Genomic DNA, 461373 nt, shown 5'->3' on the forward strand with positions numbered 1-461373 from the left:
GGTGCCCTACCTCTCGGCGCAAGCCGCGCTCACCGTCGCCACGGCGCGCCCACTGATGAGGCCGCTCTACTTCGACCACCCGGACGACCCGGCCGTATGGTCGACGCAGCCGCAGTGGATGCTCGGCGACGACATCCTGGTCGCCCCCGTGCTCGAGCCAGGCGCCGCCACCTGGCCGGTGTACCTCCCCGCCGGCGAGTGGGTCGACGCCTGGACGGGAGGGCGTCACGAGGGCGGCGCGACGCTCACGGTCGAGACCCCGCTCGACCGCATACCGGTGTTCCTGCGGCCGGCCGCCGCGGAGTCTCTTCTCGGCCTCTTCCGAGACTGAGGGTGCGGAGAGCGGGAAGGGTTATGGTGTGCGCATGACTGAGGAGACTCCGATCGCGTACACGGCCCTCCAGAAGGGTGTCCCCGTCGTCACGGCGGACGGCACCGAGATCGGCCGGGTCGAACATGTACTGCACGATCCGTCGCTCGACCTGTTCGACGGGATCGCCGTGTCGACCGCCGCCGGGTTGCGATTCGTGGACGCCGACCTGGTGCAGCGGATCACGACCGGTGCCGTGCAGACGACGCTCACCGACGACACCGCGGCCGACCTGCCGAGACCGCAGGGCGAGGAGGTGCTGTCGGCCGACCCGGAGCAGCTCACCGGGACGGAGCTCTCGGCGCGCCTCGGCCGTCTCTTCCTGCGCGAGCACTGGACGCATCCCAAGCGCTGAAGCCTTCGACGCTGACACCATTGAGGGGCGGCAGAAGCTCCCGAAACCGTCGGTTCTCGGTGCTTCTGCCGCCCCTCAGTCGGTTAGAGGGCGGCGCGGAGGGCGGCGCCGAGGTCGGGGTCGACGTTGGTCCAGTACTGGATGGCGCGCTCGCGGATCTCGGGTGTCTGCACCCGGCCGACGGCGCCGGTGATCGTGGCGAGGAAGCGGTCCTTCGCTGCGTCGTCGTAGACGTCGCGGTAAAGGGTTCCGGCCTGCCCGAAGTCGTCGTCGTCCGTGCGGAGGGTGGCGGCCGCACGCTGCAGCGACCCATCTGACTCCCAGCCCCCGACACCGGCGCGCGTCTCGTCGGCCACAGGGCCGCCGGTCGAGTTGGGGGCGTAGACCGGCGCATCCGCTGGGGTGAAGCCGTGACGGCCGGCGCCATCCTGCGAATAGTTGTGCACGGGGACGACCGGGGCGTTCACCGGGATCTCGGCGTAGTTCGCGCCGATGCGGTACCGCTGGGCGTCGGGGTAGGAGAACACGCGGGCCATCAGCATCTTGTCGGGACTGATGTCGATGCCGGGCACAGTGTTGGCCGGCGAGAATGCAGCCTGCTCGATCTGGGCGAAGAAGTTCTCCGGGTTGCGGTTGAGCGTGTGGCGTCCGAGCTCGATGAGTGGATAGTCGGCGTGCGGCCAGACCTTCGTCAGGTCGAACGGGTTGAACCGGTAGGTCTTGGCGTCGTCGTAGGGCATGATCTGCACGGAGACCTTCCACGACGGGTGGTCCCCTCGGGCGATGGCCTCATAGAGGTCGCGTCGGTAGTAGTCGGCGTCGGCGCCGGCGATGGCTTCGGCCTCGGCACCCTCCAGCTCGGCATTGCCCTGCAGGGCGTGGAAGTGGTACTTGACCCAGAACCGTTCGCCGGCCTCGTTGATCCACTGGTAGGTGTGCGAGCCGTAGCCCGGCATGTGTCGCCAGGAGCGGGGGATGCCGCGGTCGCCCATCAGGTAGGTGACCTGGTGGGCCGATTCGGGGGAGAGGGTCCAGAAGTCCCACTGCATGTCGGCGTCGCGCAGGCCGGAGCCGGGCAGGCGCTTCTGTGAGTGGATGAAGTCGGGGAACTTGATGCCGTCTCGGATGAAGAACACCGGGGTGTTGTTGCCGACGATGTCGTAGTTGCCTTCGGTGGTGTAGAACTTCACCGAGAATCCGCGCACGTCGCGCCAAGTGTCGGGGGAGCCCTGCTCCCCGGCGACCGAGGAGAACCGCTGCACGGTCTCGGTGGTCGTGCCGGGCTGGAACACGGCCGCCTTCGTGTAGGCGCTCACATCGCCGGTGACGACGAACTCGCCGAACGCCCCACCGCCCTTCGCGTGCACGATCCGCTCCGGGATGCGCTCGCGGTTGAACTGCGCGAGCTTCTCCACCAGGTAGCGGTCGTGCAGGGCGACGGCCCCGTCCGGTCCGGCGGTCAGCGAGTGCGCGTCGCTGGCGACCGGTGTTCCGGTCTGGGTGGTCGTGTAGTTCTCCGACATGGTTCTCCTTCGTGTTACTCGGCGTGCGGCGAAACCTCCGCCGCACGCTGTTGGCAGGACGGGCACAGCCCCCAGAACGTCACCTCGGCGGTCGACACCGCGAACCCGGAGGCGTCGGACGGTGTGAGGCACGGTGTGTGCCCCACGACGCAGTCGACGTCGGCGACGGCCCCGCACGACGTGCAGACCACGTGATGGTGGTTGTCGCCGATGCGCCGTTCGTAGAGCGCGGGCGAGCCGGCCGGCTCGATGCGTCGCACGAGTCCTGCGGTCGCCAGATCGCCCAGCACGTTGTGCACGCTCTGGATCGAGGTGCCCGGCAGCTCAGCGAGCACCGCACGGAACACCGTCTCGGCATCCGTGTGCGGGCGTTCGGCGAGGGCGCCGAGCACGGCGAGGCGACCGGAGGTGACGCGCAGCCCCGCGGCGCGGAGACCGTTCTCGAGGTGTGCCGTGTCCATCCCCCGAGCCTAGTCGCTGTTTTGAATCATTCAAAAAAAGGGGGTCGGTGTCGGAGGGGTGACCTAGCGTCTTCCGCATGGACATCATCCTGGTTCCCGGTTTCTGGTTGGACGGTTCGTCGTGGTCGGGAGTGATCCCGCGGCTCGTGGCCGACGGCCACCGTGTGCGCGCGATGACTCTTCCCGGTATGCAGTCGCTCGCCGCCGAACGCGGTCACATCACCCTGCAGGATCACGTCGATGCCGTCGTCGCCGCGATCGACGAGGCCGGGGGAGACGTCGTGCTCGTCGGCCACTCGGGTGGTGCCGGCCCGGTTCATGCGGCGGTCGATGCGCGGCCCGACCGGGTGGCGCGCGCGATCTACGTGGATGCGGTGCCGCTCGGCGACGGCGCCGCCGTTCTCGGCGAGCTCGACCCCGAGGGCGGCGATGTCGACCTGTTCGACTGGGACGACTTCGACGACGCCGACCTCACCGACCTCGACGAAGAGCTGCGCGAGCGATTCCGCGCCCGGGCCATCCCCACGCCGCGAGGCGTCGCGACGGGCCGGCAACGGCTCAGCGACCCCCGCCGGTATGAGGTTCCGGTGACGATCGTGAGCTGCGAGTTCCCGGCCGCGCAGCTCCGGGAGCTGGGCCGCGACGGGCATCCCTACGTCGCCGAGCTCACGAAGATCCGATCGGTCGACTACATCGACCTGCCGACAGGGCACTGGCCGCAGTTCACTCGGCCGGACGAACTCGCCGACGCGCTCGCCGGGGCGGTGTCCGCGCGGCAATAGCGCCGGGCCACCTGCGCTGGGTCACCCGCGCCGGCGGGCGATCAGGGCGTCGATGGCCGCGGCCGCGAGCAGTGCCAGGGACGTTCCGGCGAGGATCCAGCCGGCCGCCCCGGTGCTGAGTGCGGCGCCGGTGACCGGCGCCGCGGCCAGGTATACGAGCGCCATGACGCCGGCGGCCACGCCGACGACCGCGAGTAGCACCTGGCGCACCACTCCGAGAAGCAGCCGCCGGTCGCGCCGGTCGGCGAGCAGGCGCACATTGACGTTGAGCGTGCCCGACTCGAGGGCGTGCGCGATCCGGTCGACTCGTCGCGGTAGCCTGCGCAGTCCGGGGAGCACCGAGAGCACCTCGCGCGTGGCCAGGCTTCTGATGTTCGCCGGCGTCAACTGGTCGCCGAGCTGCTGGGTGGCGAGCGAGCGCGCCTCCTCCAGCAGGTCGAAGTCGGGGAGCACGGTGCGCACCGTGCCCTCGAGGATCGCGAACGCCCGACCGGCCGCGATGAACTCCGGCGGCACGGCCATGCCGTGGCGCGCGAAGACGTCGACCGCCGCATCCACGGTGCCGATGCCGATACGCGCCCCGGGGCCGAGCTCGTAGGTCACGAAGGCGGTGAGGTCGCGACGGAAGGCCTCCTCGTCGGCTCCGTCGGGCAGCGGGGTCATGGTCAGCACGCCGTCGGCCACCCGTCGGGTGTCCGATTGCAGGTAGGCGATGAGGAGGTCCTGCACGGTCTCGCGCAGGCCCCGGTCGAGACGCCCGACGGAACCGAAGTCGACGAGGGCGGGCCGGCCGTCGGTCGACAGCATGATGTTGCCGGGGTGCAGATCAGCGTGGTAGACCCCGTCGAAGACGACCTGGCGGAGGAAGGCGCGCAGTACCGCCCGCATCGTGTCGGCGAGGTCGATCGGCTGGGCCGCGCTGAGTTTGACCGCGCTGAGGGTCTCGCCCTCGAGGAATTCCATGACGATCACGCGACGCGTCGAGAGCTCGTCGAACAGGTTCGGCAGTCGCACTTCGGATGCCCGTCGGCTCTCAGCCTGTCTCGCGCGCAGGGCGGCGAGGTTCGTCGCCTCCAACCGGAAGTCGACCTGCCGGACGAGGTCGGCCGCATACTGTTCGGCGACGTTCTCGATGCCGAGGCGGCGGGCCTGCGCCGACACCCGCGCCATCGTCTTCGTCGCCCGCAATGCGATGTCGACATCGCGGCGCACCTCGGGTTCGATCCCGGGGCGCTGCACCTTGACGGCGACGATGGTGCCGTCGAGGAGGCGCGCGCGGTGCACCTGGGCGATGGAGGCGGCCGCAACCGGGACGGGGTCGAACTCGGTGAAGATATCGGTGAGCGGTGCACCGAGTTCGCTCTCCACGAGGGCCTCGACCGCGTTCCACTCCGCGGGGGCGACGTTCTTCTGCAGATGCGAGAGGGCGGTCGCCCACTCGGCGGGGAGCAGGTCGTCTCGGGTGGACAGCAGCTGGCCCATCTTCACGAACGCTCCGCCGGCCTCCTCAAGGGCCAGACGCATTCCTTCGGCCTGCGTTGAACGCAGCCGGGAGGTCTCGGGGTCGGTCGAGAAGTCGAGGCGACGAAGGGGCAGCAGGCCGTGTCGGCGCGCGATGCGCACCAGGTCGGCGAAGCGTCGGCCTCGGGAGCGCAGTGTTCCCGCATCGGCGTGCTCCCGCGTGGCGTCGTCGAGCTTCGGACGGGAGACACCTCGAACGCCGGTCATGCCTCCACGTTACGGGGAGCGGCTGGGACCGACTAGAAAGGAGTCGATGAGCATTCAGGCGGTGGAGACGATCGTGCCGGTCTCCGGCATCCGGATCGAGATCGTGGCCGAGATCCCGTTCGCCCGGCTCCGGCAGGCGTTCGAAGCGGAGGTGCCGCCGATCGACGAGGAGCTCTTCCGTCGTCTGGTGGCCGAAGGCGCGCCCTGGCAGCGGTTCGCGCGGGCCTCGGGTGGCGCGGGCGTGCACAGCTTCGGCTCGTTCTGGCGGCATGACCCGAGCGCGGTCATGCGTGCCGGGGGCGCCGACCGGATGAGCGTGAGCTATCTGATCGGCGACTACGCGACAACCGCGCGGATGTTCCGTCACGACCCGGGGACCATGCTCTACTCACCGCTGCGGATCGAATTGCATGCCGATCGGGACGGGAAGAGCGTGCTCGCCGTCGATCAGCCCAGTTCGCTCCTCAGCAGCTTCGGGAACAACAAGATCCTGCAGACCGGCCGAGAGCTCGACCGAATGCTGGGCGACCTCATCGAGGAGCTGGGGCTTCCGCGCCCCTCCGTTCTGCGGCGCTAGCGTTCCCGCCGCGACCGCTCAGGGGGAGGGACGCTACGAGCGCTGCCATTCCGGTTTGTTCGCGTAGGCGTAGCGGTAGTAGTCGGCGAGAGCGAGCCCGGCCGCGGCCTCCTCATCGACGAGCACGATCGCCCGCCGGTGGTGCTGCAGGATCGAGGCGGGGCACAGGGCCGCGACCGGGCCCTCGACGGCCTTGGCCAGAGCATCGGCTTTGGCCGGGCCGGCGGCGAGGAGAAGCACCGTCGTGGCATCCATGATGGTGCCGAGGCCCTGGGTGACGCAGTGGGTGGGCACGTCGTCCGGAGCGGGGAAGAAGCGCGCATTGTCGCGGCGCGTGGCCGGGGCGAGCGTCTTGATGCGTGTGCGGGAGGAGAACGACGAGGTCGGTTCGTTGAAGCCGATGTGACCGTTGCCGCCGAGGCCGAGGATCTGCAGGTCGACCCCGCCCGCCTCGCGGATGGCCTGCTCGAACTCCGCGCAGGAGCGTTCGAGGTCGGTGGCGTCGCCCGGCGGAACCTGCACCCTGGCGGGGTCGAGTCCGAGCGGTTCGGTGACCTGGGTGCGGATCACGCTGGCGTAGCTCTGCGGATGCGCGGGGTCGAGTCCCACATATTCGTCGAGCGCGAAGCCGCTCACGCGTGTCGTGTCGAGGGTCGTCGCGGCGCGACGGGCGAGCTCGGCGTAGAGGCCGAGGGGGCTGGAGCCGGTGGCCAGGCCGAGCACCGCATCCGGGCGCTGCTGAATGAGCCGCGCGACGATGTCGGCGGCGAGCACCGCCACGTCGTTCGGACCGGGTACGATGATGACTTCCATTGCTTCTCATTCCTTGTATGACGATGTATGACAGGCTGGAACGGGCGGCGCTGCTGTGCGGCAGGAGTGCTGTTCGCTACCCTGAAGAGGTCTCGCACACCGGTCGGTGTGAGAGACGAGATAAGCCGATCGGCCGGGGGCCGACAGCGGAGACCGGAGGACTCGTGGCCGCACCCGCACACTCGAGGAGTGCCGCGCGAAAAGGCGGCCCCCAGCGGGTGCTCCGCTATCAGTACGTCTACGATCTCGTGGTCAGCCTCATCGAAGAGCAGGGGCTGAGCGAGGGCGATCAGCTGCCGAGCACCGCCGAACTCGCCGAACTCGCCGGCGTGAGCGTGATCTCGGTGCGCCGGGCGCTCGACGAGCTCGCACACAGCGGCAAGATCGTGCGCCACCAAGGTGTCGGAACCTTCGTGGCGCCGCAGCGGCTCGTCAGCGAGCCGTCGCGCCCCGGTGCCCTGCTGGAGACGCTCAAAGGACAGGCGGGCGAGGTTGCGCTCGACACCGAGCTGATGAGCATGCTCGTCGGCATCCCGAGCGCCAAGCATGCCGCGGCGCTCGGCATCGACGCCGGCCAGCCTGTGTGGGAGATCTGCCGGCTGCGCCGACTCGGGAGCACGCCCAAAGTGCTGGAGAAGGCGGTGCTGCCGCTCAGCCTGGTGCCTTCGCTCGACGAGAGCCGGCTCGCCGACGGCGACTCGCTCTACGGCTTCCTTGCCGAACGCTACGGTTTCACCGACGACTTCGTGGAGCAGGCGTTCGAGGTGGACCAGCCCAACTCCTGGGAGCGGGAGCACCTGCGGCTCACGGCGAAGGAGAACGTGGTGCGCATCCGCGGCGTGAGCGTGGATGCCGGCGGTGTGGCCTTCGACAGCTTCCAGCAGACGTATCCGGCACACGACTTCGTGTTCTATGTGTCGGGAACCTCGCGGCAGCGGCTGGTGGAGCCGAACCACAGCGGGCCGTGGTCTGTGCGCCCGCTCGGCGCGCCCCAGCCCGTCCGCTCGGAGCAGACGGCCCCGTCGTCGGACTGACCGCCGGCCCTCCCCCTCAGGAGGCCTGACGCTGCAACGGGTCGGGACTCGGCACACTGGCGAGCAGCTTTCTCGTGTAGGCCTCGGTCGGTTCGTGCACGATCTGCCACGGGTCCCCCTGCTCCACGATGCGGCCGGCGCGCATCACGATGATGCGGTCGGCGTAGGCGGCCGCGGTCGACAGGTCGTGCGTGATCATGAGGATGCCCATCCGGTGCTCGCGGCGCAGCCGGTCCAGGAGTTCCAGCACCCCGGTGCGCACGGAGACGTCGAGCATCGAGACGGGTTCGTCGGCCAGGAGCAGCCGGGGGCGCAGCACGAGGCTGGCCGCGATTGCCACACGCTGCCGCTGCCCGCCGGAGAGTTCATGGGGGAATCGGCCCGAGTACACCTCCGGGTCGAGGCCGACATCGCGGAGGGCGTCCGCCACGCGGGTGCGGCGGTCGGCCGCGCTGTCGCCGATGCCGTGCACGAGCAGCGGCTCCAGCACGGTGTCTTCGACGCGCAGCCGTCCGTCGAGCGCCTCGTACGGGTCTTGGTAGATCATCTGGATGTCGCGGCGTAGGGGCCGCCAGGCCCGGGAGCTGAGTCCGGTGACCTCGGTGCCGTCGATGCGGATGGATCCCGAGCTCGCCGGCTGCATGCCGAGGATCGTCTGCAGGGTCGTCGTCTTGCCGCATCCGGATTGCCCGACCAGCGCGACGAGTTCGCCTTCGTCGACGTGCAGGCTCACCCCATCGACCGCGGCGCCGTCGCCTTGGGCGCTCTCGACCACGTCGGAGGCGACGATCGCGTTCTCCCGCACATCGTCGGCGAGCACGCGGCCGGTGGCGATGCCTTCGGTCGGCGTCATCGTCGTCGACGGCTCGGGCGCCGCCAGGTCGATCGCGCCGGGTGCGACGTGCCGCCGGTTGCGTCGCGGCTTGTCGCCGTACACGACGCGCAGGTCGCGTACATCGAGCAGGCTCGCCCCGGCCGGCTCCTCGTCGTCCGGTCGGGTGACGTCGTAGAGGTTCGGCGTCGATTCGAAGAGCTGTCGGGTGTATGGATGCGCAGGTCGGCGGTACAAATCGTCCACCGTCCCCTCCTCCACGATCTCCCCCGAGCGCATCACGGCGGCGCGCGTGCAGGCCTGGGCGACGACGCCGAGGTCGTGCGTCACGAGCACCAGAGCCAGGTTGAGTTCGCCGGAGAGGCGGACGAGCAGCCGTAGGATCTGGTCTTGTACGACGACGTCGAGCGCGGTCGTCGGCTCGTCGGCGAGCAGAACCTTCGGCTCGCAGGAGAGTGCCATCGCGATGACCGCGCGCTGTTTCATGCCGCCGGAGAGTTGGTGCGGGTAGCGGGCGTCGCTGCCGTCGGGCAGCCCGACGAGCGAGAGCAGTTCGCGGGTGCGAGCCACCGCGGCCTTGCCGTGGGCGATCCCGTGCACCTCCAGCGCCTCGCGGATCTGCCACCCGATCGTCTTCACCGGGTTGAACGCGCTCATCGCCCCCTGGAACACCATGGCGATGTCGGTCCAGCGGTGCCGGCGGATGCTCGCCTCGCCGCGCTCGATCACGTTCTGGCCATCGACCCACACCTCGCCGGACACCGTGGCCGAGGCGGGCAGCAGGCCCATCGCGGCGAGGATCGTCGTCGTCTTTCCGCAACCGGACTCGCCGACGAGGCCGACGCGTTCCCCGGGCGCCACGCGCAGTGTCAGGTTCTTGACGGTGTGGGCGGGGTCACCGTCCCGACCGTCTCGCGGGTCGAACCACACGTTGAGGTCGATCAATTCGAGGGCGTTCGAGGCGTTCACAGCGCGTCCTTTCCGCGGCCGACGAGCGGTCGCATCCGCCAGGTCTTGACCGAGAGGTACGAGGAGCGCAACCGCGGGTTCAGCCCGTCCTCGATGGAGTTCCCCACCAGGTAGCAGCCCATGATCAGAATGGCGACGCAGACGCCGGCGGGAACGATCGCCCACCAGGCGCCGGTGCTGATCGCATCCCGTTCGAAGGCGTGTTCCATGATCGTCCCCCAGGTGACGGCGGTGGGGTCGGAGAGCCCCAGGAAAGCGAGGGCGGTCTCGTTGAAGATGGCCAGCGTGATCGCCAGCACCGCGTTCGCGATGAGCAGCGGCCCGAGCTGGGGCAGGATGTGGCGCACGATGATGCGAGTGTGTCCGGCTCCGATCGACTCGGCCCGTCGCACGTAGACGCGCTCGCGCAGCGTCTTCACCTGTGCCCGGATGACGCGGGCGGTGCTCGTCCACATCAGGAAGCCGATCACGAGGATGACGTGGCTGAGGCTCGGCCCCCACACCGCGGCGACGACGATCATGAGCACGATCTGCGGGATGACGATGAAGTAGTCGGTGATCCGCATCAGCACGGTGTCGACCCAGCCGCCGAAGTAGCCGGAGAGCACCCCGAAGATCGTGCCGATCACGATGGAGATGATCGCCGCCGTGAAGCCGACGAACATCGACACCTGACCGCCCTGCAGTACGAGGCTGAGAACATCGATGCCGCCGTCGTCGCAGCCGAGCCAGTGAGCAGCCGACGGAGGGTCGAACACCCCGCAACTGGGCTGCGAGGTGCTGTACGGCATGATCAGCTCGGAGAAGATCGACAGGAGCAGGAAGATCGCGATGATGGTGAGCCCGATGATCGCGGGGGTGTGCGGAACGCCGTGAGCATCGCACCCCAGACTCCGCGGCGTTCCGGGTGGGTGCGACGTTTCGCCGGTTTGGCCGGTGTCGTCATGGTCGGCTCCTCGCTCATCGGGAGACCCTCGGGTCGAGTCGGAAGTAGAGAAGGTCGGCGAGGTAGTTGAGGAGCACCACGACGATGGTGATCACCAGGAACCCGCCCTGCAGCATCGGGTAGTCGCGCTGCAGCACGGCGTTGTAGAGCGCGCGCCCGATGCCCGGCCACGAGAAGATCACTTCCACGAGGATGGATCCACTGACGATCGCCCCGAGGGAGAGCGCCACTTGGGTGATCGTGGGGAGCGCGGCGTTGCGCAGCGCGTAGGAGCTGATGATCTTGCGGCGCGGCAGGCCTTTGGCGCGCGCAGTGAGGATGTAGTCCTCGCCCAGGGTCTCCAGCATCGCCGAGCGCACGATGAGCGCGTCTTCGGCGTAGAGGGTGAGCACCAGGGTGAGCACCGGCAGGATCATGTGCCGCAGCACATCAACGAACTGCTCCCACGGGGTGTACGAGACGGCGAACGGGTCGTTCATGCCCACCGACGGCAGCACACCCGCGAACAGGATGAGGAGCATCATGCCGAGGAACTGGGTGGGGAAGGCGTAGAACACGACCGCCAGGTTCGTGGAGATGTGGTCGCCGACGGTGCCGCGTCGCACCGCCGAGTAGACGCCGACGGCGATGCCGAGCAGGATGGCGATCACCGTGCCGGCGGTGACCATCGGCAGCGTGTTGGCGAAGGCCTGCAACAGGTTTTCCAGCACCGGCTGCCGGTTGGCGAACGAGACGCCCATATTGCCGTGGAACAGTTGTTGGAGGTACAGCAGATACTGCTGCCACACCGGTTTGTCGAGTCCGAATTCCACCTCGAGTGCGTGCTTGAGGGCCGGGGATGCATTGGGCACCCTGGAGATCCTCGTCACGGCGTCTCCCGGCAGAATCCGGAACAGCACGAAGTTGACCGTGAGTGCGACAAAGATCGTCGCCACGGCAAAGAGCGAGCGTTTCCAGAGGTAACCGCGCATCCCATCTCCCTTCCCACGCTTGACCTCTCGCGTGGTGGTCATCATACTAAGCGCACCAAGGGTGTCGTCCGGAAGGGTTTCTCCAGAGATTTTCGCGGGGAAGCAGTTTCGCGCAGACGGACCGCCACGAAGACGAGGGAAGGTTTACATGAAGTTAACAAGAGCCCTGGCCGTGGTGGCCGGCGGTGCACTCACCGTCGGACTGCTGGCCGCCTGCGCCCCGAGCGGGTCGAATAGCGACACCGTGCTGCGCATCGGCGCGAGCGCGACGATCGACTCCCTGAATCCATTCGTCTCGAGCTCCGACTACAGCAGCGTCGTCTACGAGTACTCCTATCCGCACCTCTCGCAGTACGACACGACCGATATGTCGTTGCAGCCGTCGTTCGCGACGAAATGGCAGACCTCCGCCGACGGCCTGACCTGGACGTTCGACACGGTGAAGAACGCCAAATGGTCCGACGGCAAGCCGCTCACGGCGCAGGACGCCGCCTTCACCATGTCGATGATCCTGAAGTACCAGAAAGGGCCGACCGGCCAGCTCGCCGGTTTCGTGAACAACATGACCTCGGCCGTGGCCGTCGACGACAGCACCCTCAAGGTGACGTACTCCAAGCCGGTCTCCAATGTTCTCGCGCAGATGACCCAGCTGCCGATCCTGCCGGAGCACATCTGGTCGAAACTGGCGACCGGCGACGGCAAGCAGATCAGCTCGTTCCAGAACGGCGCGCCGATGGTCTCCGGCGGACCGTTCGAGATGACCCAGTACAAGAAAGACCAGCTCGCCCTGTTCGATCGCAACCCGAATTGGTGGGGGTCGACCAAGCCCAAGATCACCGGGTTCGGCCTGCAGTTCTTCGCGAACGACGACGCGATGGTCACCGCGCTGAAGACAGGTCAGGTCGACATGATCGGCGAGTCGACGCCGGCGACGGCGGTCTCCGCGCTCAAGAAGGCGGGGATGGAGGTCGGCACGACTCCCAGCGTCGGCTTCTACGACTTCATCATCAACACCAACCCGAAGAAGAAGAGCCATCACGAGCTGCTGAACCCGAAGGTGCGGGAGGCGTTCGAATACGCGATGGACCGCTCCGAGATCGTCAAGACCGCCTGGCTCGGCATGGCGACACCGGGTTCCACGATCGTCGCCCCGGCCACCGGCTGGCACGACGACTCGATCCGGGGCCTGCCGTTCGACCTGTCGAAGGCCAACGCCATCCTCGACGGCCTCGGCTACGCCAAAGGCTCCGACGGCATCCGGGTCGCCGACGGGCAGCCGATGAGCTACCAGGTCATCTTCCCGACCGAGATCAACGGTGCGGGCGACCGCATGTTCCAGATCATCCAGAACGGGCTGAAGCAGGTGGGGGTCAAGCTCACGATGCGCAAGATGGACACGGATGCGGCCACGACGGCGATCAACGGCGCCAACAACACCTACCAGGACTTCGATCTCGCCATGTGGGACTGGATCCCGCCGGTGGACCCCGACTTCCAACTGAGTGTGCTCACCTGCGCGCAGTGGGGCAACAACAACGACAGCGGGTACTGCAACCCCGCCTACGACAAGCTCTACGACGCCCAGGGTGTGGCACCGACCAAAGAGGATCGCCAGAAGATCATCGACCAGATGCAGCAGATCGCGTTCGACGATCGCCCGTACATCGTGCTGGCCTACCAGGACGTGATCGAGGCGCACTCGCCCAAGTGGACCGGGTTCCTCATCTCGCCGCTCGTCGGCTCGGTGAACAACCTCTCCACCCAGACGCTGCTCCAAGTGCACAGGACGAAGTGATGACGACACTGACCACCATCCTCCCGGCCGAGCTGGCCGCCACGCTCGCACGGAGCCCGGGCCCGACCTTCGTCGCCGGGCTGTTCCAGGGCGTGGACGGTCTGCGGGGCGGGCGGGGGAGCGAGCTCCTCGGCGAGCTCCTCGGCGTCGACCCGGTGGCGCTTGCCGCCTCCGACCCGCAGTTCGAGGCGGCGCCGGGTGAGAGGGCCGTGGTGGTCGTGCCGGTCGCGACCGGGGCGGTGAGGGTCGTTCTGGTCGGGCTCGGCCGGGGCGTGCCGACGGTGAACGGGCTGTTCGACGCGGCGCTCGCGGCGGCGGCCGGTGCGGATGCGGTCTCGACTCTGGCGCTCGAAGCCGACCCGGCGGCCCCGGCCGATGTCGTGCTCGGCGCCGTGGCGCAGGGGCATGCCGTCGGTCTCTGGCGGTATCGCCGGGAGGCGGAGGGTGTGGATGCGGTCGCCGACGCGGCCCCGGGTTCCGTCGTGCTCGTCGACCGCGGTTCCGGTGACCGCAGCACCGTGCTCGATCGCGCGGCGACGGTCGCGGTGGCGACCTCGTGGGTGCGACAGCTCGTCGAGACACCCCCCAACCGCCTGGGACCTCGCGCGTTCGCGGACGCGATCGGCGCGTTCGCGGCGCGGGTGGCCGGCGATCGGGTGGCCGTCTCGATCTGGGACGAGGCCACCCTCATCGAACGCGGTTTCGGGGCGACTCTCGGTGTCGGCGCCGGCAGCGTGGACAGCCCGCTGGTTGTCGAGTTGACGGTCGCGGGGGATGGGCCGTCGACCGCGCTCGCCGGCAAGGGCATCACCTTCGACTCGGGCGGCACGAACCTCAAACGCGATATGGGCGAGCTGAGCTGGATGAAATCCGATATGGCCGCTGCCGCTGCGGTGGCCGCTGCCGTGATCTCCGCAGCGGCGCTCGGCGCACCCGGTCCGCTGCACGCGCTGTTGCCGGTGGCGGAGAACATGCCGGGCGGCGGGGCGCAGCGTCCGGGGGATGTGGTGCGGCATCCCGGAGGCCGCACCACCGAGATCGTCGACACTGACTGCGAGGGGCGTCTCGTGCTCGCGGACGCCCTGTCGTATCTCGCCCGCGAGAACCCGGCCCGCCTGATCGACGTGGGAACCCTGACCGATTCCGGCGGGGTCGGCCACGCGTTCTGGGGATGCTGGGGTACCTCCGACGCGCTGGCCGCCGAGCTCGTCGCCGCCGGTCTGGCGGCGGGCGATCCTGGCTGGGCTCTTCCGCTGCACGACTCCTATCGGGATCTGTTGTCGTCGCGGGTCGCAGACATCGCCAACTCGCCGATCGACGTGCCCGATTCGGGCCAGCTCGCGGCGACGTATCTGCGCAGTTTCGTCGGGGAGACCGCCTGGGTGCACATCGACAACGGGTCGTCGGCGTGGCTCGAGCGCGACGCTTCCCCTTGGCCGGCCGGTGCCACGGGAACCCCGGTGCGTGCCCTGATCGAGTTTCTCGCCCCCGTGCGTCCGTGACAGCGGGCCTGCTTGTCTATATGCTTAGTATAAGAAGTAACCACACCGGGACAGGAAGAGCACGACATGACGTTTGACACCGCATACGCCGAGCGCACCGTGGCGACCAAGGCGCTCTACGAACGAGCGAAGCTCACGATCCCCGGCGGCGCCGGCAGCACGGCCCGGCTTCCGCGCAACGGGTGGAAGCCCTACCCGATCTTCATGGCCGAAGGTCAGGGCTCACGCATCCGCGACGTGGACGGCAATGAGTACATCGACTACCTGCTGGGGCTCGGCCCGATGATCCTCGGCCACCGCCACCCGGGCGTCACCAAGGCGGTCACCGACGCCGTCAGCGAGTACGGCACCTGCTTCGGCCTGCCGTACGAGCTGGAGATCGAGGCGGCCGAGAAGGTCGTCGCGGCCGTGCCCAGCCTCGAACAGGTGCGCTTCACCAACTCCGGCTCCGAAGCCGTCGGCACCGCAGTGCGCCTGGCGCGTGCGACCACCGGCCGTCGCCTCATCGTGCGGTTCGAAGGCCACTACCACGGCTGGCAGGACACGGTCTATTGGTCCAACCACGTCGACCCGAAACTCGCCGGGCCCTCGAACCGTCCGCGCCCCGTCGCGATGGGTGGCGGTGTCCCGGCCGAGCTGGAGAGCACCCTCGTCGTGCTCACCTGGAACGACCCCGAGAGCTTCGTCGCCCTGATGGAGGAACGTGGCCACGAGATCGCCGCCGTCCTGACCGAGCCCGCCGTCTTCAACACCGGCTGCATCCTCCCGGAGCCCGGATACCTGGAGCTCCTGCGCGAGCAGACGACGAAATACGGCGCGATGCTGATCTTCGACGAGGTGATCACCGGCTTCAGATTCGCCCGGGGCGGCGCACAGGAATGGTTCGGCGTGAACCCCGACCTCACCACCTTCGCCAAAGGCATCGGCGGCGGCTTCCCGGTCGCGGCCGTCGGTGGCACGACCGAGGCGATGCGGTTGATCGCCGACGGCACGTACTCGCACTCCGGCACCTACAACGCGAACGTCATCCAATGCGCCGCCGTGTCGGCGACGATGGATGTGCTCGCCGAGCCGGGGCTCTACGAGCGGCAGCGCGCCCTCGGCGACCGGCTCGCCAGAGGACTCAAGTCGATCGCCGACGACAAGGGCATCGACGCCTACGTCGAGGGGCTCGGAACCGTGTTCCAGCTCTGGTTCACCGACCGGCCCATCCGCAACTGGAGGGATGCCGCGGCCTACGCGCACGAGGAGGTGTTCACGCGCTGGTACGAAGAGATGGTCGTGCGCGGCGTGCTGTTCCACCCGCTGCAGTTCGAGAACCTGTTCGTCTCGCTCGTGCACACCGACGCCGACATCGACCAGACGCTCAACGCGGCCGAGGACGCCCTCAGCGTCGTCGCCCGAGAGCTCTAGAGTTGCTCGCGACGGGATCACGGTCGATCGGGAGGACCAATCAGTGACGCAGCAGCGCGGCCTCGCCCTCGGAATCGACCTCGGCACGAGCGGCGTGAAGGTCGTGGCGGTCGACGACAGGGGTGAGGTCGTCGCGCGCGCACGCCGCCCCTCCCGCACCGAGCGCCCCGAGCGCGACGCCGCCGAACAGGATCCGGCCGCCTGGCTCGCCTCCTGCGACGAGGCCCTCGCCGAGCTGGCCCGCCAGGCGCCGCCGGATTCCTGGGCGACCATCGGGCTCTCGGCCATGCTGCCCACCCTGGTCGGCCTGCGCGACGATCTGACGGTCGACGGGCCCGCCCTCACCTGGGAGGACGGCCGGGCCGAGCCAGACGGCCGCCGCATCGCCGCCTCGATCGGGCCGGCCGCACTTTACCGTCGAACCGGCCAGCGCTTCGACGGCCGGTACCTGCTGGCGATGCACGCGCGGCGGGTGCGCCTCGGCGCTGCCGCCGACTCCTGGGTGGTCGGCGCGAAAGACTACCTCTTCCATGCGCTCACCGGCGAATTGCTCACCGACCCGAGCACGGCTGCGGGCTACGGCGCATACGACCTGCACGGCGGCCGCTGGGACAGGAACATCCTCGACGCTGCGGGTGTCGCCCGCGTCCCGTCGATCGCGACCTCGACCGCGCAGCTGCCGCTGCTGGCCGAGGTGGCGAACCGGTGGGGATGCGCGCCCGGCCTCCCCGTGCTGCTGGGCGCCGCCGATTCCGTGCTCGGCGCCTACGGGCTGGGCGTGCGCGCCCCGGGAAGCGTCGCCTACATCGCCGGCACGAGCAATGTCGTGCTCGGCTGGTCGTCCACCCCGCAGGTGGACCCGGACGGCCGCTACCTCGTGACACCGATGGCCGACGGCGGCTTCGGCTTCGAGATGGACCTGATGGCCACGGGTTCGGCACTGGCCTGGCTCGCCGAGCTGCTCGGCATCGCCGGCGGCGCGGCGGAGCTCGCCGATCTGGCGGGGGAGAGCCCGCTCGACGACGCACCCCTCGTTCTGCCGTACCTGTCGTCGGGGGAGCAGGGTGCGCTCTGGGATCCGCGCCTCGTCGGCGCTGTCGAAGGACTCACGCTGCGCACCTCCCGTTCCGACCTGGCTCGCGGTCTGCTGGCGGGGATCGTGCTCGAGTCGCGGCGCTGCGTCGACGCCCTGGCCGAGGCGGCGGGCAGCGCAGGCGGCGCGATCTCCGTCAGCGGTTCCGGTGCAGCCTCCGCCACTTTCCGCCGCGACCTCGCCGACGCCACGGGCCGCGCGGTGCGATATGACACCGCCGAACACGACCACTCCGCGCTCGGCGCGGCCCTGCTCGCCGGCCGAAGCGCGCTGGGCTGGGCCGACCCGGCGGCGCAGGAGCGACCCTCCGCCCGGGTCGAGACGGTCGAACCGGATGCGCTGCGTGCCGGAACCTGGGCCGACCGGTTCGCCCGACACGAGAGCGCGCGTGTCGCCCAGCGCGCGCGACTCGGCTGACCGTGCGCGACAGAGCCCATCCAATCCGTCCGACGCATCCGACCCGTCTGACGCATCCGACCCGTCTGACGCATCCGACCCGTCTGACGCATCCGACCCGTCAGGCGCATCCGACCCGTCAGGCGCTCCGTTGACCGGATCGCTTCCCGGACCACACGACAATGAGGTGACCATGACCGAGACGAGAACCCCCGCCGATATCGATCTGAGCCTGTACCCGGAGGGCACGGCGCTCGACGCGGACGGACGGCTGCTGATCGGCGGCTGCCCGGTCGCCGACCTGGCGGCCGAGCACGGCACCCCCGCCTATCTGATCGACGAGGGGGCGCTGCGTCGCCGGGCACGGGCCTACGTCGAGGCGTTCCGCAGCAGGCACCCGAACTCGCTCGTCCTGTTCGCCTCGAAGAGCTTCCCGTCGGCGTCCGTCATCGGTGTCACCGCCGAGGAGGGGTGCGGCACGGATGCGGCCGCCGCCGGCGAGCTGCGCCTCGCGATCGCGGGCGGGGCCGACCCTGGCCGGGCGGTGCTTCACGGCAACGCCAAGACCGACGACGACATCCGCACCGCCATTCAGGCGCGTGTGCGCTACATCGTGATCGACAACCTCGACGATGTGGAGCGCATCGCCCGCCTCGCGACCGAGCCGGTGCCGGTGCTGCTGCGGGTGAGCCCCTCTCTCGACGCCCAGACGCACGCCGCGATGATGACCGGGCACGACGCCTCGAAGTTCGGCATCCCGTCGGCGCAGGTGCCCGAGGTGATCGCGCGCATCCGCCAGGAGCCGTTGCTCGACCTGCGCGGGCTGCACGCGCACGTCGGCTCGCAACTGCTCGACCTGGAGCAGTTCGAGGCCGAGGTGGCGGCCCTCGCCGCCTTCGAGCGCTTCCCGGTCTACGACCTGGGCGGGGGTCTCGGCGTGCGGTACGTGCACGACGACGTCGCGCCGAGCGTCGACGAGTACGCCGAGCGCGTCGTGTCGGCGGTGCACCGGCATCTCGGCGAGGATGTCGAGCTACTGGTGGAGCCCGGCCGGTCGATGGTCGCGCGCAACGGCGTGACGGTCTACCGCGTCGTGACGGTCAAACGCGGCGTCGTCACCCATGCCGCCGTCGACGGCGGCATGGGTGACAACCTGGAGGTCTCGCTCTACGGGCAGCCGTTCGAGCCGGCCGTCATCGACCGCAGCGGGGAGACCGAACTCGTCGACGTGGTCGGCCGGCACTGCGAGTCGGGGGACTACCTGGCGAACCGCGTTCCGGTGGTGAGCCCGCGGGTCGGCGATCTGATCACCGTGCCGGTCACCGGCGCGTACTGTTACACGATGTCGAACAACTACAACACGGCCCTGCGGCCGCCCGTCGTGTTCTGCGACGCCGGCCGCTCCCGGGTGGCGGTGCGCCGCGAGACCTTCGACGATCTGCTGCGCCGCGAACAGCTGCTGGGTCGCCCGGAGTGACGGACATCGCTCGCGACACCGTCGAGGCGATCGCCCGGTCGTGGGCTGTTCCAGGCGGATCGGTGGTGGCGGCCGACCGCACCGGCGTCGTCTTCGAGCACCACTTCGGTTTCGCGGATCTCGGTGCCGGGATCCCGGTGCGCCCGCACCACCGGTTCGAGATCGGCTCGATCAGCAAGATCTTCACCTCCACCGTGATCCTGCGCCTGGTGCGGGAGGGGAGGCTGCGCTTCGACCAGCCGATCGGCGAGGTGCTTCCGTGGGCGCCGGCCGCCCTGCACGGCCGGGCGATCACGATCGAACGGCTGCTCACGCACACGGCCGGCCTGCTGCAGAGTGTGGATGCGCTGCCCGACGAGGTCGGACAGGTCGCGTCGTTCGCCGGCACCGTCTCCGACGCGTCACCCGGCACCTTCTTCCACTACTCCAACCTCGGCTTCATCCTGCTCGGCCTCGCCGCCGCGCGGGTGACCGACCGCACGATGCCCGATCTGGTGCGCGAACGCATCCTCGAACCGCTCGGGATGCGCGACACCGTCTCCGCGGTCACCCACGACCATCACGCCCGTCTCGCCCGCGGGTATCAGCCGCTGCGCGACGACCGGCCGTGGATTCCGGGCGACCCGCTCATCCCCGCCCCCTGGCTGGAGGTCGCCGGCTCCGACGGCAGCGTCGCCGGCACCTCCCGCGATCTGGCCCGGTTCGGCCGCATGCTGCTCAGCCGCGGGGCGGCCGGGTCGGGCACGCCGGTGATCGACCCCGAGTCGTTCGAGGCGATGATCTCCCGTGTCGCCCCCGAGGGGGAGGAGACGCTCGTGCTCCCGGGTGTCGAGCCCAGCGAGTCGAGCGCATACGGGTTCGGCGTCAACGTGGAGCGCACCGCCGGCCGTTCCGTGCTCACGCACGGCGGCGGCATGGTCGGCTACGCCTCGTTCCTGCTGGCCGACCTCACCGCCGGCGTCACGGTCGCCGTCGTCACCAACGCGAACGGCGACGGGCCGGTCGCCGAGGCGATCGCCCGCAGCGTCGCCGCCCAGCTGATCGCGCCGGTCGCCGGGGCGGCCGGCGGAACCCCCGACCCGCAGCGGTGGATCGTCGCCGCCGGAGCGGGCTCCCTCGACCCCGACGCCCGCCTCGGCGTGTTCGAGGCGGCCGGGCCGACCGGGGTTCCGCTGCGCATCGAGGTCGCCGTCGCCGAACAGCGGGCGGAGACGGCGACGCTGAAGATCATCTCGGGGTCGGAGACCTCCCCGTTGCTGTGGAACTGGAACGGCCGGGCGCTCACCCGCCTGTCGTCGCTGCGCCGGTTCCCGCTGACGTTCGACGGCTCCCAGTGGCTGTGGGGGCCGCGGGTGTATCGGCGTGTTGATGAGTCGTCTGCGCATCCCGCGCCGTCGGGCGACGCGTCGGATTCGCCGACCGGCGACGCCGAGCGGGAGCGCCTCCGCACGTTCTGCGGACACTACCGCACGTACTCTCCGTGGTTCACGAACTTCCGGATCGTGCTGCGGGGAGGGGCCCTCGTGCTCATCGCTTCGGGCGGTGTCGAGGCGCCGGGCGACGACGTGGAGCTGGTCGAGCTCGCGTCGGGAACGTTCCGCCTCGGGGCCGACCCGCGACTTCCCGAGCGGATCACGTTCGCGCCCCCGGTCGACGGGCTGTCGCCGTGGGCCGACCGGGACGGCTGCCGCTACTCCCGCTCCTTCACCGGCTGAGGTCGCCTCCCCCTAGTGCGCGACGACCGGTTCGGGGGAGTCGGCGGGTTGGGGCGACGGAGCGTTCCCGCCCGGGTTGCCGAGCGAGGCGCCTTGACCGCGACGGCGGTAGAGGAGCGCTGAGAGCACGGCGCCGAAGGCGAAGAACGCGGCCCCCCATCCGTATGCGGTCGCGTAGCTGTGCACAGCTGCTTCGGCCGCGACCGCCGCCGTCGGCGGCAGATGCGAGGCGATGTAGTCGGTGGCGGCTGTGGCGGCGAGCGTGTTGAGCAACGCCGTGCCGATCGACCCTCCGACCTGCTGGCTGGTGTTGACCATGGCCGACGCCACTCCGGCGAACTGCCGGTCGACGCCGAGCGTCGCAGTCTGGATCGCCGCCGGCATGATCGAGCCCATGCCGACACCCAGGATCATCAGCGGAGGCAGGATGTCGACCGCGTAGTCGGCGGAGACGCCGAGATGCGTCAGGATGAGCATCCCGATGCCGGCGATGCTCATGCCGATCGGAACCATGACCTTGGGGCCGAACCGGGGGACGAAGATGTTCGTCGACAGCTGCGCCGCCGTGATCAGCATGATGATCATCGGCAGGAAGGCCAGGCCGGTCTGGATCGGCGTGAACTTCAGCGTCGTCTGCAGGTAGTAGGTGACGAAGAGGAAGATGCCGAACATCCCGGCGCCGGCGATCAGGATCGAGCTGTACGAGGCGGCGCGGTTGCGGTCGAGCACGATGCGCAGCGGCAGAAGTGGATGCGCCGCCCGGCGCTGCCACAACACGAACGCCACGAGCAGCACGGCCGAGGCGACGAGCATTCCCCAGGTGAGTGGCGAGTCCCAGCCGTCGGTCTCAGCGTTCGAGAAGCCGTAGACCAGGCTGAACAGGGCGCCGGAGACGAGCACTGTGCCCGGGATGTCCAGCTTCGGCCGCGGTCCGGAGCGGGCGACGGACTGCACGAAGAACGAGGCTCCGACGACGGCCACGATCGCGATGATCACGTTGATGTAGAGGTTCCAGCGCCAGTTGAACTGTTCGGTGAGCACGCCGCCGAGCAGCAGGCCGACGGCGCCGCCGGCCCGGCGATCGCACCGAAGATGCCGAAGGCGCGGGCGCGCTCCTTCGGAACGGTGAACGTCGTGGTGAGCACGGCGAGGGCGGTGGGGGCGAGGAGTGCGCCGAACGCGCCTTGCAGCGCCCGGGCGCCCACGAGCATCCCGAATGTGCCGGCCGCGCCGCCGAGGGCCGATGCTCCGGCGAAGCCGATGAGGCCGATGATGAAGGCGCGTTTGCGTCCGATCAGGTCGGAGATGCGGCCGCCGAGAAGCAACAGGCTGCCGAAGGCGAGCGAGTATGCGGTGACGATCCATTGGCGGTCGCCGTTGGAGAATCCGAGGTCGGCCTGGGCCGAGGGGAGGGCGATGTTGACCACGGTGGAGTCGAGCACAACCATGAGCTGGGCGAGGGCGACGGTGACGAGCGTCCACCAGCGGCGGGAGCTCGCTGCGGGGGTGCCAGGGATGCCGGCTGCACCCGAAACGGTCGAGGAGATCTGTGACATGGAGGTCAGCATATACGAAACTAACCAGTTTCGGATCTCTTCAGTTCCAGAATTAACAATACAATAACCTTGATGACATCGAAATGGAACGGAGATCGCCGCAATGACGCTGCCTGACACCGCCGACCCCGCCGTCGTGACGGGCCCGAAGCTCGGCCGCAAACGCGACCACACCCGTGACGCCGACATCCTCGAGGCGGCCGTCGAGGTGCTCGCCGAGACCGGCTACGACGGGATGACCGTCGACATGGTCGTCGCGCGCGCGAAAGCCGGCAAAGCGACGGTCTACCGGCGATGGGCGTCCAAGGCCGAACTCGTCATCGACGCTGTGGCCTGCATGAAGCAGACCGACATCGATGAAGCGCACCTGCCCGACACCGGGACCCTGCGCGGCGACCTCATCGCGATGATCAAGCCGCACAGCATCGAAGACGGCGAGAAGAAGCTCAAGATCATGGCCGGCCTGATGTCGCTCCTCGCCCGCGACCCCGAGCTGGCCGGAGCCGTCAACTCGGCGATCGTCGACCCCCGCGCCGCCGTCAACCGCCTGTTCATGCGGCGCGCGATCGAACGCGGCGAGATCTCCCCTGATGCGGACATCGAGACTCTCGCCCTCATCTCCCCGTCGATGGCGGCCTACCGCGTGCTGATCCTGCGTAAACCCGTCGACCGGGCCTTCCTCATCTCCCTCATCGACGGCGTCCTCCTCCCCGCCGTCGGCCTCAGCCCACATCCCGAGCCCCTCCCCACACCGGCCTCCTGACCCCCACCCGCCGCCCCTCGGAGGAGGGGCGGCGGATGGGAGGCGGAGGTGCGTCAGAGCTTTTGCACGGCAACGTCGTCGATCTGCTCCCAGGCGGTCGAACCGGGACCCCAGAACCCGATGTGCAGGAGCACGGTCGTGTTGCTCCCGGTCTGGAACGTGACGACGTATCACGTGTAGACGCCGCCGCTGGTGCCGTGATGCACCTCGTTGAGGACCGTATTGCTTGTCGTCTTGGCACCCAGCCAGGCATTGTCGACGTTCGACGAGTTCCGCACCCAGACGGTCATCCGATAGGTCGAGTTCGCCGAGACGGCCACGGACTGTCGCAGCGCACCCCACGCCGTACTGGTGGTGCTCGACACCCAACCGTCGTCGGCGCCGCTGTGGGATTTGCCGGCGGCGACATCCACGCCGGTGCTGAGCGAGCCGTCGGAGTACCAGGGGGTCGAACTCGTGGTGATCGCGGTCTGGGTCTCGAAGCCGCCGTCGGAGACGACCGTCGTGCCCGGTGTTGTCGGCTGCTGCCACTCCATCGCACCCATATCGGTGGCGAGCCCGACCAGCACCGGGTTGCCCAGCAGATCCGTCGATGAGGCGGAGGCGGCCCCGTTGTCGATCGCCGCACTGGTGGCGGTGAGGCTGAGATCGTGGTTCGCAAGGTCCGTGAACGCGGGCGAGCCGACCAGGTCGCCGACGCCGAGTGCGTAGCGGTGCGCGGAGTCGGCGCCGATGCCCACGGTGCTGGTGTAGAGGTTGTGGTCGCGCGGGAAGTCGAAGAACGACAGCCAGGCGCCCGTCACCGAGAAGATGTTGTTGCGGAGCGTGAGCCAGCTCGCGCTGGGCGCGGGCCCGGCCTGACGGTAGTAGTACTGGTCGATCAGGCGAGAGCTGTCATGGGTGCGCACGACCGTGTTGTTCAGGGCGAGGTACCCGCTGGGGGTCGTCGTCGTGTCCCACGCGATGAACTGCTGGTAGTCGTCACTGACGTTGTAGCTCAGGGTGACGTTCGAGGAGTGCGTCTCCGTGACCTCGAGAAACCCCTGCGAGCCGCGCGAGTAATTGTGGCTGATGGTGATGTCGTTCTTGTCGAAGAGGAACCCCTCGATCTCGACCGCTCCGCCGTCGGCGCCGTAGGGGCTGTCGGTACTGCGGCAGTTGATGAAGTCGTTCGAGGTCACCTGCACACCGCTGTTGTCGACGCTCACCCCCAACGCCCCGTACGACGTCTGCGAGCCGCTGTCGAGGCCCCGGTAGGCGATGCGGAGGTTCTGGAAGGTGTTGTGGTCGACCCGGCTGTTCGCGCCGTAGGTTTTGACGCCGACCCCCACATCCGAGAACGTGCTGTCCTGCACGAGGGAGTTCGAGCCGTTCGCGGTGATCGCGACGGCGCCGCTGAGCTCGTACTTCGGCCCGCTGATTCCCTTGCCGTCCGCGTTGTCGAAGACGGCCCCGTTCGTGAAGGCGAGATTCGACACTTGGAGGTACGGGGCGTCGAGCACCAGCATGTTCCACTGCCCGGGATTCGTCAGGATCGGCTGGGCCCCATCGCCGTAAGCGGTGAACGCGATCGGTGCCGCGGCGGTTCCGGCACTGCTGATCGTGGCTGATCCCGTGAACGTCTCTCCCCGTTCGAAGGCGACGACATCGCCGGGGACGAACGTACCGGACCCGACGCGGGCGAGCGATTTCCAGGCGAGGGCCGGGCTCGTGCCGCTGTTGATGTCGCTCCCGGACGTGGAGTCGACATAGTAGATGTGACCGCCCGGGCCGGCGGCAGGGGTGCCCGTCGTGGTGATGCGTGCCCCGGTTTGCGGCGAGAGGGGGTCGGCGTGAGCCGGCGACGGCGCACTGACGGCCACGGCGGCGAGTGCAGTGACGGCCAGGGCGACGAGGAGTGTCCGCGTTCGCAGAGCACTCCGTTCGAGTGTGAGGATCATTGCTTCTCCTTCGTCTTCAGCGATCGGCACCGTCGTCGGAGCCGAAACCTGCGGGGCGCCGATAGCGGCGCATCCTCTCTCAGCGTTCGGACCGCGCCCGTTGCACGGTCTGTGCGGCCGTCGCATTGGCAGCCCGTGCCGCGTCGGCGAGTGAGGCTCCGGCCGCGAGGTGGGCGGCCAGCGTGCCGGCGAATGCGTCGCCGGCGCCAGTGGTGTCGACGACCTCGACAGCGTGACCAGGCACGGTCGCCTCCCCGTCGGCCTCCGCGACGACGGCGCCCTGGCTGCCCGCGGTGACCACCGCCGATCGTGCCAGCCCGCCAAGACGGCGGGCGAGGTCGTGCCAATCGGTCGAGTCTGTTCCCAGGAGCGCTTGCGCCTCCCCCTGATTCACGATGACCGGGTCGGCGGCGCGCAGCACCGCATCGGGCAGAGGGCCGATCGGACTCGGATTGAGCACGAACCGGGCGCCGACGGTCGCGCACCAGGCGGCGACCGCTTCGACCACCTCCATCGGCACCTCGAGCTGGGTGAGGACCACGGCGGGGTTCAGCGCGCCGAGAGCGCTCGACACGTGCTCCGAGTCGAGGGCGCCGTTCGCGAGAGGGAGCACGACGATGCTGTTCTCGCCATCGGGGGTGAGGGTGATGTACGCGCGGCCGGTCGGTAGCGGCCCCATCCGCATGCGGGAGATATCGACGTCGGCGGCCGTGAGGGCCTCGCGGATGCGCCGCCCCGCCGAGTCGGCCCCGACCTCGCCGATCAGGGCGGTGGCGCCGACCGCGGCCGAGGCGATCGCCTGGTTTGCGCCCTTTCCGCCCGGGGTCTCCAGCAGTGCCGTTCCGGTCAGGGTCTCGCCACCGGCCGGTCGGCGCGGGGTGCTCACCACGACGTCAAGGTTCGCCGAGCCGACGACGGCCACGACTGCGGTCACTCTTTGCTCCCCGTGCTCGCGACCGATGTGACGAAGAACCGCTGCAGGCCGAGCAGCACGATCGCCGGGATCACCGCGAGGATAGCTGTCTCGGCGAACACGCGACCGTAGTCGGTCGAGAACGCTCCGAAGGCTTTCGCGATCGCCACGGGTGCGAGATCGAGCGAATCCGTCGAGGTGACCAGGATCGGCCAGAGGTAGGCCTGCCACTGGAACAGGAACAGGATGAGGCCGGCGCCGATCAGGGCCGGGCGGGTCAACGGCAGGTACACCGCCCAGAAGATGCGGAACCAGTTCGCGCCGTCGAGGTGCGCCGCCTCTGAGAGCGAGGGCGGAATGCCGAGGAAGAACTGGCGCAGCGTGAAGACGGCCAGGCCGTTCCCCAGCCCGGGCAGGATCAGCGCGAACAGGGTGTTCGTGAGCCCCCAGTCGCTGAAGCTCCGCGAGAGCGGGATGGCGATCGCCTCGAACGGCACCAGGAAGCTCAGCACGACGATCGTGAACACGCCGGAGCGGCCCCGGAACGGGATGACGGCCAGAGCGAACGCCGCCGCCGCGCTGACGGCGAGCCCGACGACGACCGTGATGGCCGCCACGAGCAGGCTGTTGCCGAGCGAGGTGAGGAAGCCGCTGTCGACGGCCGACTGCAGGTTGACGAGGGTGAAATCCTTCGGCCAGAGCGCGCTCCAGCTGAGGGGCGAGCTGCTGGCGAACGTCTCGGTGGCGGTACGGAAGGTGCTGGCGATCAGCCAGAGCACCGGCGCGAGGAACGCCAGCGACACGACGACGGCGACGACGGTGAGCAGGATACGGCCTGCGCGGGAGCGGCGCATCCTCACTCCTCCCCGTCATCGGTGCGGAGGAGCCGGAACTGCACCGCCACGATCGCGATCATGATGATGAGCAGCACCACCAGTTCTGCGGAGGCCTGGTAGGGGTCGCTGAGCTCGTAACTGCGGTGGAAGATGTCGTACATCAGAAAGTTGGAGCGTCCTTCCGGTCCGCCACCGGTGAGGATCTGCACGGGGGCGAAGAGAACGAAGTTGGCGACGGTGTCGGCGACGAGAACGAACAGCAGCGGCCGTCGCAGCATGGGAAGTGTCACCGAGAAGAAGGTGCGCAGGGCGCCGGCGCCGTCGATGCGCGCGGCTTCGTAGTACACGGGCGGGATGTCGTTGAGCCCGGCGATCAGGAACATCATCCAGTAGCCGATGCCGATCCAGCTGGCCAGCACGATGAGCGACAGGATGACCTGGTCGGGGCTCGTGAACCACGGCTGTCCCGGGATTCCGAACAATTCCAGCAGGCCGTTGACCGGCCCGTCGGGGCGCAGGGCGATGCCCCAGATGATCGTCGACCCTGCGAGGGGAACGGCGGCGGGCAGGAAGATGATGGTGCGCCACAGCCCGCTGGCGGGCAGGTTGCGAGTCAGGAGCACCGCCAGGAGCAGAGCCAGGAAGATCTGCAGCGGGTTGACGATCACGTTGAAGATCAGGGTCTGGGTCACGCTGTTCCAGAACGAGGCGCTCGAGAACATCGTGGCGAAGACGTCGAAGCCGACGAACTCCGGCGCGGCCAGGCTGCCCGGGAGGCCGGACCGGGTCGAGTCGGCGATGGCGGAGACGGTCGGCACGATGCGGAGCACGACGATGAGCACGACGGTCGGCGCCAGGAAGGCGACCGCGGCGATCAGGTTGCGGCGCGTCGTCCGGGAACGCTTCCGGCGGCCCGCGCGCGGGGGCGGGGGTGGCGCGTCGGTCGGCTTCGAGCCGACGGCGGGGGCGATGGTCATGGGGGCGTCTTTCGTCGTGCGGGGGATGGTGCGGGGCGGCCGCGTCACGGCCGCCCCGCCGGTGCTACTTCTTGTACTTGGCCCAGGCGTCGGTCAGCTGACTGGTGGCCGTCGTGAGAGCGGTCGACGCATCCGCGCCGTTGATGATGTCGTCGAACGTCTTGGTCATGATGTCCTCGAACTCGACGTAGCCGACCGTCTGCAGACGCAGGGTCGCCGTGTGCGCGAGCTCGGACTTCATCAGGTCGACCACACCCGCGAACCGCGGATCCTTGAACGTGTCCGACTCGTAGAACTTCGCACTGCCGACGAGGTTCGACGGGGGAACGGCGAGAGCGGACAGGTATTGCGCGTATCCGCCGTTGTCGATGCCCATGAACTTCATGAAGATCGCGGCCGCGTCGGCGCGGTCGGAGCTCGACTTGGGGTTGAGCCCGAGCGACCATCCGCCGGTGGGGGTCGAGGCGGTGCCGCCCGCGAACTCCGGGAAGGCGGTCACGCCGAAGTCGAGACCCTTCTCGGCGACGAACTGGGTTCCCCACCAGGGCCCGCCCACGTAGAACGCGGTCTTGCCCGCGGCGAACATGGTCGGGGTGTCGGCCACGGCCACTCCTCGCGGCGACAGACCGTCGGCGAAGAGCTTGCCGTACCAGGAGAACGCCTTCACCCAGCCGGCGTTCGTCACGTCGGGGGTCAGGTTGCCGGCGCCTTTGCCGCCGGGGCCACCGCCGGCGCTCTCGGCGAGCGGCTGCAGCTGGTAGTAGCGGTCGAGCTGGTCGAAGAGCAGGCCGTATTGGGCGCCCGCCGCTTTTGCCTTCGTGGCGTCGGCGGTCACGGTCTCCCAGGTGAGCCGGTCGGCGGGGTCGGCCGAGGGGGCCGCGATGCCGGCGGCACTGAGCAGCTTCTTGTTGTAGTACATGATGTTGGTCGACGTCTGGTACGGCATCGTCACGAGTTTGCCGTCCACCGTCGCCGCTTTGAGGCTGCCCGGGTCGACCTCGGTCGTGAGGCCGGGGAAGGTCTTGGTGAGGTCGGCCAGCCAGCCGCGGGCCTGGTAGGCGGCGGTGCGCGGCATGTCGACGTCGAACACGTCGATCGCATTGCTCGAGTTGGTGAGCCGGGCCGCGAGCACGCTGTTGTAGTCGTCGAACGGCACCGCCTCGTATTTCACCGTGATCTTCGGGTGCGCCTTCTCGAAGGCGTCGATCACGGGCTTGATCTGCGTGGCGTCGTACGCGGCGCCGGCATAGGTGATGGTGATGGGTTTCGTCGGCTCGGTCAGCGTCGACGGCCCGACTCCGTTGATGGAGCCGCTGCCGCCGCCGCTTCCGCTGCAGGCGGTGAGCACGAGGCCCGAGATCGTGAGGAGCGCTCCGGCGGTCAGCCAGCGCGTCACTCCTTTGTGAACAGCCATGTTGGGGGATTCCTACTCTGTCGTTGTGCTGCTGTGTTGGTCGGGTTCGACCGGGGATTCGGCGCTGATGCGCTCGAGGAAGAGGCGGCGGAAACCGTCGACACCGGTATCGACGGCGACTGTCGCGTTCGGGTTCCGTGCGGGTTCGAGGGCGAGCCCCCGGTTGGCGACAACGAGCCCACGCGCGAGCTCGCTGACGGTTTCGACCTGGACGTCGGCGCTCTGCCATTCCAGGAGGTCGGGATGCGTGACCGCGGCGATTACGAGCGGATCGTGCAGGAAGCACGCGGTGCGGTGTTCCGGGCGGTTCGGGAAGGCCCGGCCGAGGAAGTCGATCCAGGCGTCGGCGCAGTCGGCCGCCCACCGGCTGAACGGGTCGGACGTCTCCCGGAGGGTCGTCGCGTCGTCCCGGGTGAGCATCACCTTCGAGGTCTGGTCGAGCCCGACCATGCGGATGGCGGCGCCACTGCGCATCACGATGTCGAGGGCCTCCGGGTCGACGTAGGCGTTGAAGTCTCCGACAACGGTGATGTTCTGCGCGTAGGTCGTCGCGCTGCCGGCCATGAGGACGAGTTCGCGCACATTGGCGGCGAAGGCCGGGTCGCGTTGAATCGCCAGGGCCAGATTGGTCATGGGCCCGATCGCGATCACCACCAATTCGCCGGGCCGGTCGGCGGCGGCGCGGACCAGGTAGTCGGCCGCATGCTCGGTGTCTGACGGTCCGAGCAGCTCGGGCGCACTCGCAGCGGTGCCGGACGCGGTCTCGGGGGATCCGAGCACCGCGTCGAACAGGGCGCGCACCGGCGCCATGTCGCGCACGAGCGGCTCGGTCGCGCCGAGCAGCACAGGAAGGTTCGGCCGGCCGAGCCGTGTGACGAGGCGCCGGGCGACATCGGTGCCGGTGATCGCATCCACGTTGCCGTTGACGACCGTGAGTGCGAGCACGTCGAGCTCGGGGGAGCGCAGGGCCAGCGCGATGGCCAGGCCGTCGTCGATGTCGCTTCCCGGTTCGCCGAGGCCCGGGTCGGTGTCGATGATCACCGGAATGCCGCTCATCGGAGCACCTCCGCCAGGGCGCTCGTGCGGCGGGCCAATTCGGCGATCCCGATGCGGTCGAAGTCGCGCACGGCGCTGCGCACATGGACGTGCGTGGAGCCGACCAGTTCGCCGGGGATGGCGTCGACGCCGTGCAGGGCGCCGAAGACGCTCCCGACCGTGGCCGCCGAGGAATCGGTGTCGCGTCCGCCGGAGATGGTGAGCGCCACAGCGTCGGTGAAATCGGTTCCCCAGAGCAGTCCGATCGAGATCAGGGCGGCGTTGTTCACCGTGTGCACCCAGTTGTAGTGGCCGAGCTCCGCATCCACCCAGTCGAGCGCCTGCGTCGACGTCGCCCCGGTGCGGTGAAGCCCCAGCACGCCGTGGAGGGCGCCGGCGAGCCGCGAGCCTTCGGGAACGACCGCGGCCGCGGCCCGGAGGGCATCGGAGGGGGTCGGAACCGCCAGTGCGGCCGAGACCAGCGCAGCCGCCCACAGTTCACCGAACACGCCGTTGGCTGTGTGGCTCAGCCGAGCGTCGGTCAACGCGCGCCGCGCCGCCAGCCCGGGGCGACCGGGGTACACGTAGCCGAAGATGTCCGCGCGGATCAGGGCGCCGATCCACTCACGGTAGGGGTTGCCGACCAGCGCGGTGCGGTCGACGGGTACGCCGCGGATCAGGTTGCGGTATGCGGCGCGCTCGGCGGTGAACGTCTGCGTGAACGGCAGCCGGTCGAGCCAGCTGCGCGCGATGTCGGCCGTGGTGAGGGTGTCGCCGTACTCTTCGAGCATCCACAGCCCCAGGATGGTCCAGTCGAGGTCGTCGTCGCGGGGCACATCGGCGAACAGGCCGGCCGACGCGAACGGCGCCGATTCGTGCAGGTGGCTCACGCCTTCCGGAAGCTCGGGGAGCAGGGGGAGGTAGCCGGTCTGCGGCGACTGTCCGACGGCTTCGAGGTACCGGCGCACCTCGTCGCGGGTCAGCCCCTCGACCGGCTTGCCCATCGTGTTGGCGACGCACCGGCCGAGCCAGGCGCCATGGATGCGTGCGGCGAGCCCCGACGCTTCCACCGGGAGTTCGGGAAGCGCATCGGCGAGGGCGTGCAGGGTCGCGTCGTCGTCCTGCTCGCGGTAGGGCCAGTCGGCGGCGACGGGTACCCTGCCGAGTTCGCCGGTGATCGCGGCCAGCCCGGGGTAGTCGGCGGCAGCGGCGGCATCGCGCGCCGCAGCGAGGAGGGCGCCGACCGGGTAGCCGCTGTGCAGCAGCTGTTCGGCCTCGTCGGGAACGAGGTCGCGGTCGTCGAGAACGTCATGCATGGGTCGGATCCTTCTTCAGGCCGTCTGTCGCTCGATGAGCGCGTGGTGGACGAGAACGTGTCGGTATGAGCTGGTGCGCTGTTCGGCGATGCGGTGCAGGAGGAGGTCGCCGGCGGCGCGCCCGATCTCTTCGGCGGGAACGCGCACGGTGCTGAGGCCGGGGCGCACGAGGCTCGCTGCGTCGATGTCGTCGACGCCGATGATCGCCAGGTCACCGGGAACGTCGAGGTGGGACTCCAGGGCGGCGTCGAGGGCGCCGATCGCCATCAGGTCGTTCGCGCAGAACACGGCGGTCGGCGGTTCCGGCTGGTCGAGCAGTCGGTAGAGGGCACCGGCGCCGCCTTCCCGTGTCCAGTCGCCGACCGCGCAGAGCAGGGGGTCGACCCCGGCGCCGAGTTCGTTCATCGCCTTCACGTAACCGGCGAGACGGCCGCCGCCCGGCTCGGCGGAGGGAGGACCGCTGATGGTGGCGATGCGCTGGTGCCCTTTGCCGCTGAGGTGCATGGTGGCGTCGTAGCCGATGCGCTCGTCGTCCGCCGACACCCAGTCGATCGGCAGGCCGCTCAGCCCTGAGCCGACCGCGACGATGGCGATGCCGGCGCGCTGCAGCTCGAGGAGTTCGTCTTCGACATTGCTGACGGCGACGACGACGCCGTCGACCCGACGCTGGATGATCTCTTCGACGAAGACGCGGGTCAGTCCCGCCCCGGCCCCGGCGTCGAACAGCATGACGGCCTGATCGGAGTCGGCCACCGATCCCTGCAGGCCCCGGGCGAGGGCCGGGTAGAACGGGTTCGTGATGTCTTGGACGATCAGGGCGACGGTGTGACTCTTCTTCGAGTTGAGGGCCTGGGCGAAGAAGTTCGGGCGAAAGCCGAGCTCGTCCATCACCTGCTCGACCTTGCGGCGCGTCTGCGCTGAGACGGGGCGGTTGCCGCTGAGCACATGGGACACCGTCGTCTTGCTGACACCGGCGGCGTCGGCGACGGACTGGATGTTCAGCGGCGCGCCCGAGGCCGTGTTGTCGGCGTCGGAGCCCAAACTAGTTTGTTTCACAAGAGTCCTTGATTTCCATGGAGGCGGTCAGGCCGTTGCTTCCGTTCACGCAAACTAGTTTGCGTGCTCCGACAGTAACCGTCCTCGTCGCTCCCGTCAACCGTCACCTCCGTTGAGGGGGCGGGGAGTCGGGGTCAGTGGTCGCCGCGGGGCGGGCGCAGGCGGGTCTCTTCGGCGTCGAGCATGGCCTGGGCCTGGGAGAGGATGCGCGAGGGGTATGCGCCGCGGCGGCGCGCGTCGAGGAGCTTCTCGCGTTCGGCATCGACGACCGCCAGCCGCAATTGGCGGTACACCCGGTGCGGCGTCTCCGCGGCGGAGTCGGCCTCGCGCGAGCGCTCCCAGGCCGACTCGGCGCGCAGGAACGACGATTGCCGCACCCGTTCGATCACGTCGGGGTCGACCCTTTCGGTCGCGCCGATCACCTCTTCAGGGTCTTCGAGCACGGTCAGGCCCGCGAAGCTGATCTCGTCCAGCAGGGTGGCGAGCTCGCGGCGGTCCTCCGAGGTGTCGATGCCCTGGATGCCGAGCAGGCGGATGAGGGCGGGCAGCGTGCCACCCTGCACCACGAGGGTGACCACCGCCACGATGAAGGCGATGAGGATGAGCTGCGAACGGTACGGTGTGCTGCTCTCGGGCAGGGATTGGGCCGCGGCGAGAGTGACGACGCCGCGCATACCCGACCAGCTGAGCACGACGCCGCCGCGCCAATCGATCTCCTCCCGGCGCATCTGCTCCAGGTCGAACCGCCGCCGATCGTACGCGCGTTCCGCGCGTTGCCAGCGTTTCGCCTGCCAGCGCCAGCGTTTGGGGGTCTGCGAGAAGTACTGCAGGGCCAGCCATTGTCGCAGGGTGGTCTTCTCCGCGTGCTGCGCTCGCAGCCTGAGCCCGAGCACGAGCGGGCCCATCCAGAGGAACCGCAGCACGACGAGGGCGAGTGTTGCGAGCAGTCCGAGCGCGACGGTCGTTCCGAGGTCGAGGATTCCCGAGTCTTCGTTCACATGCTCGATCAGCGTGCGGATCTCCAGCCCGATCAGCAGGAAGACGCTGTTCTCGAGCAAGAACTGGATGGTGCGCCAATTGATGCGGTCGCTGATCCGGGCCTGCGCCGAGAACGCCGTCGAACTGGCGTGCCCGGTGTAGAGGCCGGCCACCACGACGGCCAGAACACCGGATGCGCCGAGCGCCTCGGTCGGCATGAAGGCGATGAATGGCACGGCGATCGAAATCGCGGTGTCGAGCACCGGATCGTTGAGTTTGGAGCGCACGAACACGGTGACGAACCCGGCCACGAGTCCGACCGCGACGGCGACGATGACGGCGAAGAAGAAGTCCCAGACCGTCTCCCACGGGCTCAGCAGCCCGCTGGCCGCCGCTGCTGTGGCGGAACGCAGCAGCACCAGGGCGGTGGCGTCGTTCACCAGACCTTCGCCCTCGAGCACGGTGAGCAGCCGCGGGGGCAAGCCGAGGCGACGGCCCACCGAGGTGGCGGCGACCGCATCCGGAGGGCTGATGATGGCGCCGAGCGCGATGGCGGCGGCGAGGTTGAGGTCGGGCAGCAAGGTGAAGAGCAGGAAGCCGGTTCCGAAGGCGGTGACGATGACGAGCACGACGGAGAGGCTCGTGATGGTGCGGAAGTTGCGGCGGAAGTCGCCGACGGGAACGCTGATCGCCGCCGCGTAGAGGATCGGCGGCAGGAGCCCGTCGAGAATCCATTCGTGCGGCACCTCGACCTCGGGGACGCCGGGGAGGTAGGAGATTCCGACGCCGACGATCACGAGGATGATCGGGGCTGCGACCCCCAAGCGCTTGGAGAAGTAGGCGACCGCGACGATCACGGCTATGCCGAGAACCGCATATACACCGAGCTCCATCTCTCCAGGTTATCGAGAATATCGGCCCGGAATTGCCGCGATGTCGGCTTGTTTCCGGGCTTTCGGCATCGAATCCTGCAAGGTCTTGCGTGATTACGCAAGAAGTTGCGCGGCCGGGTGAGTGTTCCGATGCCGGTCGTGTCACCCGCGCCCGCCGGGCAGTGACCGGCCAGGCGTCCGGATGCGGCTCGGCCGCGAGCTCCGGGCTGCCCCCGCGCTCGGCGCCTCACTGCTCTCTGAGAGGGTTCACAGGGCCCTGTCCGCGCAAGCGCACGCAAGCGTGAGCAAATCGCTTGCGTATTATTTAGTTCTTGCGTCATTCTGTCGAAAACCGTACATTTGCCTCCAACAAGCACTCTGATCCGAAAGACACCCGGCATCGTCGCCGCCCGCGGCGCGATTCTGCAAGAAAGGCTCCGCGTGGACCAGCCCATCGTGGCCGACCGGCTCGCAGCGACGACCGATCGCCCCTCCCACACCCCTCCGACCCCGGCGGCCGGCGACCCGTTGTGGTGGCGGAGCGCAGTGATCTACCAGATCTACCCGCGCAGCTTCGCGGATGCGAACGGCGACGGCATCGGCGACCTCGCCGGCGTGCGGGCGCACCTCGGCTACCTCAAAGATCTCGGCGTCGACGCGATCTGGTTCACGCCGTGGTACCTGTCCCCGCTGGCCGACGGCGGTTACGACGTGGCCGACTACCGAACGATCGACCCCGCCTTCGGCACCCTCGCGGAGGCAGAAGCACTGATCGCGGAGGCGCTGGCGCTCGGCATCCGCACCATCGTCGATGTGGTGCCCAACCACGTCTCCGACCAGCACGAATGGTTCCAGGCGGCCCTGCGGGCGGGGCCCGGCTCCCCGGAACGCGAACGATTCTGGTTCCGGCCGGGCGGTGGACCGAACGGCGACGAGATGCCGAACAATTGGGTGTCCAACTTCTCCGGAGACACCTGGACGCGCACGACCAACCCCGACGGAACACCGGGGGAGTGGTACCTGCACCTGTTCACGCCCGAACAGCCCGACCTGAACTGGAACCACCCGGATGTGCGTCGCGAGCACGAAGACATCCTGCGGTTCTGGTTCGACCGCGGCGTCGCCGGAGTGCGCATCGACTCGGCCGCGCTGCTCGTGAAGGATTCGGACCTGCCCGAGGTCCCCGAGCATCCCGCCGCGGGCGAGCACCCCAACACCGACCGGGACGAGCTCCACGACATCTACCGCGGCTGGCGCGCCATCGCCGACTCGTATGAGGGCACGCGGGTGCTCGTCGGCGAGATCTGGCTGCCCGACATCGAGCGTTTCGCCAAGTATCTGCGGCCCGACGAGCTGCACACCGCGTTCAACTTCGACTTCCTCGCCCGCCCGTGGGATGCGGCCGAACTGCGCGACTCGATCGATTCGACGCTCGCCGCGCACGCCCCGGTGCACGCCCCCTCGACCTGGCTGCTCTCCAACCACGATGTCACCCGGCCGGTCACCCGGTTCGGCCGCTCGGATTCGTCCTTCGCCTTCGTGAAGAAGCGGGTCGGCACTCCCACCGATCTGGCGCTCGGCACCCGCCGGGCTCGGGCGGCCGCGCTGCTCACCGCCGCGCTCCCCGGTTCGCTCTACCTCTACCAGGGCGACGAGCTCGGACTGCAGGAGGTGGAGGATCTCCCCGCCGACCGGTTGGAAGACCCGATGCACTTCCGGTCGGGCGGCGTGGACCCCGGCCGCGACGGCTGCCGGGTGCCGCTGCCCTGGAACGGAATCCGGCCGCCGTTCGGCTTCAGCCCCGCGACAGCGCAGCAGCAGCCGTGGCTGCCGCAGCCTGCCTCCTGGGCATCGCTCACGGTGGAGGCGCAGCGCAGCGACCCGAGCTCGATGCTGTGGCTCTACACCCAGGCGCTGCGTCTGCGTCGCGAGGAGGCCGCGCTCGGCGACGGGCCGTTCGCCTGGCTTCCCAGCCACCCTGGCGTCCTCGTCTTCGCCCGCGGCGAGCGGTTCACGAGCGTGACGAACCTCTCCGCCGCCGCCATCGCGCTGCCCGCCCACGACGGCGTGCTCCTGAGCAGTTCGCCGTTGCGCGACGGCCTGCTTCCCCCCGACTCCACGGCGTGGCTCCGCACACAGCGCGAGTCGCCGGAGAACCGCGTCTGAGGTATCGCAAGACGCACCACTGCACCATCACAAACCGAAAGGAACCGACAATGAAGTCCTTCAAACCCCGAGGGGTACGCAGCAAAGCCCTCGCGATCGGGCTGGTGACCGCAGCCGGCGTCGCGATGCTGAGCGGCTGCTCCGACAGCGGCTCCAGCACCGACAACGGGAAGGTCAACCTCGTCGTCGCCCCGGTGCTGCCCGGCGCGACCGCCGATGCGCTCAAGACCCTCGCGTCGCGCGTCAAGCAGTTCGAGAAGAAGTACCCCGACATCAACGTGAAGGCCATCGAGTACCAGTGGACGGGAACGACCTTCGCGGCCGAACTCGCCGGCGGCACTCTCCCCGATGTCTTCAACGTGCCGTTCACCGACTCGAAGACGCTCGCCAACAACGGTCAGCTCGCCGACATCACGAAACCGTTCAACGAGACGTCGACCGCCAAGAAGTGGAACAAGAACGTCCTCGATGTGGCGACCGGGAACGACGGCAAGGTCTACGGCATCCCGTGGGGTCCGTATGCCATGTCGCTGTCGTACAACCGCGACATCTTCAAGCAGGCCGGCCTCGACCCCGACAAGCCGCCGACGACCCTCGACGAGATCGAGCAGGACGCCAAGACGATCTCTGAGAAGGTGCCCGGCGTCGCCGGCTACATGCAGATGACGAAGGGCAACAACGGCGGCTGGGAGCTCGCGACCAACACGTACTCCCTCGGCGGCCGGCTCGAGTCGGTCGGATCGGACGGCAAGGTCACCGTGAACACCGACAACGACCAGACGAAGCAGGCGCTGGCCTGGCTGAAGAAGCTGCGGTGGGACGACAACTCCATGGGCAGCAACTTCCTCTGGGACTGGAGCGGCATCAACCAGGGCTTCGCCTCCGGCAAGATCGGCATGTACATGAGCGGCTCCGACGTGATCGGCTCGCTCATGCAGGCCAACGGCTTCGACCCGTCGAAGTACGGCGTGACGACCTTCCCGGTCGACAGCTCGAACGACAAGGCCGGGATCCTCTCCGGCGGCAACGTCGACGTGGTGAACGTGAAGGACACTCCGGCCCAGGTGGATGCGGCCGTCAAGTGGATCGACTTCTACCGCACGCAGCCGCAGATCAACCAGAGCGACGCCGTCACCCTGGCCAAGGCGAACAAGGCAGGCAACCAGGCGGTCAACGCCCCGACCCTTCCGCTGTTCGACAAGGAGACCTGGCAGAACTACCAGAACTGGATCAAGCCGTACGCGAACATCCCGGCCGCGAACATCAAGCCGTTCACCGATGGGATCTTCGACCAGAAGATCGTTCCTGAGCCTTCGGCCCACACGCAGGATCTGTACGGAGCGCTCGACGCCGTCGTGCAGGCTGTCCTGACCGACAAGAACGCAAACGTCGACACCCTGCTGAAGGGCGTCGACACGAAGATCCAGGCGCTCATCGACGCCGACAGCAAGTAAGTCACTCCCGGCTCCGGGCCGACGGCGAACAGCCGCCGTCGGCCCGGAGCCGCCCCACCGAAAGTCGACACACCCATGACGACCTCACCCGAACTCGCGGCCCCGCCCCGGCCCCGTCAGAAGCGTCGCCGCACACCCGTCACCTGGGTGCAGCGCGGCGGGTTGACGACCCTGCTCTTCCTGCTGCCCCTTCTCGTCATCTTCGGAGTCTTCTCCTGGTCGCCGATCGTGCAGTCGGTCGTCATGAGCTTCCAGAAGACGAACCTCGTCACCCCGGCGGTCTTCGTCGGCTGGGACAATTTCGTCGCGGTCTTCAACGACCCCGTGTTCTGGATCGCCGTCAGGAACACCGGCTACTTCGCTCTGCTCGCCCTCATCATCGGCTACCCCATCCCCCTGATCGCCGCCGTCGCCATGAGCGAGGTGCGACGGATGCGGGGGCTGTTCAGCGTTCTCGCGTACCTTCCCGTCGTCATCCCGCCGGTCGTGTCCGTGCTGCTCTGGAAGATCTTCTACGACGCGAGCCCGACCGGGGTCTTCAACACCATCCTCAGCTGGTTCGGCATCCCGCCGCAGCCGTGGATCCAGGACTCGCTGACGGCGATGCCCTCGCTCGTGCTGCAGGCGACCTGGGCCGGCGCCGGGAGCACCGTCATCATCTACCTGGCGGCGATCACCAGCGTCTCACCGGAACTGTACGACGCCGCGGAGGTCGACGGCGCCTCGATCTGGGGAAGATCTGGCACGTGACCATGCCGCAGCTGCGCGGCATCCTCTTCATCACGTTCATCCTGCAGATCATCGCGACCGCGCAAGTGTTCCTGCAGCCCTACCTCTTCACGGGCGGCGGTCCGGCCAACTCGACGACGACGATCCTGCTGCTCATCTACCAATACGCGTTCACGAACAGCCTCGGCGGCGCGTACGGGCAGGCCACAGCGCTGAGCCTGATGCTCGCCGTGTTCCTCGCCGTGCTCTCGATCGTCTACTTCCGACTCACCGCCCGATGGAGCGACAATTGACCACCACTGCCCCCGCCCAAGAACTCCCCGTGGTCGAACCCGCCTCAGCCGTGACGACACCCCGGCGCCGCCGCGACCGCAAAGTCGACCCGGATGCCGACCGCCGCATCCTGTCGGCCACCGACTGGCGTCGCCCCCGCATCCGCATCACCACCAGCGCGATCCACACCCTGCTGCTCGTGTTGCTGGTGCTGGTCGGCCTCTTCCCCCTGCTCTGGCTGCTGAAGGCAGGGGTCACGCCCACGCAGGACACGCTGATGACCCCGATGGCGCTCTTCCCGCACGGGTTCGCGTGGGACAACGTGGCCAAGGCGTGGAACGACGTGCACATCGGCGACTTCTTCTTCAACACCATCGCGCTCGCCGCCGGCGAGTGGGCGGTGCAACTCCTCGTCGCCACCACCGGCGGGTTCGCGCTGTCGATCCTGCGCCCGAAGTACGGGAAATTCCTGGCCGGGCTCGTGCTCGCCACCCTGTTCGTGCCCGCCGTCGTGCTGCTCGTCCCGCTGTACCTGACCATCCTGCATCCGCCGCTCATCGGGCACTCTCTCATCAACACGTTTTGGGCGGTCTGGCTGCCGGCGGGGGCGAGCGCGTTCAATGTGGTGCTCGTGATGCGCTTCTTCGACAACCTCCCGCGCGAAGTGTTCGAAGCGGCGCGCACCGACGGGGCCGGCACCTTCCGCCTGTTCTGGTCGATCGTGTTGCCGATGTCGAAGCCCATCATCGGCGTCGTCTCGGTGTTCGCCATCAATGCCGCGTGGGCCGACTTCCTCTGGCCCAACCTGGTGCTGACCGACATCGGCATCCAGCCGCTTTCGGTGCGTCTGCCCCAGATCCAGTCGAGCACCGACCTCGGCGTCTATCTCGCAGCCCTCGGCATCGCCACGCTGATCCCCGTCGTCATCTTCCTCATCTTCCAGCGCACCTTCCTGCGCGGGGGCGGGCTCGGCGGCGCAGTCAAAGGCTGAGGTCGCGCCCGGATGCCGTGAGCGGTGGAGGCTCACAGCCCCCGGGCGACCCGTTCGTCTCCGCATAGCCCCAACCGGCCCGCCGAATCAACCCGCGCTCGCTCCTTTGCGTCAGATGACGCTCGGAGACCCTTCGTGACACACCTCTGTCGACGCGCCGAGACCCTCATCGGCATGCTCGTGGAACGCTCCTGCACCCGTCGGGGCGTCACACAGCATCGGCTGTCCGCCCTCCGGCGCAGCCGCACGAAAGGTCAGCAGAGTGTCACGAATCACACGAACGAGATGGGTCATCGGCACCGCGACGGCTCTCGCCGCAACGGCGCTCCTCGCCGGATGCGCCACCGGTGCAACCGGCACGTCCGCCTCCTCAGGCGATGGCACCCCGGTCACGGGCGGCACGCTCGTCTACCTGGAGCAGCAGGCGCACACGAACCTGTATCCGCCGTCGGGAGGGTTCTACCCCAACGGTGGCATCCTCAACCAGATCACCGACAAGCTGACCTGGCAGGACCCGCAGACCCTCAAGGTCGAGCCGTGGATCGCCACCAAATGGACGGTCAACGCCGACAACACGAAGTACACGTTCACGATCCGCGATGGAGTCACGTTCTCCGACGGCACCCCGCTCGACGCCAACGCGGTCGCGAAGAACTACGACACCTACGGACTCGGCAATCCGGCGCTCAAGCAGCCGGTCTCCGAGGTGTTCAACAACTACGACCACAGTGAGGTCGTCGACCCGCACACCGTCAGCTTCTTCTTCAAGAAGCCCAGCCCGGGCTTCCTGCAGGGCACCTCGGTGATCGGAGCCGGCCTGGTCTCGCTGAGCACGCTCGCCAAACCGTTCGACGCGCTCGGCTCCGCGACGAACATCGTCGGCTCCGGGCCGTTCGTGGTCGCGAAGGAAGACCTCGGCAAAGAGGTCGACCTGAAGGCCCGCACCGACTACCGGTGGGGTCCCGAGGCGTCGAAGAACCAGGGCCGCGCCTACCTCGACGGCATCAAGTTCATCGTGACCGGGGAGGACAGCGTGCGGATCGGTTCGCTGCTCTCGGGGCAGGCGGATCTCATCCGCCAGGTGCAGGCCTACGACGAGAAGCAGGTGGAGGCACAGAACTTCACCGTATATGCTGCCCCCACCCGCGGTGTCAACGACAGCATCGCCTTCCGTCCCGACAACCCTCTGGTGTCGGATGTACGCGTTCGCAGGGCGCTGCTGAAAGCGACCGACTCGAAAGAGATCGTGGACACGCTCTTCTCGAATAACTACCCGCAGGCCAAGTCGGTGCTCGCCGCCAGCGCCGCCGGCTTCATCGACCTCTCCGCCGAGCTCAAGCCCGATGTGAAACAGGCCAAGCAACTGCTCGACGAGGCGGGTTGGAAGGTCGGAAGCGACGGCATCCGGCAGAAGGACGGAAAGAACCTCGAGCTCACGGTCTACGAATCGCTGCCCCAGCCGCAGAACAAGCAGGTTCTCCAGCTTGTCGCCCAGCAGTGGGAGAAGGTGGGAGTGAAACTCGACGTGCTCGCCGGTGACGCCGGAAGCGCGACCGCCGACAATGCGGACGCCCAGAAGACCCCGCTCGTGGTGGCCGAAGTGGGTCGGGCCGACCCGGACGTGATCAAGAGCCAGTTCTACCCGAAGAACCGTGATGCTCTGCTGCAGAAGGGCGGGCTCAGCCCCACCGCGACGTTCGAAGACACCACGCTCAACAGCCTCCTCGAGGCGGAGACGACACAGGTGAATCGCGACCAGCGACTGAAGGACACCCAGGAGGTGCAGAAGCACCTGATCGATCAGGCGCTCACCATTCCGTTCTTCGAGGAGCCGCAGGTCTTCGCCGGTGCGCCGTACGTCAAGGGTCTGGGCTTCGAGGCCGTCGGCCGCCCCAGCTTCTACAACACCTGGCTGGCCAAGCACTAGCCGACCGAGGATGCGCGGGGCACGGCCGTCGGGCCGGGCCCCGCACATCCGCACCCCACGAAAGGACGAACCACGATGCTCCGCTACATCGCCGGCCGGGTCGGTCAGGCGGTCCTCGTGCTCTGGGCTGCGTTCACAGTGGCCTTCGTGCTGCTGCAGGCGCTGCCCGGTGACGCCGTGCTCATCAAGTTCCAGGGCGGCGACCTCGGTCTGAGCCCCGAGCAGCTCGCCCAGATCCGCGCCTCGTACGGGGCGGACGAGCCCGTCGTCGTGCAGTACCTGCACGCCCTCGGCAACGCCGTCACCGGCAACTTCGGCTACTCGATCCAGCAGGGCGTGCCGGTCGCCGACCTGCTGCGGGCGAACCTCCCGTCGACGGCCGCGCTCGCGGGCCTCGGTTTCCTGCTCGCCGCGGTGATCGCGGTGGCGGTCGCGTTCCTGTCGACGCTCTCGCGGTTCGGCTGGCTGCGATCGGCGCTGCAGTCGTTGCCGTCGCTGTTCATCTCGGTGCCGACCTTCTGGCTCGGCATCACGCTGATCCAGGTCTTCTCGTTCCGGCTGCACCTCGTGCCCGTCATCGGCGGCAGCGCCGTGCAACAGCTCATCCTGCCTGTGATCACTCTGGCCGTGCCGATCTCGGCGCCGCTGGCGCAGGTGCTGGTGCGCAGCATCGACCAGGTGAACACGCAGCCTTTCGTGGCGGTCGTGCGGGCCAAGGGCGCCTCGGCCTCCTGGGTGCTCTGGCGGCACGTCGCCAAGAACGCGGTGCTGCCGACGCTCACCATCGCCGGTGTGCTCTTCGGCGAGCTCATCGCCGGCGCGGTCGTGACCGAGACGGTGTTCGGCCGCAACGGGATCGGGCGGCTCACGCAGGCCGCCGTCGGTGGGCAGGACACGCCGGTGCTGCAGGCGGTCGTGTTGCTGGCGGCCCTCGTCTACGTGGTCGTGAACCTGATCGTCGACCTGCTCTACCCCGTTCTCGATCCCCGCCTGGCACCGCACTCCGGTCGGGTGCGAGCGGTCGCGGCGGCGCCGCGCATCACCGAAGGAGCCGCCGCATGACCGCCGCCGACACCGCTCTGATCGCCGGAACGACCGCGCGCCGCGCTCTCTCGTTGCGGGTGCAGCCCGGGCTCCTCATCGCGTGGCTGCTGGTGGCTGTGGTGATCGCCTGGGCGATCGTGCCGTGGCTGTTCACCGGATACAGCGGCACTGTCGGCGTTCCCCGCGACAAACTGCTGCCCCGGGCGCGGAGCACTGGCTCGGCACGGATGAGCTCGGCCGCGACCTCTACGCGCGCATCGTCTACGGCGCGGTCAACTCGCTCGCCGGCGCGTTCGTCGCCGTGACGGTGGGACTCGTCCTCGGAACGGCCCTCGGCCTCGTGGCCGGCTCGGTCGGCGGCGCCGTGGATGCGATCATCGGCCGAGTCGTGGACGTTCTGCTCTCCATCCCCGGCCTGCTGCTCTCGCTGTCGATCATCATCCTGCTCGGCTTCGGGACGATCAACGCGGCGATCGCCGTCGGAATCACCTCGGTCGCCTCGTTCGCCCGCCTGTCGCGGGCCGAAGTGGTTCGCGTGCGGGGCAGCGACTATGTCGAGGCCGCGTTCGGGTCGGGCGGACGTTTCGGCGGTGTGCTGCTGCGGCACGTGCTGCCGAACTCGGTGGGGCCGGTGCTCGCCCTGACCGCGCTGCAGTTCGGCACCGCGATCATCGCGATCTCGACGCTCGGATTCCTCGGGTACGGCGCCCCACCGCCGACGCCGGAGTGGGGTCTGCTCATCGCCGAAGGGCGCAACTACATCGCGACGGCCTGGTGGATCACGACGTTCCCCGGCATCGTGGTCGTGCTCATCGTGTTGTCCGCCAACCGCATCAGCCGCTCGCTCAGCGGCGCAACCCGCAGGAGGACCCGATGACGCTGCTCGAAATCCAGGACCTGTCCGTCTCCTACGCCACCCGCGCGGGAACTCAGCGTGTCGTCGAGAACGTCTCGCTGGCCGTGGAGGCAGGCGAGGTCGTCGCCCTCGTCGGCGAGTCCGGTTCCGGCAAGAGCACGACTGCACACGCCGTTCTCGGCCTCCTCGCCGACAACGGGCGCATCGACGGCGGGCGGATCCTGCTGAACGGCACGGACATCGCCGGCTGGTCGGACCGCCGGCTGCGCGGCATCCGCGGCACGCGCATCGGGCTGGTGCCGCAGGATCCGGGCAGCTCACTCGACCCGGTGAAGACCATCGGCTCGCAGGTGGGGGAGGCGTTGCGCATCCACCGCCGGGGCGGCGACCGTGCCGGGGTGCGGGACCGCGTTCTCTCGCTACTGACGCGCGTGGGGCTGGACGATCCGGCCCGGCGCGCGAAACAGTATCCGCACGAGCTCTCGGGCGGCATGCGGCAGCGCGTGCTCATCGCGATCGCCATCGCGCTCGAGCCGGACCTGATCATCGCCGACGAGCCGACCAGCGCGCTCGACGCCACCGTGCAGCGGCGCATCCTCGATCTGCTCGACGATCTGCGGGAGGAGTTCGGCACGGCCGTGCTGTTCGTCACGCATGATCTGGGTGTGGCCGCCGACCGATCCCAGCGCATCGTGGTGCTGAAGGGCGGGGAAGTGCAGGAGCAGGGCGGGACCGCCGACGTTCTCGCCTCGCCCAAAAGCGCGTACACGCGCACCCTTCTCGCCAACGCACCCGCCCTCGCGCAGCCGGGTTTCCGCACTCCGCACGCCCCCCTCTATCTGCGGGATGCGGGGGGCGTCGCCTCCGAAGATCCGTACGCCATCCGGGTCTCGAACCTCGTCAAAGAGTTCGGTTCTTCCGGCCACGGCCGTTCAGCGTTCCGCGCGGTCGACGATGTGAGCTTCGACGTGCGCCGAGGGTCGACGCACGCCCTGGTGGGGGAGTCCGGGTCGGGCAAGACAACGACGGCGCGGCTCGTCGTGCGACTGGCAGAAGCCACCGCGGGCACCGTGCTGGTCGACGGTGAGGACGTCGGGGCGCTGCGCGCGCGGCAGGTGCGGGAGCTCAGGCGCCGCATCCAGCTCGTCTACCAGAACCCATTCGCCTCGCTCGACCCCCGGCAGAGCGTGCGCGACATCGTCGCCGAGCCTCTGCGGAACTTCGGCATCCTCGACGACCGGGACGCGCGCCGCCGGCGTGCTGCCGAACTCGTCGACCGCGTCGCGCTGCCGGCGGAGATCCTCGGCCGGCGACCGCGAGAGCTCTCCGGCGGGCAGCGACAGCGGGTCGCGATCGCCCGGGCACTCGCCGTCGAACCCGAGGTGCTCGTGCTCGACGAGGCCGTCTCAGCGCTCGACGTGACGGTGCAGGCGCAGATCCTCGCGCTGCTCGACGGCTTGCAGCGCGACCTGGGGCTGACCTACCTCTTCATCTCGCATGACCTGGCCGTGGTGCGCGCCATCTCCGACACCGTCTCGGTGATGCGCACCGGGCGGGTCGTCGAGAGTGGCACGACCGAACAGATCTTCACCGCTCCCGGGCACGAGTACACACGGGAGCTGCTCGCCTCCGTGCCGCGGGGGAGAGCAGCGCGGGTGTCGAGCGATCCGGCGGATGCCGACCGCTCGCTGACCGCCGCCGCATCAGACACGCCCGAACTCGACACCGCCGATTCCGTATCCGCTCTGACAGGAGTCACCGCATGACCGCCCGCCGACTCGGCTTCTTCTCCCGCCTTCTCGACGACGCCGGCCCGGGGGAGCGGTACCGGCTGGCGACGGAGCAGATCGTGCACGCGGAGCGCCACGGCTTCGAATCGGCGTGGGTTGCGCAGCACCACTTCCACGAGAGCGAGGGTGGCCTGCCTTCGCCGCTGGTGTTCCTCGCCCACGTCGCGGCGCGCACCTCGCGCATACGACTCGGCACCGGCATCATCACGCTTCCGCTCGAGAATCCGGTGCGGGTCGCCGAGGACGCCTCGGTGCTCGACCTGCTTTCGGGCGGTCGGCTGGAGGTCGGGCTCGGGTCAGGGGGCACCCCTTCCTCGTTCTCCGCCTTCGGGCAGCAGAGCAGCGCCCGGTCGGCCGTGTTCGCCGACCATCTTGCGACGCTGCGCTCCGCCTGGGCGGGCCGCCCGCTCGGCGACGACGACAACACGCTCTACCCCGCCGCGCCACAGCTGGGCGAACGCATCTGGCAGGCGACCTTCTCCGCCTCGGGTGGCACTCGGGCCGGAGCGGCCGGCGACGGCCTGATGCTGTCGCGAACCCAGCCGCGCACCGAGGATGCGCCGAACGCACGGCTCGACGCACTGCAGAACCCGATCATCGACGCCTACCTCGACGCCCTGCCGCCCGGCGCCGCACCGCGGATCGTCGGATCGCGCACGGTGTTCGTCGGCGACGACCGGGCCGAGGCGCGGCGGCTCGCCGAGCGCGGTCTGCGCCGGGTCGTCGATCACTTCCGGCAGGTCGGGCAACCCGTCGCCGATGGGACGCTCGACGACCTCATCGCCGGCTTCGATGTGCACGTCGGGACGGCCGATGAGGTCGCGGCCTCACTGGCGGCCGACACCGCGCTCGACCGGGCGACCGACATCGTCTGCCAGGTGCACTCGATCGATCCGCCGCATCCGTTCGTCCTGCGCTCGATCGAACTGCTCGCCGCCGAGGTCGCCCCGGCGCTCGGGCTGACGCTCGCGACCGCACGGGCCTGAACATCATCCCTCTTCTCACGCTTCGTCCGACACCGACCTTGGAGACCCATGACCGCCACACCGCCCGACATCATCGACCAGCTGACCGGCACGACCCCGGATTCCGCGGTCGCCGCCCTGCGCGAACAGCGCCCGGAGACCAGGCGTAACGCCCAGTCGAGCTATGACGCGCTGTTCGAGCCCGCCTTCCCCGGCGAGGTGACCGCAGTCGAACGCTTCGCGATCGCCGCCTTCGTCGCCGCTCTGCACCGGGATGCGGTGCTGGTCGCCCACTACGATGGCGGGCTGCGGCGGTCGCTCGCCGAGGTGGGGGAGTCCGCTGCCCTCGCCGAGACCGTGGCGGCCGAGGCACAGCGCACAGCGGCGACCGGTCCGTTCGGGCGCTACGCGCCGGCAGCTCTCGCCGGCGAGAGCACCGACGGACTTCGTGCCACCGTCGCGCCCGAGGTGCGCGTGGTGGTCGGTGATCGTCTTGCCGCTGCCCTCGACCACACCCACCTGCTCGTGTTCCGGCCCCGCGAGGCGGATTCGCGGGCGCTGGAGACGCTGCTCGCGGCTGGCTGGTCGGCAACCGACATCGTCACCCTGTCGCAGCTGGTGTCGTTCCTCGCCTTCCAGACGCGCGTGGTCGCCGGCCTGCGGGTGCTCTCGACCAGCGCAATCGCCCCGACCGCAATCGCCCCGGCCGCTGCCACCCCGACCGCCGCCACCCCGGCCGCTGCCACCCCGACCGCCGCCACCCCGACCACCGAGAACGGACGCTGACATGACCGAACAGACGACACTGCCCGAGATCATCGCCTACCCGGAGCTCGACCGTCCGGAACGGTTCACGCAGGAAGCGCTCGGCTGGGTCCCCTGGCTGCCTCCGTTCCCGGCCGACGAGCTGACCGAGCGCCACTTCGAGGGGTTGGTGGACGCCTCCCGCGCCGCATCGCCGTACTTCCTCCTGCTCGCCCGCGACCCCGACATCCTGGGCGCGCGCACGCGCACCGACAAAGACATCTTCTACAACACCAAGTCCGGGCTGCTGCGGGGCGACCGCGAGCTGTCGGCCGCAGCCACGAGCCGGTACAACGGATGCGTGTTCTGCGCATCCGTGCACTCGCGGTTCGCATCGCACCACTCGAAGCGCACCGACGATGTCCAGCGTCTGCTCGACGAGGGCGTCGGCGCCGATCTCGGTGAGCGCTGGAATGCGATCGTCGCGGCCTCCGTCGCGCTCGCCTCCACCCCCATCGCGTTCGCGTCCGAGCACGTCGACCGTCTGCGCGCGGCCGGCCTCGGCGACCTGGAGATCGCCGACGTCATCCACGGCGCGGCCTTCTTCAACTGGGCGAACCGCCTCATGCTCTCCCTCGGCGAGCCTGAGGCGCCTGCCGCCCCCGCCGGCGCGGTCGAGTAGGCGCGGCGCCGTGAGCACCGCATCGCCGCTCGTCAGCACCGGGTGGCTGGCTGACCATCGGGACGGCGTCGTCGTGCTGGACGCGACCGTGCTGCCCGTCGTCGCCGACGGTCGCCTCACCTGGGAGAGCGGGCGCGCCCGTTTCGAGGAGGGGCACATCCCCGGCGCGCGCTTCGCGGACGTCCTCGAGACGTTCAGCGACCCCACCGGCCGATACGCCTTCACCCGGCCGACCGCGGGCCGGTTCTCGGCCGCGGCCGAGTCGGTCGGTGTCGGCGACGGCACGACGGTCGTGGTCTCCGACGGGGCCGCCGGCAATTGGGCCGCCCGCCTCTGGTGGCTGTTCCGCTCGTTCGGGCACGACCGGGTATTCGTGCTCGACGGCGGCTCGCAGAAGTGGCGCGCCGAACAGCGGCCCGTCGAAGCGGGCGCGGGCGGTCCTGTCCCACCGGTGACGTTCACCGCCGAGGAACGCCCGGGCTTCTGGGCAGACAAGACGACGGTGGCGGACGTGGTGGAGGGGCGCGAGAACGCCACCCTGATCTGCGCCCTATCGCCGGCCGAGTTCAGCGGCGAGACCGGTTTCCGGCCCCGCCGGGGGCACATCCCGGGCAGCCTGAATGTGCCGGCAGGCCGGCTCGTCTCCCGGGAGACCAACGCGTTCCTCCCGGCGGCCGAGCTGCGTGAACTCTTCGCGGACGCCCTCGCGGCACCCGACCCGATCGTCACCTACTGCGGCGGAGGCATCGCGGCGGCCTCGGATGCGCTCGCGCTCGCCATCGTCGGCCGCAACGACACCCGTGTCTACGACGGCTCCCTCAACGAGTGGGCCGCCGACGACCGCCTCCCCCTCGCCTGAGCCGGGAACCACCCGACGGAAATCGGGTGGTTCCCGGCTGGGAGGAATGAGCGGTCAGGGAACGGTTTCGAGGGCCAGGTGCGTGTTCTCGGGGAGGGGGAGTCCGAGGTGTTCGCGAAGGGTGCCTCCCTCGTACTCGGTGCGGAACAGGCCGCGGCGCTGCAGCTCGGGCACGACCCCCCGGGTGAACGCATCGAACTGTTCGTGGAGGAACGGGGTGAGCACATTGAAACCGTCGACAGCCCCCGCCGTGAACCACGACTCGAGATGGTCGGCCACCTCTCGCGGGCTACCGACGACGGCGGCCGCCGGGATCGCGTGGGTCGCGATGAGGTGGCGGAACGTGACCGGCCGTTCCCCATCGATGCGCCGTCCCGCCCGCGACTCGACGAGCTCGACCAGACGCTGCCCGGCCTCGGTGAAGCGCCCCGCCACCGCGGCGGGAACAGTATCGTCGACGGCGTAGCCGTCGAGCGGGAGGCCGACCGCCTCGCCCAGAGCGCCGAGCGACCGATTCGGCGGGAAGGATTCGCTCTGGGCCAGCAGGGAGCCGTCAGCCACCGGGACGAGCCGGAGCAGCTCGTCGAAGATCGCCTGCGCCTCGGCCCGGGTCGGGGCGACGACCGGGAGCACCGGTGTGACCACCTTCAGGTCATCGGCCGACCGTCCGGCGGTGACCGCCGCATCCCGGAGTCCGCTTCGCACCTGCACGGCCGCCTCCAAACCGGGTGCCGCGACCAGGGCGAGATCGGCGGCCTCGGCGGCCAGCCGGCGCGAGCGAGGCGAAGTGCCGGCGTGCACGATCGGAAGATGCCCCTGGATGGGTCGAGCCACGTTGAGCGGACCGGTGACGTGCACATGAGGGCCCACAGCATCCGTGCGGTGCAGCCGCTCCGGGTCTATGAACTGCCCGGCGGCTTGGTCGAGCACGAACGCCTCGTCCTCCCAGCTGTCCCAGAGCCCTGTGAGCGCTGTGATGAACTCGGTGGCCTGGTCATAGCGCTGGTCGTTCGGGGCATGCGCATCCCGACCGTGGTTGCCCGCCGCCCGAGGCTCGGCGCCGGTCACCAGGTTCAGCCCGGCGCGGCCGCCGCTGAGCCGGTCGACGGAGGCGGTCAGCCGCGCGAGCGTGTACAGGTCGAAGTAGGTGGTGTTCGCCGTCGCGATGAGGCCGATGCGCTCGGTCACTCCGCTGAGGTGCGTGATAGCGCTGATCGGGTCGATGCGGGCGAGCAGGTAGGGGTCGCGGAACTCGAGGTCGTGCCCGGTGGCCAGCCAATCGCCGAAGAAGATGTAGTCCAGTTTTGCGGCCTCCGCCGCTCGTGCGGTCCGGCGCAGAACAGCCGCGTCGTCGAGAGGGTTGCGGTGGGCGCCCGGGTACCGCCAACCGGACGGGTACGCGCCCACGGCGCGGAACATCGCGCCCAGGATCAGGTGTGTGGTCATGCTGGTGACCGTACTGAGCCCGCGCGTCGGTGCGTCGGACCGTCGACATGCGGCGCAACCTGCCGTCATCGATGACGGCTGTGCTTGACTTCGGAGGGTTCTCCCCGGTCGGACCGATACTGTCGAGGGTCTGCCGGCCGGGGTCGCCTCATCGATCCCGCCGTGCCCTGCGAAAGCCGCACGCCCGCGTTAGGAGCATCGATGTCCCTGCCAGAAGACCGTCCTGTCTCGCACCGCTCGAAACCACGACGACGACTGCGACGCCGGATCATCCTCGGTGTTTCGAGCGGTCTCGCCGTGCTCCTCATCGTGACAGCCGGGTTCGCGATCGCCACCTATCAGGAGGTGTCCTCCGGCATCCACCGGTCCACGTTCAGCCTGCCGAGCGCCTCCGCGAAGCCTGGGGTGGCGCAGAACACCGGGGAGACGAACATCCTGGTGATGGGTCTGGACAGCCGCGTCGATCAGAACGGCAAAGCGCTGCCCGAAGTGCTCTACAACGCTCTACGGGCCGGGGACCAATCCGACGGCGGTTACAACGCGAACGTGCTGATGCTCATCCACATCCCGGCGAACGGCGGCAAAGCGGTCGGCATCTCCATCCCCCGCGATGACTACGCGGAACTCGCCGGCACCCCGGACGGCGTCAGTAAATCGAAGATCAAGGAGGCGTATGGTCTCGCGCTCGACGAGAAGCTGCGCGAACTGAAGAACGCCGGCGGGATGAGCGACGAAGACGCCTACCAGGCCGCCCGCGCCGCCGGCCGACAGACGCAGATCGCGACCGTCTCCCAGTTTCTCGGCGGTGTGCCGATCAACCACTTCATCGAGATCACGATGGCCGCCTTCTACACGGTCGCGCAGGCGGTGCAGCCGGTCACCGTGTGCCTCAACCATCCCACCCAGGACAGGTACTCGGGGGCTGACTTCGCTGCCGGGCGCCACGAGCTGACCGCCGAGCAGGCGATGAGCTTCGTCCGGCAGCGGCGGGACACCGGGCCCACCGACCTCGAACTCACGGACTTCGACCGCACCCGGCGGCAGCAGGCGTTCATGGTGTCGCTTGCATACAAATTGAAGCAGGCGGACACGTTCACGAACTTCGGAACGATGCGCTCCCTGATCGACACAGCGAAGCAGTACATCGCGCTCGACCAAGACTTCGAACTGCTCAGCTTCGCGCAGCAGGCGGCCAGGCTCGCCGGGGGCAACATCAGCTTCACGACGCTGCCGATCGACCGGTTCGAGCGCATCGACGGCAAAGACGTCAACGTCGTCGACCTCGATGCGGTGCGGGCCACGGTCAAGCGGCTGCTGGAGCCGCCGGCCCCGACCACCGATCCGCCGAGCGCGCCGGCCTCGCCCGCGCCGCCGGGCACTCCGGCGTCACCCGCGACCCCACCGGCCACGGGAGCGCCCAATGTGTACCACGATTGGAAGACCCCGCTCGAATCCGGTGCCATCCCGTGCGTGAACTGAGCATGCGCTCGACACGGCTCTCTCTCGGCCGCGTGCTGCGCGCGGAGACGCGGGACTTCTATGTGCTCCTCGGTTTGACGCTCTTTCTGGTGATCTTCGGGCTCGTGATGGTGTTGTCGTCGTCGTCGGTCGAGTCGCACCACGACTTCGGCGACTTCTACGCCCGGTTCGCCTCGCAGGGCGGTTTCGCCGTGATCGGCGTGGTGCTGATGCTGATCGCTTCGCGGCTTCCCGCGCGATTCTGGGAGCGCACCATCTGGGTCTTCCTCGGTGTCGCCTGCCTCTTGCAGATCATCGCGCTGACGACGCCGCTCGGCGTGAAGATCGGCGACAATACGAACTGGCTGCGCATCGGTCCGATCGCCGGCCAGCCCTCGGAGGCCATCAAACTCTGCCTCGTCGTCTGGCTCGGAATCGTGCTCGCACGCAAGCGGCACGTGCTGCACGAGTGGCGGCAGCTGGCCGTTCCGATCCTCCCGGTTGCGGGCGGGTCGATTCTCCTGGTCGTTCTCGGCGGCGATCTCGGCACGACGGTGATCATGGCGGCGTTCGTGCTCGGGGCCCTCTTCTTCGCCGGGGCGAGGCTCAAACATCTCGGTGTCGCGGTGGCGACGGTCTCGGTCGCGGCCGTGCTCATCGCCGTTTCGAGCGAGACCCGCCGTGGTCGTATCGCCGCCTTCTTCGGGGGCACCAGCGCGGTGAACCCCGATGTCGATTGGCAGCTGAACAACGGACACTACGCGCTGGCCTCCGGTGGGGTCTTCGGCGTCGGCCTCGGCAACTCCCACTCCAAGTGGTCGTGGCTGCCGTCGGCAGACACCGACTTCATCTTCGCCATCATCGGTGAAGAGCTCGGTCTCATCGGTGCTCTTCTGGTGGTCTTGCTGTTCGGGATGCTCGCCACGGTGCTCGTGCGGATGACGATGCGCACTGGAGACCCGGCGGCGCGGGTGACCACCGCGGCGATCATGGTCTGGCTGATCGGTCAGGCATTCGTGAACATCGGGGTGGTGCTCGGGCTGATCCCGGTGCTCGGCGTGCCCCTCCCACTCGTGTCGGCGGGTGGAACGGCGCTGGTCAGCTCCCTGATCGCGGTCGGGATCGTCCTCTCGTTCACCCGCCGGTCGGGCGACGGGCGAACGCCGATGGCCGCGGGAGGGCCGCCCACATTCAGCGGCGGAAGTGCATAATCCAAGAAGCAATCACTGTTGGCGCAAATGAATCCGAGTGCCTACGATCGACGGTGACGTCTTCGATCGAAAGGCATGACATTGCAGTTCAGGTATTTGGGCAACTCCGGTTTCAAGATCTCCGAGATCACCTATGGCAACTGGCTCACGCACGGCTCGCAGATCGAGAATGACATCGCCTCCTCCTGTGTTCGAGCGGCCCTGGATGCGGGGATCACGACGTTCGACACCGCCGACGTCTACGCGAACACCGCGGCCGAGACGGTGCTCGGGGCCGCGCTGAAGGGGGAGCGTCGTCAGTCGCTCGAGATTCTCACCAAGGTCTTCGGACCGACCGGGCCGAAGGGCCACAATGACGTCGGCCTCTCCCGCAAGCACATCATGGAGTCGATCGACGGTTCGCTCTCCCGACTGCAGACGGACTACGTCGATCTGTACCAGGCGCACCGTTTCGATGTCGAGACCCCGCTCGAAGAGACCATGCAGGCTTTCGCCGACATCGTGCGACAGGGAAAGGCGCTGTACATCGGCGTCAGCGAATGGACGTCCGACCAGCTTCGTGCCGGCGCGGCCCTCGCCAAAGAACTGAACGTCCAGCTGATCTCGAACCAGCCGGAGTACTCGGCACTGTGGCGCGTCATCGAGGCGGAGGTCGTGCCGACCTCGGTCGAGCTCGGCATCTCCCAGATCGTCTGGTCGCCGGTGGCGCAGGGCGTGCTGAGTGGCAAATACCTTCCCGGCGCCGCCCTTCCCGAGGGGAGCCGGGCGACCGACCGACGAGGTGGAGCCGACGCCGTCTCGCGCTGGCTCACCGAAGACGTCCTCACCCGGGTGCAGGAGCTGCGGCCGATCGCCGCCGAGCTCGACCTCACGCCGGCCCAGCTCGCCGTCGCCTGGGTGCTGCAGAACGACAACGTCGCGACCGCGATCATCGGTGCATCCCGCCCCGAGCAGGTGACCGAGAACGTGAAAGCGTCTGGCGTCGTCATCCCGGCCGAGCTGCTCGCCCGCATCGACGGGATCCTCGGCGACGTCATCGAACGCGACCCCGCGCACACCGCAGAGCGCTCACCGAAGACGCGCGAGGCCTGAGCCGAAGCGTTCCCGCAGCACCGTGAGAGCCATCTGGCGGTCGGCGGTGGCACCGGCCTCGTGCCCGGCGCCCGGCCACTCGCGGAGGGTCACCGGCGCGGCGTAGGCCGAGGCGGCCGTGCGGGCGGTCTGCGGTGGGCAGATCTGGTCGTCCAGTCCCGCCGAGATCCATCCCGGCGCCGTCGCATGCCGGGCGGAGGTGACTCCGTCGACATAGGAGAGGGTGCGGGCGACCGTGTCGGCCCGATCGGGATGCTCGGCCAGGTAGTCGCGCAGGTCGGTCCAGGGCCCGCTCGTGGCGAGTCGGAGTGCCTGGGGAGCATCGGTCAGGAATGGCGCCTGCGCGAGAACAGCTATGAGGTCGGGCACGATTGCGCCGATGCCGAGCGCGATCCCCCCTCCCTGGCTGTTGCCGATCATGGCCACCCGGGTCGGGTCGACTCCGTCGAGGCTCCGGAGTACGTCGACGGCCCGTGCGGCATCGACGAAGACGCCCCGATAGTACGAACGTTCGGCGTCTGTGATCCCGTCGAGGAGGTGCCCGCTGCTGCCGCCGCCCTGGCCGTGCGTGTTCACGATGAGGTGGGCGTAGCCCGCGGCCGACCAGGTCAGGTCGTCGATCGGGCTGAGCCTGCCCGCGCCGTAGCCGTTGGCGTGGAGTACCGCGGGGAGGGGGCCGGCGCGGTGTAACGGCAGCCTCAGCCAGCCGCGCACGGGCCGTCCCCCCGAACCGCGGAAGGTGACGTCGAACACCTCGATCGCGGTCAGCCCGGTGTCGACCCTAGTGAGGTCTGTCGCCAGGGGGAAGCGTCGTGCCTCATCCATCGCCGTCGCCCAGAATGCGCGGTAGTCGGCCGGGGTCGGCAGAGGCTCGCGTCCCAGCGGGGCGACGGCAGGAGGGGACGTCATCGAGATTCTGACTTCCTGCTACTTCTTCACGGTGTACTGGAACACGTCGTGGCCGCGCGGTTGCGTCAGGGCAGACGGACGAGGTCGAACAGCATCGCTTGCTGGGGGTTGAGAGTGGGCATCGGAACTCCGGCGACCGCGAGGACCGATCCGGGGATGGTCACGCCATCCGGGTGCAGCGCCTCCGCGATCCACGACGGATCGGCGCTCTGGTGGCGGCTGGCCGGGCCGAACTCGTTCCGGATGCGCACGGAATAGCGGGCATCGGCGGCGAGACCGGGGAACCGCACCCGGCCGGTCTGGCCGGGCGCCGAGGTGGTGAGGCGGGCCCAGGTGTAGAGCGCGCGGGCATCGTCGTCGGCGATGATCCCGGAGAGCACGGTGGCGTCGTCGGCGAGGTCGGCGTTGACGACCCGGCCGGTGTGGATGAGGCTGCGCAGCTCGCGATAGACCGCCCCCCACCCGGCGATGCGTTCGAGCTCGTCGTCGTCGGCCTCCTGCAGATCCCACTCGATCCCCGCGTGGGAGGTCAAGGCCACGATCAGCCGGAAGGAGAGATCTGTGCGCCGCGAGGTCGTGTGCGATCGTGCGGCGCCGAGGTGCGAGCCGATGAGTTCCGGTGGAACGAGCATCCGGGTCCAGCGTTCGATCTGGAGACGTTCCACCGGATCGTTGCAATCCGAGGCCCACACGCGATCGGTGCGGTCCAGGATGCCCAGATCGACCCGGCCGCCGCCGCCGGAGCAGGTCTCGATCTCCAGCCGGGGGTGCCGCGCCCGAAGCGTGTCGAGCATCCGGTAGAGGGCGACCGTCTGCTCGTGCACCACGGGGTGGTCGATCCCGGCGGAACCGCTCACCGGCTCCGACAGATCGCGGTTGTGGTCCCATTTGATGTAGTCGATGCGGTACTCCTCGACGATCGTGCTGATCTGCGCGAGGACGTGCTCGTACACCTCGACCCGGCTCAGGTCGAGGACGTACTGGTCTCGCGCGGTCGCGCCGAGCGCTTGACGCGGCCCGAGCACCCACTCCGGATGCGCGCGCGCGAGGTCGGAGTCGAGGTTGATCATCTCCGGCTCGAACCAGATGCCGAACTGCATCCCGTGGGAGCGGACGAGCTCCACCAGCGGGGAGAGCCCATCGGGCCAGACCGATCGGTCGACGAACCAGTCGCCGAGGCCTGCGTTCGCGTCGCGGCGCCCGTGGAACCACCCGTCGTCGAGCACGATGCGTTCGACTCCGACGCGGGCGGCGCGCTCGACAAGGGCGGTCAGCCGGTCGAGGTCGTGGTCGAAGTAGACCGCCTCCCACGAGTTCAGCGTCAGGAGGCGTGGGGTGGCGGGGTGGCCCGGACGCGCGCGCAGCCGACGATGCAGACGACTCGCGATCCCGTCGAGTCCGTTCGCCGACCAGATGAAAAGCGCTGTGGGTGCGGTGTAACTGTCGCCGTCGCCGAGGGTGATCTCTCCAGGGCGCAGCCCCTCTCCGACTCCGATGGTCGCTGAGAAGGGGCCCGCCCCTTCGGTGAGCCTCTCGACGAGGTACTCCGCGTCCCCGCTCCAGGCGAGGTGGGTCGCCCACGCCTCCCCCCGACCGAAAGACAGGTCTTCCGTGCCGGCGACGACGAGGAACGGGGCATCGTGGCCGGGCTTCCCGCGCCGGGCCCGGCGGACATGGCTGCCGAAGAAGATCGGCCCGCGCTGCGGGGCGCGCTCGCGGCACCACTTGCCGGTGAAGTCGAGGATCTCGACGGCACGGTCGGGCACGGGGAGGAGCACTCGCAGGGCGTCGAGTGTGTAGGGCGTGGCGGCCGTCTCGGGGGCGAGTGAGGCATCCCGGGTGACGGTGATGCCGACGGCGAGCACGCCGAACGGGTCGAGGTCGAGCGTCATCGTGGAGCGCAGGGCGGTGATCTCGTCGACCAGGTCGATCTCGATGACTCCGCCGTTCTCACCGTCTGGTCGGTGGCGGACGGCAACGGTCTCCGGTCGCGGGGTCGTCGCGGAGCCGGCGGCGTGTCCTTCTTGGGCCGGGGTGCCCGCCCATCCCTCGAACTCGGTCGGCCACAGGCTGAAGGCGCGGGGGAGATCCGGTGAGTTGTTGAGGACGGCTGGTCCGGCGGTCTCGCTCAACGCCTGCGCTGTCTCGCCGTCGAGGGGTCCGAGATCCGCTCCCCAGTGCAGCACACGCGGCACTCGCCTCGCCGTGTCGATGACGAGAGACGTCCCTGAAGCGCGCAGGGAAACGACGCCGCCGTAGTCGTCAGGCATTGAAGAGCTCCTCGTGGGTCAGTTACTTGACAGTGACAATTAACCATGTCTACTGTGTGTTCTGCAACCCCCGGTCGACGGAGACACGATCCGTCGGCGGCCGAGAAGGAAGACCAATGACGATCTCCAACGTTCCTCCTGCTGTCCACCCGACTGAGACCGCAGGCTCGTCACGACGGCGCACCCGTCGGCCGGCGAACACGTTCGCGCCGTCCCATCGGGGCGACGGCCGGCTCGCCTGGATCCTCATCGCGCCGGCGATGATCGGATTCCTCGTCTTCGCCCTCTACCCGACCCTGCGCGGCATCTACCTGAGCTTCACCGACTTCCGACTGTTGAGCGCACCGAACTGGATCGGCTTCCAGAACTTCGTCGAACTCGCCCAGGACGGCACATTCTGGCAGTCGCTCGGAATCACCGTCTACTTCGTGCTGATCGCCGTCGTCCTCACCCTGGCGGTCTCCCTCCTCACGGCCGCCGTGCTGCACCGCGTGACGAACTCCACGGTTCTGCGCGGCCTGATCATCCTGCCGTTCCTCATCTCGGGTGTGGTCGCCGCCACCGTCTGGTCGTGGATGCTCGACGCTCAGCTCGGCATCGTGAACCAGCTCGTCCACGCTCTCGGAGGCGACGGCATCCGCTTCCTCACCTCGCGGGAGTGGGCGATCCCGTCGCTGGCCTTCATCCAGGTGTGGAAGAACATGGGGTACACCTCGATCATCATCTTCGCCGGAATGCAGACGATCCCGCCCTCGATCTACGAGGCGGGCCGGATCGACGGGGCCAGCGAGCCGAAGATGTTCTTCCGTCTCACGCTTCCGCTGCTCCGGCCCATTCTCGCCCTGGTCGTCGTGCTCAACGTGATCGGCGCGTTCCAGGTCTTCGACATCGTCTCGGTCGCCACGAAGGGCGGGCCGGCCAACGCCTCCAACGTGCTGCAGATGTACATCTACCAGAAGGCGTTCGGACAATTCGACTTCGGATACGCCTCTGCCATGTCGCTGGCGCTGTTCGCCATCCTCATCGTGATCACCTTCGTGCAGATGCGACTGCTGCGCGCGAGCGAATCGGACAACGCATGACGACCGCACCGACCACCGACGCCACGACCGCCACCATGGCCGCGGCGCCCTCCGCCTTCTCCACCAGAACGCCGAGGAAGCGCTCGCGACGACGGCTCACCGCGGGCCGCACGATCGCCTGGGTCTACCTTGCGATCATCGTCGTGGTCACGATCTTCCCGTTCTACTGGATGCTGAGATCCTCCCTCTCGAACAATTTCGCGATGATCGCCAACCCGTCGTCGCCGTTCCCCGTCGGCTTCACCTTCGGGCCGTTCCTCCGTGTGCTCGGTCTGGAAGACTCCCACGAGGCGATCGCCCAGGGCGGTTCAGGCGCGACGGTGCAGATTCTGCACTATCTGGTCAACTCGGTCATCTATGCGACGGTCTCCACCGTGCTGATCGTGTTCTTCTCCCTCATCGCCGCCTATGCGTTCGCGCGGCTCCAGTGGCGCGGTCGGGAACTCGTGTTCTCGCTCTTCCTCGCCGCCCTGATGGTTCCAGGCATCCTCACCCTGCTGCCGAACTTCGTGCTCATCAAAGAGCTCGGACTTCTCAACACCTTCGCCGGGATGATCCTGCCCGGCGCCCTCTTCTCCGCCTTCAACATCTTCTTCCTCCGGCAGTTCATGCTGGGCCTCTCAACCGAGATCGAAGAGGCGGCGCTCATCGACGGTGCGGGGAAGCTCCGCATCCTGTTCCGGTTGACGATCCCGATGACCAGCGGGCCGATCATCACTCTTTCGATCCTCGGCTTCATCGGGGTGTGGAACGACTACTTCTGGCCGTTGCTCGTCACCTCCGACGCCAGTGTGCAGCCGTTGACACTCGGCCTCGCCGTCTTCAAGCAGTCGTCGCCGCAGACGCAGCCGGACTGGGCCGGGCTGATGGCGGCGACCCTCGTGGCGGCGCTGCCCATGCTCATCCTGTTCATGGCCTTCGGAAAGCGGATCGTGAATTCGATCGGATTCTCGGGGCTCAAATGACCGACGACACCCTTCGGCTCGCGTGGCGGAGACCCGCCGACAGCTGGGAGCAGGCCATCCCCCTCGGCGACGGCCTGCTCGGCGCCATGGTCTTCGGCGGCTCCGACGGCCGCTATCAGGTGAACGATTCGACGGTGTGGTCGGGAACCCCGCAGACACCGGCAGACGCGCTCCGGCGGGTGGTCGGGGGCGGTGCCGGCCCGGACCGCCTTCTCGCGGTGCGGGAGGCGCTCACGGCAGGCGACCTCGACGAAGCCGAGCGACTGCTGCTGAGCTTCGAGGGCGACTACAGCCAGGAGTTCCTGCCGTTCGTCGATCTCTTCGTCGGGATCCCCGGAGCGACACCGACAGTGGGAGTGCCGGCCCGGGTGCTCGACCTCGACCGGGCGATCGTCCAAGAACGGTTGACGGTCGGCACCGCGCAGGTTCGACGGGTCTCTCGTATCGACGCGAAGACGCTCGTCATCACCATCGACTCTGACGAGCCGCTCCCGGATGTGCGCATCCGCCTGGCGACCCCGCTCCGCGAGCTCGGCCGCCGAGCTGCGGAGGGGATCCTGGGGCTCGATATCGCCATCCCCATCGATGGCGCACCCCTGCACGAACAATCCGTCGTCCCCCCGCGCCGTTACGCGGACGCGGACGACGGCGGCTATGACGGCTTCGCTTCCGCGGTTCTCGCGGTGCGGAGTGACGGCATGACGGAGTCGGACGAATCCGGTCTGACGATCCGTCACGCCGGCCGGCTGCTGATCGCCCTCTCGTCGTCGACCCGCGCTGAGTCGTGGTGGGCCGGCGCGGACGACGAGTGGCGGAGCGTCTCGCGTGAGACGATCCGGAACCGGGCTCGGGAGCGCGCGCTCGGCGCGTTCGCCGAGAACGCCTCCCCGGCCGCGAGCGACACTTCAGCGTGTCGTCCGGCGGCGGCACGGTTCGCGATCGGCGGCAGGCGCGGGGGCTGTTGGGACGTGGAGGGGGACGTCCTCCGCGGTGCCGACGACTCGCTCCGGGCGACGGTTGCGGCCGAGTACGGCCGCTATCTGCTCGAGTCGTCGTCGCGGCCAGGCGGACCGGCCGCGAACCTCCAGGGCATCTGGAACGGCGAACTCCGACCGGCCTGGTCTTCGAACTACACGATCAACATCAACACACAGATGAACTATTGGGCGGCCGGACCCCTCGGGCTCACCGAAGCCGCGGAACCGCAGATCGCCCTCGTCGAGCGCATCGCGCGCACCGGGGGTGACGTTGCTCGCGAGCTCTACGGCGCCCGTGGCTGGGTCGCGCACCACAACAGCGACTTCTGGGGGTGGAGCCTTCCGGTCGGCATGGGGCACGGCGCCCCGAGCTGGGCGATCTGGATGATGGGCGGGGTCTGGCTCTGCCATTCACTGTGGGATCAGTACGAGTTCACCGGCGACACGGCACTGCTGCGCGACCGGATCTGGCCGCTGCTGCGGGGCGCCACCGCGTTCTGCCTCGACTGGCTCCAGGTCGGAGCGGACGGCACCGCCTTCCTCGCCCCGTCCACCTCGCCGGAGAACATGTACCGGGATGGAGACGGGCGCGCCAGGGCCCTCGGGCTGACGGCGACGATGGACCTCGAGCTCATCGCTGCGCTCTTCCAGCGTGCGCTTCGTGCGATCGACACGGTCGACGCCGGCGATCCGCTGCGCGGCGAGATCGAGGCAGCCCTCGCAACCATCCCCTTGCCCCCCGTCGGCAGCGACGGGCGGTTGCGCGAATGGTCGGCCGACGTCGAGGATGCCGAGCCGGGGCATCGCCACCTCTCGCCCCTCGTGGGCCTGCATCCGCTCGATCTCATCACACCGCGCGCCACTCCGGAGCTCGCCGAGGCGGCACGGCGATTCCTCGACGCGCGCGGCCCGGGGGCGATGGGCTGGTCCTGGGCGTGGAAGATCGCCCTGCGCGCCAGGCTCGGCGACGGAGACATCGCCGCCGACCTGCTGATGCAGGCCCTCACCCCCTTCGACGGCGACTCGCTTCGGCACGGACCGGTCGACGGATCGGAGTGGGGAGGACTCCTCCCCAATCTGTTCAGTACCCACCCGCCGTTCCAGATCGACGGCAACCTCGGCTTCCCCGCGGCTATCGCCGAACTCCTGCTGCAGAGTCACGACGGTGGCATAGACCTCCTCCCCGCACTGCCGTCGGCGTGGCCCCTCGGCCACGTCGACGGTCTCCGCGCGCGCGGAGGGCTCGCCGTCGACCTGACCTGGTCCGACGGTCGGCTCGACGAAGCCGTGCTTCACAATCTGCGTCCGGAGCCGTGCCAGGTGCTTGTGAGGTACGGCGCCACGGACATCGACGTTCAGATCCCCGGAACGGGGACCTACGTCGTCACGAACCCACCACACCACCCCCATCCCGACACCGACGAAGGTGTCCGGGCAATCACAGTGAGGAACTCATGAAAAAGCTCCGCATCATCGCCGGCATCGCCGCCGCCGCGCTTGCGACCGTCGGGTTGGCGGCCTGCTCGTCCGACAACGCCTCCGGTGGAAAAGTGACCGTCAACTGGTGGACCTGGGACGATCACCAGGCGGCCAACTACGCGCTGTGCATCCCGGGATTCGAAAAGGCGAACCCCGACATCACGGTCAAGATCTCGCAGTACAACGTGAACGACTACTTCACGAAGCTGACCGCCGGTTTCGTCTCCGGCACCGCACCGGACGCGTTCCAGAACAGCGTCCCGCTGCTCGGTCAGTACGCCGGGCAGAAGCAGATCATGCCCCTCGATGATCTGATCAAGAAGTCGAACTTCGACATGAGCACGTTCAACATCGGCGTCGACTCCTGGAAGTACACCGACGGCAAGCAGTACGGCATCCCGCTGGACTGGGCCGGCGCGGCGATCTACTTCAATGAAGACATGGTCAAGGCGGCCGGCCTCACCGACGACCAGATCAAGAACATGACCTGGAACCCTGACGACGGTGGGACCTTCGACAAAATCGTCGCCCATCTGACCGTCGACAAGAACGGCAAGCGCGGCGATGAGCCCGGTTTCGACAAGAACAACGTGAAGACTTACGGCATCGGCACCCTCGCCGCGGGCGACTTCAACGGTCAGACCTCCTGGAACCCGTTCGTCACCACGCTCGGTTGGAAGCTCGGGGGTGACGTGAAGGCGTGGCCGAAGCAGCTCCCGTTCGACGACCCCCGCCTGGCGAAGACGCTCGACTACATCCGCACCCTCGGCGACCGCGGCCTGATGCCGAAGTTCGGTCAGTTCACCGTCTCCTCGGCCGAACAGATGGGCGCAGGGCAAGTGGCGATGGCCCAGGACGGAACCTGGAACGCCACGACGCTGACGAAGGTCCCCGGCCTCAAGGTCGGCATCGCGCCGACCGTGGAGGGCCCGGACGGGCGTGGGATGATCAGCAACTCGAACGCGAACAACATCTACGTCGGAACCAAGCACGTCGACCAGACCTGGAAGTGGGTCTCCTACATGGGCACCGTCGGCTGCCAGACCATCGCCGGAAAGACGGCGACCTTCCTGCCTTCGATCGCGCAGGCGCTGCAGGCGACCGTCGATGCTCAGAAGGCCGAGGGTGTCGACATCTCCAGCTTCGTCGAGGCGCTGAAGGGCGGCGAGCTCTACCCGGCGCCCCCGACCGCCAACGGACAGGAGCTCGTGGACACACTGCAGCCGATGTTTGAGGCATTCTTCAATGGGGAGGGCGACACCTCCTTCCTGAAGTCGGCGCAGGAGAAGTCGAAAGAGATCCTGTCCAAGAAGTAGGCAGCACTCCGAGGTCGGCGGGCGAGGGCGCATCCCTCGCCCGCCGACCCGATGAAAGGCGCACGATGAACGATGAGATGAAGACGCGCACAGTGCTGCTCGATTCGTTGTCCGACGCGGCGACACGCGTGTTCACGACCATCCTGACGCGCAGCCCCATCAGCAGAATCGACGTCGCCCGGCTCACCGGGCTCTCTCAGGGCGCAGTGACGAGAGCGGTGGCCCCTCTCGCAGCCGCCGGACTGGTCAACGACTCGCTCGACCCGACGCTCACCGGGCTGCCGGGGCGGCCGGTCAGCCCGGTCGCGGTCGTCGCCGAGGCCGTCGTGGCTTTGGGGGTCAAGGTGAACGCCGACGAGCTCATCGGGGTCGCCACCGACGTCACCACTCGCACCATCCTCTCCGACCGGCTGCCGCTGACCTCCCATGACCCCGCGGCCGTCATCGACGCCATCGTGACGATCTGCTCACGGCTGCAGGGGAGGCTCGGTGCCCTCGGATCGCGCCTGGCGTGCATCGGGGTCGCCGTCTCCGGCGACGTCGACATGACCTCGGGGGTCGTCCGCGACTCGGCTCTGATGAACTGGCGCAGCGTCGACCTCGGCGCCGCCCTGGCGGAACGCCTGGACCAGCGCATCGTCGTCGAGAACGACGTGCGCGCGCTCACGATCGGTGAGCACTGGTTCGGTGTCGGCCTGGGCACCAGCTCGTTCGCCATCGTCACCATCGGCCGGGGGATCGGAAGCGGCCTCCACCTCAACGGCGAGGTCGTCGAAGGTGCATACGGGGTGGCCGGTGAGATCGGACATCTGCCGCTCACCTCGCCCGACAGGATCTGCGCTTGCGGTCGTCGCGGCTGCGTCGAGGCGGTCGCCGCGACGAGCGCCATCGTGGCCGTCGTCTCCGAAGCCCACGGCCGGAGCGTCTCCATCGACGAGGCAGTCGAGCTCGGCCGCCGGGGCGACCCCGCCGCCGTCGCCGCCTTCGCCGAAGCGGGTCAGGTCATCGGCGCAGCCATCGCCAGCCTCGTCAACCTGGTGGGACCGGAACTGGTCATCATCGGCGGCGAGGGCGTGGCGAACTTCGACCTCCTCGAGACCTCGCTCCGTCGGTCATACGCGGAGCACGTCTTCGCCTCGGCCGACCGGTGTCGCATCGTCGTGCGGCCGCACACCTTCGAAGACTGGGCGCGCGGCGCGGCCGCCACCGCGATCCGCTCGTTGGTCGTCTAGACGCGTTCGGGGCGAGGGGCGACCCACGAGCCGTCGAGCACCGACGGATGCGGGCGGTAGAGCCGGAGCGTGTAGTTCCACCCCGGCATGATGGGCAAGGCGTTCGGTGTCCCCTCCGGATGCTCGCCGAAGTGCACGGTGACACTTCCGTCGGCATCGGGCACCGCGGTGAGGCTGTTGATGCTGTTCACGCCGAGCGCATTGGGTTCGAAGTAGCCGGCCGCGTTGTACAGCGACACCGACCAGAATGCGTCGACCGGCACGTCGGCGAGGCGCAGCCGATAGTCGGCGACGGGCAGGCCTTCGTCGACACTGATATAGGTGGCCTCGTACTCGGGCAGGCCGCCCCACCCGCCGGCGGCACCGAGCAGGTGCCTGACGGGGTCGACCTCGGCGCTCGTGCCGAAGGCGTGGTCGTAGGTCGAGACGCCGCGCCCGAGCGCGAGGAGCGCGTCGCGGGTCTCCGTCTGCGAAGACTCGTCGTAGTCGGGCAGCGGAAAGGCTCCCGTGCCGCCGCCGGTGAGAAGCAGGCCGTCTTGCAGGCGGTTGACCTCGGCGACGTCAGCGGCGTCGTTCGGGTCGACGAGGATGCGCGCGAGGAGCGCTGCGAAGTCGGTGCCGACCAGCTCGGGGGTGAGCCGGTGCTCTCCCGGTTCGCGCAGGATGAGCGGGATGAAGTGATCCTGGCTGACGACAGCGACGGAGATGTACCGCCCGCCGGTGTCTGGCAGGGTGACCGTGACGCCGTCGCGCACATCGACGATCACGCTGCTGTAGAGGGTGTCGCGGTTCTGCCGGATGATGGGCTGATCGTCGAGACCCTTCAACCCGCGGGTGTGGTTCCACCGGCCGAGGCCGGCGCCGGCGGCGAGCCGGGAGAACATGAGGTCGGATTCAGCGCGAACGAAGTTGAGAACGGTGACCTTCATGACAGTGCCTTCGCTTTCAGTTGCTCGAACTCTTCGGTGCTGATCGTACCGGCCTCGCGGAGCGCGGCGGCGGCGGCGATCTCTTCGGCCGGGGTCTTCCCCGCCACGTCTCGGATGTACGACTGCGCGGCATCCTCAGCCTCGCGCGCCGCCGTGCTGCTGCGCGCGGCCATCCCCTGCCCGCGGGCGACCAGGTAGACGAGCGCGGTGAGGAAGGGCAGGAAGACCAGGAAGATCACCCAGAGGGCCTTCCACCAGCCGCTCAGCCCACGGTCGCGGAACAGGTCGCCGATGATCGCGAACAGCGCGAACAGGTAGCCGATGAAGACGGTCGCCCAGAGCATCCAGCCGAGGATCTCCCAGAAGTACATATCCGTTGATGTCCATTTCTGTCGGTGCGGGCGCGGGCGCACGCATTCGGTTCGTCGCTGCAAGTCTTGTCAGATTCGGCGGGCCGGAATCCCGGTCTCATCCTCGGCGGATGAGATCGGCGGTCATACTTGCTCCCCGCCGGGGATGTGCGCCGATATCGTGGGGGCATGATCGGAGCTGTGCGTCAGGAGATCGCTTCCAGCGAACCCGACCAGGTGGTCGCCGTCCTCCGGAGGAACTGGCTCCGCCTCCTTCTGGAATCCCACACCGGCGAGCTCGAGCAGCTCTGCCTCGACGCTCCCGACCCGCGCGACCCGCACATCCTGCTCATCCGGGCGTGCTGCCGTGACCTCCTCGGCGACTCCTACGGGGCGACCTTCCTCCGTGGCCAAGGGATGCGTGTCGCCCCCGACGACTTCGTCGCCTGCTTCACTGATCTCCTGCTCGCTGCGGACGGTCCCGCCAAGGCCGCGCTCGCCGACCGCGCACGGCGCGCGCTCACGCAGTGCGGGCCCGACGATGACTACCCTTCCGCGCTGTTCCTGCTCGGTTGGACGGAGGTCCGGCTCCGCCGTGATTTCGCCGGCGCGATCGGCCTGCTCCGCTCGGCTGCGGAGGAGGCCCGCCTCCACGGTCATGCGGAGACGTTCCGCCTCGCTCAATCCAATCTGGCGTTCGCGCTCACCCACGCCGGCCTGTTCACCGAGGCTGAGAAGGTTCTGGATGCGCTCCCGACCGCTCCGGCCACCTCCGATTGGGATCGTTTCGAGGGCGGCCTCCGGGAGGCGAATCGGGGGAGCATCGCCTACTGGCGCGGCGACTTCGATGAGGCCGTCGCCCAGCTCGACTCGATCATCGTCGAGGGGAGCCCCGGCTCCAACTTCGAAGCTCTCGCCCGCCTGTACCTCGTGATGAGTCTCGTCGCTGTGGGGAGGACGGAGCGCTACTACGCCGCGGCCGAGCTGCTCCAGGGCGTGAGCAAGAGCGACAAGCACGGCATTCCGTGGGACACCCTGCGGCGCGTCGCATCGGCCTGGCTCGCCTACGCCGAAGGGCAGGCCGAGCGTGCGCTGAGCATCGCCGCGCCCGCGCTCACCCACACGGGTGCCGCGGTCGCGCATGCTCTCCTCGCCGAGCTCTACCGGAGAATGGGCGAGACCACTCTCGCGGCCCAAGCCCTCCGGCTCGCCTCGTCGACCGCACTGCCGCGCTACGCCCTGGTGAGCACGCTCGTCACCTCGGCCGCGCTCCGCGCCACCGCCGGCCACGGGCCGCACGCACACGAACAACTCGACCGGGCACTCGAGGCCGCGACCCCCGAGCGGCTCATCGCCCCCTTCCTCGCCGCCGACAGCGTCATCGGCGATCTGCTCGGTGCGCACGTCCACCGCGGCTCACGGCATCAGGAACTCCTGCACACCATCCTCGAACGGCGTGGCCGGCTCTCTCAGCTGCACACCGGGATCCTGACCCGGCGAGAAAAGGATGTCCTCGCGTGCTTGCGCACGACGATGACCGCCGACGAGATCGCCACCCACCTCGGCATGGCCTACCCCACCGTGAAGACGCACATCCGCTCCATCTACCGGAAGCTCGGCGTCACCACGAGACGAGCGGCCGTCCACGCCGCCGGCGCGCGAGATGCAGGTTAGAGACCAGCCGGGATGCGCCCCCGCGCCGCGAGACGGACGACGCTCTAGCCGTTGAATGCCCGGTCGAAGCTGTCTGCACCGAGGGCTTTGAGCACGCTGGTGCGGACCTCGGGGCAGCTCGTTCGTGAGGCGTCATCCAGGTCGGCCGCGGTTCGGGGCTTCTGCTCGGCGTGGGTGTCGAGCCAGCTTGCGAACTCGATGGACAGGTCTGCGAGGGCCCCGGCGGTCGAGCCGTCCGTCGACAGCCGAGGTTCGAGTCCGGTCAGGAGCGCGCAGAAGTCTGCACCGTTCACCGGATTGCCGCCCGCCGCCGGGGCCGACGAGGCGGTGGTGGCCGCATCCGCCGCCGCCCGGGATGCGGGGGCGGAACCGGCGGGAGGGGACGAGGCCGCGCATCCGGAGAGGAGCAGTGCGGCGACGGCCAGAACGGCCAGAACGGCCAGGCGTGGGTTCAGGGATCTCCTGCGGCGGCTCATCGCGGCACTCTCTGTTCACGAGTGGATCTGCGCGCCAGTCCGGTCAGAATCAGACCTCCGACGAAGGCGAACAGACCGGCCCCGGCGGCGGGCAAGGTCAGCTCGAGGCCCGTGTTCGCCAGCTCCGTCGCGGCGACGGCGGAGGGGTCCGCGGGCGAGGGCTGCGGGTCTGCTGGAGCACTGCCGGGCGGAGTGGTGCCGGGCGGGGCGGTGCCGGGCGGGTGGGGTGGATCGGCCGGCACCGTCGCGGTGACGGTTGTGCGAGCGGCGACCGTGTTGTTCGCCGAGTTCGGGTCGGGAGGGTTCGCACTCGAGACGAACGCGTTGTTCGTCAATGTTCCAGCGGCAGTGCCCTCGACCTTGGCGACGATCGTGAAGGTCGATGACGCACCCGCAGCGAAGCCGCCCGGATACGAACAGGTCGCCCCACCGTGACCGCCCACGGCGGGTACCGTCGGGCAGGTCCACCCTGGCGCGACCGTCAGCGAGACGAACGTCGTCTGCGCGTCGAGATTGTCGGTGAAGCTCGTTCCGGTCGCGGCGTCGGGGCCGTTGTTGACGACCAGCGCCGTGTAGGTGATCGTGCCGTTCGCTGCGACGGTGCCGGGGGCGGTCAGCGTCACGGCGAGGTCGGCGGAGGAGGGCTCGATGCTCGTGGAGATCTGTGTGAAGTCGTTGGACGAGACCGGATCGGTCGGAGTGTGGGTCTGCGCTGCCTGATTGGTGATGCCCACCGAGTTGGCTGCGACATGGACGGTGAGGGTGAACGACACGCTCTGCCCGACGGGCAGGGTCGTGGCGGGATCGCTCTGACAGGTGAAGGCACCCACGATGTCGCCGACGGCCCGAGGCTCGCAGCTCCAGCCGGGCGGGATGGTCAGCGACCGGAACGTCGACAGTCCCGTCAGCGAGTCCGTCATGATCAGGTTCGTCGCATCGAGTGGTCCCGCGTTGTGGAGGGTCATCGTATAGGCGATGTCGACGTTCGCCGGGGTCGACGCCGGACCGGACATGGCGATCCCGACGTCGCTGAACGGCACGGCGACCGTGACGGTGATGAAGCCGTTGGGGGAGAGGCACGTTCCGCCCGCATCCGCGACACAATAGGCGATCACGTCGGTGCCGGGAACGTTCGTGCTCGGAGCGTAGGTCAGCGCGCCGTTGGGGGAGAGCGTGCCGACTCCCCGGCTGAACGTTCCGCCCACCAGTTTCGCGATCGCGCCGGGCGGCACATCGGTGTCGTTGGCGAGCACACCGGGTGCGCCGACGGAGAGCGTCTGACCGACCTGGATGGTGTACGCATCACTGACGGCGACGGGAGCCGAAGCGGCGGCGGCCTGCGGGATGCGAGCGAGGCCGAGTCCGGCCGCTGCGGCCGGGGCCGAAGCGCAAGCGAAGCCGACGGCCATCAGGACGGCGAGGCGGCGGAGCCGTCTTTTTCGCCGAAGCAGGGTGTCTGGCTCGCATCCTGGGCCTCATCTCACACGCGATCGCGGGCATTCGGGTGGGCGCGGATCCGGTCGAACCCTTCCGAAGAGTAGGAGCATCCGGACCATGCCGCAATCTTTCATGCATATAATGCAACCCATGACGTCAGCCGGGGGAGCGTACTCGTCGCTGGCCAGAGGGCTGGAAGTCCTCGAAGCGATCGGCTCGGGCGAGCGGAGCGTCGCCTCGCTGAGCAGGAGGTTCGAACTCGATCAATCGGCCATGTCGAGACTCGTCGCCTCCCTGGAGGCGGGTGGCTGGGTCACCCGTGCCGAGAACGGACCCGTTCTGGGGCCTCGCGCCGCCGTGCTCGGCGCGGGGAGTGCGCAGCGCAGCCTCTCTCGCCGGGCAGAACGCCTGACGCACGTCATCTCCGGGCTCACCGGCTGCGACGCGGTCGCGAGTGTCCTCAGCGGAAGCCGAGGCTACTACCTCGCCGTCTCGAAGGGGCCGGAAGACCTCTACGACTACGTGCCGGTTTTCGACCCGGCCCCGGTCTGGGCGAGTGCGGTGGGTCAGGTCATGGCCTCCCAGCTCGAGGACGAGGCGGCGCTGGCCCTCCTCCCGCCCGATCCGCTGCCGGCGACGGGCCCGAACACCATCACCACCGCGAGTCGTTTCCGCGACAGGCTGCAGCGGATCAGAGAACAGGGGAGCCTCATCGAGGTCGAGGAGTACCTTCCCGGGTTCGCCTGCCTGGCGGTGCCGTGGCCGGGCGCTCTCCCGCTCCAGGGGGCACTCGCCTGCGTCTCCGTCGTGGAACGGATCACGGCCTCGACGGCTCTGATCGAGCGGGTGCTCCGCGCCGCCGCGAAACCGGGCAGTTCGGAACGGACGATCATCGCCGCCGCGGCGGCGCACTAGCCCTCGCGCACCCCGGCGTCGGGTCGGAGCAGACGCGCGAGGTGATCGGCGGCGGTGCGGGAGCCGTCGGCGGCGCGTTCGCGACGGGCGACGTCGTGTGCCGCCGCCCGGAACCGTGGATCGGCGATGATCGATCGGATCGCTTCGGCGATGACCGCGGATTTCGCGCTCTTCTTCAGGGTGAGGCCGAGTCCTGCATCCTGGATCGCGGAGCCGACCAACGGCTGATCCATCAGCGGGTGCATCGGGATCACCAGACAGGGCACCCCGTTGATCAGCGCCTTCATCGTCGTGGAATGTCCGCCGTGCGACACGACCAGATCGACGGTGGGCATGATCGCGGTGTGATCGGCGAACTCGACCACACTCACGTTCGCCGGCGGCGAGAGCTGCTGCGCCGTCGCCATACCGCCGGTCGTGACGATGGCGTCGACCGGAAGGAGCGAGAGGGCGGAGACGATCCGGCGGTAGACCTCGACCTGTCCCGGAAACCAGGTCGTGCTCAGACTCACCAGCACTCTCGGCCGTTCGGGGTGCTCCGATTCGCCGACCGCATTCGCGTTCGGTTCGGTCGGGCATACCCGTCCGGCGGCAGGTCCTCGGAGAGCGCCTGAATGTCGTATTCACAGGAGTATCGGTGGCCGTCCTGGGCGGTGTAGCTCATCGGGATGGAGGCGAGAGTCACCGGGTCCCCGGCGTGCGTGATTCCCTTGCTGTTGATGTAGATTCCGCCCAACGCGGTGGCAGCGGTGAGCGCGAGCGCGCCCGGTCCCACCACGGGGACCCAGAGCAGGCGCCGCTTCGTACGTGGACGTGGAGCAGTGCCGGCGGCGACAGCGGCTTCCGTCTCCCCACCAGGGCGATGGCTTCCGCACGCACGGCCTCGTGGGCCGCTAGGGAATGCGGGGCCGCGTCCCGTAAGAGGTCGTCTAGTGTCGATGTCGTTGCTTCTCAATCCTTCCTCAGTCCGCAGAAGCGGACACCGTCACTAACGGCATGGCCGGAACCGGCGGAAGTGTCGCAGTCGATCAAGAACTCAATCGAAAATGAGCATCGGCCGTCCCCGAAAGACGTGCCATAGGTTGCTGCAAGCAACAGCCACCTTCCGGCGGTCTTTGCACGCTCGGCTCCCACGCCAAGTGGAGGCCTGTTGATAAGTGGACACGCGCAACGCCGGTGCATTGTGCGCTCAGGATTGGGAATTCGGGCGCGAAGTCCCGGTACGGCCAGCATGCTGATGCGTACGGGAAAATGCCTAGTGTCACTTACCCAATTCACGTGAATACGTACTGGTCGGGCGCGTGAAAAGTCATCAATGGTGATTGGAATGTCGGCGCCGACGCGAGCTGTCAATGTCTGTGGCCCCCGGTAAAATTCTGGTGTGGGCAAAAAAGTTTGAAAACACTACATGTAGTGGAATGACAAGAGTGTCATTAGGGTTATATAGTGGGTGAACACCGCGCAAAGCGGTGGCAACGAGACTTCTAGGGGAGGCCATCATGGACTACGAAAACAGCGACAGCGTTGGCGGCTACTCGGTTCCCGTCGACCCCATGGACCTGCTGCAGTGCGACAGCTGCCAGTAAGGCGCTAGCACCGAGCACGAGAACCCCGGCGGCCCTTCGGCCGTCGGGGTTCTCCCGTTTCCAGGGCCGGCCTTCCCCAGCGGCCGTCCGTAGAATGGGTCGGGTGCCAGTGAACCCAGAACTTGTGGGGCGGGAGTTCCCGCCCACTGCGCCCTACCTTGTGGGGCGCGAGAAGGTGCGCGAGTTCGCGCGTGCCGTCTACGCCACCGACCCGATCAGCTTCGAGGTGGCGGCCGCGCAGGCCGCCGGCCACGCCGACCTCGTTGCCCCGCCGACATTCGCCGTGGTGGTGCAGGAGCAGACGCTCGCCCAGCTGCTGGCTGAACCCGATGCGGGAATCGACTTCAGCCGGGTGGTGCACGGCGACCAGCGGTTCACCTTCACCCGACCGATCGTCGCCGGCGACGAACTCACCGCCACCCTCCGTGTGGCGAGCGTCAAGACGCTCGGAGCGCACGCGATGGTGACCGCCGAATCCGTGATCGTCGACGCCGCTGGTGCGCACGTCGTCACCGCGATCTCCACCCTTGTCGTTCGAGGAGACGAGTGATGCCCGACTTCGACACCCTCACCGTCGGCGACGTGATCGCCGAACGAAGCTACGAGCTCCGCCGCGACTCCCTCGTGCGCTACGCGGGCGCATCCGGGGACTTCAACCCCATCCACTACCGCGACGACGTCGCCACCTCGGTGGGGCTACCCGGCGTGATCGCACACGGGATGCTCACGATGGGTCTCGCCGTGCAGCCGGTCGTCGACTGGGCGGGAGATCCGGCCCGGGTGGCCGACTACCAGGTGCGGTTCACCCGCCCGATCGTTGTCGACCCGGCCGTCGGCGCCACCGTCTCGGTCACAGCGAAGATCGGCCAGCTGGATGCGGAGGCGCGGGCCGCCCGCGTGGACCTCACCGTACAATTCGACGGTCAGACGGTGCTCGGCAAGGCGCAGGTGCGCGTCACGTTCGACCGATGACCGGCGTCGCCGCCCCCGCCCTCGCCACCCTGACGACGCTGCAGGTGGGCGGTGTTCCCGAGCGGTTCATCGAACCGTTCAGGCGTGACGAGCTGATCGAAGCGGTTCGGAACGTGTGGGCCGACGGCGACGACTGGCTGCTGCTCGGCGGCGGCTCGAACACCGTCGCCGGCGACGACGGCTTCGAGGGCACCGTGATCCACCTCGTCACCCGCGGCATCGAACGGCTCGACGCACCGGCCGGCCGGGTGCGGCTGCGGGTGCAGGCGGGCGAGCCGTGGGATGCGCTTGTCGCGTTCACCGTGCGCAACGGCTGGTCGGGCGTCGAAGCCCTCTCCGGAATCCCGGGATCCACTGGTGCCGCGCCGGTCCAGAACATCGGCGCCTACGGGCAGGAACTGGAGTCGGCACTGCTCGGCGTGGAGTTCCTCGACGAGGCGACCGGTGGCATCCGACGGCTAGGCCGGGCCGAACTCGGGCTCGGGTACCGCACCTCTGTGCTCAAGCGGGGGATGCGCGGCGTCGTCCTCTCGGTCGACCTCGAACTGACCGACGGCAACGAGCCCGGCGGAATGGGCGCCCCGCTCAGCGCGCCGATCGGGTACTCGCAGCTCGCCGACTCGCTCGGTGTCGTGCTCGGGTCGCGGGTGCCGGTCGCCGAACTCCGACGTTCGGTTCTCTCACTACGCGCCGCCAAAGGGATGGTGCTCGACCCGCGTGACCCCGACACGGCGAGTGCCGGATCGTTCTTCACCAACCCGATCGTCTCCGAGAATTTCGCGCGCTCCCTGCCGTCGAACGCCCCTCGCTGGCCGGTGACGCCTCCCGAGCCGGACACGGTGCTGGGGCTGAACGGCGGCGGGGTCTACCCGGATGAGATCCCGCGCTTGGCCGGCGGGCCGTACTCGGTGAAGCTCAGTGCGGCGTGGCTGATCGAGCAGTCGGGCATCCGTCGGGGGTTCGCGTTGCCGGGGTCGCAGGCGGCCATCTCGACCAAGCACACGCTCGCGATCACCAACCGCGGTGGGGCGACGGCCTCCGAAATCGTGCAGCTGGCCTCGTATGTGCAGGCGCGGGTGCAGTCCGAGTTCGGGGTGCTGCTGCATCCCGAACCGCTCCTCGTCGGCGTCGTGCTCTAGCTCCCTAGAATGGCCACATGGCCGCCACCACCACCCGCACGCTCGTGCTCGGGGTCGTGCGGTTGTTCGCCCCCGCCAACGGGTACCAGCTGCGGCGGGAGCTGCTGTCGTGGAACGTCGACTCCTGGGCAAACGTCAACCCCGGCTCGATCTACTCGATGCTCGCCACGCTCTCCAAACAGGGGATGATCGAGGCCCATGCCGTTCCGGACGGTGCGCGGGCGGTCACCGTATACACGATGACGGAGCCGGGCGGTCTCGAACTGGACCGCCTCATCCGTGACGGGCTCAGTACGGTGTCGGCGATGGATCCGAGCGCGTTCCGCGTGGCCCTCAGTTTCGCGCCGCTGGTGTCGCGAGCCGACTTCCTGGAGCTACTCACCGGGCGTCTCGACGCGGTCCGTCGTGGCGCTGGCGGTCTGAAGGCCGAGGCGGCCACGATCCTCGACGTGCGCTCGGCGCCGCCGCATGTGGGCTATTCGCTCGACCTGGAAGCGCGGATGCTGCAGACCGAGGCCGAGTGGATCGTCGACCTGCTCGAGGTCGTGCGCGGCGGCGGACTGGATTTCGCGGGCGAGCCGGAGACCTGGATGGCCCCGACCGACGACGCCGGCTGGGAGATGGTACGCGAGAGTGCACGCTACCGCGAACAGCTCGAACGGATGGATTCGTCGCCGCGCAAGGCGTAGTCTCGCCGTTCCGGTGGTGGAGCAGACACTCTTGACAGTCATTGTTCAAAATTGAATAATCACGTTTGAATAACCCGCGTCAACAGTCGGCACCTCCGTCGCACACGTCAAGCCCAACCGAAGGAGCAACGGTGATCCACGCCAGAGGACTCGCCCGAACGTTCGACACCAAACGAGGAAGGGAGAAGGTGGCCGTCACGGCGGTCGCCGGCGTCGACATCGACGTCGAAGAAGGAGAGATCGTCGGCTTCCTCGGCCCGAACGGGGCCGGCAAGACGACCACCCTGCGCATGCTGACAACACTGCTCAAACCCACGACGGGCACGGCCACGGTGGCCGGTTTCGACCTTGCGAAAGACCCCATCAACGTGCGCAAGAGCATCGGCTACGTCTCGCAGAGCGGCTCCACTGCATCAGAAGCCCGAGCGGGCGAAGAGATCGTCGACCACGGACTGCTCTACGGCATCAGCGCGGAGCAGGCGACGCGCCGCGGCAAAGAGCTCTTCGAGCAACTCGAACTCGACGGGATGTGGACACGGCAGCCGAAGACGATGTCTGGTGGTCAGCGCCGCCGACTCGACATCGCGATGGGTCTCGTGCACGACCCCCGGTTGGTGTTCCTCGACGAACCGACCACCGGGCTCGACCCGCAGGCCCGAGCCAATCTGTGGACCCACATCGCCGACCTGCGCACGAAACGGGGGAGCACGGTGTTCCTCACCACGCACTACCTCGACGAGGCCGACGCGCTCTGCGACCGCATCCTGGTCATCGATCACGGTTCGATCGTCGCCGCGGACACCCCGGAGGCGCTGAAACGCCAAGTGGCCGGCGACCTGATCGAATTGGTGCTGCACGACGAACGCCACGTCCCCCTCGCAGCCGAGCAGCTCGGCCGATTGAGCGATGCGAAACCGGATGTGGTCGGTCGCGTCGTGAGCGTCCGCGTGCCGAGCGCGGGCACCGAACTGCCGCCGCTGCTGCGCGCCCTCGACGCTGCCGGGGTGGAGCTCGCCGCCATCGAAGTGCGCCGCCCCACGCTCGACGATGTCTTCCTCACCATGACCGGCCGCTCGCTTCGCGAGAACGCCTGAGCCGACACTGCCTCCCGCACCCCTCGCCTTCTTCCGTCTCCAAGGAACGACAATGACCTTCTCTGCACAAACCTGGATCATCTTCCGCCGCCAGATGCGCCTGGCGCTCCGCAACCCCGCCTGGGTGATCATCGGGCTGGCTCAGCCCGTGCTCTACCTGTGCCTGTTCGGCCCCCTGCTCGAGCCGCTGGCCAAGCAGATCGGCACCGACAACGCCTACACATTCTTCGTGCCCGGGCTCCTGGTGCAGCTCGCCCTGTTCGGAGCGCTGTTCGCCGGGTTCGGCCTCATCTCCGAGTGGCGCGAAGGCGTCATCGAGGCGGAGCGCGTGACGCCGGCCAGCCGCACGGCCCTGCTGCTCGGCCGGGTGCTCCGCGACCTCGCCCTGCTCACCGTGCAGGGCATCCTTCTCGTGGCGCTCGGATTCGCCTTCGGACTCACCGGATCGATCGGCGGAATGATCTTCGGCCTCGTTCTGACCGTGCTGCTCGGCGGCGCCTGCTCGGCCTCGTCGAATGCGCTCGCGCTCAGCACGAAGAGCGAGGATGCGCTGGCGCCGATCCTCAACAGCATCTCGCTCCCCGTTCTGCTGCTGTCCGGCATCCTGCTGCCGATCAGCACAGCGACCGGGGCCCCGCAGTGGCTGGCGACCGTGAGCGACTTCATGCCGATCAAGTACATCGTCAACGGCATCAGAGCCACCTTCGTCGGCGACTTCTGGACGACGACCGTGCTCTGGGGCGTGGTGTGGACTCTCGTGCTGTTCGCGCTCGGACTCTGGGTGGGCACGCGCACCTTCCGCAAAGACAACGCCTGAGCCGGCAGCATCTTCCCGGGGTGTTCCTGTCGACCTGCTGCCGTCGGAGCCGGAATCACCTGAAGACGAGAGCGCTCCACAGGTCGCTGCGACTGCGCGTTCTCCCCACATCCCACCCCACAGCCCGATCGTGCCGGTGGCCTCTGAAACGATGGGCTCATGAGCACCACGAGAGAACAAGCCCTCGCCACCCTCCGCGCCCTGGTCGGTCGCGACGACGCAGACTTCCACGAAGGCCAGTTCGAGGCGATCTCGGCCCTCGTCGACGATCACCGACGGGCCCTCGTGGTGCAGCGCACCGGGTGGGGCAAGTCGGCGGTCTACTTCGTCGCCACCATGCTGCTGCGCTCGCGCGGGTCGGGGCCGACCATCCTGGTCTCGCCGCTGCTGGCACTCATGCGCGACCAGGTCGCGGCGGCGGAGCGCGCCGGGGTGCGCGCGGTCACGCTCAATTCGGCCAACCGCCACGAGTGGGACGACGTCATGCAGAACCTCCGCGACGACACCGTGGATGTGTTGCTCGTTTCGCCGGAGAGACTCAACAACCCATCCTTCCGAGACGAGTACCTCCCCGCCCTCATCGGCCGCAGCGGGCTGCTCGTCATCGACGAGGCGCACTGCATCTCCGATTGGGGCCACGACTTCCGGCCCGACTATCGCCGCCTGCGTGATCTGATCGCCGCCATGCCGGACGGCGTTCCCGTGCTCGCCACCACGGCCACGGCCAACGAGCGGGTCGTGGCCGACGTCGCCGAGCAGATGGGAAGCGGCGGCCATGGCGAGGTTCTCACCCTCCGCGGCCCATTGGCACGCAAGTCCTTGCGTCTGGGCGTGCTGACCCTTCCCGATGCCGGTGCCCGGCTCGCCTGGTTGGTCAGCAACCTGGGCGCCCTCCCCGGCAGCGGAATCATCTATGCGCTCACGGTTTCGGCCGCCGAAGACACCGCTCGTCTGCTGCGCGAGGCCGGGCATGAGACCCACGCATACACCGGCCAGACCGACACGGCCGAGCGCGAAGATCTGGAGGGCCGCCTCAAACGCAACGAGGTGAAGGCTCTGGTGGCCACCAGCGCGCTCGGAATGGGGTTCGACAAACCCGACCTCGGATTCGTGGTGCACCTCGGCGCTCCGTCGTCGCCGGTGGCCTACTACCAGCAGGTCGGCCGCGCGGGCCGCGCCACCGACAATGCCGATGTGCTCCTGCTGCCCGGCCCGGAAGATCGAGCGATCTGGGACTACTTCGCCACCGCATCCATGCCCTCGAAACCGAAAGCGGATGCGGTGCTCTCGGCACTCACCGGCGAACCGCAGTCCACCCGCGCGCTCGAGAGCCAGGTCGACCTCAAACCCTCCACACTGGAACTCCTCCTCAAAGTGCTCGACGTCGACGGCGCCGTGCAACGCGTCGCGAAAGGCTGGATCTCCACCGGGAGGCCCTGGGCCTATGACGAGGAGCGCTACTCCCGCATCGCCGCGGCCCGGCAGGCCGAGCAACGCGCGATGCTCGACTACGAGAGCACGCCAGACTGCCGAATGATGTTCCTGCAGCGCGCCCTCGACGACCCGGGCGCACAGCCGTGCGGGCGCTGCGACCGTTGCGCGGGCGCATGGTATCCGAGCGAGGTCGGGTCGGCCGCCGCCGCCTCGGTGGCGACAGCGCTCGACCGCGTGGGGGTGGAGATCGAACCGCGCAAGCTGTGGCCGACCGGCGCAGACCGGTTGGGTGTCCCGGTGCGCGGCAAGCTCTCGCCCGATGAACTGCTGTCTCCCGGCCGGGCGTTGGCGCGCCTCACCGACCTCGGCTGGGGTGGTCCGCTCCGCGAGTTGCTGTCGCCCGAGGCGGCGGATCAGCCGTGCCCGCCCGCCCTGCTCGCCGCGTGCATCCGCGTGCTCGCCGATTGGAAATGGGAGCAGCGTCCGGTCGCCGTGGTGAGCATGCCGTCGCGTCGTCGTCCGACCTTCGTCGCCTCGCTGGCACGAGGGTTCGCGGATGCCGGCCGGCTGCCATACCTGGGCGAGCTCACCCTCGTCGATGGTGGTCCGAGCGGTGACCCCGGCGGAAACAGTGCGTTCCGTCTCGCCTCCGTCTGGGATCGTGTCGCCGTCGGCGAGCTCGCGATCCCGGCCTCCCAGCCCGTGCTTCTCGTCGACGACCTGGTCGACAGCCGCTGGACCATCACCGTGGCCGGTCGGATCCTTCGTGAAGCGGGCGCCTCCGCGGTGCTCCCCTTCGCAGCCGCGCTCCGCTCGTGATCACCGTCGAGACCAGGGTTTCGCCCGCCGAAACGGGGAGCCGGCGCGCGAAGACTTGTTCTCGGCGGCCCGTGGATTCGGGTGCTCTGCGGCTCGTGGATTCGGGTTCACGGCGGCTCGGCGCTTTCGGGGCCCGAGGGATTCAGCGGTCTTTGCGGATCCAGCGGAAGGTGAGACGGCAGGCGATCAGGCCGGCGACCAGCCAGATTCCGAGCACCACGGCGAGCCAGCCGAGCTGCCAGCTGCCGCTTGGCTCCTGCGACTCGAAGCCTGCGGGCAGGAAGACGCTGCGCATCCCCTGAGCGATCCATTTGAGCGGGAAGACGCTGGCGATGTTCCGCAGCCACTCCGGCAGCAGGTTGAACGCCAGGTAGACGCCCGAGATGAATTGCAGCACCAGAACGATGGGGATGATCACCGCGGTCGCGCTCCGACCGGTGCGCGGCACCGACGAGAGGGCGATCCCCAGCACTGCCGAGGTCACGATGCCGAGGAGGTACACCCACGCGAACCGCAGCCACAGCGCCGGGTCTGTCGGCAGGGCCACGTCGAACGCCAGACGGGCGACGAGCAGGAGCAGGATGATCTGCAGGATGCTCGTCACGATCACCTGCCCCATCTTCCCGATGAAGTACGACACCACGGGCAGCGGTGTGCCGCCCAGACGTTTGAGGGTGCCGTCGCTTTTCTCCATCGCGATGTCGACGGCCAGGTTCTGCACACCGCTCAGCAGGATCCCGGCCGCGATCATGCCCGGCAGATAGTAGGCCGCCTGGGTGATCCCGCCCGAACCGTCCGCAGCGACGCCCACCTTGCCGAGGCCTTGGAAGGCGACCGAGAAGATCCCCAGCATCACGACCGGGAACAGGAAGGTGAAGAAGATCGTGTCGCCTTGCCGGAAGTAGACGGTCACCTCGTAGCGCACACGGTCCAGCCCGAGTCGGATGGTCCTCACGATTCATCTCCCGCCGGGTTGGCCGGGGCGACAGGGTTCGTCGGGTTCGGCGTTTCTGCGGCGCCGGTTCTGGTGTCTGTCTCGCCGGCCTGGTGGACGAGTTCGAGGTAGATGTCTTCCAGGCTCGGCCGGATCACTTCCAGGTCGCGGGGTTCACCACCCTGCTCGGCGGCGAGTCGGGCGACCACTGTTGCTGGCGCTTCCGTGCGTTCGGTTCGGGGTTGCCCGTCGGTGTCGCGCCAGCGGACGATCGGCACTCGCGCCTCCGCCCCGCCGATCGTGTCGACGTCGCCGATGTCGATGAGCCTGCCCTGCGCGATCACGGCCACCCGGTCGGCGAGCTGGGCGGCCTCGTCGAGGTAGTGGGTGGTGAGCAGGATTGTGGTGCCTTCCTTTTTGAGGCCTCGGATGAGTTCCCAGAAGTCGCGCCGCGCTTCCGGGTCGAACCCGGTGGTCGGTTCGTCGAGGAAGAGCAGCTGCGGGCGTCCGATCACCCCGAGAGCCACATCCACTCGTCGCCGCTGGCCGCCGGAAAGGTTTTTGATGCGGGTTTTCGCTTTGTCGGTGAGCCCGACGGCGGCGATCACTTCGTCGACGTCGCGGGGTCGCGGGTAGAGCCGGGCGAAGTGGCTGAGTTGTTCGCGCACGCTGACGTCGCCCGACTCGGCTCCCGATTGCAGGACGATGCCGATGCGGGCCTTCCAGTCGAGGCCGCCGTGGTGGGGGTCCACCCCCAGCACGCTCGCGGTTCCGCCGCTCCGGTCGCGGTAGCCTTCCAGGATCTCGATCGTCGTGCTTTTGCCTGCACCGTTCGGCCCGAGCAGGGCGAAGGTCTCCCCGGCGGCGATGTCGAAGCTCACCCCGCGCAGCGCTTCGAATCCGCCGTAGTTCTTGCGGAGCTCGCGAACCGTGACGGCCGCGTCTGCGGCCACCCTGCCGACACCCGGGAAGGTCATGCACTCATCATGCCCGACTTCGTCGCTGGCCGGACCGTATGGCGCCGAGTACGGCCAGGATGAGGATGAACGCCCCCGCGACCACAACGGCGAGCGTCCAGGCGCTCGCCGGCGAGAGCCCCCAGAACCACACTTCCGCTGCCGCCAGCCGAGACCGGGCCGAAACGACCCACAGCACGCCCGCGGCGAACACAATCAGGATGAGCCCCCAGACGACACCTCCCCAGCGCACCTGCGGCCGTGCCCCGCGTCCCGCCATCGGAGCGGCGTAGGCGGCGCCGCTCTGCCAGGCAGGAGCCGCCGCCGCCGCTGCGGCGTCGGACGGGGACGGGACGGTGGCACCCGGGGACGGGACGGTGGCACCCGGGGACGGGGCGGTGGCGCCCTCCGGCCAGGAGTGATCGGGGCCCGTGGCCTGCGCGCCGGTGGATGAGGGGATCGTCGGTTGTGGGACGGTCGGTTGTTGAACGGTGGTTGAAGGAGACGCCGGTTGCGCGACCGTCGGCCACTCGGCGGTCGGATGCGGGACCGTGGGGTAAGTCCCCGCCGAGGGGGCCGAGGGGGCCGAGGGGGCCGAGGGGGCCGAGGGGGCCGAGGTGGCCGAGGTGGCCGAGGGGGCGTCGGGGACCGCTGTGGTGTCGCCTCGGACAGCGGAGACGGTGGGCTCGGCGTTGTTCGCCGCACTCCCCGCACTCCCCGCGCTTGCCGAGTTTCCCGCGCTTGCTGAGTTTCCCGCGCTCGTCTTGGCGAGGGTGGGTGTGTCTGCGGTGATTGCCTTCGGGCTTGCCGACTTCGAGGTGGCCGCTTGTGAGCCGGCCGCTTTCGATGAAGCTTCTTTCGATGCGGTCGCTTTCGATGCCGTTGCTTTCGATGCCGTTGCCTTCGGTGCGCTCGCTTTCGGCGCGGCTGACTTCGTGCCTGCGGGTGTGTCCGCGTTGGGTTCGGCCGGGGCCTTAGCCGTCCGCGGCGCTGCTGTCTTCGAAGGAGTGCGCGCGGGCTTCACCGTTTTCGAGTTCGCCGGTTTCGAGTCCGCGTTGCTCGATGTCACCGAGGGGGTCGGCAGCGTGTCCGGTGTGGGCGTTTCGGCTGCCGCGGTCGTTTCGTTCTGGTCGGCGTCGGTCATTTCCCGGCTCCCTCATTCGGAGTGTTCTGTGTTTGCTGGAGCATGACGTCGAGGCTGCCGACTTGCTCGACCCGCACGATCGCATCCGGTCTGGCTTTGGTTCCCACGGTCAGGTCGACGGTGCACGTATCGTTCGGTTGGCGCACGCACGGGTGCGAGACGACCTTGTCGTTGACGGTGTTGAGCACGTCGATGCTTCCACCGCTCAGCACGGCATGGATCGTGATGGTCGTGTCGTCCATGGTCTCGAGCACGGTTCGGCCGGGACCTTTCACCAGGTCGATGACCGGTGTCGTGGCGGTGTCGAGCTGGGTGTCGTCGAGCCAGAGCTGGGTTGCGCCGTAGGCCTGGGCGAACCGGGTGCTCGTGGTGGGCGTGACGGATGCCCCGTCGAAGAGGAGATGCCGGCCGGTGATGTCCCGTGGGACGACGGCGGTGAGCACGGTGACGAGCGCGAGCACGACTCCGAGAAAGGTGAGGAATCCGCTGCGTCGTTTCAGGAGACCGGCGAGCAGCGACGCCAGACCGAACACGAGGGTGGCCACGGCGAAAGCGGCCGTGAGGTCGTATCCGGTGATGCCGGTGAACGAGGTCCAGACCAGCGAGGTGATCGCGGCGCCGATCAGGGCGACCCCGATCGTCGCCCAGCCGAACGCGGCCCCGATCCGAGGGTTCGCCGCCCGGAAGGCTCGGCGTCCCTCGGCGGCCTGGGCACTCATCGCCGCGGCCTGCGCCCGCATATCGGCGGAGCGCTGGGCTTTCACCGCTCGCATGTCTGCGTTCAGACGCTGCTTCCACTGGGCGTGCTCGGCCTGCCACGCCGCGTGCCGCGTCTGCCAGTCGGCCACATCCTGCGTGGAAGCGCCCACGGTGGGGGCCGGCGGTTCGGACGGTTCTGTCGAGGTGTCGAGAACGGGTGTTCCCGTCGCGCCCACCGTGGTGGGCGTAGTAGCCGCGGATGCGGTGTGCGGCATGGATGCGCTTGTCGATCCCGTCGTGGCGTCGCCCGCGGCACCGCGTGCAGCGTCGGCGACACCGGTGACGTCACCCGCGACAAACGTGGCAGTGCTGGCGCCCGAGTCTCCACGCTGCTCGTAGGCGTTCGGGTTCGCCGACGGCATGCCGGCGGCGAAGGGGGTCTGCGATCCTGTTGCTCCGGCTGTGGCACCCCAGCCGCCTCCGACGGAGTCGCCCCCGGCCGAGCCGCCTCCTGCTGTCGTGCCGGTTCCGGCGCCGGTTCCGGTGCCGGCACCGGTTTTCCAGCCGCCGCGTGAGGCGATCACGATCAGGCCGACGACGAGGCCGACGACGATGATCGTCCAGATGACGCGGCCGAACGCATCCCACCAGCCGCCAGCTCCCCAGAAGGTCGAGCCGGCCCACCAGATCCCCTGTGTGGGCGGGAGCAGTGAGAGCAGCGCGAAGGCGCCGATGCCGACGATGGCGGGCTGGAACTCGCCGTCGAGCAGGCGCTGCAGGTGGATGCGATTCTCCCTGTCGGGGAGCAACGCCCACGCGGCCGCGTAGATCAGGAGGGCGGGTGCACCGAGGATCGCGGCGACGACGACGATGCCTCGCACGATGAGCGGGTCGATGCCCAGGCGGTTCGCGACCCCGGAGCACACACCTCCGATCCACCCTTCGGTGCGGATGATGCCGAGGCCGCGCATCCAGTCGAAGAAGCGGGTGCCGCGGCCGGAGAGCCCGGTGCGGGGCCCGCCATAGGGCGAGGAGGGTGTGCCGGCCCCGCTGGGCGGTGGCGTCGAATCGTGCTGTGACATGCTTCGATCGTGGTCCCTGGCGAGCATCGCTGCCATGGGGTATCCCCCTGAGTCGACCCTGATTCCCGGTGGCCGGGGTGTCGGGTGGGGGTGGAGTCTGCTTGGATTTCCCACGTGACCCCCTCCGCCGTTCCGCTTCCGCCGCGCCCGCCCCGGCCGGCCGGCCCCGCGCGCCCGCCCCTGGCCCGGCCGCGCGTTTGCGTGCTCGGCGGGGTGTGTGCGGCACTGGCCGAGCATCTCGGCTGGTCGCTGCTGGCCGTGCGATGGGTGTTCGTAGCGCTGACTCTCGTCGGGGGCGCCGGTGTTCTGCTCTATCTCTGGTTGTGGGCGCTCACGCCGTTGCGTTCGCCGAACACGGCCGATCCGGTGGACGGCGTGCAGCGACGCGTTCCGGTCTCGTGGCTGCTTCTGGCTTTTGCCGCGATCGCCGGCCTCGCGGCGATCGTCTTCGTGGTGACTGCGGCCGCGCCGTTCTCGGCGCTCGCGGCCGTCGTGGCGATGATCGCGTTCGCCGTCTGCGCGGTCGTCTGGGATCAGCTCGTCGACGTCGGGGATGCGGCCCGCGGTCCCGCGTCGTCGGCTGTTCTGCGCGTCGCGGCGGGGGCGGGACTGTTGTTCATGGCCATCGCCTTGAGCGCGAGCCCGAACCGTGTCGACTCGGGGTGGCTCTGGTTGTGCATCATCGCCGTCACGTTTGCGGGCGCGGCGGTTCTGCTTGCCCCGTGGGCTTTCCGACTCTGGCGCGAGCTCATCTCGGAGCGCACCGCCCGTATCAAGGAGGAGCAGCGTGCGGAGATCGCGGCCCACCTGCACGACTCGGTCTTGCAGACCCTTGCTCTCATTCAGAACCGCGCCGGAGCCTCCAGCGAGGTTGCCCGGATCGCCCGCGCGCAGGAACGTGAGCTGCGGGAGTGGCTGTTCGCCGGCGCCGAGACGCCGGTGAGTGACCTCGCCACCGATCTGCGGGATTTCGGCGCGGCGTTGGAGGTCGATCACCCGGTTCACATCGATGTCGTCGCGGTCGGCGAGCCGGTGGAACGCGGAACGGCCGAGTTGGCAGCGGCCGCCCGCGAGGCGATGCTGAACGCGGCACGGCACGCCGGGGGAGAGATCTCGGTGTACGTGGAGAGCCGGCCGGGTGCCGTCGATGTGTTCGTACGCGACCGCGGTGCGGGGTTCGACATCGATTCGCTCCCCGAAGGGCGGCTGGGCGTGCGAGAGTCGATCATCGGCCGGATGAAACGGGCGGGCGGTTTCGCGACCGTCACGTCGCGAGATTCCGGCACCGAAGTCCATCTGAGCATCGAGTTCGCGAACGAGGCCCCATGACAGATTCATCCGACACCCCCGACGCTCCTGCGGAGCCTGCCGCGTTCGCGCCGATCACGGTGGCGATCATCGACGACCATTCGATCTTCCGGTCCGGCCTGCGTGCCGATCTCGACCGGCGGCTCGACGTGGTGGCTGAGGCGGCGGATGTGGATGCGGCAGTGGCTGCGATCCTCGCCTCGCGACCGGGCGTCGTGCTGCTCGACGTGCACCTTCCCGGCGGCGCCGGGGGTGGGGGCGCGGAGGTCGTGCGGCGCACGATCGCCGAGTGTCCGACCACCCGCTTTCTCGCCCTCAGCGTCTCCGACGCGGCGGAAGACGTCGTCGGCGTCATCCGGGCCGGTGCGCGCGGTTATCTCACGAAAGGCAGCTCGGGCAGCCAGGTGAGTGACGCCGTTGTCGCCGTCGCGAGTGGCGATGCCGTGTTCTCGCCGCGTCTTGCCGGGTTCGTGCTCGACGCCTTCGGTGCGGCCGCCGGCGAGCAGGCCGAGACGACCGATGAGCTCGATCGGCTCTCCGCACGGGAGCGCGAGGTCATGCGGCTCATCGCGCGGGGCCACTCCTACAAGGAGGTCGCCGCCGACCTCTTCATCTCGATCAAGACCGTTGAGACCCATGTCTCGGCCGTTCTGCGGAAACTGCAACTCTCTTCGCGCCACGAACTCACCGCGTGGGCTCTCGAACGCAAACTCCTGTAGCGGCGTCGTCATCCCGCCCTCCACGATCGCCCCGGCAGTTCGGCGGTGACACGGCGGTGTGAGCGCAATGCGAGAACGGCGCGGATGCGGCGACCGAGCCCCTCGTCGGCGATGTCCTCCGGGCCGAGCTGGACGATCTGCCATCCGTCGGCTTGCAGATCGAGCTGGCGACTGAGGTCGGAGCGGTACGCCTGAGGTTCCCGATGATGGTCGCCCTGGTACTCGAGAACGACCCGGCTCGCCGGAAAGACCAGATCACCCCGGTAGCGGCGCCCACTGGAAGTGTGGAGCGGTGGGTTGGCGACGAAGCCGCCGATCCCGGCTTGGAGCAGCCGAACACGCAGCCGGGACTCCTGTGGCGACTCCGCGGCCGGATCGATCAGGTCGAGCGCGCCGACGAGTCTGCCGCGCCCGCGACGGCCGGGGTAGGAGGTGAGGGCGGCGCGCAGAGCTTCGACCGTCGTCGTGGGCGCGCGGGTGGCCACGAGATGGTCCCCGGCGACGACCAGCTCTTCGAGCGAGAGGGCCTCGGCCAGCTCGCACCACATCCGTTCCGTCGAGCTGAGCGGCAACCCGTTGCTCACGGTGACGTCGCCCGGACGGATGCGCACCGAATGCCCGACGACGCCCGCCGACCGCGGCGCTCGCCGTGGCGCGGGGACGGAGACATGCACGTCGTCGGGCAGCCGGGGGAGCGGGACGCCGCGCAGCGCTGCTGCGGTCGGACCACTGAAGAAGCCGCCGACGATCGTCTGCGCGCAGGCGCGGCAGCGTTCGGTCAGGTCGAGGTCGTGGCGGGCGGCGACGACACCATGGAACGGGCGGTGGAGGTCGCGGTTGCGCAGGCGGCTGTCGCTGACGCCATGCCGCCGGGCCTCCGCGGGCGTGAAGGTGCGGAAGCGGAGTTCGGTGGGCAGCTGTTGCGGTGTTCTCATGCCTCAACTCTGCCGAGCTGGAAGGGCGGGATGGGGTTATCCACAGGGCGGATGCGGTGGCACTTCGTGAGTGGTCGCAGAATGTCGCTTTGGGGGCGAAATGGGTCGCGAGAACGACGTTTTGCGACCGTTCGCGGCCAGGGGGGTGGGTGGGGTGGGTGGGGCGGGACGGGGTGAGGGCGGGGGGCTAGCGGAAGAGGCGTTGCAGGCGGCGCACGCCTTCGAGGAGTTCGTCGTCGCCGAGAGCGTACGAGAGGCGCAGGTAGCCCGACGGTCCGAACGCCTCGCCGGGCACGGTGGCGACCTCGGCCTGGTCGAGGATCAGGTCGGCGAGTTCGAGAGAGGTCGTCGGTGTCACGCCGCCCCACGTCCGTCCCAGCAGGCCGGAAACGTCCGGATAGACGTAGAAGGCGCCGAGCGGTGTCGGGGTGATGACGCCGGGGATCGTGTTCAGTTCGGCGACGATGGTTCGGCGGCGGCGGTCGAACGCCTGACGCATCTGCTCTTCGGGTTCCTGCGGGCCGGTGAGGGCTTCGAGGGCGGCACGCTGCGAGATATTGGAGACGTTCGAGGAGAGGTGCGATTGCAGGTTGGCGGCGGCGGCGATCGCGTCGGCGGGGCCGGTCATCCAGCCCACGCGCCAGCCGGTCATCGCGTAGGTCTTGGCGACGCCGTTGACGAGGATGGTGCGGTCGGCCAGCTCGGGCACCGCCTCCACGATCGAGACGGCTTTCACTCCGTCGTAGGTGAGGTTCTGGTAGATCTCGTCGCTGATGACCCACAGTCCGTGCGATTCGGCCCAACGTCCGATCTCTTCCACCTGGGCCGGTGAGTACACGGCGCCCGTCGGGTTGGACGGCGAGACGAAGAGGAGCACCTTCGTACGGTCGGTGCGCGCGGCCTCCAACTGGTCGACGGTGACGAGGTAGCCCTGGTCGGCACCCGCGAAGACGTCGACCTGCGTGCCGCCGGCGAGTTTGATGGCTTCGGGGTATGTCGTCCAGTACGGGGTGGGGACGAGGACCTCGTCGCCGGGGTCGAGCAGGGTGGCGAAGGCTTGGTAGACGGCCTGTTTGCCGCCGTTGGTGACGACGACCTGCCGCGGGTCGACGGTGAGCCCGGAGTCGCGGAGGGTCTTCGCGGCGATCGCCTCGCGCAGCTCGGGCAGGCCGGCCGCAGGGGTGTACCGGTAGTTGCGGGGGTCTCGGACGGCGGCGAGGGCGGCGTCGACGATGTTCGCGGGGGTGACGAAGTCGGGTTCGCCCGCGGCGTAGCTGATCACAGGGCGGCCCTGCGCTTTGAGCGCTTTTGCCTTCGAGTCGACTTTGAGGGTGGCCGATTCGGCGATGGCGTCGATTCGGCGGGAGAGTCGGGGGTGGGCGGGGCGCTGCGGTGCGGTCACGGGGGTCAACTTTACAGTGGGGGGTTCGTCCCATACACTTGTTCGCGGTAGTTGAAATCTGCCATGCTTTTTTGCGCCCATTTCTCGGCAATGATGGTTGGTGGAACGATCGTGCTGCGTGTGAAAACTCGTCAGCCTGATCGGTTAGCCTTGTTCGAGGATGTGCGCGATCGAGTGTCGCGATCTCACTTTCCTAGGGCGGTGGCTCAATTGGTAGAGCAGCGGTCTCCAAAACCGCAGGTTGCAGGTTCAAGTCCTGTCCGCCCTGCAAGTCGGCACCCTGGTGCCGGCCCACGAAAGGTGTAACGAGGTGGCCCGAAAAGTTATCGACGAGCCGAGCGAGGAAGTCGTCGCCAACGCGAAGAAAGAGCGCGCCGCAAAGCGCGGTCCCTTCGCACGGATCGCCCTGTTCATCCGGCAGGTGATCGGCGAACTCAAGAAGGTCGTCACGCCGACCCGTAAAGAACTTCTGAGCTACACCGGTGTCGTGCTCGTCTTCGTGGTGATCATGATGGCGCTGGTGTCCCTGCTCGACTGGATCTTCGGTCTCGGTGTCTTCTGGGTGTTCGGGAATCCTTCCTGATCCCGGGTCGACCGACCCCTCGATTCACCGGCCAACGACAGAAATGGAATGAAATCAGTGTCTGAGACAAATCGCGACGACGTGGACTGGGCGACCGCAGCCGAGCAGTCCTCCGAAGACGATGAGGCGCAGACCGGTAACGTTCTTGCCGCCGACGAGGAGGCGGTCGACGCTGCCGAGCACGAGGCCCTGCATGTGGTCGCCGGCGACGGCACCGAGATCGATCTCGATGCTGTTCTCGACGCGATGGCCGAAGCCGTCGACCCCGAGGCGGACCGCGCCGTCGACGAGGCCCTCGAGGTCGACGACGAGCAGGAGGCCGAAGCGGCCCTCGAGGCCGTCGAGGACGAGGACGCCACGGCCGCCGACCCCTACGAGGAGTTCCGCGCCGAGCTGCGCAGCAAGATCGGCAAGTGGTACGTCATCCACTCCTACGCGGGCTTCGAGCGCCGCGTGAAGTCGAACATCGAGAACCGCATGGTCTCGCTGTCGATGGAAGACTTCATCTTCGAGGTGCAGGTTCCGATGGAAGACGTCGTCGAGATCAAGAACGGCCAGCGCAAGATGGTCAACCGGGTGCGCATCCCGGGTTACGTGCTCGTGCGTATGGACCTCAACGAAGACAGCTGGTCGGTCGTGCGGCACACGCCGGGCGTGACCGGGTTCGTGGGCAACGCGCACAACCCCACACCGCTTCGTTTCGAAGAGGCATTCTCGATGCTGAAGAGCCTCGTGCAGATCCAGGAGGCCCCGACCAAGGGCGGCGCCGCCAAGGGTGCCAAGACCGCTCAGCGTGTCATCCCCGCCGAGGTCGACTTCGAGATCGGCGAGACGATCACGATCAAGGAAGGCTCGTTCGCGGGCCTGCCCGGATCGATCAGCGAGATCAAGCCCGAGAGCGGCAAGCTCACCGTGCTCGTCTCCCTGTTCGAGCGCGAAACGCCGGTCGAGCTCAGCTTCGACCAGGTGACGAAGCTCTAACCACAGATTTCCAGAACACCGGATCTCGGAATGGCCGAGAAACCGGGAGAGCCGTTCGGGATCCGTTCTGAACGTTCGAATACAAAAAAAGGAAGAAACATGGCACCGAAGAAAAAGGCAACTGGTCTGATCAAGCTTCAGATCAACGCCGGCGCCGCCAACCCCGCCCCGCCGATCGGTCCGGCGCTGGGTCAGCACGGCGTCAACATCATGGAGTTCTGCAAGGCCTACAACGCGGCGACCGAGTCGCAGCGCGGCAACGTCATCCCGGTGGAGATCACCGTCTACGAGGACCGTTCGTTCACGTTCATCCTCAAGACCCCGCCGGCCGCCGAGCTCATCAAGAAGGCCGCCGGCGTCGCCAAGGGTTCCGGCGTCCCGCACACCAACAAGGTGGGCAAGCTGAGCCAGGAGCAGGTCCGCGCGATCGCCGAGCAGAAGATGGTCGACCTCAACGCGAACGACATCGACGCCGCGTCGAAGATCATCGCCGGCACCGCCCGTTCGATGGGCATCACGGTCGAGGCGTAAGCCCGACACCCTCCACTGGCACCAGCCAACCCAGACACATCCGTGGCAGAGCCGGCCAGGCTCGCACCACATTCTCGACAGGAGAAACAAATGGCACAGAAGTCAAAGGCCTACCGGGCCGCGGCCGAGAAGATCGAGGCCGGAAAGCTCTACACCCCCGATGAGGCCGTCGCGCTCGCTCGCGAGACCGGCTCGGCCAAGTTCAACTCGACCGTCGAGGTCGCGCTGAAGCTCGGCGTCGACCCGCGCAAAGCGGACCAGATGGTGCGCGGCACCGTGATTCTTCCTCACGGCACCGGCAAGACCGCGCGCGTCATCGTGTTCGCGACCGGTCCGGCCGCTGAGGCCGCGATCGCCGCCGGTGCAGACGAGGTCGGCGGAGACGAGCTCATCGAGAAGGTCGCCGGTGGGTACACCGCGTTCGACTCGGCGGTCTCCACCCCCGAGCTCATGGGCAAGGTCGGTCGTCTCGGCAAGGTGCTCGGCCCGCGTGGCCTCATGCCCAACCCGAAGACCGGCACCGTGACTCCGGATGTGGCCAAGGCCGTCTCCGACATCAAGGGTGGAAAGATCGAGTTCCGCGTCGACAAGCACTCCAACGTGCACTTCGTCGTCGGCAAGGCGGCTTTCACGCCCGAGCAGCTGCAGGAGAACATCAACGCCGCGCTCGAAGAGGTCGTTCGCCTGAAGCCGTCCTCCTCGAAGGGTCGCTACATCCAGAAGGGCGCCGTGTCGACCACGTTCGGCCCGGGCATCCCGCTGGATGTCAACGCGATCTAGTCGCGACAAGCACCACACGAAAGGCCCGCCCCTGCACGCAGGAGCGGGCCTTTCGCTGTCTGGGTTTTTGCAGTCCGGCCGCTAGTGGCGGCCAGCGGCCACCAGGGAGAGCAGCCCGAACGAGACGCCGCCGAGACCGGTGACGCTGTCGTAGCCCTTCGCCGTCTTCAGCGAGGTGTCCTGATCGAACGAGACCAGGTAGCTGTTGCCGCTCGTCGCGCTCGTGTAGGCCACGGCCTGGGTCGGGTTCAGCGGCAGCACATCGCGGAAGCTGCTGGGCAGCACCCGCTTGATGCCGTACAGCGTGGGGTTGGCGAACCCGATCGACGTGTGGGTCGACTGCTGCACGAGCGCGATCTGCGCCGCGACGATCGGCGTGGCGAGCGAGGTGCCGCCGTACGTCTCGTTCACGAAGTCGCCGGTCTCCAGCGTGGTGTCATCGATGATCGGGCGCAGGCCGATCTGGAAGCCGGTGTACGGGTCGGCCAGTGCAGCGACATCCGGAGACACCCGGAAACCGTTTGCCAGCGAAGCCGGAACGGCGTTCTTCTGGTAGTCCGGCTGCGGGAAGATCGCGCTGGTCCCACCGCCGGCGCCGCCGACGAACCGGGTGCCGGGCAGCGGTTCAGTGTAGGCGAGAGCACCTGTCGAGGTTTTCACGATCTGGTCGACCGTGTCGCCCCAGCCGGTCTCGAAAGCCATCTTGCCGTTCTTGTCGATACCCATGCTCGTTCCGCCCACCGCGGTGACCCACGGCGAGGAAGCCGGGAAGTCGGGGGAAGGGTAGCCGAGGTTGGCCGCTTCGTCGCCGTTGTCCCCGCTGGAGAAGTAGAGGCCGATCCCTTCGCCCGCAGCCTGCAGCTGGATGTTGACCTCACCCTGGATGACGTCGGCCGGCACAGCCTCACCCACGTTGCCGTAGCTGTTGCTGACGATCGTGGCGAGCTTGTTGTCGAGGATCTTGGACATGGCGACATCAAGGCCGCCGCCGCAGTTCGTGCCGCCGACGTAGAGGATGCGTGCGCCCGGAGCGATGCCGTGCACCGATTCGACGTCGAGCGTCTGTTCGCTCTGCCATCCGCTCGGGTACTGGCAGATCGCCTGGTCGGTGAACTCGCTCGGCTTCGGCACCAGCTGCTGATAGCTGGAGTTGGTGAGCCCGGGCTCGCCGTTCGCGGCCGAGTAGGTGTTCACATCTTTCACGATGCTCGGGCTGGCGTAGGCGTCGATGATCGCGACGGTCTGGCCTGAGCCGTTCACGCCGCTCTTCGTGAGACTGCTGAGGCCGTAGGCCGAACGGAGCTGCGAGGGGGTGTAGCCGCAGTTGTATGTTCCGTACTGCGTCTGCCCGTTGTAGCTCGGCGGCACCGTCACCACATGCTCACCGGAGTAGTGCGAGCAGGGTGTGCTCACGACCGGGGCGGCCGCGGCTTTGCGGCTGATCTGCGGGGTGCTGGATGCTCCGAGGTCGCCTTGCCGGATGGAGTCCGGCCGGGTCAGCATCCGGGATTGCTCGATGCTCACTCCGGAGACTTTGGATCCGACGGCGCTCGGGAGCGACGGGGCCGAGGTCGGCGCGATGAGCTGCTGTCCGGCGTAGTCGAACGAGTGCAGCGAAGTTCCGAAGATGGAGCCGAGCTGCTCGGCCGTTCCGCGGAAGACGACGTATTGCCGGCTGGCGGGGACCGCGGTGATGGTGAGGCCGGCCGTCGTGAGGAAGCTGACCACAGCATCCGAGTCGGCCTGCGTCGGGGAGAACCTGCTGATCCACTGTGCCGGGCTCAGCGCTTTGCGGAAGGCCAGGTTGATGGGTGAGGAGACCGCCTTCGCCAGCGCTGTCGCGCCCTGCGGGTCACGCAGTGGAAGGTAGATCTCTCCCTCGATCGTCTCATCCGTGGGGGCGGCTCCGGCGTCGTTGGCGGCGGTGGCCCATTTCGGAACCGAATCGGTGAAGGTGACACGGTCGGCTGCGTTGGCCGCCCCGATGCCTGTCATCGACAGGGCGACCACAGCGGTTGCTGTGGCGATGATCCCCACGGCCCTTTTGTGAAGGGCTCGCCGGTTGATGCGAGTTGTCATGAACGTCATCCTTACTCGACTGTGAGTCGGTGCGCGGCGCGCACCATTCGCGAGAGTAGACCTCTGAGTTCTGCCACCACAAGAGGGGGTAGACGGTTCTGTCGCAGCTCGCGGTACGACGATCCGTCGGCGTCGGTTCCGCTCGGTACAGTGAAGGGGTGATCGAGACCATTCGCACCGCCGTTCCGGCCGACGCCCCCGCTCTCGCCGGGGTGGCCGCCGCGACCTTCGCGCTCGCCTGCCCGCCGCACACCACGGAGGAAGCCAAGGCGCACTTCATCGCCACAGTGCTCTCCGAGGATCGTTTCGCCGACTATCTGGCCGACCCCGGTCGCGTTCTGGTGCTCGCCGAAAGTGAGGGCGAGGCGGTCGGGTACACCATGGTGAATCTGGGTGAGCCTGAGGACGGCGATGTGCGCGCCGCCATCCGCATCCGACCGACCAGCGAGCTCAGCAAATGCTACGTGCTGGCCGGGCACCACGGCGCCGGTGTCGCCGCCGGTCTCATGGCGGCGAGCCTGGATGCGGCAGCGGCGAGCGGCGCGCAGGGCATTTGGCTCGGCGTCAACGAGGAGAACGAGCGGGCGAAACGGTTCTACGCAAAGCACGGTTTCGAGCGGGTGGGTACGAAGCAATTTCTCGTGGGCGGCCGCCTGGAGGACGACTGGGTGATGGAGCGTCCGCTGCCGCGATAGGCCGCGCCGGTGAGGCGCGGCAATCGGTCACCCTTCGGCGACTTTGAGCACGATCTTGCCGCGGGTGTGCCCCGTCTCGAGGGCGCGGTGCGCCGCCGCGACCTGTTCCAGGGCGAAGATCTGGTCGACGTGAACGCGCACATTCGCCGACTCGAGGAGCCGGGCGATCACGGCGAGGGCGGTTCCGTCGGGGGAGACCGTGAAGTCGGTGTGCCGCATTCCGGCAGCGGCCGCGTCGGCTTCGAACGTCGACCAACTGCCGGTGGGCGCGTTGATGATCAGGCCGCCCGGGCGCAGCACCGAGAGGGAACGCGAACCGGTGTCGTCGTGCACATTGCCGATCAGGTCGATGACCACGTCCACGTCGCGCACGGCCCGTTCGAATCGCGTCGTTGTGTAGTCGACGACTTCGGCAGCACCCAGGGAGCGCAGCCACGGGAGGCGGGAGGTCGACGCCGTCGCGATCACGTGGGCGCCGAAGTATGACGCGAACTGCACCGCGAAATGGCCGACGCCGCCGCTGCCCGCGTGGATGAGCATTCGCTGCCCCTCGTGCGCTTTCGCGACCTCGACGACCATGCCCCACGCCGTGAGCGCGGCCAGCGGCGCACCGGCCGCCTCGATGTGAGAGAGGGTGCTCGGCTTGCGAACCACGCTGAGGCTCGGCACCGACACGTATTCCGCGTAGCTGCCGCTGTACCGCGGCACCATGACCATGCCGAACACTTCGTCGCCCGGTTTGATCGGATGCGACCGGTACGGCGACTCGACGACGACCCCGCTGAAATCGTGGCCGAGCACGCTCGGAAAGCGGGGGATGGCGCCGAAGACGCCTCGACCGACCCGGGTCTTCGCGTCGATCGGGTTGACCCCGGCCGCGACGACCTTCACCAGGAATTCGGCGTTGACGCGATCGGGCGTCGCGACCTCGGCGAGCCGGAAGGCGTCGGCGTCCCCGGCGTGTTCGAGAACCGCGGCCCGCATCGTCTTCTGCATTTCGGTCCCCTCGTCGGTTGCCTCGTTCGGAGCTCGCCGCGGTTCGGGCCGTGCCGGCTTCGCGTCTCAGTCAATCCCGTCAATGATTCGCCGGTGTTACGCCGGCATCACCGCTTGTGAACATTCCGTTTCCGATACCCCAGGGTCGTTTCCAAGCCGGGCCTGGTTAGGATGCTGCAGCGGCTCCCGTTCGTCGAGGCCGCGACCCGAATCGATGTGAGGAGTGCCGGTGACCCGACCGCGTGATCCCGGCGCGCCCCGACTGCTGCGCATCGTGCGGCAGCCGTTCGCTGCCCCGGTGCTCGCTCGCGGTTGGCAGCGTGCTGTTCCGGCACTGCTGGCGATCGGCACGGTGGCGGTGCTGGGCGGCCTCACGATCATCTGGGCCGCGCGGCTCACGGTTCCCTATCCCGTGTACGTCAGTGAGCTCGGGGCGCGCGGCGCGCCGACCGCGACTCCGTTCGCCGTTGCGCTGCTGTGCATCGCGGCGGGCGGGTTGGCGATCGCGCTGGCCAGCGGGCATATCCGTTCGGCCGCTCCGGTGCTCGGTCGCTGGGCGCCCGCCCTGACGCTCGGGTTCGCGGGGCTCTGCTTCGTTCTGGCCTCCCAGGTGACCTGCACCGCGTACTGTCCGGTGCCGATCATCGATCCGCGGTCGACCGCGCAGGATCTGGTGCACACCGTGAGCGCCGTGCTCGGTTTCGCCGCCGCTTGCTACGCCATGCTGCAGGTCGCTTTCGCCGCCGCGCTGCCCAGGGTCGCCCGGTTCTCGCTCGTGTGCTGCTTCGCGGTGGCCGCGATCACGATCGCGGGCGGGCTCCTCGCGCTCGTGCATGTGGCGACGGATGTCGGGGCGTGGCTGGAGCTCAGCGGCACGACGGTGGCGATCGCCTGGCTCGCCGTGTATGGTCTGACGCTCGTGCGCATCCCACCGGGTGTCGGCCCGTCCCGTTCCGTCTCGGGCTGAGCCGGAACGGCCAGCTCGGGGCTGCTCAGGCCGGCTCAAGCCTGCTCAGGCCGGCTCAAGCCCGCTCAGGCCGGCGGTGCGGTGCTGCGCTGCAGCACGCCGATCAGGTCGGCGGCGAGGCCGAGCAGTTTGGCGATCTCCGCGTCGTCGCGGTCGACCCACCGGCACTGAGGCTCGTCGTGCATCGGAATGAAGTCGATATGCTGCTCCCACACGAACAGGGTGCGCTCGGCGCCGAGGACGTACTGTTGCCACCAGATCTGCCGCAGGTAGTTGCGCGGGATGCTGCGAAACTCTTTGTTCGTGGTCTTGATCTCGGCGAGCTCCAGACGGCCGTTGATGCGCATCCCGAGGCCGTCGGGTGTCGCGAGGTGCCGCCGGTCGCGTGCGGCATGGAACAGAGCGTCGCTCGGGTGGATGCCGTGGGTCGCCGCGACCCACGCGGCGATCTCCGGTTCGCGTTGGCGCCCGTGCTGCGTGTAGACATTGCCGCTGAAGCCGGTTCCGTGGAGTTTGTCGTAGGCGGCGCTCTGCACCGAGCGTGGCGTGGAGAGCTTCGCCACGTCGGTGGCCGTGATTCCGCGGCTGCGGGCGCGCAGCCAGGCCACGCGGTCGCTTGAGTGGGCGACGACGCGGCTCAGATGGTCGGGTTCCGGGCGGGGGAGCGTCTCAAGCGGGTGCGATGCCGGTTCCACGAGGGGGAGCAAACGGGCATCGGGCATGCTCCCATTCTGCCGCGCCTCAGAGGGTGCTGCCGTACCCCACGCCCACCGCGCCGAGCTGGCGGCGGGCCTCGTCGATGGTGGCCAGTGTGCCGATCGCCTCGTCGAGCGGGTGCAGCGGCGAGTCGGTGAGTCCAGCCATCACGAAGCGTGCGAGCGCGGCGGCCTCGTAGACCATCCCTTCACGCCCGGGGCGCTGGTAGGGGTCGATCCAGTAGGCCGCCTGTGCGCCGTCGGCGCGGAAGAAGCGCAGACCGCTGGCCGACCAGAACGGGCTGTCGGTCTCGACACGTCCGGCCCAGCCGTTGATCGTTGCCAGCGAGGGGGTCGCCGCCTTCAGCCCGGTGCTCAGCAGGGCTTGGGCTCCGGTGGTGGTGGAGAGGATGAGGGCCGCCTGCTCGTCGACGCCGCTCGGCGCCAGGCTGCCGGTGGCCAGAACGCTCGCCGGCGACCCGAGGGCGAAGGAGGCCCACGAGACCACGTAGACGCCGAGGTCGAGGAGGGCGCCGCCGGCGAGCGCCGGGTCGAAGAGGCGGCTTGTCGGGTCGTAGGGCGCGGACCCCCCGAAGTCGGCGGTGACCACCCGTAGTTCGCCGAACGCGCCGTCGTCGAGCAGCTGCCGCACGATGTCGGTTTGCGGGAGGTAGCGCGTCCACATGGCCTCCATCGCGAACACCCCGGCAGCGCGGGCGGCGTCGGCGATGAGCCGGGCCTCCGCGGCGTTCGCTGCGAGGGGCTTCTCGACGAGCACGTGCTTTCCGGCGGCGATGGCCAGCAACGCCAATTCGGCGTGCTGGGTGTGCGGGGAAGCGACGTATACGACGTCGACATCGGGGTCGGCCACGAGTTGGTCGTAGGAGCCGTATGCGCGTTCGACGCCGTGGGCGGCCGCGAAGGCCGTGGCCCGTTCGAGTGAGCGGGAGCCGGCAGCGACGACCCGTTGACCTGAGTGCTTGTGCAGCGCATCAGTGAAGTCCGCGGCGATCGCACCCGGGGCGAGCACGCCCCAGCGCAGCGCGGGCGCGTCTTCGGGGTCGGGATGGCGCGGGTCGGGCAGGGTGTCGAAGGCGCGGGTCATCGTCTCAGTCTGCCGTAGGCGCAAATGCGTGCAAAACAATGGGATCGGGCCGCTTTCGCTTGACCTCCTGAAGGGCCGCTCATAGGGTTAAAGAACCTAGAGCATGAAAGCACTAGGCGGGGCGCGTGGTGGTCCCCCGCATCGTTCCACGCGTCCCAATGGCGCCACCCGAGCGACACCGGGTGTGCGGGTCTGGCCTTCCGCCGACCCGCACGCCCACCCGTGCTCGTGCGCACCCGTGCTCACGCCCATCCGTTCCGCGGCTATGCGGGCTGCGGGTTCGAGACCTCCGGAACGGTGCGCGCGCCGGTTACGGGAGCAGCCCAGCGCACCCCGTTGGCGAGCACGCGGCGCACCTGCGGGTGGAAGTACACCGGGTACTCCTGGTCGCCGGGGCTGAAGTAGAAGATCTTGCCGCGGCCCCGGGTGAACGTGACACCCGAACGGAACACCTCGCCGCCGGTGAACGAGCTGATGAACACCAGGTCATCCGGAGTCGGGATGTCGAAGAACTCGCCGTACATCTCTTGCGCCTCGATGACGATCGGCTGCTCGACACCCTCGGCGATGGGATGCGTCGGGGCGACGTTCCAGACGAGCTCGCGTTCGCCGCCCTCCGGGTTGCGCCAGCGGAGCGAGCAGGTCGTGCCCAGCAGTCGGATGAAGATCTTCGAGAAGTGGCCGGAGTGCAACACGATGAGGCCCATGCCTCCCAGCACGTGCTGTCGCACCCGCTCGACGACCGCGTCGGAGACCTGGTCGTGGGCGATGTGTCCCCACCACAGCAGCACATCCGTGTCGGCGAGCACCTCCTCGGTGAGCCCGTGGTCGGGGTCGGCGAGGGTGGCGGTGCGGATGCGCGCATCCGCACCGAGCAGCTCGCCGAGACCGTCGGCGATGGCACCGTGGATTCCGGCGGGGTAGACGGCCGCGATGGCGGGCTGGGTGGTCTCGTGGACCCCCTCGTTCCAGACGGTGACGCGCAGTGCGCTCATGGTTCAGGCTTCTTTCCGGGTCGGTTCTGGGGTGGTTCCGGGGGCGAGGACGACCTCGGCTCCGTGGGCGGCCGACTCGTAGGCCGCGTCGATGATGCGGGCGCGCTCGAGCGCGATCGACCCGTCGTAGTGTTCCCAATTGGCCGTGTCGGCCACGTGGTCGAGGAACGTCTCGACGACCGCCGTGTGGCCGCGACCGGGGTCGGCCTCGACGGTGATGTCCGAGGTGTTCTCGTTGTCGCCGGTGAAGAGCGTCAGCTCGCCCACGGCGGCGTTGTCGACCACGCGCAGCTCGGCGCCGCCCTCGGTTCCGTAGATGGTGATGCCGAATTCGTCTCCGGCGGGTCGGTAGCTGGCCCAGCTCGTCTCGAGCACCAGGGAGCCGCCGCCTTCCAGGCGCAGGAGCAGGCTCGCCAGGTCTTCGACTTCGTACGCGGAGCCGACCTGCTGCTTGACGTCGCCGCCGGACGCCGCCCCGCCTCGGCCCCGCACCCCGAGCTCGGAGTGAGTGACGGCCGAGACGGCGGTCACGCGGGGTTCGCCGAACAGGTGCAGGGCGTAGTCGAGCACGTGCACGCCGATGTCGATGAGGGGGCCGCCGCCGGCCATCTCGCGGTTGGTGAACCAGCTTCCGAGCGCGGGGATGCCTGACCGACGCAGCCAGGTGGCGCGGCCGTGGTAGGGCCGGCCGATGGTGCCGGCGTCGATGGCGGCCTTGAGGGCCTCGATGTCACCGCGGCGGCGGTGGTTGAAGGCGACCTCCAGGACGCGCCCGCTCTCGTGCGCGGCATCCACCATCGCCTGGGCCTCGGTGGCGCTGCGCGCGATCGGCTTCTCGCTGAGCACGTGGATGCCGGCCTGCAGGGCGCCGACCGCGATCGGGGCGTGCAGGAAGGTGGGCACGGCGACGCTGACCACGTCGACGTCACCATCGGCGACGAGGTCTTTCCAATCGCGGTAGCGGCGGGTGACCCCGTACTTGTCACCGATGGCGGCGCGGGGCTCGTCTTCCATTCCGGCGATCGCGACGAGGTCGACGCCGGGCAGCTCGGCGTAGGCTTGCATGTGCTGCTGTCCGGCCCAGCCGAGGCCGATGACACCGGCTCGGATGGTTCCGGTCGCTGCGGGGCCGGGGTCTGTCGGGAGGGGTGTGTTGGTCATGCCGGTCCTTTCGGTTCGGTTGGAGCGGTGGACGAAGTGGGACGAGGGGGAGCGATCGAAACGATTCGATTGATGCGACGCTCTCAGGGTGGGGTGCCGGCGGACGGGTCAGCGTGCGAGTGGACCGGGCGGTCCCGCGACGTGGAGGTCGGAGTCGGAGTCGGGGTCGAGTGCGTGCTGGATGACCATGATCGCCGCGCCGAGGACGCCGCCGTTCTCGCCGGCCTGCGACTGCGTGATCGTGAGGTATTGCGTCGCGAGCGGAGTGGAGCGCTGGTAGACGACCTCGCGCACGCCTGCCAGGAGCTGTTCGCCCACGCGCGAGAGGCTGCCGCCCACCACCACGACGGAGGGGTTGAGCAGATTCACGCAGGTGGCGACGACTTCGCCGAGGTCGCGCCCGGCCTGGCGGATGGCCTGCAGCACCGCAGGGTTGCCGGTGCGGGCGAGGGTCACGACGTCGTCACTGGTGGTGGCGGGGATGCCGATCGCGGTCAATGTTCTGGCGATGGCGGGCCCGCTGGCCAGAGCCTCGAGGTCGGCATCTTGTGCTCCGTGGCTCGGGGTGTCGGTGCCGAACGGAACACGAACGTGGCCGAGATCGCCGGCGGAGCCCTGCGCGCCGCGCTGCAGCCGCCCACCGTTGATGATGCCGGCGCCGATTCCGGTCGCCACCTTCACGAAGAGCAGGTCGGATTGGTCGGGCCAGCTCGTGGCGTGCTCGCCGAGCGCGAGGAGGTTCACATCGTTGTCGACGAGCACCGGAACGTCGAAGGTTCTGCGCACCTGGGCGGGGATGTCGAAGCGGTCCCAGCCGGGCATGATCGGTGGGTTGACGGGCGTTCCGGTGGAGTGCTCCACGGGGCCGGGAACGCCCACGCCGACGCCGATGAGGTCGCCGATGGGCCGTTTCGATTCTGCGAACAGTGCGCGCGCCGTACTGAGGGCCCAGTCGAGTACGGCCTCTGGACCGTCGGCGATGAGGATGCGGCGCGACTCACTGTGCAGGATGTTCGCGGCGAGGTCCGCGATCGCAACCACCCCGTGCGTCGCCCCCAGGTCGATCGCGATCACCACGCGCGAGCTGGGGTTGAAGGCGATGCGGGCGGGCGGTCGGCCGCCGGTGGAGACGTCGTCGCCGGCCGGGGCGACGAGCCCGGTGGCGGTGAGGCTGTCGATGCGCACGGCGATGGTGGACCGGGCGAGCCCGGTGAGCTCCGCAAGCTGGGCGCGCGTGCGGGGAACGCCGTCGCGCAGGATCGAGAGCAGGGGGGCCGCATCCGGGGCGACGAGCGACGGCTCGCGCGCGCTGTCGGTCATGAGGACATTGAAGCACAGGGTTGCTCGACGATCCAAAGGCTGTTTTCATGAAGTGACCTTTTGATTGACAATCGACAGAAGTCTGCTTGAATGGTGAGAGCGCTCCACCGCGCGATCCAAGAATCACTCGACGAGGAGAACCGTGTCGAAGTCCAACCTGTCCGTGCAGCTCTACACCGTTCGTGAACTTCTGACCGAAGACACGGTCGGCACCCTCAAGCGCATCGCCGATCTGGGGTTCACCCAGGTCGAGCCGTTCGCCTTCCTGTCGTTCGGTGACGAGCTGCGCCGCGGTCTCGCCGAGGCCGGCCTCACAGCGCCGACCACCCACCAGAGCTTCATCGGGGCCGACCCGGCCCCCGTCTTCGAGGCCGCCAAAGCGCTCGGGATCCAGACCGTGATCGACCCGTACACCGAACCATCACGGTGGCAGACGGCCGAAAGCGTCGACGAGATCGCCGCGGCGCTCAACGAGGCGGCCGAGGTCGCCGCCCAGTACGGCGTACGCGTCGGGTACCACAACCATGCCCACGAGATCGAGAGCATCATCGACGGCGTCACCGCGCTGGAGTACCTCGCGAGCACGCTCTCGGATGCGGTCGTCCTCGAGGTCGACACCTACTGGGTCACGGTCGGCGGCCAAGACCCCGTCGCCCTGCTGAAGCGGCTCGGCGACCGCGTCGTCGCGCTGCACATCAAAGACGGCCCCGGCACCTCCGAGACCAAGGACCAGGTCGCCGTCGGCCAGGGCTCGCTGCCGGTCGAAGCCATCATCGCGGCCGCGCCGCACGCGCTGCGCGTCATCGAGCTCGACGACTCCCGCGGCGACCGCTTCCAGGCCATCGCCGACAGCTTCACCTTCCTCACCGACAAGGGTCTCGCATGAGCACGGACCGCACCGGGCGCGTCGGCGTCGGCGTCATCGGCGCCGGTGTCATCAGCACCGAGTATCTGAAGAACCTCACCGTCTTCCCGGATGTCGAGGTGCGCTTCATCGCCGACCTCGATCAGGCGCGTGCCCAGGCGCAGGCGGAGGCGTTCGGCGTCGCCGGGCACGGGTCGGTCGAGCAGCTGCTCGCCGACGACGGTATCGAGATCGTCGTCAACCTCACCCTTCCCCGGGTTCACGTCGAGGTTGCGCTGCAGGCGCTCGCCGCCGGCAAGCACGTCTGGAGCGAGAAACCCTTCGCGCTCGACCGGGCGAGCGGCCGTCAGCTGCTCGCGGCGGCCCACGAGCACGGCTTGCGGGTCGCCACCGCGCCCGACACGTTCCTCGGCGCCGGCATTCAGTCGGCCCGGCGTCTGATCGAGAACGGCACGATCGGCGCCCCGCTCACGGCGCTCACTCTGATGCAGAGCCCGGGCCCCGAGTCGTGGCACCCCAACCCCGACTTCCTGTTCCAGGAGGGCGCCGGGCCCCTGTTCGACATCGGGCCCTACTACCTCACCGCGCTGGTGCAGCTGTTCGGCCCGGTGGCCCGGGTCAGCGCTGTCGCATCCAAATCCCGCGAGACCCGTGTGATCGGTTCCGGTCCCCGTGCCGGTGAAGAATTCGCCGTCACTGTTCCCACGCACGTCGGCGCCCTCATCGAGTTCGAGAGCGGGCAGACGGCGCAGAGCATCTTCAGTTTCGACTCGCAACTCAGCCGCACCCAATTCGAGGTCGCCGGGGTGAAAGGGACTCTGACCGTCCCCGACCCCAACACGTTCGTGGGCGACCTGTTGGTGCACGGCGCCGACGGTGACGAGACCATCCCCGCAACCGGTTCGACGAGCAGCCGCGGAACCGGCGTCGTCGAGCTGGCCCGAGCGATCCGCGCCGGGCAGCCGGAGCGGGCCTCCGGCGAGCAGGCGTACCACGTGCTCGACGTGATGGTGTCGATCATCGAAGCCGGCGCATCCGGACAGCCGGTCGTGGTGGAGAGCACTGTGACCGTCGCTCCGGCACTGCCGGAGGACTGGGACCCGAAGGCGAGCACCCTCGGCGAGTAGCCGCCGGTGTCGATGACGAGTGAGAGGACGACTGTGAGCGCAGTGGCGGGGGATGAGGCAGGGCACGGATCGACGCAGGCGCCCGCGCGACCGAGAATAGCGATCGTCGGCGGAGGGTTCATGGCCGAGGTGCACTCGCGGGCCGCCCGCGCTGCCCGCGCCGAGCTGGTGGGCGTCGTCTCATCCTCGCCCGAGAAGTCGGAACGGGTGGCGGAGACCCTGGGCTTCCAGAAGGGCTACGCCTCGCTTGAGCAGCTCCTCGCCGACGACACGGTCGACGTGGTGCACGTCTGCACCCCGAACGCGCTGCACGCGGAGCAGGCGGCGGCGGTGCTCGCCGCCGGCAAGCATGTGGTGTGCGAGAAGCCTCTGACGACGACCGTCGCCGCCGGCGAACAGCTCGTCGCATCCGTCGGCTCGCTCACGGCGACCGTGCCGTTCGTCTACCGGTTCCACCCGATGGTGCGCGAAGCCCGCGCGCGCTTCCGTTCGGGTGAGGCCGGTCAGGTACTCAGCATCAACGCCTCGTACCTGCAAGATTGGCTCCTCGGCGTCGACGACGACAATTGGCGCGTCGACTCCGCTCAGGGCGGCCGTTCCCGCGCGTTCGCCGACATCGGCTCCCACCTCGTCGACCTCGTCGAGTTCGTGAGCGGCGATCGGGTCTCGCGCGTTGCGGCGACCAAACGCACGTTCTTCCGGGAGCGCGCATCCCACACCGACATCACCACCGAAGACGCGGTGGCCGTGGTGATCGAGACCCGCTCCGGCGCTCTCGGAACCCTGCTCGTGTCGCAGGTCGCACCCGGGCGCAAGAACCGTCTCACCCTCGAGATCGCCGGCAGCGCCGAGAGCGTCGCCTTCGACCAGGAGCAGCCAGAGACGCTGTGGGTGGGCAAGCGCAAGGGGAGCATGGTGATCCCGCGTGACGCCGACCAGCTCGATGCCGACGCCGCCCGGCTCTGCATCGTGCCATCCGGGCATCCTCAGGGCTACCAAGACGCGTTCAATGCGTTCGTGGCCGACACCTATGCCGCCGTCGCCGGAGCCCGGCCCGACGGCCTGCCCCGCTTCGCCGACGGCCTGCGCGCCGTGCGAGTGACGGATGCGGTGCTCGACGCGGCCGAGACGGGCACGTGGATCGACCTGCCCGCTCTGGGCGAAGCGCACGCAACAGACGACCTCGGATCGAAAGAAGGAACGCTCCCATGACAGAGAAGAACACCGCGGGCGCCGAGCTCGCGAGCACGCACCCGGTCACGCTCTTCACCGGCCAGTGGGCCGACCTGACGCTCGAAGAGGTGGCGAAGCTCGCGAGCGAGTGGGGCTACGACGGTCTCGAGATCGCCGCATCCGGTGAGCACCTCGACGTGTGGCGTGCGGCGGAGGACGACGCATACCTGCAGGGCCGCCTCGACATCCTCGACCGGTACGGCCTGAAAGTGTGGGCGATCTCCAACCACCTCAAAGGCCAGGCGGTCTGCGACGACCCGATCGACTTCCGCCACCAGGCGATCGTCGGCTCGAAGGTGTGGGGCGACGGCGAGCCGGAAGGTGTGCGCCAGCGGGCCGCCGAAGAACTCAAGCTCACCGCCACGGTGGCGCGCAAACTCGGTGTGGACACCGTGGTCGGCTTCACCGGTTCGAAGATCTGGCCGTATGTCGCCCAGTTCCCGCCGGTTCCGGCCGCCGTGATCGACGCCGGCTACCAGGACTTCGCCGACCGGTGGAACCCCATCCTCGACGTGTTCGACGGCGAGGGCGTGCGGTTCGCCCACGAGGTGCACCCCTCCGAGATCGCCTACGACTACTGGTCGAGTGTGCGCTCGCTGGAAGCCATCGAGCATCGCGAGGCGTTCGGCTTCAACTGGGACCCCAGCCACATGATGTGGCAGGACATCGACCCGGTCGGCTTCATCGTCGACTTCAAAGACCGCATCTACCACGTGGACTGCAAAGACACCCGCCTGCGCCCGAAGAACGGTCGCGCCGGCGTGCTCGGCTCCCACCTGCCCTGGGGGGACCCGCGTCGCGGCTGGGACTTCGTCTCAACCGGCCACGGGGATGTCCCATGGGAGGATTCGTTCCGCGCGCTGGAGTCGATCGGCTATGCCGGTCCGATCTCGATCGAGTGGGAGGACGCCGGGATGGACCGGCTGCACGGAGCGAAGGAAGCCGTCGGCTACATCCGATCGCTGCTGTGGAAGCTGCCGACCGCCTCGTTCGACGCCGCTTTCAGCAACCAGGACTGACCGCCATCGGCGCTCGTCGGCGGTCCATGTTTGGATGAGGCCATGCCCGAGAGACGAAACGGCGCCGAGGGGCCGCAGACCGAGAGCACCGTCCGCGGTGAAGACTGGTACGGCAGAGAGCTCCAGGCTGCCGAATACACGCGCGTCGAGTTCGTCGATGTGGATATGACAGAGCTGAGCAGCGCATCCGCCGTCTTCACGGAGTGCATCTTCCGCAACGTGAAGTTCAATGTGAGCGAGCACACCGACAGCGCGTTCGTGAATTGCACATTCACGCGCTGCAACTTCTTCGACAGCACCTTCCGGCGCTGCACGATGATGGGCAGCCTTTTCGACGGGTGCGAGTTCAGTCTGCTCACGGTCGACGGTGGCAATTGGTCGTTCGTCGGGTTATCCAGTGCCGACCTCTCGGGTGCGGAGTTCGTGGGGGTGCGACTACGTGAGGCCGACCTCGGCCGCAGTCGGTGCCAGGGTTCGACGCTCACCGGATGCGACCTCTCGGCCTCCTGGTTCGAGGGCGCCGACTTCACCAACGCGGATCTGCGAGGCAGCGACCTCACCGGCCTCGACCCGCAAACGGTCACATTGCGCCAGGCGACCATCGACGAACGCCAGGCCGTGACCATCGTCGAGTCACTCGGACTCGTCGTGATCGGCTGACTCGAGCGCGGACGCTCGGTCGGTTGCCATTTGTGGCCGCTCTCAGCAGCGGAGAGCGACCACAACGGGCACTACGGTGGGTCGGTGGTGGTGGCGGGTCAGGCGACTTCTTTCACCTGACCGTGCTTGATGTTCAGTCGGCGCTGGGCGCGCTTGGCCACGGCCGTGTCGTGGGTGACGATGATCAGCGTGAGTCCGCGGTCGCGCCACAGGCCCTCGAGCAGGTCCATGATCTCGTCTCGGGTCTCCTCATCCAGATTGCCGGTCGGCTCATCGGCCAGCAACACATTCGGGTCCTTCACGAGGGCCCGGGCGATCGCGACGCGCTGCTGTTGGCCGCCGGAGAGTTCGGACGGCAGGTGGTTGCCGCGGTCGGCGAGGCCGACGGAGGCCAGAGCCTCCGCCGCCCGTCGCTTGCGTTCCTCGGCGCTCACCTTCAGTGGCGCGAGAGCGGTCTCGACGTTCTCCTGCGCGGTGAGCGTGGGGATCAGGTTGAACCCTTGAAAGACGAAACCGATCTCGGTGGCGCGGATGTCGGTGAGCTTCGCATCCCCGAGGCCGGAGAGGCTCGACTTTTCGAGCACGACCGATCCGGAGGTGGGGCGGTCGAGGGCGCCGAGCATCTGCAACAGCGTGGACTTTCCGCCGCCGGTCGGCCCCTGGATCGCTACGAGCTGGCCGTCGGGGATCTCCAAGCTCACATTGTTGAGGGCGGTCACGTTGCGCTTGGACTGGGTGTAGGTCTTGGTGACATCGGTGAGGGTGTACATCGTGTTTCTCCTTGCGAAACGGGGGTCAGGCGACCGAGCGGAGGGCGGCGGCGGGGCGCAGACGCGAGGCGCGCCATCCGCCGATCGCACCGGCGAGGAGGCCGCCGAGAACGGCGAGTCCGACGGCGATGATGATGATCCAGAAGGTCACCGGAGCGTGCAGCGCGATGTCGGAGGTGGCGGATGCGGCGCGTCCCGCTGCCTGCACCCCGGCTCCGCCGAAGCCGCCGCCGCCGAAGCCGCCCTCAGCGCCGGTGCCTCCGGTGCCTGTCGCGGCGCGACCGGTGCGTGCGGCCGCGTCGGCGAAGGTGGTGGCGCCGGTGCTGACACCGCCCGAGAGGGTGGGGGAGACCATGTTGACGATGAGCACGCCCACGAGCCCGACGGCGACACCGATGATGCCGCCGATGAGGCCCTGCACCACCGACTCACCGGCCACCTGCCCGACGATGCGGCGGTTGCTCCAGCCGATCGCTTTGAGGGTGCCGAACTCCCGCGTGCGGCGGGTGACACCGGAGATGGTGAACAGGATGGCGATGAGGAACGCCGCAGCCAACACGATGATCGACAGCCACGTGCCCAGGTTCGAGAGGAGCTGGCCGGCTGTTCCGAGCGAGCCGGAGACGCTGGAGGCCAGGTCGGCCTGCGTGCTCACGGTCGCCGATGGGAGCGCCTTGGTGAGGTCGGTCTTGATCTGGCCGATGTCGCTGGAGGACGCCGCCGTCACGTAGACCGCGCTGATCTTGTCCGTCTGGCCGGAGAGTTTCTGGGCGACGTCGAGCGGGATGTAGGAATTCGCCGCCGTGGTCGAGTCACTGCCGGTGGCCGCGACGATGCCGATGACCTTGAAGTCGGTGCCGCCGATGGTGATGGTGTCGCCGACCGCTTTGCTCGCGGTCTTGGCGTAGCTCGCATCGAGCACCGTGACATCTGTGCCGTTGTCGGCCTTCGTGAAGGTGCGGCCGCTGGACAGCGTGACCGAGGAGAGCGGGCCGACCGACTTGCCTGCCGGGTCGAGCCCGATCACCGAGAACGTGTTGACGGTGAACGAGCTGCCGCCGGCGCCGTCGGCGCCGCCGGTCGGGGGAGCGGTCGACTGCGAGGCCGAGCCGCCGGCCTGGCGCTCCTGGCGCATCTGCTGGAAGTTCGGAAGCGTGCCACTGAAGCTGGTGTTGGTGAGGGAGAGCACGGCGGCCGCGGCGGAGACGTTGCTGACCTTCTCCGTCTTGGTCAGGGTCGAGGAGTCCATCACGGTCGCGCCCCGGGTCGGCTCGAGCCTCGACGTGTTCACGCTGCGGCCGCTTCCGGTCTCGGTTCCGGAGTTGGCGCCGAAGTCGAACCGCGGACCGCCGCCCTGCCCCTGCGCGGTGGTGGCGCCCTGCGCCGTCGCCGGTTCCGTGATCGTGATGTCGGTTCCGACACCGTAGACCGACTGGAGCACGCTGGCCTGGGCCGACTTGACGCCGGCGGAGACCGAGTTGACGATGATGACGAGTGCGATCGCGAGGGCCATGCCCACGGCGATGATGATCGTCTGCTTGCGGCGATTGATGAGCTCGCGTCGCAGATATGTCCCGAACATGTGGCTTCCGTTTTCTGTCTTGTCCCTCGAATGTTCTAGCTGAACGGAGTGAAGGTATGCACGGCGGATTTGGGCATGCTGTGGTGAAGCTATGTTTTGGCTGATCGTCGAAACCGTTCCTCACAGACGGTGGCGGAGAGCTCACAGACTTCACATAGCTTCCCCATAGTTTGCGTCGAGCCCGCTCGCGATAATAGGAAAGGTGACCATGAACCCCCGTGCCGTACCGGGCACCCCCAGCCAACCTCGCACTCTGCTGCGCCGAGCGGACGGCAGTGCCATCCGCGTGCTCGTCGTGGACGACGAGTCGACTCTCACCGACCTGCTCTCGATGGCCCTCCACTACGAGGACTGGGAAGTCAGGACAGCCTCCACCGGGCAGCAGGCGCTCAGCGTGTCCCGCGAGTTCAAGCCCGACGTCGTCGTGCTCGACATCATGCTCCCCGACATCGATGGGTTGCAGGTGCTGTCGAGGATGCGCGCCGACGGCAATGAGGCGCCCGTGCTCTTCCTCACCGCCAAAGACTCCCTCGACGACCGCATCGCCGGGCTCACCGCCGGCGGCGACGACTATGTGACGAAGCCGTTCAGCCTCGAGGAGCTCGTGGCTCGGCTGCGAGGACTGCTGCGCCGATCCCGCGCAGCTGTCGCCGACCAGAGCGACCCCGTACTGATCGTCGGCGACCTGGTGCTCGACGAGGACAGCTACGAGGTGCACCGCGACGGCGACCCCATCCAGCTCACCGCCACCGAGTTCGAACTGCTGCGGTTCCTGATGCGCAATCCGCGTCGCGTGCTGAGCAAGACCCAGATCCTCGACCGGGTGTGGAGCTACGACTTCGGCGGGTCCTCCAGCGTCGTCGAGCTCTACATCTCGTATCTCCGCAAGAAGATCGACTCCGGTCGCACACCGATGATCCACACCGTGCGCGGTGCCGGCTACATGGTCAAGGCGGCGACGTGACGACTGCCCCGGCGTCGGGCACCCCGATTCCACCCCGGCGGATGCGCGGCCGGCTGGCCCGAATCCGCCCGTTCCGTGCCTGGACTCTCCGCAGCCGGGTCGTGCTCGTCGTCGTGGCGATGCTCGCCGTGCTCGGGGCCGCGATCGGCACGGTGAGCGTTCTCGCGCTGCAGAGCAACTTGATGGCGCGCCTCGACGGCCAGCTGACCAGCGCTCTCGCCCGGGGGGAGCACGCGGCCAACCGCATCAATGCGGGCGGCCCGACCCTGCCGGCGGCCGCTGATGTGGTTCAGACTCCCGGCCAGCCCACCGGAACCCTTGGTGCCGTGCGAAGTGCGGAGGGGGGACTCCTGTTCCCGCCCGTCGTCCTCTCCGACCGGCCACCGAGCACCACGACGAACCAACCCCTCCAGCCGACCCAGGTGACGATCAATGGGCTCGCGCTGCTGACGATCCCGGCCGACGCGCGTCCGCACACGGTCGATCTCGGCACGGCGCTCGGCTCATACCGGATCGCCGCGGCGAAACTCGATAACGGCGACGCCGTGATCATCGGGCTGCCTCTGAACGACGTGAACGCGACCCTCGCTCAGCTGACGCTCACGATCGTTCTCGTGACGCTCGCCGGTCTGATCTTCGCGTTCCTCATCGCCAGTTTCGTCGTGAGGCTCGCGATGCGACCGCTGGAGCGTGTGGCGGGCACGGCCCAGGCGGTGTCTGAGATGCCGCTCGACCGCGGCGATGTCGCGCTGTCGGTGCGCGTTCCGGAGGAAGACACCGACCCCAACACCGAGGTGGGCAAGGTCGGTTCCGCTCTGAACCGGATGCTCGGCCATGTGGCCTCCGCGCTCACGGCCCGCCAGGCCAGCGAACAGAAGGTGCGGCAGTTCGTCGCCGACGCCAGCCACGAGCTCCGCACGCCGCTCGCCTCGATCCGCGGCTATGCCGAGCTCACCCGGCGCTCGCCGTACGACCTGCCGGGAGACGTGACCCATTCGCTGGACCGCATCGAATCGGAGGCGACGAGGATGACCTCGCTCGTCGAAGACCTGCTCCTGCTCGCCCGGCTCGACGAGGGTCGCGAGCTCGACCGCGACCCGGTTGACCTGTCGATGCTGCTGGTGGATGCGCTGAGCGACGCGCACGCGGCCGGCCCGGAACACCGCTGGTCGATCCTGTTGCCCGAGGAGCCCGTGGAGGTCGTCGGCGACGCTCCCCGGCTCCACCAGGTCGTCGTGAACCTACTGGCGAACGCCCGTGTGCACACGCCGGAAGGAACCAAGGTGACGGCCGCGCTCGCCGTGGACGACGCCGCGGGCCGCGCGATCGTGACCGTCTCGGACGACGGCCCGGGCATCCCGGAGGGCCTGCAGCCGACCCTGTTCGAGCGTTTCGCCCGCGGCGACAGCTCGCGCAACCGGGCCACGGGGAGCACCGGACTCGGCCTGGCGATCGTTCAGGCGGTCGTCGCCGCGCACGGCGGCGAGGTCTCCGTGCGCAGCGAGCCCGGGGACACCGTGTTCACGCTCTCGCTTCCGTTGGCGGGTGCGCCGACGGCGCCGGGGGGTCGAGCGCCAGCCGTGCCTGCGGCCCGTGACGACGTCGCGGCCGACGCTGACGACCTCGCCGAGCCGACCGGGCCGGTCGAGCCGTCGGGAACCGCCGCCGGATGAGCGCGACCCCGGGCATCCTTGCCACCGCGTACTACGGCGACGCCGATGCCGAGCCGCTGCTCTTCATCCGGGCGCTGCCGGCCGAGATCGACAACCCGCGCGGCATCGATCGGGTGGCCGAACGGTTCATCGTGCGCGGTCCGTCACGGACGCACCGCGTCCACGCTGTCGGGCGCCCCGCGTTCCTGCCGCTGGACTTCGACATGTCGGAGATCGCGGCGGTGTACGGGCGGCTCATCCGGGAACGCTTCGGGCGCCCGGTGGCGGTCATGGGGCTGTCGACCGGCGCCAGCGTCGCCCTCCAACTGGCGGTGGATCAGCCCGACCTCGTGAAGACGCTCGTGATCGCGGCCGGCGCGGCCCGTCTCGGCACGCGCGGCAGAATCCTGCAGCGGCGGTACGTCTCCCTGCTCGCCGCGAACGACCGGCGGGCCTACGCCGAACTCGCGAGCGGCACTCTCAACTCCCGGCTCCTCGACCCGCTCGTCCGCCTGTTCGGGCGGATCGTCCCGCAACCCGACGACCCCGAGAGTCTGATCGCCCTTGTGCGGGCGGAGGACGCCTACGACGTGTTGGACGGGCTGCACCGCGTGACCGCCCCCACGCTCATCCTCTCGGGCGGCCGCGACGTGTTCTACCCGCCCGAGGTCGGTCGCGAGACCGCCCGGCGGCTGCCGCGCGCCACGCACATCGTCTACCCGGGCCGCCCGCACGGCGGCGTTCCGCTGCACCCCCATTTCGCCGGCGACATCGCCGGCTTCCTCCGCGCTCAGACCGGCTGAGCGGCGGCCGGGAGCCGGTGACGGGATGCGCGGATTTGCTTCGGCGGCCGCGCATCCCGTATCCTGTCCGAAGCCAAAGACCGCAGGTCGTCGGATGCGCAAGCAGCCGATCGAAGATCCACTCAGGTGGGGGCCCGCGCAGGTGTATGAAGCAAGTTTTGCGGGCCACGCTCGCGTCGACAAGCTCCGTGCCACTGCGCCGGAGCTTTTTTCATGCCCAGCGGTCGAGGCGCACATCGCCTCCGCGGTGTGCGACGCAAAATTAGAGGAGTGGCCATGGCGAACAAGGAAGCCGCGGTAGCCGAGCTTGAAGATCTCTTCAAGACCTCGACCGCCGTTCTGCTGACCGAGTACCGCGGTCTCACTGTCGCTCAGCTCAAAGAGCTGCGCAAATCGATCAGTGAGCACGCGACGTACGCCGTGGTGAAGAACACGCTGACCAAGATCGCGGCCAACAAGGCAGGCATTTCGTCGTTTGACGAGGAGCTTGTCGGGCCGTCCGCGATCGCGTTCGTGCACGGCGACCCTGTCGCCGTCGCGAAGGCACTGCGCGACTTCACCAAGGCAAACCCTCTCCTGGTGGTCAAGGGTGGTTACTTCGACGGTAACCCGCTGACCGCAGCAGAGGTAGGCAAGCTCGCCGACCTCGAGTCTCGTGAAGTTCTGCTGGCCAAGCTGGCCGGCGCCTTCAAGGCCTCGCTGTTCGGAGCCGCATATCTGTTCAACGCACCGCTGTCGCAGGCCGTTCGCACGGTCGACGCGCTGCGTGAGAAGCAGGAGTCCGCTGCGTAGTCCATCCCCCGGGATGAACCACAAGCGGTTGAGTACACGAAAACACTAAGGAGAAAATCATGGCAAAGCTCACGACTGACGAGCTGCTCGACGCGTTCAAGGAGCTCACGCTCATCGAACTGAGCGAGTTCGTGAAGAAGTTCGAGGAGACCTTCGAGGTCACCGCCGCCGCCCCCGTCGCCGTTGCTGCGGCCGGTGCCGGCGCTGCCGCCCCCGCGGAAGAGGTCGAGGAGAAGGACTCCTTCGACGTCGTCCTCGAGGCGGCCGGCGAGAAGAAGATCCAGGTCATCAAGGAGGTGCGCGCCCTCACCAGCCTCGGCCTCGGTGAGGCGAAGGCTCTCGTCGACGGTGCCCCGAGCACCGTCCTCGAAGGCGCCAACAAGGAGACCGCCGACAAGGCGAAGGCTCAGCTCGAAGAGGCTGGCGCCACCATCACCCTCAAGTAGTCAGTGCCCCATCGGGGCTCTTTCTGCAGGTGTGATCGGCGCTCGTCTCGTGCCCTCCGGGGCGCGAGCGGCCTGACGTGTCACGACGCGGACTCCTCACCGAGTATCCGTGTTGTGAGGGCGTCGCCCCCGCAACGGGGCGACGCCCTCTGTCGTTAACCGGCAGAACGTCACCAGGGATGCTCGGCACCGCACGCCCATCGGCGTGCGTCCATCCCACGTCCGATCATGCCTGCCTGCGCGCCCGTGCGGGCAGTGTGCAACGACGCACAACGCGAAAGAACCACGATGAACACCACCCGGTGGCGCAGCTTCGCTGCGTTCTGGCGCCAGCTCGCTGACGCCATGCTCTCCGACAGGTCTGGCGCGCGCGACGCGCATCCGCCGGATCTGCACCGCAGTCAGAGCCCGACCGGCACCTGGCTGCGGTAGCTTCCATCCCTCGACAGCCCCCGGCCCTGGTACGGCCGGGGGCTTTTCGCTACCTGTCGGCGGCCCTCCGTACACTCGGCTCCATGTCAGAGCCGCTCGATGTCACCGCCACCCGCACCGCCTACGACACTGTCGCCGTCGACTACGCCGAACTCTTGCGGGATGACCTCGACCGCAACGAGTTCGACCGGGCGATGCTCGGGGTGTTCGCCGAGCGTGTTCTCGCCACCGGGAGCGCGCCGGTGGCTGATCTGGGGTGCGGGCCGGGGCGGATCACCGGGCATCTCGCGGCGCTCGGGCTCGATGTGTTCGGCGTCGATCTGTCACCGGGCATGATCGAGGTCGCGCGTCAGCAGCATCCCGGGATTCGCTTCGAGGTGGGCGCGATGGCTGAACTCGACCTTCCGGATGCGTCGCTCGGGGGAGCGCTGGCCTGGTACTCGATCATCCACACGCCGGCTGAGAGGCAGCCGGTGCTGTTCGCCGAGTTCGCGCGGGTGCTGCGGCCAGGTGGGTGGCTTCTGCTCGCCTTCCAGGTGGGCGACGGTGTGGTGCGGCTTCGTCGGGCCTACGGTCACGAGCTCGACCTGGAGACGCGTCGGCAACGGCCGGAGCGCATCCGGGAGCTGCTGGAGGGGGCCGGGTTTCGGGAGCAGGCCCGGCTGGTGCGGGAGCCGGAGGGACCCGAGAAGGTTCAGCAGGCCTACGTGCTCGCCGCACGGAGTTGAAGTATATAGGTGAGCTATATATAATAGAGGCATGCCTCAACCGGATCTCCACGATCTCCACGAAACTCTCGGCGACCTCGTCGTCGCCAGCCACCGCCTGACCCGGCTCGCCGCCCGCGTCACCGGCAGCACCGAATCCCCTGCCGTCTGGCGAACCCTCAGTGTGCTGCAGACGGCCGGCGCCATGCGCCTGGGCGAGCTCGCCGCGCAGAGCCGGGTCTCCCAGCCGACGATGACGAAACTCGTGCGCAACCTCGTCGAATCCGAATGGGTCAAGCGGATCGCCGACACCGACGACGCCCGCGCCTGGCAGATCGACCTCACACCGAAAGGCGCGGCCGCGCTGCAGGACTGGCGCGACCAGCTGACCGCCGCCCTCGTGCCGATGTTCGCCGACCTCACCGAAGACGAGATCGCCGCGATGCGCAGCACGGTGCGCATCATCGGTTCACGCGTCGACCTGTCCACCGCGGCCTCGGCTGCACTCATGACGACCGGGTCGTAGCGGTCGCGGCGCCGTGGCGAAACCGTCGGCGCCCCGCACACCGTCCCCACGATCCCCGCACCACCCTCGACCACGGAGCCCCGACACAGCAATGTCTCACGACAAACCCACCAGCATCCTCAAACAGCCGACCGCCGTCTGGGCGGTCGCCTTCGCGTCCGTCATCGCCTTCATGGGCATCGGGCTCGTCGACCCGATTCTGCCCGCGATCGCCGCCAGCCTGAAAGCCACCCCGACCGAGACCGAGATGCTCTTCACGAGCTATCTGCTCATCACGGGCGCGGCCATGTTCTTCACCAGCTGGATCTCCAGCCGTATCGGCGCGAAGAAAACGCTGCTGATCGGGCTCGCGCTCATCGTGGTGTTCGCGCTCGCCGCGGGTCTCTCGCCGAGCGTCGAGGCGATCATCGGGTTCCGGGCGGGCTGGGGCCTCGGAAACGCGCTCTTCATATCCACCGCGCTCGCCACCATCGTCGGCGCCGCCTCGGGGGGAACGTCGTCGGCCATCATCCTCTACGAAGCGGCCCTCGGCCTCGGCATCGCCATCGGCCCGCTGCTCGGCGGCCTGCTCGGCAGCTGGAGCTGGCGCGGACCGTTCTTCGGCACTGCCGTGCTGATGGCGATCGGCTTCATCGCGATCGTGCTGCTGCTCAAGAAGAACCCAGAGAAGCCGACGCCGACCTCGATCGGCGCGCCATTCAAGGCCCTCGCGAAGCCGGCGCTCGGATTCCTGGCCGCGGCCGCCCTGTTCTACAACATCGGCTTCTTCGTGCTGCTCGCCTACACGCCGTTCGCCCTCGTGCCGCTCGGCGTCGACTCGGCTATCGGTCTCGGCTTCATCTTCTTCGGCTGGGGTGTCTCGCTCGCCGTCACCTCCGTCTGGGGCGCACCTCTGCTCACGCGCCGGCTGCCGCGCACGCGCGTTCTGTGGATCGTGATGCCGCTCCTCGCGATCGACCTCGGTGTGGCGGGGCTCCTGATCGGTTCGCTGGTCGGTCTGATCGTCTGCGTCATCGTCGGCGGTCTGCTGCTCGGCATTCTCAACACCGTGCTGACCGAGTGTGTGATGGAGGCCACCGATCTGCCCCGATCCGTCGCATCCAGTGCGTATTCGGGTGTGCGCTTCCTCGGCGGCGCGATCGCCCCGCCGGCGGCCACCCTGCTTGCCGACACGATCTCGCCGGCCACTCCGTTCTTCGCCGGGGGGATCTCGGTGCTGGTCGCCGTCGCCCTCGTGATCATCGGTCACAAGTACCTCAAGCGTGTCGACGGCGTCGAAGAGTCCTCACTCGAAGAGGCTGAAGCGCTGACCCTCGCCGACGCCAGCTGACCCCTCGTCCGCCGGTGCGTTCGGGGGTCGACGGTTAGGGGGCCGGGGGTGCGGTGGAGGCGCGAACGATGAGTGCGGTGGGGGAGCGCACAGAGCGGGTGCGGGGTTCGGCGCCGGCGAGCTCGTCGAGCAGGATGCGGGCTGCAACCGCGCCCTGGTCGAACGGGCTCTGTGCGATCGTCGTCAGCCCGAACGACTCGGCGAAGTCGTGGTTGTCGATGCCGATCACCGAGAGGTCTCCCGGCACAGAGAGCCCGTGGTCGTGCGCTGCGAGGATGGCCCCGATCGCCATCTCGTCCGAGCCGGCGAAGACGGCGGTGGGATGCGGTCCCGGCCGATCGAGCAGCGCGTTCATCGACGCGCGGCTCTCGGGCAAAGAGAATCCGCCCGGGAGAACCCATTCGCTGCGCACCGAGAGTTCGGCGGAGCGCATCGCCTGCTGAAAGCCGTGCAAGCGCCCGACCGGAACCTGCCGGTTCAACCCCTCCTCGTCCTCCCCACCGAGGTGGGCGATGTCGCGGTGCCCGAGCGCGATGAGGTGTTCCGTTGCCGTTCTGGCCGTGTGCTTCTCGTCGATGCCGACGCTGCGCAGACCCTTCACGGGGCCGCCGACCACGATGGTCGGGTGGCCGAGCGAGGCGAGCTGGTGGCGCTCATCGGCGGTGAAGTCGAGGCAGAGAGCGAGCAGCGCATCCGTTCGCTTGCGCAGGATGGATCGGTGGAAGACTCGCTCACGGTCACCGCGGTGACCGCCCAGGTTGAACAGGATCATGTCGTAGCTCGCGGCCCGCAGCTCGGCGTCGACGCCCTCCAGGACCGAGGTGTAGAACCAGCGGCTCACCGATGGGACGACCACCCCCATGGCCAGGGTGCGCCCGCTTGCGAGCCCGGAAGCGCTCGACGACGCCACGTATCCCAGCTCGTCTGCCGCTCGGCGAACGGCGGCGCGGGTTTTGTCGGAGACGTTCGGCAGCCCCCGCAGAGCCCGCGAGACCGTCGCCGTCGAGACGCCCGTCGCGCGCGCGACCTCGTCGATCCCTGCCATGTGTGTGCTCCCGGTTCAGGAGCTCTGGGTCGGCAGGTGGGTGAGGTGTTCGTCCGGTTCCTCGACCGGCCTGCGCGACGCCACGATGTGACGTCGCGCCTGCCAGAGGAGGACGAGGACGAGAACCAGCGCCAACAGGGTCAGCGCCCAGCCGAGGGCATCGGCGCCGGTGAGCTCGCTCACGATCGTAACGATCAGGAACGCGAACGCGAAGAATCCGACGATGCCGATGCCGACGTCGACCAGTTCCAGCGGATCGTTCCAGCGCATCGCCTCAGCCCTTCACGCCGCCGGCGGTGAGCCCCGCGACGATTCGGCGCTGGAAGATCAGCACCAGGATCACCAGCGGAACGGTGACGATCGTGCCGGCCGCCATCACCGCGGTGTACGGCTCCTGGTGCGGCTGGCTGCCGGCGAAGGAGGCGATGGCCACGGTGACCGGCTGGGTCGCATCGCTCGACAGCTGACTGGAGATCAGGTATTCGTTCCAGGAGGAGATGAACGCCAGGATGGCCGTGGTGAACACCGCCGGCGCCGCCAGGGGCAGGATGATGCGGCGGAACGCCTGAACTCTCGTGCACCCGTCGATGCGGGCGGCCTCTTCGAGGTCCCACGGCATCTCGCGGAAGAACGAGTTGAGCGTGTAGACCGTCAGCGGCAGCACGAACGAGATCTCCGGGATGATCAGCGCCTGATACTGGCCCATCCAGCCGATGTTGGTGAACAGCTGGAACAGCGGCGTGATGAGCGCGACGCCCGGAAACATCGAAGCGCCCAGAATGATGCCGAGCACGATGCCTTTGAACCGGAAGTCGAGCCGGGCCAGCGCATACGCGGCGAAGGTTCCGACGAGGAGGGCGATGATCGTGACGCACGCGCCGATGAACAGCGAGTTCAGCAGCGCCTGTCCGAGGTGGTTGCCCAATTGGGTCGAGAACGCCGTCTCGTAGTTGTCCCAGGTGAAGTGCGTGGGCAGCGGGGTCGTTTCGAACGTGTACCCGACGTCGCGGAACGAGGTGACGACCATCCAGTAGAACGGCAGCAGGCACCACAGCACGATGATGATCGCGCTGACTCCGGTGCGGATGCTCTGGTTGCGGGTGCGCGATTTGGTCCTGCTCTTCCGGCGCGTGCGGGGAAGGCTTGTGGCTTCGGCGGTGGCGGCCGCGGGGCCGGCGACGGTGGTCATCCCTTCGCCCCCTTCTGCTGTGCTTCCTGCGTTCGCACCACGTTCGTGCCGAGGAAGCGCACGAAGATGAAGGCGACGAGGAAGATGATGATGAAGGTGATCGTCGAGAGCGCGGATGCGCTGTTGAAGCCCTGTCTGATCTGGTCGACGACGAGGATCGACAGGGTCGTCGTGGCATTACCGGTGCCACCACCCCCGTTGGTGAGGATGGCCGGCAGGTCGTAGATGCGCAGTGCGTCCAGCACCCGGAACAGCACGGCGACGAGCAGCGCCGGTTTCACCAGCGGCAGGGTCACCCGCCAGAACCGTTGCCAGGTGGTGGCGCCGTCGACCTTCGCCGCCTCATAGACCTCTTCGGGGATGATCTGCAGGCCGGCGAGGATGAGCAGCGCCATGAACGGCGTCGTCTTCCAGGTGTCGGCGATGATCACCGCGAACCGGGAGGCCCATTCGTCGCTGGTCCACAGGATGTGCGCCCCGAGCACCGCGTTGGCGACACCTGCCACCGAGAAGATGAAGAACCAGAGCTTTGCGGTGACGGCGGTCGGGATGGCCCACGGCACCAGGATGGCGGCGCGCACGAGGCCACGGCCCCGGAAGGTGCGGTTCATGATGAAGGCGAACCACATCCCGAGCACCGTCTCGAGCACGACGGTGACGACCGTGAAGAAGAAGGTGACGAAGACCGCGTTCCAGAACTGCGAGCCCAGGTTGCCCGGCGGGCAGGCGATGGTCTCGCCATTGGGGCCGGCGCACTGCTGGAACAGCCAGTGGGCGTAGTTCTGGAAGCCGGCGAACCCGCCCTGCACGAACAGTCCGGTGGCCGGGTCGAGGCCGGCATCCTTCTGGAAGGACATGATGATGGCGCTGATCACCGGGTAGCCGATGACGACCGCCAGCAGCACGATCGTGGGGATGATCAGGTAGAAGGCCCAGCGGCCCTCCTGGGCGTGGTTCTTTTTGACACCGGCGCGCTGCTGTCTGGGTTTGCGCGAGGTGGGCGGGGCGACGACGTTCGACGCTGACATGTGAAGCCTCCGAGGTCCGGATCGGGTGGGGAGACCGGGCGGCGGGAGGGTTCCCACCGCCCGGTTGCCTCATCCGTGGTTAGCCGGCGCTCGCTGTCGAGATGGCGGCCGACATATCCGACAGGGCCTTGTCGACGGTCTTGTCACCCTTCAGTGCCGCATAAGCGTTGTCTTGGATGGCTTTGGTGACAGCCGGGTAGAACGGGCTCACGGGGCGCGGCACCGCGTTCTCGATCGACGTCTTCAGCGTCGGAAGGAAGCCGAACTGCTTCACCAGGTCGGGGTCGGTGTACAGCGAGCCGATGACCGGGGCGAGGGAGCCTTGCGTCATGAAGAACTTCTGCGTCTCCTCCGACTCGAGGAAGGCGATGAAGTCGCGGGCGGTCGTCTTGTGCTTCGAGTAGACGCTGATCGCTGCGTTGTGGCCGCCGAGGCTGGAGGCACCGGGCTGACCGTTGCCGTCACCGGGAAGCGGGGCGATCGCGAACTTGTCCTTGACGACGGAACTTCCGTCGGTCTTGGCCAGGTTGTACACGTACGACCAGTTGCGCAGGAACATCAACTGTCCGGCTTCGAACGCCTGGCGTCCCTGCTCCTCCTGGAAGGTGATCGCGTCGGCGGGGATGTTGCCGTCTTTGAAGGCGTCGACGAGGCGCTGCAGCCCCTTCTTGGCGTCGGCGGTGTCGAGGGTCGGCGTCTTGCCGTCCTTGCCGACGATGGTGCCGCCGGCGGTGTTGATGGCCTCCGCCGTGTTGACCGTGAGGCCCTCGTATTGGGCGTACTGGCCTGCGTAGCAGCCGATCTTGTTCGCCTTGGCGATCGCGCAGTCGCTCATCATCTCGTCCCACGAGGTGGGCGGGGTCTTGACGAGGTCGGTGCGGTAATAGAGCAGGCCGCCGTCAGAGGTCTGCGGTGCAGCGAAGAGCGTGTTGTTGTAGGTGGCCGTTGCGATGGTCGGTTTGAACAGGTTCGACGTGTCCAGTTTCAGCGCCCCGGTGAGCGGCTGCAGCCATCCTTTGGCCGCGAACTCGGCAGTCCACACGACGTCGACGTCGACGACGTCGTAGTTGGGGTTCTTCGCCTGGAAGTTCTGCACGAGGTCGTCGTGCTGTTGGTCGGCCTGGTCGGACTGCTCCTTGAAGGTGACCTTCTCGTCGGGGTGCGCCGTGTTCCATTTGTCGATCAGGGGGCGGACGACGTTGGAGTTGTCTTTACCCTGAACGTAGGTGATCGGACCTTTGCCCGAGATGTTGGCGGCGGCGTCTCCGCCCCCGCTTCCCCCTGACGATCCCCCGCCGGTGCATCCCGCTAATGCGAGGCCGACGACAGCGACTCCGGCAATCACGGAGAGACGTGCTGCTTTCATTTCACTCCTCGTTGAGCTTCGTGGTGCGAGCGCGCTGATGCGCTCGCCGCCAAGGTACCCGTCTTCCCGCCGGGAGTGCAAGCGTTTACGTCAAGCGCTTGCATCACAGTTTTGTCACGCGGATGGGGGCCAGGCCGCGCATTCAGGGATTTGCGGCGCCGAACGGCGGCGGTCGGCCGGGTGTGCGGGCGAACGGGTCTAGTCTCGAAAACATGAGTGGGATGCGCGGCGCCGGCGGCGGCGGTGGCGGCCGGGGCCGCGTGAGTGGCGGGGATGCGGAGGCCCAGAAGGCGCTGAACGCCACGGCCCCGAAGATCCCGCATCTGATGCGGCGGATCGGCGGCCTCTTCGCCCCGCACAAGACAGCGATCGTCGTCACGATGGTGCTGGTGCTGATCGGCGCGGGTTTGTCGGTCGTGCCGCCGTTCCTCACTCAGCGCGCCTTCGACGACGGCCTGTTCCCCAAGTCGGGCAAGCCCGAGATCTCGACGTTGATCACGGTGGTCGTGCTGATGATCATCGTCTACGTGGGGTCGGCGCTGCTGGGGGTGTGGCAGACGTACCTCACAGCATCCGTGGGCAACAAGGTCATGGGTGCACTGAGGGTGCGGCTCTTCTCGCATCTGCAGGCCATGGAACTGAGCTTCTTCACGAAGACGAAGACGGGGATCATCCAGTCGCGGCTGCAGAACGATGTCGGGGGCGTCTCGAACGTGCTCACCAACACGATGTCGAGCATCCTGGGCAACACGGTCACCGTGATCGCGGCGTTCGTGGCGATGGTGCTGCTCAACTGGCAGCTCACCGTCGTGGCGGTTGTGCTCATGCCGGTGCTCGTGATCGCGCAGCGGAGGGTCGGCCAAGTGCGGGCGCGCATCGCGACGAGGACGCAGGAGTCGCTCTCGGACATGACGGCGATCACCCAGGAGACGCTGAGCGTCTCGGGCATCCTGCTCTCGAAGAGCTTCAACCGGCAGGCTACCGAGGTGCGCCGCTACGACGACGAGAACCAGAACCAGATCAGGTTGCAGGTCTCGCAGGCGATGAGCGGGCAGTGGTTCTTCGCGATGGTCAATATCTTCCTCTCCTCGATTCCGGCGATCGTGTACCTGGTCTCCGGCTGGCTGGTGCTCGGTGGGGCGACCGACATCACGGCGGGCACGATCGTGGCGTTCACGACCGTGCAGGCGCGGCTGCTCTTCCCCCTGCTCGGGCTGATGCGTGTGGCGCTCGACCTGCAGACGTCCGGAGCGCTGTTCGCCCGCATCTTCGAGTACCTCGACCTGAAGCCGGCGATCGCCGACCGGCCGGATGCGGTTCCCGTCGACCCGGAGCGCGGCCTCGGCCGGGTGGAGTTCGACCACGTGGTGTTCCGTTACCCCGACGCGCGACTGGAGGAACGCAACACGCTCGACGATGTGTCATTCGTGATCGAACGCGGCGAGTTCGCGGCGTTCGTCGGCCCGTCGGGCGCAGGCAAGACCACCGTCTCGTACCTCATCCCGCGCTTCTACGATGCGACGAGCGGGCGCATCCTGTTCGGCGGGATGGAACTGCGCGAGCTGCAGCAGGAATCACTGGTGTCGCACATCGGTGTCGTGAGCCAGGAGACCTACCTCTTCCACGCGACCATCGCCGAGAACCTGCGCTATGCACGGCCGGATGCGACTCAGCTCGAGATCGAGGCCGCCACCCGGGCCGCGAACATCCACGACACGATCGCGAGCTTTCCCGACGGCTACGACACGCTCGTGGGGGAGCGCGGCTACCGGCTCTCCGGCGGCGAGAAGCAGCGCATCGCCATCGCTCGTGTGCTGCTCAAGAACCCGGAGGTGCTGATCCTCGACGAAGCGACGAGTGCGCTCGACTCCATCTCGGAGCGCGTGGTGCAGGTCGCCCTCGACACCGCCTCCCGCGGGCGCACGACGATCGCGATCGCGCATCGGTTGTCGACGATCGTCGCGGCGGATGTGATCTTCGTCGTCGACCACGGCCAGGTGGTCGAACGAGGTACCCATCGGGAGCTGCTGGAGCTCGGTGGGGTGTACTCCCGGCTCTACCGGGAGCAGACGGAGACGGTCGTCCTCGACGAGTAGGCGGTTGCGCCCGGCGATTTAATGCTTTCATTCGTGTGACGGGTGTGGCTAGAGTGGACTCCCGGCCATTCGCCGGCGACCTGTGCACGTGCGCAAAAGGGGACCGCGTGACCGCTCCAGTTCTCGAAGAACCACCGTCCACACCGACCGGTCCGACAGACCCGGCCGCCAGCGAAGGCGCCGTCGCGCCCGGAGGCGACCCGAGCGGACGGTCGAAGCGTCGGCGCCGAGGCGGGCTGAGCATCCAGTCGAAACTGCTGATCATGCTGCTCGGTGTGAGCATCCTCTCGGCGCTCGTCACCGGCCTGATCGGTTATGTGAACGCCACGAGCTCACTCAAGCAGGCGGCGCTCAATCAGCTCACCAGCGTGCGGGAGACGCGCGCGGCCGAGATCACCCGTGTCTTCGCCAATGTGCGCTCGGCGGTCGTGCTCGGGTCGAGCAATCAGAGCGCCATCGACGCGTCCACGACGTTCAACGCCGCCTTCGACGAGCTCGGCACGAGCACGGTGCCGGCGGATCGCGCAGCGCAGCTCGACAGCTTCTATGCGAACACGTTCGTCCCGCAGCTCGACAAGCAGAGCGGCGAGACGTACGCCGACAACGCCTTCACCCCGACGACGCCGGCCGAACAGTATCTGCAGTCGTACTACACGGCGCCGTACAAGCTCGACTACGACAAAGCGATCGAGAACCAGGATGCGGGCGACGGCAGTGCCTGGTCGGCCGCCAATGCGAAATACAACGGCTACTTCCGCGATCTGGTCGGCAACCTCAACTTCGACGACGCTCTGCTGCTCGATACCAAAGGAAACGTCGTCTACTCCGCGTATAAGGGCACGGATCTGGGCTCGAACGTGCTGACCGGTCCGTACAAGGAATCGGTGCTGAGCGGGCATACCAGTCGGTTCTCAAGACGAACACCCTGAACTCGACGGTCACCACGGACTTCGACCGGTATCTGCCGTCGCTGAACGTACCGACGATCTGGGTGGTCTCCCCGGTGGGCACGGACGGCAAACTGACCGGCGTTCTGGCGTTCCAGATCAATGTCGACACCATCAACAACGTGATGACGGGGAACAAGGGCTGGGCCAAGCAGGGTCTCGGCCAGACCGGCGAGGTGTACTTGGCCGGGCCCGACAAGACGATGCGCTCGGTGTCGCGAATGCTGGTGCAGCATCCCGCCCAGTATTCGGCGGACGTGATCCGCAGCGGCACCTCGCCCGAGCTGGCCGACCGCATCGTCGACGTGAAGGGGACGGTGCTGCTGCAACCGGTGAACACCCAGTCTGTGAACGCGGCGCTGCAAGGCAAGACCGGCACGGCGGAAGGGCCGAGCTACATCGGGGGTGAGAACCTCACCGCATACGCCCCGCTGCACATCCCCGGCCTGAACTGGGTGATCGTCGCCCGGATGGACACATCGGAGGCGTACGCGCCGGTCGCCGAGTTCACCCGCAACCTCGTGCTCTCCACGGCCGCCCTCGTGCTCGTGGTCTCGCTGCTTTCGCTGCTGCTGGCCCAGGTGTTCCTGCGTCCGTTGCGGCGCCTGCTGGACGGCGTGAACCGCGTCTCGGCGGGGGAGGTCGGTGTTCAGGTCGACACCCGCTCGCACGACGAGATCGCCGATCTCGGCGCGGCCTTCAACGATCTGTCACGCAGCCTGCAGATCAAGGCCGACCTGCTCGACGCCGAACAGGAGGAACACGAACGTCTGCTGCTGACCCTCATGCCGGAGGGTGTGGCGAAACGGTACCGGCAGGGTGATGAGACGATCGCCGAAGACCACCAGGATGTGACAGTGCTGTTCGCCGACATCGTCGGCTTCGACGACTTCAGTCGCGGTAAGGAATCCGCTGAAGGACTGGCGCTGCTGAACAGCATCGTGCGCAGCTTCGACGAGGCGGCGGAGCGGCACGGTGTCGAGCGCGTGCGCACGACTCGGCAGGAGGGGTATCTCGCGAGCTGCGGGTTGACCGTCCCCCGGGTCGACAATGCACGGCGGATGGTCGAGTTCGCGCTGTCGATGCAGAAGATCCTCGAACGGTTCAGCGCGCAGAACGGCGCCGAGCTGAGGCTGCGGGCGGGAATCGACAGCGGAACGGTCACCAGCGGTCTGGTCGGGCGCACCAGCGTCGTCTACGACATGTGGGGCGACGCGGTGAACCTCGCGCATCGGGTGCAGGATTCGTCGGCCACGCCGGGCGTCTACCTCACCCAGCGCGTCGTCGACGCTCTGCCTGACAGTGTGAAATACACCGATGCGGGCGAGGTCGAGACGCAGAGCGGGCAGCAGCGGGTGTGGCGGATCGACCTGGAGGCGACCCGTGTCTGACATCACGCAGCAGCCGTGGTTCTGGCCGGCGCTGATCGTGGTGATCGGACTCCCGGTGCTGCTGCTGGTGCTCACCGAGCTGAACGCGTGGCTGACGCGGCGCGGGCATCCGGCGGCCAAAGTCGTGCGGCTGGTGCGCAACTACCTGCTGCCGATGGGGGCGTTGCTGCTGTTGATCAGCCAGGTGACACTCACGAAGCAGGACTTCACCTGGACGAAGATCGCGGCGACCGTGTTCGGATTCCTGGTCATCCTCGTGCTGCTCAACGGGCTGAACGTGGTGCTGTTCTCCACCGCCGAACGCGGCAGCTGGCGGGAGAGGATGCCCTCCATCTTCGTCGATCTGCTTCGGCTGCTGCTCATCATCGTGAGTCTGGCCGTGCTCTTCGCCTGGGTGTGGGGCGCAGATGTGGGGGGTCTGTTCACCGCGCTCGGCGTCAGCTCGATCGTGATCGGTCTCGCCCTGCAGAACGCCATCGGCCCGATCGTCTCCGGACTGTTCCTGCTGTTCGAGCAGCCGTTCCGGCTGGGCGACTGGCTCGACACGGGCAGCGTGCGGGGCCGGGTGATCGAAGTCAACTGGCGGGCTGTGCACATCGACACCGGCAACGGAATCCAGATCGTGCCGAACGGATCGCTCGCCGACAGCTCGTTCACGAACCTCTCCAAGGCGCCGGGGCCGTACAGCGTGTCGAGCACGTTGACGTTCGCCACGGACGACGCACCACAGGATGTGATCGGTCTGCTGCGCCGGGTGGCCGGCGAGCTGCCGATGGTGGCGCGCGGAGAGGCGCCGTCGGCGTATCCGATCGGCGGAGCGAAGTACGAGGTCAACATCCCGGTGAGCGGACCGGCGCTGGAAGGGCAGACGCTCGCGCTCTTCCTGACCTGGCTCTGGTATGCCGCCCGTCGCGCCGGCCTCCATCTCGACGGCGACCTCACGGACGACTACAACACGCCGGAGCGCCTTCTCGCCTGCCTGCGCCTCGTGGCCCCGACGCTGCATCTGGCTTCGGACGAGCTCGAGGATTTCCTGGCCTCCGCGCGTCTCGAACGGTTCGGAGCGGGGGAGGTGATCCAGCGAACCGGGACCATCCCGGAGACGACGGGCGTCATCGCCCTCGGGACGGCACGGCTCGGCGCGCCGGTGGAGGGCGGCGGCGAGATCCCCCTCGGCCTGCTCGGTGAGAATGAGTTCGTCGGGCTCACCGCGCTCACCCGCGAGAAGCTGTTCACCACGATCGTCGCCTCCACTGATGTGACGCTGGTGACGGTCTCTGTGCCGGTGCTCGAGGAGCTGGTGCGCAAACGCCCTGCGCTGGCCCGCGAGATCGGTCAGACGATCGACAATCGCCGCAGCATGACCGAGGAGGCGGGCGGCGACGTGAGCGAGACGCGAGGGCTCGGCCAGCGGTGACCTCTCTTGAATGTTAGGCTGGTCTAACATTCGAGTTAGGGGATTTGATGGCGGTCGAGGTCGACGAACGAAAGACGGCGGCGCCCGCGCGGCTGCTCTTCCTGCTCGGTCCGGCATTCGTCGCGGCGATCGCCTACGTCGACCCCGGCAATGTTGCCGCGAACCTCACGGCCGGCGCACAATACGGCTACCTTCTCGTCTGGGTGCTCGTCGCAGCGAACGCCATCGCCGTCTTCGTTCAATACCAATCCGCGAAACTCGGCATCGTCACCGGTTCCAGCCTCCCGGAGCTGCTCGGCTCGCGACTCGGCACCGGCCCCAGACGCGCCTTCTGGGCGCAGGCCGAACTCGTGGCGGCGGCGACCGACCTGGCGGAGGTCATCGGCGGGGCCATCGCGCTCAACCTGCTGTTCGGGCTGCCGCTCCCGCTGGGCGGACTCATCGTCGGAGTGGTATCGATCGGCATCCTGGCGATACAGTCCCGCCGCGGTCAGCGCCCGTTCGAGATGGTCATCGTGGGGCTCCTCGGCGTCATCGCGGTCGGCTTCTTGGCCGGGCTGTTCGTGAGCCCCGTCGACTGGGGCGCGGCGGCCGACGGCCTCGTTCCCCGCTTCGACGGGGCGCCGACCGTTCTGCTGGCGGCCAGCATGCTCGGCGCGACCGTGATGCCGCACGCCATCTACCTGCATTCCGCCCTCGCCCGCGACCGGCACGGACGAGCCGCGACCCCTGGCGCCGTGCGCCGGCTGCTGAAGGCGACGAAGATCGATGTGGTCGCCGCCCTCGTCCTCGCCGGCGCCGTGAACATCGCGATGCTCCTGCTCGCCGCAGCCGCGCTCGGCGGGGTCGGCGGCACCGACACCATCGAGGGCGCTCACGCCGCGATCACCACCGCGCTCGGCCCCGCGATCGGCGTCATCTTCGCGGTCGGGCTGCTCGCCTCGGGGCTCGCCTCCACATCGGTGGGCAGCTACGCCGGCGCCACCATCATGTCGGGGCTGCTCAAAGTGCGCGTGCCGCTGCTCACCCGACGGGTCGTCACCCTCATCCCGGCCATCGTGATCCTGTCGATCGGAGTCGACCCGACCTGGGCGCTCGTGATCAGCCAGGTCTTCCTCAGCCTGGGCATTCCGTTCGCGATGATCCCGCTGCTGCGGCTCACCGGCTCGCGCGCGGTGATGGGCGATCGCGTCGACGGATGGGGCACGCGCCTCCTCGGCGTCGGGGTCGCCGCCCTCGTCGTCGCCCTGAACATCGCCCTCGTCGTCCTCACCGTCGCCGACTGGGTCTGACCCCACGCCACACCCCCACCCTTCAACGAGGGGGAGCGGGGCGGGTCAGGCGGGGGTGAGCCAGACGGCGGCGGCGGCCGTCGCGCCGAGCACGACGTCGGCGTCGCCGAGGCGCACCGTCACGTCGCCGGCGAACTCGCGGTGCTCATCCACGGTGAGCGCGGTGTCGACCAGGATGCCGCGGTCGGCGAGGTAGCGCAGCACAGCCGGGTCGGCGTCCGAGATGCGGGTGACCCGCAGAGGGACGTTCGGCTCGGCAGACATGAGCGGCGTCGCATCCGGCAGGTGCGGGGTGCCATCGGCGCTCGGGATGGGGTCGCCGTGCGGGTCGCGGGAAGGGAAGCCGAGCCGGCGGTCGATGCGTTCGATGAGCGTGTCGGAGACCGCATGCTCGAGCACCTCGGCCTCGTCGTGCACCTCGTCCCAGCCGTATCCGAGCTCCTCCACGAGGAACGTCTCCAGCAGACGGTGACGGCGCACCATGGCGACGGCGTTGCGGCGGCCCGTCTCAGTGAGTTCGATGCCGCCGTAGGGCTCGTGCACGAGCATCCCCTGATCGGCGAGGCGGCGGATGCCGTCGGAGATCGTCGCAGCCCGGACGCCGAGCCGTTCGGCCAGCTGCTTCACGGTGATCGGGTCGTGGGACCATTCGGTGGCCGACCAGATGACCTTCAGATAGTCCTGTGCGACGGTCGACAGTTCAGACACGGGCATGACCCAATTGTATGGGCACCCCCTGAGAGGGACGGCCGCGAGGGAACGTCATGAAACTCCGGGATGTGGAAGTGCGCTGTTAGGTTGGGGGCGTGGAATACGCAGAGACCATCGTCGATCTGGTCGGCAACACCCCGCTCGTCAAACTCAACAAGGTCGTTGACGGGGTCGCGGCGACCGTGCTCGTCAAACTCGAGTACTTGAACCCGGGCGGCTCCTCCAAAGACCGCATCGCGACACGCATCATCGATGCCGCCGAGCGTGACGGCCAGCTGAAGCCGGGTGGAACGATCGTCGAGCCGACGAGCGGGAACACCGGGGTCGGCCTTGCACTCGTTGCCCAGCAGCGCGGCTACCGTTGCGTGTTCGTGCTCCCCGACAAGGTCGGCGAAGACAAGCGCAATGTGCTCACGGCGTACGGCGCCGAGGTGGTGGTGACCCCGACCTCGGTGGCCCCCGAAGACCCGGACTCCTATTACAGCGTCTCCGACAGGCTCGCGGCAGAGATCCCGGGCGCCTACAAGCCCAACCAGTACTTCAACCCGAACGGCCCGCTCAGCCACTACGAGACGACCGGGCCCGAGATCTGGCGGGACACCGACCAGAGGATCACCCACCTGGTGGCGGGCGTCGGAACCGGCGGCACGATCAGCGGCACGGGCCGTTTTCTCAAAGAAGCCTCCGACGGCCGCGTGCAGGTCATCGGCGCCGACCCGGAAGGTTCCGTCTACTCGGGCGGCACCGGCCGGCCCTACCTCGTCGAAGGTGTCGGTGAGGACTTCTGGCCCGGCGCATACGACCCGAGTGTCGTCGACGAGGTGATCGCCGTCTCCGACGCCGACTCCTTCGAGATGACCCGCCGGCTCGCCCGCGAGGAAGGCATCCTGGTCGGCGGCTCCAGCGGCATGGCGGTCGTCGCGGCCGTGCGCGCCGCTCAGACCCTCAGCGCCGACGACATCGTCGTCGTCATCCTGCCCGACGGCGGTCGAGGCTACCTGGGCAAGATCTTCAACGACAAGTGGATGCGCTCCTACGGGTTCAGCGACGTGCCCGACGAGGCGACCGTGCACGATGTGATCGGCACGAAGCGGGCCGACCTGCCCGACCTCGTGCACGCGCATCCCACCGACACCGTGCGGGACGCCATCGAGATCATGAACAAGTACGGCGTCTCGCAGCTGCCCGTGCTCACGGCCGAACCGCCCGTCGTGATGGGCGAAGTGGCGGGGGCGCTCGACGAGACATCGCTCGTCGACGATGTGTTCAGCGGTCGGGCGCAGATGAGCGACAGCGTCGGAGCCTTCCTCGGTGAACCGCTCGACCTGATCGGCGTGAACGAACCGGTCAGCGCCGCCCGCGCGGCGCTCGCCACCGTGAACGCCCTGCTGGTGACCGAAGACGGCAAACCCGTCTCGGTCCTCACCCGCCAAGACCTCCTCAACTTCCTCAGCGAATAGATCCGGAAAGCAACTCACTCCATGACAGACCACGGTTTCTCCACGCGCGCCATCCATGTCGGGCAGGAGTTCGACCCGACCACGGGTGCGATCATCCCCCCGATCTACCAGACCTCCACGTTCGTACAAGACGGCGTCGGCGGTCTGCGAGGAGGCTACGAATACAGCCGCGGGGGCAACCCGACCCGCACCTCCCTCGAAACCCTGCTCGCCTCGCTCGAGGGCGGCAAGCGCGCGCTGTCGTTCTCGTCGGGCCTCGCCGCCGAAGACGCGCTGCTGCGCGCCGTGCTGCAGCCGGGCGACCACGTCGTTCTCGGCAACGACGTCTACGGCGGAACGCACCGGCTCATCAACCGTGTCCACGGTGCCTGGGGTGTGCGCAACACGACGGTGGATCTGGGTGACCTCTCCGCCGTGCGCGAGGCGCTCGCCGTCGACGGGACCCGCATTCTCTGGATCGAGACCCCGAGCAATCCGCTCATGAAGATCAGCGATGTCGCGGCGCTCGCCGAGCTCGGGCATGAGGTCGGCGCCATCGTCGTGGTGGACAACACGTTCGCGTCGCCGGCGCTTCAACAGCCGCTCGCGCTCGGTGCCGATGTGGTGGTGCACTCCACCACCAAGTATTTGGGCGGGCACTCCGATGTGGTCGGCGGCGCCGTGGTGATCGACGACGATGAGCTCGCCGACAAGGTGCAGTTCGTCCAGTTCGCGGCCGGCGCGGTCTCCGGCCCGATGGATGCCTGGCTCACGACCCGCGGCATCAAGACCCTGGCGGTGCGGATGCAGCGCCACAGCGCGAACGCGCAGGCCGTCGCCGAGCGTCTCGTCGGGCATCCTGCCATCCAGGCCGTCTACTACCCCGGACTCGCCCATCACCCCGGCCACGAGCTTGCGGCACGGCAGATGAGCGGCTTCGGCGGCATGCTCTCCGTCGCGCTCGTCGGTGGCGCGGAGGCGGCGAAGGCGTTCGCCGAGGCGACCGAGGTCTTCCAGCTCGCCGAGTCGCTCGGGGGCGTCGAGTCGCTCATCGGCTACCCCTCCGAGATGACCCACGCCTCGGTGCGTGGCACCGAGCTAGAGGTGCCGGACAACGTCATCCGCCTCTCGGTGGGCATCGAGGACGCAGCAGACCTGATCGCCGATGTGGAGCAGGCGCTGGAGAAGATCGCCGGCCGCGCATAGCGGCCGCGGGAACTTCTCTCTTCGGTCGACCCGATGCGTGGGTGACGGCCGGCCGAACGCCGAGTGACGGCCGACCGAGCGCCGGAATCAGGGTGGGCTGAACGCTGCGAAAATGCCCGGCCGGCTCACAGGAACGAGCTCCGGTTTGCCAGGATGGAGGCATCGAAGGGGAGTAGCTCCCGCCTCCTGTGAGGCAAGCGGTACGTCGACATACTGGCCGGTTCCAAACCCGGCCCGGCGTGCCACCCGCGCCGGCGTCGGCCGTGCGGGCGAGCGAGACCTTCGGTCAGCCACCGACGGCGACCGGAGCTTCCTCCTGCCTTCCTTCCGGTCGTCGTGCGATCGAAAGGTCTGCCATGACGGCATCGCATCCCCGGCTCCGCCGGCTCGTCCTCCCCCTCGGCATCGTCGGGCTCATCGCCGCCCAGGGCGTGGCGCTGCGGCTCACCGGAGTTCAGCTGCCCCCGCTGGTCGGCGTGCTCTCGTTCGGTGTCGCGATCGTGGCGGCCGCGTTCGCGCTCGCCTGGGCGGGGGAGGCAGCGGAGGTGGACATCTCGGGCGGGCTCGCGGTCGGTCTCCTGGCGATCGTCGCGATTCTTCCCGAGTATGCGATCGACCTGTACTTCGCTTTCAGCGCCGGCTCCGACCCGTCGCAGGCGGCGTATGCGGCTGCGAACATGACCGGGTCGAACCGGCTGCTGCTCGGGTTCGGCTGGCCGTTCATCCTGCTCGTCGCCTTCATGACGTTCCGCGCGGCTCGCCGGCGCCGGTCGCCGATCGACCCGGATGTGCAGGCGAAGCCGTTCGCCGTGCGATTGCCGTCGGGCAACCGGGTGGAGCTGGGACTGCTGCTGGTCGCTTCGGTGCTGACGCTGCTCATCCCGCTCACCGGGCAGATCCACGTCGTGCTCGGCGTCGTGCTGCTCGCGCTCTTCGCGTTCTACCTCTGGCGTGTGTCGACGGGTGAGAGCGACGAGCCCGAGCTGGTCGGAGTGGCGCAGAGCATCGGAACCCTGCCGAAGACCGCGCGTCGTGCGACGGTGATCGGGATCTTCGCCGTCTCGGCCGCCATCATCCTGCTTCTCGCCGAACCGTTCGCGCAGAGCCTCGTGGCCGGCGGCCGTGCCCTCGGCATCGACGACTTCCTGCTGGTGCAGTGGCTGGCGCCGCTTGCCTCGGAGGCGCCCGAGTTCGTGATCGCAACGATCTTCGCGGTGCGGGGGAAGGCGGCGATGGGGGTCGGCATTCTGCTCGCCAGCAAGGTGAACCAGTGGACAGCCCTCGTCGGAACCCTGCCGATCGCGCACCTGATCGGCGGTGGAGGGTTTGCCCTGCCGATGGACGGCCGACAGGTGGAGGAGTTCGTGCTCACGGCGGCCCAGACCGTTCTGGGTGTGGCGATCCTGCTGACGCTGCGGTTCAGCGGACGCTGGGCCGTCGCCCTGTTCCTGCTGTTCGCCACCACGTTCGTGTTCACCTCCACCGAGGCGAGACTCGTGGTCTCTGCGGTCTATGCGGTGGTCGCGATCGTGCTGTTCGCGCTGCGCTGGCGCGTGCTCGGCCGAACGCTCGCGGCGCCGTTCCGGTTCGAGCGAACCCCCTGACCGCTTCCTCCGCCGACCGAACGCGCCTATCGTGGCGCGCATGGCGGCGAAGGAACTTGCCCATCAGCACGCGGTCTACAGTTACGGCTCTTTCCGGTTGACCCTCATGTACAGCCCGACGGCCACGGCGGCCTGGGAGGTGTATGACGGGGGTGACTATCTCGGCCTGATCGAGGAGCTGCATCCCAGCGGCGGCGTCGAGCTGCTGTTCCGCGCGCGCATCCCCAGCGGCGAGGAGAGCGGCGCCGAGGAGGGCGGCCCGAGGAGAATGGCGACGGCTCCGACGGCTCCGACGTCACCGATTGGCGGGTCGCTGTCGAGATCCTGGCGCGCCACGCCGGACTCTGACGGGCCGCGAGCGGGCCGTCAGTATGCGAGCAGCGTGGAGAGCCCCTTCTGCAGCTGGAGCACGGCGATCACCAGCAGCAGCGCCGCGTTCAGCACGTTCGTATGCGTCGCGATCCAGCCTCGGGATGCGGTGAGCAGCGGTTGCGCCTTCTCGCCACGGATCAGCGTGAACAGCACCGGAACGGCGATCGGGAGCACCCCCACCACGGCGAAGACGATCGCGGTCGTCACCATCGCCCCGGTGCTGATCGAGGCGAGCTGCAGGTCGAGGGCGGCGAGGATGGCGCAGGAGGCGTCCACCGGGTTGAGCACGAAGATGCCGAACCCGAGCAGCGCAGACCGTCCCGGTTTGAACGATTCGACGGCGTTCAGCCACCCGGGAAGCTGGGGTGCGGCCTGCACGACATCGGCCGGGGTGACGGCCTGCGCCATCTGCCGGTTGCGGGCGCTCCCGCGGCGGTAGACGACGATGGCGGCCAGCAGGAGGAAGAGCCCGAGCACGAGCCGCACCAGCGGGACCCAGAGCGGTGGTTGCGCGCGCGCGTGAACCTCGACGAGGGCGAAGATCCAGAGCGAGACGGCCAGAACCGCGACGACCGCCACCACCCAGCCGATGAGGAAGGCGATCCCGTTCGTTCGCCCGTGGCGCGAGAGCAGCACCGCGACGAGGGCCATGATCGCCAGCGGGCTCAGCGCGATGCCGAAGGCCAGGGGCAGCAGCGAGACGATCAGAGGGCCCACGGCGTCACACTGCCGGGGGCGGGGTCAGCGGTGCAGCTGAGGTGCCGGCCCCGGCTGTCCCTGTGAGGGAGCGCTCGCGCATCAGCTCACCGACGGCGCGCACGACGCGTGAACCCACGACCGTTCCGGCGGTCGGATGGTGCCAGAACTGCAGGGTGAGGGTGGTGCGGTCCTCGCTGATTCGGGTGAACAGGATGCGGGCGTGCTCGCGACTGTGCACTCCGTCGACCGTTTGCAGGGTGGTGGTGAGGGCATCCGTGAAGTCGTCGAGCCCATCCGGGGCCAGCATCACCCGCACCTCGACCTCCGAGCGCCGGGCGCCCGCCTCGGAGTGGTTGATGAGCGGCTGTTGCAGCAGCAGCGAGTTGGGGATGTGGATGGTGCGGCCGTCGAGGGTCCTGATCACCACCGATCGGCCGTTCAGCTCTTTGACGCTTCCGGCGATGCCGTTGCACTCGATCTCGTCGCCGATTTTTATCGGTCTCCGCGTCTGCAGCACCACGCCCGAGGCGAAGTTCTCTGAGATTCCGCGCAGAGCCAGGGCGAGGATGACGCCGACGATGATCGCCGCCGCCAGCAGCGGCTGGATCGGTGCCCCCAGGAAGCTGAAGGCGACGCCGACGGCGAGTAGCACGACGAAGTACTTCACCAGTCGGGGTGCAAGCGCCGCGAACTCGGGGAGATGCCGCGCACCCGGCTCAGCAGGGCGGTCATTCCCTTCTTGGCGAAGATGCTGGCGATCCAGCCGACGACCACCACGGCGACCGCGATGGCAACGCTCCACCCGCTCAGATTCGTGAAATTCAAGAACCCGGTGCTGCTTCCATCCGCTCGGAGCATGGCGTCACCGGCTCGCAACCGGGGGCGGGGTGGTCGGCGGTGCCAAGACGCCTCGACGTCGGTGACGCCCGGCCTGCGGCCCCGTCTCCCCCCATGATGCGGACATGGCCTGATCGTGGCATTGCAACGCGGACACCGTCAAGTGGGGTGCCGGCCCGGAGCCGGGATGCGGCACTACTCGGGTGCTGCTGGAGGAGGTCGTTGCCGAACGCCTCCGCGCGCGACACCCGCTGCCCGCGCTCGCGAACCGAGGTGGCCATAGCGACCCCCCAGGTGGCGCCCGAACCATCCACAGGATCCGGAAAGATAACGAAAAGGTAACGGCGACAGGGTGGCTGTCATGTCGCACTCACCCGGAACCCTCTCGCTCGACATCGTCGTGCCCGTCTACAACGAGCAGGCGACGCTCGACTCGTCGATCCGCCGCTTGCACGCCTATCTGACCTCGCAGATCGAGCAGACCTGGCGTCTCACCATCGCGAACAACGCGAGCACGGATGCCACCGCATCCCTCGCCGACGCACTGGCCGCCGAGCTTGCGCACGTGCACGCCGTCCACCTCGCCGAGAAGGGGCGCGGGCGCGCACTCAAACAGGTGTGGGGTGCATCGCCGGCCGAGGTCCTCGTCTACCTCGACGAAGACCTGTCCACCGACCTGGCGGCACTTCCGCCCCTGGTGGCGCCGCTCCTGTCGGGGCACTCGGACCTCGCGATCGGCACCCGGCTCGGCCGCAGCGCTCGCGTCACCCGCGGGGGCAAACGGGAGTTCATCTCGCGCAGCTACAACCTGCTGCTGCGACGCACGATGGCCGTGAGCTTCAGTGACGCCCAGTGCGGGTTCAAGGCGATCCGCCGGGAGGTGGCCGAACGGCTGCTGCCCCTGGTGGAAGACGACGCCTGGTTCTTCGACACCGAGTTGCTGATCCTCGCCGAACGGGCCGGGATGCGCATCCACGAGATCCCGGTCGACTGGGTGGACGACCCGCACAGTTCGGTCGACATCGTGTCGACGGCACGAGAGGATCTCAAAGGGATGCTGCGCGTCGGCACCAACATCGCGCGCGGCCGCATCCCCCTCGAGTCGGTGTACGCCGAGCTCGGTCGCCGGCCGTTCGACCCGCCCCGGCCGCCCAGCTTCTTCGGGCAGGTCGTGCGGTTCGGTGTGGTCGGGGTGCTCTCGACGGCGGCATACGCCCTGCTGTACCTGGCGCTGTCGGTCTTCGTGCCCGCGCAGGCGGCGAACTTCGCCGCTCTGCTGATCACGACGATCGCGAACACGTGGGCCAACCGACGGTTCACCTTCGGGGTGCGCGGGCGGGTCGGCGCTGTGCGCCACCAGTTTCAGGGGCTCATCGTGTTCGGTATCGCCTGGGCCATGACCAGCGGTTCGCTCGCCGTGCTGCACGCCGCCGCACCGCAGGCGTCGGCGCGCCTTCAGCTGCTCGTCCTGTGTCTCGCCAACCTGGCGGCCACCTTCGTGCGTTTCGTGCTCCTGCGCCTGTGGGTCTTCCGGTCCCGGCGGCGCACGCCGGATGCCGCCGGCCGAATGCCGGGCCCGCACCCGCACCCGCACCCGCACCCCATCGTCTTCGAGGGGTCGCAACACGCCGTCTCGGTGACCGGCCAGACGACGCCTCACGACTCCTCGTTGCCGGAAACCACCCGAACCGCCGAACGACAGGAAGTGAACGGATCATGACCACCACGACACAAGACCGTCCCGCCGAAATCCCGGCGGCCGACCATCCCGTCGCGCCGCCCGGCGGGCGCCTGAGAGCCGCCGGTCGCTGGATCATCCGCGGGAGGGCGGACTCGGCCGTCTGGGAACGTCCGGCGCTGCTCGGCCTGCTGGGTCTCACGGCGCTGCTCTACCTCTGGGACCTCGCCGCCAGCGGCTGGGCCAACTCGTTCTATTCGGCCGCGGTGCAGGCCGGGTCGGTGAACTGGGAGGCGTTCTTCTACGGCTCATCCGATGCGGCCAACTCGATCACAGTCGACAAACCGCCCGCGAGCCTGTGGATCATGGCGCTCTCGGTGCGCCTGTTCGGACTCAGCTCGTGGAGCATCCTGGTGCCCGAGGCGCTGATGGGGGTGGCGACGGTGGCGCTGGTCTATTGCATCGTCCGCCGGCACTTCTCCGCCCGCACGGCGTTGCTCGCGGGTGGGGTGCTGGCGATCACCCCCGTTGCCGCCCTCATGTTCCGGTTCAACAACCCGGATGCGCTGCTCGTTCTGCTGCTCACGGCCGCGACCTACTTCACCCTGCGCGGAATCGAGTCGGGACGGATGCGCTGGGTGATCTGGGCCGGCGTGGCCGTCGGTTTCGGGTTCCTCACCAAGCAACTGCAGGCGTTCCTGATCCTGCCCGTGCTCGCGGGCGTCTACCTCGCCGCCGCCCCGCTGTCGTGGCGGAAGCGGTTCGGCCATCTGTTCGCCGCGCTCGGCGCCGTGATCGTGTCGGCCGGCTGGTGGGTGGCGATCGTCGAACTCGTGCCCGCCTCGATGCGGCCATACATCGGCGGATCCCAGTCCAATAGTTTTCTGGAGCTGACTTTCGGCTACAACGGGCTCGGCCGACTCACCGGCGACGAGACAGGCAGCGTCACAGGCGGCGGCGGTGGCACTGCGACCGGCGGGATGTGGGGCGCCACCGGCATCCTGCGGCTGTTCGAGAACGAGGTCGGCGGGCAGATCGCCTGGCTGCTCCCGGCCGCTCTGGTGCTGCTCGTCGTCGGTCTCGTGCTCGGCCGCGCAGCCGGGCGAACGGATGCGCGCCGCGCGACGTTGCTGCTCTTCGGTGGCTGGCTCGTCGTGACCGCGCTGGCGTTCAGCTTCATGGCCGGAATCTTCCACGCCTACTACACGGTGGCGCTGGCGCCGCCGCTCGCCGGCGTGGTGGGCATCGGTGCTGCGGCGGTCTGGGCCGGCCGGAAGAAGGTGTGGGTGAGGATCGTCGCCGCGGTGGTGATGCTCGGCACCGCGATCTGGGCGTACGTGCTCCTGGAGCGCGCAGCGGACTGGCTGCCCTGGCTGAAATTCGTGGTGCTCGTGTTCGCCGTGATCGCCGCTGTTTTGCTCGTGCTCCCTCCGCGAGGCCGGATGCTCGCCGGTGCGACCATCGCCGTGAGTCTGGTCGGCGCTCTGCTGGCGCCGGCCGCGTACTCGCTCCAGACCGTGACGACGGGACACACCGGCTCGATCGTGACGGCCGGCCCGACCGTGAGCAGCGGGATGGGCGGGTTCGGGGGCGGTCGCGGCGGAGCCGGAGGACCCGGTGGTGCCGGCGGAGGCTTCGGAGGCAACGGCGGCGCGCCGGGTGGGACCGGCGGCTCGAGCACAGCCCCCGGGGGAACCGGGACCGCCCCGGGTGGCACGGGAACCGCCCCGGGTGGCACAGGAACGGCGCCGGGTGGCACAGGAACGGCGCCGGGTGGGACGACAGGAACCGCGCCCAGAAGAACCGGTGGCGGTGCCGGGGGCCTGCTCTACTCCGGAACGGTCGGCTCCTCAGTGGCCGCACTTTTGAAGGCCGACGCGAGCACGTACACCTGGGTGGCGGCCGCTGTCGGATCGAACTCGGCCGCGGGTTACCAGCTGGCCACGGGTGAAGCGGTGATGCCGATCGGCGGTTTCAACGGCTCCGATCCCTCGCCAACGCTGGCGGAGTTCCGAGCCGATGTCGCGGCCGGCAAGATCCACTACTTCATCGGCGGGGCCGTCGGGCAGTCGAACGGCGGAAGCAACGTCTCCAGCCAGATCGCGAGCTGGGTGGAGAAGAACTACACGGCGAGCACGGTTGACGGGGTGACGCTCTACGATCTGACGAAATGAGTCGACGTCGGCGGCTCGCCCGCTCGCCCCGGCCGGCCATCACGGGCCGGTCGGGGTGTCGCGCGCCCGGCTTCGCGGGGGTGCGACGACGCTCCCACGGCAACTTTTCGTCGCCCCTGGAGGTCGAGCGCCGGGGGCGAACGCATAATGGGGTCGTGACAGAAGAGAAGTCGCCGTCGCGGGCACCGAGTATGCGGGATGTCGCCGGCCTGGCCGGGGTCTCGCATCAGACGGTGTCGCGGGTGATCAACGGGCATCCGAGCATCCGCGAGTCGACCCGGGAACGGGTTCGCCGGGCGATGGACGAGCTGCACTACCGGCCGAACCGCGCAGCCCGGGCGCTCGTCACCTCACGCTCGAACACGATCGGTGTGCTCGCCGCCTCCACGGCCGCCCTGTACGGACCCGTGTCGAGCATCGGAGCGATCGAGGATGCCGCCCGCGCGGCCGGCTACTACGTGAGCGTCACCCACCTCGCCACGCTCGCGGCGGAAGGGATCGCGGCCGGCCTCGACCACCTCATGGCTCAGGCTGTGGAAGGGATCGTCGTCATCGCTCCGCAGGATGCGGTGCTCGACGAGATCGCCGCGATCAGCGTCGATGTGCCCTACGTCACCTTGCAGGCCGGGCGCGAGTACGCCGACAACGAGCTCTCGGTCGACCAGCTGGCCGGTGCGCACGCCGCCACGCGCCACCTCATCGAGCTGGGGCACCGGCGCATCGCCCACCTGTCGGGTCCGCTGGACTGGATCGAGGCACTGGCCCGTCTGCGCGGATTCGAACAGGAGATCGCGGCGGCCGGCCTGGACCGGCTCCCCTCGCCTCGCGGAGACTGGACGGCGGAGTTCGGGTACCAGGCCGGTCGCGAGCTCCTGACCGATCCGACGATCACGGCAGTGTTCGCCTCCAACGACCAGACGGCCCTCGGCCTGATGCACGCAGCCCACGAGGCGGGGCGGCGCATCCCGGACGATCTCAGCGTGATCGGCTTCGACGACATCCCCGAGGCCGCCCACTTCTGGCCGCCACTGACCACGGTGCGCCAGGATTTCGACGAACTCGGCCGGCGCTGCGTGGCCCGGCTGGTGGCCGACATCGCGGGCCAGGACGAACCGACGCCGGGCAATATCCAGCCGGAGTTGATCGTGCGCGGGTCGACGGGCGTGCCCCGCGCCTGAGGGCGTCGGCGCGCATCCTCGGAAGGTCAGTCGGCGACGTCGCTCTCGTCGAGCCAGCGCCGCGGGCCGGCGCCGTCGTCGCCGAGCGCATCCGACGGGTTCTGCAGCGCGCAGGTGCGCAGGCTCAGGCAGCCGCAGCCCATGCAGCCGGTGAGGTCGCTGCGCAGATGCTCCAGATCGCGGATGCGCTCGTCGAGCTCATGACGCCACAGCCCGGAGAGGCGCGCCCAGTCCTTCTTGGTCGGGGTGCGGCCGGCCGGCAGTGAGTCGAGCGCGGCACGGATCTCGGCGAGTGGGATCCCCACGCGCTGCGACACCCGGATGAATGCCACACGGCGCAGCACATCCCGCGGATAGCGTCGCTGGTTTCCTGCGGTGCGCCGGCTCTCGATAAGTCCCTGGCGTTCATAGAAGTGCAGGGCCGATACGGCGACGCCGCTGCGCACGGACAGTTCTCCGACGCTCAGCACCGCATCCTTCGGGTTCATTGACCTCAACCATAGTTGAGGTTCTAGACTCGCACCATGGCCCCTGAAGAATCCGAGACGCACCTCTCTGCCCGGGTCGGCGGCGCACCCGCCGATCTCCCGCCGCCGCAGGTCGAGACGTCGATCACACCCGGGGGCCGGCAGGAACCGTCAGGCGGCGTGCTCAGCGGGCCGTACCGCTGGGTGAGCATCGGGATGTGCGCGCTCATCATGCTGTCGGCGTTCGAAGCGCTCGCGGTCACGACGATCATGCCCACCGTGAGCCACGAGCTCGACGGTGCCGGCCTCTACGCTTTCGCTTTCGCGGGCCCACTCGCCGTGAGCGTCGTCGGGATGGTGCTGGCCGGCGCGTGGTCGGATCGCGGCAGTCCGCGCAATGCGCTGTTCGCCTCCGTCGGCCTGTTCGTCATCGGCCTCGTGCTGGCCGGCACCGCCCAGAGCATGGGCCTGTTCGTCGCCGGCCGGTTGGTGCACGGCCTGGGTGGCGGGGCCCTCACCGTCGCGCTGTACGTGATCGTCGCGCGTGTGTACCCGCCGCCGTTGCACCCGAAGATCTTCGCGGGATTCGCGGCGGCCTGGGTGATCCCGTCGCTGATCGGCCCGCTGATCGCCGGAATCGTGGCGGAGACCGTCGGCTGGCGCTGGGTCTTCCTCGGTGTCGTCGTGCTCGTGGCGCTCGCGATGCTGATGGTGGTTCCCGCGATGCGCGGGGTGCGTGCGCCCGATGCCTCCGACGAGAGGATGCCGTGGGACATCCGCCGCATCGGCTGGTCGGTGCTCGTGGCGGTCGCGGTGCTCGCCCTCAACCTCGCCGCCGAAGCGCGCGGGCCCGTGCAATGGATCGCCCCGGTCGTCGCGGTCGCCGTCGCGCTCGTCGCGCTGCGCCCGCTTCTGCCGCACCGCACGCTGCGGGCCGCCCGCGGGCTGCCGAGCGTGATCCTGCTCCGTTCGCTCGTGGCCGGCACCTTCTTCGCGGCGGAGGTCTACGTGCCCTACCTGCTGGTGAGCCAGTACGGTATGTCCGCTTCGGTCGCCGGGCTCGCGCTCACGGCCGCCGGGCTGAGTTGGGCGGCGGCGTCGTGGGTGCAGGGCCGGTACCCCGCGATCGGGCATCGGCTCGCGGCGCGCCTCGGTGCGATCGGTCTCGCGATCGCGGTGGCCTCCCTTCTGGCGACCGCGGTGTTCGGCCTTCCGCCGGTGGTCGTGATCGTCGGCTGGGCCTTCGCGGGCGCCGGGATGGGAATCCTGTACCCCCGGCTGGGTGTGCTGACCCTCGAATATTCGACGATCGACGATCAGGGTTTCAACAGTTCGGCGCTGTCGATCGCGGATGCGATCGGCTCGGCGATCGCCCTGGCCGCCACCGCGATCGTGTTCGCCGCGCTCGCACCGCTCGGCGGTGCGTGGCCCTTCGCCGGGGTGTTCGCGCTGACCGCGGTGCTCTGTCTTGCCGCGTTCGCCACCGGACCGCGCATCACGGCGCGCGTGCCCCGGCCGTAGACCCGCGGGGCGAAGCAAGGTCGCCCGCGCACAGACTCGCCGCGCCGGCCGCGGACGGCTCCCGACAAGCGGGGACCGAGCGACAGCCGCCCGCCGGCGCGGCGACATCCTCATCTGATCCGTCCCCGCCCTCTCAATCTCATGTGCCCGGCGCAGTTTGGTATGGGTTTGGTAGGGTGTGGTATTGCTGTTGGTTCAGAGACGGGTCGGGGAGGCGCGGTGGAAGCGGTCGGAACGAGTCCGGTGGTGCTGGTCGATCATCTCGGATACAACGCAGGAGCCCCGAAGGCCGCATTGGTCGCCGCCCCGCACGGCGTGCTGATCACCGCCGCACGACTCACCGCCGTTGTCACCGACCGGCAGTCTGACGCGACGAACGACACCCTTCCGGCCGTGATCGTCGGCCCACCCCTCTCTGTCGAGGGCTGGGGAGCGGCGGCGTACCACCGCGTCGACCTCACCGCCCTCACGGACGCCGGCACGTACCGTCTCGTCGTGACGGTCGACGGGGCCGAGACGGCCAGCGAGCCGTTCGTGGTGGGGGAGCACCGCATCCCGTCGCTCGTGGTCTCCGACGTCACCGCGTACTTCCGGTCCCAGCGATCGAGCGGCGAGATCGAGCGCAAAGATGCGGCGGCACACTTCTACGACGACGCATCCGGTCGAACGGTGGACGCCCGCGGGGGGTGGCTCGACGCCTCCGGCGACACGAGCAAATTCCTCAGCCACCTGACGTACACGCGCACGATGAGCCCGCAGCAGATCCCGCTCTGCGCCTGGGCCCTGCTCACGGCCGGAGGAGAACTGCGCCGGTCCCATCCTGGATTCGAGACCAGTCAGTACCCGCGGCTGCGCGACGAGGGGCTCTTCGGGGCCGACTTCCTCGTGCGATTCCAGTCGCCGGAGGGCTACTTCTACACCGGGATCTTCGACGCCCTCACCAAGAACCTGGACGAGCGTGTGATCACCGCCCCGCTGCAGGACAGCGTTCGCACGCAGCGGTGGCAGGCGGCCTACCGGCACGGTGGCGGGCTCGCGATCGCGGCGCTCGCGCTGGCGGCGACCGTCGACGATGCGGGCGAGTTCGGGCCGGATACCTACTTCTCCGCCGCCGTTCGGGGTTTCGACCACCTCCAGGCCCACAACACGGAGTATCTGTTCGATGGCGCGGAGACGGCCCTCGACGACTACTGCGCCCTCCTCGGCGCTTCCGAACTGCTGCACGCGGCGGCTGTGCGAGGGGAAGACGCGACCCGGTTCGAGGCGGCCGCGGTGCTGCGGGCGGATGCGCTCGCGGCGCGGCTGCGCGACGACGAGACCGGCACGGCGTACCTGGTCGGCGACGACGAAGGCCGGCCGTACTTCCACGCGGCGGAATCGGGCCTGCCGGTGGTCGCACTGCTGCGCTTCGCAGACGTGGTGGCCGCCCTGCCTGCCCCCGCCGCATCCGATGGAGCCACGCGCGCAGTGCGGGATGCGGCGCTCGGCGAGGCCGCGGATCGGGCCCGGTCAACGGCCCTCGCCCTCCTTCTCGGAACGATCGCACGCATCGACGCGGTACCCAACCCGTTCGGGCTGCTGCGCCAGCGCGTGCAGCCGTCGGGCGGCACTCCTCGTGACTCCTTCTTCTTTCCGCACGAGAATGAGACCGGCTACTGGTGGCAGGGAGAGAATGCGGGGATCTCGTCGGTCGCGTATGCCGCGAGCCGCGCCTCTCTGCTGCCCGAGTGCAACGCCGCGACCCGGGATCGGCTGCGCCGGCTCTCTGCGGACCTCACCGCCTGGGTGGGCGGGCTGAACCCGTTCGACTCGTGCATGCTCCAGGGGCGCGGGCGCACCAATGTCGAGTATTCGGGCGTCTACCAGAACAGTCCCGGCGGTATCGTCAACGGGATCACGGGCGGGTGGAACGACGAAGACGGCGTCGCGTTCCTGCCTGGGGACGCGGAGGAGGGGAACGAGTGGCGCTGGGCGGAGCAGTGGATCCCGCACTCGGCCTGGTTCCTCCTCGCCGTCTGTGCGGAGTAGAGTCCCGCTCGCTTCACCGAAGACAGGCAGATTCTCTCGACACGCCGTCGGCACGTCCGTCCCATCGGACGAATCGGGTCGGGCGACCGATTCGTCCGACGGCAGTCGGCTGTGGGAGGAAGCGAGGCGGTCGGCGACCCGAGGCGGTCGGTGGCCTCAGGCGGTCGGCGCCGGGGTCGGCGCTTCGGCGAGCGGTGCCGGGTCTTCTTCTGAGAAGTCCATCACCGGCGGCTTGCGTCGGAAGCCCCCGGTGAGGATCGCGAGGATGAGGACTCCCACCAGGACCCAGATTCCGCCGGCGATGAAGGTGGTCACCGAGAGGCTGGTCCAGAGCCACACCGTGAGGGCGAACCCGATCGCCGGGGCGACGATGTACGCGACGATCGCCTTGGCGCCGCGCTCCTTGCGATCGATGACGTAGTGCTTGATCACCGCGAGGTTGACGAAGCTGAAGGCCACCAGGGCGCCGAAGGAGATGACGGAGGCGGCGATGTCGAGCGGCAGGAGCAGGGCGCCGGCGAGGCCGACCACGCCGACGAGGATGACGGCGAGCCACGGGGTCTTGAAGCGCGGGTGCACGGCGGCGAACACGCGTCGCGGCAGCTGGCCGTCGCGGCCCATTGCGTAGAGGATGCGCGCGACGCTCGCTTGCGAGGTCATCGCCGAGGCGAAGCTGCCGGCGATGTAGGCCGCGGTGAAGAAGGTGAACAGGGCGCTGCCGCCGATGCGGGTCATCACGTCCAGCGGCGCGGAGTCGAGGTCGGTGAAGTTCTTGTAGTCGGGGAAGACGAGACCTGCGATGTATGCGGTGATGATGAAGAGCAGGCCGCCCGCCAGTGTGCACAGCATGATCGCCCGCGGGATGGACTTGCGGGCATCCTTCGCCTCTTCGGAGAGGGTGGAGACGGCATCGAACCCGAGGAAGGCGAGGGCGAGGATGGCCGATCCGGCCGCGATCGACGACAGCGTGGTGTCTCCGGAGAAGAACGGGGTGATCAGGTCGGGCATCTGCGCGACGCCGGTGAGGTAGGCGATGCCGGTGATGACGAAGACGGCGATGAAGACGACCTGAACGCCGACGAGCGCGAGGTTGGCGCTGGAGACGAGGGTGATCCCGATCACGTTGAGAACGGTGACCAGCACCACCGACGCCACGATGAAGACCCAGGCCGGGATCGCCGGGAAGGCTGCGTTGAGGTAGATGCCGATGACGAGGTAGTTCAGCAGCGGCAGGGCGAGGTAGTCGAGCAGCAGGGTCCAGCCGGTGAGGAAGCCGAGGTGCCGGCCGAACGAGCGCTGTGTGTACGTGTATGCCGAACCCGCCACCGGGTACGCACGCACCATGTTGGCGTAACTGTACGCGGTGAAGAGCATCGCGATGGTGGTGACGAGGTAGGCGCCGGCCAAGTGGCCGTGCGTCGTGTCGGTGACGAGGCCATAGGTCGTGAAGACGGCCAGCGGCAGCATGTAGGCCAGGCCGAACAGGAGCAGGGCCGGGGCGCCGAGCGTCCTCTTCAGGCGGGGCGCGGATGCGGTGCCGGACGGGCCGGCGGATGCGGAGGTGTGGGTCACGGGTGTTCCCTTCATTGCGTTCACTCGGAGCGACAGGAAAGCGCTTACCCGTGAATGTACACCTTTGGTCTGCTATTGGTTAAGCATTTCTTCTACGGCACGACGACGGCCTTGACGAACGAAGGGTCCCGGGCCTCCATGAGTGCGTAGGCTCCGTCCACTCCGTCGAGGCCCATCGTGTGGGTGACGAGAGGGGAGTAGCTGAAGCGGTGCGAGGCCACCAGGTCCAACGCATCCTGCATCGCGTGCATGACGCGCGGCCGATCCGGGCAGAATCCGTTGACGACCGTCGCGCCCTTGTACCAGAGCTCCATGTCGAGTTTCGCAGTGCCGGCGTGATGGTAGCCGACGATGCAGAGTGTGCCGAACGGCCGCACCAGTGGCGAGGCTGTGTCGAGGCCGGGCGTGACGCCGGTGGCTTCGAGCACGACGTCGGCCCGGGGGTCGGTCGCTCCGGCGTCGGACGACGACGCGGTGAAGCCGGGCACTTCGTCTGGGTGCAGGGCGACATCCGCTCCCCATTCGAGCGCTCGACGGCGCGCGGCCGGGTTCGGGTCGACACCGATGATGGTGTGCGGGGCGCGCGCTTTGGCGAGCTGAACGAGGCCGAGCCCCATGAATCCGAGACCGACGACCGCCACGCGGCTGCCTGCCCCGATCGGCGTGCGCGAGATCGCCTCTTCGAGGGTGGCGATGGGCTCGCCGATGGCGTGGGAGGGCGCGAGGCCGGCGGGCAGCGGGAGAGCGGCGTTCTCGTCGAGCAGTGTATGGGTGGCGAATCCGGGCCCGCCGAGGCCTGTGACGAGATCGCCGACGGCCCAGCGGGACGTCGTCGAGCCGGTTGCGACGACCCGGCCGGCCGTCTCGTGGCCGAGTTCGATGGGCGACCCGCCTTCGGGGCCGCGCATCCAGGGCCCGAAGTCGGAGGTGCACACACCGCTGGCGAGCACCTCGATCAGGATCTGCCCGGCACCGGGCTCCGGCGTCGGGGACTCCTCGACGCGGGAGGTGCGGGGCGCGATGACGCGGCTGATCAGCATGGGGGATCCCTTCGGTTCGCGAACGTCGGCCAGTGTAGCGCCGTGGTCGGATGTGGTAGTACGTGGATCGCAATTCAGCGGCCGTGCTTCCCGCGCGATCAGCGGGGATTCGGGGCAAAAATGCCCGAGATTCGAGGCCAACGACCGTCTCGTCCAAGAAAAATGTCCCAAACGCCTTGTTACCGTTCACCTTTTCGTCTTAGCATGGCCTCAAGTGGTATGGCTTTGGGATACATCCCGGCAGAAGTTCCACGGTTCGAAGGAGAAAGAATGAACGGCTACCGAGCGGCGGTGATCGCAGCAGGCGGGCAAGGGCGGGTGCACGCCTCCGGCTACCGCGCCGACGAGCGCGTCGACCTCGTCGCCGTGGCCGATGTGAACCTCGACATCGCCCGTGAGCTGGCCGGAGAGTTCGGCATCGAGTCGGTGTTCTCCGACTACCGGCAGATGCTCGAGACCGTTCGCCCAGACATCGTGAGCGTCTGCACTCCGCCCGCCTTCCACCTGGACGCTGTGATCGCCGCCGCCGAGGCCGGTGTGCGCGCCGTGCACTGCGAGAAGCCGATCGCGCTCTCCTACGACGACGCGCTGCGCATGCAGGCAGTGGCCGACGCGTTCGGGATGCAGTTCACCGTCAACCTGCAGCGCCGCTTCGAGCCCGTGCACCGGTTCGCCCGCGAACAGCTGGCGGCCGGGGCCATCGGCGAGATCGTGACCATCGAGGGGTATTGCCCCAATCTGCCCGATTGGGGCAGCCACATTCTCGACCTCATCCTCTTCTATCGCGGCGACGCCGCTCCCGAGTGGGTGTTCGGCCAGATCGACGTCTCCACCAACCGCTATGTCTACGGAGCGTTCGTCGAGACCGCCTCGATCACCCAGGTGGCCTGGCCGGACGGCGTGCGGGCCACGGTCTCCACGGGCCGCGAGCCGGCCACTCCGGTGCTCAACCTCGAGAACAACCTCGGCCTCATCGTGCAGGGCACGCGCGGCCGGCTGGTGGTGCGGGGTTCGGAGTGCATCGTGCACCGCTTCGGCACCAACGATCTGCGCTTCGCCTCGCCGTATGCGACCGACCCGGCCGGCTGGGAGCGCGGCATCGACCCGGCGATCTTCGCCTGCACCGCCGCCGCCGTCGCCGATCTCGTCGACGGTCTGGAGACCGGGCGGGAGCCGAGCTCTCCGGGCGTCGGGGGCTCGCCGGCGCGGAACTGATCTTCGCCACCTACGAGAGCAGTCGTTCGCGGCGCCGGGTGCCGCTTCCGCTCGACCGTCACGACAACGCCCTGATCACGGGCCTGGAACAGGGAATGTGGTCGCCGACAGGCGAACTGCGTTCCACGTACTAGGAGCCGATGAAGCCGATGACGTCTTCCCGACCAGCACCAACAGCCCTCACCGCCTCTGTGGTGATCGCGGGCGACGACGTGCACGAGGATCTGTTCACCGCGAGCGTCGAACTCCAAGACCTCCTCGCGGGCGCCGGGTTCGTCACGCGTGTGCGAGTGGGAACCGCCTTGTTCGCGCAACCCTTCGACGACGACCTCGTCGTGCTCTATCGCGCAGCCGGCGCCTTCACCGCGGCCGAGCGACGGGGGCTCGCTGATGCGGTGGCCGCCGGAACCGGCCTGCTCGCCCTGCATTCGACCGCGGTCTACGATGACGACCCCGAGCTGCTCGCTCTGTTCGGGGCACGGTACACGGACCACGGCCCGCAGCCGCACGAGAGCCGGTTCCGGGTGGAGTGCGCCGCGCATCCCGTGACGGCGGGCCTCGACCCGTTCGAGCTGACCCACGAGCACTACCGGGTCGCGACCGCCCCGGACGCCCGGGTCGTCGCCTGGCGTCAGGCGCCCTACGGCGTCGAGCCGCTTGTCGTGGTGAGCGAGCCGGGGGACGGCCGGGTCTGCTTCGTGCAGTTCGGCCACGACCAGCGCGCCTGGGACGAACCCGGCGTTCGCCGCACGGTCGCCAACGCGGCGGGCTGGCTCACCGCCGGCCGCCGCAACCCATTCCTTTCCGACACCGAGAAAGAGGACTGATCCGCCTATGCGTGTTCTCCTGCGTCGCGCCGTCTTCTACGTCATCACGGCGTGGGCGGCGATCAGCCTGAACTTCGTGCTGCCGCGCATCATGCCGGGCAACCCGGCCGATGCGCTCATCGCGAAGTTCCACGGCAAGCTCTCCCCGCAAGCCGTCGAAGCGCTGCGGGTGCTGTTCGGCCAGAGCAAGGCCAGCCTCTGGCAGCAATACCTCGACTACTGGCACAACCTCTTCACCGGCAATCTCGGCATCTCGTATGCGTACTATCCGACGCCGGTGGCCGACGTTCTGGGAAGCAGCATCGGCTGGACGCTCATCCTCATCACGGTGTGCACGGTGCTCGGGTTCGTGATCGGCACCTCGCTCGGCATGATCGTCGGCTGGAAACGGGGCAGCTGGCTCGACTCGCTCATCCCGATCACCACTCTGCTGTCGTCGATCCCCTACTTCTGGTTCGCGATCTGCGTGGTGCTCATCTTCTCGATCATGCTGCACTGGTTCCCCCTCTCGGGCGGGTACTCGGTCACCGAGACGATCGGGCTCAATTGGGGCTTCCTCGGCAGCGCGGTGTACTACGCCACCCTGCCGGCTCTGACGATCGTGATCGCCTCGATCGGCGGCTGGCTGATCGGGATGCGCAACATGATGGTGACGACGCTCAGCGAGGACTATGTGAAGCTCGCGGAGGCGAAGGGCCTCCCGAAGCGACGGATCATGGTCACGTACGCGGCGCGGAACGCCATCCTGCCGTCGTTCTCGAGCTTCGCCATGTCGCTCGGCTTCGTCGTGGGCGGCTCGATCGTGACCGAAGTCGTCTTCAACTATCCCGGGATCGGCACCGTGCTCTTCAAAGGCGCACAGGCACAGGACTATCCGCTCATGCAGGGCATCTTCCTGGTGATCACGATCACAGTGCTGGTCGCCAACCTGCTGGCGGATCTCGCGTACGTCTTCCTCGACCCCCGGACAAGAGAGGGCTGACCCATGGCCATCACCACAGCGACGGTCGCGGAGGCCGAAACGTCAGAGATCGTGGAGGGAAGCTCGCGCTTCGCCTGGCTGCGCGCCTTCCGCCGCCCGTGGACGCTCACCGGCGTCATCGTCGTCTTCATCTTCGGCGTGCTGGCCATCATCGGCCCGTGGATCGCGCCGTACGACCCGTCGGCGGTGAGCCACGCGACTCTGCAACCGCCGAGTCCCGAGCACTGGCTCGGCACCACCCAAACCGGGCAGGACATCCTGTCGCAGATGCTCTACGGCACCCAGGTCTCGATGCTCGTCGGCGTGTGCGCGGCGATCGTCGCCACCGTGCTGTCGGTGATCGTCGGGCTGGCCGCCGGCTACCTCGGCGGTCTGGCCGACGAGCTGCTGTCGCTGCTGGCCAATGTGTTCCTGGTGATCCCGGCCCTGCCGCTCACGGTGATCCTCGCCTCGTATCTTCCCAAGACCGGCTCGGTCGGCATCATCCTGGTGATCTCGATCACCGGCTGGGCCTGGGGTGCCCGCGTGCTGCGCGCCCAGACGCTGTCGCTGCGCAAGCGCGATTTCGTCGAGGCCGCCCGCGCGACGGGCGAACGCACGTCGAGCGTCATCTTCCGCGACATCTTCCCCAACCAGATCGCGATCATCGCGGCATCGTTCCTCGGCACGGTGACCGGCGCCATCCTCACCCAGGCCAGCCTCGCGTTCCTCGGGCTGACGAACGTGACCGAGTGGTCGTGGGGCACCATCCTCTATTGGGCACAGGTGTCGAGTGCGATGCTCACCGGCTCGTGGTGGTGGTTCGTGCCCGCCGGCCTCGCCATCGCGCTGCTGGGCACCGGCCTCTCGCTCGTGAACTTCGGCATCGACGAGTTCATCAACCCCCGTCTGCGTCAGGCCGGCATCGGCACCAAGAAGGCTCAGCGGGCCCAAGCCAAGGCCAAGCGCGCGAAGATCGTGAAGCGTCCGCCGCGTGTGCGCACCGAGCGCGCCGCCTCCGGACCGTTCAACCCCGTGACCAGCGATGTCATCCTCGACATCCGGCACCTCAAGGTCGACTACCTGGGTGAGAACTCAGTGACGCCGGCCGTCAACGATGTGTCGCTGACGCTGCGCCGCGGCGAAGTGCTCGGCATCGCGGGCGAGTCCGGCAGCGGCAAGTCGACCCTGGCCTACGCGATCACCCGGCTGCACAAACCGCCGGCGCAGATCACGGGCGGTGAGATGGTCTACACGAACCCGGACGGCTCGACGACCGACATCCTCTCGATGGGCGACGACGAACTGCGCGATTTCCGCTGGGAGGAGCTGTCGATCGTGTTCCAATCGGCGATGCACGCGCTCAACCCGATTCTGACGGTCGGCGCACAGATCGACGACGCGCTCCGGGCGCACCGGCCACAGATGACCCAGCAGGCGCGCGCCGCCCGGGTGATCGAGCTGCTCGGCCTCGTCGGCATCCAGACCGACCGGGTCAACGCCTTCCCGCACGAACTCTCCGGTGGGATGCGTCAACGCGCCATGATCGCGGTGGGCCTCGCGCTCGACCCGGAGATCATCGTCATGGACGAGCCGACCACTGCGCTCGACGTGGTGATCCAGCGGCAGATCATCGAGAAGATCATCGAACTGAAAGACCGGCTCGGCTTCTCGGTGATCTTCATCACCCACGACCTCTCGCTGCTCATCGAGCTCTCCGACACCATCGCGGTGATGTACGCAGGGCGGGTGGTGGAGCTGGCCGACGCCAAAGAGTTCTACCGCAACCCGCGGCATCCATACAGCCAGGGGCTGCTGGCGTCGTTCCCCACCCTCTCCGGCCCGAAGCACGAGCTCACCGGCATCCCCGGCTCGCCACCCGACCTGCGCAAGCTTCCCGGCGGATGCGCGTTCGCCTCGCGTTGCCCACTCGCCTTCGACAAATGCGACACGGTCGTGCCCCCGCTGTTCCCGCTCGACGGCCGAGCGGAGTGGCGGCAATCAGAGGCGGCCTGTCTGCTCTACGAAGGCGACGGCAGCGCCGACGACGCCACCGAGCCCGAACTGGAGGACGCCCGATGACCACCATGGACACCACGGCCGCACCGCACGCTGCATCGCAGCCTGGCGAGCCTGTGCTCGAGGCGGTGCACATCACCAAGCACTTCGGCGTGCGAGGCTCGCTGTTCAAGCGGGGCCCCAAGCGCGTGGTGCACGCCGTCGACGACGTGACACTCGCCCTGTATGCCGGGCGCATCATGGCGCTGGTGGGGGAATCCGGATCCGGCAAATCCACCTTCGCCCGGCTGCTCGCCCAGCTCTACCCGATCACCGGCGGTGAGGTGCGTTACCGCGGAAAGACGGTGCACGCCCGCGGCGGCAAGTCGCTGCGCGAGCACGTCAGCAAGGTGCAGCTGATCCTCCAAGACCCCTTCGGCTCGTTCAACCCGGTAGCGACGATCGCGACCACGCTCTCGCGGGCGGTGCGCATCCACCACACGGGCAAGACGGCCAAAGCGCAGCGCGCGGTGATCGACGATCTGCTCGCGCAGGTGAACCTCGCGCCGGCCCGCCAGTTCACCGAGAAGTACCCGCATGAGCTCTCCGGCGGCCAATTGCAGCGCATCTCCATCGCCCGCGCATTGGCCGCCAACCCGGATGTGTTCCTCGCCGACGAGCCGGTGTCGAGTCTCGATGTGTCGATCCGCCTCGGCGTGCTCAATCTGCTGCGACGACTCGTCGAAGACCGCGGTGTCGCCCTGCTCTATGTGACGCACGACATCGCATCCGCCCGCTACTTCGCCGAGGACACCAGCGTCATGTACGCCGGCCAGCTCGTGGAGGCGGGGCCGTCGGAGCAGGTCACGCAGAAGGCCGCGCATCCGTACACGCAGCTGCTGATCGCTTCGGCGCCCGACCCCTCACGCGAGCGTGACGACGCGCCCCGCGACATCGGCCAGCCGCCCAGTCTCATCGACCCGCCGGCCGGCTGCCGCTTCCACCCGCGCTGCCCGTTCGCCATGGAACGGTGCAAGACCGAGGCGCCGCCCCGGTTCGAGCTCGAAGACGGCCAATGGGCGAAGTGCTGGCTGTACGCCGACGACGCCGAAGCCGAAACCCGACGGGCCGACAACGCCGCCGTGTACTCGCGCGGCGAGATCCGGGCGGCGGGCAGACCCGTCGAACCCGGCCCCCAGAACGCTCCAACACCCACCAGCACGTCCAAGCACGAAGGAGAACAGCAATGAATCGCAGAAAGGTCTCGGTGCGGCGAAGCATCGTCGGCGCCGCACTGGCCGCCAGCCTCGTCGTTCCGCTCGCCGCCTGCTCCAGCAGCGGGGGCGGGTCCAGCGACGGGCTCATCCTCAACGTGGCGAGCCAATCCGACTCGCTCACCCAGACGTTCAACCCCTACCTGCCGGAGACGGCGCAGGGTGCGACGTACACCAACCAGGGCTCCGGCGGCTTCATCTATGAGCCGCTCGTGCAGATCAACAATGTGAACATCGGTCACGACATCCCCTGGCTCGCGAAGAAGTGGGCCTGGTCGGACGGCAACAAGACGTTCACCCTCGACCTGCAGCAGGGGGTCAAATGGACGGACGGCAAACCGTTCTCGGCCGACGACGTGGTCTTCACTTACGAAATGCTGAAGAAGTACCCGGCGCTCAATGTGGGCGGCGTCGACTTCGACACCATCAAGGCCACCGACCCCAACACGGTCGTGATGACGTTCAAAGACCCGTCGGAGACGAAGTTCACGTCGCTGGTTTCGGCCGCGATCGTCTCGCAGCACATCTGGTCGAAGGTGGGCGACCCCACCAAGTACGCCGACAAGAACCCCGTCGGCACCGGCCCGTTCGAGCTCGATACATTCTCGCCGCAGAGCTTCGTGCTGAAGACGAACAAGGACTACTGGCAGGACCCGGCGAAGATCGCCGGCATCCGGTTCATTCCGTATAAGGACAACCAGGGCCAGACCAACGCGCTCGTGCAGGGACAGGCCGACTGGAGCGGCACGTACATCGCCGACTCCGAGAAGACCTACACGTCCAAGAGCAAGGACAACCACTACTGGGCGCCGGTCGTCGGCTCCGACGGTCTCATCCCGAACCTGGAGAAGTGGCCGCTCAGCGACATCGCCGTGCGCCGTGCCATCAGCCTCGGAGTCGACCGCGAGCAGGTGGGCGCCGCAACGGATTCGCCCGCCGCGACCAGCCAGACCGGTCTGCCGATGCCGTCGTTCGCCGATGAGGTCGCCCCGCAGTACAAGAACCTGAACTTCAAGCAGGACAAGCCGGCCGCCGAAAAGCAGCTGACCGATGCCGGCTACGCGAAGGCGGGGGACGGCTACTACGCCAAAGACGGCAAGCGCGTCGAGTTCTCGGTGAGCTTCCCCGCCTCGTACACCGACATCGCCTCGCGCGCCCAGGTGCTGGTCTCGCAGCTGAAAGACATCGGCATCAAGCTCGACATCGACACCACGTCGGTGAACGACATCAACAAGATCACCGCCGACGGCACCTTCCAGTCGACGATCGGTTACCCGGTGGGCCCGGCGCCGCGCGCGTTCAACATCTACGACTCGATGATGAACCCGAACAAGTACTACCCCATCGGGCAGGCGACGCCGACGTTCGAGAACATCGAGCGGTTCAACGACCCGGTGGCGAAGGAACTGTTCGCGCAGTACCCGCTGGCCACCACGGACGAAGAGCGCAACACGATCCTGGCCAAACTTCAGGGCATCTGGATCGACCAGCTGCCGATGATCGTGATGTTCTACTGGGGCAACTACGGGGACTGGAGCACCGCGAAGGTGACCGGCTTCCCGTCGGAGCAGAACCCGTACTTCGCGCCCTACCCGAACCCCGTGGTGGCGCTGAAGCTCAAGCCGGTCGCCTGACCGGAAGCGGTATCACCGAGGGCGGGTCGGCCGATACGGCCGCCCCGCCCGCGGTGACCCAGCACTACGACAGCAGACGCAGAGAAAGAGCCATGACCGACCCACGCACCGCCCTCGTCGTCGTGAACGGCGACGACATCCACCACGACCTCCTCAGCGCCGCAACGGTGTTCCAGCAGCTCGGCATCGAGGCCGGCCTCGTCACCCGCAAGGCGATGGGGCTCAATCGCTTCGTCGATGCGCGGCCCGAGACCGGCAGTGCACAGGTGTACCTCTTCTATACAGCCGGCGGACAGTTCCCCACCGAGCAGCAGGAAGCGCTCGCCACGGCGATCGCGGCGGGCAAAGGCCTCGTCGGGGTGCACGGCGCGAACATCCTCGGCTGGGCGGGTGGCGGGGTCGACCCCGCCGACCGGCCATTCTTCGACCTGCTCGGCAACCGCTACCTTTCCCACGGCCCCGGTCATCACGAGGGGCGGCATACGATCGAGATCGTGGGGGAGCACCCCATCACGGCGGGCCTCGACGACTTCGACCTGTTCGACGAGTACTACGAATTCGAGTTCGCAGACGACGAGGTGCAGGTGCTCGCGCAGCGGCGCCGGGCCGACGGCGAGGTGATCCCGGTGCTCTACGTGCGAACCGTGGGCGCCGGCCGGGTCGTCTACCTGGCGCTCGGCCATGACATGCGTTCCTGGGGCGAGCCCGCGGTGCGCACCCTCGTGATCCGCTCACTGCAGTGGGCCGCGGGAGCGCTGTGACCGCGCCGATCGCCGTCATGGGCTACACCGTGCTGGAGCAGGCACTGACCGACCTGGAAGGCACGCTCGATCGTATCGCCTCCCTCGGCTACCTCGGCATCGAGACCTACGGGCTCGTCGAAGAATACGGCGCGACCCGGGTCAGGGATGCGGTGGCCGCCGCCGGTCTGCGGGTCACCAGCGCCCACACACCGTTCCCCGCGGGCGAGGCGGCCGGCCGCATCCTCGATGATGCCCTCGAACTCGGCGCCCCGACACTGATCTGGTCGATGGAGCGCGAGGAGTTCGGCACCCGCGACGCGATCGCCCGCGGCGTCGAACGGGTCAACGAGGCCGCTGAGAACGCGGCGGCGCACGGCCTGACCATCGGCTATCACAACCACTTCGCCGAGTTCGCGAACACGGTCGACGGTGGGCAGGCTTACGACGTGCTCCTCGGGCTGCTCGACCCCCGCGTGGTCGTGGAACTCGACGCGTACTGGGCACGGATGGGCGGTGCCGACCCGGCAGAGGTGCTTGCGCGTCTCGGCGACCGCGCGCGGTTCATCCACATCAAGGACGGCCCGGCCGAAAGCTACGAAGACGACCTCATGGTGCCGATCGGCGAGGGCGCGATGGACTGGGCCGGCATTCTGACCGCCCCATCCGGCCTCGCCTGGCACATCGTGGAACTCGAAAGACTGAGCGTCGACACCTTCGGCGCTCTCGCAACCAGCTACCGCCACCTCGTCGGCGGCGGGCTGTCCGAGGGAAGGACCCCATGACCACACGAATCCTGTTCCTGGGCGGGGCCGGCATGATCGGGTCGGCCGCCGCGCGAGAGGCAGTCGCCCAGGGGGCGGAGGTGACGATCGTCACGCGCACCGAACCGCGGCGGCCCGTCGCCGACGGTGTGCGACAGCTGCGCGGCGATGTGCGCGACCGGGAGCAGCTGGCCGCGCTCGTCGGAGGCGAGAACTGGGACTCCGTGGTCAACTGGGTCGGCTTCACGCCGGGCGATCTCGACGGACATGTCGAGCTCTTCCGCGACACGACCTCGCAATACGTCTTCATCAGCACCTGCTCGGTGTTCGCCCGACCGGTGCCGACCCTCCCCATCACCGAGTCCAGCCCGCGCCGGCAACCCGTCTTCGGGTATGCGCGCGACAAGGTGGAGTGCGAGCTGACCCTCGAAGACGCGTACCGCAGCCACGACTTCCCGCTGACAATCGTGCGGCCGTTCCACACCTACGACCGCACCACGCTGCCGATCCTCTCGGGCTGGACGGCCATCGAGCGGATGCGCGCCGGCGAAGGCGTCGTCGTCCACGGTGACGGCACCTCGCTCTGGACGCTGATGCACTCCACCGATTTCGCGCGCGCATTCGTGCCGCTGCTCGGCAACCAGCACGCGGTCGGCGAGAGCGTGAACGTGGTGAGCGGCGACATCCTCACCTGGGACCAGATCCACCTCACGCTCGCCGCCGCGGCCGGGGTGCGCTCGCCGCGGCTCGTGCACCGGTCGAGCGAGTCGATCGCCACGGAGATCCCGGGCTGGGGCGAGGTGCTGGAACACGACTTCCGGCACACGATGCTGTTCGACACGACGAAACTGCAGCGGCTGGTGCCCGGATTCGCTCCGCGGGTGAGTCTTTCGCAGGGCGCGCGCGAGATCATCGAGCACTACGAGGCCACTCCAGCCGCCCGCGAACCGGATGCGGAGCTCAGCGCCGCCTTCGACCGTCTGATAGCGCGACCCTGACCCCGGCCCGACGAGAAGTGCGCGGGATATCGGAATATTCCGTGGCGTGGCGGCCTCAGCTGGGGTCGACAAAGGTAACAAGTGGTATGAATGAGGCGTGCGATGGGACAGTGGAGGGTGTCGCCGGTGAGCGAAGAGACGAGCGGTGGGGCTGGGATCGACACGGCCACCGCCATCCGGCCCGACTACCCGGAGCCGCTGTGGATACAGGCGGTCAACCTGATCAACCGCGAGATCGCGAGCGGGGTGCTCAAACCGGGCATGCGCCTCCCGCCCGAACGCGAGCTCTGCCTGCAACTGAACATCTCACGCGTCACCCTGCGGAAAGCGCTCAACAAGCTGGTCGAAGACGGCGTGCTCAGCGCCTCACACGGGCGCGGCTGGTATGTGGCGCAGGCGCCCGGAGTCGGCAAGGAGTGGCCCAACAGTCTCGAATCGTTCACCGAGACGGCCGCCAGAATGGGTCTCGTCGCCGGCTCCCGGGTGCTGCGCGCCGAAACGAAACCGGCCAGCCTCGACGAAGCGGAAGAGCTCTCCATCGCACCGGGCACGCCGCTCTTCCACCTGGAGCGCGTCCGCCTGCTCAACGATGTGCCGATCGCGCTCGACGTGACACGCATTCCGGCGACTCTCGCACCCGCGCTCGCCGAAGCCGACTTCACCGTCGACTCGCTCTATGAGCGCCTCGCGGAGGCCGGGATCGAACCGCTCCGTGCCGACGCCACGATCGAAGCCCGCGAAGCCGATCCTTCGGCCGCGGAGCACCTCGACCTCGCGGTCGGCAAGCCCGTGCTCGTGATGCGCCAGCTTGCCGTCGACCGCGCCGAGCATCCCCTCTTCGTCTCCACCATCACCTACGCCGGCGATCGCTACCGCTTGCGCACCTTCTTCGCCCGCTCCCGCTAGCACTCGCGTCCGCCGGCGTCCGCGCGTGCGCGGGGAAGTGACGGCAGGGCAAGCGGAGCGGGTCAGGCGGTGGCCGGGGTCAGGGAGGCCAGGAGCGTGGCAACGGCGGGGTCGTCGGACCAGGCACGGGCCCAATGCGAGCCGTCGGCGGTCGGGCCCGGGTCCGCCTCGCTGATGGCGACGTCGGGGGAGGCGAGGTAGCGGTCCGGGTCGACGACGAACGGCTCCGACTTGGGGTCAGGCGCGGCCCTCACGAGCAGCTGGGTGTACGGATGCACGGGGTTCAGGATGACCTCGCTCGAACCGCCCCGCTCGACCACGCGTCCGTTCCGCATCACGACGATCTGCGACGAGAAGTGGCGTGCCGTGGCGAGGTCGTGCGTGATGTAGAGCACCGCCAGGTTGCGCTGCCTTTTGAGGTCGTCGAGCAGCTGCAGGATCTCGAGACGGATGGAGACGTCCAGCATCGAGACCGGCTCGTCGGCGATCAGCACCTCCGGGCGCGGCGCGAGGGCGCGGGCGATGGCGATGCGTTGCCGCTGACCGCCCGACAGCTCGTGCGGGTATTTGGCCAGCATCTCGTCGGCCGGCCCCAGGTTCACCGAGTCGAGCAGACGGCGCAGCTCCCGCTCCTCCTCGGCCCGGTTCTTGACGATGCCGTGGATCCGCAGCGGCCTGGCCAGCTGGTGCCGGATGGGCAGTGACGGGTTCAACGACGAGAACGGGTCCTGGAAGACCATCTGCACGCGCGAGCGGTACGCCTTGGTGGCGCGGCGCCCGCGCCCGATGGGGGCACCGTCGAGGGTGATGTCGCCGCCGGTCGGTTCGACCAGACGGATGAGCATCTTGGCGATGGTTGATTTGCCGCTGCCGCTCTCGCCGACCAGCGCGACCGACTCGCCCGGCCGCACGACGATCGAGACGTCGTCGACCGCGCGCAGGGTCTTGTTGCGCAGCCCGGTGCCCCGGATCTCGTAGTTCTTGCGCAGGTGGAGCGCTTCGAGTGTCGTCATGCGGTGACCTCTTCCTCACTGTCGACGGTCGTGTCGACGTAGCGGGTTCCGGTGAGCGGCACGTCGCCGCGCAGGCTCGGGAACGACCGCAGCAGGTGCCGGGTGTATTCGTGCGCCGGGTTCTCCAGCAGCACGTCGGGCGTGTTCTCCTCGACCAGTCGGCCGGAGAGCATGATGCCCACGCGGTCGCTGATCTCGAGCAGCAGCCCGAGGTCGTGGGTGATGAACAGCACGGCGAAACCGAACTCGTGGCGCAGCCGGTTGATCTCTTCGAGGATGTTGCGTTGCACCACGACGTCGAGCGCGGTGGTCGGCTCGTCCATGATGATGAGGCGGGGGCGCAAGGCCAGGGCCATCGCGATCATGACGCGCTGGCGCATCCCGCCCGAGAGTTCGTGCGGGTAGCTGCGCAGGCGGTCTTCGGGGATTCCGACGGTGCGCAGCAGCTCGGCCGCGCGTTCCCGCCGCTGGCGACGGTTCAGGCCGGATCTGTGGTCGATGAAGATGTCTTCGATCTGCGATCCGATGCGGTGCACCGGGTTGAGCGCGTTCATGGCGCCCTGGAAGACCATCGAGATCTCCTGCCAGCGGAAGGCGCGCAGATCCGGACCGTCGAGGGTGAGGATGTCGGTGCGTCCGCCGTCCTCCCTGGCCCAGTCGATGGAGCCCCCGGTGATCTCGGCGGGTGCCTGCAGCAGACGGGTGATCGTGTAGGCCAGTGTCGACTTGCCGCAGCCGGATTCGCCGGCCAACCCGACGATCTCGCCGGGGTGGATGTCGAGCGACACCTTGTTGACCGCGCGCACAGGCGAGGCCGTCTGGTAGTCGACCGTGAGGTTCTGGATGCTCAGGAGCGGTGAGCTCGCCGGTCTCGTCATCAGTGGGCGCCCTTCAGCTTGCGGGACTGCTTGAGGATGGCGGCCGTGCGAAGCCGCGGGTTGATCCGCTCGTCGATGCTGAAGTTGATGAGACCGAGGGCGGCGCCGAGGATGGCGATGCAGAGGCCGGGCGGTACGAACCACCACCAGGCCCCGAGCGAGATGGCCTGGGCGTTCTGGGCGAAGAACAGGATGCTGCCCCAGGACTTTCCGCCGGGTGCGCCGAGGCCGAGGAACGAGAGTCCAGCCTCGGCGAGGATCGCTCCGAGAGCGCCGAAGACGAACTGCGAGGCGATGATGGGCATCAGGTTGGGCAGGATCTCCCGCAGCATGATGCGCCAATTGGATTCGCTGGCGACGCGGGCGGCGTCGACGTAGTCGCGGGAGCGCACCGAGAGGGTCTGCGCCCGGAGGACGCGCGCGGCGCCGGCCCAGGAGACGAGCGCGATCACCACGGAGATCACGATGATGTCGCGCGACTCCACGTAGTCGGTCACGATGATCAGCAGCGGCAGGCCCGGGATGACCAGGAAGACGTTGCTCACGAGCGAGGAGAGGTTGTCCCAGATGCCGCCGAGGAACGCTCCTCCCACGCCGAAGATCATCGAGAGGATGACGGTGATCGCTCCGGCGACGACGCCGATGACCACGGAGCCGGTGGTGCCGGCGACGACCTGGCCGAGCACATCCTGTCCGATGTTGGTGGTGCCGAAGAGGTGGTCGGCCGACGGGGGCTGAAGGCCGATGGGGCTCGACTGGTTGGGGTTCGGCACGAGGAACGGTCCGAGGATCGCCAGCAGGGCGAAGAAGGCGCAGACGCTGATCCCCACCCAGAACTTCCAGCCGCGGGCGGAGCGACGGCGGGAGGTTGAGCGTCCGGCGGCGCGGAAGAATCCGGTGCGGGGTGCGCCGCCGTCGGGGTCGGGTTCGGAGCCGGAGAGGTCCGGGTCGGCGAGTTCTTGTTGCGTGAAGCTCATGGGGCTCTCCTAGTTCGCCAGGCGCGTTCGGGGGTCGATGAAGCCGTAGATCAGGTCCACGACCAGGTTGGCGCCGAGGACGGCGAGGGTGATCACGAGGAACAGCGCCTGCATCAGCGGGTAGTCGTTGTTCTGCACGGCGGTCAGCAGGGTGAATCCCACGCCGGGGTAGCCGAAGACGCTCTCGGTGACGACGGAGCCGTTCACGATGAAGCCGAGTGACATGGCGAACCCGGCCACCGAGGGCAGCAGGGCGTTGCGCATGGCGTACGAGCCGAACACCCGGCGGGGGCGGAGTCCCTTTGCCCGGGCGGTGACCACGTAGTCCTCGGCCATCGTCGAGACCATCATGTTGCGGGTGCCGAGCAGCTGGCCGGAGACCGAGGCCAGCACGATCGTGATGGCCGGCAGCGCGCCGTAGAGCAGCACCGAACCGATGAACTCGGGAGTGAAGCCGGGGGTGATGTTGAAGTCGTAGCCGCCGCTCACGGGGAACCAGTGCAGGATCGACCCGAAGATGTAGACGAGCACGAGGGCGAGCCAGAAGTACGGGATGGCGGAGAAGAAGGTGGAGGCGGGCAGGATCGAGTCGGTCCAGGTGCCGCGGCGCCAGCCGAGCCAGGAGCCGAACAGGATGCCGACAACGTAGCTGATGATGGTGGCGAGACCCACGAGGCCGACGGTCCAGGGCAGCGCCTGCATGACCACGTCGATGGCCGGGGTGGGGTAGAAGCTCACCGAGAGGCCGAAGTTGCCGGTGAAGAGGTTGCCGAGGTAGTGGAAGTACTGCACGATCAGCGGATCGTGCGAGACGCCGAACTGCAATTCGAGTGCGTGCCGTGCTTCGGGCGGCATGGGGGCGACGCCCTGGGTCTTGGCCAGGATGACGTCGACCGGGCTGCCTTTGACCAGTCGGGGCAGCAGGAAGTTGAGGGTGATCGCGATCCAGCCGGCGATCAGGTAGAAGCCGAGCTTGCTGAGGTAATAGCGCATGGGGGTGCTTTCCGCCGAGGGCGGGCGGCGACCGGATGTTCCGGTCGCCGCCCGCGCGCGAGTTACTTGACTGGTTTCAGCTGCTTGGCGATGTAGCCGATGTTGCCCGACAGCCAGTTGGACGGGGTGGCCCAGAGGTTGTCGGTGGTGGGCATCCCGGTGAAGAACTGGGTGCGGTACGTGGTGACCGCGCCGTTCTGGCTGAGGATGATGTACGGCTGGTTCTCGGCGAAGTAGGTGCCGAGGGCCTGGTAGGCGGAGGTGAGCTTGGCCGGGTCGTTGGTGCTGCCCGCTTCGGCGATCAGCTTGTCGACGGCCGGGTCGCTGAACCGCACGAAGTTGGCGTTGGCCGGCTTGCCGACGGGCGCCGACTTGGCCGAGTCGAGGCTGTCGCTGAACTGCTGGAACGGGTTCGGTCCGGTGGGGATGCGGTCGTCGAGCAGGTCGAACGTGCCGTTCTGGCGTGCAGTGGAGTACGCGCCGAGCGAGAGCTCCTCGGGTGTGGCCTGCACACCGATCTTGGAGAAGTCCTGAACCAGCAGCTGGTCGGCCGTGATCGTGTCGGTGTAGCCGGTCACGGTCGTGATCTTGAACCTGATCGGCTGGCCGTCTTTGCCGAGCAGGTTTCCCGAGCCGTCGTACTTGTAGCCGGCGTCGGTCAGGATCTTCTTGGCCTGGTCGATGTTCTGGTCGAGCGTCTTGCCTTTGTACGCTGCGGGGATGTATGCCTCGTCGCGCGGCTGGAGCAGGCTGGTGGGGTTGCCCGGGGTGTCAGTGCCGCCGAACGCCTGCTTGATGATCGTGTTGCGGTCGATCGAGAGGCTGAGCGCCTGACGGAAGGCGACGTCGTTGAACGGCGCCTTGGAGAGGTTGGGCAGCAGCGCCTTGATGTCGGCAGGGATCGATGTGTACTTGTTGTACTTCGGGTCCTTGTCGACGAACGACTTCTGCACGTCCTGGAGGGCGATGCCGGCCCAGTCGATCTGGCCGGCGTTCAGCGAGTTGAGTGCGGCGGCGTTGCCGGTCGAGGTGACGAGACGGATGCCGGGGACGGCGGGCTCGCCCTTCTGGTAGTAGCTCTTGTTGGCCACGAGGGTGACCGACTGCGGGGTGAAGGTGCCGAACGAGAACGCACCGGTGCCGATGGGCTTGGTGTTCGTCGTCTTCGACGGGTCGGGGATCGACTTCCAGATGTGCTCGGGAACGATGAAGGTGAGGCCGAGCAGGCGGTACTCGTTGGGGAAGTCGGGCTGGGTCAGCGTGATGGTGACGTGCGTGTCGTCGACGGCTTTCGCATCCGCGATCTTGAGGCCGTAGAGATTGATCGCCGGATTCGCCTTGATGAGGTTGTAGGTGTAAGCCACGTCGGCGGCGGTGAACGGCTTTCCGTCCTGCCATTTGACGCCGTCACGCAGCGTGACGCTGTAGGTGAGGCCGTCCGGGCTGACCGTGTATTCGGTGCCGAGCCATGACTGCGGCTTCTCGTTCTTCGCCGAGTTGAAGTAGAACAGCGGTTCGTAGAGCGCGCCGAGGACGGCTCCGTTCGCTCCGTAGGCCACGTCGCTCACGAAGGGGTTGAAGTTGTCGGTCAGGTTGCCGGGGTTTCCGGAGAAGACGTTCACATAACGGGTGGCGCCGGAGGAGCTTCCGCCCGAGCTCGAACATCCGGTGATGATGAGCGTTGCCGCGGCCACGGTTGCGATCGCCGCAGCGAGTCGCATCCTCTTCGATTTGCGTGGTTGCACTTCACTTCTCCTCAGTAGATCGTGCTGTGGGTGAGTTCGGGTGGCCGACAGTGACGATGCGCCAGTGCAGACCGTGTGTTTACGAGAGCATACATAGTGGAGCCCTGAGGTATCAAGAGGTATTTATTTCCGGAAGATTAACTCTCTTCATGTAGACCAATGGCGTACCACATGGCTACTATATGGAACACGCTTCTGAAGGAGGAAATGTGATTCGTGTCGGTCTGCTCGGTTCCGGGTTCATCAGTGACACCTATGCGGATGCGCTGCAGGATGTGCGGAACGCCGAGATCGTCGCCAACTACTCGCGCGACCTCCGGCGCGCGAAAGACTTCGCCGAGAAGTGGGGCCGATCCCCAGGCAATACGACTCGATGGAGGCCCTGTGCGCCGACCCCGAAGTCGACCTCGTCGTCATCGCGCTGCCCAACGAGGCGCATGTGGAGGCGGTGCGCATTGTGGCCGCGGCCGGCAAGGGCGTCGTCTGCACCAAGCCGCTCGCCCGCACCGGGGCCGAGGCCGCCGAGATTCTGAAGATCGTCACCGACGCGGGCGTATGGCACGGCTATGCCGAGAGCTCGGTCTTCTCACCCAACATCGCCAAAGCCCACCAGATGGTGGCCGCCGGCGCGATCGGGGATGTGCTCACCATGCGGGCGCGCGAAGCGCACTCCGGCCCGCACGCCCCGCACTTCTGGGATGCGGAGACCGCGGGCGGCGGCGCCCTGCTCGACATGGGCTGCCACACCGTGGAGTCGGCCCGCCACTTCTTCGGCAAAGACAACCCCGTGACCGAGGTCTTCTCCTGGGGCGCCACGATGGTGCACGGCGACAAGACCACGGGCGAGGACACCGCCATCGCGCTGCTCAAGTTCGCCGGCGGCCAGCTCGCGCAGATCGAGTCGTCGTGGATCGAGAAGGGCGGCATGCAGCTGCGGCACGAGCTGGTCGGCACCGCCGGCCGCATCGTCACCGACACCTCGCAGACCCCGGTGTGGGGGTTCATCGAGAACCCCGCCGGCTACCTCGTCGAGAAGGCTGACGCCGACACCGGCTGGGTGTACCCGGTTCCCGAGGAGGCACGCGCCTACGGTTTCAGCCAGGAGATGCGGCACTTCGTCGACCGGTTCGCCGCGGGGGAGCCCCCGGTGGAGACGTTCGGCGACGGCTTCATCGTCAACTGCATCCTGGACGCCTGCTACGCCTCGATGAAGAGCGGCGTCTGGGAGACGGTGAGCTTCGACAGATGAGCGCCAATATGTCGCTGGGATCCGGGGATCTCGGCATCCGCACCGACTACCCGGATCCGCTCTGGGTTCAGGCGGCGGATGCGATCCGCGCCCAGGTTGCGGCCGGCTCGATGCGTGCCGGCTCGCGTCTTCCCCCGGAGCGTGAACTCTGCCAGAAGCTCGGCATCAGTCGGGTCACCCTGCGCAAGGCTCTGCAGGCTCTGGTCGACGACGGCGCCATCACCCCCTCGCACGGCCGGGGCTGGTACATCGCCGGGGGCGGCTCCGAGGAGCGCAACGAGTGGCCGAACAGTCTGGAGTCGTTCAGCGAGACGGCCGAACGGATGGGTCTCGTCGCCTCCTCCCGCGTGCTGCGGGCCGAAAAGACGGCCGCCACGATCGACGAGGCCGAGAAACTCGGGATCGCGCCGGGCACGCCGCTGTTCCGGCTCGGCCGGGTGCGCCTGCTCAACGAGGTGGCCATCGCCGTTGACCTCTCGCTGGTGCCGGCCGCGCTCATCCCGGACGTGGAGGCGTACGACTTCCGCACCCAGTCCCTCTACGAGGTGCTCACGGAGTCCGGCCACGACCTCGCCAATGCGGAGACCACGATCGAGGCCCGCGAGGCCAGCACCGAGATCGCCGGCCAGCTCGACGTCGAGGTCGGGACCCCCACCCTCGTCATGCACCAGCTGGTGAGCGGCCGGGCGGACCGCCCTGTGCTCGCCTCGACCATTCAGTACGCCGGCGACCGCTACCGCCTGCGCACGTATTTCGCCCGCCACAACCGAACGGAGCTCCTGTGACCACCACCGCTGTGACCGAGACGACCGGGGTCGCCGCTGCGCTGACGTCGATGAAGTCGCACGAGATCGTCGCGGCGCGCGCCCTCTTGGTGCGCGAGGGGCTGCTCGGCGAGAACACGCACGTCTCCTACTTCGGTCTGCTCGAGCAGGACAAGCGCACTCTGCTGGCACCGGGAGCAGTTCCGGATGCGCGCCGCTTCCGTGCGATGCTCGTCGACTTCGGCACCGGCGCCTCCCACGATGTCGTGGTCTGCCCCGCCGAAGATCGCGTCGTCTCCGCCCGCGAACTCGATCCGGCCGAGGGTCAGGTGCCGGTCGTCCTCGCGGAGTTCGGCCTGGTCGAAGAGGTCGTGCATCAAGACGAACGCTGGCTGGCTGCGATGGCCAAGCGCGGCCTCACCGACATCAGCACCCTGCGGGTCAACCCGCTCTCTGCGGGCGTGCTCGCCCCCGACGAGCAGGGCCGCCGTATCCAGCGCTGCTTCACGTTCGTGCAGAAGACCCCGCACGACCTCGGCTGGGCGCATCCCGTCGACGGCGTGACCGTGATGGTCGACGTCATCACCCGCGAGGTGCTCGACGTGATCGACTACGTCGAGTTCCCGGTGCCGCAGGAGGACGGCAACTTCCACCTGCCCGAGTGGGTCGGTCAGAAGCCGCGCCAGGGTCTGAAGCCCATCGAGATCAGGCAGCCCGAAGGTCCGAGCTTCACCGTGGACGACGACGGCGTGCTCTCCTGGGCCGGCTGGAACCTGCAGGTCTCCTTCGACCAGCGCGAAGGCCTGGTGTTCCACAACATCTCGATCGACGACGACGGCGTTCAGCGCCCGGTCGTCTACCGCGCCTCCATCGCCGAGATGATGGTGCCGTACGGCGACCCGAGCCCGCAGCGCTGGTTCCAGAACTTCTTCGACTGCGGCGAGTACCTGCTCGGCGGTTTCGCCAACTCGCTCGAGCTCGGGTGCGACTGCGTGGGCGACATCACCTACCTGGATGCGACGCTCGCCGACAACGCCGGGAACGTGCGCGTCATCCCGCAGGCCATCTGCATCCACGAGGAGGACACCGGCATCCTCTGGAAGCACTATGACAACTGGAACGGTTCCAGCGACTCGCGCCGCAATCGCCGCCTCGTGGTCTCGTTCTTCGTCACCGTCGGCAACTACGACTACGGCTTCTACTGGTACTTCTCGCTCGACGGCAATATCGAGCTGGAGGTGAAGGCCACCGGCGTCGTGTTCACCTCGGCCTACCCGGGGGAGGGCTACGCTTACGCGTCCGAGCTCGCGCCCGGGCTCGGCGCGCCCTACCACCAGCACCTGTTCAGTGCCCGCCTCGACATGATGGTCGACGGACACGACAACGCGGTGGACGAGCTGGAGGCCGTGCTCGTGCCGCGCGGCGACACGAACCCCACGGGGACGGGGATCACGCAGACCGTCACACGGCTGCGCACCGAGTCGGAGGCGCAACGCCTGGCCGACAACGCCCGCGGACGCGTCTGGCTGGTGTCGAACCCGGCCGTCAAGAACCGGCTCGGCGGCAGCGTCGGCTATGTGCTGTTCCCCGAGGGCAAGCCGGCCCTCCTCGCCGACGAGCAGTCGGACATCTACGCCAGGGCTACCTACGCCGCCAAGCATCTCTGGGTCACCGCCTACGAGCCGGACGAGCTCTACCCGGCGGGCGACTTCGTCAACATGCACCCGGGCTGGGCGGGGCTCCCCGCCTGGACGGGGGCCGACCGACCCGTCGACGACACCGACATCGTGCTCTGGCACACCTTCGGCCTCACCCACTTCCCGCGGATCGAGGATTGGCCGATCATGCCCGTCGACTCGGCCGGCTTCGTGTTGAAGCCGCACGGCTTCTTCGGCCGCAATCCCACCCTCGACATCCCCGAATCGACCGGCGACCACTGCGCGCCGGGCGCGTCGCACCATCACGAGCACGAAGGACACCACTGATGACCAGCCCCCTGGGCGTGCAGCTCTACAGCGTGCGCGACGAGATCGGCCCGGATGCGCTCCGCGCCTCCCTGACCCGTCTCGCAGCGCTCGGCTTCACGCACGCCGAGCCCTACGACATCCTGAGCGACACCGAAGGGCTCGCTGCGGCACTGGCCGCTTCGGGGCTGCGCGCCACCACCGCGCACTCGAAGATCACCGAGCTCGACCGGGATGCGGTGGTCACCGCCGCGACCCGTCTCGGCATCGAGACCATCATCGTTCCCTGGGTGCGCCCGGACTCGATCGCCGACCGTGCGGGAGTGACGGCGCTCGCCGCGGCAATCAACGAGGCGGCCGCGTTCGCTGCCGGCTACGGCATCCGCGTCGGCTACCACAACCACGACTTCGAGTTCGCCCAGAAGGTCGACGGCGTTCCGGCCTACGAGCTTCTCGTCTCGCTGCTCGACCCGGCAGTCGTGCTCGAACTCGACACGTACTGGGCCGCTGTCGGCGGGGCCGACGTGACCGAGCTCATCCCGCGCCTCGGCGACCGCGTGCGCATGCTTCATGTGAAGCACGACGGGCAGAACCCGTTCGACATCGCCGATGTGCTGCCGCTCGCCACGAGCCTGGAACTGCCGGTCGTCGAGGTCGTCGTGCACGAGGGCGATGTGTGGCCGCTGCTCGAAGAGAACGCCGCATACTTCGGAAAGCTGGTGAACGCGTGACCGGCCAGGCCGCCTCCGGTGTCGTCGGCGTCGGTATCATCGGCGCGGGGAACATCTCTGACGAGTACCTTCGCTCGCTCACCACCTACCCGGATGTGCGCGTCGTCGGGATCGCCGACCTCGACCTCGACCGGGCGCGGGCGCAGGCGGCCGAGTACGGCATCCCGTTCTCGGGCGGTGTCGACGAGCTGCTTGCGCTGGACGAGGTGGAGATCGTCGTCAACCTCACGATCCCGGCGGCGCATGCCGAAGTCGGGCTGAAGGCTGTCGCGGCCGGGAAGCATGTGTGGGGCGAGAAGCCGCTGACGCTCGACCTGCCCAGTGCGCGGGCGTTGCTCGACGCCGCCGAAGCGCGTGGCGTGGTCGTGGCAAACGCTCCCGACACGATTCTCGGCGAAGGCATCCAGAACGCGCACACACTGCTCACGGACGGCGCGATCGGAACGCCGCAGACCCTCCTCACCCTGATGCAGGGCCCCGGACCGGACTCGTGGCACCCGCGCCCCCAGTTCCTCTTCGCTCGTGGCGCCGGGCCGCTGTTCGACATCGGACCGTATTACGTGAGCACGATGGTGCAGCTGCTCGGTCCGGTCGAATCGGTCGAGGCCGTCGGGCAGCGCCCGCGAGCAGAACGCGTGATCGGCTCCGGGCCGGACGCGGGGCAGAGCTTCCCGGTCGAGGTGAGCACCCATGTGAGCGTGCTGACGCGGTTCCGTTCCGGTGCGGTCGGCACCTCCGTCTACAGCTTCGACTCGGCGCTCCGCCGCCAGACATTCGAGATCACCGGCTCCGCCGGCGTCATCGAGGTGCCGGTGAGCGGGTTCGATGGGACGACCCGCGTGCTCGCGGGCGACGATAAGACCACCGAGTGGGTCGACATCCCCCCGCCCGGCGCGCACCGCGAACGCGGTGCCGGCGTGCTCGAGATGGCCAGGGCCATCCGGGCGGGCCGCACGCCGCGCGCCAGCGGTGAGCTCGCCTACCATGCGCTCGAGGTCATGCTCGCGATCGAGGAATCGATCGAGAGCGGGCAGCCGGTAGACATCCGGAGCACGGCTCCGACGGTCGAGCCGCTGCCGGTCGACTGGGATCCGTTGAGCAGCACCCTCGGCGACACCAGCGCCGAGCAGGCGCCCGACACCACCAGCGCGGCGCTGAGCGCCGCCGAAACACCGAGGGGACAACGATGAACGGGTACATCACATTCGCGGGGGCCCGCGCCACCCAGGCCGACGAGCTCGGCCAGGCCATCCCGCGCATCGCCGCGCAGATCGCGGAGCGTCAGGCGGCGGGCGAATTGGAGGGGGCCGGCCCCGTCTTCGTCGGAATCGGCGCCAGCCTGGCTGCGGCCTGCCCCGCCGTGTGGGCGCTGCGAACGCGCGGCATCCACTCCTGGCGGCTGGGAGCGGGCGATCTGCCCCTGCCGTTCCCTGCGAGCGTGCACCCCATCGTCGGCATCTCGCAGAGCGGGCGCAGCGCTGAGACGCTCGCCGTTCTCGAGTCGGTGGCGCCCGAGCTCCGCCTGGCAGTCGTCAACACGGAGCCGTCGCCCATCTCGCAGATCGCCTCCAGTATCGCGCTCGGCAACCTCGACGACAGCTACGCCTCCACCCTCGGTTACACCGCGACCGTAGCGGCGCTCGGGATGCTGGCAGACGCCTGGGACGGGGGCGAGGTCGACCCGGCCTGGTTCACCCTGCACGAGACCTTCGCACAGGTCGAGGCCGAGCTCACCGAGCGCGTCACGGCGCTCGCGCCGTTGTTCCGCACGGTCGCGTCCAGCGACTTCGTCGGGGCCGGCCCGGCGGTGGGTTCGGCCGAGGCCGGTGCTCTGCTCTTCCGCGAGGTCGCGCGCATCCCGGCCACCGGCATGAGCACGCGCCAGTACTTGCACGGCTCGATGGAGTCGGCCGGCGACGGCGTGCACGTGGTCTTCGGCGACAGCCGCGAGCTCGACCTTGCCACGACGCTCTCTGAGGCGGGCCACCATGTGATCCTCATCTCGGCCGAGCCGGTCGACACCACGGACACGCTGCACCTGGTGCAACTGCCGAAGCTGCCCACCGCGCAGCGCGCCGTGCTCGAAGCGCTGGTCATGCAGATCCTCGTCGGGGCCGTCGCCGATGTGCGCGGTGTCGAGATCGAGGAGTTCGTGTTCCACAACGCGGACACGAAGGTTCCGGTCGACGCGGGCGGTGCCGCATGACCGATGTGATCGTGGGCTTGGATGCCGGTGGCACCAAGCTCGGCGTGCGGGTCGCCGCTCTCGACGGCTCGCTCATCGCCGACGTCTCCCTGCCGGCCGAGGACTGGAGCGCCTCGCCGGCGGGGGACGCCGCTCGCTGGCTGATCCGTCGCCTCAATCGTGTGGTGCCGGAGGGCGACCGTGTCGTGGCCGTCGGTGTGGGCGCGCAAGGCTGCGACACCGTCGAGCACTGCGGTGAGCTCGCGCATGAACTCGGCGCGCTCGGCTATCCGGCATCGGTCGTGAACGACGCGGCCCTCCTGGTGCCCGCCGCCGGGCTGACGACCGGCATCGGAGTGATCGCCGGAACCGGCTCCATCGCTGTCGGCGGTGACGCGACCGGCGAGACGCTCTTCGCCGGAGGCTGGGGCTGGGTGATCGGAGACGACGGCGGCGCACCCGCCGTCGTGAGGGAGGCGACCATCGCCGCCCTCGCCGCGAACGACGACGGCGAGCCGGACGACGGTCTGCTCCGCGCCCTGCTGCTCGCCTTCGGCGTCGACTCTGCGCCCGCACTGGCCCGTGCCGTCAACGACACACCGACGCCCGAGAACTGGGGGCCCCGTGCGATCGCCGTCTTCGCGGCCGCGGATGCCGGTTCGGCTCTCGCCGTCGGCGTCGTCGAACGCGCTGCGGACCACCTCGCGCACCTCGTCGACCAGCTCGTCCGTCGCGGTGCGGTCGGCGAGACCGTCGTCACCGCCGGCAGTGTCATCGCCAACCAGCCGCGTCTTTCCGCCGCACTGTCGGAGCGGATCGCGGCCGCGCATCCCTCGATCAGCATCGTGCCACTCGCCGACGCCCCCGTCGCCGGCGGAATCGAGCTGGCCCGCCGCCTCACCGCCCCCTAACCCCACCCCACCCTCCCCCTCCCAGCAGCCGAGTCCGCACTTTATCCGCCCAAAACCACCGAGTCCGCTGAAAATCCGTGGACTCGAGTGCTTTGACGCCAACCGCAGAACAAAGGAGTCAGCATGGCCATCGCCACCATCAACCCGTCAACGGGTGAGACGCTCAAGACCTTCGAACCGCACACTGCGGAGCAGATCGAGGCCATCGTCGCCCGCGCGCACGACACCTACCGCGACCTCGCCGCGACGAGCTTCGCCGAACGGGCCCGCTGGATGCACGCCGCCGCCGACCTGCTCGACGCCGAACTCGACGAGGTCGCCTCCCTGGTCTCCACCGAGATGGGCAAGACCATCGGCACCGCCAAGTACGAGGTGTCGAAGTCGGCCCGCGGCATGCGCTGGTACGCCGACCACGCCGAGGAGTACCTGGCCGACGAGCACCCGGTCGAGCCCGGCGACGTCGGCGCCTCGGCCGTGAGCGTGCGCTACCAGCCGATCGGCACCGTGCTGGCCGTGATGCCGTGGAACTACCCGTTCTGGCAGGTCGTCCGCTTCGCCGCCCCCGCCCTGATGGCCGGCAACACGGGAATCCTCAAGCACGCTTCCAGTGTTCCGCAGAGCGCCCTCTACCTGGGCACTCTGTTCGCCAGGGCAGGCTTCCCCGAGGGGGCCTTCCAGACTCTGCTCGTGGAGGGTGGCGCGGTGACTTCGTTGCTGGACGACCCGCGCATCCGCGCCGTCACCCTCACCGGTTCGGTGGGCGCCGGCTCGGCCGTGGCCGAGGCCGCCGGACGCAACATCAAGAAGTCGGTGCTCGAGCTGGGAGGAACGGACGTCTTCGTCGTCATGCCCTCGGCCGATGTCGCCGCGGCCGCGACGGCCGGCGTGAACGCGCGCGTGCAGAACTCGGGCCAGAGCTGCATCGCCGCCAAGCGCTACTACGTGCACGCCGACGTCTACGACGAGTTCGAGCAGGCCTTCGTCGCCGGGATGCGCGCCCAGAAGCCGGGCGACCCGTTCGACCCCGAGACCTCGTTCGGTCCGCTCGCCACCGAGCAGGGCCGCCGCGACGCGCACGCGCTGGTCGAGGATGCGCGAGCCAAGGGCGCCACGGTGCTCGCGGGCGGCGACGTGCCGGAGGGTCCGGGCTGGTTCTACCCGGCCACCGTCCTCACCGACGTCACCCCCGAAATGCGCATCTTCCGTGAGGAGTGCTTCGGCCCGGTCGCCTGCCTCTACAAGGTGTCGAGTGCGGCCGAGGCCATCGAGCGCTCCAACGACTCGGAGTTCGGTTTGAGCTCCAGCGTCTGGACCAATGACGACACCGAGGCCGAGCTGTTCCAGAACGGCATCGAGGCCGGAGGCGTGTTCGTGAACGGCCTCACCGCTTCGTTCCCGCAGCTGCCCTTCGGAGGGGTGAAGGATTCCGGCTACGGCCGCGAGCTCTCGGCTCTCGGCATCCGCGAGTTCACCAACATCAAGACCGTCTGGCGCGCGTGACCACCGCGCGAGAGGTGCGAGACGTCCACTTCCGCACCCCGGATGCGACGTTCTTGCACCTCTCGCGCGCCCTCGCACACGAGGCATTGCCCGCCGGGGTGATGGTGTGGGCGATCGCCGCCGGCAACAGCGCCGCGGCGACCACGGCCGCCGCCCTCACGCTGGCGCTCCTCTCCTTCGCCTACGCCCCGCTCGCCCGCACGCGGCACTGGGCGCGCGAGCACCTCGCCGACCTCTGGGCGATGCTTCTCCTGATGGCGGTCATGGCCGTCTCGTCTCCGAGCGCAAGCGATGCCGGCTCCACCGGGTCGAGCGAAGGCATGAGCGGCCACAGAATGGGGATGGGCGCACTTTCGGCAGGCATCAGCATGGCGGCGGCCTTCGCCGTTGTGGCTGTGTGGGTGCTGGCGCGCGTGCTGCTCGCCCGGCGACTGTGGCGCTTCCACTCGCTCGCCTCCGCAGCGGTCTGCGGCGCCGGTCTCCTCTGGATGCTCGCTCTCTGATACCAACCGTGCTCTGCTGTGCCATCAACAGGAGCCATGTGTGAACGTCTCCGGATAGCTGCTCAGCCATGACCATCGGTCTAGCGGCCACGAGCTGACGAATGCCCGGCCTGCGACCGTGTCGATCGGCCGGCCGGGGATGCGCATTCCCGGGGGCCCACGGGTTCGGTAGGCTGGGGCCGTGAGCGAGACTCAGAGCGACGCGGCGCCGCGCCGACCGGTGACGCTCGACGACGTCGCCCTCAAGGCCGGGGTGTCGCAGCCGACGGCCTCCCGGGTGCTGAACGGCAGCGATCGCAAGGTGGCCGAGAGCTACCGCGAACGTGTGCTGGCCGCCGCTCGCGAGCTCGGCTACACGCCCAACCTCGCCGCCCAGGTGATCGCCCGGGGCAGCTCCCGCACAGTCGCGCTGGTGATCAGCGGCATCTCCGACCCCTACTTCTCGGCGATGGCCGCCGCCATCATGCGGCAGGCCGAGTCGGTGGACTTGCGCGTGTCGATCGCGGTGACCGATCGGCGACCGGATCGGGAACTCGACCTCGTGCGCGAGCTGCGCGGGCAGCAGCCCCGCGCCATCATCCTCGCCGGAACCGGCTATGTCGACCCGCCCACCGGCGGCGAGCTGGAGGCGGAACTGCGCCGCTACGAAGAGACCGGCGGCCGGGTCGTGCTGATCAGCCGCAGCGACCTGCCCTTCGAGACCGTCACCTTCGACAACCACGACGGCGCCCGTCAGCTGGCCGCCGACCTCGCCACCCTCGGCTACCGGCGGGCGCTGGTGCTCGGCAGCGCCACGCCGCTGCTCTCGATGCAGCTGCGGGTCGAAGGGTTCGTCGCCGGCCTCACCGAGTCTGGCGCGAGTGGCGTCGAGACGGTCGTGCGGCATCCGGAGTTCAGCTGGGAGGGCGCGCGCGATGAGATCCTCGCCCTCGGCGACGACGAGCTGCGGCGGCTCCAACTCGTGTTCGCCATCACCGACGACATGGCGCTCGGGGCGATCGCCGGGCTGCGCGCTCGCGGCCGGCGCATCCCCGAGGACATCGCGGTGGCCGGGTTCGACGACATCACGACGCTGCGGGATGTCGTGCCCGCGCTCACGACGGTGCATGTCGCCCTCGACGCCGTCGCCGAGGAGGCCATCGCACGTGCCCTCACGCCGGACGGCGACGTGCGCACCGTGCCCGCGTATCCGGTGATCCGGGCCAGCACGCCTCCGCTGGCCGCGCTCCCGGCTCGATAGGGTGGGCCTGTGACCGAGACCGCCGCCACCCTGTCGCAGGTCGCCGCGCACGCCGGGGTCTCGCTGGCCACCGCATCCCGTGCCCTCAACGGCAGCGCGCGCAAGGTGAATGCGGAGCTGCAGGCTCGGGTGCTCGCCTCCGCCGTCGAACTCGGCTACAGCCCGAACGTGCAGGCGCAGGCGGTCGCGCGGGGCACGAGCAACACGGTCGCCATCGTGGTCGGCGACATCGCCGACCCCTACTTCTCGAGCATCGCTTCCGGCGTCATCCGGGTCGCGGACGAGCGTGGGCTCATGGTCACCATCACTGCGACCGGAACCGCCACCGCCGAAGGCACGGACGCCTCCCGCGAGGCGGCAACCCTCGCCGCGCTCCGCGGCCAACGACCGCGCGTCGTCATCCTCGCGGGAAGTCGCACGGTGGACGCGCGCCCCAGCCACGACGACGGCCTCGCCCAGCTGTCGGCGATCGTGCGCGGCGGGGCGAGCGTCGCGCTCATCGGCCCGAACGTGCCCGGCGTGCGCTCGGTGACGGTGCTGAACCGTGAGGGGGCGACTGCCCTCGCGGTGGCGCTGCAGCAGCGCGGGTACAGCGACTTCACGATCCTCGCCGGGCCGGAGAACCTCCTCACGGCGCGCGACCGAACGTCGGGCTTCCTCGATGCCGCCCCGGATGCGCGGGTCGTTCCCGGCCCGTTTTCGCGCGAGGGCGGGTACGAGACGATGGCGGCGCTTCTGGCCGCCGGCGACCGCCCCGGATGCGTCTTCGCGGTCACCGACGTCATGGCGGTCGGCGCGATGGTGGCCATGCGCGACGCGGGACTCACCCCCGGCACCGAGATCGCCGTGGCGGGCTTCGACGATATCCCCCTGGTGCAGGACATCACCCCCGCGCTGACCACCGTCGCGCTTCCGCTGGCCGATATCGGGGCGCGCGCCCTCGAACTCGCGCTCGCCGAAAGCCCGGACGCTGCGCTGACAACACCGTTCGCCGGGGTGGTGCGCCTCCGATCCTCGACCCCCTGACCCGATCAGGTCGGGTGGTGCGGGGACACGCCACGGGAGGAGGATTGACACCGTCGCATTGAGTGGGCAGGTAGTCTCGGGGCCGACCACTTGGAGGAGAAACCATGCCGTATCTCACGAGCCTGCCGATGGGCGATCTCATCGGCCAGTCCGACGCCTTCGCGCCCGTATCGTCGTTCGTCGGCGGTCTGATCGGCTACATCCTCGTTGTCCTGGCGCTCTGGCCGGTCTTCCGCAAGGCGGGCAAGCCGGGCTGGGGCTCCCTCATCCCGATCTACAACACCTACCTGCTGGTGAAGATCGCCGGCTACCACGGTGCACTGGTCATCCTCTACTTCATCCCGATCGTCAACATCGTCGTCGCGATCATCGTGGCCTTCGGCGTGGGTCGCGCTTTCGGCCGGGGCGGGGCGTTCAGCTTCTTCCTGCTCTGGCTGCTCGCGATCATCGGCTACTTCATCGTCGGCTACGGCAACTCCCGGTACGTGGGCCCGGGCGGCCGCCGCGAGGCCACGACCGCCTAGCCGCTCGCGCTCGAGCCGCTCGCTCCCGCGTCAGCCGAGCAGCGGTAGGATGCGCTCGAACAGACGCGCGGGCACATCCGGGTCGTCGCCCGTGCCGTTCATGACCATGGCCACGCTCATCCCCGTCTTCGGGTCGTACATCGCGAGGCACTGGTAGCCGATCCCGACGCCGGTGTGCCCGATCCAGCCGCGGATCACGCCGACGCCCAGGCCGTAGGAGTCGTAGAGCGGCCCTTTCGGATCGGTCGACGCCTTCGAGAGCTGTGCGGTGCGCTCGGCGAACGTCGCCGCCTTCAGGGTCTTGCCGGTGCCGAGCGCCCGCGCCCACCCGTCCAGGTCGCCGACCGTCCCGGTGAGACCGCCGGCCGCTGAGAACAGGGCGAACGACACGGCCGGCAGCGCCTCAGGCGCCGCACCCCGGCCCCCGACCTGGTAGGGCGCGGCGGCCGGCGACGCCATCGCTCCGTTCCCGGGGTACGAGATCGAGCCCAGCCCCAGCGGTGTCGTCAGCCGGGCGGCCACCTCCTGAGCCCACGGATGCCCGGTCACGGCCTCGATCACGCGCCCCAGCAGAACAGTGTTCGTGTTCGAGTACTCGTATGCCGTGCCCGGCGCGAAGTCGAGCGGCTGCGCGAACGCCGCGGCGAGGAGCTCGTCGTCCGTCCACGCGCGGGTCGGATCCGCCTGCAGTCCGCTCTGCACGGACGGAGTGGCCGAATAGTTCACGAGGCCCGAGCGCATCCCCGCGAGCTCGCGGATCGTGATCTCGTTCCCCGACGGAACGCCCGGCACGAAACGCGAGATCGGATCGTCGAGGCCGACCTTCTTCTCATCGACGAGCTGGAGGACGACCGTCACGGTGAACGACTTGGTGATGCTGCGATAGGCGAACCGGTCGTCGGCCTTCACTGCTCGTTTCGGGTCCAGCACGGCGTCGCCGGTCGCGTGCACCCAGGGAACGGCGCCCTCTGCACGCGTGATCCGCACAGCGGCGCCGGGGATGCCCGCGGCGGCGATCGTGTCATCCACCGCGGCAGCGATCCGCGCCGTCGGCAAGGACGTGGCGGTCGGACCAGCGGAAGCCGGAACTGCGGAGTGCGGACCACCCGACCCCGCGCATCCGCTCAGCAGAGCGAGCCCGAGCCCCCCGGCGGCGGCGACGACGATGAAAGACCTCCGACGATTCCCCACGCCGCCATCCTAGGAGGGCGGCGACAGGGCGGCTAGGCCCCCCTGCCGGCCCACCCCCATCCCGTTCGGGGCTTCTTCGCTACCCGAGCCGCCCGCTACGGTGGGGCGCGCCGGATCTCCGACCCGGCACTCACGCCCCGTTCGATGAAAGGACACGAACACCGATGACGCAGAGACCCCCTCGCCGCCGGGCTCGAGTTCTGCTCGCCCTGGGCCTCAGCGCTCTCCTCTCCTGAGCGGCGCTCGCCGCGGCCGCTCCGGCGACCGCCGCGCCGGCTTCTCCGCACGACGGTGGTTCGGTCTACGTCGGGGATCGGCAGGGGTACGGCGGCACCGGGGTCTTCCCGATCTATGCCGAGGCACCTGCCGATCCCGCCGATCCGGGGGAGCCCGCGCTGTGGGGGTACTGCATCGAGCACGATGTTCATGCCCTGACGCACATCGGGGGCGTCGTCGGCGATCCGACGACGTATCCGGGGGTGAACCACTTCACCGATCCGGCCGTTCAGAGCACGGTGTTCTGGGTTCTCGCGCACAGTTACCCTGCGCTCGGTCTGGCGGAGTTCGGAGCCGCGGCGGGCGTGCCCGGGATCCAGCGGAACGACGCGATCGAGGCGACGCAGTACGCGATCTGGCGGTACACGGAACTCGACTACGACGCTGCCTGGGCTTTCGAGACGCCGGAATCTGAGGCTGCGTACTACCACCTCCTCGCCGGGGCGAACGCGAGCGGGGGCACATCGGCGGACACCGCGACGATCGCGATCTCCGCGCCATCGGCCGCTCAGACGGGCCGGTCCCTCGTCGGTCCGTTCACGGTGACCACGAACCGGACGGCTGTCCAGGTCTCCACGGCTCCGTCCGTCACGGTGACGGATGCCGGTGGCGCTCCGATCGACACGGGCGCGGTCGTCGACGGTCAGGCCCTCTATCTCGACCTTCGGAAAAGTGCCGCGGCCGGCAGCGCGACGATCACCGGCACCGTCTCGGGTTCCGCTGTGAACGGGCATGTCGTCTCGGTGCCGACGACGCCGGGGGGAGCGCCCACGGGCGCGGATCACGCTCAGTCGATCATTCTCGTCGCAGCGGCGACGGCGACGACCAGTGCCGACGCCGCCGCCGTCTGGCGAGCCGCGGTCGACGCTCCCGCTGCGACGCAGGCGCCGACCTCGGCGGGCGGGTCGGCCGATGAGCTCGCCGCCACCGGTTCCGCCTTCGACGGCGGAGTCGTCGCGGTGGCGGTCATCGCCATCCTCGCGGGCGTCGCTGTCGCCCTGGGCCGCCGCATCCGCTCGGGGGGCTAGATCTTGACGCCGCCCGAGATCAGGTCGATCTTCCAGTAGCGCTGCAGCGAGAGGAAGAGGATGGCCAGCGGCACGATCGATACGAGCACACCGGCGATCACGATCGAGTATTGGGCCGCCTGCCCGCCGGTGATGATCATCAACCCGTACAGGCCGAGGGTCAGCGGGTAGAGCTGGTCATTGTTGATCATCACGAAGGGCAGCAGGAAGTTGTTCCAGATGCCGATGAACTGCAGCAGGAACACGGTCACGAGCGCCGGCATCATCAGCCGGGAGCCGACGGACCAGAAGATGCGCCACTCGCTGCCGCCGTCGATGCGGGCCGCCTCCATGATCTCGTCGGGTACCGAGGCCTCAGCGTAGATTTTGCACAGGTAGATCGCGAACGGGCTGACCAGCTGGGGGAGGATGACCGAGGCATAGTTGTTGGTCATGCCGAACTTCGCCAGCAGCAGGAACTGCGGGATGGCGAGCATGATCTGCGGCAGCAGAACCGCGCCGACGATGAGACGGAAGATCCACTTCGATCCGGTGAACCGGTACTTGCCGAGAGCGTAGCCGGCCGCCCCGGCGATGAGGGTCGAGAGGATGCCGCCGCCGATCGCGTAGATCACCGAGTTGAGCGCCCACCGGCCGAAGATGCCGTTGTTGTAGGTGAACAGGGCTTGCATATTTGTCCAGAAGCCGCCGTGGAACACCGGGAGGAACGCGGGGGTCGAGAAGAGCTCGTCGTTCGTCTTGGTGGAGGCGATCACGATCCAGAGCACCGGGAGCACACAGTAGAGCGCTCCGATGATGAGGATGATCGTCGGCACGAGGTGCAACCCTGTGCGGGTGCGCAGCGGGCCGGGCTCCTTCGCCGTCGCCCGAGCGGCCGTGGTCGTGAGCGTGGTCATTTGGTCTCCCTCCGCGAGAAGCGCCGGCCGATGACGTTGACCAGCACGGTTGCCGTGACGGTCATGATGATGAGGATGAACGAGGTGGCGGCGCCCTCGTAGATGCTGTTGTTCACGAACGCGTCTGTGTAGACCCGCATCAGGGGAACCCAGGTGGACGAGATGGCGTTGGCCAGGGGTTTGAGGGTGGTCGGCTCGTTGAAGAGCTGAAGGGCGCCGATCACCGAGAAGAGGGCCACCATCGTGATGGCCGGGGCGATCAGCGGCAGTTTCACCCGCAAGGCGATCTGCAGCTCGGACGCCCCGTCGAGCTCCGCAGCCTCGAAGAGGTCTTTCGGGAGGCTGCGCACGGCCGTGTAGAGGATCACCATGTTGAAGCCGACGACTCCCCAGACGGCCACATTCGCCACCGAGAAAAAGATCCCGGTCGTGCCGAAGTAGTTGATGATCTGGCCGCCGATCGGGCTGGTGGCCGGGAGGTACATGAAGCCCCAGAGTAGGGAGGCGACGACACCGGGAACGGCATACGGCAAGAAGATCGCGAGGCGGGTGACCCCGACCAGACGGGCCTTCTTCGCGTCAAGGCACAGGGCGAACAGTGTGGCGAGGACGATCGTGAGCGGCACGCCGATGAGCGCGATCAGCAGCATCCGGCCGAGGCTGGCCCAGAACTCGGGGTCGCCCAGCGTGCTGATGTAGTTGGCGAACCCGGCGAACACTTCAGTGGTGCCGCCGGCGCCCAGCAGACCGCTGCCCACCTTCAGCTGCAGAAAGCTGAGCGCGACGGCGTAGACGGCCGGGGCGATGGTGAACAGGATCAGCAGGATGACGGCGGGCGCAACGAGCACGATCGGCAGGATGCTCCTCTTGCGGCGTGGCCGGCGCTCGCCCGGCGCCGTGGCGAGCCGGGTGGCCGGCCGGCGGGATGCGGCTCCGCGCGCCGGTTTCGACGCGGTGCTGTCTCCGATGACGGCCATGACGTGTTCTCCTCGGGAAAACGGGGGATGCGGGAGGTGGGGTGGCGGACGGGGCGGGAGGCGGAGACAAGGGTCGCTCTCCCGCCCCATCCAGCAGGGGCGTCAGCCGGTGACCTTGAAGCCGATCTTCTTCATGTCGGTGACGGTGTCAGTCTGCATCGTGTCGAGCGCGGCGGATAGCTGCGTCTTGTTCTGAAGGGCCGCGGCGAACGAGTTCGAGTACGAGTCGAACGTGACGTTGGCGTTCGGTCCCCAGATGTCGAAGGTGCGCACGCCCTTCGCAACGGTGGCCATCAGCGTGTTGTAGTCCGGCTGGTTCGACATGAACGGTGGCGGGGTCTGCAGCACGGGCAGCGTCTGGTTGGAGATGCTCGCGGGGAAGACCTGCACGTTCTTGATCAGCGAGGTGACGCCCTCCTTGGAGGAGTTCATCCACTTCACGAACTTCGCGGCCTCGGCCGGGTGCTTGGAGTTCGCGGTCACGGCCTCGGTCTCACCGCCCCAGATGCCGACAGTGTTGTCGCCGGCGGTCCAGGCGGGCAACGGTGCGGCCTCCCACTTGCCGGCGGTGTCCTTCGCGATCGACGGGAGCTGGTTGGGAGCCCACTGCGCACCGACCCAGCCGACGAGCGAGCCGTTGTTCATATCGGTGTTCCACTGCGCCGACCAGTTCGGCTCGGGGCTCACGAGCCCCTTGTTCACCAGGTCGCCCCAGTAGTCGGCCACCTTCTTGCTGGGGGCGTCGTTGATGGCGACGGTCCAGTTGTCTTTGCCGGAGGTGGTCCACCAATTGGCGCCCGCCTGCTGTGCGAGCCCGGCGAACCAGCCAGGGTCGGCCGCGGTGAAGTTTCCGATGTACTTCTTGGGGTCGGCCGCGTGGATGGTCGCGGCGTCGGCCGCATATTCCGCCCAGGTGGTCGGGGCCTTCAAACCGAGCGAATCCCAGATGTCCTTGCGGTAGAAGAACACCATCGGGCACACGTTCTGGGGAACGCCGTAGGTCTTGCCCTCGAACTGCACCTGGGCCAGCGTCGACTTCGAGAAGTCGCTCGAGAGGTCGCCCACATACTTGTCGATGGGGATGACCACGTTGTTCGCGATGAGTGCGGGGAGCGCCTGGTACTCGACCTCGGTCACGTCCGGGTTGGTTCCGGCCTTGTTGTTCGTGATGAGCTTGTTGTAGAGGGTGTAGCCGGTGCCCGAGGGTTTCGTCAGCTTCACCTGGATGTTCGGGTTCGCCTTGTTCCACTCGTCGACGACGGCCTGCATGCCGCCGTCCCAGTTCACGTAGTTCAGGGTCACCTTGCCGCCCGAACTGGAGGCGTCCGTGCCGCCCGAGCTCGAGCATCCGGTCAGCACCGTCGCCGCCGCGGCGAGCACGCCGACCGTGGCGCCGATGGTCCTCAGCGTTGTCTTTCTCACTGTGTACATCTCCTTTGATGGATGGTGGTGCGGGTTGCCGTTCAGGCGGTGGCCCAGGCGGGGTACGACGTCGGGGTGGTCTGGATGCCGATCCACTGCCGATGGGTGAAGCCGGCGAGCTGCCCCTCGCCCCCGTGACGGGCATAGCCGTCGTTCACATGCACCTCGTTGCTCGTGACCTGTTCCGCGAAGGCGAGCCCGCGCATCGGGTCTCCGGTGAAGACCGAGTTCATGAGCGTGCGGTGCCGATTGACGAGGGCGAGCGCCTCGGCTTCGGTGTCGACCACGGTGATCGGCATCACCGGGCCGAAGATCTCTTCGGTGAAGACCGGCATCTCGGGGGTGACCCCGGTGAGCACGGTCGGTCGGTAGAACAGGCCGTCGTGGGTTCCGCCCACGGCGACGCGGGCGCCGACGGCGATCGACGGCCGCACCAGGCCGTGGTCGAATCGTCGCAGCTGGGTCTCGGTGATGATCGGGCCGAGGTCGACATCGTCGGTGAGCGGGTTGCCGACCCGCAGCGCACGCACCCGCTCGACGACGGCCTCGGTGAACGCGTCGGCGACGGCGGCGTGCACGATGTGCCGGCCGGCGGTGATGCATGTCTGCCCCTGGTACCAGAGGGCAGACCACACGGCGCAACTCGCCGCCTGGTCGATGTCCGCGTCGTCGAGCACGACGAAGGCATTGTCGCCGCCGAGTTCGGTCGCAACCGGTTTGAAGGAGCGCGCCGCGAAGTTCGCGATCTGGTGGCCCACCTCGAACGACCCGGTGAAGTGCACGAGGTCGAGATCCGGATGCTCGGAGAGCGTGCGTCCGGTCGTGGCGCCGTCGCCGGGCACCACGTTGAAGACGCCGTCGGGGAGTCCGGCGGCCTGAGCGGCCTCGGCCAAGATCTGTCCGCCCGCGATCGGCGTCAGCTCGGCCGGTTTCAGCACCACCGCGTTGCCGTAGGCGAGACCCGGCGCGAGGGCGCGCATGGCGAGGCTCATCGGGTAGTTCCAGGGCACGATCAGGCCGATGACACCGAGTGGAACGGCGCGGGAGAGCGAGATCTTGCCGCGCTTGTACGGCGGCAGAATCGAGCCGGCGTTCTCGGTGAGCTGAGTCGCCGAGTTGTTGAGCTGCGTCACCGCCTGGCCGAGCTCCTCTTCGGCCTTCTCCGCCGTTCCGCCGGTCTCGCGGATGATCAGGGTGATCAGCTCGTCGTGACGGCGCTCGAGCTCGCGGCCGAACGCCCGCACGATCTCGCTTCGGCGGTTGGCATCCACAGCGGCCCAGTCGGGCTGGGCGGCCTTCGCCACCCGCACCGCCCGGTCCACCTGGGCGGCCGATGCGTTCCCGTATGTGCCGAGCGGCGTCCCCGCCGCCTTGTCGAGCACAGGGATGCCGTCGCCGGCTTCCGGGCGCTCGAACCGGCCGTCGATGAAGACGTGGGCCTCGTAGTCGCGGATCTCGTGCATTCGTGCCTCCTGGCGCGGTGATGAAAGCGTTCGGTTCACAGTCTCGGTCAGGTTCTCAGGCAACGGCGATCAGAGCTTCTTTCGTGACCGGATGCTCGGCCGGCTCCCCGGCGACGAACAGCTCCACCTCGCGCCGGGCGCACTCGCCCAACCTGCGCAGCTCGGTTCCGAGTGCGCCGGCCACATGCGGGGTGAGCACGACACCGTCGAGCGCCCGAAGCGGATGGTCCACGGGAAGCGGCTCCGGATCGGTGACGTCGAGCACGGCGCGGAGGCCCCGTTCGCGCACGGCGGTGGTCAGCGCATCCTGGTCGACGATGGGCGCGCGCGCCGTGTTGATGACCGTGGCGCCGTCGGGCAGCAGTGCGAGCTGCGCTCGACCCACCATTCCCACCGTCTCCGGCAGAAGCGGGGCGTGAACACTCACGATGGTGGAGGCCGCGAACAGTTCGTCGAGCTCGACGCGCGTCGCCGAGGCGAGAACGGGATCGTCGGCGTCCAGATAGGGGTCGTAGAGCAGCACATCCAGGTCGAAGGGCCGCAGCAGCTCGATCACCCGACGGCCCACCCGCGACGCGCCCACGATGCCGACGGTGCGGTGGAAGTTCCCGATGGCCGGGTCGGCCGACTCGTCGTAGACCCGCGGGTCGATCGCGTAGCCGCGGATGTAGTCGGGAACCCGCTTGCCGGCCAGCAGGATCATCGCCAGGGTGTACTCGGCGACCGGGTAGGCGTTGGCGCTCGCGGCACTGGTGACGCGGATGCCGCGATCCCACGCCTGATCGTGCAGGTGACCCTTCACCGTGCCGGCGGCGTGGATCACGGCGGCCAGTCGTGGCATCGCCCTCAGCTCGGCCTCGCCGATGTGGGGGGACCCCCAGCCGGTGATGAGCACATCGATCTCGGCGAGACGGTCGATGCCGACGGCGGCGAAATCTTCGACCGTCGTCGCGGTGTCGAGATCGAGCACCTCCGACAGCACGGCGAGGTCGTCGGCGGAGAACAGGAGGGCCGGCAAATCGGGTCGCATGGCGAACGCGGCGACGGGTTTGCGTCGGTGTGTCACGAGCGGCTCCTCAAGCTCCGATGGTTGGGATTGCGCATTCCGAGAATGCGCATTCCTCATGATGAGTCTTCCGCCCGAATTCGTCAAGCCCCAACTTTCGGGCGCGAGCCATCGACGTCAGCAGCGTCGGTCGAGGCAGGCTCTCGGGGCGGATGGGTCGCGGCCGGAGGCTGCGCAGGCACCTTCGACCGATACGTCGGTGAGGGTTCCGTCACGACGGATGGATCGTGCTCGGGAGCGGTCCGTCCGACGTGCGGGCCGGAGGGTCAGCCGGCCGTGCCGTCGGGCAGTTGACCGGGGCAAGTGCCCGACGGGTCGGCGGCGAGGCTAGAAAGCGCTTACCATGCCGTTGTCGCGTCCGCGACCGAGCCGACCTTCGGCCGCTTCCGAGAGGACCCCATGACTCACGCCGCCGCCGCTGCCGCCGACCGCTCCGATCCCGGCTCGCTCGGCGAGCCCGCTCCGGACGGTGACGCGGCAGTTCCCCACCCGCGAGCGCTCATCCTCAGCGGCGCCGGGCGCTATGCCGATCCCTGGCACCCGTTCGCCGAGACATCCGCCCAGCTCGCCGCGGTGCTGCGGGAGGGGGGCTTCGAGGTCGAGATCTCCGAAGACGTTGATGCGCGGATGGCGTCGCTGACGCATCCGGACACCCCTGACCTCCTGGTGGTCAACTTCGGCGACCCGGCGATCCTCGAACCGGCCCGGCCGGACCCGGAGGCTGAGCGCCGCGGGCGGGACGGCCTGCTCGACTACCTCGCCGGCGGGCATCCGCTGCTCGCACTGCATGTCACGTCCACGTCGTTGCGCGGAGTCCCGGAGTGGGAGGGCATTCTCGGTGCCGTGTGGGTGCGGGGAACGACGATGCACCCGGACCACTCGCGGGCGCACATCCGGGTCTACCCGACCGGCACCCGATCGTCGCCGGGCTGGGCGACTTCGAGGTCGACGATGAGCGATACACCTACCTGCGGACAGCGCCCGACCTCGTGCCGCTCGCCACCCACGAGCATGAGGGTGTCGAGTATCCGCTGCTGTGGGCGCGCACCTACGGGGATGCGCGGATCGTCTATGACGCACTCGGCCACGATGCCGCCTCCTTCGCCTCGCCGACGCATCGCACGATCATCGCCCGCGCCGCCCACTGGCTCACCGACTAGCCCGGGCGCGACCATGCGGACGTTGCGGAGGTGCCAGCAGTATGGGAGAGTGGTCGGGTAAGCGCTTTCCCGCAGCACTAAGGAGTTCTCGTGTCAGAGTCGACCATCGGCATCATCATGAACGGCGTCTCGGGGCGCATGGGGTACCGCCAGCACCTGCTGCGCTCGATCCTCGCCATTCGCGATCAGGGCGGTGTGCTGCTCGCCGACGGGCGCCGGGTTCAGGTCGAGCCGATCCTGGTGGGGCGCAGCGAGGCCAAGCTGGCCGAACTCGCCGCAAAGCACGGCATCGAGAACTACACGACCGACCTGGATGCGGCACTCGCCGACGACCGCTGGCAGATCTACTCCGACTTCCTGGTCACCAAGGCCCGGGCAAGCGCGATCAAAAAAGCGATCGCCGCCGGCAAGGCCATCTACACCGAGAAGCCGACCGCCGAGAGCTTCGACGAGGCGCTCGAACTCGCCCGCCTCGCGCAGGCCGCCGGCATCAAGAACGGCGTGGTGCACGACAAGCTCTACCTGCCCGGCCTGCGCAAGCTCAAGCGGCTCATCGACTCGGGCTTCTTCGGCCGCATCCTCTCGGTGCGCGGCGAGTTCGGCTACTGGGTGTTCGAGGGCGACTGGCAGGCGGCTCAGCGCCCCAGCTGGAACTACCGCGCCGAAGACGGCGGCGGCATCGTGGTCGACATGTTCCCGCACTGGAGTTACGTGCTCGAGAACCTGTTCGGCCGGGTCGAGTCGGTGTACGCCCGCGCGGTCACCGAGATCCCTTCGCGCGTCGACGAGAACGGTGCCGAATACGCGGCGACCGCGGATGACGCGGCCTACGCCATCTTCGAGTTGGAGGGCGGCATCACGGCCCAGCTCAACTCGTCGTGGACTACGCGGGTCAACCGGGACGAGCTCGTCGAGTTCCAGGTGGACGGCACGCTGGGCAGCGCGGTCGTCGGTCTCTTCGGCTGCAAGATCCAGCCGCGCAATGCCACGCCGAAGCCCGTCTGGAACCCGGACATCGCCGACGGCCACGACTACGACGGCGACTGGATCGAGGCTCCTGCGAACGACGTGTTCGAGAACGGATTCAAGACCCAGTGGGAGGAGTTCATCCGCCACGTCGTCGACGACGCTCCCAACCCCTACGACTTCCTCGCCGGGGCACGCGGGGTGCTGCTGGCCGAGCTCGGGCTCGTCTCCTCGCGCGAAGGACGCCGGGTCGACCTTCCCGAAGTGAGCGTGTGATGACTGACCTGGTCTTGCTCTCCGCCGACGGGGGCACCGCATCCGTGACGCTCGAAGGCGCGCCCGCCTACGCCAAGCCGTCGGGCGCGCTCACCTCGCGCACCGCCTACGCCGCCGCGCACGTCGTGCCGAAGCCGTGGGCCGAGAACGTTCCAGGGGCGCCGGCCGACATCGACTGGGATGCGACGCTCGCCTTCCGCCACCACGTCTGGTCGTGGGGGCTGGGCGTCGCCGATGCGATGGACACTGCCCAGCGCAATATGGGCCTGGATGCGCGCGCAACACGGGAGCTCATCGCCCGCAGCGCTGCGGAGGCGCGTTCGGTGGGCGGCGCGATCGTGGTCGGGGTGAACACCGACCATGTCGATGAGGAGGTCATCTCGCTCGACGCCGTGATCGACGCGTACAAGGAACAGCTGCATTTCACCGAGGACGCGGGCGCCGGCGTCGTGCTGATGGCCAGCCGCCATCTTGCGCGGGCCGCGATCTCGGCCGCCGACTACGAGCGCGTGTACCGGGCGGTGCTGGAGGCGGCGAGCACGCCGGTCGTCCTGCACTGGCTGGGCGCCGCGTTCGACCCCGCGCTCGGCGGATACTTCGGCTCCACCGATTCTGCGGTGGCTAGCGAGACCGTGCTGCGGATCATCGGTGACAACGCGGGCCGTGTCAGCGGCATCAAGATGAGTCTGCTCGACGCGCGGGCCGAGGTCGCCCTTCGGGCTCGACTGCCGAAGACGGCCGCCATGTTCACCGGCGACGACTTCAACTATGTCGGGCTCATCGCCGGCGCCGACGGCGTGCACTCGGATGCTCTGCTCGGCGCTTTCGCGGCTCTCGCGCCCAGCGCATCCGCGGCGATCCAGGCGCTGGACGCCGGGGATGATGGCCGGTATCTCGGCATCCTCGGACCAACCGAAACGCTGTCCCGCCAGATCTTCGCCGCACCGACCTTCTACTACAAGACGGGCGTCGCCTTCCTGGCCTGGTTGAACGGCCACCAGCAGTCGTTCAGCATGATCGGCGGCCTCCATGCCGCGCGCAGCCTGCCGCATCTCTCTGAGATCGTGCGGCTCGCGAACGCCTGCGGCGCGCTCGAACGGCCCGCGCTCGCCGCCGAACGCTGGCATTCCCTCCTCACCCTGAATGGACTTCGCCCATGACCACGCCCCCGACGAACGGTCTGAACACCGCTCCGCAGCAGCCGAGCACGCGGTTGTCGGTCAATCAGGCGACGATCAAGTACGCCGGGCTGGGGGAGGCCCTGCGCGTGGTTCGGGATACGGGAGTCCAGAGCATCGGACTGTGGCGGGAGCCCGTTGCCGAGGTCGGGTTGCCGGAGGCCGCACGGCTGGTCACCGATTCGGGACTGCGCGTGTCCAGCCTCTGCCGCGGCGGCTTCTTCACCGCGGTGGAGGGGCCGACCAGGCGCGCCTCGCTCGACGACAACCGCCGGGCCATCGACGAGACCGCGACGCTCGCGGCGGCCGGCGCACCCGGATCGGCCGCTGTACTCGTACTGGTGGCCGGCGGTCTGCCCGACGGCTCAACCGACCTGACGGGCGCCCGAGCCCGGATGCGCGACGCCGTCGCCGAACTGGAACCGGAGGCCCGCGCGACCGGCGTCACTCTGGCGCTCGAGCCCCTGCACCCGATGTACGCCGCCGACCGCGCCGTGCTCTCGACGCTGGGGCAGGCGCTCGACATCGCCGAGCAGTTCCCCGCCGAGGCGGTGGGTGTCGTCGTCGACACCTTCCACATCTGGTGGGACCCGGCCGTGGCGGAGCAGATCGCGCGGGCCGGCGCATCCGGTCGCATCGCAAGCTACCAGGTGTGCGACTGGGTCACGCCGTTGCCGGCCGATGTGCTGCTCGCCCGCGGGATGATGGGTGATGGCCACATCGACTTCGCCACCCTCACCCGCGCGGTGACGGCGGCCGGCTACACCGGCGATGTCGAGGTGGAGATCTTCAACCAGAAGATCTGGGATTCCGACCCCGCCGCCGTCGTGGAACGGACCGTGCGGGCGTTCGCCGAAACCGTGCCACTGTAGCCGTATGCCCTACAGTGTCGTCTTCGCCCCCGACTCGTTCAAGGGTTCGGCCAGCGCGGCTTCGGTCGCCGCAGCGCTTGCGGAGGGATGGTCGTCGGTGCGCCCCGGCGATCGTGTTCTGCTCGCGCCGATGGCCGACGGCGGTGAGGGCACGCTCGACGCTTTCGAGTTGGCCGTTCCCGGTTCCGTGCGCCGCCCGATTCGCGTGACCGGCCCCGTGGGTGTCGAAGTCGACGCATCCTGGTTGCTGCTGCCGGACGGCACGGCCCTGGTCGAGCTGGCCGAGACGAGCGGGCTCGGTCTCCTGACAGCATTCGAGCCGCTCGACGCGACGACGGCCGGGTTCGGCCAGGCCATCGCGGAGGCGCTGGCGGCAGGGGCCACCCGCCTGCTGCTCGCGATCGGTGGGAGCTCTTCCACCGATGGCGGTGCCGGCGCGCTCGTCGCGCTGGGTGCCCGACTGCTGGATGCGGAGGGACGGCCGATATGCGCGGGGGGTCGCGGTCTCGCCGACCTGGTGACGGCCGATCTGACCGGCCTGCCGCCGCTGCCGCCGCGCGGGGTGCGCATCCTGAGCGATGTGACCAACCCGCTTCTCGGATCTCTCGGTGCAGCGGCTGTGTTCGGCCCGCAGAAGGGGGCGGATGCCGGGCAGGTCGCCGTTCTCGAAGCAGCGCTGACGCGTTTCGCCGCGGTGCTCGGTCGGCCGTCCGATGCTGTCGGCTCAGGGGCGGCGGGCGGAACCGGCTACGGCCTCCTGGCCTGGGGTGCCGTGCTGGCGCCGGGGGCCGAGGCCGTCGGCGATGCTCTCGGTCTTCCGAGGCTCGTCACTTCGGCGGATGCGGTCGTCACCGGCGAGGGACGCTTCGACTCCCAATCGGCGGCGGGCAAGGTGCCCGACTACGTGAGCGGCCTGGCCCGCGCGGCCGGCCTTCCCGCCTACCTCGCCGCCGGCTCGATCGAAGCACCGACCGACTCGTTCGCGGCGGCGGCGTCGCTGAGTGCGCTCGCCGGCGGGTCGGCGGCCGCGATCGCGGACGCGACGCGTTGGGCTCGCGTCGCCGGCGCGGAGCTCGCCGCGACCGTGGTTTAACGCAGGCCGTTTCGCCGAAACGACGCGGACGCATCCATCGTGACGGACTCTTCTGCTTGCGTGTGAGGAGTCTTCCTGCGTTGCGACCTCTGGCCGAGGGTTCACGCCGTGTGTTGCCTCCTGTTTTCAGGACAATCCGCGCCGTGCGCGCCCATCCGTTCTGTTCTCAGGAGCCAACGGTCGGGCCGACGCAAGGTGCCCTGAAAAAAGGGACGGGGGGTCTTATTGCGCGCGGTGGTGGTCTATGCCGTGGCGGTGCGGTACTGCTCGCGGATGACCGGTCGATAGTCGGGCGACAGCTCGGCGTTCAGCGACACCGGCCAGCGGGGCCGGGTTCCTGTCAACGCCCAGCCGGCCTGCACCGCCGCACCGTCGGCCACATACTCGCCGGGGGCGGGCACCACCACCGGGGCGTCGAACACCTGGGCGGCGATGGTGGCGACGGCCGGGTTGAGCGCGGCTCCGCCGATGAGGAGGATGCGCTTCTCGCTCACCCCGACGGCGCGCACGGCGTCGAGTCCGGCGGCGAGCCCGCACAGCATCCCCTCGATGGCAGCCCGGGCCAGGTTGGCCGGTGTCGTCGAGGCGATCGTCAGACCGTGCACGCTCGCCGTCGCGTCGGGGAGGTTGGGGGTTCGCTCGCCCTCGAAGTAGGGCACGAGCACGATCCCGGCCGCGCCGGGCTCGGCCTCGAGTGCGAGCCCCGCGAGTCCGTCGTGGTCGACCGAGAGCAAGGAAGCGATCGATGAGAGCACGCGGGCCGCGTTGAGAGTGGCCACGAGCGGAAGGCTGAGGCCGCTCGCGTCGGCGAACCCGGCCACGGCGCCCGACTCGTCGCCGACGGGGGAGTCGGTGACGGCGAAGACCGTTCCGCTGGTACCGATGGAGACGATGACGTCGCCGTCAGCGGCGCCCAGACCGAGCGCGGCGCCGGCGTTGTCTCCGGCGCCAGGGCCGACGAGCGCACCGCTCGGCGTGCGACCGGCGGCGTCTGCGGGGCCGAGGACCCGGGGCAGCACCACCGCTGCGGGGTCGCCCGCCGTGCCGGCTTCGCGCCCCGGGCGTCCGAACGCGCGCTCGAACAGGTCGAGGTCGTATGACCCGGAGGCGGCGCTCCAATATGCGGTTCCGCTCGCATCCGATCGGTCGGTCGTGAGGTCCTCCAGCACGGGACCGAGCTCGCTCTCGTCGGTGGGGCCGTACCCGCGCAGGCGCCAGGTGAGCCAGTCGTGGGGGAGGGCGACGGCGGCGACGCGTGACGCATGGGCGGGCTCAGCGTCGCGCAACCAGCGCAGCTTGGTCGCTGTGAAGGAGGCGACGGGCACCACGCCGACCCGTTGTGCGTAGGCGGTGGCCCCGACCTCCGAGATCAGGTCTTCGGCCGCTTCGGCGGAACGGGTGTCGTTCCAGAGCAGGGCGTCGCGGATGACACGGCCCTCCGCATCCAGCACGACCATTCCGTGCTGTTGCCCGGCCACCGAGATCGCTTCGACGTCTGCGAGGCCGCCCGCCTCGAACACAGCCGCTTGCAGAGCCTGCCACCACGCGCCGGGGTCCACCTCGGTTCCGTCGGGGTGGGATGCCCGCCCCGAGCGCACGAGTGCCCCGGTCTCGAGGTCGCGCACCACGACCTTGCAACTCTGTGTCGATGAATCGACCCCCGCCACCAACCTCACCACGCCCTGCTCACTCTCTCTCACTCGTTCTCTCTCCCTCGTTCTCTCTCCCTCACCCTCGCCGGGGTGTCTTCCGTGTCAGCGGGCGTTGAGGAGGTGCTCGAGGGCGAGCTGCTGAAGGCGGACGAAGCCGAAGCCTTTGCCGCCGAAGTACGCGTCGGCGTCGAAGTCATCGTAGGCCGAGCGGTCGGCGAGCAGGTCGTCGTAGCTCTCGCCGGCGGCGAGGGTCGTCGTCGACAGCTCGGGGACACGGGATTCCGCCAGCGCCTCCTGCACCTCGGGGTCGGCGCGGAACGCGGCGGCCCGTTCCTTGAGCAGCAGGTAGGTGCGCATATTGGCGGCGGCCGAGTCCCAGACGCCGGTGATGTCTTCGGTGCGAGACGGCTTGTAGTCGAAATGGCGCGGGCCTTCGTACGACGGGCCGCCGTTGGGGCCGCCGTTCTCGAGCAGGTCGACGAGTGCGAACGCGTTCTGCAGGTCGCCGTGGCCGAAGACGAGGTCCTGGTCGTACTTGATGCCGCGCTGGCCGTTCAGGTCGATGTGGAACAGCTTGCCCTGGTAGAGGGCCTGGGCGATGCCGGCGGCGAAGTTGAGGCCGGCCATCTGCTCGTGCCCGACCTCGGGGTTCACGCCGACGAGCTCGGGGCGTTCGAGCGTCTCGATGAAGGCGAGCGCGTGGCCGACCGTCGGCAGCAGGATGTCGCCGCGCGGCTCGTTCGGCTTCGGTTCGATGGCGAACGTGATGTCGTAGCCCTTGTCGGTCACATACTGGCCGAGCAGGTTCACGGCCTCCCGATAGCGCTCGAGCGCCGAACGGATGTCTTTGGCCGCGTCGTATTCCGCGCCCTCGCGGCCGCCCCACATCACGAATGTCTTCGCGCCGAGTTCGGCGGCGAGGTCGAGGTTGCGCAGCACCTTGCGCAGTGCGAACCGTCGCACAGCGCGGTCGTTGGAGGTGAAGCCGCCGTCTTTGAAGACCGGTGCGCTGAACAGGTTGGTGGTGACCATCGGTACGATCACGCCGGTGTCGGCGAGAACCTGCTTGAGGCGGTCGATCTGGGTCTGCCGCTCGGAGTCGGTGGAGCCGAACGCGAAGAGGTCGTCGTCGTGGAAGGTGAGGCCGTATGCGCCGAGCTCGCTCAAGCGGGTGACGGCTTCGACGACGTCGAGCTGGGGGCGGGTCGGCCCGCCGAACGGGTCGGTGCCGTTGTAACCGATGGTCCAGAGGCCGAACGAGAATTTGTCTGCGCGAGTGGGGGTGAGAGTCATGGTGGTCCTTCAGCGACGTTGGTGATTTGTTGTGTCATTCAACTTATCAGCTGAGTGCCGGGATCGGAAGACCCGATCGTCGTCGCCCCTGAATGGAGTGACTCCATGCGCGCCGAACCGAATCCGACGTCCGGGCGGCCGACGCTCGCGCGGATCGCCCGGCAGGCGGCCGTCTCGGTGTCGACCGTCTCGAAAGTCTCAACGGGCGCCCCGGCGTCTCGTCGCCGACCCGTGAAGCCGTCGAGTCGCTCCTGGCCGATTCGGGCTATTCACGGCGCGGCGTCGACATCGAGCGGGGAGCGCTCGTCGAACTCGTCATCGAGTCGTTGGACAGCGAGTGGTCGCTCGAGATCATCCGGGGTGTCGAACGGGTCGTGCGCGAAGCGGGGATGACGCTCGCCCTCACCGCCCGCGGCCCCCGGAACGCGCCCGGCCCAGACTGGGTCTCCGGCGTGCGCGACACCGGCGAACGGGAGGCGTCGCGTCTTCTCGGCCTGTCCGATCGGCCGACCGCCATCGTCGCCGGCAATGATCTGCAGGCGCTCGGCGTATACGACGCGGCGGCGGCTCTCGGCCTCACGATGTGTATCCGGTCAGGGGTTCGGACGCCCGCCTGGTCGGGGTTCGCCACGAGGTCAGCGCCCGTCTTCCGGTGTGAGGCGCGGACCCCGCACTCGGCCGGCGCCCGTGATGATGGCGATAGGGTGCCTGTGAGATGAAGAACGCGAGCGGGGTCGGAGCCGGGACCAATCTGGATGCGGTCCGCCGCCACAATCTGGCGACCGTCCTCGGCATGGTCCACCGGGGCGGGCCCGGACCGCGATCCGCGCTCACGCAGGCGACCGGGCTCAACCGTTCCACCGTCGGGGCGCTCGTCGGTGAGCTCGTCGACCTCGGGCTCGTGGTGGAGCTCGATCCGGAGACGAGCAACCGGGTCGGCCGGCCGAGTCCGGTCGTCGTCGCCGACGGTCGCGTCGTGGCGCTCGCCGTGAACCCTGAGATCGACGCGGTGACGGTCGGTGTCGTCGGTCTCGACGGTTCTCTTCACCGGCTCGTGCGGCGCCCGACGGGGAATGTGCCGTCGGCGGTGGAGGCCGTGACGATCGCGGCGGCCGTCATCGACGGGCTTCGCCCCGAACTCGAGGCCGCCACCCGTATCGTCGGCATCGGTGTCGCCCTGCCCGGTCTGGTGCGGGAGAGCGACGGCGTCGTGCGGCTGGCACCGCATTTGGAATGGGTCGACGAACCGTTCGCGGCGCAACTCGCCGAGGCGACGGGTTTCCCGGTGCACGCGGCCAACGACGCCCGGTCGGGCGCGAACGCGGAGCGGCTCTTCGGCGCCGGTCGCGGAGCCGGCCATCTCGTATACCTGAACGGTGGCGCCTCGGGCATCGGCGCCGGTGTGATCGTCGACGGCGTCCCGCTCACCGGGGTCTCCGGATACGCGGGGGAGCTGGGCCACACCCTCGTGAACTCGGCCGGCATCCGGTGCCATTGCGGGGCGATCGGCTGTCTGGAGACCGAGGTGAGTCAGCGGGCGCTGCTGCGTGTTCTCGGGTTGCCCTCCGCCGCGCCCGACGAGCTCGACCGGGCGCTCGCGTCGGCAGTCGAGACCGGCGACGCATCGGTGGTGGCCGAGATCGAGCGCCAGCTCGGATTTCTCGCGACCGCCCTCCGCACGGCCACCAATGTGTTCAACCCGGAGCTGATCGTGCTCGGCGGTTTCCTCGGCTCCCTCGATGCGGCGCTGCCCGATCGGCTCTCCGGCCTGGTCGCCGAGCAGGCTCTCGGCGCCTCGGCCGAGCATCTGGCGATCGTGCGAGCCGAGCTGGGTTCGCGCATCCTCATGATCGGTGCCGCGGAGCTCGCGTTCGCGCCCCTGTTGGCCGCTCCGGCCGCCTGACCCGACGGCTGGCGGGTGTCGCCAGAACAGGGGATGTGCGCGGTAACATCTGCATGCCGATTTCCGATAGGATAAACAGATTCGTTGCTCGAATCGATTCGATTCGGCGGCGAACATGTTCCGCCGAACAGGCACCATCCCTACACTCGCACCGCGGCCACCACCGCGGTTTTCGTTTTCTCCCTGCAAGGACCTTTGTGACTACCGTCGTGCACCCCGGTGACTCGCTCTCCGGCCGGCAACGCCTCGCCTACATCCTCGTGCTCGGGGCGCTGACAGCGCTCGGGCCGTTCACGATCGACACCTACCTTCCGGCGCTGCCGACGCTGGAGAAGGAGTTTGACGTCTCCACGGCCGTCATCCAGCTCACCCTCACCGCCACGACCATCGGGTTCGGCGTCGGGCAGCTCGTGGTCGGGCCGTGGAGCGACAAGGTCGGTCGCCGGCTACCGCTCATCCTGGCGACGATCGTGCACATCCTCTCCTGCGTGGCGGCGGCGCTCGCGCCGAACGTCGAGCTGCTCGCGGTCGCGCGCGCCTTTCAGGGCATCGGCGCCGCGGCCGGCGGCGTGGTTGCCATGGCGATGGTGCGCGACCTGTTCGGTGGTCGGCCCCTGGTGCGGATGCTCAGCCGGCTCGCGCTGGTCAACGGGCTCGCCCCGGTGCTGGCGCCGGTGCTCGGTTCGCAGCTGTTGCTCGTGATGCCGTGGCGCGGGATCTTCGTCGTCCTGGCGCTCTACGGCCTGTTCGTCGTGCTCTGCGTCTCGCTCTGGATCGTGGAGACACTGCCGAAAGCGCGCCGTCAAGACGCCGGCCACTCCACGGTGCGCCAGCGCTACAAGTCGGTTCTGAGCGACCGGATCTTCGTCGGCATCGCCATCGTCGGCGCGATGAACTTCACCGGGCTCTTCTCCTATCTGTCGTCGAGCTCCTTCGTCTTCCAAGACATCTACCATTTCGACGCCCAGCAATACGGTCTTCTTTTCGCGGTCAATTCCATCGGCGTGATCATCGGTGTGCAGTCGGCCTCGCGGCTGACAAAGTACGTCGGGCCGCAGTGGATCCTCGCCGTCTCGACGATCGTGATGTTCGTGTCGGCGGTCACCATCGTCGTGCTCGACCAGGCTCACACCGGCTTGTGGGGAACGGTCATTCCGCTCTGGTTCTTCATCGCGGCCTGCGGATTCGGCTTCCCCTGCGTGCAGGTGCTCGCCCTCAATGCGCACGGGCACGAAGCGGGAACGGCGGCCTCGCTGCTCGGCGCCCTCAACTTCGGCATCGCCGGAATCATCTCGCCGATCGTCGGGATCCTCGGTGTCGGAAGCGCGGCGCCCATGGGGCTGGTGATGGCCGTGTGCGCCGCCGTGAGCATCGCCGCGCTCTGGCTGATCGTCCGTCCGCGCACGGTCCCGGCGCTCGCGCACTGACCGCCGCGCGCATCCGTTGCGGTGGATGCGCAGACGGGTTGGCTACGGTGGGCGTCATGGGTCAACCGGATGAGATCGAGCGGGCGGCGAAGACCAGCCGGCGCTGGCCGCTCATCTCCGCCTCGGTCGCCGTCGCCCTGGTGGTCGTCCTCGGTGTGGTCATCGCGTTCCGGCCGACCGAGCCGTTCGCGATCGACCTGGGCTGGATGGACGAGATCGCCGAACACCGTTCGCCCTTCTGGACGGTGCCGGCGCTGTTCTTCAACTCGGTGGGCGGGGGCATCGTGGGGTCGGTCGCGATCCCGCTGCTCATCTTCCTGGCGCTTCTGGCGTTCCGACGCCCGTGGGGCGCCACCTTCTTCGCTGTGGCGAGCCTCGTCTCGGCTCTGTGCGTACAACTCCTCAAAGTGTCGGTGGGCCGCGCACGCCCGACGGATATCCTGGTGACCTCGGACGCCGGATCGTTCCCGTCGGGGCACACCGCCAACGCGGCGACGATGGTCGTCGTACTGGCGATCCTGTTCCCCCGGGTATGGGTGTGGATCGCCGGGGCGGCATGGGCCCTGCTCATGGCAGTGAGCCGCACCTACCTGGGTGCGCACTGGCTGAGCGACACGGTCGGCGGGTTGCTGCTCGGTGCCGGTATCGCCGTGATGGTCTGGGCTCCGCTGGCCCTGCGGTTGGCGCACGAGCGGGCGCTTCCGCATCCATTCCTCCGCGCGAGGTAGGAGCGGGCGCCGCCTCTCCGTCAATTGGGGCGCGAGCCCAGTTACTGTCGTCGCAGAATTTAATGCTGACGGAGCGGCGGTCGAACGCACCCGAGGCCATAAGATGACGGGATGAGCGAGCCTGTTGCGCCGGAAGCAGCCTCCGCGGCGGCGGGCGAGACCTCACCGGCGCCCGGAAGCGCGCCCGGTAGCGTCACCCGGGTGATGCTCGAAATCCTGATCCACGGTCCGCTCTCGCGAGTTGAACTGGCACAGCGGCTGGGGCTCTCCGGGCCGAGCCTCACGCGGATCACCAAACCGCTCATCGCCTCCGGTCGCCTGTTCGAAGGAGCCCCCCAGGTGCGTGCGGCCGGCCGGCCACTGCAGCCGCTCGACCTCGACCCCTCCTCGGAGTACTTCGCGGGGGTGAAGCTCACTGGGAACGCCGTCTACAGCGTGATGGCCGATCTGCGCGGCGCCGTGCGCGCCCAGCACGAAGAGCCGCTCGCCGGGCGCGATCCGGAGACCGTCGCCGACGCCGTGGCGCGCAGCGTCCGAGCCTTCGGTTCGGCGTTCCGCCCCCTCGGCGGTGTCGGCATCAGCCTGGGCGGGAACAGCGCCGACGGTCGGTTCGTCGACGAGTCGCATTTCCTGGAATGGCGCGATGTGCCTCTGGCCGACCTCGTCGAGCAGCGCCTCGGGCTGCCTGTCGTCGTCGCGAACGACGTGAACGCCCTCACCCAGGCCCAGCGTTGGTTCGGCGGCGGGCGAGGGCTGGACACCTTCGTCGTCGTCACCATCGGCGCGGGGGTCGGGATGGGGCTCGTCGCCGGCGGTGAGCTGGTCGCCGGCGCCACCGGGGCGGTCGGCAGCATCGGGCATCAACTTCTCGCGTGGTCCGAGGCGGTGTGCTGGCGCGGGCACCACGGCTGCGCCAGTGCGCTCCTGGCGACGGATGCGGTGGAGCGCGCAGCGGCTCGCGCCTCCGGTCTCCCCGTCGGTGACGTCGTGTTCGACGATGTGCTGCGCGGTGCGGAACGCGGCGACCCCGAGCTGCGCGCAGTCGTGGACGAGGCCGGAACCGCCCTCGGCCTGCTGCTCGCGAACGTCGCGAACACCCTCGATCCGCAGAAGATCGTGCTCGCGGGCGAAGGTGCGCGTCTCGGTGTCGTCGGGGAGCATGCGATGCTCACGGCGTTCGCCGAGGGACGTGTCTGGAGAAGCGTCTCCACCCCCGTCGACGTGCAGCCGTTCGAATTCTCGGAGTGGGCGCGCGGCGCGGCCGCCATGGCCATCCGCGCCCGCATGCTTCACGACGTCCCCGCCCGGCCCGCGTCGGATTAGTCAGCCGATCCATTCGGGTATTCCGTCGAAGCGGACCGTTCGGCAGCGTGTCGCGCGAGCCCTCCGATGCTAGACCGCGGTCAGCTCGATCAGCCAGGCCTGCTCCGGGTACGACATCGGCGTCTGCAGGCCGGCCGTCGCAAGGGCGCGGCCGCTCAGCACGGTTCCCGCTGGGACGGTGCCCTTCGGAATGGCGCGGGACAGCGGCGTCACCCCGTTCGAAGCACGAGCGCTCTCGGCACCGGCCAGCCCGAACCACGGCGGAACGTGGTACCCGTGCGACGGGTCGCCGATCGGCAGCGGCCGCACGCGGTAGCGTCGGTCCGGGTCGAGACCGCGCAGGGTGAACCTACCGAGCGGCGCGGCATCGGAGCGGCCGAGGAAGGTCAGCGAGAACAGGGCGGATGAGCGGTCCTGAGCGACGACGCCGTTCACCCAGAACGTCGGGTCGACTTCGTCCATGCGAACGATGTCGCCGGTGTGCAGAAGATCGCGGCGCTCGCGGTAGAGGGCGATCCAGGCGGTCAACTGTTCGAGGTCGGCCGGGGACGCCTCGGTGAGGTTCCATTCGATCCCGAGATGCCCGAACACGGCGGTCGCGGCGCGGAAGCCGAGGTCGTGCACGCGGCGGGTGGAGTGGGAGCGGGCCGACGCGATGTGGGAGCCGAGCAGCTCGGGTGGGAGCAGCTGGTGGGTCCAGCGGTTCATCTGCTGGCGGTCGAGTGGGTCGATGTTGTCGGAGACCCAGACCCGGTCGGTGTGCTCGATCACGCCCAGGTCGACGCGGGCGCCGCCGGAGGAGCACGACTCGATCTCCAGGCCGGGGAAGCGCGTCTTGAGTTCGGCCATCAGCCGGTAGGTCGCCAGCGTCTGCGCGTGCACACCCGGTTCGCCGCGGGGCGCGGTGCCCGCGTCGACGAGGTCGCGGTTGTGGTCCCACTTGATGTATGCGATGTCGTTGGTGGAAAGGATGTTGCACATCCGGTCGCGCACATACTCGTACGCCTCCGGGATGCCGAGGTTCAGTACCTGCTGATGACGTGACGGCACCGGGATGCGCCCGCCGGTCTGCATCACCCACTCCGGATGCGCCCGCGCGAGGTCTGAGTCGAGGTTCACCATCTCGGGCTCGAACCACAGACCGAATTGCATGCCGAGCCCGCGCACCCGCTCGATCAGGGGCGTGAGGCCGCCCGGCCACACCTCTTCGTCCACATACCAATCGCCCAGACCGGCACGGTCGTTGCGCCGGTGCCGGAACCAGCCGTCGTCGAGGACGAACCGTTCGACTCCCACCTCGGCGGCACGGTCGGCGAGGGCAAGCAGCCGGTCGAGGCTGTGGTCGAAGTAGATCGCTTCCCACACATTCAGTGTCACCGGTCGCGGGGTGCGGGGATGCTGCGGCCGGGCACGCAGGTGCCGGTGCAGGCGCCGGGCCTGGTCGTCGAGACCGTCGCCGTACACGCCGTAGACCCAGGGCGAGCGGTAGCGCTCGCCACGCGCGAGGACGATTTCGCCCGGAAGGAGCAGTTCCCCGCCGCCGATGACCTGTTCGCCGCTGGAGAGCCGTTCCGCATAGTGCCGGTGGTTGCCGCTGAAGCCGACGTGAACGCCCCACACCTCGCCGCCGGCGAAGCCGAATCCGGGTTCGCCGACGCTGAGAAGCGTGGCCGCATCGGGTCCGGTTCGGCCACGTCGACCTTCGCGCAGGTGGATGCCCACCCCGAGTTCGCGGCGCTGCGGTGTGCGCTCCTTTCCCCAGCGCCCGGCGAAGTCCAGGATCTCGCGGCCCCGGGCGGGCACGGGGAAGGCGGGCGCCAGATCGTCCAAGCGGTAGGTGTCGCCGCGGTTCTGCAGTTCAACGGAGATCCGCAGCACTCCGGCGGGGGAGAGCTCGAGGTGGATCGTCACGGCGAGCTCGGCTTCCGGGTCGAATGCGGTGACCCGGATGCGGCCGCCTCCGTCGATCGTGCTGAGTCGCGCATCCGGTTCGCCGGAGGTATCGGTGACGGTTCCGCTGTCGGCGTGCAGCCACAGTTCGGTGGTTCGGAACCGGGGCGCCCAGGCGCGTCCGTCGCGACTGCCGCTGAGCCCGGGGCGACCTGTCCAACCGGTGTGCGATTCGGGCAGAACGGCCAGCCGGATGGGCTCGTCGGCCGTGTTGTTGGCCCAGGCGCGGGTGTCGCCCACGGCCAGGGCGACGGCGTCGCCGGCCGTGAAGTCGCCGAGGTCGGCGCCCCAGTGCACGATGGCGGGGAGCAGGGATCCGCGCAGGTCGAGCAGCGCACCGACCCCGGCAGAGCGCAGGTATACGAACCGATCGGCGGCGCGCGTCCCGTCCTCCGTGACGCTGACGACGTTTGCGGGTTCAGGGTATTCAGCGGGCATCGGTGCTCCTGATCGACTTAGTTTCTTGACAGAAGTATTGCACGCCCTGGCTGTCGTCGGCGGGGAGCGATAGCGTGTCCGGCATGAGAATCCTCCTGGTCGGCGCTGGCGGAGTGGGCGACGCCATCGCCAAGATCGCTGCACGACGCTCGTTCTACGAAACCATCGTGGTGAGCGACTACGACCTCAGCCGCGCCGAACGCACGATCGCCTGGATCGAGGCTCGCCACGGCGCCGATGTCGCCGGACGGTTCACCGCCGCGGCGATCGACGCCTCCGACCCGGATGCGGTCGCGGCCGTCGCCCGTCAGCACGGCGTCACCCATGTGATGAACGCCGTGGAGCCGAAGTTCGTCCCCACGATCTTCGCGGGAGCCCTGGCGGCCGGCGCCGACTACCTCGATATGGCGATGAGCCTCTCGGAGCCGCACCCGACCGACCCGTACGCGAAGACCGGGGTCAAATTGGGTGACGACCAGTTCGCCCAGCGCGGCGACTGGGAGACCGCCGGCCGGCTCGCGCTCGTCGGCATGGGGGTCGAGCCCGGGCTCAGTGATGTGTTCGCCCGTTACGCGGCCGACAAGCTGTTCTCGCAGATCGACGAGCTCGGCACCCGTGACGGCGCCAACCTCGTCGTGCGCGACTCCGACGGAAACGAGATCTTCGCGCCGTCGTTCAGCATCTGGACGACCATCGAGGAATGCCTCAACCCGCCGGTCGTGTTCGAGAAGGACGCGGGCTGGTTCACCACCCCGCCGTTCAGCGAGCCCGAGACCTTCGACTTCCCCGACGGCATCGGCCCCGTCGAATGCGTGAACGTCGAACACGAGGAAGTGCTGCTCATGCCGCGCTGGATCGATGCGAAACGGGTCACGTTCAAATACGGTCTCGGCGAAGAGTTCATCGGCATCCTGCGCACCCTGCATCAGCTGGGTCTCGATTCCACGACACCGGTGCGCGTTCGTAGCCAGGACGGGCCGGTCGAGGTCGCGCCCCGGGATGTGGTGGCCGCTGCTCTGCCGGACCCCGCGACCATCGGCCCTCGGATGACGGGCAAGACCTGCGCCGGAGTCTGGGTGACCGGTCAGGGTCTGGACGGTGCGCCGCGCGAGGTCTACCTCTACCATGTGAGCGACAACGAGTGGACGATGCGTGAGTACGAGGCCCAGTGCGTCGTGTGGCAGACCGCGCTCAACCCGGTGATCGCGCTCGAACTCCTCGCCACTGGCGTATGGAGCGGCACCGGTGTGCTCGGCCCGGAAGCGTTCGACGCCGAACCGTATCTCACCCTGATGGCCCTCCCCGTCGACGAGGGCGGCTACGGCCAGTCGTGGGGTCTCCGCGAATCCTGACGGGGATCCGGATGCATTGTTCGAAATGAACAATGACAGATTGTGACATATTACGCAGCAACCCGTATGTTCACTGAAACGAGAACGGCTGAGGGCGGCTTCGAGGGGGAGCCCGATTCGAAAGCCCGGCCGGGTGGGCAGCGGGAGGTCGCGTGAAGCTTCGTGTTTCGGTGGTCGAGTTCACCGACGATGTCAGCACGCGGCTTCGCGATGTCGTGCTGACCGTCGACGCGACATCGACCATCGGAGAGGTCGCGCGCGCCCTCGTGCGCGGAGGTGCGGGGCACCCGCGACTTCTGCCATTCGCCGTCCGGCGCCAGGCACCGCTGACCGTGCGGGTGACCTATCCCGACGGCACGGTTCTCATTCTCGACGCCGGCGATACCGTTGCCGGTTCGGGGCTGGTCGCGGGCACGGAGGTCGAGCCGGTGTTCGAGGCGTTTCCGGGCCCAGGCGATCGGGCACGATCGCCGATCGCCACGCTCACCGTGCTGAGCGGAGAGCAGGAGGGGGTGCAGTTCCTCGCCGTCGGTGCCGAGACCACGGTCGGGCGCGGCCGAGGCAACCGGATCGAACTGCAGGATTCCGGAGTGTCCCGTCGGCACGCGGTGCTTCGACGCGTCGGCAATCTGGTGGAGATCGAGGATCTTGGGTCGGCGAACGGTACGGCCGCCATCGATGAGGCCGGGAACCGGGTGGAGAACACTGGTTCGCCGATCCGTGTCGGGGCACGGGCTCTGGTCGAAATCGGCACCGTTCTGATCCAGGTCGACGTCGGTCCGCCTCCTGTGCCCGATCCTGAGGTCGCGGGGAGCGTTTTGCATCTGCAATCGCCGCGGGTCGACCCTGTGTTCGCGCCCGAACCGATCGAACTACCCGTCCCGCCAGAGCCTCCGGAACCCACCCGATTCCCCCTCATCGCCATGGTGGCGCCCCTGATGATGGGGGCCGTGCTCTTCGCCACGACGAAGTCGCTGCTGAGCCTCCTCTTCGTCGGCCTCTCGCCGCTGATCATGCTCGGCTCCTGGTTCGACACCAGGCTCACGCGACGGAAGACGACACGGGCGAAGCAGCGCGTGTTCGACGAAAGCCTCACAGCGGTGGAAAACGAATTGGCCGCGAACCTCCGCCGCGAGCAGACGGCTCGGGATGCCGAAACGCCGACTGCTGTCGAGCTCGCGGCGTACCCGGGGGCCGGCGATCTGAGGCTCTGGTCACGCCGGCCCGAGCATCGCGCGTTCCTGGAGCTTCGCCTCGGCACAGCTACCCTGCCAAGCCGCCGGGCGATCCGCCTTCCGCCGCGGGGGACGATCCCCGCCGACCGATGGCAGGACCTCTCCCGGTTGCATGATCGCTTCTCGGCGATCCCCGATGTGCCTCTTCTGGAGCGCCTGGACCGCAGCGGTTCGCTCGGTATCGCGGGACCGGAGTTCTGGGCGTCGTCAGTGACCCGCGCGCTGCTCGTGCAGCTTCTCGCCCTGCACTCGCCGGCCGACCTCGTCTTCACCGCGTTCGCCAATCCGGAGCAGTCCGAGGACGAGTGGTCGTGGTTGAAGTGGCTGCCGCATGTCGACTCGGTCTACAGCCCGATCGCGGCACCGCATCTTGCCGCCGATGGACGCAGCGCGAGCATCCTCCTTGCTGCCCTCGAGGGTCTGATCACCGCACGCGCGGCCACCGCGGGTGCGGGGTCGGTGCGGTCGCGGATGGCAGGTGACGCAGCGAATGCGGAGGAACGTCTTGCGCCGGCGGAGGCGAGACACCCCGGCCCGGCCGTGATCGTGCTCGTGCTCGCGGATCCGGTCACCGACCGCAGTCGTCTGGTCGGCCTCGCCGAAGCCGGTGCCGATGTCGGGGTGCATGTGCTCTGGGTCGCCTCCGGAATGAAGGGGATACCGGCCGCGTGCCGAACAGTGGTCGAAGCGCACGCCGACGACTGGCGCGTGCACTTCGTTCGCCAGGGCGAGGTCGTGCCCCTCACCGCGGTGAATGACATCGGACGGACAGCCGCGAGCACGTTCGCCCGCGAGCTCGCGCCGATCATCGACGTCGGCGCCCGCGCACTGGATGAGAGCGATCTGCCGAGCAGTGTCGGCCTCGCACAGGTCGTTCCCGGTGACGTCCTCGGCTCCGGCGACTCCATCGTGAAGAACTGGCGGCGCACCGACAGCCTGCTCTCCGGGTGGACGGTGGGAACGGAACGAGAATCCGGGGGGCTGGCGGCGATCGTCGGCCAGGGCAGTGGCGGTCCGGTCGAGATCGATCTGCGCACGCACGGTCCGCACGCCCTGGTCGGCGGAACGACCGGGGCCGGCAAATCCGAGTTCCTTCAATCGTGGATGCTTTCGCTCGCGTCGAACCATGCTCCCGATCGCCTCACCTTTCTCCTGGTCGACTACAAGGGCGGCGCGGCCTTCGCCGACTGCGTCGATCTTCCACACACCGTCGGCCTCGTCACCGACCTCGACACCCATCTCGTAAGACGGGCGCTGACGTCGTTGCGGGCCGAACTCCGCTACCGCGAGGAGCTGCTCGCCGAGAAGAGCGCGAAAGATCTGGCCGCCCTCGAACGACGTGCCGACCTCGACGCGCCGCCGTCGCTGGTGATCGTGATCGACGAATTCGCCGCGCTGGTGAAGGAGATTCCCGAGTTCGTCGACGGTGTGATCGACGTCGCCCAGCGTGGCCGATCGCTCGGACTCCACCTGGTGATGGCAACGCAACGGCCCGCCGGAGTGATCACAGACAACCTTCGTGCGAACACCAATCTGCGTGTCGCGCTGCGAATGGCCGACCTCGCCGACAGCACCGATGTGATCGGTGTCGCCGATGCGGCAGAGTTCTCTCCGGCGATTCCCGGCCGGGCCGCAGTGAAGGTCGGAGCAGGTCGGCTCACCCACCTGCAGACCGGCTATCTCGGCGGGCGCTCCGACTCCGAACACCGGGAGTCTGTGGAGATCCGAGATCTCGGGTTCGGCGAACAGACCCCGTGGATTCTCCACCCTGAGATTCAGCCCATCCCGACTCGCGTTCGGAAAGGTCCGCGCGACATCGAGGTTCTCACAGCGAACATCCGCCGCGCAGCGACGACAGCGGGCACACGACGACCTCGAAGACCGTGGGTCGATCCGTTGCCCGAAGTGTTGCCGCTCTCATCGGAGCTGCTCGCCGGCACAACAGCCTCCTCGGCGTCGGCCCGCTCGAATGGCACCATCGTCGGGCTGATCGATGAACCCCACCGGCAGCGGCAATCGCCCTATAGAGTCGCCTTGTCCGAGGTCGGGAACGTCGCGATCCATGGTGCCGCCGGCACCGGCAAGACCACGGCGCTCATCACACTGGCGGTCGCCGCGATCGCTGCTGAACCGAACACCCGCATCTACGGCGTCGACAGCAGTGGTGGACGTTTGGGTGCCCTGACGATCCTCCCGAACACCGGTGACATCGTGCCCGGCGACGATCGCGACCGCATCGTTCGTCTCCTCGGACTCGTGAAGCGCGTGATCTCCGAACGATCGGTGACCGGCGCGACCGAACCCCCTGTCCTCCTTCTCGTGGACGGCCTGGCCTCCTTCCGCGACACCTACGAGCACCGCGGAGGCGGGTCCGATCCATTCGGCGATCTCGTGGAGATCGCCGCCGGCGGACGCACGGTCGGCGTGCATCTTCTCCTGACGGCGGAGCGCTCCAACGCGATGCCCACCTCGCTCGCATCGAGCGTGCCGGAACGTCTCGCCTTCCGCCTCACAGCAGAGACCGACTACCAGACCCTCCGCGTCTCGGTCGATGTGCTGGGCAGGGCCGGTCCTGGTCGTGCTGTGAGGATCGGGACCGAGGAGGAAGTCCAGTTGGCGCTTCCGGGTGTCGGCGCCGAGGCGGCCGACACCGACCTCGCGCTCGAGGAGCTTGCGGAGGCACAACGCCGGCGACGGGTCGCCGCCCCGGTCGCCGTCCCGGCCGTTCCACAAGCGATCCCACGATCTGCCATTGCACACACGCCAGGCGCACCGGAGCCGTTCGCCATCGACACGGTCCACATGGCGCCGGTGGCGGCCCCATCCCGAGGCCTGCTTCTGGTGACTGGGCCGGCCGGCTCCGGGCGAACCACCGCGATCCGATCGATCCTCGAATCCCTTCGTATGCGGAGCGAGGCCGAATCGTCTCCGATCGATGCGGTCCTGATCGCACCTCATCGATCCGCCCTTCGCGACGTGCGCCTCTGGAGCGACGTCGCCGACGCCACCGTTGCGCGCGACGAGACGATCTCCAGCCTCATCCGCGCGCTCGGTGGCAGAGCGGGGCCGACGGCTGTGCTCCCGCCGATGCCTCTCATCGGAACCGCGCCGGCCGCCGAGGGAGAGCAACCCGCTCCAGAGTCCGGGAGCTTCCCGTCGCCGGGCGCGCGGGGGATCGTCGTGATCGAAGACATCGGCGGATTCGAGGGAACCGGTGCTGAGCACAACCTCGCCATTCTGCTGAAACTTCTGCGGCGCAGCGACCTCACCACCATCGTCGAAGCAGAGAACGCCACCCTCGGAACCGTCTGGGAACTCGCGACCCCGCTCCGCGGTGCACGATGGGCACTAGCGCTTCAACCCGATGCCAACGACACCCCGACTGTCTTCACCACCCCGTTCACGCACGCCCGACGTGCCGAATATCCTCCCGGGCGTGGGTTCCTGGTAGAGAACGGAAACCTCCGAGGTGTGCACATCGGCCTGCCCGATTCTGCCGGTTCCGATCGGTCGCCCGGAAACGGCCGGGAAGGCGAACCCGGACGAGCGCACCCCGAGCCCTATCGGAGGGTCGGCGGCGTGGATAGAGTGAGCGCATGAGCGACGTCGACGCCCTTGCGAAAGCCCAGGCCGAGGCGGCAGCAGCCGCCGAAAGCGCCGCCAGACTGCAGGCCGAGGCCGCCGAGGCGCTGAAACGGGCGCAGGATGCGGCGGCCGCGGCACAAGCGCAGGCGGAGGCCGCCCAGGAGGCTGTCGCGGCGGCGCAGGCCCAAGCCGACGCGCAGGCCCAAGCCGACGCGCAGGCCCAAGCCGACGCGCCGGCTCCGCAGCCTCCAGTGGCCGAAGTGCCTCCGGCCGACCCCGGCCCGGCCGCTCCGGCCGCCCCGGCGCCGGCCGCCCCCGCCACCCCGGGTGCGCCCCTCAGCGCCGACCAGGTCGCCGTGATCCGGGACGGCTACGCGTTCGCCGGCGCCGCGCTCGAGATGGGGGCGCTCGTGAACGGCGACGCTCAGCCCGATGTGCCCATCCGCATCCCGTTGGCGATGACGAACCGGCACGGACTCGTGGCCGGTGCCACCGGAACGGGCAAGACCAAGACGTTGCAGGTGCTCGCCGAACAGCTGGCCGCGCAGGGCGTTCCGGTGTTCGCTGCCGACATCAAGGGAGACCTCTCCGGCATCGCGACCCCGGGGGAGTCGAACGAGAAGCTCCTGGAACGCACGAAGGGGATCGGCCAGGACTGGTCGCCGCACGCTGCGGTCACCGAGTATTTCTCGCTCGGGGGTGTCGGCAAGGGCATCCCGATCCGGGCCACGGTCGCCGGGTTCGGCCCCCTGCTGCTGTCGAAAGTGCTCGGGCTCAACAACACCCAGGAGTCGAGTCTCGGTCTGGTGTTCCACTATGCAGACAAGGCCGGGCTGCCCCTGCTCGACCTGAGCGACCTGCGGGCCGTTCTCACCCATCTGAACAGTGCTGACGGCAAGGCCGAGCTCACCGACCTGGGCGGCCTGTCCAGTGCGACAGTGGGTGTCATCCTGCGCGAGCTGATCACATTCGCCGATCAGGGGGCCGACACGTTTTTCGGCGAACCCGAGATCGACACGAGCGAGTTCCTGAAGCTCGCCCCCGACGGCACCGGCGTAGTCAGTCTGCTGGAGGTGCCCGGCGTGCAGGACAAGCCGGCCCTGTTCTCGACCTTCTTGATGTGGTTGCTCGCCGATCTGTTCAACGACCTGCCCGAGGTGGGCGACCTCGACAAGCCGAAGCTCGTGTTCTTCTTCGACGAGGCTCACCTGCTGTTCAAGGACGCGTCGAAGGATTTCCTCGCCTCGATCACCCAGACCGTGCGCCTCATCCGGTCGAAGGGTGTCGGCATCTTCTTCGTGACCCAGACCCCGAAAGACGTGCCCTCGGATGTGCTCGCCCAGCTGGGATCGCGGGTGCAGCACCAGCTGCGCGCGTTCACGCCCGACGATGCCAAGGCGTTGAAAGCCACCGTCTCCACCTATCCCAAGTCGGGTTACGATCTGGCCGAGGTGCTGCAGTCCCTCGGCACCGGCGAGGCGATCGTCACGGTGATGAACGAGAAGGGTGCACCGAGCCCGGTGGCCTGGACCCGGTTGCGCGCGCCGCAGGGGTCGATGTCGCCGACGCCGGACGCTCAGATCGACGCGACCGTCGCGGCGTCGCCGCTGCTCGCCAAATACGGCACCGCCATCGACCGCGACTCGGCCCGTGAGATGCTCGGTCGCAAGCTGGATGCCGCTGCGGCCGCTGCCGAGGAGCAGGAGCGGGTGCTCGAGCAGGCGAAGGCCGCGGTCGACGCGCAGAAGGAGGCCGAGAAGGCCGCCGCGGCTCAGGCGAAGGCGCAGAAGGCGGCGGACGCCGAGTACAACCGTCTGCTCAAGGCGACCGGCCCGACGACCGGGGCCAGGCGCACCACGTCGAAGCCTCAGCCGAATCTGCTGGACCAGGTGCTCGGATCCAAAGCCACCTCATCGATCCTCACCGGCGTCGTGGAGGGCATCTTCGGCACCCGCCGCCGCCGCTGACGCCGCTCCCGCAGCTTTCGCGGGGTCAGAGCAGGCGTTCGGCGAGACGAGCGATGCGGAGCGAGGGCGAATCGGAAGCGGGATCAGAGGGGGACGCGGAGGGACCCCAGCACGACGAGAGGGCACCCCAGGCGACCGTCCAGCGCAGCATGCGGTGAGGGTCGATCCCGGTCGAATCGGCGATCACCTCCACCTGCCGCTTCAGGCGGCCCGGCGCGAGAGCGAGCGAGGCGGACGGGTTGCAGAGGATATTCGCGTAGTCGAAACCGCTGTCGCCGATGAGGTGCTTCGGGTCGATCGCAAGCCAGCCGTCGCGTCCGAAGTCGAGCACATTGCCGTGGTGCAGGTCACCGTGGAGCACGACCTCATCGACAGGGTCCGCCAACAGCGCGACCGCGATCGCGGCGGCCCGCTTCAGGATGCCGCCACGGGCGTCCGGATGCTCGCGCGCCCGATCGAACAGGTCGCGGAACCAGATCGGCAGCGTGACCAGACCCTCCGGCAGCGGCCGATCCGTCACAGCGTGGAGTCGCCGGGCCGCCCGGCACAGGATGCGTGTCGCCTCGTCGTCTCCCTCCGCGCCGCTCCTCGAGAGCCCCGCCAGTTCTCGGAGACCGGTGGCGCGGGCCAAGACCAGCGCATCCCCGTCGACGGCGAGCACAGCGGCGGCGCCGCGACCGGCCCACCAGCGCATCACCCGACCGCCGGCGGCCTCTTCGGCGACAGTGGCGACCTTGAGGAACGCGGGACGGCCGGCGAGGCGCACCGGTTGCAGCACGCTGCTCGGGGTAGTGAAGGCCTCGCCGTCCTCGGTGAGGCCGAACGAGGCGCGGTACGGATCGAGGTCGATCATCCGGACGCGGCCGCCTGGGCGAGGTAGGCACCGGGTGTCGACCCGATCACGGTCTTGAACTCGTGACCGAAGTGGGCCTGATCGACGTAACCGAGTTCGGCAGCCAGCCCGGCCAGCGGGGGAGCGTTGCCGGAGCGCAGCGCGGCGGCGGCCTCCTGCAGTCGGTAGCGCTGGATGAGCCATTTGGGGCCGAAGCCGATGTGTCCGGCGACGAGGCGTTGCAGGTGCCGCACGCCCAGGCCGAACCGGTCTGCGAGTTGTTCGACACGCACGAGCTCCCGATCGTTCTCGACGGCTTCGACGATCGCGTTGACGAGCACCGCATCCGCGCCCGGTGGCGACAGGTCGACCGCCGCCCACCGCTCGAAGGCGGCAACCGCTCCCCGATCGTCGCCTGCGGACATCGCGACCCGGATGCGCCGGATCGCGCCGTCGAGGCCTCCAGGCTCGAGCCGGTCGATCGGCACCGCGGGCGGAGCGGTGCGCAGGCTCGCACCGACCAGGGCTCGCGCCGAACCGGGGTGGAACAATACGCCGAAGGCCCAGCCTGTGCCGGTCAGCACCGTGTCGGACCGCCCCCGCTTCGCCCGGTGCAGCGCAGCATCCCCGGCCTCGACCACCAGGTTGCTCGCCGGGTATTCGAGAACCTGCTGCCGGACCGTGACGCCGGCGGGCAGGCTCCAGCGGGGCAGCCAGTAGTGCCGCACGAGGGTTCTCATGGCCTCACCCGGCCAGAGGCGCGCGATCTCGACCGGTCCGACGCCCGGTGTCAGCAGACCTTTGCTGCGCGGCGCGGCCGAGGTGGCGGGAAAGGGCGCGGTCACGCTGCAATACTTTCACGGTGAGTGAGATCCGTCCCTATCGTTCCAGCGACCGTGAGGCGGTCGGTCAGATCTGTGTGCGCACCGGCGCGAGCGGGCAGGATGCGACCGGTCTTTTCAGCGACGACCTGCTGCTGCCCGATATCTTCGCCTTCCCGTACCTCGCCTTTCAGCCTGACCTCGCTTTCGTGGTTGACACCGGCGAGAGCGTCGCAGGGTACGTGATCGGCGTGGCCGACAGTCTCGCCTACGTCGACTGGTACCGCCGGGAGTGGCTGCCGGGCTTCCGGGGGCGTCACCCGGTCGGTGCCGGGATGCCGGATCGCGATCGCGAGATGATCGAATACGGGCTCGAGATCGGCGGGAGCGTCGTTGCGGAGGTGGCCGAGTTCCCTGCCCATCTGCACATCGACCTCGTGCCGGAGCTGCAGGGCCAGGGATTCGGGCGGGCACTCATCCGTCGTCTGCTCGCCGAGCTGAGGGCGCGAGGAGTGCCAGGGGTGTACCTCACCATGTCGTCGTCGAACCGTTCGGCGCGGGCGTTCTACGACCGGCTCGGCTTCTGGGAGCTCCCGTCGAGCACGCCAGACTCGCCGGCCCTCGCGCTCCGCACCGACGCCGACGTTTAGCGGTCACCGACCGAATCGGGGGAACCGCTCGAACCAGTAGAGGAGTTCGGGCGAGGTGCGGCGCAGCTCGTTCAGCGTTACCGATTCCGGACGCTTGGTGAGCGGCACGTCGAGCTCCTCGGCCACGCGTTCCATGTCTTCGAGCGCCCAGAACTGGCCGCGCATCCGAATGAGCACCCGCCCGTTCTGTCCTGTCACGAAAAGCTGCGGCAGCGTGTCGAGGGTGCTTCCCTCGTAGAGGTCGATGAGCACGGCGGCCCCCGCCGTTCTCGCGGGGATGTCGACCGTCCGCCCGAAGAAGCCGCGCTCGCGGACGCCGTCGGGGCCGAGCTGGATCGTGGTGCTGAAGAAGGCGAGCACGGCCAGGGTGGTCGCGACCACGACGAGGATGTGGATGCCGAGCACTAGCGGCCAGGCGCCATCCGGGATGGTCAGCCAGTAGAGCACCGCGAAGACGGGCGTGGTGAGGGCGAGGATCGCGACGATCCCCCGGGTGAACAGGTGGGCGTGCGGGCGCAGCACCGTGGTTCGCGGTGTCAACGCTCTCTCTTGCTCAATCGAGATCCCCTCCATGTCTTCGAGCCTCGCGCATCGAAACCGGCACCGGTAGCGGCATTTTGGGGGACACCAGCACCCCAGATCGGGTGCCAGCCGACCGTCAGCATACGTCGCTCGGCCGGGCGTATGGTGACAGTCATGGCCCGTGGAAGAGGAACGGTCGAACCGTCAGACGATCTCGGCATCCCGTGGGGGATGCGGGTCGCGGCCGGGTGGTCGTGGCGCCTGCTCGCGGTGTTCGCCGTGGCCGCTGTCGTGATCTATCTCGTTGCGGTGTTCGAGCAGATCGTGGTGCCCTTGCTCGTCGCTCTGCTGATCTCCGCGCTGCTCACCCCGACCGTCATCGCGCTGGCGAAGCGTGGTTGGCCGCGCTGGCTGGCGATCGTCGTCGCGCTCGTGGCGTTCACCGCGGTGGTCGCCGCGCTGGTGGTGCTGATCGTGTGGCAGGTGCGGGCAGGGCTTCCCCAGCTGGAACGCGAATCCGTCGCCGCATACGACCGCGCCCGCGACATCCTGAGCGACCCGCCCTGGAACGTCTCCGACAAACAGTTCGCCTCGTGGATCGCCAGCGCGGGCGCGTTGGCGCAGAAGGACAGCGGCGTCCTGATCGGCGGCGCGGTGAAGGTGGGGAGCACTGTCGGCCATGTGCTCGCCGGCGCTCTCATCGCCCTCTTCGCGACGATCTTCATGCTCATCGACGGCCGCGGAATCTGGAACTGGATCGTGCGCCTGTTCCCCCGGGCCGCGCGTTCCGCCGTCTCGGCCGCCGGCGACTCCGGCTGGTTCACGCTCACCCGCTTCGTGCGAGTGCAGATCGTCGTCGCTGTCGTGAACGCGATCGGCATCGGTGCCGTTGCGTTCTTCCTCGGGCTGCCGCTTGCCGTGCCGATCGGGGTGGTCGTGCTGTTCGCATCGTTCATCCCGGTGATCGGCGCGATCGTCAGTGGCGTGATCGCCGTGCTGATCGCCCTCGTCTACGCCGGACCGGTGCAGGCGATCATCATGCTGGCCGGCGTGCTGCTCGTGCACCTGCTGGAGGCGCACGTACTGCAGCCGCTGCTCGTCGGGGGAGCGGTGAAGGTGCACCCGCTCGCCGTCGTGATCGGTGTCGCGGCGGGGACCGGCATCGCCGGGGTGCCGGGTGCACTGTTCGCTGTTCCGCTGATCGCCACGGTCAATGCGATGGTGACGACGATCGCCGCAGGAAAGTGGAGGATTCAGGAAATCGAACCCGACGAGGCGCCCCGATAGGCGCATCCCCCTCACACGCCCGCAAAATTATCGCAGCATGCTGCGAGACCCCTGCAAGCCGTGCCCGGAAACGTTCAGACTCGGGTGGCGACCGGCTTCGGGAACGGCCACCGGTCTCGACCTCTCAGAGGAGCGCGGCATAGACGTGCTCCGTCAGGAGCGGTGCGAGAACCAGGCCGGGTTCGAAGGCTCCGGGCGTGACCCAGCGGAGCTCCTCGATCTCGTTACCGACCGCCGGGGTTCCGGTGAGCGGGGCGGTGAAGACGTGGCCGAGCACATCCGTGTCGGCCTCGTTGGCGGCCGCCGCACGCCACGTGCCGAGCGGAACGAGCTCAGCAGGGTCGATGGTCAGCCCGACTTCTTCCGAGATCTCGCGGATCGCGGCCTCGGCGGGCGTCTCCGCGGGTTCGAGCTTTCCGCCCGGGAGCATGAACGCGTGGGTCCCCGCCTTGCGCACGGTCAGGATGCGCCCCTCCCCATCGCGGAAACACACCGCGGACACCGTCAGTGTGGTTCGTGCGGTCATCGGATGCTCCTCGTCTGGTCTTTCTCGCCGGCGCAATGCTCCTGCCACCCTGTCACAAGAGAACCGCATCCGATTGACATGTCACGGCTGTTTGACCCGCCCCGCGCGAAACACGTACGTCGACGACGGCGGCTACTCAACATGCGGTGCGGGACTACTGCATGTCACCTCCGTTCGAACCGGGTGCCCCGCCGATGCATAGGCTGGCTAGCGATCGACTTGTCCTGAAGTACCAACACAGCCTTCTGGTCTGTTAGTGCGACAGCGGCCGACCAAGGTCGCTTCTGCTTCGCGTGGACGGGTTGCCCGGAGCAGAAGCCCGACGAGTTGATCCGACGCGGGGGCGGTAGGCATCGGGTAGCGTGCCGTCCCCGTGATCCTCCGTCGTGGTCAGCCCGGCCGTCATCACTCACAGACCGGAGACGTGTGTTGGTGCTCCAGGACGCGTCGATCGCGTCTCGAGCGTAGACCGCGCTGCGCAGCGATTATGGGTCGCTGACGGCTGGGGCTACCGTGTGCAGAGGGGGTCTCGGTGAGCAAGAAGAAGCCCAGGATGATCGGGCGTGAGGCATCATTGGCGATGGCGATCGCGTTGATTCAGGCTGGATCGAGCGTCGATGTCGTAGGAAGTCGCGGCAGCGGGCGGAGCGCGTTTCTGCACGAACTGAAGCGTCGCCTGGAGAGCAAAGACTGGACAGTCTTAGTGGTGCGCGGGGTCGCGTCGTTGAAGTCGAATCCTCTCGTCGCGATGCAGCTCGCAGGAATCGGTGAACCGGCCGACTCTCGGCATCCGGTCACCATTCAGCGAATGGCTGAGGCGTTGACTCAGCGGATCCGACCGCCGAAGACCGTCCTGTTCCTCGACGACTGGGATGACCTCGATGAAGCGTCGTGGGGTGTTGCGGAGTCGGTTCGCCGCTGGGAGGGCCTGCCGATCGTGTTGTCCCGGCTACAGGGACTTCGGGCCCGCCACACACCGAGCGGGCTCGAGGCATCGACGATGGAGCCGTCATACGTGATCGACATGGCTCCCGTGAAGTTCGAGGAGCTCGAAGAGGTCGTCTCGGAACACCTCGGGGGCCCGATCGATCCCGGCGCGATCAGCCGCGTGTATGCGAAGTCTGGTGGGGTTGTCGGGTTGGCGATCAACCTGGTCGACGCTGCCGTGCGGGAAGGGCGGGTGCGGCTCGACGCCGGTCTATGGATCGCGACCCGGGATCTGTGGAGCCCTGGTCTGCGCGGGGTGGTCGAAGCGTATCTGGAGGCGTTGGACAATGACGCTAGGGATGCGCTGGAGATCATCGCCCTGATCGGAGTGAGCGACACCGAGACCGTGCGGCGGCTCGTCGATTGGGAGACGCTGGAGCGGCTGGAGGAGCGGGCGATGATCCAGCTGTATGCCTCGGGGTCGCGCCAGTTGGTGACGGTCGTCCCTCCGTTGCTCGTCGAGTTCTTCCGTCACGAGCCTCGCGCGGCCCGGCGCATCCGTTTGACCGAGCACATCATCGACAGCTTGGGCTCCTCGGGGTCCGCCGATGCGATCGTGGTGGACCAGATTCCGGAGGGTGCATCGGTCGCAGACTCTGATGCCCTCTTCGTCCGGTTGGTTCAGGAGGGTGCACGCACGAGGCGCCTGGTCACTCACGCCGAATGGGTTCGGTCGCCGAATCCGTCAACCGCTGTGCCGTACTTGAAGGCGTTGCTCGCTGTCCAGCAGCCGGCCGGCCGAGTCGACCACGTGCTGGACCACACCATCGATGGCGACGGCGATGAGAGAGCGCACACCGAGTTCGCGGTCATACGGGCGCAATGGCGAGCTTACGTACACCGGGATGTCGATGGGGCTCTCGCCGAGCTGGCGGCGGTCGCACCTGTGCACGCGTTCGGGCGCATGGCTGACGCGGCCGCCGTGACGATAGAGACGAACCTTCGAGGAGTTCCAGACGATTTCGCCGACCGGCTCGAGGTGACGGATGATCTGCCGGAGTCGATCCGCATCACCTTGTGGGAGGCGCAGATGGCAGTGCTTCTCGCACAGGGTCGGTTCGACGGCGCCCGACGGGTCTTCCAGAACATCCGCGACAGCGACAAGAGCGCTGTCGGCTTCCTGCCCAGCGTGCTCTTCGGCCTGGTGCTGCTGGGCGAGGGAGACCACTCAGCAGCTCTCGCCTGGGCTCAGCGCGGCTACGACGAAGCCCACGGGTATTTGGATGTCGACGGAATGCGAGCGCATGCCTACGTCGCGTGCCTGTGCCTGACCGTCCAAGGCGCTTACTCCCGTGCGGAAGAGATGATCGGGACCGTCTTCGCCATCGGCGACCCGCCCCCGTTCCCACGTTCGAGCCAATTGGCGCTCCTGAACATCGCATCCGTCATCGCGGTTCGACGAGGGCGCAGTGCGTTGGCAGAGCGGTACGCGAATGAACTCGACGCGCTTCCCGTGCCCGACGGGCCGATGCCCGGGCAATCTCGGTTCTGGTCGCATGCACAACTCCTGGTCTTCGCCGGTCGGCATTCGGAGGCCGCCACCGTCGTGTGGGAGGGGTCCGACACGTTGTGGGACCGTGGTGCGCGCTTCTCTGCGGTGATGGGTTATCTGACCTGCCTGGAGGTCGAGCGGTCGCCAGAACGACTCCAGGTCGCAGTCGGACGGGCACGAGAACTCGGTGGGGAGTTCCTTCTCGCTCACGCCGACTACGTCCAAGCCTTCGCCGACGAAGATGTCGATGCTTTGCTCGCCCTGGTTCCGCGCTTGGCTGCCACCGGTCGTCTGGGACACGCGGTATCGGCATTCAGCCACGCCGTGGACATTCTCACCGATCGAGGAGAAACGGCAGGCGCCACGGCTGTCGCGGCCGAGCGTCAGACGTTTCTGGAGTCGCTCGGCTCGAACGACTACGACGTGACTCGCTTCATGACCCGAGCCGTCACCTTGACGCAGCGCGAGCTGGAGATCGTCGAGTACGTCGAAAAGGGACTGTCGAACGGGCAGATCGCTGCGCACCTCGTTCTGAGCGTGCGCACGGTTGAGAGTCACCTGCATCGGATCAGCAGAAAGGTCGGAGCCCGCAACCGCAAGGAACTCGCAGAGCTCGTCAGCGGTATCCAGCCGTAGTCAGCTCTGGCCGACACGAATTGACTGCAGATTGGTCAGGTGGCGGAGAGTGGGGGATTCGAGGCCGGGTGAGTGCTGCGCGTGCACCCGCGACGCGTCGTGGATGATTGGCGGAGAGTGGGGGATTCGAGGCCGGGTGAGTGCTGCGCGTGCACCCGCGACGCGTCGTGGATGATTGGCGGAGAGTGGGGGATTCGAGGCCGGGTGAGTGCTGCGCGTGCACCCGCGACGCGTCGTGGATGATTGGCGGAGAGTGGGGGATTCGAGGCCGGGTGAGCGCTGCGCGTGCACCCGCGACGCGTCGTGGATGATTGGCGGAGAGTGGGGGATTCGAGGCCGGGTGAGCGCTGCGCGTGCACCCGCGACGCGTCGTGGATGATTGGCGGAGAATGGGGGATTCGAACCCCCGAGGGCTTGCACCCAACACGCTTTCCAAGCGTGCGCCATAGGCCACTAGGCGAATTCTCCTGACGGGCGAGGTTCCCGGTCCGGAACAACGCCAGAAAGCATCCTACCGGTTTTCGGCGGCGCTCTCGTGCCATGGGCGCCCAGGATGACCCGCTACACTGGTTCAGGCTCCTCACGTGGCGCCATCCAGGCCAACTCCCCCAGGGCGGAAACGCAGCAAGGGTAACCGGGCTCTGGCGGGTGCGTGGGGGGTCTTTTTCTTTCTCCAGCGCATTCCCCGGGGTTGCTGTGGATGTCGGCCGCCGCCGCAGTTGCGCGGGTACATTTGTGGGGACGATCGCCGTGATCCGAGGGCCATCGCGCATGACGACGGAGGTTCGACCACCACCATGAGCAGCACCGTTCGCCCGACGTTCGCCCGGGTCGTCTGAGCCGTGGCCAGCTCGATCTACATCACGTCCGCCGAGGGTCACACCGGCAAATCGACTGTCGCGCTCGGCGTCTTGGAGGCGCTGCGGCATTCGGTGGGCCGGGTCGGGGTGTTCCGGCCGATCGCCCGTTCGACGGTGGAGCGCGACTACGTGCTGGAGCTGCTGCTGGAGCGGGTGACCACGCCGCTGGAGTACGAGCAGTGCATCGGGGTCACTTACGACGATGTGCACGCGGATGCGGAGGCTGCCCTTTCGGAGATCGTGCACCGGTTCCGCGCGGTCGAGGCGCTGTGCGACACCGTGGTGATCCTCGGATCGGACTATACGGATGTCGGCAGCCCCACCGAACTCGGCTTCAACGCCAGGATCGCCGCGAACCTGGGAGCGCCGGTGCTGCTGGTGCTCGGTGGCCGGGTGGGCCAGGGGCTCGGCGAGCGGCTGGGGCAGGCGGATGCGCGCACCGGCGACGATCTGCGGCAGCTCACTGACATGGCGATGGCCGAGTTGCGCGACGAACATGCGGCGCTCCTGGCCGTGATCGCGAACCGGTCCGATCCGGCAGCGCTCGACGCCATCGTCGCGGCGGTGGGCGCTTCGGTCGCGGCGTCGCCGGTCGGCGACGCGGTTCCGGTGTGGGCCATCCCGGAGGATCCGTTTCTCGTCGCCCCGAGCATCCGCTCGATCATGGAGACCACCGGGGCCACCCTGCTCGCGGGGGATGAGGCCCTGCTCGCACGGGAGGCGCTCGGCGTCGTGGTCGCCGCCATGTCGATGGACAATGTGCTCCCGCGCCTGATCGAGGGCTCGGTCGTGGTTGTTCCGGGTGACCGCACCGAGGTGCTGCTCGCCGTGCTCATGGCGAACGCCTCCGGCACCTTCCCCTCGATCGCCGGCATCGTGCTGAACGGCGGGTTCGATCTGCCCGAGCCGATCGAGCGCCTGATCTCGGGCCTCCGCTCGACGTTGCCGATCATCAAAACCGATCTCGGCACCTATGACACCGTCGTGCGCATCACGCACGCGCGGGGTCGTCTTGCCGCCGACTCCCAGCGCAAATACGACACGGCGCTCGCACTGTTCGAACGTTTCGTCGACGCGGATGCGCTCCTTGCGCGCCTCGACGTGAGCCGGCGGGATGTGGTCACCCCGCTCATGTTCGAGTACGACCTGCTGGAGCGTGCCCGTGCCGCGAACAAGCACATCGTTCTTCCTGAGGGCGAGGACGATCGCATCCTGCGCGCCGCCGCCACGCTGCTGTCGCGCGGCGTCGCCCGGCTCACGATACTCGGCGAGCCGTTCGAGGTGCGATCGCGGGCGGTGGAGCTCGGCCTCGACCTCTCGCAGGCCGAGGTGCTCAGCCCGTTCGACGATGTGCTGCGGCTGCGTTTCGCCCAGGAGTACGCGCGGCTGCGGGCGCACAAGGGCATCACGCTCGACCAGGCTTCGGATACGGTCACCGACCCGTCGTATTTCGGCACGATGATGGTGCAGCTGGGGCTCGCCGACGGCATGGTGTCGGGGGCATCGCACACGACGGCCCACACAATCCGCCCGGCGTTCGAGATCATCAAGACACGGCCGGAGGTCGCTGTGGTCTCCAGCGTGTTCCTCATGGCGCTCGCCGATCGGGTGCTCGTATACGGAGATTGCGCCGTCATCCCCGATCCGACGGCCGAACAGCTCGCCGATATCGCGATTTCGTCGGCCGAGACCGCGGTGCAGTTCGGCATCGAGCCTCGGGTCGCCATGCTGTCGTACTCAACGGGCGAGTCGGGGTCGGGCATCGATGTCGACAAGGTCCGCGCGGCGACGGCCCTGGTGCGGGAACGTGCGCCGCATCTGCCGGTGGACGGTCCGCTGCAATACGATGCGGCGGCGGATGCGGCGGTCGGCGCGGCCAAGCTTCCCGGCTCGGCGGTGGCCGGGCGGGCGACGGTGTTCATCTTCCCCGACCTGAACACGGGCAACAACACCTACAAGGCGGTGCAGCGCAGTGCTGGGGCCGTGGCGATCGGACCGGTGCTGCAGGGCCTGCGCAAGCCGATCAACGACCTGTCGCGGGGTGCGCTGGTGGACGACATCGTCAACACGGTCGCCATCACGGCGATTCAGGCGGCGCTCTCGTGAGCGCCGTGCTCGTCATCAACAGCGGCTCTTCGTCGTTCAAGTATCAGCTGATCGACATGGAGAACGAGAGGCCGCTCGCCAGCGGCCTGGTGGAACGGATCGGTGAGGACTCCGGACACACCACGCATCACGGTCCGGGGGGAACGAGCGAGCGCACGCTGGCGATCCCGGATCACACGGCCGGCTTCCGAGCGATGCTCGACGCATTCGACCTCCACGGCCCCGGCCTGGAAGAGTTCCCGCCGGTCGCGGTGGGGCATCGGGTGGTGCACGGCGGCAAGCGGTTCTTCGAGCCGACGGTGGTGACGCCGTTGGTCGAGATCAACATCGAAGATCTCGCCGACCTGGCGCCGCTGCACAATCCGGCCAATCTGCAGGGCATCCGTGCGGCCGAGAAGGCGTTCCCGGATGTTCCGCACGTCGCGGTCTTCGACACGGCCTTCCATCAGACGCTCGCGCCCGAGGCGTACACGTATGCGATCGACGCGGCTCTCGCCGAGAAGCACCGGGTGCGGCGATACGGGTTCCACGGAACCTCGCACAAGTACGTGTCAGAGGAGGCGGCGAAGTTCCTCGGCCGTCCGCTCGGCGAGCTGAAACAGATCGTGCTGCACCTCGGTAACGGGGCCTCGGCCTGCGCCATCGACGGCGGCCGCTCGGTCGACACCTCGATGGGGATGACGCCGCTGGAGGGTCTCGTGATGGGCACGCGCTCGGGTGACATCGACCCGGCCGTCCTCGTGCACCTCTCGCGTCGGGCGAACCTCGACACGGATGCGCTCGACGACCTGCTGAACCGCCGCAGCGGGCTGCTCGGTCTCTCGGGCCGAGGCGATATGCGGGATGTGTTGAACGCGGCAGACCGCGGCGAGCCGGCCGCGCGCGTGGCGCTCGACACCTATCTGCACCGGCTGAAGCACTACATCGGCGCCTATCTCGCCATCCTCGGCGGACTCGATGTGCTCACTTTCACCGCCGGTGTCGGCGAGAACGCGGCGGCTGTGCGGGCCGGCGCGCTCGACGGTCTGGCGGGCATCGGCATCCGACTGGATCAGGAACGGAATGCGGCGCGGTCTTCCGTCGCGCGGATCATCTCGACCGACGACTCGCCGGTGACGGTGCTCGTCGTTCCGACCGACGAAGAGCTGGAGATCGCGCGGCAGACGCTCGTGGCGGTCGGCCTCCGGGGGTCGACGACCGGGTGACCCCCGGCCGGCGAGGGTGACGGCGCAGTCATGCGGGTGCGGCTCTGTCGGAAGCGGACGGTGCTCGGCGCCGCCGGCGCGCTGGTTGTCGTCGCACTCGCGCTGAGCGGGTGCACCGCCGGAACGGGAACCGGAGTCGAGGTGGGGCCGCGGTTCGTGTCACCGCCGTTCCTGCGCTATTCATCCGTGCTCTGGCCCTCCCCGCTGGAGCTGGTGGGCGCTGAGCCCGGCAGCCGGCTGCGGTTGGTGGCCACACTGCCCACGCCGCGCGGAGTCTGGTCGTCGTCGGCGACGTACACGGTTCCACCGTCGGGCACGGTCGACCTGGCGGCGGAGCACCCTCAGTTCGCACCGTTCGCCGTGCCCGATTCGGCGGGACTGTTCTGGTCGCTGCGCGGGCCCCGTCTCGGCCAGGCCGAATCGGTGGAGCTGTGGATGCGGTCTGCTGCCGTCGTGACGGTGAACGCGTTCGCGGAGGGGCGTCGCATCGCTCATCGGGTGTTCGTGCTCGACGGTCTCGCCGAGAATCTGCGCCAGAACACCGTCACCGTGAACGATCTGGGGGCCGCCGTCGGAGGGGGAGCGGCGGCACCGCATCCCGGGGCCGATCCGCCGGAGACGCACGCAGACGGGCCGGTCGGCACCTTCTACGGGGCGACCCCCTCGAACGGCCCCCGCTCTCCGGCTGTGGTCGTGTTCGACGATGCCGCCGACGGCGCCTCTGCCGACTATGTCGCCCCCGTGCTCGTGGCGTTCGGCGCGTCGGTGTTTGTGCTCCCGGTGGCACGTGACGCGGGAGGGGTCCGTGTCGACGGTTCTGTCGACTCGTCGACGTTCGGGGCGGTGCTCGACTGGCTCGCCGCCCGACCAGACATCGATCCGCGGCAGGTCTTCACCTACGGCACCGCGCAGTCGGAGCAGCTCGCACTGTGGGCGGCCGCCCGGTTCGCGCCTCGGGTGAGGGGAGTGTTCGCTGCCGGGGGCTCGACGGCACTGCTCTGCCGTGCGGGCGGTCGGGTGTCTCCGGCGTTCGACGGAGGCGTGGGCGAATCGTGTCAGCGGGGCGAGGCGTTGACCGGAACGTCCGCCGTCCTGTCGTTGGCCGCTGTGCCCGGCCCGGTCGTGCTCGCCTGCGGGGGCGCGGATGCGGTGCTCGTCGACGCCTGCGCCTGGCAGCACGCCGCAGAGCAGCTGCGCGGTCCCCGCGTCGGTGACGTACTGATCCGCTCGGACGCGGCTTCACACGCGGTGTCCGTTCCCCCGGGGCTGCCTCTCGCGTTGCCGCCGATGGGGGCGCAGCAGACCGAGATGGCGAGGGTCGCGTTCTGGAATGCGATCGCGGAGACGCTCGTGACGGCGGAGCGATCATGAGGCGTGTCGTGGTGGCCGGGCTCGCCGTGCTGGCGGTGGTGACGGCTCTCTCCGGTTGCGCGGTCGGCCCGGGTCAGGAGGTCGGGCCGCGTTTCGCGCTGAGTCAGAATCCCAGCGCGGTGGGGTCACGCATCGGTATCCGGGTGCTGGCGCTCCCGCCCGGCCAGTTCGTCACGGTGAGCGCGACGGTGACCGCCGGCGATGTCTGGTCATCGCAGGCGGAGTACACCGTTCCGCCCGATGGCGAAGTCGACCTCGCGACGGAGGCGCCGCTCGACGCCCCCTTCCGCGGTGCCGACGGCATGGGGCTGTTCTGGTCGCTCGCAAACGCCGAAGGCACACCGGCCACATCCGACGAGACCTGGGGCGGGGCCACGCAGACCGTCGATCTCGCGGCCACCGTCGACGGTCGTGTCGTGGCGCGCACCGCCGTGCAGCGGATCGGCTACGCCACCATGGCACCCTCGAGGGCGGTGTTCGACGACGGGATCACCGGCGACTACTTCCGGCCCACCCGGGGATCGGTGGGTGTGCGCCCGGCCGTCATCGTGTTCGACGGCACCGACAGCGGCGTGCCGGCCGGCGTGCTCGAGGCGTCGCAGTTGGCGGCGATGGGGTACCCCGCCCTCGCCCTCTCCACCTTCGGATCTGCCGGCCAGTCGAATCCGAGCCAGACCTTCCCCGCGGAGCGGTTCGTCTCGGCGCTCGACTGGCTGCGCTCGCAACCGGGCGTCGACGCTCAGCACATCTTCACGTTCGGTTCGTCGCGCGGCGCGCAGCTCGCCCTCTGGAGCGCCGCGCAATACGCCGGCGACGTCTACGGCGCCATCGCGCCCGGTGGGACCACCGGTCTCATCTGCAACTCGCCGGTGACGAGTCCGTCGGTGACGGTCGACGGTGTTTGGGTGCCCTGCAGCACCACGACGCTCGATGTCAGCCCAGAGGCGGTGCTGCCGCTGAGCGTCATCCCGGGGCCGATCGTGCTCGGCTGCGCGGGCCACGACGAACAGCTCGGCAATGGATGCGCCTGGATGACGGCGGGCGAGAAGGCCCGCGGTCAGCGCTCCGGCGATGAGTTCGTCGACGCCCCGGATGCAACCCACCTCTTCTATCTCCCTCCATACACCCCGCTCGACCTCCCGGCGGAGCCGTACACGCAGGCGACGGAGAGCGCGAGAGTCGCGTTCTGGGCGGCGGTCGCGGCCGCACTATCGGCGCCGTCGACCATCCCCGGCCGATAGCGACCTCCAGCCACCGCACTGTCAGCGGCGCCAACTACGATGAGGGGGTGGTTACCGCACTGTATCGCCGCTATCGGCCAGACACCTTCGCCGAGATGATCGGGCAGTCGCAGGTGACGGAGCCGCTCATGACGGCGCTCCGCACCAATCGGGTGAACCACGCCTATCTGTTCAGCGGCCCGCGCGGCTGCGGCAAGACCACATCGGCGCGCATTCTGGCCCGCTGCCTGAATTGCGCCGAAGGCCCGACCGACACCCCGTGCGGCAAATGCTCCAGCTGCATCGAGCTAAGCCGCGACGGCGGAGGATCGCTCGACGTGGTGGAGATCGACGCCGCCAGCCACAACGGTGTCGACGATGCCCGCGACATCCGCGAGCGGGCGATCTTCGCTCCGGCCCGCGACCGCTACAAGATCTTCATCCTCGACGAGGCGCATATGGTCACGCCGCAGGGCTTCAACGCGCTGCTCAAGATCGTCGAGGAGCCGCCGGAGCACGTGAAGTTCATCTTCGCGACGACCGAGCCCGAGAAGGTCATCGGCACCATCCGGTCACGCACCCACCACTATCCGTTCCGGCTGGTGCCGCCCGCGCAGATGCTCGAATACGTGCAGTCCCTCTGCGACAGCGAAGGCGTCACGGTGGCGCCGGGCGTTCTGCCGCTGGTCGTGCGCGCGGGCGGCGGTTCCCCCCGCGACACCCTCTCGCTGCTCGACCAGCTCATGGCCGGCTCCGACGGCGCGACCGTCGACTACGAGCGGGCCGTCGCGCTGCTCGGCTACACCCACGCCGCCCTGCTCGACGAGGTCGTCGACACGATCGCCGCCCGCGACGCCGCCGGCGCCTTCGCCGCCGTCGACCGCATCGTGCAGACCGGGCAAGATCCCCGACGGTTCGTCGAAGACTTGCTCGAACGCCTGCGCGACCTCATCGTCGTCGCGGCGACGAGCGCCGAGGGCGCAGCCGCCGTGCTGCGCGGCATCCCGCAAGACGAGCTCGACCATATGAGCGTTCAGGCCCACAAGTTCGGCGCTGCCGAACTGTCGCGTTCGGCCGATATCGTCAACGCCGCCCTCACCGAGATGACCGGCGCAACGTCGCCGCGCCTGCACCTCGAGCTCATGATCGCCCGTGTCCTCGTGCCGTCGAGTGACGAGTCGGAGCGCGGCGCGCTCGCTCGTGTCGAACGGCTCGAACGTCGTGTCGGCGTGAGCGATGCGGTCACGGGCGCGTCGTCGGCCGCCCCGGCTGCGCGGCCCGAGCGGGCCGCGGTCGCGACGCCCGCCGCCCGCGTGACCGGTTCCGCGCCGGTTGCGACCCCCGCACCGGTTGCGACCCCCGCGCCGGCCCCGGCTTCGCCCGTTTCGGCGCAGCCTGCGCCGACGGAACCTGCGCGGCCCGCCGCGGCGTCGACCGAGACTGCCGCTGCGGAGCCCGTGTCGGTGTCTGCAGCGGCCGCGCCTGCTGCATCCGAGCCTGCTGCGGCCGCGCCTGCTGCATCCGAGCCTGCTGCATCCGAGCCTGCTGCATCCGAGCCCGCTGCATCCGGGCCGGTCGCGCCCGAATCCGTCGCTCCCGCATCCCCTCCCGCGGCGCCGGCGCCCATCGGGCCGGTCACGACCCAGCAGGTGAAAGATGCCTGGCCCCAGATCCTCGACGCCGTGCAACGCGCCAAACGGAGTGCGTGGATGGTCGTCTTCACCGCGCAGGTCCGTTCGCTCAACGACGACGTGCTCTCGCTCTCCTTCCCGAGCGATAACGATGTGGCGAGCTTCCGCCAGCAACAGTCCGGAGGCGCGCTCGGGGTCAGCGAGTATCTGCGCCAGGCGATTGTCGACCTTCTCGGCATCCGGGTGAAGTTCATCGCCAAGACCGACGGATCCGGCGGTCCGTCCGGAGGTTCCGGCGGCTCGTCGACCGGTCCTGTCGCTCCGAAAAGTCCGTCGAGCGGCCGGAGCGCGTCAGACGCGCCCGCCGCGGCCCCCGCGCAGGTTCCCTCCTCGGCATCGGACGTTCCCCGCTCGCCGACCAAGGAAACGTCTGCCGCTGCCGAGCCCGCGGCGGTCACCACGGAATGGGCCGTCGCCACGATCCCCGGTGGGTCGGCGGAGACGCCCGTGGCGTCCGTTGCCGCGCCTGTCCCGTCCGCTACTGCGCCCGTTGCACCCGCTGCCGCGCCGACGGCGGTCGCCTCACAGAGCGCGGTCGCCACCCGCGAACGCGCGCCCGAGATCCCGTACGACGATGTGCCGCCCCCCGAGAGCGAGCCGCCGTATGAGCCGCCGCTCCCCGACGAGCCCGACGACGGCTGGGCGGTGGAGACCGGCCCGGGCGTCCCCGCCAGAACGATTGATCCTGCGCCGTCCGCGCAGCGCCAGTCGACCCCGTCGGAATCGGCCCGCGCGACCGCCGCGCCCGCCCGATCCACCGCGGCTTCGGCCGCGGGTGCCCGCACCCCCACCTTCCAGGCGCCGCAGCGGTACGGCGAAGCGGTCGTCCGCGAGATCCTCGGAGCGACGTTCATCGAAGAGCAGGCGGCCCCGCCCGCCGGACTGAGGTAACGCGTGTACGAAGGTATCGTTCAAGAGCTCATCGACGAATTGGGCCGGCTGCCCGGCATCGGGCCGAAGTCGGCGCAGCGCATCGCGTTCCACATCCTGCAGACAAAGACGTTCGACGTCACGCGTCTGGCCGAAGTGCTGCTCGAAGTGCGCGACAAGGTGCGGTTCTGCGAGATCTGCGGCAACGTCTCCGAGCAGGAGACGTGCTCCATCTGCCGCGACCCGCGCCGCAACCCGGAGCTGATCTGCGTCGTCGAGGAAGCCAAAGATGTGGTCGCCATCGAACGCACCCGCGAATTCCGCGGGCTGTACCACGTGCTCGGCGGCGCCATCAGCCCCATTGACGGCGTTGGACCGGACGACCTGAGCATCCGCCAGCTGATGCAGCGCCTCGCCGATGGCACGGTTCAGGAGGTCATCATCGCGACCGACCCGAACCTCGAAGGCGAGGCGACCGCCACGTACCTCAGCCGCCTGCTGACCACCCTGGAGATCCGCGTCACCCGGCTCGCCTCCGGGCTACCTGTGGGCGGCGACCTCGAGTACGCCGACGAAGTGACCCTCGGCCGCGCCTTCGAAGGCCGCCGCCTCGTCACGTAACCCCTACCTCCGTCCTGCCCCGCCCTTCTCAGTGCCCGTCCTTCTCAGCGCCGCCCTTCTCAGCGCCGCCCTTCTCCGGGCCCGTCCCTCTCAGCGAAGGGGGCAGAGGGGGCGGTGTCATATGCCGGAGGGGGCAAGTGCGGGCGGATAGAATAGGGGCTCCGGCTTGACAGCCTCTAATCCCAGGAGTGTTCGTGGCCCTTATCGTGCAAAAGTACGGCGGATCGTCCGTCGCCGACGCCGAAAGCATCAAGCGCGTCGCGAAACGCATCGTCGAGACCCGCAAAGCGGGCAACGAAGTCGTCGTGGCCGTCTCTGCCATGGGTGACTCGACGGACGAGCTGCTCGACCTCGCGCACGACGTCACGCCCATCCCGGCACCGAGGGAGCTCGACATGCTGCTGACTGCCGGTGAGCGCATCTCGATGGCGCTTCTCGCCATGGCGATCCGAAGCATGGGCTACGACGCACGCTCGTTCACTGGAAGCCAGGCGGGCATGATCACGGATGCACAGCACGGCGCCGCGCGCATCGTCGACGTGACCCCCGGTCGCATCCGTGACGCCCTCGATGAGGGGGCCATCGCGATCGTCGCCGGGTTCCAGGGCTTCAACCGGGACACCAAAGACATCACGACGCTCGGCCGTGGCGGTTCCGACACCACCGCCGTCGCCCTCGCCGCCGCCCTCGGTGCCGAGGTCTGCGAGATCTACACCGATGTCGATGGCGTGTTCACCTCCGACCCGCGCGTGGTTCCCGCCGCGCGAAAGATCGACCGGATCACCAGCGAAGAGATGCTCGAACTCGCCGCAGCCGGGGCCAAGGTGCTGTATATCCGCGCCGTGGAATATGCCCGACGACACAACGTGACCCTGCATGTGCGTTCCTCGTTCAACAACACCGAGGGAACGCTCGTTCTCAACGAAGCAGCGGCGGAGGCCGCGAATCAGAAGGATGGTAGCCACGTGGAAGAGCCCATCATCGCCGGTATCGCCACCGATCTGAGCGAAGCGAAGATCACAGTCGTCGGCGTGCCGGATGTTCCCGGAAAGGCCGCCCAGATCTTCAAGATCGTCGCGAAGACCGAGGCCAACGTCGACATGATCGTGCAGAACGTGTCGGCCGCTGCCACCGGTCTCACCGACATCTCGTTCACTTTGCCGAAGTCGGAGGGGCAGCGGGTGCTCACGGCGCTCAACGCCGAACAGCAAGATGTGGGTTTCCAGACCCTGCAGTACGACGACCAGATCGGCAAACTCGCCCTGGTGGGTGCCGGAATGCGCACGAACACCGGCGTCTCGGCCAAACTTTTTGCCGCGCTCTACGAAGCCGGCATCAACATCGAGATGATCTCCACCAGTGAGATCCGCATCTCGGTCGTCACCCGGGCCGACAGCGTCAACGAGGCGGCCCGCGTCGTGCACACGGCCTTCGGCCTCGACGGCGACACGCAGGCAATCGTCTACGCGGGCACCGGCCGCTAGCCCGCACCCGTGCGGAGTGGCGCGTTCCCGTGGGAATGGCGACCGCATCCGCATCGTTCGACTTTTCAACACATCGACCCGAAGGGCTTCATCGTGAGCGAGACCACAGGATTGACCGTCGCCGTCGTCGGCGCCACCGGCCAGGTGGGCAGCGTGATGCGCCGTCTGCTCGACGAGCGCGCGTTCCCGGTCGGGCGCATCCGCTTCTTCGCCTCTGCTCGGTCTGCGGGTACAACGCTGCCGTTCCGCGGAGAAGAGATCGTCGTCGAAGACGCGGCAACCGCGGATGTCGCCGGTATCGACATCGCGCTCTTCTCGGCCGGCGCCACCGGTTCGAAGGCTCAGGCCCCGCGGTTCGCCGCGGCCGGCGCGATCGTCATCGACAACTCGAGCGGCTGGCGCATGGACCCGGATGTTCCGCTCGTCGTCAGCGAGGTGAACCCCGAGGCGATCGCCGAGGCGCGCAAGGGCATCATCGCCAACCCCAACTGCACGACGATGGCAGCCATGCCCGTGCTCAAGGTGCTGCACGACGAGGCCGGCCTGGAACGCCTGATCGTGAGCACCTACCAGGCCGTGTCCGGATCCGGTCTCGCCGGAGCCGAGGAGCTCGCCGGACAGATCCGCACCGCTGTCGCCGATGAGAACCTGCTGCAGCTCGTGCACGACGGCTCGTCGGTGCCGATGCCCGAGCCCGTGAAGTATGTGCGTCCGATCGCCTTCGATGTGATCCCGCTCGCCGGTTCGATCGTCGACGACGGCGACAACGAGACCGACGAGGAGAAGAAGCTGCGCAATGAGAGCCGCAAGATCCTCGGTCTGCCCGACCTGCTCGTGAGTGGAACCTGCGTGCGTGTTCCGGTGTTCACCGGCCACTCGCTGTCGATCAACGCCGAGTTCTCGAGGCCGATCTCGCCGGCTCGGGCCGAGGAGCTGCTCGCGGCTGCGCCGGGCGTCGAGCTCACAGACGTTCCGACCCCGCTGGAGGCCGCCGGAAAAGACCCGAGTTTCGTGGGCCGCATCCGTCAGGATGAGGGTGCTCCCGCCGGTCGTGGGCTCGCGCTCTTCATCAGCAACGACAATCTGCGCAAGGGCGCCGCGCTCAACGCGGTTCAGATCGCCGAGCTGGTGGCGGCTCGTCTCGCCGCTGAGCCCGTCTCCGCCTGACCGGCGCCGGTCGTTCTGCGCCGTGCGCGGCGCTGAACGGCGGGCTCGGTCACGACTGCGCGTTCGCCTCCGGTGGTCTTCGGGCGAGCAGGCGTGCGGCGATGTCCTGGTGGGCGAGCCGGCGCATCGCGGCCACCACCGGGTCATACAGCGCGGTGCCGAGTACGGCGTATTCGAGCGCGGCCGCCGGGTCGTCCGGCGGCATCCGGCTCAGGTCGAACTCGGAGATCGCGTACAGGTGTTCGGCGTAGACCGCGCGCCGTTCCGGCGTCATCGGGATGCCGACGGTCTCCACCGCTTCGAGCGCGCGTTCGAGTTGCGCCACCGCGGCGAACGTCGGGTCGTAGATCTGGCCGACGGCCTGGAGTAGCTCCTGCGCGAGCGGGTACGGCGGTTCGGCATCGTCGAGTACGGGGGGAAGGGCGGCGACCGCGGCTCCGAGCGTGTCGTAGAGCGAGTCGGTCGGATGCCCGATCAGCTCGAGCACTGTCTTCACCTTCTGCAGCGGGAGCCCGGCGATCTCGGAGAGCGCCCGGATCAGCCGCACGCGTCGCACATGCTCTTCGCCGTAGCTCGCCTGGGTGGCGCTCATCGCTTCGCCGGGCATGAGCATGCCTTCGCGCAGGTAGTACTTGATCGTGGCCAGGGGGACTCCCGTCTGCGCCACCAGTTCTGATACCCGCATAGGGCTCCTTCCGATCTCTCGACGTCTTGACAATGGATAGTAGCACTATCTAAAGTATGGATACTGTCACTATCCAATTGGAGGAGATCATGTTGCAACCGGCCAGCGCCATCACCGCGGGAGCCGTCGTCCTCGCCGTCATCACCATCGCCTTCGGCGGCACCTTCGTGCTGCGTGTCGTCACTGGAAAACAGAAGGCGAACGCCCTGCAGAAGGGGTTCTTCCGTGCCGGGCACGCCCACGCCGGCGTGCTCGTCATCCTCGGGCTCGTCGTTCTGCTGCTGCTCGACTCCTCCGGTGTTACCGGGTGGATGCATCTGGGTGCCGATGGCGTGCTGGTGTCGGCCATCCTCATCCCGGCCGGCTTCTTCCTGTCTGTGCTGGGCCGCGATCCGCAGAAGCCATCCGGCGTGATCGCGCTGGTCTGGACCGGTTTCGGACTGCTCACCGTCAGCCTCCTTGTCGCCGGCATCGCCCTCATCGTCGCCGGAGCCGCCGCGCTCTGAGCCCAGCCCCGCCTTCTCTGCTTCCCTTCCGGAGCGGGGGTGGCGACCATCCCGATAGCTGTGATCGACGTGACCGGTATCCGGCGCTTCAGTTCTGGTTGGCGCGGTACTCGGCGGCGTTGGTGCGCCATTGCTCGGCCGCTTCATCGAAGTCGGGGATGCTGTCGAGGTCGGGGCCACCGACGGCGTAGTGCTCGGCGATGGCGTCGTTGGCTGCTTTTCCCATCGCTGCCCCGCGCGGAACCATGCGTTCTTCATAGGCGCGCACGGCGTCATCGATGGCCGTTCCAGTGCGGACGGCGCTGACAATGCCACGAGCGAGTTCGGCGCCGTCGAGGAGGGCAAGATTGACGCCGTTGCCACCGAAAGGGGACATGACGTGGGCGGCGTCACCAAGCAGGGTGATGCCGGACTGGTGTGCCCATGTCGTGGGGGTCGGCAGTGCGAAGATCGGTCGGTTCGGGAGGGTTCCTTCTGTGTCATCGATCACGCGAAGGAGTTCCGGTGAGAATTCGGCGAAACGCCTTCTGAGAGCAGCCCTCACCTGTTCGGTGTCGGTTGCGATCGTGCCGCTGGGGTCGAGGACGCCGCCGCGTCCGGCGGCGGCGCCGAGGCCGGCTTCCGCGAGCCAGTCGAGCTCGGCGCGGAAAGAAATGTATCCGCGGACGACGTCGCCGCTGTTTCGTTGGAGGACGAGTGTCTTCCCGTCGCCGTTGGCCCACATGTGGCCGTCGCCGACCAGGGCGGCGACCTCAGGGTGCCGCCGGGTGACATTCGTGAAGAGCGCCTCGACGAACGTGACCCCGGTGTACGTCGGAGCGGCATCTGTCAGGGCCGCCCGTACGCGTGACCACGCCCCGTCGGCCCCGATCACCAGGTCGACCGTCTCGACGCCGCCGTCCTCGAACGTGAGGGTTCCCTGGTGTGCGCTCACCAGCCGGCGCCACCACCGGATCGTGCCGGGAATCAGCGACTCCGCGAGCATGCCGCGCAGCTGGGCACGGTCGACCTCTGGTGCGGCGGTCTCGCCGGGGGCAGGGGTTTGCTCGACCAGTACCGTGCCCTGCGGGTCGAGCAGGCGGTGGGCCTGGCCTTCGGGTCTGGCCACGGCGGCGAACTCCGCCGTGAGATTGGCGTCTTCGAGAGCGATCTGACCGGAGTCTGCATGAAGGTCGAGGGTTCCGCCCTGGTCTCGGGATCCACATGACGCATCGGCGTCATACACGGTCACGTCGACTCCGCCGAGCTGAAGCACGCGGGCGGCCAACAGCCCACCGGGTCCGGCCCCGATGACGGCGATTGACGGTCTTGAAAGGTCTGTCATGGTGTTTCTCCTCCACCCTGCTTGCCGAACGATCGTTCGACGATTGGAACGATACTTACTGAACGCTCGTTCGTCAACTACGATGATGCGTATGGATGAGAAGTCGACGAGACGACCGGGCAGCGAGACGAGGGCGGAGATCTTGCGGGTGTCGTTGGAGCTGTTCACGGAACGCGGCTTCGAAGGCACGTCCATTCGGGATATCGCCGAAGCGCTCGGGGTCACGAAGTCGTCGCTGTACTACCACTTCCCGAGCAAGGAGGCGATCATCCGCGCGCTTCTCGACGGTCGCCGGCGCGAGATCGACGAACTCCTTGCCTGGGTCGAAGAGCAACCCGCTGGGCCGGATCTTCTTCGACGCACCGCATTGAGGTGGGTGGAATCCACCGGCAAAGAGCGCGTTCAGGGCATGCGATTCGCGCACGCCAACCGGGCGATCATGCAGAAACTCGCCGAGGAGGGGAGCGATCGGCGAACCTGGTTCGACGCCGTGGTAGACCGTGTACTTGCGGACGATGCTCCGACGGTCACCAGACTCCGGGCGCAGATGGCGTTCGACACCGTCAGTGCTGCCCTCTTCGCCGCGCAAGGCACCGCCGCGTCAGACGACGAGGTCTTGACGGCGGCCCGCGAAGCAACGATCTTGCTCACCTGACGCACGTCAGCGGCTCACGGCATCCGCCCGTCCAACTCCCCGTAGGATTGCGGGGTGAGCAATTCTTCCCTCGACGTTGTCTTGATCGGCGGCGGCATCATGAGCGCCACACTCGGAGCACTCATCCAGCGCGTGCAGCCCGATTGGACGATCCGTCTTTACGAGAACCTGGGCGAGGTCGCCCAAGAGAGCTCGAACCCGTGGAACAACGCCGGAACAGGTCACGCGGCCCTCTGTGAGCTGAACTACATGCCGGAGGCGGCCGACGGATCCGTCGACCCGGCCAAGGCCATCAGCATCAACGAGCAGTTCCAGCTGAGTCGGCAGTTCTGGTCGAGCCTGGTCGACTCCGGAGACCTGCCGGCACCCTCCACGTTCATCAATACGGCGCCGCATATGACGTTCGTGCACGGTCGCGACAACGTGACGTATCTGCGTAAGCGCTACGAAGCGCTGAAAGACCAGCCGCTGTTCCAGGGCATGGAGTACACGGAAGACCCGGCCGTGCTCGCCGAGTGGACTCCGCTGCTCACCAAGAAGCGCAACCCGCGGCAGCGTGTCGCCGCCACCCGCGTTCCGGCTGGCACCGATGTCGACTTCGGCTCGCTCACCCGCTCGCTCATCGACGACCTCCAGCGCCGTGGCGCCGAGATCGCGCTCAACCACAAGGTGCGCGGCATCAAACGCACCAAGGACGGTCTCTGGCGTATCAAGGTGCGTCACCAGGTCGGCCACACCCCGCACGAAGTCACCGCTCGTTTCGTCTTCGTGGGCGCGGGCGGCGGTGCGTTGCATCTGCTGCAGAAGTCGGGCATCCCCGAGATCAAGGGCTTCGGCGGCTTCCCGATCTCCGGGCAGTTCCTGCGCACCAGCGACCCGAAGATCGTGGCGCAACACCAGGCGAAGGTCTACGGCAAGGCCGCCGTCGGCGCCCCGCCGATGTCGGTGCCGCACCTCGACACCCGCGTCGTCGACGGCGAGACCTCGCTGCTGTTCGGCCCGTATGCCGGGTTCAGCCCCAAGTTCCTGAAGTCGGGCTCCTGGTGGGATCTGCCCGGTTCCGTGCGTGCCGGCAACCTCGTGCCGATGCTTGCCGTGGCCAAAGACAACTTCGACCTGATCAAGTACCTCGCGGGCGAGCTGATGGCCAACCGTGCGAAGAAGGTCAAGGCGTTGCAGGAGTTCATGCCGACCGCGAAGAGCGAGGATTGGGAGCTGATCACCGCCGGCCAGCGCGTTCAGGTCATGAAGAAGGATGCAAAGAAGGGCGGCGTGCTGCAGTTCGGCACCGAGGTCATCGCCTCCGCCGACGGGTCGATCGCCGGCCTGCTCGGGGCCTCCCCGGGCGCCTCCACCGCCGTGCCGATCATGCTCGACGTGCTCGAACGCTGCTTCCCGGAGCAGTATCAGGGGTGGCTGCCGACACTCGAGGGCCTCATCCCCACGATCGGAACGACCCTCAACGACCGTCCGGCCGAGGCCGAGCGGGTGATGGCGTCAACGGCGAAGACGCTGAACATCTCACTCTGACGCTGGACGTCACCGCGTGACGGCTGTTATGGTCGTCAACGCTATGAAGTAGGAATCTCCTTTCGTCCCGCGTCCGAGGCTCAGTGCGCTCGTCGACGCCGTCGACATGGCAGTTCGGGTGCTCCGATGCTTCGGTCGACGGGTGTGCCCGCGCGGGAACCGGCTCTTCGGAGCGCTCGAAAGGCGGTTCTCTTGACCAACGCATTCGCACGAAACGATTCCTTCGCCACTGTCGCCGACCACCTCAAGGTCGACGGCGTCTCGCAGAGCTACGGCGACCACCGCGTTCTCACCGATGTCTCCCTCGCTGTCGCCCCGGGCGCACGGCTCGGGTTGATCGGCGAGAACGGTGTGGGCAAGTCGACGCTCCTGCGCATCCTGGCGGGTGCCGAGTCACCAGACAGCGGCATGCTCAGCCGTCCGGCGAGAACCGGCATGCTCTGGCAGGAGGTGCGGGCGGACCCCTCGGATACCCTCGCCTCTCTGCTCGAGGACGCCCTCGACGAGGTGCGCACCATCGAGCACGCGCTGGAGCTCTCGGCCGCGGCCCTGTCCGATGACGATCCGGATGCGGCCGTGCGCTACCAGCTGGCGCTCGACGCGGCCGAACGGGCCGAGGTGTGGAGCATCGACGCCCGTCGCGATGAACTTCTCGACGGTCTCGGCGTGGGCGGCATCCCGCTGGATCGCCGTCTCTCTGAGGTGTCGGGCGGCCAGCGCAGCCGGTTCGCCCTGGCGGCGCTGCTGCTGGAACGGCCGGATGCGCTCCTGCTCGACGAACCGACGAATCACCTCGACGACGCCGCGGCCGCCTTCCTCGAGCGGCAACTCGCCGCCTGGCGGGGGCCGGTGGTCTTCGCCAGCCACGACCGTGCGTTCCTCGATGCTGTCGCAACCAGTCTGCTCGACCTCGACCCCGCACGGTCGGGCACGACCGTCTTCGGCGGCAACTACAGCGCTTCGCTCGTGGCCAAGGCCGGCGAGCGCGCCCGCTGGGAGAAGCAGTTCGCCGATGAGCAGGATGAGCTGAAAGCCCTGAGGTTCGCCGTCGATGTGACGGCGCGCGGCATCGCCTGGTCTGGAAAGGTGCGTGACAACGACAAGTTCGCGAAGGCGTTCAAGGGGAACGCCCTCGACCGTCAGATCAGTCGTCGCATCAAGAACTCGACGGGGCGTCTCGAGGAGCTGAAGGAGAACCAGGTGCGCAAGCCGCCGGCCCTTCTCAGTTTCGCCGGAATCCCCAGCGGGTCCCAGGCGCTCGGGGTGGAGACCGGTCTGCTGCTGCAGGCGAAGGATGCGCGCATCGCCGACCGCATCGAGGTCTCGTCGTTCCTGGTGGAGCCGCAGTCGCGCATCCTGATCACCGGTCACAACGGTGCCGGAAAGTCGACGCTGCTCGCGGCGTTGGCCGGAGTGCTCGCGCTCGACGGGGGAGTGATCACCCGGCGCAAAGGTCTACGGGTGGGGCTGCTGGAGCAGGATGTGCGGTTCGCCGACCCGGAGGCGAGCCCCCGCCGCATCTACGAGCAGACCCTGGGGGAGCGGCGGGCGGAGAGTGTCCCGCTCACCGGGCTCGGCCTCGTGGCCCCGAGGGACGTCGATCGCCCGGTCGGCCGCCTCTCGATCGGTCAGCAGCGGCGTCTGGCGTTGGCGTTGATCCTCGCCAGGCCACCGCATGTGTTTCTGCTGGACGAACCGACGAACCACCTCTCGCTGTCGCTCGCGACCGAATTGGAGGCGGCTCTCGGCGGGTATCCGGGCGCCGTGGTCGTAGCCAGCCACGACCGCTGGCTCCGCACCGAATGGACCGGGGCGCGCGTAGCGATGGTGGGCGGCCGGCTTGTGGGGTGAGTGGGCGTGGAGGTGAGCGAGACCGCCGATGTCAGGCGGCGGCGGTCTCGTCGGCGCAGGATCCGAGATCGATGACCGTCGACCCGATCAGGTGCAGTCCCGCGGTATCGAAGAGCAGGTGGGAGTTGGTGGGGTCGGAGAGCAGGACGTAGCCTTCGGCCGTAGTGGGAAGGGTGACAGTGTTCATGGTGATTCTCCTTGTGGATCGTGGTTCCAGCCTCTCCCGGCTGCGGTCGCGGCGAATCGTCCGTGCGTATGAAATGGGCCTGCTCCCGGAGGGTGACACGTCGTCCTCCGGTATGAGACCGTCGGATGAGGTCGGCGCTCCGCTTGACGCATATTCGAACATATGTTCGAATGGGGGCATGAGATGGAGCGGGCAGGAACTCACCACAGAAGAGCCGTCGACGCTGCCGGGGCTGGCCCGTCTCAACAACCTCGTGCGCTCGGTGCGCACACCGGAGTTCGCGGGAATCACCTTCCATGAAGTGCTGGCGAAGTCGGCGCTGAACAAGATTCCCGGGGGCGGAGGGCCGATGCCCTTCGGCTGGACCATCAACCCGTATCGCGGCTGCTCTCATGCCTGCGTCTACTGCTTCGCCCGGCCCACCCACTCATACCTCGACCTCGACGGCGGCAAAGACTTCGACAACGAGATCATCGTCAAGGTCAATGTGGCCGAGGTGCTGCGCAAAGAACTGAGAAAGCCGAGCTGGGCGCGCCATCCGGTCGCACTCGGAACCAACACCGACCCGTACCAGCGGGCTGAAGGGCGGTATGCGCTGATGCCCGGCATCATCGACGCCCTCGCCGACACCGGAACGCCGTTCAGCATCCTCACCAAAGGGTCGCTGCTGAGACGGGATCTCGACCTGATCGCGGAGGCGGCCACCCGGGTGCCGGTCGACCTCGCCCTCTCCATCGCGGTCTACGACGACGAACTCCAGCAGTCGGTCGAACCAGGAACACCGACCACCAAAGCTCGGCTGGCCACAGTGACGGCGGTGCGCGAACACGGACTCGCCTGCGCGGTCTTCCTGATGCCGATCCTGCCGTACCTCACCGACAGTAGGGCACACCTCGACGAGGCCCTGCGGCAGGCGAAGGCCGCGGGAGCGAGCTCGGTGCTCTACACGGCCCTGCACCTCAAGCCCGGGGTGAAAGAGTGGTACTACCTCTGGCTCGAGCGTGAGCATCCCCAGCTCCTCCCGGTCTATCGGCGCATGTACGGGGGCGGGGCTGGAGCCCCGAAAGGCTACCGGCAGTGGCTGGCGGCCAAGATCAAGCCGCTCATCCGTGCGCACGGGCTCGAACGTGGCGAAGAAGATCCGCTCACCGGGGGTGTGCGCTCGACGGCGCTCGGGATGCTCCGCGACGGGGAGGGTGAACGACAGATCCGAGCGGGGGCGGGCATCGCCGTCGGGAACGCGGGTGGCGGCCGTCTCCTCGAGGAAGAGGTGCCGGCCGAAGCGATCGGGGTCGCTCTGAGCGGAGCACAGCCGACACTGTTCTGAAGCGTCGGCAAGCAGCGCGCCGCCCGAAATCGGCGGGGTACACATCCCCCGGGTTGGGGTACACGCGAGAGCTCGTTCGGTGGCATAATCCCGGGAGAGCATTGCACGGCCCGAGTGCGATGTGCGAACGACCCGAGAACGCGACCGCCGACGGGGGTGAGAATGTCCCTGGGTCTCCCCAGCCATCTTTCCCGCGCCGCCAACTCGCGGGCGCTGGCCACCGCGGCGCGGTGGGCGGCACTCGTCTGCCTGGCCTCGGCGCTCCTCAACGTCGCGATCTCCAGCGTGGGCTCAACCGAGACATTCACCTGGGTGACACTGATCGCGCTCGTGCCGATGATCGGACTTCTGCTCCTGCTCTCGCGACGCCGAACGGCGCTGCTGACCGTCGCGTATCTCGTGATCGGCACGGTCTCGACCTACTGCTATGTCGTGACCCTGCTCACCGAGAACGCGAGCTACCACGACACCAACCTCTTCGTGATCGCGCTGCCCATCGTCGCCATGACCCTGGTCGGCGGCACGGGAACAGGAGCCCTGGCCGGCGTGCTGTGGGCGACGCTCGGGTTCGCGCTCGCCGAGGCCGCCGTCGTGTTGGCAAGCGTCACCGCCGGGCGAGAATTCCGAACGGACGCGATCTCACTCGGCGCCTACCTGCTGCTGGTCGGCGTGCTCAGCTTCGACGGGCTCACCCGAGGGTCGCGAAGTCGCTCCCAATCCGCGATCCACCGATCGATCCGGGATGCGCGCCTCAACGACCTGCGACGCGACCTCAGCGCCGAATCCGCGGCCGAACTCCACGACACCGTGCTGAGCGAGCTGATCGCGATCGCCGCCGCCGGCCCTGGGCCGCTCGCCCCACGCCTCCGCGACCGAGTCGAAGCCGACCTCCGCCGACTCGGGAAGGACCCGAGCGCCGGCGACGAGCCCGCCCCGGATCGGAGCCGTCACGGGCATCCGCCCGAATCGCAGCCCGGAGAGATCTGGTTCGGCAGCGAACTCCACCATGCCATTGAGCTCGCCCGCGACGAGGGACTCTCGGTCGACCTGTCGGGAGATCGGGATGCGCTGGCGCTGCTCGGGGCGGAACGCCGACGAGCGGTCGGACTTGCGGCGCGGCAGTGTCTGGTCAACGTGCTGCGGCACTCGGGGAGCGCCACAGCGGAGGTCGCGATCTCGGCGTCCAGCGAGTCCGTCTCGGTGATGGTCGTCGACGGGGGGCGCGGGTTCGCGCCGGCCTCCACTGCATCCGACCGGCTCGGACTGCGGCAGTCGGTGCACGACCGCATCGAGCGGGTCGGGGGCGCCGTCACCATCTACTCGAGCCCCGATGTGGGCACGACGGTGATGATCGTCGTGCCGATCGGCGAGCCGGAGGAGGCGATCGCCTCATGACCGACGCTGACGAGGTCGCCGTCGCCCGCTTCCGCGCGGCGCCGTTCGAGCGCACACCGCAGCGGCTCGACCCGCTCGGCGTGCAGTCGGCCTGGGCGCTGGTGCCTGCGCTGGGCGCTGTCGCGGCGGGCTATGCGCTCTACTCCACCTTGTTGCATCTGGGCACAGGTCAAGTGCGGATCGTCTGGCTCGCGTGGGTCGCCCTGGCACTGGTGGTTCCGGCCGGGGTGATCTTCGCGATCCGTGCGCGCCCGGGCCTGGCTCCGCTCGGACGCTGGTCCCATCTGATGGTGCTCGGAATGGTGGTGGTGGCGGCGTGCATGTTCACCGTCTCGGTGTGGGGCGCCAACCAGCGCATCCAAGACGATTGGAGTCAGATCGTCGTGGCGCTCTTCCTCACGGCGATGCCGCTGTTCCGGCCGATCTCCGAGGTCGTGGGTGCTGCGGTGGGCGCCGCGCTCGTGCTGGGGACCGTCGCCGCCTTCGAAGCCCCGTTCCTGTCGATCGCGACGAGTCCGCTGGTCTATACAACCGTCGCCGCGACTCCGATCATCGCGCTCGCCTGCGGGGGCTCCGGGTACGCCTGGACGATGACCGGTGAGACCCTCGCCTGGCGTGAGGTCGCGCGAGCGGGGCAGGCGAGGCTCGACCCGGAGCTGCGGGAGACCGCGCGTCGCATGGTGCACCAGGAACGGATCACCACCCTCGACGAAGCGACCCTGCCGTTCCTCGCCGATCTTCTGCGTCGCGGCGAGGTGACCGAAGACGATGCGCGCCGCGCCGCTCAGCTCGCCGACACGCTGCGCGCCGATTCGGTGGCCGCCGTGAACAGTACCTGGCTCGGCGAGACGCTGACGCGCGCGTTGACGAGTAGGGGCGAGGAGACCCGAGTGGCCGACATCACCAGCCGCGTCTCCGATCCGGACCGGCTGGAGCGGGCGCTCGGCGACGAGCGGAAAGCCATCGTCGGCGCCATCATCGCCACCGTCGCGAAACTTCCCGCCCTTGACCCGGGGTCTGTGCACATAACGGCCACAGACCCGACGCGCCCGACGTTTGAAATCACCTGCCGCACGACCGACAGCCATCGGCTGGTGCGCCGCGAGATCCTGCCGTTCGTGAGCGCCTTGCGCTCGGGTGGCATGGAGGCGACGATGCGCACCGCCGGAGGCGAACTCAGCGTTCGCTTCGCCTACCCTGGAGACGACCACCGATGACCACACGTTCCGCCGATACGACCAATCCGGCAGCCGCGTCGTCGCCGGTGCCGATTCGACTTGCCCTGCTCGACGATCACGAACTGCTCCTCGACAGTCTCGCGAGCTGGATCGAGAAGCACGCGCCCGAGTTCGACCTCGTGGTGCGCGCGAGCACCTGGCTCGAACTCGTGCACAGCGAGGCCTTTCCGACCGACCTGGTGATCATGGACCTGCAGCTGCGCGAGTCGGTGTCGATCGGCGCCCGCGTTCGCACCTGCCGTGCCGCCGGTGCGCGCGTGATCGTGCTGAGCGCGGTCGGCAGCCAGGAAGACCGGGATGCTGCGGTCGCCGCGGGCGCGGTCGCGTACCTGTCGAAGACCCAACCGATGGTCGAGGTGATCGATGTCGCCCTGGCCGCCATGGGGCGGGGTGCCGGCGCCGAGCCGGGGGAGGCAGCGGCAGGCGCCGCGTGGCGTCCGAGGCCGGGTGCGGCGGCGGCCGTCAAACCACATCTCAGTGACGGCGAACGCCAGGCGCTCACCCTCTATGCCGACGGGCGCACGACCACCGAGGTGGCGCGGGCGATGAACGTGCAGTACGAGACCGCGAAGACCTACCTCCGCCGTGTGCGCGAGAAGTACGGCAAAGTCGGGCGGCCGACGAGTTCGCGTGCCGACCTCATCCGGCGTGCGGCCGAAGACGGCTACCTCACCTGACACGCAGCCTCGACCGAATAGGATCGGTGCGTGGCGAAACTGTATTTCCGATACGGAGCGATGAACAGCGGCAAAAGCACCGCGATGCTCCAAGCGGCCTACAACTATGAGGAACGCGGGCACCGAGTGCTGCTCGCCAAGCCGGCGATCGACACCAAGGGCGACATGGGCATCCTGTCGCGTCTCGGTGTCACGCGCGAGGTCGACTTCCTCATCGCACCGGAGACGGATGCGTACGGCAAATTCCAGCAGCACCGCGAGCGCACCGTCAAACGGTTCGACCGCGACGTGAGCTGCCTGCTCGTCGACGAGGCACAGTTCCTCTCTGAGGCCCAGGTGGACGATCTGCTGCGGATCGCCATCCTCGAGAACATTCCCGTGCTGGCATACGGCATCCGCACCGATTTCCAGACGGTGGCGTTCCCGGGCAGCCGGCGGCTCCTTGAGGTTGCGCACTCGCTGGAGGAGCTGAAGACGATCTGCCGGTGCGGGCGCAAGGCCATCTTCAACGCCCGCAAGATCGACGACGTGTTCGTCTTCGACGGCGACCAGGTGGCCATCGACGGCGCCTCTGTGAGCTACGAATCGTTGTGCGGCGCCTGCTATCTGCAGGAAAGCCAGGGGGTGCTCAACAGTGGGCGAAGGCGCTGGCCGCTGGATTCGGCCGCCTATGTCAGCGAACCGGACGCCGACTTCACCTGACCTTTTGCGCGCTGCTGTCGCGGCGCATCGACGGGAGTACCACCTTGAAGATCTCTGTTATCGGCTGCGGCTACCTGGGGGCGGTCCACGCCACCGCGATGGCCGATCTGGGTCACGACGTGGTCGGCATCGATGTCGACGCGAAGAAGATCGAGCTGCTCGCAGCCGGTCGTGCGCCGTTCTTCGAACCAGGACTGCCGGAGATCCTCGCCTCGTCGGTGTCGGCCGGTCGGCTGCGGTTCACGACCGATTTCGCGGCGGCGGCGGGGGCCGATGTGCATTTCGTCGCGGTCGGAACGCCGCAGGCGGCTGACGGCGACTCGGCCGATATGCGTTTCGTCGATGCGGCCTTCACCTCCCTCCTCGCGCATGTGAAAGACGGCGACCTTCTGGTCGGGAAGAGCACGGTTCCGGTCGGCACCGCCGCCCGGTTGGCCGAGCAGGTCGCCCGGTCGGGCGTGGACGCGACACTGGTCTGGAACCCGGAGTTCCTGCGCGAGGGATACGCCGTGCAAGACACCGTTCGGCCCGACCGATTGGTGTATGGCGTTCCCGCGGATGCTGCGGGCGAGCGGGCGGCGCGCATCCTCGACGAGGTGTACGCCAGTGCCGTTGCCGCCGGCACTCCCGTGATCGTGACGGACTATGCGACCGCCGAGCTCGTGAAAGTGTCGGCCAATGCTTTCCTCGCCACGAAGATCTCGTTCATCAACGCAATGGCCGAGATCGCCGAGGTCACCGGCGCCGATGTCACGAAGCTGGCGGATGCGATCGGCTACGACAACCGCATCGGCCGTCGGTTCCTCAACGCCGGGGTCGGTTTCGGCGGCGGCTGCCTGCCCAAGGACATCCGGGCCTTCAGCGCTCGTGCGCGGGAGCTGGGCAAGGGGGAGGCTCTGGCCTTCCTCGACGAGGTGGACAAGATCAACCTCCGCCGTCGCGCACGCGTGGTGGAGCTCGTGGCGGAGGCGCTCGGCGGCGAGGTCGAGGGCAAGCGCGTGGCCCTGCTCGGGCTGGCCTTCAAACCGCACTCGGATGACGTTCGCGATTCTCCGGCGCTCGATGTGGCATTGCGTCTCGATGAGCTCGGCGCCGTGGTGGTGGCCACTGACCCGCAGGCGATCGAGACGACGCGTCGGCGGGCGCCGCAGTTGCGCTTCGAAGAGTCGGTCGAGGACGCCGTGCGCGACGCCGAGGTCGTGGTGCTGCTCACGGAGTGGCCCGAGTTCGTCGGGCTCGATCCGGTGGTGGTGGGCGGTCTCGTGGCGGGACGCACGGTGATCGACGGCCGCAACAGCCTCGATCCAGCCGCGTGGCGCGCCGCGGGGTGGATCTATCGCGGTTTGGGTCGCTGAGGCGCGCACCGCATCCCGTTCTTCGCACCGAAGTCTGTCCCCGGTTTCGGGGGTACGGCAGTGGTCGGCAAAAAAGTGAGGAATTGTTAGATTAGTCGCATGGCGGCTCCTGGCGTTCCCGAATCGACCGCGACGTCACCGTCGCCGTCTCCGCGTCGACGCCGCACCCGGCGAGTGGTCGGCTGGAGTGTCGCGGGCGTCGTGCTCGTGCTCCTCATCGCGGCCGGCTGGGTCGGCATCCGTGGTCTGCTGGCGAAGAACGAGCTCGAAAGTGCCCTGCCGTACGCGAAGGCGGTGCAGTCATCGATCGTCTCCGGAGATCTGTCGGCGGCGACGAACGCGGCGGCGGAGCTGCGCAAGCACGCCGAACGTGCCGCCTCGCTCACGAGCGATCCGGTGTGGCGCGCCGCCGAGATCGTGCCGGGAGTAGGGCCGAACCTCGCCGCCGTGCGCACGGCCGCCGCCGCCACGGACAGCATCGCCTCGCGCGTGATCGCCCCGCTGGTCGCTGTCGCCCAGACGGCGGACCCCTCCCGGCTCAAACCGGTCGGCGGGGCCGTCGACCTGACGCCGCTCCGTGAGGCTCAGCCGGTGGTGACTCGAGCGCAGCTCGCCTTCCATCGCGCTGCGGCTTCGGTCGCGGCGATCGACGAATCGGCCACGGTCGGGCCGGTTCGCGGAGCGGTCGACCAACTGCGCTCGCTCCTGGCCACCGCGACCCCGTCAGTCGACGCGCTGGGCAACAGCGCAAAACTCCTTCCCGCGATGCTGGGTGGCGACTCCCAGCGCACCTACCTGCTGCTGGTGCAGAACCCGGCCGAGCTGCGGGCGACGGGCGGTCTCGTCGGCGCCCTCGCGGTCATCGGGGTCGAACATGGCAAGATCTCCCTGCTCGCCCAGGCTTCGGGCACCAGCATCGGGCCGTTCGCCCAGCCGGTCGCCGATATCCCCGCCGCGACGCAAGGGCTGTACGGGCCGCTTCTCGGTCGGTACATGCAGGATGTCAACCTCACCCCCGATTTCCCGCTTGCCGCGGCCACGGCCACGGCCATGTGGAAAGCGCACGGCGGCGGCACCGTGGATGGGGTGGTCACGATCGACCCCGTCGCCCTGTCCTATCTGCTCACGGCGACGGGCCCGGTCGCTCTGGCGACCGGGGACAGCCTCTCCGCCGAGAACGCGGTTCCTCTGCTGCTCAGCCAGGCGTATGCGCGCTGGTCCGACCCTGCGCAGCAGGATGCGTTCTTCGCTGCGGCCGCGAGTGCGGTCTTCGGGAAGGTGGCCTCCGGATCGGCCGACGGTACGGCCCTCGTCAAGGCGCTCGTGCGGGCGGGGGATGAGCGGCGGATGCTCATTTGGAGCGCGCATCCCTCGGAGCAGAAGGTGCTCGCTTCGACGACATTGGCGGGACTCCTTCCGGCATCGACATCGTCGACCGCTGGCATCGGGGTGTACTTCAACGACGCCACCGGTTCAAAGATGGACTACTACCTCACTACGCACGTCGAAGCGGGAACGGCTGTCTGCCGGGCCGATGGCACGCCGAGCACGCGGGTCACGGTGACGCTCACCAACACCGCGCCGGCGGATGCCGGGACCGCTCTTCCGGCGTATGTGACCGGTGACGGTACGTACGGTGTCGAGCCGGGCACCATCCGCACCCGCGTTGCGGTGTACGGGGCGGAGGGTGGGCTCCTCGTCGCGACGACGAGCGGCAGTGCGGCCTATCCGACGATCGCGGGCACGGATCAGGGACGCCCTGTGAGCCTGTTCACGGTCGATCTTGCACCGGGCCAGTCGAAGACCGTGTCGGTCGATCTTCTCGATGTGCAACAGAAGACGCCGGGGATGTCCGTCACCGTCACTCCGACACTTCCTGCACGCGGAACGACCCCCGATGTGGGGGCGTCGGGTGGCGCGTCGATCATTGCCCTGGACTGCACCACGGCGGTAAACTGAGAAATAATCACATTACCGCCCCGGGGAACTCGTGCCGGGTCCGTCGAAAGGCTTCCCGAATGGCCAAGAAAGTCCTGGCGGCGCTGATCGTCGGCGCCGCTCTCGCCCTGGCGGTGCCCGCCGCCGCCAACGCCACGCCCTACACCGCCGGCGGTGCCTGCAGCATCAGTCCGACGGTCGTCTCCGCGGGGCAGACTGCCACGCTCACCTGCGACCCCGGAACGTTCAAACCCTCCGAGGACGTCGCCTACACCGTGTCCGGACAGAACGGTGCCACCGCATCCCTCGCCTCGTACCGCACGAGCGTGAGCAGCGCGCACGCCGTGAAGGCCGCCTCCAGTGACGGGAGCGCCATCCTCACGGTGACGGTTCCCCAGAACGCCGACGGCGCATACACCATCACCGGCACCGGCGAGGTCAGCAAAGCCGCCTCGGCGGCGACCGTCACCGTGCTCCCGGCCGACGCGCCAGCCGCCAAGACGGCCGGAACGACCCCGTCGAGCACCGGCATCGCCTCCACCGGCTCCGTCATCGGCTGGTACATCGCCTGGATCGGGGGCGCGCTCGTCGTCGCCGGACTGATCGTGCTCGGCCTGCTGGCCGCACGCCGTCGTCGCACCGCTCCCTGAGCATCCTGAACTGAGCATCCCGGCCTGATGGCTCCATCCCGAGGAGTCGACCGGAATCGAGAGCGGCCCGCGGAATCTTCCGCGGGCCGTCTTGGTTGCCCCTGAGGTGAGTACTGAGCACCGCATTCCTCTGAACGTTCTCGACCTGGCCAGCCGCCCGCACGACGGCACGAACGCGGATGCGGTGGCGGGCACCCTGCGCCTCGCGCAGGCCGCCGAATCTCTCGGCTATGAGCGCTTCTGGGTGGCCGAGCACCACGGCATGCCGGCGATCGCGTCGAGCGCGCCCGCCGTGCTCATCGCCGGCATCGCCGCGGCGACCTCCCGCATCCGTGTGGGCAGCGGCGGTGTCATGCTGCCGAACCATGCACCGCTCGTCGTGGCGGAGCAGTTCGGCACTCTGCGGGCGCTTTACGGCGACCGCATCGACCTCGGCATCGGCCGGGCACCGGGCACCGACGGCGCGACCGCGCTCGCCCTGCGCCGCAGCAAGGAGGGGCTCGGCGTCGACGACTTCCCTCAGCAACTGCTCGACCTGATCGGGTTCTTTCACGGCGGGATGAGCGACGCCAACCCGTTGCACACGATCACCGCCGTGCCGGGTCTCGGCGATGCGCCGCAGTTGTGGCTGCTCGGTTCCAGCGGGTACAGTGCCCAGGTCGCCGCGGCACTGGGGTTGCCGTTCGCTTTCGCGCACCACTTCGCAGGCGATAACACCGAGGCGGCGCTCGACCTCTACCGGAGTCGCTTCGAGCCGAGCGAGACGCTGAGCGAGCCGCATTCGATGATCGCGGTCAACGTGATCTCCGACGAAGATCCGGAGCGCGTGCGGGCGCTCTCCCTACCCGGACAGCTCTCGTTCCTGCGGATGCGTCAGGGCGCCAAGCCGCAGCCGGTCAGCATCGAGGAAGCCCTCGCATACCCCTTCTCGCAGCTCGAGGAGGACTTCATCGCTGCCCGCAACGCCCGTCAGGCCATCGGAACGCCCGCAGAGGTCAGAGACCGGCTGGAGTCGCTGCTCGCCTCCACGAAGGTCGACGAATTGATGATCTCGTCGGGTGCTGCAACGATCGACGGCCGGGTGCGGTCGCTGGAGATCGTGGCCGAGGCGCTCGGCTAGCAAACCCGGCGTCGCGGCAGCAGTGAACCGGTGGAACACGAAAGGCCGGAGCATTCGATGCTCCGGCCTTCATAGTGTCGGGGTGACAGGATTTGAACCTGCGACCTCTTCGTCCCGAACGAAGCGCGCTACCAAGCTGCGCCACACCCCGAGTGGCCCGTAAGCCTCAATAAGAATACACGTTCCGGGAGGGGGCCGGTGACCACTCTCAGGGGGAGGAGGTGAGCGTGACCAGCGTCGCCTCCGGGCGGCAGGCGAAACGCACCGGAGCGTAGATCGAGGTGCCGAGCCCGGCCGAGACATTGAGGAACGCCGAACGGAAGGCGTGCCGCCACAGGCTGAGGCCTTTCACCTGTTTGCGCGGGATGTCGCAATTGGTCACGAGCGCCCCGAATCCGGGAACGCAGACCTGGCCGCCGTGGGTGTGCCCCGCGAAGATCATGGCGGCACCGTAGGTGACGAAAGCGTCGAGCACGCGCCGGTAGGGGGAATGGGTGACACCGATGGTCACGGTGGGCCGCTCGACGTGGGGCGCGTCTTCCGGCCAGGTGGCGTCGTCGGAGAACGGATCGTTCTCGCGCAGCTCGTCGAGGGCGCCGGGGATGGCCTCCACCCGGTCATACCGGATGTGCGGGTCGTTCACCCCGAACAGCTCCAGATGTGTGCCGTTGATGTTCACGGAACCGGCCGCGTTGTTCAGATCGATCCAGCCGAGGCTGTCGAAATAGGCGGTGAGGGCGGCGTTGTCGAGGCGGGGAGCGGTCGAGGCGTTCTTCTTGGACGGGCCGGCGAAATACTTCAACGGGTTCTTCGCCTGCGGGCCGAAGTAGTCGTTCGACCCGTGCACGAAGACCCCGGGGATGCCGCGGAAGCGTTCGAAAGCACGCTCGATACCGGTCTGGCCCTGCTCGTGACCCAGGTTGTCGCCGGTGTCGACGATGAGATCGGGTTTCAGATCGGCGAGCGCGCGCACCCACTCCTGCTTGTCCCGCTGCCACGGTGCCATGTGCAGATCGGAGAGGTGCAGCACCCGGATGGGCTCCGAACCGCGAGGAAGCACCGGAACGGTGACCCGGCGCAGCGTGTAGAGCTTGCGTTCGACGAGGGAGCCCCAGGCGAACGCGCCCGCGCCAGCCGCGGCGAGCACCGCCAATGCGGTGCCCGCCGCGCGCAGGCCGGACGTGGTCGCCACTAGTTTCCTGGACCGGGTGTCGACGGTGGGGACGCTGCCTTGAGCGCCAGGGTGACGCTGGAGCCGGGTTTCACCGCTGTTCCGGCGCCGGGGTTCATCGAGTCCACAACGCTGTCGGGGCTGCCTCCGCCCCCCGAAGCCGACACCGAGAACGCGTTCAGAGCGCTCTGCGCGTCGGAGAGCTTCATTCCGACCACGTTCGGCAGTGCGACGAGTGTGCCGTTGCTGGTGTAGACCGTGATCTCCGAGCCCTTGCCGACGCTCGCACCCGCGGCGGGGTTGCTCGACGAGACCGTGCCGGCCGGCTGAACGCCGTCTTGTGCTCCGCCGTCCGTGTAGCTCAGGCCGAGCCCGTCGAGGATGGACTTCGCGTCGGCCGCGGACTTACCGCTCAGGTCGGGAACGGTGACCTGAACCCCCTGCAGCAGCTTCTGCGAAGGGCTCGCGAAGTCGTCTCCGCCGTACTTGCCGACCGCTGTGGCCATCATGGCTCTCATGACCGCTGTGCGGGCGAGCGCCGGCGTTGTGCCGTGCGTCGGATAAATCTGGCGCATGTTCTGGTGGCCGTCGATATTGCCGACCCAATATGCGCCCGCCACCTTGGTCGTCGCGGCCACGAGCCAGAGCTGCTCGTTGTTGTCGGTGGTTCCGGTCTTGGCGAGCATGTCTTTGCCGGTGTTGTTCACGCCCGATGCGGTGCCACCGCCCATCGTGACGCGCTTCAGCGCGTACGCCATGGTCGCCGCAATCTGCGGGTCGACCGCTTGGGAGCACTTCGACGCGGGAGCCGCCACCTCTTTGCCGCTGCCGTCGATGATCTTGTCGATCGCGATCGGAGTGCAGACCTGACCACCGTTCGCGATGCCGGCGAATGCCGTGGCCATGGTGAGCGGAGCGATCGTGTTGGTGCCGAGTACGCTCGCCGGGTTGGTGTCGAGCGGCACACCGGTTGCGGTGTGCACGTCGAACGCCTCGGCGTTCTTGCGGATGTCGCACAGGTCGAGCTGCGACGCCATCGAGACGTACGCCGTGTTGATCGACTGCACCGTCGCCTGCAGAGCGCTACGCCGTCCCTCTTCGCCGTACGAGTCATTGGTCGGCCAGCGGTTCGGCGTGGCGCCGTACACGCCGCCGGGAATGCAGCTTGCCTTGAACGTGCCGGAGGGATACGTGCGGATGTTCGCGTTCACGGTCTCGTTGAGGGAGTGCCCGTTCTCCAGCCAATCCGCCAGGGTGAAGACCTTGTAGGTCGATCCGACCTGGAAGCCGGAGGAGCCGCCGTAGTCCTGGTCCGTATTGAAGTTCACCGAGGAGTACTTCGGGCTCGAAGCGAGCACATCCGGATCTTGGGAGTACTCCTTGTTCTGCGCCATGTAGAGCACACGACCGGTTCCCGGCTGAACGCCAACGAGTGCGCCGCCCAGGTTGGCCCTGTCGTAGGTCTGAGGCACGTAGCTCGCGAGCGTCCCCTCAGCGGTCGCCTGCAGGTCGAGGTCGAGCGAGGTGTAGATCTTGTAGCCGCCGCGGTTGAGGTTCGAAGCGCGGGTGTCCTCGTCTTTTCCGAACGACGGATCGTTCAGGAACACGCGCTGCACGTAGTCGCAGAAGTACGCGGACCCGCCCGCGGTCTGGCAGCCGCGGGTGGACGGGGTGATCACCGGGGTGATCGGCGTCTTGACGGCCGCCTCGTACTGGGCCTTGGTGAGCTTCTTGTACTGGTACATCTTCTGCAGGATGTAGTCGCGGCGGTCCTTGTTGGCCGCGTAGCCGTTGGCCGCGCCGTTCGTCTTGCTCGACGGGTTGTCCAGCTTGAGGCTGGTCGGTTCGTTCACGATCGCGACGAGGCTCGCAGCCTGGGCCGGCGACAGCGCGGCGGCCGTGACGTTGTAGTAATAGCGCGCGGCCGCTTCGATACCGTAGATGGAGCCGCCGAACCCGGCGATATTGAGGTACTCCGTGAGGATCTGGTCCTTCGAGTACTTCTTCTCCAGGCCGATCGCGTACTTCATCTCCTTGATCTTGCGATCCGGGGTGACACCGGTGGAGTCGTCGACGCACTGCTGGTATGCCTTCAGCTCCGCCTTCGTCTTCTGCGGCTTCGCCTCGCACTTCTGCAGGAGCACGTTCTTGACGTACTGCTGGGTGATGGACGAGCCGCCCTGGGTGTCATGACCGACGACAGTCGACAGGGCGCCGCGGATGGTGCCCTGGATGTCGACGCCGCCGTGACTGTAGAAGCGCGGGTCCTCGCCGGCGACCGCCGCATCTTTCACGGCCTGCGAGATCTGGTTGAACGCGACCGGCAGACGGTTCTGCGAGTAGAACGTGGCGAGGACGACGTTGCTGTCGCCCTTCTTGGCGTAAATGGTGGTGGGCTGGGCGAGCTGGTCGATGGTGAGGTACTCGGGAAGGCCCTCGAAGACGCCGATGCTGTCGTTGGCGGCCATGCCCGTCACCGCGATGGCGGGGGTGACGGCGGCCGTGACCAGAAGGCCGGCGACGGCGCTCATGCCGATGAACGCGCCGAGTGCGCCGAGCGCACCTCTAGCCTGGGGTTTTTTGGCAGACATAAGATCAAGGGTAGGTGAGAAACCTGATAAACCCCCCGAACGCAAGGAGCACAATGCCGCGCTGGGAATACCTCACGACGCCACTCATGATCCACAACACCGCTGCGATCCTCAACAATTGGGGTTCGGAAGGCTGGGAGCTGGTGCAGGTCGTCACCGGCCCGGAGGGCGGTCTCGTCGCCTATCTGAAGCGCCCGATCCTCGACGAGGTGGACGCCTGATGGCCGCGGTCGAGGCCCGTCTGGCCGAGCTCGGCATCCAGCTCCCCGATGTGGTGCCCCCGGTCGCCGCTTACACCCCAGCGGTGGTCGACGGGAACCATGTCTACACCTCGGGTCAGCTCCCGATGGTCTCCGGGGCCCTCCCCGCCACGGGCAAGGTCGGCGACGGGCACGGCCTGATCCCGGCCGCCGACGCCAAGGAGTACGCCCGCATCAGCGCCCTCAACGCCCTGGCGGCCGCGAAGAGCGTGATCGGCTCGCTCGATCGCGTGACCCGCATCGTCAAGGTGGTCGGCTTCGTCGCCTCCGACCCGTCGTTCACCGGTCAGCCCGGCGTGATCAACGGCGCCTCCGAAGTGCTCGGCGAGATCTTCGGAGACGCCGGGGTGCACGCGCGTTCCGCCGTCGGCGTCGCAGTGCTCCCGCTGGACTCGCCCGTCGAGGTGGAGCTCGTCCTCGCCTTCGACTAGCAGACACGCGAGAGAAGGGCCCGGCTTCGCACGAAGCCGGGCCCTTTTCGCGTGTCTCGCTAGGAGAGCTTGCTCTGGATGGACGTCATCACTGCGGTGTCGGCCAGCGTGGTCGTGTCGCCGACCTCGCGACCTTCCGCCACGTCCTTCAAGAGGCGGCGCATGATTTTGCCCGAGCGGGTCTTGGGCAGTTCGGTGACCACGAAGATCTCCCGCGGGCGCGCGATGGCACCGATCTGCTCGGCGACATGCTTACGCAGCTCGGCTACCACATCCGTCGACGCGGCGAGCTCGAGCTGGCTCTGCTTGATGATCACGAAGGCGACGACGGCCTGACCGGTTGTCTCGTCTGCAGCACCCACCACGGCGGCTTCCGCGGTCAGCGGATGCGCGACGAGAGCAGACTCGATCTCTGCGGTCGACAAGCGGTGGCCTGACACGTTCATCACGTCGTCCACCCGGCCCATGAGCCAGATGTCGCCGTCTTTGTCGTAGCGCGCGCCGTCGCCGGCGAAATACTTGTCGCCGAACTTCTCCCAGTAGGTCTCTTTGAACCGCTCCGGATCGCCCCAGATTCCGCGAAGCATCGACGGCCAAGGCTCGGTCGCCACGAGGAGGCCGCCCTGGTCTTTGCCGACCGGCACGCCGGCGTCGTCGAGGATGTCCATCGAGACGCCGGGCAGTGGAACCTGCGCCGAACCCGGCTTCAACGTGGTGATCCCGGGGAGCGCGGAGACCATGATGGCGCCGGTCTCGGTCTGCCACCAGGTGTCGACGATCGGAGCCTTGTTGCCGCCGATCACCTCGCGGTACCAGATCCACGCCTCGGGGTTGATGGGCTCACCCACCGAACCGAGCACCCGGATGCTGGAAAGGTCGAACTTCTGCGGGATCTGCCGGCCGAGCTTCATGAACGAGCGAATGGCGGTCGGCGCGGTGTAGAAGATCGAGACCTTGTACTTCTCGATGATCTCCCACCAGCGGCCCTGGTGCGGGGTCTCGGGTGTTCCCTCGTAGAGCACCTGGGTGGCACCGTTCGCGAGCGGCCCGTAAACGACATAGCTGTGGCCAGTGATCCAGCCGACGTCGGCGCTGCACCAGTAGACGTCGGTCTCCGGGTGCAGGTCGAACACGTTCTTGTGGGTGAAGGCGGCCTGCGTCAGATAGCCGCCCGATGTGTGCAGGATGCCCTTCGGCTTCCCCGTCGTGCCACTGGTATAGAGGATGAACAGGGGCTGCTCGGCCTCGAAGGCTTTGGCGACGTGGTCGGCGTCGACCTGTGCGATCTCGTCGTGCCACCACAGGTCGCGGCCCTCGGTCCACTCCACGTCGTTCTCGCCGCGCTTGACGACGAGCACATGCTCCACGGTCGAGTCGCCCGAGGCGATCGCCGCATCCACCGCGTTCTTGAGCGGGAAGACCTTGCCCTTGCGCCAGCCGCCGTCGGCGGTGATGACGAGCTTGGCCTCGGCGTCGTCGATGCGCGAGCGCAGGCTCTCGGCACTGAACCCGCCGAAGACAACCGAGTGCACCGCACCGAGGCGGGCAACGGCGAGCATCGCGATGACGGCCTCGGGAATCATCGGCAGGTAGATCGCCACGCGATCGCCGGCTTTGACGCCGAGACTGGTCAGCAGGTTGGCGGCCTTCTTGACCTCGGAGGTCAGCTCGGCGTAGGTGATGCTGCGGCTGTCGCCGGGCTCACCCTCCCAGTGGATGGCGACCCGGTCGCCGTTTCCGGCCAGCACGTGCCGGTCGAGGCAGTTGTACGCCACGTTCAGCTCGCCGTCGTCGAACCACTTGGCGAACGGTGGATTCGTCCAGTCGAGCGTGCGGGTGAACGGCTTGTGCCAGTGGATCAACTCGCGGGCCTGGTCGGCCCAGAAGCCGAGCCGGTCCTCACGGGCGCGTTCGTAGAGAGCGGGAGACGCGACCGAAGTGGCGGCGAACTCCTCACTCGGGGCGAAGCGTCGCCCTTCGTGCAGCAGGTTGTCGATGGTGTTGCTCATGGGGAGGCTGTTCGCTCCTTTGCGATCTGGTGTTCTGGTCGTGGCGCGACACTGCCCGACTCTACAACGTGCCGGTGACGTGCTCCGATAAGACTTGCGTTTGCATCGATTCTGCGTAAACTGGTCAGCGGCCGAATATTAATTCTGGCGTGCGGCGCAAACGATTCCCCCCAATCATGCGCCGTAGTGGCCGCACCTGTTCCCCCCAATAGGTGCGGCCCCCCTCTTTTTAACCGGCAGCTGCGCTCCGCGGTGTGGAGCGCTTCCTCCACAGTGTCGTCAGCCGGACGCTTCTCCACCGGTTACTGTCGACCTCTCGGCCGCGTGTCTTCGCTCCGTACCGTCGGAGCATGGACATTGAGCAGACCACTCCTTTTGTTCCGAGACTGCGTTCGGTACCGCCGCCTTCGCTCGTGCCGTCTCCTTCGGCGCCGCCTCCGGTTCCGGCGCCTCCTCCGGTTCCGGCGCCTCTTTCGGCGCCGCCTCCGGTTCCGCCGCCGATCGCTCCCGCGGAACTCGCGACGCCATGGCAGACTTTCGGACCGCTCGCCCCCTACTTCCTCCGGGGCGACATCACCGACCTCTTCATCAACGGCGAGGGGGAGCTCTGGACAGACGGCGGTCGGCAGGGCCTGCGACGCATCGACGGCTGGCAGGCCGACGAGCGTGCCACTCGCGAACTCGCCGTGCGCCTCATCGCCCGGGGCGGCCGGCACATCGACGAGTCGACGCCCTTCATGGATGTGCGCCTCGACGGCGGAGTCAGGGTTCACGCTGTGCTTCCGCCGATCTCGACCGGCGGAACGCTGCTGTCCATCCGCATCCCGAGCCCGAGCCCGTTGCGCTTGCCAGATCTGGTCGCCGCCGGGTCGGTCACGCCCGCGCAGAATGACACCCTGCGAGCGGCGATCGCGGCGCGCACGAACCTGCTCGTCACCGGCGCGGGCGGAGCGGGAAAGACGACCCTGCTCGCCGCGCTCCTCTCCCACGCGCCGCCAGACGAACGACTCGTCGTGATCGAAGACGTGGCGGAGTTGCGCATCGACCACTCGCACGTCGTCGGTCTGCAGACGCGGCAACCCAACCTGGAGGGGGCGGGCGCCGTCGATCTGCGTCGGCTCGTGCGCGAGGCGTTGCGGATGCGGCCAGACAGACTCGTGCTCGGCGAATGCCGTGGAGCCGAGGTGAGCGATCTGCTGAGCGCGCTCAACACCGGTCACGACGGCGGAGCGGGAACGCTGCACGCCAACTCGTTGGCCGACGTGCCGGCCCGACTGGAGGCGCTCGGCGCGCTCGCCGGAATGGGAGACCGTGCGTTGGCCAGACAGGCGGTGAGCGCGATCGGGCTCGTCGTGCACGTGGAACGCGCTGGGGGAAGACGTCGCGTGGCAGGTTTTGCCCGGCTCGAGGTGCTCGACGACGGGCGCCTGGGTGTGGTCGAGCATGACCCGTCGCGCTGAGCCCCGAACACGTCGGGCCGGGGGAGAGAGCGAAGAAGCCGCGCAGATGGTCGAGCAACTGGCGACGCTGCTCGAGGCCGGTGTCGCCCCGGAGTCGGCTTGGTCGTATCTCGGGGAATTCTCGACGCATCCCGTTGTCTCGGTTGTCTCCCGGGCGATCGCATCCGGGTCGCGGGTGACGGATGCGCTCGCGGGAGCCGTCGCTCCATTCCGCTCGACGACGGCCTGGCGTGCTCTGGGGACGGCCTGGGCCGTAGCCGACGAGGCCGGGTCGCCGCTTGCGCCGAGCCTGCGCGAGCTCGGGGCGGTCCTCCGCGACCGGGCGGAGACGGAGCGCGAGATCGAGGTCGGGTTGGCCGGACCGCTCGCGACATCCCGCCTCGTCGGCTGGCTGCCGGTGCTCGGCCTCGCCCTCGGAGGGGCACTGGGCGTCGACATGGTGGGAACCCTGCTCGGCGGTGTCATCGGGTGGGTCGTGCTCGCGTCGGGCTGTGCTCTGCTCATCGGCGGGCGGCTCTGGACGCGATCGTTGGCACGACGGGCGGCTCCTCCCGTCGGCGCGCCAGGCTTCGCGTTCGACCTGGTCGCCGTCGCCCTGACCGGAGGGGTCTCGGTTCCGCTGGCCAAAGGGTGTGTGCGTGACGCGTCGGCCCGGTTCGATCTCGCACTCCGCGCCGAAAAGGACCTCGATCGCATCCTCGCCCTGGCCGAGCGGGCGGGTGCCCCGGCAGCCGATCTGCTGAGGAGTGCTGCGCGGCAGGCGAGACGGGATGCGCGGATCGACGGTAAACGGGCCGCGGCGACCCTGGCGGTGCGGCTGATGCTGCCGCTCGGGGTGTGCGTACTCCCGAGCTTCCTCCTGCTCGGGGTGGCGCCGGTCGTGCTCTCCATCGTCTCCTCCACAGTCAGCAGATTGTGAGTGTTGTCCACCGAATCGGTCGAACGACGCCGCGGAAACCCGAGGTCTCCGACGATGGAAAGAGATCGCGGAACCAACTGCGGCATCGGGGAGAGGACAGACGATGAGACAGACAACCGCACGGCACGACTACGTGAACGGGGCTTTGACGGCCCAATCACGAGTGTGCTGCCCCCTTCGACGCGACCATGCTCGGGGGTGGCGACAAACACTCGAGTTCGTGCGCGACGACAGGGGCTCAGCGACGGCCGAATACGCTGTGGCGACGATGGCGGCGGTCGGGTTCGCCGGGCTGCTCGTCGTGCTTCTGCGAGGCGACGAAGTGCGCAGCATCCTGACTGATCTGGTCAAACGTGCGTTGTCTGCCGCGGGGTGAGGCCGCCGATGATCGGGGGAGTGTGACGGCGGAGTTCGCCGTCGTCCTTCCGGCGGTGCTCATGTGTCTGGCGTTGTGCGTCGGCGCCATCCAGGCCGTCGCCCAACAGGTGCGACTCACTCAGGCGGCCGCGGTCGCAGCCCGGATGCTCGGGCGGGGAGACGACCCCGGCGCCGTCGTCACCGGTGCCGGAGCCGCAGGATACGAGAGCAGACAGGAAGGCAAGCTGATCTGCGTGCGAATCGCAGCGGCCAGCGGTGTGACCGGGCTCGGCGCGATCGGCGTCGTCGCTTCGGCGCAGGCCTGCGCAGCGAACGAGCGCTCCGAGGAAGACGAATGATCCGCTGCCTCACCTCGGGAACGCTGAAGCGGCGTAGCGGCGACGCGGAGAACCGGCAGAAGGGTGCGGAGAGCGGATCGGCGACCGTGCTCGCCGTCGGGATCATCGGGGCGCTCCTCGGGCTGGCCGCGGCAGGTATCGCCGTTGCAGGTGCAGCCGTCGCACAGCAGCGGGCAGCGAACGCAGCGGATGCGGCGGCGCTGACTGCAGCAGACGTCGCCTCGGGCCGCCTTCCGGGCGTCCCCTGTACCGAAGCCGACGACGTGGCCCAGGCCAACGGCTCGCGTGTCTCGTCGTGCCGATTGGACGGTCTGATCGTCACGATCGTGGTGGAGTCCGACTATCTGGGCTTCACGGTGACAGCCGAGGCGCGGGCGGGTCCCCCGGGCACAGCTCAGCCGAAGACGGCCTCCAGATAGCGGTACTCCACCGCGCTCGGGCGGTTGTCGGTCGGATCGTCCGCAGCGAACTCGAGAACGGACGAGCGGGCATACAGGTAGCGTTTCGTCCCCGAACCGGAGGGAATGTCGAGGCGGGGCCGAGGGTCACCGGAGTCCAGGAACTCGGTGGAGATCGTCTTACCCTCGAGAGGGCCGTCTGTCAGTTTGGCGGTATACGTCGTCGTTGATGTGGTTGCCATGCCCCCATCTTCCTCCCGCCCGCAACGTTCGCAAGGGCTCCGCCTCGGGCGAACACTGCGGCCGTCGATTAGGCAGACAGGCGGCTCAAGTGTGTATGGTGTGCCTGATGGGCCGCGAGGCTCACGCTCGCCGCAGGAATGCGGCGCTCGGGGGAGCGCGCTACCGGACGTCAAACTGTTTCAACACAGTGCGTACATATAAGAGGAGTCAGGTGTCTGGCACGAAGAAACTCGTCATCGTCGAGTCTCCGAACAAGGTGAAGTCGATTGCCCAGTACCTGGGCGACGGATACGAGGTCATGGCTTCGGTCGGTCACATCCGCGACCTCATCGAGCCCAAGAACCTGCCGCCGGAGCTGAAGAAGGGCTCGATCGGCAAATTCTCGGTCGATGTCGACAACGGTTTCGAACCCTACTACGTGGTGTCCGACCAGAAGAAGAAGACGGTCGCCGACCTCAAGCGAGCGCTCAAGAACGCTGACGAACTCCTGCTCGCGACAGATGAAGACCGTGAAGGCGAGGCCATCGCCTGGCACCTGATCGAGGTGCTGAAGCCGAAGGTCCCCGTCAAGCGGATGGTCTTCCACGAGATCACTCGCGAAGCGATCGAGAAGGCCCGCGACAACACCAGGGAGATCGACACCGCACTGGTCGACGCCCAGGAGACGCGGCGCATCCTCGACAGGCTCTACGGCTACGAGGTGTCGCCTGTGCTCTGGCGCAAGGTCGGCCCTGGGCTCTCAGCGGGTCGCGTGCAGTCCGCGGCGACCCGACTCGTCGTCGATCGCGAACGCGAACGCCTGGCCTTCGTTCCCGCGTCCTATTGGGGACTCACGGCGCGCTTCTCACCGGAGGCCGACGCTGCCGTCGCCCAGGCGCCGACCGGATTCGACGCCCGCCTGGCCCGAGTCTCCGGTGACCGGGTCGCCACGGGTCGCGACTTCGACGACCACGGCAAACTGACGTCGTCGGCGCGCACGCTCGACGAAGCAGCGGCGACCACGCTCGCCGAGTCGATCGCGCTGCCGAGCACGGTCGTCGCCGTCAGCAAGGTGGAGTCGAAACCCTACTCGCGTCGACCGGCCGCCCCCTTCACCACGTCGACCCTGCAGCAGGAGGCCGCCCGCAAGCTGCGGTTCTCGGCGAAGCAGACGATGAGCGTGGCCCAGGCTCTGTACGAGAACGGCTACATCACCTATATGCGCACCGACTCCGCGTCGCTGTCGCAGCAGGCCACCAACGCCGCACGCTCGCAGGCGGCCACACTGTACGGCCCGGAGACGGTGCCCGAGAAGCCGCGCACCTACGCCTCCAAGAGCAAGAACGCTCAAGAAGCCCACGAAGCGATCCGCCCCTCGGGCGAGACGTTCCGCACGCCGACCGAGGTCGAGTCCGTGCTGCGGGGGAACGAGTTCCGGCTCTACGACCTCATCTGGAAGCGAACCGTCGCATCGCAGATGGCCGACGCCAAAGGTCAGACCGCCTCGGTCACCGTCGAGGCGAAGATCGTCGACGGACCGGTCGAAGGAACGGTCGCCGAGTTCACGGCGAGTGGAACGGTGATCACCTTCCGCGGCTTCCTCAACGCCTATGAGGAGAGCAAAGACGAGGAGCGCAACGGTGCGGCCGAGCCGAGCGAAGCGAAGCTTCCGCCTCTGGAGCGCGGGCAGGCGCTCGACGTGCGCGACGTAGAGGCCGACGGCCACGAGACCACGCCGCCGCCGCGATACACCGAGGCGAGCCTGGTCAAGACGTTGGAAGAGCTCGGTGTCGGACGTCCCTCGACGTTCGCCAGCATCATGTCCACGATCGTCGACCGGGGATATGTGACCCCGCGCGGGCAGGCGCTCGTGCCGAGCTGGGTGGCGTTCTCAGTCGTCCGGCTTCTCGAAGACTACTTCGGCGACCTCGTGCAATACGACTTCACGGCCGAGATGGAAGACGACCTCGACCGCATCGCCGACGGCGAGGCCGAACGGGTCGACTGGCTCAACAGCTTCTATTTCGGCAGCGAGAAGCACAAGGGACTGCGCCGGGTCATCGACAACCTCGGCGAGATCGACGCGCGCAGCATCAACTCGATCGCGATCGACGACGGCGTCACTCTCCGCATCGGCAAGTACGGCCCCTACCTCGAAGTGACCGATGACAGTGCCGAGGAAGGCGCGCCGCCGCGCCGCGTCAACATCCCGCCGGAACTGGCACCCGACGAGCTGACGGCCGCGAAAGCGCACGAGCTGATCGACGCGCCCGTGCAGACTGATCGCGTGCTCGGCGTGAACCCGGAGAACGGCAAGAACATCGTCGCGAAAGACGGACGATTCGGGCCGTACGTGACCGAACTCGAGCCGGACGCTCCTGAAGCCGCGGATGCGACGGCCGGCACGAACGTCGACCCGGCCACCGGGGAAGTCAAAGACGCACCCAAGAAGAAGACCACGAAGAAGGCCGCAGCGGTCAAGCCTCGAACGGCCTCCCTGTTCAAGTCGATGGACCTTGCGACTCTCGACCTCGACACGGCCCTCAAACTGCTCGACCTGCCCCGCGTCGTCGGTGCCGACCCGGTCAGCGGCGAAGAGATCCAGGCGCAGAACGGTCGGTATGGTCCCTATCTGAAGAAGGGCGCCGACACCCGCTCGCTCACGAGCGAAGACGACATCTTCGGCATCGACCTCGCAGGCGCGCTCGAACTGTTCGCCCAGCCGAAATACGGTGCCCGACGCGCATCCAGCGCCCTGAAAGAGTTCGACGCCGACCCGGTCAGCGGCAAGCCGATCCGGGTCAAAGACGGACGTTTCGGTCCCTATGTGACCGACGGCGAGACCAACGCCACGATCCCCCGCGGTGAGACCGTGGAGGAGGTCGACTTCGCCCGCGCCGTGCAGCTGCTCGCCGACAAACGTGCCAAAGGCCCGGCGACCAAGAAAGCGCCGGCGAAGAAGCCCGCGGCCAAGAAGCCCGCCGCGAAGAAGCCCGCCGCGAAGACGACGGCGGCGAAGACGACGGCGGCCAAGAAGCCCGCCGCGAAGGCGACCGCCACCAGAACAGCGGCGAAGACCGCAGCGGCGAAGGATCCGGCAGGGGAGTGAGCGAGCAGGAAACGCGCGGCGCCGAGCGCAGCGGCCTCTTCATCACGCTCGAAGGCGGCGACGGCTCCGGCAAGTCGACGCAGGCGGCGCTCCTGGAGGGGTGGCTGACCGAGCAGGGGCGAACCGTGGTGCGCACCCGCGAACCCGGTGGAACACCGGCCGGTGTCGAGATCCGGGAGATCGTGCTGCACCACCGTGGCGACATCTCGCCCCGCGCTGAAGCCCTGCTCTACGCGGCCGACCGCGCCCACCACATCGAGGCTCTCGTGCGCCCGGCACTGGCGCGAGGCGAGGTCGTACTACAAGACCGCTACCTCGACTCGTCGGTCGCCTACCAAGGGGCAGGCCGCGTTCTCGACCCGGTCCAGATCCGAGACCTGTCACTCTGGGCCGCGGAGGGACTGCTCCCCGATCTCACGATCCTGCTCGACCTCGATGAGGCCGCCGCCCGCGCCCGGCTCGACACTTCGCGCACACGGTACGACCGCCTCGAGGCCGAGAAATCCGACTTCCACGCCCGCGTGCGCGCCGCCTATCTCGACCTCGCCGCGGCCGAACCCGACCGGTTCCTCGTCGTAGACGCCGCGCGTTCCGTCGACGAGATCGCCGCCGGCATCGTCGCAGGGCTCCGCCAGCGACTCGGCGCGCGCCTCTGACCGCTTCCGCCCGAATCGCATCGGACCGAATCGCACCCGAACCGCTCGAACGTCATCGCGGTCGGGAACTGTCCCTGGCGAACGCTAGCCTTGACGACATGGCAGTGTGGGACGACCTGACGGGTCAGGATGACGCCATTGCCATCTTCAAGGCGGCAGCGGCGGGCGGAAGCCGGAGCGACGCGGATGTGGCGGCAGACGCCGCCGTGCCCGGCGCGCAACCCGTGCGCGCCAGCTCGATGACCCATTCCTGGCTGATCACCGGTCCGCCCGGATCAGGGCGCTCCAACCTCGCCTTCGCTTTCGCCACGGCGCTGCTCAGCCCCGGAACGCCCGAAGGCGACGCCGCGACGCAGCGGCAGGTGGAGGCGCGAACGCATCCGGATCTCGCCGTGCTCAGCACTGAGCGTGTCATCATCTCGATCGAAGAAGTGCGGTCGCTGGTGTCGAGTTCCCAGTTCTCGCCCTCGGTGGGGCGTTACCGGGTGATGATCATCGAAGATGCCGACCGCATGAGCGAACGCACGTCGAACGTCTTGCTGAAGGCCCTCGAAGAGCCGCCGGAGCGCACCGTGTGGATCCTCTGCGCACCCAGCGATGCCGACCTCATCCCCACGATCCGTTCGCGCGTGCGCACCGTTCGGTTGCGCGTTCCGAGTGTGGCCGACGTCGCCGAGCTGATCGAGCGCCGTGACGGCGTCGACTCCGCCACCGCCGAACGCGCCGCGCGGCACGCTCAGAGTCATATCGGCATGGCGCACCGACTTGCCACGAACGAGGAGGCGCGCCGCCGCCGCGAGGACACTGTTCGTCTCGCCCTCGATGTGCGCTCGGTTTCGAGCGCCGTGCTCGCGGCAGCCACGATGCTGGAGATCGCGGGCGCCGACGCCAAAGCGATCACCGAGGAGCGGGATGCGGAGGAGCGGGAGCACGCGCTGCGCTCGCTCGGTGTCGAGCCCGGCGGCACGATTCCGCCCGCCCTCCGCGCCCAGCTGCGGCAGCTGGAAGAAGACCAGAAGCGCAGGGCGACGCGCAGCCTGCGCGACGGCATCGACCGCATCCTGGTCGACCTGCTCTCGGTCTACCGGGATGTCATGATGCTGCAGCTGGGCAGCGCGAGCGAGCTGGTCAACCGCGAACTGTGCGACCGCCTCGACGCTCTCAGCGCTCACACGACTCCCGCCGATACTCTCGCCGCAATGGATGCGGTCGCGACAGCGCGCCAGCGGATCGACTCGAACGTCGCACCGGCGCTCGCTCTGGAGGCGATGCTCACGAGCATCCTGCGCGGCGCCACTCGAAAGGGGACAGCACAGTGACCACCCGACCGGACGGCTCCCGGCCGACCCCACGAACCCGCGCGCGTCGCCGCACGACCCGTATCGCGCTGGTGGCCATGGCCGCGATCACCGCGCTGACCCTGAGCGGATGCGTCACCTGGTTCCTGCCGGCCAAGACCTCTCACACATCGTCGCCGGTGAGCGAGAATGTTCCCGCCGACCTGAAGCCGTTCTACGACCAGGTTCTGACGTGGACGAGCTGCTCCGGTGGCAAGCAGTGCACGACGGCCAAGACACCCCTGGACTGGGCGAATCCGTCGGCGGGAGAGATCGAGCTCGCGCTCATCCGCCAGCCGGCGAAGGGCACGAAACAGGGGTCGCTTCTTGTGAATCCCGGCGGCCCGGGCGGTTCGGGCTACGACTTCGTAGCGAACTCGGTGGACTACGCCACCGACTCCACGCTGCAGAACAGCTTCGACGTCGTCGGCTTCGACCCCCGTGGCGTCGGCCGTTCGACCGCCGTCAAGTGTTACGACGCGAAGGGGATGGATGCCTACCTCTACGACATCACCCCCGGTGTCCGCGGCTCCGACCAGTGGATCGCCGAGAACACCACCGCGGCGAAGGATTTCGGCTCGGCCTGTGCAAAGAACACCGGCGCCCTGCTCGACCACGTCGACACGGTGAGCGCCGCCCGTGACCTGGACCTGCTGCGGGCGACCCTCGGCGACAAGAAGCTGAACTACCTCGGCTACTCCTACGGCACCTACTTGGGCACCATCTATGCCGACCTCTTCCCGGGGAAGACCGGGCGATTGGTGCTCGACGGTGCGCTCGACCCCGCGGCGAGCAACTTCGATGTGACCGAGGTGCAGGCCAAGGGATTCGAGAGCGCCTTGCGCGCCTACCTCGCCGACTGTCTCAAACAGAAGGGGTGCCCGTTCAGCGGCACCGTCGAGCAGGGCATGGCGACGATCACCTCCCTCCTGGCCTCGGTGGAGAAGAGCCCGATCCGCAACTCTGACGGCCGCGAGTTGGGCGCGAACACGCTCGTCACAGCGATCATCTATCCGCTCTACGATGCGACGGCCTGGTCGTATCTGAGCGATATGTTCACTTCGGTGATGAAGGGCGACGCGTCTTACGCGTTCACCCTGGCCGACGCCTACAACAACCGGCAGGACGACGGAACCTACGGCGACAATTCCACCGAGGCGTTCACGGCGATCAACTGCCTCGACTACAGCTACGACGACAACCCCGCGACGATGCGCGAGCAGGCTGCCGAGTTGGCCAAAGCGGCCCCCGTGATCGGCCCGTACATGGCGTACGGCGACATCGGATGCGGCAACTGGCCGTACAAGACGACCTACGAGCGCGGTCCGATCGCGGCGAAGGGGTCGGCCCCGATCCTCGTGGTCGGAACCACCAACGACCCGGCGACCCCGTACGTGTGGGCGAAGAACCTCGCCGGCGAGCTGGAGAACGGACACCTCCTCACCTACAAGGGTGAGGGGCACACCGCTTACAACAAGTCGAACTCCTGTGTGAATGACGCGGTCGATGCGTTCCTCGTCAAGGGGACGATTCCGGCCGATGGCAAGACCTGCTGAGCTCGGTCCGCAGCGATGGCATCCCGAGGGAACCTGGTGTGGTGCAACTTTGCACAGAGTGAAATAATCGACGCATGAGTGTGGCTGAGGAAGAACTGGGTCTCCGCGAACGCAAACGTCTCGCGACGCGGCGCGCTATTCAGCTCGCCGCCGTCGAGTTGGCCAGCGAGCGGGGTTTCGACCGGGTGACGATCGACGAGATCAGCCATGTCGCCAATGTGTCGCCGCGCACGTTCTTCAACTATTTCCCGTCGAAGGAGTCCGCCATCATCGGCGAGCTCCCCGAACTGCCCGACGAGGAGCGCATCGAACGATTCGTCGGCGCCGGGCCGAAGGAGTCCATCCTCGACGGCATCAGCGACCTGCTCATCGCGGCGATCGACACCGGCGAGCTGGCCGGCGAGACCGGGGGTGACACCAGTGAAGTCGCCCGCGCCGTTCAAGAACTCCACGCCCGACGCCGCGCCCTGCTCAAAGACAACCCCGAACTGTTCGCGCTGCGCATGGCCAGCATGCACCAGTTCGAGGACGCGCTGAGCACCATCATTCAGCGCAGGCTCGCCCACGACGATCCTGCCTTGCTCGATGACGCGGAGACCCTGCACCAGCGCGCCCGTCTGGTCACCTATGTCTCGTTCGCCGGGATGCGGCACGCCTGGTCTTGCTGGGCCGACCACGGCGGCGTTGAGCCGCTCGCCGACCGCCTGCGCAGTTCCTTCGAGCAACTCCAGGCCCTCGGCAACCATGTGCGCTGAGTGGTCGGAACCACGCCCGCGAATCGGGTAAGCTTTATAGCTGTGCGTCGCGCTCGCGAGAGCAGACCCACGCCGCCCTAGCTCAGTCGGCAGAGCATCTCACTCGTAATGAGAAGGTCAAGGGTTCGATTCCCTTGGGCGGCTCCGTGTGATGAGTCGGGACATCGTTGATAGATGTGTCGAGACATCGTTGATATTAGGAAGAGCCCGGCCATCGGCCGGGCTCTTTTGTTTGGTCGCGCCAGTATTTTCTGTCGGGTTCGATGTGGTGGATGCTGAGGATCTCGCCGGTGTCGAGGTGAGTGACTGTGGCGCTGGTTTCGTCGACGAGGATGAGCACGGCTGTGCCGGCGTGGTTGTGGCCGATGCCGAGGTGGTGGAGGTTCCCGGCTCGGCGGAGGGTGAGTTTGCCGAATCGGTCGACGGTGTCGAAGCGGACGCGGTAGTGGGCGCTGAGGGTGTTCGGGTTCGGGTGGGCTTTGATGGTGGCGGCGTAGGCCTGGGCTGGGGTTAGCCGGTCGAGAGCGCGGTGCGGGCGGCGCTCGTTATAGATGACCCGGAACTGGTCGAGCTGAGTTTGCAGTTCGGCGATCGTCGCTGCCGGAGGCTGGCTGGCGAGCCAGCGTTTGAGGGTTTGGTGGAAACGTTCGATCTTGCCTTGGGTTTGCGGGTGATAAGGGTGCCCGTTCTTCTGCTGGATGCCGAGGGCGGCGAGGAGGTATTCGAATGCGTTCTTTCCGCCGGTGAAGCGGGCAGTGTAGACGGTGCCGTTGTCGGTCAGTGTGGAGGCGGGCAGCCCGTGGGTGTTCGTCGTGGCGGTGAAGGTGCTGACGACGTCGGGACCGGTGACCCGGTCGTGGGCGGTGCAGGACAGCAGCATGCGGGAGTGGTCGTCCAGCCAGTTCAGGATCTCGACATCGGTGCCGTCGGCGAGAGGCCAGTGGGTGAAGTCGGACTGCCAGGTCTCGTTGGGTTGGTGCGCTTCGAACCGGAGGTAGGAGGACTTCGGGCGCTTCTTCGGTTCCGGGGTGATCAACCCTGCAGTGTGGAGGATGCGGCGGATCGTGGAGGTGGAGGGGACCGGGAGATGTTCCTGGTCGAGGTGCCAGGCGATCGTGACCGGTCCGGCATCCAGCCCGTCCGTGGTCAGCTGCTGGCGCAGCGCGATGATCCGCGTCCGGACGTGCTCGGGCGTGCTCGTCGAGGAGGCGTGCGGGCGGCGGCTGCGCGGTTCGAGTGCGTCGAGCCCACCGGTCTCGTAGCGGGTGACGAGGGTGTGCACCCATTGCCAGGAGACGTCGAACTTGCGGGCGGCCTCAGCCTTGGTGAGCCCCTGGTGGACCACGGACAGGACGATCACGCGCGCCTTCGACATGCCTCATCGTCGACCGCGGACCACTATCAACGATGTCGCGACTCATCTATCAACGATGTCCTGAACCCCAACACCTTGGGCGGCTCCGAAGAAGGCACAGCCGTCATTCTGGTCGGCGTGCATGCATGAGGGTTGGCTGACCCCGCTCACCGGGTGAACGCGCGCGAGTTGGGCGGCGGTGCCCTGCTGGACCTCGGAATCTATCCGATCTCGTTCGCCGCGCACCTCTTCGGCACCCCCGAAACCATCCAGGCGAGTACTCGCTTTCAGGCCGGGGGAGCCGATGCTCAGGTGGCGACGATCTTCCAATACGCCGACGGACTCGACCCCCGGTGAGGTCAGCCGTGGTGCAAACTCCACGGGCCGCCGCCATACCGCATGATCACGTAGGGTTTGCCGTTGCCGGTGAAAAGGGGATCGATGGCAACCCGGACGTTCACGGGTGCCCCTTCCGACTTCCACTTTTCGATCATCGCGCTGGGGACGACGACACGACGGGTCTGCCGTGAGTCCAACGCGACCTCTTCGGCCCAGATGCGTTCTCCACCATCGCCGATCACCCCGACCGTAGCCGTTCCGGATGTGTGTGAGTGGTTCATCACCACGATCTGCAGTTCATCCAGCAGCGCAGTATCAAGGAGTCTCCACGACTGCCAAGGATGACGCTCGGGAGCGACCGTGGACATCATCTGGCGGAGCGGCCATACAGCGCCGAAAACTTTTCCACGATACGACTCGATGGAATGCACGTACATGTAATTGTCGTGTTCGTCGCGATACGACATCCAGAACGGAGTCTGCACGGTCAGACCCTGCAAGTTGGGAATGGACTTGAGCTGCTTGCGAATCGCCGCCGGAGGCTCCAGATCGATGAAGATCATGCCCTCAGTGTCGAGGTCGTGACCGACGATGTCTTCGACCTCGAGATACAACTGTCCGAATGGTGGAACGGTGAAGTCCTTCTTCGCGATGAGTATCCCGTCTTGCCCGTAGAGCCAGACGTGTGCGGTCGCATCGGTCAGTGATTCTGGGAAGAACGTCGAGTAGAAGTTCTGGAGGTGTGCGCGGCTACGAATACCTTCGGTGTTCATGAAATAGTGCGCGAACGCGCGGCGGGGCACGAACCCTGAAGCGAGAACCTTGCCGTATGCGCGCCGGACAGTGGCGGAATTGGATAGCGAACTAAGCACGTTCGAGGGCTCCTTCAGATGTCGGCAGCACTGTTGCTGCGGTTTCGAAGAATGTGCGGTGCAGAATCTCGTTCGTCTCGATCCGCTTCTGACCACCCCATGTCGTGAAGTAGTAGATCGGTGGAAGGGTGTGATCGCACGCGATTCCGCCGGAGACGAGATTGCGGGTCATCGAAAGCGGAACGAGTCCAGCGTCGCGCGAGAGGCCGAGGACCATTCCGAGTCCGCCTTGCGCGATGAAAGAGTCGAGCAGCCCATTGTCGACCAGGAGCTGTCGAACGCTGATGAACCGGAAGCCCCACGCCGGAACCTCGATGACTCCCTTAGCGATCTTCTTGCCGGACGGGTCGACGAGCCAGTACTCCATGTGCGCGGAGCCCGTGTAGTCGAAGGTCGTGCTCGCGTTGATCAGTGCGAAGAGCGTGTCGACAGTCGGGCTCACGATCGCTTTCGGCGCTTGCAGCAGCGTCGTCCGCGTCTTGTTGAAACGCGAATCGTTCTGCGGTCCCATCTGATAGGCGACGCCGGTGATGACTCCCCGGGGCTCTTGGCGAAATTCGATGAAATCGTCGGATGCCGAGACATGCGCCATGAGTTCTGCCCGATCGACGGTCACGAGTCCTTGCCCGCGAAACCGTTCGGGAACCAGATGGGCAACGCCGAGCGTGTTGCCGGCGACCGGGATCTGAAGCTCTTTGATGATGTCGCGAGTGTCGATCTTTCGAACCTCGCCGGGTTGGAGGGTCATGATGTTCTCGGCGACCCCGAGTCGTTCCCCGGCGTCGGAGAGGAACGAGATCGAGACATCGAGGTTCGTTGAGAATGGACTCCCGACCAAAGCGTTGTTGATCGTGATCGATGTACCGTAGCCAAGCTCACCGAGGATCGGGAAAATACACGGTCGGAAGAACAGCGGATCAAAGTCGGTTACAGGCGCAGCCGCCATGGCTCCTCCTCAGTTAGATGGTTGGTACCAACCCATTCGGGAGACCTCAAATATCCCCTATCGGGCCTCACACTAACACCGATTCTCGGTCATCCAGGGGTCGGGTTGGGGCACTCCTCACGGAATACTTGTAGCCTCCCTGACTATAAGCTGGTCCGCATGAGTACCGGAGTGGCCGGCCTGAGAACTGCGCCTTCAGGTGACTATGACGCTTCGCCGCGCTCGCTCTCGTATCGCCCCGATATCGATGGTCTTCGCGCGCTCGCCGTCGGCCTCGTACTGCTGTATCACGCATTCCCGTCATACCTGCGAGGCGGCTTCATCGGGGTCGATATCTTCTTCGTGATCTCTGGCTATCTGATAACGAGGGTGCTGCTGGAAAGCAGGTCTCGTGGACTCTCGGTCATCGCGTACGTCTCTACGTTCTACAAGCATCGCGTCCGTCGCATCTTTCCCGCGCTCATCGTCGTTCTGATCGCCTGTGCCGCCTACGGCTGGTTCAAGCTGTTCCCGGGTGATTACGAGTCGCTGACGAAATACATCGCAGGCGGAGCGGGCTTCGTGACAAACTTCGTCGCCTGGTCGGAGGCCGGATACTTCGACCAATCGGCCGATTCGAAACCGCTGCTCCATCTCTGGTCCTTGGCGATCGAAGAACAGTTCTACATCGTGTGGCCATTGCTGATTCTCTTCAGCGGTCGGTTCATCCGCGCAAAGTACTTCTCGTGGCTCCTCGGCGGACTTGCTGTGGCATCGCTGGCGTACTGCATCTACGTGACATCAGCCAATCCGACTCTGGCCTACTATTCCCCGCTCTCCCGGGGTTGGGAGCTGGCTGTCGGAGGCGTGCTCGCGAGCTTGCACGCACGTGGTATCTCAGCGCGGCGGGGCGTGTCCAGTAGCGTCATCTCGGTTGTTGCGCTCGCGTCGATTCCGATCGCGGCGTTGTTCGTCATCAATGAAGCGGGCTTTCCGGGTTGGCAGGCAGTGTTGCCCGTGGCCGCAACTGCGGCGGTCATCTGGTTCGGGACCGGCACTTGGGCGAATCGACGGATCCTGAGTTGGCAACCGATCGTCTACGTCGGGTTGATAAGCTATCCGCTCTATCTGTGGCACTGGGTGGTGTTGTCGTTCCTCCGAATCCAGAACCCGCAGCCTCCCGGTGTTCTCCTGCTTGTTGCCCTTGGGGCAAGCGTCGTGTTGGCGGCGGCCACCTACCATTTCGTAGAGCGCCCCGTGAAACGCATCCCGCTCGGCCGGGCGAGCATCGCAGTTGTAGCGGTCATGGCGGTCATTCTCGCTTTCGGGATCAGCGCCAACGCATTGCATCTTTCCGGGGTGAAGCTGACGACGACTCAAGCCGCGCTCTCGAAGGCCTACGATCCCGAGCCCGCCTATCGCTTTCAGAAGTGTTTTCTCGACTCCGCCACACAGACTTCCGTGGATTTTGCTTCGGAATGCGACCAATCGGCCAGTACTAGCAAACCCTCCCTTCTGCTGTGGGGAGACAGTCTCGCGGCACAGCTCTATCCGGGCTTCGCCGCTCGGGGCAGTGCGCTGGGTTATGTGATCGACCAGCGCACCGCGACCTCATGCCCTCCCGCGCTCGACAACTCGTACTCAGATCGCGGCAATTGCAACGAGATCAACGCTGCGACCCGCGCATACATCGAGAAACGGCGTCCGACATCCGTTCTTATCAACGGTCGGTGGCCCGTTGACGAGAAGGTCCGCAGCGCACAGATCACATCGATCGTGGCATTTCTGCGAGCCAACGGGGTGCAGTCCGTCGAACTGGTCGGACCGGCGCCGGACTGGGTGCCGACACTTCGCGGCAATCTCCAACAGATGCATTTCCCCGGGAACATTCTGCCTGACTATCTGACTCCGCCGGCGTCGACCTGGCCGACGACCACGGCCGTGGACGCCAGCTTGCGGAAGCTGGCGGGCGGCCTGGGGGCCGGGTATCTTTCGCTTGTCGACAAGCTCTGCAAGGCGAATGAGTGTCTGATTCGCGTTTCGAGCGACATTCCCAGTGGACTGGTGACAAGCGACCATGACCACCTCACCGCCCAGGCATCGACCCGTGTTCTCAAGTCGTTCGAATTGCCGGTGGCGACAGCGGAGCCTGGCGCCCAGACTGGTGGCTGATGCCCTCCCGGATTGCGGGAGGAGCACCTCAGAGCGAGATGGACGCTCTCAGAGTGGGCGGGCAACAGACTCGGATGCCTGAATCGGAACCGACCGGCCAGCCGGAACCGAAGCCTTCTGCTTCGCCGTTCGACGGCTTCCTCTTTATGGTGCGCAACCATCCGCGTGCTTGGATCTAGCAGCAAACGCGTTCGCGCATCCTTCGATCGAGCAGTTCTGGAGAAGCCGCTGCGGCGTCGTTCTCCTATCGTGGGATTTACACCGAACGGATTCCAGACAAGGACTGTGCCATGACGAATACGCAGGATGCCGAACGTTTCACCGATGAGGAACGCGCCGCCATGAAGGAGCGGGCGAAGGAGCTGAAGTCTCGCCGGACCAAGAAGCTCTCCCCGGCCGAAGCGGAGGGCGAGGTGCTCGAGAAGATCGCGGCGTTGTCCGACGAGGACAGGGCTGTCGCCGAGAGGGTGCACGCCATCGTGCGGGCCACCGCACCCGAGCTCACGCCGAAGCTCTGGTACGGGTTCCCGGCGTACGCGAAGAACGGCAAACTCGTCTGCTACGTGCAGTATTCGCAGAAGTTCAAGGCGCGGTACTCGATGCTCAGTTTCACCGACGCGGCGAACCTCGACGACGGCGGCATGTGGCCGACGTCGTATGCGGTGACCGAGCTGACCGACGAGGTCGAGGCGCGGATCGCGGCGCTGGTCAAGCAGGCGGCGAGCTGATCAGGCAGGGTCAGGCCAGGGGTCAGGCCGGGGTCAGGCCGGGGTGAGGGCGGCGACGGCGTCTTCGGCGTGGTGGCAGGCGACCTGGCGGGAATCGGGTCCGGGGCCTTCAAGCAGGCGCAGGGCCGGGATGGTCGTGCGGCACTCATCGGTCGCCATCCAGCAGCGCGGGTTGAAGCGGCAGCCGGCGGGCGGGTCGACCGGTGACGGCGGCTCCCCGCCCAGTACGCGGCGTTGGGAGAGGCGTCCGCGGTCGGCACGGCTCGCCGACGGCGTCGCGGAGAGCAGCGCTTGCGTGTACGGATGCGACGGGCTTTCGTAGAGCGTGTCCGTCGCGCCGAGCTCGGCGACGCGTCCGAGGTACATGACCGCGACACGGTCGGCGATGTGCCTCACGACCGAGAGGTCGTGGGCGATGAAGAGGATGGCGACTCCCAGACGCTTTTGGATATCGCCCAGCAGATTGATCACCTGGGCCTGCACAGAGACATCGAGCGCCGAGACGGGTTCGTCGCAGACGAGCACATCGGGATCGAGGGCGAGCGAGCGGGCGATGCCGATGCGCTGACGCTGGCCGCCGGAGAACTGGTGCGGGAACCGCCCCAGCATGTCGGCGTTCAGACCGACGAGTTCGAGTAGCTCGACCGCGCGGTCGCGCCGAGCGGCTCGACCCATCGTGTGGGCGGCAGCGATCGGCTCGGTGATGATGTCGAGAACCGTCATGCGGGGGTCCAGCGACGCGTACGGGTCTTGGAAGATCATCTGCACGCCCTCGCGAAGCCGGCGACGGTCGCTGAGTCGTCCGCGTGTGACGTCGTGGCCGCGGTAGCTGAGGGTGCCCGCGTCGGGGCGTTCGAGCCCGACGAGCATCCGGGCGAGCGTGGACTTGCCGCAGCCGGATTCGCCGACGATACCGAGCACTTCGCCGGCGTGCAGGCGCAGGCTGACGCCGTCGACGGCGGAGACGGTGGCCGGTTTCAGACGCGAGCCGGTGGCGAAGGAGCGCACGAGACCGTCGGCCTCGAGCACGACGGGGCGGGATGGTTCAGTGGACGAGTTCACCGATGAGCTCCTCGGATCGGAGGCAGGCGGCATGCCGGCCAGGGGCGACCTCCGTGAGGAGGGGGCGGGTCGTCGCGCACTCCGCGACGGCGAGGTGGCACCGGGGGTGGAACGAGCATCCGCGGGGCACGCGTGCGGGGCTGGGCGGCGACCCGGGGATGGTCAGCAGATCGGATCCGCGCATGGCGGCCTGAGGAACGGAGCGCAGCAGGGCCTCGGTGTACGGATGCGCGGGATGCTCCAGCACGGAGTCCGCGTCGCCGCTCTCCACGATGCGCCCGGCGTACATCACTGCGAGGGTGTCGGCGACCTCCATGACGACGCCGAGGTCGTGTGTGATGAGGAGGACGCCCATCCCGAGCTGGTCGCGCAGCGAGCCGAGCAGGTCGAGGATCTGCGCCTGCACGGTGACGTCGAGCGCGGTGGTCGGCTCGTCGGCGATGAGCAGGGAGGGTTCGAGGGCGATGGCCATGGCGATGAGGATGCGCTGGCGCATCCCGCCCGAGAACTGGTGGGGGTAGTCGTTCACGCGACGGGCGGGTGCGGGGATCCCGACGAGTCCGAGGAGCTCGGTCGCCCGCGCGCGCGCCTGTTTGCGGCTCGCGCCGCGGTGCACGCGGAACAGTTCGCCGATCTGGTCGCCGATGGTCATCACGGGGTTGAGGGAAGAGAGGGCGTCCTGCAGTACCAGGCTCATCCGGTCGCCGCGGATCCGCCGGTGCTGCTCTTCGCTGAGGGTGCGCAGGTCGACGTCGCCGAGGCGGAGCTCGTCGGCGGTGACGCGGGTGCCTTCGTCGGCGAGGCCCATGATCGCCCGCGCGGTGACCGATTTACCGGAGCCGGATTCGCCGAGCAGCGCCACGAACTCGCCCTGGCCGACGGTGAGGTCCACCTCGCGCACGGCGGGGATGTCCCGGTCGCCGCCGGTGAAGGTCACCGACAGGTTGCGCACCCGCAGCGCGCTGGCTGCGCTTGAAGTCTCTTTGCTGTCCACGGGGCCATCCTCGCACGAGAGTCGTTACCGGAATGTTTCAATCAGGAAACATTTGCGCCGAATTTTTATAGCACTGTTGACAATGTTGCCGGATATCGGCGAGATTGTCTCCTGTTGCGCCTGATTGCGCATCGCACTCACATCCGCAGGACGAAGGAGAAACGCGTGCTCGAACCAGCAGAGCGCTACCAGGGCTACACGGCCTACGACTACCTCGAAGCGGGAAAGGACTACCGTCCGTTCCAGTACGCGGCGCAGATCAACCGGGTGCCGGAGTACTCCGGCCTCGAGCTGAGCGAAGCGCAGGCTGAGCGCAGCGCCACCCTGCTCCGCGAGTCGACGGTGATCTCGCTGCACGACCACGTGCAGGTGTTCCCGGAAGACATGACCCAGCTGCGCGACCACATCCGTCAGGGCCGCGAACCAACCGGCTACCAGGGGCTCTCCCGCTCCGGCATCACCGCGGTGTTCGACAACGGGATGGACGGCACCTGCTGCATCTCCAGCGATGCGGGCTGGAAGTACCAGGATGTGCTCTTCGACCTCGGCGTACGCATGGCCGACCTCGCGCACCAGGACTACGTCATCAAAGGTGAGACGCTCAAAGACATCGAGTACGCGGCCGAGACCGGGCGCATCGCGCACATCTTCGCGCTCGAGGCCGCTACACCGATCGAGAACGAGGTCGACCGGCTCGACGTGCTCTACGGCTTCGGCGTGCGCCAGATGGGCATCGCATACTCCGAAGCGAACTACCTCGGGTCGGGGCTCAAGGAGCGCGGCGACGGCGGCCTCACCTACTTCGGTGAGCGGGCGATCGAGCGGATGAACAAGCTCGGCATCGCGATCGACGTCTCGCACTCGGGCGACCGCACCGCGGTGGATGCGATCAAAGCCTCCACCAAGCCCGTGTTCATCACCCACGCCGGCGCCCGCGGACTCTGGCCGACGAACCGGATGAAGACCGACGAGACGATCATCGAGTGCGCGAAGCGCGGCGGCGTGATCGGCATCGAGGCGGCGCCGCACACGACACTGTCACCGGCGCATCCCCGCCACTCGCTGGAATCGGTGATGGACCACTTCTCGTATTGCGTCGACCTCGTCGGTCTGGAGCATGTCAGCTTCGGTCCGGACACGCTGTTCGGCGACCACGTCGGACTGCACGACGCGTTCAGCTCCAACCTGTCCATCGGACAGGCGCACGGCCACGTCGACTACGAGAAGGTCGAGTACGTCGACGGTCTCGAGAATCCAGCCGAAGAGTTCTCCAACATCATCGGCTGGCTGGTGAAGCACAACTACTCCGACGATGAGATCCGCGCCGTCGTGGGTGGCAATACTCTGCGGGTCCTGAAGGAGGTATGGGTGTAATGCGATCTCGAAAACTCGTGCTGGCGGCGGCGACGCTCGCCGCGGCCGCTCTCACGCTCACCGCGTGCGCACCGAGCGCGCCACCGGCGGCCAGCACCGCTGGGGCCACCGCCGGGTCGCAGACCCTCACGGTCGCGACCACGACGGATGTGGTGAACTACAACCCGCTGGTCGGCAACAGCCGCAGCGACTACTGGATCACGAACCTGATGTATCCGCACCTGCTCGGCATCGCCAACGACGGTTCGAAGGAACCGCAGGTGGCGACCAAGTGGGGCTACGTGAATGACACGACCGGCTTCTACGACATCCGCAGCGATCTGAAGTGGAGCGACGGTCAGCCGCTCACGGCCGAGGATGTCGCCTGGACGATGAACGCCGTGAAGAAGGACAAGCCGTCTGGCACGTTTTACGGCCAGCTCGCCAACCTCGACACGGCGAAGGCCGTCTCGAAGACGCGCGTGGAGTTCACCCTCACGAAGCCGGACTCCTCGATCGTCGAGGAGATCGGGTTCTGGGGCAACGTGGTGCCGAAGCACGTGTTCGACAAGGCACCGTCGGTGGCGACGTTCGCGAACGACGGCAAAGACGGCGGCTGGGTCAGCGCCGGGCCGTATGTTCTGAGCAAGGTGCAGGTCGGGCAGAGCTACACGCTCGACCGGGTGGAAGACTACCCGCTCGTCGAGGGCGGCAAGCCCCTGTCTGCCAAGGTGGTCTACCGGGTGTTCCCCGACGTGAACACCGAGATCCTCGCCCTGCAGAGCGGTGAGGTGGATGTGATCGCCAACGCCCTCCCGCCGGCGCAGGTGGCGAAGCTCAAAGCAACCAGCGGCATCAAAGTCGAAGAGTCCGTCGGTCTGGGCTATGCGCACATGACCTACAACATTAAGCAGCCCGATCTGGCGAAGCTCGAGGTGCGGCAGGCGCTCGCGCAGTCCGTCGACTACGACGCCATCCGCAAGGTAGTGCTGCAGGGTCAGGCCGTCTCAACCGGGTCGAGCCCGCTCATGCCGGTGCTGAAGGACTACTACGACAAGTCGATCAAGGAGTACACGTTCGACACGGACGCGGCTCGCAAGCTGATGGAGAAGGCCGGATACACGGCCGGGGCCGATGGGATGTTCCCCGTCAAGTTCCGTCTCATCTACTCGCTGCAGGACAGCGTCACCAGTCAGTGGGCGACGCTCGTCAAAGACGGCGCGGCAAAGGCCGGCATCCCGATCGAGCTCCAGGGCACCGAGCGGAACACCTACCTGGCCATGACCGCCAAAGGCGACTTCGACATCTATGCGGGCAACTTCGCCATCATGGACGACCCGGTCACCAATATGACGCTCACCTACCTCCCGGGTGGGGTGATCAATTACAGCTACGTGGATGACGCGAAGCTGAACGACCTGATCACGCAAGGCACCGCGACGACAGACAAGAGCAAGAAGATCTCGCTGATGCAGGACGCGGCGAAGATCGTGCGGGACAACGTGTACGACAACGTCATGTACACGCAGAACCTGTACTTCGCACACAGCGACAAGTGGACCGGATTCGTGAGCAAGCCGAGCGAACTCCTCTCCATCGTCAACCCGGTGTCGCTCGCCAGCGCGCATCCGGTCAGCAGCAAGTAACGACGGAAAGGCAGGTACGCCCGCGTGTCACGGTTCATGTTCCTACTTCCCCGCCTGGGGAGGGGGCTCCTCACGATCTGGTTCGCCGTGACCGTGACCTTCCTCCTCCTCCGGCTCCTACCGGGGGACCCGGCGCTGGCCATCGCCAGCCCCAACATGACGGAGGACACGCGGGCGGCCCTGCTCAAGCAGTACGGCCTCGATCAGCCCCTGATCGTGCAGTACGGCCTCTATCTGTGGCAGCTCCTGCAGGGCAACCTGGGGGTGTCGTTCACGCAGTCGATTCCTGTGCTGGATGTTCTGATGCAACGACTCCCGTGGACGCTGCTGCTCACGGGCACCGCGCTCGTGGCAACGGTGGCCGTCGGCATCCCTCTCGGGGTGCTGGCGGCCTCCCACCGCGGAAAATTCCTGGACCGGGTGGTGCAGGTGATCGGGGTGACCGGGCAGTCGATCTTCGTTCCCAGCCTCGGGGTGCTCCTGCTGTTCGTGTTCGGCCTGATGCTGCACTGGCTGCCGATCGGCGGTGCGTACGACACGGATGCGTACGGCCTGGCCTGGTACGGCAGTGTCGCGACCCACCTCATCCTGCCCGCGCTCTCGCTGATGCTGATCCAGCTCGGCTCCTATGTTCTGACGATGCGGTCCACGCTGATCGACGCACTGGGTGAGGACTACACGACCCTCGCCCGGGCGAACGGCGTTCCGAACCGCCGCGTGCTCTGGAAGCACGCCCTCCGCAACGCCCTGCTCCCGACGACCACCCTCATCGGGCTGCAGCTCGGCTTCCTCGTCGGCGGCGCGGTGCTGACCGAGACGGTGTTCGCCTACCCGGGCATCGGCCGTGGCATCTACGAGGCCGTCACCCAACTCGACTTCCCGGTGTTGCAGGGCGCGTTCCTGATGCTCGCCGCCACCGTCGTCGTGGCCAACATGATCACGGACACCGTCTACGGTTTCCTCGACCCGAGAGTGAAGGTCTCATGACGACCGACCTGACCGTCGCCGCCGAGACCGGGCTCGAACTGGAGCCGGTCGCGACCGAGAACGGGCGGGCGGGCCTGCAGACCTGGCGTGCGTTCCGCCGCGAGCCGCTCGGCCTCATCTCCCTCGGCATCCTGGTGCTGCTCACCCTCGTCGCGATCTTCGCGCCGCTGATCGCGCCGTACCCGCCGAGCTACGGCGAGGTCGTGCTCGCGCCGCCGAGCCTCGACCACTGGTTCGGCACCGACAGCCTCGGCCGCGATGTGTTCGGCGAGGTGGTCTGGGGGTCGCAGCAGAGCATCCTGGTCGCCGTCGCCGCCTCGGCGATCGCCATCGTGATCGGAACCGTCGTTGCCGTGATCGGCGCATACTTCCGCCGCCTCGACGGGTTCGTCGGCGTGATCGTCGACCTCACCCTCTCGCTTCCGGTGCTGCCGCTGATGATCCTCATCGCGGCGCTCGTCGGCCCGAGCACGACGACGATCATCCTGGTGGTCGCGGCGTTCTCCTGGCCGGAGGTCACCCGGCTGGTGCGGTCGCAGGCGCTGACGGTGGTCGGGCTGCCCTACGTGGATGCGGCCCGGCTGATGACGACCTCCCCGGCCTGGATCATCGTGCGGCATGTCATCCCGGCGGTCACCCCGGTAATCGTGGTGTCGGTGGTCGTGACCTCGTCGCGCGCCGTGCTGTCGGCTGCGGGGCTCGCGTTCCTGGGGCTCGGTGACCCGAATGTGTGGTCGTGGGGTCGCATCCTGTACGAAGCCCAGCAGTCGGGCGCGATGTCGAGCGCCTGGTGGCTGACGCTGTTCCCGTCGATCGCCATCCTGCTGCTGGTGCTCTCGGCCACTCTGCTCTCCATCTCGTACAACGACGCGCGCAACCCCCGGTCGCGCCGCCGATGAGCGCCACGAAAGGACCCACCGTGTTCTCACCCCGTCTCACCGGTCCCGTTCTCGACCGCCTGCAGGAGCGTCTGCGCGCGAAGATGGCCGAGTACGGCCTGGATGCGGTGCTCACCGACTCGCCGGAGGACGTGGCGTACCTCACCGGTTTCTTCCACCACCCGTGCGAGCGACCGGTCGCCGTCTGGCTCGGTGTCGACGGCGAACGCGTGCTCCTCGTCCCCGAGCTGGAGCGGGAGAACGCCCAACGCCAGCAGGCGCGGGCCGAGCTGGTCTCCTATCCGGAGTTCCCGGGCACGGTCCCGCCGTTCCGGGCGCTCGCCGACCGCGTGACCGCGACCGGCCGCATCGGGTTCGGCACTGGCATGACCTGGGAACGACGGGCCGCGGCGCTCGCCGAGTTCCCCGGGGCGCGGTTCGAACCGACCGACGTCGTGACCCGCGCCCGCTACGTCAAGCTGCCGGAAGAGATCGACCTGCACGCCGAGGCGGCTCGCATCACCGACCGGATGCTCGAAGCCGGCATCGCCCTCCTCCGCGACGCGATCGCCGCCGATGGGGCGCTCCCCAGCGAGGCGGAGCTCGCCTCGTATGTCGGCGGCGTCGGGGTCTCGACCATGTATGCGGAGCACGACGATGTCGTCGTGGTCTCCCCGCTCGCCGGAGGGCTCGTCTACGCCGGCGCCAACTCTGCCTACCCCCACGGGTTGCCGTCGGGCTACCGGCTGAAGCGCGGCGACACGTTCATGCTCTCGCTCGGCTGTGCCGTCGGCGGCCGGTTCGTCGAGGGCGAGCGCACCTTCGTGCTCGGGGAGCCGACCCTCGAGCAGCGTCGTTACCACGACACCGTGCGCATCGCGCAGGAGGTCGGTGGCGACGCCATCCGCCCGGGCGCCGAATGCCGAACGGCCAACGCGACCTGCCTCCAGGTGATCACCGATGCCGGCCTCGGCCACTATCTGCGGCACCGGCAGGGCCACGGAATCGGTCTCGGCATGCACGAGCCGCCCTGGCTCGAGGCCGGCGATGCGACCGTGCTGGAGCCGGGCATGATCGTGTCGAACGAGCCGGGCATCTACATCCCGGCCACGCCGGATACCGCATCTCGGACAGCATGGTCGTCACCGAGACCGGCTCCCGGCCGCTGACGGCCTACCCGCGCGGGCTCGACGTGTGCGCGATCGAGTATTGAACCGCATCCCGTACCGCATCCCGAACCGATAGAAAGGACACGCCGTGACCGAGAAGAACGAGGTGTCGCCCGAATTCGCGGCCGCCACCACCACCGCCCAGTTCGTGGAGATCAACGGGAACCGCCTCGCCGTCGAGGTGCTGGGGCCGGAGGACGCGCCTGTGATCATCGCCCACCACGGGGCGCCCGGCCTCGGGTCTCGCGCAGAGCCGCGCGCGAGCTTCGGCCGCCTCGCCGACGAGTACCGGGTCGTGGTGTTCGATGCGCGTGGCTCGGGCGAGAGCGAAGGCTCGGGCGAGTTCAGCCACGAACAGTGGGCCGCCGACATCGACGCCCTGCGCGAATGGGCCGGCGCCGAGAGCATCATCATGGCGGGCGGATCCTATGGCGGGTTCATGGCGATGGAGTACGCCACCCGGTATCCGGAGAGGGTGCGGGCGCTCGTGCTGCGCGACACCGCGGCGGACAACACTCATGCGGAGCTCTCCCGCGCGAACGCTCTGGCCTCCGATCGGGTCGTCGTCGACATGGACAAGTTCGACCGCATCGACGATGGTCGGGTGCGCGACGACGATGACCTGCGCGACTGCTGGCGCGAGATCCTGCCCCTGTACGACTTCGTGTACGACCCCGCGGCGGTCGAGCGCAAGGTCGCGGCGACACCATACCGATATGAAGCGCACAATTACGCCTTCTCGAAGAACCTGCCGAACTATGATCTGAAGGGGGTTCTTCCTGGCATCACGGCGCCGACACTGGTGACCGTCGGCCGCACAGACTGGATCACGCCGGTGTCGTGCAGCGAGACGATCGCGGCGCTGATCCCGGATGCACGGCTCGCGGTGTTCGAGAAATCGGGTCACTCTCCCCAGATCGAGGAGGCGGAAGCATGGACGGCCACCGTTCGGACATTCCTGGCCGAGGTCGTTCCGACAGCGCCGAACGTGGCGACCCGGGAGTGAAGTCGCACAGCGAACTCGACGATCTCGACCGCAAGATCATCGTCGCCATGCAGCACGACGGCCGCGCGAGCTGGACGGCCATCGCCGACATGGTCGAGAGTTCGGCCGCCACCGTCGCCCGCCGCGGTCAGCAGTTGCTCGCCGACGGTGTCGTGCGGATCGCGGTGGTGCCCGCACTCGGCAGCACCGGCGAGGTCGACTCGTTCCTCGTGCGCCTGAATTGCCGCCCGGGAACCCAGCTCGAGGTGGCGGCGGCGCTCGTCGAGCACGAGGACGTGCGGTTCGTCACCCTGGTGACGGGCCAATACGACATCATGGCCGAGCTGGTCGTCCGCGGTGGTGCGACGCACTACCCGCAGCTGATCCAGCAGCTGCAGTCGATCGCCGGCATCAAGCGCTGGCGCAGCGATCTGATCATGCACGTCTACAAGGTCGGTCACGACTGGAGCCGGCAGTTGTTCGCCGAGACAATGCACTTGCCGTCAGACGAGCTGGGCTCGCTGACACTCGTCGACTCCGATCTGTGCGAGCCCGACCATCTCGATGAGGCAGATCTGAAGATCCTGTCCGCCGTACGTGACGACGGTCGCGTGACTTTTCAGGCCGTGGCCGATCAGGTGGGCATGAATGAGAGCAGCGTGCGCCGGCGCTTCGACCGGATGCGCAGCAACGGTTGCCTCGATGTGCTCACCCTGGTTCCCGCCCCCGCGCTCGGCATGGGCGCGGAGACTCTGCTGCTCGTGAAGGTGGACCCGGGACGACTGGATGCGGTGGCGCGGGCGCTGTCGCAGTACCCTGCCGTTCGCTATCTCGCGGCGACACTGGATGAGAACTCGTTGTTCTGCGAGCTGATCATGCCCTCGGCCCGTGACCTCTACGGGTTCGTCACCCAGGCGGTCGCGACGCTCGACGGGGTGCAGGGCTGGACGGCTTCGATGGAGCTGCTGTTCCTCAAGCGTGGCTTCGTGGAGACGCCGTGGTGGCGGTCTCAGGTCGGCTACCCGGGTGGCGCTCACAGTCAACGCGGGTAATATGCACGGATGCGCGAAACGGACCAGCCCGACCCTGGCCTGCCGAGCGGCACCGACCCCGACTCGGCGAGCACCCCCACCACCGGCGTTCCGACGACCCGTGCCGCCCGCAAGGCCGCCGACCACACGGGCACCCCGGCAGTGGAGAAAGGCTCCGGGCTGAGCGGCGTGCTCACCGCGATCCGCCGGCATCCGCGGGCCTGGATCATCGCCGCGGCATCCGCCGGGTTCGTCATCCTCGGCGCCGGGAGCGTAGCGGTCGGTGCGACGGTCGGGAGTGCGAACGCCTCCGGGGTCCCCTCGGCCCGCCCGAGCGCGACGGCGACGAAGACCCCGAAACCGACGGTCGCGCCGGCCCGGCCGGTTCCGGCCGACGCCCCAGCGGCGAGCCGGATGCGGACCTGTTCTGTGGCCGGGCTCTCACAGGACGGCCGGCTCGGCACTTTGTCCGCACAGGTCGTCAATGCCAAGACCGGTGAGGTGCTGTTCGACCGGAATGGCACGAAGCCGGGGCCGACCGCCAGCGTTCTGAAAACGCTGACGTCGGCGGCGGCGCTGCAGGTGCTCGGTCCCGACTACCGTGTCTCCACGACGGTGGTCAAGGGCAGCGCGCCCGGGCAGATCGTCCTCGTCGGTGGCGGCGATGTGACACTCTCCCGGCTGCCAGACGGCCAGAACTCGTTCTACACGGGCGCACCGAAGATCCAGGATCTCGCCACCCAGGTGAAGCAGGCGCTGGGAGGTCAGGCGATCACCTCGATCGTCGTCGACACCTCCCTCTTCGGCGGTCCGGTCTGGCAGCCCAGCTGGGACGAGCAGGAGGAGCGTGTGGTGGAGGGGTCCACCTCCTACATCACGGCTCTGCAGGTCGACGGCGACCGGAACGATCCCACCGCCATCGAGTCGCCGCGCAGCACCGATCCGGTCGGGCGCGCGGTGCAGTACTTCCAGCAGTACCTCGGCACGGACGTGCCGGTCAGTCAGGGCACGGCCCCGGCGGGCGCCCAACAGCTCGCCGCGGTGCAATCGCAGCCGGTCACCACGCTCATCGACCAGGCGATGAAGGTGTCGGACAACACGATCATGGAGGAGCTGGCGCGTCTCGTCGCCATCAAGACCGGGGCCGGCAACACCTTCGCCGCCGAGAACGCCGGCGTGATCGCCGCTCTCAAGCCGTACGGGATCGACACGACAGGCATCCACATCGCCGACGGGTCGGGGCTGAGCGCCGACAACGCGGTGCCGCCGTCGTATCTGACGCGACTGTTCGTCAAAGTGCTGAACCGCCAGAACGGGCTGGGCGTCGTCTACGACGGGCTGCCGGTCTCCGGCGAGTCCGGAACGCTCGGCCCGGGATACGCCCGGTTCACCGGCGCGAACGCAGTGGCACGCGGAGCGGTGCACGCCAAGACCGGTTGGATCGACAACGGCTACACCCTGTCGGGCATCGTCACGGCCGCCGACGGCACGCCGTTGACGTTCGCGGTCTTCGCCCTCGGTAACGTGAGTGACAACGCGAAACAGGCCATCGACACCCTCGTCACCGGCTTCTACAAGTGCGGTGACAATCTCTCCAACAACTGACGGAGGCGCCATGAGCAGGGCACTGTTCATCATCGATGTGCAGAACGATTTCACTGAGGGCGGGGCGCTCGGCGTGACGGGCGGTGCCGAGGTCGCGGCGCGGGTCACCCGATATCTGGAAGCTCACGCGGGGGAGTATCGGGCCATCTTCGCGAGTCGGGACTGGCACGATCCCGACAACGACAACGGCGGTCACTTCGCGCGGGATGCGGAGCCCGACTTCGTCCACACCTGGCCGGTGCACTGCGTGGCCGGCACGACCGGGGCCGACTACCACCCGGCGCTGAAGACCGGCAAAGTGACTTACCACATCCGCAAAGGGCAGGGTGTGCCCGCGTACTCGATCTTCGAGGGCGGACCGAAGCCGGCTCCACTGTGCACAACCTGCTCGACGAGCACGGGATCGACAGCGTGGACATCGTGGGCATCGCCACGGACTACTGCGTTCGCGCCTCTGCCCTGGATGCGCTTGCGCAGGGACAGCACGTCCGCGTGCTCACCGACCTGGTGGCCGGGGTGGCGCAGGCATCGTCCGAGGCAGCCCTGGCGGAGCTTGTGCACGCCGGTGCAGAGCTCGCAGTTTCTGCACAAGATGCATAGCAATCAGCCGGAAATGATGTCAGATATAGACAGCATGAGCAGTCAGCGTTGTGCTTGTTGCTCGGGGAGCACGCTGCTGCGAAAGTAGCCGCATGACCCTGACCACTTCCGACCGGAGCGCGCCTGGCGCGTTCGGCGACGACGAAGCGGCGTTGCTGCGCCGGCTGTACCGGACGATGGTGACGGTTCGTCGGCTCGACCTCGACGGAGTCGCGATGCAGCGGCAGGGGATCATTCCCGGCTACGCTCCGATGCGCGGGCAGGAGGCCGCCCAGGTGGGCAGCGCCGCCGCCCTCGATCTCGCCCTCGACTTCGCGTTCCCCACGTACCGGGAGCTCGGCGTCGCGGTCACCATGGGTGTCGACCCCGTCGCCTATCTGGCCTCGCATCAGGGCGCCTGGCACGGCGGGATGTGGAATGCGGCCGCCTCGCGCCTCGCGCCCATCAATGCGGTCGTCGGCGGCGCAGTGGCCCACGCGGTCGGCTGGGCGCTCGGCGCGAAGCTCGACCGCTCCGGCGGGTGCGCGATCGCCTACTTCGGCGACGGAGCCAGCTCGCAGGGCGATGTGCACGAAGCCATGAACACGGCGGGAGTCTCCCGGCTGCCGGTGGTCTTCTTCTGCCAGAACAACGGCTGGGCGATCTCCGTGCCCACAGACAAGCAGGTGGCCGGCGGCTCGGTCGCCGCGCGCGGCGCCGCATACGGGATGCCCGGGGTGCGTGTCGACGGAAACGATGTCCTCGCCGTGCACCGCGCCACCCGCGACGCCCTCGAACTCGCCCGCTCGGGCGGCGGCCCGACGGTGATCGAGGCGATGACGTACCGTTCCGGGCCGCATTCGACGTCGGACGACCCCGGCCGCTATCGCACTCTCGCGGAGGAGCAGAGCTGGCTGGCCCGCGACCCGCTCGTCCTCGCGGAGCACCTCCTGCGAGAGACCGACACCGTGGATGACGGCTTCTTCGCGGAGGTCTCCGACACCGCGAACGCCCTCACCGATCGTGTTCGGGCCGGCGTCGCCGCGCTGGGCGGCCGACCGGGTGAGGAGATGTTCGACTTCGTGTTCGCCGATCCGCCGGCCGCGCTTCTCGGTCAACGACGCGCCTGGAAGGAGAGCCGGCATGGCTGAGACCACGACGATGCAGCTCGCGCTCAACCGCGCACTCGACGACTCACTCGCCGCCGACGATCGCACGCTCGTGTTCGGCGAGGACGTCGGCCGGCTCGGCGGTGTCTTCCGGGTGACCGATGGGCTGAATGCGAAGTACGGCGATGATCGAGTGTTCGACACCACTCTCGCCGAGGCGGGCATCATGGGCATGGCGGTCGGCCTGGCGATGGCCGGCTGGCGGCCGGTGCCCGAGATCCAGTTCGACGGCTTCTCGTATCCGGCGATCGACCAGATCGTGAACCAGGTCGCCCGCATGCACTACCGCAGCCGCGGTGCCTTCACGATGCCGATCACGCTGCGACTGCCGAGCTTCGGCGGCATCCGGGCCCCCGAACACCACGGCGAGAGCCTGGAAGCGCTGTTCGCGCATGTACCCGGCCTCAAGGTGGTGGCGCCGTCGACCCCGGTGGAGGCTTACACCCTGCTGCGGCAGGCGATCGACGACCCCGATCCCGTCATTTTCCTGGAACCGAAGTCGCGCTACTGGAACAAGGTCGTCGTCGACGACGCCGACTGGGGGGAACGGCTTCCTGTCGGCACCTCCCGCATCGTGCGTCCGGGCAAACACGTCACCCTGATCGCCTGGGGCGCCATGGTCGCTCGGTGTCTTCAGGCGGCGGAACTCGGCGCCGAAGACGGCGTCGAGATCGAGGTGCTCGACCTGCGCTGGCTGAAGCCGATCGACGCCGACGGGCTCGCCGCATCCGTGGCCCGCACCCGCCGTGCCGTCGTCGTGCACGAGGCGCCGCTGACCGCCGGCCTCGGGGCCGAGGTGAGTTCACTCATCACCGAGCGCTGCTTCGGTGAGCTGCGCGCTCCGGTGCAGCGCGTCGCCGGGTGGGATGTGCCGTACCCGTCTCCCGTTTTGGAAGACGAGTACCTGCCCAGCATCGACCGCATCCTGCAGGCCGTTCAGAAGACATTGGAGTACCGCCGTGGCTGAGATCACGTTCACCCTGCCCGATCTGGGGGAGGGACTGCACGAGGCGACCGTGCTGGAATGGCTGGTGGCCGAAGGGGACTTCGTGGAGCGCAATGCGCCGCTCGTCGAAGTGGAGACCACCAAATCGGCGGTCGAACTTCCCTCGCCGCAGTCGGGCACCATCGCGCATGTCCACGTGGCCGAGGGCGAATCGCTCGACGTCGGAGCCGCGCTCATCACCTTCACGGTGAGCGACGACCAGGCGGGGATCGTCGGCACCGTCCCCACCGAGGAGTCGCCCGTGCGCCGGGTGCGGCTGCAACTGCCCGAGGACTGACGCGTGGACTTCGCGCTCACGACGGACGGGAACCGGATCGCATACGAACGGCATCCGGGCCGCGACCCCGTGCTGCTCGTGCACGGATTCGCCACCACCGGTGCGCTCACCTGGGAGGCGACCGGATGGGTGCGGGCGCTCGCCGAGGCCGGCCGCGGCGCCCTCGTCGTCGACCTGCGCGGGCACGGCGCCAGCTCGGCCCCACACTCGCCCGCCGACTATTCGCCCGCTCTGCTCGCGGGCGACCTGCTCGCCGTGCTCGACGCCGAAGCACTCGAGCGGGTCGACGCGATGGGCTACTCCATGGGCAGTTGGGTCGCACTCGCGCTCGTCGAGCTCGCGCCGGGGCGGGTGCGGCGTCTCGTCGTCGGCGGCGTGGGAACGGTCGAACAGTTCGGGCATTGGGGCGTCGACGCCGTGCGTTCTGCTCTCCTCGACGGCATCGGTGACGCTGCGCTGGCCCAGTCGCCGTTGGCGCCCTTGCTCGCTTCGCTCCGGCAGGCTCCCGGTGTGGACGCCCTCGCGCTCGCGGCGTGCGTCTCGGGTATGGCCGCGCATCCGCTGCTGCTCACATCGACAGTGCCGACCATGCTGGTGGTCGGTGACGCGGATCCCGTGACCGCGGGCCGGGAGGAGGCCGCGGACGCGCTGCATGCCGAGCTCGTCGTGCTTCCGAAACGGAACCACGTCACCACGTTGAGCGCCCGAGGGTTCAAACAGGCTGCGCTGCCCTTCTTGGAGGCCGCTGACAGCCTGTAGGCGTTGGGCGGGCGGCGACGTACGCTATGCAGGGACCGAAGGAGGCGCCGATGGCGATCGACAGACTGGATGCCGACCTCATCGCGCTCCTCACCGACGAGCCCCGGCTCGGGGTGTTCGAGGCTTCCCGGCGGCTGGGTGTCGCGCGCGGGACGGTGCAGGCGCGGCTCGATCGACTTCAGCGCTCCGGCGTCATCCGGGATTTCGCGCCGACGATCGACAGCGGTGCGCTCGGCTATCCGGTCACGGCGTTCGTGACGGCCGAGATCGCGCAGGGCGATCGCGATGTGACGGTGGTCGAGCACCTTCGCACGATCCCCGAGGTGCTCGAAGTGCATACCATCACCGGCTCCGGCGATCTGATGATCCGCGCCGTCGCCCGGTCGAACGCCGATCTGCAGCGGGTGATCGACCGGATCGTCGGCGACCCGAACATCACCCGAACATCCACCGTCATCGCGCTGTCGACGAAGATCGACCACCGGTCGGTGCCCCTCGTCGCCGCCTCGGTCGAGTCGTGAACAAGAAGAGGAACAGGAACCATGGATGAGAACGCTCTGCTCGCGGCCGTGCCCGACCGGCTGTTCATCGGCGGCCGTTGGGTGCCGGGGAGTGCCGGCCTGCTGACCGTGAGCGATCCGGCGACGGGTCGAGAGATCAAGTCCATCGCGAACGCTTCGGTCGAGGACGGTGCCGCCGCCCTCGACGCAGCGGTGGCGGCTGCGGATGCGTGGGCGGCGACGGCGCCGCGGGCCCGGGGGGAGATCCTGCGGCGGGCGTTCGACCTCGTGCAGCAGAGGCGGGATGAGTTCGCATTGCTGATGACGCTGGAGATGGGGAAGCCCCTGGCGGAGGCCAACGGCGAGGTCACCTACGGCGGCGAGTTCCTGCGCTGGTTCGGCGAGGAGGCGGTGCGCATCTCGGGTCGGTACGGGACGAACCCGGAGGGCACCGGGCGCATGATCGTGTCTCAGCATCCGGTCGGTCCGTGCTTTCTGATCACGCCGTGGAACTTCCCGTTGGCCATGGCGACGAGGAAGATCGCGCCGGCGCTGGCGGCCGGGTGCACCGTCGTCGTGAAGCCGGCGGAACTGACGCCGCTCACCACCCTGTACTTCGCGAAACTGCTCGAGGATGCCGGACTCCCCGCCGGCGTGCTGAACGTGATCACGACGTCGACCTCCGGACGGGTGTCGGCTCCGATCATCGCCGATCCGCGTCTGCGCAAGCTCTCGTTCACCGGTTCCACCGAGGTCGGCCGCCGACTGCTGCAGCAGGCCTCCGAGAACGTCTTGCGCACCTCGATGGAGCTCGGCGGCAATGCTCCGTTCATCGTCTTCGACGACGCCGACCTCGACAAAGCCGTCGAGGGAGCGCTGTTGGCCAAATTCCGTAACATCGGCGAGGCCTGCACCGCGGCCAACCGATTCATCGTGCACGAGTCGGTGGCCGACGAGTTCGCGGCCCGAGTCGCCGAGCGGGTCAAGGGGATGCGCCTCGGCCGGGGAACGGACGACGGCGTGACCATCGGACCGCTCATCAACCAGGAGGCCGTGGACAAGGTCGCCGCACTGTTGGACGACGCGGTCGCCCGGGGCGCATCCGTGCTCACCGGCGGTTCGCGGGTTCACCGGGCCGGAACCTTCTTCGAGCCGACCGTCGTCACGGATGTGCGGCCGGGCAGCGACATCCTGCGGGAGGAGATCTTCGGCCCGGTGCTCTCGATCGTGCGGTTCGCCGACGAGGACGAGGCGGTGCGGGTGGCGAACGACACGGAGTTCGGCCTCGTCAGCTACGTCTTCACACGCGACCTGGCGCGCGGGCAGCGGATGATCGACCGCCTGCAGACCGGGATGATGGGCCTCAATGTTGGTGTCGTCTCCAATGCGGCAGCGCCCTTCGGCGGGGTCAAACAGTCCGGCCTCGGTCGCGAGGGCGGGTTGGAGGGCATCCACGAGTACCTCTCCACGAAGTACACCCTCACGCCAGACCCGTTCGGAGTCTGAGCGTGCCCGGGGATGCGATCGACGCGGTCATCGTCGACGTCATCCGCACCCCATCGGGGCGCGGCAAGCCGGGCGGCGCGCTCGCCGCCATCCACCCCGCTGACCTGCTGGCGGGCGTGCTGCAGGAGCTGCTGCGACGCTCCGACCTCGATCCCGCGCTCGTCGACGACGTCATCGGCGGATGTGTGACCCAATCCGGCGAGCAGGCCGGCAACATCACCCGCACCGCCGTGCTCAGTGCGGGGTTTCCCGACAGTGTTCCCGCGGTGACGGTCGACCGCCAGTGCGGTTCCAGTCAGCAGGCGGCGGCGTTCGCCGCCCAGGGGGTCATGGCGGGGGCGTACGACGTCGTGATCGCCTGCGGTGTCGAGTCGATGAGCCGGGTTCCGCTCGGCTCGAACCTCGGCGAGGATTCGCTCGGGGGTGCGCTATTACACAAGCGCTATCCGGAGGGGCTGGTCGATCAGGGTGTCTCGGCCGAACTCATCGCCCAGCGCTGGGGGCTCGACCGTGACGACCTCGACGCCTTCGCCGCCCGCTCGCACACCCTCGCCGTCGAGGCCACCTCCCGCGGCGTCTTCGCGGACGAGCTCGTCGCCGTTCCGACGGCGGATGGCGCTGTGACCGCAGACGAGACGATCCGTGCCACGACGACCACGGCCGGACTCGCCGGACTGGCGCCGTCGTTCCGAACCGACCGGCTCGCCGAGCGCTTCCCCGAACTCGACTGGCGCATCACGGCCGGCAACTCTTCGCCCCTCACCGACGGCGCCTCCGCCGCGCTGATCATGAGCGCCGCGACCGCCGACCGGCTCGGCCTGCGCCCGCGCGCCCGCTTCCACACCTTCGCCGTCGCCGGCAGCGACCCGCTGCTGATGCTCACCGGCATTCTGCCGGCCACCCGCCGACTGCTCGACCGTTCCGGCGTGCGCCTCGGTGACATCGACGCCTACGAGGTGAATGAGGCCTTCGCGCCCATCCCTTTGCTGTGGCAGCGCGAGTTCGACGCCGACCCGAGCCGGTTGAACCCGCGCGGCGGAGCCATCGCGCTCGGTCACGCGCTCGGCTCCTCCGGCACCCGGTTGCTCGCCACCCTGGTGAACGAGCTGGAGTCTTCGGGCGGCCGGTATGGGCTGCAGACCATGTGCGAGGGTGGCGGCACCGCCAACGCCACGCTCATCGAGATCCTTCGCTGACCCCGAGTACGCCCCTTTCGGAAAGGAACCCCATGAACATCGAAGGATGCTCCGCCATCGTCACCGGCGCGGCCAGCGGTCTCGGCAACGCCACCGCCCGGGCACTCACGGAGGCGGGCGCGCGCGTGATCGTGCTCGACCTGCCCAGCTCGGAGGGTGAGAAGGCGGCGACCGCTCTCGGCCCGACCGCCCGATTCGTCGCGGCGGATGTCGCGAACGAAGACCAGGTGCGCACGGCCGTCGAGCGGGCGAGCGAACTCGGCCCGCTGCGGGTTGTGGTCAATTGCGCCGGCATCGCCACGCCCGGCAAAGTGCTCGGACGTGACGGCGTCCTCCCACTCGAGCAATTCGAGCGGGTGATCCGAGTGAACCTGATCGGCACGTTCAACGTGATCCGGCTGGCGGCGGACGCGATGGTGCAGACCGAGCCGACGGGCGAGGAGCGGGGCGTGATCGTGAACACCGCATCCGTCGCCGCGTTCGACGGTCAGATCGGCCAACCGGCGTATTCGGCGTCCAAAGGCGGGGTCGCCGCGATGACCCTTCCGCTCGCGCGGGAGTTCGCCCGCGCCCTCATCCGCGTCGTCACCATCGCGCCCGGCATCTTCGAGACCCCGATGATGGCGGGGCTGCCCCAGGCGGCGCAAGACTCTCTCGCCGCCCAGGTGCCGCATCCGTCCCGCCTGGGCAAACCGGCCGAGTACGCGTCGCTGGTGCGCCACATCGTCGACAATCCGATGCTCAACGGCGAGGTCATCCGGCTCGACGGCGCCATCCGGATGCAGCCGAAGTAGCCGGGCCGGCGGGCAGCCGTCGTCTCGCTTGGCGGGCAGCCGTCGCCTCACTCGGCGGAGTGGGCCTCCAGGAAGCTGTAGACCTCGGTGTCGTCGACGCCCGGGAACGATCCCGACGGCAGCGGCGAGAGGATGTGTGCGTGCAGTCGGGCGCTCGGCCAGGCCTGACCGGCCCAGCGCCTTTCGAGCACGGTGGCCGGTCGTTTGCAGCAGGACTCGTCGGGGCAGCGCGAGACCGCCCGGGCCGTCGTCTCGCGTCCACGGAACCATTTCGCCTGGGCGAACGGCACCCCGACGCTGATGGAGAACCCGCCGGCCGAGGTGGTTCCGGTCTGGGTGGCGCACCAATACGTTCCAGCCGGGGTGTCGGTGTACTGGTACATCTCGGTGGTGCGATTCGTGTGGGTGAACGCGCTCCGGGCCCCCCAATTGCGGCAGACCACCTGACCCTCGATGGAGCCGGTGACATCGGTGGGGAGGGGCAGCCCGTCGTTCTCGTAACCCTTGTACAGGGCGCCGTCGTCGCCGACCCGCAGGAAGTGCAGGGTCATGTCCAGGTGGGTGGTGGCGAGGTTGGTGAGCCGCAGCGCGGCGGCCTCGTGGGTCACACCGAACGCGTCGCGGAAATCCTCGACGGCGAGATCGCGTTCGTGCTTCGCCTCCCGCAGAAAGTCGACGGCGGCGTCGCGCGGCATCAGGCAACTGGCCGCGAAGTAGTTGATCTCGAGCCGCTGCCGCAGGAAGTCGGCGTAGCTGCCCGGCCGTTCGTGGCCGAGGAGCCGGTGGGCCATCGCCTGCAACGCCATCGAGCGCAGCCCGTGGCCGCCCGGGATGCTGGCCGGCGGCAGGTAGATGCGCCCGCTTGCGAGGTCGGTGATGGAGCGCGCGGAATGCGGCAGATCGTTGACGTAGATGAGGTCGAAACCGAGCTGCTCGGCCATCACGCTCACTTCGCGGTGGGTGAGCGCCCCGTGGGTGTGCCCGGAGGCGCGCACGCGTTCCTCGGCCAATTGCTCGATCTCGGGGATGTAGTTGTTCTTGGTGCGCATCCGCTCGCGCAACTCGGTGTTCGCCCGCCGCGCCTCCTCGGGAGTGGCGATGGCCTCTGTCGCCCGGCGGCCAAGCTCCCGGTGCAGACCGACCAGGGCTTCCAGGGTCTCCGTCGGCGTGCCCTTCGTGGGTTTCACGGCCGGGAGCCCGAGGGAGGCGTAGAGCGACCCGCGCTGCGCCCGCGTGAGCTCGATCTCGAGCGCGGCCCGTGCATCCGGCGGCTCGGCGGAGAGCAGGTCGGCGAGCTGCACGTCGAGGGAGGCGGCGAGCGAGGTCAGCAGGGAGAGTCGCGGCTCCCGTTTCCCGTTCTCGATCAGGGAGAGCTGGCTGGCGGCGACCCCGGCCGCGGCCCCGAGTTCGTCGAGGGTGAGCCCGCGGCGCGTGCGGAAATGGCGGATGCGGTGGCCGAGGGTCGCGATATCGGTGCTGGACGACTCCATCCCTTCACAATAGCTAAAGATTCGGGATTCTTTCCACCATCTTTGGGGATTGATGTTCGAAATAGGCTCGCATGCTGGATTCATACCAATTCTTTCAACGGAGAGGAACCGGAATGTCCATTGCCGAGCTGCCGCTCACCAGCCCCGCCTCCGCGGGCATCGATGCGTTGCGCGACTGGGTCGACGAGATCGCCTCCCTCGCTGAACCGGCCGAGGTCGTCTGGTGCGACGGTTCCTTGGCCGAGACCGACCGGCTGACCAAAGAGCTCGTCGCCGAAGGCAAACTCATCCGGCTCAACCCGGAATGGCGACCCAACAGCTTTCTGGCGCGCACCGACCCGGGCGACGTCGCCCGCGTCGAGGATCGCACCTTCATCTGCTCGCTCGACGAGGACGATGCAGGCCCGACGAACAACTGGCGAGCCCCCGCCGAGATGCGGTCCGAGCTCCGGGAGGTGTTCGCCGGCAGCATGCGCGGGCGCACCATGTACGTCGTCCCGTTCTCGATGGGCCCGGTCGGCGGACCCATCTCGCAAGTAGGGGTGCAGCTCACAGACTCTGCCTACGTCGCCATCAGCCTCGGCACGATGACGCGGGTCACCAGCGCGGTGCTCGACCTGATCGAGGCGGGACAGCCCTGGGTGGCGACCGTCCACAGCGTCGGTGCGCCCCTGATCGACGAGCGCGGCATCCGACACGACGACGTCGCCTGGCCGTGCAATGAGACGAAGTACATCGTGCAGTTCCCCGAGACGCGCGAGGTCTGGTCGTACGGGTCGGGATACGGCGGCAACGCCATCCTCGCCAAGAAGTGCTTCGCCCTCCGCATCGCCTCGGTGATGGCGCGCGACGAAGGCTGGCTCGCCGAGCACATGCTCATCGTCAAGATCACCTCCCCCGAGGGACGGGCCTACCATGTGGCGGCCGCCTTCCCCTCGGCCTGCGGCAAGACGAATCTCGCGATGCTACGGCCGAGCATCCCGGGGTGGCGGGTCGAGACGATCGGCGACGACATCGCCTGGCTGCGACCGGGACCGGATGGCCGTCTGCGCGCGATCAACCCGGAGGCGGGCTTCTTCGGTGTCGCACCGGGAACGGGCATGAACACCAACGCCACCGCGGTCGACACGCTGTGGGGGAACACGATCTTCACGAACGTCGCCCTGCGCGACGACGGCGACGTGTGGTGGGAGGGGCTCACCGATCAGGCTCCGGCGCACCTCATCGACTGGCAGGGTGAGGACTGGACGCCCGAGTCCGGCCGGCCGGCCGCGCACCCGAACTCCCGCTTCACGGTGTCGGCGGCCCAATGCCCGTCGATCGCCGACGACTGGGATGCGTTCGACGGCGTTCCGATCGACGCCATCCTCTTCGGCGGGCGTCGCGCGACGAACGTCCCGCTCGTCGCACAGGCCCGCGATTGGAAGCACGGCGTCTTCCTCGGCGCCACCATCTCGTCGGAGAAGACCGCCGCCGCCGAAGGCACCGTTGGCGAACTGCGGCGCGACCCGTTCGCCATGCTGCCGTTCTGCGGCTACAACATGGCCGACTACTGGGGCCACTGGCTCGGGATGGGGGAGCGGCTCGGCGAGAAGGCTCCCGCCGTCTTCCAGGTCAACTGGTTCCGCAAGGGAGACGACGGCTCGTTCCTCTGGCCCGGTTTCGGCGAGAACGCCCGTGTGCTTGAGTGGATCGTGCGCCGCATCGAAGGGTCGGCCGGCGCCGTCGACGCCCCCATCGGTCTGCTGCCCGTGCCCGAGGAGCTCGACCTGGCCGGGCTCGATCTTCCCGGCGACCACGTCGAGGCGCTGTTCCACGTCGACCGCGACTCCTGGCTCGCCGAATGCGACCTCACCGACGAGTTCTTCGACCGATTCGGGTCACGCGTGCCTGCCGCTCTGCGCGCCGAACTCGCGTCGCTCCGCTACCACCTCCGCGCCTGACCGCGGCGGTTCCGTCGGATCGCGCCTGACCGCGGCCCGACACCAGCGAGTCCGCACCTCGTCGCCGGATCTTCCGATCCGTGCGGCGGAGTGCGGACTCGCTGTCTTCTGCCCGCCGTGTTCTCGTGGCTGTATTCCGGGGAGCGACTCAGACGAGCAGCTGGTGCTTCGCGAGGTCGCGGTACAGCGGTGTCGAGACCACCAGTTCGGAGTGCGTGCCGGTGCCGATGACCTCGCCGTGGTCGAGCACGACGATCTGGTCGGAGTCGACGACGGTGGAGAGCCGGTGTGCGATCACGATCAGCGTGCGATCGACCGCTACGGCATCGATGGCCTCGCGCATGAGCTGCTCATTGCGGCCGTCGAGGCTCGAGGTGGACTCGTCGAGTAGCAGCACCGGCGGCGCGGCGAGCAGAGCGCGGGCGATGGCGAGGCGCTGGCGCTCGCCGCCGGAGAGCATGATGCCGTCCTCCCCGACGGGTGCGCTCAGGCCGAGTTCGTTGCGTTCCAGCACCTCGGTGAGATTGACGGCGTGCAGCACATCGGTGCATTCGGCGTCCGTCGCATCCGGGGCAGCGAGGGTGAGGTTGTCGCGCAGCGATCCGGCCAGCACCGGGGCATCCTGCTCGACGTAGCCGATCTGGCCGCGCAGGGCGGTGCGGTCGAGGGTACGGATGTCCAGGCCGCCGAAGCGCACCTCGCCGGCCGTCGGGTCGTAGAACCGCTCGATGAGGGCGAGGATCGTTGACTTGCCGGCACCCGACGGTCCCACCAGGGCGGTGCGCTTGCCGCGAAGCGCTTCGAAGGTCACGCCGTGCAGCACACCGTTCGGGCGCGATGCCTTCTCCGTCTCGGTTCCGAGCCCGGCGGCGGCCTCGGCCTCGGCCACCACATCCGCCCCGCGAATGCTTCGACGACGCTGCGCTCGGTGGTCTGGGGGGCGCGGGGGTCGGGCGAGGTCTCCTGCTTGACCGTGCTGTCGGGGTAGGCGAAGTGCACGTCGGCGAACTCGATCGCCGGCGCCTCCGGGGCGAGCCCCTCGTTCGCAGCACCGACGGTCATGCCGAGCGGCGCGATCTCCCGATCGAATTGATCCTCGGTGGGCAGGTCGATGATCTCCTGGATGCGCCCGAGTGCGCCCAGCGCCGAGTTCACCGCGGTCACGGCGCCGAATGCCTGACCGAGCGGGAGGATCATCATGAACAGGAACAGGATGAACGCCACGAGGTTCGCCACGGTGATCGCGCCGCTGGCCACCCGGAAGCCGCCGACGCCGAGGACGACCAGAAACGACACCTGCATGGCGATGCCCGCGACCGGAACCACGAGCGCGGAGATCTTGGCGACTTTGATGCCCATCTTCCACGCGCCGACGGCGTTCTCGTCGACCGCCGCGATCTCGCGGTCGGTGGCGTTGGAGGCTCGGATGGTGCGCACCGAGCTGATCGCCCGCTCCACGGCGGCGGCCAGGTCGCCGACCTTGTTCTGCGCCTGCTGGCTGGCGACCCGGATGCGCCCGGAGAGCAGCGTGACCGCAACGATGGAGGCGGCGATCACAAGCACAGTGAGTCCGAGCAGCACCGGGTCGATGATGAGCATGGCGATGAGGGCGCCGAGGAAGGTGAGTGCGCCGCCGATCGCTTCGACCAGCCCCTGGGTGAGCACGGCGCGCAGCAGCGTCGTGTCGGAGCCGACCCGCGAGACCAGGTCGCCGGTGCGACGGGTGTCGAACTCGCTGATCGGCAGCCGCAGCATCCGGCCGACGAGCCGTCGGCGGGAGGAGAGCACGACACCTTCCCCGGTGCGCTGCAGCAGGTAGTGCTGGTAACCGCTGATGAGACCGGAGACCACGACGAGGATCACCAGACCCCAGACGAGTGCGCCCAGCGGTTGCTTCTTGCCGACCACGTCGATGACCTGGCTGACGAGCAGCGGCTGCGCGAGGCTCGCCGCGGCGCCGAGCACGCTCAACACCACGACGATGCTGAGCACGCCGCGGTGTTCGAGCAGGTAGGGCAGCAGCTGGCTGAACCGGGCGCGCGGCCCCTCCTCGCCGGGCTTGCTCGGTCGGCCGAAACGGCGGCGCGCGGGTGCGGACTGTTCGGAGCTCATGGGATCTTCGTTCCTCGTGGGGAGTGTAGGGGTGTCGCGGTTTGCGTCACCTTCGACCGTACTTCGTCTGGACTGCATGTTCGCTCACGAGCGTGTGAATGCTGGCGTGACGGGGCGGGACACGATACGTTCTCGTCAACCGGTCGAGAGGGGACCCGACGTGAATGGTGTCATCGGCGAGATTCTGCCCAGTGCGCTCGGCATTGCCGTCAGCCCCATCCCGATCATCGCCGCGATCCTGATGCTGCTCTCGCCAAAGGCCCGGGGCACCAGTGTCGGGTTCTTGATCGGCTGGATCCTCGGTATCGTCGTCGCCGTCGTCGTGTTCACCCTGCTGTCGGCCATCATCCCGGCGGCCGATCCGACGGCGTCGAAGCCGATCGCCGGAGTCATCAAGATCATCCTCGGTCTCGGCCTGCTGCTGCTGGCCTGGAACCAGTGGCGCAAGCGACCCGCACGCGGCGAGACGGCGGCGGCTCCCAAGTGGATGGCGGCGATCGACACGATGAAACCGGCCGGCGCACTCGGCCTCGCCTTCGTGCTCGCGGCGATCAACCCCAAGAACCTGCTCATGGCGGTGGCGGGCGGACTCGCCATCGGCGGCTCCGGTCTCGTTGTCTGGCAGGAGATCGTGGCTATCGTGATCTTCGTGGTGATCGCCGCCTGCACGGTCCTGATCCCCGTGGTGGCCTATCTGGTGGCGGCCCAGCGCATTGCCGGTCCGCTCGATGCTCTGCGGGGCTGGCTCCTGAGCAACAACGCGACGATCATGACCGTGCTGCTCCTCGTGATCGGCGTCGTCATCATCGGCAAAGGCATCGCGAGCTTCTGACACCGCGAAACCGGGGGCCGGCACAGCCGGCATCGTGCGTGTCGGCGGTGCGGGCTACAGTGCAGAACTATGCCGACGCCCGTCATCACCGCCAACAACCTCGTCAAGAAGTACAAGACGTTCGCCGCCGTCGACGGGATCTCGTTCGAGGTCGCGCCGGGGGAGTCATTCGGTCTGCTCGGGCCGAACGGCGCCGGCAAATCCACCACCATGCGAATGGTGGGCGCGGTCTCCACCCGCACGGAGGGCGAGCTGAGCATTCTGGGCCTCGACCCCGATCGGTACGGGCCGGAGATCCGCTCCCAGCTGGGTGTCGTTCCGCAATCCGACAACCTCGACACGGAACTGCGGGTGCGGGACAACCTGATCGTCTACGGTCGCTACTTCGGTCTGCCGATAGCGCGGGTCAGACGACGCGCTGACGAGTTGCTCGCCTTCGCGCAGTTGGAAGACAAGGCGAAGGCCAAGGTCGACGATCTCTCCGGCGGCATGAAACGCCGCCTCACGATCGCGCGGGCGCTCATCAACGACCCGCGCATCCTGCTGCTCGACGAGCCGACCACCGGTCTCGACCCGCAGGCCAGGCACATCCTCTGGGACAGGCTGTTCCGGCTGAAGGAACAGGGCACCACACTCGTGCTGACCACGCACTACATGGACGAGGCCGAGCAGCTCTGCGATCGACTGGTGGTGGTCGACAAGGGCAGGATCATGGCCGAAGGGTCGCCCGCGGCGCTCATCCGGCAATACTCGTCGCGCGAGGTGCTGGAGGTGAGGTTCGGTTCCGAACGCAACGCCGAGGTGGCCGGCTTGCTCGACGGTATCGGTGAGCGGGTGGAAGTGCTGCCGGACCGCATCCTGGTCTACGGCGACAGCGGCGAGAGCGAGCTGGTGCGGATCACGGAACGCGGTCTGCGTCCTCTGACCAGCCTGGTGCGGCGATCGAGCCTCGAAGATGTGTTCCTGCGCCTCACCGGGCGGAGTCTCATCGAATGAGCGACATGATGACGGTGGCCGGCGAGAGTCGCGCGGCGCTCGCCGCCGCGGTGCGACCACGCAGATTCGGTGCGTGGTACGTGGCGGAGCACAGGTTCCGCGTGATGCGCTCCTACCTGCAGACCCTGCTGGTGACCGCGTTCGGCTATCCGCTGCTCTACCTGCTCGCGATGGGCGTGGGCCTCGGCAGCCTGGTTGACCACACGCAGGGGCAGCAGGGCGTCGGGGGTGTCGACTACCTCACCTTCGTCGCTCCGGCTCTGCTGTGCACGGCCGCCGTGACAGTGGCGAGCGAAGAGTTCACCTATCCGGTGATGCTCGGCTTCAAATGGAATCCCACCTTCTTCGGCATGAACGCCGCCCCCATCGCCCCTGGTCAGATCATCGACGGCATCGTGATCTCGGTCACGGCGCGGCTGCTCGTGGCCGGGGGGCTGTACTTCGCCATCATGGTGCTGTTCGGCGCGGTTCCCTCGGCGCTCGGGGCCGTCTCGATCCTGGTCGGCACCCTTGGCGGCCTCGCGTTCGGTACGCCTGTGATGGCGTTCGTGGCCACCCTGGAGCAGGACACCGGGCAGATCGCGATGCTGATGCGGTTCGTGCTGCTGCCGATGACGCTCTTCTCCGGAACCTTCTTCCCCCTCTCGTCGATGCCGTGGTTCCTGCAGTGGATCGGCTGGATCTCGCCGCTCTGGCATTCGACCGAGCTCGCCCGCGTCTTCACTTTCGGGGCCGTCGAGCCCCTGTGGCTGACGATCGTGCACGTGCTCTACCTCGGTGCTCTGTTCATCTCGTTCTGGCTGTGGGCTCGACGCATCGCAGGACGGAGGCTGAACAAGTGACCTCGACCGACGAACAGTTCATCGCGACCGTGGCGCACACCCGGCCGCTGCGCGCCCTCTACGCGGGAAACGCATCCTCCGTGATGCAACGCGGATGGCTGGCCACGCGGAGCACCAACTGGCTCGTCGTCGTGAGCGGCTTCTTCGAGCCGATCTTCTACCTGCTCTCGCTCGGTGTCGGGCTCGGCTCCCTGGTCGGGAATGTCACGACCAGCGGCGGTCAGCCGGTGGCGTATGCCGCATTCATCGCGCCGGCGCTGCTGGCCACCTCGGCGATGAACGGTGCGGTGTACGACTCCACCTGGAACGTCTTCTTCAAGATGCACTTCGCCAAGCTCTATGAGGGGATGCTCTCCACCTCGCTCGGCCCGCTCGACGTGGCTCTTGGGGAGATCCTGCTGGCGCTGCTTCGAGGCGCGCTCTATGCGATCGGATTCATGCTCGTGATGCAGGCGCTCGGGCTGAACCTCTCCTGGTGGGCCGTCCTCGCGTTGCCGGCCGTGCTGCTCATCGCCTTCGGGTTCGCCAGCTTCGGGATGGGCATCACCAGCTACATGAAGACCTTCCAGCAGATGGACTGGATCAACTTCGTCATGCTGCCGATGTTCCTGCTCTCGGCCACGTTCTACCCGATCACGGTCTATCCGCAGTGGATCCAGTGGATCATCCAGGCGCTGCCGCTCTGGCATGGCGTCGAGCTCGTCCGCGACCTGACCACCGGCGCCGTCGGGTTCGGCCTCCTCTGGCATGTGCTGTACTTCGCCGTCATGGTCGTGCTCGGTCTCGTGCTCACCACGCGCAGGCTGCGAGCCCTCTTCCTCGACTGACGGCGATCGGTCGGAGCGCCGAGTGCAGCAGCCGCGACAGGTGTGCCGAGTGCGTGAGGAACGTGGAGGCTACGCTGGGGGCATGGATACCCTGTTCGATGTTCTGCACGTGGTCTCGGCCGTCTTCATCGTCGGCCCGATGGCGATCCTGCCCATGACGGCCATGCGCGCCGTTCGGGCGGGCAACGCCTCTCAGGTCGCGGTTCTTGCGAAGTCCACGAACCTCTTCTCGCTGCTCTCCCTGCTGGTCGTGGTCTTTGGCTTCGGCGTGATGGGGATGTCCGACAAGAAGTACGACCTCTCCGTGACGACTCCGTGGATCCTCTGGTCGATCATCGCCTACGTCGTCGCCCTCGCCTTGACGCTCTTCGTCGTCGTGCCGACGATGCGCAGGGCGGCCGAGGCGCTCGAGGCGAGTGCCGCATCCCCGGCCGGAGCCACGGCGTCGGCGCCGAGCTATCCCGCGATCGCCGCAGGCTCGGGCGTTGCCAGTCTGCTGCTCGTGCTCGTCGTCGTCCTCATGGTCTGGAAGCCCTGACCCCTCTGCGCCCGGCGTCCGACGAGGACGCCCGACAACGCACGTACGCCGCCGAGACCACGGAGAAATCGTGGACTCGGCGGCGTACTGGCGTTTCTGGCGGTCAGAGGGAGCGGAGGAGGAGGCCGGTGCTGAGGGCGGCGTGCGCTGCCTCAGCGCCCTTGTCTTCGCGGGAGCCGGGGAGGCCGGCGCGATCCAGACCCTGGGCTTCATCATCGAGCGTGAGCACGCCGAACCCGACCGGCTTGCCGGTGTCGAGCGCGACCCGGGTGAGCCCGTCGGTGGCCGCGGAGGACACATACTCGAAGTGCGGCGTGCCACCACGGATGATCACACCGAGCGCGACGACCGCATCCGCGCCCGCCTCCAGCGCGCCCTTGCTCACGACCGGGAGCTCGAAGCTGCCCGGCACGCGCACGACGGAGTAGCTCGCGCCCGCCTCCGCCAGGGTGCGCTCGGCGCCGGCGATGAGCCCGTCGGTGATCTGCTCGTGCCAGGTTCCGGCGACGATCACGACGGTGAGGCCGCTCCCGTCGATCCTCTCCTGCGTCTCCGGGGCTCCTGCTCCGCTCATCGTGCTGTCCTTTCCGCTGTGATCTCTGTCGAGGCGATGACATGACCCATCCGGTCACGCTTGGTTTCGAGGTATCCCTCGTTGTATGCGCCGACACCGACCACGAGCGGAACCCGCTCGCTGACCTCGATGCCGTGCTCCTGAAGTTGGCGCACCTTCTCCGGGTTGTTGGTCAGCAGCCGCACCGATTCGATGCCGAGGTCTTGCAGGATGGCCGTGGCCGCCCCGTAGTCCCGGGCATCGATGGGCAGGCCGAGGGCCAGGTTCGCATCGAGGGTATCCAGTCCCTCTTCCTGCAGCTTGTATGCCCGCAGCTTGTTGATCAGGCCGATCCCGCGGCCCTCGTGCCCGCGCAGGTAGACGACGACGCCGCCCTCGCGCTGGATCGTGTCGAGAGCTGTGTCGAGCTGCGGTCCGCACTCGCATTTGAGCGAGCCGAACGCCTCGCCGGTCAGGCATTCCGAATGCACGCGGATGAGGGTTCCGGAGGCGCCCGGCGTTCCGGAGACGATGGCTACATGGTCTGCTCCCGTCATGCGATCGCGGTAGGCGCGCATCCGGAACGGACCGTGCACGGTGGGAACCGTGGTCTCCACCTCGAAGATGACGCGTGAGGTCTCAGGAACGGGGGCCACGCTCTCGAGCGGCTCGTCGCAGTGGAACTCCTGCAGGTACGCGATGAGCGCCTCGATCGTGATGACGAGCACGCCTTCCCGCTCGCCGAGCTCGATCAACCCGGGCAGGCGCATCATCTCGCCGTCGTCGGCGACGATCTCGGCGATCGCCGCGACCGGTGTGAGGCCGGCCAGTTTGAGCAGGTCGACGGCTGCTTCGGTGTGACCGTCGCGCTCCCGCACGCCGCCGTCCACCGCGCGCAGCGGCAGGATGTGGCCCGGCCGGTGCAGACTGGCCGGCGTCGAGTGCAGGTCGGCGAGCACGCGCAGCGTGTGGGCTCGGTCGGCCGCGCTGATGCCCGTGCTGAGGCGGTTGGCCGCGTCGACGCTCACTGTGTAGTTGGTGCCACGCGAGTCTTCGTTCGTGGCGACCATCACGGGGAGGTCGAGACGGTCGGCGATCTCGTTGGTCATCGGGGCGCAGATGAACCCGGACGAGTTCTTCACCGTCCAGGCGATCCACTCCTGGCTGGCCAGTTCGGCGGCGATGATCACGTCGCCCTCGTTCTCGCGGCTCTCGTTGTCGGCGACGATCACCGGCTTGCCGGCTCGCAGATCGGTGAGGGCCTGGGGGATGGTGGCGAGACTCATAGCGTGCTCCGTTCGATGGAAGGGTCGATGACGGACGGTGGCAGAACCGTCTCCCGGGTGGCGTAGCCGAGTCCGAGCATTCGTTCGACGTGACGCGCGAGAATGTCGGTCTCGATGTTCACCCGGTCGCCGACCACCCGGTCGCCGAGGGTGGTGGCGGTGAGGGTCTCGGGGATGAGCGATACCTCGAACCAGCCGTCGTCCGGGCCGCCGCCGACGGCACTGACGGTGAGTGAGACCCCGTCGACCGCAATGGAGCCTTTGCGGGCGACCAGCGGCGCATGTTCGGGATCGAGGCTCAGCCGTACGACCCGCCAGGCGCTGCCGTCGGTGATCGCCAGCACGGTCGCGGTGCCGTCGATGTGCCCCTGCACGATGTGACCGCCGAGACGGTCGCCCACCTGAGCGGCTCGTTCCAGGTTCACGCGCCGACCGGGGCGGACCCCGTCGAGCGTGCTCATGGCGAGTGTCTCGGCCATCACGTCCGCTGTGAAGGTCTCGGCGTCCTGGTCGATCACGGTCAGGCACACGCCGCTCACCGAGATCGAGTCGCCGTGTTTCGCGTCGCCGACCGCGATCGGTCCGCGCACGGTCAGGCGTGCGGCATCGTCCGCCCAGTCGACGGCGGTGATCTCGCCGAGCTCTTCGATGATTCCGGTGAACATTCAGTCTCCTTCTGGTGTCACATGCTCGGGTACGGCGCTGACGAACAGGTCGACGCCCAGGTTCTCGACCGATCGGATGCGCAACCGGCGCTGCTCGCCGATGGTTCCGACGCCGATGTCGCCGAGCGCGAGCCGGCTACCGCCGAGCAGGGTCGGCGCCAGGTAGATCGCGTATTCGTCCACGAGGCCGGCGGCGATGAACGCGCTGGCCAGGGTGGGGCCGCCCTCGACGTACACGCGTCGGAACCCACGCGCGTGCAGGTCGCGCACCACCTCGGCCACGTCGTGGGTGCCCTCGAAGAGCACCGGATGCGGGTGCCGGAACACGGCCGCGTCTTTCGGGATCGCGCGCATCCCGACCACTACCGGGGTGGGCTGGGTGGCGAGCAGTTCGCCGGCGTCGCCGCGGGCGGTGAGGCTGGGGTCGTCGGCGAGCACGGTGCCCGTGCCGACGACAATGGCATCGGAAGCCTTGCGTTGCTCGTGCACCCGTTGCCGCGCGGCGGCGCCGGTGATCCAGCGGCTGGTGCCGTCGGCCGCGGCCGCGCGCCCGTCGAGGCTGCTCGCCCACTTCACGGTGATGCGTGGTCTCCCGAGCCGTGCTGCGGTGAGCCAGTCTTCGAGGAAATCTTCGACCTCGTCGGCCTGCACGCCGTCGATCACCTCCACGCCGGCCGCGCGCAGGCGCGCCGCCCCACCGCCGGAGGCGTGACCCGGATCGCTCACGGCGTAGACGACGCGCGTGACGCCGGCCGCGATGAGCGCCTCGGAGCAGGGGCCGGTGTGCCCGGTGTGGTTGCAGGGCTCCAGCGTGACCACGGCGGTCGCACCGCGCGCGCCGGACTCGGCCAGCTTGCTGAGCGCGTCGACCTCAGCGTGCGCGGTCCCGACGCCGCGGTGCCAGCCTTCGGCGATCACTGTGCCGTCCGGGTCGAGGATCACACACCCGACGCGCGGGTTAACGCCGCCGGCGGGGCCGTTGTGCGCCAACTCGATGGCGGTGCGCATCGCCGCATCCCACGTCATCCCGGTTCGTCCTGTCTCTCGGTCGAGACGTCTTCCGGGGTCGCGTGACAGATGTCACCCGTGCAGCGGGCGTCGTGCGTCCGCTGCCGTGCTGCCTCCCATCCGGACTGAGCGGCCAGGCTGTCGCCTGACCCCATTACCGTCGGTGCCGGAATTCCACCGGCTCAGCAGTCGGGTGTCGAGACACCGTTCCGCTCGCGGACTATCACCGCCGGTTCGGACTTTCACCGACCCCGGAGCACGTTTTCTGTTTCTGAGTGTAGTCAACGCGCCCACCGTTCGCGTATTCCCGTCGAACTGTTACGGCTCCCGGTGCACGATCCATCCGGCCGTCACGCCCTGAACAGCGGAACCGTCGAGGTCGGAGAGCTTCACGCCGACGAATCCGCGGGCCGCGTCGGATGTCTGCACGCGGGCGGCGGGATGCTCCTCCGCGAGCACCTGGACGATCACCTCGGCGACACCCTCCGGTGTCTGTGCGCTCTCGGGCGAGAAGGCTCCGGCGACCCGGGCGAGGTAGGCGTCGAACAGCGGGCGGTAGGGCGAGTCGTCCGCGGGGGCCGAGGAGCCTGCCCCGACATTGGCGACGAACTCGGTCGAGACGGCGCCCGGCTCGATCACGGTCACCCGCACGCCGAGCGCGGCCGCCACCGGTGTGAGCGACTCCAGAAAGCCCTCCACCGCGAACTTGGCCGCGCAGTATGCCTCATTGAACGGCTGGCCGACCACGCCGCCGACGCTCGACACGGTCAGCAGCCGGCCGCCGCTCTCTCGCAGCAGGGGGAGCGCAGCCCGGGTGACGGCCACGACGCCGAAGAAGTTGACCTCCATGACATCGCGGACGGTTTGCAGCCCGTCGGTCTCGACGGTGCCGACGTGACCGGCCCCGGCGTTGTTGAGGAGCGCATCCAACCGCCCGTGGGTCGAACGGATGTGCGCGAAGCAGGCATCGATCGAGGCGGGGTCGGTGACCTCGAGCGGCTGCACGTCGAGCCGCACACCGGCATCCCGTGCCGCATCGTCGAGGGGGCCGCGCTTGGCGAGGTCGCGCATGGTGGCGACGACCGTGTGACCGGCGCGAGCGGCGGCGACGGCGGTGGCACGCCCGATCCCCGTCGATGTTCCGGTGATGAGGAGAACGGAGGCTGTCATGCGCTCAGTCTGACAGCGCTACCAGTGCGCGCGCCGTGCCTTCGTCGACGATGAGGTCAGTGATGAGCTCGGCGGTCAGTGCGCCGCGCAGGCTGTGCACTTTCGACGGCCCGGAGACGACGCACACCCGGCGGGGCACCCGCTTGATCAGGTCGATATCGGGGCCGCTCGCGCGCTCATTCAACAGGATGCCGTGGTGGCTGCCGTCCTCGCGGAAGAACACCGTGGCCACATCGCCGACCACACCGGATTCGTCGAGCGACGCGTAGTCGCGTGGCTCCAGGTATCCGCCGGCGTAGACATGCGAGCGCACCTCCGAGAACGGGGAGCCGAGCCCGAAGATGGCCGCGTCCATCCTCTCCTGGATGTCGAGGATGCGGCGGGTGCTGCGCTCGCGCCACATCGCCGTCTTGGTCTGCGCATCATCGAAGAGGGCGGGCACGGGGAACTCCTGGATCGTGCCCGAGAACGTGTCTCCGAAGCGGCGGAGGATCTCGCTCGCATAGAGCACGCCGGTCGTATACGTGTTGCCGGCGCCGTTCAGCTGCACGAACTCCACATTGTGGAGGTCTTTGGGGATGAGGTGGCGGCTGAGCGCGCTCATCGTGGAGCCCCAGGCGAGCCCGACCGTCATGTTCGAGTCGATGAAACGGTCGAGAATCCGTGCAGCCGAGATCGCGACGCGCTCCAGCCTGTCCACATCGCTGATGGCGCTCGGCATCGGAACGATGTGCGCGGCGATACCGTAACGCTCATGGATCTCCTGCTGGATGCGCGTCGCCCCCTCGTGCGGCGTGGCGATCTGGATCGTGACGAGCCCGGACGCCCGCGCGTAGCTGAGCAGCCGCGAGACGCTGGACCGCGAGGTGTGCATCTCGTGGGCGATGGCCTCCATGGTGAGGTCTTGCATGTAGTAGAGGTGTCCCGCCTTCAGCGCGTCGCGCATCTTCTCGGGCAGGTTCTCGGTCTCGGGTGAAACCATCTCAGGCCTTTCCGACGGCTCTCGAAGCTCTGCACGTATGTGCAGTCAGCTTGAACAAAGTGTCCGTCTCTCGAAAACTATAGCTGTCCCACAAACGCACCGACAGAACTTCAGGAGATACCCGTGACGACGAAGTCGAACGCATCCGCTGCCCGCAGCGAGGTCGAACGCCTCCGCGAGCGCCCGAAAGCCCAGGTCCTCGTGATCGGCGGCGGCATCAATGGGATCGGGACGTTCCGCGATCTCGCCCTGCAGGGCATCGACGTGGTGCTCGTCGAACGCAACGACTTCATCTCCGGGGCGTCGGCCGCGTCGAGCCACATGATCCACGGCGGCGTGCGCTACCTCGAGAACGGCGAGTTCCGGCTCGTGAAGGAATCGGTCACCGAGCGCAACGGCCTGCTGAAGATCGCGCCGCACTACGTGAAGCCGCTGCAGACCACGATTCCGATCTTCTCGACATTCTCGGGCATACTCTCCGCCCCGCTGCGATTCCTCACGCACAAGCAGGGCAAACCGAAGGAGCGCGGTGCGTTCCTCATCAAGACCGGTCTCACGATCTACGACTCGTTCTCCCGCGACGGCGGAACGGTTCCCCGCCACGCGTTCCGCGGGCGCACCGCCTCGCTGGCCGAGCAACCGCACCTGAACCCCGGCGTCAAATACACGGCGACCTACTTCGACGCCTCCGTGCACGATCCGGAACGCCTCGCACTCGACGTGCTGGCAGACGGCCTCGCCGCCGGCCCGAACGCCCGTGCCGCGAACTATGTGGAGGCCGTCGCGGTGAAAGACGGCGGTGTGCTCGTGCGCGACCGCGAGACCGGCGCCGAGTTCACGATCGTCGCGGATGTGGTGGTAAATGCATCCGGGCCGTGGACCGACCTGACGAACCAGGCGCTCGGCCGGGCGACCGAGTACATGGGCGGCACCAAGGGCTCGCACATCGTGCTCGACAACCCCGAGCTGCTCGAAGCGTGCAAGGGCCGCGAGATGTTCTTCGAGAACAACGACGGCCGGATCGTCCTCATCTACCCACTCAAGGGGCGCGTGATGGTCGGCACCACCGACCTCGAGGCCGACATGTCGGAGCGCGCGGTGTGCACCGAAGACGAGATCGACTACTTCATCGAATTGGTCTCGCACGTTTTCCCACGCATCCCGGTCGCACGCTCGCAGATCGTCTACACGTTCTCGGGCGTGCGTCCGCTGCCGCACCACGACGACACCCAGCCCGGATTCGTCTCTCGTGACTACCGCATCGTGCCCGGCACCCTTCCGGGGCTCGGCAGCACGACCGTGCTCAGCCTGGTCGGCGGCAAATGGACGACGTTCCGCGCGCTCAGCGAGCATCTCGCCAACGAGACCCTGACCGCTCTAGGCGCCCCGCGCGTCGTCTCGACGGCCGGCCTGGCGATCGGTGGCGGTGTCGGATTCCCGGCGACGCCCGTCGCCGAGCGCGACTGGACGGCGCGCTACGGCGCCGACGTCGGAAACGACCGCGCCACCCAGCTGCTGCGCCGGTACGGCACCAAAGCCACCGCGGTGATCGACGCGATCGGCGCGGTCGAAGGTGACGACCCCGCGCTGGCGTTCGCCGCCGACTTCTCCCGGGCCGAGATCGAGTACCTGGTGCGCACCGAACACGTCGTGCACCTCGACGATGTCTTCCTGCGCCGCACCAGCCTCGCGTTCACCGGATCGCTGTCGCTCGGACTGGTCAAAGAGGTCGGGGAAATCGTCGCCGGAGTTCTCGGATGGTCGCCAAATCGGCGGTCGGAGGAGGAAGATGCTGTCATAGCGGACCTTGCCGACGCCCACCGGGTGCACCTCGAATCGGAGGACGGCGGCGAAGCCCGTGCTCTTCCGATAATGCACGAACGTGCATAGCACGGTTCTTGTCCCGGCGGGCTGAGCGCGAATAGCGTTCAACTGCCCACCCTGATGAGAACCATCGATAAACGCACAACAGGGTGCGGCTCTAGCGAACAACTGGAAGGTCAACGTGGACAATATCGGTGTAGATTTCCTGTCGGAGATGGTGGGCACGGCAATGCTCGTCCTCCTCGGTACCGGCGTCGTGGCGAACGTCGCTCTCATCAAGAACAAAGGCTTCAACGGCGGGTTCCTGATGGTGAACATCGGCTGGGGCCTCGCGGTCTTCTCCGGTGTGACCGTCGCGTACAACTCCGGCGCCCACTTGAACCCGGCCGTCACCCTCGGCCTCGTCGCGAACGGGGCGAAGACGTTCGGCAACGCGGCGTTGCACACCCTGGTCGTGGTGAATCCCGGGACGGTGCTGCTGTACATCCTCGCCCAGATGATCGGTGCCTTCATCGGCGCCGTGTTCACCTGGCTCGCATACAAGCAGCACTTCGACGCGGAGCCCGAGCCCGCCAACAAGCTCGGTGTCTTCTCGACCGGCCCGGCCATCCGCAGCTACGCGTGGAACCTCGTGACGGAGATCATCGGCACCTTCGTGCTGGTGTTCGTCGTCATCGCGTTCGGCCATCAGCCGGGAGTCTCCGGTCTCGCTGCGCTCGGCGCCCTCCCCGTGGCACTGCTCGTTATCGTCATCGGTACCTCGCTCGGTGGTCCTACCGGGTACGCCATCAACCCCGCCCGTGACCTCGGCCCGCGCATCGCGCACTTCGTGCTCCCGATCAAGGGTAAGGGTTCGAGCGACTGGTCGTACGCCTGGGTGCCGGTCGTCGGCCCGATCCTCGGCGGTGTGCTCGCCGGCTGGGCCGCGCTCGCCTGGCTGCCCCTCCTCAAGTAACAGAACACTCCGGGGCCGGCCCCGACCGGGCCGGCTCCCCAGCCCCACCCCAAAACAAAGGAGTTACCTATGGCCGACTATGTGGTTGCCATCGACCAGGGCACGACGAGTACCCGAGCGATCATCTTCGACAAGTCCGGGTCGATCGTCTCGTCCGGTCAGTTGGAGCATGAGCAGATCTTCCCGAAGGCGGGCTGGGTGGAACACAACCCGGTCGAGATCTGGAACAACACCCGCGAGGTGATCGGCCAGGCCCTGTCCAAGGCCGACCTCACCCGTCACGACATCGCGGCCGTCGGAATCACCAACCAGCGCGAGACCGCGGTGGTCTGGGACAAGAACACCGGCGAGCCCGTCTACAACGCCATCGTCTGGCAGGACACCCGCACACAGGACATCGTCGACCGCTTCGCTGCGGACGGCGGCGTCGAGCGCTTCAAACCGATCGTGGGTCTGCCGCTGGCGACCTACTTCTCCGGCACGAAGATCGTCTGGATCCTCGAGAACGTCGAGGGTGCCCGCGAGCGCGCCGAGCGTGGTGACCTGCTGTTCGGCAACACGGACAGCTGGGTGCTCTGGAACCTGACCGGCGGCCCGGATGGCGGTGTTCACGCCACCGATGTGACGAACGCCTCCCGCACGCTCTTCATGGATCTCGAGACGCTCACCTGGCGCGACGACATCCTCGAGGTGTTCGGGGTCCCGAAGTCGATGCTGCCCGAGATCAGGAGCTCGTCCGAGGTCTACGGCGAGGTCGAATCGTCCAGTCTGCTGCGCGAGGTCCCGGTTGCGGGCATCCTCGGCGACCAGCAGGCCGCCACCTTCGGTCAGGCCGCATTCGATCCGGGCGAGTCCAAGAACACCTACGGCACCGGCAACTTCCTCATCTTCAACACGGGAGAGGAGATCGTCCACTCCAAGAACGGGCTGCTGACCACGCTGGGCTACAAGATCGGCGACGCGAAGCCGCATTACGCGCTCGAAGGCTCGATCGCCGTGACCGGTTCGCTGGTGCAGTGGTTGCGCGACAACCTCGGTCTGATCAGCAGCGCCGACGAGATCGAGGCGTTGGCGAAGACGGTCGACGACAACGGCGGCGCGTATTTCGTGCCGGCGTTCTCCGGCCTGTTCGCTCCGTACTGGCGATCGGATGCGCGTGGCGCCCTGGTGGGCCTCACCCGTTACGTGAACAAGGGGCACATCGCCCGCGCCGTGCTGGAGGCGACTGCATTCCAGACCCGCGAGGTGCTGGACGCCGTCAACGCCGACTCCGGTGTCGACCTGCAGGAGCTGAAGGTGGACGGCGGCATGATCGCCAACAACACGCTCATGCAGTTCCAGGCCGACATCCTCGGCGTGCCGGTCGTGCGGCCCGTCGTGGCGGAGACCACTGCCCTGGGTGCCGCCTACGCGGCCGGCCTCGCCGTCGGCTTCTGGGAGAACCTGGACGACCTCCGCAAGAACTGGCAAGAGGACAGCCGCTGGAACCCCGAGATGGACCCGGGCGAGCGCGACCGTCAGCTGCGACTCTGGAAGAAGGCCGTCACGAAGACCTTCGACTGGGTCGACGACGACGTGCGCAACGCCTGATCCGTTTCACCGAAAGGCGCCGTCCGGCCTGTGCCGGGCGGCGCTTTCGTCTGCCCGGCGCCGGTCGGGCCGTCGCCGGTCTGGCCGGGACCGGGCTGCTCGGCATCGATCTGCTCGGCACCGGTGTACGACCGACTCGGCCTGCTGCGCCGCGCGCGACCCCTGGAAGAACTGGTCGAGCATCCGGGCCCGCAAGCGGACGACCACTCCGAAGGCCGTGCGGAATGAGACACATTCGGCAGCTCTCGCGAGGCTATGGGGCCAGGAGGGGCGGGAGCTCGGCGAGGGACGTGAGCGTGTGGACGCCGACGGTGGCGGCGTCGAGGGCGTCGACAGGGTCAGGGGCGAGGCCTGTGCGGTTCAGCCAGACACCGGTGAGGCCGGCCGAGGCCGCGCCGATCGCATCCGTGCGCAGACGGTCGCCCACGTAGACGGCTTCATCCGGGCGAACGCCGAACGCCCCGCAGGCGTGCCGGAAGATGGTGGGATCGGGTTTGACAGCACCGACCTCTCCGGAGGCGATCACATGCTCCAGGCGGGAATCCAAACCGACCGCGACGATCTTGCGGGTCTGAAAAGCAAGGTCGCCGTTCGTGATGAGGCCGAACCGCACGCCGGGCAGCCGCCGGGACAGGGCGTCGAGACAGTCCAACGCATCCTCGTGAAGTGTCCAGGCCTCCACATAGCGCTCGAAGTAGGTGGCGAACCAGACGCTCGCCTCCCAGTCGTCGAGGGCGACACCGTGGCGCGCGGCGAAGTCGCGGGCACGAGCTTGCCGCTGACCCTCGAAGTCGAGGCGGCCGGCCAGATAGGAGTGATAGTGCGTCTCTTCCAGGTCGTGCCAGAACGAGACGACGGATGCGGTGTCGAGCGCCCCATACGGCCCGCCGAGCGAGGCGATATGGGCCGCGATGCCTCGGGCGACGGCCTCCCGGTGGGCGAACAGTGTGTCGTCGAGGTCGAAGAGCACGACGGTGGGCGCGGTCACCCTTCGACCGGCTCTCGCTGAACGAACGTCTGCTCCGGCCAGCCGGAGGCGGGGGTGCGCGGATCGTCGCGCAGCAGGGAGGCCTGCCAGTCGTCGAGTCGCCGGCCGCGCTGGGAGCCGCCGAGGCGATGCTCGCCCTCGAACCGGAATCCGGCCCGGCGGGCGACGGCGGCAGAGGCTGCATTGCCGGTGAACGCGTGCCAGACGAGGCGCTCCAGGCCGAGGCCGGAAGCGGCGCGCACGGCCAGGCCCGAGGGGGCGAAGGCGTAGTCGGCCACGAGCGAGACGGCCTCGCTCATCACGCCCCGGCCGCGCGCATCCGGCGCGAGCCAGAAGCCCACCTCCGCCTCGCCGTCTTTGATCCCGTCGAGACCGATCATTCCGACGAGAGGACCGTCGGGCTCGAGCCGGATCGCCCAGGTGCACCCGGTGCCGTGAGCCCAACCGCTGGTGACGAAACCGAACACGAACCCTTCGGCGTCGGCGCGGACATACGGAACAGGCACGGTCGTCCAGGCGGCGATCGCTGCATCCCGGCAGAGTTCCGTGATGCGGTCGATGTCGTGACCGGTCGGAATGGAGAGGACCGCACGGGAGCCCGTCAGCACGACGGGCTCCCGCGGGGGAACCGAGGTCATCGCGCGCGGCGCAGCAGGCCGAGTCGGTCGTACACCTTGCCGAGCGTGACCTCGGCCACTTCGTCGGCGCGTTCGGCGTTGCGGGCCAGGATGCGGTCGAGCTCGCCCGGGTCGGCCAGCAGCTCGAGCGCGCGCTCGCGGATCGGCGTGAAGGTCTCCACGACCACCTCGGCGAGGCCCTTCTTGAAGTCGCCGTAGCCTCGACCGTCGTATTCGAGCTCGATCGACTCGACGTCGCGCCCGGTCAGGGAGGAGTAGATGCTGAGCAGATTGGAGATGCCCGGCTTGCCCTCGCGGTCGAACGAGACGACGCCGTCGGTGTCGGTGACGGCCCGCATGATCTTCTTCGCGCTCACCGACGGCTCTTCGAGAAGCTGGATGAGCCCGGCCGGCGACTCGGCGGATTTCGACATCTTCGCCGTGGGGTTCTGCAGGTCGTAGATGCGAGCGGTGTCTTTGAGGATCATGGCCTGCGGAATCACGAACGTTTCGCCGAACCGCGAGTTGAATCGGTTGGCCAGGTCGCGCGTGAGCTCCACATGCTGGCGCTGGTCGTCGCCGACCGGAACCACCTCGGCGTCATACAGCAGGATGTCGGCGGCCATCAGCACCGGGTAGGCGAACAGGCCGACCGATGCCGCATCCGTGCCCTGCTTGGCCGACTTGTCTTTGAACTGGGTCATCCGCGACGCCTCACCGAAACCGGTGATCGTGTTGAGGATCCAGGCCAGCTGGGCGTGCGCCGGAACGTGCGATTGCACATAGAGGGTGGATGCCGATGGATCGATCCCCGCGGCGATGTACTGCGCGGCCGTGCGGCGGGTCTTCTCGCGCAGCTCGGAGGGGTCTTGGGGAACGGTGATGGCGTGCAGATCGACGACGGAGAAGAACGCGTCGTGGTCGGACTGCAGCTCCTTCCACTGCAGCAGGGCGCCGATGTAGTTGCCCAGGTGCAGGGAGTCGGACGACGGTTGCATGCCCGAATACAGGCGGGGGAGTTGTGTCATGGTTCTACCTCGAGAAAGTGTGAAGGAAAATGGGGGCTCAGACGGCGTAGTCGACGACCACGGGGGTGTGATCGGACCATCGCTCGTCGTAGGCCGCGGCCCGGTCGACCGCGTACTTCTTCACCGTGGCCGCGAGGGCCGGGGTGGCGAGCTGGTAGTCGATGCGCCAACCGGTGTCGTTGTCGAACGCCTGGCCGCGCCACGACCACCAGGTGTACGGGCCGTCGACGTCGCCGGAGAACCGGCGGCCGACATCGACCCAGCCGAGTCCGCCGCCGGCGTTGTAGTCGGGGTCGTCTTCGGCGCCGAGGATGCGGTCGAAGTACGCGCGCTCCTCCGGGAGGAAGCCGGCACGCTTCACGTTTCCACGCCAGTTCTTGATGTCGAGCTTGCGGTGGCCGACGTTGAGGTCGCCCAGCACGACTGCGTAGTCGCTGTGTTTCTGCAGCTCGGGCAGGCGCTCGAGCATCGCATCCAGGAACTTGTACTTCTCGACCTGTTTGGGCGAGTCGGCCTCGCCGGAGTGCACATAGGTGCTGACCACCGTGACGATCTTGCCGTTGACCTCGTAGTCGGCCTCCAGCCAGCGGCCGGCGCTGTCGAAGTCGTCGGGGCCGAGCACGACCCGGTGGATCGACGCTGCGCGGCGGCTGGCGATCGCGACGCCCGCGCGGCCCTTCGCAGAGGCGGGGTCGTGCAGGATGTCCCAATCGGCGCCGAGCAGCCCCTGAACGTCTTCGGTGCTCGCCCGCACTTCCTGAATGGCGAGGATGTCGACACCCCTCGCATCGAGCCAGGCGCCCATGCCCTTGCGGTAAGCGGCCCGAATGCCGTTCGTGTTGATCGAGGCGATGCGCAGGGGCTGGGAAGGCATGCGATAAGCCTACCGGGGACGACTGACGGCGCCCTCGTCGAGGATGTCGTTGAGCTGGTGCTGAGCGCGCTCGACCGCCCGCTGTGCGCGCAGCCTGCCGAGCCAGCGGGCCTTCCCGAGCTCGGATTTCGCCCGCTCGAGCTCTGCCCGGGCGACGACCAGACGGGCGTTGTGCTCGGTCGCCGCCTTCTCGGCCGCAGCCTGTTCCGGAGTGACGATGCGCGGGGAGATCCCCTTGTCGAACATCCCGACGGCGATCCACGAGGCCGAGAGCAGCATGACCCGTGAGACGAGGTTGAACCAGAGCAGCAGACCGATGAAGACCGTGAACGTTGCAAGCAGCGGGTTCTTGGTGGCGCCCCCGAGGAGCAGGCCGCCGAGGGTGCTCAACCCGGCCAGTGCGATGGCGCCGAGCAGCGCGCCGAAGAACAGATTGCGCCACGGGATGGCGACGCGGGCGAGGACACGGAACATCGCGCCCAGCGTGAAGATGTTGAGAACCACCGAGATCAGGAGTCCCGACGTGCGCCCGAGCGCGGCGGACCAGAACGTCTCGCCGCTCAGACCGATCAGCTGCAGCAGGAACTCGATCGCCTGTGTGCTGAGGATGGTGAGCACGGCGGAGACGAGGAGCACGAGCCCGAAGGCGAGCGCGAGGCCCAGATCGCGGATCTTCTGGAGCACGTAGTTCGTGGTGTCCCGGCTGAGACCGAACACGGCCCGCACGGCCTGGCGTGTGTAGTACAGCCAGCCGATAGCGGTCCAGAGCAGGCTGATCGCGGCGACGACGCCCGTCCAGCCGAACGACGTCGCCGACTCCAGCTGGCTCGAATCGATGACGCCCGCGCTCCCGTCAACGGCGATCAGTCCAGGAACCGAACGGTTGATGATGTCGACGAGTGCGTTGTAGATCCCCGGGTTCGCTGTCAGCCAGACGCCGGCGACCGAGAAGCCGAGCCAGATCCCTGCGAAGATCGCGAAAAGCGACTGGAAGCCCATGCCGGCGGCGCGCAGATTGCCGTCGCTGTAGGAGAAGTTCGTCCACACACGCCAGGGCCGCAGCGACTGCGCCCACTTGGCCCAGCGGGTGACCCGCGCCACCGGCCGCTCCAGGCGCTCCCGGATGGGTTCGGCCGCCTCGGCCAGACGCTCACGCAGCGACTCTTCCGTGTCGACAGTGCCCTCGGCGCGTTGGAGCGAGTGGTCGGGATGGGCGGGCGCCACATCCCTCTTCGTCTTCGTCCGGGCCACGCGCCTAGCCTAGCGAGCATCCGGTATTCAGGGCTTTCGGTGCAACGACGACCGCCCGCCCCTGAGAACAGGAACGGGCGGTCGTCGGAGGCTGAAATGGCCTGAAAGAAGGAGGTGTCAGCGCTTTCCGCGCATGATGGCCTGCTTGACCTCGGCGATGGCCTGTGTCACCTGGATGCCGCGGGGGCAGGCGTCGGTGCAGTTGAACGTGGTGCGGCAGCGCCAGACGCCCTCTTTGTCGTTGAGGATGTCGAGGCGCACCTGCGAGTTGTCGTCGCGCGAATCGAAGATGAAGCGGTGAGCGTTCACGATCGCCGCCGGGCCGAAGTACTGGCCGTCGGTCCAGAACACCGGGCAGGACGATGTGCAGGCGGCGCAGAGGATGCACTTCGTCGTGTCGTCGAAGCGGGCGCGGTCGGCGACCGACTGGATGCGCTCTTTGTCTTTCGGCGGCGTCGAGTTGGCGACGAGGAACGGCTGCACTTCGCGGAAGGAGGCGAAGAACGGCTCCATGTCGACGATGAGGTCCTTCTCCAGCGGCAAGCCCTTGATGGCCTCCACGTAGATGGGCTTCGAGATGTCGAGGTCTTTGATCAGCGTCTTGCAGGCCAGGCGGTTGCGGCCGTTGATGCGCATCGCATCCGAGCCGCAGACGCCGTGGGCGCACGACCGGCGGAAGGTGAGTGAGCCGTCTTGCTCCCACTTGATCTTGTGCAGGGCGTCGAGGATGCGGTCGGTCGGGAACATCTCGACGTCGAAGTCCTGCCAGCGCGGCTCGCTGTCCACATCCGGGTCGAATCGGCGGATGATCAGGGTGACGGTGAACGGCTGGATTGGCGCCTCGGCGGCCGGGGGAGTCTCGAGCACGGCGTTCGACATCAGTACTTCCTCTCCATCGGCTGGTAGCGGGTCACGACGACCGGTTTCCAGTCGAGACGAATGTGGTCGGCCGCGTCGGACGAGTGCGGGTCGCCCGAGAGGTAGGCCATGGTGTGCTTCATGTAGTTCTCGTCGTCGCGCTTGGGGAAGTCGTCGCGCATGTGGCCGCCGCGGCTCTCCTTGCGGTTGCGGGCCGAGTAGACGACGACCTCGGCGAGGTCGAGGAGGAAGCCGAGCTCGACGGCTTCGAGCAGGTCGGTGTTGAACCGCTTGCCCTTGTCTTGCACGACGATGTTCTTGTAGCGCTCGCGGAGGCCGTGGATGGTCTGTGTGACTTCGGCGAGGGACTCGTCGGTTCGGAACACCTGGGCGTTCTTGTCCATCTCGTCTTGCAGCTCTTTGCGGATCGCCGCGATCCGCTCGGTTCCGGTGCCGCTGCGGAGATCGGCGATCAGCCCGCGCACGAACGCGGCCGGGTCTTCCGGAAGCGGAACAGCAGTCGCGGTCTTCACATACTCGACCGCGTTGTTTCCGGCGCGCTTGCCGAACACATTGATGTCGAGGAGCGAGTTGGTGCCCAGGCGGTTGGAGCCGTGCACCGAGACGCAGGCGCACTCGCCGGCGGCGTAGAGGCCGGGAACGACGGTGTCGTTGTCGCGCAGCACTTCGGCGGCGACGTTGGTGGGGATGCCGCCCATCGCGTAGTGCGCTGTCGGCATGACGGGCACCGGTTCGACGACCGGGTCGACACCGAGGTAGGTACGCGCGAACTCGGTGATGTCGGGCAGTTTGGTCTCCAGCACCTCCGCGCCCAGGTGCGTGCAGTCGAGCAGCACATAGTCCTTGTGCGGGCCGGCGCCACGCCCCTCCGCGACCTCCTGGACCATGCAGCGGGCGACGATGTCGCGGGGCGCGAGGTCTTTGATGGTGGGCGCGTAGCGTTCCATGAACCGCTCACCGCTGGCGTTGCGCAGGATCGCACCCTCGCCGCGGGCGCCCTCCGTGAGGAGGATGCCGAGTCCGGCCAGGCCGGTCGGGTGGAACTGGAAGAACTCCATGTCTTCCAGCGGGAGCTTCTTGCGCCAGATGATGCCGACACCGTCACCGGTGAGGGTGTGCGCGTTCGAGGTCGTCTTGAAGATCTTGCCGAAACCGCCGGTGGCGAAGATGATCGCCTTCGAGTGGAACACGTGCAGTTCGCCGGTGGCCAGCTCGTAGGCGACGACGCCGGCGGGCTGGTCGACGCCGTCGACCTCGTTCATGATCACGTCGAGCACGTAGTACTCGTTGAAGAAGTTGATGCCGAGCTTCACGCAGTTCTGGAACAGGGTCTGCAGGATCATGTGGCCGGTGCGGTCGGCCGCGTAGCAGGCCCGGCGCACCGGGGCTTTACCGTGGTCGCGCGTGTGGCCGCCGAAGCGGCGCTGATCGATCTTGCCCTCGGGCGTGCGGTTGAACGGCAGACCCATGTTCTCCAGGTCGATGACCGCGTCGATGGCCTCTTTCGCGAGGATCTCCGCCGCATCCTGGTCGACCAGGTAGTCGCCGCCCTTGACCGTGTCGAAGGTGTGCCACTCCCAGTTGTCCTCCTCCACATTGGCGAGCGCGGCGGCCATGCCGCCCTGCGCCGCGCCGGTGTGGGAGCGGGTGGGGTAGAGCTTGGAGATCACCGCCGTCTTCGCGTGGGGGCCGGCCTCGATCGCCGCGCGCATGCCGGCGCCGCCGGCGCCGACGATGACGATGTCGAACTCGTGGTAGTGGACGCCGTCGATGACGGTGGATTCAGAAGGTTCAGTTGTCACAGCTTTTTCCGTAGTCGTTGGCTGCTAAGCGTTGCGGGGACGGTTCGGGGCTACTTGACCGGGCAGAACGACGGCAGAAGGTCTGCCGGGGCGCCTGCGGGGCACGGTTCGAAGGTGAAGATCACGAGCGTGCCGAGCACGACCAGCACGACGACCGCAACGAGGATGGCGCCCTTGAGGATGCGGTTGACCACCCGGTTGTACGAGTAGTCGTTGACGAGGGTGCGCATCCCGTTGCCGCCGTGGATGAGAGCGAGCCAGAGCATGAGCAGATCCCAGATCTGCCAGAACGGCGTGGCGTACTTGCCGCCGATGAAGGCGAAGTCGATCTGTTTGACGCCCTGGCCCATCACCAGGTTCACGAACAGGTGGCCGAAGATGAGGATGATCAGCAGCACGCCGGAGGCGCGCATGTAGATCCAGCCCCATTTCTCCCAGTTGGTGCCTTTGCGGCGGGCGGGGCGGGCGGGGGTGCGGGGAGCGTCGATGGTGGTCATGGTCAGCTGGCCTCCCCGAAGACGTGGATGAGTTGCACGGGTACGAATCCGGCCATCAGAACGACCCAGATCGCGATGACGATCCAGAACATGACCTTCTGATATTTGACGCCCTTGCTCCAGAAGTCGATGAGGATGATGCGCAGCCCGTTGAACGCGTGGAAGGTGATCGCACCGACGAGGGCGATCTCGCCGAGCCCCATGATCGGGTTCTTGTAGGTGCCGATCACCGCGTTGTAGGCCTCAGGGCTGACTCGGATGAGCGAGGTGTCGAGGATGTGCACGAGAAGGAAGAAGAAGATGGCGACGCCGGTGATGCGGTGCAGCACCCATGACCACATTCCTTCTCGACCCCGGTACAGTGTGCCGCCGGGCCGGTGCTTGGTCGGCTGCAGGGTTCCTGCCGCTTGATCTGGCACGAACAACCCTCCCTGGTTGTGATCGCAAAAGACGCGCGAAAGCGCCCCACCAGTGTATGCCGCCCCGGGCGAAACCGCTGGTTAGGGTGACCTCAGTTATCTCGACGTCGAGATAATCGGGGGTGTCACGGCGTCGCGGGCGGGGCGAGCCCGAGAACCGGGAAGAGCACATCGAACCCCGCGTCCATGCCGGAGACGAAGGCCGCCTGATCGTGCTTTCCGTTCGCGACCGCGTGGAGCTCGACGGACATCCCCGCGTCGTTCGCGTCGTGGGCGATCGTCTGGGCGGCCGCCCAATAGACCGGATCGTCCGACCCTGCCGTGAAGACGGCATTCACCCCGGGGTACTGGTTGCGGGCCAGGTACGTCGCAGGCTTGGTGCGGTCGTAGGCGGCCTGGTCGCCGTGGAAGACATTCTGCAGCGCGATGGCCGGATTGTCCGAGCCCCCGTATTCCTCGCCGGAGACATCGATGAGATTCCCGAACAGACCGGGATGCCTCACGATGAGCGAGAGCCCGCATTCGCCGCCGTTGGAGTATCCGGCGACCGTCCAGTATCGGTGGTCCCTGATGATGTGGAGGTGCTTCTGCGCCCAGGCCGGGAGATCGTTCGTGAGGAAGGTCTCCGCGTTCCCATACTCGGGCGTGTCCAGGCAGAGCGGGTCGTGATAGGGGTCGCCGAGCTGATCGGCGACGATCACGATCGGGGCCAGTCCGCGGTGGGTGCGCGCAAAAGGGTCGAGCACCCGGGCCGCGAACGCGGGCGTCGGGCTCCCCGGTTGGCCGAGCATCATCACCACGAGCGGCAACGGCGGAGGATTCGCCACCAGCGCGGCGGGCGGAAGGTAGATCCCCGCCGGCCGCGAAGGGAAACCGGACACGGGGTGCGGGATCTCCTGCATGTGCACCTCGCCGGTCTGCAGCATGTCCGCCGGCGGCTTCCACGTTCGCCAGAGGTCGGCGCCCGGGGCCGGGAAGCCGGTCGTCCCCGCCGCCAACCGGATCGGCTGGGTTGTCGGGAGCGCCAGAAGATCGCCGATCGTCCGGCTCCGGCCGTCGTTCGCGTTGATGGCGACCGCACCGGCGACCACGAACACGGGGATGCACAGCACGGCGATCGCTTTGCGCCACCAGCGGGACCGCCGCAGGCTCACGATCGCGAGGCAGATCGCACAGAGCGTCGCCGCGGCGAGCAGATAGTTCCCGAGGCCGAGCGATCTGCCGAAGAGGTTGAGCATCCGGACCGTCACGAACCAGGCGGCGACGGCGGAAGCCAGCCCGACACCGATGGCGACGGCCACGGTCGCGATCCACACCCGGGTCGGCCGCCTCAGGAGGAGGAACGCCGCTCCAGCGACGGCGAGCCCCACCACTGACACGAACACCGGACCGCCGACGATCTCTGTGCGCAGGAGTGCGTCGAACACGGGTTCCTCCGTTCGGTCCGGATGCGGTCGTCCTCCGTCGTGGCTGACCGTCGTCAGCTCGGGGCGGCGAGACCCAGAATCGGGTAGAGCACGCGGAAGCCCTCGTTCATCCCGCCGGCCGCAGCCAGCTCGCCGTGCCCGCCGTTCGGCACGGCGTGGAAGTCGACGTTCATGCCGCAGGCGCGGGCCGCCGCGCTCATCTTCTTCGCGGTCGCCAGATAGACGAGGTCGTTCGACCCCGCCGTGAAGATCGCAGTGGTGTTCGGATACTGGTTGCGCGTCATGTACGTCAGCGGCTTCACCGCGTCGTACGCCAGCTGGTCTCCGTGGAAGGTGTTGTGGAGCACGGTCGGCGCATCTTCGGAGCCCGGGAACTCCTCGCCCGAGACGTCGATGATGTTCGCGAAGAGCCTCGGGAATTTGACTCCGAACGACAGAGCGCACTGGCCGCCGTTGGAATAGCCCGCCGCTGTCCAGAAGCGGTGGTCGTGGGTGATGTTGAGGTGGGAGTCCGCCCAATTGACGACGTCCTTGATGAGGAAGGTCTGGGCCTTGCCGAACTCGGTCGTGTCGAGACAGAGCGGATCCCGCATCGGGTCGCCCAACTGGTCGGCCACGACGACGATCGGCGCGAGGCCGTGGTGTTTGGCCGCGAAAGCGTCGAGGATCTGCGCCGCGAAAGCGGGGGTGGGGTTGCCCGGCTGGCCGAGCATCATCATCACGAACGGCAGCTTCGGCGGATGCTTGACGAGAGCCGCCGGGGGAGGTAGATGCCCGCAGGGCGCGAGGTGAAGCCCGAGAGCGTGTTCGGGATGACCTGGGTTCCGATGGTGCCTTTCTCCGGCATCCCGGCCGGGGCGTGCCAGTGCTTCCACAGCTGCGAGTCGAATCCGTCGTCGGCCGTCGGCGGGGTCAGGCGGATCGGCTCGTCCGTCGAGATGTTGAGCAGATCGCCGAGGGTGACGTTGATCCCGTAGTTCGCGTTGATCGCCAGGGTCCCGGTGAGGACGAACAGCGGAATGCAGACGGCGGCGACGACTTTGCGCCACCACCTCGACCGGCGAAAGCTCACGATCGCCAGCGCGATTCCGCAGAAAGTAGCGGCGATCCAGAGGTAGTTCGTCAGGCCGAGCGATGTGCCGAAGAGGTTGAGCATCCGGATCGTCACGAACCAGACCGCGACGGCGAGGGCGAGGCCTGCTGCGACCGCAATGATCACCGTCACGATCCAGCGGCGGCTCGGCTTGCGAGCGAGGAGGAAACCGACGGCGACGGCTGCAAGCGCGGTCACGATGAAAATCGCAGGACCGGTCACGATGTCCGTCATCAGGATCCCACGGATCACGTCTTCCCCCTGCTGCTCGGATGTCGGGCGCCTGGTGCGGCGCACGGTGCGAATGGCACCGTATCCCATCAGCGGCGGGGCTCGCCGAACGTCCGTCGTACGAGCGTGAAGGAACTCTCAGCGAGAGGTCAGAGCACGTCGCTCGAGCCCGTGAGCTTCAGGGCGTCCACCACGGCTTTCACCCGCTGGGCGTTCTCGCTCGTGGTGACGAGCAGAGCGTCGGGGGTGTCGACGACCACGATGTCTTTCACGCCGATCAGGCTGATCACGCGGCCGGACTGGCTGACGACGATTCCGCTCGAAGCGTCGGAGAGCACGCGCGCATTCTCGCCCAGAATGGCCAGATCGGATTTGCGGCCGCCCGAGTTGAGCTTGGCGAGCGAGGCGAAGTCGCCGATGTCGTCCCAGTCGAAGTAACCGGGGATCACGGCCAGTTTGCCGGCCGCGGCCGCCGGCTCGGCCACCGAGTAGTCGATCGCGATCTTCTCGAGGCCCGGCCAGATGCGGTCGACAGCCGGCCCGCGCGTGAGCGGGTCGTCCCAGGCTTCGGCGAGTTCGAGGAGACCGGCGAGGAGGTCGGGCTTCGAGCGGCCGATCTCTTCGAGGAGGCGGTCGGCGCGGGCGATGAACATCCCCGCGTTCCAGAGGTAGGAGCCGCCGGCGACGTAGCTTTCGGCGGTGGCGAGGTCCGGTTTCTCGACGAACTCGGTGACCGCGAGCGCGCTCGGCGCCCCGGGGGTGTCGATGCCGGCGCCGCAGTGGATGTAGCCGAACCCGACGGCGGGCTCGGTGGGGTGGATGCCGATGGTCGTGATGAAGCCCGCGTCGGCGGCGGCGACCGCCTCTTTCACCGCGGAGACGAACAGACGCTGGTTCTTGATGACGTGGTCGGCGGCGAACGACCCGATGATCACTCCGGGCTCCCGCCGCTCGAGGATGGCCGCCGCCAGGCCGATCGCGGCGGTGGAGTCGCGCGGCTCCGACTCGAGCACCACGTTCGGGTCGGTCAGGTTCGGCAGCTGCGCCTCGACCGCCGCCCGGTGCGCCCGCCCGGTGACCACCATGATCCGCTGCTCGCCCGAGAGCGGCGCGAGCCTGTCCCAGGTGTCGCGCAGCAGGGTCTGGCCGGAGCCGGTGAGGTCGTGGAGGAATTTCGGTGCATCGGCGCGCGAGAGCGGCCAGAGCCGCGAACCGATGCCGCCTGCGGGGATGACGCTGTAAAAGCGGTCGATCGCGCTGTGTGCGTGAGCCATGTCGACAGGATACCGAGCCACCTCGGTCACCGGCTGTTCACGGTTCGGCCACCGGGCCGCCCTAGCGTCGAATCATGCGGATCGCGGTCATCAGCGAGAGCTTCCTCCCCACCGTCAACGGGGTCACGAACAGTGTCTGCCGGGTGCTCGACCATCTGGCGCAGGCGGGGCACGAAGCCATCGTGATCTGCCCGGATGCTGGGGCGCCGGCGGAGTATGCCGGGTTCCGCGTGCACCAGGTTCCCTCGTTCGCGTACCGGCAGTTCCCTGTCGGGCTGCCGAGCCCGCAGGTGCAGCGCATCCTCTCCCGATTCGAACCGGATGTGCTGCACGCGGCATCGCCGTTTCTGCTTGGGGCGCAGGGGATCGCGGCGGCGAACCGTATCGGCGCTCCGTCGGTGGCGGTGTACCAGACCGACGTCGCCGGCTTCGCCCGGCGCAACGGGCTCGGGATGACCTCGGCCATCGCGTGGAAGTTCGTGCGGTGGGTGCACGACGGCGCCGACCTCACCCTGGTGCCGTCGGCGGCCTCGGAGTTCGACCTGCGTTCGGCGGGCGTGCGACGGCTGGCCCGCTGGGGCCGCGGTGTCGACCTGGAGCGGTACCACCCCAACAACAGGCGCACCCCGGCGGCCAAGGAACTGCGCGAGCGGCTCTCGCCGGACGGCGAGCTCGTCGTCGGCTATGTCGGACGCGTCGCCCCCGAGAAGCAGGTGGAGCTTCTGGGATCGCTTCGCGGGGTTCCCGGTGTCAACGTCGCGATCGTCGGCGACGGCCCGGCCCGGGCGGCCGTGGCCCACGAACTGCGCGGGATGCCCGTCAGCTGGCTCGGTCGGCTGGGAGGCACCGACCTCGCCGCGGCATATGCAGCGTTCGACATCTTCGTGCACACCGGGTCGGAGGAGACTTTCGGCCAGACGGTGCAGGAGGCCCACGCCTCCGGGCTGCCCGTCGTCGCTCCGCGTGCGGGAGGGCCCATCGACCTGATCGACCACGGCATCGACGGGCTGCTCTTCCCATCCGGCGACGCGGCGGCCCTGCAGGCGGGGGTCGGGATGATCGCGGCCGACGGTCCGCTCCGGCGCAGGATGGGGGAGGCCGGCCGGCGACGGGTGCTCGGCCGCTCCTGGGCGGTCGTCTGCGACGACCTGCTGCGCCACTACGAACAGGTCATCGTGGATCGGGTCGAGCACGTGCACCGTGTCGGCAGGCAGCGCGCGTACAGTTGAGTGGCCCTCTGCGGAGGGCACGCCCCGACACCCGCGATCACCGGAGGTGACTCATGGCCGCCAACACCAACCGACGTAGCATTTCGATGCCCTTCGTCTCCCGAGCGCGCCGGGTGGACCCTCCGTCAGCCGACCCGGACAGGCAGACGACTCCGCGCGGACCGCGCCCGAGCATGGTGGACAGCGCCATCTACGCGCAGGGCCGTCGCGTCGCGTCGCCGCGCTCGCTGGCCGAGACCTACCGCGCCCTCGATGACACCCCGGATGGCGTCGCCTGGATCGGGCTATACCGGCCGAGCGAGCAGGAGCTCATGTCGCTCGCCGAAGAATTCGGGCTGCACCAGCTGGCCATCGAAGACGCCATCGTCGCGCACCAGCGGCCAAAACTGGAACGGTACGACGGCGTGCTCTTCGTCGTGCTCAAAGCGGCCAACTACCTCGATGTGCCCGAGGAGGTCGACTTCGGCGAACTGCACCTCTTCGTCGGCCCCAACTTCGTCATCACGGTGCGACACAGCGAATCGCCCGACCTCTCGCATGTCCGTCAGCGGATGGAGCACGAGCCGGAGTTGCTCGCCCTCGGCACCCAGGCCATCCTGTATGCCATCATCGACGCGGTCGTCGATGCGTACAGCCCGGTCGTCGCCGGTCTCGCCAACGACATCGACGAGATCGAGACCCAGGTGTTCGGCGGGGATGCGCTGGTCTCCCGCCGCATCTATGAGCTGTCGCGTGAGGTGATCGACTTCCAGCGGGCGACGCATCCGCTGACCTCGGTGATGATCGCGCTGGAGCACGGCTCGGAGAAATACGGCGTGACTCAGGAGCTGCAGCGCGGCCTGCGCGACGTCTCGGACCACCTCATCCAGGTGAACGAGCGCGTGGACGGGTTCCGACAGCTGCTGCGGGACATCCTCACGGTGAACTCGACTCTCGTCTCAGAGCGGCAGAACGAGGAGATGACCAGGCTGGCGCATTCCACGCATCGGCAGGGCGAGGAGGTGAAGAAGATCTCCTCCTGGGCGGCGATCCTCTTCGCACCGTCGCTCGTGGCGGGCGTCTACGGCATGAACTTCACGCATATGCCCGAGCTCGCCTGGCCGCTCGGCTACCCGCTCGCGGTCGTCGCGATGCTCGGTCTGAGCACCGTTCTCTACCTGGTGTTCCGTAGGCGCGGCTGGTTGTGACCGCTCGCGGCTGAGGCCGTCCCGTTCACTTGCTCAAATGAGCAGGTGCCAAACAGGCGCGCATTTGTAACGCTTACATGAAGAAGCCGAAGAAGCGAACGGAGCCGTTCGTCACATTCGGTAACGTGAACAGCAAACGGCCTCACCCGCAGGCCAGCATCTTGGAGGACACCACCTTGACAATCACAGCCCGTAAGGCCGCGTTCGCCGGTCTTGCCGCTGCCGGTATCGTCGCGCTTCTCGCGGCGTGCGGCTCGGCCCCCAGCAGCACCAGCAGCGACGGCGCCAAATCGAAGTACCTGCCGTGCATCGTCTCCGACCAGGGCGGCTTCAACGACCGCTCCTTCAACCAGCTCGGCCTCGAAGGCGTGCAGGAAGCGGCGAAGAAGCTCGGAACCAGCTACAAGCAGGTCCAGTCGAAGAGCGCCAACGACTACGGCCCCAACATCAAGAGCCTCATCGCTCAGGGCTGCAACATCATCGTCGCCTCCGGCTTCAACCTCGTCGCCCCCGTCAAGGACGCGGCTGCTGCCAACCCGAAGGTCAACTTCGTGATGGTCGACGACAACAGCATCAAGGCCGACAACGTGAAGCCCGTCGTCTTCAACACCGACGAGGCCGGCTTCCTCGCCGGTTACGCGTCGGCCAGCTACTCGAAGACCGGCGTCATCGGCACCTACGGCGGCCAGAAGCTCCCGTCGGTCACCATCTTCATGGACGGCATCGTCGATGGCGTGAAGTACTACAACACGCAGAAGAGCACCGACAAGAAGGTCATCGGCTGGGATGTCGCGACGCAGGACGGCCAGTTCGTCAACAGCTTCGTCGACCTGAACACGTCGAAGACCATCGCGCAGACCATGCTCGGACAGAACGCCGACATCCTCGCCCCGATCGGTGGCCCGATCTACCAGGGCGCCGCCGCCGCGATCAAGGACTCCGGCAAGCCCGTCGCCCTCATCGGTAACGACGCCGACGTGTTCCAGACCGACCAGAACGGCTTCAGCAGCCTGTTCCTGACCTCGATCATGAAGAACATCAAGCCGACGGTGGCCACCATCGTCGAGCAGGCCGCGTCGGGCTCCAAGTTCGACAACAGCCAGTACGTCGGAACCCTGAAGAACGATGGCGTCGGCATCGCGCCGTTCCACGACTTCGAGTCGAAGGTCGCGCCGAGCCTGCAGGGCGAACTCGACAAGATCAAGGCCGGCATCGTCGACGGCTCGATCAAGGTCGAATCGCCGTCTTCCTTCAAGTAGGAACCAGCACCAACCTCGGGGGAGGCCAGCCTTGCGCCGGCCTCCCCCACCCTTTTTCGCGAACCCGATGTGACCCGCCCTTTCGCGCGCCACAGAAACTAGATTGAGTCGTATGAAGCTCGAACTTCGGGGCATCACGAAGCGATTCGGAGCCCTGGTCGCAAACGACCACATTGACTTGACCGTCGAACCCGGCGAGATCCATTGCCTTCTCGGAGAGAACGGCGCCGGCAAGTCCACCCTGATGAATGTCCTCTACGGCCTCTACCAGGCCGAAGAAGGAGAGATCCTCCTCGACGACGAGGTGCAGCATTTCTCCGGACCGGGCGACGCCATGAAGGCCGGCATCGGCATGGTCCACCAGCACTTCATGCTGATCCCGGTCTTCACCGTGGCGGAGAACGTGATGCTCGGACACGAGCAGACGAAGTTCGGCGGTCGACTCGACCTGCCCGCCGCCCGGCAGCGCGTGCGTGAGATCTCGGCCCAGTTCGGGTTCGACCTCGACCCGGATGCGCTGGTCGAAGACCTGCCCGTCGGTGTGCAGCAGCGCGTGGAGATCATCAAGGCGCTCTCCCGCGACGCGAAGGTCCTCGTCTTCGACGAACCGACCGCCGTGCTCACCCCGCAGGAGACCGACGAGCTCATGATCATCATGAAGCAGCTCGCCGCGCAGGGCACCGCCATCGTGTTCATCACCCACAAACTGCGCGAGGTGCGCGAGGTCGCCACCCGCATCACGGTCGTGCGTCTCGGAAAGGTGGTCGGCGAGGCCGACCCCCGCGCCTCCAACGCCGAACTCGCCTCCCTCATGGTGGGTCGCCCCGTCGAACTGAGCGTGCACAAAGAGGCGCCACGCGCCGGTGCGACGGCCCTCTCCGTGGAAGGCCTCACCGTCATCGACCCCGGCGGAACGGTCGTCGTCGACAACATCTCGTTCCAGGTCGCGGCGGGCGAAGTCCTCGCCATCGCCGGCGTGCAGGGCAACGGGCAGACCGAGGTCACCGAAGCCCTCCTCGGATTGCAGCCGAAGGTCACCGGTTCGATCGAGCTCGACGGCAAGCAGATCCTCGGCCGCTCGGTGCGCCAGGTGCTCGACGCCGGTGTCGGTTTCGTGCCGGAGGACCGGAACGTCGACGGTCTCGTCGCCGAGTTCACCATCGCCGAGAACCTGATGCTCGACCGGTCGAGCGGCGTGCCCTTCGTGAAGGCCGCCAATCTGCAGCTCAAGTTCCGTGACGAGTTCGCGGAGCAGAAGGTGCACGAGTTCGATGTGCGCGCCCAGGGCATCACGACCCACGTCGGCCGGCTCTCCGGCGGCAACCAGCAGAAGGTCGTGCTCGCCCGTGAGCTCAGCCGTGACCTGCGCCTGTTCGTCGCGGCGCAGCCCACCCGCGGGCTCGACGTCGGTTCGATCGAGTTCGTGCACGAACAGATCATCGCGGCCCGGGATGCGGGGGTCCCCGTGATCGTCGTCTCCACCGAGCTCGACGAAATCGTCTCCCTCGGCGACCGGATCGCCGTCATGTACCGCGGCGGCATCGTGGGAATCGTTCCCGCAACGACGTCCCGCGACATCCTCGGCCTGATGATGGCCGGCGAGCTGCCGCCCGAGGCGGAGCTCATCGAGCCCCAAGGAGTTTCCGCATGAGCGACGCCCCCCACACCGATCCGGAGGACCCTGGCGCTCTGCCCGACGCCGCCCTGCCCTCCGCACTGGACGAAGCGGCCGGCGGCCCGGATGCGGTCGCCGCCTCCACGACGCTTGCGGCCGACCAGATCCCCGCCGAACAGCGGGACGACCACGCCGTGGAGCCGGAGTCCCGGTCCCACCGGTTCTTCCGTGAACTCGGCTCCGGAAGCTTCCTGCTCTCCGTGCTCGCCATCCTGCTCGCGCTGATCGTCGGCGGCATCTTCATCGCCGCGACGAACGCGCAAGTGCAGGAGGCGGCGGGGTATTTCTTCGCCCGCCCCGGTGACACGATCGCCGCGATCTGGAACGCTGTCGCCGGAGCGTACTCCGCGCTGTTCCAGGGCGCTGTGTTCAACTTCAACTCGCCTGACTTCGGCACGGGCATCCAGTCGCTCGGCAGCACACTGTCGTTCGCGACCCCGCTGATCGCCGCCGGTCTCGGCGTCGCCCTCAGCTTCCGGGTCGGGATGTTCAACATCGGTGGCCAGGGGCAGATGCTGATCGCGGCGGCCGCAGCAGGGCTCGTCGCCTTCGACCTGCACCTGCCGTGGGGAATCCACATCGTGGTCGCTGTGCTCGCCGCCCTCGCCGGCGGCGCGCTCTGGGCCGGCATCGCCGGTTTCCTCAAAGCGAGGACGGGCGCTCACGAGGTGATCGTGACGATCATGCTCAACTACATCGCGTTCAACCTGTTGAACTATTTCCTTAACACACCTGTCCTCCGTGCCCCCGGCTCGAACGACCCGCGCACTCCGGCGTCGCTGCCGACCGCGGTGTTCCCGTCGCTGTTCGGCTCGGCGTATTCGGTCGACCTCGGGCTCATCCTGGTGATCATCGCGACGATCGTCGTCTGGTGGCTGCTCGAGCGGTCCAGCCTCGGCTTCAAGTTCCGCGCGGTCGGTGAGAACCCGAATGCGGCCCGCGTGGCCGGCATCTCGGTCAAGTCGGTGTACATCTGGGCGATGGTCATCTCGGGGTCGCTCGTCGGACTCGCGGCGGCATCACAGGTGCTCGGACGGATCACGACCGGATTCGGCAGCGACATCGACGCCGGCATCGGCTTCTCCGCGATCACCGTCGCGCTGCTCGGCCGCTCGCGGCCGTTCGGCGTGCTCGTGGCCGGCATCCTGATCGGCGCGTTCCAGGCCGGCGGCTTCGCCATGCAGGCCGCAGACGGCGTTCCGGTCGAGGTCATCGCGATCATCCAGTCGGTGACCGTGCTCTTCATCGCCGCGCCCCCGCTGGTGCGCGCCATCTTCCGTCTGCCGTCCCCCGAGGCCGTGCGGCGAACGCCGAAGACCTCGACTCGAAAGGGTGTGGTCGCCAAATGACCGCCGTGACTCCTCCCCAGGGCTCGCCCATCAGCGTCGCCGGCCTCAAAGCGCTGAACGCCGCGACCCGCAGCTGGCGCCTGCCGATCATCTTCGCGATCTTCGCCGTGATCAGCGTCGTGCTGTTCGTCTTCCTCAAGCGCGAGGGGACATCGACGTTCTCCTTCGCAACCCCGGGCGACGTCGTGAAGCTCCCGTCGTGGTCGGTCTCGGCCGGCCCGGCCGGAATCGTCGTCGCGATCATCGCCGTGCTCGCCACGATCGCGAGCTTCGTGCTGGTGTCGCAGGGCCGCACGGTTCCGCGCTGGCTCGGCGCGGTGTTCGCGCTTGTGCTGCTGTTCGGGTTCATCTCCTGGTCGGTCGTGGGCGGCACGATCCCGATCGCCGGCCTCCTCGCGGCGGCCTTGGCGCTGAGCGTCCCGCTGATCTTCGGCGCGATGGGCGGCGTGCTCTCCGAGCGTGTCGGCGTCGTGAACGTGGCGATCGAGGGCCAGCTGCTCGGCGGTGCGTTCTCCTCCGCGTTGATCGCCACCATCACGCACTCGGTGGTCGCGGGGCTCGTGGCCGCCGCCGTCGCCGGCATGGTGGTGTCGCTCATCCTCGCCGCGTTCTCGATCAAGTACCTCGTCGACCAGGTGATCGTCGGAATTGTACTGAACGTGCTGGTCTCCGGCGTCACGGGCTTCTTCTACACCTCGCTCATGGCGAACAACACGGCGGCGTTCAACCTGCCGCCGACGCTTCCGACGCTTCCCATCCCCGGCCTCAGCGCCATCCCGGTCATCGGCCCGGTGCTGTTCAAGCAGACGCTGATCGTGTACCTGATGTACATCGCGGTCGCAGCCGTCTACTACACCCTGTTCCACACGCGGTGGGGTCTGCGCGTGCGGTCGGTCGGCGAGCACCCGAAGGCGGCCGACACGGTGGGCATCAACGTCAACCGCACGCGTCTCTGGACGGTCGTCCTCGCCGGCGCGATCGCCGGCTTCGGCGGTGCCTACTTCACCATCGGCGGCGTCGGGGGCTTCGTCAAAGACATGACGAGCGGTCTCGGGTACATCGCCCTCGCCGCCGTCATCTTCGGACGTTGGGATCCGATCCGGGCCACGCTCGCCGCGCTGCTGTTCGGCTTCGCGAACGCGCTGCAGAGCGTTCTCAGCCTGCTGAACGCCCCCATCCCGAGCGAGTTCCTGAAGATGCTGCCCTACCTGGTGACCATCTTCGCGGTGGCCGGCCTGGTCGGTCAGTCCCGTGGACCGGCCGCCTCCGGAAAGCCATACATCAAATGAGCGCCGACACCGTCGCCGATGCCGTCGACTGGCACGCGTTGCGCGACGCCGCCCGGGAGGCGATGACGCACGCCTACGTGCCATACTCGCACTTCCCGGTGGGCGTCGCAGCGCTCGTCGACGACGGTCGTATCGTCAGCGGCTGCAACGTGGAGAACGCCAGCTACGGCGTCACCCTCTGCGCCGAGTGCGGCCTCGTCTCGGCGCTGCACCTCTCCGGCGGCGGACGTCTCGTCGCCTTCACCTGCGTCGACGGCAACGGCGGCATCCTCATGCCGTGCGGACGCTGCCGCCAGCTGCTCTACGAGCACTCCGCCGAGGGGATGCTGCTCGAAACCGTCTCGGGCATTCGCACCATCGACGAGGTCCTGCCGGATGCGTTCGGCCCGCGCCAGCTCGTCGACTATGCCGACACCACACAGAACACCCCCTAAGGACACACCGTGACCAGCACCACCGGCGCGGTCGAGGCGTTCGACGCCGTCGACCTCATCCACTCCAAGCGCGACCGCGGCGAGCTCTCGACCGCGGAGATCGACTGGCTCATCGACGCGTACACCCGCGGCTACGTCGGCGACGAGCAGATGGCCGCCATGACCATGGCGATCTTCCTCAACGGCATGTCCCGGCGCGAGATCAAAGATCTCACGATGGCCATGATCGCCTCCGGAGAGCGGATGAGCTTCGAGGGCCTCGGTAAACCGACCACCGACAAGCACTCGACCGGTGGTGTCGGCGACAAGATCACCCTGCCGCTGATGCCGCTCGTCGCGACGTTCGGCGTCGCCGTTCCGCAGCTCTCGGGCCGGGGGCTCGGACACACCGGTGGCACCCTCGACAAGCTGGAGAGCATCCCGGGCTGGCGCGCCAACCTCACCAACCAGGAGATGTTCGACCAGCTGCGCGACCACGGCGGGGTCATCTGCGCCGCCGGCTCCGGGCTCGCCCCGGCCGACGGCAAGCTGTACGCCCTGCGCGACATCACCGGAACGGTCGAGGCGATCCCGCTCATCGCCTCGTCGATCATGAGCAAGAAGATCGCCGAAGGCACCGGTGCGCTGGTGCTCGATGTGAAGTTCGGCTCCGGAGCGTTCCTGAAAGACATCGAGAAGTCGCGCGAGCTCGCTCGCACCATGGTCGACCTCGGCAAGGACGCTGGGGTCGCCACCTCCGCCCTCCTCACCAATATGAACGTGCCGCTCGGCTTCGCCATCGGCAATGCCAACGAGGTGCGCGAATCGGTCGAGGTGCTCGCCGGCGGCGGCCCGGCCGATGTGGTGGAACTCACCGTCGCGCTCGCGCGCGAAATGCTGGCCCTCGCCGGCAAGACAGACGTCGACGTCGAGGCCGCGCTGAAGGACGGCCGTGCCATGGACAAATGGCGCGACGTCATCCGCGCCCAGGGAGGCGACCCTGAGGCGCGGCTTCCCGTCGCCAAGGAGACGCACACGGTCGCCGCCGAGCGCGACGGCATCCTGGTGGAACAGCAGGCCCTGCCCTTCGGCATCGGCGCCTGGCGGCTGGGTGCCGGCCGCGCCCGCAAGCAGGACCCGGTGCAGCATGCGGCCGGTATCGATCTGCACGCCAAACCGGGCGACGCCGTTCGCGCCGGCCAGCCTCTGTTCACCCTCTCCGCCGACGAGCCTGCCCGGTTCGAGCGCGCCCTGGAGGCCGTCGCCGGCGCCTACCGCATCGGCGACCCGGGCGACGAAGTACTCACCGGCGGCCCCCTCATCGCCGACCGCCTCTCCTGAGGTCCCGGCTGAGCGATATCTGCCGAGAACACGAGCCGATAGATTGAAGATATGAGCGAACAGAACGAGAACCCCACACTGAGCGACGGCACCGACATCGCGGCGCTGCCCAAGGTTTCGCTGCACGACCACCTGGACGGCGGCCTGCGGCCCGCCACCGTGGTCGAGCTCGGCGCCGAGATCGGTCTCGAGCTTCCGGCGACAGAATCGGACGAGCTCGGCGACTGGTTCGCCGCCAAGTCCAACTCGGGTTCGCTCGTCGAATACCTCAAGACCTTCGACCTGACCACGGCTGTGATGCAGACCCGTGAGGGCTTGACCCGCGTGGCCCGCGAGTTCGTGCAAGACCTGGGCGCCGACGGCGTCGTCTACGGCGAGATCCGATGGGCGCCCGAACAGCACCTCTCCCGCGGTCTCAGCCTCGACGAGACCGTCGAAGCCGTTCAGGCGGGCATCGAGCAGGGCCTCGACGATGTCACGGCCACCGGTCACCCGCTGCGGGTCGGCCAGCTCGTCACCGCCATGCGGCATAACGACCGCGGTCTGGAGATCGCCGAGCTCGCCGTGCGCCACCGTGACCGCGGCGTCGTCGGCTTCGACATCGCCGGCCCCGAGGCCGGGTTCCTGCCCTCGAAGCATCGGGCGGCGTTCGACTACCTCGCTGCGCAGTTCTTCCCGGCCACCGTGCACGCCGGCGAGGCCGACGGGCTGGAGAGCATCCGCAGTGCGCTGCTCGACGGCCGGGCGCTGCGCCTCGGCCACGGTGTGCGCATCGCCGAAGACATCGTGATCGAGCGCCAGGACGACGAGAACACCTATGTGACCCTCGGCACCGTTGCACAGTGGGTCAAAGATCGCGAGATCGCGTTGGAGACCAGCCCGACCTCCAATCTGCAGACCGGTGCGATCGCCGCCTGGGGCGACGACATCCTCGACCACCCCTTCGACCTGCTCTACCAGCTGGGATTCCGGGTGACGGTCAACACCGACAACCGTCTGATGAGCGGCACCACGCTCACGCGTGAGCTCTCCATCCTCGCCGAGGCGTTCCAGTACGACCGAACCGACCTCGAAGTCTTCCAGCTGAACGCGGCCGCCGCCTCCTTCCTCCCGCTGGAGGAACGCGAAGAGTTGGCCGACATCATCACAGCGGGTTTCGAGGGTTCCTAGGACAGCGACCGATACGCTTAGGGGTATGCCACTTCCTCCCCTCCCCGATTCCGCTGTGAACGTCGGCGCGCACGCCGCCGACTGGCGGGAAGCGGTGGAACTGGCGGGAGCGGCCCTCGCACGTTCGGGGGCGACCGAGCCGGGATACGCGGCCCGCATGATCCAGGTGATCGACGAGTACGGCGCCTACATCGTGATCGCACCCGGCCTGGCTCTCGCGCACGCACGCCCGGGGCCGGATGTGCTCACCGCAGGCCTCTCGGTGGTCACCCTGGCCGAACCCGTCGTCTTCGGGCACCCGCACAACGACCCCGTGAACGTGGTCATCGGCCTCGCCGTCGCCACGCCGGACGCCCATGTGACCTCGGTGGCCGAGCTCGCCAACATCTTCAACGACCCCGGTGCCATCCCGGCGCTGGCGGCCGCTGAGGATGTGGCCGAGGTGCAGCGCATCATGGCCGCCAGCGAAGAAGGGGCCGGGCGATGAAGATCGTCGCCATCTGCGGTGCCGGCGTCGGCACCTCCGGCATCCTCAAAGTCAACGCCGAGCGCGTGCTCGAGCGGCTCGACATCGAGGCCGAGGTCACCGCATCCGATGTCGCCCACGTCGCGGCGGCGGCGGCCGACGCCCAGGTCATTCTGACGTCTCCCGAGCTGGTCGAGGCGATCGGCGCGACGAATGCCGACATCGTCGTGGTCGAGAACTACTTCGACCTCGACGAACTCGAACGCAAGCTCGATATCGCGCTGGGCTGACGCGCCGGCGTTCTGCGCCTACTGCGTCGACCGCCTGCCGCGTCGACCGCCTGCTGCGTCGGCCGCCTGCCGCGTCGACCGCCTGCTGCGTCGACCGCCTGCTGCGTCGACCGCCTGCCGCGTCGAAGAGGGCCCCACAGCGCCGTCCGCCTTCCCGGCGAGGTGGGACCCCTCGACGGCTCGCTACCGGGTGAGTTCCCGCATCGCGATGGCGAGCGCCGCCACCCGGGCCTCGGCTGTCGCCGTGCGCTGTGCCACGGTGCCCTGATCGCTCGACGCGTCGATGTAGATCTTCAGTTTGGGCTCGGTTCCGCTCGGCCGCACCATCACGCGTGAACCGTCGTCGAGCAGGATGCGCAGCACATCGCTCGGGGGGAGCGAACCGAATCCGTCGCGCAGGTCTTCGATGCGTGAGACCGCGACCGTGCCGAGAGCCGCGGGCGGTGTCGCCCGCAACGAGGCCATGATCCGCGCGATGTCGCCGAGGTCGGTGACACGGATCGAGATCTGGTCGGAGGCGAAATACCCGAACTTCTCGGCGAACGCATCGAGGTGTTCAGCGACGGTGCGGCCATTCGCCGCGAGCTCGGCGGCCAGATCGAGGAAAGCGGTGGCGGCCGAGATGCCGTCTTTGTCGCGGATCGTCTCGGGGTTGACGAGATACCCGAGCGCCTCCTCGAACCCGAAGATCAGGCCCGGGGCGCGGGAGACCCATTTGAACCCGGTGAGCGTGTCTTCGAAGTCGAGGGCATACGCCTCCGCCACGGCCGCGAGGGCGGGCGACGAGACGACCGAGCAGGCGAGAGCACCGAAGGCGGCCTCGTCCGGCCCGGCCGACGCTTCGGCGAGCCGGGCGGCCCGCCACCCGAGAAGGGCGCCCACCTCATTGCCGCTGAGGCGCCGGTAGCCGTCGGGGTTCGACGGATCGGGGATGGCGACGGCGAGACGATCGGCGTCGGGGTCGTTGGCGATCACCAGGTCGGCCCCGGCGGCGCGGGCGGTGGCGAAGGAGAGGTCCATCGCGCCCGGCTCCTCCGGGTTGGGGAACGCGACCGTCGGAAAGGCGGGATCGGGGTCGATCTGCTCAGCGACCACGATCGGCTCGGCGAATCCGGCAGCGGAGAACACCTGCCGGGCGGTGCGCCATCCGACACCGTGCATCGCCGTGTAGGCGAAGGCGACCGTGTCTCGTTTCACGCTCGAGCGGGCGACAGCGACGGTGGCGGCGACGTACGCCTGCTCCACCGACTCGGGTGCCACCTCGTAGCTCTCCGCGCGCGGAAGGTCGGCCACGCTGCCGCGGGCGACATCGAGGATGTGCGCGGCGATCTCGGCGTCGACCGGCGAGACGATCTGCGAGCCGTGGTCCTCGCCGCCCAGGTAGACCTTGTAGCCGTTGTCGTTCGGCGGGTTGTGGCTGGCGGTGACCATCACGCCGGCGCTCGCATCCAGATGGCGCACGGCGAAAGCGAGCACCGGGGTGGGGAGCAGGCGGGGGAGCAGGATGGCGCGCACGCCCGCGCCGGCCATGAGCTCGGCGGTGTCGCGGGCGAACACATCAGAGTTCTTGCGGCCGTCGAAACCGATCACGACCGAGGGCGTTACGCCGGCGGCATGCTCGAGGAGGTAGCGGGCGAACCCGGCGGCGGCCTGCGCCACCAGGACCCGGTTCATCCGGTTGGGCCCGGCCGCGATCTCGCCACGCAGTCCGGCCGTGCCGAACTCCAGACGGGTGTCGAAGCGCGCGTGCAGCTCGTCGACCGCCTCGGCCGAGTCGGCCTCCGCCGCGACGACGAGCGACTGCAGCTCGTCCCGGGTCTCCGGATCGGGGTCCTGTGCGATCCAGGCGCGGGCCTGCTCGATCAGCTCGGCCGCCGACGCCCCGGTCACAGGGCCCCCACGATCTTGGCGAGCAGCGCACTGATCACCGGCTCGGCCTCGCGGCCCGCCTCGATGACCTCCTGGTGGCTCAGTGGGGTCTTCTGGATGCCGGCGGCCAGATTGGTGATGAGGGACATCCCCAGGATCTCCATGCCGGCCTGCCGGGCCGCGATCGCTTCCAGCGCTGTGGACATGCCCACGATGTGGCCGCCGATCGTCTTCGCCATCTGCACCTCGGCCGGGGTCTCGTAGTGCGGGCCACGGAACTGCGTGTACACGCCCTGGTCGAGCGTGGGCTCGATGCTCCGCGCGAGGTCGCGCAGACGCGAGGAGTACAGGTCGGTGAGGTCGATGAAGGTGGCGCCCTCCAGCGGGGAGTCGGCCGTCAGATTGAGGTGGTCGCTGATCAGGACGGGCGTCCCGGGCTTCCAATGCTCTTTGATGCCCCCGGCACCGTTGGTCAGGATCATCGTGGTGGCGCCGGCGGCAGCGGCGGTGCGCACGCTGTGCACGACCCGACGCACGCCGTGGCCTTCGTAGTAGTGGGTGCGGGCGCCGATGACGAGAGCGCGTTTGCCGTTCGGCAGCAGCACAGAGCGCAGCGTTCCTACATGGCCGGCGAGTGCGGGCGCCCCGAAACCGACGATCTCGGTGGCGGGAACGGTGGCGGTCGTCTCACCGATGAGATCGGCCGCCTTCCCCCAACCGCTGCCCAGGGTGAGGGCGATGTCGTGATGAGCGACGCCGGTCTTCTCGGCGAGCTGGTCGGCGGCCTGCCGGGCGACCTCGAACGGGTCGGTTGCGGGGTCATCGAGCGGGTTCGTGAAGGTATCAGGCATGGACCAACTCTATTCCGGGCTGTCGAGGTCGTGCTTCGGCGGGCACGTGCGCATCGGTGCACCAACGTGCGAGAGAATAGGGGCATGGCCTATGAATTCGAGCGCAAGCAGAGGATCGCTGTACTCGGGGGTGGGCCAGGCGGGTACGAAGCGGCCCTCGCCGGCGCCCAGCTCGGCGCAGAGGTCACGCTCGTCGAACGCACCGGTGTCGGCGGCTCGGCCGTACTCACCGATGTCGTGCCGTCGAAGAGCCTGATCGCAACAGCAGAGGCCACCAACGCCATCGCCGAGGCGGCCGACCTGGGTGTGCAGTTCTTCACCCGCGGCGACCACGGCAAACCGGTGCGCCCGGACATCGCTGTCAACCTCGCCGCCGTCAACAAACGGCTCCTCGGTCTCGCCCGGCAACAGTCGGAAGACATGAGGGCGGAACTCGTCCGCGCGGGCGTGCGCATCGTCAGCGGCGAGGGTCGCCTCGACGGTTCCAGCGCCATCATCGTCTCCACGGCGCGCGGCGACTCCGGCACCGACTTCGACCGGATCGAAGCGGAGACGTTCGTCGTCTCGGTCGGCGCGAGCCCGCGCATCCTGCCCTCCGCGGCACCCGACGGGGAGCGCATTCTCACCTGGACCCAGCTCTACGACCTCGGTCACATCCCGGAGCACCTCATCGTGGTCGGATCGGGTGTCACCGGCGCCGAGTTCGCCTCCGCGTACACCGCGCTCGGCTCCAAGGTCACCCTGATCTCCAGCCGCGACCAGGTGCTGCCGGGCGAAGACGCCGACGCCGCCCGCGTGATCGAGAACGTGTTCAAACGCAACGGGATGCAGGTGCTCGCCAAGTCCCGCGCCGAATCCGTCGTGCGGACCGAGACCGGTGTCGTCGCCACTCTCTCGGACGGCCGCACCGTCGAGGGGAGCCACTGCCTCATGGCGGTCGGTTCCGTTCCCAACACCCGGGGCATCGGCCTGGAGGAGGCCGGTGTGCAGCTCACCGACTCGGGCCACATCCGGGTCAACCGTGTCGCCCGCACCTCCATCCCGAACATCTATGCCGCGGGCGACTGCTCCGATCTGCTCCCGCTCGCCTCCGTGGCCTCGATGCAGGGGCGCACCGCCGTCTTCCACGCGATGGGGGATGCGGTCTACCCGTTCGAACTGCGCAACGTCACCTCCAACATCTTCACCCAGCCCGAGATCGCCACCGTCGGCTGGAACCAGAAGCAGATCGAGGAGGGCATCGCGCAGGGCGATATCTACAAACTGCCGCTCAAGTCGAATCCGCGCGCCAAGATGCTCGGCATCAAGGACGGTTTCGTGAAACTGTTCGCCCGCACCGGCTCCGGCACCGTCATCGGCGGTGTGATCGTCGCCCCTCGCGCCTCCGAACTGATCTTTCCGCTCGCACTCGCGGTGGAACACCGTCTCACCGTCGACCAGGTCGCCCGGGCTTTCACCGTCTACCCCTCCCTCTCGGGCTCCATCTCCGACGCCGCCCGAGCCATGCATATCGTCCTGTAGCCCGCCTCTGCTCCGGTGACGCCTGCTCACGCCTTCCTCCGCAGATCTCCCCCTCCTGTTTTCAGGCGATATCTCGCAAAGCCGGCCGTTGACGCCTGAGAAGCGGGCTCAGCGGCTTCTCGGCCCTGCTTTCTCCTGAGAACAGTCCTCGTCCACAGGTGGACAATCAGACGTGTTCTCCACGGATTGGAACTCGGGTTGCCGGGCCGGAGGCTTCCATCTCGACGATGGAGTCATGAAGAAGGCGACACAGGTACTCAACGAGTTCGGCGGAGTGGCCACACGTGATCAGCTCGTCGGATCGGGGATCAGACCGGCGCTGCTCGGGCGAGGCGTCTCATCAGGGGACATCATCCGTGTGAGGCGAGCTCACTATGCGCTGCCCAGCGCAGACGAAGCAGCTGTTCGCGCGGTGCGGGTCGGAGGGCGTCTGAGCTGTGTTTCGGCCGCGCAAACGTATGGGCTCTGGGCAGGGGCGAACAAGACACTTCATGTGCGGGTGCCGGCGAACGCCTGTCGGCTACGACTGCCTTCGAATAGTGACGATGTCGATATCCACTGGAGCGATGGCCGGCTTTCGCCCTGGTGTTGGCGAGACGGAATCGAGGACACACTCCGAAGCGCCGTCCGCTGCGTCGACAGCGAGACGGCCATCGCCGTGCTCGACACAGCGTTGAGTGCCAACCTCGTGATCGTCGGCCAGCTTGCTCAGATCTTCAGTGCAGAACCACGGCGGTCGAAGCGTATCGCTCGCCTGGCGCGGTTCGGGTCAGAGTCGGGTGTCGAGTCACTTGCCCGCCAGCGTTTGGAACGGAGGGGATTCCGGGTCGAGCAGCAGGTGTCGGTTCCCGGCGTCGGACGCGTGGACATGTGCATCAACGGCCGGTTGCTCGTCGAGATCGACGGCTTTCAGTTCCATTCGTCGCGGGAGGCCTTCGAACGGGATCGGGGCCGGGACCGAGCGGCCGTGCGTGCTGGACTGGCGAGTGTCCGCTTTGCTGCGCGCCAAGTGATCGATGAGTGGTCGGAGGTCGAGAAGGCCATTGCGGAGATCCTGAATTCAGGAACATCCGCGCCGGTCTGGCGGCCTCGTCCGGATTTCAGGAGCGAGCGGTCTCCGTCACCGGGTTTCTCCTGAGTTCGGGATCCGGCCGGGGGCGATGCGCAGGGCGATGCGCAGGGCGCGGGACGGGGCTAGACGATGTTGAGGAGGAGGCGGCCTGAGGAGACGGTTTCGCCGACGGTGGTGTTGAGGCCGGTGATGGTGCCGTCTTTGTGGGCGGTGAGAGGCTGCTCCATTTTCATGGCCTCCAGCACGAGCACGAGGTCGCCTTTGACGACTTCGTCGCCGTCCGCAACGGCGAGCTTCACGACGGTGGCCTGCATGGGGGCGGTGACGGAGTCGCCGGTCGCCGTGTCGACGGCGTGCGATCCGCTGCGTCGGCGCGGGGCGGCGGCGGCGGATGCGTCGGCGGGGCCGCCGGAGAGCAGCCGCCCGGGCAAGGAGACTTCGATGCGCTTCCCCTCGACCTCGATGACAACATTCGTGCGACGCTCGGCCGGGGCGACGTCGGAGAGGGATCCCGACCACGGCTCGATGCCGTTGACGAACTCGGTCTCGATCCAGCGCGTGTACACCGAGAACGGCTCGCCGTCCTGGGGTGCGAATGCGGGATCGCGCACGATGGCGCGGTGGAACGGGAGAACGGTCGGCAGGCCGGCGACCTCGAACTCGTCGAGGGCACGGCGCGAGCGCTCCAGGGCCTCGTCGCGGGTGGCTCCGGTGACGATCAGCTTGGCGAGCATCGAGTCGAACGATCCGCTGATCTCGTCGCCGGCCTGGATGCCGCTGTCGACCCGCACGCCGGGGCCGCCGGAGGGCTTGAAGACGTGTACGGGGCCGGGGGAGGGGATGAAGCCGCGGCCCGCATCCTCGCCGTTGATACGGAACTCGAAGGAGTGTCCGCGGGGCGCCGGGTCGGTGTAGTCGAGTGTGCCGCCCTCGGCGAGACGGAACTGCTCCCGCACGAGGTCGATGCCGGTGACCTCTTCGGAGACCGGGTGCTCCACCTGCAGTCGGGTGTTCACTTCGAGGAAGGAGACGGTGCCGTCTTTGCCGATGAGGAACTCGCAGGTTCCAGCACCCTGGTATCCGACCTCTTTGAGGATGGCCTTCGACGAGGTGTAGAGCTTCTCGGTCTGCTCGGCCGTGAGGAACGGCGCGGGAGCCTCCTCGACGAGTTTCTGGTGCCGGCGCTGCAGGGAGCAGTCGCGGGTCGAGATCACGACGACGTTGCCGTACGCGTCGGCGAGGCACTGGGTCTCGACGTGGCGCGGCTGGTCGAGGTACTTCTCGACGAAGCACTCGCCACGGCCGAAGGCGGCGATGGCCTCGCGCGTGGCCGATTCGAACAGCTCGGGGACCTCGTCGCGGGTGCGGGCGACTTTGAGGCCGCGGCCACCGCCCCCGAAGGCCGCCTTGATGGCGACCGGGAGGCCGTGCACATCCACGAAGTCGAGAACCTCGCCGGCGTCGGCGACCGGGTTCAGGGTTCCGGGGGCGAGGGGTGCGCCCACCTTCTCGGCCACGTGCCGGGCCGAGACCTTGTCGCCGAGGCGTTCGATGGCGTCGGGCGACGGGCCGATCCAGGTGAGGCCGGCGCCGATCACAGCGCGAGCGAAGTCCGCATTCTCGGCGAGGAAGCCGTAGCCGGGATGCACGGCGTCGGCACCGGAGCGGCGGGCGATCGACAGCAGCTTGTCGATCACCAGGTAGGTCTCAGCGCTGGTGGTGCCGTCGAGCGCGTACGCTTCGTCGGCGAGCTTCACATGGAGCGCATCCCTGTCCTGGTCGGCGTAAACGGCGACGGAGGTGATCCCGCTGTCCTTCGCGGCGCGGATGACCCGGACGGCGATCTCGCCCCGGTTGGCGATGAGGACTTTGGTGATTCGTGGCACAGTTCTTTAGCCTATTCGTCGGTTCGGGCGACCTTTTGGGTGAACCCCACAAAAATGGGTGCAGCTGGACTCGGGATGCCTACAAAGCGCGGGTCCACAGTGTCGGCCAGTCGACACCCAACTCCCGGACAAGTTCACGCAGCGTTGCGAGCGACAACCCTACGACAGTACTCGGGTCGCCCTCCACTCGGGTGATGAACGGGCCGCCGAGGCTGTCGATCGTGAACGCGCCGGCCACCTCCAGCGGTTCGCCCGTGGTGACGTAGGCCTCGATCTCGTCATCGGTCACGTCGGCGAAAGTGACAGAGGCGACCGCCGCGCGGCCGACCGCGCGGTTCTCGACGCCGCCGCGGTGGTCGATCACCCAGTGCCCGGAGTGCAGTCGACCGGTGCGTCCACGCTGTGCGAGCCAGCGGGCGCGGGCGATGTCGCTGGTGTGCGGTTTGCCGTGGATGCCGCCGTCGAGCTCGAAGGCCGAGTCGCCGCCGAAGATGAGTCCGTCGATGGGCTCGCCGTGCAGGGTGCCGCGCACCGCCTCGGCCTTGAGTCGGGCGAGCAACTGCACCATCGCCTCGGCCGGGAGCGGGCCGTGCTCCGCTTCGGCGGCGGCGACCGCGGCGGGCTCGTCGACATGCGAGGGCACGACGATCGGTTCGATTCCGGCGGCCCGCAGGAGGGCGAGGCGGGCCGGCGAGGTGGAGGCGAGGTAGAGGCGCATGATTTCCTGTGGGATGCTCGACGGATGCCCCAGACAGATGAGGTCGACCTCGACATTACCAACGTCGCCCACGGCGGCGTCTTCGTCGCCCGTACCGAGGGCCGCGTGGTCTTCGTGCCCGACACGATGCCGGGGGAGCGCATCCGGGCCCGGATCACCGATCGCAAGCACGACAGTTTCTGGCGGGCCGAGACCCTTGAGGTGCTCGATGCCGCCCCGGAGCGCCGGCCGCATGTGTGGTCGGCCGCCTCGGTCGACCGCGCACCGGAGGAAAGGGCCGGTGGTGCCGAGTTCGGGCACATCCGGCTCGAGCACCAGCGGGAGCTCAAGCGCCGCGTGCTGGCTGACGCCCTGCACCGCATGGCGAAGCTGGAGTCCGATATCGTCGTGGAACCTGTGGCCGACGAGACCGCCGACGGCACCGGCTGGCGCACCCGCGTGCGTCTGCAGGTGGCCGGTGACGGCGCCTTCGGACCCTACGCCGCCCGGTCGCATCGAGTCGTGCCGGTCACCGATCTTCCGCTCGCGACGGCTCTCGTCGAAGAGTCGACGCCGTTCGGGCAGTCGTTCCCCGGGGCCGAGTCGGTGGATGTGGTCGTGACGGGCACCGGCGCATCCCATGTTCTGGTCAACGAGCCGGGGGTGAAACGCGGCCGGCGCACGGTGCGACCGCGGCAACGGCCCATGCCGATCCGGGAGGTCGTGGGGGAGCGCGAGTTCCGGCTGGATGTGCGCGGCTTCTGGCAGGTGCATCGCCGGGCGGCGGCCACCCTCACCGAGGCCGTGCAGTCGGCTGTCGATGAGGCCCTCTTCGACCCGCGGGCGGCGAACCTGGACCTCTACGGCGGTGTCGGGCTTCTCGCCGCGGCGCTCGGCGAGCGGTTCGGCAGCACATTGCGGATCACCTCGGTGGAGAGCGACGAGCTGGCCACAGACAATGCAGCGGAGAACCTGGCCGACTGGCTCGGCGCATCCGTGGTCACCGACCGGGTGGAACAGTTCGTGCGCCGACTCGCCGCCGACTCTTCGGCGACCGAGCGCGCACGGTTGCGCGCGGCGACTGTCGTGCTCGACCCGCCGCGGTCCGGTGCCGGAAAGGATGTCGTGGAGGCCATCGCGTCGCTGGCTCCCGCCCAGATCGTGTATGTCGCCTGCGATCCGGTCGCTCTGGCACGGGATGTGGCGCTCTTCGCCGAGCGCGGCTACCCGCTGAAGACACTGCGGGCCTTCGACCTCTTTCCGAACACTCACCACGTCGAGGCCGTCGCCACGCTGGCGCCGTGAGCGCGCTGGAATACTTGCGTCCCACTACGATGGGGAACATGGTGCGGGTGGCAATCGTCGACGATCACGAGTCGGTACGTCTGGGGCTGAAGATGGCCTGTCAGGACGCCGGCTACGAGGTGCTCGTCACCGCGGCCACCGTCGACGAGTTCGTGACCCAGCTCGGGGCCCGGGAGTGCGATGTCGTGGTGCTCGACCTGTCTCTGGGAGACGGCTCCCGTGTCACCGACAACGTCAAGCGCGCCCAGGCCACCGGAGCCGCGGTTCTGGTGCACAGCATCGCCGACCGGGTGGCGAGCGTGCGTGAGGCCGTCGCGGCCGGCGCCGCCGGGGTGATCCCGAAGTCGTCGCCGACGACGACCGTGATGAACGCCATCAAGACGGTGGCAAGCGGCGATGTGCTCAACAATCTCGAATGGGCGACCGCGATCGACGCCGACAGCGACTTCGCGAAAGCGCAGCTCGGTCGACGCGAGCGCGACGTTCTGCACCTCTACGCTTCCGGGCTGCCCCTGAAAGCGGTCGCCGCCCAGCTCGGGATCGCCAACTCGACCGCGCGCGAATACCTCGACCGCATCCGTGTCAAGTACGTCGAGGTCGGGCGTCCCGCGCCCACCAAGGTCGACCTGCTGCGTCGAGCTGTGGAAGACGGCATCCTGCCGGGGCTCGATCCCGACACGGGCAATGACCGCACCTAGCGCAGGCGTGCGGTCCCCTCTCGGGGCCGTTCAACCTCGCAACCCGATCAGTCGGGAACGGTTCGAGCGCATCGCCGGCCGGAGCGTCTCCGCGTTCGGGCTCGTGTTCGGGCTCCAGACCCTCCCCTCCGCGCTCGGCCAGCTGCCCAGCGTGAAAGAGCCGTGGGGCGCCATCGTGGTGATCGTGGTGTTCGCCGGGCTGGCGATCATCCCGGTGCTCGCCATCGTGCAGCATTTCGTGAAGATCGCCATGGGTGCGCTCTCGGTGATCTTCCTTCTCGCCATCATCACCTGGCCGCTTCTGGCGCTCGATCCGGATGCGCTTGGCCAGAAGCCGTGGGTGTGGTTCCTCTGTTCGGTGTTCACGGCGTTCGCGGCGGTCGCGTTCCCCCTCTGGCTTGCCACGGCGTACACGTTCATCACCCCGATCGCGTACGGGTTCATCCGAGCGCTTCCGTCCGGCGGCGGGGTGGGAGCCGAGATCGCGGGGCTCGACGCGCTCTACGCGATCATCCTCGGCGGCGTCATCCTGGTGATCATCGCCATGCTGCGGCAGGCGGCGTCGGCGGTGGACACGGCCCAGAGCCAGGCGCTCGCCAAATACGCGAACGCGGTGAGGCAGCACGCGACCGAGGTCGAGCGTGTGCAGGTGGATGCGATCGTGCACGACAGTGTGCTCACGACCCTGCTCTCCGCCGCGAGCGCCCGCACACCGGATGCGAAGGAACTGGCCGCGCGCATGGCATCCGATGCCATCGGTCACCTGCACGCGGCCGAGGCTTCGAGCCCGGAGGACCAGTCGCTGGTCGGCCTCGACCGGCTGAGCGATCGCATCACCACAGCGGCCGCCGCCTTCTCGTCGCCATTCGACCTCGAGGTGCACGACCTCGAGGTGCACACCCTGCCCGTGAACGTCGCCGAGGCCGTCTACTCGGCCACCGTGCAGGCCATGGTGAACAGCATGCAGCACGCCGGCGGCGGGGATGTTCGCCGCGCGCTCTCGATCCGGGGCGGCAGCCCGCAGGCCACGGTGCACATCGTGGTCACCGACACCGGCCGCGGGTTCGAAGCCCGCGACGTGCCGGCGGAGCGGCTGGGGCTGCGTGTGAGCATCCGGGAGCGCCTCTCGAAGGTCGGCGGGTATGCGCGCATCGACTCCGCCCCCGGCGAGGGCACGACCGTGACGATCCTGTGGCCGTCCTCCGATGTCGACCCGGAGTTCGCCCCCGACGTCGATGCCGAGGTGACGCCGTGATCACCCTTCCACGGTTCCTGTTCCTCGGTCTCGGGGCGCTGTTCTCGGCCTACCACCTGTTCCTGGGGCTCTCATCGCTCTCCATCCCCGACAGTCCCGGCCCGGCGATCGCGGCGATGCTGCTCTACGCGGTCGCCACGGTCGTCAGCCTGTGGCCGACCAGCCCGACGAAGATGCCGCTGTGGCTCGCCGCTTTCGATCTCGCTGTCTGCGTGGCCATCCCCATCCTCGTCACGAGCCAGCTGGACCCGGCGAAGGACAACGGGTACGCCACCTGGTACGTCGCCGCTGTCGGCACCCTCATGACGATCGTCGCCGTGCGCCGGCAGCAGCTGGCCGGCTGGCTGGGGGTCGGCTACCTCTCTGTGCAGACCGTCGTGTGGGCGGGCATCCCCGCACTCGCCGGCTTGGGCGTGATCGGGTCGGTCGTGTGGGTGGGGGTGGCCGTGGTCATCTCCGGCTCGCTCGCCAAGGCGGGCCGGGACGCCCTGCAGTTCGCCCGGGCCGAGCGCGAGGCCACCGAGTGGCAGGCGGCCCAAGAGGCGCACGTGATGGAGCGGCAGATGCGGCTGCGCCAGACCTACCGGGTGGCCGCGCCGATGCTCGCCGAGATCGTGCGCCGCGGAGGCGACCTCACCGAGGCGGAGCGGCGCGAATGCCGTTATCTGGAGGGCGCCATCCGTGACGAGATCCGTGGCCGCCGGCTGCTCAACGACGACGTGCGCCGTCAGGTGATGGATGCGCGCCGTCGCGGCGTCGTCGTCAGCCTGCTCGACGAGGGCGGCATCGACGACCTCGACGAGCGGTCGCTCGCGGCCGTGCTGAAACGGCTGGCCGACGCCATTCGGGGAACGACGACCGACAAGCTCATCGTGCGAACGGTTCCGCGCTCCTCGAAGACCGCCGTCACCGTCGTCGGTCTGAGAATGTCGGACGACGGCAACGCGAACGCGCTCGGAGCCGACACCGAAGACGACGAAGTCGACCTCTGGCTCGAGATCCCCCGCCCGCTCGCCGAACCCTGACGCGCTGCCGCTGCGCTGCCGCTGCGCTGCCACGCGCCGCGACGACATTTGCGCCAAATGCGGCGTTCGCGCGCGCTGGGGTCGACATTTGTGGCAAATGTTCGCGGGGGGAGGAGCGCCCAGACAGGGAGAAAGGGGCCGGCACCCGAATGGCCGACCCCTTTTCTAAACCCCGAGTCAGGGCGACAACCCGAATATCGCCCTGACTCGCCCCCAAAGCACTCGCCCGCTTACCCTAGTCGGCGAGTGATTGGCGATGTAACTCACGAGGAGAGACACCTAGCAATAACCATATTGACGGCATTCACAGAAATTACAAAGTCGTCATTTTGGAGGACACGCGGGGGACAATTCTGTGGACGCCTCCCGTGACGGTCCCGAGAATCCGGCTACCCCGCAGACGAGGGGCGTTCGGCCGGGGTACATCGGGTCTGCTCAGGCCGAGAAGGAGCGCCACTCGCCGGCGCCGGGATGCAGGGGTCGGCGCAGCGTGCGTTGGCTGCGGGCCCACGCATCCGGGCCCGTCGGGGTGCGACCCGTCTTCGCCGCCGCGGACTGTTCGGCCGCGGCCGCGGTGAGCACGGCCGTGACGGCGGCGATCTCCTCCGGGGTCACGCCGCGCGTGACGAACCGGATCTGTTCGGCCTCCAGCCCGGTCACAGCGGAATGTTCCCGTGCTTCTTGGGGGGCATCGACGAGCGCTTGGTGCGCAGCGCGCGCAGGGCCTTGATCACCGAGACGCGGGTGGCGGCCGGTTCGATCACGCCGTCCAGCTCGCCGCGCTCGGCGGCGAGGAACGGGCTCGCGACGTTGTACGTGTACTCGTTCGCGAGCTTCGTGCGCACGGCCGCGACATCCTCCCCGGCCTCCTCGGCACGCTTGATCTCGCCGCGGTAGAGGATGTTCACAGCCCCCTGACCGCCCATGACCGCGATCTCGGCGGTCGGCCAGGCGAGGTTGATGTCGGCCCCGAGCTGCTTGGAGCCCATCACGATGTAGGCGCCGCCGTAGGCCTTGCGGGTGATGATCGTGACCAGCGGCACGGTCGCTTCGGCGTAGGCGTAGAGCAGCTTGGCGCCTCGGCGGATGACGCCAGTCCACTCCTGATCGGTTCCGGGCAGATAGCCGGGCACGTCGACGAGGGTGAGGATCGGGATGCTGAACGCGTCGCAGAACCGCACGAACCGCGACGCCTTCTCCCCGGCGTCGATGTTCAGTGTTCCGGCCATGGCGTTCGGCTGGTTGGCGACGATGCCGACCGAGCGCCCTTCGACGCGGGCGAAGCCGATCACGATGTTCGGGGCGAACAGGGGCTGCACCTCGAGGAACTCGCCGTCGTCGACGATGCCTTCGATGATCGTTTTGACGTCGTACGGCTGGTTGGGGGAATCCGGGATGATCGTGTTGAGCTTGCGGTCCGCATCCGTGGTCTCGAGCTCGGGCTCCGCGTCGAAGACCGGGAGCTCGGCGAGATTGTTCTGCGGCAGGTAGCTGAGGAGCGTGCGCGCGTAGTCGAGCGCATCCTCTTCGTCACTGGCGAGGTAGTGCGAGACGCCGGAGATCTTGTTGTGCGTGAGGGCGCCGCCGAGCTCCTCGAAACCGACGTCTTCGCCGGTGACGGTCTTGATCACGTCGGGGCCGGTGACGAACATGTGGCTCGACTTGTCGACCATGATCACAAAGTCGGTGAGGGCTGGCGAGTAGACGGCTCCGCCGGCGGCCGGGCCCATCACGATGGAGATCTGCGGGATGACGCCGGAGGCGGCGGTGTTGCGGCGGAAGATCTCACCGTATTTGCCGAGGGCGACAACGCCCTCCTGAATTCGTGCGCCGCCGGAGTCGAGGATGCCGATCATCGGAACGCCGGTTTTCAGGGCGTGGTCCATGACCTTGATGATCTTCTCGCCGGCCACCTCGCCGAGCGATCCGCCGAAGATGGTGAAATCCTGGCTGAACACGGCGACGTTCCGCCCGTGGATGGTGCCGACGCCGGTGACCACCGCATCGCCGTACGGCCGCTTGTTCTCCATGCCGAAGGCGTGGGTGCGGTGGCGCACGAATTCGTCGAACTCCACGAACGACCCCTGGTCGAGCAGGAGGTCGATGCGTTCGCGGGCCGTGAGCTTGCCTTTGGCGTGCTGCTTCTCGATGGCGGCCTGCCCGCTCGCGGTCACAGCCTCGTGGAACCTGTCTTTGAGGTCGGCGAGTTTGCCGGCGGTCGTGTGCAGTTCGGGGGCCTGGCGCGGTTCTGTGTCGGTCACGCCGTTCACTCTACCGGCCAGCTGTCGGGGCGTGCCGTTGACGATTTCCCACAAAAACCACCGGCGCCGCTGGCAGACTGAGGCAATGGAGTTCCGTCGCAGCCGAACCGTCGTGCCCGTTCTGGAGTATCTGGAGGAGGCCGGCTCGACCAATGATGTGCTCGTCGCCCGCGCGTCCGCGTTGCCCGACCTATCGGTGCTGGTCACGGCGAATCAGACGGGCGGGCGCGGCCGACTCGGCCGGGTGTGGGTCTCCCCGCCCGGCAAGGCCCTCGCCGTCTCGATCCTGCTGAAGCCGGTCGGCCTGTCGTTGGAGAGCTACGGCTGGTTCCCGCTGCTGGCCGGGTTGGCGATGAGCCGTGCGGTGGCCGGGTTCGTTCCGGCCGCGGTGGCGGTCAAATGGCCGAACGATGTGCTCGTCGACGGCGCGAAGGTGAGCGGGACGCTCTCGGAGCTGCTGCCGGATCTGTCGGGCCTGGTGATCGGCGCCGGCGTGAACCTCTCCCTCGATCGGGACGAGCTGCCCACCGAGACCGCGACTTCGCTGGTGCTGGCAGGCGCCCCCGCCGACCTCGACCCGGACGCGGTGCTCGCCGCCTACCTGACCGCCTTCACCGGCCTCTATCGCGAGTTCCTCACCGCCGGTGGCGACGCTGTCGCCTCCTCGCTGCGCGACGAGGTGGTCGAAGGCTGTCACACGGTCGGCCGCGCTGTGCGGGTCGAGCTTCCGGGCGGGGCGGATCTGCTGGGAACGGCGGTCGGGATCGACGGCAGCGGGCGCCTGATCGTGGAGTCGGATGCCGGGCGCACGGCTGTCGCGGCCGGCGACGTGACCCACCTGCGGTATTAATAGGGCATGAGCAACACCCCCGAGTCCGCGACGCAGCCTCCGGAGCGCGTCGTGGCGCGGCTGCGCCCGAATGCGCGCGCCCTCTTCTGGCCGAGTCTCGTGCTGATCGCGGCCTGCGGGACGCTGGGATATCTGGCCGGGCGGTTCGACGAGGTGTGGGAGAACGTGCTGCTCTGGTCGTCGGCCGCCGCGGTCGTGCTGCTGCTGTTCCTGCTCCCGCTCGCGTTCTGGCTGGGCAAGCGGTACACGATCACGACACGCCGCGTCATCCTGCGCCACGGGTTCTTCGTGCGGGTGCGCCAGGAGTTGCTCCACAGCCGCGGCTATGACGTCAGTGTGAAGCGCAACTGGCTGCAGAGTGCGTTCCGTTCCGGTGATGTGCGCATCAACTCCGGCCTGGAGCGCCCGGTGGTGCTCAAAGACGTGCCGAAGGCCGACGCCGTGCAGCGCGCGTTGAACGACCTGATGGAGCACTCGCAGACCGTCGTCGCCGTCCGCCGGCAGCAGAGCGAGTCAGCGTCCGACGAGACCACTGTCTGGGGCAGCCGGTAGCGACGCCGTGGGCAGCGACGCCGTGGGCAGTGTCGTCGTCGGCACGACGCCGACGGGTTCGGCCGCGGCCTCGCCGGCCGGGGTGCGGTGGGCACGCTTGGGGGAGAACACCCACCACCGGTAGAACGAGAACCGGAACAGGGTTCCGAGCACCAGCCCGACGCCGTTGTTCGCGATGTTGTCGGCGAGGCGGCTGTCGTAGCCGAGCACGACGCGGGAGACGTACACGCAGATCACCGGGATGACCATGCCGGCCACGCTGATGATGAAGAACTCGAGGCCCTCGCGGGTGGCCTTCTCTTGGCGCTGAGCGGCGAAGGCCCAGTATCGGTTGCCGATGTAGTTGGTGGTGATGGCCACGGCCGAGGCGATCACCGTGGCGATGATGGCGCCCCAGTGGTTCTTCGACAGCGGGGTGAGCAGAAGACCGTTGAAGACGACGAGGTTGACGACGAACCCGACAGCGCCCACGGCGCCGAACTTCACCAGCTGCGGCAGCAGCCGTGAACGGTGCACGGGAGGAGTCTCGATGCTCATGCTTCCAACCGGATCGAATGCGCGAAGATAGTAAATGCGGTGCGAGCCTACGCGACAACGGGGGCTGCAGTCTGGGAGTTGCCCCCGCACCGGCTGAAGAGTATCGAGGAGTAGAGCGCATATGACGAAGAACACGGTCGGCGTGATCGGCGGCGGCCAGCTGGCGCGCATGATGATCCCCCCGGCGATCGAGCTCGGTGTCGAGATCCGGGTGCTCGAGGAGGCTCCGGGGATGAGCGCCGAGCTGGCGGCGACCGGCGTCGGCGACTACCGCGACCTTGACACCGTCCTGGCGTTCGCCGAGACCGTCGACGTGATCACGTTCGACCATGAGCATGTTCCGCCCGCGATCCTGCGGGAGCTCGTCGCTCGCGGCTTCGAGGTGCATCCCGGGCCGGATGCGCTGCTCTACGCACAGGACAAACTGCAGATGCGGGCCAAGCTGGCCGAGCTGGGACTGCCCGTGCCCGATTGGGCCGCGATCGAATCGGCCGACGAACTCGGAGCCTTCCTCGCCGACCACGGCGGACGAGCCGTGGTCAAGACCGCGCGTGGCGGCTACGACGGCAAAGGCGTGCGGGTCGTCTCCGAGTCTTCTGGGGCCGACGATTGGTTCCTGGCGCTCGCCGAAGACGGGCACGGTGGAGCGCTCCTGGTCGAGGAGCTCGTGTCGTTCCGACGCGAACTCGCCCAATTGGTTGCCCGCCGTCCCTCGGGCGGCACGGCCGTCTGGCCGGTCGTCGAGACCGTGCAGCGCGACGGCGTCTGCGCCGAGGTGATCGCGCCCGCCCCCGGCACCGGCGGCAAGCTCGCCTCCGTTGCGGCCGAGATCGCCGAACGGATCGCCGATGGACTCGGGGTCACGGGAGTGCTCGCGGTCGAGATGTTCGAGACGACAGACGGACGGCTGCTGGTCAATGAACTCGCCATGCGCCCGCACAACAGTGGCCACTGGTCCATCGAGGGCGCAGTGACGAGCCAGTTCGAGCAGCACCTGCGGGCGGTGCTCGATCTGCCGCTCGGGTCGGCGGAGCCGCGTTCGGGCTGGTCGGTGATGGTGAACATCCTGGGCGGTCCCGCCGAAGGGTCGCTGCAAGACAGGTACCCGGCCGCGCTCGCCGCGCATCCGGCCGCCAAGTTCCACGGGTACGGCAAGGAGCCACGCCCCGGTCGCAAGGTCGGGCACGTGACGGTGTGCGGCGACGATCTCGACGACGCCGTGTATGTGGCGCGGAGCGCGGCGGCTTTCTTCGAGGGGTGATCCTCGTCAGAGGCGTGCCGCACCCGGGATGCGGGGTCGGCGCCCCCTAGCATTGTCCGCATGACCGCCCCCTCTTCCGCCCCGATCGTCGCCGTCGTGATGGGGTCGGACTCGGATTGGTCGGTGATGCAGGACGCATCGCAGATCCTCACCGAGTTCGGCGTCGCCCATGAGGTGGAGGTCGTTTCGGCGCACCGCACGCCCGAAAAGATGATCGATTTCGGCAAGCATGCGGCCGACCGCGGCATCAAAGTGATCATCGCGGGCGCCGGGGGTGCGGCGCACCTGCCGGGCATGCTCGCCGCGGTCACCACGCTGCCGGTGGTTGGAGTCCCCGTGCCGCTGTCGCGGCTGGACGGGCTCGACTCGCTGCTCTCCATCGTGCAGATGCCGGCCGGCGTCCCGGTGGCGACCGTGTCGATCGGTGGCGCGAAGAATGCCGGCCTCATCGCGGTGAAGATCCTGGCGACCGCGGATGAGCGGCTCACGGCGGCGCTCGCGCAGTATGCCGCCGACCTCGAAGCATCGGTCGAAGAGAAGAACCGGGCGCTCAAAGCACGCCTATGACAGTGGCCAGCCCGCTCCGCTACCCGGACACCGCCTCCGCGCACACCATGACGAAGCGGGGCTGGTGGCTGGTCGCCCTGAACATCCTGTTGCCCGGTTCCGCGCAGCTCCTCGCGGGCGACCGGCGTCTCGGCCGGGTGGGGATTCTCGCCACACTGTCGCTCTGGGCGCTGGGGATCGTGCTGCTCACGATCGCCCTGCTCTGGCCGACGGTCGTCTACGAACTGTTCACCCAGGCCGGCAGCCTGTGGGCGCTGCAGATCGTGCTGCTCGCCTACGCGGTGCTCTGGGTCGTGCTGACGCTGGACACCCTGCGTCTGGTGAGGCTCGTCAAGGCCCGGCCGAACGCACGCGGCTGGATCGCGGCCTTCGCTGTGCTCGTGCTCGTGGGGGTGACGGGCACGGCCGGATACGCCTCATTCGTCGCGGCGTCGGCGCGCGGCGCCCTCGGCGACATCTTCTCCGACGGTCCGACCCTGCCGCCGGTGAACGGCCGGTACAACATCATGCTGCTCGGCGGCGACGCCGGTGCGGATCGGGAGGGTCTGCGGCCCGACAGCATGTCGGTCGTCAGCATCGACGCGACCACCGGGCAGGCCGTGACGATCGGTCTCCCGCGCGACCTCGACCCTGTTCCTTTCTCGTCGGATTCTCCGATGCACACGCTTTACCCTGACGGCTACGGTTACCAGGACCACTGCGACGTCGATGTGTGCCAGCTCAACTCCATCTACACCGAGGCCGAGCTCTACAAGTCCGATCTCTACCCGACCGCGACCAAGAACAACAGCGAACCCGGTATCGAGGCGATGCGGGATGCTCTGGAGGGCGCGACCGGCCTGACCATCCAGTTCTATGTGCTCATCGACATGCAGGGGTTCGCCGACCTCGTCGACGCTCTCGGTGGGGTGGACATCACTGTCGCCAAGAAGCTGCCGATCGGCGGAGACGAGGACCTCAACGGTGTCGTGGCCTGGATCGAGCCCGGCAAGCAGCACATGAACGGCTACACGGCCCAGTGGTACGCCCGATCGCGACACGGCGTCGGCAACAGCGACTACGACCGCATGGCGCGGCAGCGTCAGCTGCAGGACGCGATCCTCAAACAGGTGAACCCGGTCAACGTCGTCGCCAAGTTCCAGGACATCGCCCACGCCGGAGCGCAGGTGATGAAGACCGATATCCCGCAGCCGATGCTCGGCTACTTCGTCGACCTCGGGATGAAGACCCGCACGCTCCCGGTGAAGCAGCTGGAGCTCGTGCCGCCGCTCATCCAGCCCGACGATCCGGACTATACACAGATCCACCAATTGGTGAAGCAGGCGCTCGCGCCCGCGACGCCCGCATCCAGCGGCAAGTAGCCGCGCCTCACAGCCGACCCCTGAATGGGGCACAGGAACCGTTGAGGCGCGAGGGGTATTTTGGCACGCCTATGTCGCGTACTGGTGTGAATGTGAAGACGAAACCGAATGGACGGCTGGCCGCCCTGGACGGCCTGCGTGGGCTGGCGGCCCTGATCGTCGTCGCCCACCACTCCCTGTATACGAACCCCGATTTCCCCGGGACGCCCGGCGCCGGCTCCGTGCAGACGGGCTCGGCGATGTGGTGGATCAGCTATACCCCGCTCAAGCTGGCGACGGCCGGTTGGGAGTCGGTGATCCTGTTCTTCGTGCTCTCGGGTCTCGTGGTCACGCTGCCGGTCGCCCGGCGGCGCGGATTCGACTGGGTGGCGTACTTTCCCCGTCGGATCGTCCGACTGGGCGTGCCTGTGATGGGCGCCGCGCTCATCGCTGCGGCGTTCGTGGTCGCCATCCCGCAGCGCTCGACCCAGGCGACGGGCACGTGGCTGAGTAGTTCCTCCACGCCGAACTTCAGCTGGGAGGACATCGTCAAGGCCTGGGATCTCCTGGGCGGGGACGGACAGATCGACAACCCTCTCTGGTCGCTGCGCTGGGAGCTGATCTTCTCCCTCGCCCTCCCGGTGTTCGCCATCGCGGCGATCGCCGTGCGCAAATTGTGGATCGGCGGACTCGCCCTGGCTGTGGTGCTCACCTGGCTGGGTGTGCGCACGGGTTCCGGAGCGTTCAGCTACCTCCCGGCCTTCTTCGTCGGTGCGGTCGTCGCTGTTCGGCTCGAGGCGGTGCGGCAGTTCGCCGACCGGATGAACACGCGGCGTTGGCGGCATGCTCTCTGGTTCCTGCTGGCGGCGGGAGCCCCGCTGCTGCTGATCGCTCCGTGGCTGCTCGGGTCGAACGTCGACGGCGACTCGGAGCTCGTCTACGCCCTGAAGGGTCTCGCGCCGCTCGCTGCGGCCGCGATCGTGGTGACGGCCATCGGCTGGAAGCCGCTGCGCTCGCTGTTCGAGTCGAAGCCTCTGCAGTTCGTGGGCACCATCTCGTTCAGTCTGTACCTGGTGCACGTGCCGATCCTGATCTTCAGCACCTATCTCTTCGCCGGCCAACCGTGGTTCGTGCCGTTGCTGTTCGGCATCCCGCTCGCCTTCGTCGTGGCGATCGCTTTCACCTGGCTGGTGGAGAAGCGCAGTCACGGCTGGTCGCGGGCGGCCGGTGAGTGGGCGTCGGCGCGCTACAGCGCCTGGTTCGGCCGGGATGAGGTCACGGAGCTCGAGGCTGCTCCCGCCCCGGCGGCGGTCGACGAGGAGCGGCGGACCGTCTCGGCACGCTGATCCGCCCCGGTCCGACTAAAGGTCGGCGTGCAACTGCCAGACGCGCTCCGCGGAGTCACGCCAGCTGAAGGCGCGGGCCCGGTCGGCGGAGAGCACGCTCAGCCGTGCACGGAACTCGTCGTCGCCGAGCACCCGTCCGATGGCCGCGGCGAGACGTTCGGAATACCCGGCGTCGTCGTCGGGGGTGGCCGGTCTCTCGACGACGAGCCCGGCGCCGGCGGCGACCTCGACCAGCGCGGGATCGTCCGAGTGGATGACGGGGGTGCCGAATTTGAAGGCCTCGACGATCGGCAGGCCGAACCCCTCCGCGAGGCTGGGGAAGACGAAGACGGTCGCCCGATCGAGCGCAACCGCGAGGTCGGCGTCGTCGAGGAAGCCGAGCGCCCGCACCCGGTCCTCCGGGAGGCCGGCCGCGGCGGAGACACCGGTCGCCGATCCGTCGCCGAACCGGTCGGGCCCGGCGATCAGCAGGGGGATGCCCTGCACTTCCGGCCGTGCCACCGCGCGGATGAGCGGGGCGATGCCTTTGCGCGGCATGATCGACCCGAGGGTGAGCGCGTAGCGTTCCGGAAGGCCGAGCCGCTCGGCCCGTTCATCGGCGTCGGGCGGCAGGCGCAATGCGGTCGCGGGGGCGCCGCCGATCACACGCACGCGGTCGCCGAGGTCGACGAATTCGGCGAGCTGCGAGGCGACGGCGTGGGTGGGAACGACGATGGCGTCGGCGTGCTTGCGCATCCGTTTCGCCATCGCCTTGTGCCAGAGCACGCTCGTGGTCGGCAGCGACTCCGGAAACGTCCACGGCAGCACGTCGTGCACCGTGACGGTGATCTGCTCGCCGGCATCGAGGCGATCGTGTTTGCGCAGCGGGGCGAGCAGGCTGGGGGCGTGGATCATCCCGCGCGCCCCAGGGAGCGCGAGCCCCGACTGCCAGGCCATGGTGAGCTCGCGGCGGGCCAGCGGGAGCCGGGTGATGCGGGCGATCCCGGGCAGGCGGGCGGTGAGTTCGTCGATGGTCTCCGGTGGGACGTTGGAGACGATGCCCTCGACCTCGCAGCCGGCGGGCGCCGTGGCCACGATCTGGCGGGTCAGCTCCTCCGCGTAGCGGCGGGCGCCGCCGGGAGCATCACCGAGAAGCTCGTCAACGACCACTCTCAGTGTTGTCATGCTGCTCCAAGACTCCATGCCCGGCCGCGTCGGCCAGTGCTTCCTTCCACGCCCGCATCGGCGGGAGCCCGGCGGACTGCCAGGCCGAGTGACCGAGAACCGAGTACGACGGTCGAGGAGCGGGCCGCACGAACTGGGCGCTGTCGGTCGGTGTGACCCTATCAGGGTTCAAACCGGCGAGTCTGAACACTTCCCTGGCGAAGTCGAACCAGGTCGCCTCGCCTGAATTCGTGCCGTGGTAGATGCCGGCCGGCGCCCCGGAATCGACCAGAGCGACGATGCGCTCGGCGAGGTCGACCGTCCAGGTCGGCTGCCCCAGCTGATCGGCGACGACGCTCACCGTCTCATGGCTCGCGGCGAGTCTGACCATGGTCTTCGCGAAGTTGGGGCCGTCGGCTCCATACAGCCAGGCCGTGCGGACGATGCTGGTGCCGTCGGGATGCGCGGCGATCGCCAGCTCCTCGCCGGCGGCCTTCGTGCGGCCGTAGGCGTTGAGCGGGTCGCGCGGGGCGTCCTCGGCGTACGGCGACGTCCCTTGGCCGTCGAACACATAGTCGGTGGACACGGTGACCAGCTTCACGCCGTGCTCCCGGGCGGCGAGCGCGAGGTTCTCGACACCGGTCGCGTTGATCGCGTAGGCCTCGCCCTCGTGGGTCTCGGCATCGTCGACCTTGGTGTACGCGGCCGCGTTGACGATCACATCGTGGCCGGCGACGGCGGCGAGCACTGCATCCCTGTCGGTCACGTCGAGGTCTGCCCGGCGGAGCGCGGTGACGTCGCGACCGCTCAGGGCTCGCTGCAGGTCTTGGCCGAGCATCCCGGCTGCGCCGGTGATCAGGTAACGGGTCATCGACGGGTTCACGCGTCGAGGGCGGCGCGGGCCTTCAGCGGCTCCCACCACGAACGGTTGTCGCGGTACCACTGCACCACATCGGCCAGCCCCTGCTGGAACGGGACGAGCGGCTCGTAGCCGAGCTCGGAGCGGATCTTCGAGATGTCGACCGAATAGCGCAGGTCGTGGCCGAGCCTGTCGGCCACGCGGTCGACGTACGACCAGTCCTTGCCGGTGGCGTCGAGGAGCAGCTGCGTGAGCTCCTTGTTGGTGAGCTCGGTGCCGCCGCCGATGTTGTAGATCTCGCCGGCGCGGCCGTTCACCAGCACCATCGCGATGCCACGGGTGTGGTCGTCGACGTGCAGCCAGTCGCGGATGTTGTTGCCTTCACCGTAAAGCGGCACATGCTTATCGTCGATCAGGTTCGTGACGAACAGCGGGATGACCTTCTCGGGGAAGTGGTACGGCCCGTAGTTGTTCGAGCAGCGCGTGATCGAGACGTTGAGGCCGTGTGTGCGGTGGTAGCTGCGAGCGAGGAGGTCGCTGCCGGCCTTCGACGCGGAATAGGGGGAGTTCGGCTCCAGCGGGCGATCCTCGGCCCACGACCCCTCGGCGATGGAGCCGTAGACCTCGTCGGTGGAGACGTGCACGAAGCGCTTCAGCTCGTTGCGGAGGGCCGCATCCAGCAGTTGCTGCGTGCCGAGCACGTTCGTCTCGACGAAGATCGAGGCGTCGCGCACCGAGCGGTCGACATGCGACTCCGCGGCGAAGTGCACGACGGCATCGACGCCGGGGAACAGCTCGTCGAGCAGTGCGCCGTCGCGGATGTCGCCCTTGATGAACGTGAAGCGGGGGGAGTCGGCGATCGGCGCCAGGTTCTCCAGGTTGCCCGAGTAGGTCAGCGCGTCGAGCACGACGACGTCGGCGCCTTCCAGGCCGGGGTAAGCGTCCTGCAGAGTGCGGCGAACGAAGTTGGAGCCGATGAATCCGGCGCCGCCGGTGACGAGAATCTTCATGGGGAACCTGTTCCTTGTGTTCTGGTGTGCCCGGCGATTCTACCGGGTGGGCTCTCGGTGAACGGTGAGTGCGGGCGCCGTGCGACGACGCGGCGGGCGGTCAGGCGCCCATTGGTAGACTCGGGGCCGTGCAGATCCGAGAACTCTCCATTCCCGACGCTTTCGAGGTCACTCCGCAGGTTCGCACGGACGACCGCGGCCAGTTCCTGGAGTGGTACCGGTTCGACCGGCTGGAAGAGACCGTCGGGCACCGGCTCGACCTCCGCCAGGGCAACCTGTCGGTCTCGAAGCGTGGCGCGGTTCGCGGAATCCATTTCGCCGACATCCCGCCGAGCCAGGCCAAGTATGTGACCGCGCCGTACGGTGCCGTTCTCGACTTCGTGATCGACATCCGGGTCGGGTCGCCGACCTTCGGCCAGTGGGATTCCGTTCTGCTCGACGACGTGGATCGCCGCGCCATCTACGTGGCCGAGGGGCTCGGGCACTGCTTCGTCGCCTTGACGGAGAACGCGACCGTCAGCTACCTGGTCACTGATGTGTACACTCCGGCACGCGAGCACGGCATCAATCCGCTCGACCCGGATATCGCGTTGATCTTCCCCGCCGAGGCGGGCGAGCCGCTTCTCTCTGACAAGGACACCGCGGCTCCCGGCCTGCACGAGGCGGCGGAGGCCGGACTGCTCCCGACCTGGGAGGCCGCCAGAGCCTTCTACCAGACCCTGAACTACGGAGAAAAGTAAGACATGCGCGGCATCATCCTCGCCGGCGGTTCCGGCACGCGGCTCTGGCCCATCACCAAGGGCATTTCCAAGCAGCTCATGCCGATCTACGACAAGCCGATGGTCTATTACCCGTTGTCGACGCTCATGATGGCCGGGGTCGACGAAGTCCTGATCATTACGACGCCCGAGTACAACGACCAGTTCAGAGCGCTTTTCGGCGACGGCTCCGAGTTGGGCATCCGGATCGAGTACGCCGTGCAGCCCTCGCCCGACGGTCTCGCCCAGGCGTTCATCATCGGCGAAGAGTTCATCGGTGAAGAGAGCGTCGCGCTGGTCCTCGGCGACAACATCTTCCACGGAGCGGGACTGGGCTCCTCGCTCCGCAATCACAGCGATATCGACGGCGCCCTCATCTTCGCCTACCACGTGAGCAACCCGACGGCGTACGGTGTCGTCGATTTCGACGAAACGTTCACAGCGGTCTCGATCGAGGAGAAGCCGGCGGTTCCCAAGAGCAATTACGCGGTTCCCGGGCTGTATTTCTACGACAATTCGGTGGTCGAGATCGCGAAGAGCATCACGCCCAGCGAGCGCGGAGAGCTTGAGATCTCGACGGTGAACGAGCGGTACCTGCACGCCGGGAAGCTGCAGGTGCAGGTGCTCGACCGCGGGACCGCCTGGCTCGACACGGGAACCTTCGAATCGATGATGCAGGCATCGGAGTACGTTCGCGTCATCGAAGACCGGCAGGGGTTCAAGGTCGGCTGCATCGAGGAGATCGCCTGGCGCGCTGGATGGATCGACGACGAGCAGCTCGCGAAGCTCGCGGCGCCGCTGGCGAAGAGCGGGTACGGCGTGTACTTGCAGAAACTGCTCGCCGACAACTAGAGTTGAGCAATCCTCGTAACGAGGAGTGAGCCGTCTTGGACACGCCAGGATTCCGGCTTGATCTGTGCTGCCTGTAGGGTCATAGGCATGCTCCGCTCCGTTTCGCCGCGCCGCTCGCTCCTCGCAGTCTTCTGCACACTAGCCATCGTCGCCGGTGGATTGGCCGCCACGGAGGAGCGCGCCGAGGCCATCACGGTCGGGCAGTTGGCCGCCTTCGACGCCGGCTACATCATCAGCGACAACAACTTCTACAACGCGCAGGCGGCCGATCAGGCCACCGTGCAGGCCTTCCTCAACTCAAAAGTCTCGACCTGCAGCGCGGGCTATGTCTGTCTGAAGAGTTACACCCAGACCACCCCGTCCCGCGCGGCCGACGCGATGTGCGGCGCGTATGCGGGCGCGGCCAACGAACTCGCCTCCCAGATCATCACGAAGGTCGGCCGGGCCTGCGGGATCAGCCAGAAGGTCCTCCTCGTGCTGTTGCAGAAGGAGCAGTCTCTCGTCACCGACACATCGCCGAGCGCATCCCAGTACCGCATCGCCACCGGCTACGCCTGCCCGGACACCTCCGCATGCGACTCCCAGTACTACGGTTTCGCCAACCAGGTCTACCAGGCGGCGTGGCAGTTCAAGCGTTACGGGAACCCTCCGGGCACGAGCAACTACTTCAGCTGGCTGCCGGTCGGCTCGCCCTCGGCGATCCGATACCACCCGAACGCCGCGTGCGGCACGAAGACCGTGACCATTCGCAACAAGGCGACCGCGGCGCTGTACTACTACACGCCCTACACTCCGAACGCGTCGGCGCTCGCCCACCCGTACGGCACCGGTGACAGCTGCTCCTCGTACGGCAACCGCAACTTCTTCAGCTTCTACACCGACTGGTTCGGCTCGCCGGTGAGCACCTCGCCTCCGTTCGGTGCCTACGATTCGGTGGCCTTCAGCGGGGGCAAGGTCACTGTGAGCGGCTGGGCCATCGATCCCGCCGCCGCGGCCACCTCGATCTCGGTTCGTGTCGATGTGACGGATCCGGCCGGAACCCGCATCTCGCAGACGGTGCTCGCGAACGGCAACCGACCCGATGTCGGCGCGGTCTACACCGTGATCGGAGCCGGACCCGCTCACGGATTCTCGGTCTCCACCCCCATCACCGGAGCCGGGGGACAGTTCTCTGCCTGCATCACCATGATCGGCACCTCGTTCAATTCGGTCGGCAGCGCCAGTCTCGGCTGCCGCACGTTCTTCTCCTCCGTCGCAGGCGGCACCCCGTCCACGAGCAGGATCAGCGGAGCCGATCGCTATTCGACCGCGGCCCTGCTGTCGAAGTCGGCCTATCCGACGGCGGGCGTGCCGGTCGTCTACATCGCCACCGGAACGACGTTCACCGACGCGATGAGCGCGGCGCCGGCCGCGGCGGCGCAAAGCGGGCCCATCCTCCTCGTGGCCGCCGGCTCGGTGCCCGATCCGACGCTGACCGAACTCAAGCGTCTCGCCCCGAAACGCATCGTCGTCATCGGCGGAACCACCGTGATTCCTCCGGCGGTCTACAACACTCTGGCCGGCCTGACCCCGAGCATCAGCCGGATCGGCGGTGCGACGCGCTGGGAGACCTCGAGCCGGATCATGAACAGTGCGTTCCCCGGGGCGACCTCCCTCTACCTCGCGACCGGGACAGCCTTCCCCGACGCTCTCTCCGCCAGCGCGGCCGCGGGTGCCGCTGGCCGGCCGGTCCTCCTCGTCGACGGGGGCGCGTCGAGCATCGACTCGGCGACCCGGGCACTGTTCGCCAAGAACAAGGTCACCTCGGTGACGATCGTGGGCGGGCCCGTCGCCGTCTCGGCCGGCATCGCCGCCAGCATCGGGACGACCGGCGCCGCCGTGACGAGGATCGCCGGAGCCGACCGGTTCACCACGAGCAATGCGATCAACCAGGCCAGTTTCACAACGGCGGACTCCGTCTACCTCGCCACCGGTGTGACCTTCCCGGACGCTCTGGCCGGGGCCGCGATCGCGGGCGCCAAGAAGGTGCCGCTCCTGATCACACCGTCGGCGTGCCTGCCACGATTCCTCGGGCAGAACATCGCGAAGTTCGGAGCGAAGTCCGTCGTCGTGATCGGCGGCGAGGTCGCTCTCGCACCGGCGGTGAAGGCGCTCACCCCCTGCTGATCCGCCCGGCTACACCTGACCGTGGAGGAAAGCGTAGAACTCGTCCTTGAGCGGCAGGAGGGCGTGGTACTGGTTGTTCTCTTCGAGGTCCATCACCTGGTCGATGGCGACCTTGGCCTTGCGGACATCCCAGTTCCGTTTCGCGGCGACGTGGGTCATCCACTGGTCCTCGAGCATGAGGTAGCGCGGGTCGATGCCGAAGAAGGCGAGATCGTCGACGAGGTCGATGTCGATCACCGTGCCGCCCGTGCCGGCGTGATCGGCGGGCTCGTTCGGATCGATCTCCGAGCGATTCCAGTAGCTGCCGTGGTTGCGGAACGCCCACCAGGCCGCCACTCGTCGCGGGCTGTACGCGTCGGTCATCTCTCTCGTGAACTCGGCGGTCACATCCTGATCGTCGTCGAGCATGATGAACGGGCCGCGCACGCCGTCCTCCCAGAGGTAACGGGCGACGACGAAACGTCCGATGCCACCGATATTGTGCGGGCTGGCATAGAGCTCGACAGAGGCGAGCGAGCCGAGCGAATGCTCGGCGATGACCCGCTCATACAGCTCCTGATTCCGCGGGTCGTTGTTCCAGAGGATCAGCCGCACCGGCGTGGGGGAGCTCTGGCGGGAGAGCATGTCGAGAATCGCCTGGATGCGCTCGGGGCGGTTCCAGAGGCACATCATGATCGGAAGCGCGTCGTTCGAGACCTCACCGCGCACCAGGGCCGGGCTGATCCGGTCGGAGAGCAGCGAACGCATCCGGGTGAACCGTTCGTCGTCCCGCTGGCGCCGGCGCGCCTCCTCGGCCTCGGCGATCCTCCGGGCGGCGCGGGCGCCGACGGCCCGCCTGACACTCGCCGACGCGGCGGAGAGGGCGTCGGCAGTGCGGACGATGCGGCGTGCGGAGAACCGGTCGACGAGACCTTCGAGCGTCGCGACCTGTTCCCGCGCCTGTCGCAGCTGCTCCTCGAGCGCCTGTGTGCGGTCGAACACCTCGGTGCGACGCAGTAACTCGGTGAGCTCGGCGGCGTCTGCGCTCTCCTTCGCCGCGTAGGCGCGTGCGAAGGTGCGGTGCAGTTCATCGGCTTCGGCGGAGACGTCGAGAGGAACGTCGGGCACGGATTCGACGGTGGCGCCCATCCGCTCGTCGGCGACGAGGGTTCCGTTCGCGATCCCCTCGCGCAGCTCCGTGTCGGAGGGGTGACGGGCGACATAGAAGCTGAAGAGCACGCCGTTCCGTTCGCGAGCGTACTCGCGCATGCCGTGATGGTTGGGGCTCGGCGTGAGTTCCGGATTGCGGGCGTAGGCCGCTCCTGACGCGCGGACCTTGCGCTGGAACTGCTCCCACGATCGCCACGGGAAATGCAGGACCTCGATGCCCGCGCCCTCCGCCGGGCGGCCCTTCGATTCCAGGTTGACGAAGTGATTGCCCTGCGCGACGACGATGTCGTTCGTCCCGATGTGCACGGCATCGGGGGTCGCATGGTTGAGGATGCCGATCTCGTTCATCCGTTCGACCGGGCGCAGATCACGGTAGGCGAGCCGGTGAAGGCCGCTTCCCCGGAGCGCGGGCGGCCCGATCATGTCGGTCACCGTGACCGGGAAGGTCTGAAACTCTTGCGGGATGGCGGCGAACGCTTCGTGCAGGCTCTGGGACCGGTCGACGGCGAACCAGAACTCGTCGGCGTCGGCGTTGATCACCCAATCGGCCCCGTAGAGCTCGAACGCGTCGCGCGCCATCGCGGTGACGGTCGTGTGCTGCTGCTTCAGATGACGGGGGTCGTCGCGGACATCCAGCCGGTCGGCCCAGCGTTCGTCGGCGAGGATCTCACGGGTGCCGTCGACGGAGCCGTTATCGGTCACGATGATCCGGTCGACGCCCTGGGCGAGGTGGTGCTCGACCATCTGGCCGATCACATCGGCTTCGTCGCGGACCATGAGCGTCATTACGAGCGTCAATTCAGTGCATCTCCGGGTCGTGGTGATTCGTCATTCTGGCACAGGGCTGTCAGCGGCTGCGCCACCACACGCGTACGGCCAGAGCGAACCGGATCGCCAATCGGAGCGGGGCGAGATACCACCCGGTGTACTTGCGGGAGAGGAAGCGGTAGGCGCTCTCATGGTGCACTCTCTCCATCGCACCGGCATTCTGCGAGGTCGAATGCGCGCCCGTGTGGACAACGGAAGCCTGCGGGGCGTAGAGGTTGCGCCATCCGGCGCGGCCGAGCCTGGCGCCGAGATCGACATCCTCGAAGTACATGAAGAACGAGGGATCGAACCCGCCGATCTCGTTGTAGGCCTCGGATCGCACGAGGAGGCAGGCCCCGGAGAGCCAGCCCGCGTCGCGGAGGGTGTCGCCTGTGGAGTCCGACCGGCGGTAGCGCCGGGTCCACGGGTTGTTCGGCCACGCGCGCGAGAAGACGGCGTGGCCGATGCCGGTGCGGAGGGAAGGGAGGTTGCGCGCCGAGGGGTACACGGTGTCGTCGGGGTCGAGGATGCGCGGCCCGACCGAGCCGGCATCGGGGTACTGCTCGGCGATCTCGAGAAGGGTGTCGATCGAGTGCTCCGCGAAGTGCACATCCGGGTTGACGACCAGGATGTAGTCCGGCGATGGCCCGAAGGCATCGATGCCGGCGGTGATCCCGGCGCCATACCCGCCGTTCTCATCGAGCGCGATCAGCCGCGCATCCGTCGCCGACACGATCGCGCGGGTCGCTTCGACATCGGCCGAGGCGTTGTCGACGATGATCGTCGAGAACGGGGAGGAGACGGCCGTGGCCAAAGAAGAGAGGAACGAGCCGATGGCAGAACTGGAATTGTACGTGACCGTCACGACGAGCAATGACGGTGCCATAAGCCTTCCAGATGGTCGGTGTTCGAAAGGTGTCGCGGATTCCGCGCGTGCGTCGGATGGACGAGCATCCAGCATATCCGCACCCGCTGGGCGAACCCTGCGGTCACGCTCAGACGACGTGCGCGGTCGATTCGATCTCACCGAGATCGTCGAATGCGGGCTCGGCGTAGACCATCCCGACCGCGTACTCATAATAGGGAACGTCGAACGAGCAGGCCTGGGGCAGATCGTGGATGTGTCGGCCCGCGTTGTCCATGAGCGAGACGTTGACGAAGTATTTTCCGGTGCCGAAGCGCACGTCTTTCAGCGTCAGACGCAGAAGCCGTGTCTTGGTGAGCCGGGGCAGATGCATCTTGAGTCGCTTGGTGGTCGTGCCGTAGACGGGCTGACCGAGAGCGTTGTCGATCTGCACCGCGGCCATCCAATCGTCGAGCCCGTCGAAGTGCTCGACCGCCAACTCGATCGTCAGATCGCTCCCGGGGGTGACCGGGTCGCCGATCGATCCTCCGGACGGGAAGACGTCGGCGCTGTGGACGACGCCGTGTCCGTTGATCCTGTCCTGGGCCGCCGAGCCGTCGGCGATGCGGCGTTCCTCCAGGTTGTCGCGCAAGAGCGCGACCGCCTCGTTGGGCTCTCCCTTGTAGACCACGGTGCCCTTGTCGAGCAGGATCACGGTGTCGCACAATTCGGTGACCTGGCCGAGCGAGTGCGTCACCAGGATGATCGTGCGGCCCTGCTCCTGGAAGGAGCGGATCTTGTCGAGACATTTGCGCTGGAAGGCCTCGTCGCCGACCGCGAGGATCTCGTCGACGAGCAGGATGTCCGGGTCGGTGTGCACGGCGACGGCGAACGCCAGACGCACATACATCCCGGAGGAGTAGAACTTGACCTGCGTGTCGATGAAGTCAGCGATGCCGGAGAACAGGACGATCTCATCGAAACGCTCGTCGGTCTCTTTGCGGCTGAGGCCCAGGATGGAGGCGTTGAGGTAGACGTTCTCCCGGCCGGTCAGGTCGGGGTGGAACCCGGCGCCGAGCTCGAGAAGCGCGGCGATGCGACCGCGGCGGCGCACGGAGCCGCTCGACGGGTCGAGGATGCCGCCGATGACCTTGAGCAGGGTGCTCTTGCCGGAGCCGTTGTGGCCGATCAGCCCGACGGTGGTTCCGGCCTTGATCGTCGCCGACACATTGTTGAGCGCCCAGAAGTCCTCGCGGTGCTGCCGGCCGCGACCGAATGTGACGAGTCGCTCCTTGAGGGAGTTGTCTTTGCGGACGACGAATCGCTTCGAGACGTCGTCGATGACGATCACGTCGGGGCGCTCGGGTGTCCGAGTGCTCTCGGAGGTGTGTGCGTTCTGTGACATCAGATTCTCAGCCAGTCGTGAAGCGGATCAGAGTTCTTGAGCGAAGTTGCCCTGGAGCTTCGCGAAGACGCGCTGGAAGCTGAAGAGGAGGACGATTCCGATGACGATCGCGATCAGGAGGCGCGGCATCAGCCAGTCCGGGTAGACGGCGACGTGGGGTCCGCCGAGCCAGAGTGCCTTCTGGAATCCGAGGACGGCGAGGGTCAGCGGATTGTCGGTGTAGATCGTCAGCAGCGGACCGTTGCCGAGGTGGGTCTGCACGGTCGCCCAGGAGTAGACGATCGGCGAGGCCCACATGAGGATCATCAGCACGACCTCCACGAGGTACTGGATGTCGCGGAGGTACACATTGAGCGCGGAGAGGAGCAGCCCGAGCGCCGTGCCGTAGATCAGGATGACCAGGAACGCCGGAATGAAGTAGACCAGCTCGGGCGAGATCGGGAACTTGCCGAGCAGCAGCGTCGCGACCAGCAGGATCCCCAGCTGGATCATGAAGTTGAAGAGGGCGGAGCCGACGCTCGCGAGCGGGAAGATCTCTCGGGGGAGGTAGATCTTCTTGATCAGTCCGGCGTTGCCGACGATGGACGCCGTCGAACTGGAGACGATGTCGGAGAAGAAGGTGTATGCGGTCAGGCCGGTGAAGATGTAGATCGCGAAATCGTCGATCCCGCGGGAGGCGCCGAGGAACTGCCCGATCACAACGTAGTAGATGAGCAGCTGGGTGAGCGGACGGACGAGCGACCAGAGGAAGCCGAGGGCGCTGTCTTTGTAGCGCGCCTTCAGATCACGGCGCACGAGGAGATTGAGCATCTCGCGCTGGCCGAGGATCTCACGGATGGCGTTCCACGAGCCTCCCGCACCCGACTTCGACCCGACGGAGACCATGGGCACGTCAGCGAGCGCAACGAAGCGTGCGTCGCGCATTTCGTGGTCGGTGGGTTCGTCTGTAGGCATGAGCACAGATAAGCATAGCTCCCAGATTCCTGCGTCGATCCTGGGTGCGAGCGGCCGCGCAGGGCCGCACAGCCGGGGCCGGAGTTGGCTTGGTAGACTTCCAGCGCTTTGCAGGGCGAAGAGCGGATTGGGTGTATTACGTGGTGAAACGACGTGCGGGTGTTGTCTCTGTCGTGCTGGTCAACTTCCGGGGGGCCGACGACACGATCGAGTGCATCCGTGAGCTCAACGAACTCAATTGGCCTCGGGAACTGCTCGAGATCGTGGTGGTCGAGAACGGCTCGGGCGACGACAGCCGCGAGAAGCTGAAGGCGCTCGGCGACCAGATCACGCTCGTCGTCTCCGAGGAGAACCGCGGATTCACCGGTGGCTGCAATCTCGGTGTCTCCAAGTCGACAGGCGAGTTCGTCGCCTTCTTGAACAACGACGCGAAGCCGCACGCCGACTGGATCGCCACCGCGGTGGACACATTCGCCTCGGGCACGAACATCGGGGCGGTCGCGAGCAAGGTGCTCGACTGGGAGGGTGAGCGGGTCGACTACCTCGACGCTGCCATCACCTGGTACGGCATGGGGTACAAACCGCACGCCGGCGAGATGGACCGCGGTTCGTGGGACACCGAGAAAGACGTGCTGTTCGGCACCGGAGCGGCCATGTTCGTCCGCGCCGCCGTCTTCGAGGAGCTCGGCGGCTTCGACGACACCTACTTCATGTTCTACGAAGACGTCGACCTCGGCTGGCGGATGAACCTCCTCGGCTACCGTTTCCGCTTCCAACCCGCGTCGCTGGCCTATCACAAGCACCACGCGTCGATGAACAAGTTCGGCAGCTACCGCGAGACCTATCTGCTCGAGCGCAACGCCCTCTACACGCTGTACAAGAACCTCGACGACGAGTCACTGGCTCAGGTGTTCCCCGGCGCGCTTCTGCTCGCGACCCGACGGGCGGTCGCCCGCGGCGACCTCGACTCGACCTCGTTCGATCTGCGCAAATCCGACGATGACTCGCAGCCCGAGAAAGCGGTGAGCAAACAGACTCTCGCCGGGATCTTCGCCATCGACCAGTTCGTCGAACTCCTGCCCGAGACCACGGCGGCCCGGGCGCGAGTCCAGTCCACGCGGGTGCGGTCCGACCGCGAACTGACGGGACTGTTCGGGAACACCGACGAGCCGGCCTACCCGATCGAGTCGTACCTGCGGGGCTACGAGAAGATCGTCGACACCCTCGGCCAATTGCACACCGGCGGCCGCCGCCGCGTGCTGGTGATCACCGGTGACCCGGTGGGAGAGCGCATGGCCGGTCCCGCCATCCGTGCCTGGAACATCGCACGGCTCCTCGCGGACGAGCACGATGTCCGGCTGGTGAGCATGTCGAGCGCCATCCCGCTCGACGACCGGGTCGAGGTGGGTGTGATCTCCCACCACCGACCGTCCTCGGTCTCGGCTCACGAGGAGTGGGCCGACATCATCATCGTGCAGGGCCATGCCCTCGAACTCTTCCCGAGCCTGGAGAAATCGCGCAAGATCCTGGTGGTCGACGTCTACGACCCGCTGCACCTCGAACAGCTGGAACAGGGCAAAGGGCAATCGCTCAAAGCCTGGAACAAGCAGGTGAACGAGGCGACGGACGCGCTCAACCACCAGCTCCAGCTCGGCGACTTCTTCCTCTGCGCGAGTGAGCAGCAGCGTCACTTCTGGCTGGGCCAGCTGGCCGCACTCGGACGCATCAACGCCTATACCTACTCCCGCGACAACGACCTGGACTCGCTCATCGCCGTCGCGCCGTTCGGGGTGCCGAGCGAAGACCCGGTGCACGTCAAGCCCGTCATGCGCGGTGTCGTCCCGGGCATCTCGGAAGGCGACAAGGTCGTGGTCTGGGGTGGCGGCATCTACGACTGGTTCGACCCCGAGATCCTCATCCGCGCCATCGCGAAACTGGCTCAGAAGCATCCGGAGATCCGGCTGTTCTTCATGGGGGTCAAACACCCCAACCCAGCCGTTCCCGAGATGGAGGCCGTCGCACGCGCGCGGCTGCTGGCCGGCAGTCTCGGCGTGAACGGCAAGAATGTGTTCTTCAACGAGTCGTGGGTGCCGTACGAGGACAGGCAGAACTACCTCCTCGAAGCGGATCTGGGTGTGTCCACCCACTTCCAGCACGTGGAGACGACCTTCTCGTTCCGCACCAGAATCCTCGACTACCTGTGGGCGGGGCTCCCCATCGTCACGACGGGCGGGGATTCCTTCGGTCGTCTCGTCGCCGCGGAGTCGCTCGGCGCCTCCGTTCCGGAACGGGACCTCGACGCCCTCGCCGACGCCATCGAGAAGCTGCTCTTCAACGACAAGGCCATCGCGGCCGCCAGGAAGAACGTCGCCAGAGTGCGTCAGGAGTTCACCTGGGTGAAGACCCTCGCGCCGCTCCTGGAGTTCTGCCGCAACCCGATTCCGGCGGCCGACAAGGCCGTCGCCAGCGGCAAGAAGAACGCCGCCGGCGGCAAGGGTCGGCCGGGTGGGGCGACCTACCAGGCTCCGAAGCGCGTCACCGGTGTCCGCCGCGATCTTCAGCGCGTGGCCTACTACCTCAAAGAGGGCGGGCCCGGTGCCGTCGTCGAACGCGTCCGCGCCCGTCAGGACCGGAAGCGCGACGCCGCCGGCTGAGTGAGGATCCGTCACAGCCGCTAAGCTTTTGCGAACGCGACGGGGCGACCGTTGCGGCATCGAACCCAGCACGAACCAGGGGATACTTCCGTGTCAGAGGAATCAGACGACCTGCGGCGACTCCGAACGGAGCGAGACGAGCTTCTCGCGACCGTCCGCGACCTCGCCCACCTGCAGCTCATCGGCCGAGACATCGAGCTCGGCCTGCGCGCCGAGCTCATGCAGGCCAAGATCGACGCCGAAATTGCCCGGGCCGCGACGGCGGGAGAGGCGGCGAGGGTCATGAGCAGCAGTTCCTGGCGTGTGGGTCGCGCGGTGACCTGGCCGGTCCGGGTGCTCCGGCGGACGCCGTGAGCACGCCCGTCGAGGAACCGCGGTACTCGATCGTCACCCCCGTCTACAACCCGCCCGTGAGGGCACTGCAGGACATGATCGATTCTGTCCTGGGGCAAAGGGACGGACGATGGGAGCTCCTCCTCGTCGATGATGCGTCCCCCGATCCGCAGATCCGTGCGGTGCTGAGCGCGGCGGCCGCATCCGACCCCCGCATCCGGGTGATCGAGCGTACCGAGAACGGAGGGATCGTCGCGGCGTCGAACGACGCCGTCGATGCCGCACGAGGCGAGTACCTCGCGCTGCTCGACCACGACGACCTCCTCGCCCCGAACGCCCTGCAGCGGGTGTCGGAGACGATCGGATCGCATGACGACGTCGACTACCTCTACACCGACGAAGACAAAGTCGACGAGGCCGGAAACCCGTACGACCGCTTCGACAAGCCGGACTGGTCGCCGGAGCGTCTGCGCGGGCAGATGTACACCGGGCACCTGTCTGTGCTGCGAACCTCCCTCGTGCGCGAGGTCGGAGGGTTCGATCCGGAGTGCGAAGGGTCGCAAGACCACGACCTCGTGCTGCGGGTCACCGAGCGGGCGCGCCACATCCTTCACCTTCCCGAGGTGCTCTACCACTGGAGAGCCGTGCCCGGCTCCACGGCGGCGGCCGCCGACAACAAGACGTACGCGTGGGACGCCGGCGTCCGCGCGGTGCAGAACCACGTCGACCGGGTGGGGATCCGTGCTGAGGTCGGCCACGGACCGGTTCCGGGAACGTATGCGATCGATCGGGTCCCCGAGCTCGACCGGTCCGTCAGCGTGATCATTCCGACGCGGGGCTCCTCTGGCGAGGTGTTCGGGCACGAGCGCGTCTTCGTCGTCGAGGCGGTGCGCTCCCTCGTGGCGGGCACACAACACCGCGATCTCGAGATCGTGGTCGTCTACGACGCCGACACCCCTCCGGAGGTGATGGCTGAGCTGCATGAGATCGCCGGCGACCGGCTGACCCCGGTGCTCTTCGAACGGCCCTTCAATTTCAGTGCCAAGTGCAACGAAGGCTACTTCGCTTCGCGGGGCGAGATACTGCTCTTCCTCAATGACGATGTCGAGACCGTCAGCGAGGAGATGGTGGGCGACCTCATCGCCCCGCTCTCCGAACCCGATGTCGGCATGACCGGAGCGATGCTCTACTTCGAGGACGGAACCATCCAGCACGCGGGCCACCTCCACCACCAGGGTGCGTTCGGCCACGCCTACTTCGGCGAGAGCCCGGACGCCTACGGTTCGTTCTCCTCTCTCCTGATCAACCGCGAGGTCTCCGGTCTGACCGCCGCCTGCATCGCGATGCCGCGCGAGGTGTTCGAACTGGTTGGTGGCTTCTCCGAAGCGTTCCCCGGCAACTTCAACGACGTCGACCTGTCGATCAAGGTGCGGACGTTCGACTACCGGCTCGTCTGGCTGAAGGATGTGCGGCTGTACCATTTCGAGTCGCGCACGCGGAACCCGGTCATCTACTCGCACGAAGAGAGAGCGATCCTCAACCGGTGGGGCGCACCGCGTCGCGACAGGTACCTTTTCTGAGAAGCCGTCAGCGATGGAGAAGAAAAAGGCTGATTCGAGGCCGTTTTTGTTCGCCGGTATCGTCGGGTGGACCCTCAGCCGACGACCGATAGGCTACTGAAGTGACTCGTCCCGACACCGCAAAGCCGCTCCGCTCGCGGTTCAGAATCCTTCTGATCGGCCCTGTCTTCGCGCTCGCCGCACTCCTGTGCTGGTCGATCGCGTCGCCCGTCGGTTCGAGCCCGGACGACGACTACCACCTCTCCAGCATCTGGTGCGGGCTGGGGGAGCGTCCGGGGTTGTGCGAGGCCGTTCCGGGCGACCCGGGCGCACGCATGGTTCCGGCCGCTGCCGTGAAATCGATCTGTTTCGCACGCAAGCCGGTCGGTGCCGGCTGCCAGCTCCACCCGGGTGTCAGTGGCGGGGCGGACGCGAATCCGAGCACGCTTATCTACACGATGCGCGGCAATTTCAACGATCACGCGTACCCGCCCGTGTACTACGCGTTCATGAGCATCTTCGCCAGCCCGAATTTCGCGGTGTCGGTCGTCGTCATGCGAGCGGTCAACATTCTGCTGTTCCTGGCGATCTCGACGATCCTCTTCCTGCTCCTGCCGCGCCCCCGAAAATCGGCTCTCATCTGGACTTGGTCGATCACCATGGTCCCGCTCGGGATCTTCCTGGTGGCGTCGACCAACCCGAGTGCCTGGGCCATCATCTCGGCGGGCACCCTGTTCCCCGCGATGCTCGGCTACTTCGAATCATCGGGGAGGCGCAAGATCGCGCTGGGGGTGTTCTCAGCGCTCGCGCTCGCGATCGGCGCCGGAGCGCGAGCGGATGCGGCGGTGTACGGCATCATCGCGATGGGCGCGGCGCTCATCCTGCATGTCGCGCGCACACGGCGGTTCTGGCGCGATGCCATCCTGCCGTTCGCTCTGACCTTGCTCGCGGTCGGCGTCTACTTCTCCACCGGGCAGTCCACAATCGCCACGAGCGGGTTCGGCCACCACGAGCTCGCACCGCAAATGAGCACGTTCGACCTGTTCGTGACCAATCTGACCAACCTTCCCTCGCTGTGGGCGGGCGTGCTGGGAACCTGGGGGCTGGGATGGCTGGACACCGCCATGCCGGCCGGTGTCTGGGTGACGACCATAGCGATCTTCGGGGCGTTCGCCTTCGTCGGCCTGGCCTCGGCGAACGGACGCAAGCTGCTCACCCTCGCCCTGGTGTTCTTCGCGATGATCGCGCTGCCGAGCTGGTTCCTGCTGCAGAGCAAGACCACGGTCGGCTACGAGGTGCAGCCGCGATACATCTTCCCGCTCATCATCATCTTCGCGGCGGTCGCCCTGGTCTCTGTGCCCGGCCGGCGCATCCGCTTCACCCGCGTGCAGCTGGTGGTCGTCGCCGTCGCGCTGACAGTGGCGAACGCCTTCGCGATGAACGCGAACATGCGGCGCTACATCTCCGGCGTCGGGCAGACGGATTGGAACCTGAACCACTCCGTCGGATGGTGGTGGAACATCCCGGTCTCGCCGATGGTCGTCTGGGCTGCCGGGAGCCTCGCCTTCGGAATCGCGATCACGATCCTGCTGCTCGGGACCTCCCGGCTGACCCGGGAGGTCGCCCTCGCCGACGATGCGGCCGGCCAGCCGGCCATCGCCCCCGAGCTGTCGACCCGGTGATCCGATGAGCGGTGAGCTGAGGATCTCGGTCGCCCTGTGCACATACAACGGCGAGCGGTTCATCGAGGACCAGCTGACCAGTGTGCTGGAGCAGTCGCGAGCCCCGGTCGAGGTCGTGGTCTCCGACGACGGGTCGAGCGACCGGACGGTGGAACGGGTCCGGGCCGTCTCCGCGAGGTTCCTCGCCTCGCATCCGCTCTCCTCGACCACGGTGACCGTGCTCGAGAACGCGGCGCCTCTCGGCGTCACCGCGAACTTCGCGCAGGCGGTCGCGGCGACCACGGGTGAACTGATCGCCCTGTGCGATCAGGACGATGTGTGGGCTCCAGGGCGGCTGGAACGGTTGCACGCCGAGTTCGCGCGCCGACCCGAGCTCACCCTGCTGAACACCGACGCCCGGCTCGTCGACGAGCAGGGGGCGCCGTTCGGCTCCGGCCTGTTCCACGCCCTCGCGATCAGCGAGGAGGAGAAGGGCCTGATCCGCACGGGCGACGCTTTCGCTGCGTTCCTGCGGCGGAACCTCGTCACGGGTGCGACGACGATCTTCCGGCGCGACCTCCTCGCTGACGCCGCACCGTTTCCGTCATCGTGGGTGCACGACGAGTGGCTGGCCCTCGTGGCGGCGACGGTCGGCCGCGTGGACTTCCTCGACGATAAGACCATCGACTATCGTCAGCACGGCGCCAACCAGATCGGGGTCGACCGGTTGAACCTGCGTGGCAAACTGGCGCGGATCATCGAACCCGGTGCCGAGCGGAACCGACGGCTGCTCGCCCGGGCGGAGGCCTTCGCCGACTGGACCGGCTCGAAGGAGACCTCGCTTCCCGTGGCGGTCGTGGAGGCATCCCACGAGAAGCTTCGGCACGAGCAGGCGCGCTCAGCGCTCTCCGTGCATCGGGTGCTCCGTTTCGTGCCGGTTCTGCGCGAGTACCGCACCGGCCGATATTCGCGCTACGGACACGGCACGCGCGACGTCGCCCGTGACCTCGTGCAGCCGCTCGCTGAGCGTTCGCGCTAAGGCAGGTCGGACGGCGACCCGGCCGCGGCCTCGGATGAACCTGGTCCGGGATGCGGTTGGTCACGACCTTCGAGCTGGCGGAGCCGCAGATCGTACAGCGCGATCTTTTCGGCGAGCGCCCGGTTGTGGGCCTCGAGATCGGTCAACTCGGCGCTGTGCTGCAGGCAGACGAGGAAGAGGATGGCGAGGCTCACGAAGAACGCCAGGTTCGTCGGCACCTCGATCCCGACGAGGTCGGCGGCCCAGCGCAGCGTCTGCGGGAAGATCCCGATGATGAGGGCCATGAGCCCGGCGAACAGCCACCAGGCGGCGTGGCGCTCACGCAGCCTCCGGCGTCGCAGCATCTCGATCACGATGAAGAGCACGAGCATCGCGGCGACGATGCCGAAGACGTAACTGGCCACGCTCACGAGTCCACCTTGTCGGTCAGGGGCCGTCGTTCGTGCAGGATCACCTGGGGTCGGATGAAAGCGAAGACGACCGCCATGCCGACCCGGGCGAGGAAGACCGCCGACTTGATCGGATTGTGCGATGGCACGCCGCCGGCCCGGGGGCGCATCGATACCGGCACCTGCGCGATCACGCATTGGGCCCTGGCCGCGATGACGAGCGACTCGATCGTGTCGCCCAGGTACTCCGCGGGGTAGTGCTCCGCGAAGAGCCGCACGGCGCGGGGGCCGGAGGCGCGGAACCCGGAGGTCGTGTCGGTGAGCTTGACCCGGGCCGTCCGGCTCAGCAGACGGGCGAGCACGACCATCGCCCAGCGTCGCGGACCGCGCGCGGTGTACTGGCCCTGACCGGCGAACCGGGCCCCGAGCACCAGATCGGCGGAGTCGAGCCCGTTCAGGATCTTGGCGACCTCGACGGGATCGTGCTGGCCGTCGGCGTCGACCTGGACGACGTTGTGGAACCCGTTCTCCAATGCGTACTTGAAGCCTGTCCGCATGGCGCCCCCGACACCCAGGTTGAAGGGGAGCTGGGCGACCACGGCACCGGCCGAGCGGGCGAGCTCGGCGGTCGCATCCGTCGAACCGTCGTCGACGACGAGGCACGTCACCCCCGGCAGTGCCGTCAGGACTTCGCGCACCACGTGTTCGACCGATGCCTCTTCGTTGAATGCGGGCATGACGATCAACGTGTGTTTCAACGAAGCCGGCATGGACGAAATCCTAGCAAGCTGGTCTGAGTCACTTGGTACGAAGCGAGGCCAGATGGTCGAGATACCAGGCGTATGTCTGCTGCACGCCCTCGTCCAGAGGCACTGAGGCATGCCAGCCGAGCTCGGCGAGCCGGCTCACATCGAGGAGTTTGCGCGGTGTTCCATCGGGCTTCGACGTGTCCTGGGAGAGCTTCCCCTCGAAGCCGACCGTCGCGGCGACGAGTTCGGAGAGCTCGCGGATCGAGATGTCGCTGCCGACGCCCACGTTGATGGTGTCGGGCGAATCGTAGTTCTCGAGCAGGAACAGGCTGGCTGCCGCGAGATCGTCCACGTGCAAGAACTCCCGGCGCGGGGTTCCGCTGCCCCAGATGACGACCTCATCGGCGCCGGAGGCTGCGGCCTCGTGCAGGCGTCGCATCAGCGCGGGCAGCACATGAGAATGCTCCGGGTGGAAATTGTCGCCCGGTCCGTAGAGGTTGGTGGGCATCGCCGAGATCCACTTGCGGCCGTACTGACGGCGAACCGCCTGCACCTGCATGATGCCGGCGATCTTCGCGATGGCGTACGCGTCGTTGGTGGGTTCGAGCTCGCCGGTGAGCAGGGACGACTCCTTGATCGGCTGCGCGGCGAACTTCGGGTAGATGCACGACGAGCCGAGGAACAGCAGACGGTCGACATCCACCGCATTGGCCGCATCCATGAGGTTCACCTGGATCTGCAGGTTGTCGCTCAGGAACTCGGCCGGGTAGGTGTTGTTCGCGAGGATCCCGCCGACACGGGCGGCGGCGTCGATCACGACGTCGGGCTCGGTCTCACGGAGGAACTGGAACACCCGGTCGCGGTTGCGGAGGTCGACCTCCGCCGAGCTCGCGCCGACCAGGTCGGTGAATCCTTCCCTCTCCAGATGCCGCCAGATCGCGCCTCCGACGAGACCGCGATGCCCGGCGATGTACACGCGCGCCGAACGGTCGAGCGGAACGGGGGGGAGCTCGCTGGCTATACTCACTTGGACCTTACTCGGGCAGGGTACTGCTTCGAACGTGGGGAGCTAATCAGAGTGTCGCCGGGAAGTCAATTGGCCGGAGCCCGCGATCAACCCGGTAGAGAGAACACAATGCGAAGTTCAGATATTCTCGTCGTCCTTCCCACGCTCGGCGACCGGCTCGAAACCCTGCAGGAGACGCTCGACGCGGTCGAGGCACAACGGCAGGATGTGAGGGTCACGCTGGTGCTCGTCGCACCCGTCGGCGCCGTCGAGGCTCGGGAGCTGGGCGCGCGCTACGGCGCGGTGATCGTGGACGACCCGAAGACCGGCATCTCCGCCGCCATCAACCGCGGTCTCGACGCGCGCGACGGCGAGACCTACTATGCGTGGATCGGCGACGACGACCTGTTCCGCCCCGGCGGCCTCGCCCGCCTCAAAGCCATGCTGGACGCTGACTCGTCGGCGGTGCTGGCCTACGGCGGCTGCGAGTACATCGATCCGAGCGGCGCCGTGCTCGCGGTGAGCAACGCGGGCGCACTGGCCAAGGTGCTCCTTCCTTGGGGTCCCGACCTGATCCCTCACCCCGGAACCATGATCCGGCTGGATGCGCTGCAAGCGATCGGCGGCTTCGATGTCACGCTCAAATACGCCATGGACCTCGATGCGTTCCTGCGCCTTCGGCCCTCCGGCCGGTTCATCTGGACCAGGGAAGCCGTCTCCGCGTTCCGCTGGCACCCCGACTCGCTCACTGTGGCCAACCGACTCAACTCGAGCCGGGAATCCGAAGCCGTCAAACGGCGGCACCTCCCCGCGGTGCTGAAGCCGATCAGCCCCCTCTGGAACTACCCGGTGCGCTGGGCGTCGGCGTTCGCGGCGAAACGCGTGAGCGCTCAATCGCGCCCCCAAACGCTGCGCTAGGCTCAATTGGCCAAGATCAGCGGCGACTCGGCGGAGACCCGGGCGCCCGACGAAGAAATCGGCGGAACGAACACCATGACCGTGCCCCCCACTGTCTCGACGCCGGTTCCGGCCTCGAAACAAGCGTCGGGTTCGCGATTCCGCCTCATCTTCCTCGCTCCCGCGTTCGCCCTGATCGCCCTGCTCTGCTGGGCGCTGGCGTCGCCCATCGGTTCCAGCCCGGACGACGACTTCCACCTCGCCAGCATCTGGTGCGCGCAAGGCGATCGGCCAGGAGTGTGCGAGACGTCCGCCGATCCGACGGAACGACTGGTTCCGAGCGCCATCAAGGACGCCGCCACCTGCTATCGGGGCCAGCCGACCGTGAGCGCCGTCTGCCAGACGTCGTCGACCGCTCTGGTGCCGACCGACCGCGGAGACTTCCGGGGCGACTACCCGCCGTTGTACTACGCGACGATGAGCGTCCTGGTCTTCCCCGACGTGGCGACCTCGGTGCTGATCATGCGGCTGCTGAACGTCCTGATCCTCGTGGGGATCACCACGGCGCTCTACGCCCTGCTGCCGAACCGGCGGCGGAGCACCCTGCTGTGGGCGTGGTTGATCACGACGGTGCCGCTCGGGCTCTTCCTGATCGCATCGAACAACCCGAGTTCGTGGGCGATCATCGGGATCGGTTCCGCCTGGCTCGCCCTTCTCGGCTACTTCGAATCGCGGGGCCGGCGCAAAGGGGCACTCAGCGGCATCTTCGTGCTGAGCGGTCTCTTGGCCGCCGGGTCGCGAGGGGATTCGGCGATCTACCTCCTCGTGAGTATCGGCGTCGTGCTCGTCCTCACCGTCCGCCGCGACCGGGCGTACTGGCTGAGCGCGTGCCTCCCCTTCGCAATGGCTGTGGTCGGGATCATCTTCTATGCGACCTCCGCCCAGTCCGGGGTCGCGATCACCGGCCTCAACGATGGTCCGCGCGAATTGGTGCAGACGAACCCCTTCGCGGTGCTCCTGAGCAACCTGGTCAATGTCCCATCGCTCTGGGTGGGCGCATTCGGCACCTGGCCCTTGGGGTGGTTGGACACGACGATGCCGGCGATCGTGACCGCCGGAGGGGCGGCCTGCTTCGTCGCGGTCGCGTTCAGCGGCTTCGCCTCGCGGTCCCGGCGGAAGACCATCGTCGTCGTCGGACTCGGTCTCCTTCTCTGGCTTCTGCCCACCTTCGTGCTGCTGCGCAGCATGAACCTGGTCGGCACGCAGGTGCAGCCGCGATACCTGCTCCCGCTCATCATCGTCTTCGCCGGCGCGGCCCTCCTGACCGTCGGTCGTCGCCGCCTGGTGTTCAACCGCTTGCAGTCCCTGCTCATCGTCGCCGCGCTCGCCGCAGCGCAAGGTGCGGCGCTGTACTACAACATGCGTCGCTACATCACGGGCACGAGCGCGAAGAGCTGGAACCTGAACAGCGGAATCCAGTGGTGGTGGAACATCCCTGTCCCACCGATGGCGATCTGGATCAGCGGTTCCCTCGCGTTCGCGGTGCTCGTGGTGATCCTGGTGCGGGAGAACGCGAAGGCCCCCACTCCCTCCGTGCCGACCGGGGATGCCGACAGCGCGCGCGACCCCCACAGAAGACGCCCCGCCGCCCTGCGGTAGGCTCGCTTGGCAGAGAACGACGGTGGCCGGGGTCTTCGACCCGCCCCGTCTATGACATCACCGGTGGAGACGACACGAATGACCGAAACCCGCGCAAAGCGTGCCCTGATCACCGGTATCACCGGTCAGGACGGCAGCTACCTCGCCGAACTCCTGCTCAGCAAAGGTTATGAGGTCCACGGTCTGATCCGTCGCGCCTCCACGTTCAACACCGCGCGCATCGACCACCTGTACACCGACCCGCACGTCGCGGGAACGCGGCTGTTCCTCCACTACGGCGACCTGAGCGACGGATCCCGCCTGGCGACCCTGCTCGACTCCGTCAAGCCGGACGAGGTCTACAACCTGGCCGCGCAGTCGCATGTCCGGGTGAGCTTCGACGAACCCGAGTACACCGGCAATTCGACCGGTCTGGGCTCCATCCGTCTGCTCGAGGCCATCCGTATGGTCGGCCTCGACTGCCGCTACTACCAGGCGTCGAGCTCCGAGATGTTCGGCGCGACCCCGCCGCCGCAGAACGAGGAGACACCGTTCTATCCGCGTTCCCCGTACGGCGCAGCGAAGGTCTACTCCTACTGGGTGACCCGCAACTACCGCGAGGGCTACGGGATGTTCGCCGTCAACGGCATCCTCTTCAACCACGAGTCCCCCCGTCGCGGCGAGACCTTCGTGACACGCAAGATCACGCGCGCGGTCGCCCGCATCAAGGCCGGCCAGCAGAGCGAGCTGTTCATGGGGAACCTCGACGCCGTCCGCGACTGGGGATACGCACCCGAGTACGTCGAAGCCATGTGGCGCATGCTGCAGCACGACGAGCCCACCGACTATGTCGTCGCCACCGGAACGGACTACACGGTCAGGGACTTCCTGCAGTTCTCGTTCGAGCACGCCGGTCTCGACTGGGAGAAGTACGTCAGGTTCGATGAGCGCTACCTCCGCCCCACCGAGGTCGATGCGCTCGTCGGAGACGCAGGGAAGGCCGAGCGCCTGCTCGGCTGGGTGCCGACGGTGAAGACCCCGGAGCTCGCCCGCCTCATGGTCGACGCCGACATCGAAGCGCTCGACGCGGCCGGCCGCCCCTGGATCGACACGGTCACGGTCGGGCCGTGGGCGCCGGCCCCGCAGATCTAGTCCGCGCTCGACGCTCTCCGCGCACACATCGCCGCGGGTCGCATCCGAATAGCTAAGGTAGTCTTTCCCCATGTTTCACGCGGTCCGGTTGTCTCTGCGATTCATGACCCGGGCAGAGCGAACGAAGTATTTCGTGCTCGTCCTCGGCCGGACACTGTCCGGCATTCTCGACGTCGTCGGGGTGTTCCTGATCGGCATCATCGCGACCATCGGGACTTCGTCGCTGGGCGGTTCGTCCTCGTCGTCCTCATCGCCGGTCGAGTTCCTCGGTTTCACCCTCCCGCCGATCAACGGGACGTCGATCCTCTGGCTCGTGGTCATCGTGCTCGTCGTCTTCGTCGGCAAATCCGCGCTCGCCATCTTCCTCTCGCGCAGGCTCGCCTTCCACATCGCGACGGTCGAGGCGCGGAATGCGAAGGTGATCGCCGAGTTCCTGCTGCACGGCTCGCTCGACGACGCCAAACGGTTCTCCAAGGCGGAGTTCCAATTCGCCATCACCGGCTCGACCAGCTCGGCGTATAGCGGGCTCATGAACGCCTCCGCGACGATCGTCAGCGAGGGGTTCCTGCTCGTACTGGTCTCGGCGGCGTTCTTCTTCGTCGATCCGGTCGCCGCCCTCTTCGCGATCCTCTACTTCGTCGGAATCGCTCTGGTGATCCAGGTGCTCATCGGGCGCACCCTCCGTCGGGCCGGACGTGATGCCAGTGAAGGGACGATCGGCTCCACGAACGTGATCAGCGACAGCCTCGACACCTTCCGCGAGCTGTCGGTCATGGGCAAGCAGGATTTCTACATCGACCGGCTCGCCACCTCGCGCACGCGATTGGCGCGGAGCAGCGCGACGTTCGCGTTCATGGGCGGGATGCCGCGCTACGTGATCGAGACCGCGCTCATCGTCGGCGTCGTGGCCCTCGTCGCCCAGCAGTTCTTGACGAACGGTCTCGCCGGCGGCGTGGTCGTCCTCGGTGTCTTCCTCACGGGCGGGATGCGCATCATGGCCTCGCTGCTCCCGTTGCAGAACTCGTTCGCCCAGATCCGCATCTACCTGGAACAGGCGAAGATGGCGCACGCGCTCCTCGCCGAAGAGCAGGAACTGGTGAAGCCCGACCGGAACCGTGCCGCGGTCGATCTCGGCCATCACGATGTGAGCGGGCTCCCGGTCATCATCGACCGGGCGAGCTTCGCGTATCCCGGAGAGACCGGGAAGGCCCTCGATGACGTCTCGATCTCGGTCGAGCCCGGATCGTTCGCCGCGGTCATCGGCCCGTCCGGAGCGGGGAAGACCACGCTGGTCGACCTGCTGCTCGGGCTCGTCCTCCCCGATGATGGGACGGTCCTCATCGGCAGCGTCGACCCGCTCGAGGTGCGGTTCGCCGCCCCCGGCATGGTGTCGTACGTTCCGCAGAAACCGGGAATGGTTTCAGGCACCATCGCTGAGAACATCGCTCTCGGCTATGACGCGGGGGACATCGACAGAAAACGTCTCGCGCAGGTGATCGAGGCGGCCTACCTGACCGAGTTCATCGCAACGCTTCCCGAGGGCGCCGACACCTCGGTCGGAAAGCAGGTCAACTCGCTCAGCGGCGGGCAGATCCAGCGCATCGGACTGGCGAGGGCACTGTACTCGGATCCCCGCCTCCTCATCATGGACGAGGCGACGAGCGCTCTCGACGCCGGGTCCGAGGCCTTCATCAGCGAGAGCCTCAAGCGCCTGCACGGTCACGTGACCGTCATCGTGATCGCCCACCGGCTCTCGACCGTGCAGCACGCCGACAACGTCTACGTCATGGAGGCCGGCCGGGTCAGCGCCCAGGGCGACTTCAAGTCGCTCATCGCCGAGGTTCCCATGGTCGCCGAGTATGTCAAGCTCATGGCCATCGACGAGAGTTGATCGTGCGTGCCGACCGCGATTCGCACGGGGGCGAGATGTCCAGGTGGTGGAACGTCTGGATCTCTCCTAGGGTCGGTGGGGGAACCGGATCCGCTGCGCATGCAGCATCGCCCATCGTCGTAGTCAGAGAGATTGCGAGGCCTCGTGCCCGACACCGTTAGCCCTGTCCCCTTCAACGACCTCTCCCGGACCCCCGCGGCCCGCGCGGAGGAGATCGCGGCAGCGATCTCGGACGTTCTCGCCAGCGGCTGGTATGTGATGGGTCCGCAGCATGACCGGCTGCAGGTCGAGCTCGCCGAGTATCTGGGCGTCAGCGACGCCGTGCTCGTGGGGAACGGGACGGATGCGCTTGAGCTCGGACTCGCCGCGCTCGGGGTCGCACAGGGCGACCTCGTCCTGACCGCGGCCAACGCTGGAGCGTACACCTCGGTCGCCACTCGTCTGCTCGGAGCCACCCCGGTGTACGCGGACATCTCCGCGGAAACGATGCTTGTCACGCCGGAGACGCTCGAGGAGTCGCTCGCGAGGCTGGACCAGGCTCCGAAAGCATTCGTCATCACCCACCTGTACGGTGCGCTCGCCCGGGTGGAGGAACTCGTGGCCGTCGCCCATCGTCATGGCATCGCCGTGCTGGAAGACTGCGCCCAGTCCATCGGTGCTCGGTTCGGCGCCCGCGCGGGCGGCACGTTCGGCGACATCGCGACGACGAGCTTCTACCCGACCAAGAACCTCGGCGCCCTCGGCGACGGCGGAGCGGTCTTCACCGACCGGCCGGAACTCGCGGAGTCCGTTCGACGGATGCGCCAATACGGCTGGGACTCGAAGTACCACGTCGCGCACGATCACGGTCGCAACTCCCGGATGGACGAGATGCAGGCGGCGATCCTGCGTGTCAAGCTTCCCCACCTCGACGCCGCGAACGCGCGGCGCCGCGAGATCCACGCCGCCTATGAGACCGCCGGCGGGGCGGCCACACTCGTCAACTCGGCGTCCGGGTCGTTCAATGCGCATCTGGCGGTACTCACGAGCGAGAGCCGCGACCGGCACCGCTTGGCACTCCGGGAGCGCGGTATCGGCACCGATGTGCACTATCCGATCCCCGACCACCGGCAGTCGTTCCCCGGCGCCCCTGCGGCCCACCTGGAACTCCCAGTGACCGACTGGGCCGCCGGAGTGGTCTTCTCGGTTCCGATGTTCCCCGAGCTGACCGACGACGAGGTCTCGCGGGTGTGCGACGCGCTCGCGAGTCTGTGACGGAACCGTGGCGAACGAAGAGATGAGTGCGGCCGGTGCGGCCGGCCTGGTGGAGCTGCGCGAGGTCGTCGATGCACGGGGCTCCCTCATCGTCGCGGAGGTCCGTTCTCAGCTGCCGTTCGCCGCAGAGCGGATCTTCATCATCTCGGGCGTGCCCGAAGGCGAGCCGCGCGGCATCCACGCCCACCGGGAATGCCAGCAGTTCCTGATCTGCGTGAACGGTTCGGCGAAGGCGATGTTCGACGACGGGGATCGTCGTCGCGTCGTCACCTTGAACAGGGCGTCGCAGGGGCTTTACATGCCCGCCATGACGTGGGGGACACAGTACGACTACTCGCCGGATGCCGTCCTTGTGGTTCTGGCATCCCATCCGTACGATGCGGGGGACTACATCCACGACTACGATGAGTTCCTCGCGCTGAAGGAAGGCTAAGCATTCCCATGTCCGTCGTTTCGAGCTCATTGCGAATGGCCTCTCAAGTCGCCCCGAAACTGTCGAGCCGAATTCTGGCCTCCAGCGGATACACGCTCGACATCGACCGATTCGGTCCGGATGCGTTCTCGGTCTGGAACGAACGGACGGCGGCACGGCAGGACAAGGCCTGGCAGCCCCTTGTCGCGGCCGCGAAGGCCGGCAAGCCCCGGGAAGACGTCGCGGTCCTGGAACGGCTGCTGAGACCGATCCTGGCGGCTGCGCCGGAGTCCACGATTCTCGAGGTGGGTTGCGGGGGAGGATACATCTCCGAGATCCTTCGCACCTGGTTCCCGGACATCCACTACACCGGGGTCGACATCTCTGGTGCGATGGTCGAACTGGCGCGCAGGCACTACCCGTCAAGGGAGTTCCGGGTCGGGAGCGCCTATGAGCTGACAGATGCCGACGACAGCGTCGACATCGTGGTCGACGGTGTCGCCCTGCTGCACATGCCCGGATGGAAGACCTCGCTCGAGGAGTACACCCGGGTGGCCAGAACCTCCATCGTCCTGCACGGGCTGACCCTGACCGACGAGGCAGAGACGACCCGTTTCGCCAAGTACGCATACGGGCAGCCCTCACTCGAGCTGGTCTTCAACCGGGGCGAGCTGCTCGGCGAATGCGGGCGCCTCGGGCTCGAGGTCGTCGAGACGGGTTCCGGCCTCGACTATGACCTGGGGGAGTACATCGGCATCCCGTCGGTGTCCGAATCCTGGGTGCTGCGGGTCCCCGCGGCCTGAGCGGCCGGCTCCGGCGGCTATCGGCCGGAGTGCTCCAGCTCGCTCTCCGACACTGCGTTGCGCGTCGCGACGGAGACGCGATCGACGGCCGCCCGCTGGAGCCGGAAGACGGTTCCCCGCAGGCCGTTGCCGCGAGCGGACACCGCGGGCTTCGGCGCATGACCGCTGCCGGCGACGATCGTGTCGAAGGTGCTGAGCTTCGCGAGGTAGGGAACGTACACCGCTTCGCGCAGGATGCGTCCCAGCCGGCTCCCGTAGACGAGCTGGCTCGTGACGAACCAGTGACCGAACCGTCGGATGCCGTGGAAGTGGAAGAACACGAGCGGGTCTCTGCCGTCGACGATGACGCGCGGTCGAGCACCGGCCACCGACTGGACGGACAGGTCGTGCCGACCGGTGTTCCAGGGCGCAAGATTCAGCCCCCCGCCCTGCAGGGAGACGACGCCCCCGAAAAGCTTCTCGAACGAGTCCAGGTATCCCTGGTCGGCGTACTTGCCGTCGACGGGGGTGTCGTAGCACCAGTCCAGGCAGCTGTCCGCCCACCAGTCGAGGCAGGCCCGACCGTTCGCGTCGTCGCGGAAGCCGACCCATCCCACGTTGTAGCGCCCGTATTTGCTGAGACGGGACGCGAGACGCTTGGGGTAGCGATGCTCGATGATGCCGACGGATCCCTCCCCGAGCGCATCCAGCACCAGGGCCGGGTCGTCGAAGAAGAACAGGTCGGAGTCCAGATAGACGGTGACCGAGCCCGGCGTGTTCTGAGCGTCCATGACGTAGCGCATGAGGAGCGGGGTGCAGGTGAAGTAGTACTCCATCCGTGAACGGTCCGGTTTGACCTCCGCCAGCCCGGGGTTCACCGCTTCGAGGTCGGCCGCTGTCACCGTGTGGATCGTCGGGTCGCCGAGCTCGTCGAGGTACGCCTTCGCGGCGTCGTCGAGGCAGAGCACCCAGACGTCGGCGTCGTCGCCATGGCGGCGGAGCGAGTCGATCAGCGCCAGCCCGCGTGAGAGGTATCCGCTGTCGAAGTACGAACAGTAGCTGTGGCGGGTGGGCACGGGCATCTAGAGGCGCTCGACCGTCGGGCCGGAGAACTTGCCGGTCGCGTCGAGCACGGGTGCGCCCGCTCCGGTGATCGTCTCGGGCGCATCGCGGTAGGCGCGGTGCGCCTGAACGATGATGATCGCGTCGGCGTCGGCGCACGCCTGCTGCAGATCGACGGCTTCTGGAACGGCGACACCGTCGACGGCCCACCCGGCGACGTGCGGGTCGTTGTAGCTCAGCTCGCAGCCCATTGAGAGCAGCCGCTTGGCGAGGGGGACAGCGGGCGACTCCCGGCGATCCGAGATGTCGGCCTTGTACGTGACGCCGAGCAGCAGCACTTTCGATCCGCGGATCGCCTTGCTGCGGTCGTTGAGCATGTCCTGGACGCGCCGGCTGACGAACGTCGGCATGCTCTGGTTGATCTCTTCGGCCAGCTCGACGAACCGGAACGGTCGATCGAGTTCGGCGCGAACCTTGTACGCGAGATAGTTCGGGTCGATCGGGATGCAATGGCCGCCGACCCCCGCCGAGGGGGTGAAGGATTGGAAGCCGAACGGCTTGGTCTTGGCGGCGGCGATGACATCCCAGATGTCGATCCCCATCGCGTAGCAGAACTGGGCCATCTCGTTGACGAGCGCGATGTTGACGTGACGGTAGGTGTTCTCGAGCAGCTTGGCCGTCTCGGCCTCGCGCGGGCCTTTGGCGGTCACCACCTGTTCGATGAACCGACTGTAGAACGCGACGGTCTTCTCGGTGCATTCCGGGGTGACGCCACCGACCACCTTGGGAGTGTTGGTGATCGTGAAATGCGCGTTACCAGGATCGATCCGCTCCGGGGAGAACGCGAGGTGGAAGTCCTCACCGACGACGCGGCCGCCTTTCTCCAGGATCGGCTTGAGGATCTCTTCGGTGGTTCCCGGGTATGTCGTCGATTCGAGGACGACGGTCGTGCCCGTGCCCAGGTGGGCGGCGATGGTGGTCGCGGATCCGATGACCGCTGTGAGGTCGGGGCGGCCGTCCGAGTCGAGCGGGGTCGGCACGCAGATCACGACGACGTCGGCGTCGGTGATGACCGTGGGATCGGAGGTCGCTCGGAACCCGGCATCGAGCATCGCGACGATCTCGCCGTCGGACAGATCGTCGATGTGGCTTCGTCCGGCGCTCAAACCATCGACGGTACGCTGGTTCAGATCGAGCCCGACGACCTCGATTCCCGATGTCGACGCTGCCTGGGCGAGGGGGAGACCCACGTAGCCCAAGCCCACGATTACTGCTTTCACAGGCCGTATCCTTAGCTCGTCATACTTGTTGCGCCGCAAATGCGCGCATTCCGCATCGAATTAGCCTACCCAACCGAAGGAAGTCCTGTGCGCCAGACCCCTCTCCTCATCCTCGCGTACAACCGCCCGGACAAGGTGATCGGTCTCATCGACCGGCTGCGCGAGATCAGACCGGATCGGGTGATGGTCGCTGTCGACGGTCCGAAGCCCGGCCGGCCGGCCGATGAGCGCCGCGTCGCCGAGGTGCACGCCGCCTTGGAGAGGATCGATTGGACGAGCGATGTCGAGGTGCGGCTGCGCCCGGTGAACCTCGGGCTCCGTCGAGCGGTCGTCGACGCTGTCGACTGGGCGATCGGACTTCACGGGCAGGCCGTGATCATCGAAGAGGATGTTCTGCCCGGGCCGGACTTCCTCGACTACATGACGGGCATGCTCGACCGTTTCCGCGACGACGAGCGCGTCGCACACGTCTCCGGCTACAACGTCGTGCCGCAGGACATCCTGACGCACACGACCGGCAGCCGGTTCACGATCTACCCCGAGTCGATCGCGTGGGCGACCTGGGACCGTGCCTGGGCGACGTTCGACCCCGAGCTCACCTGGGCGCGTTCGTGCGGCCTGGACGAGCTGGCGGCGATCACCGGCAGCCGCACGGCGGCCCTGCGGTGGAAACAGAACTTCTCGGATGCGGCGAATGAGCGGATCTCGACGTGGGCGTACCGCTGGATCGCCAGCATGTGGTCGCAGCGCTCCTTGATCGTGTCCCCCAACCAGAACCTGGTGACCTACGCGGGCGCCGACGACGGCACCCACACGAACACCGAGCAGGCCTGGATCGAACAACCGGTGTTCACCGGAGACGTCGAGACGCTCCTGACCGGCGAGGTGGCGATCGATGAACGCGCCGAGGAGTGGCTCAGCCGTGAGGTGTTCCACGCGACCCCTGCCGGCATCGCCCGCGGGGTCGCCGTCTCCAGCGTGCTCGCCGCGCGCAAGCTCAAGCGGCGTCTGACCGCGTAGCTGCCCGCTGCGGCGCCGCGATTCCGAGGTGATCTCGGACGCGACCGGCGAGCGAGTTCGGGTCGCTCACATGCTTCCAGGTGTCCTGGCTGAGTGATGTCAGGTAGGCGTCGAGCAGGCGGGTCTCCTCCGCCAAGGGTACAACCGGCTCCGGCCAGAGCGGAGACTCGGCCAGGCTTCCCCTGTCGTGCTCGAGCACGTCGTAGAAGATGTCGCGGCTGGTCGGGGCGATGGAGCGGTTGCGGAGCGCGATCCGCTCGCGCACCAGCGGGCCGTACTGCAGCACGATCCAGACCATCTTGCGCCACATCCAGAGCCGGAACCCCGGTTTCTTGGGCCGGATGGCGATCGGCCGGGCGTGCACGGACTCGGAGAAGTCCACGGCGATGCGGGAGAAGAGGAATGAGAACCACCGGAACGCGCGTCGCATGTTCTCCACCGACCACCCCTCCGCCAGGGCGTCGTCGATCTGAGTGAAGTACTCGTCGATGGTCGTGCCGACGCGGTTGAGCTCCGTCGGATAGGTGAAGAAGTCGCGGTTCGCCGGGATGACGACGGGAATGCCGAGCGAGGCGAGCTCGGCACCGGCCGACGATCGGAAGTTCAGCAGGACGTCGACGATCTGCATGAGGTCGTACATGCTCACGTCGTCGGTCGGCAGATTGAGGGCGACGTTGGCCGGGGCGGCGTCGAAAAGCGCCATGAGCGATTCGACGATCGGCGAGACGACATTCTCGCGTTTGTTCGGGAACATCCGAGGATGCAACCGCACGATCAGGTGCAGTTCGGGGCGCCTCGCGGCGAAGTCGATCAGGGCGGTGAGCCACTCGAACTGGTCGGCGAAGAGCGAGACGGTCCCGGAGCGGTCGGGCAGCACATCCGCCAGCCGGGCGGCATTGACCTCGTCCTCGCTCGACAACGGCACCAGCAGCACTTTCGCGCCGTCGGGTACCGAGAAGCGTTTTCGCAGCTCGGCCGGATCGCTCCCCTCGAAGGCGCTCGAATACGCGAAGGCGCTGGACCCTTCGAGGAGGCCGGAGAAGTGCTCGCCGACGAGGTCGATCTCTTCGGCGCCCACCGGGCGGTCCCGGTAGCGCTGCCACGCTTCGGTGCGGAAGACGTCGTCGAGGGACTGGGTATCGCGGAACATCGTCATCGTCTCGCCCCGGCGCACGATGTGACCGCCACCCTGCAGGGTGTAGCTGGGTATGCCGAGGGTGCGGGCGGCCTCGCAGAACGCGTGATTGACCGAGTAGAGCCGGTTGTAGACGAGCACGTGGTCGGGACGCTGCTCGGCCAGGATGCGGCGGCCGGCGAGGAAGGTGAGCACGGTGTCGCGGAGGTGCCCGAGGTACTGGCCCCAGAACTCGTCCGGTATCCGGGTTCCGAGCAGCTTGTTGTCGAGCAGGAACTCGTAGGCGGCGTAGCGCCCGAGCGGTGAGCCGTCGACCTCGATCGTGGTCCAATTGTCGGTCGTGGCGCTCGCACACACCTCATCGGCGCGCTTGCGGTCGCCGGGACGCACCTGCCCGTCGAGGATGACAGACGGGAACGGGAGGGTCGTGCCGAGGAGATCCCGGCGCTTCACACACGCTGTGCACACCCGCTGGCGTGTTTTCAGCGGGCTCGTCGCGGTGACACCGGCAGCCGACATGGCGACGCAATGCGAGACGAGCATTCCGCCGCAGCGGACGGTGACGACTTCGGCTCCGCGATCGTTCAGGCCTTCGGCGACGAGGGACTCCGGAAAGGCGTGCTCCCAGATGTTGGAGTACGGGGAGAACACGACGGTCTTCACGGTGTACGAAAGTATCATGGGAACCCTATGATTACGATCCGGCCGGCGACGGCGAGCGACTCCCGTGACCTGTTCGACTGGCGGAACGACGAGGGAACCCGGAGCGTCTCCGGCTCGCGCGACGCGATCGGTTGGCCGGACCACCAGGCCTGGTTCGCGCGGGCGCTCGCGGCGCAGGACCGAACGATCTACATCGCCGAGGGCAGCCTCGATGAGGTCGGGTCGAACGACGGAGACCTGACATCGGACAAGCTCGGCATGTGCAGGTTCGACATCGAGACGGTCGACGGTTCCCGCCGGGCAGAGGTGAGCATCAATCTCAATCCTGTCGCCCGGGGAAGAGGACTCGCTGCGCGCATCCTCGACGGCGCGATCACCGCTTTCCTCGCAGAGAGCACCGACTTCATCCGGCTCACCGCGACGATCCGGCCGGCCAACACCGCAAGCGCTCGCGTCTTCGAGAAGGCCGGCTTCCTCCGGGTGGACGGAGATTCGGACTTCGACTATTACGAGCTTCCGGTCTAGCCGACGAACAGGTCCCAGTCCACCGCGGTTCCCATCGTGGCGTCACGGGCGAACCGCCGACCGATGATTCGGTCGAGTTCGACCGGCGCGAGCCCACCGCCGGGGCGGACCGAGCGGACGTTCTCGTGCGAGACGACATCTCCGGCGTGCACCTCGGAGGTCACGTAAAGCGAGGGGCGCAGCCGCAGGGACTCGTTCTCAGCCGACGTGGCCCACGTGCTCGCCGAGCCGAGCGCGCGCGACGCTGCATCGCATTCCGTGACCAGCTGCGCGAGCTCGTGCGGCTCGAGGGAGAAGGCGCTGTCCACGCCCCCGTCGGCGCGGGCGAGGGTGACGTGCTTCTCGATCACGCTGGCGCCGAGCGCGGTCGCGGCGACGGCGACGCCGATCCCGAGCGTGTGATCGGACAGGCCGACCTTAGTGCCGAACATCTCCGCCATCACGGGCATCCGGCGCAGGTGCGCGTCGTCGGGGATCGCCGGATAGGAACTCGTGCACGCGAGCAGTGTGATGTCGTGGCATCCGCCGGACCGTGCCGCCTCGACGGCGGCGGCGACCTCGCCGATGGAGGCCGTGCCGACGGAGAGGATCATCGGTTTGCCGGTCGCCGCTACTTGCCGGATGAGCGGGAGGTCGACGATCTCCAGCGAGGCGATCTTGTAGAGCGGCACATCGAACGACTCGAGGAACTCAACGGCGGTCTCATCGAACGGCGTGCTGAAGGCGAGCATTCCGAGGTCGTTCGCCAGGGAGAAGATCGGTTCGTGCCACTCCCACGGCGTGTGTGCCTCCTGGTAGAGGTCGTAGAGGGTGCGGGAGCCCCACAGCTCGTGGCCGTCACTGACCCGGAAGGCGGGGCTGTCGACGTTGAGCGTGATCGTGTCGGCGGTGTACGTCTGGATCTTGACAGCCTGCGCCCCGGCATCGGCGACCGCACGGACGATGTCGAGAGCGCGGGGGAGCGAGCCGTTGTGGTTTCCCGAGATCTCGGCGACGACCAGAGGGGCGGCATCGAGTCGGGCGGACGGAGTGGGGGAGGCCGACATGGCAGCTCGCTTTCTTTCGAGTGGGAGGATCGCCGCTAGGCGAGTGCCTGGCGCAGCACCTCGATGACACGGTCCTGGTCGGAACGACTCAGATCGGCGTACATCGGGAGCGAGATCTCTTCGCGGTAGAACTGTTCGGCGACGGGACACATTCCCCGGCGGTAACCGAGGTCTTCGAAGACAGGGTGCCAGTACACCGGGATGTAGTTGACCTGGACGAGCACCCCGTTGTCGCGCAGGTGGTCGAAGACCCGACGACGCTGCCCGTCGTGCACGCGGACCGGGAAGAGGTGCCACATCGGGTCGACGTCTTCACGTTTCGTCGGGAGGGTCAACCCGGGAACGTCGCTCAGTGAGGCGACATAGTGGTCGAAGATGGCGGTGCGGCGCTGCTTGAACTCGGCGATGCGCGCGATCTGGCTGACGCCGAGTGCGCACAGCACATCGGGGAGGCGGTAGTTGAGCCCCAGCGACTGCACTTCTTGATGCCACGGGCCCTCGTCGGGGTAGCGCAGTTGGCTGCGATCGCGCACCATCCCGTGCCCTTTGAACCGTCGCGCCCCGTCGATCAGTGCCGGGTCGGGCGAGACGACGGCGCCGCCCTCGGCCGTCGTCATGTTCTTGGTCGGGAAGAACGAGAAGGTCGTCAGATCGGAGATGCTGCCGACGACGCGTCCCCGATAGATCGAACCGATTGCGTGCGCCGCGTCTTCCAGGAGGAGCGCCCCGGCGTCGTGCGCGATCGTCGAGAGGTCGTCGAGATCGGCCGGATGCCCGGCGTAGTCGACGGCGGCGACGACCTTTGTGCGTTCGTTGATCTGCTCTGCCACGGCGGTCGGGTCGATGTTCCCGGTATCCGGCTGGATGTCTGCGAATCTGATCGTCGCGCCCTGGGCCATCGCAGTCGCGGCCGTGGCGACGAACGTCAGGGGTGTGGTGACGACTTCGTCGCCCCGGGTGATTCCGCTGGCTGCGTAGGCACTGTGCAGCGCGGACGTGCCGGAGTTGACGGCGACCGCATCGGGGGTCGATGCGACCTCCGCGATCGCCTTCTCGAAGGTGCCGACCATCGGTCCAATGGTGAGCCAGTCACCTCGCAAGACGTCGGCGACCGCCGCGATGTCGGCGTCGCTGATGGACTGCCGGCCGTAGGGGATTCCCATCGAAGTCCCCGACCCCTAGTCGAGCTGCTCGATCAGTGTGCGGATGTCGGCGGCCGTCAGCCACAGGTCGTTGGTGTTCGACCGATAGGCGACGCCCTCCTCGACCGGTTCCCCGGTCGGTGGCACGAATCCCCAGTGGGCGATCGTGGGAAGGACGACGTAGCGGTCGTCGAGGCGCAGGGTCCGGCGGCTGTCGTCCTCCGAGATCATCTCCTCGTGCAGCTTCTCGCCGGGACGGATGCCGATCTCGTAGGTCTCGGCCCCCGGGGAGAGTGCTTCGACCAGGTCGGTGATGTTCATGCTGGGAATGCGCGGCACGTACAGCTCGCCGCCGTTCATCAGGTCGAAGGAGTCGACCACGAACTGGACGGCTTGGGGGAGCGTGATCCAGAACCGGGTCATACGGGAGTCGGTGATCGGGAGCGGCTTGCCCTCGTCGATGAGTTTGCGGAAGAACGGGATCACCGATCCGCGGCTGCCCATGACGTTGCCGTAGCGGACGACGCTGAACCGCGTCTCGTACCCCGCGGCGTAGTGATTGGCCGACTGGAAGAGCTTGTCGGCGGCGAGCTTGGTTGCGCCGTACAGGTTGAGGGGGCTCGAAGCCTTGTCGGTCGAGAGGGCGACGACCTTGCGCACACCGGAGTCGATCGCGGCCTCGACCACGTTCTGTGAACCGACGATGTTGGTCTGCACGTACTCGAACGGGTTGTACTCAGCGGTGTCGACCTGCTTGAGCGCTGCGGCGTGCACGACGTATTCGACGCCGTGCATGGCGCGCTTCAGACGGTGCTGGTCGCGGATGTCACCGATGAACCAGCGCAGCCGGGGGTCGTCGTTGAACCGCAGGCGAGCCTCGTACTGCTTGAGCTCGTCGCGTGAGTAGATGACGATGCGCTTGGGATTCAGATTCTTCAGCGCGTAGTCGATGAACGCTTTGCCGAACGACCCGGTACCGCCGGTCACTAGAATGGACGATCCCTCTAGAATCGACATGTATTACCTCCGAGCCATGGACGTGCGTACGTGAGGCGTTTTGCCCTGAGCAAGCTTACCCAATCGAGAAAGTGTACGCCGACGCGTGAAAGTTCTATTCCGGGCAGACGGGAGCGCAGAGCAGGGGACGGGCCACGTGATGCGGTGTCTGACCCTGGCAGAGGCCGTGCGGGCGCGTGGCCACGAGGCACTGCTCATGATGGCGACGACCGATGTGGACTGGCTGGCTTCGGCCGTCCGGGACAGCGGACTGCCGGTGCATCCCTGCGCGGCAGACGAACTGCCGATCGAAGACATGCTCGCCCTCGAACCGGATTGGACGGTCGTGGATTCCTACCGGATCCCGGCCGCGTCGGTGTCAGACCTCGCCGGTTCGACGGCGGTGCTGGCGATCGTCGACGGCGAGACCCGCGGTATCGACGCGACGCTTTTCCTCGACCAGAATCTCGGCGCCGAGAGACGCCCGCCAGCCAGCGAACAGCCGCAGCGGTTCCTCGCCGGTTCTCGGTACGCTCTTGTCCGCGACGCGATCACCCGGGTGCGCCGGTCGCGCCCGTGGCTGTCCACGAACCGCCCGCCGACGGTGCTGTGCTTCATGGGAGGATCCGATCCGACATCAGCGTGCACGGCGGTCGCTATGGCACTGAGCAGATCTGACGCCGATATGGCCGTGACGTTCGTGGCGCCCGAGTCCCAGCACGGCGATCTGCACGCTATAGCCGGGGGGAGGTCCGGTTGGACGGTCACCGCTCCGACGTTGCGCCTCCCCGAGCTCTTCGCTGAGGCAGACATCGTCGTCTCGGCCGCGGGGACGAGCGCCTGGGACCTGTGCGCCCTCGGCATCCCGTCCGTTCTCGTGGCGGTCGTCGACAACCAGCAGGCCTCCCTGCGTGAGGTCGTGGCCGGGTCCCTCGCCCTCGGGATCGATGTCGTGGCCGGAGGGCCGGAGCGTTTCGCCCAGGTGCGTGACGCCGTCGAGTCCCTTCTCGCAGATGAGACGCTGCGGCGCGATCTGTCCGAATCCGCCCGCAAAGCGTTCGACGGCGACGGGGCGATGCGGGTAGCTGAGAGGATGGAATTCCGAAACACTCCCGGAGAACGGAGAGAAGGCCCCCATGCTGACCGGTGACATCATCACCCCACGTCTCACACTCGCCTGCCTGACCGAGGACGACGCGACGGAGGCTTATCGCGGGTGGCTGGCCGACCCGGAGGTGAGCCGCTACTTGGAGTCGCGATTCGCTGAGCCGACGATCGAGTCGACCCGAGCCTTCATCACGGCGATGCGGGAGTCTTCCCACTCCTATCTCTTCGGGCTCTTCGTCCGGGAGACAGGTCTCCACTGCGGCAACATCAAGCTTGGTCCCGTCGACACCAGGTATGCCACGGGAACCATCGGCCTGATGATCGGCGACAAGGGATCGTGGGGACAGGGATTCGCATCCGAGGCCATCGGGGCGATCACGCGGTGGGCCTTCGGATCCTTGCGCCTGGAGAAGCTCAACGCGGGAGCGTATGCGAGCAATATCGGCTCGGTGCGGGCTTTCCACAAGAACGGATTCCTCACCGAAGGGGTGCAGCGGAGCCAGGTGGTCTTAGACTCCGGAGCCCGGGAGGACGTCGTGCTCCTCGGCGCGACGCGAAGCGATTTCACCTCGGGGGACGAACAGGCGTGAGCGGGCTCATCCTGGGTACGGCCACGTTCGGGGCCGGGTACGGCATCATGAACACGACGGGACGCCTTTCCGACGACGGCGTCCGCGAGATCCTCCGGGTGGCGACGTCGGCGGGAGTCGATCTCATCGACACCGCTCCGGACTACGGCGACGCACAAGCGAGGCTCGGTGCGCTCTCCGGGAGCGGTGAGCGGCCAGACTATGTCTCGAAGTTCGGGTTGGCTGCCCACACCGACTTTTCCGAGAGCGACGCATTGTTCCGGGCCGGCCTCGATGACCTCCGCGTCTCGAACCTCTATGGGCTCCTATTCCACCGCGTGGCCGATCTCCGCGATCCCCGTGCCGGCGACGCCTGGGATTCGCTCCGCCGTGCGCGTGTCGATGGACTCGTGGAACGAATCGGCGCCAGCGTGTACGACGCCGACGATCTCGACGTCCTCGTGGAGCGATTTCCAGACATCTCTCTCCTGCAGATTCCGGGAAGCATCGTCGACCGGCGCCTGCTCGACCACCCCGCCCTCCGGCGGCTGCATGACGGAGGCACGGAGATTCATGTGCGGAGCGCCTATCTGCAGGGCCTGCTCCTCAGTCCGGTCGATGCGCTTCCCGTCGGCTTCGACGGCCTTGCCGCCGCCGTCCGCCGGATCGGGACCATTGCGGAGGAGACCGGTACCACTGCCGTCGGCGTCTGTCTCGGCTTCCTCGCTGCCCACCCGCTTGTCGACCGTGTGCTCGTCGGCGCGACCACAGCGGCGGAGCTGACCGGAACTGTCACGGCCTGGCGGGAAGCCCCCGACCTCGCCGGACTCGAGGTCCCTCCCGTCGACGAAGCGCTCCTCGACCCGCGGACCTGGCCACCACGAGAGGACAAGAGATGACCCTCGCCGTTCTGCAAGCCCGGCTGAGCTCCACCCGGCTGCCCGGAAAGGTCCTGGCCCCCGTGCTCGGCGTTCCGATGATCCTCCGGCAGATCGAGCGGCTGCGCCGCTCCACGACGATTGACACCCTCGTCGTGGCGACGAGTGTCGAGGCGTCGGACGATCCGCTCGCGAACCTCCTGGAGAAGGACGGTGTGCTGGTGCGCCGCGGCCCCCTTCAGGACGTCGCCGCCCGGTTCGCAGCCGTCGTGCAGGAGTTCCGGCCCTCGACCCTCGTGCGGCTCACGGCAGACTGTCCGCTCGCCGACCATGCGGTGATCGACCGCGTCGTCGAGGAGCACCTCGCATCCGGGGCGGATTACACCTCCAATGTGATCGACAGGACGTACCCGGACGGCCTCGATGTCGAGTGCATCGCCGTGCCGGCGTTCGAGCGAATGCTCGCGCTGCCGCTGACGCAGCCGGAGCGGGAGCATGTCACTCTCGCGATCTATTCGCGTCCGGAGTCATTCGTGCTCAAGTCCGTCGAGCAATCGCCCAGTCATGCGGGTCTACGGTGGACGGTGGACCTGCCCGCGGATCTGGAGTTCGTGCGGGCGGTCTACGAGCACTTGTACGACCGGAACCCCGACTTCGGGCAGGCCGACATCCTCGAACTCGTCGAACGAACGCCCGGACTCAACCGATCGGACGCCGACCTCGACACTGGCACCAACTGAACAGGAGACCTGGATGCAAACCGAGACGAGCCGCTACGCGAAGTCGCTGCAGCAGCTGATCAGGGCCGAACGGACGATCCCGCTCGGTGCCCAGACATACAGCAAGTCGCGCGGCACGTTTCCCCCCGGCATTGCACCGATCTACGGGAACCGCGCGCAGGGCTGCCGTATCTGGGATGTCGACGGGAACGAGTACGTCGACCTCGTCAACGCTCTCGCATCCGTCACCCTGGGCTACGCAGACCCGGAAATCAACGAGGCGATCGTCCGGCAGCTGTCGCAGGGCGTGACGATCAGCCTCACGCATCCGCTCGAGGCGACGGTCGCAGAGAAGATCGTGGATCTCGTGCCCTCGGCCGAGATGGTCCGCTTCGGAAAGAACGGAAGCGATGCCACGAGTGCCGCCGTCCGCGTCGCACGAGGCTTTACCGGTCGTGACCACGTCATCACCTGCGGCTACCACGGCTGGCACGACTGGACGATCGCGTCGATGGACTCCCGAAACCTCGGCGTTCCTGGAGCCGTGAAGGAGCTCGTCCACGCTGTCGCTTTCAACGATCTCGAGGCGGTGGAGGATCAGCTGCGCGCCAACCCCACGGCGGCGATCGTGCTCGAGCCGATGAACGTGGTCTGGCCGCTCCCGGGGTATCTCGAGGGGTTGCGCGGGCTCGCCGACAAGTACGGTGCTGTACTGGTCTTCGACGAGATGATCACTGGCTTCCGTTTCGCCAAGGGCGGGGCGCAAGAGTATTTCGGGGTCACCCCTGATCTGTCGACGTTCGGCAAAGGGCTCGCCAACGGGTTCCCGGTCTCCGCCGTCGCTGGTCGCCGCGACCTCATGATCCTGCTCGAGACGGTCTTCTTCTCCGGCACCTTCAGCGGCGAGCTGCTGTCGCTCACCGCGGCCGACGTCGTGCTCGACCGCATCGCCGCCACAGACGTCCTTGGGGACATCCGCCGAACGGGCGAGGTGATCCGTGACCGGGTACAGGCCGTCATCGACGAGCTCGGGATGGGATCGGCCGTCACCCTCTCGGGTCACCCGACCTGGATGTTCCTCGTCTGGAACGCCGAGCTCGGCGCGCAGCTCGACCTGCTGAAGGTGCTCTTCATGCAGGAGATGAGCCGGGCCGGCGTGCTCATGATCGCCACCCACAACGTTTCGGCCGCACACGACCCCGCCGCGGTCGACACCATCGCCGCCGCCTACCGGTCGGCGCTGACCCGTGTCGGCGAGGCGATTGAGAGCGGGGACGCGCGGCCGTTCCTTGACGCCGAAGTCGCGTCGCTGGCGAAGTCGGTCCGGTAGCGGCTACCTGCGGGCGCTAGCGGCGACGCAGCGCCCGCAGGTTCGCTTTCACGCTGCGGTGGCGGTAGACGTCGAAGAGGGATCCCACCGCGGCCGTCACTCCGGGCGTGCCGCCGCTGACGGCGATCGCAGCGAGCTTCGCGCCAAGTGGCGGCCTGGCCGGATCCCAGCTTGTCCAGCCGGCGCCGTCGGTGACGACGTTCTGATCCCGACGAACGAGATAGGCGATGAATCGCTTGGCCTGGTGGGCGTCCACCTCCCAGATCCCGGTTCCCACGGTGTCCAGGTCGGCGGGCGTGAGCAGTTCGCGGGTGTCCGCGATGAGTCCATAGCGCGCCGCGGCCGCAGCCCAGGTCGGCAGACCGCGGGCGCTCGCCTCCAAGCCGACCGTGGAATACCAGACGACGATGGTGTCGCTCGCGTCGAGGAGGGCGTATGTGTTCGCCTGATCGTCGTGCCAGATGACGACGAGATCAGGATGCCGCTCGGCCAGCCACCGCACTCCCGCCCGTTCACGGACGAAACAGTCGTGCGCCTTCGTCGCGAGGTTCGGGTGCACTCTCAGATAGCAGGCGACACCCGCGTTCTCCAGCGTCGTCATGATCTGGTCGAACGCCGAGAACTGATCGTCCCACTCGTGCAGATGCCATTCCGGTCCCAGGAACTGGAACTCGTCCTGCGATGACGTGAAAAAGCCGGCGATCGGCTTGCCGGAGCGCTTCAGCGCGGCGACGGCCGGCGGGAGTTCGTCGCCCCACAAGGCCGAAAACTGGTTCTGGGAGTCGGCGGCCGGTGCTCGTTTGGCGAGCCAGGCGTCGGCGATCTCGTCGATCTCGGCGGCGCTGAGGCCGTCGAGGACCGAATCGACACTCGCCTGCGATCGAAGTCTGTCCTGAGGCGCGTACTCCTGGACGTAGGCCCGCTGAGGGCCCTCGCCCTTCTCGACGTGCCTGGTGGTGATCCCCGCGTCGGCGAACGCCAACGTTGCGAGCTTCTGATGGGGGAATCGGCCGTTAGGGAGGTAAGCGACGGCGACGTCGTCGATCGTGTCGAGAAGCGCCCGAGTGGTGCGGTAGACCGTGCGGCCTTCGGTGCGGAGCCCGTCTGCCGTGCGCCCCACACCGCGCCGACTCCGATCCGGTCGGTCGGTGCGGTAATAGGTGATGAGCGCTGATTCGATCGCGATCTCGAGAAGCTCCTCCAGCCGGTCGTCGAGCCGCGTCGCGTCGCCGTGGCCCGGCAGCGTCTCGGCGCGAACGTACCGCGCGCCGATGCCTGTCATTCGCTGCTCGATGTCGTGACCGGGGTAGGCGATGCCGAAAGCCTTAAGGACTCCGCGATGGTAGCTGTCGACGGGAGTGGCGAGCAGCCGGGTGATGTCGAGGACGATAGGTGCCGTTCCGGCCGCGACCTCGGACCGCACGAGGTGCTCGAAGATCGTCAGGTATGTCGGGTCGTAGCCCGTCACGACGATCACAGCTGAAGGCATGCACTACTCCGAATCGGTTCCGGCGCCCGCGGTGAGCGTCGACTTACCAGGGTACTTCGTCCGCGTTCGGCTGACGAAATGGCCGTCGCCGGGTCACGATCGATCCGGGAGGGGGCGGGACTCCTTGCGGGGGAGCGCGTTTCGCCAGCTCATCCCCTGGGAGGCTTTGACCGCACAGATGACGAGCAGCAGCCATCCGGATTCGACGAGGATCGAGCTTTCGAAGACGCTCGTCACGATGAGGGCTACGAGCACCAGTGGGGCCCACGCATAGACGACGCTGCGCTTGTTCGAGGCGAGCAGCCAGGAGCGGCCGAATGCGAGGGCGAGGAGTGCGGCGAACAGGATCAGCCCGATGATCCCCACCTGGAAGTAGATGTCGAGATAGGCGTTCAGGCCGGTCGACTGGTAGGTGCCGGTGGCGGCCTGGATCGCGGTGAAGGGCGAGAGGTCGGTCGGCCAAGCGCCGACCCAGCCCCAGCCGGCGGTCTGGTTGAGGGGGATCAGCTCCCACATCTGGATCCAGAGCCGGTACCGAACCTGGAAGTCGGAGCGGGCGTTGAGGAGGTCGATCACCCGGGTGCGGTAGATGTACGCCCCGACGAGCGCTGCCACGGTGAGGACGGCGAGACCCCACTGGTAGAACACCCGGTGGCCGGCTTTCACCTGGCGGATGCCGTAGAGCGCGACTGTGGCGAGCCCGACGACGACGGAGACGGCAGCGATGACGGGGGAGTGGGCGAGCAGGATGCACAGCGCGGCCAGAGTGATCGAGGCGGCGGCGACCGCGGGCCGCACCGAGCGGGTGCGCAGTTCGACGAGGAACGTGACGAAGGCGATGAGCGCGACGATGCTCAGCTGGTTGCGCGTGCCGAACAGGCCCTGGATGGGGCCGCCGAGCGCGATGTTCCCCTGGATGGCGAGGAACTTGATCGGCATGTCGAGCAGGAGTCCGCTGAGCACCTCGAGCGCCAACGAAACGGTCAGCAGGAAGCGGAGAACGTCGCCCACCACGCGGACGATCTGGATCGCATCCCGCACCAGGGCGATGTAGACGGCGAGGAAAGCGAAGATCAGCTGGTAGACGACACCGCCGAGGGTCGCCCACTGGTAATCGCTCCAGAAGACGCTGATGGCGCACCAGCCGACGAATACGAGGATCGAGAGCGGCAGCAGGCCGTGCCATTCGATCATCTTGCGCTGGGCGATGAACGAGAGCACGGCCAGCAGGACGAGAACGCCGAGCGCCCCGATGAGGCCGGGCCAGCCGATGAGCGCCCGGATCACGTGGGTCGAGAATCCGACCCCGACGGCGACCATGGAGAGCACCGAGTTGAACCGCGCCGACCCCAGGAAGTCGGTCACCGCGACGGGGACCAGGGTTCGACGGGTCGCGGCCATGTACGCAATCCTACGGCGCGGTCTGCTTCGTCTTCACGGCGAGCACGACGAGCACGGTCCAGCCGGCCTCGATCAGGAGTCGGCTCTCGGCCACGCTCTGGGCGAGGTAGGCCGCGAGCAGGAGGAGCGGGAGCAGGTCGAGTGCCGTGTACCGGCCCGTGTCGGCGACACCGGTGCGCGGCCGGTCGACGGCGGCGAACCAGCTGCGTCCGAGTGTGGTGAGCACGAGCAGGATGAAGACGACGAGTCCGACGATGCCGATCTGCAGCCACACATCGAGCCACGCGTTGTGCGCCTGCAGATATTCGACTCCGCTGCGTTCGGCGAGATCTTTGAAGGGGGAGACCCACGGCGCCCAATAGCTGACCCAGCCCCAGCCGAAGGCCGGACGCTGCTGAGCGAGGTCGATGACCGAGTTCCAGATGCCGAGTCGCCCGGTGAGGTCTTCGCTCTTGCCGAGCAGGGTCGGGATGCGGGAGGAGAACACCGCCGCGAGCACGGCCACGACCACGACGAGCGCGCCCGCCGTGAGGTAGACCGGCCGTCGCCGGTCGGGGCTCACCCGACGGGTCCAGAGGGCGAAACCGAGCACGACGGCGGTGAAGAGGAGGGCGACGATGACCGTCGAGGAGCGGGTGAGCCCGAGAGCGAGAACCGCGACGACGATCCAGGCGATGCCGGTGCCGCGGCGCACGGTGCGGTCGGCCAGCTGGATGCCGAAGACGATGAGGGCGAGCAGGGCGGTCATCGCCAGCAGGTTGCTGTTGCCTTGGACCCCCTGGATCTGGCCGCCGTGGAACAGCAGGCCCCGGCTCCAGTAGAACGCCTGCGGGATCTTGCCATCCGCCGGCATCGTGAACATCGGGAACACCGGGATGACCCCGTGTCGCACGAACAGGGCAACGATGAGCTCGAACAGGAACGAGAGCCCGAGGATCCACCGGAACGCGTTCGCTAGCGCGCGGAGCAGCTGCGCCCAGTCCAGGCAGAGGGCGAGGAACACCGCGCCGGCGGTGGTGGCCCACTGGGCGAGGACGCCGAGAGCGCTCGCCCCCGGATAGTCCGACCAGGCGATCGAGACGGTGGCGATCAACAGGAAGAGGACGAGCATCCAGGGTGTGCGTCGCCGCAGGAAGGGCGGACGGATGCGCACGAGGAGAATGACACTCACGACGGCCACGGCGAACGCCAGGCCGAGGTAGCCGTACCAGCTGATCACGTTGCGCCAGAAGTCGCCGGCGAACAGTGTGAAGAACAGGAGCGTGGAGAAGGCGACGAGCCCGGCGCCGGTACCGACGGATCGGGCGCGGCTCGTGGGGCGCGGCGCGTGTGGTGCTGAGGTCACCGCCTCAGCATAGGTGCCGGGATTCGATGGATCCGATACCTGCGTTCACGAATTCGGGGTCGCGATGAACAGGGTGCCGGTGCCGGCGACGGTCAGCTCGCCCTCGTTCGGGGTGATGTAGACCGTCTCGCCGCGCGCGAGTTCGATCCGCCCGTTCCCACCGGACAGCGTGAGCGACCCCGCCGTGCAGAGGGCGATCGCTGCACCCGGGAGTGCCACGGCCGCCGTTCTGACGGCGTCACCGAGCTCGACGTGGTCGAGGGCGAAGTCGGGGACGTCCGGCCGGAAGACCTCGACACCCGGCGCGAGGCGTTCCGGCGCCAGCGGCTCGGGCGTGATGGGAGAGAAATCGAGGATGCTCACCAGCTCGGGAACGTCGATGCGTTTCGGCGTGAGTCCGCCGCGCAGCACGTTGTCGGAGGCGGCCATCAGCTCGATGCCCAGACCGTGCAGGTAGGCGTGGATGTTGCCGGCCGGCAGATACAGCGTCTGCCCGGACGTGAGCGTCACCCGGTTCAGCAGCAGCGCGAGCACGATCCCGGGGTCGCCGGGGAAGGAGGTCGCGAGGAGGCGGATGGTGTCGGCGGCCACGGCGAGGTCGTCGCCGGCCGGGTCGGGGTCGACGGCATCGCCGGCGGAGACCACGGCGGCGACCAGATCGGCGACGGCGGGTTCGCCGCCGAGCAGCCATTCGGTGGCGCGGCGCAGCGTCTGCGACGGCTCGCCGTGCAGGGTCGCTGCGAACGACTCGATCGCCGACCGCTCGGCGCCGGCGGCCGCGGTGGCGAGACGTTCGATCAGAGCGGCGCTGCCGTGCACGTCCCGGAACCCGCAGAGGGCGGCGAAGGTGTCGCTCAGCGCGAAGATCAGCTCGGGCTTGTGGGTGGCGTCCTTGTAGTTGCGGTCGGGTGAGTCGAGCGGAATGCCTGCCGCGTTCTCCCGCGCGAACCCGGCTTGCGCCTGCGCGGTCGACGGGTGGGCCTGCAACGAGAGCGGCCCTGCGGCGGCGAGCACCTTGAGCAGGTAGGGCAGCCGACCATCGGCCGCGCCGAGAGCATCGACGGGGTCTCGGTCGATCCACGCGGCGAGATCCTCGGCGCCACCGGTCTGCTCAGGGTCGAGGATGCGCGACGCCGAGCCCGGGTGCGCGCCGAGCCACAGCTCCGCCTCGGGATGCCCGGATGCCGGAGTGCCGAGCAGGCCGGCGATGGCGGTGGTGGAGCCCCAGGCGTAATCGCGGGGGGTGTTGCCGATGCGCACAAACATCCGTGACGGTCCCTTTCGAATCGTTAGACCAAACTACCAATTGCTTTGAGTCGCCCCGGTACGCTCCGTAGGCTGACGCTGTCGTCCCGCACGGCATCCGCATCCCGGCACGCAATGGAGCAGACATGGCTTTCGAGACCCTCGCCAGCGACTTCTACGGCTACGAGAACCTTCTCACCGATCGGGAGAAGAGCTTCCTCGCCGATCTGCGCGCGCACCTGGAGTCCGAGGTGAAACCGGTCGTGAACGAGTACTGGGAGAAGGCGGAGTTCCCGCATCAGATCCGTGAGGGGCTGCATCGCACCGGCGTGATCGGCCTCGGTTTCCCCGAGACGGCGGCTTTCGAGAACTCGGCAGTGTTCCGCGGCTGGGTGGCTCTCGAGCTGGCCAGGGTCGACGCCTCCGTCAGCACCTACGCCGGTGTGCAGAATGGCCTCGCCCTCGGAGCGATCGGCGTGACCGGCTCGGCCGAGCAGCGGGCGGAATGGCTGCCGAAACTCGCCTCCGGGGAGGTGCTCGGCGCCTTCGGTCTCACCGAGCCGCTCTCGGGCTCCGACTCGGCGCGCGGACTGCGGACGGTGGCGCGGCGCGACGGCGACACCTGGGTGCTGAACGGCTCCAAGCGCTGGATCGGCAACGCGACTTTCAGCGACATAACGATCATCTGGGCGAAGAGCGAGGACGACGGGCAGGTCAAGGGCTTCATCGTCCCCACCGCCACCCCGGGATACACGGCGACCAAGATCGAGGGCAAACAGTCGCTGCGCATGGTGCAGAACGCAGACATCACTCTCGAGAACGTCGTCGTGCCCGAGTCGCTGCGCCTGCAGAACGCGAACTCTTTCAAAGACACCGCGGCCGTATTGCGCCTCACCCGTGCTGAGGTGGCCTGGGCTGCCGTCGGCGTCGCGATCGGCGCCTACGAGGCGGCCGTGCGGTATTCGAAGGAGCGTGAGCAGTTCGGCAAGCCGCTCGGCGCCCACCAGCTCATCCAAGATCTGCTCGTCAAGTCGCTCGGGAACATCACCGCCTCGATCGGGCTCTGCACGCGCGTCTCCGAGATGCTGGACAGCGGCGAGCAGCGCGATGAGCACTCCGCCCTGGCCAAGGCGTTCGCCACGGCACGGATGCGCGAGACGGTCGCCTGGTGCCGCGAGATCCTGGGCGGAAACGGCATCGTGATCGACTACGACGTGGCCCGGTTCTTCGCCGACGCCGAGGCGCTCTACTCCTATGAGGGCACGCGCGAGATGAACACCCTCATCGTCGGCCGCTCGATCACCGGCCATGCGGCGTTCGTCTGACCCATCGCCCGCATCCGTGGTCGACCCCGCCTCGGAACCGGTCACCTCGTCGCGATAGTGTGACCCGTGGCCGGCAGCGCGCCGGCATGACTGGGAGGTGCGTCAGGTGGCGTGGTTGGTGACCGGAGGGGCCGGATACATCGGCTCGCACATCGTTCGGGCGTTCCGCGCCGAAGGGATCGACGTCGTCGTGGTGGACGATCTGTCGAGCGGCCATGAGGAGTTCGTCCCGGCCGGCGTTCCCTTCTATCGGGGCACCCTGCTCGACGGCGCCCTTCTCGAAAAGGTCTTCTCCGAGAACAGCGTGAGCGGTGTCGTGCATGTCGCCGGCTTCAAGTACGCCGGTGTCTCGGTGCAGCGCCCGCTGCACACCTATGAGCAGAACGTCACGGCGATGGCCGTGCTGCTGGCGGCGATGCAGGAGGCCGGCGTCGATGCCCTCGTGTTCTCGTCGTCCGCCGCGGTCTATGGAACGCCGGATGTGGATCTCGTCACGGAGAGCACGCCGAAGAGCCCGGAGTCGCCGTACGGCGAGTCGAAGCTGATCGGCGAGTGGCTGCTGCGCGACCAGGCCGTCGCCGCGGGGCTGCGTCACACATCGCTCCGCTACTTCAATGTCGTCGGCTCGGGCGATCCCGCACTGCGCGACACCAGCCCCCACAATCTCTTCCCCCTCGTCTTCGACGCTCTCGTCGCAGGCCGGGCTCCTCGGATCAATGGCGACGACTATCCGACCCCGGACGGCACCTGCGTGCGCGACTACATCCACGTCGCCGACCTCGCCGTCTCGCATGTGGCCGCGGCCAAGCGGCTCGATGCGGGTGAGGCGATCGAGCCCGTCTACAACCTGGGCAGTGGCGACGGGGTCTCGGTCGGCGAGATCATGTCGACCGTCGCCGCCGTGACGCAGATCCGGTTCACCCCAGAAGTGGGGCCGCGCCGGGCAGGGGATCCTGCGAGGATCGTCGCATCGGGTGAGCTGGCGGCCCGCGATCTCGACTGGAGAATGCGTCACACGCTCGACGACATGGTCCGCAGTGCCTGGGATGCACGCCAATCGGCCCGCTGATCGGTCGGTTTCGGGGGTAGAACGGGCGGGCGTGTCGTGATCGTTGTCGTGCGTCGGCGCGTCGTGAAGTCTCGACCCCGGGTTAAGGCTTTACGATTCGCGACTTGACGTGAGCGAATGACAACGGTGTAATTATGGCAACACGTTGTCTTACGTGGTTTGCAGTTAATGGGTGGGAGACCGATATGACAGTTCCTGAATATCGCTCCGGGGTACCCGACGACTGGTTCATCGATCCGGTCAAACTGGGGGTTCCGGGAGTTCGCGCGAATGTCGACGACGACAATCCGCTCGCCTGGCAGTCCGACTCGCTCTGTGCCCAGACCGACCCCGAAGCGTTCTTTCCCGAGAAGGGCGGTTCGACGCGCGACGCGAAACGCATCTGCTCCTCGTGCGAGGTCCGCTCGCAGTGCCTCGAATACGCACTGGCCAACGATGAGCGGTTCGGGATCTGGGGCGGACTCTCCGAGCGCGAGCGCCGCAAGCTGCGCAAGCGCGCCGGCTAGTCCCTGCCCGCGAATATTCGCCGCGCCGACCGGCTGACCGGCATCGGCCCGACCCCAACTTAGGCTGGCTCCCGATGTATCCGAGAGTCACTGCCATCGTCGTCGCCCAGAGCGGCGGACCCCACCTTCAGCGAACTCTCGACGCCCTCGCGGCCCAGACCAGGCAGCCGGATGTCGTGATCGCCGTTGATTGCGCCGCGACCGACGATGCCGCACAGCTGCTCGCCGCGGCCCGGCCCACCCACCTCCTCTCGGTTGCGGAGCGGCTCCCGTTCGGCGCGGCGGTCGCCACCGCCGTGCGCGTCACGGCACCGCCGACCTCCGACCACGAATGGCTCTGGCTCCTCGCGCAAGACACGGCCCCCGAGCCGGGAGCGCTCGAAGCGTTGCTCGACGCAGTGGAGGTCTCCCCATCGGTCGCGGCGGCCGGACCCAAGCTCGTGGACTGGGACGACCCCACGTTCATCCGTGAGTTCGGTGAGGCGATGACGACGTTCGGCGCGGCCGTCCCGCTCGTCGAGAACGAGATGGATCAGGCGCAGCACGACGGGCTGAGCGATGTGCTCGCCGTGTCGTCCGCCGGGCTCATCGTTCGGCAGACCCTCTGGGACTCCCTGGGCGGATTCGACCCGGGGTTGCCGACGGCCGACGACGGGCTCGACTTCTGCACGCGGGTGCGACTCGCCGGGTTCCGAGTGGTTCTGGTGGCCCCGGCCCGGGTCGCACTCGCCGGCGACGGGATCGCGGGCCCCAACCTCTCCAGCAAGTGGCGGGTTCGGCGGCGCCTCGCCAAGGAGCGACGGGCGGCGCAGCTCCACCGCCGGATGGTTTACGCACCGGGGGCGGCCGTTCCCCTCCATTGGCTCAGTCTCGTGCCGCTCGCCATCGTCCGATCGCTCGGTCGCATCCTGCGCAAGGAGCCGGGTGCCGTCGGCGGCGAACTCGCCGCCGCGTTCCGGGTCGCCTTCTCCGGAATGAAGGTGGGCAACGCGCGCCGCACACTGGCCACGAACAAGGCCGTCGGCTGGGCGGCGATCGCACCGCTGCGCATCCCGCTGCCCGAGGCCCGACGCGCCCGCGCCCTCAAACGGGAGGCCGCGCTGGTCGGTCAGCAGGGCGAGCGGCAGGAACTCGACTTCTTCGGCACCGGGGGAGGGTGGACCGTTCTCGCCGCCCTCGTGATCGGCCTCGTTCTGTTCTTCCCATTGCTCGGCAGCGGCACGGTCTCCGGCGGAGGAATCCTCCAGCTCTCGCCCTCGGTCGGCCAGCTGTGGGCGGAACTCGGCTACGGCTGGCGGGATGTCGGGCTCGGCTTCGTCGGCGCCGCCGACCCGTTCTCGGCCGTCCTGGCGGTGCTCGGTTCGATCACGTTCTGGAACCCCTCGTTCGCATTGGTCGCGCTGTACTTCGCGGCACTGCCGCTGGCCGCACTCGGCGCCTGGCTCGCCGCGGCCCGGCTCACCAACCGCACGCTGCTGCGCGTCTTCGCCGGGCTGGCGTATGCGATCGCTCCGACGCTCCTGGTGGCGCTGCAAGACGGCCGCCCGGCCGCCGTGCTCGCCCACATCGTGCTTCCCTGGCTGTTCTTCGCCGGTCTCGCCGCCCGTCGCTCCTGGGCGGCAAGCGCAGTGACCGCCCTCTTGGCGGCTGCGACGGCGGCGTGCGCTCCCATCCTCATCCCCGCACTTCTCGTGGCCTGGATCGCCGCCCTCGCGTTCGCGGGGCGGCGCGCAGCCCGCATCGCGTTCATCCCGTTGCCGGCGATCGTGCTGTATGCCCCACTCGTGTGGCAGCAGCTCAGCCGCGGCGCCTGGCTGTCGATCTTCGCCGATCCCGGCGTCGCCCAGGATGCTCGGCAGGCGCCGGCCTGGCAGCTCGCCCTCGGGTTCCCCGACGGGACGCTCGGAGGCTGGCACACGCTGGCGTCGCAGCTTCAGCTTTCGCTGGCCGCGCCGAACATCCTCGTGCCGATCCTGCTCGCGCCGCTCGGCGTGCTCGCGATTCTGGCGCTCTTCCTCCGCGGGTCGAGCCGGGCGATCGCGGCGCTCGTCGTGGCGCTCACCGGATTCCTCACCGCCGTCGCGGCGCTGCACCTGCAGGTGGCGACGGCCGGCTCCACGGTCGTGCCGATCTGGCCGGGGACCGGCGTCAGCCTCTATTGGTTGGGACTCGTCGGAGCCGCCGTGCTGGCGCTCTCCGCGATCCCGCGCGCTGCCGTCTTCCCCGCCTGGGTGGCCGTTGTCGCACTCGCCGTCGCGGCGGTGCCGGTGGCGATCGCCCTTCCGCACGGGGACGCGGCGATCTCGGCGGGGGAGGCCGCGCGATGCCCGCCGTCGTCACGGCGAAGGCCTCGACACAGCCGCGCATCGGCACGCTCCGGCTCACGCCCGAGCCTGATGGCGGTCTCGCGGCGGAACTCATCCGCGGCGCGGGCCAGACCCTCGACGCGCAGAGCACACTCAGCTCGACGGAACGGGAGCTGACACCGGCGCAACGACAGCTGGCGGCCCTCGCGGGAAACCTCGCTTCCCAAAGCGGATACGACGCGACGAGCCGGATGCGCGAGCTCGGCGTCGACTTCGTGCTCCTCGCCCCCGCAGTCACCTCGCTCGACGTGTCGACGACCGAGGAGACCGCGGTGAGTGGCCAGGCGAAGGCGACGGCAGCGCGCGCCTCGACGGCGCTCGACGCGAACCCTCTCCTGGTCGGCGTCGGCATCACCGCGAACGGACAGCTGTGGGCGTTCGATCGGGGCACCTCGGAGGTCCCGGCTGCCGCCGCGATCCCGGCGAACGCCGGGGGGATCTGGCGCATCCTCGTTCTCGTCGTACAGGGCGTGGTCGTCGGCCTCGCGCTACTCATGTCTCTTCCGACGCGACGCTCGGCCGACCGGGTGGCGGAGCTGAACGCCAGGCGGCCGAACCGGCGCGGTGGCCGCGGCGCTGCGAAGGCGGTCGAGCCGGAGCCCGTGGTCGAGCCGGAGGACGTGGTCGAAACCGCCGAGCCCGAGAGCCCCGCCAACGAGAGTCTTGCCGCTTACGAGGCGGAACCGGCCGATGAAGCCGCCGTCGAATCGGCCGCCGTCGAATCGGCCGCCGTCGAGACGATCGATGATCCCGCGACGTCCGCGGAAGAGCCGCCGCCCGCGGACATCAAGGAGCACGAGCAGGAGCAGGCCCCCGAGTCGCAGCCGACGCCGGAGCCCGGGCCGCATCCCGTGGCCGATCCCGACGATGGCGCCCTCGAAGCTGAGGCCGCCCCCGCCCCCGCTTTCGAGACCGACCCCGCTTCCCTCGAGCACACCACACCGCGCGAGACCCCCACCACCCTGGAGGAGGGCCTCGACGAGACGATCATCCGCCCCCGGCGCGGACCGGACGGAGGCGCCCATGGCTGACAAGCGCGGAATCGCCCGGGTGAGCATCCGGGCCCTCACCGGCGTGATCGGCGTCGGAGTGGCGGTGGTCGCGGTCGCCGGGGCGACCTTCCTGCCCCTGCCTTCGTTCCAGATCGCCGCCCCCGTCTCCACGGTGAAGCCGGTTCCGGCCGACCAGCAGCGGGTCTGCCCCGGTCCGCTCCTCGCACTCGGTGCCGATGCCGGTGACGCGAACGCGCCCAGCGCCTTCGCCGGCGCCGACACCACCGACGGTACCGACGGGCCCAGCGTTCAGACCCGGCGCCTGAAGTCGGACTCGACCGCAACCGACTCGTATTGGGCGCCGGAGGTGCTCACCGTTCCGACACCGTCCGGTGCGTCCACACCTCCGCTCGTCGCCGGCTCGCAGCTGCAGCTCGCCCAGACCCCCGACCTCGCCGGCCTCGCCGCGGCGTCCTGCGACGAGGCGAGCGCCGACAGCTGGTTGGTGGCGGGATCCACCTCTCTCGGCCAGACGAGCCTGGTGCTGCTCTCCAACCCCACGTCGGTGCAGGCCACCGTCACCCTCACCATCTATTCGGAGGCGGGCGCGGTCGACGCGCCCGGCGCGATCGGGATCGTGGTTCCCGCAGGCGCACAGAAAGTGATCCCGCTCGCCGGTCTCGCCCCGAGCGCCGCGGCCCCCGTCGTGCACGTGCAGAGCACCGGCGGTCAGGTTCTCGCCTCCCTTCAGCAGAGCTTCGAACAGGGGATCGATCCGCGCGGCGTCGAACTGACCGGCGCGACGGCGGCACCGGAACGTACGCAGGTGATCTCCGGGATGACGATCGCCACACTGGCAAAGGTCGAGGCCGGTCAATCCGGTGAGGGATACGGCACCGACCTTCCGGCCGTCCGGGTGTTCGTCCCCGGTGACCAGGATTCGAGCGTGACCGTCGGTGCGGTCGGGGAGAACGGCACGGCTGCCGGGAACGCCTACTCGGCGACGGTCAAAGCAGGCGTCGTCACCGAGATCCCGCTCGACGGGCTGAAAGACGGCAACTACACGGTCACGGTGCGTTCGACGCATCCGATCGTCGCCGCTGCGCGCACCTCGGTGATCGGAGCCAAAGCGCGCGACTTCGCTTGGTTCGTCTCTTCACCGCCGATGGCCGACGACTTCCTCGTGGCGGTCACGCCCGGGCCCGGCCCGCTCCTCCATTTCGCCAACACGGGCGAGAAGAACGTGAAGGTCACGCTCACCGATGAGAACGGGACGTCGTCGACGCTCGCGGTACCCGCCGAAGGCTCGGCCAACCGGTCCGTCGCCGCGGGAATCGTGACGGTGAGTGGCGCAGACGGCATGGTCGTCAGCGTGAGCTACGCCGCCGACGGTCGGAGCAGCTCGTTCGCCTTGAGCCCTCCCGGGCCGCTCGCGGCGCCGATCGAGGTCTACCCCCGCTGATCAGACCCGGCCGGCCTAGAAGTGGCGGAAGCGCTCCGGTGCCAGATCCCACGGGTCTTTGCCGAGAAGCTCGGCAACGGCACGGAAGACGCATCCTTCGACGTACATGCGGCGGTGGAGATCGTCGTTGCGGTGGAGTTTCGCGAGCCGCTGGATCGGCACCCGGTACAACAGCACTCGACGACGGGCGTGATCCACGTGCCAGCGGTCGACTCCGTCTTCGCCGGTGACCCCGATCGGCGTCGCGGCGACCTCGAAGTGGACATCGGCGAGTTCGCGCGGCCAGATTCCCTTCAGGTAGTCGGCCGTGGAGGCGACGGTCATGTCGAAGGCGTCGATGCGGTTGTCCAGCATCGGCAGATGTGGCCCGGTGACCGGGCCCCGTGCGCCGCGCCCGTGCCGGCTCCGCCAGCGGGTGGTCGCCGGCGGCTCGCTGCTGGGGACGCGGTTGCGGGGCATGTCGTCATCTTACGTCGCCGGCGCTCGGGTATTCTGAGGGCGATGTCGAGCCGCCCCTGTTCCCGTGTGGCGTGCCCACGCGACGCCGTGGCCACGCTCACGTATGTGTACTCGGATTCGATGGCCGTGCTCGGGCCGCTCAGCCTCAGTCACGAACCCCACACCTACGATCTGTGCGCCCAGCATGCCGAGCGGTTGAGCGCGCCGCAGGGCTGGCAGGTCGTGCGCCACGAAGTGTTCGGTGAAGTAGGTTATGGGGGATGAGCACCTCCTCCACCCCCGATCAGATCCGTACCGCGCTCGACACCGTCGTCAAGACCTATGACGTGCGCGGTCTCGTCGGAACGAACCTCACCGAGGAGGTCGTCTCCGCGATCGGCGCGGCCTTTGTCGACGAGGTCGGTGCTGCCGGTCAAGACGTGGTCATCGGGCACGACATGCGGGATTCGTCGCCTGCCTTCGCTGCTGCTTTCGCGGCGGGTGTGCGGGCGCGCGGGGGTGATGTCGTCTCGATCGGGCTCTGCTCGACCGACGAGTCGTACTACGCCTCGGGCTCGCTGAACGCGGCCGCGGCCATGTTCACCGCCAGCCACAATCCGGCCACCTACAACGGCATCAAGCTCTCCCGGGCCGGCGCCCAGGGGCTCAGCCGCGACACCGGCCTCGCCGCGGTGCGCGATCGCGCCGCGGTCTACCTGCACGACGGCATCGACGCCGTCGCGGAGACCGGTTCCCTTCGCGAGCAGGATGTGCTCGCCGATTACGCCGCGTACCTGCGCTCCCTGGTCGACCTCTCCAGCATCCGCCCGATCACTGTCGTCGTCGACGCGGGCAACGGGATGGGCGGGCTCACGGTGCCGGCCGTGCTCGGCGAGGCGGCCGGCCTGTCGTCACTGCCGATCACGATCGTGCCGATGTATTTCGAGCTCGACGGCTCGTTCCCGAACCACGAGGCGAACCCGCTGGAGCCGAAGAATCTCGTCGACCTGCAGCGCGCAGTCGTGGAGCACGGAGCCGACCTCGGCCTCGCCTTCGACGGCGACGCCGACCGTTGTTTCGTGGTCGACGAGAAGGGCGACGCAGTCACTCCTTCCGCCGTGGCCGCCGTCGTGGCGCTGCGCGAGATCGGCCGGGCGCGGGCCGCCGACCCCGAAGCCGAGATCACGGTGATCCACAACCTGATCACGTCGAACATCGTGCCCGAGACCATCGCCGCCGCCGGGGCGACCCCGCTGCGCACCCGCGTCGGGCACTCGCTCATCAAAGACGCGATGCGCGAATCCGGCGCCGTGTTCGGTGGGGAGCACTCGGCTCACTATTATTTCCGCGACTTCTGGAGCGCCGACAACGGCATGCTCGCCGCCATGCATCTGCTTGCTGAGTTCGGTGCGCAGGAGCGTCCGCTCTCCGCGATCTCGGCCGAGTTCACGCCGTACCCGATGTCGGCCGAGATCAATTCGACGGTCGCCGATGTGCCGGCCGCGTTCACGCGCGTCGTGGAGGCGTTCACCGGTCGCGCGGAGTTCGACGAGCTCGACGGTCTGACCGTCACCGGGATCACCGCTGGGAACGAGCCGTTCTGGTGGTTCTCCGTGCGGTCGTCGAACACCGAACCGCTGCTGCGCCTGAACGTGGAGGCGGGCGACGGTCGCACCATGGAGCGGGTGCGCGAGGAAGTGCTCTCCCTCATCCGGGGCTGAGGCGCCGACGCGTCTGCTCGTCATCGTCGAAAAGGATCGGCCGGCGGATGCGAGAATGGGGAGATGGTCACTCCCTCCGTCGCAGAAACCAGTACCGTGCTTCCGTTCAAGGTCGCCGACCTCTCCCTCGCCGAGGCAGGGCGCCACCAGATCCGCCTCGCCGAGAACGAGATGCCGGGGCTGATGTCGCTTCGCGCCGAGTTCGGCGCGAGCAAGCCGCTGGCCGGCGCCCGGATCGCCGGGTCGTTGCATATGACGGTGCAGACCGCGGTGCTGATCGAGACGCTCGTTGCGCTGGGCGCGCAGGTGCGCTGGGCGAGCTGCAACATATTCTCCACGCAGGACGATGCGGCCGCGGCGATCGCCGTCGGCCCGAACGGCACCCCTGAGGCACCCGCCGGTGTTCCGGTGTTCGCGTGGAAGGGCGAGACGCTCGAAGACTATTGGTGGTGCACCCAGCGGATCTTCGATTGGTCCGCTGAGGCAGCGGCCGCCGGCGCCGAGTGGACCGGCCCCTCCCTGATCCTCGACGACGGCGGGGACGCGACGCTGCTCGTCCACCGTGGTCGCGAGTTCGAGCTGGCGGGCACTGTGCCCGCCGACGCCGACGGCGACAGCCACGAGTACCGTGTGATCCTCGCCGCTCTGCGCGACTCGCTCGCCGAGTCGCCCGATCGCTGGACGAACGTCGCCGCCGACCTCATCGGCGTCACCGAGGAGACGACGACCGGCGTGCACCGCCTCTACGAGCTGGCGCGCGACGGCGAGCTGCTCTTCCCGGCCATCAATGTGAACGACTCGGTCACGAAGAGCAAGTTCGACAACAAGTACGGCATCCGGCACTCGCTGCCCGACGGGCTCAACCGGGCGACGGATGTGCTGATCGGCGGCAAGATCGTCTTCGTCGCCGGGTACGGCGATGTCGGCAAGGGCGCCGCCGAGGCGCTCCGCGGGCAGGGCGCGCGGGTGATCGTGAGCGAGGTGGACCCGATCAACGCCCTGCAGGCGGCCATGGACGGCTTCCAGGTGGCGCGCATCGAATCCGTCGTCGACCAGGTGGACATCTTCGTCACCGGAACCGGCAACCTGAACGTGATCACAGTCGACCACATCCTGGCCATGAAGCACCAGGCGATCGTCGCGAACGTCGGCCACTTCGACAACGAGATCGACATGGCCGCTCTCGAAGTGCTCCCGGGCGCCGAGAAGGTGGAGATCAAGCCGCAGGTGCACGAATGGCGGCTGCCCACAGGTCGCAGCGTGCTCGTGCTGTCGGAGGGCCGACTGATGAACCTGGGCAACGCCACCGGCCACCCCAGCTTCGTGATGAGCAACTCGTTCACCAACCAGGTGCTCGCGCAGTTGGAGCTCTTCGTCTCGCCCGAGAAATACCCGATCGGCGTCTACGTGCTGCCGAAGCACCTCGACGAGAAGGTGGCTCGCCTGCACCTCGCCGCCCTCGGGGTCGAGCTGACCACCCTCACCGACGAGCAGGCCGCCTACATCGGCGTCCCCGTGGAAGGCCCGTACAAGGTCGACCACTACCGGTACTGACGTGCTGCCGTTTTCCGACCGGGAGCTCCCCGGCGGTCTGGTTCTCCGCGTGCGCGCCGAGGAGGACGCTCCGGCGCTCGCCGCCGCCTACTCCCGCAACCGCGGGCATCTCGCCCAGTGGGATCCGAAGCGCGAGGACGACTTCTACACCGACATCCGCCAGCTCGCCCACACCCGTGAGCTTCTCGCCCTCCGCGACCAGGGAACGGCGCTCCCACTCGTCCTGGCCGACGGGGAGTCGATCGCGGGATTGGTCAATCTGAGCTCGATCGTGCGTGGGGCTTTCCAGAGCGCGACTGTCGGTTACTGGCTGGATCGCGACCACACCAAACGGGGTCTCGCCTCAGCCGCACTGCACGCCGTGATCGAGGTCGCGCGTGATGATTACGGTCTGCACCGCATCCAGGCCGCGACCCTGCTGCACAACCACGCGTCGCAGACCGTACTGACGCGCACCGGGTTCGAGCGGATCGGCGTCGCCCCGGCCTACCTGAAGATCGCAGGGCGCTGGCAGGACCACGTGCTGTTCCAACGGATCCTGCACGACTGATCGGCCGTCAGGACTTCAGCACAAGGGTTGCGAGCGAAACGGCCTGGTCCGTGGTCAGGTGGTAGGCCAATACCTGCACGTAGTCGCCGCTGGTGGTCTCGGCATCGAGGATGACCCCTCCGCCGGTCGAGACCGCGACCGCCTTCTTCGCGCCGGGTATGGTCACCGTGAGCGAGCCGTCTCCCATGTCGTCGATATTCGCTGCGCCGCCGACCGTGCTCGTCTTGGGGAACAGGGCGACCGTCACCACCGGTCCCGCCGGTCCCTTCCAGACACAGGAGCTCGCACCGCCGAGGTCGGTATTGGCCTTCGCCGCCGAGGCGCCGCCGTCGACCTGGACTCCGCTGATCGACTGGATCTGCGCCGATGTCAGCCGGGAGCATGCCGCCGAACCGCCACCCGAGCCTGCGACCGGGGCGGTCGTGGGTGCGGCGGCCTTCGTCGCAGAGGTCGTCGACGCCACCGTGGGAGCGGCCGGCGCACCTCCCGCGCTGCATCCGACAAGAAGGATCGGGAGCGCGAGGGCAGCGCACAGCGCACCGAGACGAGACCTGTTCATGAGGCGAGTCTGACTGCCGGGTCATCGGTCGCGCATCCGTGGGCACTACCGGGGTGTGATGCGCCGCTCGCCGGGTGCCGGAGCGAGTTCGGCCGCCAGCCGAGACGCGAGCTCCCCGCGGCTGCTCACGGCAAGCTTCCGATAGGCGTTGGCGAGGTGGTATTCGACAGTCCGCACTGACAGGAACAGCCGGGATGCGGTCTCCCGGTTGCTCAGACCGTCCGCGACGGCTTGGGCTACGGCCCACTCCTGCGGGGTGAGCGCATCGAGGATCCCGGGTGCCGCCGCTGTGGCGCGGCGTTCGCCGCAGGCGGCGAGTTCTGCGCGGGCCAGCGCGGCCCACGGGCCGGCGCCGAGCGCTTCGAACGTGGTGAGGGCGCGGTGCAGCGGCTCGCGTGCATCGCGTTTGCGTCGCACGCGGCGCAGCTTCTGTCCGTGGCTCAGCTCGGTTCGGGCCGTCTCGAAGGCGTTGGGGTCGACCGCGTGTTCGGCGAGGGATCTCGCGAAGAGGGCGTCGACATCGTCGGGGTCGGCTTCGAGTCCGCGGCACCGCAGCGCCACCGCCAGGGCGCTGTGGCGGTCCGTCGCCTCAGCGTGGTCGTGGAGCGTGTCGAGACGGTCGAGGAGTTCTGCGCCGCGACGAAGGCGCCAGAACGCCTCGAACAGGTCGCCGAACGAGTCGAAGAACCCCGGTTCGACCATCCCCAGCTCGCTCTGTGTATCGGCGGCCGCGAGGAGCAGGCTTGCCGCCTCCTCTGTGCTCCCGCTCGTCAGCGCGAGACGCCCCAGAATGCACAGTCGCGCGTAGCGGTGGATCGGTGTGGCCTCGGTCGGCGCGGGAACGGCACGGTCGACCAGGGCGCGGCAGGCATCTTCCTCGCCGCGGGCCGCAAGGAGTCCGGCGTGCTGCAGCTGGATGTAGGGGAGCGGTCCGGTGAAGTCCGTGTCGAGCAGGAGCCGTTCGACACGGTCGAAGCGGGCGAGCGCATCACCCCAGTCGCCGCGGAGCACAGGGAGCAGCACGCGCAGACCGTCGCAGAGCCCGAGCAGGCTGAGATAGCCGCCGCGCTCCAGGGCGTCGCGTTGCCGGGCGAGAATGCGGTCGACCACGATGGATCCGCCGGTCCAGACCAGGTGGTTCAGGATGAGCGGCAGCGGGACGGCCGGGTCGCACAGCTCGGCGTCGCTGAGGCCCCCGTCCCAGTCGGAGGTGAGAAGAGCGTCGGCGGCTTCCTCGCCGGAGAGGTCGTCGATTGTTTCGAGCACGAGCCGATCCGTCAGGCCGGACTCCGCGGTAGGGACCAGTGTCCGGGCGAGGTCGGCCAGCGCCTTGGCCGATCGCACCCGTCCCGCCGTCGTCTCGATGTAGGCGGAACTTGCGAGCAGATGGAACGCGGCTGACGGCGCCTCCGCAGCGACCGCCCGCGCCGCGACGACGACGACGGGCGTCGGCGTCGGCGTCGTGTGCGTGAACAGTTCGGCGACCAGTCGCTGCGTCAGGAACCGCGCCCGTTCGGCCGGGGTCGTCGCCTCGGCACTCAGCCGGTCGATCACCGCGATCGTCTCGGCGCCGGCACCGCAGCGGAGCAGGGGCGGGAGCGCGTCGCTCAACCTGGCATGAGCCCGCTCGGGCACGGGGGTGCGGGCAGCCGACGCCACCCACCAACGGGCGGACTCGGCATATGCGCCTCGCTGCCAGGCCTGTTCCGCCGCCTCCTGCAGCGCGCCCGCGACGACCTCGTCGGTGCCGGTCGTCACCGCGTCGAGGTGCGCGGCCTGGCGTCCCCGGTCGGAGGCCAGCGCCGCGATGACTCCGCGCAACGCGCGTTCGCGATCCGTTCGCGGCACGGCGGCCTCCACCGCGGGCAGCACGGTCGGATGTGCGGGCCGGATGCCCGCGGCGGTCTCGACGGCCAGCCCGCTGGCGAGTGCGCGGTCGAGGTCGGGGAGGGTGAGCCCGGCTTCCGCCAGGGCGCGGGCCAGCTCCGGTGTCGTCAGCGCATCCAGCGAGGTGATGAGCAGGGCGAGTCGACCCGCGCGGCCGAGGCGGCCGAGCCGTGCGGTGTAGAGCGAGCCGATCGAGGCGCCGAGCCGGTTCTCGGGCAGTGGCGCCGTTCCGGCGCGTTCGGCGGGGCTCAATTCGGCCGGAAGCTGCGCCAGCGCCAGGGGCAGTCCGTCTGCCCGTTCGAGCAGGCGGTGGGCGACGAGCGAACTCAACTCGGGGAATCGACGGCGAAGCAGGGCGCGCCCTTCGGCCGGGGTGAGCCGTTCCAGGTGGAGCGATTCGAAGCGCGCTCGCCCGAAGCCGCCATCGTCTCCGGCGGCGACCGACCGGGTGGCCGCGACGATGGTCACGGCATCCCGGTCGAGGCGCCGGGCGAGGAAGAGGAGGCTCGAACGCGTGGACTTGTCGAGCCAATCGGCGTCATCGACGACGATCACGACCGGCCGGCTGCGCGCCTCGTCCGTCACCAGGGTGAGGAGTCCGGCCGAGACGGCAAGCGCATCTTCGGGCTCACCGGGTTCACCGCCGATGGCCCGCCCCAGGGCCTGTTGTTGGGTCGGCGGGAGCGCGTCGAGCGGCAGGCCCGACACGAGCTCGTGCAGCCCCGCGAACGGCAGGCGCGTCTCGGCCGGATGCCCGGCACAGGTCAGCAGAAGAGTCTCGGCCGGCAGCCCGCGGACGAACCGGTCGAGCACCCAGGATTTGCCGGAGCCGGGGCCGCCCCGCAGGAGGAAGCGTCTCGCGGGGCCTCCGGCACGTGCGGCGGCCAGCAGCACTCCGGCCAGTTCGGCCTGCGGCCCGTCCGGTGCCTCGCCGGCCGGGGCGTCGTCTCCCAAGAGCATCATTTCGCTTCAGGGTAGCGCCGGGCCGTCGCCGGAAAGCACGGCACACGCCCGCGCTCGTCTCAGACTTCGGCGAACGCCCGAACCGGAAAGGTGCCGAACCCTTCGATCGCCGGGGGAACCGCCGTGAACCGGGCGCCATGCGCCGGAACGGCGCCCAGGCCGGTGAGGTGCTCGACGACGTGGATGCCCGCGGCGAGCAGCAGTGTGTGCGCGGGTCGGGCGCCCCCGCTCGCAGTCTCGGTGTCGTCGATGTTGAGCGAGTCGATCCCCACCAGAGCCACGCCCGCATCCACGAGATGTCGGGCGCCGGCCTCGGTGAGGAAGGGGGCCCCGGTAGCGTATGCGGGCGTTCCGAAGTGTTCATCCCACCCGGTGTGCAGCAGCACGGCGCTCCCGGCCACCGCACGGTCGGCGAAGACCTCGGCCGGGATCCCGCGATCGAGTGCATCGGTGATGTGGAAGACGTTCGCGGGCAGGCCGACCAGCGTGCCGAGGTCGAGGGAGGCGAGGTCGCCGCCGTCGGCATAGCGGTGGAACGGACTGTCGAGGTAGGTTCCGGTGTTGCCGACCAGCGTGATGATGTCCATCGCGAACTCAGTGCCGGGCGCGTACCGGTCGCGGGAGTCCGCGCGGGTCAGATGCGGCGTGATCACCGGCGACGGCAGCCCCGGGTAGGTGACGAGACCGGCCCGGATGCGGTGGCTGAGGTCAATGACGCGCCGTCGCCCGCCGACTGTGTCTGGTGTTTCGGCGACGATGCCGCGGCTGCCACGATGCTGCTCCTCGACGATCCGCAGATTCGTCAGGCGCGCCTCGCCAACGAGGGCGAGGCCGAGGTGGCGGACGAATAGCCGGCCGATCTCAGCCTCGTCCAGCGCATCCGACGGCAGGTCGAGTCGAAAGCCGTTCGCCTCCAGCCCGCCGCCGTTCGCGAACCGCACGCTTGCGTCGAAATGGGCACGGTAGTCGGTCATGGCGCTCCTGGGGCGGCTCAGCGGTCGGGGAAGTCGTGGGGGAGCCCGGAGAGCACAGGTTCCAGCCGCGCCAGACGGTCGTTCTCCAGGCGCAGTGCCTGGGCGTCTCGGTCGTGGCGCAGCACCGAGACGGCGAGCAGGAAGGTCTCGGCGTCCACCGGCGGCAACGGCGAGACGAACGCCGACGCCTCGTGCGCGAGCTCGCCGCTCAGCCCGGCCCTGGCCGCCGGTGTGAGCCCGGATGCCTGGCGCACGTACTGGGAGATGCGCCGGGACAGCCGGTCGGGCAGCTTGCCGACGTCAGCCGTCGCTGCCCAGCCGAGCAGGTGGGGCGGCAGCGCGTACCGCTGAGGAGCGACACGGGGGATCCGCTCCAGCTGGCTGTACGTGCCCGCCAGAAGGTCGCCCAGACGTTTGGAGCGCGCATTGAGCAGGCCGGCCAGGGCGGCGGTGCCGCCGACCGTCATGTAGATCTCCAACACACCCACGAGTGCGCGGATGAAGGAGTGACGGAATCCGATCGCCCCGCCATCGTCGCGAACGATGCGGGCGCCGACGGCGAGCTTGCCGAGCGAGCGGCCGCGGGTGGCGAGCTCGACGGTCATCGGCAGGATCACGGTTCCGAAGACGAGGATCAGCACGAGGAGAACGCGCTGGAGCGCAGAGTCGAGCCCCGCGCCGGTCGACACGAGCAGCAGCGCGGCAGCCAGCATCACCAGTATCGAGAGCAGCCAGTCGATGGCCGCACCCCCGGCCCGGAGGATGTAGCTCGCCGGCTTCACATCGAGGGCGACCGCCTCCCCGGTGACGAGTTCACGCTCGCCGGGAGTATCCAACGGTGGGGTGGCCGGTGCCATGACTATCATCTAAGCAGATGGATCTCGACGCATACACGGCAGCGCACAGCGCAGAGTGGGAGAGGCTTGCCTCCCTGGGCAAGCGTCGTCGTCTCAGCGGGCGCGAAGCGGACGAATTGATCGACCTCTACCAATCTGGTGCGACCGATCTGTCGGCCATCAAGACCCTGGCCGGCTCTACCGCGACGGGTGATCGACTGTCCCTCGCTCTGGCGACGGCGCGGCTGCGGTTCACGGGCGCGGGGGCGAACATCCTGTCTCAGCTCCCGCGGTTCTTCGTGCTGCAGCTCCCGGCTGCGTTGTACCGCATCCGTTGGCTGGTCCTCGCCATCGCAGTGGCGACCGTCATCGTCTCGACGCTGTATGCAGTGTGGATCGCCGGAAACCCGGATGTGCTGGCCAATCTCGGTCACGACGCGCAATTGCGCAAATACGTCGAGCACGACTTCATCGACTACTACTCGAACAACCCGGCGGCGTCGTTCTCCGGCCAGGTCTGGACGAACAACGCCTGGATTGCCGCGCAGTGCATCGCCTTCGGGATCACCGGAGTCTACGTTCCGTACGTCCTCATCCAGAACGCGATCGGCGTCGGCACGGCGGCCGGGGTGATGTTCGCCTACGGGCGCGGCGACGTGATGTTCTCCTACATCCTTCCCCACGGCATGCTCGAACTCACCAGCGTCTTCGTGGCGGCGGCCGCGGGCCTGCGCATCTTCTGGGCCTGGATCGCGCCGGGCGCGCGAACGCGGGCGCAAGCGCTCGCCGAGGACGGCCGCGCTCTGTTCACCGTTGCCATCGGATGCGCCATCACGCTCTTCGTCTCCGGCCTGATCGAAGGGTTCGTCACACCGTCGACGCTTCCGGTCTGGGTCAAGATCGCCATCGGTGCCCTCGCTCTTGCCGCCTTCCTCGCCTACATGCTCGTACTCGGCCGCCGTGCGGTGCGCGCCGGGGAGACGGGCGATCTCGCCGAGTTCGACGCTGGCGCCCGCCGCGTCGTCGCCGGCTGATCTGCTTCGGGCTGAGTGTCGCCCGGCAGCTGTCCCCTGCAGCAGCAGCCTTCCGGCGCGACGCAAAACGCAGAAGGGGCTTCCAGCCGGCCGTGCGTGAGTGCACCGCGGGCTGGAAGCCCCTCCGAGAGGAATCCGGGGTCAGTCGGCCTTGCGGGTTCCGTCGAAGATGAACTTGAATGTCACACCGGCGATCAGCGCGCCGACGATCGGGGCGACGATCGAGAGCCACAGCTGGCCGAGAGCGGTCGGGCCGCCGTAGATGGCGGTAGCGATCGAGCGGGCCGGGTTGAACGAGGCGTCGGAGACGGGGATCGCGATGAGGGCGATGATCGTCAGCGTGAGACCGATCGCGAGCGGGGCGAAGCCTGCGGCCGCGCGGGAGCTGGTGACGCCGAGGATGACCCAGACGAAGACCGCGGTCGTGATGATCTCGATGAGGAGGGCCGACACGAGCGGGAATCCGCCGGGGGAGAGCTCGCCCCAACCGGTGGAGACGAAGCCGCCCTTCTGTGCCTTCGAGAGGAAGCCGTCCGGGCCGCCGGCGGCGATCGCGACGAGAAGTGTCGACGCGATGATGCCGCCGACGATCTGGGCGACGATGTAGCTGACCACATCCTTCCAGGCGAAACGCCCGGCTACGGCGAGGCCGAGGGTGACGGCGGGGTTGAAGTGCCCACCGGAGACGGGGCCGAAAGCGTACGCACCGACGACGACGCTGAGCCCGAGGGCGAGCGCGACGCCGAGGAACCCGACGTTGAAGCCGCCCTCGCCGCCGGCGAATCCTGCGGCGAAGAGGGCGGTGCCGACGACGGAGAAGACGAGCACGAACGTGCCGATCACTTCTGCGCCGAGACGCGCTCCGAGGGTCGGGACGAGAACAGGGGACGGTGCGGGCGTTGCGGCAGAGTCGGCCATGGGTTTCTTCCTTGAGTTCGACAATAAGGAGCGAAGGGTAGAACGCTCACTCTGCAACCTATCGGAATGCATGCATTGAGCGACAGAGGTTCGACGCATTGTGTCGCACGACCGTGAAGTGCCCTACAGCTTGCCGGCGGCCTTCAAGGCGAGGTAGCGGTCGCTGAGCGCCGGGGGAAGGTCGGCGGGGGAACCGGTGACCACATCCGCCCCCGAGCGTTGGATCGCCGCCGTCACACGGGCGACGTCGAGCAGCGCGCGTTCGGCCGCTGCGGCCCGGTACACGCCCTCACGGTCGCGTCGTTCGCCGGCAGCACGCAGAGACTCCGGGTCGGTGACCGAAGCAACGACGACCGTGTGCTTCCTCGCCAGCTGCGGCAGCACCGCGAGCAGGCCCCGTGAGGCGCCGGGCGCCTCGATCGAGGTGAGGAGCACCACGAGCGAACGCTGGCTGGTGATCGCCGCCAGCTGTGTCGGAACGGCGCCCCAGTCCATCTCGATGAGAGCCGGTTCCACACCGGCGAAGACGTCGACCATCCGGGAGAGAAGCTCCGGCCCGGTGGCGCCTTGCACCCGGCCGCGCACGGCGCGATCGTAGGCGAGCACATCCACACGGTCGCCCGCGCGGCTGGCGAGCGCGCCGAGCAGCAGCGCGGATTCGAACGCCGTGTCGATGCGGGGCTCGTCGTCGATGCGGGCCGCCGACGTGCGGGCGGAGTCGATCAGGATGATCACCCGCCGGTCTCGCTCCGGTCGCCACGTCCGCACCATCACGCGCGCGCCGCTCCCGGCGGTCGGATCGTGCCGTCGTGCCGTCGCGCGCCAGTCGATCGAGCGCACATCGTCGCCGCGCACATACTCGCGAAGCGAATCGAATTCGGTCCCCTGACCGCGGAGCATCACGCTGGTCATCCCGTCGAGCTCGCGCAGCCGGGCGAGCCGCGACGGCAGGTGCTTGCGCGAGGCGAACGGGGGAAGCACCCGGATGCGGCCGGGCGCGCTCAGCGTCGCCTGCCGGCCCCACAGGTGCAGCGGCCCCCAGGCGCGCACCGTCACCTCGGCGACACGGCGCTCGCCGCGCCGCCACGGCCTGAGCGTCTCGTTGACCCGTCGACGTTCGCCCGGCGGCAGGGCGATCGGTGTGCGGGAGCGGACGAGTCCGGCCGACGGCTCCCATGCATCCCGCACCTGGCCGCGGATCGCGCCCCGCCCGGTGTTCGTCAGCAGAAGCTCGGCCGGCGCCTCGGCACCGAGCCGCACCCGGGCCGGCACCGTGCGTTCGACGATCACCCGACGCGGGGAGGCGGCGAGCAGCAGATCGAGCGTGCCGAGCAGGAGGGCCAGAACCAGCCAGGCGGCGAGGGTGAGGAAGGCGGCCTCTGCACGCGCGCCGAGCAGTACGACGGGCACCACCCCGAAGGCGAGAAGGGCGACGAATCGCCCGGAAACGGTCACGGGCGGGCCTAGATCGGAACCTGGACCTGCTGAACGATCGACCGCAGGATCGCGTCGACCCCCACCCCCTCGAGCTCGGCCTCCGGTCGCAGCTGCACGCGGTGGCGCCACACCGGCAGCAGCATCGCCTGGACATGGTCGGGCGTGATCGATCCGTAGCCGGACAGCCAGGCCCAGGCCTTCGCGGCCGCCAGCAGAGCTGTGGTGCCTCGAGGGCTCACGCCGAGCTTGACCGACGGACTGTGCCGGGTCGCCCTGGCGAGGTCGACGATGTAGGCGAGCACGTCGGCGGTGGCGCCGACCGAGGCGGCCGCGCCCCGCGCCGCCGCCAGATCGGCGGCGCTCAGCACCGGGGTCACACCGGCCCCCGCCAGGTCGCGCGGGTTGAAACCTGCGGCATGCCGCCGCAACATTTCGACCTCGGTCTCGCGTTCCGGGATGTCCAGGGTCAGCTTGAGCAGGAAGCGGTCGAGCTGGGCCTCGGGCAGCGAGTACGTCCCCTCGTACTCGACCGGGTTCTGCGTTGCTGCGACCAGGAACGGGTCGGGTAGCGGTCGGCTCACGCCGTCGACGCTCACCTGACGCTCCTCCATCGCCTCCAGCAGCGCCGACTGCGTCTTCGGGGGCGTGCGGTTGATCTCATCGGCGAGCAGGATGTTCGTGAACACCGGGCCTTCGCGGAACTCGAAACCGCCGGACGCTCCGTCGTAGACGAGCGAGCCGGTCACATCGCCCGGCATCAGGTCGGGGGTGAACTGGATGCGTTTCGTGTCCAGGCTGAGCGCCTGGCTGAGCGAGCGGACCAGCAGAGTCTTGGCCACGCCGGGCACCCCCTCGAGCAGCACATGGCCGCGTGCCAGCAGAGCGATGATGAGGCCGGTGACGGCGCCGTCCTGCCCGACGACGGCCTTCCCCACTTCGGTCCGGACCCGGCTGAGGGTCTGGCGCAGGACGGTGGAGTCCGCGGACGGCGCTCCTGCGGCGAGCGGAGCGGGCGCTCCCGTGCTGGATCCGGTGGTGACGTCGGTCATGCATCCATTCTTCCGGTCGGGCCCGGCGAATCCGGGGTGACGGCGGTCGCGGTGGCCCGTTCGAGCTCCGCGAGAGTATCGGACAGCGCCAGGAGGTCGGCGTCGGTGCGGGGGACGCTGTCGAGGAGGACTCCGCGCACGGCGTTCCTGTCGCGCCGGGTGAGCGCTGCAACCGCCTCCACGATCTCGGTGACAGGGGCGGATTGCGGAAGTCCGACGAGGCCGGCGAGTCGCCCGAGGGTGCCGATGCGCAGGGCGTCGGCGGCACGCAGTCTGGCGGAGGAGCGCTGGTACAGCCGGGCGCGGCCCTCGCGGGTCTCGCCGGCGCGGACGACGACCGGCAGGTTCTCCACGACGAGCGGACCGAAACGTCGGCCGCGCCAGAACGCCGCCGCCACGAAGACGAGGATGAGGAGCAGGACGACGGGCGTGACCCAGCCGGGCGTCAACGCCGACAGATCGGGCGGCCCCGTCACCGGGCGGTCGAGCAGGCTCGGCTGGTACCAGACGAGAGTACGGTGCTGACCGAGCAGCGTGAGGGCGAGGGCCGCATTCCCGGCGCGGCCGACACTGTCGTTCATCAGGATGGCGGCCGAACCCACCAAGGTGAGCGGGTTCCCGTCGGCGGTGGTCTGAACGAGAGAGAACAGGCCGGAATCGCTGGGGAAGCATCCGGTGGCGTCGCCGTCGCCGAGCCGGAACGAGCCGGGAACGGTCGTGCCCTCGGTGTTGCCGGTCGGATGCGGGTCGATGCGTTCGGCCGTGACGGCGGCAGGCACCGTGCAGTCGGCCGCGATGCTGCCGGTACCCGAGATCCGCCCGCCGGCGCTCACCCCGGGTGCCAGCTGCTGAAGGGCCGTGTAGTCCGGTTCCACGACGACGAGCGAGGCGGCGGTCGAAGCGAGGGAATCGTATCCGTTCGCGTCGAGGTTGCCGTCGGGATCGAAGACGAGCACGGTGGGGTCGTCGCCGACACGGTCGCGCACCTGCTGCATCGTGGTCACAGGAACGACGGTCACACCCTGCTGGCGCAGCACCTCGACGACGGCTTTCGCGCCGGCCGGAGCCGCGCCGGCCGGGTCGAGGGGAGCGCCGGAGACGGCTCCGCGCCCGGAGAGGAGGATGCCGAGTAGCGCCACCACCACGGCGATGACCGCGAGCACGATCCACGGGATGCTGCGCCGGCCCACCTGACGCAGCGACGGCGAGAGGGCTTCGGCTTCAGCGCCATGAGTCGTGTTGCTCGCGGTGGGGCGCTCCTCCTCGAGGGTCCCGCTCATCGGAGCGTCTCCGTCAGCCGTGCGGGGCGCGCATCGAGCAGGCTCGTGTCGAGTGCGACGAGCTGCTGGTAGTCGGCTTCCGTCGCCGGTCGGTCGAGGTAGCGCACTCCATCGAACACTCGGGCGACGGTGGCCAGACGCTCCCGCTCGGCCGTCACAGCCCGCCCCGCGATGGCGGCGAACTCGCTGGCGGTCGTGCCCGGCGACACCGTGACGATAGTGCGCTCGTGGAGGGACTGCGCGATCGCACGGAACTGCTCCTCGACCGCCGTCACCCAATCGTCCGAGCGGGCGGCCGAGGCAGCGGATGCGCGCAGCTCGGCGGCCGTTCGCCTGTCATCGGTGGCGAACAGCGCCCGGCCGGCCGCGCTTCGGCGGTCGAGCCGCGGGCGCCCGAAAATGAAGAACGCGGCGACGATCAGCCCGGCGACGATCAGGACGACCACGACGAGCAGCACGGGACCGGCGTCGCCGCCCGGTCCCTGGAACAGCGAATTGATCCAGTCGCCGACCGCCTTGGAGGCGATGTCGAACCAGGTGGGTTTCGCTGTCTGGTACTCGGGCTTGGCGAGCTCGCCGTCGATCCATCGTTGGGCTTCCGGCGAGCTCGGGTCGACGGGCAGGTCGCCGGCCGCCATTCCGGTCGTCGTCAGGATCATGCGGGCGGCGGGGGAGGGTATGAGCCCGACGGGTACTGGCCTGTGGGAGGGTAGGGGCCGGCGGGCGGGTACGGCGCGTTCTGCGGGTACGGCGCGCTCGGCCGGATGGGTGCGAGATACGGGTCGGGGATGTCTGTGCGCCCGGCCTGGCGCGCCTCGACGAAGCGGACGAGCTCCAGGTCGAGACCCTCCTTGCGCATCCGGAGGTCGATGTAGAGGAGTGCGATGGCGGAAGTCTGCACCACCGACATGATGGCGCCGACGATCGCTCCCACGATGCTGGCCAGCACGTTGATGCTCAGCTGGCTCACGATGAGCTGGGTGAACCCGGAGGGGTCGCCGTCGCTGGCCGAGGTGGGCGCGAAGATGCCGCCCACCATCGCGCCGATCACGGTGAACGGGATCGAGATGATCTGGACGACCATGTAGACGATGAGGCCGATGAGCAGGATCACGCCGAGGGTTTTCCAGAAGTATCCGCGCGTGAGCGTCCACGAGCGAACGACGGCAGAACGCAGCGTCGCACGCTCCAGAACGATCGCGCTCGGCACCATCACAAGTTTCGTGTTGAGCCAGATGGCGAGGGCTGTCAGCCCGAGGCCTCCGAAGATCACGACCGCGACACCGCCTCCGATGCCGGGACCGCCGCCGAGGGCGAACAGAGCGACCGCCACGAGGACGACGAGGGCGACCGGGAGGATCCAGGCGATCGTCAGCAGGAAGGACCAGCCGATGAGCGCGCCGATCCGGCCTTTCACCAGGCGCCACAGCGCGCGGAACGTGAGCTTCTCGCCCACCGTGCCCCGGGCGACCTCGCCCACGACGACGCCCTGCAGCAGTGCCCCCGAGATGGCCGAGATGACGACCGAGAGCAGACCGAGGACGATCGACCCGCCGATCGCTCCTGCGGCGAGAGTCGATTGATCGCCGCGATCGGCGTTGAATACCCGGCCGAGCAGCAGGGCGGCGCCGCCGAAGACGAGAAGCGTCACAACGAGGGAGGGGATCGCCTGGATGAGCAGAGCCGACCCCACCGTGATCTTCGGGTTGCGACGCAGAGTCTGGAACGGTGCGCCGATCAGCGTGCCGAAGCTGAGCGGGCGCAACGGGATGAGACCGGGCTTGGGCGGCGGGGTCCAGCCGGGTTGGGGGCCGTAACCGGGCTGCTGCGGGTATCCGAACCCGGGCGGCGGGCCGTAGCCGGGCTGCTGCGGGTAACCGTACCCGGGCGGGGGGCCGTAATCAGGCTGCGGAGCCGGAGCGGTCGGCGGGATCGGCGGCTGCGCCCCCGGAACCTGCCAGTTCTGTTCCTCGGTCACGCCGTGCCCCCTCTTCCGCGCTCGCGGCGCGTCGTCCCCACCCATGCTGGCACATCCGGTGCTGCGGCATTGTCCCACGCATAGGGGACCTTCGCCACGTTTTGACGGCGGGCGCAGGTGTCTCGACTACTCTTGTGCAAAGACTTCTGCGGCGACGGCCGTGAGAGAAGGGGTAGTGGGAAACGGGGACATGAACAGTCGCATCCTGGTGGTCGACGATGACACCGCGCTGGCCGAGATGATCGGCATCGTTCTTCGCACCGAAGGATTCGATCCTGTGTTCTGCGAAGACGGCGCGCTCGCCGTCGAAACCTTCCGGTCGGCCAAACCCGATCTGGTGCTCCTCGACCTCATGCTTCCAGGTCTCGACGGCATCGAGGTGTGCGCCCGCATCCGGGCAGAATCGGGGGTCCCGGTGATCATGCTGACGGCCAAATCCGATACGGCCGATGTGGTGAAGGGTCTCGAATCCGGCGCCGACGACTACATGGTCAAACCGTTCAACCCGAAAGAACTCGTCGCCCGCATCCGCACCCGTCTGCGCCCGGCCTCATCCACGCCCGCTGCCGAGCAGCTGCGCATCGGCGACCTCGTCGTCGACGTCGCGGGGCACGAAGTGCGGCGGGGGGATGCGCGCATCAACCTCACCCCGTTGGAGTTCGACCTGCTGCTCGCGCTCGCCTCGAAGCCACAGCAGGTGTTCACCCGCGAGATGCTGCTCGAGCAGGTCTGGGGGTACCACTACAAGGCTGACACCCGACTCGTCAACGTTCATGTGCAGCGGTTGCGGGCCAAGGTCGAACAAGACCCGGACAATCCCAAGATCGTCATGACCGTGCGCGGGGTCGGCTACCGCGCCGGCGCCGTCACCTGACAGTCGAGAGCCGCGGCGCTCGATGCGGTACCGATGGATGGACGGGCAGTGGTGAACCGTCTCGCACACCTTTGGCGAACGTCGCTGCAGGTGCGCACCGTCACGATCTCACTGCTGCTGACCGGTGCTGCCATCCTCATCACCGGCGTCTACATGTCGCTCAGCATCAGCAACGACCTCTACCAATCGAAGCTCGACCAGGCCCTCCGCGATTCGAGCCGTGCCACTACGTCCGCCCAGACAACGCTCAACGCCTCAGATGTGAGCACCGGCGACTCCGGCAAGAACCTCCTCGCCTCCGCGCTCACCATGGTGCAGGCCTCCACCTCCAGCCGACTCATCGCGGCCTACCGGGTGCCCGGTCAGGACGCGGCCGTCCCCGCTCCGCCCGACCGCTACAGCCCCGGCCTCAACACCGTCATCTCGCCGCAGCTGAGAAAAGAGGTGCAGAACGGGGGCACCAAGCAGTTCTACCAATCCGTCGCGCTGCCCGGCTCCGGCGGTTCGAGCGACCCGGGTATCGTCGTCGGCACCCAGCTCACCTTCCCGAGCTACGGGCACTATGAGCTCTACATCGGCTACAACCTCGCCGACGCCGAGAGCACCCTGTCGTTCGTGCAGGGCACGCTGGCGTTGGCCGGCCTCGCCCTCATCCTGCTGATCGGCGCGATCACCTGGGTGATCGTGAGGTTCGTCGTGCAGCCGATCCGGGTGGCGGCCGAGACGAGCGAGCGGCTCGCCTCCGGCGACCTCGCCGTGCGCATCCCGGAGCGCGGTGAGGATGTGTTCGCCTCGCTCGCGCGCTCGTTCAACGGCATGGCCGACAGCCTCCAGAGCCAGATCACCCAGCTCGCCACCCTGTCGCAGCTGCAGCAGCGCTTCGTCTCGGATGTGTCCCACGAGCTGCGAACGCCGCTCACCACGATCCGACTCGCCGGAGATGTGATCTACGACCAGCGCGAGACGTTCCCACCCGCGACGGAGCGCACCGCGGAACTGTTGCACACCCAGATCGATCGGTTCGATCGGCTGCTGTCCGACCTCCTCGAGATCAGCCGGTACGACGCGGGATCGGTCGCGCTCGAGGCGGAGCCGACCAACCTCGTGCGCTTGGCCGATGAGTCCGTGGACGAGATGCGCACCCTGGCCGACAAGAACGGTTCCGTACTTCGTCTGGATGCGCCGGGCGGGTACTTCGATGTGGGGATGGATCCGCGCCGCATCCGCCGGGTCGTGCGCAACTTGCTCGGCAACGCGATCGAGCACGGCGAAGGGAAACCTGTCATCGTCACGGTGGACAGCAACGAGAGCGCGGTCGCGCTCAGCGTGCGCGACTTCGGCCTCGGCATGAGCCAGCAGGAGGTGAGTCACGTCTTCGACCGCTTCTGGCGGGCCGACCCCTCGCGCAAGCGCACGATCGGTGGCACCGGTCTCGGACTCGCGATCTCTCTCGAAGATGTCACGCTGCACTCGGGGTGGCTGCAGGTCTGGTCGTCGCCGGGTCTCGGATCCTGCTTCCGCCTCACCCTTCCCCGGGTCGCCGGCCGGGAGATCACCTCGTCGCCGCTGCCGCTGCCTCCACTCGATGCGGACGCGAATGCCCGCGGCGCCGAGAGGGAGGCGCAGGCATGACGAGATCCGAGCACCGTTCACCAGTCACCGGGGCCCGGCGCCGGATGCGCGCGGCCGCAGTGGGGCTCGCCGCCGTGCTGCTCGTCGCGCTCGCCGCCTGTGCGAGCATCCCCGACTCCGGTCCGGTGCGGCAGGGCGCGCCCATCGCCCAGGTCAACGATCCGCTCGACCTGGACTTCAACCCGTCCCCGCCGGAAAACGGGGCCTCGCCTCAGCGCATCGTGCAGGGCTTCATCGACGCCGCATCGAGCCCGAAGAATGGATTCTCCATCGCACGGCAGTACCTCACCACGGCGATGTCAGCGTCGTGGAACCCCGACGAGTCCGTCACGGTGGACGACGGGCGCAACCGCGCCTTCGACAATGTCGGAAACCAGTGGACCGTACAGGTGAACCCGGTCGCCAACGTCGACAGCGGGGGGTCCTACCATCAGGTGGCCTCCGACGCCCCGGTCAGCCTCCGGTACGAGTTGACGAAGCAGAAAGATCAGTGGCGCATCGCGGTCGCGCCGAACGGTGTCGTGATCGATGACCCCACGTTCCACGCGGTGTACTCGCAGCAGACGCTCTACTTCTACAGCCCCAAGTTCGACTACCTGGTACCCGATGCGCGCTGGTTCCCCGCTCGTGTCGCCTCCGCGGCCACCCGGGCGACGAAAGCCGTTCTCGCCGGCCCCTCCAAATGGCTGGTGGGCGCAGTGACGAGCGCCTTCCCGCAGGGGACGCAGCTGGCGACGCCGGCCGTCACGACTTCCGGTGGCGCTGCGCGGGTGGATTTGAGCACCGAGGCGGGTCAGGCCGATCAGCTCGCCTTGCAGCGGATGCAGTTGCAGCTGCAGTCGAGCCTCGGCTCGCTCGCTCAGACCGTCCAGCTCTCCATCGAGGGCAGTTCGCAATCGATCCCGCCGCTGAGCGATGCAGAGACCCCGACGCAGGACCCGCCGGTCGACTCGCATCCCATCGTCTTCCGGTCGGGCGCGTTCGGCTTGCTGAACGGCACGACCATCACCGAGCTGAGCGGCCTGAGCGACAAGATCGTGTCGTTGCAGCCGACCGCGGTCGCGCTGTCGGCGGCAAGGGACCAGGCGGCGGTGCTGTCGCGCGGAGCGGTGTACGCCGTGCGCAAGTCGGCCGATCCGGTGAAAGTCGACGCGCGGCCGGGCTTGATCGCCCCCGCCATCGACGACAACGGCTGGATCTGGTCCGTTCCGGCGGCCTCACCCGGGCTGCTCGAGGTGTTCGGAACCGACGGCCAGCCGAAGGCGGTGAAGACCGAGTGGCCGAACGCATCCCGGATCGTCTCCTTCGCCCTGTCGCGCGACGGCACCCGACTCGTCGCGATCCTCGAGACCGGGGCCGCCACCTCGATCGTCGCCGCCGGCATTACGCGTGATGACAACGGCCAGCCGACGGCTGTCGGCGAGCCGCTCGAACTCGCCGTGGCGACAGGGACACCCCGGTCGATCGCCTGGACGGGTGAACTGACCGTGGCCGCGCTGAGCGGCACGACCGCCGACGCCACCTCGATCGCCGAGCAGACCATCGGCGGCCAGCTCACCACGACGGCCGGCCCGGGCGGTGGCGCGACGATCGTGGGCGCCGGGGGGCTCTACCGGTACCTCGTGCTGACCACGGCCGGTTCGCTGCAGGCGCCGACCGGCACCGGGTGGCAGGAGCAAGCCGACAAGGTCGGGGCTGTCGCCGTGCAGCTGGGCCAGCCCTAGCGAATAGTCACCCGCGTTCCTCCCCACCCGGCTCCCGGTCCGCTCTCTCCACAGTTGTTTCGGAGCGGGTGCGTGATCGGTGTTCTGCGCGCAGGCTCGAACCGTGACCGCGAACGTCCTCCTCCGACTGCTCCTCGTCGCCGCGCGCGAGGCCGCCCTCGACGCGCTGGCGATCCTGTCGCCGGTCGCCTGCAGCGGATGCGGCGCCCCCGACCGCTCGCTCTGCCCGGCCTGCCGGCACGCTCTTCGGCCCCGACCGCAGCCTGTCCTCGACGCGGCAATCGGTCCGCCGATCTGGGCGGCGCTCGACTACTCCGGGGTGGTTCGCGCGGTGGTGCCGGCCTTCAAAGACAAGGGGAGGACGGATGCGGTGGTCGTGCTCGCCCGAGCGCTCCGCTCGGCGGTTGCCGCCGCCGTGGCCGCCGCCGGGGCCGCGGGCGCTCCGGAGCCCGAAGCGGGGCCGGTCCTGCTCGTCACCATCCCGTCCACCAGGGCGGCCTTCCGCAAGCGGGGGTACCACCCGACGTCGTTCGCTCTCCGCCGCGCGGGGCTGAGGCCGGCGCGGCCGGGGTTGCGATTGACCAGGCAGGGCTCGGATCAGGCCGGGCTCTCCGCAGCCGAACGCGAAGGCAACCGCTCCGGGTCCATCGCAGCCTCGCCTGCGCTCGCCGGGCGCCGCTGTCTGATCGTCGACGACATCGTCACCACCGGGGCCACCGTGCGCGAGGCGACCCGTGCGATCGAGGCTGTCGGCGGCCGGGTGATCGGTGTCGCCGCCATCGCCCACACCGCATTGCGGCGACCTCACAGCCGGTCAGGGTGACCCCCCAGCATTCCCACGGCCGATCCTGGGGCTTTGCCTGTTCACTTCCGGGCAGGACGGCACTACGGTAGTCGAAAAGGCGTGGATGACCCGCCCTTCGTGATCGGGCGAGAGACACGTCAGATCAGGGAGGTCGCAATGGACATCAACATCATCGGACGAAACCTGGACATCACTGATCGCTTCCGTGAATACGCCACCGAGAAGGCCGCGAAGGTCTCTCATCTCGCCGAACGGGCCCTCTCGTTCGAGATCAAGGTGAGCCGTCACAGCGAGAAATTGGGAGCGCAGAGCGGCAACGACCGTGTCGAGCTCACCCTCGTCGGCCCCAAGGCCGTCGTGCGGGCTGAAGCGACAGGAACCGACAAGTACGCGGCGTTCGACGTCGCGATCGCAAAGCTGCTCGAACGGGTCCGTCGTGCGAAGGATCGGCGCAAGGTCCACCATGGCCAGCATCGACCGACCTCGCTCCGGGAGGCGAGCACGGACGGGTTCAGCACGGTCGGACTCGCGGCCGCCCCCGTCGCGGTGCTCGACCAGGTTCGAACGGGGAGCATCCCCGCTGTGTCCGATGAGGCCGGTGCCGGCCCCGATGCCGAAGACGACTACTGCCCCGTCGTCATCCGCAAGAAGGTCTTCGCCTCCGTGCCGATGACCGTCGATGACGCCCTCTACTACATGGAGTTGGTCGGCCACGACTTCTACCTGTTCATCGACAACGAGACCGAACGCCCCAGCGTCGTCTACCGCCGCAAAGGGTGGGACTACGGGGTCATCTCGCTCGACGACGAGGCCGACGAACTGCAGGAGGTGGCGACGGCGAGTCGCAAACTCGGTAGCTGAGCCCGCTCAGCCCCGTGAAGCCGCGCCGATGGATGCCGCCCAGGCGGCGGCGTCCATCGGCGTTCTGCCGTTCCAGCCTCCGCTTCCGGCCGATGACGGAGGCCGCGGACAGGACCGCTGCTCTCAGGAAAGCACCTGGCGAACCCACTAGCATTGGGAGAGTTTCGACACGGGCGATCGTCGCCTGATACAGAGCAAGTGGAGTGCATAGGTGGCCTCAGTACTGGAAAAGGTCCTCCGCGTCGGCGAGGGACGCATCCTCCGCCGGCTGGAGGCGTATGCCAAAGCGGTGAACGCGCTCGAAGACGACTTCAGTGAACTCACCGATGACGAACTCCTCGCCGAGACCGTCGAACTGCGGGAGCGCTACAGCAACGGCGAGTCCCTCGACGATCTGCTGCCCGAGGCTTTCGCCGCGGTGCGCGAAGCGGCCAAGCGCACGCTGGGCATGCGCCACTTCGACGTTCAGATCATGGGCGGCGCCGCACTTCACCTCGGCAACATCGCCGAGATGAAGACCGGTGAGGGCAAGACGCTCGTCGCCACGACGGCGGCGTACCTCAATGCCATCGCGAGTCGCGGTGTGCACGTCATCACGGTCAACGACTACCTCGCGAGCTACCAATCCGAGCTGATGGGTCGCGTCTTCCGCGCGCTCGGGATGAGCACTGGCGTCATCCTCGCCGGCCAGACTCCCGAAGAGCGCCGCGAGCAGTACGCGGCCGACATCACCTACGGAACGAACAACGAGTTCGGCTTCGACTACCTGCGCGACAACATGGCCTGGCAGGCCAGCGACATGGTGCAGCGCGGCCACTTCTTCGCCATCGTCGACGAGGTCGACTCGATCCTCATCGACGAGGCGCGCACCCCGCTGATCATCTCCGGACCGTCCTCCGGCGAGGCGAACCGCTGGTTCAACGAGTTCGCCAGTCTGGCCAAGCGTCTTGAGCCCGACGTCGACTTCGAGGTCGACGAGAAGAAGCGCACCGTCGGTGTGCTCGAGCCCGGTATCGAAAAGGTCGAGGACTACCTCGGCATCGACAACCTCTACGAGTCGGCGAACACGCCGCTGATCTCCTTCCTCAACAACGCGATCAAGGCCAACGCCCTGTTCAAGCGCGACAAGGACTACGTCGTGATGAACGGTGAGGTGCTCATCGTCGATGAGCACACCGGCCGCATCCTGATGGGCCGCCGCTACAACGAGGGCATCCACCAGGCCATCGAGGCGAAGGAGGGCGTGGAGGTCAAGGCCGAGAACCAGACCCTGGCGACCGTCACGCTGCAGAACTACTTCCGCCTGTACAAGAAGCTCTCCGGCATGACCGGTACGGCCGAGACCGAAGCCGCCGAGTTCATGAGCACCTACAAGCTCGGTGTGGTCCCCATCCCCACGAACAAGCCGATGCAGCGTAAAGACCAGCCCGACCTCGTCTACAAGAACGAGCAGGCGAAGTTCGGCCAGGTCGTGGAAGACATCGTCAAGCGGCACGAAGCCGGTCAGCCCGTCCTCGTCGGTACGACGAGCGTCGAGAAGAGCGAATACCTCTCCCGTCTGCTCGCCAAGAAGGGTGTGCGGCACGAGGTGCTGAACGCCAAGAACCACGCTCGTGAGGCCGCGATCGTCGCGCAGGCCGGCCAGCTCGGCTCGGTGACCGTCGCCACGAACATGGCCGGTCGTGGAACCGACATCATGCTCGGCGGAAACGCCGAGTTCCTCGCCGTCGCCGAGATGAACTCCCGCGGGCTGTCGCCCGTCGACACGCCAGAGGAATACGAGGCCGCCTGGGACGATGTGTTCAACGCGGTCAAGGCCACGGTGCAGGAGGAGGCCGACAAGGTCGTCGATGCCGGCGGTCTCTATGTTCTCGGCACCGAGCGCCACGAGTCGCGTCGGATCGACAACCAGCTGCGCGGACGGTCCGGCCGTCAGGGAGACCCGGGCGAGAGCCGGTTCTACCTGTCGCTCACCGACGACCTCATGCGCCTGTTCAACGCCGGCGCGGCGGAGAGCCTGATGGGGCGCGGCAACGTTCCCGACGACCTGGCGATCGAATCCAAGGTCGTCAGCCGTGCCATCCGTAGTGCCCAGTCGCAGGTCGAGTCGCGCAACGCCGAGATCCGCAAGAACGTGCTCAAGTACGACGACGTCCTCAACCGCCAGCGCGAGGCCATCTACGGTGACCGTCGGCACATCCTCGAGGGCGACGACCTGCATGAGCGCACGCAGCAGTTCCTCACCGCCGTGATCGACGACATCCTCGACTCGCACACCAGCGATGGCAACGGCGACGATTGGGACTTCGACGCCCTGTGGAGCGAGCTGAAGACCCTCTACCCGGTCGGTGTCACCATCGACGAGGTCATCACCGAGGCCGGCAACAAGGGGAGGATCAACAAGGAGTTCATGCGCCGCGAGATCCTCTCGGATGCGCGGATCGCCTACCAGAAGCGCGAGGATTCCCTCGGCTCGCCCGCCATGCGCGAGCTCGAGCGTCGCGTCGTGCTGTCGGTCATCGACCGACGCTGGCGTGACCACCTCTACGAGATGGACTACCTGAAAGACGGTATCGGCTTGCGGGCGATGGCCCAGCGCGACCCTCTCGTGGAGTACCAGCGCGAAGGCTATGCGATGTTCCAGCAGATGATGGGCTCCATCCGCGAAGAGACCGTCGGCTTCCTGTTCAACCTCGAAGTGGAGGTCAACGACGCTCCCGGCGAGGTCGAGGCTCCGAACGTGGCGGCGAAGGGTCTGGGTCGCGGCGACTCCGAAGCCCGCCTCAGCTACTCCGCGCCGAGCGATGCCGGTGGTGTGGAGGTGCGCAACCAGCGCGGTCAGATCGAGCAGGCGGCCACCGCCCGTGCCCAGCGCGCCGCCCAGCAGCAGGCCGCCCCGGCTGCCGCGCCCGAGCAGGGTGCGACGCAGCGGGGCGCGTTCGGCCAGAAGATCAGCGGCGACGTCGCGCAGGCGCCGACGAACCGCGCCGAACGGCGCGCGCAGGACAAGAAGCGCTGATCCCCGCCTGATCCGTGTGGCCGTTCCTTCGGGGGCGGCCACACGGCGTTTCCGCGCCGATCGAACTTTCGGACGATGCCCGCCGACGGCGTGCTTGGGAGGCTGGAGGCATGAAAATGTCCTTCTCTGCTTCCCTCGTGTACCTGGTCCTTGGTGTCGGCTCCGGCCTGTTCTACCGTGAGTTCACGAAAGCGCACGACTTCACCGACGGCGCGAGCACGCAGCTCAGCGTCGTGCACACCCACCTGCTCACGCTGGGTTTCATCGTGTTCCTGATCGTCCTCATCCTGGACAAGCTCTTCGATCTGAGTTCGACTGGGCTCTTCTCGTGGTTCTTCTGGATCTACAACGCCGGCCTCGTGCTGACGGCCGGGATGATGACCGTGCACGGCTCGCTGACGGTGCTCGGCGAGAAGACCGTGTCTCCGGCGATCTCCGGTATCGCGGGGATGGGGCACATCCTGTTGACCATCGCTTTGATCGTGCTGATGGTGGCTCTCGGACGTCGTGTGCTCGCGCGCGCCCCGAAATCGGTCGACGCGGCCTAGCTGGATGCCGGCACCACCGAGGGCAACGTCGTCTGGACGGTGCCCTCACCTCGGACCAGGTCTCGGCCGTGGCGCACGAGCTCGCCCGGGCGCTCGAGGCCGACCACCCGGCCGAAGTGATCTCCTGCATGCAGAAAGCGCGCCGAGTCGGCACGGTATTCATCGACTGGTCGCGGAACAATGGTCTCGAGCACGTCGAGAATCTCTTCTGCGGTCGAGGTTCGGTTCAAGCCGAGCTCATTTAGATCCACGTCGGATCCAGAGACTGATGCTCGTAGCTACGTCCTCTACGCCGAGTTGCCCTGGGCCGGGGGAGAGCGGTTCCTCGCTCAGCTGGCCGGCGACGACCCAAACGCTCGCTAGCGTCGACCCCGGGCGAGGTCGACGCTAGCGAGAATTACAGCCTCGCTCCAATCCGATGTACACGAATGCGGACGCTGCGGCGCCGATGTGGAAGGGGAGCATCGGCGGGCTCCTTGGCCGGAGTGGGAGCCCCGGAAATATGCGCCCCTCGGTACACGCTGACCGCTACCTTCGCGAGGCACGTACCAGGTTCCCGAGGGGCCGGTGCAGGACACTCGTGTCTTGGCGATAACGCCCCCGTTACCGGTGGAGTAGTGCGGATTGCCAGTTTTGCCCTGACAGGTGTAGGTCGCGGCGGCCGCATATGAGAAGCGCTAGCACACTTTCGAACGAATCTCATTCGCCATCACCCGCGACCCCGAACGGATGGAGTCCGAACTTCTCGGTCTCGCCTATCCGGCATCGAAATCGGCTGTCTCGATGCTGATCTCGCAGTATGCGAAGGCATTGCCGGGCGTGAGGGTGAATGTGGTCGATCCCGGATACACGGCCACTGACCTCAATGGCCGGCGAGGCACGCAGACCGTCGGTGAGGGGGCCGAGGCGATCGTGCGGATGGCTGATCTCGGCGGTGCCACCGCGGACGGACCCACCGGAACTTTCACCGATCGCGCCGGCTCGGTTCCGTGGTGAGGCGAATCAGAGAACCGTGATCGCACTGGCGCGCCAGCGGCCGTGCATGCCCTCCAACCGGATGGCGACGGCGCGCGAGCGCATCGGCTGATGCGCCATGACCACGGCCTCCACCACGCCGCTGCACGGCTCGGTCACGCGGGGTTCGCCGACGGTCAGCCGAGGGCGTCTCGCCTGTTCACCGGTGACAGCCCGCGAGCGCGCCGCGATCGTGACCCGCCGGAGCAGGTTCAGGAAGACCCCGTCGTCGACCCACCGGGCGACCTGGTCAAGTTCTCGAACGCCCGCGAGGATCTCGATCACGCACCGGGTGAGGTTGACCAGGAGGGGCGCCGGATCGGGAAGGGAGGCGGTGTCGATGGCCGGTCTGGCGAAATCGGCGACCGGACGTGTCTTCGTCTTCGCACCGGACGGCGTCTCCGGCGTCGTGCGAAAGTCGTAGTCGAATGCTGTGTTCACGGTGGTTCCCCTCGGTGTGTCTGTCGCGGTCGCGACGGTTCGGCGCGGAGTCCGATGAGCCCCGCCCCGCTTCTGTCGGCCGCCGCGTGGATGTAACTCAATCAGGGGGTGAGCGGAGAGTCCAGGGCACCAACGCCGTGTGGATAACTTCCGTCATGCATTGTGAAATCTGCCTAGACTAGATGCCGTGTCGACGCTCAGTGATCTCGTGCTTGCCCAGGGCCTTTCTTCCGAAGCCGATGTCGAATGGCTCCACGGGCTCGTCGGGGATTGGCAGCTATTGGCCGACCTCGCCTTCGCCGACATCGTGCTCTGGGTCCCGACCGCCGACGACAGCTTCGTCGCCGTCGCGCACGCCCGTCCGTCGAGCGCAGCGACGCTCTTCTATCGAGACTTCGTCGGCCAGCGCATCAAGGCGGAGTGGCAGCGACAGGTCACCGAGGCGTACGAGACGAAGCAGATCATCGACACCTCCGCCCCGGATTGGTTCGAGGAGACGCCGACGCGGGTGCGCGCTGTGCCGGTCATCCGCCGCCTCGCGGTGAACTCCCCGCTGACCGCCGATCTGCCGGTCGCCGTGATCACACGCCACACCAATCTGAGCGAGGCGCGCACGCCGGGTCGCCAGGAGCTCACCTTCAACGATTGCGCCAACGATCTGTTCACCATGATCGCCTCCGGCGACTTCCCCGATCTCGGCGCACCCACGGGGCCGCGTCGGGGGGCGCCCAGGGCCTCAGACGGGCTGATCCGGCTCGATGTCGACGGGATCACCACCTTCGCCAGCCCCAACGCACTGTCGGCCTTCAATCGCATGGGGTTCACCGACGAGCTCGAGGGGGAGTCCCTTGCCTCGGTCACGACCCGTCTGCTCACCAGTCGGATGACCGTCGACGAGTCCTTGCCCCTCATCGTGACCGGCCGGGCCCCGTGGCGCACCGACATCGAGGCTCGCGGGGTGACGGTGTCTCTCCGGGCGATTCCCATCCGCAATCATGGCGAGCGGGTGGGCGCGATCGTCCTCTGCCGCGACGTGAGCGAGTTGCGGCACCAGGAACGCGAACTGATCACCAAAGACGCCACCATCCGCGAGATCCACCACCGGGTGAAGAACAACCTGCAGACGGTCGCTTCGCTGCTGCGCATCCAGGCCCGCCGCACCCATTCGGAGGAGGCCAGGGAGGCGCTCAGCCAGGCGATGCGGCGTGTGGCGGCGATCGCCGTCGTGCACGACACGCTCTCCACGGGGCTCGCGCAGATCGTCGACTTCGATGACGTCTTCGATCGCGTGCTCCTGCTCGTGGCCGAGGTGGCGTCCAGTCACAACACGACCGTCCACCCCAAGTCGTCCGGAAGCTTCGGCTCACTTCCGAGCGAGTACGCGACGCCCCTCGCCCTGGCTCTCACCGAGTTGGTCACGAACGCGGTCGAGCACGGTCTGGCGGGTCGCGAAGGTCAGGTGGAGATTATCGCCAATCGGTCGGCCGAGTCGCTCACCGTCAAGGTGGTGGACAACGGATCCGGGCTGCCGGAGGGCAAAGTCGGCAGCGGTCTCGGCACCCAGATCGTCCGCACCCTCATCCAGGGCGAACTCGGCGGAACGATCGACTGGCACACGATGATGGGCCAGGGCACCGAGGTGACCATCGAGATCCCGCTGCGGTATCTCACCAAAGAGTGAGCCGAACCGTCCCGTCGGGGCGACAGGAACCGGCCGTGGGCGCGCAAAACGTCCTCCGCCCTTCCTCATCCGCTAGGTGTGCGAGGAAGGGCGGAGGATACGGCGCTGGCGCCGGGGGTTATGCCGGCTAGGAAGCGCGGCGTGCGCGAGCGGCGCGACGCTTGAGGGCGCGACGCTCGTCTTCGGAGAGGCCTCCCCAGACACCGGAGTCCTGACCGGTCTCGAGGGCGTATTGCAGGCAGATCTCGGTAACGGTGCAACGAGCGCACACGGCCTTCGCCTTGTCGATCTGGTCGACGGCGGGCCCGGTGTTGCCGACAGGGAAGAACAGTTCGGGGTCCGCGGTGAGGCAGGCAGCTTTGTCGCGCCAGTCCATTGAGAGTGCTCCTTTAGTGCTGATTGCATGGCCGATCGGCCTAGAATGCGTGGTAAGCAGCCGAGTTACAGGGTGCAAAGATCCGTGGGGATGAACCTGCCCACGACCCTGTGAGCGCTAACTCGACCTCAAATATGCTCCCATAGGGCCTACGTCTAATCAATAGGTTTGTATGGGAAATTGCTCAGTGTTTTCCTGCGTTTTCCACTTTCGGTCTGTTCGTGTAACACCGCGGGAGTATGCTCCCGCCTTCGCAGCGGACGCGCACCCGGTTCACGGGCGTGCCCGGTATCGTGGTCTCCGCGCTCCTGCACAACGCTACGAACACGAGTCGACACCCATGAATGAATCCATTCCGCCCGCCGCTGGACCGGAAAGCCACCGCGAAGCGAACGCTCGGGTCCACCGCCCGCCACTGCTGATCGCCCTGGTCGTGGTGCTCTTCATCGAGGCTCTCGGCGTGATCGGCGTAACGGTCTGGCTGCTCGTCGAGCTCCTCACAGTGGAGCCGGTGTCGTATCCGGGCGCCGTCGCCATCGTCGTGCTCGTCGCGATCGCCGCCGCGTGGGTGGTCGCCACCGCGATCGGCGCACTGCAGGCAGGCAGCTGGGCGCGCGCGTCGACGGTGACCATCCAGATCCTCCTGATCGCAGTGGCCGTCGGCAGCTTCCAGGGGTTCTATGCGCGTCCCGACCTCGGTTGGGCACTGCTCGTGCCGGCGCTCGTCGGGATCGTCCTGGCACTGACTCCGCAGGTGATCAAGGCGACGTCCCGCAACACATCGCAACACGAATAGGGAGAATGCGGGAACAGGAACGAAACTCGGAGTGTTATGCCCGACATCGTGACTGATTCCTCCGCCCCCGCCGCCCCGTCCACCATCACCTCCGCTCTCGCCGGATATCCGGATTGGCGCGCGTGGCGCCTGTCGACCGTGGTGGGCCCCACCGGAAACCTGAGCCTTGTGGAGACGCGCTGGCTGCAGCCGGGCGATGAGACCACGGTCGATGATGCGCTCGTGGGCCGACCGGAGACGGTCACAGCCACAGAGCTGCGCCGCACCAACCTCGAGACGGGCGAGCCCGAACGGGGCCTGCGCCTCTGGGATGCGGACTCCCCGGCCATCCGGGCGTTCGAGACCGTCACGGCGTTCCCGTTCGACCCGGACTGGGTGATCGAGGCCCGGTTCACCCCGGTGGCCGACGATCGGGTTGTTTCGTTCGAGCACATCCGCGACAACGGGGGAACCCGTGACCTCGTCGTGCCGGGGGACATCACGTTCAGCCGCGACGGCGTCGATTATGTTCTGAGCGCGTTCGACGACGACGGCACCCTGCTTCTCGTCTTCGGCGACCCGACGAACGGCGCCGAGGGCGACGACGGAACGTACGCCTCGGGGCGGTTCCTCTTCGTGGCACGCGACGGTGACCGCGCCGTGCTCGACTTCAACCGCGCATTCGTGCCGCCGTGCGGCTTCTCCGACCAGTACAACTGTCCGCTGCCACCGCGGAACAACCGCTTCACCGTTCCGGTGACCGCCGGCGAGAAGCGGGTCGTCTACCGCGACGACACCGCCCACTGACACTCCTCCCCACCAGCCAACCCCCACCCACAGCACAGGAGAACTCTGTTGAGAAAGACCCCCCTCTTCGCATCGATCGCGATCGGACTCGCTTCGGCCCTCGTCCTCGCCGGGTGCGCGAGCGCCTCGTCGTCCTCCTCGTCCGGGGCGGACGCGAGCATCTCCGTCGGCTCCCAGAACGAGCCGGTGAACCTCGACAACACGGCCGGCAGCGGCAGCGGTGTGACCGAGGCGTTCAACGGCAACGTCTACGAGGGGCTGTTCAAGCTCACCGATGACGGCAAAGTCGAGCCGCTGCTTGCGACGAAGTACACGACGAGCGCCGATGGCCTCACCTACACCTTCACGCTGCGCAAGGGCGTGAAGTTCCACTCCGGTTCGGCGCTGACCAGCGCGAACGTCAAGTCGAGCATCGAGCGTGTGACGGCCGACGCCTCGCAGTCGGCCCGCAAGTCGCAGCTCGCGGTGATCTCCGGCATCGAGACCCCCGATGCGCAGACCGTGGTCATCACGCTGAAGAACCGTTCGATCTCCCTGCCGTACAACCTCAGCTACGTGTGGATCTACGGCCCCGGCGTCAAGAACTACAAGACCGCTGAAGACGGAACCGGCCCGTACAAGCTCGGCTCCTGGAAGCGGGGCAGCTCGCTCAGCATCGAGCGCTGGAGCGGGTACTGGGGACAGCAGGCGAAGAACAAAGAAGTGGTCTTCGACTACTTCACCGACGCCTCTGCCCTGTCGAACGCGCTGCTGACCAACCAGGTCGACATCGTCACGAACATCCAGAGCCCGGATGCGCTGGCCCAGCTCAAGAACAGCAAGGACTACACGATCAGCGACGGCAAGTCGACGGTCAAGGAGCTGCTCGCCTTCAATGACCGCGTCGCCCCCTTCGACAAGGTCGAGGTGCGCAAGGCCGTCTACTCGGCGATCGACACCAAGAAGCTGCTGAACTCCATCTGGGGCGACTACGGAACCCTCATCGGCTCGATGGTGCCGCCGAGCGACCCGTGGTACGAGAACCTCACCAAGGTCAACCCGTATGACGTCGATCTCGCGAAGAAGGAGCTCGCCGAGGCAGGCTACGCCAAGGGCTTCACCTTCACGCTGGACACCCCGACCTACGACCCGCATCCGGCGGTCGCCGAGTTCGTGAAGAGCGAGCTGGCGAAGGTGGGCATCACCGTGAACATCAACTCGATCTCTGCCGATGAGTGGTACTCGAAGGTGTTCAAGGAGCACAACTTCGCGGCGACTCTCCAGGAGCACGTGAACGACCGTGACGTCGTCTGGTACGGCAACCCGGACTTCTACTGGGGCTACAACAACCCGCAGGTGACGCAGTGGGTGAACGAGGCCGAGCAGGCGTCGACCACAGCCGAGCAGACGGCCAAACTGAAGCTCGTCAACGAGCAGATCGCCAAGGACGCCGCCAGCGTGTGGCTGTACCTCACCCCGCAGATCGTGGTCGCCTCCACCGACCTCTCCGGATACACGGTGAACGGCCTGAACTCCACGTTCTACACGTACGACATCGTCAAGAAGTAGCGCTCGGCGCGAGAACCCCCGAGACCGCCGGAGGAGCCCGACCGGGCTCCTCCGGCGTCTATTCTGAGAAGGTCATGGCTCCCTACCTCCTGCGTCGCACCGCGTTCCTCGTGGTGTCGCTGCTGCTCGCCATGGTCGTGCTCTTCTTCCTGCTCCGGGTGCTCCCGGGTGACCCGGCCAACGCCCTTCTGTCGGTCAACGCGACCCCGCAGCAGATCGCAGCGGCCCGGGAACAGGTCGGCAGCGATCGGCCGCTCCTCGAGCAGTTCTTCTCGTGGTTCGGCAGCCTCCTCACACTCGACCTCGGCAAATCCTTCATCACCTCGCTTCCGGTCGGCCCGGACATCGCGGCCAGGCTCGTCGTGACCGTGCCGCTCACGCTGCTCGCCTTCCTCCTCGCAGTGGTACTCGCCCTGCCGATCGGCTTCTTCGCCGCGTGGAAGGCGGACCGCTGGTACGGCATCCTCCTTTCTGCGTTCTCGCAGCTCGGGATCGCCGTCCCGGTCTTCTGGGTCGGCATCCTGCTGGTCAGCGCGTTCTCGATCAACCTGCGCTGGTTCCCCTCCGGCGGCTTCCCCCGCGACGACTGGGCCGACCCCGCCGCGGCGCTCGGGTCGCTCGCCCTGCCGGTCATCACCATCGCGATCGTGATGAGCGCATCCATCTCACGGTATGTGCGCAGCGCGACACTGGATGTGATCGGCAGTGACTATCTGCGCAATGCCCGGGCGCTGGGTTCCGGGTTCGGACGGGCCATGTGGCGGCACGGGTTGCGCAACGGCTCCGTTCCCGTGATCTCCATTCTGGGAATCGAGCTCGCCACGACCTTCCTCGGCGCCGTCGTCGTCGAGAGCGTGTTCACCCTGCCCGGCCTCGGCAGCATGCTGCTGCGTGCGATCAGCCAGCACGACTACCAGAGCATCCAGGGCATCCTGTTCGTCTCCACCTTCGCCGTGCTGCTCATCGGCTTCGCGGCCGACGTGGTTCAGCGTCTCATCGACCCGCGCCTGCGGCACAGCATCTCGGGGAACCGATGAGCACCGTGGCGCAGCAGGCGGCGCAGAGCGCGGCACCCGAACCGGGCGGCCGCGGCCGTTCGCGCCGTTCGATCACCCTCGCCATCGGGCTGGTGCTGGTGGGCATCGTGGTGCTCGTCGCGCTCCTCTCGCTGTTCTGGTTGCCGTACGCGCCCAGCGACACCTCGGGCGGCCGGTTGGAGCAGCCGGGCCCGGCGCACTGGCTCGGCACCGACCAGCTCGGCCGCGACCTCCTCTCCCAGCTCATGGTGGGCGCAAGGATCGCCCTCGCGGTCGGCTTCGGCGCCGTCTCCATCGGCGCGGTCATCGGCATCACGATCGGCCTGCTCGCCGCCTTCGCGACGACCTGGCTGGATGACTCCATCTCGGCCGTGCTCGACATCCTGATCGCGTTCCCCACCCTGCTCCTGGCCATGCTCATCGTGGCTGCCCAGGGCGCCTCGCTCGGCACTGCGATCCTCGCGATCGGGCTGGCCATGTCGGCCGTCGTCGCCCGGCTGACCCGCGTGCTCGCCAAACGTGTGCTCTCGCAGCAGTACGTCACGGCCGCCCGCACCTCCGGCACGGGCTGGGGCGGCGTCGTCGGCAAGCACATCCTGCCGAACATCTGGCCCACACTGCTCGTGAACCTGGCGCTGCAGTTCGGGATCGCGGTGCTCGCGGAGGCGAGTCTGTCTTACCTCGGCCTGGGGGCACCGCCGCCGAACGCATCGTGGGGGCGGCTGCTGCAGGAGGCTCAAGGCACCGTCGCCGTGGCTCCGGCCGGCGCGATCGCGCCGGGGGTGGCCCTGGTCGTGCTCGTGATCGGCGTCAACCTGGTGGCGGACGGTCTGCGCGACATCGCCGACCCGACGAGGAGGCGGACACGATGATCCTCGAAGTGCGGAATCTCACGGTCGCTGCGCGCGACGGCGCACCGCTGGTGCGCGACGTGTCGTTCGAGCTCGATACCGGTGAGCGCCTCAGCCTGATCGGCGAATCCGGTTCCGGAAAGTCACTGACATCGTTCGCCGTCACCGGGCTGCTGCCCGACGGGCTGAGCGCCGCCGGGAGCGTCCTCCTGGGGGTGTTCAGGTGATCGGAGCGAAGGAACGCGCCCTCGTGCCGCTGCGCGGGAAGACGGTCTCCTTCGTCTTCCAGGAGCCACTGACCGCCCTCGACCCGCTGATGCGGCTCGGCAAACAGGTGGCGGAGCCGCTGCACCGCCATCTCGGTCTGCGCGGGGAGGCACTGCGAGGCGCCGTGCTGGGCGCGCTGGAAGAGGTGCGACTGCCCGACCCGGAGCGGATCGCGCGGGCATATCCCCATGAGATCTCCGGCGGCCAACGACAGCGCGTCGCCATCGCTGCCGCGCTCGCCTGCCGGCCGCAGCTGCTCATCGCAGACGAGCCGACGACGGCGCTCGACGTCACGATCCAGGCGGACATCCTCGCCCTGCTCGACAGGCTGGTCGCCGAGCGCGGGATGGCGCTGCTCTTCGTCAGCCACGACCTCGCGGTCGTGTCACGGATGACGGACCAGGCCCTCGTGCTCCGCGCCGGACGAGTCGTCGAGCAGGGGAGCATCCGACGCCTGCTCACCGCGCCGGTCGATCCGTACACCATCGAACTGGTGCGCAGCGCGCGAGAGCTCGACGCCGCCCTGGAGGTGTCATGACCGCGATCCTGGAACTCCGCGACGTCGGCTACCGCTACCGCAGGGCGGCCGTTCCCGCTCTGGAGGGCGTCTCGTTCACCGTCGAGGCAGGTCGCAGCGTGGGGCTGGTCGGCGAATCGGGCGCGGGCAAGACGACGGTCCTGTCATTGCTGCTCGGGCTCGCCGGGCCCACCAGCGGGGAGGTGCTGTTCGACGGGGTGCCCCTCGACCGACGCGACCGGGTGCGGATGCGCGAATTCCGTCGCAGCGTTCAGACGGTCTTCCAAGACCCGTACTCGTCGCTGGACCCCCGCCAGAGCGTCGGCCGCATCGTGGGGGAGCCGTTGAGCTCTCTCCGCCTCGCCACGGGCGCCGAGGCGCGTGACCGGGTGGCTGAGGCGTTGGCAGCGGTCGCGCTGCCGGCGGATGCCGCGCGCCGTTACCCGCACGAGTTCTCGGGCGGGCAGCGCCAGCGCATCGCGATCGCCCGGGCGGTGGTCGCCCGACCGCGCATCCTGCTCGCAGACGAGCCGGTGAGTGCGCTCGACGTCACGACGCGCATTCAGATCATCGATCTGCTCGCCGAACTCGGCGAGCGTGAGGGGCTGACGGTCGTGATGGTCTCGCACGATCTCGGCGTCGTCGCCGCGCTCTGCCGGCAGACCGTCGTTCTCCGCGGCGGGCGCATCGTCGAACAGGGTGAGACCCGGCAGGTGCTCGGTTCGCCCGCCGACCCGTACACGCGTCGGCTCCTCGACTCGGTTCCTAGGCTGCCCGCGGCCACATAGAGCGCTTCAGGCGTCGAGGCCGAGCTTCTTGCGGAGACTGGCGACGTGGCCGGTCGCCCGCACGTTGTACAACGGGAGCCGGACGGTTCCGTCGGGGTCGATCACGAAGGTGGAGCGGATCACGCCGGTGACCGTCTTGCCGTAGAGCTTCTTCTCACCGTAAGCGCCGTAGGCCCGGTGAACGGCGAGGTCTTCGTCGGAGAGCAGCGGGAAGTTCAGGCCCTCGTGCTCCTGGAATTTCTTGTTCTTCGACGGCGCATCCTTCGAGATGCCGATCACTCGGTATCCGGCCGCTTTCAGCGAGTTGAGGTTGTCGCGGAAGTCACAGGCCTCCTTCGTGCAGCCGGGGGTCAGCGCGGCCGGGTAGAAGTACACGATTGCGTTCTCGCCGGCATAGTCGCCGAGCGACACCTGCTCGCCGTCCTGGTCGGTCAGAGCGAACCCGGGCGCCACACTGCCCACCTCAAGCTTCTTGTCATCCATACCCCCATTCTCCCGTACGCGCGCCGGTTCAACGAAGGGCCGCGTCAAACACGGGCGGCGTCAACCAAGGCGGGTCAGGGGGAGGGGGCGAAGGTGGCGAGGAGGCGCTGGAGGGAGTCGAGGCGGGCGCGGCCGATGTCGCCGAGGCGACCCGCCGCGACGGCCTCGATGATGGCGCAGTCGGGGGCATCCGGAAGGTGGGTGCAGCCGCGCGGGCAGTCCTCGGCCAGCTCGGCAAGATCGGTGAACGACTTCAGGATGCTGTCGGTGTTGATATGACCCAGCCCGAACGACCGCACCCCGGGGGTGTCGATGACCCAGCCCCGGCCCTCGCCGTTCTGCACCCGCAGTGAGACGGTCGACGACGAGGTGTGGCGGCCTCGCCCGGTGACGACGTTGACGTGACCGGTGGCGCGTTTCGCGCCCGGAACGATCTCGTTCACCAGTGTGGACTTGCCGACGCCCGAGTGGCCAACGACCACAGTGTCGTGCCCGATGAGGGCTGCCGTGATCTCGTCGACCGGGATGCTGTCCTCCCGGCTCGTGTACACGGGCAGGTCGAGCCCGGCGAAATTCTCCAGGAACGGCGCGGGGTCGGCGAGGTCGATCTTGGTCACGCACAGCATCGGGGCGATTCCCGCATCGTAGGCGGCCACGAGATAGCGGTCGACGAGGCGGGTGCGGGGCTCCGGATTCGCCGCCGCGACGACGATGAGCATCTGGTCGGCGTTCGCGACGATCACGCGCTCGACCTCATCGGTATCGTCGGCGCTGCGGCGCAGCAGCGTCGTGCGTGGTTCGATCCGGACGATGCGCGAGAGCGTGCCGTCGTCCCCGGTCGTGTCGCCCACCACCGCGACGCGATCGCCGGTCACGATCGCCTTCTTGCGGAGCTCGCTCGCCCGGGTCGAGGTCACCTGTCGTTCATCGGGTGTGTTCTCGTCGAGCATGACGGTGTAGCGGCCGCGGTCGACGCCGAGCACCCGCGCGATCTGCGCATCCGCGTGTTCGGGTCGCTGCTTGCTGCGGGGGCGGTTGCCTTTGGGGTTGGGGCGGGACCGGATGGTCGCCTCGTCGTATTGATCGAGCTCGTCCAGCTCGGCCGACTCGTCGTCGCCTTCAGCCCACCAGGACATCTATGCGGTGCCCTCGTCGACCATCCGCTGCCAGAGCTGGGTGAACTGCGGCAGGGTCTTGGCAGTGGTGGCGACGTTCTCGATCTCGACACCGGGCACGGCGAGCCCGATGATGGCGCCGGCCGTGGCCATGCGGTGGTCTTCGTAGCTGCGCCAGACGCCGCCGTGCAGGGGCTGAGGTTCGATGCGCAAGCCGTCGGGCAGTTCGGTCACCCGGCCGCCGAGGCCATTGATCTCGGCGGCGAGGGCCGCGAGACGATCGGTCTCGTGGTGGCGGATGTGGCCGATGCCGACGATCTCGCTCGGCCCGTCGGCGAGGGCGGCGATCGCGACGAGCGCGGGAGCCAGCTCACCACCGGTGCTGAGGTCGATGGTGACGCCCGGGATGCTTTCGCCTCCGGTAACCGTGAGGCGGTCGCCGTCGCGGGCGACGGTGGCGCCGAAGAGTGGAAGGAGGTCGGCGAGGTCGGCGCCCACCTGCGTGGTCGAGGCCGGCCATCCGGTGATGGTCACCGAGCCGCCGGTCACGACGGCCGCAGCGAGGAACGGCGCCGCGTTGGAGAGGTCGGGCTCGATGTCGACGTCGAGCGCCGCGATCGGGCCAGGCTGCACCACCCAGCGGCCGACGTCGGGCGAATCGACGACCACGCCGCGCGCCGCGAGGGTGACGATGGTCATCGCGATGTGGGGGAGGCTCGGCAGACGCTCGCCGACGTGGGTGAGGTCGAGGCCGTTTTCGAACCGCGACGCCGAGAGCAGCAGGGCGCTCACGAACTGGCTCGACGATGAGGCATCGATGGTGATAGCTCCGCCGGTGACCGAACCCGTGCCGTGCACCGTGAACGGGAGGGAACCCCGCCCGTCGTCGTTGATGTCTACACCGAGGTCGCGCAGTGACGACACGATCGACCCCATCGGACGCCTGCGCGCCGAATCATCGGCGTCGAAGAGGGTGGGGCCGAGGGCGAGGCCGGCCAGCGGCGGCACGAACCGCATCACCGTTCCCGCCTGACCGCAGTCGATCGTCGTGCTGCCGAGCAGTTCGTCGGCGGGCGTGACGAGCAGATCGGCGCCGAACTCGCCGCTCGCCGGCCGTTCTTCGATCGTGACACCGAGCGAGCGCAAGGCCTCGACCATGTTCACGGTGTCGCGCGAGTGCAGAGGCGAGCGCAGCAGCGAGGGGCCGTCGGCGAGGGCGGCGAGAACCAGCTCCCGTGCGGTCAAAGACTTGGAGCCCGGCAGGGAGACCGAGGCGTTCAGCGGGCCGGAGGCCACGGGCGCAGGCCACAGCGTGTTCGGCTCCTCGTGCGTGTTGTCGCCGTAAGGATCGAACTCGGGGGCGGAATATTTCGAGATCAGCATTGTTGTCCAGATTATCCGCGTTTTCGACCGAAGGAAGGACTGTCGTGGTATCCGTTGCCGCCGTTCTCGACTCTCCCCGTGTGGAAGCACGGGCAGAACTAGACTGGCCGGTGATGACCACCGATACCGACGACACCAACGCCGAGGTTGCAGCAACGGAAGACCTGGGCTCGCTTTTCGAGTCCCAAGCCCTGCCCTACATGGATCAGCTCTACGCGGCCGCCCTGCGGATGACGAGAAACCCGGCCGACGCGCAAGATCTCGTGCAAGAGACCTTCGTGAAGGCGTACGCGGCGTTCCGTCAGTTCCAGCAGGGCACGAACCTGAAGGCGTGGCTGTACCGCATCCTCACCAACACGTTCATCAACACCTATCGCAAGAAGCAGCGCGAGCCCTATCAGGGCACCATCGACGAGTTGGAAGACTGGCAGCTCGGCGGTGCGGAGTCGTTCACCTCGTCGACCACCCGGTCGGCCGAAGCCGAGGCGATCGACCATCTGCCCGACAGCGCCGTCAAAGACGCGCTGCAGGCCATCCCGGAGGACTTCCGCATGGCGGTGTACTTCGCCGATGTCGAAGGCTTCTCCTACCAGGAGATCGCCGACATCATGAAGACGCCGATCGGCACCGTGATGAGCCGTCTCCACCGCGGCCGCCGCCTGCTGCGGGAACTTCTCACCGACTACGCGCACGAGCGGGGGCTCTCTGCCGTCCGAACCCCTGCCGCGCAGACTCCCAGGAGCACGAAATGACCGACTGTGGCTGTGACAAAGCCAAACAAGACCTCGAGGAATACCTTCGCAATGAGCTCTGCAGCGAAGATGCTGCCGAGATCCGCGAACACCTCGCCGGTTGCGACGGATGCACGCACGAGGCGCACCTGAGCGTGGTCCTCACCGAGGTCGTGCAGCGCGCGTGCAAAGAGACTGCGCCGGAGACGTTGCGCGCCGAGGTGCTGCTGCGCATCCGCTCCATCCAGGCCGCACGCTAGGCGCGAACCGCGGTCACTCCGGCTGCACGTGGTGCAGGAGGAAGACGCCGCCTTGCGGGTCGGCCACCTCGGCGAATCGGCCGAACTCGCTGTCCCATGGGTGACGGATGACGTGGCCGCCCAGTTCGACGACGCGTGCGCAGGCCGCATCCGCGTCGGTGACGCCGAAGTACACGACCCACCCGCGCGGGGTGCCGGCGGACGGTTCGGCGCCGGTGTCGTACACACCCCCGGCCGGGCTGCCCTCGGCCCCGAAGGTGGCGTAGCGGAAATCATCGGTGTCACTGAGCGGCTGCGGGTGCCAGCCGAACACCGTGCAGTAGAAGTCGAGCTGACGGCCGTAGTCGGCGGCGTAGAGCTCGTGCCAGGCCGGTGCGCCGGCCTCGGCCGCCAACTCGAAGCCGGCGAACTGGTCGGGCTGCCACAGCCCGACCGCGGCGCCGCCTGGGTCGCCGACGACGGCCATGGTGCCCTGGGATCCGACGGTCATCGTCGGAGCGAACACCGTGGCACCGGCATCGACGGCGGCCTTCTCCGAGGCGGCGGCGTCGTCGACGAGAAGGTAGGTCGTCCACCCCGTCGCCTGCTGCTCGTTCATCACCGAGCCGAGGCCGGCCACGGCGTGCCCGTTCGAGCGGAACGTGATGTATCCGCCGTACTCCTCGGGGGCGGCGTCCGCCGTCCAGCCGAAGAGGGACGTGTAGAAGTCTCGGGATGCGGCGACATCCGAGCTCGCATAGTCGACCCAGCAGGGTTCGCCGAGTCGGTGGTTCGTCAAGACGCTCATACTGCGCATCGTAGGCTCACTGTCGCCGGAAACAAGGGCGTCGCGCCGATCCGGTCTTCGTGGGAAGACCCGATCGGCGCGACGAACGGCGGAGGGCCGCCTCAGAGGCTGAGCGCGCGCTGGATCAGCACCGACTGCTCCTGGGCGTGGCGCTTGGCCGAACCCGCGGCCGGGGAGGCCGACGGCGGACGCGAGATCACGCCGAGCGGGCGCGGGCCGAGCTTCGACGTCTCGAGGATCATGTACGGCCAGGCGCCCTGGTTCTCGGGCTCGTCCTGCACCCACACGAGCTCCGCGTTGGGGTACGACTCCACAGTGGCCTTGAGCTGAGCGGCGGGCAGCGGGTAGTACTGCTCGACGCGCACGAGGGCGATCTCGGGGTTCGGGTTCTTCTCCAGTTCGCCGAGCAGGTCGTAGTAGACCTTGCCGGCCATGAGCAGCACCCGCTTGACGGCGGCACGGTCGGTGACGCGCGCGTCGTCGATGACCGGCTCGAACTTGCCGTGGGTGAAGTCTTCGACCGGGCTCGTCGCCCCGCGTAGGCGCAGCATCGCCTTCGGAGTGAAGACGACGAGCGGCTTGCGTGGCCGGGCGTAGGCCTGGCGGCGCAGCAGATGGAAGTACGAGGCCGGCGTCGACGGGCGGGCGACCGTCATGTTGTTCTCGGCGCACAGCTGCAGGTAGCGCTCGATCCGGGCGCTGGAGTGGTCGGGGCCCTGACCCTCGTAGCCGTGCGGCAGCAGCAGCACGAGGGAGGAACGCTGGCCCCACTTCTGTTCGGCCGAGGAGACGAACTCGTCGATGATGGTCTGAGCGCCGTTGGCGAAATCGCCGAACTGGGCCTCCCAGAGAACCAGCGCATCGGCCCGCTCCACGGAGTAGCCGTATTCGAAGCCCATCGCGGCGTACTCGCTGAGCAGCGAGTCGTAGATCCAGAACCGCGCCTGGTTGTCGCTCAGATTGGCCAGCGGCAGCCATTCCTGCCCATTCGCGCGGTCGTGCAACACGGCGTGCCGCTGCACGAAGGTGCCACGGCGCGAATCCTGACCGGCCATGCGCACCGGGGTGCCCTCCAGCAGCACGGAACCGAGCGCGAGGAGCTCGCCGAACGCCCAGTCGATGCCGCCGTTGCGGCTCATGTCGCCGCGCTTGGTGAGCAACTGCTGCAACTTGGGGTGCACGGTGAAACCGACGGGCGGGTTATTGAATGCGTCGCCGATGAGGTGGATGACCTGCTCGGTCACGCCGGTCGACTCCGGCTCGCCCGAGCCGTCTTCCTGCTGTGAGACGGGGCGTTCGAGGTCGGCGACGGCGTTCGCATCAGCGGTGACCACAGGCATGGAGTTGGTCTGCGCGGCGTGCGTCTCCATGAAGGCGCGCTCGAGGCGTTCCTGGAAGTCGCGGTGGGCCTGCTCGAACTCGTCCTGGGTGATATCGCCGCGGCCGACGAGGGCCTCGGTGTAAAGGCGCCGCACCGAGCGCTTCGCCTCGATCAGGTTGTACATCAGCGGCTGGGTCATCGAGGGGTCGTCGCCCTCGTTGTGGCCTCGGCGGCGGTAGCAGACCAGGTCGATGACGACATCGCGCTTGAACTCCTGGCGGTAGTCGAAGGCGATCTGCGCCACCCGGACCACGGCCTCCGGGTCGTCGCCGTTCACGTGGAAGATCGGCGCCTGGATGGTCTTGGCCACATCCGTGGAGTAGACCGATGTGCGCGACTCGGTCGGGGAGGTGGTGAAGCCGACCTGGTTGTTGATGTTGACGTGGATGGTGCCACCCGTGCGGTACGCGCGCAGCTGCGACATCTGCAGGGTCTCGACGACCACGCCCTGACCGGCCATCGCGGCATCACCGTGGATGAGCACCGGCAGGGTGAGGAAGGTCATCGGCGGGCGCCTGTCCTGCTTGGCGCGCACGATGCCCTCGAGAACGCCATCGGCCGCCTCCAAGTGCGAGGGGTTGGCGGCCAGGTACACCGGGATCTCCTCGCCGTTGGCTCCCTTGAAGGTGCCCTCGGTGCCGAGGTGGTACTTGACGTCGCCCGAGCCCTGAACGGTGCGCGGGTCCTGTGTGCCCTCGAATTCGCGGAAGATCTGACCGTAGGTCTTTCCCGCGATGTTGGTGAGCACATTGAGCCGGCCGCGGTGTGCCATGCCGATGGCGACCTCGTCGAGGCTGGCCTCGGCCGCACCCTGCAGGATGGTGTCGAGCAGGGCGATCGTCGATTCGCCGCCCTCCAGGCTGAACCGCTTCTGGCCGACGTACTTGGTCTGCAGGAACGTCTCGAACGCTTCGGCCTCGTTGAGCTTGCCGAGGATGCGCAACTGCTCGTCGTGCGAGGGCTTCTCGTAGCCCCGCTCCAGCCTGTCCTGGAACCACTTGCGCTGGGCCGGGTCCTGGATGTGCATGTACTCGATGCCGATCGTGCGGCAGTACGAGTCGCGCAGCACCCCGAGGATGTCGCGCAGCTTCATCTGTCGCTTGTCGCCGCCGAATTGGCCGGTGACGAACTCGCGGTCGAGATCCCAGAATGTCAGCCCGTGGGTCGCGATGTCGAGGTCGGGGTGCGAACGCTGCACGTATTCGAGCGGGTCGATGTCGGCCATGAGGTGGCCGCGCACGCGGAACGCGTTGATGAGCTCCTGCACGCGGGCGGTCTTGTCGACGGCGCTGGCGAGGTCGACGCTGATGTCGGGGGCCCAGTGGATGGGGTCGTACGGGATGCGCAGCGCCGCGAAGATGTCGGAGTAGAAGCTGCGCTTGCCGGTGAGCATCTCATGCACGATCTTGAGGAACTCGCCGGAACCGGCGCCCTGGATGACGCGGTGATCGTAGGTGCTGGTGAGCGTGATCGTCTTGCCGATCGCCAGGCCGGCGAGAGTCTTCTCGCTGGAGCCCTGGAACTCGGCGGGGTATTCGAGGGCACCGGCGCCGATGATGCAGCCCTGGCCCTTCATCAGCCGCGGAACCGAGTGCACGGTGCCGATGCCGCCGGGGTTGGTGAGGGAGATCGTCGTGCCGGCGAAGTCGCCCGCGGTGAGCTTGTTGGCGCGGGCTTTGGCCACCAGGTCTTCGTAGGCGGCGAGGAACTCGCCGAAGCCCATCGTGTCGGCGCGCTTGATGCTCGGCACGAGCAACGCGCGGGTGCCGTCGGGCTTGGGGATGTCGATGGCGATGCCGAGGTTGACGTGGGCGGGAGCGACGACGGAGGGCTTGCCGTCCACCTCGTCGTAGAACACGTTCTGGCTCGGGAACTCTTTGAGTGCCTGCACGAGAGCCCAGCCGATGAGGTGGGTGAACGAGACCTTGCCGCCTCGAGCGCGCTTGAGGTGATTGTTGATGACGATGCGGTTGTCGATCATCAGTTTGGCGGGGATGGTGCGCACGCTGGTGGCGGTCGGAACCGTGAGGCTCGCATCCATGTTGCTGGCGAGCGTCTTGGCCATTCCGCGCAGGGGCGTGACTTTGTCTTGAGCCTCTTCGACGGCGGCGCCGTCGGCGGAGACCACCGGTTGCGGCGACGTGACCGGTGCGTCGGCCGGGACGGGCTGCGGCTTCGGCGCGAGCGAGGTGGTGCGCGCGACAGGCTGCGTGCCGATGACAGGCAGGGGAGCCGTCATGGGGTGCGCGTCGGCCGCGGGCGCTTCCGCTTCGACCACGGCGGCGGGCGCGACGACCTCGGGCACGGAAGCGGCAGGCACGGAAGCGGCAGGCACGGAAGCGGCGGGCGCAGAAGCTGCTGGTGCGGTGGGGGCCGGAACCTCGGCGGCGGGGGCCGGGACACCGGCGTCCTTCACCGTTGGCTGGTAGCTCTCGAGAATCGGCCACCAGGACTTGTCGACCGAGTTCTTGTCGGCGATGAACTGTTCGTACAGTTCATCGACAAGCCATTCGTTGGCTCCGAACTCGCCCGACGAACCGTCGTCGGTACCCACTCCGGTCACTTGGCTCGACACAGCCGTTCGCCCACTCTCTCCGTTGATTTCGTCTCGAACGGGTGGCTCGAAGCCGCCCGTTTTCATCCAATTCTCAAGCCTAATCCCATCGAGCGACGGGTGCGGGCGATCGGCCGGGAGGGATACCGTTATTCCCATGCAGTTCTATGGAACGTCCCCGCGACACGACCTCACATACTCGGACGTCTTCCTCGTCCCCTCCCGATCGTCGGTGACGAGCCGATTGGATGTGTCGCTCGCACCGGACGACGGCACGGGGGCGACCATCCCGATCGTGTCGGCGAACATGAACTCCGTGACCGGGAAGCGACTCGCGGCGACGCTCGCGCGCCGCGGCGGCCTCGGTGTTCTGCCCCAGGACATGCACCTGCAGGACCTCGACGACGCGATCCGCTGGGTGAAGGCGCAACCGGTGGCGTTCGACACCCCGTATGTGCTCGGTCCCGACCAGACTGTGGCGGACGCGCTGCGCCGTGTGCCCGCCGTCGAGGGGCACGGCATCGTCATCCACGACGAGACCGGGCGCTACCTCGGCTGTCTGGCCGCCTCCCAGCTGGGTTCCGCCCTCCCGGATGCGCGGCTCGGCGACTTGCTGCACGGCGCGCTCACCTCGCTCGATGCCGAGGACATCCCCGACGGCCGTGCGGCCTTCGACGTTATGGATGCGGCTGGCCTCGATTTCGCCCCGGTGCTCGATCACGGCAAGCTCGTCGGCACGCTGAGCAAGCGCAGCGCCCTGCGCTCCACCATCTACCGGCCAGCCGTCGACGCACACGGGCGCCTGCGGGTGGCCGCCGCCGTCGGAATCAACGGCGATGTGGCCGGCAAAGCCAAGGCGCTCGCCGCGGCCGGCGTCGACGTGCTCGTCATCGACACCGCACACGGCGACCAGGACGGCATGCTCGCCGCCATCCGAACGGTGAAAGAGCTCGCGCTCGGGCTCCCGATCGTGGCCGGCAACGTCGTGACCGATCGGGCCGTGCGCGACCTCGTGGACGCCGGCGCCGACATCCTCAAAGTGGGTGTCGGACCGGGCGCGATGTGCACGACGCGCATGATGACGGCCGTCGGACGGCCGCAGTTCTCCGCGGTGCTCGAGACCTCGGCCGCTGCGCGGGAGCTCGGCGCCCACGTCTGGGCGGACGGCGGAGTGCGTTACCCGCGTGACGTCGCGCTCGCGCTCGCCGCCGGCGGCGCCTCCGTGATGATCGGCTCCTGGTTCGCGGGCACGGTGGAGGCTCCCGGGCTGCTCGACACGGATGCGAACGGCGCGCTCTACAAAGAGAGCTGGGGAATGGCGAGCACCAAAGCGGTGAAGGGCCGTTTCGAACGGCTCGACGCCTACGAGCTCGCGCGCAAGACGCTCTTCGCTGAGGGCATCTCCAGTTCGCGCATCTACCTCGACCCGCTGCGCCCCTCGGTGGAGGATCTGCTCGACATGATCACCACCGGGCTGCGCAGCTCGTTCACCTATGCCGGTGCCCGCTCGGTGCCGGAGTTCCACGACAGGGCACTGGTCGGCATCCAATCGGCCGCCGGGTATGAGGAAGGCAAGGCGCTCCCCGTCTCCTGGTAGCGTGAACGCTGCCTCGGCAGGAACCTGTCGCGCGTCGGTCGGCATTCAGGGAGCACAGCGCGAGCGGGCGGTATAGTTGGCGGGGAAATGGACGACCCTCCTTCTGCTGCCAGCCCATTCCTTCGCGCTCTCGAGCACGCCACCCCTGAGGTCAGGGGTGATCGCCGTGGCCTTTGAGTGGATCATGCTCGGTGTCGGCCTGCTGCTGACGGTGGGCACGGGCCTCTTCGTTGCCAGTGAGTTCGCGCTCGTCAACCTCGATCGGGGCGACCTCGAGGCGCGCCGGGCGCGCGGCGAGACGCGGCTGACCATGACGATCGCCGCCCTGAAGATCACCTCGACGCACCTGTCGAGTGCACAGCTGGGCATCACCCTGACGACGCTGCTCACCGGGTACACGATGGAGCCGGCCATCAGCACGCTGCTCGCCGGCCCGCTCACTGCGCTCGGCATCCCGGACGGGGCGGTCGCGCCGATCGCAACGACCATCGCCATCGTGGTGGCGACGCTGCTGTCGATGATCCTCGGCGAGCTGGTTCCGAAGAACTTCGCCCTCGCCCTGCCGATCGCGACGGCCAAGCTCGTCATCCCGTTCCAGACCGCGTTCACGACGGTGTTCAAACCGTTCATCTCGCTGCTCAACGGCACCGCCAACGGCATCCTGCGGCTGGTCGGCATCGAGCCGAAGGAGGAGCTCTCCGGCGCCCGCACCGCGGAGGAGCTGTCGTCGCTGGTGCGACGCTCGGCCAGCGCCGGCGTGCTCGAAGCCGACACCGCCACGCTGCTGAGCCGCACCCTCGCGTTCTCGAACCACACCGCATCCGATGTCATGACCCCGCGGCCCCGCATCGCGAGTGTGCAGCGCGGCGAACCTGCACAGGCCGTTCTCGATCTCGCGCGCAGCACCGGTTATTCACGGTTCCCCGTCGTGGACGAGGACGTGGACGATGTGGTCGGTTTCGTGCATGTGAAGCAGGCCGTCGCGGTACCCCGGGCGCGCCGGGGTCGTGTTCCGGTGTCCGCACTGCAGACGGATGCGCTGCGCGTGCCCGAGACGATGCACCTCGACACGCTGCTCGGCGAGCTGCGTGGCCGCGGCTACCAGATGGCCGTCGTCGTTGACGAGTATGGGGGGACCTCCGGCCTCGCCACACTCGAAGACCTGGTGGAGGAGATCGTCGGTGAGGTGTCCGACGAACACGACCGCACCCGCGCCGGCGTCGTGCGCGGGCGCGACTCGCTCACCTTCCCCGGCATTCTGCGCCCCGACGAACTGCTCGAGCGAGCGGGGGTCACGGTGCCCGAGGAGGGCCCGTACGAGACCGTCGCCGGCTTCCTGATGAACGAACTCGGCCGCCTGCCCGTGGTGGGCGACGAGGTTCCGATCGAGGGGGGAACCCTGCGCGTCGAACGGCTGGACGGACGGCGGGTGGACCGCATCCGGTACACGCCGGACCCGGAGGTCGAGGGGATGGTCGACGATGAGTGACTGGGCGGGAATTCTCTGGCTGGTCGTGCTGCTCGTGATCAACGCCTTCTTCGTCGGCGCCGAGTTCGCCGTGATCTCCGCACGGCGCTCGCAGATCGAACCGCTGGCCGAGCGCGGCAAACGCAGCGCCAAGACCGCGCTGTACGCGATGGAGCACGCGACGCTCATGCTCGCGACGACCCAGCTCGGCATCACGGTGTGCTCGTTGCTGATCCTGAACGTCTCGGAGCCGGCCATCCACCACCTCCTCGAGGGCCCGCTCCACCTGACCGGGCTGCCCGAGGAGGCCACCGGCACGATCGCGTTCATCGTGACCCTGGTGCTGGTGTCGTTCCTGCACGTGGTGTTCGGCGAGATGGTCCCGAAGAACATCTCCTTCTCGATGCCGGACCGGGCGGCCCTGCTGCTCGCGCCGCCGCTGGTCGGCATCGGCCGGGCGGTGCGCCCGATCATCGTGGCGTTGAACGCCTCGGCGAACGCCGTGCTCCGGCTGTTCCGGGTCGAGCCGAAAGATGAGGCGGCCAGCACATTCACTCTGGACGAGGTAGCGAACATCGTGACCCAGTCCACGCGGGAGGGTGTGCTCACCGACCGGATCGGTGCGCTCACGGCGGCCTTCGAGTTCACCGAGAAGAAGGTGCACGACGTGGCCCTCGGCCTCGACGCGCTCATCGCGCTGCCCCCGGCGGCCACACCGGCCGATGTGGAACGCGCGGTGGCGAAGAACGGATTCTCGCGGTACGTCGTGCTCGACGATGCCGGCGAGCCGACGGGCTACCTGCACCTCAAAGACGTTCTCGACCTGGAGGAGACCGGGTTCGAGTTGCCGGTGCCGGCCAAGCGCATCCGGCGTCTCGTCACGGTCTTCGCGGGCAGCGACCTCGAAGACGCGCTGGCGACCATGCGGCGCTCCGGCGTGCACCTCGCCCGCGTCGTCGACGCGGAGGGCGAGACGACGGGTGTGCTGTTCCTTGAAGACATCATCGAGGAGCTGGTGGGAGAAGTGCAGGATGCGACGCGCCGGTCGTAGTTCGACGCAACGGTCGTAGTTCGACGCTGCCCGCGGCGCGACGATTCTGCGCGTCCGCCGGTCAGCGCCAGCGGGCGCGCCGGTACTGCGGCGGCCAGTAGTCCACCGGGACTCCGAGCTCGTGGGCGGCGCGGAGCGCGAAGTGCGGGTCGCGAAGCAGCTCGCGCGCCAGCATCACGGCATCCGCTTTGCCGCTCTCGACGATCTCGGCCGCCTGCTGCGGCGTGGTGATGAGCCCGACGGCGCTCACCTCCACCTCGGCGGAAGCGCGCACATGTGCGGCGAAAGGAACCTGGTAGCCCGGTTCGAGCGGGATGCGGATGCCGGCCTGGATTCCGCCGCTGGACACGTCGAAGAAGTCGGCGCCCGCATCCTGCGCCCACCCGGCCGCCGTCGCCGTCTGCTGCTCGTCCCAGCCGCCCGGGGTCCAGTCGCTGCCGGAGAACCGCACGAACAGAGCGAGCTCATCTCCGATCTCGTCGCGCACGGCGGCCACCACGCGCAGCAGCAGCCGGGCGCGGTTCTCGAGCGAGCCGCCGTACTCGTCGGTGCGGTGATTGGCGATGGGCGAGAGGAACTGGTGCAGCAGGTAACCGTGGGCCGCATGCAGCTCGATCACGCGGAAGCCGGCGTCGACCGAACGCCGCGCCGCGGAACGGAATTCGTCGACGATGCCGTCGATCCCCGCGAGATCGAGCGCGCGGGGCTCGGCCATCGCGCCGAACGCGATCGGTGAGGGGGCGACGGCAGCCCAGCCGCCCTCGGCCACCGGCACGGAGCCGTCTCCGCGGTCTTCGAACCCCCAGGCGGGCCAGCCGGAGGCCTTGCGCCCGGCATGGGCGAGTTGGATGCCCGGCACCGCTCCCTGGGACTCGATGAAGGCGACGACGGGCCTCCATGCGTCCCGTTGCTCGTCGGTGTAGATGCCGGTGTCGCGCGGGGAGATGCGGCCCTCGGCATTCACTGCGGTGGCCTCGGTGAAGACGAGGCCGCTGCCGCCGACGGCGAACGAGCCCAGGTGAACGAGCTGCCAGGTCTGCGGCACACCGGACTCGTCGAGCACGGAGTACTGGCACATCGGCGAGGTCCAGATGCGGTTGCGCAGGGTGACACCGCGGAGGGTGAGGGGATCGAAGAGGGTGGGCATGGGGGTTCCTGTGGTCTTTGTCGTGGCGGGGCCGCCTGCGGAGCGCGAACGCGATCCCTCATTCTCAAGCCGCGAGCGACTCCAGATATGCCCGCAGGTCGGCTGCGGTGGTGAAGACGTGCCCGGCGATGCCGAGATTCTCGGCACCGCGCACATTCACCTCTTTGTTGTCGATGAACACCATGCGCTCGGCGGGGATGCCCAGTTCGGCGAGCACGACTTCGAAGATGTCGGCGCTCGGCTTGACGATGCCGAGCTCGCCGCTGACGAAGACCTGCTCGAAGAGGTCGCCGAGCATGCCGTGCCGGAAGTAGGAGCCGAAGTCGCGGCCCGCGTTGGAGAGCAGAGCCATGCGGGTTCCGCCCTGCTGCAGGTCGATGAGCACGTCGAGGGTGTCGTGGTCGATGCTCAGCCAGCTGCGGAAGTCGGCGAGCCAGAGCCGATGCACTGTGGCGTCTCCCCACTGCTCACCCAGCTCCCGCTCGATGCGATGCCAGTAGTCCTGGATGCTCAAGGTGCCCTGGTCGAGCGCATCGCGGTGGCGCCAGTACGCCGGCCAGAAGACATCGGCCTCCCCGCCGGCGAGCTCGGCCAACTGCGCCCGGTCGGCCGAGCTCGGGGTGACCGAGATGACTTCGCCGTAGTCGAAGACGACAACCTTGCCGGGGATGCTGATGCCCATGCTTCCGACCTCTTTCCTTGCTTTTCAACCTATCGTGAATGCAGAGCGACAGAATCGGCGGAGCGGAGAAGCTGTGGAGAACTGGCAGAGATGGACGGCGGGGGACACGGCGCGCTGGATCGCGGTGCCCGGCGACGATGACGACAAGTATTCGCGGGGCGTGCTCGGGGTGGTCACCGGCTCTGAGCTCTACCCGGGGGCGGCCGTACTCGGGGTCGAGGCCGCCGCGCGCACCGGGCTCGGCATGGTGCGCTACCGCGGCGGCTCCCGGGC

The 461373-nt window shown here is 68.1% G+C and carries 402 protein-coding genes, 4 tRNA genes, 1 other RNA gene, 7 pseudogenes and 1 riboswitch (2 of these 415 cut by a window edge); of the genes and pseudogenes, 261 read left to right on the plus strand and 153 right to left on the minus strand.

Going from position 1 to position 461373, the window contains the following annotated elements:
• Positions 1–331 carry the 3' end of a glycoside hydrolase family 31 protein gene (locus K5L49_RS15285; protein WP_223694040.1) on the plus strand. The gene continues 1913 nt to the left of window position 1, outside the view, so only the last 331 of its 2244 coding nucleotides appear in the window; the start codon falls outside the window, past its left edge; it ends in the stop codon at positions 329–331.
• 34 nt (positions 332–365) lie between these two features.
• Positions 366–725, plus strand: a complete 360-nt coding sequence (locus K5L49_RS15290) for a hypothetical protein (protein WP_223694042.1) — start codon at positions 366–368, stop codon at positions 723–725.
• An 83-nt stretch (positions 726–808) separates the two neighbouring features.
• On the opposite strand, the gene K5L49_RS15295 is transcribed toward K5L49_RS15290, so the two are convergent.
• Positions 809–2248 (minus strand): catalase, encoded by a 1440-nt coding sequence (locus tag K5L49_RS15295; protein ID WP_223694044.1) that lies wholly within the window; start codon positions 2246–2248, stop codon positions 809–811.
• 14 nt (positions 2249–2262) lie between these two features.
• Complete coding sequence (locus K5L49_RS15300; protein WP_223694045.1) at positions 2263–2709, minus strand: Fur family transcriptional regulator; 447 nt, start codon at positions 2707–2709, stop codon at positions 2263–2265.
• A gap of 77 nt (positions 2710–2786) precedes the next feature.
• Here K5L49_RS15300 and K5L49_RS15305 point away from each other — a divergent pair, with 77 nt between their 5' ends.
• A complete protein-coding gene (locus K5L49_RS15305) occupies positions 2787–3491 on the plus strand; it encodes an alpha/beta fold hydrolase (protein ID WP_223694047.1) in 705 nt (234 codons plus the stop codon).
• A 21-nt stretch (positions 3492–3512) separates the two neighbouring features.
• On the opposite strand, the gene K5L49_RS15310 is transcribed toward K5L49_RS15305, so the two are convergent.
• The gene (locus K5L49_RS15310; protein WP_223694049.1) at positions 3513–5219 is read right to left on the minus strand and encodes an ABC1 kinase family protein; all 1707 of its coding nucleotides are present in this window, start codon (positions 5217–5219) and stop codon (positions 3513–3515) included.
• Between the two features lie 46 nt (positions 5220–5265).
• Here K5L49_RS15310 and K5L49_RS15315 point away from each other — a divergent pair, with 46 nt between their 5' ends.
• Entirely contained in the window at positions 5266–5796 is a 531-nt protein-coding gene (locus tag K5L49_RS15315; protein ID WP_223694051.1) for a hypothetical protein, read from the plus strand.
• Positions 5797–5829: 33 nt separating this feature from the next.
• On the opposite strand, the gene nagB is transcribed toward K5L49_RS15315, so the two are convergent.
• Positions 5830–6609 (minus strand): glucosamine-6-phosphate deaminase, encoded by a 780-nt coding sequence (nagB, locus tag K5L49_RS15320; RefSeq protein ID WP_223694053.1) that lies wholly within the window; start codon positions 6607–6609, stop codon positions 5830–5832.
• 218 nt (positions 6610–6827) lie between these two features.
• Here nagB and K5L49_RS15325 point away from each other — a divergent pair, with 218 nt between their 5' ends.
• Positions 6828–7643 carry a GntR family transcriptional regulator gene (locus K5L49_RS15325; RefSeq protein WP_223694055.1) on the plus strand — a complete coding sequence of 272 codons (816 nt, stop codon included), beginning with the start codon at positions 6828–6830 and terminating at the stop codon, positions 7641–7643.
• A gap of 16 nt (positions 7644–7659) precedes the next feature.
• Here the strand turns inward: K5L49_RS15325 and K5L49_RS15330 are convergent, their stop codons facing one another.
• From K5L49_RS15330 to K5L49_RS15340, 3 genes are all read right to left on the minus strand, one after another.
• Positions 7660–9444, minus strand: coding sequence for a dipeptide ABC transporter ATP-binding protein (locus K5L49_RS15330; protein WP_223694057.1), 1785 nt, complete (start codon positions 9442–9444; stop codon positions 7660–7662).
• Complete coding sequence (locus tag K5L49_RS15335; RefSeq protein WP_223694059.1) at positions 9441–10235, minus strand: ABC transporter permease; 795 nt, start codon at positions 10233–10235, stop codon at positions 9441–9443. Before K5L49_RS15335 ends, K5L49_RS15330 begins: the two co-directional genes overlap by 4 nt.
• A 169-nt stretch (positions 10236–10404) precedes the next feature.
• On the minus strand, positions 10405–11361 hold the full coding sequence (locus tag K5L49_RS15340) for an ABC transporter permease (protein WP_223694061.1): 957 nt from the start codon (positions 11359–11361) through the stop codon (positions 10405–10407).
• A 148-nt stretch (positions 11362–11509) separates the two neighbouring features.
• On the opposite strand from K5L49_RS15340, the gene K5L49_RS15345 reads away from it, so the two are divergent.
• From K5L49_RS15345 to K5L49_RS15370, 6 genes are all read left to right on the plus strand, one after another.
• Positions 11510–13156, plus strand: coding sequence for an ABC transporter substrate-binding protein (locus tag K5L49_RS15345; RefSeq protein ID WP_223694063.1), 1647 nt, complete (start codon positions 11510–11512; stop codon positions 13154–13156).
• On the plus strand, positions 13156–14658 hold the full coding sequence (locus K5L49_RS15350; protein ID WP_223694064.1) for a leucyl aminopeptidase family protein: 1503 nt from the start codon (positions 13156–13158) through the stop codon (positions 14656–14658). The genes K5L49_RS15345 and K5L49_RS15350 overlap by 1 nt, the downstream gene beginning before the upstream one ends.
• Before the next feature lie 66 nt (positions 14659–14724).
• Complete coding sequence (locus K5L49_RS15355; protein WP_223694066.1) at positions 14725–16071, plus strand: aspartate aminotransferase family protein; 1347 nt, start codon at positions 14725–14727, stop codon at positions 16069–16071.
• Between the two features lie 43 nt (positions 16072–16114).
• Entirely contained in the window at positions 16115–17581 is a 1467-nt protein-coding gene (locus tag K5L49_RS20540) for a xylulokinase (protein WP_223694068.1), read from the plus strand.
• A gap of 172 nt (positions 17582–17753) precedes the next feature.
• Positions 17754–19037, plus strand: a complete 1284-nt coding sequence (gene lysA, locus K5L49_RS15365; protein ID WP_223694069.1) for a diaminopimelate decarboxylase — start codon at positions 17754–17756, stop codon at positions 19035–19037.
• Positions 19034–20752 carry a serine hydrolase domain-containing protein gene (locus K5L49_RS15370; RefSeq protein ID WP_223694070.1) on the plus strand — a complete coding sequence of 573 codons (1719 nt, stop codon included), beginning with the start codon at positions 19034–19036 and terminating at the stop codon, positions 20750–20752. The genes lysA and K5L49_RS15370 overlap by 4 nt, the downstream gene beginning before the upstream one ends.
• Positions 20753–20764: 12 nt before the next feature.
• Here the strand turns inward: K5L49_RS15370 and K5L49_RS15375 are convergent.
• Positions 20765–22497 (minus strand): annotated as a pseudogene (locus K5L49_RS15375) (MFS transporter).
• Between K5L49_RS15375 and K5L49_RS15380 the strand changes: the two are divergent.
• Positions 22412–23071 (plus strand): TetR/AcrR family transcriptional regulator, encoded by a 660-nt coding sequence (locus K5L49_RS15380; RefSeq protein ID WP_223694072.1) that lies wholly within the window; start codon positions 22412–22414, stop codon positions 23069–23071. The pseudogene K5L49_RS15375 and the gene K5L49_RS15380 sit on opposite strands and share 86 nt — an antisense overlap.
• Before the next feature lie 170 nt (positions 23072–23241).
• Here the strand turns inward: K5L49_RS15380 and K5L49_RS15385 are convergent, their stop codons facing one another.
• The 9 genes from K5L49_RS15385 to K5L49_RS15425 all read right to left on the minus strand — a co-directional run bounded on the left by K5L49_RS15385 (position 23242) and on the right by K5L49_RS15425 (position 34429).
• The gene (locus K5L49_RS15385; protein WP_223694074.1) at positions 23242–25011 is read right to left on the minus strand and encodes a choice-of-anchor Q domain-containing protein; all 1770 of its coding nucleotides are present in this window, start codon (positions 25009–25011) and stop codon (positions 23242–23244) included.
• A gap of 79 nt (positions 25012–25090) precedes the next feature.
• The gene (locus K5L49_RS15390) at positions 25091–25945 is read right to left on the minus strand and encodes a ribokinase (RefSeq protein WP_223694076.1); all 855 of its coding nucleotides are present in this window, start codon (positions 25943–25945) and stop codon (positions 25091–25093) included.
• Positions 25942–26778, minus strand: a complete 837-nt coding sequence (locus tag K5L49_RS15395; RefSeq protein WP_223694078.1) for a carbohydrate ABC transporter permease — start codon at positions 26776–26778, stop codon at positions 25942–25944. Before K5L49_RS15395 ends, K5L49_RS15390 begins: the two co-directional genes overlap by 4 nt.
• Before the next feature lie 2 nt (positions 26779–26780).
• Positions 26781–27737 carry a carbohydrate ABC transporter permease gene (locus K5L49_RS15400; RefSeq protein ID WP_223694080.1) on the minus strand — a complete coding sequence of 319 codons (957 nt, stop codon included), beginning with the start codon at positions 27735–27737 and terminating at the stop codon, positions 26781–26783.
• A gap of 64 nt (positions 27738–27801) precedes the next feature.
• Entirely contained in the window at positions 27802–29151 is a 1350-nt protein-coding gene (locus K5L49_RS15405; RefSeq protein ID WP_223694082.1) for an ABC transporter substrate-binding protein, read from the minus strand.
• Between the two features lie 12 nt (positions 29152–29163).
• The gene (locus K5L49_RS15410) at positions 29164–30207 is read right to left on the minus strand and encodes a nucleoside hydrolase (protein WP_223694083.1); all 1044 of its coding nucleotides are present in this window, start codon (positions 30205–30207) and stop codon (positions 29164–29166) included.
• The gene (locus tag K5L49_RS15415; protein ID WP_223694085.1) at positions 30204–31502 is read right to left on the minus strand and encodes an ADP-ribosylglycohydrolase family protein; all 1299 of its coding nucleotides are present in this window, start codon (positions 31500–31502) and stop codon (positions 30204–30206) included. Before K5L49_RS15415 ends, K5L49_RS15410 begins: the two co-directional genes overlap by 4 nt.
• 15 nt (positions 31503–31517) lie before the next feature.
• Positions 31518–32558, minus strand: a complete 1041-nt coding sequence (locus K5L49_RS15420; protein WP_223694087.1) for a LacI family DNA-binding transcriptional regulator — start codon at positions 32556–32558, stop codon at positions 31518–31520.
• 134 nt (positions 32559–32692) lie between these two features.
• A complete protein-coding gene (locus tag K5L49_RS15425; protein ID WP_223694089.1) occupies positions 32693–34429 on the minus strand; it encodes a cation:proton antiporter in 1737 nt (578 codons plus the stop codon).
• Positions 34430–34936: 507 nt separating this feature from the next.
• On the opposite strand from K5L49_RS15425, the gene K5L49_RS15430 reads away from it, so the two are divergent.
• The 12 genes and pseudogenes from K5L49_RS15430 (at position 34937) to K5L49_RS15485 (ending at position 48888) form a co-directional block, all read left to right on the plus strand.
• Positions 34937–36574, plus strand: a complete 1638-nt coding sequence (locus K5L49_RS15430; RefSeq protein WP_223695313.1) for a glycoside hydrolase family 13 protein — start codon at positions 34937–34939, stop codon at positions 36572–36574.
• Between the two features lie 50 nt (positions 36575–36624).
• Positions 36625–38028 carry an ABC transporter substrate-binding protein gene (locus K5L49_RS15435; RefSeq protein ID WP_223694091.1) on the plus strand — a complete coding sequence of 468 codons (1404 nt, stop codon included), beginning with the start codon at positions 36625–36627 and terminating at the stop codon, positions 38026–38028.
• Between the two features lie 75 nt (positions 38029–38103).
• Positions 38104–39050 (plus strand): annotated as a pseudogene (locus K5L49_RS15440) (carbohydrate ABC transporter permease).
• Positions 39047–40021 carry a carbohydrate ABC transporter permease gene (locus K5L49_RS15445; protein ID WP_374107691.1) on the plus strand — a complete coding sequence of 325 codons (975 nt, stop codon included), beginning with the start codon at positions 39047–39049 and terminating at the stop codon, positions 40019–40021. Before K5L49_RS15440 ends, K5L49_RS15445 begins: the two are co-directional and overlap by 4 nt.
• Before the next feature lie 262 nt (positions 40022–40283).
• Entirely contained in the window at positions 40284–41948 is a 1665-nt protein-coding gene (locus K5L49_RS15450; RefSeq protein WP_223694093.1) for a TIGR04028 family ABC transporter substrate-binding protein, read from the plus strand.
• A gap of 75 nt (positions 41949–42023) precedes the next feature.
• The gene (locus K5L49_RS15455) at positions 42024–43010 is read left to right on the plus strand and encodes an ABC transporter permease (protein WP_223694094.1); all 987 of its coding nucleotides are present in this window, start codon (positions 42024–42026) and stop codon (positions 43008–43010) included.
• Positions 43007–43869: pseudogene (locus K5L49_RS15460) on the plus strand (ABC transporter permease). The gene K5L49_RS15455 and the pseudogene K5L49_RS15460 overlap by 4 nt, the downstream one beginning before the upstream one ends.
• Positions 43866–45614: a dipeptide ABC transporter ATP-binding protein gene (locus tag K5L49_RS15465; protein ID WP_223694096.1), complete on the plus strand. Its 1749-nt coding sequence runs from the start codon at positions 43866–43868 to the stop codon at positions 45612–45614. Before K5L49_RS15460 ends, K5L49_RS15465 begins: the two are co-directional and overlap by 4 nt.
• The gene (locus K5L49_RS15470) at positions 45611–46624 is read left to right on the plus strand and encodes a putative FMN-dependent luciferase-like monooxygenase (protein WP_223694098.1); all 1014 of its coding nucleotides are present in this window, start codon (positions 45611–45613) and stop codon (positions 46622–46624) included. The genes K5L49_RS15465 and K5L49_RS15470 overlap by 4 nt, the downstream gene beginning before the upstream one ends.
• A gap of 48 nt (positions 46625–46672) precedes the next feature.
• A complete protein-coding gene (locus K5L49_RS15475; protein WP_223694100.1) occupies positions 46673–47389 on the plus strand; it encodes a CMD domain protein in 717 nt (238 codons plus the stop codon).
• A 1-nt stretch (position 47390) separates the two neighbouring features.
• Positions 47391–48029: an alkylhydroperoxidase domain protein gene (locus tag K5L49_RS15480; protein ID WP_223694102.1), complete on the plus strand. Its 639-nt coding sequence runs from the start codon at positions 47391–47393 to the stop codon at positions 48027–48029.
• Between the two features lie 10 nt (positions 48030–48039).
• On the plus strand, positions 48040–48888 hold the full coding sequence (locus K5L49_RS15485) for a sulfurtransferase (protein ID WP_223694104.1): 849 nt from the start codon (positions 48040–48042) through the stop codon (positions 48886–48888).
• A 54-nt stretch (positions 48889–48942) separates the two neighbouring features.
• Here K5L49_RS15485 and K5L49_RS15490 read toward each other — a convergent pair whose 3' ends face one another.
• Entirely contained in the window at positions 48943–50334 is a 1392-nt protein-coding gene (locus K5L49_RS15490; RefSeq protein WP_223694106.1) for an NtaA/DmoA family FMN-dependent monooxygenase, read from the minus strand.
• A gap of 201 nt (positions 50335–50535) precedes the next feature.
• Here K5L49_RS15490 and K5L49_RS15495 point away from each other — a divergent pair, with 201 nt between their 5' ends.
• The 3 genes from K5L49_RS15495 to K5L49_RS15505 all read left to right on the plus strand — a co-directional run bounded on the left by K5L49_RS15495 (position 50536) and on the right by K5L49_RS15505 (position 54095).
• Positions 50536–51813, plus strand: a complete 1278-nt coding sequence (locus K5L49_RS15495) for an LCP family protein (RefSeq protein ID WP_223694107.1) — start codon at positions 50536–50538, stop codon at positions 51811–51813.
• Complete coding sequence (gene ftsW, locus K5L49_RS15500) at positions 51801–53003, plus strand: putative lipid II flippase FtsW (RefSeq protein WP_223694109.1); 1203 nt, start codon at positions 51801–51803, stop codon at positions 53001–53003. The genes K5L49_RS15495 and ftsW overlap by 13 nt, the downstream gene beginning before the upstream one ends.
• 81 nt (positions 53004–53084) lie before the next feature.
• Positions 53085–54095, plus strand: coding sequence for an aldo/keto reductase family protein (locus K5L49_RS15505; protein WP_223695315.1), 1011 nt, complete (start codon positions 53085–53087; stop codon positions 54093–54095).
• Here K5L49_RS15505 and K5L49_RS15510 read toward each other — a convergent pair.
• A complete protein-coding gene (locus tag K5L49_RS15510; protein WP_223694110.1) occupies positions 54072–55004 on the minus strand; it encodes an acetylxylan esterase in 933 nt (310 codons plus the stop codon). The genes K5L49_RS15505 and K5L49_RS15510 overlap by 24 nt on opposite strands.
• Positions 55005–55069: 65 nt before the next feature.
• Complete coding sequence (locus tag K5L49_RS15515; protein ID WP_223694112.1) at positions 55070–57274, minus strand: alpha-galactosidase; 2205 nt, start codon at positions 57272–57274, stop codon at positions 55070–55072.
• A gap of 116 nt (positions 57275–57390) precedes the next feature.
• Between K5L49_RS15515 and K5L49_RS15520 the strand changes: the two genes are divergently transcribed.
• From K5L49_RS15520 to K5L49_RS15540, 5 genes are all read left to right on the plus strand, one after another.
• On the plus strand, positions 57391–58356 hold the full coding sequence (locus K5L49_RS15520; RefSeq protein ID WP_223694113.1) for a carbohydrate ABC transporter permease: 966 nt from the start codon (positions 57391–57393) through the stop codon (positions 58354–58356).
• A complete protein-coding gene (locus K5L49_RS15525; RefSeq protein WP_223694115.1) occupies positions 58353–59321 on the plus strand; it encodes a carbohydrate ABC transporter permease in 969 nt (322 codons plus the stop codon). The genes K5L49_RS15520 and K5L49_RS15525 overlap by 4 nt, the downstream gene beginning before the upstream one ends.
• On the plus strand, positions 59318–61756 hold the full coding sequence (locus K5L49_RS15530) for a glycosyl hydrolase family 95 catalytic domain-containing protein (RefSeq protein ID WP_223694117.1): 2439 nt from the start codon (positions 59318–59320) through the stop codon (positions 61754–61756). Before K5L49_RS15525 ends, K5L49_RS15530 begins: the two co-directional genes overlap by 4 nt.
• Positions 61753–63093 carry an ABC transporter substrate-binding protein gene (locus tag K5L49_RS15535; protein WP_223694118.1) on the plus strand — a complete coding sequence of 447 codons (1341 nt, stop codon included), beginning with the start codon at positions 61753–61755 and terminating at the stop codon, positions 63091–63093. Before K5L49_RS15530 ends, K5L49_RS15535 begins: the two co-directional genes overlap by 4 nt.
• A 65-nt stretch (positions 63094–63158) precedes the next feature.
• Positions 63159–64325 carry an ROK family transcriptional regulator gene (locus tag K5L49_RS15540; protein ID WP_223694120.1) on the plus strand — a complete coding sequence of 389 codons (1167 nt, stop codon included), beginning with the start codon at positions 63159–63161 and terminating at the stop codon, positions 64323–64325.
• Here the strand turns inward: K5L49_RS15540 and K5L49_RS15545 are convergent.
• Both K5L49_RS15545 and K5L49_RS15550 read right to left on the minus strand, forming a co-directional pair.
• Positions 64322–65254 carry a DUF1214 domain-containing protein gene (locus K5L49_RS15545; protein ID WP_223694122.1) on the minus strand — a complete coding sequence of 311 codons (933 nt, stop codon included), beginning with the start codon at positions 65252–65254 and terminating at the stop codon, positions 64322–64324. The two genes, K5L49_RS15540 and K5L49_RS15545, sit on opposite strands and share 4 nt — an antisense overlap.
• Positions 65251–65625, minus strand: coding sequence for a PLDc N-terminal domain-containing protein (locus tag K5L49_RS15550; RefSeq protein WP_223694124.1), 375 nt, complete (start codon positions 65623–65625; stop codon positions 65251–65253). The genes K5L49_RS15545 and K5L49_RS15550 overlap by 4 nt, the downstream gene beginning before the upstream one ends.
• 168 nt (positions 65626–65793) lie before the next feature.
• Between K5L49_RS15550 and K5L49_RS15555 the strand changes: the two genes are divergently transcribed.
• Entirely contained in the window at positions 65794–67278 is a 1485-nt protein-coding gene (locus K5L49_RS15555) for a helix-turn-helix transcriptional regulator (protein ID WP_223694126.1), read from the plus strand.
• 44 nt (positions 67279–67322) lie between these two features.
• On the opposite strand, the gene K5L49_RS15560 is transcribed toward K5L49_RS15555, so the two are convergent.
• Together K5L49_RS15560 and K5L49_RS15565 are read right to left on the minus strand one after the other, a co-directional pair.
• A complete protein-coding gene (locus tag K5L49_RS15560) occupies positions 67323–67754 on the minus strand; it encodes a hypothetical protein (protein WP_223694127.1) in 432 nt (143 codons plus the stop codon).
• The gene (locus K5L49_RS15565; RefSeq protein ID WP_223694129.1) at positions 67751–69163 is read right to left on the minus strand and encodes an Ig-like domain-containing protein; all 1413 of its coding nucleotides are present in this window, start codon (positions 69161–69163) and stop codon (positions 67751–67753) included. The genes K5L49_RS15560 and K5L49_RS15565 overlap by 4 nt, the downstream gene beginning before the upstream one ends.
• 178 nt (positions 69164–69341) lie before the next feature.
• Here K5L49_RS15565 and K5L49_RS15570 point away from each other — a divergent pair, with 178 nt between their 5' ends.
• A complete protein-coding gene (locus K5L49_RS15570; protein ID WP_223694131.1) occupies positions 69342–70106 on the plus strand; it encodes an IclR family transcriptional regulator in 765 nt (254 codons plus the stop codon).
• Here K5L49_RS15570 and K5L49_RS15575 read toward each other — a convergent pair.
• Positions 70103–70618, minus strand: coding sequence for a glycosyltransferase (locus tag K5L49_RS15575; protein ID WP_223694133.1), 516 nt, complete (start codon positions 70616–70618; stop codon positions 70103–70105). The two genes, K5L49_RS15570 and K5L49_RS15575, sit on opposite strands and share 4 nt — an antisense overlap.
• A 1177-nt stretch (positions 70619–71795) precedes the next feature.
• On the opposite strand from K5L49_RS15575, the gene K5L49_RS15580 reads away from it, so the two are divergent.
• The 7 genes from K5L49_RS15580 to K5L49_RS15610 all read left to right on the plus strand — a co-directional run bounded on the left by K5L49_RS15580 (position 71796) and on the right by K5L49_RS15610 (position 78656).
• The gene (locus tag K5L49_RS15580) at positions 71796–72242 is read left to right on the plus strand and encodes an FAS1-like dehydratase domain-containing protein (RefSeq protein WP_223694135.1); all 447 of its coding nucleotides are present in this window, start codon (positions 71796–71798) and stop codon (positions 72240–72242) included.
• The gene (locus K5L49_RS15585) at positions 72242–72664 is read left to right on the plus strand and encodes a MaoC family dehydratase (protein WP_223694137.1); all 423 of its coding nucleotides are present in this window, start codon (positions 72242–72244) and stop codon (positions 72662–72664) included. The genes K5L49_RS15580 and K5L49_RS15585 overlap by 1 nt, the downstream gene beginning before the upstream one ends.
• Positions 72661–73803, plus strand: coding sequence for a UDP-N-acetylmuramate dehydrogenase (locus K5L49_RS15590; protein ID WP_223694139.1), 1143 nt, complete (start codon positions 72661–72663; stop codon positions 73801–73803). Before K5L49_RS15585 ends, K5L49_RS15590 begins: the two co-directional genes overlap by 4 nt.
• Before the next feature lie 17 nt (positions 73804–73820).
• Complete coding sequence (locus K5L49_RS15595; RefSeq protein WP_223694141.1) at positions 73821–74492, plus strand: PadR family transcriptional regulator; 672 nt, start codon at positions 73821–73823, stop codon at positions 74490–74492.
• Between the two features lie 131 nt (positions 74493–74623).
• Positions 74624–75586, plus strand: a complete 963-nt coding sequence (locus K5L49_RS15600; protein WP_223694143.1) for an ATP-binding cassette domain-containing protein — start codon at positions 74624–74626, stop codon at positions 75584–75586.
• 52 nt (positions 75587–75638) lie between these two features.
• Positions 75639–76403 (plus strand): ABC transporter permease, encoded by a 765-nt coding sequence (locus K5L49_RS15605; protein ID WP_223694145.1) that lies wholly within the window; start codon positions 75639–75641, stop codon positions 76401–76403.
• 159 nt (positions 76404–76562) lie between these two features.
• Positions 76563–78656: a RecQ family ATP-dependent DNA helicase gene (locus tag K5L49_RS15610; protein ID WP_223694146.1), complete on the plus strand. Its 2094-nt coding sequence runs from the start codon at positions 76563–76565 to the stop codon at positions 78654–78656.
• A 142-nt stretch (positions 78657–78798) separates the two neighbouring features.
• Here the strand turns inward: K5L49_RS15610 and K5L49_RS15615 are convergent, their stop codons facing one another.
• The 3 genes from K5L49_RS15615 to K5L49_RS15625 are packed head-to-tail and all read right to left on the minus strand — an operon-like array spanning position 78799 to position 80826.
• On the minus strand, positions 78799–79602 hold the full coding sequence (locus K5L49_RS15615) for an ABC transporter permease (RefSeq protein ID WP_374107709.1): 804 nt from the start codon (positions 79600–79602) through the stop codon (positions 78799–78801).
• 5 nt (positions 79603–79607) lie between these two features.
• Positions 79608–80567 (minus strand): ABC transporter ATP-binding protein, encoded by a 960-nt coding sequence (locus tag K5L49_RS15620; protein WP_223694150.1) that lies wholly within the window; start codon positions 80565–80567, stop codon positions 79608–79610.
• Positions 80568–80574: 7 nt separating this feature from the next.
• Positions 80575–80826 (minus strand): hypothetical protein, encoded by a 252-nt coding sequence (locus K5L49_RS15625; RefSeq protein ID WP_223694152.1) that lies wholly within the window; start codon positions 80824–80826, stop codon positions 80575–80577.
• A 337-nt stretch (positions 80827–81163) separates the two neighbouring features.
• Here K5L49_RS15625 and K5L49_RS15630 point away from each other — a divergent pair, with 337 nt between their 5' ends.
• Positions 81164–81736 (plus strand): hypothetical protein, encoded by a 573-nt coding sequence (locus K5L49_RS15630; protein WP_223694153.1) that lies wholly within the window; start codon positions 81164–81166, stop codon positions 81734–81736.
• On the opposite strand, the gene K5L49_RS15635 is transcribed toward K5L49_RS15630, so the two are convergent.
• The gene (locus K5L49_RS15635) at positions 81687–83471 is read right to left on the minus strand and encodes a PspC domain-containing protein (RefSeq protein ID WP_223694155.1); all 1785 of its coding nucleotides are present in this window, start codon (positions 83469–83471) and stop codon (positions 81687–81689) included. The genes K5L49_RS15630 and K5L49_RS15635 overlap by 50 nt on opposite strands.
• 114 nt (positions 83472–83585) lie before the next feature.
• Between K5L49_RS15635 and K5L49_RS15640 the strand changes: the two genes are divergently transcribed.
• Together K5L49_RS15640 and K5L49_RS15645 are read left to right on the plus strand one after the other, a co-directional pair.
• On the plus strand, positions 83586–84800 hold the full coding sequence (locus K5L49_RS15640) for an ATP-binding protein (RefSeq protein ID WP_223694157.1): 1215 nt from the start codon (positions 83586–83588) through the stop codon (positions 84798–84800).
• Entirely contained in the window at positions 84797–85498 is a 702-nt protein-coding gene (locus tag K5L49_RS15645; RefSeq protein WP_223694158.1) for a LuxR C-terminal-related transcriptional regulator, read from the plus strand. Before K5L49_RS15640 ends, K5L49_RS15645 begins: the two co-directional genes overlap by 4 nt.
• Positions 85499–85506: 8 nt before the next feature.
• On the opposite strand, the gene K5L49_RS15650 is transcribed toward K5L49_RS15645, so the two are convergent.
• Both K5L49_RS15650 and K5L49_RS15655 read right to left on the minus strand, forming a co-directional pair.
• On the minus strand, positions 85507–86433 hold the full coding sequence (locus tag K5L49_RS15650; protein ID WP_223694160.1) for an endonuclease domain-containing protein: 927 nt from the start codon (positions 86431–86433) through the stop codon (positions 85507–85509).
• Positions 86434–86620: 187 nt separating this feature from the next.
• Positions 86621–87835: a pyridoxal phosphate-dependent aminotransferase gene (locus K5L49_RS15655; RefSeq protein WP_223694162.1), complete on the minus strand. Its 1215-nt coding sequence runs from the start codon at positions 87833–87835 to the stop codon at positions 86621–86623.
• A 195-nt stretch (positions 87836–88030) separates the two neighbouring features.
• Here K5L49_RS15655 and K5L49_RS15660 point away from each other — a divergent pair.
• The 5 genes from K5L49_RS15660 (at position 88031) to rplA (ending at position 90710) form a co-directional block, all read left to right on the plus strand.
• Positions 88031–88103 (plus strand) — tRNA-Trp (locus tag K5L49_RS15660).
• A 42-nt stretch (positions 88104–88145) separates the two neighbouring features.
• Positions 88146–88418, plus strand: a complete 273-nt coding sequence (gene secE, locus K5L49_RS15665; protein WP_223694163.1) for a preprotein translocase subunit SecE — start codon at positions 88146–88148, stop codon at positions 88416–88418.
• 57 nt (positions 88419–88475) lie between these two features.
• Positions 88476–89399 (plus strand): transcription termination/antitermination protein NusG, encoded by a 924-nt coding sequence (nusG, locus tag K5L49_RS15670; protein WP_223694165.1) that lies wholly within the window; start codon positions 88476–88478, stop codon positions 89397–89399.
• A 99-nt stretch (positions 89400–89498) separates the two neighbouring features.
• Positions 89499–89930 carry a 50S ribosomal protein L11 gene (rplK, locus tag K5L49_RS15675; protein WP_223694167.1) on the plus strand — a complete coding sequence of 144 codons (432 nt, stop codon included), beginning with the start codon at positions 89499–89501 and terminating at the stop codon, positions 89928–89930.
• A gap of 90 nt (positions 89931–90020) precedes the next feature.
• Complete coding sequence (gene rplA / locus K5L49_RS15680; protein ID WP_223694168.1) at positions 90021–90710, plus strand: 50S ribosomal protein L1; 690 nt, start codon at positions 90021–90023, stop codon at positions 90708–90710.
• Between the two features lie 81 nt (positions 90711–90791).
• Here rplA and K5L49_RS15685 read toward each other — a convergent pair whose 3' ends face one another.
• Positions 90792–92789 carry a S53 family peptidase gene (locus tag K5L49_RS15685; protein ID WP_223694170.1) on the minus strand — a complete coding sequence of 666 codons (1998 nt, stop codon included), beginning with the start codon at positions 92787–92789 and terminating at the stop codon, positions 90792–90794.
• A 158-nt stretch (positions 92790–92947) separates the two neighbouring features.
• On the opposite strand from K5L49_RS15685, the gene K5L49_RS15690 reads away from it, so the two are divergent.
• The gene (locus K5L49_RS15690; protein WP_223694172.1) at positions 92948–93484 is read left to right on the plus strand and encodes a GNAT family N-acetyltransferase; all 537 of its coding nucleotides are present in this window, start codon (positions 92948–92950) and stop codon (positions 93482–93484) included.
• A gap of 27 nt (positions 93485–93511) precedes the next feature.
• Here K5L49_RS15690 and K5L49_RS15695 read toward each other — a convergent pair whose 3' ends face one another.
• A complete protein-coding gene (locus tag K5L49_RS15695; RefSeq protein WP_223694173.1) occupies positions 93512–94480 on the minus strand; it encodes an NADP-dependent oxidoreductase in 969 nt (322 codons plus the stop codon).
• A 229-nt stretch (positions 94481–94709) separates the two neighbouring features.
• On the opposite strand from K5L49_RS15695, the gene K5L49_RS15700 reads away from it, so the two are divergent.
• Positions 94710–95447 carry a DUF998 domain-containing protein gene (locus tag K5L49_RS15700; RefSeq protein ID WP_223694174.1) on the plus strand — a complete coding sequence of 246 codons (738 nt, stop codon included), beginning with the start codon at positions 94710–94712 and terminating at the stop codon, positions 95445–95447.
• Between the two features lie 65 nt (positions 95448–95512).
• Here K5L49_RS15700 and K5L49_RS15705 read toward each other — a convergent pair whose 3' ends face one another.
• The 5 genes from K5L49_RS15705 to K5L49_RS15725 all read right to left on the minus strand — a co-directional run bounded on the left by K5L49_RS15705 (position 95513) and on the right by K5L49_RS15725 (position 100723).
• Entirely contained in the window at positions 95513–96169 is a 657-nt protein-coding gene (locus K5L49_RS15705) for a YqaJ viral recombinase family protein (RefSeq protein ID WP_223694176.1), read from the minus strand.
• A 19-nt stretch (positions 96170–96188) separates the two neighbouring features.
• Positions 96189–97247: a Gfo/Idh/MocA family protein gene (locus tag K5L49_RS15710; protein WP_223694178.1), complete on the minus strand. Its 1059-nt coding sequence runs from the start codon at positions 97245–97247 to the stop codon at positions 96189–96191.
• 263 nt (positions 97248–97510) lie between these two features.
• The gene (locus K5L49_RS15715; protein WP_223694179.1) at positions 97511–98242 is read right to left on the minus strand and encodes a ThuA domain-containing protein; all 732 of its coding nucleotides are present in this window, start codon (positions 98240–98242) and stop codon (positions 97511–97513) included.
• 3 nt (positions 98243–98245) lie between these two features.
• Positions 98246–99403: a Gfo/Idh/MocA family protein gene (locus K5L49_RS15720; protein WP_223694181.1), complete on the minus strand. Its 1158-nt coding sequence runs from the start codon at positions 99401–99403 to the stop codon at positions 98246–98248.
• 108 nt (positions 99404–99511) lie between these two features.
• The gene (locus K5L49_RS15725; protein WP_223694183.1) at positions 99512–100723 is read right to left on the minus strand and encodes an ROK family transcriptional regulator; all 1212 of its coding nucleotides are present in this window, start codon (positions 100721–100723) and stop codon (positions 99512–99514) included.
• A 142-nt stretch (positions 100724–100865) separates the two neighbouring features.
• On the opposite strand from K5L49_RS15725, the gene K5L49_RS15730 reads away from it, so the two are divergent.
• Genes K5L49_RS15730 through K5L49_RS15750 form a run of 5 tightly spaced genes read left to right on the plus strand, consistent with a single transcriptional unit; the run spans position 100866 to position 105627 of the window.
• Positions 100866–101609 carry a sugar phosphate isomerase/epimerase family protein gene (locus K5L49_RS15730; RefSeq protein WP_223694184.1) on the plus strand — a complete coding sequence of 248 codons (744 nt, stop codon included), beginning with the start codon at positions 100866–100868 and terminating at the stop codon, positions 101607–101609.
• Entirely contained in the window at positions 101606–102715 is a 1110-nt protein-coding gene (locus K5L49_RS15735; RefSeq protein ID WP_223694186.1) for a Gfo/Idh/MocA family protein, read from the plus strand. Before K5L49_RS15730 ends, K5L49_RS15735 begins: the two co-directional genes overlap by 4 nt.
• 12 nt (positions 102716–102727) lie before the next feature.
• Positions 102728–103927: a Gfo/Idh/MocA family protein gene (locus K5L49_RS15740; RefSeq protein WP_223695316.1), complete on the plus strand. Its 1200-nt coding sequence runs from the start codon at positions 102728–102730 to the stop codon at positions 103925–103927.
• Entirely contained in the window at positions 103924–104967 is a 1044-nt protein-coding gene (locus K5L49_RS15745; RefSeq protein WP_223694187.1) for a sugar phosphate isomerase/epimerase family protein, read from the plus strand. The genes K5L49_RS15740 and K5L49_RS15745 overlap by 4 nt, the downstream gene beginning before the upstream one ends.
• Before the next feature lie 42 nt (positions 104968–105009).
• Positions 105010–105627 (plus strand): pentapeptide repeat-containing protein, encoded by a 618-nt coding sequence (locus K5L49_RS15750; protein ID WP_223694189.1) that lies wholly within the window; start codon positions 105010–105012, stop codon positions 105625–105627.
• Between the two features lie 98 nt (positions 105628–105725).
• Here K5L49_RS15750 and K5L49_RS15755 read toward each other — a convergent pair whose 3' ends face one another.
• On the minus strand, positions 105726–106397 hold the full coding sequence (locus K5L49_RS15755) for an ABC transporter ATP-binding protein (RefSeq protein WP_223694191.1): 672 nt from the start codon (positions 106395–106397) through the stop codon (positions 105726–105728).
• 25 nt (positions 106398–106422) lie between these two features.
• Positions 106423–107979 (minus strand): ABC transporter permease, encoded by a 1557-nt coding sequence (locus K5L49_RS15760; RefSeq protein ID WP_223694192.1) that lies wholly within the window; start codon positions 107977–107979, stop codon positions 106423–106425.
• Positions 107980–108187: 208 nt separating this feature from the next.
• Between K5L49_RS15760 and K5L49_RS15765 the strand changes: the two genes are divergently transcribed.
• From K5L49_RS15765 to K5L49_RS15805, 9 genes are all read left to right on the plus strand, one after another.
• The gene (locus K5L49_RS15765) at positions 108188–108943 is read left to right on the plus strand and encodes a response regulator transcription factor (RefSeq protein ID WP_223695317.1); all 756 of its coding nucleotides are present in this window, start codon (positions 108188–108190) and stop codon (positions 108941–108943) included.
• Between the two features lie 41 nt (positions 108944–108984).
• A complete protein-coding gene (locus K5L49_RS15770) occupies positions 108985–110616 on the plus strand; it encodes a sensor histidine kinase (protein WP_263299405.1) in 1632 nt (543 codons plus the stop codon).
• A complete protein-coding gene (locus K5L49_RS15775; protein ID WP_223694196.1) occupies positions 110613–111398 on the plus strand; it encodes an alpha/beta fold hydrolase in 786 nt (261 codons plus the stop codon). Before K5L49_RS15770 ends, K5L49_RS15775 begins: the two co-directional genes overlap by 4 nt.
• A gap of 276 nt (positions 111399–111674) precedes the next feature.
• Positions 111675–112190 carry a 50S ribosomal protein L10 gene (gene rplJ / locus K5L49_RS15780; RefSeq protein WP_223694198.1) on the plus strand — a complete coding sequence of 172 codons (516 nt, stop codon included), beginning with the start codon at positions 111675–111677 and terminating at the stop codon, positions 112188–112190.
• Between the two features lie 59 nt (positions 112191–112249).
• Positions 112250–112636, plus strand: coding sequence for a 50S ribosomal protein L7/L12 (gene rplL, locus K5L49_RS15785; protein WP_223694199.1), 387 nt, complete (start codon positions 112250–112252; stop codon positions 112634–112636).
• A 288-nt stretch (positions 112637–112924) separates the two neighbouring features.
• Positions 112925–113068 carry a hypothetical protein gene (locus K5L49_RS15790; protein WP_223694201.1) on the plus strand — a complete coding sequence of 48 codons (144 nt, stop codon included), beginning with the start codon at positions 112925–112927 and terminating at the stop codon, positions 113066–113068.
• Between the two features lie 83 nt (positions 113069–113151).
• A complete protein-coding gene (locus K5L49_RS15795) occupies positions 113152–113796 on the plus strand; it encodes a class I SAM-dependent DNA methyltransferase (protein WP_223694203.1) in 645 nt (214 codons plus the stop codon).
• A gap of 31 nt (positions 113797–113827) precedes the next feature.
• Entirely contained in the window at positions 113828–114301 is a 474-nt protein-coding gene (locus tag K5L49_RS15800) for a MarR family winged helix-turn-helix transcriptional regulator (protein WP_223694205.1), read from the plus strand.
• A 91-nt stretch (positions 114302–114392) separates the two neighbouring features.
• Positions 114393–115631, plus strand: a complete 1239-nt coding sequence (locus K5L49_RS15805; RefSeq protein WP_223694207.1) for an MFS transporter — start codon at positions 114393–114395, stop codon at positions 115629–115631.
• A gap of 34 nt (positions 115632–115665) precedes the next feature.
• Here the strand turns inward: K5L49_RS15805 and K5L49_RS15810 are convergent, their stop codons facing one another.
• From K5L49_RS15810 to K5L49_RS15830, 5 genes are all read right to left on the minus strand, one after another.
• Positions 115666–116676, minus strand: a complete 1011-nt coding sequence (locus tag K5L49_RS15810; RefSeq protein ID WP_223694209.1) for a LacI family DNA-binding transcriptional regulator — start codon at positions 116674–116676, stop codon at positions 115666–115668.
• 15 nt (positions 116677–116691) lie between these two features.
• Positions 116692–116946, minus strand: coding sequence for a hypothetical protein (locus K5L49_RS15815; RefSeq protein ID WP_223694211.1), 255 nt, complete (start codon positions 116944–116946; stop codon positions 116692–116694).
• A gap of 4 nt (positions 116947–116950) precedes the next feature.
• Positions 116951–117865, minus strand: coding sequence for a carbohydrate ABC transporter permease (locus tag K5L49_RS15820; RefSeq protein ID WP_223694213.1), 915 nt, complete (start codon positions 117863–117865; stop codon positions 116951–116953).
• Positions 117862–118893, minus strand: coding sequence for a carbohydrate ABC transporter permease (locus K5L49_RS15825; protein ID WP_223694214.1), 1032 nt, complete (start codon positions 118891–118893; stop codon positions 117862–117864). Before K5L49_RS15825 ends, K5L49_RS15820 begins: the two co-directional genes overlap by 4 nt.
• A gap of 79 nt (positions 118894–118972) precedes the next feature.
• On the minus strand, positions 118973–120259 hold the full coding sequence (locus tag K5L49_RS15830; RefSeq protein ID WP_223694217.1) for an ABC transporter substrate-binding protein: 1287 nt from the start codon (positions 120257–120259) through the stop codon (positions 118973–118975).
• A 212-nt stretch (positions 120260–120471) separates the two neighbouring features.
• On the opposite strand from K5L49_RS15830, the gene K5L49_RS15835 reads away from it, so the two are divergent.
• The 5 genes from K5L49_RS15835 to K5L49_RS15855 all read left to right on the plus strand — a co-directional run bounded on the left by K5L49_RS15835 (position 120472) and on the right by K5L49_RS15855 (position 127402).
• On the plus strand, positions 120472–122355 hold the full coding sequence (locus K5L49_RS15835) for an ABC transporter ATP-binding protein (protein ID WP_374107692.1): 1884 nt from the start codon (positions 120472–120474) through the stop codon (positions 122353–122355).
• Positions 122356–122462: 107 nt separating this feature from the next.
• Positions 122463–123284, plus strand: a complete 822-nt coding sequence (locus tag K5L49_RS15840) for a hypothetical protein (protein ID WP_223694219.1) — start codon at positions 122463–122465, stop codon at positions 123282–123284.
• A gap of 62 nt (positions 123285–123346) precedes the next feature.
• The gene (locus K5L49_RS15845; protein WP_223694221.1) at positions 123347–124693 is read left to right on the plus strand and encodes an adenylate/guanylate cyclase domain-containing protein; all 1347 of its coding nucleotides are present in this window, start codon (positions 123347–123349) and stop codon (positions 124691–124693) included.
• Positions 124686–126110 (plus strand): mechanosensitive ion channel domain-containing protein, encoded by a 1425-nt coding sequence (locus K5L49_RS15850; protein ID WP_223694223.1) that lies wholly within the window; start codon positions 124686–124688, stop codon positions 126108–126110. Before K5L49_RS15845 ends, K5L49_RS15850 begins: the two co-directional genes overlap by 8 nt.
• 47 nt (positions 126111–126157) lie before the next feature.
• On the plus strand, positions 126158–127402 hold the full coding sequence (locus K5L49_RS15855) for an Nramp family divalent metal transporter (RefSeq protein ID WP_223694225.1): 1245 nt from the start codon (positions 126158–126160) through the stop codon (positions 127400–127402).
• Between the two features lie 45 nt (positions 127403–127447).
• On the opposite strand, the gene K5L49_RS15860 is transcribed toward K5L49_RS15855, so the two are convergent.
• Positions 127448–128116, minus strand: coding sequence for a metal-dependent transcriptional regulator (locus tag K5L49_RS15860; protein ID WP_223694226.1), 669 nt, complete (start codon positions 128114–128116; stop codon positions 127448–127450).
• Positions 128117–128208: 92 nt separating this feature from the next.
• On the opposite strand from K5L49_RS15860, the gene K5L49_RS15865 reads away from it, so the two are divergent.
• From K5L49_RS15865 to K5L49_RS15875, 3 genes are all read left to right on the plus strand, one after another.
• On the plus strand, positions 128209–129573 hold the full coding sequence (locus tag K5L49_RS15865) for a cystathionine beta-synthase (protein WP_223694228.1): 1365 nt from the start codon (positions 128209–128211) through the stop codon (positions 129571–129573).
• 21 nt (positions 129574–129594) lie between these two features.
• Complete coding sequence (locus K5L49_RS15870) at positions 129595–130758, plus strand: cystathionine gamma-synthase (RefSeq protein WP_223694230.1); 1164 nt, start codon at positions 129595–129597, stop codon at positions 130756–130758.
• Between the two features lie 356 nt (positions 130759–131114).
• Positions 131115–132362 carry a sodium:proton exchanger gene (locus K5L49_RS15875; RefSeq protein WP_223694232.1) on the plus strand — a complete coding sequence of 416 codons (1248 nt, stop codon included), beginning with the start codon at positions 131115–131117 and terminating at the stop codon, positions 132360–132362.
• A 366-nt stretch (positions 132363–132728) separates the two neighbouring features.
• On the opposite strand, the gene K5L49_RS15880 is transcribed toward K5L49_RS15875, so the two are convergent.
• Genes K5L49_RS15880 through K5L49_RS15890 form a run of 3 tightly spaced genes read right to left on the minus strand, consistent with a single transcriptional unit; the run spans position 132729 to position 134258 of the window.
• On the minus strand, positions 132729–133451 hold the full coding sequence (locus K5L49_RS15880) for a GAP family protein (RefSeq protein WP_223694233.1): 723 nt from the start codon (positions 133449–133451) through the stop codon (positions 132729–132731).
• A gap of 4 nt (positions 133452–133455) precedes the next feature.
• Positions 133456–134100: a mechanosensitive ion channel family protein gene (locus K5L49_RS15885; RefSeq protein WP_223694235.1), complete on the minus strand. Its 645-nt coding sequence runs from the start codon at positions 134098–134100 to the stop codon at positions 133456–133458.
• Entirely contained in the window at positions 134097–134258 is a 162-nt protein-coding gene (locus K5L49_RS15890) for a hypothetical protein (protein WP_223694237.1), read from the minus strand. The genes K5L49_RS15885 and K5L49_RS15890 overlap by 4 nt, the downstream gene beginning before the upstream one ends.
• 373 nt (positions 134259–134631) lie before the next feature.
• Here K5L49_RS15890 and K5L49_RS15895 point away from each other — a divergent pair, with 373 nt between their 5' ends.
• From K5L49_RS15895 to K5L49_RS15905, 3 genes are all read left to right on the plus strand, one after another.
• On the plus strand, positions 134632–135990 hold the full coding sequence (locus K5L49_RS15895; RefSeq protein WP_223694238.1) for a glycosyltransferase: 1359 nt from the start codon (positions 134632–134634) through the stop codon (positions 135988–135990).
• On the plus strand, positions 135987–138122 hold the full coding sequence (locus tag K5L49_RS15900; RefSeq protein ID WP_223694240.1) for a glycosyltransferase family 39 protein: 2136 nt from the start codon (positions 135987–135989) through the stop codon (positions 138120–138122). Before K5L49_RS15895 ends, K5L49_RS15900 begins: the two co-directional genes overlap by 4 nt.
• A 191-nt stretch (positions 138123–138313) precedes the next feature.
• A complete protein-coding gene (locus K5L49_RS15905) occupies positions 138314–139300 on the plus strand; it encodes a LacI family DNA-binding transcriptional regulator (protein WP_263299410.1) in 987 nt (328 codons plus the stop codon).
• Between the two features lie 26 nt (positions 139301–139326).
• Here the strand turns inward: K5L49_RS15905 and soxR are convergent, their stop codons facing one another.
• Positions 139327–139788, minus strand: a complete 462-nt coding sequence (gene soxR, locus K5L49_RS15910) for a redox-sensitive transcriptional activator SoxR (RefSeq protein WP_308116557.1) — start codon at positions 139786–139788, stop codon at positions 139327–139329.
• 195 nt (positions 139789–139983) lie between these two features.
• On the opposite strand from soxR, the gene K5L49_RS15915 reads away from it, so the two are divergent.
• The gene (locus K5L49_RS15915) at positions 139984–141288 is read left to right on the plus strand and encodes an MFS transporter (RefSeq protein ID WP_223695319.1); all 1305 of its coding nucleotides are present in this window, start codon (positions 139984–139986) and stop codon (positions 141286–141288) included.
• 219 nt (positions 141289–141507) lie between these two features.
• A complete protein-coding gene (locus K5L49_RS15920) occupies positions 141508–143316 on the plus strand; it encodes a glycoside hydrolase family 9 protein (RefSeq protein ID WP_223694246.1) in 1809 nt (602 codons plus the stop codon).
• 156 nt (positions 143317–143472) lie between these two features.
• Here the strand turns inward: K5L49_RS15920 and K5L49_RS15925 are convergent, their stop codons facing one another.
• Both K5L49_RS15925 and K5L49_RS15930 read right to left on the minus strand, forming a co-directional pair.
• The gene (locus K5L49_RS15925) at positions 143473–144903 is read right to left on the minus strand and encodes an APC family permease (RefSeq protein WP_374107693.1); all 1431 of its coding nucleotides are present in this window, start codon (positions 144901–144903) and stop codon (positions 143473–143475) included.
• Between the two features lie 77 nt (positions 144904–144980).
• The gene (locus K5L49_RS15930) at positions 144981–145928 is read right to left on the minus strand and encodes a zinc-binding dehydrogenase (RefSeq protein ID WP_223694248.1); all 948 of its coding nucleotides are present in this window, start codon (positions 145926–145928) and stop codon (positions 144981–144983) included.
• Positions 145929–146198: 270 nt separating this feature from the next.
• On the opposite strand from K5L49_RS15930, the gene K5L49_RS15935 reads away from it, so the two are divergent.
• From K5L49_RS15935 to K5L49_RS15980, 10 genes are all read left to right on the plus strand, one after another.
• The gene (locus K5L49_RS15935; RefSeq protein ID WP_223694250.1) at positions 146199–147143 is read left to right on the plus strand and encodes a Gfo/Idh/MocA family protein; all 945 of its coding nucleotides are present in this window, start codon (positions 146199–146201) and stop codon (positions 147141–147143) included.
• Positions 147144–147292: 149 nt separating this feature from the next.
• Complete coding sequence (locus tag K5L49_RS15940) at positions 147293–147970, plus strand: ThuA domain-containing protein (protein ID WP_223694251.1); 678 nt, start codon at positions 147293–147295, stop codon at positions 147968–147970.
• A 7-nt stretch (positions 147971–147977) separates the two neighbouring features.
• Positions 147978–148952, plus strand: coding sequence for an ABC transporter permease (locus K5L49_RS15945; RefSeq protein WP_223694253.1), 975 nt, complete (start codon positions 147978–147980; stop codon positions 148950–148952).
• A 3-nt stretch (positions 148953–148955) separates the two neighbouring features.
• Positions 148956–151013 carry a dipeptide/oligopeptide/nickel ABC transporter permease/ATP-binding protein gene (locus tag K5L49_RS15950; RefSeq protein ID WP_223694254.1) on the plus strand — a complete coding sequence of 686 codons (2058 nt, stop codon included), beginning with the start codon at positions 148956–148958 and terminating at the stop codon, positions 151011–151013.
• Positions 151010–152179, plus strand: a complete 1170-nt coding sequence (locus K5L49_RS15955; RefSeq protein WP_223694256.1) for an ABC transporter ATP-binding protein — start codon at positions 151010–151012, stop codon at positions 152177–152179. The genes K5L49_RS15950 and K5L49_RS15955 overlap by 4 nt, the downstream gene beginning before the upstream one ends.
• A complete protein-coding gene (locus K5L49_RS15960) occupies positions 152176–153837 on the plus strand; it encodes an ABC transporter substrate-binding protein (protein WP_223694257.1) in 1662 nt (553 codons plus the stop codon). Before K5L49_RS15955 ends, K5L49_RS15960 begins: the two co-directional genes overlap by 4 nt.
• 92 nt (positions 153838–153929) lie before the next feature.
• Positions 153930–154598 (plus strand): ThuA domain-containing protein, encoded by a 669-nt coding sequence (locus K5L49_RS15965; protein WP_223694259.1) that lies wholly within the window; start codon positions 153930–153932, stop codon positions 154596–154598.
• Positions 154595–155362 carry a sugar phosphate isomerase/epimerase family protein gene (locus tag K5L49_RS15970; RefSeq protein WP_223694261.1) on the plus strand — a complete coding sequence of 256 codons (768 nt, stop codon included), beginning with the start codon at positions 154595–154597 and terminating at the stop codon, positions 155360–155362. Before K5L49_RS15965 ends, K5L49_RS15970 begins: the two co-directional genes overlap by 4 nt.
• Complete coding sequence (locus K5L49_RS15975; RefSeq protein WP_223694262.1) at positions 155359–156339, plus strand: NAD-dependent epimerase/dehydratase family protein; 981 nt, start codon at positions 155359–155361, stop codon at positions 156337–156339. The genes K5L49_RS15970 and K5L49_RS15975 overlap by 4 nt, the downstream gene beginning before the upstream one ends.
• Before the next feature lie 102 nt (positions 156340–156441).
• On the plus strand, positions 156442–157245 hold the full coding sequence (locus K5L49_RS15980) for a GntR family transcriptional regulator (RefSeq protein WP_223694264.1): 804 nt from the start codon (positions 156442–156444) through the stop codon (positions 157243–157245).
• Positions 157246–157307: 62 nt separating this feature from the next.
• Here K5L49_RS15980 and K5L49_RS15985 read toward each other — a convergent pair whose 3' ends face one another.
• From K5L49_RS15985 to K5L49_RS16005, 5 genes are all read right to left on the minus strand, one after another.
• Positions 157308–158258, minus strand: coding sequence for an ABC transporter ATP-binding protein (locus K5L49_RS15985; protein ID WP_223694267.1), 951 nt, complete (start codon positions 158256–158258; stop codon positions 157308–157310).
• Positions 158255–159136, minus strand: a complete 882-nt coding sequence (locus K5L49_RS15990) for an ABC transporter ATP-binding protein (RefSeq protein ID WP_223694269.1) — start codon at positions 159134–159136, stop codon at positions 158255–158257. Before K5L49_RS15990 ends, K5L49_RS15985 begins: the two co-directional genes overlap by 4 nt.
• A complete protein-coding gene (locus K5L49_RS15995; RefSeq protein WP_223694271.1) occupies positions 159136–160113 on the minus strand; it encodes an ABC transporter permease in 978 nt (325 codons plus the stop codon). Before K5L49_RS15995 ends, K5L49_RS15990 begins: the two co-directional genes overlap by 1 nt.
• 9 nt (positions 160114–160122) lie before the next feature.
• On the minus strand, positions 160123–161106 hold the full coding sequence (locus K5L49_RS16000) for an ABC transporter permease (protein WP_223694273.1): 984 nt from the start codon (positions 161104–161106) through the stop codon (positions 160123–160125).
• Positions 161107–161168: 62 nt separating this feature from the next.
• Positions 161169–162851 (minus strand): ABC transporter substrate-binding protein, encoded by a 1683-nt coding sequence (locus K5L49_RS16005; protein ID WP_223694275.1) that lies wholly within the window; start codon positions 162849–162851, stop codon positions 161169–161171.
• A gap of 182 nt (positions 162852–163033) precedes the next feature.
• On the opposite strand from K5L49_RS16005, the pseudogene K5L49_RS20725 reads away from it, so the two are divergent.
• The 13 genes and pseudogenes from K5L49_RS20725 to K5L49_RS16065 all read left to right on the plus strand — a co-directional run.
• A pseudogene (locus K5L49_RS20725) lies at positions 163034–163141 on the plus strand (hypothetical protein); the annotation flags it as partial.
• A gap of 53 nt (positions 163142–163194) precedes the next feature.
• A complete protein-coding gene (locus K5L49_RS16010) occupies positions 163195–164100 on the plus strand; it encodes a Gfo/Idh/MocA family protein (protein WP_223694277.1) in 906 nt (301 codons plus the stop codon).
• Positions 164097–164885, plus strand: coding sequence for a GntR family transcriptional regulator (locus K5L49_RS16015; protein ID WP_223694278.1), 789 nt, complete (start codon positions 164097–164099; stop codon positions 164883–164885). The genes K5L49_RS16010 and K5L49_RS16015 overlap by 4 nt, the downstream gene beginning before the upstream one ends.
• Entirely contained in the window at positions 164882–166849 is a 1968-nt protein-coding gene (locus tag K5L49_RS16020) for a primary-amine oxidase (protein WP_223694280.1), read from the plus strand. The genes K5L49_RS16015 and K5L49_RS16020 overlap by 4 nt, the downstream gene beginning before the upstream one ends.
• On the plus strand, positions 166849–167559 hold the full coding sequence (locus K5L49_RS16025) for a sugar phosphate isomerase/epimerase family protein (protein ID WP_223694281.1): 711 nt from the start codon (positions 166849–166851) through the stop codon (positions 167557–167559). The genes K5L49_RS16020 and K5L49_RS16025 overlap by 1 nt, the downstream gene beginning before the upstream one ends.
• Positions 167556–168749 (plus strand): Gfo/Idh/MocA family protein, encoded by a 1194-nt coding sequence (locus K5L49_RS16030; protein WP_223694283.1) that lies wholly within the window; start codon positions 167556–167558, stop codon positions 168747–168749. Before K5L49_RS16025 ends, K5L49_RS16030 begins: the two co-directional genes overlap by 4 nt.
• Positions 168746–169765 (plus strand): SIS domain-containing protein, encoded by a 1020-nt coding sequence (locus K5L49_RS16035; protein ID WP_223694285.1) that lies wholly within the window; start codon positions 168746–168748, stop codon positions 169763–169765. Before K5L49_RS16030 ends, K5L49_RS16035 begins: the two co-directional genes overlap by 4 nt.
• Positions 169762–170655, plus strand: a complete 894-nt coding sequence (locus K5L49_RS16040; protein WP_223694287.1) for a BadF/BadG/BcrA/BcrD ATPase family protein — start codon at positions 169762–169764, stop codon at positions 170653–170655. The genes K5L49_RS16035 and K5L49_RS16040 overlap by 4 nt, the downstream gene beginning before the upstream one ends.
• A 123-nt stretch (positions 170656–170778) precedes the next feature.
• The gene (gene aldh / locus K5L49_RS16045; protein WP_223694288.1) at positions 170779–172155 is read left to right on the plus strand and encodes an aldehyde dehydrogenase AldH; all 1377 of its coding nucleotides are present in this window, start codon (positions 170779–170781) and stop codon (positions 172153–172155) included.
• Entirely contained in the window at positions 172152–172658 is a 507-nt protein-coding gene (locus K5L49_RS16050) for a hypothetical protein (RefSeq protein WP_223694290.1), read from the plus strand. The genes aldh and K5L49_RS16050 overlap by 4 nt, the downstream gene beginning before the upstream one ends.
• Before the next feature lie 181 nt (positions 172659–172839).
• Positions 172840–173898 carry a LacI family DNA-binding transcriptional regulator gene (locus K5L49_RS16055; RefSeq protein WP_223694292.1) on the plus strand — a complete coding sequence of 353 codons (1059 nt, stop codon included), beginning with the start codon at positions 172840–172842 and terminating at the stop codon, positions 173896–173898.
• 9 nt (positions 173899–173907) lie between these two features.
• Positions 173908–174924, plus strand: coding sequence for a LacI family DNA-binding transcriptional regulator (locus tag K5L49_RS16060; protein ID WP_223694293.1), 1017 nt, complete (start codon positions 173908–173910; stop codon positions 174922–174924).
• Between the two features lie 104 nt (positions 174925–175028).
• A complete protein-coding gene (locus K5L49_RS16065; RefSeq protein ID WP_223694295.1) occupies positions 175029–175448 on the plus strand; it encodes a DUF5684 domain-containing protein in 420 nt (139 codons plus the stop codon).
• 30 nt (positions 175449–175478) lie between these two features.
• On the opposite strand, the gene K5L49_RS16070 is transcribed toward K5L49_RS16065, so the two are convergent.
• Entirely contained in the window at positions 175479–176639 is a 1161-nt protein-coding gene (locus K5L49_RS16070; protein ID WP_223694296.1) for a serine hydrolase domain-containing protein, read from the minus strand.
• 410 nt (positions 176640–177049) lie between these two features.
• Between K5L49_RS16070 and K5L49_RS16075 the strand changes: the two genes are divergently transcribed.
• Positions 177050–177943 carry a thioester domain-containing protein gene (locus K5L49_RS16075; protein WP_223695320.1) on the plus strand — a complete coding sequence of 298 codons (894 nt, stop codon included), beginning with the start codon at positions 177050–177052 and terminating at the stop codon, positions 177941–177943.
• Here the strand turns inward: K5L49_RS16075 and K5L49_RS16080 are convergent.
• The 6 genes from K5L49_RS16080 to K5L49_RS16105 form a co-directional block, all read right to left on the minus strand.
• Positions 177940–178839, minus strand: coding sequence for a carbohydrate ABC transporter permease (locus K5L49_RS16080; RefSeq protein WP_223694298.1), 900 nt, complete (start codon positions 178837–178839; stop codon positions 177940–177942). The two genes, K5L49_RS16075 and K5L49_RS16080, sit on opposite strands and share 4 nt — an antisense overlap.
• Positions 178836–179816, minus strand: coding sequence for a carbohydrate ABC transporter permease (locus K5L49_RS16085; protein ID WP_223694299.1), 981 nt, complete (start codon positions 179814–179816; stop codon positions 178836–178838). Before K5L49_RS16085 ends, K5L49_RS16080 begins: the two co-directional genes overlap by 4 nt.
• A 102-nt stretch (positions 179817–179918) precedes the next feature.
• A complete protein-coding gene (locus tag K5L49_RS16090) occupies positions 179919–181238 on the minus strand; it encodes an ABC transporter substrate-binding protein (protein ID WP_223694301.1) in 1320 nt (439 codons plus the stop codon).
• A 41-nt stretch (positions 181239–181279) separates the two neighbouring features.
• Positions 181280–182701: an aldehyde dehydrogenase family protein gene (locus tag K5L49_RS16095; protein ID WP_223694302.1), complete on the minus strand. Its 1422-nt coding sequence runs from the start codon at positions 182699–182701 to the stop codon at positions 181280–181282.
• A gap of 55 nt (positions 182702–182756) precedes the next feature.
• Positions 182757–183767 (minus strand): hydroxyacid dehydrogenase, encoded by a 1011-nt coding sequence (locus tag K5L49_RS16100; protein WP_223694304.1) that lies wholly within the window; start codon positions 183765–183767, stop codon positions 182757–182759.
• A gap of 327 nt (positions 183768–184094) precedes the next feature.
• Complete coding sequence (locus K5L49_RS16105; protein WP_223694306.1) at positions 184095–184412, minus strand: hypothetical protein; 318 nt, start codon at positions 184410–184412, stop codon at positions 184095–184097.
• A gap of 200 nt (positions 184413–184612) precedes the next feature.
• Here K5L49_RS16105 and K5L49_RS16110 point away from each other — a divergent pair, with 200 nt between their 5' ends.
• The 5 genes from K5L49_RS16110 to K5L49_RS16130 all read left to right on the plus strand — a co-directional run bounded on the left by K5L49_RS16110 (position 184613) and on the right by K5L49_RS16130 (position 189312).
• Positions 184613–184927: a ThuA domain-containing protein gene (locus K5L49_RS16110; RefSeq protein WP_223694308.1), complete on the plus strand. Its 315-nt coding sequence runs from the start codon at positions 184613–184615 to the stop codon at positions 184925–184927.
• A 117-nt stretch (positions 184928–185044) separates the two neighbouring features.
• Positions 185045–186169 (plus strand): Gfo/Idh/MocA family protein, encoded by a 1125-nt coding sequence (locus K5L49_RS16115; protein WP_223695321.1) that lies wholly within the window; start codon positions 185045–185047, stop codon positions 186167–186169.
• Entirely contained in the window at positions 186169–187329 is a 1161-nt protein-coding gene (locus tag K5L49_RS16120) for a dihydrodipicolinate synthase family protein (RefSeq protein ID WP_223694310.1), read from the plus strand. Before K5L49_RS16115 ends, K5L49_RS16120 begins: the two co-directional genes overlap by 1 nt.
• Positions 187326–188219: a sugar phosphate isomerase/epimerase family protein gene (locus K5L49_RS16125; protein ID WP_223694312.1), complete on the plus strand. Its 894-nt coding sequence runs from the start codon at positions 187326–187328 to the stop codon at positions 188217–188219. The genes K5L49_RS16120 and K5L49_RS16125 overlap by 4 nt, the downstream gene beginning before the upstream one ends.
• A 4-nt stretch (positions 188220–188223) precedes the next feature.
• Complete coding sequence (locus tag K5L49_RS16130) at positions 188224–189312, plus strand: glycerate kinase (protein ID WP_223694313.1); 1089 nt, start codon at positions 188224–188226, stop codon at positions 189310–189312.
• Positions 189313–189554: 242 nt separating this feature from the next.
• On the opposite strand, the gene K5L49_RS16135 is transcribed toward K5L49_RS16130, so the two are convergent.
• Positions 189555–190988: a xylulokinase gene (locus tag K5L49_RS16135; protein ID WP_223695322.1), complete on the minus strand. Its 1434-nt coding sequence runs from the start codon at positions 190986–190988 to the stop codon at positions 189555–189557.
• A 78-nt stretch (positions 190989–191066) separates the two neighbouring features.
• A complete protein-coding gene (xylA, locus tag K5L49_RS16140) occupies positions 191067–192257 on the minus strand; it encodes a xylose isomerase (RefSeq protein WP_223694315.1) in 1191 nt (396 codons plus the stop codon).
• A gap of 326 nt (positions 192258–192583) precedes the next feature.
• On the opposite strand from xylA, the gene K5L49_RS16145 reads away from it, so the two are divergent.
• The 5 genes from K5L49_RS16145 (at position 192584) to K5L49_RS16165 (ending at position 197638) form a co-directional block, all read left to right on the plus strand.
• Positions 192584–192976 carry a hypothetical protein gene (locus K5L49_RS16145; protein ID WP_223694316.1) on the plus strand — a complete coding sequence of 131 codons (393 nt, stop codon included), beginning with the start codon at positions 192584–192586 and terminating at the stop codon, positions 192974–192976.
• Entirely contained in the window at positions 192973–194160 is a 1188-nt protein-coding gene (locus K5L49_RS16150) for an ROK family protein (protein ID WP_223694318.1), read from the plus strand. The genes K5L49_RS16145 and K5L49_RS16150 overlap by 4 nt, the downstream gene beginning before the upstream one ends.
• Positions 194161–194357: 197 nt before the next feature.
• Entirely contained in the window at positions 194358–195587 is a 1230-nt protein-coding gene (locus K5L49_RS16155; protein WP_223694319.1) for a multidrug effflux MFS transporter, read from the plus strand.
• A gap of 56 nt (positions 195588–195643) precedes the next feature.
• The gene (locus K5L49_RS16160; RefSeq protein ID WP_223694321.1) at positions 195644–196315 is read left to right on the plus strand and encodes a phosphatase PAP2 family protein; all 672 of its coding nucleotides are present in this window, start codon (positions 195644–195646) and stop codon (positions 196313–196315) included.
• Positions 196316–196426: 111 nt separating this feature from the next.
• Positions 196427–197638 (plus strand): ROK family transcriptional regulator, encoded by a 1212-nt coding sequence (locus tag K5L49_RS16165; RefSeq protein ID WP_223694323.1) that lies wholly within the window; start codon positions 196427–196429, stop codon positions 197636–197638.
• A 69-nt stretch (positions 197639–197707) separates the two neighbouring features.
• On the opposite strand, the gene K5L49_RS16170 is transcribed toward K5L49_RS16165, so the two are convergent.
• Positions 197708–200026, minus strand: coding sequence for an alpha-galactosidase (locus K5L49_RS16170; protein WP_223694324.1), 2319 nt, complete (start codon positions 200024–200026; stop codon positions 197708–197710).
• A gap of 83 nt (positions 200027–200109) precedes the next feature.
• On the opposite strand from K5L49_RS16170, the gene K5L49_RS16175 reads away from it, so the two are divergent.
• The 3 genes from K5L49_RS16175 to K5L49_RS16185 all read left to right on the plus strand — a co-directional run bounded on the left by K5L49_RS16175 (position 200110) and on the right by K5L49_RS16185 (position 208165).
• Positions 200110–201378 carry a saccharopine dehydrogenase family protein gene (locus K5L49_RS16175; RefSeq protein ID WP_223694326.1) on the plus strand — a complete coding sequence of 423 codons (1269 nt, stop codon included), beginning with the start codon at positions 200110–200112 and terminating at the stop codon, positions 201376–201378.
• A gap of 152 nt (positions 201379–201530) precedes the next feature.
• Positions 201531–206213, plus strand: coding sequence for an FtsK/SpoIIIE domain-containing protein (locus K5L49_RS16180; RefSeq protein WP_223694328.1), 4683 nt, complete (start codon positions 201531–201533; stop codon positions 206211–206213).
• Positions 206210–208165 (plus strand): helicase HerA-like domain-containing protein, encoded by a 1956-nt coding sequence (locus K5L49_RS16185; RefSeq protein ID WP_223694330.1) that lies wholly within the window; start codon positions 206210–206212, stop codon positions 208163–208165. Before K5L49_RS16180 ends, K5L49_RS16185 begins: the two co-directional genes overlap by 4 nt.
• A 25-nt stretch (positions 208166–208190) precedes the next feature.
• Here K5L49_RS16185 and K5L49_RS16190 read toward each other — a convergent pair whose 3' ends face one another.
• Both K5L49_RS16190 and K5L49_RS16195 read right to left on the minus strand, forming a co-directional pair.
• On the minus strand, positions 208191–209018 hold the full coding sequence (locus K5L49_RS16190; protein ID WP_223694332.1) for an aminoglycoside phosphotransferase family protein: 828 nt from the start codon (positions 209016–209018) through the stop codon (positions 208191–208193).
• On the minus strand, positions 209015–209842 hold the full coding sequence (locus tag K5L49_RS16195; RefSeq protein ID WP_223694334.1) for a helix-turn-helix domain-containing protein: 828 nt from the start codon (positions 209840–209842) through the stop codon (positions 209015–209017). Before K5L49_RS16195 ends, K5L49_RS16190 begins: the two co-directional genes overlap by 4 nt.
• Positions 209843–209859: 17 nt before the next feature.
• Between K5L49_RS16195 and K5L49_RS20550 the strand changes: the two genes are divergently transcribed.
• Positions 209860–210468: a GNAT family N-acetyltransferase gene (locus K5L49_RS20550; protein WP_223694336.1), complete on the plus strand. Its 609-nt coding sequence runs from the start codon at positions 209860–209862 to the stop codon at positions 210466–210468.
• A 3-nt stretch (positions 210469–210471) separates the two neighbouring features.
• On the opposite strand, the gene K5L49_RS16205 is transcribed toward K5L49_RS20550, so the two are convergent.
• A complete protein-coding gene (locus K5L49_RS16205) occupies positions 210472–211008 on the minus strand; it encodes a hypothetical protein (RefSeq protein WP_223694338.1) in 537 nt (178 codons plus the stop codon).
• 156 nt (positions 211009–211164) lie between these two features.
• Between K5L49_RS16205 and K5L49_RS16210 the strand changes: the two genes are divergently transcribed.
• Positions 211165–212277 (plus strand): AI-2E family transporter, encoded by a 1113-nt coding sequence (locus K5L49_RS16210; protein WP_223694339.1) that lies wholly within the window; start codon positions 211165–211167, stop codon positions 212275–212277.
• Positions 212278–212401: 124 nt separating this feature from the next.
• Here K5L49_RS16210 and K5L49_RS16215 read toward each other — a convergent pair whose 3' ends face one another.
• Complete coding sequence (locus K5L49_RS16215; protein ID WP_223694341.1) at positions 212402–212803, minus strand: NUDIX hydrolase; 402 nt, start codon at positions 212801–212803, stop codon at positions 212402–212404.
• A 532-nt stretch (positions 212804–213335) separates the two neighbouring features.
• On the opposite strand from K5L49_RS16215, the gene K5L49_RS20555 reads away from it, so the two are divergent.
• Positions 213336–215918 (plus strand): helix-turn-helix transcriptional regulator, encoded by a 2583-nt coding sequence (locus K5L49_RS20555; RefSeq protein WP_223694343.1) that lies wholly within the window; start codon positions 213336–213338, stop codon positions 215916–215918.
• A gap of 380 nt (positions 215919–216298) precedes the next feature.
• Here the strand turns inward: K5L49_RS20555 and K5L49_RS16225 are convergent.
• Positions 216299–216386, minus strand: a tRNA-Ser gene (locus K5L49_RS16225).
• Between the two features lie 103 nt (positions 216387–216489).
• Here K5L49_RS16225 and ffs point away from each other — a divergent pair.
• The 9 genes from ffs to K5L49_RS16270 all read left to right on the plus strand — a co-directional run bounded on the left by ffs (position 216490) and on the right by K5L49_RS16270 (position 228513).
• Positions 216490–216586: signal recognition particle sRNA small type (ffs, locus tag K5L49_RS16230), an RNA gene on the plus strand.
• 174 nt (positions 216587–216760) lie between these two features.
• On the plus strand, positions 216761–218884 hold the full coding sequence (gene pta / locus K5L49_RS16235; protein ID WP_223694345.1) for a phosphate acetyltransferase: 2124 nt from the start codon (positions 216761–216763) through the stop codon (positions 218882–218884).
• Entirely contained in the window at positions 218881–220089 is a 1209-nt protein-coding gene (locus tag K5L49_RS16240; protein WP_223694347.1) for an acetate/propionate family kinase, read from the plus strand. Before pta ends, K5L49_RS16240 begins: the two co-directional genes overlap by 4 nt.
• A gap of 60 nt (positions 220090–220149) precedes the next feature.
• The gene (locus K5L49_RS16245) at positions 220150–221460 is read left to right on the plus strand and encodes an acyl-CoA thioesterase/bile acid-CoA:amino acid N-acyltransferase family protein (RefSeq protein ID WP_223694348.1); all 1311 of its coding nucleotides are present in this window, start codon (positions 220150–220152) and stop codon (positions 221458–221460) included.
• Positions 221457–222701 (plus strand): acyl-CoA thioesterase/BAAT N-terminal domain-containing protein, encoded by a 1245-nt coding sequence (locus tag K5L49_RS16250; protein ID WP_223694350.1) that lies wholly within the window; start codon positions 221457–221459, stop codon positions 222699–222701. The genes K5L49_RS16245 and K5L49_RS16250 overlap by 4 nt, the downstream gene beginning before the upstream one ends.
• A gap of 47 nt (positions 222702–222748) precedes the next feature.
• Positions 222749–225262, plus strand: a complete 2514-nt coding sequence (locus K5L49_RS16255) for a DNA polymerase III subunit gamma and tau (RefSeq protein ID WP_223694352.1) — start codon at positions 222749–222751, stop codon at positions 225260–225262.
• A gap of 3 nt (positions 225263–225265) precedes the next feature.
• Positions 225266–225862, plus strand: a complete 597-nt coding sequence (gene recR / locus K5L49_RS16260) for a recombination mediator RecR (protein ID WP_223694354.1) — start codon at positions 225266–225268, stop codon at positions 225860–225862.
• A 194-nt stretch (positions 225863–226056) separates the two neighbouring features.
• Entirely contained in the window at positions 226057–227346 is a 1290-nt protein-coding gene (locus K5L49_RS16265; RefSeq protein WP_223694356.1) for an aspartate kinase, read from the plus strand.
• Between the two features lie 93 nt (positions 227347–227439).
• Positions 227440–228513 carry an aspartate-semialdehyde dehydrogenase gene (locus K5L49_RS16270; protein WP_223694358.1) on the plus strand — a complete coding sequence of 358 codons (1074 nt, stop codon included), beginning with the start codon at positions 227440–227442 and terminating at the stop codon, positions 228511–228513.
• 49 nt (positions 228514–228562) lie between these two features.
• On the opposite strand, the gene K5L49_RS16275 is transcribed toward K5L49_RS16270, so the two are convergent.
• On the minus strand, positions 228563–229198 hold the full coding sequence (locus K5L49_RS16275; RefSeq protein WP_223694360.1) for a MerR family transcriptional regulator: 636 nt from the start codon (positions 229196–229198) through the stop codon (positions 228563–228565).
• Between the two features lie 56 nt (positions 229199–229254).
• Between K5L49_RS16275 and K5L49_RS16280 the strand changes: the two genes are divergently transcribed.
• Positions 229255–229704, plus strand: coding sequence for a hypothetical protein (locus K5L49_RS16280; protein ID WP_223694361.1), 450 nt, complete (start codon positions 229255–229257; stop codon positions 229702–229704).
• Positions 229705–229792: 88 nt separating this feature from the next.
• Here the strand turns inward: K5L49_RS16280 and K5L49_RS16285 are convergent, their stop codons facing one another.
• Positions 229793–231028 (minus strand): FAD-dependent oxidoreductase, encoded by a 1236-nt coding sequence (locus K5L49_RS16285; protein WP_223694363.1) that lies wholly within the window; start codon positions 231026–231028, stop codon positions 229793–229795.
• Positions 231029–231119: 91 nt separating this feature from the next.
• On the opposite strand from K5L49_RS16285, the gene K5L49_RS20240 reads away from it, so the two are divergent.
• From K5L49_RS20240 to K5L49_RS16300, 3 genes are all read left to right on the plus strand, one after another.
• The gene (locus K5L49_RS20240) at positions 231120–231683 is read left to right on the plus strand and encodes a TetR/AcrR family transcriptional regulator (protein ID WP_263298890.1); all 564 of its coding nucleotides are present in this window, start codon (positions 231120–231122) and stop codon (positions 231681–231683) included.
• Between the two features lie 54 nt (positions 231684–231737).
• On the plus strand, positions 231738–233213 hold the full coding sequence (locus K5L49_RS16295) for a malate:quinone oxidoreductase (RefSeq protein ID WP_223694365.1): 1476 nt from the start codon (positions 231738–231740) through the stop codon (positions 233211–233213).
• A 192-nt stretch (positions 233214–233405) separates the two neighbouring features.
• A complete protein-coding gene (locus K5L49_RS16300; protein ID WP_223694366.1) occupies positions 233406–235064 on the plus strand; it encodes an ABC-F family ATP-binding cassette domain-containing protein in 1659 nt (552 codons plus the stop codon).
• Positions 235065–235095: 31 nt separating this feature from the next.
• Here the strand turns inward: K5L49_RS16300 and K5L49_RS16305 are convergent, their stop codons facing one another.
• Complete coding sequence (locus K5L49_RS16305) at positions 235096–235251, minus strand: hypothetical protein (RefSeq protein ID WP_223694368.1); 156 nt, start codon at positions 235249–235251, stop codon at positions 235096–235098.
• A 178-nt stretch (positions 235252–235429) separates the two neighbouring features.
• Between K5L49_RS16305 and K5L49_RS16310 the strand changes: the two genes are divergently transcribed.
• The 9 genes from K5L49_RS16310 to K5L49_RS16350 all read left to right on the plus strand — a co-directional run bounded on the left by K5L49_RS16310 (position 235430) and on the right by K5L49_RS16350 (position 245653).
• Positions 235430–236578, plus strand: coding sequence for an Rv2578c family radical SAM protein (locus K5L49_RS16310; RefSeq protein ID WP_223694370.1), 1149 nt, complete (start codon positions 235430–235432; stop codon positions 236576–236578).
• Positions 236579–236740: 162 nt separating this feature from the next.
• A complete protein-coding gene (locus K5L49_RS16315) occupies positions 236741–237973 on the plus strand; it encodes a sensor histidine kinase (protein WP_223694372.1) in 1233 nt (410 codons plus the stop codon).
• Entirely contained in the window at positions 237970–239190 is a 1221-nt protein-coding gene (locus K5L49_RS16320) for a hypothetical protein (protein WP_223694374.1), read from the plus strand. The genes K5L49_RS16315 and K5L49_RS16320 overlap by 4 nt, the downstream gene beginning before the upstream one ends.
• On the plus strand, positions 239187–239888 hold the full coding sequence (locus K5L49_RS16325; RefSeq protein ID WP_223694376.1) for a helix-turn-helix transcriptional regulator: 702 nt from the start codon (positions 239187–239189) through the stop codon (positions 239886–239888). The genes K5L49_RS16320 and K5L49_RS16325 overlap by 4 nt, the downstream gene beginning before the upstream one ends.
• A gap of 30 nt (positions 239889–239918) precedes the next feature.
• Complete coding sequence (locus K5L49_RS16330) at positions 239919–240590, plus strand: thymidine kinase (RefSeq protein ID WP_223694377.1); 672 nt, start codon at positions 239919–239921, stop codon at positions 240588–240590.
• A 44-nt stretch (positions 240591–240634) separates the two neighbouring features.
• The gene (locus K5L49_RS16335; protein ID WP_223694379.1) at positions 240635–241945 is read left to right on the plus strand and encodes a UDP-glucose dehydrogenase family protein; all 1311 of its coding nucleotides are present in this window, start codon (positions 240635–240637) and stop codon (positions 241943–241945) included.
• A gap of 99 nt (positions 241946–242044) precedes the next feature.
• Entirely contained in the window at positions 242045–243904 is a 1860-nt protein-coding gene (locus tag K5L49_RS16340) for a DUF4012 domain-containing protein (protein WP_223694380.1), read from the plus strand.
• A 59-nt stretch (positions 243905–243963) separates the two neighbouring features.
• On the plus strand, positions 243964–244533 hold the full coding sequence (locus K5L49_RS16345; protein ID WP_223694382.1) for an immunoglobulin domain-containing protein: 570 nt from the start codon (positions 243964–243966) through the stop codon (positions 244531–244533).
• A gap of 106 nt (positions 244534–244639) precedes the next feature.
• Positions 244640–245653, plus strand: coding sequence for an LLM class flavin-dependent oxidoreductase (locus K5L49_RS16350; protein WP_223694384.1), 1014 nt, complete (start codon positions 244640–244642; stop codon positions 245651–245653).
• A 77-nt stretch (positions 245654–245730) separates the two neighbouring features.
• Here K5L49_RS16350 and K5L49_RS16355 read toward each other — a convergent pair.
• The 3 genes from K5L49_RS16355 to K5L49_RS16365 all read right to left on the minus strand — a co-directional run bounded on the left by K5L49_RS16355 (position 245731) and on the right by K5L49_RS16365 (position 249415).
• A tRNA-Pro gene (locus K5L49_RS16355) sits at positions 245731–245804 on the minus strand.
• Positions 245805–245861: 57 nt separating this feature from the next.
• Complete coding sequence (locus K5L49_RS16360) at positions 245862–246845, minus strand: metallophosphoesterase (RefSeq protein WP_223694386.1); 984 nt, start codon at positions 246843–246845, stop codon at positions 245862–245864.
• On the minus strand, positions 246845–249415 hold the full coding sequence (locus K5L49_RS16365) for a transglycosylase domain-containing protein (RefSeq protein WP_223694387.1): 2571 nt from the start codon (positions 249413–249415) through the stop codon (positions 246845–246847). Before K5L49_RS16365 ends, K5L49_RS16360 begins: the two co-directional genes overlap by 1 nt.
• Positions 249416–249468: 53 nt before the next feature.
• On the opposite strand from K5L49_RS16365, the gene K5L49_RS16370 reads away from it, so the two are divergent.
• Both K5L49_RS16370 and K5L49_RS16375 read left to right on the plus strand, forming a co-directional pair.
• Complete coding sequence (locus tag K5L49_RS16370; protein WP_223694389.1) at positions 249469–249636, plus strand: DUF4177 domain-containing protein; 168 nt, start codon at positions 249469–249471, stop codon at positions 249634–249636.
• Entirely contained in the window at positions 249636–250106 is a 471-nt protein-coding gene (locus tag K5L49_RS16375) for a RidA family protein (protein WP_223694391.1), read from the plus strand. Before K5L49_RS16370 ends, K5L49_RS16375 begins: the two co-directional genes overlap by 1 nt.
• A gap of 59 nt (positions 250107–250165) precedes the next feature.
• Here the strand turns inward: K5L49_RS16375 and acs are convergent, their stop codons facing one another.
• Positions 250166–252115: an acetate--CoA ligase gene (gene acs, locus K5L49_RS16380; protein WP_223694392.1), complete on the minus strand. Its 1950-nt coding sequence runs from the start codon at positions 252113–252115 to the stop codon at positions 250166–250168.
• Positions 252116–252528: 413 nt separating this feature from the next.
• Here acs and K5L49_RS16385 point away from each other — a divergent pair, with 413 nt between their 5' ends.
• From K5L49_RS16385 to K5L49_RS16405, 5 genes are all read left to right on the plus strand, one after another.
• Positions 252529–253575, plus strand: coding sequence for a TadA family conjugal transfer-associated ATPase (locus tag K5L49_RS16385; RefSeq protein ID WP_223694395.1), 1047 nt, complete (start codon positions 252529–252531; stop codon positions 253573–253575).
• A 46-nt stretch (positions 253576–253621) separates the two neighbouring features.
• Entirely contained in the window at positions 253622–254494 is an 873-nt protein-coding gene (locus tag K5L49_RS16390; RefSeq protein WP_223694397.1) for a type II secretion system F family protein, read from the plus strand.
• A 220-nt stretch (positions 254495–254714) separates the two neighbouring features.
• Positions 254715–254870 (plus strand): DUF4244 domain-containing protein, encoded by a 156-nt coding sequence (locus K5L49_RS16395; RefSeq protein ID WP_223694399.1) that lies wholly within the window; start codon positions 254715–254717, stop codon positions 254868–254870.
• Positions 254871–254892: 22 nt separating this feature from the next.
• Positions 254893–255210 (plus strand): TadE family type IV pilus minor pilin, encoded by a 318-nt coding sequence (locus K5L49_RS16400; protein ID WP_223694401.1) that lies wholly within the window; start codon positions 254893–254895, stop codon positions 255208–255210.
• Positions 255207–255629 carry an Rv3654c family TadE-like protein gene (locus tag K5L49_RS16405; RefSeq protein ID WP_223694403.1) on the plus strand — a complete coding sequence of 141 codons (423 nt, stop codon included), beginning with the start codon at positions 255207–255209 and terminating at the stop codon, positions 255627–255629. The genes K5L49_RS16400 and K5L49_RS16405 overlap by 4 nt, the downstream gene beginning before the upstream one ends.
• On the opposite strand, the gene K5L49_RS16410 is transcribed toward K5L49_RS16405, so the two are convergent.
• Positions 255605–255850, minus strand: coding sequence for a hypothetical protein (locus tag K5L49_RS16410; protein WP_223694405.1), 246 nt, complete (start codon positions 255848–255850; stop codon positions 255605–255607). The genes K5L49_RS16405 and K5L49_RS16410 overlap by 25 nt on opposite strands.
• Positions 255851–256062: 212 nt before the next feature.
• Between K5L49_RS16410 and topA the strand changes: the two genes are divergently transcribed.
• The 6 genes from topA (at position 256063) to K5L49_RS16440 (ending at position 263387) form a co-directional block, all read left to right on the plus strand.
• On the plus strand, positions 256063–258939 hold the full coding sequence (gene topA, locus K5L49_RS16415) for a type I DNA topoisomerase (protein ID WP_223694406.1): 2877 nt from the start codon (positions 256063–256065) through the stop codon (positions 258937–258939).
• Entirely contained in the window at positions 258936–259595 is a 660-nt protein-coding gene (gene tmk, locus K5L49_RS16420) for a dTMP kinase (RefSeq protein ID WP_223694408.1), read from the plus strand. The genes topA and tmk overlap by 4 nt, the downstream gene beginning before the upstream one ends.
• 98 nt (positions 259596–259693) lie before the next feature.
• The gene (locus K5L49_RS16425) at positions 259694–260914 is read left to right on the plus strand and encodes a DNA polymerase III subunit delta' (RefSeq protein WP_223694410.1); all 1221 of its coding nucleotides are present in this window, start codon (positions 259694–259696) and stop codon (positions 260912–260914) included.
• Positions 260911–262488: an alpha/beta hydrolase gene (locus tag K5L49_RS16430; protein ID WP_223694412.1), complete on the plus strand. Its 1578-nt coding sequence runs from the start codon at positions 260911–260913 to the stop codon at positions 262486–262488. The genes K5L49_RS16425 and K5L49_RS16430 overlap by 4 nt, the downstream gene beginning before the upstream one ends.
• A gap of 74 nt (positions 262489–262562) precedes the next feature.
• Positions 262563–263243, plus strand: coding sequence for a TetR family transcriptional regulator (locus K5L49_RS16435; protein WP_223694414.1), 681 nt, complete (start codon positions 262563–262565; stop codon positions 263241–263243).
• Between the two features lie 71 nt (positions 263244–263314).
• Positions 263315–263387 (plus strand) — tRNA-Thr (locus tag K5L49_RS16440).
• A gap of 52 nt (positions 263388–263439) precedes the next feature.
• Here the strand turns inward: K5L49_RS16440 and K5L49_RS16445 are convergent.
• Positions 263440–264618: an IS481 family transposase gene (locus K5L49_RS16445; protein ID WP_223693826.1), complete on the minus strand. Its 1179-nt coding sequence runs from the start codon at positions 264616–264618 to the stop codon at positions 263440–263442.
• A gap of 132 nt (positions 264619–264750) precedes the next feature.
• On the opposite strand from K5L49_RS16445, the gene K5L49_RS16450 reads away from it, so the two are divergent.
• Complete coding sequence (locus tag K5L49_RS16450) at positions 264751–264954, plus strand: Gfo/Idh/MocA family protein (protein WP_374107694.1); 204 nt, start codon at positions 264751–264753, stop codon at positions 264952–264954.
• Between the two features lie 2 nt (positions 264955–264956).
• Here the strand turns inward: K5L49_RS16450 and K5L49_RS16455 are convergent, their stop codons facing one another.
• Both K5L49_RS16455 and K5L49_RS16460 read right to left on the minus strand, forming a co-directional pair.
• Positions 264957–265808, minus strand: coding sequence for a hypothetical protein (locus K5L49_RS16455; protein WP_223694415.1), 852 nt, complete (start codon positions 265806–265808; stop codon positions 264957–264959).
• Positions 265801–266754, minus strand: coding sequence for a hypothetical protein (locus K5L49_RS16460; RefSeq protein ID WP_223694417.1), 954 nt, complete (start codon positions 266752–266754; stop codon positions 265801–265803). The genes K5L49_RS16455 and K5L49_RS16460 overlap by 8 nt, the downstream gene beginning before the upstream one ends.
• A gap of 159 nt (positions 266755–266913) precedes the next feature.
• Here K5L49_RS16460 and K5L49_RS16465 point away from each other — a divergent pair, with 159 nt between their 5' ends.
• A complete protein-coding gene (locus tag K5L49_RS16465; protein ID WP_223694419.1) occupies positions 266914–268905 on the plus strand; it encodes an acyltransferase family protein in 1992 nt (663 codons plus the stop codon).
• 290 nt (positions 268906–269195) lie between these two features.
• Positions 269196–269633 carry an iron chaperone gene (locus K5L49_RS16470; protein WP_223694420.1) on the plus strand — a complete coding sequence of 146 codons (438 nt, stop codon included), beginning with the start codon at positions 269196–269198 and terminating at the stop codon, positions 269631–269633.
• Between the two features lie 33 nt (positions 269634–269666).
• On the opposite strand, the gene K5L49_RS16475 is transcribed toward K5L49_RS16470, so the two are convergent.
• The gene (locus K5L49_RS16475) at positions 269667–270695 is read right to left on the minus strand and encodes an ABC transporter ATP-binding protein (protein WP_223694422.1); all 1029 of its coding nucleotides are present in this window, start codon (positions 270693–270695) and stop codon (positions 269667–269669) included.
• On the minus strand, positions 270679–271689 hold the full coding sequence (locus K5L49_RS16480; RefSeq protein WP_223694424.1) for an ABC transporter ATP-binding protein: 1011 nt from the start codon (positions 271687–271689) through the stop codon (positions 270679–270681). Before K5L49_RS16480 ends, K5L49_RS16475 begins: the two co-directional genes overlap by 17 nt.
• A gap of 165 nt (positions 271690–271854) precedes the next feature.
• Between K5L49_RS16480 and K5L49_RS16485 the strand changes: the two genes are divergently transcribed.
• The 18 genes and pseudogenes from K5L49_RS16485 to K5L49_RS16565 all read left to right on the plus strand — a co-directional run bounded on the left by K5L49_RS16485 (position 271855) and on the right by K5L49_RS16565 (position 289129).
• Complete coding sequence (locus K5L49_RS16485; protein WP_223694426.1) at positions 271855–273063, plus strand: dipeptidase; 1209 nt, start codon at positions 271855–271857, stop codon at positions 273061–273063.
• Positions 273063–274688 carry an ABC transporter substrate-binding protein gene (locus tag K5L49_RS16490; RefSeq protein WP_223694427.1) on the plus strand — a complete coding sequence of 542 codons (1626 nt, stop codon included), beginning with the start codon at positions 273063–273065 and terminating at the stop codon, positions 274686–274688. Before K5L49_RS16485 ends, K5L49_RS16490 begins: the two co-directional genes overlap by 1 nt.
• 36 nt (positions 274689–274724) lie before the next feature.
• Entirely contained in the window at positions 274725–275675 is a 951-nt protein-coding gene (locus K5L49_RS16495; protein ID WP_223694429.1) for an ABC transporter permease, read from the plus strand.
• Positions 275672–276574, plus strand: a complete 903-nt coding sequence (locus K5L49_RS16500; RefSeq protein ID WP_223694431.1) for an ABC transporter permease — start codon at positions 275672–275674, stop codon at positions 276572–276574. The genes K5L49_RS16495 and K5L49_RS16500 overlap by 4 nt, the downstream gene beginning before the upstream one ends.
• 20 nt (positions 276575–276594) lie before the next feature.
• Positions 276595–277722, plus strand: a complete 1128-nt coding sequence (locus K5L49_RS16505) for a M24 family metallopeptidase (protein WP_223694433.1) — start codon at positions 276595–276597, stop codon at positions 277720–277722.
• 88 nt (positions 277723–277810) lie between these two features.
• Positions 277811–278728 carry an alpha/beta fold hydrolase gene (locus tag K5L49_RS16510; protein ID WP_223694435.1) on the plus strand — a complete coding sequence of 306 codons (918 nt, stop codon included), beginning with the start codon at positions 277811–277813 and terminating at the stop codon, positions 278726–278728.
• Positions 278656–279759 carry an Lrp/AsnC family transcriptional regulator gene (locus K5L49_RS16515; RefSeq protein WP_223694436.1) on the plus strand — a complete coding sequence of 368 codons (1104 nt, stop codon included), beginning with the start codon at positions 278656–278658 and terminating at the stop codon, positions 279757–279759. Before K5L49_RS16510 ends, K5L49_RS16515 begins: the two co-directional genes overlap by 73 nt.
• A gap of 9 nt (positions 279760–279768) precedes the next feature.
• Positions 279769–281343 (plus strand): D-alanyl-D-alanine carboxypeptidase/D-alanyl-D-alanine-endopeptidase, encoded by a 1575-nt coding sequence (locus tag K5L49_RS16520; RefSeq protein ID WP_223694438.1) that lies wholly within the window; start codon positions 279769–279771, stop codon positions 281341–281343.
• A gap of 10 nt (positions 281344–281353) precedes the next feature.
• A pseudogene (locus tag K5L49_RS20730) lies at positions 281354–281482 on the plus strand (nicotinamidase); the annotation flags it as partial.
• A 104-nt stretch (positions 281483–281586) separates the two neighbouring features.
• Entirely contained in the window at positions 281587–281943 is a 357-nt protein-coding gene (locus tag K5L49_RS20735) for an isochorismatase family protein (protein ID WP_374107710.1), read from the plus strand.
• A 92-nt stretch (positions 281944–282035) separates the two neighbouring features.
• Positions 282036–283073, plus strand: coding sequence for a thiamine pyrophosphate-dependent enzyme (locus tag K5L49_RS16530; RefSeq protein WP_223694440.1), 1038 nt, complete (start codon positions 282036–282038; stop codon positions 283071–283073).
• Entirely contained in the window at positions 283066–284058 is a 993-nt protein-coding gene (locus K5L49_RS16535; protein WP_223694442.1) for an alpha-ketoacid dehydrogenase subunit beta, read from the plus strand. The genes K5L49_RS16530 and K5L49_RS16535 overlap by 8 nt, the downstream gene beginning before the upstream one ends.
• Positions 284051–284374 carry a biotin/lipoyl-containing protein gene (locus K5L49_RS16540; protein WP_223694443.1) on the plus strand — a complete coding sequence of 108 codons (324 nt, stop codon included), beginning with the start codon at positions 284051–284053 and terminating at the stop codon, positions 284372–284374. Before K5L49_RS16535 ends, K5L49_RS16540 begins: the two co-directional genes overlap by 8 nt.
• A gap of 3 nt (positions 284375–284377) precedes the next feature.
• Positions 284378–285133, plus strand: a complete 756-nt coding sequence (locus K5L49_RS16545; RefSeq protein WP_223694445.1) for an alpha/beta fold hydrolase — start codon at positions 284378–284380, stop codon at positions 285131–285133.
• 50 nt (positions 285134–285183) lie between these two features.
• Positions 285184–285654 carry an Lrp/AsnC family transcriptional regulator gene (locus tag K5L49_RS16550; protein ID WP_223694447.1) on the plus strand — a complete coding sequence of 157 codons (471 nt, stop codon included), beginning with the start codon at positions 285184–285186 and terminating at the stop codon, positions 285652–285654.
• Positions 285655–285675: 21 nt separating this feature from the next.
• Complete coding sequence (locus tag K5L49_RS16555) at positions 285676–287139, plus strand: NAD-dependent succinate-semialdehyde dehydrogenase (protein ID WP_223694449.1); 1464 nt, start codon at positions 285676–285678, stop codon at positions 287137–287139.
• A 2-nt stretch (positions 287140–287141) separates the two neighbouring features.
• On the plus strand, positions 287142–288335 hold the full coding sequence (locus tag K5L49_RS16560; RefSeq protein ID WP_223694451.1) for a thiolase family protein: 1194 nt from the start codon (positions 287142–287144) through the stop codon (positions 288333–288335).
• 32 nt (positions 288336–288367) lie between these two features.
• Complete coding sequence (locus K5L49_RS16565; protein ID WP_223694453.1) at positions 288368–289129, plus strand: 3-hydroxyacyl-CoA dehydrogenase; 762 nt, start codon at positions 288368–288370, stop codon at positions 289127–289129.
• 47 nt (positions 289130–289176) lie between these two features.
• On the opposite strand, the gene K5L49_RS16570 is transcribed toward K5L49_RS16565, so the two are convergent.
• Positions 289177–290619 (minus strand): helix-turn-helix domain-containing protein, encoded by a 1443-nt coding sequence (locus K5L49_RS16570; RefSeq protein WP_223694455.1) that lies wholly within the window; start codon positions 290617–290619, stop codon positions 289177–289179.
• 113 nt (positions 290620–290732) lie between these two features.
• On the opposite strand from K5L49_RS16570, the gene K5L49_RS16575 reads away from it, so the two are divergent.
• Complete coding sequence (locus tag K5L49_RS16575) at positions 290733–292562, plus strand: phosphoenolpyruvate carboxykinase (GTP) (protein ID WP_223694457.1); 1830 nt, start codon at positions 290733–290735, stop codon at positions 292560–292562.
• A 148-nt stretch (positions 292563–292710) separates the two neighbouring features.
• On the opposite strand, the pseudogene K5L49_RS16580 reads toward K5L49_RS16575, so the two are convergent.
• Positions 292711–294674: pseudogene (locus tag K5L49_RS16580) on the minus strand (ABC transporter ATP-binding protein).
• 160 nt (positions 294675–294834) lie between these two features.
• Between K5L49_RS16580 and K5L49_RS16585 the strand changes: the two are divergent.
• From K5L49_RS16585 to K5L49_RS16605, 5 genes are all read left to right on the plus strand, one after another.
• A complete protein-coding gene (locus tag K5L49_RS16585; RefSeq protein WP_223694459.1) occupies positions 294835–295506 on the plus strand; it encodes a GAP family protein in 672 nt (223 codons plus the stop codon).
• Positions 295507–295575: 69 nt separating this feature from the next.
• Positions 295576–296502 (plus strand): ABC transporter ATP-binding protein, encoded by a 927-nt coding sequence (locus K5L49_RS16590; RefSeq protein WP_223694460.1) that lies wholly within the window; start codon positions 295576–295578, stop codon positions 296500–296502.
• Positions 296499–297344, plus strand: a complete 846-nt coding sequence (locus K5L49_RS16595; protein WP_223694462.1) for an ABC transporter permease — start codon at positions 296499–296501, stop codon at positions 297342–297344. Before K5L49_RS16590 ends, K5L49_RS16595 begins: the two co-directional genes overlap by 4 nt.
• Positions 297341–298171 (plus strand): ABC transporter permease, encoded by an 831-nt coding sequence (locus K5L49_RS16600; RefSeq protein ID WP_223694464.1) that lies wholly within the window; start codon positions 297341–297343, stop codon positions 298169–298171. Before K5L49_RS16595 ends, K5L49_RS16600 begins: the two co-directional genes overlap by 4 nt.
• A gap of 82 nt (positions 298172–298253) precedes the next feature.
• Positions 298254–298709: a DUF2269 family protein gene (locus K5L49_RS16605; RefSeq protein WP_223694465.1), complete on the plus strand. Its 456-nt coding sequence runs from the start codon at positions 298254–298256 to the stop codon at positions 298707–298709.
• A gap of 103 nt (positions 298710–298812) precedes the next feature.
• Here K5L49_RS16605 and ribH read toward each other — a convergent pair whose 3' ends face one another.
• From ribH to K5L49_RS16635, 6 genes are all read right to left on the minus strand, one after another.
• On the minus strand, positions 298813–299283 hold the full coding sequence (gene ribH, locus K5L49_RS16610; protein ID WP_223694467.1) for a 6,7-dimethyl-8-ribityllumazine synthase: 471 nt from the start codon (positions 299281–299283) through the stop codon (positions 298813–298815).
• Positions 299280–300548, minus strand: a complete 1269-nt coding sequence (gene ribA / locus K5L49_RS16615; protein WP_223694469.1) for a GTP cyclohydrolase II — start codon at positions 300546–300548, stop codon at positions 299280–299282. Before ribA ends, ribH begins: the two co-directional genes overlap by 4 nt.
• Positions 300545–301213 carry a riboflavin synthase gene (locus K5L49_RS16620; RefSeq protein ID WP_223694471.1) on the minus strand — a complete coding sequence of 223 codons (669 nt, stop codon included), beginning with the start codon at positions 301211–301213 and terminating at the stop codon, positions 300545–300547. The genes ribA and K5L49_RS16620 overlap by 4 nt, the downstream gene beginning before the upstream one ends.
• Positions 301214–302221, minus strand: a complete 1008-nt coding sequence (ribD, locus tag K5L49_RS16625) for a bifunctional diaminohydroxyphosphoribosylaminopyrimidine deaminase/5-amino-6-(5-phosphoribosylamino)uracil reductase RibD (RefSeq protein ID WP_374107695.1) — start codon at positions 302219–302221, stop codon at positions 301214–301216.
• 102 nt (positions 302222–302323) lie between these two features.
• Positions 302324–302485, minus strand: a riboswitch (FMN riboswitch).
• Positions 302486–302539: 54 nt separating this feature from the next.
• Positions 302540–303391: an SDR family oxidoreductase gene (locus K5L49_RS16630; protein ID WP_223694475.1), complete on the minus strand. Its 852-nt coding sequence runs from the start codon at positions 303389–303391 to the stop codon at positions 302540–302542.
• A gap of 4 nt (positions 303392–303395) precedes the next feature.
• A complete protein-coding gene (locus tag K5L49_RS16635) occupies positions 303396–304373 on the minus strand; it encodes a sugar-binding transcriptional regulator (protein ID WP_223694477.1) in 978 nt (325 codons plus the stop codon).
• A gap of 123 nt (positions 304374–304496) precedes the next feature.
• Here K5L49_RS16635 and K5L49_RS16640 point away from each other — a divergent pair, with 123 nt between their 5' ends.
• The 3 genes from K5L49_RS16640 (at position 304497) to glpK (ending at position 308742) form a co-directional block, all read left to right on the plus strand.
• Positions 304497–306263, plus strand: coding sequence for a glycerol-3-phosphate dehydrogenase/oxidase (locus K5L49_RS16640; RefSeq protein ID WP_223694479.1), 1767 nt, complete (start codon positions 304497–304499; stop codon positions 306261–306263).
• A gap of 163 nt (positions 306264–306426) precedes the next feature.
• Positions 306427–307152, plus strand: coding sequence for an MIP/aquaporin family protein (locus K5L49_RS16645; RefSeq protein ID WP_374107711.1), 726 nt, complete (start codon positions 306427–306429; stop codon positions 307150–307152).
• A 69-nt stretch (positions 307153–307221) separates the two neighbouring features.
• Positions 307222–308742 carry a glycerol kinase GlpK gene (gene glpK / locus K5L49_RS16650; protein WP_223694482.1) on the plus strand — a complete coding sequence of 507 codons (1521 nt, stop codon included), beginning with the start codon at positions 307222–307224 and terminating at the stop codon, positions 308740–308742.
• 253 nt (positions 308743–308995) lie between these two features.
• Here the strand turns inward: glpK and K5L49_RS16655 are convergent, their stop codons facing one another.
• From K5L49_RS16655 to K5L49_RS16715, 13 genes are all read right to left on the minus strand, one after another.
• Entirely contained in the window at positions 308996–309730 is a 735-nt protein-coding gene (locus tag K5L49_RS16655; RefSeq protein WP_223694484.1) for an HAD family hydrolase, read from the minus strand.
• A complete protein-coding gene (locus tag K5L49_RS16660) occupies positions 309727–310368 on the minus strand; it encodes a GNAT family N-acetyltransferase (RefSeq protein WP_223694486.1) in 642 nt (213 codons plus the stop codon). Before K5L49_RS16660 ends, K5L49_RS16655 begins: the two co-directional genes overlap by 4 nt.
• Positions 310365–311375: a tryptophan--tRNA ligase gene (gene trpS, locus K5L49_RS16665; protein WP_223694488.1), complete on the minus strand. Its 1011-nt coding sequence runs from the start codon at positions 311373–311375 to the stop codon at positions 310365–310367. The genes K5L49_RS16660 and trpS overlap by 4 nt, the downstream gene beginning before the upstream one ends.
• A 37-nt stretch (positions 311376–311412) precedes the next feature.
• Positions 311413–312249, minus strand: a complete 837-nt coding sequence (locus tag K5L49_RS16670; RefSeq protein WP_223694490.1) for an exodeoxyribonuclease III — start codon at positions 312247–312249, stop codon at positions 311413–311415.
• A 9-nt stretch (positions 312250–312258) separates the two neighbouring features.
• The gene (locus tag K5L49_RS16675; protein ID WP_223694492.1) at positions 312259–313500 is read right to left on the minus strand and encodes a YihY/virulence factor BrkB family protein; all 1242 of its coding nucleotides are present in this window, start codon (positions 313498–313500) and stop codon (positions 312259–312261) included.
• A gap of 117 nt (positions 313501–313617) precedes the next feature.
• Positions 313618–314379 carry a succinate dehydrogenase iron-sulfur subunit gene (locus K5L49_RS16680; protein ID WP_223694494.1) on the minus strand — a complete coding sequence of 254 codons (762 nt, stop codon included), beginning with the start codon at positions 314377–314379 and terminating at the stop codon, positions 313618–313620.
• Positions 314379–316181 carry a succinate dehydrogenase flavoprotein subunit gene (gene sdhA / locus K5L49_RS16685; protein ID WP_223694496.1) on the minus strand — a complete coding sequence of 601 codons (1803 nt, stop codon included), beginning with the start codon at positions 316179–316181 and terminating at the stop codon, positions 314379–314381. Before sdhA ends, K5L49_RS16680 begins: the two co-directional genes overlap by 1 nt.
• Positions 316182–316231: 50 nt before the next feature.
• Positions 316232–316678 carry a succinate dehydrogenase hydrophobic membrane anchor subunit gene (locus K5L49_RS16690; protein WP_223694498.1) on the minus strand — a complete coding sequence of 149 codons (447 nt, stop codon included), beginning with the start codon at positions 316676–316678 and terminating at the stop codon, positions 316232–316234.
• A gap of 2 nt (positions 316679–316680) precedes the next feature.
• Positions 316681–317097 (minus strand): succinate dehydrogenase, cytochrome b556 subunit, encoded by a 417-nt coding sequence (gene sdhC / locus K5L49_RS16695; protein ID WP_223694500.1) that lies wholly within the window; start codon positions 317095–317097, stop codon positions 316681–316683.
• 125 nt (positions 317098–317222) lie between these two features.
• Complete coding sequence (locus tag K5L49_RS20560) at positions 317223–318524, minus strand: alpha/beta hydrolase (RefSeq protein WP_223694502.1); 1302 nt, start codon at positions 318522–318524, stop codon at positions 317223–317225.
• Between the two features lie 53 nt (positions 318525–318577).
• Positions 318578–319246: an alpha/beta hydrolase gene (locus K5L49_RS16705; RefSeq protein ID WP_223694504.1), complete on the minus strand. Its 669-nt coding sequence runs from the start codon at positions 319244–319246 to the stop codon at positions 318578–318580.
• Complete coding sequence (locus K5L49_RS16710) at positions 319243–319851, minus strand: hypothetical protein (RefSeq protein ID WP_223694507.1); 609 nt, start codon at positions 319849–319851, stop codon at positions 319243–319245. Before K5L49_RS16710 ends, K5L49_RS16705 begins: the two co-directional genes overlap by 4 nt.
• 146 nt (positions 319852–319997) lie before the next feature.
• Entirely contained in the window at positions 319998–321122 is a 1125-nt protein-coding gene (locus K5L49_RS16715; RefSeq protein WP_223694509.1) for a mannose-1-phosphate guanylyltransferase, read from the minus strand.
• 74 nt (positions 321123–321196) lie between these two features.
• Between K5L49_RS16715 and K5L49_RS16720 the strand changes: the two genes are divergently transcribed.
• From K5L49_RS16720 to K5L49_RS16770, 11 genes are all read left to right on the plus strand, one after another.
• Positions 321197–322351, plus strand: a complete 1155-nt coding sequence (locus K5L49_RS16720; RefSeq protein ID WP_223694511.1) for a glycosyltransferase family 4 protein — start codon at positions 321197–321199, stop codon at positions 322349–322351.
• A 53-nt stretch (positions 322352–322404) separates the two neighbouring features.
• The gene (locus K5L49_RS16725; RefSeq protein ID WP_223694513.1) at positions 322405–323538 is read left to right on the plus strand and encodes a magnesium and cobalt transport protein CorA; all 1134 of its coding nucleotides are present in this window, start codon (positions 322405–322407) and stop codon (positions 323536–323538) included.
• Positions 323539–323714: 176 nt separating this feature from the next.
• Positions 323715–324797, plus strand: coding sequence for a BMP family lipoprotein (locus K5L49_RS16730; protein WP_223694514.1), 1083 nt, complete (start codon positions 323715–323717; stop codon positions 324795–324797).
• A 112-nt stretch (positions 324798–324909) separates the two neighbouring features.
• Positions 324910–326448 (plus strand): ABC transporter ATP-binding protein, encoded by a 1539-nt coding sequence (locus K5L49_RS16735; protein ID WP_223694516.1) that lies wholly within the window; start codon positions 324910–324912, stop codon positions 326446–326448.
• Positions 326445–327821: an ABC transporter permease gene (locus K5L49_RS16740; RefSeq protein WP_223694518.1), complete on the plus strand. Its 1377-nt coding sequence runs from the start codon at positions 326445–326447 to the stop codon at positions 327819–327821. Before K5L49_RS16735 ends, K5L49_RS16740 begins: the two co-directional genes overlap by 4 nt.
• Positions 327818–329110, plus strand: coding sequence for an ABC transporter permease (locus K5L49_RS16745; protein WP_223694520.1), 1293 nt, complete (start codon positions 327818–327820; stop codon positions 329108–329110). The genes K5L49_RS16740 and K5L49_RS16745 overlap by 4 nt, the downstream gene beginning before the upstream one ends.
• A complete protein-coding gene (locus K5L49_RS16750; protein WP_223694522.1) occupies positions 329107–329544 on the plus strand; it encodes a cytidine deaminase in 438 nt (145 codons plus the stop codon). The genes K5L49_RS16745 and K5L49_RS16750 overlap by 4 nt, the downstream gene beginning before the upstream one ends.
• 9 nt (positions 329545–329553) lie before the next feature.
• Positions 329554–330864 carry a thymidine phosphorylase gene (locus K5L49_RS16755; protein ID WP_223694524.1) on the plus strand — a complete coding sequence of 437 codons (1311 nt, stop codon included), beginning with the start codon at positions 329554–329556 and terminating at the stop codon, positions 330862–330864.
• A 51-nt stretch (positions 330865–330915) separates the two neighbouring features.
• On the plus strand, positions 330916–332034 hold the full coding sequence (locus K5L49_RS16760; protein WP_223694526.1) for an adenosine deaminase: 1119 nt from the start codon (positions 330916–330918) through the stop codon (positions 332032–332034).
• Between the two features lie 25 nt (positions 332035–332059).
• Complete coding sequence (locus K5L49_RS16765; protein ID WP_223694528.1) at positions 332060–332521, plus strand: PTS sugar transporter subunit IIA; 462 nt, start codon at positions 332060–332062, stop codon at positions 332519–332521.
• Complete coding sequence (locus K5L49_RS16770; protein ID WP_223694530.1) at positions 332518–332790, plus strand: PTS sugar transporter subunit IIB; 273 nt, start codon at positions 332518–332520, stop codon at positions 332788–332790. The genes K5L49_RS16765 and K5L49_RS16770 overlap by 4 nt, the downstream gene beginning before the upstream one ends.
• Positions 332791–332973: 183 nt before the next feature.
• Here K5L49_RS16770 and K5L49_RS16775 read toward each other — a convergent pair whose 3' ends face one another.
• Both K5L49_RS16775 and K5L49_RS16780 read right to left on the minus strand, forming a co-directional pair.
• A complete protein-coding gene (locus K5L49_RS16775) occupies positions 332974–334680 on the minus strand; it encodes a phospho-sugar mutase (RefSeq protein WP_223694532.1) in 1707 nt (568 codons plus the stop codon).
• A complete protein-coding gene (locus K5L49_RS16780; protein ID WP_223694534.1) occupies positions 334677–335510 on the minus strand; it encodes a purine-nucleoside phosphorylase in 834 nt (277 codons plus the stop codon). Before K5L49_RS16780 ends, K5L49_RS16775 begins: the two co-directional genes overlap by 4 nt.
• Before the next feature lie 84 nt (positions 335511–335594).
• On the opposite strand from K5L49_RS16780, the gene K5L49_RS16785 reads away from it, so the two are divergent.
• Together K5L49_RS16785 and K5L49_RS16790 are read left to right on the plus strand one after the other, a co-directional pair.
• Positions 335595–337031, plus strand: a complete 1437-nt coding sequence (locus K5L49_RS16785) for an NAD(P)H-quinone dehydrogenase (RefSeq protein ID WP_223694536.1) — start codon at positions 335595–335597, stop codon at positions 337029–337031.
• 235 nt (positions 337032–337266) lie between these two features.
• Positions 337267–338169 (plus strand): DUF559 domain-containing protein, encoded by a 903-nt coding sequence (locus K5L49_RS16790; RefSeq protein WP_223694538.1) that lies wholly within the window; start codon positions 337267–337269, stop codon positions 338167–338169.
• A gap of 56 nt (positions 338170–338225) precedes the next feature.
• On the opposite strand, the gene K5L49_RS16795 is transcribed toward K5L49_RS16790, so the two are convergent.
• Positions 338226–339989 carry an acetyl/propionyl/methylcrotonyl-CoA carboxylase subunit alpha gene (locus K5L49_RS16795; RefSeq protein ID WP_223694540.1) on the minus strand — a complete coding sequence of 588 codons (1764 nt, stop codon included), beginning with the start codon at positions 339987–339989 and terminating at the stop codon, positions 338226–338228.
• A gap of 79 nt (positions 339990–340068) precedes the next feature.
• The gene (locus tag K5L49_RS16800) at positions 340069–340707 is read right to left on the minus strand and encodes a Maf family protein (RefSeq protein WP_223694542.1); all 639 of its coding nucleotides are present in this window, start codon (positions 340705–340707) and stop codon (positions 340069–340071) included.
• A 24-nt stretch (positions 340708–340731) separates the two neighbouring features.
• Here K5L49_RS16800 and K5L49_RS16805 point away from each other — a divergent pair, with 24 nt between their 5' ends.
• From K5L49_RS16805 to K5L49_RS16820, 4 genes are read left to right on the plus strand one after another with little or no spacing between them, the layout of a single operon-like run.
• The gene (locus K5L49_RS16805; RefSeq protein ID WP_223694544.1) at positions 340732–341991 is read left to right on the plus strand and encodes a class I SAM-dependent RNA methyltransferase; all 1260 of its coding nucleotides are present in this window, start codon (positions 340732–340734) and stop codon (positions 341989–341991) included.
• A gap of 38 nt (positions 341992–342029) precedes the next feature.
• The gene (locus K5L49_RS16810; protein ID WP_223694546.1) at positions 342030–342689 is read left to right on the plus strand and encodes a response regulator transcription factor; all 660 of its coding nucleotides are present in this window, start codon (positions 342030–342032) and stop codon (positions 342687–342689) included.
• Positions 342676–343944, plus strand: a complete 1269-nt coding sequence (locus tag K5L49_RS16815) for an ATP-binding protein (protein WP_223694548.1) — start codon at positions 342676–342678, stop codon at positions 343942–343944. Before K5L49_RS16810 ends, K5L49_RS16815 begins: the two co-directional genes overlap by 14 nt.
• Positions 343941–344969 carry a hypothetical protein gene (locus K5L49_RS16820; RefSeq protein WP_223694550.1) on the plus strand — a complete coding sequence of 343 codons (1029 nt, stop codon included), beginning with the start codon at positions 343941–343943 and terminating at the stop codon, positions 344967–344969. The genes K5L49_RS16815 and K5L49_RS16820 overlap by 4 nt, the downstream gene beginning before the upstream one ends.
• A 435-nt stretch (positions 344970–345404) precedes the next feature.
• Here the strand turns inward: K5L49_RS16820 and K5L49_RS16825 are convergent, their stop codons facing one another.
• Both K5L49_RS16825 and K5L49_RS16830 read right to left on the minus strand, forming a co-directional pair.
• Complete coding sequence (locus K5L49_RS16825; protein WP_223694551.1) at positions 345405–345629, minus strand: acyl-CoA carboxylase epsilon subunit; 225 nt, start codon at positions 345627–345629, stop codon at positions 345405–345407.
• Positions 345626–347239 (minus strand): acyl-CoA carboxylase subunit beta, encoded by a 1614-nt coding sequence (locus K5L49_RS16830; RefSeq protein WP_223694553.1) that lies wholly within the window; start codon positions 347237–347239, stop codon positions 345626–345628. Before K5L49_RS16830 ends, K5L49_RS16825 begins: the two co-directional genes overlap by 4 nt.
• Positions 347240–347315: 76 nt before the next feature.
• On the opposite strand from K5L49_RS16830, the gene K5L49_RS16835 reads away from it, so the two are divergent.
• Together K5L49_RS16835 and K5L49_RS16840 are read left to right on the plus strand one after the other, a co-directional pair.
• Complete coding sequence (locus K5L49_RS16835; RefSeq protein ID WP_223694555.1) at positions 347316–348080, plus strand: biotin--[acetyl-CoA-carboxylase] ligase; 765 nt, start codon at positions 347316–347318, stop codon at positions 348078–348080.
• A 6-nt stretch (positions 348081–348086) separates the two neighbouring features.
• Positions 348087–348632 (plus strand): PH domain-containing protein, encoded by a 546-nt coding sequence (locus K5L49_RS16840; protein ID WP_223694557.1) that lies wholly within the window; start codon positions 348087–348089, stop codon positions 348630–348632.
• Here the strand turns inward: K5L49_RS16840 and K5L49_RS16845 are convergent.
• Entirely contained in the window at positions 348594–349169 is a 576-nt protein-coding gene (locus K5L49_RS16845) for a GtrA family protein (RefSeq protein WP_223694559.1), read from the minus strand. The genes K5L49_RS16840 and K5L49_RS16845 overlap by 39 nt on opposite strands.
• A 121-nt stretch (positions 349170–349290) precedes the next feature.
• On the opposite strand from K5L49_RS16845, the gene K5L49_RS16850 reads away from it, so the two are divergent.
• The 4 genes from K5L49_RS16850 (at position 349291) to K5L49_RS16865 (ending at position 353683) form a co-directional block, all read left to right on the plus strand.
• Positions 349291–350430 carry a 5-(carboxyamino)imidazole ribonucleotide synthase gene (locus K5L49_RS16850; protein WP_223694561.1) on the plus strand — a complete coding sequence of 380 codons (1140 nt, stop codon included), beginning with the start codon at positions 349291–349293 and terminating at the stop codon, positions 350428–350430.
• A 60-nt stretch (positions 350431–350490) separates the two neighbouring features.
• Positions 350491–350997, plus strand: coding sequence for a 5-(carboxyamino)imidazole ribonucleotide mutase (gene purE, locus K5L49_RS16855; protein WP_223694563.1), 507 nt, complete (start codon positions 350491–350493; stop codon positions 350995–350997).
• Positions 350994–352358, plus strand: a complete 1365-nt coding sequence (locus K5L49_RS16860; RefSeq protein ID WP_223694565.1) for an LCP family protein — start codon at positions 350994–350996, stop codon at positions 352356–352358. The genes purE and K5L49_RS16860 overlap by 4 nt, the downstream gene beginning before the upstream one ends.
• 86 nt (positions 352359–352444) lie before the next feature.
• Positions 352445–353683 carry an acyltransferase family protein gene (locus K5L49_RS16865; protein ID WP_223694567.1) on the plus strand — a complete coding sequence of 413 codons (1239 nt, stop codon included), beginning with the start codon at positions 352445–352447 and terminating at the stop codon, positions 353681–353683.
• A gap of 15 nt (positions 353684–353698) precedes the next feature.
• Here the strand turns inward: K5L49_RS16865 and K5L49_RS16870 are convergent, their stop codons facing one another.
• From K5L49_RS16870 to rfbB, 3 genes are read right to left on the minus strand one after another with little or no spacing between them, the layout of a single operon-like run.
• Entirely contained in the window at positions 353699–354847 is a 1149-nt protein-coding gene (locus tag K5L49_RS16870) for a glycosyltransferase family 4 protein (protein ID WP_223694569.1), read from the minus strand.
• The gene (gene rfbD / locus K5L49_RS16875) at positions 354822–355697 is read right to left on the minus strand and encodes a dTDP-4-dehydrorhamnose reductase (RefSeq protein ID WP_223694571.1); all 876 of its coding nucleotides are present in this window, start codon (positions 355695–355697) and stop codon (positions 354822–354824) included. The genes K5L49_RS16870 and rfbD overlap by 26 nt, the downstream gene beginning before the upstream one ends.
• Positions 355698–355705: 8 nt before the next feature.
• Positions 355706–356695: a dTDP-glucose 4,6-dehydratase gene (gene rfbB / locus K5L49_RS16880; RefSeq protein ID WP_223694573.1), complete on the minus strand. Its 990-nt coding sequence runs from the start codon at positions 356693–356695 to the stop codon at positions 355706–355708.
• Positions 356696–356823: 128 nt separating this feature from the next.
• Here rfbB and K5L49_RS16885 point away from each other — a divergent pair, with 128 nt between their 5' ends.
• The 3 genes from K5L49_RS16885 (at position 356824) to K5L49_RS16895 (ending at position 360471) form a co-directional block, all read left to right on the plus strand.
• Complete coding sequence (locus tag K5L49_RS16885; protein ID WP_223694575.1) at positions 356824–357435, plus strand: dTDP-4-dehydrorhamnose 3,5-epimerase family protein; 612 nt, start codon at positions 356824–356826, stop codon at positions 357433–357435.
• A gap of 3 nt (positions 357436–357438) precedes the next feature.
• Positions 357439–358305 carry a glucose-1-phosphate thymidylyltransferase RfbA gene (gene rfbA, locus K5L49_RS16890; RefSeq protein WP_223694577.1) on the plus strand — a complete coding sequence of 289 codons (867 nt, stop codon included), beginning with the start codon at positions 357439–357441 and terminating at the stop codon, positions 358303–358305.
• 87 nt (positions 358306–358392) lie between these two features.
• Positions 358393–360471 (plus strand): cell wall-binding repeat-containing protein, encoded by a 2079-nt coding sequence (locus K5L49_RS16895; RefSeq protein WP_223694579.1) that lies wholly within the window; start codon positions 358393–358395, stop codon positions 360469–360471.
• Positions 360472–360480: 9 nt separating this feature from the next.
• On the opposite strand, the gene K5L49_RS16900 is transcribed toward K5L49_RS16895, so the two are convergent.
• From K5L49_RS16900 to K5L49_RS16915, 4 genes are all read right to left on the minus strand, one after another.
• Positions 360481–362406 (minus strand): glycosyltransferase family 2 protein, encoded by a 1926-nt coding sequence (locus tag K5L49_RS16900; RefSeq protein ID WP_223694581.1) that lies wholly within the window; start codon positions 362404–362406, stop codon positions 360481–360483.
• 61 nt (positions 362407–362467) lie between these two features.
• Positions 362468–363313, minus strand: coding sequence for a glycosyltransferase family 2 protein (locus tag K5L49_RS16905; protein ID WP_223694583.1), 846 nt, complete (start codon positions 363311–363313; stop codon positions 362468–362470).
• A gap of 109 nt (positions 363314–363422) precedes the next feature.
• A complete protein-coding gene (locus tag K5L49_RS16910; protein ID WP_223694585.1) occupies positions 363423–364676 on the minus strand; it encodes an ABC transporter ATP-binding protein in 1254 nt (417 codons plus the stop codon).
• Between the two features lie 27 nt (positions 364677–364703).
• Positions 364704–365630: an ABC transporter permease gene (locus K5L49_RS16915; protein ID WP_223694587.1), complete on the minus strand. Its 927-nt coding sequence runs from the start codon at positions 365628–365630 to the stop codon at positions 364704–364706.
• A 140-nt stretch (positions 365631–365770) separates the two neighbouring features.
• Here K5L49_RS16915 and K5L49_RS16920 point away from each other — a divergent pair, with 140 nt between their 5' ends.
• From K5L49_RS16920 to K5L49_RS16940, 5 genes are all read left to right on the plus strand, one after another.
• Positions 365771–368284, plus strand: a complete 2514-nt coding sequence (locus K5L49_RS16920; RefSeq protein ID WP_223694589.1) for a glycosyltransferase — start codon at positions 365771–365773, stop codon at positions 368282–368284.
• Positions 368285–368374: 90 nt separating this feature from the next.
• Positions 368375–368638, plus strand: a complete 264-nt coding sequence (locus tag K5L49_RS16925) for a hypothetical protein (protein ID WP_223694591.1) — start codon at positions 368375–368377, stop codon at positions 368636–368638.
• Positions 368635–370197: a glycosyltransferase family 2 protein gene (locus tag K5L49_RS16930; RefSeq protein WP_223694593.1), complete on the plus strand. Its 1563-nt coding sequence runs from the start codon at positions 368635–368637 to the stop codon at positions 370195–370197. Before K5L49_RS16925 ends, K5L49_RS16930 begins: the two co-directional genes overlap by 4 nt.
• A 101-nt stretch (positions 370198–370298) precedes the next feature.
• Entirely contained in the window at positions 370299–371858 is a 1560-nt protein-coding gene (locus tag K5L49_RS16935; RefSeq protein ID WP_223694595.1) for a DUF2142 domain-containing protein, read from the plus strand.
• 4 nt (positions 371859–371862) lie between these two features.
• The gene (locus K5L49_RS16940; protein WP_223694597.1) at positions 371863–372876 is read left to right on the plus strand and encodes a glycosyltransferase family 2 protein; all 1014 of its coding nucleotides are present in this window, start codon (positions 371863–371865) and stop codon (positions 372874–372876) included.
• Here K5L49_RS16940 and K5L49_RS16945 read toward each other — a convergent pair.
• The 3 genes from K5L49_RS16945 to K5L49_RS16955 are packed head-to-tail and all read right to left on the minus strand — an operon-like array spanning position 372873 to position 375041.
• Positions 372873–373286, minus strand: a complete 414-nt coding sequence (locus tag K5L49_RS16945; protein ID WP_223694599.1) for a DUF2304 domain-containing protein — start codon at positions 373284–373286, stop codon at positions 372873–372875. The genes K5L49_RS16940 and K5L49_RS16945 overlap by 4 nt on opposite strands.
• On the minus strand, positions 373283–374035 hold the full coding sequence (locus K5L49_RS16950; protein WP_223694601.1) for a glycosyltransferase family 2 protein: 753 nt from the start codon (positions 374033–374035) through the stop codon (positions 373283–373285). Before K5L49_RS16950 ends, K5L49_RS16945 begins: the two co-directional genes overlap by 4 nt.
• 28 nt (positions 374036–374063) lie before the next feature.
• The gene (locus tag K5L49_RS16955; RefSeq protein ID WP_223694603.1) at positions 374064–375041 is read right to left on the minus strand and encodes a GDP-L-fucose synthase family protein; all 978 of its coding nucleotides are present in this window, start codon (positions 375039–375041) and stop codon (positions 374064–374066) included.
• A 108-nt stretch (positions 375042–375149) separates the two neighbouring features.
• On the opposite strand from K5L49_RS16955, the gene K5L49_RS16960 reads away from it, so the two are divergent.
• The 7 genes from K5L49_RS16960 (at position 375150) to K5L49_RS16990 (ending at position 383067) form a co-directional block, all read left to right on the plus strand.
• The gene (locus K5L49_RS16960) at positions 375150–375938 is read left to right on the plus strand and encodes a glycosyltransferase (protein ID WP_223694605.1); all 789 of its coding nucleotides are present in this window, start codon (positions 375150–375152) and stop codon (positions 375936–375938) included.
• Between the two features lie 75 nt (positions 375939–376013).
• Positions 376014–377576 carry a DUF2142 domain-containing protein gene (locus K5L49_RS16965; protein WP_223694607.1) on the plus strand — a complete coding sequence of 521 codons (1563 nt, stop codon included), beginning with the start codon at positions 376014–376016 and terminating at the stop codon, positions 377574–377576.
• Positions 377577–377654: 78 nt separating this feature from the next.
• A complete protein-coding gene (gene gmd, locus K5L49_RS16970; protein WP_223694609.1) occupies positions 377655–378707 on the plus strand; it encodes a GDP-mannose 4,6-dehydratase in 1053 nt (350 codons plus the stop codon).
• 103 nt (positions 378708–378810) lie between these two features.
• A complete protein-coding gene (locus tag K5L49_RS16975; protein ID WP_223694611.1) occupies positions 378811–380598 on the plus strand; it encodes an ABC transporter ATP-binding protein in 1788 nt (595 codons plus the stop codon).
• Positions 380599–380742: 144 nt separating this feature from the next.
• Complete coding sequence (locus K5L49_RS16980; RefSeq protein ID WP_223694613.1) at positions 380743–381852, plus strand: DegT/DnrJ/EryC1/StrS family aminotransferase; 1110 nt, start codon at positions 380743–380745, stop codon at positions 381850–381852.
• Positions 381853–381859: 7 nt separating this feature from the next.
• Complete coding sequence (locus tag K5L49_RS16985) at positions 381860–382285, plus strand: sugar 3,4-ketoisomerase (protein ID WP_223694615.1); 426 nt, start codon at positions 381860–381862, stop codon at positions 382283–382285.
• Positions 382286–382320: 35 nt separating this feature from the next.
• Positions 382321–383067, plus strand: a complete 747-nt coding sequence (locus K5L49_RS16990) for a class I SAM-dependent methyltransferase (protein WP_223694617.1) — start codon at positions 382321–382323, stop codon at positions 383065–383067.
• Between the two features lie 17 nt (positions 383068–383084).
• On the opposite strand, the gene K5L49_RS16995 is transcribed toward K5L49_RS16990, so the two are convergent.
• Together K5L49_RS16995 and K5L49_RS17000 are read right to left on the minus strand one after the other, a co-directional pair.
• Positions 383085–384128, minus strand: a complete 1044-nt coding sequence (locus K5L49_RS16995; RefSeq protein WP_223694618.1) for a hypothetical protein — start codon at positions 384126–384128, stop codon at positions 383085–383087.
• Positions 384129–385388 (minus strand): nucleotide sugar dehydrogenase, encoded by a 1260-nt coding sequence (locus K5L49_RS17000; protein WP_223694620.1) that lies wholly within the window; start codon positions 385386–385388, stop codon positions 384129–384131.
• An 87-nt stretch (positions 385389–385475) separates the two neighbouring features.
• On the opposite strand from K5L49_RS17000, the gene K5L49_RS17005 reads away from it, so the two are divergent.
• Positions 385476–386408 carry a hypothetical protein gene (locus tag K5L49_RS17005; RefSeq protein WP_223694622.1) on the plus strand — a complete coding sequence of 311 codons (933 nt, stop codon included), beginning with the start codon at positions 385476–385478 and terminating at the stop codon, positions 386406–386408.
• Here the strand turns inward: K5L49_RS17005 and K5L49_RS17010 are convergent.
• Complete coding sequence (locus tag K5L49_RS17010) at positions 386386–388224, minus strand: hypothetical protein (protein ID WP_223694624.1); 1839 nt, start codon at positions 388222–388224, stop codon at positions 386386–386388. The two genes, K5L49_RS17005 and K5L49_RS17010, sit on opposite strands and share 23 nt — an antisense overlap.
• A gap of 9 nt (positions 388225–388233) precedes the next feature.
• On the opposite strand from K5L49_RS17010, the gene K5L49_RS17015 reads away from it, so the two are divergent.
• Positions 388234–388731, plus strand: a complete 498-nt coding sequence (locus K5L49_RS17015) for a GNAT family N-acetyltransferase (protein ID WP_223694626.1) — start codon at positions 388234–388236, stop codon at positions 388729–388731.
• Here the strand turns inward: K5L49_RS17015 and pseI are convergent.
• Genes pseI through pseB form a run of 3 tightly spaced genes read right to left on the minus strand, consistent with a single transcriptional unit; the run spans position 388728 to position 391936 of the window.
• A complete protein-coding gene (pseI, locus tag K5L49_RS17020) occupies positions 388728–389777 on the minus strand; it encodes a pseudaminic acid synthase (RefSeq protein WP_223694628.1) in 1050 nt (349 codons plus the stop codon). The genes K5L49_RS17015 and pseI overlap by 4 nt on opposite strands.
• 35 nt (positions 389778–389812) lie before the next feature.
• Positions 389813–390940: a UDP-4-amino-4,6-dideoxy-N-acetyl-beta-L-altrosamine transaminase gene (gene pseC, locus K5L49_RS17025; RefSeq protein WP_223694630.1), complete on the minus strand. Its 1128-nt coding sequence runs from the start codon at positions 390938–390940 to the stop codon at positions 389813–389815.
• Positions 390941–390955: 15 nt separating this feature from the next.
• The gene (pseB, locus tag K5L49_RS17030; protein WP_223694632.1) at positions 390956–391936 is read right to left on the minus strand and encodes a UDP-N-acetylglucosamine 4,6-dehydratase (inverting); all 981 of its coding nucleotides are present in this window, start codon (positions 391934–391936) and stop codon (positions 390956–390958) included.
• 85 nt (positions 391937–392021) lie between these two features.
• Here pseB and pseG point away from each other — a divergent pair, with 85 nt between their 5' ends.
• The 5 genes from pseG to K5L49_RS17055 are packed head-to-tail and all read left to right on the plus strand — an operon-like array spanning position 392022 to position 396518.
• Positions 392022–393065 (plus strand): UDP-2,4-diacetamido-2,4,6-trideoxy-beta-L-altropyranose hydrolase, encoded by a 1044-nt coding sequence (pseG, locus tag K5L49_RS17035; RefSeq protein ID WP_223694634.1) that lies wholly within the window; start codon positions 392022–392024, stop codon positions 393063–393065.
• On the plus strand, positions 393052–393612 hold the full coding sequence (locus K5L49_RS17040) for a GNAT family N-acetyltransferase (RefSeq protein ID WP_223694636.1): 561 nt from the start codon (positions 393052–393054) through the stop codon (positions 393610–393612). The genes pseG and K5L49_RS17040 overlap by 14 nt, the downstream gene beginning before the upstream one ends.
• Positions 393609–394490 carry an aldo/keto reductase gene (locus tag K5L49_RS17045; protein WP_223694638.1) on the plus strand — a complete coding sequence of 294 codons (882 nt, stop codon included), beginning with the start codon at positions 393609–393611 and terminating at the stop codon, positions 394488–394490. The genes K5L49_RS17040 and K5L49_RS17045 overlap by 4 nt, the downstream gene beginning before the upstream one ends.
• Entirely contained in the window at positions 394487–395209 is a 723-nt protein-coding gene (locus K5L49_RS17050; RefSeq protein WP_223694640.1) for a cytidylyltransferase domain-containing protein, read from the plus strand. The genes K5L49_RS17045 and K5L49_RS17050 overlap by 4 nt, the downstream gene beginning before the upstream one ends.
• 13 nt (positions 395210–395222) lie before the next feature.
• The gene (locus tag K5L49_RS17055) at positions 395223–396518 is read left to right on the plus strand and encodes an aspartate aminotransferase family protein (protein ID WP_223694642.1); all 1296 of its coding nucleotides are present in this window, start codon (positions 395223–395225) and stop codon (positions 396516–396518) included.
• Between the two features lie 16 nt (positions 396519–396534).
• Here the strand turns inward: K5L49_RS17055 and K5L49_RS17060 are convergent, their stop codons facing one another.
• The 4 genes from K5L49_RS17060 to manA all read right to left on the minus strand — a co-directional run bounded on the left by K5L49_RS17060 (position 396535) and on the right by manA (position 402019).
• Positions 396535–398007, minus strand: coding sequence for a hypothetical protein (locus K5L49_RS17060; RefSeq protein WP_223694644.1), 1473 nt, complete (start codon positions 398005–398007; stop codon positions 396535–396537).
• Between the two features lie 93 nt (positions 398008–398100).
• Positions 398101–399408 carry an exopolysaccharide production protein gene (locus K5L49_RS17065; protein ID WP_223694646.1) on the minus strand — a complete coding sequence of 436 codons (1308 nt, stop codon included), beginning with the start codon at positions 399406–399408 and terminating at the stop codon, positions 398101–398103.
• Positions 399409–399418: 10 nt separating this feature from the next.
• Complete coding sequence (locus K5L49_RS20565) at positions 399419–400753, minus strand: O-antigen ligase family protein (protein WP_223694648.1); 1335 nt, start codon at positions 400751–400753, stop codon at positions 399419–399421.
• 45 nt (positions 400754–400798) lie between these two features.
• Complete coding sequence (gene manA / locus K5L49_RS17075; protein WP_223694650.1) at positions 400799–402019, minus strand: mannose-6-phosphate isomerase, class I; 1221 nt, start codon at positions 402017–402019, stop codon at positions 400799–400801.
• Positions 402020–402144: 125 nt separating this feature from the next.
• On the opposite strand from manA, the gene K5L49_RS17080 reads away from it, so the two are divergent.
• From K5L49_RS17080 to K5L49_RS17100, 5 genes are all read left to right on the plus strand, one after another.
• Complete coding sequence (locus K5L49_RS17080; protein WP_223694652.1) at positions 402145–403323, plus strand: acyl-CoA dehydrogenase family protein; 1179 nt, start codon at positions 402145–402147, stop codon at positions 403321–403323.
• A gap of 106 nt (positions 403324–403429) precedes the next feature.
• The gene (gene galE, locus K5L49_RS17085; protein WP_223694654.1) at positions 403430–404392 is read left to right on the plus strand and encodes a UDP-glucose 4-epimerase GalE; all 963 of its coding nucleotides are present in this window, start codon (positions 403430–403432) and stop codon (positions 404390–404392) included.
• Between the two features lie 185 nt (positions 404393–404577).
• Positions 404578–404898, plus strand: coding sequence for a WhiB family transcriptional regulator (locus K5L49_RS17090; protein WP_223694656.1), 321 nt, complete (start codon positions 404578–404580; stop codon positions 404896–404898).
• Positions 404899–404972: 74 nt separating this feature from the next.
• Complete coding sequence (locus K5L49_RS17095; RefSeq protein WP_223694658.1) at positions 404973–407381, plus strand: glycosyltransferase family 2 protein; 2409 nt, start codon at positions 404973–404975, stop codon at positions 407379–407381.
• Positions 407382–408287: 906 nt separating this feature from the next.
• Entirely contained in the window at positions 408288–409718 is a 1431-nt protein-coding gene (locus K5L49_RS17100) for a DUF5719 family protein (protein WP_223694660.1), read from the plus strand.
• A 15-nt stretch (positions 409719–409733) separates the two neighbouring features.
• Here the strand turns inward: K5L49_RS17100 and K5L49_RS17105 are convergent, their stop codons facing one another.
• Positions 409734–410177, minus strand: coding sequence for a metallopeptidase family protein (locus K5L49_RS17105; RefSeq protein WP_223694662.1), 444 nt, complete (start codon positions 410175–410177; stop codon positions 409734–409736).
• 42 nt (positions 410178–410219) lie between these two features.
• On the opposite strand from K5L49_RS17105, the gene K5L49_RS17110 reads away from it, so the two are divergent.
• The 4 genes from K5L49_RS17110 to K5L49_RS17125 all read left to right on the plus strand — a co-directional run bounded on the left by K5L49_RS17110 (position 410220) and on the right by K5L49_RS17125 (position 413981).
• Positions 410220–410441 carry a DUF3499 family protein gene (locus K5L49_RS17110; RefSeq protein WP_223694664.1) on the plus strand — a complete coding sequence of 74 codons (222 nt, stop codon included), beginning with the start codon at positions 410220–410222 and terminating at the stop codon, positions 410439–410441.
• Positions 410438–411877, plus strand: a complete 1440-nt coding sequence (locus K5L49_RS17115; RefSeq protein ID WP_223694666.1) for a phosphomannomutase/phosphoglucomutase — start codon at positions 410438–410440, stop codon at positions 411875–411877. The genes K5L49_RS17110 and K5L49_RS17115 overlap by 4 nt, the downstream gene beginning before the upstream one ends.
• Positions 411878–411940: 63 nt before the next feature.
• Positions 411941–413431 carry an adenosylhomocysteinase gene (gene ahcY / locus K5L49_RS17120; protein WP_223694667.1) on the plus strand — a complete coding sequence of 497 codons (1491 nt, stop codon included), beginning with the start codon at positions 411941–411943 and terminating at the stop codon, positions 413429–413431.
• Between the two features lies 1 nt (position 413432).
• Complete coding sequence (locus K5L49_RS17125) at positions 413433–413981, plus strand: GNAT family N-acetyltransferase (protein WP_223694669.1); 549 nt, start codon at positions 413433–413435, stop codon at positions 413979–413981.
• Between the two features lie 7 nt (positions 413982–413988).
• On the opposite strand, the gene K5L49_RS17130 is transcribed toward K5L49_RS17125, so the two are convergent.
• From K5L49_RS17130 to K5L49_RS17145, 4 genes are read right to left on the minus strand one after another with little or no spacing between them, the layout of a single operon-like run.
• Positions 413989–414540: a hypothetical protein gene (locus tag K5L49_RS17130; RefSeq protein WP_223694671.1), complete on the minus strand. Its 552-nt coding sequence runs from the start codon at positions 414538–414540 to the stop codon at positions 413989–413991.
• A gap of 45 nt (positions 414541–414585) precedes the next feature.
• Positions 414586–417390 carry a helix-turn-helix transcriptional regulator gene (locus K5L49_RS17135; RefSeq protein WP_223694673.1) on the minus strand — a complete coding sequence of 935 codons (2805 nt, stop codon included), beginning with the start codon at positions 417388–417390 and terminating at the stop codon, positions 414586–414588.
• Positions 417391–417449: 59 nt separating this feature from the next.
• Positions 417450–418364 (minus strand): cyclase family protein, encoded by a 915-nt coding sequence (locus K5L49_RS17140; protein WP_223694675.1) that lies wholly within the window; start codon positions 418362–418364, stop codon positions 417450–417452.
• Positions 418365–418381: 17 nt separating this feature from the next.
• Positions 418382–419221, minus strand: coding sequence for an RDD family protein (locus K5L49_RS17145; protein ID WP_223694677.1), 840 nt, complete (start codon positions 419219–419221; stop codon positions 418382–418384).
• A 17-nt stretch (positions 419222–419238) separates the two neighbouring features.
• Between K5L49_RS17145 and K5L49_RS17150 the strand changes: the two genes are divergently transcribed.
• Positions 419239–420234 carry a stage II sporulation protein M gene (locus K5L49_RS17150; protein ID WP_223694678.1) on the plus strand — a complete coding sequence of 332 codons (996 nt, stop codon included), beginning with the start codon at positions 419239–419241 and terminating at the stop codon, positions 420232–420234.
• Between the two features lie 141 nt (positions 420235–420375).
• Here K5L49_RS17150 and aqpZ read toward each other — a convergent pair whose 3' ends face one another.
• From aqpZ to K5L49_RS17180, 6 genes are all read right to left on the minus strand, one after another.
• A complete protein-coding gene (gene aqpZ, locus K5L49_RS17155; protein WP_223694680.1) occupies positions 420376–421152 on the minus strand; it encodes an aquaporin Z in 777 nt (258 codons plus the stop codon).
• Between the two features lie 123 nt (positions 421153–421275).
• Positions 421276–422607, minus strand: coding sequence for a DUF58 domain-containing protein (locus tag K5L49_RS17160; RefSeq protein WP_223694682.1), 1332 nt, complete (start codon positions 422605–422607; stop codon positions 421276–421278).
• A gap of 8 nt (positions 422608–422615) precedes the next feature.
• Positions 422616–423638 (minus strand): AAA family ATPase, encoded by a 1023-nt coding sequence (locus tag K5L49_RS17165; RefSeq protein WP_223694684.1) that lies wholly within the window; start codon positions 423636–423638, stop codon positions 422616–422618.
• Positions 423635–424918, minus strand: a complete 1284-nt coding sequence (locus K5L49_RS17170) for a DUF4350 domain-containing protein (protein ID WP_223694686.1) — start codon at positions 424916–424918, stop codon at positions 423635–423637. Before K5L49_RS17170 ends, K5L49_RS17165 begins: the two co-directional genes overlap by 4 nt.
• Entirely contained in the window at positions 424915–425577 is a 663-nt protein-coding gene (locus K5L49_RS17175) for a DUF4129 domain-containing protein (protein WP_223694688.1), read from the minus strand. Before K5L49_RS17175 ends, K5L49_RS17170 begins: the two co-directional genes overlap by 4 nt.
• Positions 425574–426896: a hypothetical protein gene (locus K5L49_RS17180; RefSeq protein WP_223694690.1), complete on the minus strand. Its 1323-nt coding sequence runs from the start codon at positions 426894–426896 to the stop codon at positions 425574–425576. The genes K5L49_RS17175 and K5L49_RS17180 overlap by 4 nt, the downstream gene beginning before the upstream one ends.
• A gap of 190 nt (positions 426897–427086) precedes the next feature.
• On the opposite strand from K5L49_RS17180, the gene mtrA reads away from it, so the two are divergent.
• The 9 genes from mtrA to K5L49_RS17225 all read left to right on the plus strand — a co-directional run bounded on the left by mtrA (position 427087) and on the right by K5L49_RS17225 (position 437355).
• Complete coding sequence (mtrA, locus tag K5L49_RS17185; protein ID WP_223694692.1) at positions 427087–427770, plus strand: MtrAB system response regulator MtrA; 684 nt, start codon at positions 427087–427089, stop codon at positions 427768–427770.
• Between the two features lie 33 nt (positions 427771–427803).
• On the plus strand, positions 427804–429402 hold the full coding sequence (mtrB, locus tag K5L49_RS17190; RefSeq protein WP_223694694.1) for an MtrAB system histidine kinase MtrB: 1599 nt from the start codon (positions 427804–427806) through the stop codon (positions 429400–429402).
• Positions 429399–431126, plus strand: a complete 1728-nt coding sequence (locus tag K5L49_RS17195; RefSeq protein WP_223694696.1) for a GerMN domain-containing protein — start codon at positions 429399–429401, stop codon at positions 431124–431126. The genes mtrB and K5L49_RS17195 overlap by 4 nt, the downstream gene beginning before the upstream one ends.
• A 103-nt stretch (positions 431127–431229) precedes the next feature.
• Entirely contained in the window at positions 431230–431949 is a 720-nt protein-coding gene (locus tag K5L49_RS20570) for a ComF family protein (RefSeq protein WP_223694698.1), read from the plus strand.
• 138 nt (positions 431950–432087) lie between these two features.
• On the plus strand, positions 432088–432792 hold the full coding sequence (gene hpf / locus K5L49_RS17205) for a ribosome hibernation-promoting factor, HPF/YfiA family (protein WP_223694700.1): 705 nt from the start codon (positions 432088–432090) through the stop codon (positions 432790–432792).
• Between the two features lie 211 nt (positions 432793–433003).
• Positions 433004–435811 (plus strand): preprotein translocase subunit SecA, encoded by a 2808-nt coding sequence (secA, locus tag K5L49_RS17210; RefSeq protein ID WP_223694702.1) that lies wholly within the window; start codon positions 433004–433006, stop codon positions 435809–435811.
• Positions 435812–435921: 110 nt separating this feature from the next.
• On the plus strand, positions 435922–436359 hold the full coding sequence (locus K5L49_RS17215; RefSeq protein WP_223694704.1) for a DUF2871 domain-containing protein: 438 nt from the start codon (positions 435922–435924) through the stop codon (positions 436357–436359).
• Between the two features lie 68 nt (positions 436360–436427).
• Entirely contained in the window at positions 436428–436604 is a 177-nt protein-coding gene (ligD, locus tag K5L49_RS17220) for a non-homologous end-joining DNA ligase LigD (protein ID WP_223694706.1), read from the plus strand.
• Positions 436605–437088: 484 nt separating this feature from the next.
• Positions 437089–437355, plus strand: a complete 267-nt coding sequence (locus tag K5L49_RS17225; RefSeq protein ID WP_223694708.1) for an SDR family NAD(P)-dependent oxidoreductase — start codon at positions 437089–437091, stop codon at positions 437353–437355.
• Between the two features lie 6 nt (positions 437356–437361).
• Here K5L49_RS17225 and K5L49_RS17230 read toward each other — a convergent pair whose 3' ends face one another.
• Positions 437362–437814 (minus strand): Rv3235 family protein, encoded by a 453-nt coding sequence (locus K5L49_RS17230; protein WP_223694709.1) that lies wholly within the window; start codon positions 437812–437814, stop codon positions 437362–437364.
• Positions 437815–438001: 187 nt separating this feature from the next.
• On the opposite strand from K5L49_RS17230, the gene K5L49_RS17235 reads away from it, so the two are divergent.
• A complete protein-coding gene (locus K5L49_RS17235; protein ID WP_223694711.1) occupies positions 438002–439495 on the plus strand; it encodes a sensor histidine kinase in 1494 nt (497 codons plus the stop codon).
• A 127-nt stretch (positions 439496–439622) separates the two neighbouring features.
• Here K5L49_RS17235 and K5L49_RS17240 read toward each other — a convergent pair whose 3' ends face one another.
• Positions 439623–439871: a WhiB family transcriptional regulator gene (locus tag K5L49_RS17240; protein WP_018190103.1), complete on the minus strand. Its 249-nt coding sequence runs from the start codon at positions 439869–439871 to the stop codon at positions 439623–439625.
• Positions 439872–440211: 340 nt separating this feature from the next.
• Between K5L49_RS17240 and K5L49_RS17245 the strand changes: the two genes are divergently transcribed.
• From K5L49_RS17245 to K5L49_RS17275, 7 genes and pseudogenes are all read left to right on the plus strand, one after another.
• Entirely contained in the window at positions 440212–440667 is a 456-nt protein-coding gene (locus tag K5L49_RS17245) for a hypothetical protein (RefSeq protein WP_223694713.1), read from the plus strand.
• 36 nt (positions 440668–440703) lie between these two features.
• Positions 440704–441453 carry a DUF1684 domain-containing protein gene (locus tag K5L49_RS17250; protein ID WP_223694715.1) on the plus strand — a complete coding sequence of 250 codons (750 nt, stop codon included), beginning with the start codon at positions 440704–440706 and terminating at the stop codon, positions 441451–441453.
• A gap of 48 nt (positions 441454–441501) precedes the next feature.
• Positions 441502–443001 carry an ABC transporter substrate-binding protein gene (locus K5L49_RS17255; RefSeq protein WP_223694717.1) on the plus strand — a complete coding sequence of 500 codons (1500 nt, stop codon included), beginning with the start codon at positions 441502–441504 and terminating at the stop codon, positions 442999–443001.
• Between the two features lie 74 nt (positions 443002–443075).
• The gene (locus K5L49_RS17260) at positions 443076–444038 is read left to right on the plus strand and encodes an ABC transporter permease (RefSeq protein ID WP_223694720.1); all 963 of its coding nucleotides are present in this window, start codon (positions 443076–443078) and stop codon (positions 444036–444038) included.
• Positions 444035–444910: an ABC transporter permease gene (locus tag K5L49_RS17265; RefSeq protein WP_223694722.1), complete on the plus strand. Its 876-nt coding sequence runs from the start codon at positions 444035–444037 to the stop codon at positions 444908–444910. The genes K5L49_RS17260 and K5L49_RS17265 overlap by 4 nt, the downstream gene beginning before the upstream one ends.
• Positions 444907–445694: pseudogene (locus K5L49_RS17270) on the plus strand (ATP-binding cassette domain-containing protein). Before K5L49_RS17265 ends, K5L49_RS17270 begins: the two are co-directional and overlap by 4 nt.
• A complete protein-coding gene (locus K5L49_RS17275) occupies positions 445691–446461 on the plus strand; it encodes an ABC transporter ATP-binding protein (RefSeq protein ID WP_223694724.1) in 771 nt (256 codons plus the stop codon). Before K5L49_RS17270 ends, K5L49_RS17275 begins: the two are co-directional and overlap by 4 nt.
• A 6-nt stretch (positions 446462–446467) precedes the next feature.
• Here K5L49_RS17275 and bcp read toward each other — a convergent pair whose 3' ends face one another.
• From bcp to aroA, 3 genes are all read right to left on the minus strand, one after another.
• Complete coding sequence (bcp, locus tag K5L49_RS17280) at positions 446468–446944, minus strand: thioredoxin-dependent thiol peroxidase (RefSeq protein ID WP_223694726.1); 477 nt, start codon at positions 446942–446944, stop codon at positions 446468–446470.
• Positions 446945–447018: 74 nt separating this feature from the next.
• Complete coding sequence (gene rsgA / locus K5L49_RS17285) at positions 447019–448080, minus strand: ribosome small subunit-dependent GTPase A (RefSeq protein WP_223694728.1); 1062 nt, start codon at positions 448078–448080, stop codon at positions 447019–447021.
• Positions 448081–449442, minus strand: a complete 1362-nt coding sequence (gene aroA, locus K5L49_RS17290; protein ID WP_223694730.1) for a 3-phosphoshikimate 1-carboxyvinyltransferase — start codon at positions 449440–449442, stop codon at positions 448081–448083.
• 113 nt (positions 449443–449555) lie between these two features.
• Between aroA and K5L49_RS17295 the strand changes: the two genes are divergently transcribed.
• Both K5L49_RS17295 and K5L49_RS17300 read left to right on the plus strand, forming a co-directional pair.
• A complete protein-coding gene (locus K5L49_RS17295) occupies positions 449556–450194 on the plus strand; it encodes a sigma-70 family RNA polymerase sigma factor (protein WP_223694732.1) in 639 nt (212 codons plus the stop codon).
• Positions 450191–450433 carry a zf-HC2 domain-containing protein gene (locus tag K5L49_RS17300; RefSeq protein ID WP_223694734.1) on the plus strand — a complete coding sequence of 81 codons (243 nt, stop codon included), beginning with the start codon at positions 450191–450193 and terminating at the stop codon, positions 450431–450433. The genes K5L49_RS17295 and K5L49_RS17300 overlap by 4 nt, the downstream gene beginning before the upstream one ends.
• 13 nt (positions 450434–450446) lie before the next feature.
• Here K5L49_RS17300 and K5L49_RS17305 read toward each other — a convergent pair whose 3' ends face one another.
• Together K5L49_RS17305 and K5L49_RS17310 are read right to left on the minus strand one after the other, a co-directional pair.
• Positions 450447–451220 (minus strand): VOC family protein, encoded by a 774-nt coding sequence (locus K5L49_RS17305; RefSeq protein ID WP_223694736.1) that lies wholly within the window; start codon positions 451218–451220, stop codon positions 450447–450449.
• A gap of 101 nt (positions 451221–451321) precedes the next feature.
• Complete coding sequence (locus K5L49_RS17310) at positions 451322–455176, minus strand: multifunctional oxoglutarate decarboxylase/oxoglutarate dehydrogenase thiamine pyrophosphate-binding subunit/dihydrolipoyllysine-residue succinyltransferase subunit (RefSeq protein WP_223694738.1); 3855 nt, start codon at positions 455174–455176, stop codon at positions 451322–451324.
• A 136-nt stretch (positions 455177–455312) separates the two neighbouring features.
• Between K5L49_RS17310 and K5L49_RS17315 the strand changes: the two genes are divergently transcribed.
• The 3 genes from K5L49_RS17315 to K5L49_RS17325 all read left to right on the plus strand — a co-directional run bounded on the left by K5L49_RS17315 (position 455313) and on the right by K5L49_RS17325 (position 459271).
• The gene (locus K5L49_RS17315; protein WP_223694740.1) at positions 455313–456752 is read left to right on the plus strand and encodes a GuaB1 family IMP dehydrogenase-related protein; all 1440 of its coding nucleotides are present in this window, start codon (positions 455313–455315) and stop codon (positions 456750–456752) included.
• Between the two features lie 184 nt (positions 456753–456936).
• A complete protein-coding gene (locus K5L49_RS17320) occupies positions 456937–458241 on the plus strand; it encodes a hemolysin family protein (RefSeq protein WP_223695323.1) in 1305 nt (434 codons plus the stop codon).
• Complete coding sequence (locus K5L49_RS17325; RefSeq protein ID WP_223694742.1) at positions 458234–459271, plus strand: hemolysin family protein; 1038 nt, start codon at positions 458234–458236, stop codon at positions 459269–459271. The genes K5L49_RS17320 and K5L49_RS17325 overlap by 8 nt, the downstream gene beginning before the upstream one ends.
• A 61-nt stretch (positions 459272–459332) precedes the next feature.
• Here the strand turns inward: K5L49_RS17325 and K5L49_RS17330 are convergent, their stop codons facing one another.
• Together K5L49_RS17330 and K5L49_RS17335 are read right to left on the minus strand one after the other, a co-directional pair.
• Positions 459333–460418, minus strand: a complete 1086-nt coding sequence (locus K5L49_RS17330; RefSeq protein ID WP_223694744.1) for an NADH:flavin oxidoreductase/NADH oxidase — start codon at positions 460416–460418, stop codon at positions 459333–459335.
• 64 nt (positions 460419–460482) lie between these two features.
• Positions 460483–461100 carry an HAD family hydrolase gene (locus K5L49_RS17335; protein WP_223694746.1) on the minus strand — a complete coding sequence of 206 codons (618 nt, stop codon included), beginning with the start codon at positions 461098–461100 and terminating at the stop codon, positions 460483–460485.
• A gap of 73 nt (positions 461101–461173) precedes the next feature.
• Here K5L49_RS17335 and K5L49_RS17340 point away from each other — a divergent pair, with 73 nt between their 5' ends.
• Positions 461174–461373 carry the 5' portion of an ADP-dependent NAD(P)H-hydrate dehydratase gene (locus K5L49_RS17340; RefSeq protein WP_223694748.1) on the plus strand. The gene runs 652 nt beyond the window's last position, so 200 of the gene's 852 nt are visible here — the first part of the coding sequence; its start codon is at positions 461174–461176; its stop codon lies off the right edge, out of view.

Origin of the sequence: Leifsonia poae (assembly GCF_020009625.1) — a bacterium.
Lineage (GTDB): Bacteria > Actinomycetota > Actinomycetes > Actinomycetales > Microbacteriaceae > Leifsonia > Leifsonia poae_A.

What these genes read in the sequence shown, in the direction of transcription:
- K5L49_RS16215 (WP_223694341.1), bottom strand. Translation starts at nt 212,803, where the DNA reads ATGACCGCACGAACCACACTGACGGTGTCCGCGGTGTGTTTCCGCGAT.
- K5L49_RS15870 (WP_223694230.1), top strand. Translation starts at nt 129,595, where the DNA reads ATGACAGACCACGGTTTCTCCACGCGCGCCATCCATGTCGGGCAGGAG.
- K5L49_RS15400 (WP_223694080.1), bottom strand. Translation starts at nt 27,737, where the DNA reads ATGACCATCGCCCCCGCCGTCGGCTCGAAGCCGACCGACGCGCCACCC.
- K5L49_RS16975 (WP_223694611.1), top strand. Translation starts at nt 378,811, where the DNA reads ATGACCCGGGCAGAGCGAACGAAGTATTTCGTGCTCGTCCTCGGCCGG.
- K5L49_RS15995 (WP_223694271.1), bottom strand. Translation starts at nt 160,113, where the DNA reads ATGAGCTTCACGCAACAAGAACTCGCCGACCCGGACCTCTCCGGCTCC.
- K5L49_RS15350 (WP_223694064.1), top strand. Translation starts at nt 13,156, where the DNA reads ATGACGACACTGACCACCATCCTCCCGGCCGAGCTGGCCGCCACGCTC.
- K5L49_RS16490 (WP_223694427.1), top strand. Translation starts at nt 273,063, where the DNA reads ATGCGATCTCGAAAACTCGTGCTGGCGGCGGCGACGCTCGCCGCGGCC.
- K5L49_RS16325 (WP_223694376.1), top strand. Translation starts at nt 239,187, where the DNA reads ATGACCACACGTTCCGCCGATACGACCAATCCGGCAGCCGCGTCGTCG.
- K5L49_RS15795 (WP_223694203.1), top strand. Translation starts at nt 113,152, where the DNA reads ATGTCAGAGCCGCTCGATGTCACCGCCACCCGCACCGCCTACGACACT.
- aroA (WP_223694730.1), bottom strand. Translation starts at nt 449,442, where the DNA reads ATGCTGATCTCGAAATATTCCGCCCCCGAGTTCGATCCTTACGGCGAC.
- K5L49_RS17265 (WP_223694722.1), top strand. Translation starts at nt 444,035, where the DNA reads ATGAGCACCGTGGCGCAGCAGGCGGCGCAGAGCGCGGCACCCGAACCG.
- K5L49_RS17110 (WP_223694664.1), top strand. Translation starts at nt 410,220, where the DNA reads ATGTCGAGCCGCCCCTGTTCCCGTGTGGCGTGCCCACGCGACGCCGTG.
- K5L49_RS16105 (WP_223694306.1), bottom strand. Translation starts at nt 184,412, where the DNA reads ATGCGTCAGCGACGCCATCCGCGCATCAACGTCTTCGGAGATCTCGAC.
- K5L49_RS17055 (WP_223694642.1), top strand. Translation starts at nt 395,223, where the DNA reads ATGCAAACCGAGACGAGCCGCTACGCGAAGTCGCTGCAGCAGCTGATC.
- K5L49_RS16835 (WP_223694555.1), top strand. Translation starts at nt 347,316, where the DNA reads ATGGAGTTCCGTCGCAGCCGAACCGTCGTGCCCGTTCTGGAGTATCTG.
- K5L49_RS15855 (WP_223694225.1), top strand. Translation starts at nt 126,158, where the DNA reads ATGGCGGTCGAGGTCGACGAACGAAAGACGGCGGCGCCCGCGCGGCTG.
- K5L49_RS16575 (WP_223694457.1), top strand. Translation starts at nt 290,733, where the DNA reads ATGTCCATTGCCGAGCTGCCGCTCACCAGCCCCGCCTCCGCGGGCATC.
- K5L49_RS16670 (WP_223694490.1), bottom strand. Translation starts at nt 312,249, where the DNA reads ATGCCTTCCCAGCCCCTGCGCATCGCCTCGATCAACACGAACGGCATT.
- K5L49_RS16165 (WP_223694323.1), top strand. Translation starts at nt 196,427, where the DNA reads ATGAGCGAGCCTGTTGCGCCGGAAGCAGCCTCCGCGGCGGCGGGCGAG.
- K5L49_RS17145 (WP_223694677.1), bottom strand. Translation starts at nt 419,221, where the DNA reads ATGGCACCGGCCACCCCACCGTTGGATACTCCCGGCGAGCGTGAACTC.
- K5L49_RS16520 (WP_223694438.1), top strand. Translation starts at nt 279,769, where the DNA reads ATGCGCGAAACGGACCAGCCCGACCCTGGCCTGCCGAGCGGCACCGAC.
- K5L49_RS15930 (WP_223694248.1), bottom strand. Translation starts at nt 145,928, where the DNA reads ATGCTGATCAGCCGCGTCATCGCGCCCCGCACCTCCCGCGTCGAGGAG.
- K5L49_RS17065 (WP_223694646.1), bottom strand. Translation starts at nt 399,408, where the DNA reads ATGGCCGCGACCCGTCGAACCCTGGTCCCCGTCGCGGTGACCGACTTC.
- K5L49_RS15405 (WP_223694082.1), bottom strand. Translation starts at nt 29,151, where the DNA reads ATGGCTGTTCACAAAGGAGTGACGCGCTGGCTGACCGCCGGAGCGCTC.
- K5L49_RS17095 (WP_223694658.1), top strand. Translation starts at nt 404,973, where the DNA reads ATGTATCCGAGAGTCACTGCCATCGTCGTCGCCCAGAGCGGCGGACCC.
- K5L49_RS15605 (WP_223694145.1), top strand. Translation starts at nt 75,639, where the DNA reads ATGACCTTCTCTGCACAAACCTGGATCATCTTCCGCCGCCAGATGCGC.
- K5L49_RS17275 (WP_223694724.1), top strand. Translation starts at nt 445,691, where the DNA reads ATGACCGCGATCCTGGAACTCCGCGACGTCGGCTACCGCTACCGCAGG.
- K5L49_RS16150 (WP_223694318.1), top strand. Translation starts at nt 192,973, where the DNA reads ATGAAGAACGCGAGCGGGGTCGGAGCCGGGACCAATCTGGATGCGGTC.
- K5L49_RS17140 (WP_223694675.1), bottom strand. Translation starts at nt 418,364, where the DNA reads ATGACCGACTACCGTGCCCATTTCGACGCAAGCGTGCGGTTCGCGAAC.
- K5L49_RS15480 (WP_223694102.1), top strand. Translation starts at nt 47,391, where the DNA reads ATGACCGAACAGACGACACTGCCCGAGATCATCGCCTACCCGGAGCTC.
- K5L49_RS15965 (WP_223694259.1), top strand. Translation starts at nt 153,930, where the DNA reads ATGACCGACCCACGCACCGCCCTCGTCGTCGTGAACGGCGACGACATC.
- lysA (WP_223694069.1), top strand. Translation starts at nt 17,754, where the DNA reads ATGACCGAGACGAGAACCCCCGCCGATATCGATCTGAGCCTGTACCCG.
- K5L49_RS15610 (WP_223694146.1), top strand. Translation starts at nt 76,563, where the DNA reads ATGAGCACCACGAGAGAACAAGCCCTCGCCACCCTCCGCGCCCTGGTC.
- K5L49_RS15945 (WP_223694253.1), top strand. Translation starts at nt 147,978, where the DNA reads ATGCGTGTTCTCCTGCGTCGCGCCGTCTTCTACGTCATCACGGCGTGG.
- K5L49_RS15770 (WP_263299405.1), top strand. Translation starts at nt 108,985, where the DNA reads ATGCGCGGCCGGCTGGCCCGAATCCGCCCGTTCCGTGCCTGGACTCTC.
- K5L49_RS16620 (WP_223694471.1), bottom strand. Translation starts at nt 301,213, where the DNA reads ATGTTCACCGGAATCATCGAAGAGCTCGGCGAGATCACCGCCGTCGAC.
- K5L49_RS16115 (WP_223695321.1), top strand. Translation starts at nt 185,045, where the DNA reads ATGAACGGCGTCTCGGGGCGCATGGGGTACCGCCAGCACCTGCTGCGC.
- K5L49_RS16285 (WP_223694363.1), bottom strand. Translation starts at nt 231,028, where the DNA reads ATGACAGACCTTTCAAGACCGTCAATCGCCGTCATCGGGGCCGGACCC.
- K5L49_RS16725 (WP_223694513.1), top strand. Translation starts at nt 322,405, where the DNA reads ATGGCCGCCAACACCAACCGACGTAGCATTTCGATGCCCTTCGTCTCC.
- xylA (WP_223694315.1), bottom strand. Translation starts at nt 192,257, where the DNA reads ATGACTCTCACCCCCACTCGCGCAGACAAATTCTCGTTCGGCCTCTGG.
- K5L49_RS16530 (WP_223694440.1), top strand. Translation starts at nt 282,036, where the DNA reads ATGACCCTGACCACTTCCGACCGGAGCGCGCCTGGCGCGTTCGGCGAC.
- K5L49_RS15345 (WP_223694063.1), top strand. Translation starts at nt 11,510, where the DNA reads ATGAAGTTAACAAGAGCCCTGGCCGTGGTGGCCGGCGGTGCACTCACC.
- K5L49_RS15985 (WP_223694267.1), bottom strand. Translation starts at nt 158,258, where the DNA reads ATGACGACACTCGAAGCGCTCCACCTGCGCAAGAACTACGAGATCCGG.
- K5L49_RS15595 (WP_223694141.1), top strand. Translation starts at nt 73,821, where the DNA reads ATGGCCGCCACCACCACCCGCACGCTCGTGCTCGGGGTCGTGCGGTTG.
- K5L49_RS15315 (WP_223694051.1), top strand. Translation starts at nt 5,266, where the DNA reads ATGAGCATTCAGGCGGTGGAGACGATCGTGCCGGTCTCCGGCATCCGG.
- K5L49_RS15745 (WP_223694187.1), top strand. Translation starts at nt 103,924, where the DNA reads ATGACAGAGAAGAACACCGCGGGCGCCGAGCTCGCGAGCACGCACCCG.
- K5L49_RS15760 (WP_223694192.1), bottom strand. Translation starts at nt 107,979, where the DNA reads ATGTTCGGGACATATCTGCGACGCGAGCTCATCAATCGCCGCAAGCAG.
- K5L49_RS15815 (WP_223694211.1), bottom strand. Translation starts at nt 116,946, where the DNA reads ATGCGCTGGAACGATCCGCTGGAACTGGTCGACGTCGGCATCGGCATC.
- K5L49_RS17260 (WP_223694720.1), top strand. Translation starts at nt 443,076, where the DNA reads ATGGCTCCCTACCTCCTGCGTCGCACCGCGTTCCTCGTGGTGTCGCTG.
- K5L49_RS17165 (WP_223694684.1), bottom strand. Translation starts at nt 423,638, where the DNA reads ATGACCGACGTCACCACCGGATCCAGCACGGGAGCGCCCGCTCCGCTC.
- K5L49_RS16765 (WP_223694528.1), top strand. Translation starts at nt 332,060, where the DNA reads ATGCCACTTCCTCCCCTCCCCGATTCCGCTGTGAACGTCGGCGCGCAC.
- K5L49_RS16210 (WP_223694339.1), top strand. Translation starts at nt 211,165, where the DNA reads ATGGCCCGTGGAAGAGGAACGGTCGAACCGTCAGACGATCTCGGCATC.
- K5L49_RS16160 (WP_223694321.1), top strand. Translation starts at nt 195,644, where the DNA reads ATGGGTCAACCGGATGAGATCGAGCGGGCGGCGAAGACCAGCCGGCGC.
- K5L49_RS16500 (WP_223694431.1), top strand. Translation starts at nt 275,672, where the DNA reads ATGACGACCGACCTGACCGTCGCCGCCGAGACCGGGCTCGAACTGGAG.
- K5L49_RS16435 (WP_223694414.1), top strand. Translation starts at nt 262,563, where the DNA reads ATGAGTGTGGCTGAGGAAGAACTGGGTCTCCGCGAACGCAAACGTCTC.
- K5L49_RS16630 (WP_223694475.1), bottom strand. Translation starts at nt 303,391, where the DNA reads ATGACAGCCTCCGTTCTCCTCATCACCGGAACATCGACGGGGATCGGG.
- K5L49_RS15685 (WP_223694170.1), bottom strand. Translation starts at nt 92,789, where the DNA reads ATGACAACTCGCATCAACCGGCGAGCCCTTCACAAAAGGGCCGTGGGG.
- K5L49_RS16250 (WP_223694350.1), top strand. Translation starts at nt 221,457, where the DNA reads ATGAGGCGTGTCGTGGTGGCCGGGCTCGCCGTGCTGGCGGTGGTGACG.
- K5L49_RS15290 (WP_223694042.1), top strand. Translation starts at nt 366, where the DNA reads ATGACTGAGGAGACTCCGATCGCGTACACGGCCCTCCAGAAGGGTGTC.
- mtrB (WP_223694694.1), top strand. Translation starts at nt 427,804, where the DNA reads ATGGATGGACGGGCAGTGGTGAACCGTCTCGCACACCTTTGGCGAACG.
- K5L49_RS16495 (WP_223694429.1), top strand. Translation starts at nt 274,725, where the DNA reads ATGTTCCTACTTCCCCGCCTGGGGAGGGGGCTCCTCACGATCTGGTTC.
- K5L49_RS15705 (WP_223694176.1), bottom strand. Translation starts at nt 96,169, where the DNA reads ATGCCCGATGCCCGTTTGCTCCCCCTCGTGGAACCGGCATCGCACCCG.
- K5L49_RS15695 (WP_223694173.1), bottom strand. Translation starts at nt 94,480, where the DNA reads ATGCAGAAGACGATGCGGGCCGCGGTTCTCGAACACGCCGGGGACGCC.
- K5L49_RS16680 (WP_223694494.1), bottom strand. Translation starts at nt 314,379, where the DNA reads ATGTCGAACGCCGTGCTCGAGACTCCCCCGGCCGCCGAGGCGCCAATC.
- K5L49_RS15295 (WP_223694044.1), bottom strand. Translation starts at nt 2,248, where the DNA reads ATGTCGGAGAACTACACGACCACCCAGACCGGAACACCGGTCGCCAGC.
- K5L49_RS16905 (WP_223694583.1), bottom strand. Translation starts at nt 363,313, where the DNA reads ATGGCACCGTCATTGCTCGTCGTGACGGTCACGTACAATTCCAGTTCT.
- K5L49_RS16590 (WP_223694460.1), top strand. Translation starts at nt 295,576, where the DNA reads ATGCCGACGCCCGTCATCACCGCCAACAACCTCGTCAAGAAGTACAAG.
- K5L49_RS17060 (WP_223694644.1), bottom strand. Translation starts at nt 398,007, where the DNA reads ATGCCTTCAGCTGTGATCGTCGTGACGGGCTACGACCCGACATACCTG.
- K5L49_RS15540 (WP_223694120.1), top strand. Translation starts at nt 63,159, where the DNA reads ATGAACGATGAGATGAAGACGCGCACAGTGCTGCTCGATTCGTTGTCC.
- K5L49_RS15300 (WP_223694045.1), bottom strand. Translation starts at nt 2,709, where the DNA reads ATGGACACGGCACACCTCGAGAACGGTCTCCGCGCCGCGGGGCTGCGC.
- K5L49_RS20240 (WP_263298890.1), top strand. Translation starts at nt 231,120, where the DNA reads ATGGATGAGAAGTCGACGAGACGACCGGGCAGCGAGACGAGGGCGGAG.
- rsgA (WP_223694728.1), bottom strand. Translation starts at nt 448,080, where the DNA reads ATGTCCTGGTGGGCTGAAGGCGACGACGAGTCGGCCGAGCTGGACGAG.
- K5L49_RS16120 (WP_223694310.1), top strand. Translation starts at nt 186,169, where the DNA reads ATGACTGACCTGGTCTTGCTCTCCGCCGACGGGGGCACCGCATCCGTG.
- K5L49_RS16515 (WP_223694436.1), top strand. Translation starts at nt 278,656, where the DNA reads ATGGACGGCCACCGTTCGGACATTCCTGGCCGAGGTCGTTCCGACAGC.
- K5L49_RS15380 (WP_223694072.1), top strand. Translation starts at nt 22,412, where the DNA reads ATGACGCTGCCTGACACCGCCGACCCCGCCGTCGTGACGGGCCCGAAG.
- manA (WP_223694650.1), bottom strand. Translation starts at nt 402,019, where the DNA reads ATGTTTGTGCGCATCGGCAACACCCCCCGCGATTACGCCTGGGGCTCC.
- K5L49_RS17150 (WP_223694678.1), top strand. Translation starts at nt 419,239, where the DNA reads ATGGATCTCGACGCATACACGGCAGCGCACAGCGCAGAGTGGGAGAGG.
- K5L49_RS17335 (WP_223694746.1), bottom strand. Translation starts at nt 461,100, where the DNA reads ATGGGCATCAGCATCCCCGGCAAGGTTGTCGTCTTCGACTACGGCGAA.
- K5L49_RS15555 (WP_223694126.1), top strand. Translation starts at nt 65,794, where the DNA reads ATGATCGGAGCTGTGCGTCAGGAGATCGCTTCCAGCGAACCCGACCAG.
- K5L49_RS15750 (WP_223694189.1), top strand. Translation starts at nt 105,010, where the DNA reads ATGCCCGAGAGACGAAACGGCGCCGAGGGGCCGCAGACCGAGAGCACC.
- K5L49_RS15525 (WP_223694115.1), top strand. Translation starts at nt 58,353, where the DNA reads ATGACGACCGCACCGACCACCGACGCCACGACCGCCACCATGGCCGCG.
- K5L49_RS16365 (WP_223694387.1), bottom strand. Translation starts at nt 249,415, where the DNA reads ATGTCTGCCAAAAAACCCCAGGCTAGAGGTGCGCTCGGCGCACTCGGC.
- ribH (WP_223694467.1), bottom strand. Translation starts at nt 299,283, where the DNA reads ATGAGCGGAGCAGGAGCCCCGGAGACGCAGGAGAGGATCGACGGGAGC.
- K5L49_RS16130 (WP_223694313.1), top strand. Translation starts at nt 188,224, where the DNA reads ATGCCCTACAGTGTCGTCTTCGCCCCCGACTCGTTCAAGGGTTCGGCC.
- K5L49_RS16035 (WP_223694285.1), top strand. Translation starts at nt 168,746, where the DNA reads ATGAACGGGTACATCACATTCGCGGGGGCCCGCGCCACCCAGGCCGAC.
- K5L49_RS15810 (WP_223694209.1), bottom strand. Translation starts at nt 116,676, where the DNA reads ATGGCAGGGATCGACGAGGTCGCGCGCGCGACGGGCGTCTCGACGGCG.
- K5L49_RS15565 (WP_223694129.1), bottom strand. Translation starts at nt 69,163, where the DNA reads ATGGCCGTCGGCTTCGCTTGCGCTTCGGCCCCGGCCGCAGCGGCCGGA.
- K5L49_RS15650 (WP_223694160.1), bottom strand. Translation starts at nt 86,433, where the DNA reads ATGAGAACACCGCAACAGCTGCCCACCGAACTCCGCTTCCGCACCTTC.
- K5L49_RS15510 (WP_223694110.1), bottom strand. Translation starts at nt 55,004, where the DNA reads ATGACGTCCCCTCCTGCCGTCGCCCCGCTGGGACGCGAGCCTCTGCCG.
- K5L49_RS16915 (WP_223694587.1), bottom strand. Translation starts at nt 365,630, where the DNA reads ATGCCTACAGACGAACCCACCGACCACGAAATGCGCGACGCACGCTTC.
- K5L49_RS16645 (WP_374107711.1), top strand. Translation starts at nt 306,427, where the DNA reads ATGCTCGTCCTCCTCGGTACCGGCGTCGTGGCGAACGTCGCTCTCATC.
- K5L49_RS16305 (WP_223694368.1), bottom strand. Translation starts at nt 235,251, where the DNA reads ATGAACACTGTCACCCTTCCCACTACGGCCGAAGGCTACGTCCTGCTC.
- K5L49_RS16605 (WP_223694465.1), top strand. Translation starts at nt 298,254, where the DNA reads ATGGATACCCTGTTCGATGTTCTGCACGTGGTCTCGGCCGTCTTCATC.
- K5L49_RS15830 (WP_223694217.1), bottom strand. Translation starts at nt 120,259, where the DNA reads ATGAAAGCAGCACGTCTCTCCGTGATTGCCGGAGTCGCTGTCGTCGGC.
- K5L49_RS15335 (WP_223694059.1), bottom strand. Translation starts at nt 10,235, where the DNA reads ATGCCGTACAGCACCTCGCAGCCCAGTTGCGGGGTGTTCGACCCTCCG.
- K5L49_RS17300 (WP_223694734.1), top strand. Translation starts at nt 450,191, where the DNA reads ATGACCGACTGTGGCTGTGACAAAGCCAAACAAGACCTCGAGGAATAC.
- K5L49_RS17295 (WP_223694732.1), top strand. Translation starts at nt 449,556, where the DNA reads ATGACCACCGATACCGACGACACCAACGCCGAGGTTGCAGCAACGGAA.
- K5L49_RS15520 (WP_223694113.1), top strand. Translation starts at nt 57,391, where the DNA reads ATGACGATCTCCAACGTTCCTCCTGCTGTCCACCCGACTGAGACCGCA.
- K5L49_RS15410 (WP_223694083.1), bottom strand. Translation starts at nt 30,207, where the DNA reads ATGAGCGGCATTCCGGTGATCATCGACACCGACCCGGGCCTCGGCGAA.
- K5L49_RS17135 (WP_223694673.1), bottom strand. Translation starts at nt 417,390, where the DNA reads ATGATGCTCTTGGGAGACGACGCCCCGGCCGGCGAGGCACCGGACGGG.
- rfbA (WP_223694577.1), top strand. Translation starts at nt 357,439, where the DNA reads ATGCGCGGCATCATCCTCGCCGGCGGTTCCGGCACGCGGCTCTGGCCC.
- K5L49_RS15455 (WP_223694094.1), top strand. Translation starts at nt 42,024, where the DNA reads ATGCTCCGCTACATCGCCGGCCGGGTCGGTCAGGCGGTCCTCGTGCTC.
- K5L49_RS15895 (WP_223694238.1), top strand. Translation starts at nt 134,632, where the DNA reads ATGTCGCACTCACCCGGAACCCTCTCGCTCGACATCGTCGTGCCCGTC.
- K5L49_RS16425 (WP_223694410.1), top strand. Translation starts at nt 259,694, where the DNA reads ATGGCAGTGTGGGACGACCTGACGGGTCAGGATGACGCCATTGCCATC.
- K5L49_RS17240 (WP_018190103.1), bottom strand. Translation starts at nt 439,871, where the DNA reads ATGGACTGGCGCGACAAAGCTGCCTGCCTCACCGCGGACCCCGAACTG.
- K5L49_RS15725 (WP_223694183.1), bottom strand. Translation starts at nt 100,723, where the DNA reads ATGACCGACAGCGCGCGCGAGCCGTCGCTCGTCGCCCCGGATGCGGCC.
- mtrA (WP_223694692.1), top strand. Translation starts at nt 427,087, where the DNA reads ATGAACAGTCGCATCCTGGTGGTCGACGATGACACCGCGCTGGCCGAG.
- K5L49_RS16895 (WP_223694579.1), top strand. Translation starts at nt 358,393, where the DNA reads ATGCTCCGCTCCGTTTCGCCGCGCCGCTCGCTCCTCGCAGTCTTCTGC.
- K5L49_RS16275 (WP_223694360.1), bottom strand. Translation starts at nt 229,198, where the DNA reads ATGCGGGTATCAGAACTGGTGGCGCAGACGGGAGTCCCCCTGGCCACG.
- K5L49_RS16445 (WP_223693826.1), bottom strand. Translation starts at nt 264,618, where the DNA reads ATGTCGAAGGCGCGCGTGATCGTCCTGTCCGTGGTCCACCAGGGGCTC.
- bcp (WP_223694726.1), bottom strand. Translation starts at nt 446,944, where the DNA reads ATGGATGACAAGAAGCTTGAGGTGGGCAGTGTGGCGCCCGGGTTCGCT.
- K5L49_RS16555 (WP_223694449.1), top strand. Translation starts at nt 285,676, where the DNA reads ATGGATGAGAACGCTCTGCTCGCGGCCGTGCCCGACCGGCTGTTCATC.
- K5L49_RS16345 (WP_223694382.1), top strand. Translation starts at nt 243,964, where the DNA reads ATGGCCAAGAAAGTCCTGGCGGCGCTGATCGTCGGCGCCGCTCTCGCC.
- rfbB (WP_223694573.1), bottom strand. Translation starts at nt 356,695, where the DNA reads ATGAAGATTCTCGTCACCGGCGGCGCCGGATTCATCGGCTCCAACTTC.
- K5L49_RS15550 (WP_223694124.1), bottom strand. Translation starts at nt 65,625, where the DNA reads ATGTACTTCTGGGAGATCCTCGGCTGGATGCTCTGGGCGACCGTCTTC.
- K5L49_RS17250 (WP_223694715.1), top strand. Translation starts at nt 440,704, where the DNA reads ATGCCCGACATCGTGACTGATTCCTCCGCCCCCGCCGCCCCGTCCACC.
- pseI (WP_223694628.1), bottom strand. Translation starts at nt 389,777, where the DNA reads ATGTCGGCCTCCCCCACTCCGTCCGCCCGACTCGATGCCGCCCCTCTG.
- K5L49_RS15560 (WP_223694127.1), bottom strand. Translation starts at nt 67,754, where the DNA reads ATGAGCCGCCGCAGGAGATCCCTGAACCCACGCCTGGCCGTTCTGGCC.
- K5L49_RS16595 (WP_223694462.1), top strand. Translation starts at nt 296,499, where the DNA reads ATGAGCGACATGATGACGGTGGCCGGCGAGAGTCGCGCGGCGCTCGCC.
- K5L49_RS16770 (WP_223694530.1), top strand. Translation starts at nt 332,518, where the DNA reads ATGAAGATCGTCGCCATCTGCGGTGCCGGCGTCGGCACCTCCGGCATC.
- K5L49_RS17225 (WP_223694708.1), top strand. Translation starts at nt 437,089, where the DNA reads ATGGAGTCCGAACTTCTCGGTCTCGCCTATCCGGCATCGAAATCGGCT.
- K5L49_RS16950 (WP_223694601.1), bottom strand. Translation starts at nt 374,035, where the DNA reads ATGCCGGCTTCGTTGAAACACACGTTGATCGTCATGCCCGCATTCAAC.
- K5L49_RS16550 (WP_223694447.1), top strand. Translation starts at nt 285,184, where the DNA reads ATGGCGATCGACAGACTGGATGCCGACCTCATCGCGCTCCTCACCGAC.
- K5L49_RS16370 (WP_223694389.1), top strand. Translation starts at nt 249,469, where the DNA reads ATGCCGCGCTGGGAATACCTCACGACGCCACTCATGATCCACAACACC.
- K5L49_RS15475 (WP_223694100.1), top strand. Translation starts at nt 46,673, where the DNA reads ATGACCGCCACACCGCCCGACATCATCGACCAGCTGACCGGCACGACC.
- K5L49_RS16810 (WP_223694546.1), top strand. Translation starts at nt 342,030, where the DNA reads ATGGTGCGGGTGGCAATCGTCGACGATCACGAGTCGGTACGTCTGGGG.
- K5L49_RS16565 (WP_223694453.1), top strand. Translation starts at nt 288,368, where the DNA reads ATGAACATCGAAGGATGCTCCGCCATCGTCACCGGCGCGGCCAGCGGT.
- K5L49_RS15875 (WP_223694232.1), top strand. Translation starts at nt 131,115, where the DNA reads ATGACGGCATCGCATCCCCGGCTCCGCCGGCTCGTCCTCCCCCTCGGC.
- K5L49_RS16320 (WP_223694374.1), top strand. Translation starts at nt 237,970, where the DNA reads ATGACCGACGCTGACGAGGTCGCCGTCGCCCGCTTCCGCGCGGCGCCG.
- K5L49_RS16280 (WP_223694361.1), top strand. Translation starts at nt 229,255, where the DNA reads ATGGATACTGTCACTATCCAATTGGAGGAGATCATGTTGCAACCGGCC.
- K5L49_RS15825 (WP_223694214.1), bottom strand. Translation starts at nt 118,893, where the DNA reads ATGTCAGCGTCGAACGTCGTCGCCCCGCCCACCTCGCGCAAACCCAGA.
- K5L49_RS17040 (WP_223694636.1), top strand. Translation starts at nt 393,052, where the DNA reads ATGCTGACCGGTGACATCATCACCCCACGTCTCACACTCGCCTGCCTG.
- K5L49_RS16535 (WP_223694442.1), top strand. Translation starts at nt 283,066, where the DNA reads ATGGCTGAGACCACGACGATGCAGCTCGCGCTCAACCGCGCACTCGAC.
- K5L49_RS16720 (WP_223694511.1), top strand. Translation starts at nt 321,197, where the DNA reads ATGCGGATCGCGGTCATCAGCGAGAGCTTCCTCCCCACCGTCAACGGG.
- aqpZ (WP_223694680.1), bottom strand. Translation starts at nt 421,152, where the DNA reads ATGGCCGACTCTGCCGCAACGCCCGCACCGTCCCCTGTTCTCGTCCCG.
- K5L49_RS16315 (WP_223694372.1), top strand. Translation starts at nt 236,741, where the DNA reads ATGTCCCTGGGTCTCCCCAGCCATCTTTCCCGCGCCGCCAACTCGCGG.
- K5L49_RS16190 (WP_223694332.1), bottom strand. Translation starts at nt 209,018, where the DNA reads ATGATCGACCTCGATCCGTACCGCGCCTCGTTCGGCCTCACCGAGGAC.
- K5L49_RS16015 (WP_223694278.1), top strand. Translation starts at nt 164,097, where the DNA reads ATGAGCGCCAATATGTCGCTGGGATCCGGGGATCTCGGCATCCGCACC.
- K5L49_RS16340 (WP_223694380.1), top strand. Translation starts at nt 242,045, where the DNA reads ATGGCGGCTCCTGGCGTTCCCGAATCGACCGCGACGTCACCGTCGCCG.
- K5L49_RS16185 (WP_223694330.1), top strand. Translation starts at nt 206,210, where the DNA reads ATGAGCGACGTCGACGCCCTTGCGAAAGCCCAGGCCGAGGCGGCAGCA.
- K5L49_RS16465 (WP_223694419.1), top strand. Translation starts at nt 266,914, where the DNA reads ATGAGTACCGGAGTGGCCGGCCTGAGAACTGCGCCTTCAGGTGACTAT.
- K5L49_RS15735 (WP_223694186.1), top strand. Translation starts at nt 101,606, where the DNA reads ATGAGCACGGACCGCACCGGGCGCGTCGGCGTCGGCGTCATCGGCGCC.
- K5L49_RS15385 (WP_223694074.1), bottom strand. Translation starts at nt 25,011, where the DNA reads ATGATCCTCACACTCGAACGGAGTGCTCTGCGAACGCGGACACTCCTC.
- K5L49_RS16635 (WP_223694477.1), bottom strand. Translation starts at nt 304,373, where the DNA reads ATGGTTTCACCCGAGACCGAGAACCTGCCCGAGAAGATGCGCGACGCG.
- K5L49_RS16170 (WP_223694324.1), bottom strand. Translation starts at nt 200,026, where the DNA reads ATGCCCGCTGAATACCCTGAACCCGCAAACGTCGTCAGCGTCACGGAG.
- pseB (WP_223694632.1), bottom strand. Translation starts at nt 391,936, where the DNA reads ATGTCGATTCTAGAGGGATCGTCCATTCTAGTGACCGGCGGTACCGGG.
- K5L49_RS16940 (WP_223694597.1), top strand. Translation starts at nt 371,863, where the DNA reads ATGAGCGGTGAGCTGAGGATCTCGGTCGCCCTGTGCACATACAACGGC.
- K5L49_RS16870 (WP_223694569.1), bottom strand. Translation starts at nt 354,847, where the DNA reads ATGACAACACTGAGAGTGGTCGTTGACGAGCTTCTCGGTGATGCTCCC.
- K5L49_RS16375 (WP_223694391.1), top strand. Translation starts at nt 249,636, where the DNA reads ATGGCCGCGGTCGAGGCCCGTCTGGCCGAGCTCGGCATCCAGCTCCCC.
- K5L49_RS17325 (WP_223694742.1), top strand. Translation starts at nt 458,234, where the DNA reads ATGAGTGACTGGGCGGGAATTCTCTGGCTGGTCGTGCTGCTCGTGATC.
- K5L49_RS16085 (WP_223694299.1), bottom strand. Translation starts at nt 179,816, where the DNA reads ATGGCCGTCATCGGAGACAGCACCGCGTCGAAACCGGCGCGCGGAGCC.
- K5L49_RS15590 (WP_223694139.1), top strand. Translation starts at nt 72,661, where the DNA reads ATGACCGGCGTCGCCGCCCCCGCCCTCGCCACCCTGACGACGCTGCAG.
- K5L49_RS16815 (WP_223694548.1), top strand. Translation starts at nt 342,676, where the DNA reads ATGACCGCACCTAGCGCAGGCGTGCGGTCCCCTCTCGGGGCCGTTCAA.
- trpS (WP_223694488.1), bottom strand. Translation starts at nt 311,375, where the DNA reads ATGACACAACTCCCCCGCCTGTATTCGGGCATGCAACCGTCGTCCGAC.
- K5L49_RS15710 (WP_223694178.1), bottom strand. Translation starts at nt 97,247, where the DNA reads ATGACCCGCGCCTTCGACACCCTGCCCGACCCGCGCCATCCCGACCCC.
- K5L49_RS16000 (WP_223694273.1), bottom strand. Translation starts at nt 161,106, where the DNA reads ATGCGCTATTACCTCAGCAAGCTCGGCTTCTACCTGATCGCCGGCTGG.
- K5L49_RS15950 (WP_223694254.1), top strand. Translation starts at nt 148,956, where the DNA reads ATGGCCATCACCACAGCGACGGTCGCGGAGGCCGAAACGTCAGAGATC.
- K5L49_RS16040 (WP_223694287.1), top strand. Translation starts at nt 169,762, where the DNA reads ATGACCGATGTGATCGTGGGCTTGGATGCCGGTGGCACCAAGCTCGGC.
- rplK (WP_223694167.1), top strand. Translation starts at nt 89,499, where the DNA reads ATGGCACCGAAGAAAAAGGCAACTGGTCTGATCAAGCTTCAGATCAAC.
- K5L49_RS17215 (WP_223694704.1), top strand. Translation starts at nt 435,922, where the DNA reads ATGAAAATGTCCTTCTCTGCTTCCCTCGTGTACCTGGTCCTTGGTGTC.
- rfbD (WP_223694571.1), bottom strand. Translation starts at nt 355,697, where the DNA reads ATGACCCGTTACCTGATCACCGGCGCAGCCGGGATGCTCGGCCAAGAC.
- K5L49_RS17100 (WP_223694660.1), top strand. Translation starts at nt 408,288, where the DNA reads ATGGCTGACAAGCGCGGAATCGCCCGGGTGAGCATCCGGGCCCTCACC.
- K5L49_RS16760 (WP_223694526.1), top strand. Translation starts at nt 330,916, where the DNA reads ATGAGCGAACAGAACGAGAACCCCACACTGAGCGACGGCACCGACATC.
- K5L49_RS17090 (WP_223694656.1), top strand. Translation starts at nt 404,578, where the DNA reads ATGACAGTTCCTGAATATCGCTCCGGGGTACCCGACGACTGGTTCATC.
- K5L49_RS15470 (WP_223694098.1), top strand. Translation starts at nt 45,611, where the DNA reads ATGACCGCCCGCCGACTCGGCTTCTTCTCCCGCCTTCTCGACGACGCC.
- K5L49_RS15515 (WP_223694112.1), bottom strand. Translation starts at nt 57,274, where the DNA reads ATGCCTGACGACTACGGCGGCGTCGTTTCCCTGCGCGCTTCAGGGACG.
- K5L49_RS15805 (WP_223694207.1), top strand. Translation starts at nt 114,393, where the DNA reads ATGTCTCACGACAAACCCACCAGCATCCTCAAACAGCCGACCGCCGTC.
- K5L49_RS15395 (WP_223694078.1), bottom strand. Translation starts at nt 26,778, where the DNA reads ATGCGCCGCTCCCGCGCAGGCCGTATCCTGCTCACCGTCGTCGCCGTC.
- K5L49_RS17010 (WP_223694624.1), bottom strand. Translation starts at nt 388,224, where the DNA reads ATGATACTTTCGTACACCGTGAAGACCGTCGTGTTCTCCCCGTACTCC.
- K5L49_RS16845 (WP_223694559.1), bottom strand. Translation starts at nt 349,169, where the DNA reads ATGAGCATCGAGACTCCTCCCGTGCACCGTTCACGGCTGCTGCCGCAG.
- K5L49_RS15715 (WP_223694179.1), bottom strand. Translation starts at nt 98,242, where the DNA reads ATGAGCGCACTGCGCGTCACCGTCTGGAACGAGGGGGTCCACGAGACC.
- K5L49_RS15860 (WP_223694226.1), bottom strand. Translation starts at nt 128,116, where the DNA reads ATGCCCGTGTCTGAACTGTCGACCGTCGCACAGGACTATCTGAAGGTC.
- K5L49_RS15645 (WP_223694158.1), top strand. Translation starts at nt 84,797, where the DNA reads ATGACAGATTCATCCGACACCCCCGACGCTCCTGCGGAGCCTGCCGCG.
- K5L49_RS15900 (WP_223694240.1), top strand. Translation starts at nt 135,987, where the DNA reads ATGACCACCACGACACAAGACCGTCCCGCCGAAATCCCGGCGGCCGAC.
- K5L49_RS16065 (WP_223694295.1), top strand. Translation starts at nt 175,029, where the DNA reads ATGCCGTATCTCACGAGCCTGCCGATGGGCGATCTCATCGGCCAGTCC.
- K5L49_RS16785 (WP_223694536.1), top strand. Translation starts at nt 335,595, where the DNA reads ATGGCCTATGAATTCGAGCGCAAGCAGAGGATCGCTGTACTCGGGGGT.
- K5L49_RS15955 (WP_223694256.1), top strand. Translation starts at nt 151,010, where the DNA reads ATGACCACCATGGACACCACGGCCGCACCGCACGCTGCATCGCAGCCT.
- K5L49_RS15585 (WP_223694137.1), top strand. Translation starts at nt 72,242, where the DNA reads ATGCCCGACTTCGACACCCTCACCGTCGGCGACGTGATCGCCGAACGA.
- K5L49_RS16460 (WP_223694417.1), bottom strand. Translation starts at nt 266,754, where the DNA reads ATGGCGGCTGCGCCTGTAACCGACTTTGATCCGCTGTTCTTCCGACCG.
- K5L49_RS15495 (WP_223694107.1), top strand. Translation starts at nt 50,536, where the DNA reads ATGTCCCTGCCAGAAGACCGTCCTGTCTCGCACCGCTCGAAACCACGA.
- K5L49_RS17320 (WP_223695323.1), top strand. Translation starts at nt 456,937, where the DNA reads ATGCTCGGTGTCGGCCTGCTGCTGACGGTGGGCACGGGCCTCTTCGTT.
- K5L49_RS15820 (WP_223694213.1), bottom strand. Translation starts at nt 117,865, where the DNA reads ATGACCACCGTCGCCGGCCCCGCGGCCGCCACCGCCGAAGCCACAAGC.
- K5L49_RS15340 (WP_223694061.1), bottom strand. Translation starts at nt 11,361, where the DNA reads ATGCGCGGTTACCTCTGGAAACGCTCGCTCTTTGCCGTGGCGACGATC.
- K5L49_RS15960 (WP_223694257.1), top strand. Translation starts at nt 152,176, where the DNA reads ATGAATCGCAGAAAGGTCTCGGTGCGGCGAAGCATCGTCGGCGCCGCA.
- K5L49_RS16710 (WP_223694507.1), bottom strand. Translation starts at nt 319,851, where the DNA reads ATGACGGACATCGTGACCGGTCCTGCGATTTTCATCGTGACCGCGCTT.
- K5L49_RS15990 (WP_223694269.1), bottom strand. Translation starts at nt 159,136, where the DNA reads ATGACGAGACCGGCGAGCTCACCGCTCCTGAGCATCCAGAACCTCACG.
- K5L49_RS15935 (WP_223694250.1), top strand. Translation starts at nt 146,199, where the DNA reads ATGAACGGCTACCGAGCGGCGGTGATCGCAGCAGGCGGGCAAGGGCGG.
- K5L49_RS17170 (WP_223694686.1), bottom strand. Translation starts at nt 424,918, where the DNA reads ATGAGCGGGACCCTCGAGGAGGAGCGCCCCACCGCGAGCAACACGACT.
- K5L49_RS15570 (WP_223694131.1), top strand. Translation starts at nt 69,342, where the DNA reads ATGACGTCAGCCGGGGGAGCGTACTCGTCGCTGGCCAGAGGGCTGGAA.
- K5L49_RS15465 (WP_223694096.1), top strand. Translation starts at nt 43,866, where the DNA reads ATGACGCTGCTCGAAATCCAGGACCTGTCCGTCTCCTACGCCACCCGC.
- K5L49_RS15530 (WP_223694117.1), top strand. Translation starts at nt 59,318, where the DNA reads ATGACCGACGACACCCTTCGGCTCGCGTGGCGGAGACCCGCCGACAGC.
- K5L49_RS15435 (WP_223694091.1), top strand. Translation starts at nt 36,625, where the DNA reads ATGAAGTCCTTCAAACCCCGAGGGGTACGCAGCAAAGCCCTCGCGATC.
- K5L49_RS15545 (WP_223694122.1), bottom strand. Translation starts at nt 65,254, where the DNA reads ATGAAGGTCACCGTTCTCAACTTCGTTCGCGCTGAATCCGACCTCATG.
- K5L49_RS17315 (WP_223694740.1), top strand. Translation starts at nt 455,313, where the DNA reads ATGCAGTTCTATGGAACGTCCCCGCGACACGACCTCACATACTCGGAC.
- K5L49_RS16660 (WP_223694486.1), bottom strand. Translation starts at nt 310,368, where the DNA reads ATGACCTCGGTTCCCCCGCGGGAGCCCGTCGTGCTGACGGGCTCCCGT.
- glpK (WP_223694482.1), top strand. Translation starts at nt 307,222, where the DNA reads ATGGCCGACTATGTGGTTGCCATCGACCAGGGCACGACGAGTACCCGA.
- K5L49_RS15765 (WP_223695317.1), top strand. Translation starts at nt 108,188, where the DNA reads ATGAACCCCCGTGCCGTACCGGGCACCCCCAGCCAACCTCGCACTCTG.
- K5L49_RS15975 (WP_223694262.1), top strand. Translation starts at nt 155,359, where the DNA reads ATGACCACACGAATCCTGTTCCTGGGCGGGGCCGGCATGATCGGGTCG.
- K5L49_RS16740 (WP_223694518.1), top strand. Translation starts at nt 326,445, where the DNA reads ATGAGCGACGCCCCCCACACCGATCCGGAGGACCCTGGCGCTCTGCCC.
- purE (WP_223694563.1), top strand. Translation starts at nt 350,491, where the DNA reads ATGACCGCCCCCTCTTCCGCCCCGATCGTCGCCGTCGTGATGGGGTCG.
- K5L49_RS17015 (WP_223694626.1), top strand. Translation starts at nt 388,234, where the DNA reads ATGATTACGATCCGGCCGGCGACGGCGAGCGACTCCCGTGACCTGTTC.
- K5L49_RS15620 (WP_223694150.1), bottom strand. Translation starts at nt 80,567, where the DNA reads ATGACCTTCCCGGGTGTCGGCAGGGTGGCCGCAGACGCGGCCGTCACG.
- K5L49_RS16745 (WP_223694520.1), top strand. Translation starts at nt 327,818, where the DNA reads ATGACCGCCGTGACTCCTCCCCAGGGCTCGCCCATCAGCGTCGCCGGC.
- K5L49_RS15980 (WP_223694264.1), top strand. Translation starts at nt 156,442, where the DNA reads ATGGGACAGTGGAGGGTGTCGCCGGTGAGCGAAGAGACGAGCGGTGGG.
- K5L49_RS16850 (WP_223694561.1), top strand. Translation starts at nt 349,291, where the DNA reads ATGACGAAGAACACGGTCGGCGTGATCGGCGGCGGCCAGCTGGCGCGC.
- K5L49_RS17130 (WP_223694671.1), bottom strand. Translation starts at nt 414,540, where the DNA reads ATGAACAGGTCTCGTCTCGGTGCGCTGTGCGCTGCCCTCGCGCTCCCG.
- rplA (WP_223694168.1), top strand. Translation starts at nt 90,021, where the DNA reads ATGGCACAGAAGTCAAAGGCCTACCGGGCCGCGGCCGAGAAGATCGAG.
- ribD (WP_374107695.1), bottom strand. Translation starts at nt 302,221, where the DNA reads ATGCGCACCGCCATCGAGTTGGCGCACAACGGCCCCGCCGGCGGCGTT.
- K5L49_RS17115 (WP_223694666.1), top strand. Translation starts at nt 410,438, where the DNA reads ATGAGCACCTCCTCCACCCCCGATCAGATCCGTACCGCGCTCGACACC.
- acs (WP_223694392.1), bottom strand. Translation starts at nt 252,115, where the DNA reads ATGAGCAACACCATCGACAACCTGCTGCACGAAGGGCGACGCTTCGCC.
- K5L49_RS15490 (WP_223694106.1), bottom strand. Translation starts at nt 50,334, where the DNA reads ATGACCACACACCTGATCCTGGGCGCGATGTTCCGCGCCGTGGGCGCG.
- K5L49_RS16470 (WP_223694420.1), top strand. Translation starts at nt 269,196, where the DNA reads ATGACGAATACGCAGGATGCCGAACGTTTCACCGATGAGGAACGCGCC.
- K5L49_RS15625 (WP_223694152.1), bottom strand. Translation starts at nt 80,826, where the DNA reads ATGGCGGGACGCGGGGCACGGCCGCAGGTGCGCTGGGGAGGTGTCGTC.
- K5L49_RS16095 (WP_223694302.1), bottom strand. Translation starts at nt 182,701, where the DNA reads ATGCACGAGATCCGCGACTACGAGGCCCACGTCTTCATCGACGGCCGG.
- K5L49_RS16780 (WP_223694534.1), bottom strand. Translation starts at nt 335,510, where the DNA reads ATGCCTGATACCTTCACGAACCCGCTCGATGACCCCGCAACCGACCCG.
- K5L49_RS16125 (WP_223694312.1), top strand. Translation starts at nt 187,326, where the DNA reads ATGACCACGCCCCCGACGAACGGTCTGAACACCGCTCCGCAGCAGCCG.
- K5L49_RS17195 (WP_223694696.1), top strand. Translation starts at nt 429,399, where the DNA reads ATGACGAGATCCGAGCACCGTTCACCAGTCACCGGGGCCCGGCGCCGG.
- gmd (WP_223694609.1), top strand. Translation starts at nt 377,655, where the DNA reads ATGACCGAAACCCGCGCAAAGCGTGCCCTGATCACCGGTATCACCGGT.
- K5L49_RS15775 (WP_223694196.1), top strand. Translation starts at nt 110,613, where the DNA reads ATGAGCGCGACCCCGGGCATCCTTGCCACCGCGTACTACGGCGACGCC.
- K5L49_RS15800 (WP_223694205.1), top strand. Translation starts at nt 113,828, where the DNA reads ATGCCTCAACCGGATCTCCACGATCTCCACGAAACTCTCGGCGACCTC.
- K5L49_RS17245 (WP_223694713.1), top strand. Translation starts at nt 440,212, where the DNA reads ATGAATGAATCCATTCCGCCCGCCGCTGGACCGGAAAGCCACCGCGAA.
- K5L49_RS16405 (WP_223694403.1), top strand. Translation starts at nt 255,207, where the DNA reads ATGATCCGCTGCCTCACCTCGGGAACGCTGAAGCGGCGTAGCGGCGAC.
- K5L49_RS16735 (WP_223694516.1), top strand. Translation starts at nt 324,910, where the DNA reads ATGAAGCTCGAACTTCGGGGCATCACGAAGCGATTCGGAGCCCTGGTC.
- K5L49_RS16790 (WP_223694538.1), top strand. Translation starts at nt 337,267, where the DNA reads ATGAAGAAGGCGACACAGGTACTCAACGAGTTCGGCGGAGTGGCCACA.
- soxR (WP_308116557.1), bottom strand. Translation starts at nt 139,788, where the DNA reads ATGAACCCGAAGGATGCGGTGCTGAGCGTCGGAGAACTGTCCGTGCGC.
- K5L49_RS16690 (WP_223694498.1), bottom strand. Translation starts at nt 316,678, where the DNA reads ATGACCACCATCGACGCTCCCCGCACCCCCGCCCGCCCCGCCCGCCGC.
- ahcY (WP_223694667.1), top strand. Translation starts at nt 411,941, where the DNA reads ATGGTCACTCCCTCCGTCGCAGAAACCAGTACCGTGCTTCCGTTCAAG.
- rplJ (WP_223694198.1), top strand. Translation starts at nt 111,675, where the DNA reads ATGGCGAACAAGGAAGCCGCGGTAGCCGAGCTTGAAGATCTCTTCAAG.
- pseC (WP_223694630.1), bottom strand. Translation starts at nt 390,940, where the DNA reads ATGGGAATCCCCTACGGCCGGCAGTCCATCAGCGACGCCGACATCGCG.
- K5L49_RS16900 (WP_223694581.1), bottom strand. Translation starts at nt 362,406, where the DNA reads ATGACGCTCATGGTCCGCGACGAAGCCGATGTGATCGGCCAGATGGTC.
- K5L49_RS16570 (WP_223694455.1), bottom strand. Translation starts at nt 290,619, where the DNA reads ATGGAGTCGTCCAGCACCGATATCGCGACCCTCGGCCACCGCATCCGC.
- K5L49_RS15535 (WP_223694118.1), top strand. Translation starts at nt 61,753, where the DNA reads ATGAAAAAGCTCCGCATCATCGCCGGCATCGCCGCCGCCGCGCTTGCG.
- K5L49_RS16910 (WP_223694585.1), bottom strand. Translation starts at nt 364,676, where the DNA reads ATGTCACAGAACGCACACACCTCCGAGAGCACTCGGACACCCGAGCGC.
- K5L49_RS16840 (WP_223694557.1), top strand. Translation starts at nt 348,087, where the DNA reads ATGAGCAACACCCCCGAGTCCGCGACGCAGCCTCCGGAGCGCGTCGTG.
- K5L49_RS17175 (WP_223694688.1), bottom strand. Translation starts at nt 425,577, where the DNA reads ATGATCCTGACGACGACCGGAATGGCGGCCGGCGACCTGCCCGTCGAC.
- K5L49_RS17080 (WP_223694652.1), top strand. Translation starts at nt 402,145, where the DNA reads ATGGCTTTCGAGACCCTCGCCAGCGACTTCTACGGCTACGAGAACCTT.
- K5L49_RS16750 (WP_223694522.1), top strand. Translation starts at nt 329,107, where the DNA reads ATGAGCGCCGACACCGTCGCCGATGCCGTCGACTGGCACGCGTTGCGC.
- K5L49_RS15835 (WP_374107692.1), top strand. Translation starts at nt 120,472, where the DNA reads ATGAGTGGGATGCGCGGCGCCGGCGGCGGCGGTGGCGGCCGGGGCCGC.
- K5L49_RS15425 (WP_223694089.1), bottom strand. Translation starts at nt 34,429, where the DNA reads ATGGAGCTCGGTGTATATGCGGTTCTCGGCATAGCCGTGATCGTCGCG.
- K5L49_RS16995 (WP_223694618.1), bottom strand. Translation starts at nt 384,128, where the DNA reads ATGCCCGTGCCCACCCGCCACAGCTACTGTTCGTACTTCGACAGCGGA.
- aldh (WP_223694288.1), top strand. Translation starts at nt 170,779, where the DNA reads ATGGCCATCGCCACCATCAACCCGTCAACGGGTGAGACGCTCAAGACC.
- K5L49_RS16410 (WP_223694405.1), bottom strand. Translation starts at nt 255,850, where the DNA reads ATGGCAACCACATCAACGACGACGTATACCGCCAAACTGACAGACGGC.
- K5L49_RS15635 (WP_223694155.1), bottom strand. Translation starts at nt 83,471, where the DNA reads ATGTCACAGCACGATTCGACGCCACCGCCCAGCGGGGCCGGCACACCC.
- rplL (WP_223694199.1), top strand. Translation starts at nt 112,250, where the DNA reads ATGGCAAAGCTCACGACTGACGAGCTGCTCGACGCGTTCAAGGAGCTC.
- K5L49_RS15905 (WP_263299410.1), top strand. Translation starts at nt 138,314, where the DNA reads ATGCGGGATGTCGCCGGCCTGGCCGGGGTCTCGCATCAGACGGTGTCG.
- K5L49_RS15755 (WP_223694191.1), bottom strand. Translation starts at nt 106,397, where the DNA reads ATGTACACCCTCACCGATGTCACCAAGACCTACACCCAGTCCAAGCGC.
- K5L49_RS15925 (WP_374107693.1), bottom strand. Translation starts at nt 144,903, where the DNA reads ATGAAGGGAACACCCGTGACCCACACCTCCGCATCCGCCGGCCCGTCC.
- nagB (WP_223694053.1), bottom strand. Translation starts at nt 6,609, where the DNA reads ATGGAAGTCATCATCGTACCCGGTCCGAACGACGTGGCGGTGCTCGCC.
- K5L49_RS16860 (WP_223694565.1), top strand. Translation starts at nt 350,994, where the DNA reads ATGACAGTGGCCAGCCCGCTCCGCTACCCGGACACCGCCTCCGCGCAC.
- K5L49_RS15720 (WP_223694181.1), bottom strand. Translation starts at nt 99,403, where the DNA reads ATGACCAACACACCCCTCCCGACAGACCCCGGCCCCGCAGCGACCGGA.
- K5L49_RS15740 (WP_223695316.1), top strand. Translation starts at nt 102,728, where the DNA reads ATGACGAGTGAGAGGACGACTGTGAGCGCAGTGGCGGGGGATGAGGCA.
- K5L49_RS17305 (WP_223694736.1), bottom strand. Translation starts at nt 451,220, where the DNA reads ATGAGCGTCTTGACGAACCACCGACTCGGCGAACCCTGCTGGGTCGAC.
- K5L49_RS15310 (WP_223694049.1), bottom strand. Translation starts at nt 5,219, where the DNA reads ATGACCGGCGTTCGAGGTGTCTCCCGTCCGAAGCTCGACGACGCCACG.
- K5L49_RS16990 (WP_223694617.1), top strand. Translation starts at nt 382,321, where the DNA reads ATGGCCTCTCAAGTCGCCCCGAAACTGTCGAGCCGAATTCTGGCCTCC.
- K5L49_RS16960 (WP_223694605.1), top strand. Translation starts at nt 375,150, where the DNA reads ATGCGAAGTTCAGATATTCTCGTCGTCCTTCCCACGCTCGGCGACCGG.
- K5L49_RS15940 (WP_223694251.1), top strand. Translation starts at nt 147,293, where the DNA reads ATGACGTCTTCCCGACCAGCACCAACAGCCCTCACCGCCTCTGTGGTG.
- K5L49_RS17330 (WP_223694744.1), bottom strand. Translation starts at nt 460,418, where the DNA reads ATGCCCACCCTCTTCGATCCCCTCACCCTCCGCGGTGTCACCCTGCGC.
- K5L49_RS16080 (WP_223694298.1), bottom strand. Translation starts at nt 178,839, where the DNA reads ATGACCACGCTCACGACCACGGCCGCTCGGGCGACGGCGAAGGAGCCC.
- K5L49_RS16390 (WP_223694397.1), top strand. Translation starts at nt 253,622, where the DNA reads ATGGTCGAGCAACTGGCGACGCTGCTCGAGGCCGGTGTCGCCCCGGAG.
- K5L49_RS16805 (WP_223694544.1), top strand. Translation starts at nt 340,732, where the DNA reads ATGCCCCAGACAGATGAGGTCGACCTCGACATTACCAACGTCGCCCAC.
- K5L49_RS15355 (WP_223694066.1), top strand. Translation starts at nt 14,725, where the DNA reads ATGACGTTTGACACCGCATACGCCGAGCGCACCGTGGCGACCAAGGCG.
- K5L49_RS16025 (WP_223694281.1), top strand. Translation starts at nt 166,849, where the DNA reads ATGACCAGCCCCCTGGGCGTGCAGCTCTACAGCGTGCGCGACGAGATC.
- K5L49_RS16965 (WP_223694607.1), top strand. Translation starts at nt 376,014, where the DNA reads ATGACCGTGCCCCCCACTGTCTCGACGCCGGTTCCGGCCTCGAAACAA.
- K5L49_RS17105 (WP_223694662.1), bottom strand. Translation starts at nt 410,177, where the DNA reads ATGCCCCGCAACCGCGTCCCCAGCAGCGAGCCGCCGGCGACCACCCGC.
- K5L49_RS15415 (WP_223694085.1), bottom strand. Translation starts at nt 31,502, where the DNA reads ATGCATGACGTTCTCGACGACCGCGACCTCGTTCCCGACGAGGCCGAA.
- K5L49_RS16800 (WP_223694542.1), bottom strand. Translation starts at nt 340,707, where the DNA reads ATGCGCCTCTACCTCGCCTCCACCTCGCCGGCCCGCCTCGCCCTCCTG.
- K5L49_RS15790 (WP_223694201.1), top strand. Translation starts at nt 112,925, where the DNA reads ATGAACACCACCCGGTGGCGCAGCTTCGCTGCGTTCTGGCGCCAGCTC.
- K5L49_RS17050 (WP_223694640.1), top strand. Translation starts at nt 394,487, where the DNA reads ATGACCCTCGCCGTTCTGCAAGCCCGGCTGAGCTCCACCCGGCTGCCC.
- K5L49_RS16310 (WP_223694370.1), top strand. Translation starts at nt 235,430, where the DNA reads ATGAGATGGAGCGGGCAGGAACTCACCACAGAAGAGCCGTCGACGCTG.
- K5L49_RS16175 (WP_223694326.1), top strand. Translation starts at nt 200,110, where the DNA reads ATGAGAATCCTCCTGGTCGGCGCTGGCGGAGTGGGCGACGCCATCGCC.
- K5L49_RS15915 (WP_223695319.1), top strand. Translation starts at nt 139,984, where the DNA reads ATGTGCGCGCTCATCATGCTGTCGGCGTTCGAAGCGCTCGCGGTCACG.
- K5L49_RS15305 (WP_223694047.1), top strand. Translation starts at nt 2,787, where the DNA reads ATGGACATCATCCTGGTTCCCGGTTTCTGGTTGGACGGTTCGTCGTGG.
- K5L49_RS16715 (WP_223694509.1), bottom strand. Translation starts at nt 321,122, where the DNA reads ATGGCTCACGCACACAGCGCGATCGACCGCTTTTACAGCGTCATCCCC.
- ribA (WP_223694469.1), bottom strand. Translation starts at nt 300,548, where the DNA reads ATGAGTCTCGCCACCATCCCCCAGGCCCTCACCGATCTGCGAGCCGGC.
- hpf (WP_223694700.1), top strand. Translation starts at nt 432,088, where the DNA reads ATGGACATCAACATCATCGGACGAAACCTGGACATCACTGATCGCTTC.